Origin of the sequence: Curtobacterium pomorum, assembly GCF_044497295.1 — a bacterium.
Taxonomy (GTDB): domain Bacteria; phylum Actinomycetota; class Actinomycetes; order Actinomycetales; family Microbacteriaceae; genus Curtobacterium.
This window is the reverse complement of record NZ_CP172409.1, coordinates 448,338-906,391: the sequence shown is the minus strand read 5'-3', so window position 1 is coordinate 906,391 and position 458,054 is coordinate 448,338. Positions and strand designations below refer to the sequence as shown.

Sequence of the window (458,054 nt, the reverse complement as noted above, 5' to 3'; positions counted from 1 at the left end):
CACCCTCGCCTCCTTCGGAGCGGCGCTGCGCGGCTACGGACTCGACCCCGCCGACGAGGTGCACGCGCTCCGGTTGCTGCGCAGTGTCCTGCACGGCTTCGCGACCATCGAGACATCCGGTGGGTTCCAGATGCGCACTGACGTCGACGCGAGCTTCGGGTGGATCATCGCGTTCCTCGACCGGGGGTTCCGCGCGACGACCGCCCCCAGTCATGGTCACGATTCGGACGCTCCGTCGGTCTGAAGCGGTCACTGGCCCTACGATCCGAAGACGCCTGAGCTTTCTCGGCTGATCCACACGATCCGGCACCCGACCGGACACGATCCAGGGGGACCCGTGCGCCACAGCGCCTCCACCGTCCGACGCGCCTGCGCCGTCGGCACCACCGCAGCCCTCGTCGCGCTGACGACCGGCCTCGGCCTCGTCACCGCGACGGCCGCCCACGCCGAGCCGGCGACCGATCCGACGGCGTCGACCGCGACGTCCGCTCCCGCCGCGACCGACACCCCGGCTCCGACCGCGGACGAAGCGGCCGGACCGACGACCGACGCCCCGGCACCGAGTTCGGCCGCGACCGCACCGGCCGCCGAGACCGAAGCAACTCCCGAGCCGACCGCACCAGCGGTCGACGAGGCGCTCCCGGCCGCTCCGACCCCCACCGTCCCGACGCCCACCCCGACGGACGCACCGACCGCGCAGCAGGCCGTCGCCCCCGCCGTCACCATCACCGGTGACACGGAGGTCGGTGCCGTGGTCACCGCCGTCCCCACCGGTTTCGACGAGGACGGCGCGTTCCGGTACGTCTGGACCGAGGTCGGTTCCACCGCCGTGCTGGCGACGAGCGGCTCGTACACGATCGACGCCGCTCAGGCCGGGGAGCAGCTGACGGTCCAGGTCACCGGCGCCCTGTCGGACGGATCGACGGCGACCGTGTCCGCGACCTCGACCGCCGTCACCCAGGACCCGGTCTTCGTCGACGCCGCGGGCGAGCCGGTCACCGCGGGCACGGAGCAGGACGACGACCTCCCCCTGCAGGCCACCGCCGGCGAGCCGTTCTCGTACACCTTCCGGGCGCAGGGCTCCCCCACCCCGACGTACGAGCTCGCCTGGTACTCCGGCGACGATGACGGCGACGTCGTCATGACGAAGTCGCAGGCAGCGGCACTCGACGCGGGCAGCTCCAGCGGCCCCGGCTGGACGATCGGGTTCGGCTTCCAACCGGACGACACGGACGAGGAGTTCGGCCCGGAGATCCAGCTGCCCGACGGCATCACCTTCGACGCCGCCACCGGGGAGCTGAGCGGTACCGCGACGACGGCGTCCTGGTACGAGTTCGCGGTCACGGCCACGAGCGGCACCGAGTCGGTCACGCAGTACGTCGAGCTGACCGTCGACCCGGCCGCTGCGTTCGGCGTCCAGGTCTTCACCCTCGACGCGGCGTCGATCGACGCGCCGAAGAAGACGATGTGGATCATCGGCACGGACGGCACCGTCCTGACCGTGAAGCTCACCACCGACGAGGACGGCTCCTTCGGGGGTCTCGACGTCGTGGACGGTGGACGTCCGACGGTCGCGCAGGGCGGAACGCTCGTCGTCTCCGGCAACCTGGTCGACCGTTTCGGGAACCCGATCGACTTCGCCGACGAGGACGGCAACCCCGTCTGGACGCCGATCGTCACGTCGGACGTCGCCAGTGACGTGATCGCGCCCTACACCGAGTTCGACGCCGAGAGCGCTGTCGGCGTCACGTTCCCGCACGCCTCGACGCACACCCTGACCGTCGGCGGCGAGGGGCTGCAGAGCACCTCGTTCCCGGTCGACGTGCGCCCCACCGCACCGACGGTGCCGACCGTCGCGGTCGCGGGCGCGACCCCGACCACGGGGCAGCTCGCCTACACCGGCTCGGACGCCGTCGGCGCCCTGCCGTGGGCGGCCGGCCTCGTCCTGGTCGGCGCCGGCCTGCTCGGCGCACGCGCGGTGCGCCGTCGTCGCGCCGCGCTCTGATCCGACACCCCTGAGTGGCTGGAGGCCCGGTGCCAGCTGGCACCGCGCCTCCCGTCCGGAGATCCATGCTCTCGACCCTGCTCATCGACGTCCCGTGGCTCGCGTTCGGCGTGCTGATCGCGGTCATCGTCGTCGCGCCCGTCGTGGGCGTCTGGCTGGCGCGCTTGCCGCGGCTCACCGCCGTGCTGTTCGGCCTCGCCGTGGTCGTGACGCTCGCGCTCACCCTGTCGCCCGACGGCGCTCCCCGGTCCGCCGTCACCTGCGCCGCCGGGCTGCCGTACCTGGCACCGACCGCGGTCGAGTCGACGGCCAACGTGCTGTTGTTCGTGCCGGTCGCGTTCCTGGCCGGGGTGCGGTGGCGGCGCCCGGTCCTCGCGGCGGTCGGCGCCAGCGCGTTCTCCGCCCTCGTCGAGGTCGTCCAGGCGGTCGTCCCCGTGATCGGTCGGGCGTGCGACACGAGTGACTGGATCACGAACACCATCGGCGCCGTGGTCGGCGGGGTACTCGCTGCCGTCTCCGTGCAGTGGGCACGTCGGCGCGTGGCGCGGGCCGGCTGAACCGACCCTCGACTCAGCCCTTCGCGCCCTCGACGGCGATGTGGATGGCCTGCTGCATCCGGACCGAGACCTTCTTCGACATCGCGACGGTCGGATGGGTGCCGTCGATCGTGCGGTTCGACGGCCATCCACCGTTCAGCTGCCGGTCCGCCGCCCACGGATCGACGAACAGGTAGCCGTTGGTGAGCGCGTAGTTCTGCAGGTCTCGGTTGAGGATCTCGCCCTGCTTGCGACGGTCGATGTGCTTCTTGCCGTACTTCGTGACGTTCGACGGAGCGATCGCCGCGATGACGACGTGCCGAGCCCCGACCTTGTGGACCACCTTGCCGATGTTCTGCGTGATCGTCGTGCTGCTGCGGGCGTAGCGGATGTCGTTCGTGCCGGCCATGACGACGAGTACGTCGGCGTCCCGTGCCGAGACGTTCGTCAGGATCCGTGGGACGGTGGCGCCACCGATCGCGGTTCCGCCGATGTTCGTGAGCGTCTTGTCGTTCAGCTGCCGCATCCACGAGCCGTCCATCGCGGTCAGCGAGTCTCCGGCGTAGGTGACCGAGATCGTCGACGGCGTCGGCTTCGGCGTCGCCGTGGGCTTCGGCGTCGCGGTCGGCACCGCGGGCGCGGGCGTCGCGGTCGGCACCGCGGGCGCAGGCGTCTCGACCGGAGCCGACGTCGTCGGCGTGGCCGTCGGGGTCGCGATCGGCGACTCCACGGCGGTCGCGGTGTTCGGGATCGCGGCGAGCAGGACACCGGCGACGACGACGACCGAGGCGGTGGCGGCGATGAACGGCAGGCGGGAGGGGCGCTGGGGGTGCGGCAACGTGAGCTTTCGTCTCGGGTACGAACCCGATCAGCCTACGGGTCCCGAAGACGCGTCATCATCCCCAACGCGGGGGGCGGACGACGACCGCCACCCGGTCGCGCCGTCGCGAGCCGACGCCCCCTGTGGAACAGTGTGCCCATGTCCTTCGACGACGAAGCCCCGGGTCGCGTGCTCGCACCGGGCCAGACCTGCCGGATCCGGATCTGGCGCCGAGCCGACCGCAGCGTGACCACCGTGCACGAGTCCGCCGCGCGACTGTACGAAGCGCCGAACTGGACCGCCGACGGCCGGCTCGTCCTCAACGCCGACGGTGTCCTCTGGACGATGCCGGCCGACGGTACCGATCCACCGGAGCCCGTCGGCATCACGGGTGTGCCACCGCTCAACAACGACCACGTGCTCGACCCCGACGGCGTCACCGTGCACGTCAGCGCGAATGACTTCCACATCTGGAGCGCCCCGCTCGCCGGGGGCCCAGCGACGCGGGTCACCGCGGACGACGGCGGCATGCACTTCCTGCACGGTGTCAGCCCCGACGGCTCCGAACTCGCGTACGTCCGGCTCGACCCCTCCGGCGAGGATGTGTGGTCCTCGGGCACGATCCGGGTGATGGGCGTCGACGGGACCGCGGACCGGGCCGTGACGACCGAGCCCGCCTCCGCCGACGGCCCGGAGTGGACCCCGGACGGTGCGTGGATCCTGTTCAACACCGAGCAGTTCGAAGCGACGCCGGGACACGCGCAGATCGCTCGGGTCCGACCGGACGGCACCGGGATCGAGCAGCTCACCGTCGACGAGCACGTCAACTGGTTCCCGCACCCCGCCCCGACCGACGACGCCGCCGTCTACCTGTCGTTCCCGCCCGGCACCGAGGGGCACCCGGCGGACAGGCGGGTCCGTCTGCGCCTCGTCACCGGCGACGGGCCCGTGGGCGACTGGGGCCCCGAGGCCTGGCAGGCCGCCGAGACCATCGTCGAGCTCGACGGCGGGCAGGGCACCCTCAACGTCAACGGGTGGGCTCCCGACGGGTCTGCCTTCGCCTTCGTCGACTACCCCGCCTGATCACGCGGGGACGATTCCGCCGTCACGTCCGTCCACCGGCGTCCCCGGGTTCCGAAATCGTCGCATCTCGGGGCGCGCTGGGGCCGTCCGCGGAACCTCGGGGAACGTGAGCGGCGAGTCCTGGAACCTCGCGGATCGCGGACGGGACCGGATGACGGACGGGAGGCCCGGTGCCAGCTGGCACCGGGCCTCCCGTCCGCATCTGGTCGCGTCAGGAACGCGAGGCGATGAACGCGCGCAGGCCGGCGACGACCAGGTCGTGGTCCTCCATCGAGGACAGGCCGGAGGCCGTCACGGCCGCGACCACCCCGGCGCCGCGAACCCGGATCGGGAACGACCCTCCCGTCACGGCGTACTCCGCGCCGAGCCACCCGATCGCGGCGGGATCGACCCCGGCGGCGGACAACCGGGCATCGACGAGAGCACTCGACTGCTCCATCCGGAGCACGACCGCGGCCTTGCGGTCGATCCAGACGTGCTGGTCCGGGGTGATGCCCGGGGTCGCCGCGCGGAACAGCCCGAGGCCAGGACGCCGGATGTCGATGCCGACGGCGTGGCCGGCCTCGTGGGCGATGCCGCGGATCAGGGAGCCCAGCTCCCAGGCGTCGTCGTGGGTGAAGCCATCGAGCACGAAGTCGCGCTCCTGCTGTTCGAGGGTGGTGATGAGGTCGGACATCGTCGTCTCCTGCTCAGCCCGCGGCGATCGGTGCGCGGGCGGTGTCGATGTCTCGGGGATCGAGACCGGTACGACATGGTCGACGTCGTACGACGACCATGGTGTCGTACGACGTCGACCTGCGGTGAGGTGGCACGGAGTCGCCTCAGCCCACCGACCACTCCACGACGCGTGGGTCGTCGAGCGTGACCTCGTGCACCGGCCCGGTCACCGCGACCGTCGCGCGCTCCGTGGCGGAGCCGGGGACGGGGTGTCGGACCGGCCCGTCACCGGACGCAACGATCCCGCCTGCTGGCACCGGGCCTCCCGGTCGTGACGCCGCCGCGTGGGACGCGACCCAGACCTGCACGTCCCCGGGTTCGACGACCCTGCGCATCCGCCGGTCGGTGAACGCGAACCGCTGGACGGGCACCCGGAAGCGGACCCGCGTGGACTCCCCCGCGGCGAGCGCGACGCGCGCGTAGCCGAGCAGCTGGACCTCGGGTCGGGTGACGCTGCCGTGCACGTCGTGGCCGTAGAGCTGGACGACGTCCTCGCCCGCGTGTGCGCCCGTGTTCCGGACCGTCACCGAGGCGTCGAACAGCCCGTCGGTGGGAACCGACGCGTCGACGACCAGGTCGTCGTACGCGAACGTCGTCCAGCCGAGGCCGAAGCCGAACGGACGGACCGGGGTCGAGTCGGCGGCGGTGACGTCGGACGGGCCGCCGAGCCGCGGGTGCAGGTACGTGTACGGCTGCGCGCCGGCGGCCCGCGGGAGCGAGACGGGCAGGCGGCCGGACGGCGAGGCGGCGCCGGTGAGCAGGTCGGCGATGGCGGTGCCGCCCTCCTCGCCGGGGAAGAAGGCCTGCACGACGGCGGCGGGACGCAGCGAGCCGCCGGCACCGTGACCGGCTCCGGCGACGCCGTCGCCGTCGAGCGCCCACCCGATCGCGTACGGCCGCCCGGTCAGCAGCACCATCACGGTGGGGGTGCCGGTGGCGACGACCGCCTCGACGAGCTCGCGCTGCACGCCGGGCAGGTCGAGCGACTCGGTGTCGTTCCCCTCGCCGACCGTGCCGCGGCCGAACAGTCCGGCCTGGTCGCCGACGACGACGACCGCGACGTCGGACGCGGCGGCCACGGCGACGGCGTCCTCGAACCCGGCACGGTCGGACCCGGTGACGGCGCAGCCCGCGGCGAAGCGCACGGCGTCGTCGCCGAGGGCGTCGACCATCGCCTCGCGCAGGGTCGGGATGGCGAAGCCGAGCGGCAGGTCGGGGTGCGAGGCGAGCACGTGGTTCGCGAAGGAGTAGCAGCCCTGCAGTGCCTCGGCGCGGTCGGCGTTCGGGCCGATGACGGCGACGGACGCAGCGGCGCGCAGCGGCAGGACCGGCGCGGCGGTGCCGCGCGAGTCGTTCGACAACAGCACCAGCGACCGCGCCGCCAACTGCTTCGCCAGCAACCGGTGCAGCGGGGTGTCCAGGTCGATCTCGGTCGGCGGTTCGTCCTCGAACGCCTGCGGGTCGAGCAGGCCCAGGCGCTCCTTCTGCCGCAGCACCCGCAGGACGGCGCGGTCGACCATTGCCTCGTCGAGCAGTCCGGACCGGACCCGCTCGACGAGCGGCGCCAGGTACGCGTCACCCGTCGGCAGCTCGACGTCGATGCCGGCCTCGAGTGCCAGCGCCGCAGCCTCGCCACGATCGGCGGCGATGCCGTGCATGACCTCGAGGAACGCGACCGAGAAGTAGTCCGCGACGACGGTGCCGTCGAACCCGAGCTCGTCACGCAGCAGGCCGGTCAGCAGTTCGCCGTTCGCCGCGACGGGGACGCCGTCGATCTCGGCGTACGAGTTCATGACGCTCCGGGCGCCACCGTCGCGCAGCGCCATCACGAACGGCGGCAGGTACACGTCGGCGACCTCGCGGGGTCCGGCGTGCACGGGCGCGTGGTTCCGCCCTGCCTGTGACGCCGAGTACCCGAGGAAGTGCTTGAGCGTCGCGTCGACGCCGGCCGACTGCAGGCCCCGCACGTAGGCGGTCCCCACGGTGCCGACCAGGTACGGGTCCTCGCCGATGCACTCGTCGACCCGACCCCAGCGCGGGTCGCGGACCACGTCGAGGACCGGCGCGAGTCCCTGGTGGACGCCGAGCTGCCGCATCGACGCGCCGATGGCGGCGCCGACCTGCTCGACCAGGTCCGGGTCGAAGGCCGCGCCCCAGGCCAGCGGGGTGGGGAACGTCGCGGCCTTCCAGGCGGCCAGTCCGGTCAGGCACTCCTCGTGCACGAGCGCGGGGATCCCGAGTCGGGTCTCGCGCGTGAGTCGCCGCTGTTCCGCCCACAGCCACGCAGCGCGGTCGTCGGGTTCGACCGGTCGGGTGCCGTAGACACGGGTGAACTGGCCGATGCCGTCGCGGGTGATGTCCGCCAGCGTGCGGCCGTCGGCGGCCGCCGCCATCTCACCCTGCATGGGTGCGACGACGCCGTCCTGGTCGAGCCAGTAGCCGACGAGCTGCGCCGCCTTCTCGTCGAGGGTCATGGTGGCCAGCAGGGTGGTCGCGCGGTCGGGTCCGGCAGCGTCGGTCGCACCGTGGTCGTCCTGGAGGCGCGGCTGGCTCCCGGTGGGCTGGGTCGCGTCCGTCGTCGTCACCCCTTCACCGCCCCGGTCAGCCCGCCGACGATGCGGCGTTGGAAGATGGTGAAGAACACCAGTGCCGGGATCATCGACATCGACGTGAACGCCAGCACCTTGGCCGTGTCGACCGAGTACTGCGACGAGAACGCCTGCACGCCGAGCGGCAGCGTGTAGCTCCCCTCGTTGTTCAGGATGAACAGCGGCAGGATGTAGCTGTTCCAGCTCGCGATGAACGCCAGGATGCCGACCGTGACGACGCCCGGCAGCGACAGCGGCACGACCATGCGGAAGAAGAACCCGAGGCGGCTGGCGCCGTCGATCGACGCCGCCTCTTCGAGCTCGTCCGGGATCGCCCGCAGGAACGGCACCAGGATGATGACCGTCGTCGGCAGGGCGAAGGCGATCTGCGGCAGGATCACGCCGGCCAGGCTGTTCGTCAGACCGAGGTCCTTCACGAGCAGGTACAGCGGCGTGATCGCGACGGTGATCGGGAACATCAGGCCGGCGGCGAACAGCGCGTACAGCGCACCGCGTCCGGCGAACCGGTAGCGGGCGAGCACGAAGCTCACCATGAGGCCGAGCACGACGACGCCCGCGGTGGTCGTCACGGCGCTGATCGTCGAGTTGGCGAGCTGCTGCCAGAAGATGCCGCTGGACAGCACCGAGCCGTAGTTGCCCAGCTCGAACGGTGCCGGCAGCCCGGCGGGGCTCGTGGTGATCTGCGAGTTCGTCCGGAAGCCGCCCAGCACGATGTACAGCACCGGGGCGAGGTTCGCGGCGACGAACAGGATCGCCACCAGGTAGGTGAGCGGGTTCGCACGGCCGATGGCGGCACTGGACCGCCGCTCCCGCGTGGCCCGCCGCCCGGGGGCGACGATGCTCGTGGTGGCCATCAGTTCTTCCTCTCGGTGAGTGCACCCGCGGTGTCGCGGCGGAGCACGAAGCGCTGGTAGATCAGGGCGACGGCGAGCGAGATCACGAACATGACCACGGCCACGGCGCTGCCGAAGCCGAAGTTGCCCGACGTGCGGCCGTTGGCGACCATGTACGTCGCCATCGTCGAGGTGCCGGCGGTCGACGAGATGTACTGCCCCCAGATGATGTAGACGAGGTCGAACAGCTGCAGTGAGCCGATGATCGACAGGAACGCCCAGATCCGGATGGTCGGGCCGAGCAGCGGCAGGGTGATCCGCCGCTGGATCTGCCAGTAGCCGGCGCCGTCGATGGCCGCCGCCTCGAAGAGTTCCTCGGGGATGCTCTGCAGGCCGGCCAGGAACAGGATCACCGCGAAGCCGATGTACTTCCACGAGATGATCACGAGCAGCGTCCAGATGGCGATGTCCGGGTTGGACAGCCAGTCCGCCCGCAGCCCGCCGAGCCCCATGCCCTGCAGCAGGTCGTTCACCGCACCGTTCGACTGCAGCATCAGGCTCCAGCCGGTGCCGACGATCACCTCGGAGATGACGTACGGCACGAACACGAGCACGCGGACGAGCCCGCGACCGTGCATCTTCTGGTTCAGCAGCAGCGCGAGCACGATGGCGATCGGCCCCTGCAGCACCAGCGACAGCACGACGATGAAGCCGTTGTGCATCAGGACCGCGTGGAACGCCTTGTCCTGGAAGATGATCAGGTAGTTCTGCAGCCCCACGAAGTCGGTGGGCGGGCCGTAGCCCTGCCACTTGAAGAACCCGTAGTAGGCGGCCAGCACCACGGGCAGGATCACGAAGGTGACGAAGACGATGACCGCGGGGCCGGCGAGCACCGCGATCTCGACGCGCTTCCGCCAGTCCGCGATGCGGCGCGTGGACCGCCGTCCGGCGGGGAGCGGCGTACCGCTCCCCGCCGGGGACGTCCCCGCGGCCGTGTCCGACCCGGTGGTCGGGGTCGTGCCGAGCGAGGTGTCGAGGGTCATGGTCAGCCCTTGGCCGCAGCCTGGTTGGTGGTCTCCACGATGTCCTTCGCGCTCCCCTTGCCGGCGAGCAGGTCGACGACGCTGGTGTTCAGCGCGTTGCCGACGTTCTGGCCGTACAGGGTGTCCAGGTACTGCGACACGAACGGGGCTTCCTGGTAGGCGGCGAGGGCCGACTTGAGGTAGTCCGCGTCGACGACCGCCTGGGCCTCCTGGTTGACCGGGATGGCCTGGAACGCCGTGTAGTAGGCCTCCTGGTTGTCCTTCTGCACGATGAAGTTCAGGAAGTCCGTGCAGGCCTTCTTCGGGGCCTTCGCCGAGCAGGAGTTGCCGTCGACGCCACCCATCATCGACTTCGGGTCGCCCTTGCCACCGTCGATGGTCGGGAACGGGAACCAGCCGAGGTCGGCCAGCGGCTTGCCGTCCGGCGTGAGCGAGCTGATCACGCCCGGGTCCCATGCGCCCATGAGCTCCATGGCGGCCTTGTGGTTGGCCAGCAGACCGGCGGAGCTGCCGGCGCCCTGCTGCGCGGCGGTCGTCAGGAAGCCGTCGTTGAACGGCTTGGTCGCGGTGAAGTCCTCGAGCTGCTCGCCGGCCTTCGTCCAGCAGGCGTTGTCGAACTTCAGCGACTTCGCCGCGCCCTCGAGCGTCTTCTGGCTGCACTCGCGCAGCGCGAAGTTGTAGTACCAGTGCGCGGCGGGCCAGGCGTCCTTCGCGCCGACGGCGACCGGGTCGATGTCCTTGGCCTTGAGCTTCGTGATCGCGTCGTTCAGCTCGTCCATGGTCGTGGGCGTGCCCTCGATGCCGGCTTCCTTGAACAGGTCCTTCGAGTACCAGATGCCCTCGGGGAGCACGGCGCCGGGCATGGCGTAGGTGGCGCCGTCCTTCTCGTAGCCCGCGAAGGTCCCGGCGCTGATCGACTTCTTCGCGTCGGCGCTGATGGAGTCGGAGATGTCCATGAGCTGCCCGGCGGCGATCATCGCGTCCATCTTGCCGCCACCGCGCTGCAGGAAGACGTCCGGCCCGTCGCCCGAGTTGAGCGCGGTCTGCAGCTTGCCGTCCAGGTCCTCGTTCTGGATCGCCTGCGTCTTGATGGTGACGTTCGGGTACTTGTCCTCGAACGCCTTGACCGTCGAGGCCCAGTAGGCCTTGCCCGGTCCGGTGGTGGAGTTGTGCCAGAAGGTCATCGTGACCTTGCCGGTGCCGTCGTCGGCCGCGTTGCCGCCTGCCGAGCAGCCGGTGGCCACCAGTGCTGTCGCCCCGATCAGCGCGATGGCTGCCGCGGCACGGATCTTCCTCGTCATCGTGGAACTCCTCGTGTCGTCGTTGACATGCAGCGACATCCACTGCCGCTGCGGAGAGCGTGCCAGGTGCTCCTGCCGCTTGTCAATCGATATCGATAACGTTTTCTAAGCCGTTTCGGCGCCCACTTCAGCGGTACGGTGAGCACATGGACTCGGCTCTCGGCGCGCGTCCCGGTGCCGGCCGGGTGACGATCGGCGACGTCGCACGGGTCGCGGGGGTCTCGATCCCCACCGTGTCGAAGGTCATCAACCAACGTGACGGGGTCGCCGCGGCCACCATGATCCGCGTGCAGCAGGTCGTCGCGGACCTCGGCTACGAGACGTCCCTGGTCGCCCGGAGTCTCCGGAGCTCCCGCACCGGGGTCGTCGGGATCCTGGTGCCCGAGTTCGAGCCGTTCTCGACCGAGCTCCTGCGCGGCATCTCGAGTGCGACGACCGGCACCGGCTACGAGCTGCTCGCCTACGCCGGCCTGATGACGGGCGCCGACCGCCCCGGGTGGGAACGCCGGTCGTTGTCCCGCCTGTCCGGCACCCTCATCGACGGAGCCATCGTCGTCACCCCGACCACGGCGCTGTCGAGCTCGTCGATCCCGGTCGTCGCGATCGACCCGCACACCGGCCCCGAGGGCCACGCGACGGTCGACGCCGACAACGAGGGCGGGGCGGTGCAGGCCGTCGAGCACCTGCTCGCGCTCGGGCACACCCGGATCGCGCACCTGCGGGGTCGCGCCGACCTGGCCTCCGCCCAGCTGCGCGAGGCCGGGTACCGCTCCGCCCTGACCGCCGCCGGGCTGACGATCGACGAGCGACTCGTCCGCGACGGCGACTACCAGGAGGAGCAATCAGCCGCCGTCGCACGCGACCTGCTCGCGATGGACGACCGCCCGACCGCGGTGTTCGCCGCGAACGACTCGTCGGCGTTCGGCGTGCTGCGGGCCGCGGCGGAGCTCGACCTGCGGGTCCCCGAGGACCTGTCCGTGGTCGGGTTCGACGACGTCCCTCAGGCCTCGATCACGACCCCACCGCTCACGACCGTGTCGCAACCGTTGGCCGAGCTCGGCTCCCGCGCGGTCGACATGCTGCTCACGATGCTCCGTGGCGAGGCCGCGTCGGACCACGTCCGCCTGTCGACCACGCTGCGGGTGCGCTCCAGCACCGGTCCGGCACCGCGGGGCTGACCCCGGGTCAGCGGCGCAGGGTCTGCTTCGGGTACTCGCCGAAGCGTGCCGCGTACGACGCCGAGAACCGGCCGAGATGGGCGAACCCCCAGCGTCGGGCCACGTCGCCGATGACCCCGGCCTGCGGGTCGAGCTCGAGGAGCTCGCTGCGCACGCGGTCGAGGCGGACGTCCCGCAGGTACGTCAGCGGCGACACGTCGAACACCCGACGGAACGACTCCTGCACGGACCGCACGCTCAGGCCGGCCACCGCGGCGAGGTCGGCGATGGTCACCGTCTCGGACGCGTGCGCGTGCACGTACTCGACGGCGGCGCGCAGTCGGGCGTTCCGCGGCAGGGCCAGCTCCGTCGGCAGGTCGTCGAGCTGCGGCGGGAAGGTCTCGAGGAACGCGGCGATCGCGAGCGCCTTCGCCTCGGACCAGGTGTCCGAGTCCGGCCCGGCCACCCGGAGCGCGCGGGACAGCGACACGAGGGCACCCTGCCACCGACCGAACGCGGCACTGTCCGGTTCGCGCGTGTGGTCGAACCGCAACGGTCGGTCCCCCAGCCCGAGCCGTTCGCCGGCGAACCGGTGCACGAGCTCCCGGTCGAGGTGCACCAGGCGCTGGTCGTGGTCCTCGGCGGCGAAGACGAACGCGGTGTCGCAGGGCAGCAGCGTCGGCACGTTCCGGCGCAGGTCGACCCGCTGCCCGCCGACGTCGAGGTGAGCGCTGCCGCTGGTCATCCAGGCGACGATGTAGTCGGTGCTGATCGGCATCGCACCGCGCAGGACCCCGCGCATCCGGGACCGGCGGATGCTGACCTCGGTGTCGCCGACCGCGGTGTAGCGGTAGAGGAACTCGTCGCCGGTCCGTTGGGCGGACCACTGCTCGGCGCCGTGCACCGTGGCCAGGTCGCGCGCCGCGGACTCCGGCTCCGTTCCGGACACCTCGAAGCGGACCGACTCGCTCGCACGCCCGCTGGCGAGCGGCGCCTGGGACAGGTCAGCCACGGCGCACCGTCGCCGGAGTCGCCACCCGGACCTGGCAGCGGGACTCGTTATGTGGATACGCTGATCCGGTGAGTGCGGCGTATGGTGGCGCGGACCCGATCCGTGCGAAGGGGGCGCTCCCGTGAGCGATCTCGACCTCGTCGCGGCGCTGACCCGCCTCGAAGCCGCGGTGTCCGCACTGCGCACGCGACTGCGCGACCAGCTCGGCGTCTCGGGCAGCGACCTGACCGTGCTGCAGTTCGTGTCCCGTGCCGAAGAGGCCGACCGGACCGTCCGCGTCAAGGACCTCGCGAAGCACCTCGGCCTGACCGGGCCGGCGGTGACCGGCATGGTGGACCGACTCGAGCAGAGCGGGCACCTCAGTCGCGTGCCGAACCCGGCCGACGGACGGAGTCGCCACATCGAGCTGACCGAGACCGCCAGGCGCGACTACTCGGTCGCCATGGACGGCACGAACAAGCACCTGCACGAGCTGTTGGCCTCCTTCTCGGAACGGGACAGGGTCCGGTTCGTCCGGATCGTCGACCGCATCATCGCGGCCGTCGACCTCGGCGCCCCGAGCCCCTGAGGGCAGGGTACGGGCGGTCAGCATCCGGTCCGGGCGATTGTCCACCATGCGCAGTTAGGTAACGATGCTACCTATCTCGGGCGCTGACGGGCCCGAGGAGCGACACCGAGTTCGGCCCCACGACGGCACTGGCCAGGTCGATCCGGGCCAGCCCGCCCGGCACCAGGGCATCCGCGATCGACAGGCGGAGCGCGGTCTGCGTGTACCGCCCGGTCGTCGCGCGGCCGGCCGGGGGCACGGCCGCGTCGAGGTCCTGCTGCACGTTGACACGGAGGGCGAGCACCCCGGGCAGGCGTGCAAGGACCGTCCCGAGTGCCCGGACGACCGGACCGCCGATCGTCGTCGTGAGCGTCGTGCCGAGCGTCCCCACGAGCGCGAACAACCGGGTCGTGAGCGTCCCCACCACCGCCTGGGTCAACGGGTTCACGAGCGAGGTGGCGAGGCCGGTGACCACGCCGAGCAGTCCGCCCAGGTCGAGTCCGAGCAGCGCGACCCCGACCGAGAGCTTCGTCTGCCCCGACATGAGCGCCGCGACGCCGGTGTCGACGCCGATCGACAGCGTCGCGATCTTCACACGGATGCCGAGCGCGAGCGGTGCGCTGAGGTCGGCCGCGAGGGCGATCCGGACGTGCAGGGACCCGAGTGCGGTCGTCAGCGCGGTCGTGATCTTCGCCGCCCAGGCATCCACCACCTGCCCGAGCCGGTCCGCCAGCGCGCCGAGGGTGACCGCGTCGAGCACCACCTCGTGGTTGGGCGGCAGGTCGTTGAGACCGTGCGCGTCGTCACCGAGCAGGTGCGCGAGGTCCACCCGCACGGACCCCTTCGACAGGTCGAGCGACAGCGTGCCGCCGGCGTCCTGCACGGGTTCGGCGAGCAGCGGCGCGACCGCGTCCGCCAGGTCCGGCCCGGTGATCTCGACCGTGCCGCCGATGGTGCCGAGCCCGAGGCTGCCGGTCAGCCCGCCGAGGACGCCGAGCACGCTCTGGTTGATCGTCCGGGCGAGCACCCCGTCCTTCCCACCGAGCGCGTCGACGGCGGCGTCGAGCTGCACCACGGTGTCGTCCACCGCCGTGACCAGTGCGCCGACGAGCGGGCTGTCCACACGGAGGTCCAGGCTCGCGATCCCGTAGTCCCGCTCGAGTCCGGCGGGACCGTTGTCGGCGGCGGCCCGCTCGACCGCGGTCCGCAGGTTCGTCGCGAGCGTGCGCTGGACGACCCCGCCCCACACCTCGTCGCTGATGGCGTCGCACCCGGCGAGCTGTGCGCTCGCACCGACCGCGCCGACGTCGAGCCCGACGTCGGTGACGTCCGCGATGCCCGGCAGCGCGCGGCTGAGCGTGACGGACGCCGGATCGGGGAGGTCACCGGACGGGGTCGACGGCGTGACGAGCACGCCGCCGGAGTCCGCGACCAGGCCCGACGCCGCCACGGCCTCACCCGTTCCCGACGCCGTCGCGACCTGGTTCACCGCGCCGGCCGAACCCGCTGGCAGCCCGAGGCCGAGGCCGGTGAGGTCGATGCCCGCCACGTCCCCGAGCAGGCCGACGTCGAGCGGGTTGCCGAACGCCTGCGTGAAGGGGCGGCCGCCCGTGCCGAGCTCGGGCGCGGTGGCGGGCTCGACGGACGCCGGCGCCGCCCCGGTCTTCGCGACGTCGACCCCGCGCACCGTCGCGACGTCGTCGAGGTCGACGCCGGCGATGCTCCCGCCCAGGAACCGGCTCGAGGCCGTCGACGTGTAGTCCGCGTCGGTGCCGCAGTCGAACGACGAGGTCCCGACGGCCCCGTTCGCCCACGCACGGTCCGTCCACGACGCGGTGCTCGGGACGGCTGTGGGCGTGACGAGTGCGGCCGCGACGACGATGCCCGTGACGACCGCGAGCCGGCCGCGACGCAGGTGCAGGGGGCGCCGGGTCACGACCGGCTCCGGGGACGTCGGAGTCGGAGCGCGACGCCGGCGAGGACGGCCGCGACCGCGACGAGCACCGGTCCCGCGAACCCGCCGCCCGTCATCGCGAGGACGACCGGACCGACACCACCGGCTTCATCGCCGTCGCCGCGAGCGGGGCGCCCCGACACGGCCGGGTCGTCGCCGCGGGCGGTCACGCCGACGCCCAGCTCCGCGGTCCTGGGCACCGTGGTGGCGGCGTCGCCGAGCGTCAGCCGGACGAGCAGGTACGCCTCGCCGTCGCCGTCCGGGTCGGGCACACGGACGGACGGTGCGGTCGCCGCCCAGTCGGAGGCGGTGACGGCGTCGACGAGCGCTGCCTCCTGTCCGCCGCACGCGGGGGCACCGGACGGGTCGCGCCACGGCTGGTCGCACGTCTCCACCGACACGAGGACCCCGTCCGTACCGCCCGGCAGGCCGCCCCGTCCCAGGAGCCGCAGGTCGAGGGTGACCGGACCGGGTTCGTCGACGCGGGTCCGCACCTGCCACGTGACGTCCCCGCGGTCCCCCGCCCCGGGCAGCACGAGGGGCTCCGGACCGGTGTGCAGCACCAACCGACCCGGCGTACCGGTCTCGGCCACGGGCCTCCAGTCCGTCGACGCGACCGCCACCGCGGTCGTGCCGATGCCCGCCGCACCGACGAGCACGGCGGCGACGGCCGCGACGAGGGCGCGGGCGCGGTTCACGAGTCCTCCCGACGGGCCGGCCAGAACGCCCACACGACGAGCACGCCGACGACCGCGACCGCCAGCCCGCGTGCCGGGGCGCTCGTGACCACGACGAGCGCCGATCCCAGGCCGGGAGCGTGCGCCAGCACGAGGCCGACGTGCCGGACGACGTACGGGTCACGGTCGTCGGACGCGTTGTCGTCGCCCCGCAGGGTCAACGAGCGTGCGGCCGAGTCGCCCGGGACCCGGTCCACCGCCACGACCCGGTGCGTGACCGGCAGGCTCGACCCCGCGCGCGGCACCGTGACGACGTCCCCGTCGGCGACCTCGGCCGCGGGCACGCGGTGCGTGATGGCGAGCCCGCCGGCGGGGATCGTCGGGGCCATCGACCCGGTGGTGACGACGACGAACGACAGCCCGGTGATCGCCACGGCCGCCCAGGCGAGCACGCACGTGAGCCCGACCGCGCCGGCGACCGTCAGGACGACGGTCCGGACGCGGTCGGCGGGACGACGGGGCGGCGCCGTGCCCTCGTCGGAGGACGTCGGCGCGGTGGATCCGCGCACGGCCGCGCTCAGTCGGACTCGGCGGCGAACTGCCACGCGGGCGCGACCGTCCGCCCCTGGAGCGCGTCGACCGTGGTGCCCGCGGGCAGCGTCGGTGACTCCGGCAGCGAGACCTCGAAGCAGTACACCTGCGTCGACCCGCCGGCTGCGGCGAGGGGCCGCGCGACCGTCGCGGCAGCCGTGCCGAGCGGCCCGGACGCGACGCTCGTCCAGGGCACGTCGAACGCTGTGGCGTCGCACACGGCGGTGGTGTCCGTGATCGCGGCGACCCGGACCTGCAGGGCGTTCCACAGGACGTCGTCGGCGTCGGTGACCGCGACGCCCGCCGCGGGGACCGCTGCCCGGAGCACGAGGTCCCCGGCGATCGAGTCGGCGGTGGTGCGCAGGGCGACGGGTGCGTAGGTCGCCGTGCCCGGCGAGAGGGCCAGCGCATCGACCGTGAACCGGAGGGCCTGCCCCGGGTTCGTCTCGTCCGAGGTGAACCCCGCCGCGGCGAACGGTGCCGTCACGTTCTGCTCGACCTGGAACCCGGACGTGCCGACGCCGGGTCCGCCCGACCCGTCGCCGCCGAACACCCACTCGGTGTCCGTCCACGACGCGAGCGTGTACCCGGCTCCGCCGATGACGAGGATGCCACCGGCCGCGAGCGCGAGGACCCGGTTGCGGCGCCGGGAGCGGCGAGCGGTGTCGTCCGCGGCGCGACGGCCGTGGTTCCGGGCGCGTGGGGGCGCGGTGCTGTCAGCCATGACGTGTCTCCTGATCCGTGACGCCGATCGGTGGCGGCCACGGTCGGGGTGGTTGGTCCCGGCCGTCGCCATCGACGTCTGCTCCGATCCTGACGGACTATCCCTCAGGAATCAATGGCCACGTCACCCCTTGACGGCGCCGGAGGTGAGCCCCGACACGATCGAGCGGCGGAACACCAGCACCAGGATCACGATCGGCACCGTGGCCGCGACGCTCGCCGCGAAGATCTGCGCGAAGGGCACCGTGAACTGCGTGCCGAACAACGCGATGCCGACCGGGATCGTCCGGAACGAGTTCTCGCTGTTGAACGTCAGCGCCATCAGGAACTCGCTCCACGACGCCGTGAACGTGAAGACACCGACCGTGAACAGCCCCGGCTTCGCCATCGGCAGGATCACGCTGAGCACGGTTCGCCAGGCTCCCGCTCCGTCGATCTCGGACGCCTCCTCGATCGTCGAGGGGATCCCGACCAGGTAGTTCCGCATGATCCAGATGGCGAACGGCAGGTTGAACGCGACGTACGGCACGATCAGCCCCGGGTACGAGTTGAGCAGTCCGAGGTTGCGCTCGAGCAGGTACAGCGGCGTCAGCACCGCGATCGCCGGGAACACCGAGAGCATGAGCAGCGACGTCATGATCGCCGTGCGCCCGCGGATGAACCGGCCGGCCAGCGCGTAGCCCGCCAGGAACGCCAGCGCGAGCACGATCACCGTGGTCGACACCGAGACGATGACGCTGTTGACCATGTACTGCCCGAGCGCGTTGTCGCGGAAGGCCACGACGAAGTTGTCGAACGTGATCGACCGCGGGAACACGGTGGGCGGCGACTGCCCGATCTCCGACGCCGGCTTGAGCGACGTCGACACGAGCCAGTACAGCGGCAGCGCCGTGAGCACCGCGATGACGACACCGCTGACGTTGACGGTGTTGACCCACTTCCGCCAGCCCTTGCGCACACGTTGACGGGGCATCAGGCTTCCCCTCCCTTCGCCTGGTTCCGGAACGCCCGGAGGAACAGCAGACACCCGGCCGCGACGATGATCGCGGTGGACGTCGCGATCGCCGCGCCCGGGCCGATGTTGATGTCCTGGAACAGGACCTTGTAGCCCATGATCGCGAGCGACTGGGTGGCGGTGCCCGGCCCGCCGTTCGTCAGCACGAACGGCAGGTCGAACACCCCGAAGGCCTGCAGGATGCGGAACAGCACCGCGATCGTCAGCGTCGGGGTGAGCTGCGGCAGCACCACCCGCCAGAACGTCTGCCAGGTGCTGGCGCCGTCGAGCTCGGCGGCCTCGTAGTGGTCCTCCGAGATCTGCACGAGCCCGGCGAGCAGGATGATCGCCACGAAGGGCGTCGTCTTCCAGATGTCCGCGACCATCAGGCCCGTGATCGCCGGGACGGGTTCGCCGAGGATCACCGGGGCGTCCCCGAACAAGCCGAAGAACCATGTCGCGACGCCGTAGGTGCTGTCGTAGACGTACTTCCACAGCTGCGCGTTCACGATGGTGACGAGCGACCACGGGATCAGCATCAGCGCGAGCATCCACCCGCGGGTGGCCCCGAGCCGCTCGAGCACCAGGGCGACGAGCATGCCGAGCACGAGCTCCACCGAGACGGTCACGACCGTGTAGAGCACCGTGAACCCGAGGGCCCGGTACCAGTCGGCGCTCTGCAGCAGGGCCGCGTAGTTGCCCAGCCCGAACGACTGGATCGTGAACCCCTCGTAGCCGACCTCGACGTCCGCGAAGCTCAGGACGATCGAGTAGACCACCGGGAAGATCGTCACCGCCGCGACGACCAGGAGCGCCGGGGCAGCGAATCCCCACGCACCGCGCGCGCGGATGCGGTCGAGCCGCGACCGTCCGCTCAGGCGGGGCGGCGGGTCGAGGCGAGCCGTGCCTCCCGGCCGCTCGTCCGACCGCGTGGCCGTGCCGGCGCTCACAGCGCCTCACCCTGCAGGGCGAGCGCGATGGCGGAGGCCATCGTGCTCGTACCGCCGTCGACGGACGCCTGGCCGCCGAGGATGCTGTTGCCGTTCTGGTACACGCCCTGCGAGACCTTCGGGTAGTACGCCGTCGACGTCGGACGGGGCACGAGCGTGATGCCGGCCGCGGTGTCGTAGGTGGGACGCTCCTGGCGCTTCGCGTCCTCGCTGACGAGCGATGCGCTGCGCGCCGGCAGGACGCCGCCCTCACGCGTCAGGAACTGCTGCGCCGTCTCGCTCGACATCCAACGCGCGAAGGTCAGTGCCGCCGCGGGCTCCTGGGTGTGCGGGTTGATGTAGTTCCCCCACCCGCCGATCGTCGAGTGGTGCTCGTCCTGCCCGTCGAAGGTGGGACGGGCGGCGAGCCCGACCTTGCCCGCGACCTGGCTGTCCGGTCCGTTCGCGATCCCCCACGCGTACGACCAGTTGCGCAGGAACGCCGCGCGGCCGCCCGAGAAGGCGTCGTTCGTGTCCTGCTCCTGGTACGTCAGCGCGGCCCGGGGTGACGCACCCGACGTCACGAGGGAGCGCATGAACTCGAACGCGCGCTTGGTCTCGGAGCTCGTGGTCTCGGGTTTGGTCAGGTCGTCGTTGAGCAGCGAGCCCCCGGCGTCCGCGACGAACTCGGTGACGTTGCAGGTCAGCCCCTCGTAGACGTCGCCCTGGAACGCGAACCCGTAGCTGACGTCGCCGGTGTCGACGAGCTTCGCGGCGGTCTCGCGGACCTCCTCCCACGACCCCGGGACCTGCAGGGAGTGCTTGGCGAGCAGGTCCTTGCGGTACAGGAAGAACGACTCGTCGATGTAGAGCGGGAACATGTAGTACGTCCCGTCGACGCTCGCCGCCTGCCGCAGCCCCTCGGGGAACTGGTCGAAGAAGTCCGCCCCCACGAGCTCGTTCACCGGGGTGGCGAGCTTGTTCTTCGCGAACTGCCCGGGCCACGCGACGTCGCCGAGGTAGACGTCCGGCGTGCTGCTGCCCGCCGCGATCTGGGTCGTCAGGCTCGTCCGGTTGGTGTCGGTGTCGCTCGGGGCACTGACGATCCGGACGCGGATGTTCGGGTGCTCCTTCTGGAACTCGGCGATGAGCCGCCGGCGCAGGTCACCGCCGTCCTTCGAGGCGACCTGGCCGGCCCACCAGCTGATCGTCGCCGCACCCTCGGGCGGGTCGGTCGGCCAGTCCTGGACCAGCGTGCGCTCGGGGCGCGTGGAGCAACCCGCGAGGAGCAGCACCCCCGCTCCCCCGAGCAGGAACATCCTGCGGTCGATGGCCATCCGTCCTCCTCGACGTGTGGTGCTGCGAACCTGTGCAACCACACAACCAACGGACCCTGAGCGCCCGGTGGGTGGGGGCGGGCGGGGCGGGGCCGCTGCCGCTGGCGCTGGCGCTGGCGCTGCCGCGAAAGCGACACCCTGCCGCGGAACGTCCGCAGGGATATGTCGCTTTCGCGGGTGGCGATGTGGGGCCGCGGGGCGGCGGCCTGGAGGCCCGTGGCGGGGTCGACCCGCGCCTCCAGTCCGGCAGGTGGTCGCGAAAGCGACAGAAAGCGCGCAGGTGCCCCCATCGGTGCTGCGAGAGCGACAGTGTGCCGCGAACCGTTCGCGGAGATCTGTCGCTTTCGCGGATGGGGCCGGCGGGCGCCGGCGGGCGCCGGCGGGGGGGGGTCAGGCGGGGGCGGGAGCCGTGGACTCCGCGGACCGGAGCGTGCACGGCAGCAGGAAGTGCGGCAGGTCGTCGGACGTGCCGTCGAGCTGCTCGATCAGGGCGTCGGCGGCTCGGATCCCGAGCTCCTGACCGGGGGCGACCATCGTGGACAACCGCGGGTAGTGCTGGTCGGCGTTCGCCTCGGACGACGCGATGCTCAGGACGGAGACGTCCTCGGGGACCCGCCGTCCGGCGGTGTACAGCCCGACCAGCACACCGGCCGTGGAGTCGTCCTTCATCACGAGGACCGCGGTGACGTCGGGGTCGGCCGCGAGCAGGTCGCTCGTGGCCTGCCGCCCGCCGTCGCTGCCCGGCCCCGCCGTGACGACCGCTCCGGCCAGGCCGCGCTCGACGACGGCGCGCCGGAACGTCGACTCGACGCGCAGGTGCGGTGCGTAGCCGGCCATCGGGGTGCCGTCGAGGTCCTCGAGCACGAGCCCGAACCGTCGGTGTCCGAGTGCCTCGAGGTGGTCGAGGCTGTCCTCGATGGTCGTCTCGAAGTCGATGTCGACGAAGGGCAGACCGCTGCTGTCGCGGGTCCGACCGATCAGGGTGAACGGCACGCCGAGGTCGGTGAGGACCGCGACGCGGGGGTCGTCCATCCGCACCTCCATCAGGATGACGCCGTCCACGAGGCCGCCGGAGACGAGGTCGTCGAGGTCGTCGCCGGCGGGGTCCACCGGCCAGAGCACGAGGTGGTACCCCCGCTCGGACGCACGCTCCGCCGCACTCATGAAGAACTGCGAGGTGGTCGGGCTGAAGCGGTTGCCGGTGGTCGGGAACAGCAGCGCGATGATCCGGGTCCGACGGCTCGCGAGCGCACGGGCGACGACGTTGCCGCGGAACTTCAGCTCGCGCATCGCAGTCTTCACCCGCGCGGTCGTGCCGGGGGTCACGTACTTCGTCCCGTTCACCACGAAGGACACGGTGGCGATCGAGACCCCCGCCCGATCGGCGACCTGCTGCATCGTGGCCATGCCGCCGATCCTAGCGCGCGGGAAGTCAGAAAAGCGCTTTACAGGTGAAGCGCTTATCTGTTAGCTTCTCGCCCCAGGAGCACAGCGACGATGACGTCAGCGGCCTCGTCGATGCGTGCCTGCCCCAGCATCCGTCAAGAGAAGAGCTCTGCAATGAAGCACAAGTTCACTTCCCCGTCGCGCCGGACGCGCGCCCTCGTCGGCGCGGTCGCCGTCGTCGCCACGATCCCCCTGGTCCTCACCGGCTGCTCCGGTTCCGGATCGGCCTCGTCGGGCGGCAGCAAGGCCCTGACGATCGAGGACTACTACGACGCGAACTACAACCCGGTCTACAAGCAGTGCGCGAAGGAGGTCGGCGCGACGGTCACGATCAACCACGTCGCCGGCGCCGGCCTGATCTCGAAGGTGCTGCAGCAGGCATCCTCGAAGACGCTGCCCGACGTCCTCATGCTCGACAACCCCGACGTGCAGCAGATCGCGTCCTCGGGTGCCCTCTCCGACCTCAGCGACTACGACCTGAGCGCCGAGGGCGACGTCCCCGGCGTCAAGGCGGCGAGCACCTACAAGGGCAAGCTCTACGGCCTGCAGTCGAACACGAACTCCATCGCGCTCTACTACAACAAGAAGCTGCTGGCGGACGCCGGCGTCGAGCCGCCCAAGACGTGGGACGAGCTCAAGGCCGCCGCGAAGAAGCTCACGAGCGGGTCCACCTACGGCTTCGCGATGAGCAACATCAACACGTACGAGGGCACCTGGCAGTTCCTGCCGTTCTTCTGGTCGAACGGCGGCGACGAGAAGGACATCGCCACGCCGGAGGCCACCCAGGCCCTGCAGCTCGTCGAGGACCTGCAGGACGACGGCTCGATGTCCAAGAGCTCGATCAACTGGGCGCAGGCGGACGTCAACAACCAGTTCCTGGCCGGCAAGGCCGCGATGATGATCAACGGCCCGTGGCAGCTGCCGGCACTCAACGAGAAGAAGGGCCTCGAGTTCGACAGCGTGCCGATCCCGACGCGCACGGGCGAGGCCACGGTCGCACCGCTCGGCGGCGAGGCGTTCACCGTCCCGCAGACCGGCGACAAGGACAAGATGCAGCTCGCCGGCAAGTTCGTCGGCTGCCTCCACACGCAGAAGATGCAGAAGACCCTGTCCGAGGTGAGCGGCAACGTGCCGACGAACCTCGAGGCCGGCGCCGCCTGGGCGAAGGACCACCCGCAGGTCGCGTCCTTCGTGACCACGGTGCAGACCGCCCGCGCCCGCACCGGTGAGCTCGGACCCGACTGGCCCAAGGCCGCCACGAAGATCTACACCGCCGTCCAGCTCGCCCTCACCGGCAAGGCCAGCCCCGAGGCAGCGCTCAAGCAGGCGCAGTCGCAGGAGCAGTAGTCAGTCGCACGAGCAGTGGGGAGCCGGCCGACCCGGTCGGCTCCCGCCGCGTGAGGAAAGGACCCCGGCGTGAGCGCCTCGACACAGACACGACCACGGACGATCCCGTCCGTGACGACACCCCGACCCGGGCAGCGACGAGCCCGGTTCCGATCCGGCGTGACCCGATGGCTCTTCGTGGTGCCAGCGGCGGTCTTCGTGGCCGTCTTCTTCGGCTACCCGGTGGTGAAGAACGTCGTCATGTCCTTCCAGGACTACACGACGGCGACCTTCTTCACCGGCGAGGCCCCGTGGGTGGGACTCGCCAACTACATCTCGGTGTTCCAGAGCTCGGTCTTCACGACGAGCCTCGTGAACACCGCCCTGTTCACGGCGGGCTCGATCGTCCTGCAGTTCGTCATCGGGCTGAGCCTCGCGCTGTTCTTCCGCCGGCACTTCCCGCTGTCCGGCTTCCTGCGGGGACTCCTGCTCCTGCCCTGGCTCCTGCCGCTCATCGCGTCGAGCGCGGTGTGGAAGTGGCTGCTCGACCAGGACAGCGGCGCGCTCAACCAGCTCCTCGGTGTGGTGGGCATCGCCCCGGTGCCGTGGCTGGTCAGCCCGAGCCTCGCGCTCATCGCCGTGATCGGCGTCAACGTCTGGCTCGGCATCCCGTTCAACACGACGATCCTGTACAGCGGTCTGCAGTCCGTCCCGCCGGAGCTGTACGAGGCCGGCTCGCTCGACGGTGCCACCGGGTTCAAGGCGTTCTGGTACATCACCTGGCCGAGCATCCGGTCGGTGGTCAGCGTCGTCGTCGTGCTCGGGGTCGTCTACACGTTGAAGGTCGTGGACATCATCCTCGGCCTGACCGGCGGCGGGCCGGCGAACTCGACCCAGACCCTCGCCACGAACGCGTACCACCAGTCGTTCATCAACTTCCAGTTCGGCATCGGAGCCGCGGTCAGCAACGTGCTCATCGTCGTCTCGTTCGTCTTCGCGATGGTCTACATCGCGATCTCCCGGAAGGCGGTCGACGAATGAGCGTCGGACTCGCGAACCAGACCGTCACCGCCACCCGCGCGATCACCACCAAACGGAGCGCCCGGGCACCCCGGCCGCGCGGCTCCGTCAAGGGCCTCCCGTTCACGATCCTCGGCTGCGTGTTCCTGGCGATCATGGTGTTCCCCGTCTACTGGATGGTCAACACGAGCCTCCAGGCGACGTCCGGGGCCGCCACGGCGACGTGGTTCCCGTTCTCCCCGACCTTCGCCGGCTACGAGGCGGCGTTCGCCCAGCAGGGTCAGAACTTCCTGTCGAGCATGATCATCGGTCTCGGCACCGTCCTGCTGACGCTGGCCATCGCGACGCCCGCCGCCTACGGGCTCGCACGGTTCCGGATGCGCGGCGGCCGGGTGTTCCTGCTCGTGCTGCTCATCACCCAGATGATCCCGGCGATCGTCATCGCGAATGCGCTGTACACACTGTTCAACAACATCGGGCTGCTCAACAGCTACGTCGGGCTGATCCTGGCCGACAGTGCGGTCCAGGTGCCCTTCGCCATCCTGCTGATGCGGGCCTTCATGGAGTCGATCCCACCGAGCCTGGTCGAGGCGGCCCTGGTCGACGGCGCCAGCGACTTCCGGGCGTTCGTCTCGATCGTGGTCCCGATCAGCCGGAACGCGATCGTCACCGCCGCGCTCTTCACGTTCCTCGGCGCGTGGGGCGACTTCCTCATCGCACTGACCCTGACGTCGACGACCGCGGTGCGACCGATCACGCTCGGCATCTACAACTACATCGGGTCGAACGTCACCGACTGGGGGCCCGTCATGGCCACCTCGGTGCTGGCGTCCCTGCCCGCTGCCGTCCTGCTGATCTTCGCGCAGAAGTACATCTCCGCTGGTGCCCTCGGCGGTGCCGTCAAGTGACGGCCCCGGACCGACGCCACCACGCATCCCAGCCAGAAAGGCACACCATGACCACCACCCCGCTGCGCATCACCGTCTGGGGCGAGAACGTCCACGAACAGGTCGAGCAGCACGTCGCCGAGCGCTACCCCGACGGCATGCACGGCGCGATCGCCGACGGCATCCGCGAGAACCTCCCCGACGCCGTCGTCCGGACCGCCACCATGCAGGAGCCCGAGCACGGCCTGACCGACGAGGTCCTGGCCGCGACGGACGTCCTGACCTGGTGGGGGCACGCCGCGCACCAGGACGTCGACGACGCCGTGGTCGACCGGGTGCACAAGCACGTGCTGTCCGGCATGGGCCTGGTCGTCCTGCACTCCGGCCACTGGTCGAAGATCTTCGGCAAGCTGATGGGCACGACCTGCACCCTGCGGTGGCGGAGCGAGCACGACCAGGAACTCGTCTGGACCGTCAACCCGCAGCACCCGATCACCCGCGGTGTCCCGAACCCGATCGTCATCCCCGAGCAGGAGATGTACGGCGAGTACTTCGACGTGCCGACCCCCGACGAGCTCGTCTTCATCTCGGGCTTCACCGGCGGCGAGGTGTTCCGGAGCGGCATGACGTACCGCCGCGGCCTCGGGAAGATCTTCTACTTCTCCCCGGGCGACCAGGACTTCCCCGTGTACCACCACAAGGACGTCCGACGCGTGATCGCGAACGCCACCGAGTGGGCGCGGCCGGAGCGTGAGCGGGAGATCCCGACGCTGCGCCGCTACGACCTTGGCGAGTACTTCGACGGCCAGCACTACCGCGGCCCGTTCGACGACGCGCCCGTGGACGAGCACGCAGCCGACGCCGACGCGTCCGACCACGCCGGGGCGCAGGCGTGACCGCGCTGCGCGTCCTGCAGGTCGGGGCCGGGGGCATGGGCCGAGCATGGCTCGGTACCGTCGCGGCCGACCCCGACGTCGAGCTGGTCGGCATCGTCGACCTCGACCTCGACGTCGCCCGGGCCGGGGCCGCGCACGCCGGCGACCCGTCGATCCCCGTCGGCACCGACCTGACCGCGCTCGCGGCGGAGACCGGCGCGCAGGCGGTGCTCGACATCACCGTCCCGGTCGCGCACCACCCGGTCACGCTGCAGGCGCTGCACGCCGGACTCCCCGTGCTCGGCGAGAAGCCGGCAGCGCAGACCGTCGCCGAGGCACTCTCGCTCGCCGCGGCGGCCGAGGCCACCGGCAAGCTGTTCATGGTGTCGCAGTCGCGCCGCTACAACGACCAGCTCGTCGCGTTCCGACAGCACGTTCGCGGCCTGGGAGCGATCGGCGGCCTGAGCACCCGGTTCGCCAAGGCCCCGCACTTCGGCGGCTTCCGCGAGCAGATGGACGACGTCCTGCTGCTCGACATGGCGATCCACGCGTTCGACTCCGCCCGCTACGTGCTCGAACGGGACCCGGTGTCGGTGTACTGCGAGTCCTGGAACCCGTCGTGGTCCTGGTACCGCGGCGACGCGGCCGCTGCGGCGGTCTTCGCCTTCGAGGACGACGTCCGCTACGTGTACGACGGCTCGTGGTGCGCGCCGGGTGCCGAGACCTCGTGGAACGGCGACTGGCGGGCCTCCGGCGCCGCCGGCACCGCGCTGTGGGACGGCGACCACGACCCGTCCAGCGACCTCGACGGCACCGCTGGCGCACCGTCGCCCGCACCGAGCGTCGGGTACGAGATCGCCGGTGCGCTCACGTCGTTCGTGCACGCCGTGCGCTCCGGCGAGACCCCGGACGGCGAGGTGCACGGCAACGTCATGAGCCTCGCCATGGTCGAGGCGGCGATCGCCTCGACCCGGACCGGGCAGCGCATCGTCATCGACGAGGTGCTCGAGCGCGCGCACACCGAGGCACTCGCCGCCGAGCGGCACGACGCCGTCCGCGACCGCCTGGCGGCGTGGAGCTCGGTGCGCGAGGCCCTGCGCGCGTCCGTCCCCGCGTCGTAGGGCGCACGGCACACCCGCACGGCTCGCCCGCACGTGTTCCCCCGAGGTTCCGAAATCTCGGCATGTCGGCGTCCGTCAGACTCCCGATCGGAACCTCGGCGGACGTGAGCGGCGCGTCGCGGGACCGCGACCGCTCCCACCGGGGGCGGTGCGGGCAGTGGACGCGACCAAAGGACGGACGGGAGGCCCGTGGCGACGCCGCCACGGGCCTCCCGTCCGCCTTCCCCCACGACCAGGGCGCGCCGGTTACGGTGTCCCTGTGCACGGACAACGGTCGTCGGACAGTGGCACGACCGCGCAGCCGGTCGTGGTGGTGGCCGCCGACCCGCGGCGACGGACGGGGCGGACTCCGTGGGGGCGCGTCCTCGTCGGGGTCGTGCTCGCCGCCGTGGTCGGCGGCGCCGCCGTCGCGACCGCCGGGGCACTCGTCTCCCAGCGCATCGCCGAGTCGTTCGCCGTCCGCGACGCGACCACCGACACCGCGGCGTTGGCACGGGTCGTGGTCGAACCGGCGCTGCTCGACGTGATCGCCGACCCGGCCGCGAACGACGCCGATCACGCCGCCGCCCGAACTCGACTGGACGACGCGGTCGCCGGCGAGCTCCGGGCCGGATCGGCCGTGCGCATGAAGCTCTGGGCGGCGGACGGGACCGTCCTGTGGTCCGATGAACGGCGGCTGGTCGGCGAGCGGTTCCCGCTGTCCGCCGAGGACCTCGAGGCACTGGAGTCCGACCGGTCGGACGCCGAGGTGTCCGACCTCGACGAGCCCGAGAACCGCTACGAACGCGGACACGGGCCGCTGCTCGAGGCGTACCAGGCGGTGCACACGCCCTCGGGGGAAGCGCTGCTGTTCGAGGCGTACCAGCCCTACGACGACGTGCTCGCCCGAGCTGCGGACCTGCGGGGGTCGTTCGCCGCCCTGGCGTTCGGCGTCGTCGCCGTCGTGCTCGCACTGCTCGTCCCGTTGCTGCTCTGGCTGCTCGTCCGCATCCGTTCCGGCCAGCGGCTGCGCGAACGGCTGCTCGGGCGCGCGCTCGACGCCGAGGCCGCCGAACGTCGCCGGATGGCCGCGGAACTGCACGACGGCCCGGTGCAGGACGTCGCCGGCCTCGCCCTGTCGCTGGGCGCCGACCCCGCCACGCGCGACGCCGCGGTCGTGCTCCGGTCGGCGGTGTCCTCGCTCCGGACGTCGATGTCGACGATCCGTCCAACGGCCCCGACGCCCGACGGACTCGGTCCCGCGCTCGAGGACGCCTGCGCACGGGCTCGCGCCGCCGGACTGACCACGGTTATCCGCTCCCCCGACGTCGTCGACGCCTCGCCGGCGGCGCTCCTCGCGGTCGTGCGGTTCGTCCGCGAGGCCGTCTGGAACACCGTCAAGCACGCCGGAGCGAACCGCGTCGAGGTCACGGTGGACCGGTCCGGAGCCGTCGTGCGGGTGGTCGTGGTCGACGACGGCACCGGGTTCGACCCGGCGATCGTCGTCGGCTCGATCCGCGCCGGGCACCTCGGGACGACGCTGCTGCGCGAGGTCGCCGAGGACACCGGCGGGTCCCTGCGCCTCCGCACCGGGTCCGGCACCGGCACCACCTGGGAGCTCGAGGTCCCCGCGGACACCGAGGACCTGCGGTGAGGGTGCTCCTGGTCGACGACCACGCCCTCGTCCGGGGCGGCCTGCGCGCCGTCCTCGCGACGACCGCCGACTGCGCGGTCGTCGGCGAGGCCTCGACGGGCGAGGACGCCGTGGCGCTCGCCCCCGGGCTCCGACCCGACGTCGTGGTGATGGACCTGTCGATGCCGGGCGCCGGCGGGGTCGAGGCCACCCGGCAGGTGCGCGCCCTGCTGCCCGATGTCCGGGTGCTCGTCCTCACGACGTTCTCCGACGACCACCGCGTCCGAGCCGCACTCGCCGCGGGAGCGACCGGCTACCTGCTCAAGGACGCCTCCCCCGACGAGGTCGTTGCCGCGGTCCGCGCCGCTGGCCGGGACGAGACCCCCATCGACCCGCGGGTGGCCCGTGCGCTCCTGCCCGGGGCCGCGCCCGCCGACCCGGCTCCGGACCTGCCCCCGCGCGAGCGTGACGTCCTGGTGCGGCTCGCTCGCGGACTGTCGAACCGGCAGATCGCCACCGAGCTCGGGATCGCCGAACGGACCGTGAAGGTGCACGTCGGTTCGTTGTTCCGGCGGATCGGGGTCGCCGACCGGACGAGCGCCGCACTCTGGGCCCGCGACCACGGCTGGTGACCGGGTACTAGTACCAAGGTCCGATGGTGCCGTCGACCGGGTCCGGCGACGATCGACGTGTACGGGCCACCCCGGCCCCTCCCCAGGAGGCATCCATGCACACGGCATCCACCACCACCCGGCGTTCCCGCCGCCGACTCACCGGCATCGCCGCCGCGGTCTCCCTCGGCGCCGTGGCCGCAGCCGCCCTCGTCGGGGTCTCCCCCGCGAACGCGTCCGGCAAGACCTCGACCGGTGGCGACTACGCCGTCACGGTGAACGGGACCACGACGAACCCCGCAGTGGGCAAGGACTTCAAGCTCAAGGACGTCGCCGTCTCGGGCACCATCGCGGTCCGCGGCAAGCACAACGGGTTCGACATCCGCATCGCCGACCTCGGCGTGTACGACTACACGCTCACTGGCGCGCCCGACACGCAGCGGATGGTGACGAAGCCCACCGTCGTGTTCGCGTCGAAGGTCCCCTCGCTCACCGCCGCGCAGCTCGCCAGCACGAAGCTGTCCTCGCTCGAGGTCAAGGACGACACCCTCGTGGCGATCTTCGCCACCGGCGCCGGCAAGCTCAAGGTCCAGGCGAAGGACGGCGCCCAGGGCGGCGTCTTCCAGATGGAGACCGAGTTCGCCGGCCCGGTGACGTTCACGCACACGCTCGGTGCGGGACTCTTCTACTTCACGAACCCGTACACGGGCAAGATCAACTTCGGCGACGGCGTGGCGGCCGTGGCGTCCGGCAGTGGTTCGCACCAGATGCTCCTCGGCAAGGACAGCCCGCAGGTCGCCACGAAGACGTCGCAGACCGCGACGACCACCACGTGGACCGTCCAGCCCGGTGGTCGGCTCGGAGGCGTGCTCGGCGAGGACGCCGTCGAGCTGTCGCAGGGTGCCACCAACTGCACGAGCCAGTGCCAGGCGCAGAACCAGATCCGTGGCTCCCTGCCGGTGCCGCCGGACCCGGTGGACCCGCAGCCGCTGGTGGTCGCGGTCCGCTGACGCGGACGGAGTGCGCGGGCAGCATCGGAGGCGCGGTGCGGGTCGGACCCGCGCCGCGCCTCCCGCGCGTCTGCTCCGGACCGAGCCGCCCCGGCGCGCGGTCACCCCGGCCAGGACTCCCACGACCACGACCCGCCTGCGCGCCGGTGGTAGGCGAGCCGGTTGCTCGCCGCGTCCGTCGCCCCGCGCCAGAACACCATCCGCACCGGTGTGAGGGCGAACCCCGCCCACGTGCTCGGCGGCCCGAGGTCCGTACCGGCCCGTTCGCGACCGAACGCCGCCCAGGCCTCCCGGCGCCGGGCCGGCGTGTCCGCAGCGGAGGCGTGGTCGTTGACCCACGCCAGGGCCTGCAGGTACGGCGTCCTGGCCGCGTAGGCCGAACGCGCCTCCTGGTCGGAGACGGGCGCCACGTCGCCGACCACGACGAGCTGTCGGGCGGCCTCCGGCCAGTGCAGGGTCACCGCGGCACGGGGTACCGCCGCGAGTTCGGCGGCCTTCCGGCTGCGCGAGTCGGTGTGGAAGTGCAGGCGCTCCCCGTCGAACAGGGAGAGCAGGACCGTCCGGGCGTCGGGGTAGCCGTCGAGCCCGACGGTGGAGAGGGTCATGGTCGGACCCGGGGCGTCGGCCGCGGCGGGGAGCCACGACGCCGCGAGGGCCAACGGGTCCGTCGGCACGGGCGCATCGTCGACGGCGGCGGACGCCGGGGCGGGCGTGCCCGGGTCGGACACGCCCGCCTCGCGCGGCACGGTCACGAGACCGCAGCGTCGGCGGGGCGGGCCACCGCCGGACGGCTCACCGCCGGGTCGAACCGTGCGATCTCGTGCAGCGATGTCACGGCCTCGGCGACGGAGTGCTCCCACAGGACGGCACCGTACGACGCCGTCGCCCGGCTGGCATCGCCGACGACCCCGGGAGTCCCGAAGTCGTCGGACAACCACCCGAACGACACCGGTCCGCCGTTGAACGCGATCTTCTCGAAGCCGGCGATGTGCTCCGGCACCCAGCGTTCCGCGAGCGACATGTCGACCAGGTCGGGGCGCAGGTGCAGGATCATCGACGTCTCCGCCGCGCCGCCGTGGATCCCCAGCCCGAGCTCGTCCGCGTCCTCGCCGTCCGGTCCGGGGACACGGGCAAGGGTCGGCATGAGGAAGGTCTTCAACCCGTAGCGCTTCCGGATCTCACGCAGGGCGACCTGCAGCAGGGCGACGTTGCCGCCGTGCCCGTTGGCGAACACCAGGGTGCCGGCACCGGTGAGGGCGACCGCGCGGCCGATCTGCACGGCCGTGTCGAACATCGTGTCGCTGTCGAGCCACACCGTGCCGGGCGCCCAGCTGTGCTCGTCGGACTTCGTGAACGACAGCGTCGGGAGCTGCCAGACGTCCAGCCCCTCGGCGGCGGCCTGCTCGACCGCCGCCCCGCCGATGTGCTCGGCGAGCAGGTGGTCGGTCAGGAGCGGCAGGTGCGGGCCGTGGTGCTCGACGGCTCCGGTGGGCTGCACGACGATCGTGTCCGGCCCGAAGCCCGCAGCGACGGCCGGACCGGACAGTTCCGCGAGCCGACGCGAGCGGACCGTGCCGACCCCGGCGCTCACTTGCCGAACCCCGGGACGACGGGCTGCGCGGACGCGGTGGAGCCACCGCTGACCACGAGCGACGGGTCGATGACGTGCCCGGGGTTGAGCAGGCCCGCGGGATCGGTGCGCTGCTTCAGCGCCACGAGCTCCTCGACGCCGTGGTCGACGTAGTACTGGTGCGGGCTGTGCACCCGGACGCCGAGTTCGCGGAGCACCGGGTAGCCGGCGTAGACGTCCTCGGCACCGGTGTACGGCGCGGTGAGCATCCCGATCGGTCCGACGTGCGCGGCCTCGATGTGGAGCATGCCGCCGGGGTAGACGGCCTCGACCTCGGCGATCCGGTCGATGAGCGCCTCACCGCCGACCTCGACGTGGAAGTACTCGGTGTCGCTCGTGTTCCGCTTCAGCCACCAGATCGGGTGGTTGTACGACAGCATCGACACCTTCGTGGTCTGCTGCAGCCCCTCGCGGACGTCCAGCACCGCACCGCCGGCGGCTTCGATGCGCGCCCTGGCCTCGTCGAGCACGACGTCGTCGATGATCGCTCGCAGGCTCGCACGGTCGTCGGGGACGGCCAGGTCGGACGGCAGCGTCGCGGCGATCTCGGCGCGGTCGGCGCTCACGAGCCGCGGCACCGGGTCGAGTCCGCGCAGCGTGCGGACGGCGACGAGCGCGTCCTCGAAGGTGGGGAACGCCGCGTAGACGGCACGCCACTCCTGCAGCGGCTCGAGCCGGACGGTGGCGCGGGCGATGACGCCCGCGGTGCCGTAGGTGTGCACGAACGGCTGCGCCTCGTCGCCCTCGACGTGCAGCAGTTCGTCGGCGCCGGGGAGCGCGACGTCGAGCGCCGTGACGAAGCCCTGCCAGTTCGACCCGTGCGCGATCGACCCGGTGCCGCCGGAACCGCCGGACAGGAAGCCGCCGATGGTCGACTGCGCGGTGGACGGGTACATCCAGAGCTGCTGGCCCGTGGCGGCGGCCGCCTGCTCCAGGGCGACCATGGACGCGCCGGCCTCGGCGGTGATCCAGCCGTCGCCGACCTCGACGACGGCGCGTGCCCGCGACGTGTCGAGGACCAGGCCGCCGTGCAGTGGGATGCCCTGGCCGTAGTTGCCGGTGCCCTTCCCGCGGGTGGTGACGGGGACGCCGTGCCGGACCGCGGCCTGCAGGGTGGCGGCGATGTCGTCGGCGCTGGCCGGCGACGCGACGAGGTCGGCGAGGCCGAGGGGCAGCTGCTCGCTGAGGATGGGACTCATGGTGGCCTCGTCGACGGAGGCGCGGGCCCGCGTGCGCTCGTCGGCGCTCACGCCGCGCTCGCCGAGCAGTGCGACGAGCTCGGCGCGCAGCGCCTCGACGGAGGTGGGGGTGACGGTGGTCATGCTCACTCCTGGTGGGTGGGTGGTGCGGGGACGACGGACTGGGCCCACGCCGCCGGTTCCGGTGCGACGCGCCAGCGGCGGACCGGCCGTGCCGGTGGGGAGAGGCGCGGGGCGGCGTGGCACCGCGCCTCCCGTCCGCTTGTTGGCCGGCTCCCGTTCGACGGGAGCCGACCGGTGTCAGGAACCCAGACCGATGGACTTGTCGAGGAACTCGTTCGTGTACAGGTCGGAGGGCTTCAGGCCGCTCTTGACGTCACCGGTGTCGGCGAAGACGGGCGTCGCCTTCGCGATGAAGTCCTCCATGCGCTGCTCGTCCATCGACCCGATGTAGCCGTCGGTGTCCTTCGCGAGGCCGAGCTCCACCATCTGGGCCGCGGCGAACGCGCCGACCTTCGAGTCGTACGTCCAGCCGTTGTTGTACTGCTGCACGAGCTTCGTGATGAGGTCGTTCGTGGCCCCCGGGGACTTGAGGTAGTCCACGTCGGCCTGCTGCATGACCGGCACGAGCTTCTGCAGGCACGGCTCGAGCTTCTCCAGGTCACCGGTGCGGACCGACATCGCCTCGGGGTAGGGGTTCCATCCCGTGCTCGAGACGAGCGCGTAGTCGACCTTCTTGCCCCAGGCCGCGACCTGGTTCTGGTAGATGTACGGCTCGGCGGTCGCGAAGCCCTGCTGCGCGTCCTTGCCGCCCGCGGACACGAACTTCGACGGGGTGCCGTCGTAGCTGCCGTCGAGGACCTTCTTCGGCAGGATGCCGGACTGCTCGAGGTAGGTCATGTACGCGGCACCGCTGAAGTAGCGGACGACGCCGCCGTCCTTCTCGAGGGCCGTGCCGAGACTCTTGATGCTGTCGACCTCCGGGTACGTCTTCGGGTCCCACATGATCGACATCGGGGACTGGTCGTTCTCGGCGAACACCGCCGTGGTGGGCAGCTTGCCGGAGAACTGCACCTGCTCGTCCGTGGACATGTACCCGAGGGTGATGTCCTTGTCCTGGTACATCTGCGACGCGACCTTGGTGTACCCGATCGCCGGGCCGCCGGCACGGATCTCGAGCTTGACGCCGGTGCTCTTGCCGTTGGCGTAGAGGTCGCCGGTGACGGTCTTGCCGGAGGAGTCGATCACCGGGTCCGGGCCGAGCATCTGGTAGAGGTGGCCGTGCTCGCCCTCGGGGTTCCAGTCGGTCTGGACGACGACGGTCGCGGGGCACGTGCCGGAGAGGTCGACCTTCGGCCCGGAGGCGGTCGACGAGGTCGCGGCGGTCGTCCCGGTGCTGCCGGACGACCCCGCCGCACAGCCGGTGAGGGCGATGGCGGTGGCGGCGAGGGCAGCGGTGGCGACGCCGAGGCGGGAGGTGGTGCGCATGGAGGCTCCGTTCGTGGTGCGGGTCTCGTGGTGCTTCGGTGGGAAGGGGTGGTGTGGTTCGTCGGGGCGGGTCAGCTGAAGTCGTGCCAGCGGCCGACGGCCAGCCGGCCGACCAGGCCGAACACGAGGAAGACGGCGACGCCGTAGAGCGAGGCGATCAGGATGGTCGCGTACAGCTCGGGGCCCATCAGGCGCGATGCGGTCACCTGGATGAGGACGCCGAGACCGGGGTTGCCGCGCTGGAAGAACTGGTCGCCGACGATCGCCCCGATGACGCTCAGCCCGGCGGAGGTGCGCAGGCCGACGAAGATCGACGGCAGCGCGGCGGGGAACTGCAGCTTGACGAGCTGGGCGAACCGGCCGGCGCGCTGCAGCTGGAACAGCTCACGCTGCGCGCGGTCGGCGGACTGCAGCCCGAACAGCGTGTTCGACACCATCGGGAACAGCGCGATCATCACGGTGACGATCACGCGGCTGACGAACTCGTAGCCGAACAGGGCGCCGATGAGCGGCACGAGGGCGAGGATCGGGACGCACTGCAGCACCACGGCGTACGGGTAGAGCGAGTTCTCGAGCCACTTCGCCTGCGCCATCGCCATCGCCCAGACGACGCCGATCACGATCGCGAAGCCGAGGCCGGTGAGCGAGACGACGGTGGTGCGTCCGAGGGCGGACCAGAGGTCGGAGCCGAACGTGGACGGCGACCCGTCCGGCAGGGTCGGCGCGACGATCGCCTTCGCCACGAGGTGCGGGTACGGCACGAGGAAGGCCAGGCCGCGGACGTGGTCGTAGTACGCGGCTGCCGCGTACCAGATGCCGACGAGCACGGCGAGGACGACGACGGGCTGCCACCAGGCGATGCCGCGGCGAGCCCGAGGAGCGGCACGACGGGCGGCGGCCCGGACCGCGCGGGTCTCGGCGGCCTCCTGCAGGGTGACCATCAGCGGTGTCCTTCCCGGAGCGCGTGCGAGACCTCGCCGACCAGTTCGGCGAACTCGGGTGTGAAGCGGATGTCGGGGTCGCGGGGCATCGGGAACGGCACGTCGAACCGGCCGACGATGCTGCCGGGGCGTCCGGACATCACGATCACCTCGGTGGAGAGGTACACGGCCTCGGACACGGAGTGCGTGATGAAGAGTCCGGCGAACTGCTGTTCGACGAACAGCCGGAGCAGCTCGTCGTTGAGGCGTTCGCGGGTGATCTCGTCGAGGGCGCCGAACGGCTCGTCGAACAGGAAGAGCTCCGGGTCGAGGGTGAGCGATCGGGCGAGCGAGACCCGCATCCGCATGCCGCCGGACAGCTGCTTCGGCAGGTTCGTCTCGAAGCCGTTCAGGCCGACGAGGTCGATGGCGTGGGCGGCCTTGGCGGCCCGCTCGGCCTTCGACACGTGTCCGAGCTCGGCGAGCAGTTCGACGTTGCCCTGCACGGTGCGCCAGGGCAGGAGCGTGGCGTCCTGGAAGACGTAGCCGATGCGGTCGGCCGCGACACCGGCCGACCCGTCCGACGCGGTCTCGAGGCCGGAGGCGATGCGGAGCAGCGTGGACTTGCCGCAGCCGGACGGGCCGACGACCGAGACGAACTGACCACGGTCCACGGTGAGGTCGACGCCCTGCAGGGCGATGGTGCCGTTCGGGAAGGTCATCTCGACGTTGCGGAAGTCGAGCAGCGTGTCCGTCGTGGCGACGGGTGGCGGGGCGGTGGTGGTCACGATCACCTCGGGTTCTCGGTGCGGGCGGGCGGTGGGGTCAGGCGGGGACGGCGGCCGCGGCCGGTGCGGCGACGATCCGTCGCACCTCGGTGCGGGCGACGAGTCGCCCGCGGGACAGGACGATGCGGTCGGCGGGGGCGTTCGCGACGGCGTCGGTGACGCTCGTCGCGGCCACGGCGAGCAGGTCGGCGCGCCGCCCGGGGACGGGACCGGCGGCCGGGAGGCCCATCACGCTCCGGGCGGTGTCGCTCACCATCGCGTACGCCTGGTCGGGCGTGACGTGGCCGGCGGAGACGAGCAGCGATGCGGTCTCGAAGGCATCGCTCCGGCCGACCGGGTTGAAGGGGTCGCGGACGTTGTCCGCGCCGGCGGCGACGCGGACGCCGGCGTCGAGGAGCGCGTGGATGGCGGTCAGTCCCCGCGGCGTGGCGACCGGGTGCTGCCAGCCCTGCAGGTACAGGTTCGTGATCGGGAGCGTGATCACCCCGAGGTCGGCTGCGGCCACGTCGGCGACGACCTCGGCGAGTCGCTCCGGCCCCAGGGTGCCGAGCCGGACGCAGTGCCCGGCGGAGTACTGCCGGTCCCGCCGCAGCGAGCGGGACGCCCGGGCGTAGTGGTCGAGGGTCACCGGACCGTCGAGGCTCTCGTCGGCGTGCAGGTCGACCCCGATGCCCCGTCGGCGGGCGATGGCGAGGAGTCGGTCGACGTCGGCGAGGGGGTCCTCGGCGAGGTGCGGTGCGCCGCCGACCAGGTCCACGCCGAGGTCGAGCACCGCCTCGACGTGCTCGTCGGGGGCGAGCGGGCCGGCGAGGGCGACGAGCTCGATGTCCATCAGGCTGGCGAGTTCGTCGCGGACCTGCACGAGGGCACGGGCGCCGCGCAGGGCCTGCTCCGTGGTGGCGGGCCGGTCGGCCGCGCTGTGCCGGCCGCTGAGCACGTCGACGTGGCTCCGGACGGCCGTGGTGCCGGCGGCGAGCAGCGTGAGGGCGGCGGTCCGGGCACGGTCGGCGATGTCCTCGACGGTCATGGTCGTCGCGTGCGCGGTCCACGAGGCGATCGCGGCGCCGAGGTCCCCGAGCGGCGGCCGGATGGCGTCGGCGCTGAGGGCCTTGTCGAGGTGGGCGTGCGGTTCTGCCGGTGCGGTCAGGAGCAGCCGGCCGCCGAGGTCGATCGTCTCCTCCGCCGGTGCCGCGAGGGTGCCGGCCGGTGCCACGGTCGAGACGGTCGCGCCGTCGATCGCGACGTCGACCGAGCGGCCGTCCGGCAGCAGCGCGGAGCGCAGGAGGGCGATCGGGCGGGGCACTGACGAGTCCATCCGGAGCCTCTCGATCATGTGTGAGAATGTTGATCGCATCAACATCTCCGATGCTAGGGCTGCGGTGTTTCCCTCTCGTTTCGAGGCGGTTGCCGTGTGTGACGCCCGACCCGACGTCACCGGGAGCGGGAACGAGCGTTCCGTCCGACCGGTCGGGATGGCCCAACCGAGGACGAGAGGAGTCCGCGTGAGCACCGGCACCACCACCGAGACCGAGCGCGTCGTCGACGATCAGACCCAGCGGATCGGTGCGCACATCCGTGCCCGCCGACGCGCCGCACGACTGACGCTCGTCCAGGTCGCCGAGCTGACCGGTCTGTCGCACCCGTTCCTCAGCCAGGTCGAGCGCGGGCATTCCCGCGCCAGCATGGTGTCCCTCGAGAAGATCGCCACGGCGCTCGGGGCGACCCAGGTCGAACTGCTCGCCGCCGGTGCCCCCGAGCGACCGGGGCACGACGTCCGCCTGCCCGAGGTGATCCGTGCCGGCGAGGGCGCCCGCGGACCGTTCTCGAGCGGCGAGGCCCGGCTGCTCGTGCACGCGGGCCCGCACGCGTTCGAGCCGCTGGAGTGGGTCGGCGACAACACGGACCTCGGCGAGTACTTCGAGCACCACGAGGACGAGTTCCTCACCGTGCTCGCCGGCCGCGTGCACCTCGACCTCCGCGGACAGGAGCCACTCGACCTCGGACCCGGCGACTCGGCGTACTACCGCGGCGGCACCGGCCACCGGTGGTGCAGCGCGGACGGCACCCGCTTCCACATGATCGTGGTCAAGGAGACCCCGCGCGCCGGAGCGATCGCGTGAGCGCCGTGCCGGAGCGGCGGCGGGTGCGCGTCGCCGCCCGCCACGAGGTCGCCACGGACGTCGTCGCCCTCGACCTGGCCCCGGTCGACGGTCCGGCGTTGCCGGACTGGGAACCCGGAGCGCACGTCGACCTCGAGGTCTCCCCCGGGACCGAGCGGCAGTACTCGCTCGTCACGACGACGGTCGACGGGCACTGGCGCATCGCCGTGCTCCGCGAGCCGGACGGCCGCGGCGGATCGGTCGCCGTGCACGAGGGCCTGGCGGTCGGCGACGAGGTCACGGTGGCCGGACCGCGGAACCACTTCGGCCACGACCCGGCACGCCCCGCGGTCTTCGTCGCCGGGGGCATCGGGATCACGCCGATCCGGTCGATGATCGCCGCCGCCGAACGCGCCGGAACCCCGTGGGAGCTCCACTACGCGGGGCGGTCCCGCGACCGCATGGCGTTCGTGCACGAGCTCGTCGCCGCGCACCCCGACCGGGTCGTCGTGGCCGCGGCCGACGAGGGCGTCCGGCTCGACGTCGACGCGCTCCTCGCCGCACCGCGCGACGCGGTCGTGTACTGCTGCGGGCCGCGCGGGCTCATGGACGCGGTCGAGGCCGCTGCCGCGCACTGGCCGGCGGGCAGCGTCCGCGTCGAGCGCTTCGAGCCCGCCGCGGACGTCGACGCCCCCGGCGAGGCCTTCGAGGTCGAGCTCACGGTCACCGGCGTCACCGTGACGGTCCCCGCCGACCGGACCCTGCTCGAGGTCGCGGAGGACGCCGGTGCCTTCGTGCTCTCGTCCTGCCGGGAGGGCACGTGCGGCACCTGCGAGACCCCCGTGCTCGAGGGCGCGGTCGAGCACCGGGACACCGTGCTCAGCCCGGAGGAGCAGGCCGACGACCGCACCATGATGGTCTGCGTGTCCCGCGCCCGGCGCGGCTGCCCGCGACTGGTGCTGGAACTCTGACCGGACGGACTACGGACGCTCCGTGCCGTCGAGTGTGCCGCCGGTGAGCGCGGACAGGCGCTCCAGCCCCGCTTCGGCCACGAGCTGCCGAGCGAGCGGACGCGCCCGTTCGACCGCCTCACGCACGTCCACCCGGGTGACGTCGCCGTCCGCGACGCTCAGCTCCCCGTCCACCCAGACGTCGCGGACCTCGCGACTGCCGGCGACGAAGACCACCGCCTGGTAGGGGTCGTGGACGTTGGCGAGGGTCGGGGAGTCGCCGTCGAGGACGACCAGGTCCGCGCGCTTGCCCGGCTCCAGCGAGCCGATCTCGTCCTCCATGCGCAGGGCACGGGCACCGCCGATCGTGCCCATCTCGAAGGCCTCGCGGGCGCTCATCGCGGTGGCCTGCAGGTCCCGCACCCGGGCGAGCAGCGCGGCGGTCTTCATCGCCTGCAGGAAGTCCTGGGAGTCGTTCGACGCCGGGCCGTCGACCCCGATGCCCACCGGGACCCCCAGCGCACGGAGTTCCGCGATCGGGGCGATGCCGCTGGCGAGGATCCCGTTCGCGACCGGGTTGTGGGCCACGCCGACGCCGTTGGCCGCGTACCGTTCCCGGTCCTCGCGGTCCACCCAGACGCTGTGTGCGGCGATCACCGGGACCTGGAACATGCCCGTCGCCTCGGCGTGCCCGATGGCCGTCCGTCCGGTGCGCTGCCGGGCCGCGGTGACCTCCTCGCGCACCTCGTGGAAGTGCACGTGCACGCCGTGGCCGCCGGCGACCGCGTAGTCGACGTGCTCCTGCCAGGTGTCGTCCGTGTACCGCCCGATCGACGAGACGCCGACCCGGAACGTGCTGTACCGGCTGGCGGCAGCGGCCTCGCGCAGGGCCTCGAACTCCTCCAGGATGGGCGTCGCGCCGAAGTCGCGGTCGACGTCGCCGGAACCGAACGACACGACCCCGCGCAGCCCGAGTTCCTCGAGCGCCTGCACCACACCGGGCGTCGCCGGTTCGTCCGGCACCGGGTCGGCGCAGAACATGTCGTTCGCCGTCGTCACCCCGCTCCGGAGCAGCTGGATGCCCTGCAGCACCGTGCCCGCGTGGGCCTTGTCCCGGGTCATCACCGGGTTGACGCGCCCGATCAACGCCGTGAGCCACTCCCACAGCGTGTACTGCGAACCGATCCCGGTGATGAGCCCCTCGCTGAAGTGGCCGTGGGTGTTCACGAAGCCGGGCGTGACGACGTCGTACGCACCGCCGCGCACCGGCGCGTCCGGGTGGGCCGCCGCGAGGTCGGCGTACGTGCCGACCGCGGCGATCCGGTCGCCGTCGAGGAGGACGGCTCCGTCGCGGATCGCGGCGGGCGTGGCGGCACCGTCGGGTGCTGCGGTGAGCACCCAGCCGGCGCGGATCAGGGTCTGCGTCATGGGGCGAACCTACGGTCCGCGTGTTCCCCGGGTGTTTCCGCCCGGTCACGGGCCGGAAACAGGGGACTGCTAGAAACACCACCATGCTGACCGTCACCGGTGCCCTCCGCGTCCTCGTCGACCCCCGGACCGAACGGGAGGGCGACGTCGTCGTCGACGACGGCAGCCACCTCGCCACCACCCTCGACGCATCCGGGTGCGTCGTCACGGCCGGCCTCGTCAACGCGCACCACCACCTCCTCCAGACCGCGTTCCGCACCCTGCCCGGGACCCGCGGCGTGCCGATGGCGGACTGGCTCCCGACCATGGCCGCGGCGTACGGACGGGTGGGGCACGATCCCGAGCTGTACGCACTGGCGGCGTCCGCCGGAGCCGCGGAGGGCCTCCTGTCCGGCGTCACGACGATCGCCGACCACCACCTGAACTGGCCCGCCGCGGCGACCACGGACGACACCGTCGCGCTCGCCGCGGCCACCGTGGACGCGGTCCGCGGGCTCGGCGGGCGACTCGTCTTCGTCCGCGGCTCGGCGCGGGACGACCCGGACCGCGCGGCGGCATCGGCGGACGCGATCGCGTCGCGGCTGCTGCACGACGACGCCGTCGGCGGCGTGGACCCGGACGGTGGGCTCCAGGTCGCCGTCGGTCCGGCGGGCGTGCACTCCGACGGCGAGGCGACCTTCCGGGCGCTCGGTGAGGTGGCGGCGCGGCACGGACTCCGCCGGCGGACCCAGGCCAACGAACAGGTCGACACCGCGATCGCGCTCGATCGCTACGGCCGTCGTCCGCTCGACCTGCTCGAGGAGTGGGGGTGGCTCGCACCGGACGTCACGATCGCGCACCTCTGCGACGTCACCGACGACGAGATCGCCCGGCTCGCGGCAGCAGGCGTCACCGCCACGCACGCCCCCGGGTGCGACGTGCCGATGGGGTGGGGCATCGCTCCCGTCGCACGGCTCGCCGCCGCGGGGGTCCCGGTCGGCCTCGGCACGAGCGGCGGCGGCAGCAACGACGCCGGACACCTGCTCGCGGACGCCCGGCTGGCCATGCAGGTGTCGGCATTCGTCGGGCCGCAGCTGCCGGCGCGGCAGGTGCTCGGCACGGCGACGGAGGGTTCCGCCACGGGGCTCGGTCGCCCGGAGCTCGGGCACCTCGGCGACGGGAGCGCGGGCGACCTGTGCGTGTGGGACGTCTCCGGGGTGGCGGACGCGGGCGTCGCCGACCCCGTCGCGGGACTGCTCTGGGCCGCTCCCGGGCGGCGGCCCCGACACGTCGTCGTGGGTGGACGCGTGGTGGTCCGCGACGGGCAGCTCGTCGCGGCGGACGAGCGGGAGATCGCGGCGCGACTGGCCGAGCGGTTGGCCCGGACGCCCGCCGTCGTCTGACCGGATCGTGCGCCGCCGGCTCAGCTCGTGGACACCGCCCGGCGGTGGATGGGACCGGCACCGTCGACGAGCGCACCACCGCCGGCGCCGGTCCGGACCGCGATCACCTCGGCCATGATCGCGACCGCCATCTCGGCCGGCGTCGTCGCACCGATGTCGAGCCCGATCGGGGACCGCAGCCGGTCGGTGTCCGGTGTCCCGAGCGCGCGCAGCTCCGCCATCCGGCGTGCGTACGTCGTGCGGGAGCCCATCGCCCCGACGTACCCGGCACCACGTCGGAGCGCCGAGTCGACCACGGCGGCGTCGAACCGGTCGTCGTGCGAGAGCACCACGACGGCGGTGGTCGCGTCCACCGGCAACGCCTCGACCACACGCGTCGGCCAGCCCACGATGCGTTCGTCGGCGGCCGGGAAGCGCTCGTCGGTCAGGAACACCGGCCGCGGGTCGACGACCGTCACGGCGTAGCCGAGCACCGCGGCCGCGTTCGTGAGGGCCACGGCGAACTCGACCGCGCCCACCACGATGCACCGCGGCCGGACGTCGGCGCGCTCCACGAAGAGCCGGCCGCCGCAGCCGTCGGGGACGTGCACGACCGCGCCGAGCGTCGACGGGTCGAGCGAGAGGCCGAGCGACGTCGGCACCCCGGACGCCGCGCGCCGGAGCGCGTCCACGACGTCGGCGTCGTCGGGTCGGACGCGACGGACCAGGATCTCGACGCGACCACCGCAGCGGAGCGCCGGTGCCCACATCGCGTCGACGTCGTCCGGGTCGTCGTCGAACCCGAAGCGTTCGAGCACCGCCTCGCCGGTCTCGAGGACCTGTTCCGCCGTCTCGAACAGCGCCCCCTCGACGCACCCGCCGGAGATCGTGCCGACGACCTGACCGCCGGGCAGGACGGCCATCGACGAACCGACGCCGGTCGGCGCGCTGCCCGTCATCGCGACGGCCGTCGCGACGACCACGGGGTCCCCCGCGTCGAGGGCGGCCAGGAGGCGCGGTGCCAGTTCGAACATCACGCACCCCCGGCGTCGGTCGCGTCCTGGAGCATCGCCCAGACCCGGTCGCGCGTCATCGGCAACCGGTGGGGGCGCACGCCGACGGCGTCGCGCACCGCGTTCGCGACGGCGGGCGCGACCGGGTTGTACGGCGCCTCGCTCATCGACTTCGCGCCGAGGGGGCCGAGCGGGTCGTGCGTGTCGGCGAAGCGCACCTCGGTGCGGGGCACGTCGGAGATCTTCGGCACCCGGTACGCCCGGAACGCGTCGGTCGTCACCCGACCGGTTTCGTCCAGCACGACCTCCTCGTACAGCGCCGAGCCGATCGCCTGCGCGGCGCCGCCCTCCACCTGGCCGCGGAGCTGCTCCGGGTTCAGGACGGTGCCGGCGTCCACCGCCTGCACGCTGTGCAGCACGCGGACCTCGCCCGTCGGCCGGTGCACCGCCACCCGGGCGCCGTGCACGGTGAACGCGAGCGACCGTGGCGTGCCGTCGTGGCTGCCGTGCGCGACGAGCGGGCCGTCGGCGAGCAACTCGGCGTGCCCGACGAGCTCCTCCCCGACGCGGACGCCGTCCGGCCCGACCGAGACCGCCGGCCCGAGCGGCCCCGACGCGGTCCGAGGTGTCCGGGCGGCGACGATCCCGAGGGCGCGCCCGGTCATGTCCTCCCGCAGTGCCTGCGCCGCGGCGTACAGCGCCTTGCCGGCGACGACGACCCCCGCGGACCCGAACGCCCCCGTGTCGTGCCGCGCCGCGTCGGTGTCCGACTGGTGCACGTCGACCCGGTCCGTGGTGGTGCCGAGGGCGGTGGCGACGAGCTGCGTGTGCACCGTCGTGGTCCCGTTGCCGAACTCGGCCGTGCCGACGCCGATGCGGTACCGGCCCTCAGTGGTGGCCTCGACCGACACGTGCGCGTGGTGCCCGCGCGGCGGCATCGTGGCGATCGCCGCGAGGGCGACCCCGGTGCCGAACGCCCAGTCCCCGGAGTCGTCCAGCGGCGGCCCGTCCATGCGTGGGACCTCGGGTACCGGCGCGCGGAGGGCGTCCTCCACCAGGTCGATGCACTGGTCGAGTCCGTAGCTGCCCTCCCAGCGCAGGTCGTCCTGCTCGTCCGGGTCCGTGACCACGAGGGGGTCTCCGGGGACCACGACGTTCCGCCGCCGCAGGTCGAGCGGGTCGATGCCGAGCTCCCGGGCGAGCTCGTCCATGGCGGACTCGATCGCGAACACGACCTGGCCGAGCCCGTACCCGCGGAACGCCCCGGACGGCAGGTTGTTCGTGTACACGGACTCCGCGTCCACGCGCTTCGACGGGCACCGGTAGACGGCGACGGACTCGCTGACGGAGTGGAACATGACCCCGATCCCGTGGTTGCCGTACGCGCCGGTGTCCATGGTCTGGTCGACGTGCAGTGCCGTCAGGTGTCCCGCGGCGTCGGCACCGAGCCGGACCCGCACGCGCATCGGGTGCCGGGTCGGGGCGATCGTGAACTCGTCACGCCGGCTGAACTCGTACTGCACCGCGCGACCGGTCCGCAGCACCGCGAGGGTGACCAGGTCCTCGGTCAGCAACTCCTGCTTCCCGCCGAACCCACCGCCGACGCGCTTCGCGACCACGCGGACACGGCTCGGGTCGAGGCCGAACACGTGCGCGATCTCGTCCCGCACCAGGAACGGGACCTGCGTCGCGGTCCGGAGCACGAGCCGCCCGTCCCGGTCGACGGACCCGCGGGTCGCGTGGGTCTCGAGCGCGGCGTGCGAGACGCGGCCCGTCGTCCAGGTGCCCTCGACGGTGGCCGCGGCCGTCGCCAGGGCCCCGTCGACGTCGCCCGTCTCGCCGTGCAGGGCGGCGACCACGTTGCGGCCCGGCTCGGCGATCCGGTGCTCCTCCGTCGTCTTGTCGGCGTGCAGGAGCGGAGCGCCGACGGCACGGGCCGCGTCCGGGTCGTGCACGCTCGGCAGCACCTCGTAGCGCACCCGCACGAGGGCGCAGGCCTGCTCGGCGACCCGGACGCTGTCGGCGACGACGGCGGCCACGCGCTGCCCACGGAAACGGAGCACCCGGTCGAGCACCCGGGTGTCGTCCGGGTCGTCCAGGCGGGACTCGTGCCGACCCGTGGAGAACAGCACGCCGGGGTCGTCGTGGTGGGTGAGGACGGCGTGCACACCCGGGAGGGCTTCGGCCTCCGTCGTGTCGATCGACACGATGCGGGCGTGCGGGTGCGGGCTGCCGAGGACCGCGAGGTGCAGCAGCCCCTCCGTCCGCCGCACGTCGAGCGTGTACTCCTCGCGTCCGGTCACGATCGCCATCGCGGCCGGGGCGGCGACCGACGTGCCGATCGCCTGACCGGCCGCCGCGCAGGCCGTGTTCGCGACCCCGTCCAGGGCGTCTTCGATCGCCCGGTACCCGGTGCACCGGCAGAGGTTGCCCTTCAACGCACGGTGCCGGTCGGCCAGGGCGTCCTCGTCGAGCGTGGACGCCGTGACGACGTACCCGGCGGTGCAGAAGCCGCACTGGAAGCCCGGTGCCTCGGCGAACGCGCGCTGCACGGGGTGCGGGTCCTCCGGAGTGCCGAGCCCGGCCGCCGTGGTGACGGCACGACCCGCCATCCGGTGCGCCGGCGTGATGCAGGAGTGGACCGGCACACCGTCGACGAGCACCGAGCACGCACCGCAGTCGCCCGCGTCGCAGCCCTTCTTCACGGACGTCACCCCGTGCTCGCGGAGCAGGGTGCGGAGGACCTGACCGGGCTGCGGTTCGGCGTCCACCGTCGCGCCGTCGACCTCGAACCTCATGCCGCACCGCCCGTCGTCCCGAGCGCCTCGGCGACGAGCTCCGCCGCGAACCGCCGGGTCACCGCGCGCCGCCAGTCGGGGGAACCGTGCGGGTCGTCGTACCAGGCGTCGTGGGCCGCCAGCCGCGCATCGACCTCCGCGGCGGTCGGGACCCCTGGGTGACGGAGCACGAGCGGCCGCGGGGTCGCCCCGGTCACGACGAGGACGAATCCCGACGCCGACCACCGCGCCGTGACCAGCGCGCCGGTCCGGCCGTGCGGGCTGAGGGACACCCGGCGGAACCCGGTGCGCGCCACGAGGGCCGCTCGTGGCACGTCGAACGCCCGGATGACCTCACCCGGCGCGAGGTCGGTCGTCCGCGGCCCGGTGACCAGGTCCGCCACCGGGACCCGGCGCTCCCCGCCGTCCGGGGTCCAGACCTCCGCGATCGCGTCGAGCGTCACGAGCAGCGCGGTGATCGCCCCCGCCGGCAGGGCGACCGCGACGTTGCCGCCGACCGTCGCCTGGTTCCACACCTTGAACGATGCCAGCAACGCGTTGGCGCACCGGTCGACGAGCGGCCAGGCACGCCAGTCGTCCTCGGGCGCCACACGCAGCAGCGACGCGATCGTGCACGTCGCGGCGATCCGGAGCCCTCCGGCGCTGCGCTCGGTGTCGCGCCACCCCAGTGCCGTGAGGTCGACGAGCCCGGTCAGACCCGGCTGCTCCTCCGAGTACAGCCAGGTGCCGCCGGCGAGGGGATGCTCACCGGGACCGAAGGAGAGGTCGTCGCGGTGCGACGGTGTCCGCACGGTGCGGACGGAGACGAGGTCCATTGCAGGGTCCGATCGGGATGGGGGAACGGGTGTCGGTGGCGCCGTCGGACCGTCGTCCGTGCGCGATCATCCCGCGGTTCCACGCCGAGGACCGCCGGGGTGCGGATGTGTGCGCCACGGGGCCCTCCTCGATCGGGTGCGTCGTGGCGGCAACGCTATGGAACGGGTGTTTCCGTGTGGTTACGGGCGTTCGACGGCTGCGTCACGACCGGGCCGTGGCCGCTGGCGGAGGTCGTGACGTGTTCGACCCACCGCCGAAACACGCGGATGTCATCGTCGCCTCCATGGAGATCACCGACGTCCAGCCAGTCCCCACCACCACGACCGTCCGCCTCGGTGCGAACCAGTACGGCAAGGCCGAGGTCCGGCTCGTCCGGGTGACGCGCGACACCGACCGGCACGAGATCGAGGACCTGACCGTCACGACGCAGTTGCGCGGCGCGGCGCTCGCCGACTCGTACACCGAGGGCGACAACGCGAAGGTCGTCGCGACGGACACGCAGAAGAACACCGTCTACGCCTTCGCGAAGGAGCACGGGGTGGGGACGCCGGAGGAGTTCCTGCTGCGACTCGGCCGGCACTTCAGCACCGCCTTCGACTGGTACGACGGCTCCACCCTGTCCGCCGAGCAGCACACGTGGGAGCGGATCGTCGTCGACGGCCGGGAGCACGACCACTCGTTCGTCCGGGCAGGCCGCGGCACCCGCACGGCCGTGGTGCAGGTCGACGGCGACGACGTGCACGTGCTCGCCGGGGTCACCGACCTGACGGTCCTGAAGTCGACGGGCAGCGAGTTCCACGGGTTCCCGCGTGACGGGTACACGACGCTCGCGGAGACCGACGACCGGATCCTCGCGACCTCGGTGACGGCCCGCTGGCGGTACACGCCCGAGGCGGTGGCGGCGGGCATCGACTACGACGCCGTGTACGCCGGTGTCCTCGACCGCATGCTCGCGACGTTCGCCGAGCTGCACTCCCTGGCGCTGCAGCAGACCCTGTTCGCGATGGGCCGCTCGGCGATCGAGGCGTTCCCGGAGATCGCCGAGGTGCGGTTCTCGATGCCGAACAAGCACCACTTCCTGGTCGACCTCGCACCGTTCGGCCTGGACAACCCCGGCGAGGTGTTCTTCGCCGCCGACCGGCCCTACGGCCTGATCTCCGGCACCGTCGTGCGCGACGGCGTCGCCGAGGCCCCTGCCGCGTGGACGTCGGTGCCGGCGTTCGTGTGACCGACGTGGTGGGCGTGCTGCTCGCCGCGGGTGCGGGGACGCGGATGGGGCGGCCGAAGGCGCTGGTCGCCGAGCCGGACGGCACCCCGTGGCTGCACCTCGGCGTCGACGCGCTCTTCCTCGGCGGCTGCGACCGGGTCGTCGTCGTCCTCGGCGCCGCAGCCGACCGGGCGCGGGCCCTCGTGCCCGCAGTGGACGGGGTCACCGTCGTCGTCGCGGACGACTGGGCAGCGGGGCCGGGCGCGTCGCTCGCCGTCGGGCTCGCGGCCGTCACCGGTCCGGCGACGGCGTGCGTCTCCCTCGTCGACCTGCCCGGCCTCCCCGCGACGGCCGTCCGGCGGGTGATCGGCGACGGCGACCACCCGACGGCCCTCCGCCGCGCGGTCCACCGCGGCGTACCGGGACACCCGGTGGTCGTCGGCTCGGAGCACCGTGCCGCGCTGGTCGCCGCGCTGTCCCGCGACCCCGCGCACGGCGCCGGCCCGTGGCTCGCGTCGTCGGGCGCGGAGCCCGTCGAGTGCGGCGACCTGTGGGACGGTCACGACCAGGACCACCCGGTCGTCCCGCACTGAACCCACAGCGCGTCAGCGCGGGATCACCGAGAACAGGAACTTCTTGCGGACCATGTACCAGGCCAGCAGGATCAACGCCGAGTGCACCACGAAGCCGATCCAGAAGTCGCCCCACGGCACACCCGGGATCGACGCGATCGCCAGCGCGAAGAACACCTGCCACACGAAGACGTAGAGGCTCGCCTGCCCGATCGGGATCCAGAGCCACCCGATCGCCGCCGAGATCGGCTTCCAGAACACCGTCAGGATCGCGTACGACACGATCGCGAAGAACGCGATGTCGACCAGTCGGCCCCACTGCAGGTCCACCCGCTGGTACGCCGTGTTGTACAGGTCCTCGTACATCGACGCCGGGAACGGGACCGGTGTGAACCCGGCGTGGTTCGCCGCCCAGACGTACACCAGGAACGCCGCGTAGCCGCCGACACCGATGCCGACCAGGACCTTGCCGAGCCGCCCGGTGAGCGCACCGATGATCTGCCGTCGGTAGTACCCGAGCACGAGTCCGTGGGTGAACACGACCTGCCAGGTGAGCAGCGGGAACACCGCCTCGAACTGCGAGTTCAGCGGGCGGAACTCCGGGTGGAGCGCCTGGAACACGTACAGCGCCCAGCTCACGACGAGCACCACCCACCAGAAGCCGCGGCGGATCAGCCAGAGCAGCGGCGGGATGAACAGGCTCAGCACCACGAACAGGCCCATGATGTTGAACGGCCAGGGGCCCATCTCGAGCAGCAGGAACTGCCGGATGGCGTACCACGGCGGCGGGTAGCCGAGCAGCTGCATGGCGTTCGGGTACAGGTCGTAGACCCGGCCCTCGGCACCGACGCCGCCGGTGCCGGTGCCCCGGTCGGTGAACGTCGTGATCGCGTCGGTGTTCAGGAACGGGACGAAGCTCAGCGCGAAGACCACCGCGATCACCACGAGCGTGACCAGGTACTGCTTGCGGGCACGCTTCCACGCCCCGATCGCGGCCGCCCACTCGCCGAACTTCTTGATGGCGAACGGGTAGGTCATGCCGAGGACCATGCCGGACAGGAACACGAACATCTCGGCACCGGTGATCGCACCCACCGCGTGCAGGGTGAGGTACGAGTACGGTCCGCCGATCTCGATGTGGGTGATCACCACCGCCAGGATGATGAACCCGCGGAACAGGTCGAGCCGCAGGTCGCGCCCGGGCTTGCCGTCGTCGGGGTACCGCCACCCCGGCAGCAACCGGCCGAACAGGCCGCTCAGCAGGAACACCACCGCCAGGCCCACGGCGAGCCAGACGATCCACGCCATCTGGTCGCCGCCGGTGTCGTACTGCTGGTCGGTCGCGGCGTTGCCCTGCTGCGTGGTGACGCGGTCGGTGACCGGCCCGAAGGCGAAGTGGTCGCTGCGCTCGAGATCGGTGCGGAACGAACCGGCGATGCCGGGGACGGCGGTGTCGCGCCAGTCGGCGACACGGTTGCCGGCCTCGGGCTCGCGACGGTTCGTCTCGACGAAGGTCACGCCCCGGATCAACGGGCGGTCCTGGACCGACGCGATCACCTGCCGCCACCAGCCCTGCTTGACCAGCAGCTCCGCGTCGCCCCGGCGGGTGTGGTCGTACAGCGCACCGGTGTCGAGCAGCATCGACCGGTCGCCGTCGACCGCGAACCGGTCGTAGAAGCTGTCGGCCTGCTGCTGGTCGTAGCCCCAGGTCTCGTCGAACCGGGACTCGACCTCACCGGGCTCCGGCACGTCGTTGCGGGTGAGGGGCACGTCGCGGCCGGCTGCTGCCGTCGACTTCCCCTTGCCGAAGGAGTACATCGACAGCCCGACCCAGTCGACCGACGCGTCGCCCGGCCAGTACGGCTCGTAGGGGTCGTCGGCCGCGGTCAGCGCGCCGTCGCCGTCGGTGTCGAGCTTCGCGACGTCGGTCGCGGACAGGTCGTCCAGGCGCCCGGCGGACTCGCCGAACGGGTACCCGGCACCGTACGACGGCGACCAGACCATGAGCGCGTCGGAGTCGCCGCCGTGCACCGCGGTCGCGAGTGTCCGGAACGCCTGCACGAACTGCGTCGGCTGCTGCCCCCAGCGCACCCACGTGCCGTTCATCTGGGGCGCGAACCGCACGAGCACCTGGGTGTCGTACTGGTCGTGGACCTCCTGGAGCACGGTGTTGACGGCCCGGGCGTCGGCGGCGTCGAGTGACCGGAGCGACTGCCCGGGCTCGAGGCTGACGACGAGGACCGCGCCCTGTGTCGCCGCGGCACGCGTCGCGCGGAGGAGCTCCCGCCGGGCCGAGCGGTCGAGCGGGTAGTCGATCTCCACCCCGTACATGGACGGCGTCGCACCGAGTCGTCCCTCGTACCCCGCCGGGGAGTCGTCGCCCCAGTCGAGGTCCGGACCGAACCAGGCCGTCCCGCTCGCCGGCGCCGTCGCCGCGGCCGTGTGCACCGTCACCGCGGACGCCGGCAGTGCACCGCAGAGCAGGAGCGTCGCGATCGTGACGAGGACGGCGACCACCCGGGCCGCCAGCAGCCTCACCGTTCGCACACCAGGGTCCAGACGTTGTGCCCGTGCTCGTGTCGGTGCTCCAGGCGGTCGAGGGCGGCGATCGCGAGTGCCAGGCCGCGTCCGCTCTCCTGTTCGACGTCGGCCATCGTCACGGCGCTCAGGTCGATGTCCACGGGCAGGCCGTTGTCGGTGAGCTCCGCGGTGAGGGCGCGATCCGTCGACTCGAGCCGCACGGTGTACCGCCGACCGGTCTCCTGGTCGGCGCGCGTGGTGTGCTCGACGATGTTGGCAGCGACCTCGGCCAGGGCGGTCTCCAGCGCGAACCGGAGCCGGGCGTCGTCGATGCCGAGTCCGTCCCACCACGTCGCGAAGCGGTCCTGGACCTCGTCGAGCGACACGGGCGTCGCGGCGACGTCGAAGGTGGTCTCGGCGCTCACAGTGGTCCTCCGGCGGTGGTCGACTCGTGCTCTGACTGGGCTGCCGTACCCGGGCCGCGGTAGCGGACGGCCCGGATCACGATGCTGAAGATGAACAGGTCGAAGACGACCCACGCGGTGTTGACCAGCGGCGCGATGCCCGACGCCTGCCCGGTCAGGTACCGGATGCCGATCATGACGAGTGCGGCGACCAGGGCACCCATCGCGAAGAGCTGCGGCTTGACGAGGTCCCACCGTGGCTTCTGCTCGGTCTCGTCGCGCACCTTCGGCGTCACCCGGAACCCGAGCGGCTTGCCGCGGAACACGTTCTCGAACGCACTCGTCACCGCCTCGATCCACACCGGGAACAGCGCGAGCGAGTACTGCTGCCCACGCCAGGTCGGTCTGCCCGCGGCGACCACCCAGAACAACAGCTGGTTGAGCACGAGGAACGGGATCAGCCGGGCGAAGAAGTCGACGCTGTACGCCTGCACCGGCACGACGCCGAACGACAGGCACAGCACCGGCGCCGCGATGTAGACGATCGCCGCGAACCCGGACAGGTAGCTCCACATCGTGGAGAAGTACATGAGGCGCTGCCCCCAGGACAGCCCCTTCTGCACCAGCGGGTTCTCGCGGAAGAACACCTGCATGGTGCCCTGCGCCCAGCGGAGCCGCTGCACGAGCATGGTCGGCAGGTCCTCGGGCGCCAGGCCCTTCGCCAGGATCTCGTCGTGGTACGCCGACTTCCAGCCGAGCCCGTGCAGCCGCATGGCGGTGGCCATGTCCTCGGTCACCGAGATCGTGGCCAGCGGCATGATCGGCTGCGCCTCGTCGTCACGGTTGACGTCGAGTGCCCGAGCGAGGACGGCGATCGACTCGATGGCGGCCACGGGCGATGCGTCGCGGCGGCCGAGCACGTCGAGCGCAGCGTCGTCGAGACCGGCGAAGGTGTTCGCGTCGGTCGACATCGCCGCGAGTTCCTGCAGGTCGTTCCGCACCGACTCGAGGTCGGCGGCGGCGAACCGGAAGGCGATCGCGTCGATCCCGCGCTGGAACGCGTAGGTGACGTCGCCGAGCGGTTCGCCGGCCCGGACCTGGTCGCGGGCACGGTCGACGACGGCCTCGGCCTCGTCCAGGGCTCCGAGCACCCGCGGGTCCGTCTCGGTCTCGCGGGCGCGGGCCAGCAGCTTCCGTGCCGTCGTGATCGTGCGCTGCACCGACGCCTCGACCTCGACCACGTAGCGGGAGATGCCGAGCTGCATCAGGGCCTCGCGCCGCAGGATCGCGTTCGACCCGCAGAAGAACGCGGCGTTCCAGCCGTCCTTCGACTGCTGGATCGGTCCGTAGAACAGCGGCGCCTGGCTGCCGAGCAGGTCCTGTTCGGGGACGTTCTCGAACCACTGCGGCGTCTGCACGAGTGCCATCCGCGGGTCCTTGAAGTAGCCGAGCGTGCGGTCGAGGATCTCCGGCTCCGGCACCTGGTCGGCGTCGAGGATCAGCAGGAACTCGCCCTGGGTCGCGAGCAGGGCGTTGTTGAGGTTGCCGGCCTTGGCGTGCCGGGGCCGGTCGATCCAGTCGGCACCACGAGTGACGACGCCGATGCCGAGCGACTCGGCGGCCGCGCGCATCTCGGGGCGGTTGCCGTCGTCGAGGATCCAGGTCGCGTGCGGGTGCGTGATCGCCTTCGCCGCCCGGGCCGTGCGCACGACCATCTCGACGGGCTCGTTGTACGTGGTGATGAAGACGTCGACGGTGACGTCCGATGACGGCTTCGTCGGGGGTTCCCCGCGCTCGCGCAGCCGCCACGCCCCGAAGGCGAACAGGAGCGAGTCGATGACGCTGTAGGTCTCGGCGAGGATGAGCGGCACGGCGATCCACCAGGAGTGCCAGTTCACCGAGGCGGCCCAGCGCCAGACGACGTAGTTCACCCCGGCGATCGAGGCCAGGAGCGCGACGGTGCGCACCGTGACGAGCCGTCGGCGGGCCGTGCCGGTGCTGAGCCGGCGGCGGTCCTGCCGGCTGACGTCGAGCGCCGTCACCGGGTCGCTCCGGCTGCGGGGTCGCCGACCGTGCTGCGTCGCAAGGGTGCCTCCTGATCCGCGGACCCCGGCCGCAGCGCGCCCGGGTGTGGTCTCGTCCGGACGCAGACCCAGGGGTCGTCGTGCCGGCCGTCCGCTCCGGTCGTCGGGCACGACCTCGGCGTAGGGACCTGTCTACCGCAGCGACCGGCCCTCTGTCAGGCCCGGACTGCGAGTCGTGGACAACGGCCGGGGTCCACCCACCGTGCAGGTCAGAACGCGGCGGCGAACCCCAGGTCGTCGGCGAGGCGCGCGATCACCTGGTCGAAGTACGCGGCGCCGTCGGAGACGGAGCCCACGAAGTGGCCGAAGAGCTCGAACGAGATCGTGCCGAACACCGTCGACCACGCCATCAGGGTGCGGACGAGGACCTCGTCGGGCAGCGTGACGCCGAACGATCGCAGGGTGGCCGGGGCGTCCGCGACTGCGGGGCCGGCCGCCCCGGGAGCCGCCGTGGGCGCGGTGGGTGACCCGGGCCTCCCGTCCGCTCCCGGAGACGACCCGACGGGACCGTCGGACGCGACCGCATCGGCGACCACCCGTACCAGCGCGAGCGTCGTCCGCGCGGCGGGCGCGACCGTCTCGCGGGGCGCGGCGTAACCCGGCACAGGCGACCCGAACAGCAGCGCGAAGTCCCCCGGGTGTGCGACGGACCACGCCCGGATCGCACGGCACGCGGCGACCCAGCGGGCGCCCGGCAACGGCCCGGCCGCGGCGTCGGCAGCCTCGACCGCTGCGCCGAGTTCGTCGTAGTCGACGATGAGCAGCGCCGTCAGCAGGTCGTCGCGGCTCGGGAAGTAGCGGTACACCGCCGACGAGACCATGCCGACGTCGCGGGCGACGGCTCGGAGGCTGAGCGCCGCGGGGCCCTCGTCGGTGAGGCGGGTGCGCGCGGCGGCGAGGATGTCCGCCCGGACCGTCTGCCGGGCGAGCTCGCGTGCTGTCGGTGCCATCCGGTCACCCTGCCACACGAGAGCACTGCACACAAATGAGAGCAGTGCTCTTGCTCTTTCGTGCTCCAGCGCGCATCCTGGTGGCGAGAGCACCGCTCTCGCTGACCGAACGGAAGCAGGGACCATGTCGCACCACCACCTCGTCATCGGCGCCGGCCCGGCGGGCCGCCACGTCGCCACGCTGCTCGCCGAACGCGGTGAGCGCGTCACGGTCGTCACCCGCTCGGGTCGCGACACCGGCCTGTCGGGAGTCGGGCACGTCGCACTCGACGCCTCCGACGCCGAGGCGCTCACCCGGACGGCCGACGGCGCCGCCGTGCTCTACAACTGCGCGAACCCCGGCGACTACACGCAGTGGGAACGCACCTGGCCGCCGCTCGCCGCGTCGATGCTCAGCGCTGCCGAACGCACCGGCGCCGTGTACGCGATCACCGGCAACCTGTACCCGTACGGTCCGGTCGACGGGCCGATGCGACCCGACACCCCGGACGCCGCCACCGACCACAAGGGGATCCTCCGCGCCCGGCTGTGGGCGGACGCCCTGGCGGCGCACCGCGCTGGACGCGTCCGCGCCGTCGAGGTCCGGGCCTCGGACTACGTCGGGCCGGGCATCGGGGCGAACGGGCACGTCACGCGGGTGCTGCCGGCCGCATTGCAGGGGAAGGCCGTGACGATGATCGGCAGGACCGACCTGCCGCACACGTTCACGGACGTGCTCGACGTCGCCAGGACCCTGGTGGCGGCAGCGTCGGACGAGCGCGCGCACGGCCGCACGTGGATGGTGCCGAGCAACGCTCCTCGTACCCAGCGGCAGGCGCTGACCGACGTGCTGGCCGCCGCCGGCAAACCGCCCGTGCCCGTCCGACGGGTGCCCGCCGCCGCGATCCGTGCCCTCGGGCTCGTGTCGCCGATGATGCGGGAGCTCGCCGACATGACCTACCAGTGGACGGCGCCGTACGTGGTCGACGACGCCGAGAGCCGCACGTGGTTCGGCATCGAGCCGACCCCGTGGGACGAGGTGTGCCGCCGGACCGTCGCCGGGGTGTCGTGAGGGGTTGTGGGGGTGGCGGCGGTGGGCGGTCTCGCTGGTGCCGGGTGCCGGGTGCCGGGTGCCGGGTGCCGGGTGCCGGGTGCCGGGTGCCGGGTGCCGCTGAGGTTCCACAACACGCCGCCGGTGTGCCGCCGAGGTTCCACAGACCGGCTGAGGGAGCGCCGACACTCCAATATTTCGGAACCTCGGGCACGCGCCCGCACCCGGCACCCCGCACCCGGACACAGGACGGGGTGGGACGCGCCGTTGCGTCCCACCCCGTCCTGCCTCGGTCTGCCGGTCAGATCACCAGCAGCCGCGAGTACTGCGCCGACGACAGCTGCTGGGCAGCCCCGCCGGAGGCCGGCACGCGCCAGAGCCCGGCCGAAGCTCCGCTGTCGACGTTGACGAAGACGTCGCCGTCGTCGGAGGCGGCGCCCGTGTTCGGCCCGCGCGACCCCGCCGTGATGCCGGAGACCGCCACGGTGGACTCCCCACCGGTGCCGACCACGAGCTTGTCCGGGATCGTGCGGTCGACCTTGCAGCCGGTCGGGCTGGTCGGGTACTCGGCGGGGGCGCTGCACCACTCGGCGGACTGCAGCAGCGAGAACCCGTCGGCGTTGGTGGCCGCGTACTCGAACGCCAGCCGGGGCTCGATCCGCGTCAGGGCCGTAGCGCCCGGCTTCAGCTGGTACCAGGCCCACGAACCGGCGGCACCGGGAGAACGGATGTCGACGTACACGTTGCCGTGCGAGTCGGCGAGGACCGCTGCGGGGTACCCGACGCCGGAGCTGCCGGGGAGGGTGATCGCCCGTGCGGTCATGCCGGTGCCCACGACGATCGGGGAGAACTGCGAACCGCCGACGGCGACGACCTTGCCGTCGGGAGTGACGGTCCAGAACCGCTGGCCGCTGCCCGTGGCAGTCAGGTCGAGCACGGTCGTCGCGGTGGAACTGCCGACGGGGAGCTTCTGCACCGCACCCGTCGCCGAGTCGATCCAGTACAGGTTGCCGGCGACGTCGGAGCGCAGGTCGGGGGTCAGGTGCAGCCCGGTCGCCAGCGTCCGCGTGGCACTGCCGTCGGCGGGGTGGAACAGGATCGAGGTCAGGTCCGCCGAGGGGGTGAACACGTCACCGACGTCGTCCGCGGCGAAGCCCGTCCCCTTCGCGGCGACGACCTTCCCGGTGCCGGAACCGTCCTCGGCGAACCGCACGACGTTACCGGACGCGTCGAGGGCGAACAGCGACTGCGTCGTGTCGACCACGGACGGCGTGGTGTAGCGGACGAGGGTCGTGCGGCCGGTCTTCTTCGCGCCGATCGCGCGCACCGAGAAGCGGTAGGTCGTCTTCGGCGTCAGGTCGCCGAAGCGGTCGGACCGCGCCTTCGCCGGCAGCCGGTCGACACCCTGGTCGGGCTGGTGCTGCGCGGGGGAGATCGTGACCTTCCAGCCGGTGACCTTCGCGCCGGACTTCGGGGGACCCCAGGTCACGGTCGCGCTGTCGCCGGCTCCGGTGACCCGGACGGCGGTCGGCGCGCCCGGCGCCGAGGACGAGGGGGCAGCCGTCGCCGGCGCCACTCCCCCGATGACGAGCGCCGCCGCTGCGGCGACGGTGATGAGTGCTCGGTACACGTTCGTTCCCCTGCCTTCCCCGCGGCTCCCTGCGTCACGGCTGCAGGTATCACAGCACCGCCAGGGCACCAGGGGAACCGATCCGGGCGTGATGTGCGGTTCCCCGCACCGCAAGCGTGGTGACGCAACGGCCGCCGTCCGGGGCGACCCACGGCACGAGGCGCGACCGGACGACGGACGGGAGGCACGGTGCCAGCCGGCACCGTGCCTCCCGTCAGGATGGGGTCGCGTCCAGGACGCGGCTCGCGTCAGTAGCGGGGCTTGCGCTCCGGACGGTCGTCGCGGTCGCCACGCGGGGCGCGGTCGCGGTCCTCGTAGCGACGGGCCCCACCGCCACCACCACGGCGGTCGGGCTTGATCTCGATGAGCTTGCCGCTGATCCGGGTGTCGGTCAGACGGTCGAGCACGCCACCGTCCATGTCGGCCGGCAGCTCGACGATGGAGAAGTCCGGCTGGATGCGGATCGCGCCGAAGTCGTCGCGGCGCAGGCCGCCCTCGTTCGCGAGCGCACCGACGATCTGACGCGGCTCGACGCGGTGCCGACGACCGACCTCGATGCGGTAGGCCGTCCTGGGCTGCGAACGACGGGGGCCGCGGTCGCGGTCACCGCCACGGTCGCTGCGCGGGGCACGGTCGTCGCGTCCGCCACGGTCGTCGCGCTCGCCACGGCGGGCGTCGCGGTCCATCTGCGTGCGGAGGGCGTCGTCGGCTGCGGTCAGGAGCAGCGGCGAGTCGCCCTGCGCCACGACGGCGAGGGCGGCGGCGACGTCGTCCGAGGGGACGTCGTGGTGCTCGACGTAGTGGGCGATGACGTCGCGGAAGGCGGCGATGCGGCCCTGGTCCTCGAGCGCCGCGGTGATCGCGTCGTCGAAGCGGGTCAGGCGCGTCTCGTTGACGTCGTCGATGGTCGGCAGCTGCATCTGCGTGAGCGGCTGCTTCGTGTGGCGCTCGATCGCGGAGAGCAGGCGACGCTCGCGGGGGGTGACGAAGCTGATCGAGTCACCCGAGCGGCCGGCGCGACCGGTGCGGCCGATGCGGTGCACGTAGGACTCGATGTCGACCGGGATGTCGTAGTTCACGACGTGGGTGATGCGGTCGACGTCGAGGCCACGGGCGGCGACGTCGGTGGCGACCAGGATGTCGAGCTTGCCGGACTTCAGCTGGTTGACGGTCCGCTCGCGCTGGGCCTGGGCGACGTCACCGCTGATGGCGGCGGCGGCGTACCCACGGGCGCGGAGCTTCTCGGCCAGGGTCTCGGTCTCGCTCTTGGTGCGGACGAAGATGATCATGCCCTCGAAGTCCTCGACCTCGAGGATGCGGGTGAGCGCGTCGACCTTCTGCGGGTAGGAGACCATCAGGTAGCGCTGCGTGATGTTCGCGGCGGTCTTCGTCTTGGTCTTGACGGTGATCTCGGCCGGGTCCGTCAGGTACTGCTGCGAGATGCGGCGGATCTGCGCGGGCATCGTCGCCGAGAAGAGCGCGACCTGCTTGTCGTCGGGGGTGTCGGCGAGGATCGTCTCGACGTCCTCGGCGAAGCCCATCTTGAGCATCTCGTCGGCCTCGTCGAGCACGAGGTACTTCAGCTCGGACAGGTCGAGCGTGCCCTTCGCCAGGTGGTCCATGATGCGACCGGGGGTGCCGACGATGACGTCGACGCCACGGCGCAGGGCGGAGAGCTGCACGCCGTACGCCTGGCCGCCGTAGACGGGCAGGACGTGGACGTTCTTCATGTGGGACGCGAACTGCTCGAACGCCTCGCACACCTGCAGGGCGAGCTCACGCGTCGGCGACAGCACGAGCGCCTGGGGCTTCTTGCTGCCCGAGTCCATGCGGGACAGGATCGGCAGCGCGAACGCCGCGGTCTTGCCGGTACCGGTCTGCGCCAGGCCGACGACGTCGCGGCCGGCGAGCAGCGTGGGGATGGTGGCTTCCTGGATGGCGGAAGGGGTCTCGTACCCGATGTCCTTGACGGCCTTGAGCACAGCGTCGCTCAGGCCGAGATCGGCGAAGGTCACCACGGGCCCCTCGTCGGTGGTCTCGGTGGTGGTGGCGGTGTCCGTGCTCATACACCAACGGTATCTCGAATGCACGCACCGCAGTGACCGGAGGGCAGGCGGACGGGAGGCGCGGGGCGGGCCCGACCCGTGCCTCCCGGTCCCGTCACGGTCACGTCACGGACGTGTGGTGCCGATCCCGAGGACCGCGTCGGCCCGGTCGTTCAGCCGCGTGAGCATCTCGGCGAGCGAGCGCAGCTCGTCCGAGGCGAACTCCTCGGTCAGGTCGTCGAAGACCTCGGCGCCGGCCGCGTCGAGCTGGTCGAGCAGTCGCTTGCCCGCGGGTGCGAGGGACACGAGGGTGGCGCGGCCGTCGGCGGGGTCCGGCGATCCGACCAGGTGCTCGGCGTCGATCAGCGACGCGACCCGGCGGCTGATCACCGGGCGGGACAGGCCCGTCGCGTCCGCGATGGCGGTCGCCCGGACGGGTCCGTGACCGGCGACGGCCCGCAGGATCACGCGTGCCGTCGGGTCGAGTCCCCCGCTGGACTCGATGAGCGAGGAGCGCAGGGTCTGTCGGACCCACAGCCGGTCGAGCTGGGATCGCAGGAGTCGCTCGGCAGCGTGCCGGTCGTCGGACATGCGCTCAGCCTAGCGGCCACATTTAGTTGCTTGTCGGAAGCAACAGATGTATCGTTGCGCGGTCTGCAAAGTTACACAGCACGAAAAAGGAGTTCGATGACCGCCACCGCACCCGTCCAGGTGCAGCACGGTCGGCACAGCGCCGAGGCCCCAGCAGCCTCCGGCGGTACCGGCCAGCAGCCCCTGATGACCCACCGACAGATCCTCCTCGTGATCTACGGCCTGATGGCGGGCATGTTCCTGTCGTCCCTCGGCCAGACGGTGTTCGGCACGGCGATCCGCACCATCGGCGACGACCTGCACGGCCTCGACCAGCAGGCCTGGGTCACGACCGCCTACCTCATCACCTCGACGATCGCGACGCCGATCTACGGCAAGCTCTCCGACATCTTCGGCCGCCGACCGCTCTACATCTTCGGCATCGTCGTGTTCATCCTCGGCGCCGTCCTGTCGTCGATGTCCACCTCGATGCTCATGCTCGCGGCCTTCCGTGCCGTGCAGGGCATCGGAGCCGGTGCGCTGATGTCGCTGCCGCTGGCGATCATGGGCGACATCCTCGCCCCGCGCGAACGTGCCAAGTACCAGGGCTACTTCCTCGCCGTGTTCGGCATCTCGTCGGTCATCGGCCCGCTCATCGGCGGCCTGCTCGCCGGTTCCTCCGAGATCCTCTGGATCACCGGGTGGCGCTGGGTCCTGCTGATCAACGTGCCGATCGGCGTCGCGGCGCTCCTCATGGTCATCGTCTTCCTGCACCTGCCGAAGGTGCACAGTGCCGACGACGCGAAGCCCAAGGTCGACTGGTGGGGCGCGACCGCCGTCATCGTCACCCTCGTGCCGCTCCTGCTCGTCGCCGAACAGGGCCGCATCTGGGGCTGGGGCTCCCCCGCCGCCATCGCCTGCTACGTCGTCGGTGTCGTCGGCCTGATCGGGCTGCTGCTCATCGAGTCGAAGATGGGCGACGCGGCGATCATCCCGCTCAAGCTGTTCCGCTCGGGCACGTTCTCGATGGCGACCGTCATCGGGTTCCTGGTCGGCTTCGCGATGTTCGGCGCGATGCTCACCATCCCGCTGTACCTGCAGATCGTCGTCGGGCTCACCCCGACCGAGTCCGGCTTCGCCACCCTGCCGCTCGTCGGTGGTCTGATGATCGCCTCGATCACCTCGGGTCAGATCGTCGCCCGCGTCGGCCGCTACCGGATCTTCCCGGTCATCGGCACCGCGCTCGTGTCCGCCGGCTACGTCGTCCTGACCTTCATGTCGATCGACAAGCCGCTCTGGTTCCTGATGATCGGCATGTTCCTCATCGGCCTCGGCCTCGGCTCGGTCATGCAGTCGCTCACCCTGGCGTCGCAGGGCTCGGTGGAAGCCCGTGACATGGGCGTCGCCACGTCGTCCGCCACGTTCTTCCGCCAGATCGGCGGAACGCTCGGCACCGCGGTCCTGCTGTCCATCCTGTTCTCGGTGATGCCGGCGAACATCCTGACCGCGACCGCGAACGAGAAGGACCTCGGTCCGGCACTCGACGCCGCGCTCAACCCGACCGTCGCCAGCGCGAAGGCGAACCAGGGCGCCATGGACAAGATCTGGACGCCCGTCGTCACCCCGCTGACGAAGACCGTGCAGTCGCAGCTCGACGCTGCCTCCGCGAAGGCGACGCAGGCCGCCGACGCCGCGGTCACCGAGCAGGTCACGGCAGCCGTGCAGCAGCAGGTCGCCGCCGGTGCGGTCCCCGCCGCCTCGGCCCAGTCCGTCATCGACCAGCAGGTCGCCGCGGCGACGCCGGCGGCCGAGCGGTCCGCGCTCGAGCAGGTCGCCGACCAGGCACACGCCAGCGTGCAGGACGGCACCGTGTCCGTCGACTGGTCGAACGCCTCGCAGCGCTCCTACTGGGTCGACGAGCTCACCCCGGAGCTCGCGAAGAAGATCGACGACGGCAACACCACGAGCGACAGCGCCACCAGCACGAACGACACCTCGTTCCTGACCGGTGCCGACAGCCGCCTGACCCGGCCGTTCATGGCGGGCTTCAACGCCTCGTCCGTGACGATCTACTGGGTCGGCCTCGGCGTGATCCTGCTCGCGTTCGTGCTCACCTGGTTCTTCCGGGTGCCGCCGCTGCGCCAGCGTTCCGCGCTGCAGGAGCGCGCCGACCTGTCCGCCGAGGCCCAGCTCGAGGCCGAGGCCGGTGCTGCCGCGGCCGACGCTGGCTCGTTCACCGGGCCGATGACCGGCTCCGTGCCGACCGGCTCGGTGCCCACCGGCTCGGGCTCGACCGGAACCACGCCGACGACCCGTCGGTGACCGACCGGGGCGTCCGTCCGTGCCCCCTTTCCGGGCGGGCGCCCCTCCCACCACCCAGACCACACCAGGAGTCCCCGTGATCACCACCCCGGCAGCGGCAACGGCAACGGAGCCGTGCACGCTGCGTGAACGGAAGAAGCAGCAGACCCGCCAGGCGTTGCACGACGCAGCGCTGACCCTGGTGTCGGCGCACGGACTCGACGGCGTCACGGTCGAGCAGATCTGCGCCGACGCCGACGTCTCCCCGCGCACGTTCTTCAACTACTTCTCGTCGAAGGCGCACGCCGCACTCGGCCTCGACTCGGTCGAGGTCCCGGAGCACTCCGCGGTGTGGTTCGCCGAGGCTCAGGGCGGCCTGGTCGACGACCTGTGCTCCCTGGTCGCGGCGACCGTTCCGCTCTCCCAGGACCGCCGGCGGATGAAGGAACTGCTCGTGCTCCGGCCCGAGATGTCGTCGATGGTGATGCAGTGGATGGCCGAGTCACGCCAGTCGCTGCTCAGCGTCGTCGGCACCCGCACCGACGAGCAGACCGCACGCACGGCCGTGACGCTCGTGATGTCGGCGCTCAGCGAGGCTGCCCACCGCGACTCCGTGCGGAGCAACGACGAGCTCGCCGCGCGACTCCGGGCCGTGGTGCGCGAGATGGCGGCGCTGGCCGCCTGAAGCTCTCGCGCCGGGCCGTTCCGCGTACTCGGTCGTTTCGGGCGTACCTGGTCAGAACTTCTGTCCAGGTACGCCCGGTTCCGCTTTCGATCGCACGCGTTCTGGGAAGGAACGCCGCGCCGCGGGACCGCCGGCTCAGGAGTGGGCGAGCGGATCGAGCTGCTCGGGGGTGACGTCGGCGGCCGCGGTGGAGCGACTGAGCGCCTCGGATTCCTCGTCGCGCGCGAGCAGCTCTCGACCCGCCGCGGTGCCGTGCTGGAACGCATCCGGCCCGACCAACAACCGGAGCGGCGGCTGGTCCATCTCGACGACCCGCAGCACGAGCTCCGCGACGAGGTCCGGGTCGCTGGCACCGATGGCTGTCCCCCCGTGCAGGCGGGCCGACGCGCCGACGGTCGACCGGTACTCGGGCCGGACCGGGGCCACCTGCATCGACGAACCGGCCCAGTCCGTCCGCATCCCGCCGGGCTCGAGGACGGTCACGCGGACGCCGAGGGGTTCGACCTCCTTCGCGAGCACGGACGAGAAGCCACCCACCGCCCACTTCGCCGTCTGGTAGGCGCCGAGGCCCGGCGTGGCCATGCGACCACCGACCGAGGAGACCTGCACGATGTGCCCGGAGCCCTGCGTGCGCATCACCGGCAGGGCGGCCTGCGTCAGGGCCACGACGCCGAACAGGTTCGTCTCGACCTGCGCACGGAAGTCTGCCGGCTCGACGTCCTCGATGCTCGCGAGGTTGGCGTACCCGGCGTTGTTCACGAGGACGTCGAGTCGCCCGAAGCGATCGACGGCGGTACGGACGGCCGCACGTGCTGCGGCCGGATCCGTGACGTCCAAGGGGACGCTGACGAGGGTCCCGCCCTCTGGGACGACCAGGTCGTCGAGTGCACGTGGGTCACGGACGCCGGCGACGACGTCGTGGCCGGCGTCGAGCGCGGCGCGGACGATGGATCGACCGAGGCCGCGGGAGGCGCCGGTGACGAGGAAGACGGACACGATGGTTCCTAACTGACTGGTTGGTTGATAGAAGTCATGGAACGCCATCCGCTCGCATTTGTCAACCACCCGGTTGATACGATGGCGAGCGTGCCGATGCCACGAGATGCCGACGCCACTCGCGCGAGACTCCTGCTCGCCGCGCGCGACGAATTCGCTGCGGTCGGGATCGCGGGGGCCCGCGTCGATCGGATAGCGGCCGCCGCCGCGAGCAACAAGGCGCAGATCTACCACTACTTCACCAGCAAGGACGGCCTGTTCGACGCGGTCTTCGACGCCATGGTCGCCGAGACGCTGGACGAGGTGACGATCGATCCGGCGGACCTCCCCGAGTACGCCGGACGGTTGCACGACTCCTACGTCCGGCGGCCCTGGGTCCAACGGCTCGCGACGTGGTACCGACTCGAGCGCGGCGACACGCAGCACCCGATCGACGCGGTCGTTCGGAGCAACACGGCGAAGCTCCAGGCGATCGAGGGTGCACAGCGCGACGGCCTGCTCTCGACCGCGTTCGACGCGGCCGAACTGCTCGGCCTCGTGATCCACACGGCTGCGCTCTGGAGCGGCGCGACCCCCGAGTACGCCCGGCTCACGGCCAGCGCCTCGGCTGCCCGCCGCCGCGCGGTCGTCGTGCAGGCGGTGGCCGCGATCACCGCGGGCTGAGCCGCCGAGCGGGGCGGTGCCAGACGAGCGCGGCGTTCGCGGCGTCGCGGGCGAAGCGGAGCACCCGCAGCACCACGATGTCGTGGTCGCCGGCACGGTGGACGGCCTCGACCGAGCACTCCAACCACGAGTGCGCACCGTCGAGCAGCACGGCCCCCGACCCGGTGTCGACGTGCGGCACACCGACCAGTCGCTGCGCCCGGTCGCGGGAGGCCAGCTGCCGGGTCTGCTCGGCGTGCCCCTCGGCGAGGACCGAGATGCCGAGCACCGGCGCCGCCGCCAGGTCGGGCCAGGTCGTCGACGAGTGCTGCACGGCGATCGTCGCGAGCGGCGGGTCGTAGGAGACCCCGACGGTGAACGAGGTGGCCACCATGACGACCGGCGCGCCCGCCACCCGGGCGGCGATGGCCGCCACGACCGAGGGGATCTCGGCGATCGCCTCGCGGATGTCGAGCGGGTCGCCGACGAACTCGTGCTGCATGGGGGTTCCTTCGTTCAGGAGCGGGCGAGCAGGGAGCGGGCACGTCGTTCGTCCGCACGCATCGCGGCGACGAGGGCGTCGGGCCCGGGGAACGTGCGCTGCCGACGGAGCCGACGGCCGACGGTGAGCTCGACGGGGGTGCCGTACAGGTCGCCGTCGAAGTCGAGCACGTGGATCTCGACGGTGCGCGGCCGGTCGGCGAAGGTGCTGTTGCTGCCGATCGACACGAGGGCCTCGCGCGTCCCCGGCCACGTCGGTGCGGTCAGCCACCCGACGTAGACGCCGTCCGACGGCACCGTACGGCCGTCGTCGGGCAGCAGGTTGGCGGTCGGGAACCCGAGCCCGTGGCCGACGCCGGCGCCGTGCACGACCGCGCCGGTGAGGACCGCCGGCGCCCGTCTCGGCAGGGAGACCGCCGCCACGAGCGCCCCGAGTGCCGCCAGCGCCAGGGCGCCGAGGGCGACCGCGTCGGTCGACACCGCGAGCAGCACGGCGGTGACGGTGCTGCCCAGGACGGCACCGAGCTGCTTCACGGTGTTGAACGTGCTCGACGCCGCACCGATGGTCGCCGGGCCGGCCCCGAGCACCGCCGCGAGCGAGAACGGGGACCAGACGAACGCGTTCGCGACCCCGAAGCCGGTGAACGCCGCCGCGACCGCCCAGAGCGGAGCCGACGTCCCGATGAGCACGGCGGTGAGCGTCACCGAGACGACGAGCAGGACGGCACCGATGGTCGCCGTCGCTCGCGGGCCGGCGGTGTTCGTCGTGCGGCCGACGAACGGTGCGGCGGCCAGGCAGGCGATCCCCATCGGCACGAGCACCAGGGCGGCTGCGCCGGCACCGAGTCCGCGTCCGTCCTGCAGGTCGAGCATGAGCGGGATCGGCGCAGACCCGACGCAGAACGACGCGGCCATCGCTCCCCACGAGCCGGTGACGAACCCGCGGTCGCGGAACAGCCCGAGCGGGACGAGTGCCCGGTCGCCCGCTCGGCGCTGCACGGTGAGCACCGCGGCGACGACGAGCGCGCCGAGGACCACCAGACCGACCCGCGGCAGGGGTGCGGCGAGCACTCCGTCACCGGTCCCCTGCACGCCGACGACCACGGCGAACACCCCGGCGGTCACCCCGACGACGGCGAGCACCGGTAGCGGCACCGCGATGCGTCGGGACACCGGCACGAAGCGGAGCACGGCGACGGCGGTGACGATGCCGACGGGGACGTTCACCAGGAAGACCGACGGCCACCCCCACGCCTCGACGAGCACGCCCCCGACGATCGGGCCGGCGACGGTCGCGGCACCACCGCCGGCGCTCCAGACGGCGAGCGCGACGGCGAGCCGCGGCGGGTCGAACAACGAACGGATGACGGTCAGGCACTGGGGCGTGAGCAGCGCGGCGCCGACGCCCTGCACGGCGCGCCAGACGACGAGCGCACCGATCCCCGGCGCGAACGCGCAGCCGACGGACGCGACGGTGAACACCGCGAGCCCGAGCAGGTAGACGCGGCGGTGGCCGAAGCGGTCGCCGAGCCGTCCGGCGACGAGGAGCGGCACCGCGAACGCGAACAGGTAGGCGCTGTTCACCCAGACCGACAGGGACGCGTCGGTGCCGAGGTCGCTGCCGATGTCCGGCAGTGCGACGGACACGATCGTGCTGTCGAGCAGCAGCATGAAGAAGCCGAGGCAGAGCCCGCCGAGCGCGAGCCACCGACGGGCCGGGGTCACCTCACACCGCCAGGTTCTCGCGGAGCGTCGACCCCGGGTACCGCGGCGCCAGGGCACCGCGGGCACGCAGTTCCGGCACGAGGAGCTCGCTCAGGTCGGCGAACCCGGTGGGCATGCCGAGCGGGCTGGACAGCATGTAGCCGCCGCGTCCGCCGGTGGCCGCGAAGTTCTCCTGCAGGGCGTCGGCGACCCCCGCGGCGTCGCCGACCAGCATGTGGTCGAGGCCCGTCGCGGCACGCCAGCCGTGTTCGAAGAAGTCGTCGCGGTCCATCGTGTGGTCCTCGCCGAACTCGGCGACCAGGCTGCCGACCAGGCCGGCCGGGCTCGCCTGCGCGGCGACGATCTCGTCGCGCAGCTCGCCGAGCCGGAACGTCTCCGGCAGCGTGGAGAAGTCGTAGCCGGCGTTGTGCGAGATGAAGGTGCCGACGGCCTCGCGGTTCCAGAACGACAGCAGCGAGTCGCGGCGGGCGGCGGCCTCGGCGTCGGTGGCCCCGACGATGACCTGGGTCGCCCAGAGGATCCCGACGCCGGACGGGTCCCGGCCGGCGTCGGTGAGCGCTGCGTCGAGCGCGTTCCGGTGCCGGAGCTGTCCGGCGACGCTCGACCCGAACCCGAACACCAGGTCGGCGAAGGACGCACTGGCGGCGATGCCGCGCGGCGAGTTGCCGGCCTGCACCACCACGGGGTGCCGCTGCGGGCTCGGGACGCTCGCGAGCGGGCCACGGACCTTGAAGAAGCGACCGTCGTGGTCGATGGGGTGCACCCCGGCCGGGTCGGCGAACCGTCCGGTCGAGCGGTCGCGGACGATGGCGTCGGGGGCGACGGAGTCCCAGAGTGCACGGCAGACGCCGATGAACTCCTCCATCCGTTCGTACCGCAGGTCGTGGTCGATGAGGTGGTCTGACCCGTAGTTCGCTGCGTCCGCACCACGCGACGAGGCGACGACGTTGAACGCCATCCGTCCGCCGGTGACGTGGTCGAGCGAGTTGAGCAGCCGGGCGACCGAGAAGGGGTGCGTGAACGTCGACGAGTAGGTGAGCCCGAACCCGATGTGCTCGGTGACGGTGGACATCGCGGCGATCACGGGCGACATGTCCTGCCGGGGCCACTGGATGCCCCACTCGACGGCCGGGTCGATGCTGCCGCGCCACGTGCTCGGCACACCGGACCCGTCGCCGAAGAACAGCATGTCGACGCCGGCACGTTCGGCCGTGCGGGCCACCTCCATGTACATGCGGACGTCGGGGAAGTCCTGGCCGACCCAGCTGCCGGCCGCGGCCCACCGCCCCTCGGTGTGGGTGAAGGACAGGTCGTAGGCCAGGTGCATGCCGCTCATCGGGCACCCACCGGCGAAGCGGACGCGGACGCGGACGCGGGCACAGACACAGACACAGACGCGGAGGCGGACTCGCGCCACAGCGCCACCGTCTCGTCGGCGTCGGTCACGACGCCCACGTTCAGGTCGATCAGGGTGAGCGCGGCGTCGTGCACGTCGGTGTCGTACGCGGCGGTGGCGTCCTGCGGGACCACCACGGGCCAGCCGAGCTGCATCGCGTCCTGCGCGGTGGCGAGGACGCAGCACTCGGTCGTGAGTCCCACGACGGTGACCCAGCCGATCCCGGCGGAGGTGAGCCGGGCCTCCAGGTCGGTGCCCAGGAACCCGCTGTAACCGCGCTTCACGACGCGGGTCTCACCGGGCGCTGGCGCCGTGCGGTACCACTCGGCGCCCTCCGTGCCGATCCGGCAGGGCTCGTCGTCCGGCATGGGTCCGTCCGGGTCGCCCCCGCGCAGCCACGTGCTGGAACGCCACGGCCGGGCCGGGTCGCTGCCGAGTTCGACCCAGACCACGGGGACGCCCGTCGCGCGGGCCTCGTCGACGAGCGAGCCGATGCGGGTGACGGCGGCGTCCACGGCGACGGACGCGCGGTCGTCGAGTCCGTACGGCGCGATCCGCGCCGGCTCACCGAAGTCGCGCTGCACGTCGACGACGACGAGCGCGGGACGCGAACCGGCAGCCAGCGAACCGGCAGCCAGCGAACCGCCAAGCGGCGAACCGGCAGCCGGCGATCCCTGGTCCAGCAACTGCGCGAGCCGTGGGTCGCGACCCACGTCGACTCCCCCGGTCACCGGACGACCGCCGCGTCGTGCTGGCGGAGCGCGGGCAGGACGGTCTCACCGAACAGCACCATGTCCTGGTCGTACTCGGGGAAGATCAGCATCAGGCCGTCGAGCTCGCCCCGGTCGACGATGTACTCGATGTGCTCGGTGACGGTCTCGGCCGACCCGGCGACGTACGCGGTCTGGAACGCGTCCTCGCCAGCGGCACCGTCCGCCCACGCCCGTGCCTGCTCGGCGGGGACGCCCCACGACGCCCGCATCGAGGCCAGCGCCTGTCGGTCGACGCCGGCACCCCACTCGCGCACCTTCCGCTGGGCGGCGGCGTCGGTCTCGCCCTGGACCACCGTGAGCATCGAGTACGTGCGGCATTCGCGGCCCTCGGCGGCGGCGCGGTCGTGCACGTCGCGGGACAACTCGCGCATCTCGTCGAGGCTGTCCGCCGCCAGGAAGGCCCCGTCGGCGTGCTTCGCCTGGAACGCCCTGGCCGCCTCGGACTTGCCGGCACTGATGATGGTCGGGCGCGACACGGGGTGGGGGCGGGACTCGCACGCGTCGAGGTCGAAGTACGGCGTGTGCATCGTCACGCTGTCCTCGGTCCACAGGCGCGTGACCGCCTCGGTCCAGAGCTCCGTCATCCGGTACCGGTCGGCGTGGCTGAGGGCCGCGTCCCAGATCCCGAACTGCTCGAACTCCGCCGCGTAGGCGCCGTTGACGATGTTCATGCCGGCCCGGCCGCCGGAGATGTCCTGCAGCGTCGTGTACATCTTGGCGGCGACCGCCGGGTTGTGGACGTTGGCGTGCATCGTCGCCCAGATCTTGACCCGCTCGGTGGCCTCGGCGATCCCGGCCATCATCGTCATCGACTCCAGGGACCGGCCCCAGTGGTCCGTGGAGCCGCCGAAGCCGCGCCACTTCGCCATCGACATCACGAAGTCCAGGCCGATCGTCTCGGCGTGCAGCGCCGCACGCTTGTTCCAGGCGTAGGTCGCCTCGGGGTGGGGTGCCGTGGTGGAGAGCATCCACCCGCCGTTGCCGATCGGGAGGAAGATCCCGTACTCCTTCGCGGGCATCTCACGCCGCCTTTCTGGTCGTTGCGGAACACTCGGTGACGATGGGGCTCACGGTGCGGGCCACACGGTCTCGCCGTCCTTCGTGATGGCGTCGATGTACTCGTTCGTGAACCAGCTCTTCGCGTCGTCGGCGGTCACGGAGCGCTTGACGATGTCGAACTGGTGCAGCATGTCGACGAGCTTCGTCACGTTCTCCGGGTCGATGCCGCCGAGCGGCTGGTCCGGCGTCGGGTTGTCCGCGATGACCTTCGTCTCGGTCGTCCAGATCTTGGTGTTCTGGGCCGTGTCGTAGGTGGCGCCGGACAGCTTCGCGGCGTACCCGACGCACTGCTTCGTCTTCGCCTCGCTCGCGGAGCAGAAGTCGTAGGCGTGCAGGGCTGCGCGCAGGACGTCCTCGACCGCGGTCGGGTGCGCCTTCGCGAACGCCGGGTTCACGGCCATGGCGCCGATCGACGAGGGGATGTCGTAGTCGACGGGCTGCCAGACGGTGACGTCGTCACCGGCGGCCTTGAGCAGGTTCGGCTCGTTCGACACGAAGCCGGTCAGCGCCTCGAGGCCGTTCTGCTTGCGGGGCAGGACGGACGGGTCGTAGCCCTCCTTCACCAGTGTGAGGGAGTCCCACTCCACACCGGCCTTCTCCATCATCGCCCGGACCGACGCGGGGACGTAGCCCTTGTGGCCGACGACCTGGCCGTCGAGCTGCGGCAGCTTGGTGATGTCCTTGTTCGTCATCAGGACGTCGAGGCCGGCGTTCGAGTACGACGAGATCCCGGTGATGTCGATGCCGTTCGCGCGGGCCTGGATGAGGTCCTGCTCGGCGACGGCGGAGACGGTGGCCTGGCCGCTCGCGAGGAGCTTCGTGTTCTGTGCGGTGTCACCGGACCCGGGCTTCAGCGTGACGTCGAGGCAGAGGTCCTTGAAGTAGCCGAGCTCGTCCGCCGCGATGTACTCGAGGATCGACGCCGACGACTGGTACTGGTAGCCGGACAGGTAGGTGATCGTGCCGGCGGCCTTGTTCTCCTTGCACCGCTCGGCCGAGATCGCGCTGCCCTCGGACGAGGTGGTGCCGGCGCTGGAGCCGGTGCTGCAGCCGGTGAGCGCGAGGGCGACGACGGCGGTGGCGAGGGCCGCGAGTGCGGCCGTGGTGCGGCGCGTGGTGCGGCGCGTGCTGTGCTGCGTGGTGCTGTGCTGCATGGTCACTCCTGTGGGAAGGGATGGGTGGTGCAGGGCAGGTGCGGGTGGGGCGGTGGGGCGGCTGACGTCGGCCTGGAGGCGCGGCTGACGTCGCGCGGGCAGGCTCGCGCCGGCGGGTGGTGCGGCAGGGCCGCGGGGCGGCCGCGTGGTGCGGCCGGCGGACCGCGTGTCAGTCGTTCGCGGTGCGGTGCCAGTGCAGGACGCGTCGCTCCACGAGGGTGATGAGTCCGAGCAGGACCACGCCCATCACCGCGAGGATCGCGATCGCCGCGTAGACGACCTCGAGCTGGTTCATCGACGACGCCGTGCTGATCACGGTGCCGAGTCCCCCGGTCGATCCCGAGGCGGACAGCTCCGCGACGACCGCGCCGATGATCGACAGCGGGAACACGATCCGCAGGGCTGCGAACACGAACGGCAGGGCGTTCGGGATCCGCAGGTGCACGAGCATCTCGAACCGGGACGCGTCGATCGTCCGGTACACCTGCAGCACGGGCTGCGGCACGGACCGCAGGCCCGCGGCGGTGTTGATCAGGATCGGGAAGAAGCAGATGAGTGCCGTGATGACGAGCTTCGGCAGCGGCCCGAACCCGAACGCCACGACCAGGGCCGGAGCGATCGCGACGAGGGGCGTGACGTTCAGCACGATGGCGATCGGCATGACCGCACGGCGGACGATCGGCAGCTCACTCGTCAGCACCGCGAGCACGAAGGCGGCGAGGAACCCGATGGCCAGGCCGACGAGCGACTCCGCCAGGGTGATGCCGGCGTTCTGCAGGTAGTAAGGCAGCTGCGTGGCGAGGGTCTCCCCCACCGCGGGCAACGGCGGCAGCAGGTACGGCATGGCCGTCGCACCGATCTGCCAGAGCACCGCCAGGACGGCGAGCATCACGACGAGGGGCAACCAGACGGTCGGTCGGAGCCAACCGGGCACGGATCTGCGGCTGGTGCGCCGCTCGGCGTCGGCAGTGGTGACGGTCGCGGCGGGCGTGGAGGTGGTGGTCGCGCTCATGGTCCCGTCTCCCTCAGGCCGCATCGGCCGTGCGCCAGGCACTGTGCAGGCGGGTCCGGACGAGGTCTTCGTACTCGTGGAACCGCTGTTCCTCGAACAGCCGCTGGTTGCGCGGGCGGGGCAGGTCGATGTCGATGACGTCGACGATCCGGCCGGGGCGCGGCGCCATCACGACGACGGTGTCCGACATCCGGACGGCCTCGGACACCGAGTGCGTCACGAAGAGGACCGTCGTGCGCAGCTCGTCCCACAGGTCGAGCAGCTGGTCCTGCAGGCTCTCGCGGGTGAACTCGTCGAGTGCCGAGAACGGCTCGTCCATCAGCAGCACGTCGGGGCGCAGCCCGAAGGCCCGGACGATCGCGGCGCGCTGCTGCATGCCGCCGGACAGCTGCGCGGGGAGCTTGTCCATCGCTTCGCCGAGGCCCGCCATGCGCAGGAGCTCACGCATGTCCGGACCGGCACCGGTGCCGCGCTCCTCGAGGTCGTCGATGGCGGCACGACGTCGGCCGGCGCCGGGGTTCACGCGGGCGGCGAGGGAGACGTTCTGCAACACCGTGAGCCAGGGCAGCAGCGCCGGCGTCTGGGGGACGAGCCCGATGAGCTTCGCCGCGCACGCCTGCGCCGGGGTGACCCCGTGCACCCGGACGTCACCGCGGTCGGCGGGCTCGAGCCCGGCCACGAGCCGGAGCAGCGTCGACTTCCCGCAGCCGCTCGGGCCGATGAGCGACACGAACTTGCCGGGCTCGATCGTCAGCCGGGCGTCGTCGAGCGCGACCATGGCGCTCGGGCCGCTGCCGTAGACCTTGCGCACCGCGTCCACGCGGACCGCTGATGTGGTCATCCGTTCCTCCATACCGTCGGCGAGCACGCAGGCTCGATCTCGTATGGCGGAGAGCGTGCGTCGCGAGCTCGGGTGGTCTGCGACGCGGAAATCCGCTGCTGGTGACGAGGTTAGGGCGCCCGTGTTACGGCGTCGGACCACATGTGTTGCGAACGTGTGAACGCGTGCGACGGCTCAGCGCGGTGACGGTGCGGCGGTCTCGCCGTCCCAGACGAGCACCTCGACGCCGAGGTCCTCGGCGGCGACCGCGACCCACCCGGCGAGCGCCCTCGCTGCGGGCTCGGCGACGACGAGCACGGCACGCTCGACCCCGGGGACCGACCGCCGCAGCCACAGCAGCTTGAACAGGTCCGCCATCACCTTGTTGCGCCAGGCGGGCTTGTAGGCGCCCTGGTTCGCGACGAGCTGCACGACCACGCGGTCGGCGTCGTCGATGCCCTCGACCTCGACCCGGGCGCGGTCGAGGACGACCGTGCGCGGGCGGAGGACGAGTCCGAGAGCGACCCCGGTGTGTTCGAGCATCCGGCGTTCGACGGAGTCGGGGGCGAACCGGCCCCACTCGGAGCGCGCGACGGGGACCTCGGTCATGTCGGCAGTGTAGGCGGGCCAGCCGCTCCGGATCGACCGGCGCGTCAGACCGACCGCGCGGCCACCTCGAGGGCCTCGGCCGCTTCCCCGGCGCGCACGATGTCGCTGTCGCTGACCGACCGCGCGTTGTACTCGGCTTTGGTCTTCACCGCCAACAGCACCTCGAGGTGCTTCGCGACCGACTGTCCAGCAGCCGCACGCAGCACGGGTAGCGCTTCGTCGTGTGCTCCCGATCGCGAGTACTCGCCGGTCCGAGCGACGCAGATCGCGTCAGCCGCGGCGATGCCGCTGAGGACGCACTGCGTGACGAAGGCGTTCGCGAACTGCGATCCGGCAGTGAAGACCCCTGCGTCACCGCCGAGCGCGCGGAGGGCCTCTGCAGCTTCGAGGAACTCCGTCGCCTTGGCGAGCCGGCCCCTCCGGAACGACTCGTCGCCCGGTGCGGTGGTGCCGATTCGCGGGGTCATCCAGTCAGGGTACGGAGCTTCCGGGACAGCCATCGACCATCGCCTGCGATGGGAATACCGTCTCGGGCAACCGATGCGAGGAGCGAGTCGGTGCCGTCGATCTCGTCCTCGTCGAAGAGGACCGGCCGCACGGCGTTCCCGGTCCACCGACCGGCCGCACGGCACAACGCGTGGATCCGGTCCTCGGCCTCCGCACGTCGGCCGTGCTCGACGATGAAGCAGACATCGAGGTCGCTGTCCGGCCGCATCTCACCACGGGCGCCGGATCCGAAGAGCGCGGCGTATCGGAGGGGGATCGATCGACAGCCCGATCGGAGTCGTTCGAGGAGCGCGCGCCGGAGATCGGCCAGAGCGGTGATCGCATCGGCGGCGAGGTGTTCCCGGTTCAGGCTGAACGACTTCGTCCGTCCGGTCCGGTGCCCGTCGACGACACCCTGCTCGACCAGCCGATCCGCACTGTTCCGGACCCCGGCGTACGACCGGTCCGGCACCAGGCTGCAGATGTCCGAGATCGTCATCGGTCCTGGCGCTCGTGCCAACACGGCGAGCACATCGCCGTCCACGGAGGTGGTCACCGTCGCGAAGGGGCTTTGCAACTGCATCGGAACCTCCGATCGAATACGAGTAGAAATCTACCACTTCTAGTAGATTTCTACTCGTATCTGAGCATTTTCCTCAGACGACCGACCACCCGCCGTCACTCGGCAGCACGGCGCCGTTCACGTTGGCGGAGTCGTCGCTGAGGAGCCAGGTGATGGCCGCGGCGAGCTGTTCGGGCTGGGCGACCGGCGGGATCGCGACCTGCATGATGGGGCCCACTCGGCTGGCGGCGTACTCGCTGCGCATCGGCGCCTCGATGTTCGTCGCGACCGCACCCGGCGCGACCGCGTTGGCCCGGATGCCCTGCGGCCCGTGGAAGAACGCCACGCTCTTGGTGAACCCGGCGATCGCGTGCTTCGACGCCGTGTACGCGGCGCCCGCGGCCGAGGCACGGAGTGCGGCCTCGGAGGCGACGTTCACGACGGCGCCGCGACCGGCGGCGATAATGTGCGGCAGGACGGCGCGGGTGAGGCGCATCGGCCCGGTGACGTTGACGCTGAAGACGCGGTCCCAGGTGGCGTCGTCGACCTCGCTCGGCGGCAGGAAGGCGTCCATGATGCCGGCGACGTTCGCCAGTCCGTCGATGCGATCGCCCGCGGCGGCGATGAGTGCGTCGATCGTCTCGGTCGCGGCGACGTCCCCGACGACGGTCTCGACGTCGAAACCGTCGAGTTCGGAGCGGAGGGCGTCGAGCCGCTCGGCGACGACGTCGGTCGCGATCACGCGCCCGCCCTCGTTTGCGATGCGCGTCGCCGTGGCGCGTCCGATGCCGGAGCCCGCCCCGGTGACGATGATGGTCCTGCCGGTGAACCGTCCGGCGGTGGTGTCGGTCATGTCGTCTCCTCACTGAGAGGCGCTCGCTGCGCCACGATGGTTATAGCACTCAGTGCCGAAAGGACTCCATGAGCTCGACGAGCGACCGGGCGACGAGCGACCGCCCGACGGGACGCCCCCGCACGATCGACCCCGACGCGGTGTCCCTCGTGGCGCTGCGCCTGTTCGATGAGCAGGGCTTCGACGCCGTCTCGATGGACGACGTCGCCACGGCCGCCGGGGTGAGCCGTCGATCGTTGTTCCGGCTGTTCCCGAACAAGGCGGCACTCGTCTGGGGCGGGCTCGACGAGTTCGCCTCGCGGTTCGGTGACGCACTGCGGGAGCGGCCGTCCACGGAGTCATCGTCGGTCGCCCTGCGCGCGGCCTACCGGATCGGCGCGACCTTCCCCGACGACGCCGTGGAGGTCACCCGCCACCGCCTCCGCGTCATCCGCGCGAACCCCTCACTCGAACACGTCGGCGCAGCCACGGTCACGACCCTGACCGACGACATCGTCCGGTTCGTGGCCGAGCGGGACGGCGCGACGCCCGACGACCTCGCGGTGTCGGTGCGCGCGCACGCCCTGGCGGCCGCGGCGAGCGCGGCCCTCACCTGGTGGGCGCTGCACGGCGACGGCCGTCCGGAGGACGTCGTGGACCGCGCACTCGCCCTGCTCGCCTGAGACGCGCTCTGGACACGACCACCGGACGGACTGGAGGCCCGTGGCGGGCGTGCCACGGGCCTCCAGTCCGACACCCGGCCGGGTTCAGCCCATCGCGCGCTTCCCACGGACGTCGCGCGACAGCGCGTCGATGCGCGCCACCTCGTCGTCAGTGAGCCGCACCCCGGCGGCTGCGACGTTCTCGGCGACGCGTCCGGGGTTGCGCGATCCGGGGATCGGGACCAGGTCGGCGCGCTTCGCCAGGACCCAGGCCAACGCGAGCTGCGAGAGCGAGATGCCCTTCGCGTCGGCGATCTCGGTGAGTGCGGTGACGACGGCGACGTTCGCGTCGAAGTGCTCCGGCGCCCACCACTCGAGCTGCTGGCGGATGTCGTCGGCCGCGTACGCGCTCGCCGGCTGCACGGCACCGCTCAGGAAGCCGCGCGCCAGCGGCGAGTAGGCGACGACGCCGATGCCGAGCTCGTCGACGAGGGGGAAGAGCGCCTCGGACTCGCGCGAGAAGACGGAGTACTCGGTCTGGAACGCCGAGATCGGGTGGACCGCATGCGCCCGGCGGATCTGGTCGGCATCGGTGTTCGACAGGCCGAGGTACCGGACCTTGCCGGCCTGCACGAACTCCTGCATCACGCCGACGACGTCCTCGATCGGGACGGCCGGGTCGTGGACGTGCTGGTAGAGCAGGTCGATCGAGTCGGTGCCGAGGTTCTGCAGGCTCGCGTCCACCACCTGGCGGATGTGCTCCGGTCGGGAGTCCGGTGCGTACGCCTCGGGGGTGAACCCGAACTTCGTGGCGATCGTCACCTCGTCGCGGATCGGGGCGAGCGCCGCGCCGAGGAGCCGCTCGCCGGTCCCCCAGCCGTACAGCTCGGCCGTGTCGAAGTGCGTGACGCCGAGTTCGTGTGCGTGCCGGATCGCGGCGACGGACTCGGTGTCGTCGCCGGGTCCGTAGGCGAACGTGGTGCCCATGGCGCCGTAGCCGATGGCGCTGACGGTGAGGCCCTGTCGGCCGAGGGTGCGTTGCTGCATGGTGCCGTCCCTTCGTGACGTGTGGTGGTCATGCGAGTGGCAATGTACGCCACGATTGTCAGAGTCTGACAACTTGGACCGAAGATGACGTCGCGGTACGATCGGCCCGTGAGCGACGTGCGAACCGGCCTGCGGGACATCACCCGCGACGCCGTCCGCGCGCGCATCGCCGCCGTGGCACTCGAGCGGTTCGACACCGACGGGTTCGAGAACGTCACCGTGGAACAGGTCGCCGCCGAGGTGGGGATCTCGGCGCGGAGCTTCCACCGGTACTTCCCCGCGAAGGAGGACGCCGTCATCGGCGACCCCGCGCGACACCGGGACGCGCTCGCCGAGGCGTTCCGGTCTCGGTCGACGACCCAGCCGGTGTGGCCCGCGCTGCGCGAGGCGTTCGCCGAGATGCTCGAGCGCGGCAGCACCGACGACCCCGAGACCGGACGACGATCCGTCCGCGTGATGACGAGCACGGCGTCACTGCGCGCACGGAACCTCGAGAAGCACCAGGCCTGGGCGGACGTCCTGACGCCCCTCGTCGTCGAGCAGCTCCACGGGCCCGACGCCGAGCTGCACGCACGAGTCCTCGTGCAGGCGGCCCTCGGTTGCTTCGACGTGGCGATCACCACCTGGGCCACGGGCGACGACCCCGACGCGGCCGCGATCCTGCGACGCGCGTTCGACGGCATCGCCCCGAGCGCCTGACGAGCGGACGCGCGCCGTCGTCCGGCGGTATCGTCCGGGCATGAACGTCACCGGACCGTCGCCGTACTTCCAGTTCGCCGGCACCGCCAGGCAGGCCCTCGAGCACTGGCGAGGGGTCTTCGGCGGCGAGGTCCGGATTGCGACCTACGCCGACTTCTCACGGACCGACGGCCCCGCCGACGCAGTCGCCCACGGGCAGCTCACCGGCGGACTCCAGCTCTTCGCCGCGGACGCGAGCGAGACCGACGAGCCGTTCGCGTCGACCGGATTGCTGTTCTCGCTACTCGGCGCCGACGAACCCGACGTACTGCGGCACTGGTTCGACGCACTCGCCGAGGGTGGCACGGTCGTCGACCCACTGCAGCAGCGACCGTGGGGCGACTGGGACGGAACCGTGCGGGACGCGTTCGGCGTCACGTGGCTCATCGGGTTCGAGGCATCAGCACTGGGGTGATGGGCGCCGTCGCTGGGATGATGGGCGCATGACCGATCTCCCCGCCGTCCTGTTCGTCTGCGTCCACAACGCCGGACGCTCCCAGATGGCCGCGGGGTGGCTGCAGCACCTCGCCGGCGACCGCGTCCGGGTGTTCTCCGCCGGCAGCGAACCCGCCGACCAGGTGAACGCCGTCGCCGTGCAGGCCATGGCCGAACAGGGCATCGACATCGCCGCCGCCCGACCGGCGGTGCTCGAGACCGAAACCGTGCGTGAGTCGGACGTCGTCATCACCATGGGCTGCGGTGACGCCTGCCCGGTGTTCCCCGGCAAGCGCTACGAGGACTGGGACCTCGACGACCCGGCAGGGCTCACCATCGAGCAGGTCCGGCCGATCCGCGACGACATCCGGTCGCGCGTCGAGCAGTTGATCGCGTCGCTGTAGACGACTACTGCTGGTCGGACGGCAGCAGCGGCGCCCAGTAGGCGTCCGGGCCGTCGGCCTGCACGGCGTCGCGCTCGAAGCGGAAGCCGTACTCCCGCACGAAGTCGAGTGCGGCGGCCTGCTCGTCCTCGGCGTCGTCGTGCGCGGCGTCGAACAGGTACACCCCGTGCCCCATCTTCACGCCCGAGTCGCTGATCACCGTGAGGTCCCAACGCCCTTCCTCGGCGCGTTCGATCCGCACGACGGCGGCCTGGGCAGCGGTGAAGTCAGCCATGCCGTCAGCCTACGGACGGTGGCCCGGTGGCGTTCAGGGTCGGTCGCGCCCAGTACGCTGAGCACCGTCACAGGCCCGGACGAGCGGAGAACGAAGTCATGTCAGTCGGATTGCTCGCCGTGGTGGACGACATCCTCTCCGCGGCCCTGAAGGCGAGCGCGAAGACCGCCGGTGTCGTCATCGACGACGCCGCGGTCACCCCGCAGTACGTGCAGGGGCTCGCGCCGGCCCGGGAGCTCCCGGTCGTCGGGCGCATCGCGCTCGGCAGCCTGTTCAACAAGTTCATCATCATCATCCCGCTGGCGCTGCTGCTCACCGCGTTCGCTCCCTGGGTGCTGCCGTACCTCCTGCTCATCGGCGGGACGTACCTCTGCTTCGAGGGCGCGGAGAAGGTCACCGAGTGGTTCGGTGTCCACCACGGCGCAGGCTCCACCGACTCGGTCACCGAACCGAAGCTCGTGTTCGGCGCCATCCGGACCGACCTCATCCTGAGCACCGAGATCATGCTCATCGCCCTGGCCGGTCTCGACCCCGACCTCGGGCTCTGGCCGACACTCGGTGCCCTCATCGTGATCGGGCTCGTCATGACCGCGGTCGTCTACGGCGCAGTGGCCCTGCTGGTGAAGATCGACGACGTCGGCCTGCAGATGATGAAGAACTCGGTCCGCCGCACCCGTCGCACCGGAGCGCGGATCGTTCGGGCCATGCCGACGGTCTTCCGGGTCATCAGCGTGATCGGCACCGTCGCCATGCTGTGGGTCGGCGGGCACCTGGTCATCGCGAACCTCGCCGAGACGTTCTGGCACGGTCCGTACGACCTGCTGCACACGATCGAGCACGCGATCGAGGCCGCCGGCCCGGTCGTGACGTGGACCGTGGACACCGCGATCTCGGCGGTCGCCGGCGTCGTCCTCGGCATGGTCGTCGTGGCGATCGTCCTCGGCATCGGTCGTCTTCGCGGGAAGCACTGACTTACACTTCTGTTCCGCCATCGGTACACTTGTGTACATGGCTGAGGAGAGTGTCGCCGAGTTCGCTGTCCGCGTCGGGTTGTCGTCGCGACGCGTGCGGGCACTGATCGAAGGGGGATCGATCCGAGCACGCCGGGTCGGCGGCCAGTGGCTCGTCGACCAGTCGTCGGAGCATCGACCTGCCGCGAGTCGACCGCTCGGTGCGCGGATGCGCAGCAACCTGCTGGCCTCGCTCTCCGGTCAGTCCATCGATGGTCTCTCTGCGCCGGAGCGAGTCCGTCTTCGCCGCTACCGGGACGAACTCGTGCGGAGCGCCGAACCGGACCGCATCCTCGGAGCTTGGATCCGCCCGGTTCCTGCGCTTCGTCTCCGCGTGGCCGATGCCGACCTCGAGGACCTCGCCGCCGACGGACGCCTGGTGAAGTCGGGCTTCAGCGATCCCCGCTCGGAGATCGCCGCGGCGGGGCAGCTCGAGGCTCGTGTCGCGGCGAGCGATGCCGATGCACTCCGGCGCGACTACCTCCTGCGCCCGTCCGACCAGCCCAACGTCCTGTTGCACGTCTCTGAGCAGAAACCCCCGTCGCCGCTTCCGCTCGGGTTGCTCTTGGTGGACCTCGCGGGGCACGACGGAGTCCGCGAACGGTCCCGGGTCGCAGAACTCCTCCAGCGTGCGTCGTGACGATCGTCGCACCGGCCATGACATCGGCCCAGGCGGCAGCGTGGCACGCGCTGTTCGAGGTCCACGAACGCCACCCGGGTGGATGGGCACTCGTGGGCGGGCAGATGGTGCATTCGTTGTGCTGGGAGCGAGGCACTGTCCCGCCCCGGCCCACTCAAGACGCTGACGCCGTGCTCGACGTCCGCGCACAACCGCGAGTCCTCCACGACTTCACCGCGGTTCTCAGCGCGCTGGGGTTCGAGTCTGCCGGCGAAGCACCGCCCGTGCTCGAGGGGACACGTGGCGTGCAACACCGATGACTGAAGGGCGACGCCCAGATCGACGTCCTCATCCCACGCTTCCTCGGCGAGCGAGCGGACAACCGGGTCGGTGTGACGGGTGGTCGGACGATCGCGGCGCCGGGCGGGCAAGGGGCGCTCGACCGATCGGAGACGATCGACGTCGAGGTCTCGGGACGGACGGGGCGTGTGAACCGACCGAGCCTGCAGGGAGCACTGGTCGCCAAAGCGTCCGCGCTCCTCATCGGCGAAGGAGCACGTGCTGACCGACACCTGAACGACCTGGCGATCCGCGCGTCACTCGTCACCCGGCGGGACAGGGGGGCCGAGCGGCTCACCAGGACCGAAGTCGTTCGCGTCCGCTCTGCGCTCGGACTGGTCCTCGACCGTCCGCCGCTCCACCTGAGTGTCGGCGTGGACGCGGCGACGGTGATGGTCGTCCGTGAGCAGTTCGTCATCGGACCGCACTGACACGAGCCGGAACACGAGTGTCCCGACGGTCCACGCGTCGAACGACTCGTGGTCCGTTGCAGAACCGGTGCCGCGGGCCAGGATTACCCTGACGCGCATGGCAACGGTGCGACAGGTCCAGGTGACGTTCGACTGCGCCGAACCGGAGCGGGTCGCCCGGTTCTGGTGCGAGGTCCTCGGCTACGAGGTCCCTGCTCCCCCGCCCGGGTTCGACGACTGGCAGGCGTTCAACGCCTCGCTCCCGCCCGAGCACCAGGACTCCGCCTTCGCGTGCGTCGACCCGACCGGTGCCGGCCCGCGCCTGTTCTTCCAGCGGGTGCCCGAGGGCAAGACGGTCAAGAACCGCGTGCACCTGGACGTCCGGGTCGGCACCGGCCTGGTCGGCGAGGAGCGCCTCGCCGCGCTCGACGCCGAGAGCGCACGCCTGGTCGCACTCGGTGCGACCCAGTTCCGCCGCATGCTCGCGGATCAGGTGAACGAGTCCTGCATCGTGATGCAGGACATCGAGGGCAACGAGTTCTGCCTCGACTGATCCGCGAGCTGCGGCGGCGGGCTCAGGCGACCGGCCCGTAGAGCGGCGTCTCCGCCTGGTCGAGCTCCAGCTCGGCGGTCTGCTGGATGAGTGCCAGCAGGTCGGCGTCGAGTCCGGGAGCGAACTCCTCGAGGCGCTCCGGAGCGATGAACGACGGCGCTCCCACCGGGGCCTGCTCGGTCGCGGAGAGGTCCGTGCCGTCCTTCGACGGCGATGCCCCGCGGAAGATCTTGCCTGCCTCGGACGCCCCGTCGAGGTCGAAGCTGTACTGCTTGCTCTGCAGCCCGAGGTCGACGAGTTCCTTGACCTCCGGGAACCGCTCGGCGTTCGTCTTCGGGATCGGCAGCAGGGTCTTCCAGTCGACGCCGAGGGTCTCGAGGGCCTTCGCGTAGGCGTTCTCGTGCGCCTGGTCGCGGACGATCAGGTACGCGATGGTGCTGCGCGCGGTGGGGTTGTCCGTCATCTCGTAGATCCGGCACTTCTGCAGGCGACCCGTGGACTCGAGCATCAGGTTGTACAGCAGGTCGAGCGGCAGGTTGCCGGAGTTGTAGACGTAGCTGCCGCTCCACGGGTTGCCGGCCGCATCGACCGGCAGGGCGCCCTGGGCACCGACCAGGTAGTGGTGGATGTTGCTCGTGTCGAGTGCGATGTTGAGCGGCGTCGCACCCTTCGCACCGGGCTTGTCGAGCGGGTCGGTGAGCTTGCCGGTGTACTCGGGCGAGCCGTCGAGCAGGCGGGAGATCGTGGTGCCGATGAGCTCGACGTGGCTGATCTCCTCGGTGCCGACCCCCTGGATGAGGTCGCGGTACGGCTTCGCCGCCGGGCCGCGGAAGTTCATCGCCTGGAACAGGTACTGCATCATCGTGCGCATCTCGCCGAACTGCCCGCCGAGCCCTTCCTGCAGGGCGTTCGCGGCTGCCGGGTCGGGCTCGCCGTCGGCGATCTCGTTGATCCAGGTCTGTGCGTGGAAGTACATGGAGCCTCCTTGCTGGTCGCGACGGATCCGCCGCGTGCCTCACGGTCGTCCGGCGCCCCTGGCAGGCGACACGGGTCGTCCACTGAGCGCGGTATCGTCGTCGGCGCCGCACCGCAGCGCCCGGAAGGACCCCCGAACCGATGACCGTCAGTCACGACGTCGACACCGCCGCCCTCGACGACCTGCTGGGGGTGGACCAGGTCCTCCGCGACCCGGCGTCGCTCGAGCGGTACCGCCACGACGACGCCGAGTGGGCGGACTCCACGGCGCCGCTCGCCGTCGTCCTCGCCCGCAGGACCGACGACGTCGTCGCCACCGTCAAGTGGGCGGCGGCGGCCGGGGTCCGGGTCGTGCCGCGCGGCGCCGGGACCGGTCTGTCCGGCGGGGCGAACGCGATGGCCGGATCGGTCGTCCTGTCGCTCGAGCGGATGGACGCGGTCCTCGAGGTCAACACCGACGAGCGGTACGCGGTCGCCCAGCCAGGTGTGGTCAACGACGCCCTGCGTGCAGCGGTCGCGGAGCACGGGCTCTGGTACCCGCCGGACCCGGCGAGCTCGGCCATCTCGACGATCGGCGGCAACGTCGCGACGAACGCCGGCGGGATCTGCTGCGTCAAGTACGGCGTCACCCGCGACTACGTGCTCGGGATGACCGTCGTGCTGGCCGACGGTTCCGTGGTCGAGCTCGGCCGCCGCACGGCGAAGGGCGTCGCCGGCTACGACCTGGCCGGCCTGATGGTCGGCTCCGAGGGCACGCTCGGCATCGTCGTGTCGGTGACCGTCAAGCTGCTCCCCCTGGCCGGCCGCGATGAGCGCGCCGTGATCGGGTACTTCCCCTCGCTCAGCGCCGCCGGGGACGCCGTCGCGGCGATCTCACGCGCCGGCATCATCCCCGCAGCGCTCGAGATCGTCGACCGGACCTGCCTGCGAGCCGTCGACGACTGGATGCACCTGGGGCTGCCGTCCGACGTCGACACCCTGCTGCTGGCACGGGTCGACGAGCGGGGTGCGGCGGGCGACGACCTCGCCGACCAGGTCGCCGCGGTCTTCGCACGGGCCGGCGGCACCGACGTCGAGCGGGCCACGGACCCCGACGACATCGCCCGGCTGTTCCAGGCGCGGCGGCTCGCGTACCCGGCGCTCGAGCGGCTCGGCCCGGTGCTGACCGAGGACATCTGCGTGCCGCGCAGCGCGGTGCCCGAGATGCTCCGGCGGATCCAGGCGACCGCTGCGGCGCACGACGTCACGATCGCGAACATCGCGCACGCCGGCGACGGCAACCTGCACCCGCTGATCATCGCGCCCGTGGGCGACGACGCGGCGAAGGCCCGCGCGAAGCACGCGTTCGACCAGATCGTCGCGGACTGCCTGGCGCTCGGCGGCACCGTCACGGGCGAGCACGGCGTCGGACTGCTCAAGTTGCCGGGCCTGCGACAGGAGCTCGGCGAGCGGGTCCTGGCGATGCACCGTTCCGTGAAGGACGCCCTGGACCCGGCGGGCACCCTGAATCCCGGCAAGGCGTTCTGAACGCACGGAGACGACGGACGGGAGGCCCGGTGCCAGCTGGCACCGGGCCTCCCGTCCGTCAGCCGGTCGCGTTCAGCGCCCGGCGTGCGTCACGCAGTCGCGGTCAGCGACGGCGGAAGTAGCCGTTCGCGCCACCGACGTACATCAGGATCGTCGCGACGAGCACGGCGACGGCACCGATCCACCCGAAGGCGTTGCCACCCGACGCTGCGCCCACGCCCACACCGATGAGCTGCAGGATCGCGAGCACGGTGAGCACGATGCGGGCCCAGTTGCGACCGTCGCGCATCTTGAAGACGATGATGAGCTCGATCACGGCGAGGACGAAGGCGAAGATCGCTCCGCCGACGAGCGGGGCGGTGCCGACGCTGTCGGCGACGTCGGCAGAGCTGCCGGACGTGAGGCTGATGATGCCCTGCACGATGTTCGCCAGGACCACCACCAGCCAGATGATGAACGACACGGTGACGCTGGTCGGACGGCTGTTCGTGTTTGCCATGTGAGGAACCCTTCGTGAACGGCCGCGTCCAGCGGCCACACAGCGAACGTACATGAGCACCGGAGGTCTGTCCGGAAGCGGGCGAAGGTCACGGACCGGTAACGAGGACAGATCGGTCCAAACCGTTTCGCCGAGGCCGCCGAATCACCTGCACAGACCGGGAACCACCCGGAGCGCTCACCAGCCGCACATTGCTGGTTCTCCACCCGCACCAGGGTGTGTTCGGCGCGCACACAGCAGCCGCGCCGAGCGCGACACCTCAGCAAAGGAAACGATCACCATGCGCAAGAGCCTGAAGACCTCCATCACCCTCGCCACGACCGGCGCCCTCGTCCTCGGCGGTGCCGCGTTCGGCATCTCCTCCGCCCAGGCCGCCACCCCCTCGATCCACACGGTCTCGTCGTCGTCCGAGTCGAAGATCCCCGCACCCGTCGCATCGGTCCCCGAGGTCCTCGGCGGCTCCACCGCCGTGAAGCTCGACTCCGGCTTCACCGACGCCCTCACCGCCCTGAAGCTCACCCCCGGCGTCTCCGGCGACGCGACCCTCGCCGACGGATCCGTGTCGTTCCCGATCACCGCCGGCTCGGTCACGTACTGGTCGCCGGACGGCAACTACTGCCCCTACGTGCAGGGCCTGCTCAACCACGACGACTCCGGCCTCACCCTCAAGGCCGGCGACACCACCGTCACGCTCGAGAACTTCGTCGTGAACCCGGGCTCCTCCAAGCTCTACGGTGACGTCCTGGTCAACGGCAAGGTCGCCGCGTCCGACGCGTACCTGTTCGAGCTCTGGGGCGGCTCGCTCAAGCCCCTCCAGCTCGAGGGCGACAACGCCATCCTCACCGGCACCACCGTCCACATCTCCGAAGACGCCGCCGGCCTGCTGAACAAGACCTTCGGCACCGACGCCGTCAAGCGCGGCCTCCTCGTCGGCACCGCCACCATCACCGCACAGATCAAGTAACACCCCGCACCACACGCGAAGGGCCGCCCCGGACAACCGGGACGGCCCTTCCGTGGTGCACCGGCGGTCGCACCCAGCAGCACCCGCCTACCATCGAGCAGATGCCCACCCCCCGATCGACCGTGACCGACGACCAACCGGGGCCCGACGACTTCATCCGTGTCCGCGGCGCCCGTGAGCACAACCTGCAGGACGTCGACGTGGACATCCCACGCAACCGGATCGTCGCCTTCACCGGCGTCTCCGGCTCGGGCAAGTCCTCGCTCGCGTTCGGCACGGTGTTCGCCGAGGCGCAGCGCCGGTTCCTCGAGTCCGTCGCCCCCTACGCCAGGCGCCTCATCGCGCAGGGGTCGACCCCGCACGTCGACTCCATCACCGGGCTGCCGCCGGCCGTGGCCCTGCAGCAGCGCCGCGGTGCCCCGAGCAGCCGCTCCACCGTCGGCACCCTGACGACCCTGTCGAACTCGATGCGCATGCTGTTCTCGCGGGCCGGCACCTACCCGTCCGGTGCCGACCGGCTCGAGTCGGACTCGTTCTCGCCGAACACCGTCGCCGGTGCATGCCCCCGGTGTCACGGACTCGGCATCGCCCACGAGGTCACCGAGGCCTCGGCCGTGCACGACCCGTCGCTGAGCATCCGCGACGGCGCGATCACCGCGTGGCCCGGGGCGTGGCAGGGCAAGAACCTGCGCGACGTCACCGCGGCGCTCGGCTACGATATCGACGTGCCGTGGCGGGAGCTCTCCCGTCAGGACCGTGACTGGTTGCTGTTCACCGAGGAGCAGCCGGTCGTCCAGGTCCACCCGAAGCGCGACCGGGTCGCGAAGCCGTACAAGGGGCGGTTCTGGAGCGCACCCCAGTTCGTGCTGCACACGCTCGCCGACTCGCAGAGCGAGACCCAGCGGACCAAGGTGCTGCAGTTTGTCGAGTCCGGCCCGTGCGGTCTCTGCGGCGGCACCGGCCTGACGCGGGCGGCCCTCGCGGTCACGGTCGGCGGCCACTCGATCGCTGACCTGAACGGTCTGCCCCTCTCCGCGCTGGCCGACGTCCTGCGCCCGATCGCGACCCTCACGGACGCCGGTGCCGCGACCTCGCGCGCGTCGTCGGGTGAGCACACCGAGGTCGCCGTCGCGATCTCCCGTGACCTGCTGAACCGGGTCGAGGTGCTCGTCGGGCTCGGTCTCGGCTACCTCGCACTCGACCGGGCCACCCCGACGCTCTCCCCCGGTGAGACGCAGCGCCTCCGCATCGCGACGCAGCTGCGGTCGGGGCTGTTCGGCGTCGTCTACGTGCTCGACGAGCCGAGCGCCGGCCTGCACCCGCCGACGCCGAATCGCTGGTCGAGGTCCTCGACGACCTGCGCGCCGGCGGCAACAGCGTCTTCGTCGTCGAGCACGACATGAGCATCGTGCGACGCGCGGACTGGATCGTCGACGTCGGCCCGGGTGCCGGGTCCGGCGGGGGCAGCGTCCTGTACAGCGGGCCGGTCGACGGCCTCGCCGACGTCGAGGCGTCGGTCACCCGACGCTTCCTGCACCCGGGCGACCGTGCCGACGAGGACCGCATCGTCCGGACGCCGATCGGGACCCTCGAGCTGCGCGACCTCACGCTGCACAACCTGCAGGGACTCGACGTCGACCTGCCGCTCGGGGTGCTGACCGCGGTCACGGGCGTCAGCGGCTCCGGCAAGTCGTCGCTCGTCGGCGGCGTCCTGCCCGGTGTGGCGACCACGCACCCGCTCGTCGACCGTGTCGTGCAGGTCGACCAGAAGCCGATCGGCCGCACACCGCGCTCGAACCTCGCCACCTACACCGGACTCTTCGACGCCGTCCGTGCCGCGTTCGCCGCGACCGACGACGCGAAGGCCCGCGGCTGGACCGCCAGCCGCTTCTCGTTCAACGTCGCCGGCGGCCGGTGCGAGGTGTGCCAGGGCGAGGGCTCGGTGTCCGTCGAGTTGCTGTTCCTGCCGGGCAGCTGGGCGCCCTGCCCGGAGTGCCACGGCGCGCGCTACAACGACGAGACGCTCGAGGTGCGGTGGGACGGGGCGACGATCGCGGACGTCCTCGGCATGACCGTCGACCAGGCAGCACCCTTCCTGGCGTCGCTGCCCGCTGCAGCTCGCGGCCTCGAGGCCCTGCGCCAGGTGGGGCTCGGCTACCTGCGCCTCGGACAACCCGCCCCGGAGCTGTCCGGCGGTGAGGCCCAGCGCATCAAGCTCGCGACCGAACTGCAGCGCGCCCGCACCGGGCACACGCTCTACCTGCTCGACGAACCGACGACGGGTCTGCACCCCGCCGACGTCGAACTGCTAACCGCGCAGCTCGCACGACTCACCGACGCCGGCAACACCGTCGTCGTGGTCGAGCACGCCATGGACGTCGTCGCGAGTGCCGACCACGTCATCGACATGGGCCGTCCGGCGGCGAGACGGCGGCCGCGTGGTCGCCACCGGCACGCCCGCCGAGGTGGCCGCGTCGACCACGAGCCGGACCGCGCCGTACCTGCGGGAGCAGCTCGGGCGCTGATCGCGCCGACCGGCGGACGGGCGCGTCCCGCTCAGCGGTGACGCGCCAGCGGCACGCGGGCCGCGCCGACCGAGCCTGCGAGGGAGGGGTGGCGGGCTGGCACCGCGCCTCCCGTCCACTCCGTGCGGACCACGCGACCCCGTGCCCGGTTCCACGCACCGTGCAGCACAGCAGACACGCACCACGCTGCCAACCCCGCACCACCCGACGAACCCCGCACCGTGCGGACCCCGCGCGCGGCAGCGCCCGCCGGGACGGATCCCGACGGGCGCTGCTGGTGGTGCGGACTAGGCCCGACGGAAGCGGCGGGCGATGGTGAGCCCGGCGCCCGCGAGCATCAGCAGGATCGCGAAGGCGATCACCGGAGCCGGGTCGCTGCCCGTGTAGGCGAGCGTCCCGTTCGGGCCGGTGCCGCCGGTGCCGTCGGCGCCACCGTTGCCGCGGTTACGAGACGGACGGTGAACGTCACCGGTCGGACGCCGCCGAGGTGCCGTCAGCGCCGGTCTGGGTGGCGGTGATGGTCACCGTTCCCGGCCGAAGCCGACGATCGGGGTGCACTTCCAGGTGCCGTCGGCCGCGACGACCGCGGTGCAGACGACGACCGTGCCGTCGGTGACCGTGACGGTCGCGCCCGGCTGGCCGGTGCCGGTGATCGGCGGATTGGGCGTCGTGACGGTGCCACCGTCCTCCGGCGAGGTGATCACGGGCGGCGGGGTCGTCGTGGTCGACGCGGGGTTGTAGGTGTAGACCAGCGGGTCGGACGTGCCACCCGCGGTCGTCACCGTGACCTCGACGTCACCGGCAGCGTGCGCCGGCGTCGTGAAGGTGAGCGTCGTGCCGTCCGCCGACACGCTGTCCGGCGTGATCGGGTCGGAGCCGTCACCGAGACCGTCGAGTCGTCGGTGAAGCCGGTGCCCGTGACGGTCACGACCGTGCCACCCGCAGCCGGACCGTTGTCCGGGTCCAGCGCCGAGAGCGTCGGGACCGCGGCCGGGGCCGGGTCGTAGGTGTACGGCAGCGGCGCCGAGGTGCCGGACCCGTTGGTGACGGTCACGGGGACCGTACCGGCGGTGTGCGCCGGCGTCGTGAACGTCAGCTCGGTGCCGTCGTCCGAGACGCTGTCGGGCGTGATCGGGTCGGAGCCGTCCACCGAGACCGTCGCGTCGTCGGTGAAGCCCGTGCCGGAGACCGTGACGACCGTGCCACCGGTGACCGGTCCGTTGTCGGGGTCCAGCGCCGTCAGCGTCGGAGCCCCGGCGGGTGCCGGGTTGTAGGTGTACGTCAGCGGGTCCGAGGTCCCCGCGTCGGTCGTGACCGTCACGTCGACGGGACCGGCGACGTGTGCCGGCGTCGTGAACGTGAGCTCGGTGCCGTCGTCGGAGATCGACTCCGGGTCGATCGGGTCGGACCCGTCGACGGAGACGGTCGCGTCGTCGGTGAACCCGGTGCCCGTGACGGTGACGAGCGTGCCGCCACCGACCGGCCCGTTGTCGGGGTCCAGCGCGGTGAGCGTCGGCACGGCTGCGGGAGCCGCGGTGTAGGTGAAGTCGAGCGGGTCGGACGTCCCAGCAGGCGTGGTGACCGTGACGTCGACCGTGCCGACGTCGTGCGCCGGCGTCGTGAACGTCAGCTCGGTGCCGTCGTCCGAGACGGAGTCCGCCTCGATCGGGTCGGAACCGTCGACCGACACCGTGGCGTCGTCCGTGAAGCCCGTACCCGTCACGGTGACGACCGTGCCACCGGCCACCGGACCGTTGTCGGGGTCGAGCGTGGTGATCGTCGGGACCGCGACCGCGTCGTCGGTGTACGTGAAGTCGAGCGGGTCGGACGTGCCAGCAGGCGTGGTGACCGTGACGTCGACCGTGCCGACGGCGTGCGCCGGCGTCGTGAACGTCAGCTCGGTGCCGTCGTCCGAGACGGAGTCCGCCTCGATCGGGTCAGAACCGTCGACCGACACCGTGGCGTCATCCGTGAAGCCCGTACCCGTCACGGTGACGACCGTGCCACCAGCCACCGGGCCGTTGTCCGGGTCGAGCGTGGTGATCGTCGGGACCGCGAGCGGACCGGCGTTCGGACCGACCGCCGCCGAGGCGAGGTTGACGACGGCGGTGCCGGCAGCCGGCAGGAGTGCGACGCGCAGTGCACGCTGCGTGAAGACGCCGTCGGCGCTGGTCTCCTGCACGTTGGCCTGCAGCGACACGACGGTCGTCAGGGCGTTGGCAAGCGGTGTGACCACCGTCTCGCCCAGGCCGGCGACGACCTGGTTGATCGGGGCGACGACCTGCGCCAGCACCGGGTTCACGATGGGCAGGACCTGGCCGACCGGCACGGGGACGCCGAGCACGGTGACCGAGAGGCCCTGCAACGAGGCGGTGAGCTGCGTGACGACGCCCTGCAGCGCGGTCGTGACCGCCGGCAGGAGCTGCGTCGTCAGCGCGTCCGTGATGTACGGCAGCAGCTCGGTGTTCGCCGGCAGGTTGTTGATGTCCAGTCCGGCGTTCGTCAGCACCGCGGCGACGTCGACCGTGATCGCACCGGTCTGCAGGTTCGCCGTGATCGAGCCGTCGGCGCTGGTGACGTCACCGGTGGCCGAGTCGAGCACCGTGACCAGGTTCGGGATGCCGTCGACCTCGACGAGCGGACCGAGCACCGCGAGCAGGTTCTCGAGGTTGTCGACCGTCGGCTGGAGCGTGCCGAGCGTGGTGCGGAGGTCGGTCACCGTGGCGCCGAGCGCGGGGCTCGTCAGCGACAGGTCGAGTCCGGCGATGCCGTAGTCGCCCGTCTGTGCACCGTCCGGGCCGGCTGCCTGGGCAGCGGTCGCCGAGACGGCACCGACCTCGAGCTGGGCGTTCGCGAGTGCGCCCGCCAGGTCGGTGCCGATGAGGCCCGACAGGTCGAGCGTGGCGTTGGACTGCGGGACGCCGTCCTGGCCGCCCACGCCGATCCCACCGGTGTTCGTCACCGCGCCGGACGCGGCGACGGAGCTGCCGTCGGCGTTGGCGGCGGCGTACTGGTTGACGGCGCCGAGGGTGAGGATGCCGTTGTTCCCGAGCAGGTTGAGACCCCCACCGAGGTTCACGTTGACCGCGTTCAGCGCGGTGACGTCGAGCGGGTGGACGTCGGTGTCCGCGGCCCCACCGGTGTTCACGGCGTCCGCCGGGGTCACCGTGAGGATGTCGTCGAGGTTCAGGCCGAGCGCGGAACCGCTGATGAAGCGGCCCTCTGCGGTCGACGCGACCGGTGCAGCCATCGCAGGGGCTGCCGCGAGGATGCTGCCGCCGGCGCCGAGGAGCGCCACGGTGACGACCGCGACCCCTTGTGTCCGACCTGACCATCGGGTGGAAGTGGGCGCCCCCGGTTCTTTCTGGGCGCGCGCGAGTGCTCCAAGCCTCATTGGCTGTGCTCCTGATCCTGGTGCTGGTCCGGCAGTTGGTGATGCTGCCTACAGCGCGAGTGTGGTTCCCGTGAGCGTAACCCTGAACGGGTGCACAAGACCAGCACCCCCGAACGGGGGTCTGCGCTCCGCGGATGCGGATCCGCGGTCAGATCTCGACGTCGCTGCCCATCGTCACGGTGCGCTGTGCCGGCAACCCGAAGCGCGCTGCGGGGTCGGCCGCGTTGTGGGCGAGGCCGACGAAGAGCTTCTTCCGCCAGGCGACCATCCCCCGGTTGCCGGGCACCGGGCGGAGTGCGCCGCGGGAGATGAAGTACGACGCCCGGAGCACTTCCTCCGGATCGATGTCGAGCACCTCGGCCAGGCAGGCGGCGTGCAGGGCCTTCGGCAGGTCCTGGTCGTCCGAGAACCCGAACTTCACCGTGATGTGGTCGATGCCGTCGTCCTCGTAGCCGAGGTCGTCGCGGAAGAAGGCCTTCGCGTGCGAGACGTGGGGCACGTTGGCGGTGAGCACCGAGACGATCAGGACGGTCCGATGCAGGACGTGGTTGTGCTCGACGTTGGCCCGGAGCGCCAGCGGGGTGGTCTCCTTGTTCGGGTGCGGGAACACCGCGACCCCGGGCACCCGCGGGATGTGCTCGTGGTTGATGCGGTCGATGAAGTCGGCGAGCGACCCTTCGCGCTCCTTCCGTTCCTCCTGCACCAGTGCGCGGCCACGGCGCCACGTCGTCATGACCGTGATCACGGCCAGGGCGATGAGGAGCGGCACCCAGCCGCCGTGGATGATCTTCGACAGGTTGCCGGCGAGGAAGGTCAGCTCGAGTCCGCCGAAGGCCACCGCCGCGACCACGAGCTTCCAGGTCGTCCACTTCCACAGCGGGCGGACGACGAGCAGGAGCAGGAGCGTGTCGACGACGAGAGCGCCGGTGACGGACACCCCGTACGCCGTGGCGAGGTTCGCCGACGACCGGAACGCCAGCATGATCGCGAGCACGCCGATGAACAGCAGCAGGTTCACCGCGGGCAGGTAGATCTGGCCGCTCTCCCGCCGCGAGGTCTGCCGGATCGTCAGCGGCGGCAGCAGCCCGAGCTGGACGGCCTGGCGGGTGAGCGAGAACGCCCCGGAGATGACGGCCTGGCTGGCGATCACGGTCGCGAGCGTCGCCAGCACCACCACGGGCAGTCGCAGCGCGTCCGGGAACAGCAGGAAGAACGGGTCCTTCGCCGCCGACGGGTCGCGCAGCACGAGCGACGCCTGCCCGAGGTAGTTCAGGACGAGCGCCGGGAACACCACGAAGAACCACGCCCGCAGGATCGGCGAGCGGCCGAAGTGCCCCATGTCGGCGTAGAGCGCCTCGGCGCCGGTGATGACGAGCACCACCGCGCCCATCGCCACGAACGTGATGTACGGGTGCGCGAAGGTGAACGAGATCGCCCACGTCGGCGAGAGCCCCTGCAGGACACCGGGGTGCTGCAGGATGTGCGGGACACCGGCGGCGGCGATCACCACGAACCAGAGCAGCATCACCGGGCCGAACAGGTTGCCGACCTTGCCGGTACCGAAGCGCTGCACCGCGAACAGCACGACCAGGATGACGGCGGCGATCGGCACGATCAGGTGCCCGACCGACGGTGCGGCGGTGCCCAGCCCTTCGACCGCGGACAGCACCGACACGGCTGGGGTGATCACGGAGTCGCCGTAGAAGAGCGAGACGCCGACGATGCCGATCACCAGGAAGATCACCGCACCTCCGCGGCGCTTGGCGTAGAGCCGGCGGGCCAGGGCGGCGAGTGCCATCACCCCGCCCTCGCCGTCGTTGTCGGCGCGCATCAGGATCAGGACGTACTTGATCGAGACGATGATCGTGATGCTCCAGAACATCATCGAGATGACGCCGTAGACGTCTTCCTGGTTGGCCTTGACCAGGCCGTCGTCGATCGTGAACACGGTGCGCAGTGCGTAGAGCGGACTCGTGCCGATGTCGCCGAACACCACCCCGAGTGCGGCGAGCGCGAGGACGGCGACGCCCTTGCGCGGGCCGTGGCCACCGTCGTCGGTGGTGTCGGTCGTGGGGGTGGTGTGGTCCGTCGGCTTCGACGGTTCCGTCGGGGTCTCGGAGCGGGTCTCGGTCACGCTCGGCACTTCCGTCTCCGGCCGTCCGGGCGACGGCCGCCGCTCATCATCGCACCGTGCGCGGGATGCGCTCGCAGCTGGCGCACATGCGTGCGCACCGCGGCTCTCGACGTGCGCACGGGGCGGACGGGAGGCACGTGGCGGGCCCGCACCGCGCCTCCCGTCCGACGGCGGGCCGGGTCTCAGGGACGCAGGCCGCGCACCAGGTCGTGGACCACGCGGGCGGCGCGCGCCGCGGCGCCGTCCAGGTGCTCGCGGAACTCCGCGCCGTCGGGCGCGCACAGGTCGCTGATGCACCGGACCGACACGAACGGCATGTCGTGCACGTGCGCGAACTGCGCGATGGCGGCCGACTCCATGTCGACCGCGGCCACGTCGGGGAAGGCGCCGCGGAGCGTCCGGGCGCGTCCCTCGGTGACGAAGACCTCGCTCGAGCCGATCGTCGCCGAGCGCAGCGGCCAGGCGATGTCGGCGGCCATCGCCAGCTCGACCAGTCGGGCGTCCGGTGCGTACCCGGTCGGCATCCCGGGCACCTGGCCCAGGGCGTAGCCGAACGCCGTGGCGTCCGCGTTGAGGTTGACGTAGCGATCGCCGACGACGACGTCCCCGATCGCGATGCCGTGCATGAGGCCGCCGGCGGTCCCGACGCTGATCACGGGGATGCCGGGTCCGAAGTCGTGGAAGCCGTGCGCGACGGCGGCCGTCGCGTTCGTGAAGCCGATGCCGCTGCGGCGGACGGCGACGGTGGCGCCGCCCATGTCGAGCAGCTGGTGCGGGTCGTGGCCGCCGACCGGGCCGTCGAGGATCGGCACTCCGCCGAAGAGGTCGGCGAAGGCGGAGACCTCTTCGCTCATGGCCGCGATGATGATCGCGACGGGCACCTGTTCCTGCACTGATCGATCCTCGCACGGCGAGGAGCCACGAGATGTCAGTTACCGCTGCCGGACGAGCTCCTCGGCGACGAACGCGGCCATGGCGTCGGCGCCGAAGTGGTCGTCGGCGGTGATCGTGACCACGGTGTCACCGTCGGGGTGGTCGTCGAACAGCAGCATCTGCCCGTACGCCCCGTGCAGCCGCCACAGCTGCCCCGGGCCGCCCCACCCGGCCATCGCGTAGCGGTGGTACCCCGGCCCGGTCCCCTCGCGCTCGACCCAGTCGGAGTGCATCGCGTCGCACCAGCGGGCGCTGACGATGCGCTGCCCGTCGACCACGCCGCCGTCACGGATGAGCCTGCCGAGGCGCGCGAGTTCCTCGGTGCGGAGTGCCAGGCCCTCACCGGCGGCGACGTACCCGTTCGCGCAGCGTGACCACTCGACGTCGTCGATGCCGAGCGGGTCGAACAGGCGTCGGGACACGAACGTGCCGACGTCGCCGACGCGGGTCTCGAGCACGCGCATGGCGGTGTAGGTGCTGACGTTCGCGTACTGGAACACACGGCCCCGCGAGGGGCGCCGCAGGAACTCGGCGGCCAGGTCCGGCCAGTCCGTCAGCTCGGTCGCCGACCAGGGCATGTCGATCCCGCTCGTCATCGTGAGCAGGTGCCGGAGCGTGACCTGCTCGACGCCATCTCCGAACGCGAACGCGGGCAGGGCGTCGGCGATGGGCTCGTCGACGTCGACCAGGCCGTCGTCGGCGGCGATCCCGGTGGCGAGCACGCAGACGCCCTTGGCCGCGGAGTGGATCTCCTCACGCACGTCGGGAGTCCAGCGGTGCTCGGCGACGTCGTCGTCGGCAGTCCGGACTTGCAGGCCGTGAGCGCCGAAGCCGGTCTCGTCGACGTGCCGGACGATCGCGTCGAGGATGCTGGTCGCGGTGGTCACACGCCATCCTCTCGCGTGCAGCAGACTGCGTGCCCTGAACGGGACGGACAGCCGACGGGAGGCCCGTGGCGGGCCCGCCACGGGCCTCCCGTCCGATGACCCGGCGCTACTGCGATCGCAGTACGTGCGCAGGTCGCCGTCTTGGTCAGATGGTTCCGTCCCGAGCCGCCCGTGCTCGTGACGTGAGGAGCACCATGCGCACCGTCGTCGTCACCGGCCCCGGATCCGTCGAGATCCGCGACGAGCTCGTCCCCGAGGTCGGCCCCGCCGACGTCCTGATCGCCGTCAAGGCATGCGGGGTCTGCGGCTCCGACGCCTTCTACGCCGCGCGCGGCGGCATCCCGCCGCGTGAGGGGCACACGCCCCTCGGACACGAGGTCGCCGGAGAGGTGGCCGCCGTCGGCGACGCGGTCGAGGGCATCTCCGTCGGGGACCACGTGGTGGTGAACCCGATGGGCGACCCACGCGGGATCATCGGCAACGGCGGCCCCACGGGCGGGCTCTCCGAGTTCCTGCTCGTCGAGCAGGCCGTGCTCGGCACCAGCGTCGCGATCGTCCCGGACGACCTGCCCTGGCAGGTGGCCGCGCTCAACGAGCCGATGGCGGTCGCCCTGCACGCCGTGAACCGGACCGCGCCGCAGCCGGGCGACACGGTCGTCGTGTTCGGTGCCGGCCCGATCGGGCTGGGGGCCGTGATCAGCTACAAGGCGCTCGGCGTCGGGCACGTGGTCGTCGTCGACGTGATCGCCTCGCGGCTCGAGAAGGCCCTGCTCGTCGGAGCCGATGCCGTCGTGAACTCGGCCGAGGAGCCGCTCGACGAGCGCCTGATCGCCCTGCACGGCGAAGCACGTGACGGCGTCGGGCACGGCGGCAAGGCCGGCACCGACGTGTGGCTCGACGCCGCCGGGGTGCCGGCCACCGTGCAGACGGCACTGCGACTGGCGAAGCACCGCGCGACGATCGGCATCGTTGCGGTGCACAAGCGGCCGGTGGACGTCGACTTCGGTGACCTGTTGGCCGTCGAACCGACGATCGTGACGGCAATGGGGTACCCGACCGAGATCTTCGACGTCACCGAGCACATCATCGCGAACCCCGAGGCCTACGCGCAGATCGTCAGCGACGTCTTCCCGGCGAGCGACGTGCTCGAGGCCCTCCGGGTTGCAGCGACCCCGGGCGCGGCCGACAAGGTCGTCGTCACGTTCGACTGATGCCGGTGACGAGGAAGGTCGCCGTACAGTACGCCGTCGCCGTGTGGCAGGACCGGTCGCGGCGCGGGCTCGTGCTCGCCGTGCTGTCGGTGCCGAGCAGCCTCGTGATGGCGGGGTGGAAGGTCGTCCTGTTCTGCGCGGCTCCCTCGTTGTTCCTCGCCGCGACCGTGGTCTTCACGCTCGGGGTCGCGGCCGCGAAGGTCTGGGCCGTTCGTCGGCACCGGCTGTCGTTCGCGTTCGATGCGGCGAACGGCGACCGGATGCGGTTCCGGCAGGCCGGACACCGGTGGATCGGGGGTGCGGTGACCGCGATGTCGGTCGTGTTCGTCGGGTGCAGCGTGCCGATGCTCGTCGGGCGGGCGCACCCCGTGCACTACGACCAGTGGGTGGCGATCGTCATCGCGGCGGCGACGTTCGCGGAGCTGGGGATCGGGGTCTGGGGTGCGGTGACCGCGCGCAAGGACGGGGAACCACTCGTCGAGGCGACGAAGCTCGTGAACGTCGCCGCCGCGGTGGTCCTGCTCGTGCTGACCCAGTCGGCACTGCTCTCGTTCGCGGGCAGCGCCGAGGACGCTGCTGCGTCCACGGGTGCGAGCGGGGTGTTCCTCGGCGGTGTGGCCGCGGTGATCGGGCTCACGATGGCGCTGCGGCGGTTCCCGGTGGTGACGGGTGCCGTCTCAGTCGACCAGTCCGGCTTGGAAGGCGAACGCGACGAGCTGGGCGCGGTCCCGGGCATCGACCTTCGCCATGGCCCGGTTCACGTGGGTCTTGACCGTGAGCGGTGAGAGGAACAGCTCGGCGCTGATGGCGTCGATGCCCTGACCTCGGCTGACCATCACCACGACGTCGCGCTCGCGAGCGGTGAGGGCCTCGAAGCGCCGGGTCATCTCCGGATCGACGGAGGACGCCGGCGTGCGGGCGACCTGTCCGATGAGCGCCGCTGCGGCCGCCGCGGACAGCGCCCCTCCGCCCGCTGCCACCTCCTCGATCGCCGCGACGAGCTCTGCGGGCCCCGCGGCCTTGCTGAGGAACCCGTTCGCCCCGGCACGCAGCGCCGCGAAGACGAGTTCGTCCTGGTCGAAGGTCGTCAGAATGACGATGCGCACCTGCTCGGCGGTGCGCTCGGCGCGGATCCGTCGGGTCGCCTCGACCCCGTCGATGCCCGGCATCCGGATGTCCATCATGATGACGTCCGCCGGGACCGACAGCGCCGTCTGCACCGCGGCGAGCCCGTCCCCGGCCTCGCCGACGACCTCGATGCCGTCCTGGCGGTCGAGGATCGCACGGAGCCCCAGTCGGATCATGTCCTGGTCGTCGACCAGGATCACTCGTGTGGTCATCGTGCTCCGTTCGCGGTGGGCAGGTGGACGCGGACGACGAACAGCACGCCGTCCGGCGCGGCCTGGACGGACCCCTCGACGGCGGCGACGCGCTCGCGCATGCCGACCAGACCGAGCCCACCGGTCCGGCCTGCGACGGGGTCGCTCGCCGGGGTCCGCCGGCGGGGGTTGCGGACCTCGAGGACCAGGTCGTCACCGGCACGGGCGAGGGTGACGGTCGTCCGGCCCTCGCCGTGCCGGTGGGCGTTGGTGAGCGACTCCTGCAACACCCGGTAGACCGTCACACCGATCGGCACGGAGACCGGGCCGACGTCGTCCAGTCGGGCATCGACGTCGAGGCCGATCCGTTCGTACGACGCGATGAGTCCGGGGAGCTGCTCGATGCCGGGGGCAGGTGCCGTCGGGTCGTCGAGGTCGGCGCCGCTGCCCGACGCCGAACGGAGCACCGTCAGGACGTGCTGCGTCTCCGTCAGGACGTTCCGCACGCCGTCCCGGGCGGCGTCCAGCGCGCGCCGGGCATCGCCGGCCCCGGCGGGCAGGGTGACCTCGGCGACCCCGAGCTGCATGCTGACCACCGCGATCTCGTGCCCGATGACGTCGTGCAGGTCCCGCGCGATCCGGACGCGTTCCTCGGCCACGCGGCGTTCGGCCTCGAGTTCCCGCGTGGCGACGGCGTCGGCGGCGCGCTGTTCCAACGACGCCCGGTACTGGTGCTGCACCCGCAGCCCCGAGCCGATGGCCGCCGCGGCGACGACGGAGATGAGGGCGCCGAGGGCGGTCGGCACCGCGCCGCCCTCTCCCGGCGCGAGGAGCGTGCCGATGACCACACCGGGGGCGATGATCGCAGCGGCGCGGACCGGGTGCCCCTCCCGCGACGAAACCGCGAACAGCAGCAGCACGGCGCAGCTCCAGGTCACGATCGGCGACCAACCAGACAGGCCACCGAGCACCGGCGCGATCGTGGCGAGGCCGAGTGCCGACCACGGTGTCCACGGCGCCGCGACGACGGCGAGCACGGTCGCGGCGACCGCGACGCCGGGCCCCGGTCCGGCGTCGGCAGCGATCACCCGACCAGACTCGATCGCGCACGCGAGCAGGACGACGGCAGCCGTGCCGCGGAACACCCAGCGGTCGTCCGGACGCCACGAACCCCAGATCGCTCGCAGTCGCCGCATGCACTCATCCTGTCGTGCGCGTCAGCGGTCCGGCTACTGCGAACGCAGTAGTCGGGGGTACCACCGATCGGGGACCTGCCCGCGGCCCGTCCCCGGGACGATCGACACCAGGCCGGAACGATCCGGCACCGACCGGAGGAACCGCCATGACGCTGACCACGACGAACACCGCCCCCATGACCTACGACTACTGCACGGTCGAGGTCCCACGGGGCAAGGACGCCCTCTACGCGGACACCTACCGCAACTTCGGCTGGACGTCCGACGGCTCGGACCGGACGGGCGCACTGAACCGCCGGCGCACCCTCGGCCTCCGCCGCGACCGTGCCGTCCGCTCCGTCGAACTGACCGAGCTCCAGCAGAACGCCGAGACCGCCCTGGCCACGATCGACGCCCTCGAACGCTCCCGCACGACCGCGGCGTCGGTGGTCGCGTACGCGCTCGGCGCGATCGGCAGCGTCCTGCTGGCCGCTTCGGTGTTCGCCATGCAGGACACCGTGGCGGTCCCCGACCTGCTCGGCGGGCTCGACCCGGTCACGGTGTTCCTCGTCGGGGCCGGTGGGCTGGTCAACTGGGCGATCGCTCCGGTGGCCTTCCAGCTCGTCCGCGCGGCGCGCACCAAGCGGATCCGTCCGGCCGTCGACCGCCAGTTCGACGTCGTCTACGGCGCGTGCGAGGCGGCCAGTCGCCGCCGGACCGCCTGAGCGCGGCCCGAGCCCCGATGACGAACACCATCGCCCGGGCCGGCGCTGTCCTGCACGCGCCGGTCCCCCGCCACCTGGAGACCCGGGTGCTGTACGCACCGACCGCGTTCGTGCCGCTCCACCGGCACACCCTGGAGCAGTTCGGCTGGACGGTGACCGTGCAGGGCGGACGGCTCGGCACGACGTCCCTGCTGCTCCAGCGTCTGCGCACCCGGCCAGACCCGGCACGACCGATCCTCGAGCGTCGTGCCGAGCGTGCACTGGCCCGGATCGCCGCCCTCGAGCAGCAGCCCGCACGGCTCGCCGGTGTCGTCGCCATCGCCGGTTCCGCGGTCGCCGTGCTGACGGTCGCGCTCGGCGGTGTGCTCGCCCTCGGCGGGGACCCGACGCTCGTGCCGGTCCTCGTCGGTGCCGGCGTGTGGATCGCCGCCGTGGCCGCAGCGCCCGGCATTCGATCGTGGCGCACCGAGCGGAACCAGGCCGCACTCAGCCGGGAGTACGCCGCGATCGACGCGTGCACGCACCCACCCGACGGGTCGTGACGGCGGCTGAGCCCCGCGCACAGCGCACACACGACGGGCCGGTGGGATCCCCACCGGGCCGTCGTGTGTGCCGGAACCGACGGGTCAGTCCGCCAGACGGATCGCCAGGGCCGGGCAGACCGCCGCGGCGTGACGCACCGCCTCGACCTGGTCGTCGGCGACCTCGTCGGTCAGCAGGACGGCGATCCCGTCCTCGTCCCGTTGGTCGAACACGTCCATCGCGGCCATGACGCACTGGCCGCTGGCGACGCACTTGTCCTGTTCGAGGATGACCTTCATGACTCGTTCCCTCCGGTGGTCGAACTCGCGCTCGTGGTGGTGTGGTGGTCGACGGGGCACCAGGTGACGGGGAGCTCGTACACCCCGTAGACGGCGCCGTCGTGCTTGAACGGGACCTCGTCGAGCGGGACCGCGCGAGCGAGGGTGGGGATCCGACGGAACAGCGTCGGGTACACGACCTGCAGTTCGACCCGCGCGAGCGGCTGGCCCAGGCACTGGTGCACGCCGAACCCGAACGCCACGTGGTTCCGCGGGTTGCGGGTCAGGTCGAGCCGGTCCGGGTCCGGGTAGACGTCCGGGTCCCGGTTCGCCAGGTCCGTCGCGACGATCACCCCGTCACCGGCGCGGATCGTGGTGCCGGCGACGTCGAGGTCCTCGGTCGCCACGCGCTTGCGTCCGTCGTGCGTGATGGTCAGGTAGCGCAGGAGTTCCTCCACCGCCGAGGCGACCAGCGCCGGTTCGGGGGCGTCGAGCAGGCGGTCGCGCTCGTCCGGGTGCTCGAGCAGGGCGAGCGTGCCGAGGGCGATCATGTTCGCGGTCGTCTCGTGCCCGGCGATGAGCAGCAGGATCCCCATCTGCACGGCCTCGCCCTCGGTCATGTCGCCGGCGGTGACCCGCGCGGCGATGTCCGTGAGCAGGTCGTCGCCGGGTTCCGCCGTCTTGCGGCGGAGCAGCGACGTCAGGTACGCACCGAGCTCGCGGAACGCCTGCTGCCGTTCGTCGTCGGTCGTGGTGCGGCGGATGATGGTCTTCGAGTGCGCCTGGAACCGGTCGTGGTCCTCGTACGGCACGCCGAGCAGGGCGCAGATCACCAGGGACGGCAGCGGGAGCGCGAACGCCTCGACCAGGTCGACCGGGTTCGGGCCGGCGAGCAGCTGGTCGATCAGGTCGTCCGTGATCCGCTGCACCACGGGGCGGAGCGCCTCGATGCGTTTGATCGCGAACGGCGCGGTCACCATCCGCCGCAGCCGGGCGTGGTCCGGGTCGTCCATCAGGATGAAGGACAGCCCGCCGCCACCGCCCGAGGCGCTGGCGGAGGGGTACCCCGGGTTGGCCACGTCTGCGCTGACGGACAGGCTCGACAGCACCTGCTTGCCCTCGTCGTAGCGGGTGACGAGCCACGGCTCGCGGCCGTCGGCCAGCGTCACGCGGTGGACGGGGCCGTCCTCCTGCAGCACGCGGGCCGCCGGCGGCGGGTCGAAGGGACACCCGGCGGTCCGCCGGTCCATCGGGAACGTGTCCGGTCGGTCGGCGGTGATCGGTGGGTCGGTCATGGTCTGCTCCTCCGTGTTCGGGTGACTGCCCCGGTCAGGCGACCGGAGCGGACGGCACCGGTCAGCCGACCGGTGCCGGGCTCTCGGCGGCAGGCACCGCAGGCGCGGGAGACGCCGCAGTCGCCGCTCCCGGCACGTACCGGGGACGCAGGCGCATGCTGGCGATCCGCGCCTGCTTCGGCATCCCCCACCCGAGCGCCCCGACCGCCTCACCGGCGCGTTCGGCCACGGCGACGAACCGGCCGTCCTCGGGGTGCCCGTCGACGACGGTGACCCGGTCGGCCGGGGTCATCTGCCCGAAGACCTGCACGCGGGTGCCGTGCTGGTCCGTCCAGAAGTACGGCACCGGCGTGTACGGCACGCGGCGCCCGAGGACGTTGCCGGCGACGACCTGCGCCATCTCGGTCGCGTTCGTGCGGTTCTCGAGCCGCATCGGGCGCCCCGCGCCGACGTGGTGGAAGCGGGCGACGTCGCCCACGGCCCAGACGCCGGGCGCAGCGGCTCCGAACGCGTCGCAGCCGACGCCGTCCGTGACCTCCAGGCCGGACGCCTCGAGCCACCCGGTCGTCGGGCGGGACCCCACGGCGACGACGACGACGTCGGCCGCACGGCTCGGGCCGTCGACGAACTCCACCGTGTCCGCGCGACCGTTCCGGCCGCGCACCCGCGCGGCGCGGACCCCGCCGAGCAACCGGACGCCGGCCGCCTCGTGCTGTGCTGCGAGGAACTGCGAGCCGAACCCGCCGAGCTGCCCGGACATCGGCGCGCGGATGCTGCCCGCGAGCGTGACGTCCACGCCGAGGGACGCGGCGGTCTGTGCCACCTCGCTGCCGAGCACGCCGTTCCCGAGGACCAGCAGCGGCCCCTGCAGCGTCTGCAGTCCCGCTCGGAGCCGGTCCGCGTCGGCCCGGGTGCGGAGGACGTGCACGCCGTCGAGCCCGACCCCCGGGATCGCACGCGGCGTGACACCGGTGGCGATGACGACGTGGTCGGCGGCCCGGGTGGTGCCGCTCGTCGTGGTCACGGTCCGGGTCGCGACGTCGAGGGCGACCGCGCGGTCCCCGAGCACGAACTCGGCGTCGAGGCCCGCGAGCTGCTCGGTCGAGCGGAGCACCAGGGCGTCGGCGCCGATCTGCCCGGCCAGGTACTGCTTCGACAGCGGTGGCCGGTCGTACGGGTCCTCGGTCTCGCCGTCGAGCAGTGTCAGCCGGCCGACGTGCCCGTGGCGGCGGAGCGCCTCGGCCGTCGCGACACCGGCAGCCGAGGCGCCGACGACGAGGACGGATGCGTGGGGATCGGTCCGAGGGACTCCGCTACTGGCCATGCTCCGAGCCTCGCCGGGCCCAGCAGTGCCGGACTACTCCGGGCGGACCGACCGGGATACCGCAGACGCAGTACGCGCCGCGCCCGACGATCGAGCACCCTGGACCGGTGACCCGCACCCGCACCGAACACACCGCCCTGATCGTCGTCGACCTGCAGGCCGGGACCGCGCCGTACCAGCGCACCCACCCCGTCGAGACCGTCGTGGCCAACGTCGAGACCCTCGCCCGCGCCACCCGTGGCGGCGGCGGCACGGTGGTGTTCATCCGCCACGACCCTGCCGCGACCCCGGCAGGCGCCACCCAGTACGGCGGCGGCCCCCGCCCGGCTCCGGTCGCCTACGGCTCCCTGCTGCTCGAACGGGCCGACGACGACGGCAACCTCACCCGCGGCGGGTGGAGCGCCTTCGCCGGCACCGGCCTCGACGAGCGGCTCCGCGCCGACGGCGTCACCGAGGTGGTCGTGGTCGGCCAGGCGACGACCTTCGGCGTCGAGTCCACGGCGCGGGCAGCGTACGACCTGGGCTACGACGTCGTCCTCGTCGAGGACGCCACCAACGACCCGGACCCCGACGCCCACGCCGCCCGGTTCCGGTCGGTGTTCCCCGCCCTCGGCGTGGTCGTGCAGACAGCCGACCTGGCGGGGCCGGGCGCGGCCTGAGCGGCAACCGGGCGGCGGACGGGAGGCACGTGGCGGGCCCGCCACGTGCCTCCCGTCCGTCACGTGGTCCGTCCAGGGCCGACCCTGTAGGACGGACGGAGGCGAGCGCACGCTCGCCTCGACCCGAGGAGCACCCATGGCCGCGAAGACCATCGTCATCACCGGCGCGAGCGACGGCATCGGTGTCGCCGCCGCGCGGGAGCTCGTCCGCCGCGGCAACGAGGTCGTCGTGGTCGGTCGGAACCCCGCCAAGACCGAGCGGGTCGCCCGCGACCTCGGCGTCGACCACTTCGTGGCCGACTTCTCGGACCTGTCCGCCGTCCGGGGGCTCGCCGATGACCTGCTCGAGCGCTGCCCCCGGATCGACGTGCTGGCCAACAACGCCGGCGGCATCTTCAGCGCGGGCCGCCAGGTCACCGTCGACGGCCACGAGCTGACGTTCCAGGTCAACTACCTGGCGCCGTTCCTGCTCACGGAGCTGCTGATGGACCGGCTCATCGCGTCCCGCGGAACCGTCATCAACACCTCGAGCGTCGCGAACAAGCTCTTCGGCCGGGTCGACATCGACGACCTCGACGCCGAGCGGCACTTCCGGGCCACCAAGGCCTACGGTGACTCGAAGCTCGAGCAGATCCTGTTCACCAAGGAGCTCGACCGTCGGTACCGCGACCGCGGTGTGACGTCGACGGCGTTCCACCCCGGCACGATCAGCACCGGGTTCTCGAACGACAAGACCTCGCCGATGTACCTCGTGTACCACACGCCCCTGCGCCACGTGTTCCTGACGACCCCGGAGAAGGGCGCCGACACGCTGGTGTACCTGGCGGACAACACCCCCGGCCGTGACTACCCGACCGGCGAGTACTACGTGAAGCGCAAGGTGGCGGCACCGAACCCGCAGGCCGAGGACGCCGACCTGGCGCGCGAGCTGTGGGACCGGAGCATGGCGATGCTGCACGCGGTCTGACCGGCAGCGCTCCGCGTCGGTCGGCGGCAGCGCTCCGCGTCCGTGTCCGGCGCGCTACGCCTGGGTGTTCGGTGCCGTGATCATCGGGGCGACAGCGAGCGCCTGAACGGCGCTGCGGCCGTCGGCTGCCCTGGGCAGCGTCAGCGGTGCGGAGTGCGCTCGGCGAGCTGGCGCAACCGTTCCTCGGACGCCGACCCCGGTTCCGCCGTCCACAGCACGATCAGCTGGTCGTGGTCCATCGCCGACGCCAGGATCTCCCAGTCGAGCTCGACCGTACCGACGACCGGGTGACGCAGGGTCTTCCGCCCGGTCCCACGACCGGCCACGGCGTGGGCAGCCCAGATCTCCCGGAACTCCGGGAACTCCGTCGACATCCCGTCGACGACCCGTCGGAGCTCGGCGTCGTCGGGGTACCGCGCGCTGTCACCCCGGAGCTGCGCGATCGCGAGCTCGACGACCTCTGCCCAGTCGGCGTACAGGGCTCGCATCGCCGGGTCCGCGAACAACAGCCGGATGAAGGCGCGGTCCGCCGGTGGGATCGCCCCGAAGTCGGTGATGAGCGCGGCACCGAGCCGGTTCCAGCCGATGATCCGCGTCAACCGTCCGAGGACGAACGCGGGTGTCGTCGCGAGGTCGTCCAGCGCGCGTTGCAGCGCCGGTTGCACCGCCTGCACGCTCGGCAGTGGCGGAGCGGCCTCGGCCTTCCCGGTGAGGTCGGTCAGGTACGCCCGGTGCTCGTTCGTCAGACGCATCACGTCGGCCAGGTCTGCCAGCACCGGAGCGGACACCGCGATGCGGCCCTGCTCGATGCGCGTGTAGTACTCGACGCTGATCGACGCGGCCTGGGCGACTTCCTCCCGACGGAGGCCCGGCACACGTCGCCGCACGTCCGCAGGGATCCCGAACGCCGCCGGGTCGAGTTCCGCACGCCGAGCGCGCAGGAAGTCACCGAGCTCTGCTGCGCGCACGTCGATCGCCACGTCGGGCAGTCTGCCACCGGACGGAGAGGGGGAGAGATCCGTGCCCTCCACAGCGCGGACGCCGGCTGGCATCGTCGGGTGCGTCCCCGACCACGAAGGAGCCACCATGAGAGCGATCGGTCTGACCGAGTACGGAGCACCCGATGTGCTGCACGAGGTGCAGCTGCCGGAACAGCACGCGGGACCGGGCGAGGTCCGTGTCCGGGTCCGCGCCGCTGCCGTGAACCCCGTCGACACCATCATCCGGTCCGGAGGGTTCGCCGGCAACGACCGTGCGATCGCCGAACCCGTCGTCCCCGGCACCGATGTCGCCGGCGTCGTCGACGAGATCGGCCCGGAGCAACCCGAGGGGTTCGACCTGGTCGTCGGGGACTCCGTCACCGGGTTCGTCGTGCCGGACGGGAGCCACGGTGGCTACTCCGAACGGATCGTCCTGCCGAGCCTGTCGGTGACCCGGATGCCGTCGAACGGCTCGTTCGCCCGAGGCGCGGCGTTCCTGTCGAACGCCCTCACCGCGGAGATCACCCTCGAACACCTCGCCCTGGAGCCCGGCCAGACCCTCGCCGTGACCGGTGCGACCGGCGCCGTCGGCGGGTACCTGGTGCAACTCGCCGCTGCGCGCGGCATCACCGTGATCGCCGATGCGCGTCCCGCCGACGCAGAGCGCGTCCGCGGTCTCGGTGCGGCGGTCGTCCTCGACCGTGCGGCGGACTTCACCGCAGGGGTCCGGGACGCCACGAACGGTCGCGGTGCCGACGCGGTCGCGGACCCGGCGGTCCTGACCGACCAGGTCGTCGACGCTGCTCGCGACGGCGGGCAGGTCGCGTTCTACCTGCCGACCGACGTCGACCCGGGCCGCGGCATCAGCGTGTTCGGGTCCTACGTGATGCGCTCGAACCTCCGGCACGACGCCATCGAGCGGCTCGCCCGATCCGTCGACCGGGGCGAGCTCACGGCAGATGTCGCCGGAGTCGTCCCCGCCGCCGACGCTGTCGCCGCCCACGAACGACTCGAACGGGGCGGCGTCCGCGGCCGGCTCGTCCTCGAATTCTGATCCACACGACCCACGAAGGAACCCCTCTTGGACACCACCGCAACCCTCCCCGCCGTCGGACAGACCTGGCTCGCCGACCTCGGCCCGGACACCCCCCTCGGACACTTCACCGTCGAGATCACCTTCGACACCGACACCCAGGTCACGTTCCACGTCACCGGGGGCGCCATCGCCGGACGGACCGAGACGATGCCGTACACGACCACGAAGGTGCGGGACGGGCTCTACGTGGTCCGGTGGACGGAAGCCGACGCGGGCGACCACGTCACCCACATCGAGGACTACGACGCCGGGACCTGCATGGCCAGCTCCGTGGTCGGCGGGGAGTTCATCCAGCTCAGCGGCACCTGGACACGCGTCCGCTGAGCGTCGCGCTCACCACCAGAACGGTGCCTGCGGCTGGTAGGGCGCTTCGATCGCGGCCACCTCGTCCTCGGTGAGGTCGATGTCGAGCGCGGCGACGGCGTCCTCCAGGTGGTTCGGCTTTGTGGCGCCGACGACGGGTGCGGAGACGACCGGGTTCCGCAGCACCCAGGCGAGCGCGACCTGGGCCATCGGGACGCCCCGGTCCTCGGCGATGCGCTGCACCGCGTCGATGACGGGCCCGTCGGCGTCGGAGTCGAACGCCTTGGCGACCTCGTCCACGCTCGAGCGGGCCGTCTCGACGCCGCGTGGGCGGGTGAGCCGCCCCTTCGCGTTCGGGGAGTACGGAACGAGGCCGACGCCCTGGTCGACGCACATCGGGATCATCTCCCGCTCTTCCTCACGCTTGAGGGCGTTGTACTGGTCCTGCATCGTCGCGAACGGCGTCCACCCGTTCACCGTCGCAGCGGTCTGCATCTTCGCGAACTGCCAGGCCCACATCGACGAGGCGCCGAGGTACCGGACCTTGCCCGCCCGCACCAGGTCGTGCAGCGTCGCCATGGTCTCCTCGACCGGGGTCTCCGGGTCGAACCGGTGGATCTGGTACAGGTCGATGTAGTCGGTGCCGAGGCGGGAGAGCGACGCGTCGACCTGTTCGAGGATCGCCCCGCGCGAGAGGCCCGAACCGCCGGGGCCGTCGTGCATCTTCCCCGACACCTTCGTCGCGAGGACGATGTCCTCACGTCGTGAGAACTCGCGGACCGCGCGCCCCACGAACTCCTCGCTCGAACCCTGCTGGTAGACGTTCGCGGTGTCCCAGAAGGTGATGCCGAGCTCGACCGCCTGCCGGAAGAACCCGCGGGCGGAGTCTTCGTCGATGGTCCAGGAGTGCAGACCCCGAGCGGGGTCGCCGTAGCTCATGCAGCCGAGGGCGAGACGACTCACGACGAGTCCGGTCGATCCGAGACGGGTGTGGTGCACGGTGTCCTGCTTCCGGTGGTGTGCGGCTGCGGCGACGGACGACGCCTCTGGACGGGGGTCGTTCCCGCGTCACGTTCGACCCTAGGGAAACGGAGCCGAGCACGGGGTGCACCAGTGGGGCACCGCTGTGGCTCAGGCCACCGCGGGCGCACCCTTCTCGACGGCGGCCAGGCCGTTGAGGGTGCGCGGGTAGCCGATGTACGGCAGGAGCGCCGTGAGCACGTCGAGCATCTCGGCGCGCGTGTTGCCGACGTTCTGGTTGGCGGTGACGTGCGCGGCGACCTGGCCGTCCGCTCCCCCGAGTGCGACGAGCACCGCGAACGTCAGGAGTTCTCGCTGCCGGACGTCGAGACCGGTCCGCGTGTAGTAGTCGCCGAAGCAGTTCGCGGACAGGAACCGCTGGAAGCGCGCCGCATCGCTCGGGGCGTTCGCGTACATGGCGTCGACCGTGTCACCACCGACGATCTCCCGCTGTGTCGCGATGCCGCGCTCGGTCCGGTCCGCAGGGGTCGTGGTCGCCTGCGACCGGAGCCGCGGTGCGGTCCCGCGCGCGGTCAGCACCTCGTTCACCGCAGCCAGGAACCCCAGGCTGCGGCCGATCCCGACGTAGGCGCCGGCCTGGTACACGACCTCCTTCACGGCGATCGGTGACACACCGGCGTCGAGCGCAGCGTCGAGGAGCACCCGGAACGGTTCGACGGCACCGACGGCGACCAGGGCGCCGAGCTGGTACTGCAGGCGATCGGTCGCGTCGAGTGCGTTCTCCGCGACCGTCTCCGTGAAGGTGAACGCTCCGATGCGTTCGACGAACTCCGGGTCCGTCGTGCTGAATGCTCCGAGCAGCGCATCGTGCTCGGCGTTCGTGGGTTGGTTCGTCGTCATCGGTGTTTCCTTCGCTGTTCCGTGGGTCACTCGCGTGGGTCGCTGACGAGCGAACACCGCACCGGACACGGCTGGGATGCACCGTCGAGAGGTGCTCCACGAGGGCATCCCTCGACCGTCCACACCCTCGTACGGTGGTTGGATCTGGTCGGTCGTCGTCGATGGCGACCTCTACGTCCGCGCCTACAACGGGCAACGCTCCCGCTGGTACCGCTCCGCGATCGAACAGGGCGCCGGCAGGATCAGCGCCGCAGGGACCGAACACGAGGTGGTGTTCGAATCCATCGGCCCCGACCTGAACAGCCGGATCGACCTCGCGTACGAGACGAAGTACGCCGGCAGTCCGTACCTCCCGCCGATGCTCCAGGACGGACCGACCTCGGCGACCGTCCGGATCAGTCCGCGCGCGTGACCACGCCAGGGGCGCGGTGGACGCGCCACAGGGCGGACGGGAGGCGCGGTGCCAGCTGGCACCGTGCCTCCCGTCCGGTGTCCTGGCAGTGCACCCCGCGCCCCGGCGCGGACTCGTAGGGTCGCCTCATGACCACGAACCGCGACGACGTCAAGGACTTCCTCGTCAGCCGCCGTGCCCGGGTCCGCCCGGAGCAGGTCGGCCTGCCCGGCGGGCCCAACCGGCGGGTCGCCGGCCTGCGCCGCAGTGAGGTCGCGATGCTCGCCGACGTCAGCGTGGAGTACTACTCGCGGCTCGAGCGCGGCAGCCTCTCCGGCGTCTCCGACGGCGTCCTGCACGCCATCGCCGGCGCGCTGCTCCTCGACGACGCGGAGCGCGACCACCTGTTCGACCTCGCACGGGCGGCGAACGCCTCCCCGGTCCGTGGACAGCGCCGCGCAGCGACGCCGAAGACCCTGCGCGTCGGGCTCCAGTACACGCTCGACACGTTCACCGGCGGGCCGGCGTTCATCCGCAACGACCGACTCGACCTGCTCGGTGCGAACGCGCTCGGCCGGGCGCTCTACGCGGACCTGTTCCGCAGGTCGGAGCGGCCGAACCTCGCCCGCGCCGCGTTCCTGGACCGGGACTGGGCCGACGCGTTCCACCCGGACTGGGACGTCGCCGCCGACCAGAGCGTCGCGATCCTCCGCACCGCGGCCGGCCACGACCCCCACGACGAGGACCTGCAAGCCCTGATCGGTGAGCTGTCGACGCGCAGCCCGGAGTTCCGGGCGAAGTGGGGTGCGCACGACGTCCGTCGGCACGCCACGGGCGAGAAGCACTTCGTCCACCCCGTCGTCGGCGTCCTCGACCTGCACTTCGAGGGGTCACGGCTGATGAGCGACCCGGGCCTCAGCCTCCTGCTCTACAGCGCGGAACCCGGTTCACCGACGGCCGACGCGCTCCGCCTGCTCGGGTCCGTGGCCGCGACGGAGCAGCGGGACTCCGCCGAGCACCGTGGGACCGACGTCCGGAGCTGACGCTGTGCCGTCGCCAGCGGTCACTCGCTCGTGATGCGGATCGCTGCCAGCGCCGCGACGAGGAGCACCACGGCGGCGACCACGAAGCTGGTCTGCGTCCCGACCACGAACTGCGACCGGTCCGCCAGGAACGCCCCGAAGACCGCGATCGCCACCGCCCCGCCGACCTGCCGGAAGGTGTTGAACACCGCGCTCGCGGTCCCCGACCGCTCAGCGGGGACGCTGGCGAGGACGACCGACGTCGCGGGCGGCATCGCGACCGACCCGCCCGCGCCGGTCAGGATCGTGCAGACCGCGACCGCGACGACCGAGTCGAGGGGTGCGAGCACGATCACCACGACGAGACCGAGCACCATCGTGCTGAGTCCGGCGACGACGGGGACCCGTGCGCCGAACCGGTTCACGAGGGTGCCGCACACCACGTTGCCGACGATGCTGAACGCCGCGGACGGCAGGAACACCAACCCTGCTGCCAGTGGTGACAAGCCGAGGTGATGCTGCAGGTAGAGGCTCAGGACGAAGACGCTGCCGAAGTTGCAGACCATGAACGCGAACCCGACACCGAGGGCGATCCGCATCCCGCCGGAGCGGAACAGGTCGAGCGGCATCATCGGGTTCCGACCGTGCGCCTGCACCAGCAGGAACCCGGCGACCGCGGCAGCGGCGACGACCAACGCGACGACCACGTACCAGCGGCCGAAGCCCGTCGCAGCGCCCTCGATGAGCCCGAAGACGAGCCCTCCGAGCGCGAGCAGCGCGAGGACCTGACCGGCAGCGTCGAACCGCGCCGGTCGCCGAGCCGACGAGGCCACCCGGACGAGCATCACGACGCACACCGGCAGGTTGATCGCGAACACCAACCGCCAGTCGAGCGTCGTCAGCGCGCCGCCGAGGATCGGTCCCACCGCTCCGGCGACCGCGCCACCGACGGCCCAGATGCCGAGGGCGTGCGCCCGCTCGCGGGCCTCGGGGAAGGCTTCGCGGATGAGCGCCATCGACGCGGGCAGCATCACCGCGGCAGCCGCGCCCTGGACCGCTCGCGCGGCGATCAACGCGCCGAGCGTCGGGGCGAGGGCACAGGCGACGGAGGCCACGAGGAACCCCGCGATGCCCCAGCCGATCGCCCGCTTCGCCCCGATCCGTTCGGACAGGTTGCCGGCGAACAGCAGCAGCGAGGCGAACAGCAACGTGTACGCGTCGATCACCCACTGCTGCCCCGAGGTGCTGCCGCCGAGCTCCCGACCGATCGTGGTCAGGGCCACGTTCACGATGAGGATGTCGAGCGTGATGAGGAAGAACCCGAGCGCGGCGAGCACGAGTGTCTGCCGCGCGGCTCGGTGCGGGCCTCGATCGGTCGGGACGTCGGCTGTCGTCGGAGCGGTCACGGTTCGATGCTCCCCCGCCCGTTCACGTGCGGGGATGCCCTGACCGGGAACCCCTCCCGGGCGGATCGCGCAGACGTAGGATGTCTCATGCTCCCGACATCGCCGTCGCCGAGCCGCCGCAACCGATCGGAGCACGTCGTGCACGAACCGCTCACCCCGCTGGACCCGACCACCCTGCCCGAGCCCGTCGACGTGTCGGACAACACCGCGGCCCTCGCCGCGGTCGACGCCGTCGTCCGCTCGGGCCCGTACGACGCGACCTGGGCGTCGCTGCAGCGGTACCGCGCACCGCTCTGGTACCAGGACGCCAAGTTCGGGATCTTCGTCCACTGGGGCGTCTTCTCGGTCCCCGCGTTCCGGAACGAGTGGTACTCCCGCGACATGTACCGCGCCGGGACGCCCGAGTTCGCGCACCACGTCGAGACCTACGGGCCGCAGGACGCGTTCGGGTACAAGGACTTCATCCCCTCGTTCACGATGGAGCACTTCGACGCCGCCGAATGGGTGCGGGTGTTCCGCGACGCCGGCGCACAGTTCGTCGTCCCGGTCGCCGAGCACCACGACGGCTTCGCGATGTACGACACCGACCGCTCCCGCTGGAGTGCAGCGCAGCTCGGGCCGGGGCGTGACGTGTTCGGCGAACTCCTCGTCGCCGCGGACGAAGCGTGGATGGTCCGTGGCGCGTCGTCCCACCGGGCCGAGCACTGGTTCTTCATGAACGGCGGCACGAAGACCCCCTCGGACGTGCTCGATCCGCGGTTCAGCGACTTCTACGGGCCGGCGCAGCGCGAGGAGACCGCCCCGAACGAGCGCTTCCTGGAGGATTGGCTGCTCCGCACCGTCGAGCTCATCGACAAGTACCGCCCGCAGGTGCTCTGGTTCGACTGGTGGATCGAGCAGCCCGCGTTCCAGCCGTACGTGCGCACCCTCGCCGCCTACTACTACAACCGCGCCGCCGAGTGGGGCCGTGAGGTCGTCATCAACTACAAGTGGGAGACGTTCGCGCCGGGCAGCGCCGTGTACGACATCGAGCGCGGAGCGATGGCCGGCACACCGGAGGCCGTCTGGCAGAACGACACCGCGATCGCCAAGACCGCGTGGAGCTGGATCGAGGGACACGACTACAAGACCGTGCGTGACCTGGTCGCCGAACTCGTCGACGTGGTCGCGAAGAACGGTGTGCTGCTGCTCAACACCGGGCCGAAGGCCGACGGCACCCTGCCCGAGGACGAGGTCCGCATCCTGCGCGGCATCGGCTCGTGGCTCGCGGTGAACGGCGAGGCGATCTACGGCACCCGGCCGTGGACGATCTCGGGTGAGGGGCCGACCACTCGTCCCGCGGGTTCGTTCGTCGACGCCGACACGGTCGAGTACACCGCCGAGGACGTCCGGTTCACCACGCGCCACGACGTCACCGGCGATGCCGTCTACGCGACGCTGCTGGCCGACCCGGACGACGGGTCCGCCAGCATCCGGGCGTTCGGGTCGGCCTCGGGCCTGCTCGGTCGGACCATCCGGTCCGTCGCGGTCCTCGGCCACGCCGGCGAGGTCGCCTGGGAGCAGCGCCCCGACGCGCTCGTGGTCGCACTCGAGGGCGTCACCAGCGTCGACTCCGGTCCGGTGGTCCGGGTGCGGCTCGCGCCGGTGGTCGAGCAGGAGCGGCAGGACTTCCTGCACCAGTGACGGGGGTTCCGGCGCGGGGACGCCGGCGCGACGATCCGTCGCGGTCAGGACGGTGCGGCGCGACTACGCTCAGGCGAACGGTCGTCCGACGAGGATTGGGATGCTGCCCTGAACTGGATCATCGCGAACTTCGGTCTCGTCTGGGGCCTCACCGTCACCCACGCGGGTCTCGCGGCCGTGCCCATCGTCCTCGGGTTCGTCGTGGCGGTGCCGTTGGGGTGGGTGGCGAACCGGTGGCAGGCCGTCCGATCGGTCATCGTCGGCGGCGGCAGTCTGCTCTACACGATCCCGTCCCTGCCGCTCTTCGTGATCCTGCCCTACCTGCTCGGCACCCGCATCACGGATCCGGTGAACATCGTCGTCGGGCTGTCGGTGTACGCGGTCGCCATCATGGTGCGGTTGGCAGCTGATGCGTTCGCCGCCGTCCCTGCGGACGTCGTCGACTCGGCCACCTCAGTGGGGTACTCCGCGTGGGGGCGTTTCTGGACGGTCGAGCTCCCGTTGGCGGGTCCCGTCCTCCTCGCTGGGATGCGGGTGGTCTCGGCGAGCACCGTCGCCCTGGTCTCGGTCGGCGCCCTGGTCGGTTCCGCGAACATCGGCTTCCTGTTCACGGACGGGCGACAGCGTCAGTTCCTCGAGGAGATCCTGGTCGGCGTGACCGCGAGTCTCTTCGTCGCGCTGGTCTTCGACACCGTCCTGGTGGCGCTCGGGCGCGTCCTGATGCCGTGGTCGCGACGGATCCAGGTGCGGTCGCGTCGGTCGCGCCGTCGGGCCGCGTTGGCGACGATCGAACGGGGGGCCTGACCGTGCAGTTCTTCCTCCATGCGGTCGCCTGGCTCCTCGACCCGGCGAACTACCGCCCCGGCCTGCAGACCCCGCTCCCGATCCAGGACCGGATCGGCGAACACCTGCTGTACACGTTCATCTCGGTCGCCATCGCCGCCCTGATCGCCTTGCCGCTGGGCCTGTACATCGGTCACACCGGGCGCGGGCGCAGCTTCGTCATCGCGTTCAGCGGGTCCATGCGCGCGCTGCCGACGCTGGGCCTGCTCGGCACCCTCTTCGTCATCATCGGGATGACCGTGCCGTTCACGCAGACCGCCTTCATCGCGTCCATCATCGCGTTCGTCGTCCTGGCGATCCCCTCGATCCTCGCCGGGGCGTACTCCGGTGTGGAGTCCGTGGACCCGCAGACGGTGGACGCCGCGCGCTCGGTGGGGATGACCGAGTTGCAGATCCTGCTCAAGGTCGAGGTGCCGCTGTCGCTGCCGCTGATCATCGGCGGGATCCGCGCGTCGGTCCTCCAGGTCATCGCGACCGTCGTGATCGCGTCGTACATCTCGCTGGGCGGGCTCGGCGCGATCATCTCGACGGGCATCAGTCTGAACGACAACGACCTCATCCTCGGTGGTGCATTGCTCGTGACGGTCCTCGCCCTCGTGATCGACGGCCTGTTCGCCCTCGCACAACACCTCACTCGCCGCGGCCCCGAGGGGCAGACCCGCCGCCGCCGCACACACGTCCGCGCGCTGCCAGTCCGGCGCCGCGCGGTGACGGCACTCTCCGTCGACGAAAGGGACCACTGATGTTCACAGCAGGTACCAGGACACGCATCCTCGCGGGTGTGATCGCGGTCGGGGCGATCGTGGCACTCTCCGGTTGTTCCACCTCGGACCCCACTAAGCCAGCATCGGGCGGAGACGACGGATCGGGCAGCACGCCGATCGTGGTCGGCTCGTTCAACTTCCCGGAGAGCGAGATCCTGGGCAACATGTACGCCCTCGTCCTGAAGGACGCCGGGTTCGACGTCACGACCAAGTTCAACCTCGGCCCCCGGCAGACCACGATCCCCGCGCTCAAGGACGGTTCGATCAACCTCATGCCTGAGTACAACGGCAACCTGCTGTTCTTCTACGACACCAAGGCGACCGCGAAGACGACAGCGGAGGTCGACGCCGCGCTGAAGACCGAGATCCCGAAGGACTTCCAGGTGCTCGAGCCGTCTCCGGCCGAGGACAAGGACGCCTACGTCGTGACCCAGGCCGAGGCCGAGAAGAACGGCCTCACATCGATCGGTGACCTCTCCAAGATCGAGCCGTTCTCGCTCGGCGCCAACCCGCAGTTCGGCACCCTTCCGTACGGCATCCCCGGGCTGAAGTCGACGTACGGCGTGGACAAGGTCACGTTCAAGTCGATCGAGGACTACGGCGGGCCCGACACGGTCAAGGCACTCGTCGACGACACCGTGCAGGTGGCCGACATCTACACGACGTCGCCCGACCTGGTGACGAAGAAGCTGCTCGTGCTGAAGGACCCCGAGAACCTGATCGCGTCGCAGAACATCCTGCCGTTCCTGAACAAGGACATCTACAGCGCGAAGCTCGCGTCGACGTTGAACAAGCTGTCCGAGAAGCTGACGACCGATGACCTCATCGCGCTGCGCAACCGTGTCGAGGGCAGCGAGAAGGCCCAGGCCCAGGCCGCCGCGAAGGACTGGCTGATCAAGGAGGGGCTGCTCGAGTAGCCCAGGAACGAAGCCGGGTGCGGCGAGGCGGGGCTGCGCGAAGAAGCACCCCGCCCGCCTCGTCCGTCGGCGAGGTGTTCGGCTTATTCGCGGATGCCAGTGATCGCGCGGATCGCCGATCGCGGTTCCGACGGGCGTCCCACGGGTTTTGGGATTCCGTTCCACGCTTCTCACCCGCGTTCATGAAGTCGGCCCGGGTTACCCGTCTCTAGGACCGAAATGCTCCGACCGTAGCGCCACGTCATGCTCCCGCGGCTCCGGTCACTTGCATCACACCGGTGCGGGGTACGCCTTCCAAACAACTACCTCGGCGTCGATGAATGTTCCTTGCTGTGTGGCCAGGAAGCTACTCCAGTGAACGTATGGAGGAGTCGGTCGATTCGTCATCATCATCAAAGTTGTCCTCGTCCTCGTCCTCGCCGTCGTCGTCGCGTTCCTCTGCATCACGTAGCCAGCCCTGCATGCGGCTGATGCCCGCCTCGAGGAGTTCGCGGAGCTCGGCACTGGGCGTTGAGGCGGCGGCTTTCGTCGCGGCGATGATCGTGAGATTCAGCTCCGGTGACCCCCCGGACCCAGTGGACCAGCTCGTTGGGGTCACCGAGTTCTGGATCAGGGCTAGACGTTGTCCGCGTGCTTCGAGATCGGCACTGCCGCCCTCAACGACCCGCTCGGCGAGCGTCGGATGATGTGACACCCAGGCGGAGAACGCTGCAAGAACTTCAGTTAGGTGGTCCACCGCCTCGGGTGCAAGTTGGGAGACCCGATCGACAAGGATGTCAGCGACGCTCGCTGGCATCGGTTCTCCGATGGCCCGTGCGCTCGTCCAGCTGACTGGCCTCGCGTCGGCTGTCGCGGCGCGCCGGAGGAGCCAATCCGCAACGTCACTAGCATCGCCATCGAGTACCTCATCCATCTCGATGTGGACGTCCGGGGCCTCTGACTCGTTCAGGAACGTAAGAGCTGCCGCCACATCGATTCGTGCGACGGCTCGGAGGACGTGCGGGACCGTCGATGTATTGCTGGGCAACAGCCCGAGAAAATCCAACAGCACCGGAACCTCGCTTGAGCCGATGACAGGATCCTCTTCATTGTGACGCAGCCCAAACCCGAGGTCGTCGAGCACGAACTCGATCGTTTGTGGTGTCGCGGCGCGATCCATCAGTTCGTCCCTGACTGCGCTCAGCGTCGCCGTACTGTCGTAAGCGGTTAGGAACGTCTGCCGGACTACCGGGTCTTCGTCGTAGCGACCCGCCGCGAGGAGCGCGTTCGCCGCCGTTCGGTTCGAACGCCATCTCTCGCTGGTAGCCGCAATCCCGAAAGCTCGGCGGGCGCCAGGGCGAAGCGTCGGGTACCCGTGCGTGAAGTCCATCAGTTGCGCATCGGACACACCCGATAGCAGGATCGGCAAGAGGTCGTCGAGCGGCCCCGCAGCGTTGTCGATGATCGCTGCAGTCACGGGCGCGACGAGCTGCGGCCGCGCCGCGAGCAGTGCCGTCGCCAAATGCATGAGCATCCAGAGTTGCCGGCCGCCGACCTGGGCGGCTTCGCGGACTTGCGTGTCGAGGTGAGAGAACCCCGCGGTTGTGAACTGGTCGGGCCAGACCTCGTCAACGACATCAGCGAAGAGCGCCTCCAGCCGTTTGTACCGGCCGACGCCGCGACCCCCGGAAGCGTCTGGTCCCAGGCGCTGATGGACCGTGATGTGCGTCGAACTGACCAGCAAGTCCGCGAAGTCATCTTCCGGCCTTGCATCGAGCTCAGCGGTGAGGGATTGGGCCGCAGCTTGCACCGCCGGCGAAAGTGCATGTGTCGCGGGCCAGTCGACGGCATTACGGACGAGACGCCTCGCCGCGGAGCTGCTTGTCTCCGTGGCGATACGCCGCAGAGTCGCTACCGTCGCTAGATCATCGTCCTCCCATGCGAGAACACCTGCATCGGAGACCTCAGCCCCGAAGCCCGGTCGGGGTGGAGCGAGCGCCACCTTCAGCAACTCGATTTTCTCCCGAGGGTGCCTCGCATCGCGTTCTAGGATCTTGCGAATTCGCTCTCTCAGAAATCTCGTTTTCTCAGAAGAGACAGTGAACGGCTGAAAAGTCACGGTGCGATGGTCAGTCATCACCATTCGGGTTCCGTGCTTAGTCATGATCGACGTGAGCAGAGGTATCGGGGTCGGCTCATCCCCCGACCAGCGTTCGACCGCATCGATGACCTGCGACAGCGTTTGGCCGCCCGGGCTCGACGCAAAGTCAGCAAACCGTTCTCGTATGAGTCTAAGCGGATGCACTGGGTTCGGATTTTCCGGCCGCGTGTCCTGCTTGCTCAGTTCCCAAAGAACATCAAGCACATGAGGAACCAGGTCTGAGTCAGTCGCTCCGGCGTCAGCGTACAGAGAGGCAAGGTGATGACGAAGACCGTCCTTGCTGAACCAAGAGGCCCCTGATTCATCCACCATTTTATTGCGCGCGCTATCGAGCCTGCCTAAGACGGTGTCGAGGAGGGTCACAAACTCCGCCGGCTGCGTCTGGGCAGCGGGCGCGGCATCCGAAAGGAACATTGTCAGTTCAAAGAGGGTCATGCTGGCGACCCGCTTTCGAACGTCCACCCAGACTCCATTCATTACTTGCGGCGCCCCCTGGCGATGCAGTCGACTAGCCAGTGCCGCCAGGTTCACGAGGAGCGTGCGATACTCGCCGTCACCGAACTGCTCCCACAGCGTGGACACAAGGTGGCTATCGCGACCGAAGATCACTGCTTCATGCTCGAGAATCTGGTCGCCGAGCAACTCAGTAGTAACCCTGAACCTCCCTCCTGCGCCGATCACTAGACCACGAAGCTCAAGCGCCGAAAAAACTGACAGGTACTCTGCGACGCTCCACCCGGTGATCTGGAGGAGACGCGCCTGCGTCTCGTCGTCGTCGGTATCGATCGTTCCGAGCGCGGCAATGAGCGACAGGAGCCGCCGCGGGGCTTGCGGGGGCCCTCCGGGAACGTCATCCAACGTCTCCTCGCCGAACCGCGCGAGCACCGCTTCGCGCAACTGCTCGTCCAACGGGAACGGGTCGGTGAGTGTTCCCGCACGGACCATACCGACAGCCAGTACGGCGATGGCAGGTACATCTACCGCAACACGAGCGAGTGCTTCTCGGAATCCGTATGTGACTGGGAGGTCCTGTGTAAGCGCCGTAACGAGTCGTCGGGCTGCCTTCGCACTGATGCGACCAGTCCGGAAGGCACGGATCCCACCGCTCACGATGCCGGCGCGGATCAGCTTTCGACGAAGCTCCGGCACGGCGGAATCGCGGGATCCGAGGATCAGCCTTGCTCCAGGTGTCTCCAGGACATGGCGTACCAACGCGGTCAGATCATCGGCCTGCAGGTGAGCGTCGTCCACGACGATGACGGAGGCGACTAGGGGCAGCTCGCCAAGCGCGGCCACGCCGAGAGGTACGCCCGGCCCAAGCCACAGCAAGGGAATTTCCGGGCGCCGACGCTCGAAGGCCTCCGCGGCTTCCATGATGAGACGTGTTTTACCGGTTCCGCCAGGTCCGTGCACGACGATGATCGGAGCGAGTTCCGGACCAGCTTGAAGCAAGTTCGTCAACTCTCGTCGCCGCGATCCCATGCCGACGAAGGGTGCGTTATCGTCAAGAAGTTGACCGTCGCGTGCTCTACTTGCACGCACCGCAGCGGTGGCGACGAACGCGTCCGTCGGGAGGCCCTTGAGAATCCGCCTTCGGATGCTGGCGGACCACGTCTCGTCGAGCACGTCGCGCTGAACGTGAAGGGGAAGGTCACTGAGTAGCTGGCGCAGGTCCCGTGCGTCCCACAAGTCCCAGGCCGGGAACTCACTCAAGGCTTTGCGTGCGGCGGCTGACGCAACGCCGGAGAAGACCAACTTGAATTCGTCTGCGTTGTAGGCGGTTTCGTCGACGATAGTGCGCACGGCCGACGGCGACAGCGTCGCCCATCGCTTGCATTGGAACGCAACAGTAGTTCCGTCATCCCACGCGCCGGCGAGATCAATCCCGTCTTGCTTATCGCCCGAACGACCCCAGCGGTTCACTCGGTCGATGCGTCGGCCCATTGATGGCAGAGCGTGACGGTGTGCCGCGAGTAACCGCTCAGTGAAAGCCTCGAAGAGGTCAGCGCTGAGAGATGCAGTCGGCAACACGTCGCCACTCGCCCCATCCAGCAGCGTCGCCGCATCGCGGAGCATGTCATCGTCCTTCACAACTTCATCATGGTGCACGGAGGCGGACCTTGCAGCCGGCGACACCGGCAGGGGGAGCACACCCCCGTGCACTACGGGGCCGGGCTTCTCCTGGATGGCACGGGAGCCACCGCAGGGCCGGGAGATTCGATTAGTGTTGCACCATGACTCACCACGAACTGAGCGTCGCGGGACTTTGGGTCAACATCATCGTGGGGTTTCTCACCCTACTGGCACTAGTCATTGCATTTATCGAGGCGGCAGGCGCGCGCAGAGTCGCGGAAAACGCCAAGGCCGAGGCTTTACACGAACGCCGCATAGGTTTCGAACTGACGCTTCTGAGGGAGTTGTACGTCCAGTTTCAAACCACAGGCACAAGCCACGTACGCGGCTTCGTGCTGGCCCTCATACGAGACCCGAACAACCGGGAAGACCTTCCGTTCCTTCGTAGGACAATAGGCGCACGGGCGGACGCGCTGTTACCTGACGGTGAAGCGGCTCCGCGCAACGGAACTCCGGAGTTCAATCGAAGGGTTGAACGAGAAATTGACGAAGCCATCAAGAGACGAGTTGAGGCTGGGCTATGAGGGTAAGCGATTCAGACAAGGCAGCTTATACAAACCTGTACCGGGTTGCGGCCATCAACCTTTTGAACCTCCTCGCTGAGAAGCGAATGCTCACCGAACGGACCCTTGTACGAGAAGACGAAGACCTGTGCGTACGTTCCGCCAACGAGCTAAGAAAGCAGATCACTCTTAAGCTAGAGCTCGTACCAAATGGCCCCTTGCGCGACGCATTCCAAAGTATTCGCCGATCTGCCGCAGCCTTCGCCAGTCTCGGCGGGCTCCATGGGGTGGATTTCGCCAACGACCCAGCGCTTTTCGCCAACTCCTTGCGGGATTTCCGCAGCGCCGCGGCTCGGAACATCAGACTTGTTCTCGACCTGTTTCAGCTTGATCTACCCGATGATCTACGTGGACTGGTCTCGAACTATTAGCCTCCAGATTTCGCCGACCTATCCGAATCCGTTCAGTTAGAAATCAGGTTCAAAGAAAACTGAGCTCTGTCCGCGACCGCAATGAGCGAGGCGAAACGTCAGGCGCCCTCGTAACGCAAAGTAGCTCCTTCGGAGCAAAAGACGCCTTCTGCAAGTTCGATCCTGTCGCGGAGACCAGCCACCGCCGGCGAATGACGCTTCTTCAGCCCTGCAACCAGGCATCGAAGTCAGAGCGACTTGCCGCGGCTCGGCCGGGAGGTACATGCCGACGCTTCGATCGGAGCAACGAGACGTATGACCACAGGGTATCCGCGTCGACGAACCCTGCCTTGAAGGCTGCCCGGAGAAGTCCCCACGTGCTCGCAGTCTGCACGAGGGGCGGCCTTTCTTCCGTACCGGCGAGAAGCGCGCTCGGGCCGGCGTCATCCGTGAAAAAGACTGCCTTCATTCGGCGACTGTGAATGATTGCTAGCGTCTCCGCTTCGCCGAGATTTTTTGTGGGAGCATCACCCGGGCGCGATAGCTGCATCCGGTAGATCTGCGTCAGAGACTGCTCTGCCTGCGTTTCCGGGAACAACGGCTCGCCGAAGATACCGGGCGCCGCTGCCAGGTCCTCGAGGTCAGGTTCACTCGACGATCTGGAGCATTCATAAGCGACGGTTGCACACCACGCAGGCTTTTTCACGAGGCGACCGAGCAGGTCCATCCGGTGCAGGTACGCGAAGTTGATCAACACCGTGTTGTCGGGGAAGAACCAAACGTTCAAGGCGCGAGTTTCCTCAAACCCCGAGACCGAGGAGATCCGAAAGCGCGTCTGAGGTGAGCGTCGTCTCGTCCGACGGCTCATCAACCTCGAGCTCGGTCGGGTCGACACCCAGCATCCAGGCTAGCGTGTCCTTCCGCACCTTCCCGTCGGCAATCCTCGCAAGATGAGCGTCCTGTAGAGACAGCGGGAAACGGCGAGTCGAGGCTGCATCCATGCGGGCCGTTATCGGGTCGCCCGGCTCCGTCGCGGTCCAGCGACGCCTTAGGAGCCGCTGCGTTGGCTGCCCCATCCACAACTCAAGATTCTTGCTCGTTGTCAGGTGGAGCGCAGCGACACGCTTCGCAAGCGCGTCGATGGAAACCCCTCGATCCCATACATACGACGCGACTTGAGCCTCCGAAGCACTTGCCCAATCGACGGAGCGCATCCATTCCCCCGGAAGCAGCAGCTCGGCCGCGAATGCATTAGCGTCCCGCTCGTTCGACGTTCGCTCCATGCCTCGGCCTCGCTCGATATCGTCTGCTTGGGTGGTCAAATGCCCGAGCTCGTGCGCTAGAGACCAGTTTTCCCAAAACCAGTTTCCCGTCGCCTTAAGGACGATTACGGCCCGGTCCCCGAACCAGAATGAGTATGCCGAAGTCAAGTCGCCGAGCCGGACGACGTCAATACCCAACGCATCGAGACGATCGGCAAATGGCCGAATGAAGCCGTCGCCGAGTGCGGCTCGGGCCTCCGACAGCGAGGTAGGAACGTTAGAGTTTGGCAGATCGCCCTGCACCTGCTCATAGGCCAGGAGGACAGCTTCGAGTTGAGGTAGGTCGACGTCTTTGCCAGGGATGTGATGTTGACGCGTTTCCTGATCGAACGAATGTCGAGCAGACGCGACGACCCGATTCGGGTCGGGCGCGCCAGTGATGAGGAAGTGCAGGTCAGCGCCGAGGACGTCCGCGAGTTCCGCAAGCTCGATGGCGGCGAAGCCACGCTCGCCCCGGAGCGCGCGCGAGAAGGCATCCGGCGTCATGCCGACGTCGGCAGCAACCTCTCTCTGGGTGCGACCCTCGGGGAGCAGGCCCGCAACACGCTGCCCAATCTCTGCGGTCATGCTGCTCAACATACGCCCTCGTTGGTGATTTCCCAACGAGACGCGAGCAGCCTCGCGTCACACACAGGCGCTCGGTCAGTGAACCGTGAGGGGCGATCCCTGGCTCCAGGCCTGCTTCAGCCGTTGAGTAAGCGCGCGCGTGGCCAGCCGTTGCCGGACGATGGGTCTCCATCCCGCCCGACTTGTGCCGCTAGCTCGGCCAATAACGTCCATTCCGTCGAACCGCCGCAGAGCGCCATCACCTTCTGATCCAGTTCAGCGCGGGCGCGCCTTGCACCCTAGGGAACCGGAATTGCTAGCTATTAGCCGGGAGGAGCAGCAGGAGGGACGGCGCAACTCACCTCTCCCCGCGCGTGGTCGCTCGCCTCCTCGGCGTGCAACCCGACGGGGTCTACGCGATGATCGCCGCTGAGAAGTTGCCCGAGCCGCAGTGGCTCCACCTCGGGCGACGCAACGAGCGATCTACTCGCTCGAGTGGCTCGCCCTCGCGAACGACAACCTGAACGTCCGGCGACTAGATGGCCTTGAAATCGACAACCTGATCCACCCCTCGACAGTCTGCAGATTGCTGTCTGCATCAATCGACCAAGGTGGAGCGCGTGGGACGTCGGGCGCGTAGTCCTGACCTTTCGTGGCCTCTGGGCTGCCTGCGTGGTCGCTGTTGAACCCGACGCGGTCGACGACTTGCCGAAGCTACACGTACGACGCCGCTCTGCCGGGTCCCCTCTCGACCTCCTCGGCTAAGTGCACGTCGGAGCCGGCCCCGCCACCGCACGCGGTACGGCCTCGCTCTTCATGTACGTCTTGAAGCATCGGAGCTTCATTGGTGTCGAGGTCTCAGAGCATGGTCGCGTCGTGGCCGGCAGCCTGCTCGCGGGTGCACGAAGTGCAGGCTGTGCCGGCGATGCGGTGGGCGGTCCTCTTTTCGTACCGTTCACCGCAGGTCTCGCACAGCCACCAGTATTTCCAATTGCCGTGCGGAAACACGTCGTCGGGTTGGACGTCGTTGTCGGTTGGGTGCCAGGTCGCCGCGAGCGCGGGGTAGCGGGTGGCAAAGTCATTGACGCCAGGTACGAGCACTTTCCCGGCGCAGTTCGGGCAGCCGCTGCCTTGCGTGCGACTCGCGGCAGTGGTCGCCCAAGAATGGTTGCAGGAACTGCATCGCCAGTTGCGCCGGGCGTGACCGCTGACGAACTCCCCCGCGGGTGTATCGCTGCCGTTACGTACGATGTCCCATTCCTGGGCGATTTCGGGCCGCTGAGAGGCGAGGTCGTTGACACCGGGGACGACGACGGTCTTGGCGCAGGCGGGACACCCCGTACCTTGCGAGCGCCGCTTCACGCGTGAAGACCATGAGTGTCCGCAAGCCTGGCACGACCACCAGGCTTCCCAGTCCGTGCCTGGGGACACGTCAAGGGGCGTAATTGCCCCGTTGTCGACCGGATGCCGGCTCGCGGCGAGGTCGGGGCGCTAGGCGGCGAGGGATCGTTCAGGCTTCGGCTTCCGAGGCGGGTTGAGTGTAGCGCCAAGCTCCCGCAGCCGCGAAAAGTCTCAACCCGAACGTCGAAAACTCGGATCACCCTGCCCGCCCACCCTGCAGCGAGGTGTTCGGCTTATTCGCGGATGCCAGTGGTGGCGCGGATCGCGGATCCCAGTAACGACGGGCGTTCCACGGGTTTCGGGAATCTGTTCCACCGCGCCTAGCGGTCAGCCGTCGTCGACCGTACTGCGGGTGCGCGGGTGCGCGGGTGCGCGGACGCGCGGGCGCGCGGGCGCGCGGGCGCGCCAACCTAACGCCGAGTCCCGCGAGCGCTAGCACTAGCGGCCAGGGCGGTCGCCACCGGCGTCGCTGCGGACGCGGCGCTAGTCACTAGGTCTTGAAGACCCCCGCTTGGGTCGCGCGGCAGGCGCCCTCGAGCCGGCTCTCCAAACCACGACGATGCTTGCTGTCGCGCCAATCAGCGATGCTGCTGGTCACCTCGAGAGCGCTTTGAGGACCTGGGCGCGCGATGCAGCCCAACAGCGGCGCAGCGGTGCGGTGCGATGCCTCAGTCTCCGAAGATGTCGCGCTCGAGCTCGGCGAAGACGGCAAGCTCGGGCGTGATCAGTGGCGCGAGCGTCGTCTTCGCGAACGCTTGCCACGTACTACCGCCGCCCCGAATCGCCAAGCGTTTGCGAAGCTCGACGTAGATGCCGCCAGCAAACTTCTTCATGTTGTCTTCGTCGATGCCGCGCGACGGCGCCTCAGCGATTGCGCGACGCTTGATTGCGAGGACATCATCGATTGCACCCGGACTATCGAGTTGCTCGCAGAGCTTGCGCAGCACCTCATCATCGAGCAAGAAGGCTTCAATGTGGCGCCTGCTGAGGACTCGCACGTTGTCCCGCTGTAACTGCTGCACCTCGTCGGAGTTCAAGTCGTCGCGGTCGCGCACTCGGGTGACCTTTGTGCCGGTCGTGATCGTCTGGATTGCTCGACCCACCTCGAGCCGATCGTTGGAAACGTCCGCCGAGTTTCCAACCGAGACGAAGTCGACGTGTGGGTGGGTCGTCGCAAAGATGCGGCGATAGCAGGCGGCATCGAACTCTGCTGTCAGATCCCGCTCGTTGCTCGGTGGGCGACCTTCACAGAGCACAACCTCACTCGGAGCCAAGAGCGTCGCCAAGTCGCCGAGCGCGACATCAAGGGTGCGCGCCCAAAACGCCCTGTCTACCGCAACAGGTTCGACCACAACAGAATCATCGAAGTTGTGTCCGTCGAGGTCGATAAACACGACCTTTGAAGGGTCCGCTTGCGCAAGGTCCCAAGCTGCTTTCATAAACCCGATGCTGTGGCTGGCGAGCCAGAGCTGACAGCTGTCGGGCAGCAGTTCCAGAATCACCTGCAGCAAGGTGGCTTGTACACGGGTGTTCAAATGAACTTCGGGTTCATCGATGCACCAGATCGTGTCGTCAAAATACTCACGCTTGACGACGATGTCGAGCAGGAGATCGAACGTAGCCTTCTCTCCGGCAGACAGATTTTTATACAGGAACCCGTCCGAAGCGCCCTTCTTGAAGTAGAACGATCCCTGCTGCTCGACTCCAGCTCCGATGGCCCCGACGCCGGTCAGCTCCAGATCCGGAAACACCCGGCGGAGCGCAGTCGAGACCGCACCGATGAGCCTGTCACGCAACTCGCCCTTGCTTGTACTGTCGGGGATGGCACTGTCGAAGACACTGTCCAGCGTAAGCATCACCATGCGCTGATAGTTCTCGGACACACTTATGTCCGCGTCGACAAGGCGACCGACCCGCGGCGCCGCCAACGGACTCGGCAATCGACTGAAGGTCGAGATGTTGAAGTCGGCCTCGTTTCGGAACGCGGTCCGGATATAGATACTCCGCTGACTGGTGATGGTATCGGTGGGTTCACCCTCGTGAAAGTCGAGCTGGATGTGGTTGGGCCACGAAATTGCTGGTGTCCCCACTTTAAGACCGTATGACTCGTCCCATCCGACCGACGAGCTCACACCGTGCGCGGTCTGCCAGGTGCGGAATCCGTCGAAAAGACTGGATTTACCTACGCCATTTGGGCCAGCGAGGACCACCAGTCGAGCGGTCGCCGGTAGACCCGAAATCGTAGTGTTGGTAAACCGCTTGAAACCGTTCAGCTGCAGCTTTGCGACGCGCACGGACCCTCCTCGGCAAGTTGATCGAAGCTAGCGTATCCGTAAGCGCTTACGGCATGCCCCTTCCGGCGGACCGAGATGCCTAGCACGGCCGTTGCGCCGCCTTGCGGTTGCCGCCCGAGGAATCGTCTGCTGCAAGTTCGGTTCACTGAGGACACGCCGCGTGCCCTCGGCTCGTCACGAATGCACATCCTGCCCCTCCTTCAACACCCCTCACGTTCGAACGCGGTAAGCGCTACATCCAGAAGCGACCCAAACTCGCTCCAAGGCGCACAATCGTCAGATCGTCCGCACCGCGCTCACTACCGGAGCGTCCGATCGCCGCCAATCGGGCGGAAGTTCGAGCGCCGTCATGGTGTCTACCCAATGCCGGTCGTCGCCCCCCGGCCAGGATCCTGGAGCAGTGGGGCCTGCGTAGACCCACTCGCTCCTCCACCCTGCACCACCAATAGCGAGCACCCATCCACTCGGAAGAACCCGCCAAGCTCGCCACCGCTGTGCATCTGAATCGGTCTGCACGGTGATGCCGTGTTCCGCCGGAAGCCCGTGCTTTGACGCATCGACAATGATGTCCGTCAGACCATCCGCATCACTCCAGTAGCGATGGTTGTTTCTTTCATATCGTCCCATCTCGCAGACACTGACCCACCGCAGACGCTCCTTGGTTTCGTGAAACTCTCGACGGTCGAGCTGCGCTCCTTTCGTATCCACACCGGTGAGCCCGGTGTTCGCTTCGAGCGTCGCGAGCCGCTGACGCTCCGCTTCGTCCTGCTGGTGAACTTCACGGCGAAATGTGCGCATGAAATACGAGGCCTCTCGGAAAGAGCGCGACGTCGCAACCTGGTTGTACCGCCCAATGAACCGCGAAGCGAGCTTCACGCTCATTCGCAGCCCCATGAACACGGCAATGCGCACGCGGATTGGCGACCGCGTCTCACTCGAGAATAGACGCAACCGCACAAATACCGTCTCGGCCACCATCAGGAAAGCAGCGACATAAAAGAAAGGAAGCAGGAGTGCCGGCAGCCAAACACCGAGGAGGAAGGAACGAAGCAGGCCGACCCAATCGAGCGCATCTCGGTCCCACATGATCGCGGCGGTGGTCCAGAAAATGAGACCCACGCCGATCACCGAGAGCAGGCCGCCGGTGACCTTGCGCACTGATGCCCATTCCCGCCTTGTTGCAGCCATGCTGTTGAGCACGACCAGAGCGGTCGCTACGACCTGAAGCAGGAGCTCCCCGACCAGCGGCAACGGCTCGACGTTCACGTAAAATTCAAGAAGGGCCACGAAGCCCAGCGCGTCGAGCACTAATCGGCGCACGATAGCCCCGCCGGTCTCCGCCTTCGGTACGCGGAACATCATCGGGATGGCGAAGGTGAGCGTGATGATGATTGAGTCCTTGAGCAGACTCAGGTCCCACAACGTCACGAGCGAGCCCAAGCGGAGGCAGACCGCGATCCAGCACAAGAGCGCAAGAAAACTGACTACCAGCTTCCAATGCAGCGCCCGGGCAATCGAACCAAATCCCTCTCGGAGAGGATTACGCGTCGCAGGCCAGGAAATCAGCGCGATGAGCGCAACCAAGAGCAGAATGAGCGAAGCAATTTCGCGGGTTGTGAGCAATTTTCCCCCTCACGCGCAAGCGTACTTTGGGCCGCCGACATCTCGACGTCCGTGGGTCCGCCGGGTCGAGGAGCCCGCGGCAAGCCGATAACGCTCATTCGGTCAGACGGCCGGTGGACGGCAGCGGAGCGTTCAGGCTCCGGACTTCCCAAGGCCATAGGTGTACTCGCCGCTGTCCCAGTTCACGGTCGCATTGAAGAAGTACCCGGACTGAGTGCCGTCCCCGTTGTCTTTATTCGCGGCGAAGCAATCAAAGGTCGTCGTGGTGTCGGTCAGGTCGTCCGTGGAACCGCTGACCGGGTTGCAACTCACCCCGGTGATGGGACCGTCGAGGAGCCCCTTCGTCACGTTGTCGTCGGCCATCTTCTTCACCGATGACTCCACTTCGGTGACTGTCTCTGTTCGAGCGGTTCGTTCGGCATCGTCGGCGGCTTCCTGCGCCGCTTCCTCAGCTTGACGCTGTTCGGCCCGCTCGCGTGCAGCCGTGGCCTTCTTCTGCGCTGCCTTCTGCTCCGCAGCGGCGACCTGCTGATTGTGCAGGACTGCTGCGGTCGCACCACCACCGCCCAGCACAACGAGCGCGGCGGCAATGATGCCAATGAGGAGAAGACGGCGGCGGCGCGGACCCGGCCTCCTGCTGTGGGTGAAGGTGGGCTCCTGCCTGTGCGAATCCTCGCGGTCTGCTGCCGGTGCCCCCTCATTCCGAGGTCGCGTCAGCCCGGTCCATTTCTCGCCGTCCCAGAGCATCTCACGGCCGGGATCCGACGGGTCGGGGAACCATCCAACAGGCATACTCACGTGAGTTAGGGTCGCAGAGCGCTGCACCGACGGGTAGCACCAAGACTGGGGACATACGTGCCGCCCCTCCCGCGGATCGGGGGTGTTCGAGCGTGATGCTTGCGCGGTCTCATAGCTCATGACCGGCACGTCAAAGCGCCGCCCGCGAAGGTGGACGGCGCTTTGCCTGCTGGGTCCTGGGGTGTTGATTGTCCGCAAGACCTGGCGCCTGCGGCTGCCGTCAAGAGGCTAGGTCGTCAACGGAGACGGTCGGACTCGTCAATGCTGGGTTCTGAATTGATGCGGGCCCCGGCCTGGTTCACCTCGCCGCGGGTTTCGCGCACCACACGATTGCGTAGATCCCGAACGTGATGATCGGGAGGAAGAAGACCGACGCGGCGGAGCGGCGCTTCAGCCCGGGAAGCCTTGGTCATGTTCAACAATGTAGGGGCTGGTGGCGGCGCGCTCTTGCCCCAGTTCATCGGCCGCCGCCGTCGGGAAACGGCTCCTCGCGGCGCGTCGGGACCTGCAGCAATGAACAGAACGCCACGCTCGCTATGCACACGCGCAGTGGTTCGCGCTTCAATGATCGTCGAACGCCTCCGCTTGCTCAAAGGCGGCCTGCCCCTGACTGAACTCGTTCACGGAGGAACTAGCGGTATCGCCACACTCCCCAGCCCGCCTCGACGAGAGCGTCGAACCGCTCGAAGCTGAGCCGGCCGTTCTGGTACAAGCGGTCTTGGGATTGCGTCCAGCGGCGCAGGCGTGGGGGCAGGGTGGCGTTGGGTCCATGCCGCTGAACGTGGTCCCGGATTTCTGAGATTCGCTCCACGGCTACCTTGCTGATCGCAGCGGCGTGCCACTGCCATCCGAGCAGGGTCTCGAGCTGTTGGCGGCGGTGCCCCGCGAGCTTCCCCCGCTTTGCGGCGCTTAGTTGCCTGCTCACCCAGCTTCCCAGCCGCACGCCTGATGGCGTTACGAAGTCCGCACTGATCAGCCCGGTCCCGGTCTCTCGTGCGACTGTTTCGAGTTCATGGAATCGCTCGTCCCAGCGCACATCGGCTGCGGTCCGCGACCAACCCGGCCGCTGGTTCAGAGCCTCGGCGAGGGCGACGTCAAACTCGCCGTGCTGAAACGCTCGCAAGACCTCCGCGACCCAGGCACCGAGTTCGCGACCCTCCTCGTCGACGTAGCGCTTCGGAACGGCTCCGTGCCCGTGGCTGTCAATGAATCGATCGAGGGCGGCGAGCCAACTACGGTCCGTCTCGCTGACCTCGGCGGGCTGCCGGGGCGTTCCGAACTCCGGAAACCAGTCTTCGTCGCCGAGGTCGAACGGAAGCCGTAGCGGGTCTGCGCTGTCCTGCCGGCTGGGTTCTGATGACGACACTGCTACTCGCTGACTCTCGTGGTTCAAGTCCGTCAACTACGGTACCGAATCCCTTCGTGCTCGGAGGTCGGGGTCAGGCGTGTGTCGGGCCCTGACGGTGACGAGGGGGCCGCGATGTCTCCTACGCCTGGTCGCGGAAGGTCCAGCTCTCGCTACCAATCCCCCGGCCCCCGATGCCGAGTGCCGAGTGCCGAGTGCCGAGCGGGCGTACCAGCCGCAGTCGTAGTTGAGGTTCGGAGGATCGTCTCGTCGGAGCTGCCGAGGAGCGTCACGTCCATAGTCGAAGCCTGCGTCGATTCGCCCTGCGGCGGGGTCTTGGCGTCGCTGGCCGGCGCATCCGCGTATTTGTCAGATGCGGAGAGCTTCACACGGGACAGCGCCGCCCTCCCGGTTCTGGGCGGGCGGCGCTTCGATGACCGTCGACTTGAGTGCTCTTAGCTCGTGGCGGGCTCCTGACTGCGGGTGGTGAGAATGACGTGCTCTTCGAGGGCGAGGTCCCAGAGCATCGTGACGTGGTGTCCGGCTGCCTGCTCGAACGCCAGGAGCAGGACGGCATCGGCCGCGGTGCGGCACCACCGCATGATGCCTGTCGTGAAGACGGCGTTGGCGGGGTCGGGCAGGGTCGGGTCGCCTTCGAACCGGTCGCGCTGCTCGGTGAGCAACGTTGCGGATTCGGTGTGCCAAAGCTTGTCGGCGAGGCCCTGACTGAGCGAGACCGTGAGACCCCGGCTGGCCTCGCTCTGGCGGTGGGCTCAGGTGGAGCTCGTGTTCTGCATGGGGACTTCCTTGTGTCATGTTGCGAGCTTGGAGGTGGGGCTGATGCTCGGGTGATCCGTTCACCGTCCTTGCATCGAGTGGTTCTATGCCAGGCGTTCACGGCCAGCCGGGCGCGACCGTGACCGGGACAGGCGTGGTTGCGGAATCGCGTCCTACGCCGCGTCTCGACGGTGTCGGGTCCAGACGGCGAACTCCCACTCGACCCACTGCTCGGCCCGGTGCTGGGAGTCGTCGCGGACGTACCAGCCAGCGTCGACGTTGCGCTCGGGGAGGACGGCGGGCGCGGCGAGGGCCTTGGGTGCCTCGTGGGTGGTCGAGGGTGACGACGGGGTGGGAGGGAGGGCGGTGGTGGTCGCGTTCGCCAGGGAGCCCGGGTCGACGTCGGCATCGGAGGAGCCGGAGCGGAGCACGTGGTGGGGTGCAGGGTTCAGGCGGAATGCGTGGTTGTAGCCGATGCAGTGGATCGGAGCGGTGACGGCTTCGTAGGGCGGCCGCAAGGTGTCCATCGGCTCCGTCTTCTCGCCGAGGACGTCGTGGTACGGGTTCAGCGCCGTGTCGTCCCACCGGAGCAGTGCGGTCGCGGTGATCGCGTTCGCGTTCTTGAACTCGGAGTCGTTGAACTTGTCGGCCTTGTCCTGGTTGGCGGCGACCGGCAACAAGGGCGACGTGCCCCACTCGAGTGCGTACTCGCGCAGGCGGAGGAGTCGTTCGGAGCACCAGGTGCCGGTGAGGGTGCTCGGCGCGCCGAGACGCGTCGCCCAGCGGGCGTGCTCGAGCTGGTTCCACGTGTAGGCGTGGTCGTGCTGGTCGAGGCGGGTGCAGATGTTGAGGGGGTGGACCGGGAGCTGGGTGTAGTTGCGCATTGGGGTTCTTTCTTGGTTGGTGTGGAGGCTGTTCCGTCCACTCCTGCTCTGTGCTCGCTGAAGATCACGAGCTGTGCCGTTTTGGCCTGCAGGGACTCGTTTCGGTCGGTTTAGGGCGGAAGCGGCCGGTATCTGACCGCATTCAGCCCCGAAATGGGGGCGCCGGAGCCCGATTACGGGCTCGTGCGTGCCAGGCGGACGCTCAGATCGGCGGAAGGTTTCCTGTCCGTGGACCCCACCGACGCGCAAGGGCTGACGTGCGCCGTTGCCGCTCCTAGCGTTCGGGTATGAGCGTCCACGAGCCAGTTCCCCCGATGGGAGCCAACCCGATGACGAACGTTCTCGAGCGGCTCGCCACGAGTGACCACCGACCATCGGATGATGCGGCGCAGCCGTACTTCTGCACCCGCGAGTCCGACCGATCCGGTCCGGTGGTTCGTCGACGTGATGACGGCCACGTCGTCGCCACGGCTGGTGTTGGCGTTCCGGTCGCCACCGTTGTCCCGGCGCCGAGGGCGATGCCACGCACCGGGTCCGGGGCCGGTTCCGCGCATACCGCGGGCGACGCCGACGATGAGGAGACATCGGCATGACCAAGAGCCGTGACAGTGCGAGTACCCCGACAACGGGTCAGGGGCCGAAGGGAGGCGAGGGGGCGGAGCTTCCAGCGCAGCAGCTCACCGCTATCCGCGGTCTCGCCCACATCCCGTTCACCTCCGTCCGCGACGAACCGCCCGCGGGGATGCAGGAGCTCTACGCCGAGGTGCACGACGGGCAGGCGCTGATCCCGGGGTTGAAGATGGGCGTCGGCGCCCTTGTCGTTCAACGCTGGGACCACACGTACGCGGCTTCTGGGTGGACGCTCTACGGCGCCGACCTGACCCTCGACATCGGTCACCCCTTCGGGGCGCTGTTCTACCGCAACGACGACGACGGTCGGGTGCTCCGCGTCGGCGTGCAGTGGCATGCCCCGGTGCAGCAGCTCGAGTTTCCGGCCCTGCATCCGTCGAAGCCGGAACTCAGCAGCGACTGCTCCGAACACGAGGTTGACGAGGTCGTCCTCGACGCGCGCAGCCGCATCGGCGTGCTTGTCGCGACGAACGCGTTGATCGGGTCGTGGGTCGCGACGACCGAAAGTGAGGACGCGATCCTCGACGCCTCCGGTCTGGGCTTGCAGCGCATCGCCGAAGCGCCGAAAGCCGGTGCCGATGCCGATGCCGATGCCGATGCTTGACCGGCAGTGGGTGCAGGACATCCGACACGAGCAGACGATTCTGTCGTTACCGTTCGGGCTCGGGTGGACGATCGACATCACCGACACCCTCACCGCACTCGGCGCCGCCGGCATGCCCGCAAAGGTTGAGGCGTTCGACCGGCTCCGGTTCGAGGACGGGCGGACCGGGTTCCTGTCGACACCGGACCCGACGACCACCATCACTGACGGCGCACCGGACAGTCGCGACGCGGATCTGCTCGTCCTGCCTGGCGGGTCGGAAGGAGGTGTGTTGTCCCTGGCTCGACGGTATCCGGACTTGGTGGTGGTGAATGGGAAACGGCAACGCGTGTGGGCGGACGGCCGGCAGGTGTCCGGCTCATCGATGCAGCGGGACGCGACGCCAGGATGGCGGAACGTGTTCGCCATCGCCCGCACCATCACTATCGACGGCGGTGGCACCAACGAGATCGCAGCGCGCACCGGGCTGCCGGTCGAGCATGTTCGCGCGGCGCTGCTGACGCTCGGCGAGCACGTGGTCCACACGCCCATCGGTTGGGAAGCCCACGACCGATCAGCTCTCGCGGACTGGGTCCTTGCGGCGTATCCGGGTCCTGGCGGGATCCGCACCTGCTGGAAGCGAGATGCGACCTTCGACGAGCAGGCGGTTGAACTCATCGGGCTGGGTGGGGTGATGTCGGACCGGTGGGCGGCGCACCAGTCGTGGCCGAAGGTTCCACCGAACCGGTTGACGGCGTTCTTCGCCACCCATCCCGACATGGCAGCGCTCGGGTACGAGCCCGCCAGTGCTGACGAAGCAACCGTGAAGATCCTGATCCCACAGGACACGACGATCTTGTCCCCGCCGAACCTTGGCTGCTGCACGGATGAGTTCATCACCGCGTCCGTGATCTGGCAGGACGGGTACACGGACGCGCACACGGATGCGGTGAACGCGCTGCGGTCGCTGCTGCACTTCCGCGCCGACACCGCCTACGACCTCCGCTGGATGCACGTCCAATGACCGGCGAAGCGAAGGAGAGCCGCCCGGTGGGGCTGCAGCTGGTGTCCCTGACGTTGGCGTTCGACGACACCCGATTCTTCGGCGCCACCATCTTCACCGCCGCGAACGATCCCGACGGGCCGTGGGCGACGGTCCTAATCGACCACGCGGACGAGGAGCCCTGGTTCCGCCTCACCACCACCGACCCGACCGGGAGCGACGTGTCGGATGCGGCGATGGCGGAAACGGACCGGCTGATGCGGTTCATCCTCACTGAGCAGCCGGAACGCATCGGCCGAACCCGAACCACCCCACCGCCGAGCTGACCACCGGTCCCGCTCGTACACGACTCTCTGGAGGTACCCAAATGATGCGTCTGGTTTCCCTGCACCTCTCGAACGACCGGATCCTCTGGGGGCATGTCCTCCTCGAGGACACCGATGACCCGGAAGCGTCGATGGCGCGGATCATGATTGAACACAGTGAGAAGGAGCCCGGTTACGAGCTCGTTGATCGGAACCGGCGTCGTCTCACCGACCTGACCGTCCCCGCGACACGGGAGGCGAACCGCATCGTCCAAACCCTCCTCATCCCAGCGTCCGAGATCGCGAAGCGGGAGAAAGCGGTCCGTGAAGTCATCCACTCCGGCTACCTCGAAGGGTTCCCGGACGACATGCCCTGGCAAGCCCAGTTGTGGATGTACGCCCGGGGTGAGATCAGCATCGACCAGCTCCAGGCCTACACCGACAAAGACCGCCAAATCGCAGGCACACCCGGCACCGCTCCTGCCGATGGCGCTGACGTGCCCGAGGAATGGTGGCAGGCCACCCAGGCCCGCATCCGCCGGCACCTGCTGGAGACGACCCTCACCGAAGCGGAAGCCGCCGCCGCGCTGCAGATCAGCATCGACGACGTCGGTGAACTGTTCGGGTCGAACCGGCTGACCAGCTTCGACCTCGACGGCGAAGAACGCATCCCCAACTGGCAGATCGTGAAGCCCGCCCTGCCCGAGTTCGGCGACCCATCCTCTCTGCTGCCGGGCCTTGACGTGCTCTTCGCGGCCGCCCCGCAGCGGCTCCTCGACTCGGCGGCGATGACCGAATTCATGACCACACCCCGCCAGTTCCTCAACGTCGACGACGTGCCCCTGACACCGCTGGCCTGGATGCAGCAAGGCCGGCCACTCGCCACCGTCATCGCCTTATTCCGCGGACGGCGGTGGCGCTGGTGACCACCCGACCGGAGCTGTTCCTGCTCACCGTCGCGTTCGACATGGCCGGCACCCACGGACACATGTACTTCCGCGACCCACCCGACACCGAACTCCGGCAGGTCCTCGTCAGCAGCACCGACAGCGACGGCGGCTACCGCTGCGAACCAGCACACGGTGACACCCGCGACGGATGGGAGCCGTTCCTCACCGAAGCGAGTTGGCTCATGGCGCTCATCCGCCCGGACACCCCGGACGAGCGCCGCTGATGGGACCCGCACTGCAATGGGTCGCCGACGCCTACGCGGGACGTCCGCACATCACGCTCCCGTATGGGCTTGGCGAGACCGCGGACCTCACCGACGCGCTCGCTGTCCTCAAACTCGCCGGCCTGAACGCGGTCGTCGAGTCCCACGACACGCTCCGCCTCGTAGACGGCCGCAGAGCCCGCCTCCACACCGCCACGAAGAACCCCCGCACCGAACAGCAGAAGGACTCTGAACTGATCCTGCTGGTACCGCGGGTGCTGTCACCGTCGCTGATCGCGCTCGCGGAACAGAACCCGAACGTCCTCCTCGTTGACGTCGAGCGACGGCGCCTTTGGGCGGACGGGAAGCAGCGGTTGGGTAGCTGGGATCGGTGGAAGGACGCCGCCCCGATCTACATCACATTCGCTGTGGCACGGATGCTCGCCGTGAACGGGGCCACCTTCGACGAACTTGTCGAACGTGGAGGATTCATGCCGGGGCAGGTGGATGACGCACTCGCACGACTTGGCAAACGCGTGCACAGGACCAGCATCGGATGGGAATCCCGTCAGGTCGGCGGCCTCGTGGACTTTTCGATCGCGTGCTATCCCGGGGTGGGTGGAATCCGCGCGAGATGGCGGTCAGCGTTGCCGATTCAGCATCAAGCAGAAGTTCTGATCGGTGCGGGCTGCCTGATGTCGGGCAGGTGGGCAACCGAACGCGACGCATCCCGGTTCCGGCCCGACCACGTTCCGCCGCCGTTCCGCCTCGTCGCCTACGCCCCGGCCGAGATCGACATGCCCGGACTCGGCTTCGAACCCGAAGACCACGACTACGCCGGTACCGAACTCATCATCCCCGCCGACCCCACCATCTTCCCCACCGCGAAAGCAGCCGGGTACAGCAACCACACGGACGACTTCATCACCGCCAACACACTCCTCCGCGCCGACACCCGCAACGACGACGACAACAAAGCCCTCCACGACATCCGCAACCGGCTCCAGTTCCTCGCCGACACTGTCTACGACCTCCGCTGGAATCTTCCATCGTGACCAACACCAAACCGAGATGAGAATCGACAACACGCTGGCAGCGTCACGAGCCCCCGAGCTCCTGCCCTCCCTACTGCTGGCCCCGGACGCGAACGCCGAGGAGGAGCTCTGGTACCGCGACAACGACACCCGCACCGCGTGGGAGCCGCTCAACAACCTGCCGCAGGCGAAGGACATCATCCGTGCACGCACCCCGCAGAACCCGTGGGCGGCGATCATGCGCACCTTCGACCTCGACGACGCCGGCACGTTCGGCAGCGTCAACACCTTCGAAGTCCTCGGCTGGGCAGACCGCGTGTACGTCTGCGGCGATGTCTCCAGAGTCGGGTACCAGTGGCGGTGGTCGTGCTGGCCCGTCACCGCACGACCAGACGGTGGCGCCAGGACCCGAGTCGGGCCGCGCTGGTACCAGGCCGACGTATACGAGGCGCAGGTCGTCACGGTCAACGACGCCATCGCTCAGCTCGTTCCAGCACTTCATGCGCTCCCCGAGGTCCCGAATCAGGCGCCCGGGTTCCTGTGGCTGCCGCGGGAACTCGACGTGGCGTTGAATCAACACTTGCGGACACCGATCGACGGGTAGCCGATTGGGGCAACCGGGGAGACGTGCCCTCGAGTGGGGCATTGCAGCCGAGTCGAAAGCCTCCATACGCTTCGACCGTGGCCGCCTTGCTCGTCGTCCTATGCGCATTGGTGATCGCGTACTTCGCCGTCCGCGCGCTCCGGCACCAATCGAAACGGGCTCCGCTTTCATCCACCCCGCCGGACACGACCTCGCAGCCAGCGAAGCCGAAGGTAGCGACCGGGGCGCCCGCTGCAACGCTGCAAGCGGCAGCACAAGAACGTCGGGAGCGTCACCCCGACTTCAGCGACGCCGAGGACCTCACGTCGCTGGCCGCTTCCCGGTTCCGAGTCAAGGGCACCTTCGCCTACGTGCCGGACCGGCACCGCCACTCCGTCGGCGGGCACGAGTACTGGCTCGTGCGCGAACCACGGAACCGACATGACAACAACGCCGTCGCCGTCTGGGACGCCACACGAAAAGTCGGCCACATCTCCGCAGCCAAGGCACGCCTGTTCGCACCAGAGCTTGACCGCATCGGCGCGGCAGCGTTCCGCGTTCGCGGCGAACCACCAACCGACCGGATCTCGCTCTTCGTTCACCTGCCGAACATCGCCGGCGTCCGCGGCCACCCACCCGTCAAACGGGAATCCCCCTGACCAGGGGCGCCCTGCGAACGCGATCCGCCACACTCCGTAAGGGGCCGCTTGACGGGCATCGGACTTCGCCGCATAGCTCCCCATGTGACTGACAACTCGCTTGAGAACTCGCGCTTCAACGCGGAGACCGCAGCCAAGCCCCTCACGCTGACCGGCGCCGCAGAACTCCTCGCACAGATGACCGTCGGTAGCGTCCTCGTGGTCAGCGAGACTCGCGACAACGCTCGCTTCGTCCTCCTCCGCACGGAGCACCATGGACGTCCGCACTGGTGGAGTGCCTTTCTAAACCGCCCCCTTCGTCAGCGACGCACTGTTCGACATCGCCGATCTCCTCGGACGCTCCGCCGCCCACGCGGTGCTCGTGGGGACAGGCTCTGACCGCTTGTTCGATCTACCCGACAACGCACCCGACGGTCCATACAGCTACACCGCCCGAGTACCCACCTGGCGCGGTGAGCTGCTTCTCGATCTCGGCCGCACAGCGCCAGATAGAACGGTCCTCGCCATCTACGCCGACGCGCAACCCTTCGCCGTCGTTGAACCGGGGCGAAACACGTGGAGCGTCGCCTCGGAGGGTTCGACCTCCCTGCTCACCGACGAGGCGCGGCAAGTACTTGTGGGACGTCGCTGCACGCTATTCAGCGTTTGACAGTGCGGATCAGCTCGACCGCTCCTCGGCTCGATGCCGCACCGCACTCCGCAACACCCATGCCGTCAGCTTCGTCTCGCCGCGACCCGCTTCCACCCAGACCGCATCACGAGTCATGCTTCGAGCGACCGCATCATCTCGGCGAATAAGCCTGTCCGGCAGCTGGAACCAGGCGTACACCGGCATCGGCTGCTCAAGCTCCCGCACGTCCTCGCCTCGCGCCTCTTCCTCAAGCGAGAACGGCTGCGGCGGCACCCAACGATTCGAACGACGACGACCTACGGGACGGATCGTACGAGCGAGGACTGACGCTGGCGGCCCGCCCGTATAGGGCACCCGAAATGAGATTCGATGCGGACCACCTATGTGCGACGGAGCTGCCCGGCGCCACGTAGGACGGAACGGCTCACCGCCCCGAGTCAGCGAAGTGCCCAGCCAACGACCGGCTGTCGGGACGGAGTGAACGTCACCGCACCTCGTCAGTCTGCAAACGTGGATGACCTATGGTGTGAGCAGCTTTGCTCCGTGTCGTGAGTCGGACTTCGCTCCGTGTCGGGTTGGCCGGTTGCTACGGCTGCAGGAGCTCTCGCTCGATGCGTTCCGCGACGGCGTCCCGCATCGGTCGCACGTCGTCTGGCGACCAGGAGGTCGGGTCAGGGAACGACCACTCCAGGACCGTGCCGCGTGGTTCTGCAGGCAGCTCAAGGCCGGGCTTCATAAGGACGACGATGTCCGCCTGTTCGAGTAGGTCGGGCGTCACGCGCCGGGGTATGCGTCCGGTGATGTCGAGGCCGAGCTCGTCCACGGTCGCGGCGATCGAGGGGTTCAACTCGTCGGCTGGGCTGATGCCGGCGGAGGTGGCCGTGTACCGGTCGGGTGCGGCGAGTTCGAGGAGTGCTGCGCCGAGCTGGGAGCGGCCGGCGTTGTGCTTGCAGATGAACAGGACAGTGGGCTTCGTGGTCATGGACGCAGGTTCGGTCAGTTGGTGCAGCACGAGGTGTTGCCGGTAGCCGAGTCAGGCGGAGTGCAGCAGGCAGCGTCCTCAGCTGCGGGAGTGGCAGTGGCGGCCGGGGTGGTGCAGCAGGAGCTGCCACCGATGTCGGTGGAGCAGACACCCGTTTCGGGGAGGACGAGTTCGAGCTGTCGGGCTCCGGTGTGGTCTCCGGCGAGTTCGGCGGCGATGGAGCGGACCTGCTCGTAGCCGGTGAGGAGCAGGAACGTGGGGGCTCGGCCGTAGGACTTCATCCCGGCGATGAAGAAGTTCGGCTCCGGGTGCGCAAGCTCCGCGACGCCGTGCGGGGGCACGGACCCGCAGGAGTGCAGGTTCGGGTCGATCAGTGGTGCGAGGGCGCGGGGTGCTTCGACGATGTCGTCGAGGCCGAGCCGGATTTCGCGGAGCATGTCGAGGTCGGGCCGGAACCCGGTCGCGTTCACGATGACATCGACGGTCACCGCGAAGGGCTCGCCGGCGCGACGTCCGGTGATGGTGACTTGGTCGCCGTCGGGTTGGACGTCGTCGATCTCGTACGAGGCGATCTGCTGCACTTGACCGGATTCGACGAGCCCGTGGACGGTGGACCCGAGCTGCCCGCGGGCGGCGAGGCCGTCGGCGGCGTCGGCGCCGAGCCGGGCGGTGCCGGCGTTTCGGACAGCCCACAGCACGTCGGTTCCCGGCGCGGTCTTGGCGAGGCTGGCGAGCTTGATGAGCGTGTTCGCTGCGGAGTGGCCGGCACCGACGACGAGGACCCGACGACCGGCGAACCGGGCCCGGTCGGCGCCGAGGACGTCAGGCAGTGCGTGGACGACCCGGTCGCCGAGGTCCGCGGCGGGTGCGAGGCCGGCGGCAGTGAGGGGGTTCGGGGACGTGTAGGTGCCCGAGGTGTCGACGACCGCACGCGCAGTCACGTCAGTGACGCCGTCGGCGGTGTGGAGGCGGAGCAGGAATGGGGTGTCGGCTCGGCCGGTGGAGCGGGTGCGGTCCATGCCCTGCCGGGATACCGCTTCCACGCGGGTGCCGTACTGGATCACCGGTGCGAGCTGCGGGGTCGCTGCCAGGGGTGCCAGGTACGTGTCGACGAGGTCGTGGCCAGTGGGCAACGACGCCGCTCGAGGTGCTTCCCAGCCGGTGGCTTCCAGGAGGCGCTGGGCGGCAGGGTCGATGACGTACTGCCACGGGGAGAACAGCCGCGTGTGCCCCCAAGCGCGAACGCTCGTCCCCACGGTCGGCCCAGCTTCGTAGACGACGACATCGAGGCCGCGCTCAAGGAGGTGCGCGGCGGCAGCGAGGCCGACGGGGCCGGCACCAATGATCGCGACGGGGAGTCCGGTGAGGCGGTCCGCGTCGGTCCGGGGTGGGACGGTGAGGGTGAGCGTCATGGTCTGCGGCTTCCTGGTCGTTACGCGGTTGCTTCGGCGGGCAGCAGCTCGGCGAGGAGCGTCTGGACGCGGTGCTTGATGTCGTCGCGGATGGGGCGGACGTCCTCGATGCCGCGGCCGGCGGGGTCGGTGAGTTCCCAGTCCTCGTACCGCTTCCCGGGGAAGATCGGGCAGGCGTCGCCGCATCCCATGGTGATGACGGCGTCGGAGTCGCGGACGGCGTCGGTGGTGAGGATCTTCGGCTGGTTGCCGGCGATGTCGATGCCGTCTTCGGCCATCGCCTGGATCGCGATCGGGTTGATCTGGTCCTTCGGCGCACTGCCGGCGGAGATGACCTCGACGCGGTCGCCGCCGAGGGCCTGGGCGTAGCCGGCGGCCATCTGGGAGCGTCCGGCGTTGTGGACGCAGACGAACAGGATCGTGGGCTTGTTGCTCATGGGTGTGTGTCTTTTCGGGTTCAGTGGATGAGGGTGAGCCAGCCGGCGAGGGCGGCGAGGGTGATGGCGAGGACGGGGATGGTGAGGACGATGCCGGTGCGGAAGTACTGCCCCCACCCGATGTGGATGCCCTTCTTCTCCAGCACGTGCAACCACAACAGCGTCGCGAGGGATCCGATGGGGGTGATCTTCGGGCCGAGGTCGGAGCCGATGACGTTGGCGTAGACCATCACGTCGTGCGTCAGCCCGGTCGCTCCGGCACCGCTGATGGCGAGGGCGGCGATGAGGACGGTGGGCATGTTGTTCATCAGTGACGCGAGGATCGCGATGGTGAACCCGACGCCGAGCGCGGTGACGAGGACCCCGTGGTCACCGAACACGTCGAACAGCTTCGCGAGGTGGTCGGTGAGCCCCTGGTTCTGGAGGCCGTAGACGACGAGGTACATGCCGATGGAGAACAGCACGATCTGCCACGGCGCCTCCCGGATCGTCTTCCACACCGGAATCACCCGCCCCGACGCTGCACTTGGTTCGGTGCCGCCGGCGGTGACGGTGGCGGTGCCGCGGGTGCTGACGAGGACCGGCGCTGCCTCGGCCCGGGCGAAGAGGAACGCGGGCTGCCGGGCCGCCACGGCGACGATGACGACCGCCCCGACACCGGCGACGGCCGCGAGCGGGACGCCGAGGGGGTCGGCGGCGAAGTAGCCGACCAGCAGCAGCGCCAGGACGACCCAGCCGGCGCGGAACGTCGCCCGGTCCGTGATCGCGGCGGCGGGGCCGGTGAGGGCGAGGACGTCGTACCGCTTCGGGATGCTCTTGCCGAAGTAGAGCAGCAGCATGCCGAGGGATGCGAGGACGGAGACGATGCCGACGGGGATCATGACGGCCGCGTACTCGGCGAAGCCGAGGTGGAAGTAGTCGGCGGAGACGATGTTGACCAGGTTCGACACCACCAGCGGCAGGCTGCCGGTGTCGGCGATGAACCCGGTGGCGAGGATGAACCCGAGCGCCGCCTTCTGCGGCATGTTCAGTGCCCGAAGCATGCCGACGACGATCGGGGTGAGGATCAGCGCGGCCCCGTCGTTGGCGAACACCGCCGCGATGACAGCGCCGAGGCCCACGATCAGCACGAACAGCAGCCGTCCGTTGCCGCGGCCCCACCGGGCGACGTGGAGGGCAGCCCACTCGAAGAACCCGGCCTCGTCGAGGATCAACGAGATCAGCACCACCGCGACGAACGTCAGTGTCGCGTTCCACACGATCCCGACCACGGTCGGGATGTCGGAGAGGCCGACGACGGTGGTGGCGAGGGCGATGACGGCGCCGATGAGCGCGGTGTAGCCGATCGGGAACCCCTTGGGCTGCCAGATCACCACCACGAGCGTCGCGACGAAGATCACCGCAGCGACCACAGCCATCACCATCAGGCAGTCACCCCGGCCTGGTTCGCGGCCGCGGCGCGCTCCCAGCCCTGCGCGGCGACCTGCACAGCGTCCCACGGGGACCCGAGCGGCGGCGTGTAACTGAGGTCGAGATCGATCACGTCATCCACGGTGAGTTCCGCGTGGAGGGCGGTGGCGAACGTGTCGATGCGCTTGCTGATCTCCGCCGTCCGCTGCCCGACGATCTGCGCACCGAGGAGCCGACCGGTGGCCTGGTCGCCGGTGACGCTGATCGTCAACGGGACGGCACCCGGGTAGTACCGCTTGTGGTCATCCGCCACCGTCACCCGAGTCAGCGGCGGCACCTCGAGCGGGCTGGTTTCGTGCTGGCGGAGGCCGGTGCGGGCGGCGACGAGGTCGAACACCTTCACCACCTGCGTCCCCACCGAACCGGCGAACGTCTTCGAGCCGCCGAGCATGTTCTCCCCGGCGACGCGACCCTGCTTGTGCGCCGTCGTCCCGAGCGGCAGCCACGTCGTGCCGAGAAGCCGGTGGTGCGTCACGACGCAGTCACCGGCAGCCCACACGTGCGGCACCCCGGTCCGCATGGACGCGTCGACCACGATCGCGCCAGCCTGGCCCAGCTGCGCTCCAGCGGCTACGGCGAGTCCCGTGACGGGACGGACGCCGACGCAGACCACGACGAGGGCGAACGTGCCCTCCGCGTCGCCAGAGGTCGAGCTGGTGGCGACGCGCCACTGTCCACCGTCTGCCGGTGTGATCCCGGTGACAGTGGACCCCGTCAGCACGGTCGCGCCGTGGCGGCGGACCTCGGCGGTGACGAGGGAACCGAGTTCGGGGTCGAGGGTGGAGAGCACTTCGGGACCGCGCTGGATCAGCGTCGTGTCGAACCCACGGGCGACGAGGCCCTCGGTCATCTCCAGGCCGATGTACCCGGCACCGACCACCGCGACCCGGCTCCCCGCCGGCAGCAGCTCGAGGGCTGCGACGACCTGCTCGGCGTCAGTCATGGAGTGCAGCAGGTGGATGCCCGGCTCACCGAACGGCACCCCCGCGGGGCGCACCGGCTCAGCACCGGTCCCGATCAGCAGCTCGTCGTAGGAGATCTCCTCCTCGCCGGCGGGGCCGGTGACGGTGAGACGGCAGCGGTCGACGTCGACGGCGGAGGCCCAGGTGGAGGAGCGGACGGTCATGCCGGCAGCTTCGAGGTCGGTGCGGGTGCGGTGCGCGAGGGACGCTTCCGTGGCGACGTCGCCGGACACCCAGTACGGGATGCCGCAGATGGAGAAGTTTGGGAACTCGTCGGCGAGCACCACCGTCACGTCGGTGGTCGGGTCGAGTTCGCGGGCGCGGAGTGCTGCGGCGATGCCGGCGTCGCTGCCGCCGACGGCGAGGAGGTGAGTCATCAGGCTGGTCCTTCACGGATCGAGCGGGAGCCGAGAGCCGGCAGCTACATCGAAGCACGTCGATATCGATGTGCGCAAATATAGACGCGTGTCGAAGTCCGTGGGAGGATGAGGTCATGACGATCGAGCTGCTTCCCATTCAGGACGTCACTGCGTGCTGCTCGCCCGTCACGACCGAGGCGATGGACCAGGCATCCGCCGAGGTCCTCGCGAAGTCGCTGAAGGCGATCGCCGACCCGGCCCGCTTGCGGCTGATCTCGATGGTCGCAGCGCACGACGGGTCCGAGGCATGCGTGTGTGACCTGCAGGAACCGCTCGGCCTGTCCCAGCCGACCGTCTCGCACCACCTCAAGGTCCTCGTCGACGCCGGGATCCTGCACCGCGAGAAGCGCGGCACCTGGGCGTACTTCTCCCTCGTTCCCGGCGCGCTCGACACCCTCGCCAGCCTCATCACCACGCCAGCCCGATAGTCACGATTTCCACGGCCCCCGAAATACTTCGCTTGGTCCAAGCGGCGCGACTGTGAGCAGCTTTGCTCGATGTCGCCCTTTTCGCCGCGCTTCGTGTCGATGGTGTGAGCACTCGCCGGGGATGCTGGTTGGCAACCGAGCACCCACGAAGGCCACCCTGACGTGAGGGTGGCCTTCTGCTGGTCTGGACGGTTAGAGGCTGGCGAGGAGCGCGGCGCAGGCTTCTTCGCAGCGGCGGCATGCGTCGGCGCAGATCTTGCAGTGCTCGTGCATGTCGGCGTGCTGTGCGCATTCGTCCCCGCACGCCTTGCAGGCGGCCAGGCACGCCTCGAGGATCGTGCGGGTGAGGTTGGCGTCGTAGCCGGTGTGGCGGGAGAGGACGTTGCCGGTTGTTGCGCAGATGTCGGCGCAGTCGAGGTTGGTGCGGATGCACTTGGTGAGCTCGGCGACCATGTCTTCGGCGAGGCACGCGTCGGCGCACGCGGTACAGGTTTGCGCGCATTCGAAACACGCGTCGACGCAGGCGGCGAGGGCTGCCTGGTCGATGCTGCCGAGGTCCTTCGGGTAGGTGCGGAGCATGTCGGTGGTGGTGCTCATGGGTCATCCTTTCCGTCGGTACTGCTGTTTCGCCGGCGTCGGTTGACGTCGAACGTGTGGGGGCCATGGTGGCCGGTTCGGGCTTAGCTGACTCCTCGTGTGGCGAGGAAGGCCATCGGGTCGGTGGCGACGCCGTTGTTGCGGATCTCGAAGTGCAGGTGGCATCCGGTGGAGACGCCGGCGTTGCCGACGCCGGCGATGTTGGTGCCGGCGGCGACGGTTTGCCCCGTGCGGACGTAGATGCCGGTGGCGTAGACGTGGGCGTAGGCGCTGGTGATGCCGCCGCCGTGGTCGATGATGATGATGTTGCCGTAGCCGCCGTAGGGTCCGGCGTAGGTGACGGTGCCGGCGGCGGTGGCGTAGAGCGGGGTGCCGCAGGGGGCGCTGAAGTCGGCTCCGGCGTGGAGGCGGTAGTCGCCGTAGACGGGGTGGATGCGGTACCCGTACGCCTGGTAGAAGGTGTACGAGGTGATTGGTCGGGTCCACCCGGGCGCTGTCCCGCTGCCGCTGGGACGCGTGCTGCCGGCAGCGGGGGCGGACGGTGCGGGCGCTGACGCGGCAGGGCGCGACGCGGCTGCGGCTGCGGCTGCGGCGGCTGCCTGTTGGCGGGCGCGGGCTTCCGCGTCGGCTTTCGCTGCGGCAGCGGCGGCCGCAGCGCGGGCGCGGACGCCTGCTTCATAGCCCTGCTCGATGCTGAGCCGGTCATCGCGCAGCGTCGCCAGCTGGGCACGCATCGTGCTGACGTTCTCCCGCTCGCTCGCCTCCGCGGCTGCCGCGGCTTCGCTGGCGGCGACGGCGGCATCGAGGGCGTCTTGCGCGGCGTCCGCGAGCTTCGTGCGGGCGTTCTTTGCGACGCGGGCTTGGGCGGCGAGGGCGCCGGCGGTTTTCGCCGCGGTGCTCGCGCGGGCGTAGAGGCCATCGACCTGCTCGCCGATTTTGCTCGACATGCTCAACCCCTGCAGGAACGCATCTGGGTCGTCCTGTCCGAGGATCGCGCCGGCACCGAGGCCGCTGCCGCCTGGTCGGGTGAGGGCCGCGGCGACTTGCCCGACGGTGCTGCCGAGCTCTTCGGATTCCGTTGTCGCGGCAGTCGTGCTCGCGGCGAGTTTCGCGTGCGCTGCGGTGGCTTGATCGAGGTCATCCTGCGCCGACTGGTAGGTCCGACCGGCGGCGTCAGCCCGGTCGTCGGTCGCTTGCGTTTTCTCCTGCAGCTGGTCGATCAGCCCGTTCAGCGTGCTGATCTGCGCCTGCTTGCTCTGCTCGCTGCCGCGGGCGGCTTCCACCTGATCCCAGGTCGGAAAGTCTGCCGCGCGAGCCGGCGTTGGCGCCGTGAGCGGGAGCAACAGCGTGAGGGCGGCTCCCGTGAGGATGACGTTCCGGCGAAGGCGCGGGATCCTTTGCACAAGAAATGACAGAGTCAGTTTGATCCGGCGCATATTCAGATTCCCGAGTAGCTGTGCAGGCCTTTGAAGAAGACGTTCACGACGGAGAAGTTGAACATGACCGCGGCGAAGCCGATGAGCGCCAGCCACGAGGACCGTGCCCCGCGCCAGCCGCGGGTCGCACGCGCGTGGATGTACCCGGCGTAGACGACCCAGATGATGAAGGTCCAGACCTCTTTCGTGTCCCAGCCCCAGTAGCGGCCCCAGGCCCGCTCGGCCCAGATCGCACCGGCGATGAGCGTGAAGGTCCAGAGGACGAAGCCGACGAGGAGTACACGGTAGGTGAGCACCTCGAGCCGGTCGGCGTCGGGCAGCGTCTCCATGAACCGGATCTTGTTCGAGGTGGTCCGGCCCTGGTGGTAGGTCTCCACCAGCTGCGCCACCGCGAGCCCAGCGCCGAGGGCGAAGAACCCGGTGCCGGCGATGGCCACGAACACGTGGATGACGAGCCAGTACGACTCGAGCGCGGGCACGAGCGGACGGACCGGCACGTAGTAGTTCACGGTGGCGATGCCGAGCAGGATGATCGTCAGGCCGGTGATGAAGACGCCGAGGAACTTGAGGTTCTGCCAGAGCTGCACGAGCAGGAAGATCAGGGTGATCAGCGCCGTGCCGGTCAGGGAGAACTCGAACATGTTCCCCCACGGCACACGGTCGGCCGCGATCCCGCGGAGGACCACCGAGCCGACGTGCAGCACGAGCGCCAGGACGGTCATCGCCATGCCGACCCGCTCGAAGCGGGTGCCACGGCGGGACGAGCCGTCGCCGTCGGAGGACTGCGCGACGCGCTCCAGGACGACGGTGCCGCCCTGGACGGTCGCGACGGTCTTCTGCTCGGCGGCGGCCTTCGGTGCCCCGGCGCCCGAGGAGGCCGCGGCGACCTCGCCGGAGCGCTTCGCCATGTCGAGGGCGAACGCGATGAACGCGACGACGTAGACCGCCATCGCGGAGTACGTCAGCACGACCGAGTAGGTCGCGAGGTTTGTGGTCATGTTCATTCTGAGCTCCTGTTGGAGATGAGCGCGAAATGTTGCCGAGCAATGTCGTCGACAGCGCGCAGGAGGTTCGGATCCTCGCCGCGGGCAAGGCCCGCATACTCGAGGTTGTATTCACCGTTCTCGGAGTCGGCTTGCCGAAGCGCCTTGATCCAGATACGCCGACGCGGGACGAACAGCGAGGTCAGCAGTCCCAGCATTGCCAGGATCGCGAACGCGCCGACGAGAACCTGTGACGGGTCACGATTGATATCCAGCGACACGTACCGCTTCACACCGTCGAAGGTGATCGACCCGGCACCGTTCGGCAGGGTCTTCGTCTGCCCGGGCTTCAGCTCGATGCTCGCCGCGTCGGACTGGCGACCGGCGATCTGCTTGAGGCCCGACGTGTCGAGCGTGTACACGCTCCGCGGCACACCGTCGTCGAGACCGAGGTCGCCGGTGTAGACCTGCAGCGTCAGGAGCGGGTTCTGCGAGTCCGGGTAGGCGCTGGTGTACGCGCCGGTCGACAGCTTCGAGGCCGTCGGGTAGAAGAACCCGACCATGCCGAGCTGGTCCGGCACGGCGTCCGGCACCTTGATGACGCCGGTCGAGGTGTAGTTCGAGTCCTCCGGCAGGAACGGCACGACGTCCTTGAACGCCACGTCGCCCTTGCCGTCGCGCACCGTCACGCCCATGGCGTAGCCGTTGCCGAGCAGGTACACGTTCGTGCCGCCGACGCTGAGCGGGTCGTTGACGCCGAGGCGGCTGGTCTTCGCCTCGCCGCCCTTCTCCCTGCTGGTCACCGTGGCGGAGTAGTCGAGGGCCTGGCCGAGGGCGTCGAGGTTCCGCTCCTCGTACTTCGTGACGAACTTGTCGAGCGTCAGGTTGTAGCCCTTCAGGTCGGTCTGCTGGAACCAGCGGCCCGGGTTGAACGAGTCGTACGAACCGAGCACGTTCGAGAAGGTCTGGCCCTCCACCAGGAGCCGCTGTCCGGTGTAGCCGAACCCGCCGCCGACGCCGACGGCGAGCAGCACGCCGACGAGGGCTGCGTGGAACACCAGGTTGCCGGTCTCGCGCAGGTAGCCGCGCTCCGCGCTCACCGAGTCGCCGAACCGCTCGACGCGGTAGCCGGAGCGCTTCAGGATCGCCATCGCGCGCGTCACGGCGTGCTCGACGGACGGGAGGCCCGTGGCTGCGTCCGTCCCACCCGCTGCGGTGGTGACCGTGTCCGGGTTCACGGCGACACTGCGGTAGCCCGCCAGACGCGTCAGGCGCGCGGGCGTCTTCGGCGGACGGGTGCGGAGGGCCTGCCAGTGGTGCTTCGTGCGGGGCACGATGCAGCCGATCAGGGACACGAAGAGGAGCAGGTAGATCGCGGAGAACCACACCGAGGTGTAGGTGTCGAAGACCTGCAGCTTGTCGAGGACCGGGAAGAGCTGCGGGTGGTCCGCCTTGTACTGCACCACGCCGTTCGGGTCCGCCGTGCGCTGCGGCACGAGGGAGCCGGGGATCGCCGCGAGGGCGAGCAGCATGAGGAGGAAGAGCGCCGTCCGCATGCTCGTGAGCTGTCGCCAGAAGAACCGGACGTACCCGATCAGGCCGAGCTTCGGCTGGTTGACCTCGCCGCCGCCGCCGCCGTCGGCCGGTCCAGCACCGTCGACGTGGTCGGAGGGCCGCATCGGGTCGGACGCGGTGCCGTTCTCGATCCGGCTGTCGTCGGTCTCAGACTGCCGGGACATAGCTCTGGATCACCGCCCCGACGCTCGACATGACGGCCGACCAGATTCCGGTGACCATGAGCAGACCGATGACGATCAGGATCGCTCCTCCGATGATGTTGACGGTGCGCATGTGGCGCTTCACGGCACGGATCGCTCCCGTGGCCCAGCCGGCGCCGAGCGCGACCAGCACGAACGGGATGCCGAGGCCGAGGCAGTACGCGACCCCGAGCCACATGCCCTGCCAGGCGCTGCCCGACTGCACGCTGAGCAGGTTGATCGCGGCGAGGGTCGGGCCGAGGCACGGGGTCCAGCCGAGGCCGAACACGATGCCGAGCAGGGGGGCGCCGAGGAGCCCGGTGGCCGGGGTCCAGCTGGGCTTGATGGTGCGCTGCAGGAACGTGAACCGGCCGACGAACACGAGGCCCATCGCGATGACCACCACGCCGAGGATCTGGGTGATGAGGTCGCGCCAGCGGACGAGCCAGAAGCCGAGCGCGCCGAAGACCGTCGTGTAGGCCACGAACACGGCCGTGAACCCGAGGATGAACAGCAGCACCCCGAGCACCACGCGGCCGCGGCGCTGCCCGCCCTCCGCGACGCCGCCGACGTAGCCGAGGTAGCCCGGCACGAGGGGCAGCACACACGGGGACAGGAACGACACGAGCCCCGCGAGCAGCGCCACCGGGAGGGCGACGAGCATCTGCCCGCTGAGGATCGCGTCGGAGAAGGGGTTGCCGCTCATGGGGTCAGGACGCCTTGAGCTCGTCGCTGACCAGGGTGTCGAGGATGCTCGTGCCGTCGACGGCGCCGAGGACGCGGGCGGCGACCCGGCCCTTGCTGTCGAGGACGATCGTCGCGGGGACGGCGTTCGGCGCGATCTGCCCGGACAGTGCGAGCTGCATGGTGCCCTTGTCCGCGTCGAGCACCGTCGGGTAGTCGACCTTGAAGGTGCGCTCGAACGCGGCGGCGGTGGCCTTCTGGTCCCGGACGTTGACGCCGATGAACTGGACGTTCTTGTCGGTGTACGCCGCATGCACCTTGTTGAGGTACTTCGCCTCGGCACGGCAGGGCGGGCAGCTGGCGTACCAGAAGTTCAGGACGACGACCTTGCCGCGCAGGGCCTTGGCCGAGATCGTCTCGCCGTCGGAGGTCGTCGCGGAGAAGTCGACCGCGTCGGTGCGCTTGTCGGCGGCGACCTCGGTCACCGCACCGTCACCGGAGATGTAGTTCTGCGTGGTCCCGTTGCCGTACTGCTTCGACAGGGAGTCGTTGCCTGAGGAGCATCCGGCGAGGACGACGGAGAGCGCGATCGCAAGTGCGACGGTTGCCCCACAACGTCTCATCAATCTGCACTCCGCTCTGAAATCGGCCGACGCGAACACGCGGGGACACCCTGTCCGAAGCTGTTCAGAATGAGGCACGTGTTGGTGAAGGCGACGGGTGCTGTGATGGTCACAGCGTCCGGCCCGCGTTGGCCCTGAGCCATGCAATGGGGTCGACAGGGGTGCTGCCACCGAGCATGACTTGCAGGTGCAGGTGCGCTCCGGTGCTGGCGCCGGTGTTGCCGACGAGGCCGACGAGTTGCCCGACGGCGACGCTCTGCCCGACGCGGAGTGGGGACGAGCCGTAGATCATATGGGCGTAAAGGGTGGAGATGGTCTGTCCGTCGATCTGGTGGTCGATGATGACGTACTGGCCGTACTCCGGGTGCGTCGCGGAGACCCGTACCGTCCCCGCGGCGACTGCGCCGATGGGGGTGCCGGCGCCGGGGGTGATGTCAGCGCCTTGGTGCATCGACGAGCATGCTGCGCACGGCGCGGTTCGGGCACCGAACGGTGAGCTGATGCGGATCTGCCCCGGGAACGGCCAGCGGATATCGCCGGCGCCGGTATTCACGATGGCACCCGACTGTGCGGGGCTCGGGGCCGTCGTCGAGGCGGTGTTGGAGCTGCTCGTGGTGGTCTTGGTGGTGATAACCGGCTTCGGAGTGGGCTTGGTGACGGTGTAACCGTCACGGTCGATGGACACGGTGACGCCCGTGGCGGTAAAACTCTGCCCCGTCGCGACCGGGTTGACTCCGGGGAGCACGGTCGCTGGTCCGGTGGAGGCCTGGGCTGGAATCGCGGCGGTAGTGAACAGAGCCAGGGCTGCCGCCGCCCCGGTGAGCGGAAGCGCAGCAAGGGCACGCGAACGCATGGTCCGCAGCGGCTCCGCCACTCTCCGAGGGGGTGCAGGGAGCGGCCGCGGGATGGCCGCGGTGCTGGAAAGGGCGGTCGCGGCCGCGCGTTCAGCGGCGAGGGCTTCCCGCCGGGTCAGGGGCGTAGGCATGGGCGTGGGGACGTTTGCACGGTGCTGCTGGGGCACTGAAAGGCTCCAAGAAACGATGGGCCGGTTGCGGCCGAAGGGTGGGACGTCGAGCGGAACTCGAAGCAGGGAAAGAGTGGGCGGCCGATCGTGGGCCGCGGCGGGGAGGGGGGACACCGCCGCGACCCACGGCCGGGGTCACATCGACGCGAGCATGTCCTTCATCTGGTTGATCTGCTCGGTCTGGCTCGACACGATCGACTTCGCCATCGCGACCGCGTCGGTGTTCTTGCCCTTGTCGACTTCGGTCCCCGCCATGTCGACGGCGCTGGTGTGGTGTTCGACCATCTGCTGCAGGAACAGCTTCCCGGCGTCCGCCGGGGAGGCGCTGTCGAGGGCGTCCATGTCGGAGTCGGACATCATTCCCGACATCGAGGAGTGGTCCATCCCGGACATGCTGGAGGCTTCGGTGGGCTCACCCCACTGCTTCAGCCAGCTGGTCAGGGACGTGATCTCCGGCCCCTGTTCCGCCTTGATCTGCTTGGCGAGGGTGACGACGTCAGCGTCCACGTCGGAGCCCTTGGCGAGGAGCATGTCGCTCATCTCAACGGCCTGCTTGTGGTGCGGCAGCATCTGTTGCGCGAACATGACGTCCTGGTCGTTGTGCGCCGACGCCGCCGACGAGGACGACGAGGAGGAGCTGTCCGATGAGCCGGCGTTGTTGGTGGAGCAGCCGGCGAGGGTGAGGCCGATGGTGAGTGCGGCGGCGGCCGCGAGGGTGCGCGTGATGGTGGTGTTCATGGATCCGTTCCCGTGAATGCGTCAGGGGTTCCGGGCAGGCGAATACCTGCCCGTGTTCTGGGCATGCAGGAGCGTCCGAAGGGAGCGCTCCCGCCGGGGATGGATCAGATACGGATGATCTGCAGCGCCGTCAGTGATGGCGGCTTGGGTGCCGCGACGCGGCGTGCGACACGGTCCCCGAGGGCGAGGAGGCGTGCGAGGACGTAGAGGACCCCGCCGTTCCGGGTGCGCAGCAGCGCCCACGCGAATAGGGCGATCGTCAGCGCGCACGCCATCCCCATCAGGGAGCACATCAGCGCGCACAGGCCGCCGTCGCAGCCGGCATCACTGAGCACGCTCATCACCGCGCCAGCCGGCGCGGCAGCGTGGGCATCGTGTCCGGCGGCGTCGCTGTGGGTGTGCTCGGCCGTCATGCTCGACGTGGCGGTCATGGGGTGATCGCCGGTGGTGGCGTGGCCGAGCATGCTGTGCATCAGGACCGTGAATCCGACCAGCAGCAGCAACGCCAGAACCGCCGTGGCCTGCAGCAGCAGGCGGCGGCGCGTGGTGTTCGCGGTGGTGAGCATGCGGATCCGTACTGATGGCTGGTCGGGGTGCGGGTTCTATGGTGCAGGACGAGCGCTGAGAGAACAACCGCCCCGTCTGGTGGGCAGGGGGTGGTTAGGCGCGCACGAGGCGGGCGATCGCGTCGGAAGCTTCCTTGAGCTTCACCGCGGCAGCGTCGCCGCCTTCGGCGACGGCGTCGGTGACGCAGTGCGCGAGGTGGTCATCCAGCAGGCCGAGCGCGACGGATTGCAGCGCCTTCGTCATCGCGGACACCTGGGTGAGGATGTCGATGCAGTACTGCTCCTCATCGACCATCCGCTGCAGGCCGCGGGCCTGCCCCTCGATGCGGCGCAACCGTTTGAGGTAGTCGTCCTTCGCGGTGATGTACCCGTGGTGGTGCTCTGCTGCGGGTGCGGTGGTGTCGGTCATGGACGCTCCTCGGGGTTCACCGTTTACGGTAGCGGCGCTCATGACGCCGTCGACCAATCGAACGGGGCCGGCGCGATCGGCGTACCGGACCCACGGGTGATGACGATCGCGATGTCCTGCTGGTCCTGCAGTTCCAAATCCGGCAGCGGCGTGGTGGTGCGGGTGCCGTTGACGAACACGGCGACGTGCCGGTCGTTCCTCCCGTCGACGTACCCGCCGACCTGCCCGTCTCGCAGGGTCACGTTCCACTCGGTGAAGAGCTGTCCGAGGGTGAACGGCTGCACCTTCGCGGACTCGACATGCACGATGCCGGAGGTGTCGTGGGTGTGGAGTGCAGACATGCCGCCCCGCTGCACGTCGACGCCGATATTCGCCGGCACCGCCACCGGCTTCGCGTCCACCGATACGGACAGATGCTGATGGGTGTGCAGCGCCGCGCCTTCCATCCCCGCCACCTCGAGCCCGGCAGCCTTTGCCCGCGCCGCCGCATCCGCGGGGGCCGGCCACGGCGGTGCCGCCGTCACCCCGGACGCTGTCGGCGCCGTGTCGTTACCGCGGGTCAGGGCGGTGACCGTGATCGTGGTGACTGCGGCGAGGACGATGACCACGGCGGCGCCCAGTAGCCACCACCGGCGGGTGCGGCTGCGCTGCTGCTCCGCTCTGCGATCAGCGGCTTTTCGCCGCGCCTCTTCTCGCCGATCAGTCTTGGTCGCCATCACGTCCTCTTTCCGGTTGCCGGTTCGGCGGATCGGGAACACATCCGCTCGACCGGCGTTACACTCGCTACGGTACCCCCCTAGGGTACCTGACGAATTTGGACGACGAAGGGATCACCACGATGAGCGAGCAGCTGACGAACACGTACGGCATTACGGGCATGACGTGCGGGCACTGCGTGATGAGTGTCAACGAGGAACTCGTCGCCGTGCCGGGCGTCACGGACGTGACGATCGACCTCAACGTTGGCGGTGTCTCCACCGCTCGGGTGACCAGCACTCGCGACCTGCCGCAGGAGGAAGTCTCCGCCGCTGTGGAGGAGGCCGGCTACACGTTGGTCGCATCATGACCACGACCAGCACCCCGGCGGTTGAGCTGACGATCGAGGGGATGACGTGCGCGTCGTGCGCGAACCGGATCGAGCGGAAGCTGAACAAGCTGCCCGGCGTGACCGCGAGCGTGAACTACGCCACCGAAAGCGCCTCCGTCACGTTGCCTGCGGACCTCGCTGTCGACGACGCGATCCGCACCGTTGAAGCGGCCGGGTACGGTGCGCACCTGCCCGAACCGCCCGGTGCGGACACCGACGAGCTCGCGCCGCTGCGGCGGCGCCTGATCGTGTCCACGGTGCTCGCCGTGCCGGTGGTGGCGCTGTCGATGGTCCCGGTACTGCAGTTCCCGGGATGGCAGTGGGCCGTTCTGGTGCTGGCGCTGCCGGTCGCTGTGTGGGGTGCGTGGCCGTTCCATCGTGCTGCCGCGATCAACGCCCGGCATGGGGCCGCGACGATGGACACCCTCGTCAGCGTCGGCGTCGCCGCCGCGACCGTGTGGTCCGTCTGGGCGCTCGTGTTCGGCGGCGCCGGGCACATCGGGATGCAGATGGCGTTCTCCTGGTTCCCACACCCGGGCGCGGCTCCGGAGCCGTACTTCGAAGTCGCCGCCGCGGTGACGGTGTTCCTCCTCGCCGGCCGATACTTCGAGGCCCGCGCGAAGGACCGCTCCGGCGCCGCCCTGCAGGCGCTCCTCGCCTTGGGTGCACCGACTGCCCGGGTGCTCCGAGACGGTGTCGAAACTGAGGTGCCGACCGCAGCACTGCAGGTCGGGGACCGGTTCGTGGTCCGTCCCGGTGAACGCATCGCCACCGACGGAACCATCACCGATGGCACGAGCGCGATCGACACCAGCGTGATGACCGGTGAAGCGGTCCCCGTCGAGGTTGGCACCGGCGACACCGTCACCGGCGCGACCGTGAACGTCGGCGGCCGACTCATCGTCGAAGCCACCCGCGTCGGCCAGGACACGGAGCTTGCCCGCATCGGCCGGCTCGTCGTGTCCGCGCAGACCGGCAAGGCCGAGGTGCAGCGCCTCGCCGACCGGGTTTCCGCCGTGTTCGTCCCGATCGTCATGGGCCTGGCGGTGCTGACCCTCATCGGGTGGCTGCTGCTCACCGGCGACGTGCAAGCCGCGTTCACCGCCGCCGTTGCGACCCTGGTGATCGCCTGCCCGTGCGCCCTGGGGCTGGCAACTCCGACCGCGCTGCTCGTCGGCACCGGACGTGGCTCCCAGCTCGGGATCCTCATCCGCGGACCCCAGGTCCTCGAGGCCACCCGCCGGATCGACACCGTCGTGCTCGACAAGACCGGCACCGTCACCACCGGCAAGATGAGCGTCCACCAGGTCACCGCCGTCGGCGGGGAAACCGACACCCGAGTCCTCGCCCTCGCCGCCGCCGCGGAAGCAGGATCCGAACACCCCATCGCCCGCGCCATCACCGCAGCCGCCACCGACCACCCCACCGCGGACACGTTCCAGTCCACCGCCGGGCTCGGCGTCCAAGCCGTCGTCGACGACACCCTCGTGCTCGTCGGCCGACCCGCCTGGTTGACCGACCAGTGGGCCATCACCATCCCCGAAGCGGTCACGGACGCGGTCCGGACCGCGGAACAGGGCGGCGCGACCGCGGTCGTTGTCGCATGGGACGGCGCAGCCCGCGGCGTCATCAGCGTCGCGGACACCATCGCGCCGACCAGCCCGGACGCGATCCGTCGCCTGCACGACATGGGGCTGCGCACGATCATGCTCACCGGCGACGCTGAAGACGTCGCCCGGACCGTCGCAGCGGAGGTTGGCATCGACGACGTCGAAGCCGAGGTGCGACCCGAAGACAAGTACCGGACCGTCACCCGGCTGCAGCAGCAGGGCCGGTCCGTGGCGATGATCGGCGACGGCGTCAACGACGCCGCCGCTCTCGCCGCCGCTGATCTCGGGATCGCGATGGGTAGCGGCACCGACGCGGCCATGGAAGCCGCCGACATCACCCTCATCCGAGCGGACCTGAGCGCCGCGGCGGACGCGATCGCGCTCGCCCGCCGCACCCTCGGCACGATCAAGGTGAACCTGTTCTGGGCCTTCGCCTACAACGTCGCCGCGATCCCGCTCGCGATGGCCGGCCTGCTGAACCCAATGATCGCCGGCGCCGCGATGGCCCTTTCCTCGGTGTTCGTTGTCAGCAACAGCCTGCGCCTGCGCACGTTCCAGCCTCGCTGACCGGCGGACACCGAGCCCGCCGCCCGCCTACACTCACCCGCATTACCCCTCCGGGGTATAGCAGCTCGGGAAGGAGATCGAATGTCCGGGTACATCACCATCGGCATCGTGCTCGGCGTCGCACTGCTCGGCATCGCCGCCCTGATGCTGCTGTCTCGAGCGACAGCGGTCGCTCCGATTCGCAAAGACGTGCTGCCGTTCGGGTCCGGGTGGGATCTCCAGGAACACGCGCTCTCGCGCTTCCACACCCGCTGGTACCCAATGACGCTGGTGTTCCTCGCGTTCGACGTGGAAATGCTCTTCATGTACCCGTGGGCTGTCGTTGTCGCGCAGATGGGTGCAGAGGCGGTCATCGAGATGTTCGTCTTCCTCGGGGTTCTCCTGGCGGGTGTCGTCTGGGCCTGGCGGGAAGGAGCGTTCCGATGGGTGTGACCACGGATCGCCGCCGACCGCTGCATGTGCTCCTCGTCGAGGTGCCCGGCAACGGTGCAGCCCGGATTGCACTGGAAGCAGCGGCTGCGTCCGCCGGTCATGTCCTGGCCACCCACCCGGCCGAAAGCGACGTCCTGCTCGTGTGCGGAACCCCCGGACCAGAGATGCGGACGGTCATCGACCGCGTGTGGGATCAGATGCCCTACCCGAAGCACCGGGCGGCACTGACCAGCCCCGACGAAATCGGCACCGTCTTCACGACCGCGCAGGACTCACTCACGGACCGACGTGCACAGCGCTCCGCCGCTCGCGAGGATGGGATCGATGGCCGGCACCTCGCCGAGGACGGCCCCGACCACGAACATCCCAACGACGAGCACCCGGACGACACCGACGAATCGATGCATGAACACGACATGCCCATGGGCGGTCACGACCACATGTCGATGGATCACATGTCGATGAGCGGTCCGGGCGGCTACCCACTCGCCGACGGGGCGGATGATCGGGACGGGCTGGAGATGGACGTGCTGCACCGGCGACTCGGTCCGATCCTGCCGGTCTGGCCAGCTGGCGTGATCCTGGACGTGACGCTCACCGGCGACACCATCACCGACGCCTCCGCCTCGGTGATCGATGTCGACGACCACAAGTGGGGGGAGCCACAGAACGGTGCGGCCTCCGCGCTCGACCAGGCCGCCCAGATACTCGCCGTCGCCGGATGGGATGCCGTGGCAGCCCGGACGCTCCGCGTACGGGATCTTGCCGTGACCGGCCGCCGGGACCAGGCGCGGGAACGCATTCGGCCGCTGCGCCGCCGGATCGAGCGCTCCGTGATGCTCCGCTGGTCCCTGCGCGGCCTCCAGGTTCGACCCGACATCGACGTCCGCACGGTCCTCCTCACTCGACTCGAGCGCGCAGACGCCGCACTCAACGGACGTCAGTTCGAGCCGGAACCGGCGACGCCGGTAGATGAGATCCCATCCCTGGTTAAAGGACGCGACATCGGCAGCGCCCGCCTCGTCGTCGCCGCACTCACCCTGCATCCCAGCCCCCGTACGGACACCACCGATGAAGCCGGCACGACGACACGGCATCAGCATGGTTGATGTCGGAAACGCCCTCTGGGCACTCGTCCTGCCCGGCGTCGTCCTCGTCCTCGCCATCCTGGCCGCCAGCGGCAACGCCGCCCTAGCAGCACGAGACCGCGGGACATCGGTGCGTGCTGGGGTCCTCTCGCCGTTCCGGGAAACCGGCCGGCTCCTCCGCCAACAACGTCGATCCGTGCTCGGCGCGGACTCCCTTCTGTGGCGGATCGGCGGGTCCGGGCTCGTCATCGCCGCGTTCCTCGCCGCTCTCGCCGTTCCCGTCGGCGCTATCGTGCCACTGGACATCCCGGTCGGCGTGGTGTGGTTCAACGCCGTCGACGTCTCCCTCTGGGCCTTGTGGTGGCTGCTTGGCTGGGGCGGCAACAGCGTGCACCCCCTGATCGGCGGGTACCGATTCCTGGCGCAGGCCCTGGCGTACGAGATCCCGCTGATGTTCGCCCTGACCGCCCCCGCCATCGGTGCGCAGAGCCTTCGGCTGACCGACGTGGTCGCCGCGCAGCAACCGATCTGGTTCGCCCTGACAATGCCGGTCGCGTTCATCGTCTACTGCGCCTCCGTCACCGCGTTCTCCGCCTGGGGTCCGTTCGCGCTTCCCGCCGGCACAGACATCGCCGGCGGTATCCTCGGGGAACTCTCCGGCGTCGACCGACTGCTCGTTCTCGCCGGCAGATGGTGTCTGCTCGTCGCGGGCGCCGCATTCGCCGTGCCGATGTTCCTCGGCGGCGGTGCCGGTCCGTTGCTTCCGCCGGCGCTATGGGTGCTGTTGAAGACGTGTGCGCTGCTCGCCGTGTTCCTCCTGCTCGGACACGCGATGCCCGCGATCCGGCCGCAGCGGCTCGCGGAGCTGGGCTGGGTCCTTGTGTTGCCGTTGGTCCTGCTGCAGCTGCTGATCACGTCGGTGCTCACCGTGATGGGAAAGGGATGACCATGATGGCGACGATCATGTTCTGGGTCGCTGCGGTCGTCGCGGTGCTCGCCGCGGCCGCAGTTTTCCGGGTGAACTCGATGGCTCGAGCGACGTACGCGCTGGCGGTGTCGTTCATCGCCGTCGGTGTCGCCGTGCTGATGCTGCACCTGGACTTCATCGGGGTCATCACGATCCTGATGATGGTGATGGAGATGGCCGTGATGGCGGTGTTCATGGTCTCCTATATGGGCATGAATCCGGCGTTGATGCCGATGGACATGACCCACAGCAAACGCCCCGCGGCAGTGATCGCGGCCGCCGTGTTCGTCGGCCTCGCCGCAGCGGCGCTCCTCATCCCGTGGCCAGCCCGTGCCGGGACCGCGGCGGCGGACACCACCCGTGCCCTTGGCGAGGCGATCATGGGCTCGAAGATGCTGGTGATGCTGACGATCAGCCCGATCCTGTTCGCCACGATCATCGCCGCCCTCGTCCTGGCGAACCCGCGTGGCCGGTACGACCGGCTCGGGGACGACCTCCAGAATGCCCCCGCTGACCCGGAGCCGGGAGGTGTCGGACGATGACGCTGCAACTCGTTCTGCTCGTCGTTGCTGCGCTGTTCGCCATCGGACTGTACGGCGCGATCTCGCAGCAGGTGGTGGTGATGGTGATGATGGGCATCGAGGTGATGATCAACGCCGTCATCCTCGCCGCCGCCGCGTTCTGGTGGTACCTCGCACCCACCGTCGACGGGCAAGTGCTGCTGCTGGTGATCATCGCGGCGATGACAATCGAGATGGCAATGGGCTTCGCTGTCGCCACGATCCTGCACCGTTCCCGGAACTCCGACATGACCGACTCCGCAACGGACCTCAGCCAGTGACCGCCGCGCTGATCACCGCCATCATCCTGCCCGCCCTCATCGGAACAGCACTGGCCACGGCCGGACGCCTGGCCGAACGGGTCGCCATCCCCGTCAGCCTCGCCACGGCCGCGGTCATGGCCGTTGCCGCCACGACCGCGGCCGTCACACGTGCGGAGGTGACCGGCGGGGTGCCGGCGATGCTTGCGGCCCCCGGCCCGAACCTCCGTGTCGACGCACTGGCCGCGGTCGTCCTGCCGACCGTGGCATGGATCGGATTCCTCGTACTCGTGTTCGCCACCGCGGACCGCACCCGTCCCGCGGCCCGATTCCACGGGCTGATGCTGCTCTTCCTCGCCGCCGTCGTCGTCACCGTGACCGCGACTGGCCTGCCCCTGCTGCTCGCCGCATGGGAGGTGATGGGCGCCACTTCCTACGCCCTCATCGGGTTCCGCTGGCAGGACCGGAACCGCGTCGCCGGCGGATTCACCGCGTTCACCGTCACCCGCGCCGGGGACCTCGGTCTGTACCTCGTCGCCGGCGCAGTCATCGCCGGCGGCGGCACCTGGTCACTCACCGCACTGCAGTCGCTGCCAGGCCCTTGGGTGCACGTCGCGGCCGCGGGGCTGCTTGCTGCCGGCTTGGGGAAGGCCGCGCAGCTGCCGTTCTCATTCTGGATCTCCCGCGCCATGGAGGGCCCGAGCGCGGTGAGTGCGCTGCTGCACTCCGCAGCGATGGTCGCCATGGGCGGGTACCTGCTCCTCCGCGTCGAACCGCTCCTGAACGTGACCGGCTGGGCAGGTCCGACGGCGGCGTGGCTGGGCGTCACGACCGCGATCGTCCTCGGTGTCATCGCACTGTCGCAGCGGGACGTGAAGCAGGTCCTCGCCGCGTCGACGGCATCCCAGCTGGGGTTCGTCGTCCTCACCGCTGGCGTCGGCTCGGTCAGCGGCGGCACCGCGCAGCTCGTCGCACACGCCGCCACGAAAGCGCTGCTGTTCCTCACCGCGGGCGCATGGCTGACGGCCACCGGGACGAAACAATTCACCGGTCTCCGCGGCGTCGCCGCCCGCTGGCCCGCGGTCGGCGTCCTCGCGACCGTCGGTGCGTTGTCGCTGGCCGGCCTGCCACCGTTGTCGCTCTGGTACGCCAAGGACGTCGTCCTCGCCGCAGCATTGGAGGAAGAACCCTGGTTGTATGCGGCGGGCCTGGCCGGAGCGGCACTTGCAGCGGCTTACTCCGCCCGGATCATCGCGCTGCTGTGGCGGCGTGCCGGCACACCGGAAGCGTCCTGGGACGACGAAGAGCGCGGCACCCGGCGGGTGCCACGCCTCGCGGTCGTCCCGATGGTGGTGCTTGCCGTTGCCGCAGCCGGACTTGCGCTTCTCGGCACACCGCTGTTGCATCCGATGCTCGCTCCGCTTTCCGGGACGTCGGTGTCGTGGCCGGAGCTCGCGGCGTCCGGGGCAATCGCGGTGGTCGTGGTCCTGTTGACTCTGTGGCGCACACCCACAGTCCGCAGTGGGATGCACTGGTTCGGGCTGGAGCGGGCAGCCGTTGCCGTCATCGCCACGCCGACACTGCGACTCGCCGCCGCGCTCGCGCGTCTGGACGACCGCTACGGCACGGCAGTCGATCGGTCGGGCCGTGCGCTCGAGCAGACCGCCCGAGCCGCGCGCGCTCTTGATCAGCGTGGCCCCGCCGCCGTGACGGGGTGGATCGGTTCCGCCGTCGCGGTCCTCGGTCGACTGGCTCGGCGACCGCAGACCGGCCAGGTGCACCACTACTACATCGGCGCGACCGTGACCGTCGCTGCCGCAGCTGTCCTGCTCTTGGTCGTGAGGTGATCGTGCTCAGTCTGATCGTGTTCCTTCCCGTTGTCGTCGCGGCGGTCCTCGCCCTGACGCGATCGATGTCCGGACGGGCAGCCGCGTGGGTGTGGCTGATGACGAGCATCGTGGAGCTCGTCCTCGGGGTCCTCGCGTCCATCCCCGGATCCACCGCGTCGGGGCTGCGCTGGGAGGAGCGGATGGAGTGGATGCCGAGCGTCGGCACCAGCTACCACCTCGGTGTTGACGGTTTTTCCGCCCCGTTGCTGCTCCTGACCGACGTTGTGTTCCTCGTCTGCGCGCTCTGGGCGATGCGGGACACCGACCGGCCCCGCCCGCAGGCCGCACTCTTCCTGTCCCTCCAGACCACGTGTCTTGGGGTGTTCGCCGCGCAGGACCTGCTCGTGTTCTTCGTGTTCTTCGACCTGTCCATCGTCGGCATGTACTTCGTGATCGCCGGGTGGGGACACGGCGACCACCAGCGGTCTGCGCTGCGGTTCTTCCTCTACACATTCCTCGGATCCCTGGCGCTGCTGCTCGGCTTCATCTGCCTCTACCTCGGCTCCGCACCGCACACCTTCGACATGGTCGAGCTCACCCGGAACGGCTTCACCGGCACACCCCTCGCCGCCGGCGCCGTCCTCGCCGCGCTCGTCGTGGGTTTCGCCGTCAAAACCCCCACGGTCCCATTCCACTCCTGGCTGCCACCGGCACATACCGACGCACCCGCCATTGGCTCTGTCGTCCTCGCGAGTGTCCTGCTGAAGATGGGCACGTACGGGTTCCTCCGCATCGCGATGCCGATGCTCCCGGACGCGTGGAGGTCCTGGTCCTGGGTGATTGTCATTGTCGGCATCGTGTCCGTGCTGTACGGAGCGCTCGTCGCGCTCGCGCAGACGAACGTGAAGCGGTTGATCGCGTACACCTCGGTGAACCACATGGGCTACGTCGTGCTCGCCGTCGGCGCCGCGGGCATGACCGGGGCAACCTCTGCGCAGGCGCAACAGCTGGCGATCACCGGCGCGACCGTGCAGATGGTGTCGCACGGACTCATCACCGGGGCGCTGTTCCTCCTCGCGGGCGTCCTCCACGACCGGCGGGGCAGCTACGAGATCAGCGACTACAGCGGCCTCGCGAAGCCCGCCCCACGGTTCTCCGGACTCTTCGCCATTGCCGCGTTCGCGTCACTCGGGATCCCCGGCTTCAGTGGCTTCATCGCCGAGTTCCAGATCTTCGCCGGCAGCATCGGTGCAACAGCAATCGCCGCGATCGCGCTGCCAGGGATCCTCATCACCGCAGCCCTGTTCCTCCGCACCGTGCAGAAGCTGCTCACCGGACCCACGGAACACCTCGCCGACGGATTCACCGACGTCACCGCTCGGGAGACCGTGACGGTCGGGGCGCTCCTGCTGCTCTCCCTGGCGATTGGTGTGGTACCCGGACCGTTGCTGCAGCTCATCGCTCCCGCCGCCCGACAGCTCGCCGCACTGGTCGGAGGTCCCGCGTGAACATGAACTACGGCGCGCTCCTGCCGGAGATCATCATGATGGGCGGCGCGATCGTCGCGCTCCTCGGCGGCAGCTTCCTGCCCCGACGCAGGCAGGTGCTCGTGACCTGGTTCGCGATCGCCGTGGCGTGCGGCAGCGCCGTCACCGCTGCTCTGAGCACGGGGCCATCGACCGTCTTCAGTGACAGCTACGCACTCGACAACGCGACAACGACGATCAGGATCCTCGTACCGTTGGCGACCGCGGTCGTGATGCTCATCGGACGTCAGGAGTCCCGAGGTTCCGCTCGGGAGAGCGAGACCGCGTCGCTGCTGCTCCTGGCGGCACTCGGCACGGTCGTCCTCGCCGGCGCCAACGACCTGCTCATCGTCGCCACCGGGTTCCTCCTAGCGACCGTGCCGCTCTACGCGTTGATCGGACTGTCCCGATCCCCGGGGGCGGCTGAGGCGACAATGAAGACGTACCTGCTGGGCGCGATCTTCGGCGTCGTGATGCTCTTCGGCATCGCCGTCCTCGTCGGTGTCGCCGGCGGCAGCACCTACCCCGAGCTTCAACAGGCGCTGCCACACGTGCCGGTGACGGCGATCGCGCTCGGATTCATCGGTGTCCTCGCCGGCCTGCTGTTCAAAGCCGGAGCGGTCCCCGGACATTTCTGGGTTCCGGATGCAGCAGAGGGCGCCGGGCTCGGCATCGCCGCGTTCATCACCACCGTCCCCAAGATCGGGGCTCTGATCGCCTTGGCGCGCCTCGTCGACGTCATACCGAGCACCGTGAACGCGTCGCTGCTGGTCGGTGTGCTCGCCGCCGCAAGCATGATCCTCGGCACCCTCGCGGCATTCTGGCAACGCAGCGCCCCGCGGCTGCTCGGCTGGTCCACGGTTGGCCAGGTTGGGTTCCTACTGATGCCCGTCGCTGTGATCAGTGTCGAACCGTCGGCGCGCGCCGCCCTGCTCATGTACCTGGTGTTCTACGCCGTGACCAACCTGGCCCTCTTCGCCGCGATCGCCGCGCTCCCAGACCGCAGGACAATTCCCTCCTGGCGCGGAGCGGCACGGGAACATCCCGTCATCACCAGTGTCATCCTGGTCGGCCTGCTGAGCCTTGTCGGGACACCACCAACCGCCGTCTTCGTCGGCAAGCTCGCCGTGTTCACGGCCACCTGGCAGGGCGGGATGCCGTGGCTGGTGGTCATCGCCGCAGCCGTCTCAGTCGCATCGCTGTTCTACGCACTCCGCTGGGTGTCAACGGCCTTCCAGGCACCGGAGGAACCCCGATCTCGCCCCGCCGCAGTTCCGCTGCAAGCGGTCACCGCCGTAACGATCGGTGCACTGATCATCGTCGCCGTCGCCAGCAGTCCAGCCCTCTTGCAGTTGTGACTTGGCCGGTTCCCATTGGCATTGAGGCCTTCGACGCTGAGTCTCTCCACGGTTGCAGATGACGTTACTGCGGGATGATGTCGCAGACGCTGCGCTCCGTGCATGTGGTCGGATCTAAGGTCGAACTCGTTGTGATCATGGCGACGAGTTCCGTTTCGAGACGAGCGAGTTCCTGTTGGCGGGCTCTGACCGCTCCAAGCTTGCTGGTGAGAAGCGAAAGCACGTGCGAGCACGGTGCCTGCCCTTCCTGTCGGAGGGCGAGAACGCCGGCGATGTCAGACAGTGTTAGCCCAGCTGCTTGAGCGGCACGGATGAACCCGACCCGTGTAGTGACCTCATCCGTGTAGACCCGGTATCCGTTGCTCCCTCGACTCGGCACCGGAAGCAGCCCCTCGCGTTCGTAGAAGCGGATGGTTTGCGTGCTGACGCCGGTGGCGGCAGCGAGGTCTCCGATGCGCATGCTTCCATCACACCACTTGACCTTGTACCTCGCTGCAACGTTTACGGTCGGCGTATGGAGATCACGTTGCAGTATTTCGATGGATGCCCGAATCGGGGAACGGTCGCGGAGCGCCTCGCCGCGATCACCGCGGAACGACCCGAGGTCACGGTAAAGCGGCACCGCATCGAAACGCAGGAGGAAGCGGAATCGGTCGACTTCCGCGGGTCTCCTACTCTTCTGGCTGACGGGGCAGCACTGTTCCCTGCACCAGACGCTCCTCCTGGCCTGTCGTGCCGGGTGTATCTGACGCCCGAAGGCCTTGCCGGGTCCCCGACGACAGAGCAACTCCGGGATGCGATCGCGGACATCGAAGCAGGCACCCGATGAGCGACGTGTTCGACCTGCTGGTCATCGGCGCCGGAATGGCCGGCACGTCCGCAGCTAACAAGTGCGCGGCACAAGGGTGGCGGGTCGGCATCGTCGATGCTCTGCCCTACGGGGGCACGTGCGCTCTTCGCGGATGCGACCCGAAGAAGATCCTCCGCCGCGGAGCGGAAGTCATCGATGCCGCCCGACTGATGAACGGCACCGGTATTCAGGAAAACGGCCTCAGTGTCGACTGGGCAGCCTTGATGCAGAGAAAACGCGGCTTCACGGATGGGGTACCGAAGGGCATGGAAGACGAGCTCACCGGCAACGGCGCCACCACCTTCCACGGCCACGCTGAGTTCACCGGTCCGAACACCCTGAGCATCGACGGCACGACCCATCAGGCGGAAAGGTTCCTCATCGCCTCCGGCGCCACACCAAAGCCGTTGACGTTCCCCGGGGCGGAGCACCTGATCGACAGCACCCAGTTCCTCGATCTGGAGGAACTGCCCAAGCGGATCGTGTTCATTGGCGGCGGGTTCATCTCGTTTGAGTTCGCCCACATCGCCGCCCGAGCTGGTGCGCAGTGCACGATCGTCGACCACGGTCCTCGGCCGCTGCGCGAATTCGATCCCGACTTGGTGGGGCTGCTGGTGTCACGGAGCGAGCAGGCGGGCATCCGCATCCTGCGCGATACCCGCGTCTCCACGGTGGACGCCACTTCCACCGGACTGCAGATCGGCGTCGACAGTGACGGCATAGCAAAGCGCATCCATGCGGACCTCGTCGTCCACGGCGCCGGCCGCGTCCCGAATGTCGAGAGCCTGCGCCTGGACGCTGCCGGCATCGCCAGCGGTCCGCGTGGGGTCACGGTAGCTGGCCACCTGCAAAGCACCACCAACACCGCCGTGTACGCCGCCGGAGACGCCGCCGACACGGCCGGGCGCCCCCTGACCCCGGTGGCCGTGTTCGAAGGGAAAGTCGCCGCGTCGAACATGCTCAAGGGCACCACCACGGCACCTGACTACATCGGGGTCCCCACGACCATATTCACCATCCCGGAACTCAACCGCGTCGGCCTCCTCGAAGAAGAAGCGGCCCCGAGCCACGACATCGCCATCCGCTTCACCGACACCAGCGGCTGGTACTCCACCTACCGGGCGGCCGAAACCACTGCCGCGGCCAAGGTCATTATCGACACCCGCACCGACCAAATCCTCGGCGCACACCTCCTCGGCCCCGGCTACTCGGAACTGATCAACACTTTCGGCCTCGCCATCAAACTCGGGCTCACGACACGGCAATTCAGATCCGCCACCGCCACCTACCCCTCCCTCGGCTCCGACCTCGGGTCCCTGCTCTGAACTTGTCACATATACCTTCGTATTCGTTACGTCTGTTGCGCTCGCGCGGCGAGCCGGAGTGCTTGCACGGAACGGAAGTGTTGTTCCGAGCGGTGGCGGCCGTTGGCGGGAGACGGATGTGGTGCTGCGATGACCGGAAGGAGTCGGGGCTGCTCGTCCAGGGTGAGGTGTCGCATGACGCCGTCGAGGGCGACGGCCCCGTACGTGACGATCGCGGTGAGAGCGGGGAGGGCCGCGAGCAGTGTGGCGAGGGCATGCCGCCCCTCGTCGATGTCCGCGAGTCGCACGCGGTCGGGCAGTTCCCATGGGATGAGGTTCCAGCGGACGTACTCGCCGCGTGCGAGTCCGGACTCGATTCGGGCTGCTCGGAACGCGGCCGCGGTCGGGCCCGGGTTGTCCTCGCTGCAGATAGCTGCGTGCGCTGCGGCGATGGTCTGGGGGCCGGGCGACTGCATCAGGACCAGGACACGGCTGGATCTGCCGCCGGATCGTGGGTCGAAGCTCGGGACGAACCGTCGGCTGCCGTTGGGCGCGGTCCGCCACGTCTCCGCGAGACCGTTCAGCGATCGAACGTCAGCGAGTTTCTCGGGGGTGCTCATGCCGGGTGTGGCGGTGCCAACAGGGTGCCACGAATGACGGAGCCCTGGAAGGTGCGGATCGCGACGGTGATCCATGCGGCGACGAGGCCGGCGTAGTAGATGACGGCGAGGACGGCAACGACGGTCAGGCCTGAGTGCAGGGCGAGCCCGTTGAGTCCGGTGACGCAGGTGCCGACGGGGAACGTGAACGACCACCAGGTCAGGCTGAACGGCAGGTGTTCGCGGGCGGTCCGGACGGTGACGGCGAGGGCGATGACGGTCCACAGCAGCGCGAAGCCGAGCATCGCGAACCCGTACACCAACGCCACTACCAGGAGCGCTTGAGCGGTGGAGGCATCGACGACGGTGGGTGCGTTCGAGGCGAGGAGGTTCACCGCCGTGATCGACTGTCCGACGGGTCCGAGCACGATCCACAGGGTCGGCACCATGCCGGCGGCCCCGACCTTGTGGTGCGCGAGACGGTTCCAGATCAGCGTGATCACGACCAGCGACGTCACGAGACTGAGCCCGAAGAAGCCGTAGCACGACCACAGCAGCGTCTCCCGCGCCTGTCCGGCGGGAGCGTACGGCAGCAGCAGGGCGCCGGTGGAGGCGGACACCATCGGCGGGACGATGGGCATCAGCCAACCGCCGAACGCGGAGTCGGGCTTGTTCTCGTGGCGGGTGAACGCCAGGTACGGCACCAGGACTGCCGTGAGCAGTCCGCCGATGGTGCCGATGGTCCACAGGACCCAGTCGATGGTGACGGCGGCGGGCAGGCCGACCCAGTCCTTGCCGAGCAGGAGCGTCCCGGCGCCGACGGTGAGGAACGCCATCGGTGGTGCGCCGTAGAAGTGCGAGATCACCGGGTTGAGGTGGTGCCCGGCTGCGGTGCTCCGGTAGCGGATCCAGTGCAGCACCGTCGCGACCGTGAGGGCGACGAGGAGCACCGCGGCGATCGCCCACACGAGCGTCGCCGCGATGCGCAGACCGGGGAACTGCAGCGGCAGTGACGCAGCTGCGACGGCGACGATCCCCGTGCCCATGATCGACGCGAACCAGTTCGGTGTGAGGTTCGACACGATCAGGCCTGGCCGCTCCAGATCGCGGAACAACGCCGTCTGCGGCCGTTGGGGCAGCTGGCTACCGTTCGCGGGTGCAGGATCAGTGCGGAGCGTTGTCATGGGCCAAGCCTGCGCGAATCCTGCCTCTGGTAGTACCGGGAACCTCTTGGCGGGGCACAATCGTTGGTTGTGGCACTACGGCGACTCACGGACCGAACGCTCGACCTCGACACACTCGACGTGCTCGCGCGCGTCGCCGAGACCGGCTCCCTCTCCGCTGCCGCTGGAGCGCTCGGCGTCACGCAACAGGCGGTGTCTGCTCGGATCCGGGTCGCCGAGCGCATGGTCGGTCACTTGTTAGTGCACCGCTTGACCACGGGGTCGGTGCTGACCGAGACCGGTCGTCTGGTCGTCGGGCTGGCCGGACCGGTCCTCGACGCGTCTCGCCACCTCGAGGCAGGAGTGGCTGCGCTGCGGGCTCCCACGGGTTCGCTCGTCGTCGCAGCGTCACAGACGATCGCGGAGCTGCTGCTGCCGGGCTGGCTGCTCGAATTCCGACGCCGTGAACCAGACGTAGAGGTGCGTCTTATCGCGGGCAACTCCGCATCGGTGACGGACCTCGTGCAGTCGGGTGGCGCGAACCTCGGGTTCACGGAAACCCCGGTGACGGCGGCCGGTGTGTCCGCGCAGGTGATCGCGGACGATGAGCTCGCGGTCGTCGTTGCGCCGGACCATCCCTGGGCTCGGTCGACCGGGATCACTGCGGAGGTCCTGGCGGCGACGGCTCTGCTCCTGCGAGAAGAAGGTTCCGGGACTCGCGCGACCCTCGCCGCATGGCTCAGGGCAGCTGGTTTGGACATGTCGGTTCCGGCCGCGGTGCTGGAGACCACGAGCATCATCCGGGCGAACGCGCAGGCTGGAATTGCACCGGCGGTGATGAGCCTTCGCACGGTCGCCGCCGACATCAACGATGGGACGCTGGTGCGGGTCCCGCTCTCTGGGCCGCCACTTGCCCGGCCGTTGCGGGCGATCTGGTCGGGAGAGCCCCAGCCAGCTGGTTCTGCTTTCCTGCGCGTCGCCCACGAGGTGGCCGGTCGGGGTCAGCGCAGCCCGTAGGACAGCTCCGGATTGTTCTCCGCGATCTCGGTGAGCCGGTTGTACTTCGCGACGCGTTCTCCGCGGGCGGATGCGCCGGACTTGATCTGTCCGGTTCCGGTGCCGACGACGAGGTCCGCGATGAACGTGTCGCTGGTCTCCCCGGACCGGTGCGACACCATGCTCCGCATCCCGAGCGAGCGTGCGACGCCGATCGCGTCGAGGGTCTGGGAGACGGTGCCGATCTGGTTCGGCTTGATGAGCGCCGCGTTCGAGAGCCCGTCCTTGCCGCCGTCGCGGATGCGCTGCGGATCGGTGACGTAGAGATCATCGCCGACGATCTGGAGCTTGTCGCCGAGCGCGAACGACATCGCCTTCCAGCCGCCGTGGTCATCTTCGGAGAAGCCGTCTTCGATGCTCCGGATCGGATACCGGCTGATGAGGCCGCGGTAGTAGTCGACCATGCCTGCGCGGTCGAGCCGGCGGTCCACGACCCGGTAGCTACCGTCACCGAGCGCGAACTCGTTCGCCGCCGGGTCGAGTGCGATCGCGACGGTGTCGACTCCGGGCTCGTAGCCAGCGGCACTGATCGCGGCGACGAGGAGGTCGAGGGCCTCCTCGGGCGCGGCGATCGATGGGGCGAAGCCGCCTTCGTCACCGAGACCGAGACTGCCGAACCGTTCCCGGACCAGTGCCGCCAGTGCGTGGTAGACGTCCGACCCGATCCGAACCGCGTCGGTCATGGTCTCGGCGTTCACCGGGGCGATCATGAACTCCTGGAAGTCGAGCGCGTTCGCTGCGTGTGCTCCGCCGTTGAGCACGTTGAAGTGCGGGACGGGCAGGCGGGGCGTGCTGCCGGTGACGTCTGCGATCCACCGCCAGAGCGGCAGCTCCGCTGCGGCGGCGAGAGCGCGTGCCATCGCGATCGAGGTCGCGACGACACTGTTCGCGCCGAGCCGGCGGTAATTCGGGGTGCCGTCGAGGGCGGCGAGGGCGGCGTCGACTTGCCCGATCGAGGTCCACGACTGGCCGGTGATCATCGGTGCGACGTCCGTCGTGATGAGGTGCAGTGCCTGGCTCACGTCGCGGCCGCCGTAGCTGCTGCCGCCGTCGCGGAGCTCGACGGCCTCATGCGCGCCAGTGGATGCGCCTGCGGGGGCGTCACCGGTGACGACGGTGCCGTCCTCGAGCTCGAGACGCACCTGGATCGTTGGGTAGCCGCGGGAGTCGAGGATCCGGGAGCCGTGCAGACTGCTGATGGTGACGGGGCGGCTGGTGTGGGTCACGTACTCGCCCTGATGGTGAATGGTGTGGTGGACGTTGCTGATGTAGTCGTTCATGGCGGTTGTCGCCTTTCGGGTTGGTCGTGCGGGTGTGGGCCGCGGGGAGGCGGAGGGACGACCTCCTGGCGATCACTGGGCGCCAGTTGCCTCCCCACGGCGGTTCAGGGCGCGCACTGGATGGTGCGCGGGTGCCGGTCAGGGGTGCGGGGTGAACCGTTCCTGTGCGGAGCGGATGATGGCTTCGGCGTCGACACGGTTCGCCCACCCGTTGGTGGTGACGTGCTTGCCGTGCTCGATCTCCTTGTAGTGGGCGAAGAAGTGCTCGATCTCCGCCAGGACCGGCTCGGCGACGTCGGTGATGTCCTGGACGTGGTCGAAGCGGACGTCTCCGGCGGGGACGGTGAGGATCTTGTCATCGCCGCCGTTCTCGTCGACCATGCGGAGCATCCCGACCGGGCGGACGTCGATGACGACGCCGGGGAACGTGGGCCGGGGCAGCAGCACGAGCGCGTCGAGGGGGTCGCCGTCATCGCCGAGAGTGTCGTCGATCGAGCCGTAGTCCTGCGGGAACACCATGCTGGTGAACACCGCCCGGTCCAGGCGGATCCGTTCGGTGGTGTGGTCGACCTCGTACTTGTTGCCGCTGCCGCGGGGGATCTCGATCGTGATGTCGAAGTGCATGAGCTGTTCTTCTCCCAGTCGGATGGTCAAGTGAGGGTGCCGAGGGTGACGCCCCCGGCGGCTGCGGCGACGGAGACGACGAGCATCCCGAGCCCGTTCACGGCAGCCGCGGTGGTGCGGCCGGTGCGTGCGAGGCGGACGGTCTCGAAGCTGGCGGTGCTGAACGTGGTGTAGCCACCCATGAGCCCTGTTCCGAGCACCGCGACGGGGGTAGCACCGAGGTGACCGGCGGCGCCGGTGATCAAGCCCAGCAGGAACGAGCCGGTGATGTTGATCGTCAGCGTCCCGACCGGGAGCCGGAACTGCCGACCCCGGTTGATCGCACCATCCACGAAGAACCGTGCGGCCGCGCCGACACCGCCAGCGACAGCGACGCTGAGGAAGGCCAGGGCGCTCATGATGTGGCTCCGTTCGGTCGGACCAAGCCCGCGATCGCGAGGCCGCTACCGGTGGCGATCGCGCCGGCGAGGACCGTCAGGAGCCCGTACCCGGTGCCGGCCAACCCGCGGCCGGTGAGGAACAACACCGCGGTGCTGGTCGCGAGGGTGCTGTAGGTGGTGAACCCGCCGAGGACACCGGTTCCCAGAAGCAGGCGCAGTGTCCGGCGGCGACCCTCGTCAGGTCCGCGATGCGCGAGGTGTTCCAGCAGCACACCGAGGAGGAGCGCGCCGGCGATGTTGATCCAGAAGATCGCCCAGGACACTCCGTGCTGAGCGGGGAACGCGGTGCTGAGTCCGTCGCGTGCGGCGGTACCGATGGCGCCGCCGAGTGCGACGACACCGAGGTACCGCCACCGCAGATGCACTGGCCGGGCGATACGTTCCGGGTCATTGGCGTCAATGTCCGGGTCTGGCGGGAGCTGCCCATCGGGCAGGTCCGTGTCCGTTCGGGAGGTCATGTTCCACCTTCCGCAGCGACCGCTGCCGCTGCTGCTCGTGCTGCCGGATGCAGGTACTCCCCACCCCGCGGACAGAACCCACCGTCGCCGTCGAACCGGTAGATCAGGGGTTCGCCCGTGGGGAGGTTCAGGTCCGCGAGCTCACCGTCAGTCAGGCCGTCCATGCAGGCACACAGTGCCCGCAGCGAGTTGCCGTGCGCGACGACGAGCACTGTCTGCCCGTCGCGGAGTGCCGGGGTGATGCGGTCCGACAGGACGGGTTGGACCCGGCGGATGACGTCGGAGAGTGTTTCGGTTCGACGAACTGCCGCCCACGGCAGTCCACGAAGCGCCGGCGTCCGTCGGAGCGCCAGCCACGCGCGGATCGACATGCGTGGCGGCCGACCCGTGCGGGTCCGGCGAACAGCGAAGAACTGCTCCGCCCCCAACGCCGCTTGCGCATTCTGCTTGGACATGCCGGTGAGGGCGCCGTAGTTCCGCTCGTTCAACCGCCACGTCGACTCGATCGGCGCATCACGTCCGACGACGTCGGTGACGAGCTCCGCCGTGTGGAACGCCCGCTCGAGCGTCGACGTGAGCACGAGGTCCGGACTGAAGCCGGCGCGGAGCAGCAGCGACCCTGCCCGGGTCGCTTCGGCGACACCTCGTTCGGTCAGCGCGACGTCCCGCAACCCGGTGAAGGTGCCGGCAGCGTTTGCGGTGCTCTGCCCGTGGCGGAGCAGAACAAGCTGGCCGGTCACGGGGTGGCCCAGGGCAATGGGGCGTCGAACCCGACCGGATCAACCGGCACCACGAGCACCGGACGGTGCTGTTGATGGGTCAGCCGTACCGCGACCGACCCCGTGAAGAACTCCGCGATTCGACCCGCTCCCGTCCTGGCCCCGACGACCAGCATCGCCGCGTCGCGGTCTTCGGCCACCTGCGACAGTGCCCGGCTCGGATCCCCGACACCCGGGACGAACGTGACGTCGACGCCGTAGGTCGTTGCGGCAGCACGTACTGCCGCCTTGTCACTGTCCGACAAGCCCTGCGGTGTCGTGTCAGCGGTGTCAGGGTCGATCGGTTCCACCATCACCGACCCGTCCGAGCGCGTACCGGCATCGAAGAGCGATGCATCCACGCTGACGCACACCAGCGTCGTACCGAAGCGCCGCGCGATAGACGACGCAACCTCGATGACCCCCGGAGCGAGGCCGGGCAGGACGCCGACGACGACCGGTCCGGAACCGATTGGTGCTGTCATGACACTCCCTACCTCAGGCGCGCAGAAGCGCGCCCAGCTGAGATAGGGACTGTTGTCGACAACTGTCGAGGTTGGGTCCGGCAAGCCCCACTACCGGGTCCGAAGACACCACCAGTATGCACCCGAACCCCAAGTCACGCGGGCCGTCTCGCGCACCCGCGACGTCCCGACACCGAAGGAAGCGATTCCGACGACACGGAGCGAAGCTGCCCACAGTGAGCTGCCGTTCAGAACCGCCTGTCTCGTAGCGAAACTCAGTTCCGAAATCTGCGTCCGCTCCGACCCCTATTTGGTCGAGTTTCGCTACATCCTTCACACGGGTCACGTCTTCCGATAGGCGCGTGCGTCCGCACTGATCAGGACACGTCGCCGGGCGATCCGGCGGTGGCAGGTCAGCTACGGGACAAGCGAAGCTACCCACACCGGGAGATATCGTCAGCACGGTGAGCGCCGCATCATTACCCCCGGGAGCACTGGCCTCGTGACGGCTTGAACCTCTCCTAACGTGAGCGAAGGCCCGGCCGTCGGTGCCGCTTGCCGTACCGACCGAATCTGACGTGCTCGAGGTGATCTTGAACACCGCACTCGGCACCTTTCCGCTCTGCGCCGGCACCTGGTTGTTGGCCCCTCGCACTCCCGAACGCGAAGCGCGGCCGGTAGGGGACCTCGGGGGCGAGTCAGCCGAGATCAACGTCCGTATACCCAGACGGGATGCTCATTTCCGCCTTTGAGTAAGGCGAGTAGGGCGTGTACGGCGTGTACGGCGTGTACGGCGTGTAGGGGGTGTAAGGGGTGTAGTACGACGGTGGAGTCGTCCTCTTCAGAAGTCGGTCTCCAACGAGCGTGCCGAGGTAGTTCATCGCCGCGACTCCGCAGACGTCGTCGTTGTCCCACGCCAGCCAGCCGAGCCACTCTGCTTCAGGGCTCCACAAATGAATGTCGGACTCGCTCGTCCGGAAGGCGATCCAGCGACCGTGCGAGTCAAAGTAGTAGAGCGTCATCTGGTTCTCCCTCAGGGCTGACTAGCAGTGCGGACAAACTAGCCGCGACCCCCGACGTCGACGTCACCCCGATCGCAGGCGCCCGACTCGAGTCGCCCTGGTCTGAGGCGTACCTCTGTCGCACCTTGGTCGTCCGAGACCTTTGGCACTGCACGCAGGCGCACGAACTCCGAGCGGCGAACGAAGGTCTTGCTGACCCGCCGTCGAGGTAGCCCGTCCGTACTGCCAAACATCGTGTCCACATCCGTATTTCAGACACGTTAAGTGGCAGTCGGACAAGTTAGCTGGCGGACGACACGCGGTTCGCGGTTCGCGGTTCGCGAGAACATCCCCCAAATCGTCACCGTGATGGTGCTGCGGGGGCGTGCGACGACGGACTGTTCGGGGGTGGTTACAAAGAGGAGACGATGTCAGCCATCAGTAGCTCATCACGAAGACCGTATAACTCGCCCCGGCCCTGACCGGAATGTTGCAGCACCTCGTCGAGGATCGACGCAACATCCCGAACCATGAGAGCCTCCACCTGTCTCGTCCCTAACCGACGGAACAAGGGGGACTTCTCTAGCCCAGCCGGCGACGAGATGGCGGCAACTAAGCAGACATGACCGAACTGCCCGGCATTCGCCACCAACTCTTTCCGAGGCGCAATGTGGGCGCACCACCTGACGAAAGCACATGCGGGGCACAATTCGGCCTGCCGGATCACCGGGATCCAAATGGTGTCAGCGGAGGAAGTCGAAACTCGAAGGCCGTCCCCGGGGTCCGCAAGCACATCGCCGACTCGTAGGGCCTCAAGGCTCGCGTACGTCAATCCTCCGACTGCTCCGATCAGAAGCAACGCCCGGGCGCGGTCCTTCTCTGCTCCCTTGAGAGAGAACTCGATAGCCTCGAGCACAGCTTCAAGCGCGCGCACCGCCCGGAAGGACTGACACTCCGCCTTGCGGTCTCGGTACCGGATGAGGGTGGAGAGAACGGCCGGCACCGGCGGAGCAAGTCTTACTCGCGGAAGGTCTGCTTCCACGTGTTTTGCATCGATGACACCGATCCAACTTTGAAGTCGACCAGGCGAATGAGCGAGTGCGCCTGAGTCATCGATTTCCCGGGACCGATCGAGTAGATAACTTGCAACAACCGGGCCCGAGGCGGGCAACGAGCTGATCCCGCGCCGTGCACACCACGCTTCGAAATCCGCCCAGGGGTTCGGGGTACGTCGACGTCGAGGCTCGGGGCCGAGGGCGAAGGTCCTGGGTGCTCCAGTGAACGGCCCAGACGCCGGCGCGGGTAGGTAGGGCAGGAACCTCATGATGTCGATCCGATCATCGGGTCATCGTCCGCCTTGCAGATGGTCAGTCTCACTGGAAGGGACCATCTCCGAGGCGGAGAGACCATCTAGCTGGGACACCGACATCACGCCACAAAGCGTTCCCAGCCACAGGCGAACCGCGAGAACATCCCGTGGAACGCCACCGTGATGGTGTTGAGCTCCACGAAGCTCCCGTGCTCACTCAAGGTGGAAGTGGCTCCGGCCGAGAACGGACTAGCGCGTCAGTGGTGCAACAAGTCGGATGCACGCCGTTGACCTACTTCCGCTTCGTCTTCGAACGGCCTGCCCTTCGGGCAAGGCGATGGCAGTCTTTGCAGCCGACCGAGCCCTCCGCCACATGATTGTCGGGGCGTTCCTGGAAGTCCCCATGGAGCGGGCAGATCACCGTGACGTAAGTCTTCTGGTCGATGAAGACGACCTTCGCGTAGTCGTACTTGTCGCCGTGCCGGTTGGTTGCACATTGGATGAAACGCTGCGTGCGCAACTCCTGGTTGGCGTTGCGGAAGCCCTTGCAGTCCCGGCATCCCTGGCCACGCTGCGGGCCCCAGGGCGTTTCGCGGACTCGGCGGTGCTCGCGCGGGGTTTGCTCGAAGGGCCCGTGGTCGGGGCAGATGATGGTGACCTTGGTATCGCCGTTGACGTAGCTGCGTTCGACGTGCGCGTAGTCGTATCGGCCTTTGTGCAGCTTCGTCGCGAAGTCGATGAACTCGGCGGCTCGTTCTTCACGGGTGGCGGTGCGGTAGTCCAAGGGGCCCTCCAGGAGTCGTAGTCCTGGAGCTATGCCGGCACGCCCGAACCAGCCGGGAAAGGCGCCGAGCACCCGTCCCTCGAGACCTGGTCGATCTTCTTCTCGGCGTTCCTTACGTCAGGGTGAGGCCGTCAGGCATAGCCGTGGCATGCCTTCGCTCCCTGCCGCCGTTCGAGCGGCGCTCCGCTCACCGAGTTCAACCGAGCACCTTGTCATGCCGAACCAGGAGTCTGTCGCGTCCGCGACCGCCCTGGGGCGACCGATGGGCGCCGCCTTCGGTCGTCCGTTCCCACGTCAAGGTCCCGTCGAGCACTGCTCGCACATCCAATGTTGGGAACGCGAGCCGCTCAGCCTCGGGGACTCAACGCTCGGGGCCAGAAGCTCGAACGCAGACAAGGGGACTCTTGTCGCGCAGCTTCGCCCGGAGCCCCTTCACGCGATGCGGAAGTATCGGAGCCAGTCGGTTCCCGCCGACAGGTGGGCCAGCATCGAGCCGTTCGTACTGGACGCTGTCGCACTCGTCGCGCCCGCGTGCGCGTACCTTGCTGAACGGCTCATGGTCGCGGTGACTCCATACGTCGACTGGGTCGTGCACGTCAACGGGATGCAGAAGGTCGCCAACGTGTTCCACCCGGTGCTGATCCGCCGGTACATCTCCCGCGACGACCTCAACCTCAAGGACAAGACACGCCGCGATTACCGGTCCTTCCTGCTCCGGATCTCGGAGGTCGTCCTCCCCCACGAAGGTCCGATCGAGTTTGCGCCGTTGAACGGGCAGTCCGTCACAGCCCCGTACACCGACCTCGAACTGAACCTGCTCGAGTCCTGGGCGCGGGGGCAGTCAACGGCACTGCGACGTCGAGGTGCTGGCGCGGTCCTTGCCCTAGGTGCAGGTGCTGGGCTGGACCCGTGGGAGATGCAGCACCTTCGACGCAGCGACGTGCACGTTGACCGTGACGGAGCGCTCGTCAACGTACAGGGCGGAACGCCGAGGTTGGTGCCCGTGCTCGAACGATGGGAGCAGCTCCTCATCGACTCCCTCACGGACGTGCCGGACAACGCATGGGTACTCGGCGGGTCGAACAAGAAAACGACCTACAACTTCGTCACACCGTTCATCAACCACACCGACTTCGGCAACGAACCGAAGCCAGTCCCGACGCGAATGCGCGCTACCTGGATCACCACGCACCTTGCTGCCGGCACGCACGCCGCCGAACTCATGGCTGCCGGCGGACTGCGCAAGCCCGAGCACTTGGTCACGTCCCTCCGGCACATTCCGACGATGAACGCTTCCGAGCACCGTCGACGGATCCTCGCCGAGGCCCGCGAAGTTCGGTAACGCCTTCAGAGGACACGGAACCGAGCCGCCCGGAGCTGCTGCTCGCGTTCCGGCAGCAGGCGGCCGCGGGCGTGCTGGGCTCGTTGCTGGGCGACCCACCGTCCGATCGTCACCTCCGTCTGGTCGGCCGCGCGACGACGCGGCGGTCGCTGATGATCAGCCCAGAACTGCTGGTGCGCGGCGAGCATCGCGGACCACTGCGCGTCCCGGGGGTTCCAGGCGAACCCCGGCACCGCTTCAAGTCGTCGAACCTGGTACGAGCAGTAGCCACCCGCAGCGCCGACCTGCCGGAAGTAGGTGAGGGCGTCGACGAGGCTCTGCTCGGCGGTGGCAGGGCGCGGACGGGTCGAGTCGGCGCGGGGCATCCGTCCGCGCCTGCCGACGAAGTCGTCAAGGTCGTGCACTCGGTCGATCCAGCGTCGCACGAAAGGTTCGACCTCGACGGCGTCATCGGTGTCGGCCAGGTAGAACGCAACGCCGCGCCGCTGGTCGAGGGTGAGCGTCAGGGCTGGCTGCGCTGCGTGGTCGGCATACTCGCCGTGGAGCGCTGCGAGCGCCGTGGTCGGGGTGGGCATGTGGTCCTCTCCGAGGCCGGCGGTCGGCCTCGGAGGGGGTATGCGCGGAACGGGCGTGATCTTGGAGGACGCGCGGGTCGCAGACGAGCGGGGTCCGCAAACAGGACCAATCCGGCCGCGAAGATCACTACGTTTTCTGAGTCCCCGAAGCAGAGAGCCGCCCGGATCGCATGCACATGGCCAGCGTCACGCGTACGACGCCGACGCTGACGCCGCATGCGCTGGCAAGCGGCGACACGCCCGGGGTGACGCGACCGTTCGCATGCGCGGCAACCCCGGCAGATCCGCGCGGGCATGCGGATCGGACGGCAGCGAGATCAAAATCTGGGACGCGTTCCCACAGCTCATCCCACTTCGCCTGCATAGGCCGGGCATGCCTAGCCAGATCCCCCGGTCACCGCGTCAGTACATCACCGCGATGCTGCGCGCCCTCCTGTCGTTCCTCACGCGCGGAGGAACACCGGTGAAGTACGTTCCGACGTTCGCGGAGGACCGATGGGACGTTGTCCGGGAATTCGTGGTCAGCGCAGTCGCCGAGGCGGCAGCGTCCATTGCTCAGCCCGCCGACCGACTCATCGTCATTGCGGCACCGTTCGTCGACTGGGTCGTTAACGTCAACGGGTACCCGGCGAAGACCGCCGTCGTGTTCCACCCCGTCATCATCCGGCGCTACATCACCCGCACCGACGTCACCTGGTCGGACACCACGCGTCGCACATACCGGTCCTCTCTGATGCGCATGTCCGAGGTCCTCGTCGGCGAGGTGCCGCTGAAGTTCGCACCGACGACTCCGCAGAACACCGCAGCACCCTACGACGACCTAGACCTGCACCTCCTCGAGAGCTGGGCGACGGGCCAGTCGACCGCGGCGCGGCGCCGCAGCGCCGGCGTCGTCCTCGCACTCTGCACTGGAGCGGGGCTCAAAGCGAACGAGCTCCTCCAGACCCGCCGCCGCGACATCCTCGCTGACGCCGGCGGTGTCCTCGTCACTGTCAACCCGGGAGCCCGGACCGTTCCGCTCCTGGCCCGCTTCGAAACGCTCCTGCTCAACTCCATCGCCGAGGTCGAGCCGGAGCACTGGGTGTTCGGATCCCCGAAGCGCGTCAAGCACGGCATCAGCACGCTCACCACGTTTCTCTACGACACCGATCGTGGCAACGAGCCAGACCCCGTCACCACCCGCATGCGGAACACGTGGCTCATCACCCACCTCATCGCCGGCACCAACATGCGTGCCCTGATGACCGCCGCCGGTGTCACGAAGTTCGAGCACCTCGACCAGCTCGTCGCCCACGTTCCCGCGCCCGACACTGCTTCCTACCGTCGTCAGCTCCGTGCGGAGGTCGCACGATGACCGCGCCGAAGCCGAAGCATCACGACTTCGACGACGCCGAACGGTGGATGCAGGACGACTTCGGCATGAAGATGTCGACATACATCCGCATCGGTCAGGCCTTCCCCCTTGAGCTGGCGACGTTCGAGACCGTCCGCCTGTTCGACAGAGCGTGCATTCGAGCGCGCATCGAGCGCTGGAAAGCGGAAGACCGGACATCCGACCGAGGCCGGAAGGCGTTGATGTCGGAGACCTCCGTGCTCATGCTGATGTTCATCACGATGCGAGCTCGGCGGAGCGTCAGCATCCAGCAGATGACGGAAGTCGCGATGTCCCTGACGACGTCACAGCGTGAAGCAATCGGCATCCTGAAGTTCACCCCACACCAGGACACCCTCTACCGCCGCATCTGGGAGGCAATCAAGCGGCTCCGGAAGCTCATCGACCGACACCCCGGCCCTCGCCGCAACACTATGACCGACGCAGAACGCGCGGCGGCCATTGCGGAGCTGCGCGACCCGGTGGAGATGGCGAAGCGCGCAGCCCGCATGCTCGAACTCACGAACCAGCTGATCGAAGGATCTGTCCAGTTCCTCAACCGTGAAGTTCGCCGGCGATTCAAGGGCGCGATTGCCATCGATGCCACATTCGCGGAAGTCTCGGGCAAGCAGAAGAGTGCCAAAAACATCAAGCCGGGCGACAAGGTCTCCACGAACTACGACTGCGGTTGGTACGGCCGCCAGGGCAGCCACGACCCTGACCATGACGGTGGCGATAAGTACGCGTTCGGATGGGAGCTCGAGTACGCGGTCATGACCCGCGACCCGAACGAGACTGAGGCGAGCTATCCCCTGCTCTTTCTCTCGACCAGCGGTCACAAGCCTGGCGCTCTCACAGGGCACGGCTTGTTCCTCTACCAGTCTGCCGTCGAACGCGGTCACCCCATCAAGACCGTTGTCGGCGACCGCGCCTACTTCCCAGGAGCGAAGCCCGAGGACTTGCAGCGCCCTCTCGCGCAAGCAGGCGTCAAGGTCGTCATGGACTACAAGAACGAGGAAGAAGAGCTCGGTCAGCAAGCGTTCTACGCAAGCGCCGATGGCCGGCACAACCTGGTCATGGTCACGGGTAGCTGGCACCTGCGGTTCATGCCAGCCGCCCTCATCGACGCCGAGAAGACCTACCTCGACTACCTCAAGACCATCACGAGCAAGCCCGAGGCCGAGCGTTCCATACTTCGAGACGAAGCCCATGCGCTTCTCCGTCAGCGCCGCAAGGAGCGCTCCCGCTACCGGCTCATCCCCCGTAGCGGTTACGACGCCACCGGCGCGCGCCAGTACTCCTACCCGGAGTTCACCGACCCGAAGGTCTACGACGCAGAGTCCGACACCTGGATCGACGTTGTCATCCCGGGCAAGACCGTGAAAGTCCCTGGGGTTCTCAGCGACAAGAACGGCGACAAGAACCAGAACCACCTCAAGTACGGTCAGGAGTACGAGTACAAGTCCGATGTGTGGCGCGCCTGGTTCGGCAAGCGTAACAACGTCGAGAACGGCAATTCGTGTCTCAAGGACGCGGACCGCGAGGCGCTCGGGGTTCCGATGAAGCGACGCATGCGTGGCCCCTGGATCGTCGAGATGGCCGGCGCCATGGCAGCAGCGAGCGCCAACATCTCCCGCATCATCGACTGGCTCAAGGCCCGCCTCGCTCTCCGTGGGATGAACCGCATGAACCGCTCGAGCGCCGCGCTCTTCGAGCCCGGCCTCGAAAGCCTCACGGTCGAAGAGCACGATCGTCGCAACCCGTTCAACCGACTTGCAGAGATAGAGCAACTCAGACTCATCGCGTAGCGCACTGCTCGCTCCGAACTGAACATCGACCCTCCTGACGGCCGCCCTGGCCGCGGTACCCCCTGCCCGTTTGTCGGGCAGGGGGTGCTGTCGTTGGCACAGAGCACCTTGGGCCAAGGGGTGCAGTCGCATTCGACGTCTCGCAGTTCGTCCCCGGGGTGCTCAATCCGGTTTTCACGGCACCAAGCTCCCCCAGCCGCGAAAAGTCTCAAACCGAACGCCGAAAACTCGGATCACCCCGCAGCTCCGCCTCCAGGATTCGAACCCGGACCTAACGGCACCAAAGGCCGTCGTGCTGCCATTACACCAAGGCGGAACGCACCCGTGGGTGCTCGTCCATCCTCCCATGACCGACGAGGCTGGCCGTCCGCCCCGGGTTCGGCCAAGATGGAGGGATGCCGCACCAGGACGAGGTCGACCGGATCGTCACGGCGTGGGGTCGTGAGCGTGCCGACCTCGACTTCAGCCCGCTCGAGGTGCTGTCCCGCGTGGACCGGCTCGCGCGGCACCTGGACCGCGCCCGGCGAGCGGCGTTCGACGCGGGTGACATGGAGCCGTGGGAGTTCGACGTGCTGTCCGCCCTGCGACGGGCGGGTGAGCCGTACGAGCTGAGCCCGAAGACCCTGCTGCAGCAGACCCTGGTGTCGAGCGGCACCATGACGAACCGTGTTGACCGGCTCACGGCGCGGGGCCTGGTCGGTCGGCGGACGGACCCGAAGGACGGCCGCGGCATCCTCGTGTCCCTGACGACGAAGGGCCGGGTCGCGGTCGACGCCGCCATCGCGGACCTGTTGACGGCGGAGCGGGACATCCTGTCCGGGGTGTCCGACGCCGAGCAGGACCAGTTGGCCGGGCTGCTCCGACGGCTGATCCTCGGCCTCGGCGACTGAGCGGCCCGACCGAGGAGACCCGGCGTAGCCTCCGGCCCATGCACGCGATCACCCTGGCCGTCGCCGATGTCGCACGATCGGCGGAGTTCTACCGCGCACTGCTCGGCATCGACGGGAGCGGCGTCATCGGCACCGAGTTCCCGTCGACGGAGACCCAGGCGGGCGGGACGACGGCGATGTTCACCCTCGACGACGGCCTCATCGTCAGCGTCTACGGGCGGGACGACATGGCGAAGGACTCCGGTGCGGAGCTCGCCACGGCGCCGAGCAGCACGATCGGGCACTTCTGCACCAGCCAGGCAGACGCCGAGGCGTTCCTCGACCGGGCCCGGATCGCCGGCGCCACGATGCTCGCGGCGCCGTACACACGGCCGTGGGGCATGTGGTCCGGCTTCTTCCAGGACCCGGACGGGCACGTGTGGGAGGTCGTCGCGAACCCCGGCGGCGGCGCCCCCGAGGACGCGACGCCAGCGGAGTAGACCCGCTCAGACCCCGAGCAGCTCCGCGACCTCGAGCCAGCGTTCCTCGAGCTGTTCGATCTCGGCCTCGTGCGCCGCGAGCTTCGCCTGCAGCTCCCCGAGCCCGGCGTAGTCCGACTGGTCGTGGGTCGCGAACTGGTCGAGCAGCTTCTTCCGGTCCGCGCCGACCTTCGCGATCTTGCGGTCGAGCGCCGACATCTCCTTCTCGGCCGTCCGACGCTCCGCGCCCGACAAGCCCGAGGCGGCCGCAGCCGACGTGCCGGAACCGGCCGGTGCACTGGACTCGGCCACGGCACCGGCCGAGCCGGTCCCACCAGCGGTGTCGGGCCTCCCGGCAGACGCGGCGGCAGCCGCAGAAGCGGTCCCGCCACCGGTGCCGGCCGCACGGAGCCGCATGTACTCGTCGACGCCGCCGGGCAGGTGTCGCAGGTGCCCGCCGAGCACGGCGTACTGCTGGTCGGTGACGCGCTCGAGCAGGTACCGGTCGTGGGAGACGACCAGCAGCGTGCCCGGCCAGGTGTCGAGCAGGTCCTCCATGGCCGCGAGCATGTCGGTATCGAGGTCGTTGGTGGGCTCGTCGAGGATCAGCACGTTCGGCTCGTCGAGCAGGATGAGCATGAGCTGCAGGCGGCGCTTCTGCCCACCGGACAGGTCCTTGACCGGCGTGGAGAGCTGCTCGGCCGTGAAGCCGAGGCGCTCGAGCAGCTGTGCCGGCGTCATCTCCTTGCCGTCGGCGACGTAGCTCGTCTTCTTGCGGGCGACGACCTCGCGCACCCGGTCGTTCGCAAACTGCGCCAGGTCGGCGAGCTGCTGGTCGAGGATCGCGACCTGCACGGTCTTGCCGGTCTTCACCCGGCCGCTCGTCGGCGCGAGCGTGCCCGAGACGAGGTTGAGCAGCGTCGACTTGCCGGCACCGTTCGGGCCGAGGATGCCGGTCCGCTCCCCCGGTGCGATGCGCCACTCGATGCGGTCCAGGATCTGGGTGCCGTCGAACGAGACGCTGACGTCGAGCAGGTCGACGACGTCCTTGCCGAGGCGGGCGGTCGCCGTCTTCGCCAACGCGACCGTGTCGCGGATCGGCGGGACGTCGTCGATCAGGGCGTTCGCCGCATCGATGCGGAACTTCGGCTTGCTCGTCCGGGCCGGTGCGCCGCGGCGCAGCCACGCGAGCTCCTTGCGGGCCAGGTTCTGGCGGCGCTGCTCGCTGGCGGCTGCCTGCCGGTCGCGCTCGACGCGCTGCAGGATGTACGCCGCGTAGCCGCCCTCGAACGGGTCGACGACGCCGTCGTGGACCTCCCACGTGTCGGTCGACACCGCGTCGAGGAACCACCGGTCGTGCGTCACGACAACCATGCCGCCCTGGTTCGACGACCAGCGACGGTTGATGTGCTCGGCGAGCCACTGGATGCCCTCGACGTCCAGGTGGTTCGTGGGCTCGTCGAGGAACAGGACGTCCCAGTCACCGACGAGCAGCCGGGCGAGTGCGACGCGGCGTCGCTGGCCACCGGACAGCTCGTCGACGCTGACGTCCCACGGGATGTCCGACACCAGGCCGCCGATGACGTCGCGGATCTTCGGGTCGCCGGCCCACTCGTGCTCCTCGAGGTCACCGACGACGGTGCTGCCGACGGTCGCACCCTCGGGGAGGATGTCGCGCTGGTCCAGGTAGCCGACCGTCAGCCCGCGGCGGTGCGTGACGCGGCCGTCGTCGGGTTCGAGACGCTGGGACAGCAGTGCGAGCAGGGTCGACTTGCCGTCACCGTTGCGGCCGACCACGCCGATCCGGTCCCCCTCGTCGATGCCGAGGGTGACGTTGTCGAAGACGACCTTGGTGGGGAACTCGAGATGCAGGTTCTCGGCGCCGAGGAGATGTGCCACGCGTCAAGGGTAGGCGGCGTGGCGGGGTGGTCGGTGCGGGGTGGGTGGTTGGGGTGTTTGGCTGGGGCCGGGCGGGGCCGGGCGGGGCCGGGCGCACGGTGCTCGCTTGTTCGAGTGGTGCGAGGTTGCCCGCTCGGTGCGAGGTTGTAGCGGCGCACGGGGCGCGCAACCTCGCACCAGTCGACGGACCGCGCACGGTGCGCCGGCGCGTCAGCCGGGAGGCCCGGGTCAGCTCCCCGAGGCCGGTTCGGCTCCGGCGGTCGGGTACGTCAGCTCGCGGGTGCGGCGTCGCCTTCGCCCGCAGCTTCCTTCGCGCGCTTCAGGCGGGCCTGCGCCTCCCAGTACTCGATCTCGCGCTCGAGCTCGGCGAGCTCCTGCTCCGTGCTGGTCACGCGCTTCGCGCCGTGGGCACTGCGGGCGTCGCCGAGGGTGGCGTACCGGTCCTCGTGGCGGGCGGGCTCGATGTAGCGGCCGTGGTTCCGTTCGCCCGGTGCCCAGTCGTGGCCGATGGCGAACCAGACGATGCTGCCGACGACGGGGACGAGGATCACGAGGATCACCCACGCGATCTTCGGCAGGCCGCGGATCTGGTCGTCGTTCTTCGTCAGGATGTCGATCAGGGCGAACACCAGCAGGATGACGGTGATCCCGGGCAGCAAGACGCTCATGTTCGCGATTCTATGGATCCGCTTGGAGTCTCACCATGCCCCGAACGAGCGTCGCGGTTGCGAAGGTGCACAGGGTCGGCGTCGGCGCGCTCGGTGCTCACGATGTCGGTGACGCAGCGAGGTACCGCTGGGCGAGCATTGCCGAGCGGGTGGTCCACACGAACTGGACAGCCGCGACCAGGACTCCGACGAGGTAGAGCGGCCAGAAGGTCACCCCTGAGACGGCGAGCGCCGTCCAGACCACCAGCTGTCCGGCGAGCATCGGGAGACCGTCGCCGCTCGCCAGGTCGGTCGCGACGGCGTCGACCACGATCCGTCGATCCGCCGGCGCCTCCGTCTTGCCCGTCGCTGCCCGGGACACCGCACGCTGCTCGCGCTGCAGCAACGACGCGAGCACCTGGACACGCACGACGGCGAGGCCCGCACGGCGTCGGAACCGGACGGCCCGGATGACCTCTGCGACGAAGACGAGGACCGCGATGCCGGCTCCGATGGCGGAGAGCGTCAGCCGTGCGTCGGAGCCCGGGGACAGTGTGAAGCTGATGACGACCAGGAGCGCCAACGTCAGGGCGACAGCCAGCACGAACCCGCGGATGGGCAGGACGCGGTGATTCCGCGGCTGCGCGAGGAATGCCCGCGCCCGGGTCTCCGCGTCGGCCCACCGCTGGTCGGCAGCTGTCTGCGTCTCGGTCACCGGTGCGACCCAACCACCCCTACCTGAGCATCCATCACAGGGCGGCGACCCACTCGTCCGTCCCGTCGGCGAACCGCTGGTGCTTCCAGATCGGCACGCGCTCCTTCACCAGGTCGACCAGGGCACCGCACGCGGCGAACGCCTGCGCCCGGTGTGACGACGACACCGCTGCGGCGAGCGCGACGTCACCGATGCCGAGCGACCCGACGCGGTGCAGCACGGCGATCCGGACGTCGGGGTGGGCGTCGGCGACGGTGCGGGCGACCTCGGCGATGACGTCGCCGGCGCTGGGGTGTCGTTCGTAGTCGAGCGCGGTGACGCCCTTGCCTCCGTCGTGGTCGCGGACGACGCCGGCGAAGGTGACGACGGCGCCGTCCTGGTCGGTGGCGACGACGGCCGAGACCTCGTCGACGGTGATCCCCCGGTCGACGACGTCGGCGAGGACGACGCGCGCATCCGGTGCCGGGGCCGACGAGGCGGTCACGACGCACTCCGCGGCGCGTGGCCCTCGCCGTGCACCTGCGCGAGCACGTGCTCGACCAGCCCGTCGAGTACGGCCAGTCCGTCCGCGACGCCGCCGCGGGACCCGGGCAGGGTGACGATCAGGGATCCACCGGTGCTGATGCCGGCGATGCCGCGGCTGAGCAGTGCGGTCGGACCGGCTCCGGCGAGGCCCCGACGACGGACCTCTTCGAGGATGCCCGGCAGCTCGAGGTCGATGAGGGGCGCGACGGCCTCGGGCGTCCGGTCGGTCGGGGTGACGCCGGTGCCCCCGGTCGTGATGACGATCCGGGCTCCGGCGAGCAGCTCCGCGGTCACGGTCTCGGTGATGGCCCCGCCGTCAGGGACGATCACGGGCTCGGCGACGGTGAAGTCCCGCTCGCGCAGCCACCCCGCGATGACGGGCCCGGTGCGGTCGAGTGCGGGGTCGGCGGCGGCCTGCGTGGACACCACCACGACGGCGGCACGGCCCCTGGTCGGCTGCGAGGTCATCGGTTGCTCCAGTCCCCGGAGCGCCCGCCGTGCTTCTCGAGCACCCGGACGTCCGTGATCGAGGCCGCTCGGTCGACGGCCTTCACCATGTCGTACACGGTCAGTGCGGCGACGCTCGCGCCGGTCAGCGCTTCCATCTCGACGCCGGTCCGCGACGTCGTGCGCACCGAGACCTCGATCAGCACTCGGTCGTCGGCACCGGTGATGTCGACCTGCACGCCGGCGATGGGCAGCGGGTGGCAGAGCGGGATGAGGTCGGACGTCTTCTTCACCGCCATGATCGCGGCGATGCGGGCGGTCCCGATGACCTCGCCCTTCGGCAGGGAGCCGTCGAGGATGCGGGCCACGACGTCGGGCCGGGTGACGAGCGTGGCGGTGGCGGTCGCCGAGCGGTCGGTGACGTCCTTCGCGGACACGTCGACCATGTGCGCGGACCCGTCAGCGCGCACGTGCGACAGGTCGGCCTGCTCGGCAGCGTCGGACGGATCGGCCGCGTCGGACGGATCAGACACGCCGGACGTGTCGACGGGATCGGTCATCGGAGACTCCAGACGGTCAGGACGTCACCGGGTTCGACGGCGTCGACCCCCACCGGGACGTGGACGAGGTGCGTGGCGGCCGCGTAGTGCGCGAGCAGGTGGGAACTCGGTCCACCCACGAAGTGGACGACCCCGTCGGCCACCCGACCGCGTCGCACCTGGTGCTTGCCACCCGGTGACTTCGCAGCCGTGGCCGCGGGCAGGTGCAGCACGGGGCGGTCGGCCGGCAGTCCGACGAGGGGCGCGAGCACCGGACGGAGAAAGACCTCGAACGAGACGAGCGCGGAGACGGGGTTGCCCGGGAACGAGACCACGGGCACCGGTCGACCGGCGAGCACCACGCTGCCGAACGCCTGCGGCCCGCCGGGCTGCATCGCGACCGGGGTGACGGCGAGCCCGCGGGGTTCGAGTGCCTGCCGGACGACCTCGTACGCGCCCGCACTGATCCCCCCGGTGGTGAGCACGAGGTCGGCCCACTCCCCCACGGCGTCGTCGAGCTCGGTGACGAACGCGTCGACGTCGTCGGGGACCCGGACCGCGCGGGACGAAGCCCCGACCTCGGCGAGCGCCGCTCGCAGTGCGATGCCGTTCGCGTCGCCGATCGTCGCCGCGTCGGCGTCGGCGCCCTGCAGTTCGGACCCGGTCGACACGACGAGGACCCGCAGCGGGCGCCGGACCTGCACGGTGGACACTCCGGCGGACGCGAGCGCGCCGAGCAGGGCCGGGGTGATCGGCGCACCAGTCGGAGCGATGGACGCACCGATGGCCAGGTCGCTGCCGGTCGCTCGCACGAAGGTGCCCGGCACGAGGTCAGCGGGCACCGTGACGTGCCCCAGGTCGAGCGCGGCCGGGAAGGACCCCGGCGACGTGGCCTCCACCGGGAAGACCGCATCGGCGCCGTCAGGGATCCGCGCACCGGTCATGATCGGTGCCGCTGTGCCGACGGAGAGCGGCGTGGGCACGACCCCGGCCGGGATCGGTGCGACGACCTGAACGTCCTGCCCGGCATCGGCCACCCGGACCGCGAACCCGTCCATCTGGCTGTTGTCGAACGGCGGCAACGGGACCGGCGAGGCGACGGGCGCAGCGAGTACGCGGTGCCCGTGACCGGCGCGGCCGTCGACGGCCAGGTCGTCGATCCGCCACGACGCAGCTCCGAGGCCCGCCACCACCGGCGCGAGCAACGCCGCCAGGTCGTTGCGGTGCTGACCGATCGTTCGCACAGGTGCCTCCGAACAGGGATGGTGTCGCCGCTCCCGGTTCGTCCGGGGCCGGCGTCAGTAGCGTATCCAGCGCGCAGACCGCGCCGACGACCTTTCGGAGGACCTGTGGAGAACGACGAAGCCGTGACGATCGGTGTCATCGGGGGCTCCGGCCTCTACCAGCTGTTCGAGGAGGGCACCGCCGAGGAACTGGACGTGCCGACGCCGTTCGGCCCGACGTCGAGCCCGATCAGCATCGGCATGATGTCCGGCCGTCGGGTCGCCTTCCTCACCCGGCACGGTCGTGCGCACTCCGTCGCCCCGCACCGCATCAACCACCGCGCCAACGTCTGGGCGCTCCGCTCCCTGGGAGTCCGGGCGATCGTGTCCTCGAGCGCCGTCGGTGGCCTGCACCCCGACTACGCCCCCGGCACCTTCGTCGTGACCGACCAGCTCATCGACCGCACCTTCGGCCGTGCGGACACGTTCTTCGAGGACGACGTCCAGCACCTGTCGTTCGCCGACCCCTTCGACCCCACGCTGCGGCGCGCGGCCGTCGAGGCGATCGCCGCACTCGACGTGCCGTTCCGTCCGACCGGCACGTGCGTCGTCATCCAGGGCCCGCGGTTCTCGACCCGCGCCGAGTCCGTCTGGCTCCGCCAGGCCGGCGGCCACACCATCAACATGACGATGACGCCCGAGGTCCCGCTCGCCGCCGAACTCGGCATCGCCACGGTCAACCTGTCGTTCGTCACCGACGCCGACGCCGGCCTGGCCCCGACCGAGGACGAGGCCGCAGCCGCAGCCAGCGGCGCCGACGTCGACGACGCCGGGGCCGTGGTCACCCACGCCCTCGTCATGGAACGCCTCGCCCGCGCCAACGAGGTGATCGTCCGCGCCATCGGCCAGATCGTCGCCGCGATCCCCGCCGACTTCACCCCGCGTGAACTCGTCCCGACCAGCGCGAGCGCCAGCATCATGCAGGCCCAGCCGACAGGCGCCAGCATCACGCAGGCCCAGCCTACAGGCGCCAGCATCACGCAGGTCCAGCCCACCACGGGCCCCACCGCATGAGCCGCCTCCTCGTCACCGGCGGCGCCGGATTCATCGGCTCCGCGATCGTCCGCCGCGCCCTGGCCGACGGCCACGAGGTCCGCGTCCTCGACTCCCTCCGCGACGACGTCCACGGCGATCCCGGCGAAGTCGTCCGAGCCCACCAGCAGCAGGGCATCGCGTTCGTGCACGGCGACGTCCGCGACCGGGTCTCGCTCGACGCCGCGCTCGACGACGTCGACGTCGTCTGCCACCAGGCCGCCAAGGTCGGCCTCGGCGTCGACTTCCAGGACGCCCCCGACTACGTCTCGTCGAACGACGCCGGGACCGCTCACGTCCTCGCCGGCATGGACCGGCACGACATCGGCCGGCTCGTCGTCGCGAGTTCGATGGTCGTCTACGGCGAGGGTTCGTACACGACGTCCGACGGCGAGCCCGTCCGGCCGCCGGCCCGTCGCCGCGAGGACCTCGACGCCGGCCGCTTCGACCCGATCGGCCCGGACGGCCACCCCCTGCTGCCCGGACTGATCGACGAGTCCGCCGCGCTCGACCCCCGCAACGTGTACGCGCAGACGAAGGTCGCACAGGAGCACCTGGCCTCGAGCTGGGCCCGCGCGACGGGCGGCCGGGCGATCGCGCTCCGCTACCACAACGTGTACGGACCCGGCATGCCCGCGAACACCCCCTACGCCGGTGTCGCCTCACTGTTCCGCTCGGCGCTGGCCCGCGGCGAGGCGCCCCGCGTGTTCGAGGACGGCGCCCAGCGCCGGGACTTCGTGCACGTCGACGACGTCGCCGGGGCGAACGCCGCCTCGATCGCCGCGACCGCCGACCTGCCCGCCGACTCGTTCCGCGCGTACAACGTCGGGTCCGGCGTCGTGCACACGATCGGCGACATGGCCGCGGCGATCGCCGGCCCCGACGGCCCGCAGCCGGTCGTCACGGGCGAGTACCGCCTGGGCGACGTCCGCCACGTCACGGCGAGTTCGGACCGCATCGCCGCCGAGCTCGGCTGGCGCGCCGAGGTCGACTTCGTGGCCGGCATGCGCGACTTCGCGACCGCTCCGCTCCGGAGTGCCGTCCGGTAGCCCGACTTCGTGAGCAGGAATGGTCGGGTCGCCGGACGCGACCCGACCATTTCTGCTCACGAAGCACGCCTGTCCCCCGTTCTGGGGACCGCGCCCGGAAACAGCGCGCTGACTGACCAGCGGGTACAGGTTTCCTGTACCCCGCCGCGCGTCGTCGTGTTACGTCGAGTGCATGACAGGACAGACCCGTCGTTCTGACGAACGGCACCGAATGACGGACATGAGTGTCGACGTCATCCTCCCGTGCCTCGACGAGGCCGATGCCCTGCCGAAGGTGATCGCACGCCTGCCGGAGGGCTACCGCGCGATCGTGGTGGACAACGGCTCGACCGACGGCTCCGCCGACGTCGCGCGCGCCCACGGCGCCCTCGTCGTCACGGAACCGGTGAAGGGCTTCGGCTCCGCCTGCGCCGCCGGCGTCCGTGCGGCCACCGCGGACTTCGTCGCCTTCTGCGACGCCGACGCGTCGATGGACCCCGCCGAACTGCCGCCGCTCGTCGACCGCGTCGCCAGCGGCCGCGTCGACCTGGCGCTGGGCCGGCGCGTCCCGACCGGCAAGGGCGCCTGGGCGCCGCACGCCCGGTTCGCGAACCGCGTCCTCGCCGTCCTCATGCACCGTGCGACCGGCTACCGGCTGCGCGACCTCGGTCCGATGCGCGTGATGCGTCGTGAGGACCTCGTCTCCCTCGACCTGCAGGACCGCCGCAGCGGCTACCCGCTCGAGATGGTCCTGGCCGCGCACGCGGCCGGCTGGCGCGTCGACGAGTCCGACATCGGCTACGCGCAGCGCATCGGCGACAGCAAGGTGACCGGCACGCTCCGCGGCACGGTCAACGCGGTCCGCGACATGACCCGCCTGTTGCGTGCGTACCGCCGGGAGGCCCGTGTCCGGGTCGTCGCACCGGCGTCCGTCCGTCACGTGGCCGGCTCCACCGCCCCGACCGGTTCCGCGGCACGGCCCGACTCCGCACCCGTCACCGCCTCGGCTGAGGGGACGCGCGCATGACCGCCGGCATCACCGTGGCCGTGGTCGCGAAGGAGTGCCTGCCCGGCAAGGTGAAGACCCGGCTGACCCCGGCGCTCTCCCCCGAGGGTGCCGCCCGTGTCGCGTCCGCGAGCCTCGCCGACACGCTGTCGACCGTGCGCGCCCTGCCCGCCGAGCGCCGCGTCCTGTTCTTCGACGGCGACGTCGTGCCGGAGTCGGCCGACGGCTTCGACGTCCTCCACCAGCCCGGCGGCGGTCTCGACGAGCGCCTCGGCTTCCTGTTCGACGCGATCGACAGACCGTTGCTGCTCGTCGGCATGGACACCCCGCAGGTGTCGGCCGACGACCTGGCCCCGGTGTTCGACCAGCCGGAACGCGGCGCCTGGTTCGGCCCCGCCGAGGACGGCGGCTTCTGGTCGCTCTACCTGCACGACCCGACCGGTGACCTGCTGCGCGGCGTCCCGATGTCCCAGGACGACACCGGTGCGGTCCAGCTCGCACGCCTCACCGACGCCGGCCTCGACGTCGGCATCCTCGGCGAACTGCTCGACGTGGACACCGTGCCCGACGCGGAGCGGGTCGCCGAGATCGCGCCGGAGTCCGGCTTCACCCAGGCACTCCGTGCCGAGACCGTGGGGAGTCTGTAGATGACCATGCACGCACCCGTCTCCTTCGGCGCCGGCGGCGGCGAGCCGTACGCCAGGGCCCTGCGCTCGGACGGACGGCTCCGGCTGACCGACCCGGACCGCCCCGACGTCGTGACGACGATGGACGTCAGCCGCTGGAGCGCCGCGGCCGACCGCGTCGACCGCTCGCTGCTCGACGACGCCGACGGCCCCGTGATCGACATCGGCTGCGGCCCCGGTCGGATGCTCGTGGCCGCGCGCAACCGCGGCATCCCCGCACTCGGCGTGGACGTCTCCGCCGAGGCCGTGGCGATCGCCCAGCGATCCGGCGGCACCGCGATCCAGGGGTCGGTGTTCGACGCCGTCCCCGACGAGGGGCACTGGGACACCGCCCTGGTCATCGACGGCAACATCGGCATCGGCGGCGACCCCGCCGCGCTGCTGGAGCGCTGCGGCGAGATCGTCCGCACCGGCGGCCGGGTCATCGTCGAGACGAACCCCGACCCCCTCGCCGACCGCGTGTACACCGCCCGCGTGGTGGACACCGACGGCCACGAGAGCGCCGGGTTCCCCTGGGCCGAGGTCGGGCTCGACGCGCTGCACCGGCACGCGGCGGACGCGGGCCTCGTGGCGCGGCAGAGCTGGACGGTCGCGGGCCGGAGCTTCTGCGAGCTCTTGGCCTGATCGCGCACGTTCGTGCACTTGTTTTGCATGATGCAAGACAGTCACGTACGGTGGTGTCTCCAGCCGACGGCGTCAGGGTCGTCGGACCGGCGATCCTCGATGCCGCCACCACATCGAGGAGACCACCATGACGAACAGCACCTTCCCGTTCGGCGGCACCTTCGTGTCCGGGCTCGGCGGACGTGACGAGCGCGGGACCTTCACGGGCACCCGCGCCACCGACTCGGTCGGCACCTACACGGGCGCGCCGATCACCGGGCGCCTCGGGCGCTTCACCGACACGCAGCGGTCGCGTCCCGGCACCTGGACCGCGTCGACCCGCACCGCCACGGGCTCGTTCCGGACGGCGACGGGCTCGTTCCGCACCGCCTGACCCCCACTGGCGGACACGGCCCGGTCCGCGCTCTGCGGCCCGGGCTGTGCGCCGGCCGGACGTCTCCGGGTGCGCGATGCCAGGATGGACCCATGAACGACCGCGCCGGCACCCCCGCGACCGCAGACGACCTCGTCGACATCGACGCGCTCGTCGCCGCCTACTACGACCGTGTGCCCGATGTCTCCGTCGCCGAGCAGCAGGTCGTGTTCGGGACCTCCGGACACCGCGGCTCCTCGCTCGACTCCGCCTTCAACGACACCCACATCGCCGCGATCACGCAGGCGATCGTCGAGTACCGGCAGTCGCAGGGCACCGACGGCCCGCTCTTCATCGGGCGCGACACCCACGCGCTGTCCGGCCCCGCCGAGCGCACCGCACTCGAGGTCCTCGCCGCCAACGGCGTGCACGTGCTGGCCGACAGCGACAACGGCTACGTGCCGACCCCCGCGCTGAGCCACGCGATCATTCGCTACAACCGCGCCGGCAACCCCGACACCGCGGACGGCATCGTCATCACGCCGAGCCACAACCCGCCCCGCGACGGCGGCTTCAAGTACAACCCGCCGCACGGCGGACCGGCCGACAGCGACGCCACGAGCTGGATCGCGAACCGGGCGAACGCGATCATCGAGGGCGGCAACGCCGAGGTGCAGCGCACCGAGCACGCCACCCCCGACCGCTACGACTTCCTGCACACCTACGTCGCCGACCTCGAGAACATCATCGACATCGCCGCGATCAAGCGTGCCGGGGTGAAGATCGGCGCCGACCCGCTCGGTGGCGCCTCGCTCCCCTACTGGAACCTCATCCGCGACCACTACGGCCTCGACCTGACCGTCGTGAACCCGGACGTCGACCCGACCTGGTCGTTCATGACGCTCGACTGGGACGGCAAGATCCGGATGGACCCTTCGAGCCCGTCGGCGATGGCCTCGGTCCTGGCGCACAAGGACGAGTTCGACGTCCTGACCGGCAACGACGCCGACTCCGACCGGCACGGCATCGTCACGCCCGACGGCGGCCTGATGAACCCGAACCACTACCTCGCCGTCGCGATCGAGTACCTCTACGCACACCGTCCGGCCTGGCGCGACGACGCCGCCATCGGCAAGACCCTGGTGTCGTCGAGCATCATCGACCGCGTCGCGGAGTCGCTCGGCCGCCGCCTGTGGGAGGTCCCGGTCGGCTTCAAGTGGTTCGTGCCCGGCCTGATCGACGGTTCCGTCGCCTTCGGTGGCGAGGAGTCCGCGGGAGCGTCGTTCCTGCGCACCGACGGCACCGCGTGGACGACCGACAAGGACGGCATCATCCTGGCGCTCCTGGCGTCCGAGATCGTCGCCGTCACCGGCAAGACCCCCTCGCAGCTGTACACCGAACTGACCGAGCGCTTCGGCGACCCGGTCTACCAGCGCGTCGACGCCGCCGCCACGAAGGAGCAGAAGGCCCGCCTGTCGAAGCTCGACGGCGAGGCCATCACGGCGGAGACCCTGGCCGGCGACCCGATCACGGCCAAGCTGTCGAAGGCCCCCGGCAACGACGCTGCCGTCGGCGGCGTCAAGGTCGTGACGGACAAGGCGTGGTTCGCCGCACGGCCGTCCGGCACCGAGGACGTCTACAAGATCTACGCCGAGAGCTTCGTCGGGCAGGAGCACCTGGAGCAGGTGCAGCGCGAGGCCAAGGAGATCGTGGACGCCGCGCTCGGCGCCTAGCCGACCACCCGAGCGACCCGCACTGGCGGCGGCCGAGGATCAGTCCTCGGCCGCCGCCAGTGCCAGTTCGCAGAACATCGCGTCCGCCCACGAGAACCACGGGCGCGAGAACCGCGTCGGGTCCTCGACGTCGAACGACTCGTGCATGTCGCCGGTCCCGCCGTCGGTCGCCACGAGCACGTCGAGCAGCTCCCGACGGCGCGCCGGCGACCCGGACACGAGGCCCTCGACCGCCAGGGCGATCGGCCACACCCGCTGCGGCAACGTGTGCGGGCTGCCGACCCCGGAGGCCGCGGTGCCGCTGAACCAGTACGGGTTCGCCGGTGACAGCACGAAGTCCCGCGTCGCCGCCCACACCGCGTCGTCGAGCACCGACGGCGCCGACAGGGGCAGCGACAGCAGCGACGGCGTGTTCGCGTCGTCCATGAGCAGCACGCCGCCCAGGCCGTCGACCTCGTAGGCGTAGACGTCCGCACCCGCCGGCCCGGCCACGATGCCGTGCTGCCGGACGCCGTCCAGGATGCTCGCGCGCAGCACGTCGGCGTCGTCCGCCAGCCCCGTGTCGGACCAGACCTCGCGGGCGATCGCAGCGACGGCGAGCAACGCCTCGGCGGCGAACAGGTTCGCGGGCACGTTGAAGCCGTACGTGCAGGCGTCGTCCGACGGGCGGAACCCGCACCACGTCATGCCCGTCACGGCGACCGGGGTACCGCGGCCGTCACGCGCCAGGGTCTCGGTCGGGATCGCCCCGTCGCGCACGAACCGGTACGCCGAGGCGTCGTGGTCCTGCTCGGCGCGCCACTGCGCCACGATCGTGCGGAACACCCGGTGCGCCCGCTCGTCGAGTACCGCCGTGGAGCCGGTCGCCCGCCACAGCGCGTGCGCGAACGTCACCGGGTAGGCCAGGCTGTCCACCTCGTACTTCTGCTCCCACACTAGCGGGTCGGCGTTCAGGTCGTCCGGGTCGTAGTGCGCGCCGTTCGGCTCGCGGTTGAACGAGTTCGCGTACGGGTCGTGCTCGATCAGCCGGAACTGCCGCCGCACGACCGCCCAGAGCAGGTCCGCGAGCGCCGGGTCGTCCGCCGCGAACCGCAGGTACGGCGTCATCTGCGTCGTCGAGTCGCGGAGCCACATCGCCGGGATGTCCCCCGTGATGACGAAGGCGCCGTCGTCGTCGAGCGAGATCGTGTCCCGCAGCGTCCGGACGAGCGCGCGTTCCACCCGGTCCCCGACCTCGGTGCCGACCGCGGCGCGGACCCGGTCGGCGGCCGCCACCAGCGTCGGCGTGATCTCCTCGAGCTGCGTCCGCGTCACGACACCCATCGCACTGACTCCTGTCCGTCGGTGACGCGGACGGTCCGCGTCGACCCGGGTGGATCGAGCACGTCGTCCGTCCAGCAGTCGAGTTCGAGCGGCCGCGCACCGAGCCGGAGACCAGCGTCCCACGTGCCGAGCGCATCGAGTCCGAGCGCGTACGCGGTGTCGACGGTCCCGCCAGCGGGCACGTCGACCGTCACCAGGGCGAGCAGTCGCCGTCGCCGCGGTCGGACACCGGGTTCCCGCCGCCGCCCCCACAGGGGCACCGACACCCGACGGGGCGCGTCCGACCTGTTGCGCACCGTCACCGGGACCGTCACCGTCCCGCCGGCCAGGAGGCGCACGGCAGTCACCGCGTCGCTCCCCTCCGCCAGACGGACGTCCACCCCGTCGCCCGGCCCGGGTGCACCGGTCACGGTCGAGCGGCTGGTCACGTCGACGTAGCCGCGTGCCGTCTCGAGCCGCTCGTCGTGCGCCACCGGCAGGACGCCGTCGGCGCCGGGCCAGGTCGCGGGGAGCCGCCCCTCGGCCGGGGCGCCGAACAGCACGTCCGCGACGGCACGACCGCCGGACGGCCCCGGGAACGGCACGACCAGCACGCCGTCCGCCAGCGCGAGCACCTCGGTCAGGACCCGCGGTCGACCGTCGACGACGACCGCGACGACCGGCAGACCGCTCTCGCGGGCGGCGCGGAGCACGTCGAGCTGCGCCTCGGGCACGGCGATCGAGGCCAGGTCGACCCCCTCGCCGTTCGTGGTGTCCGGTGCCGGACCGCTGACGGCACCGTTGTCCTCGAAGCCGTCGTCGTAGGCACGCCGGCTCGAGCCGCCGAGCACGACCACCGCCACGTCGGCGCCGCGGAGCGCGGTGCGGACCGCGAGGAGTCCATCGGGGCCCGGCAGGGGGTGTCGGAGCCCGCTGCCCCGGGCGGTGCGGATCCGGGCGGGGCCGAGCCGGGCCTCCAGGGCGGAGCGGACGGTGGCCGCGCCCGGGTCGACGGGCGGCCTCGGCGGTGCGTAGTCGCCGAGGAGCGCGTCGACGTCGTCGGCGTTCGGGCCGACCACGGCGACGACGGCGTCGGGCGCGATCGCGGGCAGCGCTCCGCCCAGGGCGACCACGGCGCGGCCGGCGGCACGCTCGGCGAGGGCGGTGGTCGTGCGCTCGAGTGCCTCGGCGGGCGGCACGGGTCCCGGTGTCGGGACGTGTGCCGGTGCCGGTTCCGGTGTGCCGAGCAGGCCGACGCGGCGCTTGAGGGCGAGCACGCGGTCGACCGCACGGTCGAGGTCCTCGGTGCTGACCGAGCCGCGGTCCAGCGCCGTGTCGAGGTGCGTGTACGCCTCGTCCCACAGGCTCAGGTCGACCCCGGCACGCAGGGCGAGCGCAGCCGCCGAGGCCGGGTCGGGGGTGACGTCGCGCAGCCGGTCGACGGCGGTCCCGTCGGCCATGACGAGCCCGTCCCAGCCCCACGCGTCGCGGATCGTGGTCGTGAGCAGGTCGCGGTTGCCGCAGCACGGCACCCCGTCGACGTCGTTGTAGGCCGCCATGAACCCGGCGACGTGTTCGCGTGCGGCGGCGAGCGCCGGCGGCAGGTGCACCTCGGCGAGTTCGCGACGACCGATCGGCGCGCCGGAGCCGTTGCGACCGCCGATGCCGGCGCCCTGCCCCGCCAGGTGCTTCGCGACGACCGCGACGTGTCGGTCGTCGATGGGGCCGGGGCCACCACCCTGCATGCCGCGCACGGTGGCGGCGACCATGATCGCGGCGAGCGCGGCGTCCTCCGACCAGCACTCCTCGCTCCGGCCCCACCGGGGGTCGCGCAGGACGTCGAGCCCGGAGACGAGGGCGACGTGGGTGCCGCGGGCCCGGACCTCGGCGGCGACCGCGGCGGCCAGCTCCTCGACGAGCTGCTCGTCCATGGCGGCGCCGAGGGCGAGGTTCACCGGCACCGTCGTGCCGCCGAGGGCCTGAAGCCCGTGCGGGACCTCCTCGACGAAGAGCGTGGGGACACCACCGTCGCTGTGCGCGACGACGTGGTCCTGCACGGCGGCGTAGGCCTCGGCGGAGCGTTCGGGCGGGATGCCGTTGCCCCAGTGCACGCCGGACCAGGGGTCGGCACGGAGCACGCCGTAGACCGCGCCGATGCCACCCCACCGGTCGACCTCGGCGCGCAGGACGTCGGTGATCCGCGGCCGGCCGTCGACCCAGCGGACGGCCTCCCAGCCCTTCAGACGCTGGTTGAGCTGGCCGATGCGGGCGCGGACGTCGAGGCTGGTCGCGGTCTGGTGTCCGGTCGGGTGCTCGGTCGGGTGCTCGGTCATCCCTTGATCGCTCCGGACACCAGGGCGCGCTGCATCTGGCGCTGCAGGATCGAGTAGACGAGGTACACCGGCAGCAGCGTGAACAGCGTGCCGGCCATGAGCATCCCGTAGTCGGTGCCGGCGTCGACCTTCAGCGTCGGGAGCGCCACCTGGATCGTCCGCTGCGCGGTGTCCGGCCCGATGAGCACCAGGGCGTACAGGTACTCGTTCCAGAACGACAGGAAGTTCAGCAGCAGCACGGTGGCGATGCCCGGGATGCAGATCGGCAGGTACACCTGGCGCATCACCTGCCACGCCGAGGCACCGTCCATCGACGCGGCCTCCTCCAGCTCGCGCGGGATCGTCCGCATGAACTGGGTCAGGATCACGACGGCCAGGGGCATCGCGGTCGCGGGCAACAGGAGCACGAGGAACGTCCGGGTGTGGAAGAGCCCCATGCCCGCGGCGAGGAGGAACGTCGGGAACAGCGCCGCGAACGACGGGATGAGGAACCCGAGCGAGAACAGCCCCTCGACGATCCGTCCCGCGCGACCGGTGGCCCGGGCGAGGGCGAACGACGCCGGCAGTGCGAGCACGAGCGTCAGCACCAGGGCCGCCACCGTCGTGATCGCCGAGTTCGCGATCGCCGGTCCGAGCGAGGCCTGGCGGATCGCCTCGGTGAAGTTCGACAGGTCCCACGACGCCGGCAGCGCCAGTGGGGACTCGAAGATCCCGTCGTTGTCCTTGAACGACGACACCACGAAGTAGTAGAAGGGCAGGATCAGCAGGGCGGCGTAGATCCACGCCACGGTGCCGCTCGTGATGGAGCCGATCCGGTCTCGCAGCCGGATGCCGGCGGTGGGCTTCGCCATGGTGGTCTCCCGGGGTCTGTCGGTCAGGGACGTCGAGGTCAGTGGGTCTTGCGCAGGACGCGGCGGATCACGAACATCCCCGCGAGTCCGAGCACGAACAGGACGACGCCGACCGCCTGGCTGTAGCCGAGGTCGGTGTCGACGAAGGCCTTCTGGTACACGAGGTACGACAGCGTCGTGGTCGCGGTGCCCGGGCCGCCCTGGGTCAGCAGGAGCACGTTCTGCGCCGAGCTGAAGAGCATCGACAGGAACTGCAGCATCGCGACGACCCCGATGAAGTCCCGCGCGATCGGCCAGTACACGCCCCACGCCAGCCGCCACGACCCCGCGCCGTCCATGCGGGCGGCCTGCACGACCTCGGTGTCGACGCCGTCGAGCCGGCTCGCGATGAGCACCGCCGAGTAGCCGATGCCGGCCCACAGGTCGACGACGATGAGCGCTCCGAGGGCGGTCGCGGGGTCGGCCAGCCAGGCCTTGCCGCCGATGCCGAGGGTCGCGAGCACACCGTTGACCAGGCCGTCGGGGTTCAGCATCGCGTAGAACATCATCGCCGTGGCCGGTGCCGAGATGAGTGCCGGGATGAAGAGCAGGTAGCGCAGCACCTTGTGACCGCGGGGCTTCTGCACGACGTGGAAGGCGAGCAGGAACGCCAGCACGATCATGATCGGCAGGCCGACGACGATCTGGACCGTGCTGTTCCGGACCGCGGCCCAGAAGGTCTCGTCGGAGAAGAGCACCCGGAAGTTGTCGAGCCCCGCGAAGGTCGGCGAGACGAGCATGCCGGGCCAGCTCAGGAAGGCGATCACGATCATGGCCACGACGGGCCCGATCATGAACAGGCCGTACCAGACGAGCGCCGGGATCGCGAAGGTCGGGAAGCTGCCGCGACCGGTGCCGACGGCGCGGGATCCGCGGCGGACGGGCCCGGGCGGGTTCGACGCCGACCGGACGGGTGGTTCCTCGACGAGCACTGCCATGGGGAGCTCCTTCTCGCAGGGTCGGGTGGGTCAGGCGGCCGTGTAGGCGCGCTCGAAGAGGTCGATGATGCGCTCGGCCGAGGTGCCCGAGCCGTAGGCCAGGCTGGTCGCGCGGATCATCGGCTCGTAGGCCGAGTCGGGCACGAGCAGATCGGGCAGCATCACCGGGGTGACCTGGTCGTCGGTGAGCTTCGACGCCTGGGCGACGAGCGGGAAGTCGCGGCTGACGGTGTCGGTGATCCGGCTCATGTCCCGGCCGGAGTCGAGGATGAACTCGCTCGTCACCGCCGACGAGTACAGGTACTGCACGAACGGCTTGACGAGGTCGAGCTTCGCCCGGCCGTTCTCGCTGATCCAGATGCCGTGGCCGTTGTAGCTCTTGATGACGCTCGGGTGCGCGATGGCGGCGTCCTTCGACGGCACCGGCCACCCGCCGACGGTGACCTCCTTCGCGCGCTCCTTCGACACCAGCGCGAGGGCGGAGGACATCGCGGGGACGATGGCGGCCCTGCGGGTGGTGAACTGCGTCAGTTCGGAGTCCGAGGTGAAGCCCTGCACCGAGTCGACGAAGACCCCGGCGTCGCGGAGCTCGACGAAGTGCTCGACGCCGCGGACGGCACCGGCGCTCTCCGAGATCCTGCCCGTGGAGAAGACCTCCGCCGCTTCGTCCTGCGACACGAATCCCTGGATGACCTGCATGAGGAGCTTCTGTCCGCTCCAGTCCGACCCGCCGACGGTGACCGGCCCGATGCCCGCGGAGCGCAGGCGGTCGGCGGCGGCGATGAGCGCGTCCGAGGTCGTCGGGATCTCGCTCACGCCGGCTTCCTCGAGCAGTGCCGTGTTGTACGACACCGGCCAGTTCGTCCGGGTGAACGGGAACGCCCGGAGTCGCCCCTGGTCGTCGGTCCACTCCTCGAGCGCCTCGGGGATGATCTTGTCGCGCAGGTCCCACTCGTCGAGGTACCGGGAGACGTCGATCGTGGCGTCCTCGCCCGTCCAGGACAACGTGCGCCCGACCATGTTCACGATCGCGACGTCCGCCTCCTTGCCGGCGAGCGAGCTCGTCTCGAAGACGATCGGCAGGTCGGACCCGTTCGACAGCAGGGCGACCTTGCGGTCCGTGCGACGACGGTAGGCGGCGACGACGTCCGTGAACGTCTGCGCGCCGGCGACCGCGCCGCTGAGCTGGGTGTGCACGCTCAGCGTGCCCGGGCCGCTCGAGGCCGGGGTGAGCGCGCTGCACCCGGCCAGGATCGGCGCGAGGATGCCGGCGCCGAGCCCGGCTCCGATGAGGGTGCGCCTACTGATGCCGTCCGTCACGGTGCCTCCCTGGCAGTGGATGGTGGAGCGGTCGCGATGCGTTTTGGTACAGCGGTGTACTTCAGGTGACGAGCAACGTATACCGCTTTACACGAGGTGGTCAAGCCTCTACGCTCGACGGCATGAGCGACACCACCGCCGGAGCCGTCGACCGCCGCCGCGTGACCATCGCGCAGGTCGCCAAGCGCGCCGGCGTCTCGACCTCGGCGGTCTCGCACGTGTTCAACGGCCGACCGAACGTCTCCGCCGCCACCGCGGCCCGCATCCGCAAGGCCGCCGACGACCTGAACTGGCGGCCGAACCTGGCGAGCCGCAAGCTCTCCGGCAACGCGGGGCACAGCCTCGGGCTGGTCCTCGCCCGCTCGCGCGACACCTTCCAGCGCGACCCGTTCACGATGCGGCTGATCGCCGGCCTGACCGAGCCCCTCGCCGCGATCGGGTGGTCACTGTCCGTCACCCTCGTGCAGGCCGACGACGAAGCCGCCGTCTACCGCCAGTGGTGGACCGAGCAGCGGGTCGACGGCTTCCTGCTCGTCGACGTCCGTACCGACGACCCCCGCATCCCGATGCTGCAGCACCTGGCGGCCCCGGCCGTCATGCTCGGCGCGCCGATCCCCGGCAGCACCGTCCCGGCGGTCACCGTGGGCGACGCCGACGCGACCGAGTCCCTGCTCGACCACCTCGGTTCGCTCGGGCACCGTCGGATCGCCCGCGTCGGGGACGGCCCGGCGCTCGCCCACACCGGCGCCCGCGATGCCCGCTTCACCGCCGCGGCCGCGCGTCGGGGCGTGGACGCGCTCGTGCTCGGGTGGCGCGCCGACGCCGAGGACCCGGTGGCGGACCTGCTCGCCCGCCTCGACCGCGCCACCGCGATCGTCCTGGACGGCGAGGCGATCGCGGCAGAGGTGATCGCACACGCCCCCGAGCTCGGCGTCCGCGTGCCCGAGGACCTGTCCGTCGTCGCATGGGAGGACTCGTGGGTCTCGTCGATCGTGCGTCCGTCACTGACCGCCCTCGACGCCCCCGTCGAGGAGTCCGCCCGCACCGCGGTGGCCCTGGTCGAACGCCTCGTCCGTGGCGACGAGGTCGACGATGCCGAGGTCGGCGGGCGCGCCCTGCACGTCCGCGGCTCGACCGGCCCCGCGCCCGCCACCGCCGCCACCGCTCCCTGACCGAAGGAGACCGATGACCACCGCCACGCGCTTCGGCGTGAACTACGTGCCCTCGACCGACTGGATGTTCCAGTGGCAGTCGGTGGAGGAGTCCGCGATCCGCCGTGACCTCGAGGCGATCGCCGCCCTCGGCCTCGACCACGTCCGGCTGTTCCCGCTGTGGCCGACGCTGCAGCCGAACCGCACGCTCATCCGACGACGGGCCCTCGACGACGTGGCACTGGTGGTCGACATCGCCGCCGAGTTCGGGCTGGACGCCAGCGTCGACGTCGTCCAGGGGCACATGTCCGGGTTCGACTTCATCCCGGCGTGGCTCGTGAACTGGCACGACGGCAACATGTTCACCGACCAGCCGGCGATCGACGCGCAGGCCGCCCTGGTCGCCGCCGTGTACGACGCCGTGCGCGACCGCCCGAACTTCACCGGCCTGACCCTGGGCAACGAGCTCAACCAGTTCCAGCCGCCGAACCCCGCCGCGATGCCGGCCGACACCGCGCAGGTGACGCACTGGCTCGAGTCCCTGCTCGGAGCGCCCCGCGACAAGGACCCGCGGCACGTCGTCACGCACTCCGAGAACGACCACCTCTGGTACCGCGACGGCCACCCGTTCGTGCCGGCGCACGCCAGCCGACTCGGTGACGTCACGACGGTGCACTCCTGGATCTTCAACGGCGTGGCCGGTCGGTACGGCGCACTCTCCGACGAGTCCGTGCGGCACGCCGAGTGGATGATCGAACTGGCACGCGCCTTCGCCACCGACCTCGACCGACCGGTCTGGCTGCAGGAGGTCGGGGCCCCCGACCGGCACCTCGCCGAGTCCGAGATGCCGGAGTTCCTCGAGCGCACCGTCGCCGCGGCCCTGACCACCGAGCGCCTGCACGCGGTCACGTGGTGGTGCTCACACGACGTCTCCCGCGACCTCGGCGACTTCAAGGACCTGGAGTACTCGCTCGGCCTGCTCGACGTCGACAACCGCGTGAAGCCGCTCGGTCGTCGCTACGCCGAGGTCGTCGCCGATGCCCGGCGCTCCGCTCCGGCCCCGACCCCGCGGACGAGTGCCGTCGTGGTCGACGTCGACGAGGCCGACCTGCCGCTCCGTCGGACGGACCTGGCGCCGGGCGGCCCGGTGTTCGAGCACTGGCACCGACTGCGCGCCGCCGGCGAGGCCGTGACCGTCGTGACGAGCCGGACCGCAGCCGAGCCCGCGGCGCTGGCGGCACGGGGTGTGACCCGGGTCGTGGAGACCGCAGCGGTCTGACGGGGCCGAGCCGGGCCTCCCGGCCCTGACCGCGTTCGTCACCGAGCCCGCGATCCCGGCGTACCGTGACTGCCGATCCACACAGGAAGCCGCTCCTGAGCGACCGACCACTTGCGGCAGATGTAACTTTGCAGGCAGCGCAAAAATCGTTTCGCCAGCGCATCGGTACCGGGAGACCCTGCTCATGACCCAGACGGCGACCGCACCCGCGGCCCCCACCACGGCGTCCAACGTCGTGATGAACCACCGACAGATCCTGTTGGTGATCTACGGCCTGATGGCCGGCATGTTCCTCGGAGCCCTCGACCAGACGATCGTCGGCACCGCGATCCGCACCATCGGTGACGACCTGCACGGCCTCGACCAGCAGGCCTGGGTCACCACCGGGTACCTGATCGCCTCGACCGTGACGACGCCGATCTACGGCAAGCTCTCCGACATCTTCGGTCGGCGGCCGCTGTTCATCACGGCGATCGGCATCTTCATCCTCGGCTCGTTCGCGGCGTCGTTCTCGACCTCGATGCTCATGCTCGCCGGGTTCCGCGCGCTGCAGGGGCTCGGCGCCGGTGGTCTGATGTCCCTGCCGCTGGCGATCATGGGCGACATGCTCGCGCCCCGCGAGCGGGCGAAGTACCAGGGCTACTTCCTGGCCGTCTTCGGCATCTCGTCGGTGATCGGCCCGCTCGTCGGTGGTGTCTTCGCCGGCGCGAGCGAGCTGCTGTTCATCTCCGGTTGGCGCTGGGTGTTCCTGATCAACGTGCCGATCGGCGTCATCGCACTGTTCATGGTGCTGACGTTCCTGCACCTCCCCAAGTTCGGCGACCGCGGCAAGCCCCGCATCGACTGGTGGGGCGCCACGCTCGTCATCGTCACCCTCGTACCGCTGCTGCTCATCGCCGAGCAGGGCCGCGAGTGGGGATGGAGCTCCCCCGGCGCCTTCGCCTGCTACGGCATCGGCGCTGCCGGGCTGATCGCGTTCATCATCGTCGAACGGGCGATGGGCAGCGAAGCGATCCTCCCGATGAAGCTGTTCGGTTCGCGGGTGTTCTCGATGTCCGCGATCCTCTCGGTGCTCGTCGGCTTCGGGATGTTCGGCGCGATGCTGACGATCCCGCTGTACCTGCAGATCGTGAAGGGCGTCACCCCGACCGAGTCCGGGTTCGCGATGCTCCCGATGGTGCTCGGCCTGATGATCTCGTCGATCGCCTCGGGTCAGATCATCTCGCGGACCGGCAACTACCAGGTCTTCCCGATCACCGGCACGGCCTTCACCGCGCTCGGCTTCACGGTCCTGACCTTCCTGACCGCCGACCGTCCCCTCTGGTTCCTGATGCTCGGCATGTTCGGCATCGGCCTCGGGCTCGGGCAGCTCATGCAGACGCTGACCCTGGCGGCGCAGAACTCGGTGTCCCCGCGGGACATCGGCGTCGCGACCAGCGCCGCGACGTTCTTCCGGCAGATCGGCGGCACCATGGGCACCGCCGTGCTGCTGTCGGTCCTGTTCACCCTGATGCCGACGAACATCACCGCGGCGATGCAGAACGAGACCGACCTGAAGAGCGCGTTGAACGCCGCGCTCACGCCGTCGGTGGCGAACGCGTCCGAGAACAAGGGCGTGATGGACCAGATCTGGACGAAGATCGTCGATCCCGTGCAGAAGAACGTGCAGGACGGCCTGAACAAGGGCGCCGTGCAGGCGAAGGAAGCCGCCGACGCCGCCGTCACGAAGCAGGTCACGGCCGCCGTGCAGCAGCAGGTCGCAGCGGGCAAGCTCCCCGCCGCCGCAGCCGACACCGTCATCGCCCAGCAGGTCGACGACGCCGAGCCGGCCGCCGAGCAGCAGGCCCTCGAGACGGCTGCGGCCAAGGCGAACGCGACCGTCGTCGACGGCACGCTGCAGGTGGACTACTCGGACGAGGCGCAACGCGAGAACGTCGTCGACGAGGTCGCCCCGACGCTCATCAAGCAGCTCAAAAGCGGTGACTCGAGTGCGAGCTCGTCCGGTTCCGCGGCGACGAGCGACACCTCGTTCCTGAACGGCGCGGACAAGCGGCTCACCCGTCCGTTCCTGGTCGGGTTCAGCGACTCGGCCGTCCGCGTGTACTACGTCGGGCTCGCGGTGATCCTGCTCGCGTTCGTGCTGACCTGGTTCTTCCGGGTCCCGCCGCTGCGCAAGACGTCGGCACTGCAGGAGCAGGCGGACGCCGCACGGACCGCTGACGCCGACGCTGCGGCAGCCGGTGCCGGTGCCGGTGCCGGATCGGGTTCGGCCGCGGTCGGCTCGTCGGACTCGGTGCCGACCTCGCCCGACGTGCCCGCCCAGCCCCGGTCGGCTCGCGCTGCCGGTTCGTCCGACGTGTCGGTGCTGCCCGACGATGTGCTGCCGAACGACGTCGCCACGGATGACACCCGCGCTCCGCTGCCCGACGCCACGACGCACGGCGCGCACTCGGCGGCTGCGCCGGTCGACGAGCCCCCGACGACGACCGGTGCGATCCGGACCAGGGCCGCCCACGCGGCAGTGGACCCGGACGCCGACGCGGAGCACCCGCACGGGCGGCACTCGGCGGAGTAGTGCGCGGGCGGGCTGGTCTGCCCGCACGCCTGCCGGCGCTCGTGATGCGCGCCCGTTCCGACGTTCCACGCGTCGTACGACCCTTGGAACGTCGTGAACGGAGCGGACGCTAGGAGCGCTCTCGCTCGCGCATCTCGACGTAGTCACCGGCAGCGCACGCCGAGGTACCGCTGACCGTGTCGCCCCCGCCGAGGTCGGAGGACTGGAAACCGATGTTGGCCACGCCGTCCCCCTTGCCGTCGACACCGCTGTAGGACCCGTCGGCATCGGAGAACCGCTTCGTGTCGAGTCCGCGCTCGCCCCACAGCTTCTCGACCGTTCGGATCCCCTGGTCGACGTCGCCACGGTCGGCACGGGACTTGATGTACGTGTAGTTCACGCCCTCGCCGACGCCGCGCTCGTCCTCGCACGTGCCGAGCCGCGGCCCTTCCTCGACCTGCCACGTCCCGCCGAGCGCGTCGGTCGTGTCGTCGACGAGCTGCTGGATGCTGCGCTTCGCATCCGCCGGCTCCTGGGTCGGTTGGTTCTGCATCTGTCCTCCAGAACAGCCGGCGGTTGCGCCGACGATCGCGATCGTGGTCACGGTGACTGCGATCCACTGCTTCAGAGCGGTCATCGGTGTCGGTTCTCCGTCCGGTCGTCGGGTGTCCAGCATGTCACCCTGCCGGTGTCACTCGGTCGCCGTGCCCGGTCGTCGTCTTCGCCACGTTCCGCAGCGACTCGGTTCCCGGGTCGAGGTAGCCGTTGCCGCTCTCCGTGTGCACGCCGTGGTCCTTCACCGGCTCGAAGCCGTCGGTGCCGTCCGCGCCGAAGGTCTCCGCGCCGAAGCTGGAACTCGTCGGGTCGAGTCGGTAGGGCACGCTGAAGCCCCTGCCGATGTACGCGTACTGGTCGCCCAGCCCGGGGATGCCGACCATCGTGTCCTGCGCCTGTCCCGCGTAGACGTGGTCGGCCTGGATGTCCTCCGCCGTCGGGATGGTCTGCGGGATGCCGGCGGAAGCGATCGACGTGAACGAGTCGACGTGGACGCCAGGTGCCGTGAGCCCGATCGACGCCGTCGTGGTGCCGTACGAGTGCGCCAGGACGTTGGTCCGGGGCATGTCGCCCGCACGAGCGGCGTCGAGCCCACGGATCGATGCCGCGAGGTTCGCCCCGCCGCTCTCGGCCGCGTCCTCGTTGAAGACGCCGAGGTCGGGCGGTGCTGGCGGTGCGTCGTAGCCCATCCAGGCGATCACCGCGCGGTTTCCCGGGCCGTCCACCTTGAACTGCTCGTCCGCGACGTTCTGTGCGGCCTGGACCCACCCCGTCATCGTCTTGGTACTGGATGCCATCCCGGGAACGGCCCAGGTGACGTTGGTCGCGGTGTCCAGGTCGCCGATCGAGACGGCGGCCAGGGGCGGGACGTCTCCCGTCAGGGAGATGAGGAACCGGTTCTCCCCCAAGCTGGCCCGGATGCTCTTCAGCGCTTCGCGCTCGTCGGGATCGAGGTTCTTCCGTGCGAGTCGGTCGTCGAGGACCTCGTGGTTCGCGGTGTCCCGCGCCCAGTACGGGATCCCCTCGAGGTTCCCGAGCATGGCGAGCACCTCGAGCGGCAACGCCTGGAGGTCCGCCTCGTCCCCCTTCGTCAGGCCGAGACCCGCCCAGGTCGCCGCGACCTCGGCCGGCGTGGCCCCTGGTGTGAGCAGGGTCCGGAACGACGGGGGGATCGTCGCGGCCGCGGCGAAGTCGAGGACGGTGTTCGAGAGACCGTTGCTCCCGCCGGCGCGTTCGAACGCGGACGCGATCCGTTCGATCCAATCGGCATCGGAAGCGTTCTCCTGCAGGTACCGGTCGAACCCCGTGAGGAGCGTCGAACTGGACACCTCCGCCCAGGAACAGTCGGTCGTGAAGCCGGACCACGCCGTCCGCAGCTGCTCCGCACGCTCCGAGAACCCGCGATCCGAGGCGCGCGCCGACGCCACGAAGGTCCGGAGCCGCTCCGGGTCCGCCGAACTCCGGCCCATGCTCGACCCGCCGGCAGTTCGCGGGCGGTCCGACGCGGAGAACGACGCCGAGATCGGTGTGGGTCGGATCGGGACGTCCGAGGGCTTCGGGTCGAACATCGGTGTGGGTTTGACCTCGAAGATCCCCAGCGGTTCGTCGTCGGCCTGCTGTCGCGCGGTCTCGCGTCCCTGCCAGGCGTCGACGTTCGCCAGCCGTTCGCGCTCTCGCTGGGCCTCACCGATGACGACCTGCACCGCGTCGGCGAGTCGACCGAGCGCCCCGGCGAGGCGGACACGGTCTCCGGCTTCGGCCACCGCGGCTTCGGCGAAGCGGTCCGCGTAGGCGCCGGAGAAGTCGGCTGCGGCGTCCTCGGCGGCTGATCGACGGGCGGACGCCGCGAACAGCAACGTGATGTCCGCTGCCGTCGCCGCCGTGATCAGGCTGTTCGCCGCGCCTTCGTCGAACGGTATGGTCCCCAACATCGCCCCCGTGATGCTCGCGTCCGTCCGTCGACGGCCGAGGCTCCCCACCATACCCATCGACGACGAGGGGCGGACGTTCCGGTTCCGGAACCCGTCGTCGGCGTCAGACCGCCGCGACCTCGAACGACGCCCCCGGCAAGCGCTTCCGCATCACGTCGATCGCCGCCGGGTTGTCGTCCACCAGCACGTACCGCCGCCCGAGCGCCGACGCCACCGCGCCGGTCGTCCCGCTGCCGGCGAAGAAGTCGAGCACCCAGTCCCCCTCGCGCGACGACGCCTGCACGATCCGCCGCAGCACGCCCTCGGGCTTCTGCGTCGGGTAGCCCGTCTTCTCCTTGCCGGTCGGCGACACGATCGTGTGCCACCAGACGTCGGTGGGGAGCTTGCCGCGCTCCCGCTTCTCGGGCGTGACGAGCCCGGGTGCCATGTAGGGCTCGCGGTCGACCGCCGACGAGTCGAACCAGTACTGCGACGGGTCCTTCACGTAGACCAGGATCGTGTCGTGCTTGGTCGGCCACCGCGACTTGGACTTGGCGCCGTAGTCGTAGGCCCAGACGATCTCGTTGAGGAACGACTCGCGGCCGAACAGCGCGTCGAGCAGGACCTTCGCGTAGTGCGACTCGCGGTAGTCGAGGTGCAGGTACAGGGTGCCGTCGGTGGTGAGGAGTCGCCAGGCCTCGAGCAGCCGTGGCTCGAGGAACGTCCAGTAGTCCTCGAACCGGTCGTCGAACCGCATCAGGTCGCCGCGGACCCGCTCGTAGGTCCGTCCGTGGAACCCCATCACCGGCCCGTCGGCGCTCGGCACCGCGGACGAAGCATGCCGCCGCTGGTACCGCCCCGTGTTGAACGGCGGGTCGAGGTACACGACGGTGAACGACCCGTCGGCGAGCGCCGGGGTCACGTCGAGGGCGTCGCCGAGGACGACGCGGTCCGGGCCTCGGTCGTCTCCCGTGTGCACGGGACCATTGTGGCGCAGCCAGCGGCGACTCGGGCTCGCGGCGTAGCCTCGGCGCATGGCAGCACCCGAGGTCCGCAACGACACCGACAAGCAGCAGTACTCCCTGGTCGAGGACGGCGAGGTCATCGGCCTCGCCGCGTACGAGATCGACGGCGACGAGATCCGCTTCGTGCACACCGAGGTCGATCCCGAGCACCGTGGTGGCGGGCACGCGTCGATCCTCGTGCGGCACGCGCTCGACGACGTGCGCGCGAGCTCGTCACGACGGGTCGTCGCGCAGTGCAGCTACGTGCACGCGTGGATCGAGCGGCACCCGGACTACCAGGAGCTCACCACCCGCTGACGCGCACGGCGAGCGATCGTCGACCGGTCAGTACGACCGGTCGTGCGTCCCGACGCGGGCTTCGTGCCGGCCGGCGCTCCGCACCGTCGGCACCTTGATGAGCACACTGCCGCTGAGCAGGTCGTGGTCGTCGTCCGCCGGTGACGGTGCCTCCTTCGGGAGGCGCGACTGCCGTTCGTACTCGGCTTGCGTCTCGTGGCGGGTCGGCGCGAACACCTCGTCCAGCATCCCGCCGATGCCTCCGGATCCGCCGCTGCGCGTGGACTTGTTCGACAGGTCGATCCACCCCACGCGATCGGCGATCCACACCACGACGGCCACGGCGGCCACCGCCCCCAGGAAGATCAACCAGTTCACGCGAGCGACGCTACGTGGACGATCCGGCCACGACATCAGCCGCGCGGGGGATTCTCATGATCCGCACGTGTGGTTCATGGAGTCGGTCGTCACACTGGTCGAGCGGCGGCCGGAGCGTCCCCCCTCTGCTCCGGCCGCCCACCACGAGCTCGCTCAGGGCACCCGCTCGAGCCACTCCTTCGTCGCGAACTTCGTCCGCACCAGCTCCTGCGCCTTCTCGCGCTCGGCTTCGGTCACCGCGCCGGGAGTCGCCCCGTACAGCTTCGTGAACGTGCCGACCAGCCGGTCGATGATCTCGGCGCGGGACAGCCCGGTCTGCGAGCGCAGCGGGTCCACCCGCTTCGCGGCCGACGTCGTCCCCTTGTCGCTCATCTTCTCGCGCCCGATCCGCAGGACCTGGACCATCTTCTCGCCGTCCATGTCGTAGCTCATGGTGGCGTGGTGGAGCAGGGATCCGGTGCCGAGTCGCTTCTGCGCGGCGCCGCCGATCTTGCCCTTGGCCGAGGTGATGTCGTTGAGCGGCTGGTAGTACGCGTCGATGCCGAGGGACTTCAGCGCCTCGATCACCCACTCGTCCAGGTAGGCGTAGGAGTCCGCGAACGTCATGCCCTGTACCAGGTCGGCGGGGACGTAGAGCGAGTACGAGATGATCGCGCCGGCGTCCATGAACATCGCGCCACCGCCGGAGATCCGCCGGACGACCTCGACGCCGTACTTCTCGGCACCGGCCGGGTCGACCTCGTTCTTCAGCGACTGGAACGACCCGATGACGACCGCGGGCTGGTCCCACTCCCAGATGCGCAGGGTCGGACCGCGGCGTCCGGCGCCGACCTCTTCGGTCAGCACCTGGTCGAGCGCGAGGTGCTCGTTCGGGCTGATCGGGCCCTCGTGGATGATCTGCCAGTCGTAGTCCTGCCACGACGACGCACGGGACAGCGCGCGACGGACGGCGACCCCGACGGACTCGGGGGTGAAGCCGAGCAGCACCGCGTCGGCGGGGAGCGCGGCACGGACGGCCGCGGCGATGCCGGCGGCGTCGGTCGTCGCGGGCAGCCCGTTGACCGCCGTGTCGATGAGCGGCAGCGCGTCGTCCGGCTCGAGGAAGAAGTCGCCGGCGAGCCGGAACTCCCGGATGTTCCCGTCGACGACCTCGAGGTCGACGACGACGAGCTTTCCACCTGGGACCTTGTACTCACCGTGCACGCGTCGAGCCTACGCCCGCGCGGGCAGGTCCTTCTCGAGGTACTCGGACGCCTCACGGACCGTCACCCGCTGGTCGTCGTCGTCGACGTACGTGTACTCGTACTCCTCGATCTCGCCAGTGGGGGCGTACCCCTGCCGTTGGTAGAGCCGCCGTGCGTCGGGGTTGTCGAGCGCGACTCCGATCCGCAGCACGCCCCGGTCGGTGGCCAGCGCCTCGGCCGCCGCGATGAGGCGGGTCCCGACGCCCTGACCTCTCCGGTCCGCGTCGACGCGGAGGTTCCGGAGCTCGGGCCGGGCATCAGCGGTCACCTCGCCCGAGCCGACTGGCACCCCGTCGATCCACGCGACCAGGACGGTCTGCTCGCCGCGCGTCTGGGCCGCGAACGCGGGGCGCACGTACTGCCTGCCCGCGGGCTCGCGCCGCTCGACTGCCTCGACCGACGCCAGGTCGAGGACCGCGACGGTCACCTCGTCCACGTCACTCCGGTCGTCATCAGCACCGCCGCCCGCCCACACCGCGTTCCGTCCGCTCGCCGGCCGTCGCCTCAACGACGCGCCGTCACCCGGTCCAGCCATGCGACCAGGTCCCCCACGACCTCGTCGCGGTTCGTCTCGTTGTAGACCTCGTGCCGCGCGCCCTCGTACACCTGCACCGTGACGTCGGACAGCCGGCCGCGACGCCGGTAGGCCTGCGCCAGCCGCTCGACCGATCGCGGCCCGCCGAGGGCGTCGTCGGACCCGACCTGCAGCAGCATGGGCAGGTCGTGCGGGATCCCCCGACGCGGCACCCCGAGCAGCCGGAGGGTGTCGGACAGGCCGAACAGCCCGATGACGTCGGCCTCGACGGCGAGCGGGTCCACCGACATCGCATCGATGATCTTCCGGTCGCGGGTGAGCCACTCGTACTTGGTCGGCCCGGAGCCCGCGTGCCGCGCGTTGAGGTCGCCGCTGTTCATCCACCCGGGCAGCCGGTACGCGGTGGCGGAGAGCACGACGCCGTCGTACGACTCCGATGCGGTGTTCACGATCCGCTGCGCCATGAGGGAGCCCCACGAGTGCCCGAGCAGCACCAGCGGGACGCCGGGGGTGTCGGCACGGGCGACCTCCCCCATCTGCTCGACGGCAGCGATCGCGGCGCGCAGTCCGCCGGGTCCGAGCCGTCCGAGCTTGGCGTGGTCGCCGTCCCACTGGCCGAGGCCGGTGCGCCCGTGCCCGCGGTGGTCGTTCGCGTGCACGGTGTACCCGGCGCGGACGAGGTCCTGTGCCAACGGCTCGTACCGCAGCCCGTGCTCGCCGACGCCGTGCGCGATCTGCACGATGCCCTTGGGGCGCGCCGCTCGCCAGGTCGAGTAGACGATCTCGACGCCGTGGGCGTCGGTGAACGAGGCGTCGCCTCGCGCTGCGGAGAAGGTGGGCACGTGAATATCCTCGCAGACAGGCACCCCCACGGACCTGTTCATCCGGCGTTCACGCAGGGGCTTCGGGGCGGGCCTACCGTCCCCGGCATGGACGTCCTCGTCATCGTCGTGCTCGTGATCGTGGTGGCCCTCGTGTTCGACTTCACGAACGGGTTCCACGACACCGCCAACGCCATGGCCACGTCGGTCGCCACGGGGGCGCTCAAGCCCCGGACCGCCGTGCTCATCTCCGCCGTCCTCAACGTGGTCGGCGCGTTCCTCTCCACCGAGGTCGCCAAGACCGTCTCGCAGGGCATCATCCGCGAGGGCCAGGACGGCGTCCACATCTCCCCCACGATGATCTTCGCCGGGCTGGTGGGCGCGGTCCTCTGGAACCTCGCCACCTGGTACCTCGGGCTGCCGTCGTCGTCGACGCACGCGCTGTTCGGCGGGCTGATCGGCGCATCGATCATCGGCGCCGGGTTGAACTCGGTCGACTGGGCGACGGTGGTGTCGAAGGTCGTGCTGCCGGCACTGGTCTCCCCTGTGATAGCCGGGGTGATCGCGCTGGTGGCGACGTACCTGGCGTACACGCTCACCAAGAACGCGACGACGCACGGTGCGGCGACCGGGTTCCGGCACGGGCAGACCGTCTCGGCGTCGCTGGTGTCGCTGGCGCACGGCACGAACGATGCGCAGAAGACCATGGGCGTCATCACGCTCACGCTCATCGCCGCGAACTACCAGGACGGTGGCACCGGCCCGGCGCTCTGGGTGATCCTGGCATGCGGACTCGCGATCGGCCTCGGCACCTACATGGGTGGCTGGCGCATCATGCAGACGGTCGGCAAGAAGATCTCCGACGTGCAGTCGCCGCAGGGCTTCGCCGCCGAGACGAGCTCGGCGGCGACGATCCTCATCTCGTCGCACCTCGGTTTCGCGCTGTCGACGACGCACGTGACGAGCGGCTCGGTGATCGGGTCGGGGCTCGGCAAGAAGCTCGCCGACGTGCACTGGTCGGTCGTCGGCCGCATCGTCGTCGCGTGGGTGATCACGCTGCCGGCGGCCGCGGTGGTCGGCGGGTTGGCGACCTGGCTCGCCTCGACCTCGGTGATCGGCCTCGTGCTGGTGGCGGTGCTCGCCCTGGCCGGCGGGCTGACCTTCTACGTCCTCGCCAAGCGCAAGCCGATCTCGCACGACGACGTCGCCGCCGGATCGACCGAACCCACCGACCAGGCCGAGCCGCAGCCGGCCAGCGCGCAGAACTGAGGGGAACGACCATGGAGATCGACTTCGCCAGCATCGGCACGGTCGCGGGCGTCGGGTTCGTCGCCGCGGTGGGCATCGTGCTGGTCTACACGCTCGGCCTGCGGCTGCTCGGCACGGGGCAGCCCCTCGACACCGGCGGCGAGCGCACGCAGTACGCCGAGGAGACCCCGCGCTCCGGGCACACGCCGCCGGCAGCACTGGCGGGTGCCGTGCTGTGCTTCGCGGTCTGCGTCGCCGCCGTGCTCGCCGGCATCTGGCTCACGATCCCCCAGTTCCACTAGCGCGTTCCTTCCCATCGCGCCCGCGGTGGGAAACGGAAACGGGCGTACCTGGTCGAAACTTCCGACCAGGTACGCCCGGAACGACCAGGTACGCCCGGAACGACCACGCCGACCGACGTCAGTGCGCGGAGTAGCCGCCGTCCACCAGGTGGTAGCTGCCCGTGATGAACGAGGCCTTGTCGCTCAGCAGGAACAGCACGAGCGCGGCGACCTCCTTGTCGGTGCCGAGGCGCTTCGTGGCGTGCTCCTCTTCCAGCGCCGAGATGGCCTCGGGCGTCATGGCGTTGCGGAGCAGCGGGGTGTCGATGAAGCCCGGGCCGACGGCGTTGGTGCGGACGCCCTGCGCCGAGTACTCGAGCGCGGCGACCTTGGTCAGGCCGGCCAGGGCGTGCTTCGACGCGACGTACGCGGCGTTCTGCGCGATGCCGACCGTGCCGAGCACCGACGCCATGTTCACGATCGAGCCACCGCCGGCGGCGACCATCGCGGGCAGCTCGTAGCGGAGGCCGTAGAAGACACCGTCGAGGTCGACCGCACGGACGCGGTCCCAGGCGGCGATGTCGTACTCGCCGATCTTCTGCGGGGCGGCGCCGATGCCGGCGTTGTTCACGGCGAGGTGCAGCGCGCCGTACGTGTCGACGGCGTACTGGACCATGCGCTCGTTGTCGGCAGCGACGGCGGAGTTGGCCTCGAACGCGCTGGCGGTCCCGCCGGCCTCCGTGATCTCGGACGCGACCCGCTGGGCAGCGTCGAGTTTGATGTCGGTGACGACGACCGTGGCACCCGCCGCGGCGAGCTCCTTCGCGACGGACTCGCCGATGCCGCTGCCACCACCGGTGACGATGGCGACCTTGCCCTCGAACTCGGACATGATTCCTTCTCTCTGAACAACACCTGTTGTCCAGAACCACGGTACACCCGCAAACCAGTTCGTTCACTGAACTAATGAGCTAGGCTAACGACCCGTGACCGACGCCACCGACCTCCGCATCGCCGTGAACCGGCTGTCCCGGACGCTCCGCGCGCAGAAGGCCGACACAACCGTCACCGACGCCCAGTTCGCCGCCCTCGCGCGCCTGCACCGGGACGGCGCGATGACCCTGGCCGACCTGAGCCGCCAGGACGGCGTCACCCCGCCCTCGATGACGAAGACCATCGCGGTCCTGGTCGAGCGCGGCCTCGTCTCGAAGGGCGGCCACGACGACGACCGCCGCAAGGTCGTCCTCTGCGCCACCCCCGCCGGAGCCGCGTTCGTCGAGGAGACCCGTCGGCGCCGGGACGGCTGGCTCACCCCGCGACTGGCCGCACTCACCCCCGTCGAGCGCGCCACCCTCGCCGACGCCACCGAGATCATGAGGAGGCTGGCCCAGCAGTGACCGCCATGTTCCGCTCCCTCGCCGGACGCAACTACCGCATCTGGTTCGCCGGTGCCCTGGTGTCGAACGTCGGCACCTGGATGCAGCGCACCGCCCAGGACTGGATCGTCCTGACCCAGCTCTCCGACAACGACGCCGTCGCGGTGGGCATCACGATGGCGTTGCAGTTCGGCCCGCAGTTGCTGCTCCTCCCCCTGACCGGCCTCGCCGCCGACCGCTTCGACCGCCGCAAGATGCTCATGCTCACGCAGGCGCTGATGGGCCTGTTGGGGCTCGGACTCGGTGTCATGGTCCTCACGCACACCGCGACGCTGCTCGCGTTGTACGGCTTCGCGCTCGCGCTCGGCATCGTCGCCGCGTTCGACACCCCGATCCGGCAGGCGTTCGTCTCCGACGTCGTGCAGGGCGAGAACGTCGCGAACGCCGTCGCGCTCAACTCCGCCTCGTTCAACGCCGCGCGCCTGATCGGTCCCGCGGTCGCCGGTGTGCTCATCGCCGCCATCGGGTCGGGGTGGGTGTTCGTCATCAACGCCGGATCGTTCCTGGCGGTCCTCATCGCCCTGCGGTTCGTCGACCCCGCACAGCTCGCCGAGCGCGTGCACGCCGGCCGCGGCAAGGGGCAGATCGTCGCCGGCTTCCGGTACGTGCGGACCCGGCCGGACATCATCGTCGTGCTCTGCATGATCTTCGTGGTCGGCACGTTCGGCGTGAACTTCCCGATCTTCACCTCGACGATGGCCCGCGTCGAGTTCCACCAGGGCGCGGGCGAGTTCGGCCTGCTCAACTCGGTGATGGCGATCGGGTCGGTGTTCGGCGCCCTGATGTCCGCGCGCCGTGACCGACCGCGGATGCGCACCCTGGTCCTCGCCGCCGGCGGCTTCGGCCTCGCCTGCACCGCCGCCGCCCTCGCACCCACGTACTGGACCTTCGCGTTCGTCCTGGTCTTCGTCGGACTCGCGGCACTGACCTTCATGACCACCGCGAACGCCCTGGTCCAGACCACCACGACACCCGCGATGCGCGGCCGCGTGATGGCGCTCTACATGGCGATCTTCGCCGGCGGCACCCCCATCGGCGCGCCGATCGTCGGCGCCATCGCCGATGCGTGGGGTCCTCGCTGGGCCATCGCGGTCGGCGCAGCGTCCGGCTTCGTCGCACTCGCCATCGCGATCGTCTGGCTCGTCCGATTCCAGCGCCTGCGACTCCGGTACGACGCGGACACCCGCCTGCACCTCGCGGTCACGCACGCGATCCCGGTGGTGGGCACGCGCGCCTCGCGCGCGGCGCTCCGCCAGGAGCTCGAGCGCGAAGAAGCGGTCGCGGACCGCTCCAGCGCCGTCTGACGCGTCCACTTCGCGAAAGCGACAGATCTCCGCGACGCGACGGCATCCAGTCCGCGAAAGCGACAGATCTCCGCGAACTGTTCGCGGGTTCCTGACGCTTTCGCGTGGTGGACGGGAGGCACGGGTCGACACCGCCACGGGCCTCCCGTCAGTCGCCGGTACCGCCCATGGCCGCGATCAGTGCGCGGGTTGGGTCGCCGCGAAGACGCGCTCGTCGAGCGCCGCCGCGACGCGGTCCGCGGCAGCCGCGAGTCGGTGGCCGGCGTCGCCCACGACGCCGAGGACCGAGTCCGCGGGGACGGCCTCGAGCCGGTCGCGCGCGGCGGAGAAGGCCGCGACCTCGTCGGCCACGCAGGACGGTGCCACGTCGGCCAGGCACTCGGCGGCCCGCCGGACCGTGAAGCGGAGCGACCGCGGACTGTGCTCGTCGAGCAGCAGGAACGCCGCGGCGTCGTCCGGTACCGGGTGGTGGTCACGGCCACGCAGGAAGGCCTCGCCCGCGCCGCACGCCCGGAGCGCCGCCGTCCACGAGGTGACCGAGTCCGGTTCGAGCAGCCCTGACGCGAGCAGCCTGGCGGTCGAGGCGACCCGGGTCAGGGAGCGGCCGAGGGTGAAGAACTCCCAGACTTCGTCGCGACTGGCGTCCCCCTCGACCACGCCGATGGCGAGGGCGCTGCGTTCTCGTGCCCAGCCGAGGAACTCGTGCGCCCGGCCCGGAGCGATCTTGCGCGGCATGCGCGAACGGGTCACGTCGAGGCAGTCCCAGAGCTCGCTCGAGACGACCTCGCGAGCCCGACGGGCGTGGTCACGCGCGACGGCGACCGCGGCGGCGATGGACGCCGGCTCGTGCCGGTCCAGCGCGAGTGCGTCGATCGTCGCGGACCGGTCGGTGTCGTTCGCCGGCCCGGCGGTGCCCACGACCGCGCGGAGCTCGGCGGCGACGGCCCGGTCGTCCTCGACGGTGCCGGGTTCGCGGCGGGCGACGTAGACGTCGAGCAGGCGGGCGACCACGTCGGTGCGCTCGACCGCGCTCCCCACGTGGAAGACGTTCCCCGCGAGTCGGCTCAGCACGGCTGCTCCTGCATCCCCAGAACCTAACGAGCGGGCGTTGCGGGAGTGTTTCGGAACCGCGTCACGGGTGTTGCGGTGTCCGATGTCCGCGCCCGCACCGGGGTCTCGGCTGCGATCAGGGGCTCTCGCTAGACAATCTAACTAGAGCGTCTAGCATTGCAGGATGACGTCCGAGGTCCTGACCAGCACTGCGGGGTTCTGGTACGAGGACGCCCCGGTCACCGCCGTCGACGTCCTGAACGCCCTGCGCCGGTACCGCACCGCCGAGAGCGCCGCGCAGCGTCGTGCCCGCGAGGCCCTGGGCATCGGCGAGAACGCACTGCTCGCGCTGCGGGTCCTCATCGACGCCGAGCAGGACGGCCGGACCGTCAACGCCAAGGACCTGGCCGAACGGCTCGAGATCACGGCGGCATCGACCTCGGCACTCGTCGACCGACTCGTCCGGAGCGGCCACGTCGAGCGACACCAGGACCCGATCGACCGCCGCGGCGTGATCCTCACCGCGACGGGGACCTCGATGCGCCACGCCCTGCGGGTCATCGAGGAGCTCGACGCCCGTGCGCTCGAGGTGACCGAGCACCTGCCGACCGACGAGATGGCGGTGGTGGTGGACTTCCTCGACGAGATGGTCCGCGTGGTCGACGACGTCGACATCGACGCCGGGGGCCGCACGGCTCGTCGCGCGTAGCCTGCTGCCCATGGACCCTCGCGGCACGCACGACCCCGAGGACGACATGCCGTTCGCCGAACTCGACTCCCGGGCCCGCGCCGACGCCGCACTCCGGCGCATCCAGAGCGGGGCCGATCCGACGCGTGAGGCCTTCGACCTGGCGAACACCATGAACGACGAGGCCGTCGGCCGGCTCACGAAGCGGCTCCGCCGGCTCTTCCGCCGCGACTGACGCCGCGTCAGAAGGCGGTGCCGACCGCCGCGATGTCGTCGCCGCCGTGGCCGGCCGCACTGGCGTCGGCGTAGACGCGCCCCAGGGCGTCGAGGAGCGTCGTGGACACCCCGTTCGCCCGCGCGGCATCGGCGATGAGCCCGATGTCCTTCCGCAGACCGTCGAGTGCGAACTGCGCCGGGAACTCCCCCGCGATGATCGACGCACCCTTGGTGTGCGCGTAGGCCGAGTCGCTCGCGCTGCCGTCGATCGCGTCGAGGAACAGCTGCGGGTCGAGCCCGAGCGCCGCTGCGAGGGCGAGCGACTGCCCCGTGGCCGCGGTGATGGACGCGATCCAGGCGTTGGCCGCGAGCTTGAGCGCGGTCCCGTCGCCGACCCGCTCGCCGGCGCGGACGGTCTTCGCACCCATCGCGTCGAGCACGGGGACGACGCGGTCGACGTCGGCAGCGGGGCCCGCCGCCAGCATGGTGAGCTTCCCCTGCTCCGCCGGTGCCTTGGTGCCGAGCATCATCGCCTCGACCAGGGTGATGCCGTACTTCGCTGCCAGCTGCACGACGGTCTCGGTGCCGTCGACACCGATCGTGGACGCCTGCACCCACACGGCGTCGGTCGGCGCGTCACCGGCAGCCTGTTCGAGCACGTCGACCACGGCGTCGGTGTCGAAGAGCGTCAAGAGGACGACCTCGGCGTGCTCGACGGCGGCGCTCGGATCCGTGGCGACCGTCGCACCACGTTCACCGAGGGGAGCGGCCTTGTCGGCACTCCGGTTCCAGACCGTGACCTGGTGACCCTCGCGCAGCAGCGACCCCGCCACGCCGGCACCCATCGCCCCGGTCCCCAACACCGTCACTCGCACGTGCGTCTCCGTCCTGCCGCGGCGCGCTGCCCCGGCCGTCTCGACGGTACGCGCCCCGGCGGTGCCCCGTTGGTGCCCCGCGTCGGCCTCCTCAGAGGAGCCCGCGGGCCTGCAGCCAGGCGGCGGGATCGACGGGGACGCCGTCGACGATGACCTCGAAGTGCAGGTGCGCACCGGTGGAGACGCCCGTGTTGCCGACGGCGCCGATGCGCTGGCCGGCCGACAGGACCTGACCGGATCGGACCCCGATCGTCGACAGGTGGCCGTACCGGGTCTGGGTGCCGTCGACGTGCTGCAGCAGCACCTGGTTGCCGTACCCGCCCAGGACGCCGGCCGAGACGACACGGCCGGGCATCGCAGCGACGACGGCGGTGCCGATCGGGGCGGCGAAGTCGATGCCCTGGTGGTTCGTCGAGCAGGCGGAGCAGCCGGTCACCCAACGTGTGCCGAACCCACCCGCGGCCGGCACGGTGCCGGCGGTGGGGCGGGCCGCGGCGGCGGACGACCCGACGACGACGGTGCGCGCCCGGGCTGCGGCGACACGGCCGACCGTGAAGCCGTCGCGGCCGACGACGGGCCGAGCGGACCCGTCGGCGACGAACTGCTGCACGTCGAGCGCGGGACCGCGTGGCGAGGGGGTCGAGGCCATCGCGGTCTGCGGCGAGCCGACGGCCACGGCGACGAAGAGACACGTCACCGCGGCGGTCGCGGTCGCGGGCAGGGCACGCCGGACGGAACTGCGGAAGAAGGAGGTGGAAGCCGGGGTGACGGGAGGGGACACCGTCACCCCGGCGGCTCTGGGGGCGTCCGGGCGCGTGTCGTGTCGAGCACGGCGGCGCACGGCCGGTCCGGATCGGCGGGTGGTGGAGCGGTTCGCGGCCCGCCGGTCGGCACCGCGCGGGCGCAGCGGGAGGCCGTCGGGGGACGTCGTCATCGCTCGGGGACTGCCCGGCTCAGACGCGGACGACGCCGTCGCGGGCGATCCGGTCGAGTTCGGTCGCGACGGCGTCGACGACCGCTCGGGTGATGGCATCGGCGACCGTCTCGACCAGGACGAGCTGCTCGGGGTGCACGCGGAGTTCGGTGACCACGGACGGGGTGACGCGGACGGTGATGTCGTCGATCGCGGCGACGAGGGCCGCTGGCACGAGGGTCGAGTCACCGGCGCGGACGGGCGCGGTCATCGGCGAGGTCGGCGCAGGGGCCGCAGCTGCTCGTGCCGCAGCCGGAGTCGGGGTCTGGGCAGGGGCGGGCGACTCGGGCTGGTCGTGCCGCTGGGCGATGGAGTCGAAGAGCGGGGTGGAGGACATGCTGCTGACCGTCCGATCTGGATCGAGGGGCGCGGGCCGTTGTCGGGCGACCCGTCGGGGAACCGTGCCGTGCGGCACGTCCCTCATTCAACCATCGATATTTCAGATGTGCAATAGTGACCGGATGGATCCGGCTCAGTCGGGGTCGACGGCCGCCGCGGTCGGGTCGTCCGGCTGGAGCACACGCAGGACCCGTTCGACGATCGTTGCGGGCGGGTTGTTGTAGGTGTTCGCCGGCTCCTGCCCGCTGAGCTCCTGGATCGCCGCCATCACCGCATCGGTCGCGTGCCGGCGTGCGCGTCCGGACGACGCCTCACCGAAGGACGACAGGTCGATCGGCTTGCCGAACTCGATCGTCACCTTCGCGAGCTTCGGCAGCTTCGAGCCGACGGGCTGCACGTCCTGCGTACCCGTGAGCGCCACGGGCACCACGGGGGCGCCGCTCGTCAGGGCCAGCCAGGCGACGCCCGTGCGGCCCTTGTAGATCCGGCCGTCCAGGGACCGGGTGCCCTCCGGGTAGATCGCGAAGGCCTCGCCCTCGTCCAGGCGCGCGAGCCCGAGGTCCAGTGCTTGCTGCGCCGCCGCTCCGGCTCCGCGCTCGACGCCGATCGCACCGATGCCGCCGAAGAACGCCCGGGACACCGCGCCGCGGAACCCTGTCCCGGTGAAGTACTCCTGCTTCGCGAGGAAGGCGACCTTGCGCGGGGCCATCAGCGTGATCGCCGGGGAGTCGATGAAGGAGCGGTGGTTGCTCGCGAGGATGACCGGTCCGCGCTTCGGCACGTTGCGGCGTCCGATGATCTTCGGTCGCCAGAGCATCCGCGCGAGCGGGGTCACCACTGCGCGGCTCAGCACGGTGGCGAACTTGGTCGAACCGGGCACCGGGCCTCCTCGTCGTGACGGCGGACTCCCGAGTGTAATCACGCCGGCCGGCGCTCCATGCCCGTTGCGGCATGCACGCTCCGCGGTGGCGTCAGACGGCCTCGGACGCAACGACGTCGAGCACCGCGCGGCCGTACCGCTCGAGCTTCGCGGCACCGACCCCGGAGATCTCGGCGAGCTGGTCGACGTCGGCCGGACGCACCGCCGCGATGCCCCGGAGCGTCGCGTCGTTGAACACGACGTACGCCGGAACGCCCTGCTCGCGCGCCTGGGCCGCACGCCAGACCCGGAGGGCCTCGAACAGTCCGACCGCCTGCTGGGGCATGTCGGTGACCACGGTCCGGCGGGACGACCGGCTCGCCCGCGGTGCCTTCACCGGGTCACGACGCATCCGGACCTGGACCTTGCCGGTCAGGACCTCGGCGCTCGTCGGGCTGAGGACGACCGTGCCGAAGCCGTCGCCGGACACCGCGGCGTAGCCCTGCGCGAGCAACTGCCGGGCCACCGCGCGCCACTCGCCGTCGGACAGGTCGGAGCCGATGCCGAAGGTCGCCAACGACTCGTGCTGCAGCTCCTGGACGCGGGGCGACTGCTTGCCGACCAGGATGTCGACGAGGTGGGCGACACCGTACCGCTGGCCGCGCTCACGCTCGAGGCGGACGACCGTGGACAACAGCTTCTGCGCGGGAACGGTGCCGTCCCACGACTCGGGCGGGGCGATGCACGTGTCGCAGTTGCCGCAGGCCGTGGACTCCTGCCCGAAGTACGCGAGCAGTCGCACCCGGCGGCACTCGATCGTCTCGCACAGGCTCAGCATGGCGTCGAGGTGGGCGCTGAGCTGCCGACGGTGTGCGGCATCACCCTCGGACTGGTCGATCATCCGTCGCTGCTGCACGACGTCGTTCAGGCCGTACGCTAGCCACGCGGTCGAGGGCAGTCCGTCGCGCCCGGCACGACCGGTCTCCTGGTAGTACCCCTCGACCGACTTCGGCAGGTCGAGGTGCGCCACGAAGCGGACGTCGGGCTTGTCGATGCCCATGCCGAAGGCGATCGTCGCGACCATGACGATGCCGTCCTCGCGCAGGAAGGTCGACTGGTTGCGCGCACGCACCCGGGCGTCGAGGCCCGCGTGGTACGGCAGCGCCTGGATGCCCTGTTCGGCCAGGGCGGTGGCGGTCCGCTCGACCGACTTGCGCGACAGGCAGTAGACGATGCCCGAGTCGCCGCTGTGCTCGGTGCGGATGAAGGTGAGCAGCTGCTGCAGCGCACCGGTCTTCGGTTCGATGCGGTACTGGATGTTCGGGCGGTCGAAGTCGGCGACGAAGTGCGCGGCGTCGTCGAGGCCGAGCCGCGCCGAGATCTCGCGGTGGGTCTGCGGCGTCGCCGTGGCGGTCAGGGCGATCCGGGGCACGGTCGGCCAGCGCTCGTGCAGGATGCTCAGCTCGAGGTAGTCCGGCCGGAAGTCGTGGCCCCACTGGGCGACGCAGTGGGCCTCGTCGATGGCGAACAGCGAGACCCTCGCCCGGTCGAGGAGCGCACGGGTGGACTCGAGCCGGAGCCGCTCGGGTGCGAGGTAGAGCATGTCGACCTCGCCCTGGACGACCGCGCGCTCGACCCGGGACCGTTCGTCGGGCCCCTGCGTGGAGTTGAGGAAGGCGGCACGGACCCCGTTCGCCGCGAGGGCGTCGACCTGGTCCTGCATGAGGGCGATGAGCGGCGACACCACGACCCCGACGCCGTCGCGCACCAGCGCGGGCACCTGGTAGCAGAGCGACTTGCCGCCGCCGGTGGGCATGAGCACGAGGGCGTCACCGCCGGCGACCACCTGGTCGATGATCGCCGCCTGCTCGCCGCGGAAGTCGTCGTAGCCCCACACGCGGTGCAGGACGTCGAGCGCTGCGGCTCGCGAAGCAGACACGGCGGCGGGCGCGGGCGTGGTGCTCATGCCACGAGCCTACGGGCGACCGGCGACACCCACGGCACTGTCCACAGCGGCTGTGTCCACGGCGCCGGCGCGGGTTGGCGCGACGGCCCAACCCGTGCCCGCCGGGCCGAACCAGCGCTTGCCGCCCGCCCAGACCGGTGGCGTGCCACGGAACCGCGGCGCCTGGTGTCCGGCGAACGTGCGGTCGAGCTTCCGCCACCACGCCAGGAGTTCGACCATGCCCCAGAACGCGAGCGACGTACCGAGGGTGACGAGCCAGCCGCCGAGCGTGCCGTTGGCGTCCGAGGAGGCCAGGTCGATCCCCGACCAGCCCGGCGCCTGCAGCACGAAGATCATGATGTTGTTGAAGGCGTGCTGCAGGACGGTGGCCTCGAGCCCCCCGGTCCGGAGCACGATGATCGCCGCGATCAGGCCGAACGAACCGACGTCGAGGATGCCCCAGACGTTGTAGCCGTTCGGGATGTGCAGCACCGCGAAGACGACGGTCGACACCGCGACGGCGATGACCGTGCCGGTGCGTCGCGGGATCCACGAGGCGATCGTCTGCATGAGGAACCCGCGGAAGATGAACTCCTCGGCCGCACCCTGGAACGGCACGAGCAGCACGACGAGGACGATCGTGAGCGTGAGGGTGCCGAGGGAGACCGTCGACTGACCGATCGCGGCGTGGTTCCACGCGAAGCCGCCGTCGGTCGTGATCATCCCGCCGTCCCAGAAGAGGCCGGTCTGCACCACGAACATGACCGCCGCGATGACCAGGGTCGGCAGCACGCACCACGCCGTCCACGCCCACCGCACCCGGAAGCGCGTCGACGTCAGGATCGCACCGGGCCCGAGGCGCGCGACCTTGACGGCCAGCAGGACGCCGGGCAGCAGGATGACCAGCGACACCAAGGTCAGCGACAGGATGAGCGGATCCGTCGGGTCGAGTGCGCCGCGCTGCAGGTCCTCGAGCAGGTCGTAGAGGCCGGACTCACCCCCGACCGCAGCGACCGGGATGAAGTAGGCGACGGTGATGAGCACCTGGGACGCGAGGTACCAACCCGCCAGGAACGCGAGGGCGACCAGCGGGCGCCACCACCTCCATCGTGCGTCGACACGGGGCAGGCGGTGGTAGGGAACGCTCACGCCACGCAGGCTACCGGGCCGGGCAGGATGGGACCCGTGCTCACCGTGCTGTTCGGCCTGTCCGGAGCCGTCGTCTACGGCTTCGCCGACTTCCTCGGCGGGCTCGCGTCACGGCGCGTCCGTCCGGTGACGGTCGCCGCCGTGGCCACGGCGATCGGGATCGTGCCGCTGCTGATCGGGCTGGCCGTGCTCGGAGGGACACCGTCGTGGACGAGCACCCTCTGGGGCGCCGTCGCGGGGCTGTCCGGCGCGGTCGGGGTCCTGCTCCTCTACGCCGCGCTGGCGATCGGCCCGATGAGCGTGCTGTCACCCCTGACCGCCGTGTTCGCGGCCGTCGTCCCGGTCGTGGTGGCCGTCGCCCGCGGGACCGTCCTGTCACCGCTGGCGATCGCCGCGGTGGTCGTGGCCGTCGTCGCGGTGATGCTGGTGGCCGCGGTGCGGGACACCTCGGGTGCACGCCCCACCGTGCGCGGGGTCGTCGCCGCAGCGGTGGCCGGGTGCGGGTTCGGCGGCATCGTGCTCGCGTACGACGCGACCCCGCTGGGCGCGGGCATCCACCCACTCGTGGTCGCGCGGGTGCTGCAGACGGTGCTGCTGGGCGCAGCGGCGCTCGTGGTGACGGTGCGCGCCGGGCGCGGGGCGCGGTCTGGAGGCGCGGCAGCCCCCGCAGCGTCGGTCGACGTCGCGGGGTCTGCCGTGCCTCCAGGACGCTGGTGGCCGCCGCGACTGCTGCTGACGGTCGCGGGGTGCGGCGTCTTCGACGCCCTGGCGAACGTGTGCATCCAGGCAGCGCTGCACGCGAGCGACGACCCGGGCACACTGCCCGTCGTGAGCGTGCTCAACGCGCTCTACCCGATCGGCACGGTCGTGCTGGCCGGCGTGGTGTTGCGCGAGCGGCTGACCTCGCCGCAGTGGGTCGGCATCGCGCTCGCGTTCGTCGCGTCGGTGGGGCTGACCCTGGCGTGACGGGACGGCTCAGACGTCGGGGATGAGCCGCTTGCCGAGCGACACCGTGCGGTCGTCGGAGTAGCCGAGGGACTCGTAGAAGCCGAGCACCCGCTCGTTCCCGGCCCGGATCTGCAGGTTCACCTTCGGGCAGCCGAGGTCGGTGAGGAGCCGCTCGAACTCCGCCATCAGCGTCCGGCCGAGGCCCGAGCCCTGCAGGTCCGGCTGCACGGCGAGGTAGTTCACCCAGCCGCGGTGTCCGTCGAAGCCGGCCATCCCCGCAGCGACGACCCCGCCGGTCCCACCCTCCGCCACCAGGAAGAGCTCGGGCTGGACCGTGGCCTTGCGCGCGATGTCGCGGCGCGGGTCGTTCCACGGGCGGACGAGACCGCACGATTTCCAGAGGGCGACGACCGCATCGGTGTCGTCGGCGCGGAACGGGCGGATCCGGTACTCCATCCCCCCACGTTACGGGGTGTGGAGAACGTCGTCACCGGGCGGTCGTCGTGATCTGATAGACCTGTCCGACCGACCACCCGATCAGGAGCCCCGTGACCGCACACGACACCATCCCGTCGCGCCGCAGCGCGCGGGACGAGGACAGCGGCAGACGATCCGGGCGGCGCTCCCCCCGGAGGCGCCAGACGGTCGGTGGGGCCATCGTCTCGCTCATCGCCGAACTGCTCATCATCGCGGGCGCCGGCACCGGCCTGTACGTGGTGTGGACAGCATGGTGGACCGACGTCGTGGCGGTCAACGAGCAGTCGAAGCTCGTCGAGGGGCTCGACCAGCTGAAGACCCCGGACAAGGCCGGCACCGAGCACCGTGGGACCGCACCCGTGCTGGCGGAGCCGCCGGATCTCTCCGACGTCTTCGGCACGATGCAGATCCCCCGCTTCGGCAAGGACTACAACCGTCCGATCGGCGAGGGCACGGACCGCGAGAAGGTCCTGAACACGATCGGCCTCGGGCACTACCAGGACACCGCGATGCCCGGAGCCCCCGGCAACTTCGCCGTCGCCGGCCACCGCGTGACCTACGGCAAGCCGCTCAACCAGATCGCCGAACTCAAGAAGGGCGACTCCGTCGTCGTGCGGGTCACCGACGCGAAGACGAAGTTCGACGTCTGGTACGTCTACAAGGTCACCGACAGTCAGATCGTCACACCGGACCACATCGAGACGATCGCGCCGGTGCCGAACAAGCCCGGTGTCGACCCCTCGCCGTCGGACCGCTGGCTGACCCTCACCGCGTGCCACCCGATGTGGTCGGCGGCCGAACGGTTCGTCACGCACGCGAAGCTCGACTACTGGATGCCCGCGTCCGAGGGCACCCCGAAGGAACTCTCGGAGACCGCCAAGTGATCTTCCCCCTGGTCTGGCGGCTGCTGCCCGGACCCACCGTCCTGAAGGTGCTCGAGCTGCTCGTGCTGCTCGCGGCGATCGTGTTCGTGCTGTTCCAGTGGGTGTTCCCGTGGATCGCCGCGGACATCCTGCCGCCGCCCGACGGCACCGTGGAGTCCACGCCGACCCCGTAGCCGTCAGCCACGGCGGTGACGGCCGACGGCCTCAGACGGTCGTCGTCACGTGCGAGCCGCCGGCAGCGGTGCGCCGCACGGCGATCCGCTCCGGGATCCGCTGCTTGAGTTCCTCGACGTGGCTGACGATGCCGACCTGCCGTCCGCCCGCGGTCAACCGGGACAACTGCCCGATGACGTCGTCGAGGGTCTCCGGGTCGAGCGTGCCGAACCCCTCGTCGACGAAGAGCGTGCCGAGCGAGACCCCTCCGGCCTCGGCCTGCACGACGTCGGCCAGGCCGAGCGCCAGGCACAGCGAGACCGTGAACGTCTCGCCACCGGACAGGCTGCGGGGGTCCCGCACGGTGTCGGTGGTGTGGTCGTGCACGGCGAGTGCCAGTCCGGTCCGGCGTGCCCGCGATCCCGACTCGCGTTCGTCCGAGGTCTCGAGCGTGAACCGGCCCGCGAGCATCCCCCGGAGTCGGTCGTTGGCCGCGGCGACGACGTCCTCGAACCGACGCATGAGCACGTAGGTACCCAGGGTGATGCCGGTCGGGTTCGCCGCGGTGACGCCGTTCGCGATGTCGGCGAGCCGGACCACGGCGCGGCTGCGCGCCGACGTCTCGTCACGGGCGCGGGTCGCACGGGTCACCTCGGTCTCGCACCGGTCGACCGCGTCGGCCCGGTCGGCGGCGGAGGCAGCCGCCCCGGTGGCCTGCTCGAGTTCGGCGGCGGTGCGCTCACGAGCGACGCGGGCACCGTCGAGGTCGAGACGTTCCGCGGAGTCGTCCGCCGCGGCCACCACGGACGGCTCGGCGAGACCGGCCACCACGACGGCACGCTCGGCCTCGGCCGCGCTGATCCGCGCCCGCAACCGTTCGGTGTCGCCGGGGTCGAGCCGTCCGGCCCGCGCTGCGGCGACGTCGGCGAAGCCCTGGTCGTCGAGGACCCGGGCGACCTCGGCACGACGGTCGTCGCGGGCACGGGTCGCGGCGGCCACCCGTTCGTCGGCCTGCACGACCGCGTGGTACGCCTCGAGTCGCTCGTCGAGCAGCTCGACGGCCGTCCGGAGGGTCGTGGGGCGGTCGTCGACGAGCGCTCCGAGCCGTTCGTGTGCCGCGGCCACGGTGCCGAGGTCGGTGTCGAGTCGCTCGGCGTCGACCTGCGCGGTCGAGGTGAGGACGGTGCGACGAGCGTCGAGGTCGCTCCGCTCACGCTGGAGCCGACCGGTCTCGGTGTCGTGCTCCGCCCGGCGCCGCTCGTGCTGCAGGACGAGGGCGGCGGCGTCGTGCGCGGCCCGGACCCGGGCGTCGGCGGCCTCGGTCAGTGCATCGAGCGCTGCGGCGTCGACCGTGCCGACGACGTCGACCAGCCGCTGGTGCTCGGCGCGTTCGACCGCCAGGTCCGACGCGGCGTCGGCGAGGCGCTGGTCCGCACGCCGGGTGGCGTCGCCCGCAGCGTCGACGGCTTCGGTGGTCGGGTGGTCGTCCTGCGGGGTGGCCACCGACGGGTGTTCCGTCGACCCGCAGACCGGACAGGGGTCCCCGGTGGTGAGCGCTGCGCCGAGTTCTCCGGCAAGCCCGGCGATCCGGCGTTCACGGAGCGCACGCTCGGCGGCGAGGGCCTCGGTCGCCGATCGTCGTGCCGCGGTGACGGTCTGCTCGGCCGCGGTGACGCGCTGCGCCGCGTGGTCGCGCGCCACCAGCTCGGCCCGGAGGGACCGGATGCGGGTGACCTCGTGCGCTGCGGCGTCCGCGTCGGCCGCGGTCCGGGCCGCGGTGCGCGCGGCCTCGACGATGCGGGCCCGTTCGGCAGGTCGGGCGTCGAGCGCGGCGTCGCGGTCGACCAGCTGCCCGGCGAGCTGCTCGGCGGTCGCGACGGCCTCGGCGATGGCGGACCGTCGAGCAGCGGAGCCGTCCTCGACCGCGACGAGGTGGCGCACCGCGGACAGGTCGTCGGCCAGGGCATCGCGCCGGCCCACGACGACGTCGGGGGCCTCGGTGACCCCGTGGCGATCGCGCACCGCCCGGGCCGCCTCGGTGGTCTCCTCCGCCCGCAGGACCGCGGCGTCGAGTCCGTCGGCCACGGCGGCGACCCGTGCGGCGCGTTCGCCGAGGGCCACGGTCGCCCGGGCGTCGTCGACGGCGGGGGCGTCGACGTCGAGCGCGGTCTGCCGCGCGAGGAGCCCCGCACGTCGTCCGAGGGCGGTCGCACGCGCCGTGACCACCTGTTCGTGCTCGGCTGCCGTCGTCGCTGCCGAGGCTGCCGCAGCACGGACGGCCGCAGCGGCGTCGGCTGCCGCGCGGATCGACGCGACGGTCGACGGCACGGCGGACTCGTCGGCGCCGTCGAGACCGGCGGCCTGGGCGAAGCGGTTCAGGGCGTCGCGGACGCGGTCGTCGGCGCCGTCGACCTCGGCCTGCACGGCGCGGCGTCGCGCGGCGAGTTCGTCGGCGGTGCGGTCGTAGACCTGCGTGCCGAACAGCGACTGCAGGAGCTTGCGGCGGTCTTCACCCGGGGACCGCAGGAACCGTGCGAACTCGCCCTGCGGCAGCACCACGGTCTGCAGGAACTGCGCGCGGTCCAGCCCGATGATGCGGCCGATCTCGACGCCGACCTCGGGGATGCGCGACGACATGGGTTCACCGGCGACGTCGGACGGGTTCGCCAGGCGGAACAGCTGCACGGACGCCTGCTGCTTGACGGTGCCGGTCCCCCGCTGCTTCGGTCGGTCGTACTGCGGGGTGCGGCGGACCCGGTAGGTCCCGGCGCCGGTCTCGAAGACGAGCTCGACGAAGGGCTCCACGGCGGGGTCGGCGTGCTGGCTGTGCAGGCGGTCGGAGCTGGCGTCGGACCCGGCGAGCCCGCCGTACAGGGCGAACACCACGGCGTCGATGATGGTCGACTTGCCGGAACCCGTCGGCCCTTCGAGCAGGAACACCCCGGAGGCCGCGAGCGCTGCGAAGTCGATGGACACCAGGTCGGGGTAGGGCCCGATGGCACGGAGCTCGAGTCGGTGCAGGTACATCAGCGGTCCCCCTCGCGCTGCAGCGCCAGCACCGCGGCCTCGTACGCCTCGGTCAGGACGGCGTGCTCGTCGTCGTCGGGCGCGGCACCGGTGGCGAAGGTCACGAAGTCGGCTGCGACCTCGACCGGGTCGGACGTCGCCGTGACCGCGCGGGCGGCTGTCGCCGGGCCACGGTCGGCGGGCTCGTGCGTGATCGCCAACGCGTGCGGGAAGTGGTCCTTGACCCGGGCGTACATGCGCTCGGGGTGCACCGTGTCGGTCACGGCCACCCGGACCCACGCATCGGCATCGGCTCGGAAGACCCCGGACTCGACATCGTCGATGCTGCCGCGGACGTCGACCAGGCGCCGCGGCACCGGAGCCGGCACGAGCTCGGTGCTGACGGCGCCGCCGGCGTCGAGTTCGACCAGGGTCACCGACTTCTGCTGGTGCCGCTCACCGAACGAGAACGCCAGCGGTGAGCCGGCGTACCGGATCCGGCCGCCGTCGCCGACCCGCTGCGGACCGTGCAGGTGCCCGAGGGCGACGTAGTCGAAGCCGTCGAAGACCGATTCGGCCACCCGGTCGACACCGCCGACGCGGATGTCCTGCTCGCTGTCGCTCGGATCGGCCCCGCCGACGAAGGCGTGCGCGACGACGACGCTGCGGGTGCTCCCCCGCAGTGAGAGGTCGGAACGGATCCGTTCGGTGGCGGCGTGCACGACCGCGTGGTGTGACCGTGCGAGGGGTTCGTCCGGCACGTCGGCCAGTGCGTACCGGGTCAGGTCGGGGTGCAGGTAGGGGATGCCGTAGACCGCCACCGGGCCGTCGGCGTCGTCGACGAGCACCGGGTCGGCGATCCGGGCGGGTTCGGCGAGGATGCGCACCCGGCGGCCCATCACACCGGCGCCGAACCCCAGGCGTGCGGCGGAGTCGTGGTTGCCCGGCGTGAGCACCACGGTCGCCGTCTGCGCCAGGCGTTCGAGCACGCGGGACAGCATGCGGACGGCGTCGATCGGCGGGATCGCCCGGTCGTACACGTCACCGGCGATCACGACGAGATCGACGGAGCGGTCCTGCACGAGGTCGACGAGCCAGTCGAGGAACGCCGCCTGGTGCTCGAGGAGGTCGGCACCGAGCAGCGTGCGGCCGAGGTGCCAGTCGCCGGTGTGCAGGATGCGCATGCGGACACGGTAACGCCGGCCGGGGACATCGCCGGACGGCCGCGCGCCGCCTGGGGAGAACTCAGGGCACGCAGCTCGCCGAGGCCAGACCGAGGACCGACACGACCTTGACCTTGACGGTCGGCGTGCTGGTGGCGGTCCACCCGTTGCCGAGGTTCGTGCGGAGGTTCAGCGTGTACGTCGTGCCGAGGTCGAGCAGGCCGGCACCGCCGTAGACGAGCGAACGTTGTCCGGCGGTCGTGGCGGTGGCGAGCTGGGTCGTCCCGTTCACCAGGTCGAAGGAGTTCGGCACCGTCGGGTCCGTGTACGTCCAGGCGATCGTCACGGTGTTCGACGACGCTGCGGTGCAGGTCAGCGTGGGCACACCGGTCGCCGTGCCCGCCGTGAAGTTCGACACCGGGTCCACGGTCGTCCGCGACCACGGCACGGCCACCGCCTGCGCCGGCAGGAGCACCCCGACGCTGCCCGCGATGACGAGGACCGCCGCGGCGCCGCCGAAGCGGCGCAGCCGCTGGACGCGACGCTCGTGCCCCCGCAGTGAGCGACGGGTGACGACGGTCGTCGCGCCGGACGCCAGGCGCGTGGCGGCGTCGTCCCGCGCCTCCCGGCCGGCACCGGCACCGTCCGACGGGCCGCCACCCGACCCGTGGGCGTCGTCGCCCCCGTCCGAGCCGGCGTCGTCGTCGGCGTCGTCGCCGTCGTCGTCGACCACCGTGAGGCGGCGGAGCGACCCGTCGACCGTGCAGAGCGCGAGCAGCGCCGTCAAGCCGAGCGCGAGCACGACGACCTTCGTCCACTCCCCCTGTCGGAGCCACAGGACCGGCGCCCCGACGAACGGGATGCGCAGGAATGCGACCCCGTGCACGGCCGAGCGCTCGAGCGGCGTCGAGTCCTGCTGCGGGTTCGCGTCGCCCTTCGTGACGAGGGTGCCGCCCGGGCCGTCCTCGACGTACCGGTGCATGCGCAGGTGACCGGACTGGTCGGGGTCGTCGGCGAGCAGGATCTTGCCCGTCCGGACCTCGCCGGACGCGACCGGTCGCGAGACGACCACGTCACCGGACGTGAGCCGCGGCTCCATGGACCCGGTCATCACCGTGGTGGGCTGCCAACCGATCACCGCGGGCGCGGCCGCCCAGAGGGCGAGGCCGAGGAGGGTGGCGACCACGCCGCGTGCGACCGTGCCGACGACGACGCGCCCCCAGTCGACGACGTCACGGAGCACGGCGTGCGGTGTGGGACCACCGTGCACTGCGATGCTGCTCATGACTGCCTTCGACCGGGGGCGCGTTCTCGGGGGTGGCGGCCGGGGCTGGCTCGGGCTCAGCCCCGGTCACCGGGTGGGGAGTGCTCCCCGGGTCAGCTGTTCTGGGCTTCCCAGGTGAAGCCGAGCGCCGCGGTGCCGCCCTGGACCGTGTTCGGGGCGGTGTCCGAGACCTTGTAGGAGAAGCGGTAGACGCGCGATTCGGACGCGGTGCCGGTCGGGGCCCACGAGCCGACGCCGGTGGCGAAGTTCGTCGCCGCTGTCCCGAAGGACGCCAGCGTGGTGTTCGCAGCCGTGATCGTGCCGCCGGTGGCGAGCGGCGTGAAGCCGGTGCAGGAGCCGAAGCCGCCGCCGGTGCCCTGCTCGACGGTCAGGCTGATGTTCGCCGCGAGGTCCTTCGTCGTGGCGGCGGCGGTGCCGTACAGCTTGACGGTCGAGGGCAGCGAGCCCGTCGAGGTGACCGTGATGCAGTTCGCGCCGGTCGAGCCGGGCTTCAGGGCGGTCGCGGTGAAGAGTGCGGTGTTGTTGTCGTCGTCGGAGAGTGCGACGCTGCCGGCGGTCCAGTTGCTCGTCGGGTTGACGGTGGTCGCCGAGAACGCCGAGTAGGACGCGGTCGAGACGACGACACCCGAGGCGACGAGGGCGGCGGGGATGGCGATCCAGGCCGCGAGACGGGCGGCGCGAGGGGTGACACGAGACATTGCAAGAGCTCCTGATCCGGAAACGGTGGCGCCGTGGTCGCGGTGGTTGGTCGCGTCGGAGCCGGGGTGGTTGTTACGACGATCAAGCTACTTTTCCGCCGAGCAACTCACAAGGGAAGGCACTACCCCCGTGCTGGGGGTGTCTTGACGAGTGAGATACTTGTTGACTGAGTCATCCCACCCCCTGCCGAGAAGAGCTGCCGATGACGGACACCACCCAGCCCGTCCTGCCCGACACCCTGCCGCCCGCTCCCGTGTCACCGACCGTCTCGCTGCCCGACATCGTGGACGCGGACACGGACCTGGCGCAGCTCCTCACGGCCTTCCGCATGCTCCAGACGCAGCACGCCCGCGTCCTGCACCACGAGAGCGTCGTGCGCGGGCTGAACGCCACGGACACCCGGTTCGTGTTCTTCCTCGCAGCGGCCGACGGCGACGGGGTCACCCCGAAGCAGGCCGGCGAGTACCTCGAGCTCACCACCGGCGCCATGACCTCGCTCGTCGACCGCCTCGAGCAGCGCGGGCACCTCGAACGCCGCCCGAACCCGCAGGACCGTCGCAGTGTGCTGCTGCACCTCACCGCCTCGGGCGCCGAGGTCGCCCGGCAGATCGGCGCCGTCTACTCGGACGCCTTCCGCGAGGTCGTCGCCCCCGCCGACCGGGTCCGGCTCGCCGCAGCGTTCACCGGGCTCGGCGACGCCCTGGACCGCCACTCGCGTGCGGAGACCGCGGCCCGTTCCGCCTGACGATCTGCGTGACCCCGTGTGTCGCGGCGCGCGCGTAGCGTGGTGCGCATGACACCGTCCGAAGTCCTGATCGAAGCGTTCTCCCGCGTGCCCGAGACCGTCGAACGCGCCGTCGACGGCCTGTCCGAGGACCAGCTCGCAGCGCGTCCCGCCGCCGGGGCGAACACCCTGGCGTGGCTCGCGTGGCACACCGCCCGCGGGCAGGACGTCCAGATCGCCGATCTGGCGGGCACCGCGCAGGTGTGGACCGCGGACGGCTGGTACGAGCGGTTCGGCCTGCCGTTCCCGGCCGAGGCCCTGGGCTACGGCATGTCCCGCGACGACGTCGGTCGCGTGCGCGCCTCTGCCGCGCTGCTCACCGGGTACCTGCGCGCGGTCCACGACCGCACCGTCGCGTACCTCGGCACGCTCGGTCCGGACGACCTCGACCCCGTGGTCGACGACGCGTGGGACCCGCCCGTCACCGCCGGCGCCCGGCTCGTGAGCATCCTCGACGACTGCACGCAGCACGCCGGTCAGGCCGGCTTCGTGCGCGGGTTGCTGTTCTTCAACCGCTGACGCGGGGGCGCGGGCGCGGTCGCGGGCGCGCTTCGTGAGCAGAAATGGTCGGGTCCGACTCCGGGACCCGACCATTGCTGCTCACCATGTGACGGACGGGAGGCCCGGTACCAGCTGGTACCGGGCCTCCCGTCCGTCTCGGGGTCGCTACTAGCGCGCGGCGAGCTCGCTGACGATGCCGTCACCGGGGGCGGCCTGCACCAGGTCCGCCGCGATCTCGGCACGCTCGAGGATGCCCTCGATCTTGCGGATGCGGCCACGCGGGACGATCGTCACGACGGTGCCCTCCTTGCCCGCACGACCCGTGCGGCCGGAACGGTGCATGTACGCCTTGTAGTCGTCCGGGGCGTCGGCCTGCACGACGAGCGACACGTCGTCGACGTGGATGCCACGGGCGGCGACGTCGGTGGCGACGAGCACGTTCACCCGGCCACTCGTCAGGAGCTGCAGGTTGCGGGTGCGGCGCGACTGGTTCAGGTCGCCGTGGAGCGACGTGGCACGGATGCCGGCGTCCTCGAACTGGTCGGCGAGACGCTCGGCGTAGGCGCGGGTCCGGGCGAAGACGATCGTCTTGCCGTCACCGGCGACGAGCTCCTCGAGGACACGGTCCTTCTCGCGCTGCTCGACCACGAGGACACGGTGGTCGATGGTCGAGGACGCCTGGTCCTCACCCGCGACCTCGTGCACGCTCGGCTCGTGCAGGAACTGCTCGACGAGCGCCGCGACCTGGGTGTCGAGCGTCGCGCTGAACAGCAGCTTCTGCGCACGGTTGCCCTGCGGGGTGACCTCGGCGGTGGCGGAGAGGATCTCCTGCACCGGCTCGAGGAACCCGAGGTCACACATGTGGTCGGCCTCGTCGAGCACGGAGATGACGACCTCGCTGAGGTCGAGCTTCCCCTTGTTCATGAGGTCCTGCACACGACCGGGGGTGCCGACGATGATGTCGACGCCGCGCTCGAGCGCGCCCTCCTGACGGCCGTACGGGACACCGCCGTAGATCTGCGTCGTGAACAGCCCGACCGAACGGGCGATCGGCTGCACCGTGCGGTCGATCTGCAGGGCGAGCTCACGGGTCGGCGCGAGGATGAGCGCACGCGGAGCGCGGCCCATCTTGCGCTTCGTGCCGCCGCCGTGCTCCATGAGCTTCTCGACGAGCGGGGCGCCGAACGCGATGGTCTTGCCGGAGCCCGTGCGGCCACGGCCGAGGACGTCCTTGCCGGCGATCACGTCGGGGATCGTCGCCGCCTGGATCGGGAACGGGCTGCTCGCACCGAGCTCCTGCAGGGCGCGGGAGATGTTGCCGCCGATGCCGAGGTCGCCGAAGGTCACGCCCTCGACGTCGGACGCCACGGTGGACTCGGCCTGGAGCTTCGCGAGCTTGACGTCGTCGGCGGGGACGAACTTGCCGCGCTCGGGCTCGTCGAACGAGCGGCGCGGGGCACGGTCCGTGCGGTCGTCACGGTCGAACTTGCGCGGAGCGCGGTCGTCACGGTCGAACTTGCGCGGAGCGCGGTCATCGCGGTCGAACTTGCGCGGAGCGCGGTCGTCGCGGTCGAAGCTGCGACGCGGGCTGGGCCCCTGCGCGCCGGTACCGGCGCGACGCGGAGCCTGCGAAGCGTCGGGACGGCCGTGCGAGTAGGGAGCGTCGTTGTCACGACGGGGCGTACGGTCATCGCGGTTGAAGCTGCGCGGTGCACGGTCGTCGCGGTCGAAGCGACGGGGCCCGCGGTCGTCACGGTCGAAGGAACGACGCGGACGGTCGTCGTTGTCACGACGGGGGGCACGGTCATCGCGGTTGAACGAACGCGGAGCGCGGTCGTCTCGGTCGAACGAACGACGGGGACGGTCGTCGTTGTCCCGACGGGGCGCACGGTCATCGCGGTCGAAGCGACGGGGCGCACGGTCATCGCGGTCGAAACGACGGGGGCGGTCGTCGTTGTCACGACGGGGCGCACGGTCGTCGCGATCGAAGCGACGGGGAGCACGGTCGTCACGGTTGAAGCCGCGACCGCCGCGGTCGTCGCGCTCCGGGCGGCGCTGGCCGCCGCTGTCACGGGGCTCCCAGTTCGGGCGCGCGGGGCGCTCGCCCTGCGCCGAGCGGCCGCGACGCTCCTCGGCGTCCCAGCGCTGCTTCTGGCGCGGCGCAGTCGGCTCGGCGGCGCGGAACCCGCGGTGCTTGCTGCTGCGTGCGGCGGGGGTACCGTTCGGGTGGCGGGGACGGTCGGAGGCGCGGTTGTCCGCGCCCTTGTTGTACGGGGCCATGTCTGCTTTCTCGGGTGCGCAACGAACCGCAGCGCCCGACAGCGACATCGGCGGGGGCTGCTTGCGGAGAGGGGGTTCATCCCGTCGCGATTCGACGTGATTCCAGCCCTCGAGCAACACACACCCAACAAAAAGCCCGTGATCACGATGTCACGGCGTCGAAGGCCGACCGAGCGAGTCTACGCGACCCCGCGCTCTGATGCCAGCCCCGTCGTCGACGGACGGCCGCGAGACGGACCCGGCCCGGGCCTCCCGGCCTGCCCGTCGGTCAGGACTCGGCGAGCCGCTGTCGTTGCTCGGCCACGTCGAAGTCCGCCTTCGGCCACGAGAGCTGCATGTCCTCGAGGGCCCGGAGCAGGAGCTGCTGCACCGCCAGGCGGGCGTACCACTTGCGGTTCGCCGGCACGACGTACCAGGGCGCCTGCGGGGTCGAGGTCCGGTCGAACACGATCTGGTAGGCGTCCTGGTAGCGATCCCACAGCAGGCGCTCGTCGATGTCGGCCGGGTTGAACTTCCAGTGCTTGTCGGGCCGGTCGAGTCGCTCGCCGAGGCGTTCGCGCTGTTCGTCCTTCGAGATGTGCAGCATCACCTTGACGATCGTGGTGCCCTCGGCGGTGAGACCGTCCTCGAACTCGGTGATCGCGCCGTAGCGTCGCTCGATCTCGTCCGGCGCCGCGAACGCCCGGATGCGCTGGATGAGGACGTCCTCGTAGTGCGAGCGGTCGAACACGCCGAGCTGCCCGGCGCTCGGGAGCTGCCGCTCGATGCGCCAGAGGAAGTCGTGCTCGCGCTCCTCGGCCGTCGGGGCCTTGAAGCCCGCGTAGCGCACGCCGTTCGGGTCGACCGCACCGACGACGTGCGAGACGATGCCGCCCTTGCCGGCGGTGTCCATCGCCTGCAGGACCAGCAGCACCCGGCGCTGGTCGCCGGCGGTCGACGCCGCGTACAGCCGCTCCTGCAGGGCGGCGAGACGGGAGGCCCCCGCGGCGAGCGCTTCGAGCCCGTCGATCTTGCGGCCGGGGAAGCCCGGCGTCGCGTCCGGGTCGACCTGGTCCAGGCGGAAGCCCGGTTCGACGCGGAGCAGTGGTTCGGGATCGGCGTTCCAGGCCTTGCGACGGCTCACGGGTCCTCCTGCGGTCCGGGCGGCGGATGCCCCCTGCTCTCATCCTGGCACTGTCGTGGGTCCTCCGCTGGGTTCCTCCGCTGGGGTGACGTGGGCGGCTCCGGGTGCGGCTACCGTGGAACCGATGAAGTCCGGCCGCCGCACAGTGCTCGCGCTCGTCGCCGCGGTCGTGGCGCTCGGCGCGGTCGCGTCCTGCAGCACGGACCCCGTCGGCGACGAGAACGCGACGGTCACCGCGGACAGCGTCATCTACCCGCTGTCGCTGGAGTACCACGGCATCGACGTGGTCGCCGACGTGCCGTACGGCACGGCCCCGTTGCAGCGACTCGACGTCTGCCTGCCGGCCGACAGCGCCCCGGAGACGACCGCGACCCCGACGGCGACGCCGTCCGCCACCCCGACGGCCGACCCTGCCGAGGCCGCAGCCAGCACCGGTCGGCCCGCGGTGCTGATGATCCACGGTGGCAGCTGGTCGCACGGCGACAAGGCGACCGCGGCGTACCGGTCGGTGTGCAAGTACCTGGCGTCCGAGGGCTTCGTGACGTTCAACGTGGACTACCGGCTCGCCCCCACCGATCCGTTCCCGGCCGGGCTCGACGACGTGCGCCGCGCGCTCGACTACGTGTTCCGTCCCGCGACGCTCGAGACCTACGACGTCGACTCCCAGCGCGTGGGCGTGTTCGGCGGCAGCGCCGGCGGCAACCTCGCGGCGATGCTCGCGGTGACCGACCACGAGTCCGCCGCGTACGCCGAGGGCGACCGGATCCGTGCGGTCGTCGACCTGAGCGGCCCCACGAACCTGACGTCACGCTCGACCCGGGCCGACGGGGTGTCGGCGTCCTTCCAGCGGAAGCAGCTGCTCTACCTCGGCTGCCGGACCTACGCGAAGTGTCCGGCGGCCACCCGTGCGTCGCCGGAGTACCACGTGACCTCGGACACGGCACCGTTCTTCATCGGGCACTCGACGGACGAGTTCATCCCGCTGTGGGAGTCGCAGGAGTTCGCGGCCACGCTCCGGTCGAACGACGTGCCGGTGACGTTCGTGCAGGTCGAGGGCACGGCGCACTCGATCGCCCAGCTCGACGAGGCGATGAGCCGACGCGTGGCGACGTTCCTGCGGACCCAGCTGGGCTGACGCGCGGGCCGGTGGAGGTACGACCGCGGGATGGCTGTGTGCCGCTGAAGTGACACTTCTCGCCGACGAGCGGCCGTCCGTGCCGCGAAAGCGTCTCTGTGCCGCCGGTGTTCGGCGGGGAAGTGTCGCTTTCGCGGGAACGGGAACGAGCGCGGGGACACGGGCGGGAGGGGGCGCCGGTGCGCTCGCTGCAACGCACACCGCCGCGTGCCCCGGGTGGGTGGCACCCGGAGTCGGGACTACTGCCGATCGGCGCCACGCCGCAGACTTCGGGGGTGACCGACACCTCGACCCGCCCTGCCCGCGCCGCTGCGACCCGTTGGGACCGTTCCGCGCTGCAGACCTCTGCGGAGTTGCTGCTCGGGCTGTCGTTCGCCGCCACCATGGCCTTCGGCGGGTACGCGGCCGCGACCGGGCAGATGGCCGTGTTCGCGCAGGGCGCCGGGGTCGTCTTCCTGGTCACGCTCACCTGCGTGCTCGTGTCGTGGTTCCGGGCCGTCGAGCGCGAGGAGCGTGCTGACCACCGGGCCACTGCGCCCGTCGTGCCGGCCACGCTCCCCGTGCCGCTCACGACCGCCGCCATCGCGGCCGTCGACGCCGAGTACCGCCGCTAGCCCGGACCGCCGCTAGTCCGCCGCGGCCGCCGCGGCCGCACGCCGGTCGGCCCGCCGCTCCCGGGCTCGCTCGACCACGAAGTACAGCGCCGGCAGCACCACGAGCGTCAGCAGTGTCGAGGACACCAGGCCGCCGATCACGACCAGTGCCAGCGGCTGCGAGATGAACCCGGACTTGCCGGTCAGGCCGATCGCCATCGGCAGCAGCGCGAAGATCGTCGCCATCGCCGTCATCAGGATCGGACGGAGGCGTCGCGTAGCGCCCTCGATCAACGCCTCGCGCACCCGCAACCCGCGCCGTCGGTACTGGTTGACGAGGTCGATGAGCACGATCGCGTTCGTCACGACGATGCCGACGAGCATGAGCAGACCGATCAGCGACGCGACGCCGATCGGGACGCCGGACGCGATCTGCAGCAGGATCGCGCCCGTCGCCGCGAACGGCACCGACACGAGCAGCAGCAGCGGCTGGAGCAGGCTCCGGAACGTCGCGACCATGATCACGTAGACGATCAGCACGGCGACCAGCACCGCGAGCCCGAGCTGCGAGAACGCCGACGACTGACTGGCGGCGACGCCACCGATGGAGGCGGTCGCACCCTTCGGCAGGTCGAGCTCGTCGACGGCGGTCGTGACGGACTGCACGGCGGCACCGAGGTTGGTGGCGTCGGGCGTCACGGTGATCGTGGCGGTGCGGGCCGCGTTCGTCGTGGTGACGGTGGTCGGCCCCTCGGACTCCTCGACCGTGGCGACGTCGGACAGCGGGACGGTGCCGGTGCTCGTCGGGACGTCGAGGGCACGGAGTGCGGCGATGGTCGTCGGCGGCTCGGGGTCGGCGATGTAGACGTCGAGCGTCGCGTCGTCGATCTCGATGCTGCCGGTGTCCCGCGGTGAGACGGCGGCGGCGACGAGGCCACCCACCTGGGTCTCGGTGAGGCCCAGCGACGCGGCCTTCTGCCGGTCGACCCGGACGGCGAGGAACGGTTCCGCGGCGGACAGGTTGCTCGTGGCGCCCGTGGTGTCCGGGACCGACTGCATGGTCTTCAGCACCTGGCGCGACGCCGTCTCGAGCTGCGACTGGGTCGGCGCGGTGACGTCCACCTCGATGTCGCTGCTGCCACCGAACCCGCCGCCGGAGGACGCGATGGTGACCTCGCCGACGTCCTCGATCGCCCCGATCGACTTCCGGGCGTCGGCCTGGATCGTCGGCTGGTCGGCCTCGGCGTCGGTCGTCACGGCGTACTGCACCGAGGCGCTGCCACCCCCGCCGAACGCCGCCTGGATCGACTGGCCGCTCGTGCCGATGGTGGTCTGCACGGTCTCGACGCCGTCGACGTCCTGCAGTGCCCGCTCGACCTTGCGTGCGGACTCGGACTGGACGGCGAGGCTCGAACCCGCCTTCAGGTCCTGCGTGACCGTGAACGTGTTCTGCCCCGAGTCGCCGAGGTAGTTCGTGGTGACGAACGGCAGCGTGGCGACCGTTCCGCCGAGCACGATCACGGCGAGGAGGATGACGACGACCGGCTTCCGGACGACCCACCGGAGCACCGGCAGGTAGACGCGGCGCAGACGGTCCACCCGGCCGGCGTCGTGCAGATCCGCCGCGGAGGCGAGCGCACCCTCCGAGCGGACGCCCTCGTGCTCGCGCTCGGCATCGATCGCCGACGGTGCCGCTTCCGCGTCCGTGTGCGCTTCCGCTGCCGTCGTCGCGTCGCCCGGCTTGGCCTTCGGCGGGCGCAGCCACCAGTACGCCAGCACCGGGACGATGGTGAGCGAGACGAACAGCGACGCGACGAGCGCCAGGGTGACCGTCACGGCGAACGGCCGGAACAACTCCCCCACGAGTTCGGCGACGAAGGCCACCGGCAGGAACACCGCGACGGTGGTCAGGGTCGAGGCCGTGACCGCACCGGCGACCTCGCGCACGGCGTCCCGCACGGCCTGGCCGCGGTCGACGCCCGGCTGCATGTGCCGCTTGATGTTCTCGATGACGACGATGGAGTCGTCGACCACGCGGCCGATCGCGATCGTGAGGGCCGCCAGCGTGATGATGTTGAGCGTGTACCCGGCGGCGCGCATGCCGATCGCGGCGAGCAGCACCGACGTCGGGATGGAGATCGCGGTGACGAGCGTGGAGCGCCACGACAGCAGGAACACCAGGATGACGATCACCGCGAAGGCGAGTCCGAGCAGGCCCTCTTCGGCCAGGGAGTCGATGGACTGCTGGATGTAGGGGGCCTGGTCGAAGACGACGGTGAAGCTGGGGTTGCCCTCGATCTTGTCCTCGATGCCGGGCAGGGCGTCGCGCACGGTGTTCGAGACGTCGACGGTGTTCGCTTCCTGCGTCTTCGTGATCGAGATCGTCAGCGCCTGCTGCCCGTCCACGCGGCTGATGGAGGTGCGCGGCGACTCGGTGATGGCGACCTTCGCGACGTCGCCCAGCGTGGTGTCGGTCGGCGTGGCCGCGGTCGTGGACGTGTCCGTCGCAGCGTCGCCGGTGGGAGCAGCAGCGGTCGCACCCGTACCGGTGGCACCCGCAGCCGTGCCGTCACCGGACGATGCGGTCCCGTCGGCGCCAGCGGCGCCCGACCCGGACCCGTCCGAACCCGACGAGCTCGACGAACTCGACGAGCTCGTCAGCGGCAGGGCGCGGATGTCCTTGAGCGAGGCGATTCGCTCGCCCGTCTGCACGGACAGCGTCGAGCCGTCCTCGGTGATCGTGCCGCCGGGGATCAGGGTGCCGTTGTCGTCGAGCGCGTCCGAGATCGCCGTCTGGGTGAGTCCCCGGGCGGCGAGCTCGTCCTGGTCGGGCGTGATGACGACGCGACGGCCCGGGTTGCCGAAGACGTCCGCCTGCCGCACGCCGTCGAGCTTCTCGAGGTCGGGGATCGCCGAGGCCTGCAGCCGGTCGACGAGCTGCTCCTGGTTGCCGGACGCCGAGACCGCGACCTGCAGCACCGGCAGGTCGTCGAAGGACCCGGTGACGATCTGCGTCTGCACCGAGTCGGGCAGCGACAGCGCGTTGACCGCGGTCTGGATCTTGTCCTCGGCGCTGGCCAGGTTCGATCCGTACTGGAACGACGCCGACACCACGCTCTGTCCGGTGGACGAGGTCGCGCTGGTGGACTCGAGGTCCGGCACGACCTGGATCGCCTGCTCGATCTTCGTCGAGACGTCGTTCGACACGACCTCGGGCGTGGCACCGGGGTACGCGCTGACGATCGCGACCTGCGGGAACTCGACGCTCGGGATCAGCTCCTGCTTGAGGTTCGACAGCGCGATGCCGCCGAAGATCGCGACGACGACGGTGACGAGCGCGATGAGGGCCCGGTTGCGGAGGCTGAAGACCGAGAGGAGGTGCACGTCATCGATCCTCGCAGCCGCAGCCCGTGCGCGCCCGCATCAGGCCGTCGGATCAGCCGCCCAGCAGCAGGTACGCCCCGAGCACGCCGACGGTGCCGACGACTCCCGTGCCCAGTCCGACCACACGGCCGACGGACGAGCGTGCGGTGCCCACCCCGACGGCCAGGAGCAGGACACCGACGACGATCTCGACCACCCAGGTGACCGGTCCGGTCGTGGCCACCACCTGCAGCAGCGCGCGGACCCCCTCGCCGATCAGGATCGCGGCGGTGACCCCGAACGCGCCGGCACGCCAGCGGGCGTCACGGGACCGGACGGACACCGCGACCGCGCCGGCGAGCAGCCCGGCGGGGATGCCGAGCAGGACCCACGGGTTCGTCAACGAGAGGGAGTCGGGGTACCCGCGCAGGTTCGTCGTGGCCCAGTACCCGACGTGCATGAGTTCGAGCAACACGACGCCGAGGGCCATCGCGAGCGGCAGGGCGAACCGGCCGGCACGGACCCCGGCGCCGATGCAGAGCGCCACGGCGACGAGGAACCAGGGGCCGGCCGAGTTCGCGACGGACGACAGTGCCGGCACGGCCTGCCCGAACGAGGTGAGGACGCCGGCGAGCAGCGCACCGCTCAGGGCCATCGTGACGCGCACCACGGCGGGTACCGCGGGGCAGGGTGCCGACGAGGACGACGTCGGAGACGCAGCAGCGGCCGGAGCACCGGCGGACAGGGTCGCGTTCATGGCATCAGCATCGCCGCAGCCGTCCCGGGCCACATCACCCCGGGGAGCGACATGGCGGGTGCATCTTCACCCCAGAGGATGACGTGCCGGCGTCAGACCACCGCGGCGAGCGAGCCCCGCACCCCGGTCGACTCCCCGCCCACCCGCGCCCACGCCCGTTCGAGCACGTCCACCAGACGCCCGCGGTCCGCCGGCGCCATCGTGAACGGCACCCGCAGGAACCGTTCGAACCCACCGTCGGGGCCGAACACCCCGCCCGAGGCCAGCACCACGCCCTCGGACCGCGCGGCGAGCACGAGCGCACTCGACACCGGCCGCCCGAGGCCCACCCACGTCGTCAACCCGCCCGCCGGCGACGGGACGTCCCACTCCGGGAGCCGTGCCCTGAGCGCGCCCACGACGTCGTCGCGACCCTGTCTGAGGGACTCGCGCCGCGCCTCCAGGACGGCCGCCGTCCGTGGGACCAGCTCCCGCGCGACCAACTGGTCGAGCACGGGCGTGCCGAGGTCGCCCGTCGGGCGGGCGGCGAGCAGCCGCTGCAGGAGCGCCGGTGCAGCGCGGATCCACCCGATCCGCAGGCCGCCCCAGAAGACCTTGTCGGCCGACCCGATCATCACTACCGACGCCCCCGACGGGTCCGCCGCTGCCAACGGCAGCGACGGCGAGCCCTCGATGCGGAGCTCGCCCATCGTCTCGTCGGCGATCACCGTCGTGCCGACCGACGCCGCGACCGACAGCAGGAGCTGGCGGGTCGACGCGGTCATGGTCGCACCGGTCGGGTTGTGCAGCTCGGGCATGACGTAGGCGACGGCCGGGGCGGTCCGGCGCAACGTCGTCTCGAGCGCGGCGGCGTCCCACCCGGTCCGCGCGTCGACCGGGACGCCGACGAGTCGTCCGCCGGCCTCGCGGAACGCCTCGTGCGCGTGCGGGTAGGTCGGCGACTCGACGAGCACGGCGTCACCGCGGCGGACGAGCACCCGGGCGAGCAGGGCGATGGCGTGCTGCGCGCCGATCGTCACGATCACCTGGGACGGGTCGGTCGGCAGCCCGCGCGCGGTGTACCGGTCGGCGATCGCGGCTCTGAGCCCAGGGTCGCCCACGGTGTCGTACCCGATGCCGGCGAGCGCCGCTGGCACGTGCCGCACCGCCCGCTCGACCGCTTCGGCAACCCCGGGAGCCGAGTGCAACGCGGCCTTGCGCAGGTCCAGCAGTTCGTCGTCGACCACGCCGCCGAGCCGTTCCGGGTCCGGGCGACCGATGAGCGACGCCGGCAGGTGGACCACGCTGCCGGAGCCGCGGACGGACACGACGAACCCGTCGGACCGCAGCCGGGCGTACGCGTTCGCCACGGTCGTGCGGGAGACGCCGAGGGCGGCGGCGAGCCCGCGCTCCGCCGGGAGCCGCACCCCCTGCGCGACCCGGCCGTCGATGACGAGCACCCGGACGGCGTCGGACAGTGCCTCGTAGGCCGGTGCATCGGTGCCGTCACGCCAGTCGGTGAGCAGCAGGGCAGCAGAACGGGCACTCAACAGCACGGGGGTCATGGGTCCACGGTAGCGCGATTGGCTCTCGACCAGCAGTCCAATCCGAGCGGATGATAAACCCATGCCCCGCAGCACCGCCCTCACGTTCCGCTTCGTCCAGCTCTTCGTCGGCCTGTTCCTCTACGGCGCCTCCACCGCGCTGCAGGTCCGAGCGGTCGTCGGCGTCTCGTCGTGGACCGTCCTGACGCAGGGCTTCGAGAACGTGGTGCCGTGGTCGTTCGGTGTCATCACCGTCGTGTCGAGCGGCGTGATCCTGCTGCTCTGGATCCCCCTGCGGCAGAAGCCGGGCATCGGCACCCTGCTGAACGCCCTGGCGATCGGACCGAGCGCCGACCTGGTGCTCTGGCTCGTGCCGGGGCCCTCCGGCCTGCTCGCCCGGATCGCCTTGTTCGCCGGGGGCCTGGTGCTGCTCGCGATCGCGACGGCGTTCTACATCGGGGCGGGGTTCGGCACCGGGGCCCGCGACGGCCTGATGGTCGGGCTGCACGAGCGCCTCGGCTGGCCGCTCTGGCTCGCGCGCACCCTGGTGGAGGTGTCGGTCGTCATCGTCGGGTGGATCCTCGGCGGGAACGTCGGGGCCGGCACCGTCATCGCTGCCTTCGCGATCGGCCCGATGGTGCAGCCGCTCATGCCGTTCTTCCGGCGGTTCCCGTGGAGCCCCGAGCGGCGGGTCGTCCGCGAACCCCTTGCGGAGTCGCGAGTCGCGATATAACGTGACTTCCACAGACGCGATACATCGCGAGTTGGAGGAAGCACCATGGCGCAGGAGAAGTGGCTCGTCGACGAGCCCAAGGTCATCGACACCGGCATCGTCCGCACGCTCCGTGTCGGACTCGTCGGTGGTCAGGTGGACGTCGTCGCACACGACGAACCCACCGCACGGGTCGAGGTCCACAGCGTGTCCGGCAAGCAGCTGAAGATCGAGGTCGACGGCGACACGCTCACCGTCGACCACCCGCAGATCCGGTGGGACGACCCCATCGGGTTCCTCAAGTCGTTCCGCGGCAAGGCACTCGCGGACGTCAGCATCCTGGTCCCCCGCGACGCCTCGGTCACCCTGGGCGTCGTCTCGGCGGGCGCCCTGCTCTCCGGCACGAACCGCGGCGCGATGCTCAACACGGTGTCCGGCGACCTCGTCGTCGACGGTGTCGCCGGCGACGTCACGGTCAACGCCGTCTCCGGCGCGACGACCATCCGCGAGCTCGACGGCGCCCTGACGGTCCACACGGTCTCGGGTGACGTCGTGGCCACGGGTGAGATCCCGCGGTTCCAGGCGGACGGTGTGTCGGCCGACGTCGTGCTCGACCTGCACGGCGTGCCGGAGTCGGCGCGCGTCAACACGGTCTCCGGCGGCGTGAGCGTCCGGCTCGAGGACGGCGTCGCCTACCAGTGCACCGTCAGCACGGCGTCGGGCAAGCTGCAGTTCGACGACTCCGAGATCCGCGGTGTGCGCGGCTCCTACGTCAAGCAGGGCGGCGAGCTGGCCGGCCAGTGGCTCGACCTGCGGGTGAACTCGGTGTCCGGCGACATCGCGGTCCTGCACGCCCCGCCGGCGGCAGCGGAACCGACCGCGGCCCCGACGACCCCGACCGCGCCGACCACCCCGGCTCCGCCGACTGCTCCGACCACCCCGGCCGCCCCGAGCAACGACGGCGAGGTGCCCGGCGGGGTTTCCGGTACTGCTCCCGCCGCCGACACCACACCGACCAACGACGGCGAGGTGCCCGCATGAGTCCCGTCTTCGCCCACGGCCACCTCCGCCTGTACCTGCTCGTGCTGCTGGCGGACCACCCGATGCACGGCTACGAGCTCATCCAGGCCCTCGGCGACCGGTTCGGCGGCACCTACGTGCCGAGCGCCGGCACCGTGTACCCGCGCCTCGCGAAGCTCGAAGAAGAGGGCCTGGTCTCGAAGACCGCCGACGGCCGCAAGACCGTCTACGCGATCACCGAGGCCGGTCGCACCGAACTCGCGGCGCGTGCCGACGAGATCACCGCGGTCGAGTCCGGCGTCGCCGACTCGGTGAAGTCCCTGGCCGACGGCGTCCGCGCCTCGGTCGGCGAGGCGATGCGTTCGCTCCGTGCCGACCTCGCCGCCTCGGCGGAGAGCCCCGGTACCGGCGCCCACGAGGACCCCGTCTCGGTCCCGTCCGAGAGCGCCCGTGCCCTGCGCGACCTCGAGATGGCGCTGTCGTCGTTCCGGCAGCAGGTCCGCGCGGACCTGCGTCGGCGCGCGACCCGCGGCACGCTCCGCGCGGACACCGTGACGCGTCTGCGGGACGGCCTGGAGGCCCTGCGCAAGTCGCTCTGACGGCCCGAGCCCGCCAGGCGGTCGCGCCCCGCGCCTCCCGGCCCCCCGTCGCACCACCCGCCCTCGGAACCAGGTTCCGGACACGGCACCACGCCGATCCGTGGTGTCGTGACCGGAACCTGGTTCCGTCACGGCACGGGGGCGAACCCGTCCAACACGTCCACCACCGCCAGACGCTCACCGTGCTCGATGCGGGCGATGGTGGTGCGGACGGCTGCCAGCTGCCGGGCGAGCCGGTCCCGCTCGCGCTCGAGGCCGACGACGTGCGCGGCGAGCGCCGACGCGTCGTCCGGCTCGGTCTCGAGCCGCCGGCCGATCTCGGACAGACCGAGGCCCGTGCCGCGCAGCAGCAGGATGCGCTGCAGCCGGACGAGTGCCCGGTCGTCGTAGCGGCGGAGTCCGCCGTCGCCGACGGCGGTGGCCGGCAGCAGTCCGATGGCGTCGTAGTGGCGGAGCGTGCGACTCGACACCCCGGCGGATCGCGCAACGTCGGCGATGCCGTGGGGCGCTTTCGCAGCTGCGGCGGCGTTGTCTGACGGATCCCTCATGCACCTCACCGTAGAGGTTGACGCGGCGTCAGCCGCAAGGGGCCGCCCGGAGTCGGAGCGGGCGACGCGCGCCCGACCGGGAATGACTGCTCAGACACCCGTGTTGACTCCCGCCCGGAACTGAGTAGGTTTGCCGCTCGTGACGAACGAGGTCCGGTCGCTGAAAGCGCGACTGATCGGGGATCCCCTCCCCTCCGAGAAGCTCGAAGGACAGCTCCTCCCGAAGCACCTGGCCCTGCCGATCTTCGCGAGTGACCCGCTGTCCTCCGTCGCGTACGCACCGCAGGAACTCCTGATGATCCTGCTGCTCGGCGGCATGTCGTTCCTGACGTTCGCACCGTGGGTGGCCGCGCTCGTCGTGCTGCTGCTCGTCGTGGTCGTCGCGTCGTACCGGCAGCTCATCAAGGCGTACCCGTCGGGTGGTGGCGACTACGAGGTGGCGCACCGGAACCTCGGCGAGAAGGCCGGCCTGGTCGTCGCGAGTGCACTGCTCGTCGACTACGTGATGACGGTCGCGGTGTCGGTGGCGTCCGGCGTGGACAACATCATCTCGGCGCTGCCGATGCTGAACGACGTCCGCGTCGAACTCGCGCTCGTGTTCGTGGTGCTCCTCGCCGCCACGAACCTGCGCGGCGTGCGGGAGTCGAGCAAGGCCTTCGCCGTCCCCACCTACCTGTTCGTGGCGTCCGTCTTCGTGATGGTCGTCACCGGCCTGGTCCGGGTCGCCACCGGGCACGCCCCCGTCGCCGAGTCCGCCGGCTACACCGTCGACAACGTGGAGCACACCACCCAGGCGGCGTTCATCCTGCTGCTCCTGCGCGCGTTCGCGTCCGGCTGCTCGGCGCTCACGGGCGTCGAGGCCATCGCGAACGGCGTGCAGGCCTTCCGGCGCCCGAAGATCAAGAACGCGCAGGCGACCCTGGTGGCGATGGGCGGCATCGCGATCGTCCTGTTCATCGGTCTCATCACCCTCGCGCTCGTGTCCCGCGTGCACTACGCCGAACGCGCCTGCGACCTGCAGGGGTTCGCCGACTGCGCCTCCACGCCGCAGCGGTCCCTCATCGCCCAGATCGCGGCGGCGACGTTCGGCGACAACTCGGTGCTGTTCTTCGTCATCCAGGCGACGACGGCCGCGGTCCTGCTCCTGGCCGCGAACACGGCCTTCAACGGCTTCCCGCTGCTCGGCTCGATCCTGGCCCGCGACTCGTACGCCCCGAAGGCCCTGTCCACCCGCGGCGACCGGCTCATCTACTCGAACGGCGTCATCGTGCTGGCGCTCGTCGCCGCAGCGCTGCTCGTGGTCTACCGGGCGAACGTCACGAGCCTCATCCAGCTGTACATCATCGGCGTCTTCGTCTCGTTCACGCTCGGTCAGACGGGCATGGTCGTGCACTGGACGCGCCTGCTGCGAGCGGACCGGACCGGCACCGGCGACCCGTCCGTCAACCGTGCACAGGTGCTGCGCTCGCGGACGATCAACGCGATCGGCGCCACCTTCACCCTGGTCGTCCTGGTCATCGTCACGATCACCAAGTTCACGCACGGTGCCTGGCTCGTCTTCCTGATCATGCCGATCCTGTACGTGCTCATGCTCGGGGTGAACCGGTACTACCGCGACGTCTCGCACGAGATCGAGGCCGACGTCGAGACCGAGTTCGGCGCGACCGGCGACCACGCGGTCGTGCTGGTGAACAAGCTGCAGAAGCCCGTGCTGAAGGCCATCGACTACGCGATCGCGGCCGAGCACGCCAGCTGCGAGGCGGTCCACGTGGCGATCGACGACGCCGACGCCCAGCACCTGCGCGACCAGTGGACCGAGTACGGCATCCGGATGCCGCTGACCATCGTGCCGAGTCCGTACCGCGACATCTCGATGCCGCTCATCAAGTACATCAAGGCGCACCGGCTCGAGCACGGCTCCGAGGTCGTGACGGTCTACACCCCGATCTTCATCGTCGGGCACTGGTGGGAGGGCCTGCTCCACAACCACCGCGGCCGTCGCATCCGCAAGAAGCTCCTGCTCGTGCACGGCGTCACTGTCGCGCTCGTGCCGTGGCTGCTCGACTCGTCGGAACTGCTCTACGGCCGTCGGTCGCGTCCGCTGCCCGGCCAGGAGCGTCGTGGCGAACCGGTGCGCCCACCGCTCCGCCGGTCCGGAGCGGGCTCGGCCGCGGCACCGGTCGACGGCTCGGCCGACGACCGCCTGGCCCGGTCGGCGCAGCGGAACAGCCTGCAGCCGCGGAACGGTCCGCAGCCGCGTCGAGCCACTCGTCCGGCGGGTCCCGCCGAGGGCGTCGACCCCGCGCTCTGCACGGGTGAGCTGCACGCGCTCGTGCCGACCTCGCCGCGCCGGGGCGACGAGTCGTAGCATCTGACGTCATGACGATCACGGACCTGCGGACGTTCGCCACGTTCGACGGCCACGGCGGCAAGGTGTCGAAGCGCGTCGAGGTGCTGGACCACGAGCCCGCCGCGGGCAGCCCCCACGAAGGACTCGTCGCGGTGCGCGGCGAACACCCCCTGGGTGCGCTCGACGAGCGCGCTGCCGACGAGTCGGCAGCGCTGGCGCGCGGCGTCCCCAGCGTCGGCTGGGTGGACCCGTCGACGCTGCGCGACTGGTACCGCCCGGACCGCGTGGTCATCACGCGCCTCGAGGCGCGGCAGTCCGGCATCGAGCCCGGCCTGTACGCCGATTCGCGCGGTCGCGGACGGGTCCGGATCGACGGCCTGGAGGCACGGCTCGCCCCCGACGGTCGGCCCGCCTTCCGCGCACTGGCCGGTTCCGACGCGCCCTGGGTCGTCGACGTCCCGCTGCCGACGGACCAGGCGGTGCGGCTCGTGGCGGTCTCCGAGGTCGACGAGGGCTTCGAGGTCGTGACCGCTCCGGTGTCCCCGTTCCTGCAGCCCGGCGAGTACGCGGCGTACGACGACGACGTCCCCGGGCTGCCCCCGCGGCCGTCCAGCGGCCGGGTCGTGGTGTCCGCGACGGTGCTGCTCGACGGTTCGCTGCACGAGGTCGAGCGGATCGACGAGCAGGCCGCGACGATCTGGGTCCGGCGCGACGGGCGCGCGGTGCCGATCGCCACGAGTGCGGTCGGCCCGGACCTGGTGCGCTACACGGCCACCCCGGCCTGACGGGGGACAGGCGGCTGCGCGGTACGTCGGGGGTGCGGCGTAGCGTCCCCGGCATGAGTGATGCAGAAGAGACCCTCGGCGGCGCCCGACCGGACCCGTCGACCGACGCGAGCAAGGACCCCGAGCAGTGGGTCACCGGTGACGAGCCGATGACCGGACCGCAGCGCAGCTACCTCGACACCCTGGCCCGCGAAGCCGGCGAGGAGCTCTCCGCCGACCTCACGAAGGCCGAGGCCTCGGAGCACATCGACCGCCTGCAGCAGCAGACCGGACGCGGCACGGACTCGTCGGGTTCCTGAGTGGGGGTCCGCCCTTCGGCGGACCTCAGCCTGGGCATGTTCTGGTCATATCCGGGCAGACCCCCGGACGAGGGGCTTCGATGACGTGTCACCGGATACCTTCGTGGCCATGCGAACGACATCGACCTCCATCGGCCTGACCGCGCTCCGCATCGTCCTCGGGGTGGTGTTCATCGCCCACGGCGCGCAGAAGTTCGCCCAGGGCATCCCGAACGTCGCCCAGGGCTTCTCCGGCATGGGCGTCCCGCTCGCCGACGTCGCCGCGCCCCTGGTGGCCGGTCTCGAACTCGTCGGCGGCGTGCTGCTCGTGCTCGGCGTCGCGACCCGCGTCGTGGGTGTCCTGCTCGCCGTCGACATGGTCGTCGCGGGGTTGCTCGCGCACGCGTCATCCGGCTTCTACTCGCAGGACGGCGGCTTCGAGTACGTGCTCGTCCTGGCGGTCGGGTCGCTCGTCGTGGCACTGACCGGACCCGGGCGGTTCTCGCTCGACGCCGTGTTCCTGCTCGCGTCCCGCCGGCGTCGTGGCGTGCAGGAGCCCCTCCCCGCCTGACCGGTGCCGCGGCGGTGCTGCCTGCGGCCGCCCCGTCGCGCTGCGCACGGTGCCCGCTTCGTGGGCCCGTGCGAGGTTGACCGCTCGGTGCGCCGACGGAGCCTCGCACCGAGCTGGCAACCCCGCACCGCCCGACGAACCTCGCACCGTGCGCGGTCCGCCGACCCCGCACCGCCCGACGAACCTCGCACCGTGCGCGGTCCGCCGACCCCGCACCGCCCGACGCACCTCGCACCGTGCGAGGGCGTCAGGCTCATGTGCTGGCGAGCACGTCCATCACCTGGCGTGCGATGAGCCGTCCGGCCCGGTTCGCACCGATCGTCGACGCCTGCGGCCCGTAGCCCGCCAGGAACAGCCGCGGCTCGTCGACCGAGCGCCCGTCCGCCACGACGACCCCGCCGGCCGCGGTCCGCAGGTGCAACGGCGCGAGGTGCCGCAGGTCGGCTCGGAACCCGGTCGCCCAGAGCACCGCGTCGGCGTGCACGTGCGTGCCGTCGGCCGTGACCACGCCGGTCTCGTCCATCCGGGTGAACATCGGCTGGTCGCGCAGGACCCCGCGGTCGATGCCCGCCCGGATCCGCCGCGAGACCGGGACGCCGGTGCCGCTGACGATGCTCGGCAGCACCTCGCCGGCACGGGCGGCCCGGTCCTGCTCGTCGACGGCCGCGACCGCGGACTCGAGGTCGAGCGACGCGGTGTCCGCCCACACCATCGGCCGCCGCGTGAACCAGTGGGTGGACCGGGCGACACCGTCGAGCTCGAGCAGGAAGCCGATCGCACTCGTCCCGCCGCCGACCACGACGACGTCCTGCCGCGCGAACTCCGCGGCGCTCCGGTAGTCGGTGGTGTCGAGTTGTCGTCCGCGGAACACGCCGCGGCCCGGGTACCACGGCACGAACGGCGTGCCCCAGGTCCCCGACGCGTTCACCACGACGTCGGCGCGGATCCGGGTCTCCGTGCCGTCGGCGGACCGCGTCGTGACGCAGAGCGCGCCAGCTGCCGTGTCGCCGTCCAGGCGGGAGACCGACGAGACCGAGACCGGACGTCGGACCCGCAGGTCGTAGTGCTGCTCGAACCGCCGGTAGTACTCCCCCACGACGTCCCGGGCGGGTCGTGACCGATCGGCGTCGTCGAACTGCAGACCCATGGCCCGCATCCCGGGCAGGTCGTGCACGCGGTGCGCCGCGCCGAGCCGCAGGGCCTCCCACCGGAACTGCCAGGCACCACCCGTGCTCGGTGCGCGGTCGAGCAGCACCAGGTCGGTGCCCGGCACGAGCCCCAGGCGGCGCAGGTGGTATCCCACGGACAGTCCGGCCTGCCCCGCACCGATCACGACCACACGGGCGTGCTGGTCGACTGCGTTCTCGAGGGGTTCGGTCATCACTTCGATTCTCCTGTGCGCGGAGCCGTCGCGGCGACGTCCAGATCGAGGTACATGGTAGAGTGATCGGCAGATTTCAAACCACGAACCGTCTGGTTCCCCGAGTGATCTTCCGTCATTCGCCAGGACCGGACCAGAGCCGAACGAGGGGGTCACGCATGGGGCGCGGCCGTCAAAAGGCGAAGCACACCAAGGTTGCCCGCGAGCTGAAGTACTTCAGCCCGCAGACGAACTACGGTGCACTCGAGCAGGAGCTCTCCGCCGGACAACACTCCGATGACGATCTCGTCGACCGCTGGGCGGACCAGTACGGTCCCGAGGCGGCAGACGACGCGGACGAGTTCGAGACCGAAGCGGACCAGAACAAGTCCGCCTGACCTGCATCGCCGTCACGCCGCGCGCCCTCGGGCAGCGCGGCGTTTCTGCGTGCCCGGACAGCCGGGAGCCGAGGTCGCCAGCCGGACCTCGCGGGCGCACGGACTGCTGCCCGGACCACGTCCGAGCGGCGGTCCGTGCGACCGCGACCAGCCCGGGTCAGGCGGCGTAGCTCCCGACGAGCCGCACCGCGCCACCGTCGACACCCTTGGCGCCCTGCTCGAAGCCGGACAGGTCGCGGGCCGACGTGGCGATCGTGCCGACGGGCCAGGCGGGCATCCCTGCCACGCCGAGCGACTCGATGACGTCCACCGCGGCGCTGGCGGACACCACGGCGAACATGCCGATGCCCAGGTTCCAGGTGCCCTCGGTGTCCTCGATCGGCGTCCCTGCCATGTCGGCGAGCACCCGGAAGACGGGGAGCGGTTGCCAGGTCGAGCGGTCGACCTCGATCCAGGAGCCGACGGGCAGGACGCGCGCCAGGTTCGCGGCGATGCCACCACCGGTCACGTGCGACAGGGAGTGCACGGCGCCCGGGTGCTGCTCGAGCAGCTCCAGCAGCGGCGTCGTGTACAGGCGGGTGGGCTCGAGCAGGGCTTCGCCGACGGACACGCCGCCGAACTCGGGCAGCTGGTCCGTGTACCCGACCCCGCGCGACGCGAGGATGTGCCGGACGAGCGAGTACCCGTTCGAGTGCAGCCCGGACGACTCGATCGCGAGGACGACGTCGCCGTCCTGCACCAGGTGGGCGCCGAGCTGCGAACCGGCCTCGACGACACCCGTCGCGGCACCGGCCACGTCGTAGTCGTCCGGACCGAGCAGCCCCGGGTGCTCGGCGGTCTCGCCACCGACCAGTGCGGTGCCCGTCGCCGAGCAGCCGCGGGCGATGCCGGCGACGATGTCCGCGATGCGGTTCGGGACGACACGCCCGCAGGCGATGTAGTCGGTCATGAACAGCGGCTTCGCGCCGACCACGACGATGTCGTCGACGACCATGCCGACCAGGTCCTGCCCGATGGTGTCGTGCTTGTCGATCGCCTGCGCGATGGCGACCTTGGTGCCGACGCCGTCGGTCGAGGTCGCGAGCAACGGGTGTGCGAAGTCCTTCAGGAAGGACACGTCGTAGAGTCCGGCGAAGCCGCCGACGCCGCCCAGCACGTGACTGTTGTGGGTCGCCGCGACGGCGGACTTCATGAGTTCGACGGCGAGGTCACCGGCGGCGGTGTCCACTCCGGCTTCGGCGTACGGGTTGGGCATGCGGAGTCCTTCGCGGTGACATGGCAGACTTGTTCGGTACCCCCCGATTCTACGGTCTGGAGCACACCCGCGAATGTGCGGCATCGTCGGCCTCGTTGCACAGGGCCCCGCCAACCAATCCATCTACGACGCACTGCTCCTCCTGCAGCACCGCGGGCAGGACTCGACGGGCATCGCCACGGTCGAGGGTCACGTGCACCACATGCACAAGACCCGCGGTCACGTGCGGGAAGCGTTCCGCACCCGTGACATGCGCGCGCTCCTCGGCACCATGGGCCTCGGCCACGTGCGCTACGCCACCAAGGGCGCGGCGAGCAACGAGGAAGAAGCGCAGCCGTTCTACGTGAACGCGCCGTACGGCATCGTCCTCGTGCACAACGGCAACCTCACCAACACGCGAGAACTCACGCGTGAGCTGTTCGACATCGACCGTCGGCACCTGAACACGACGAGCGACACCGAGCTCCTGGTGAACGTGCTGGCGCACGAGCTGCAGGGGCAGGTCCGCGGCACGGACCTCGACGCCGGGCAGGTCTTCGACGCCGTCGAGCGCGTGCACGAGCGCGTCGAGGGCTCGTACGCCACGATCGCGACGATCGCCGGCCACGGGCTCCTGGCCTTCCGCGACCCGTTCGGCATCCGGCCGCTCATCCTCGGGCACAAGTTCGACGAGGCCGGCCAGCCCGAGTGGGTCGTCGCGAGCGAGTCGCTGGTGCTCGAGTCCGGCGGCTACGAGATCGTCCGCGACGTCGCCCCGGGTGAGGCGATCTTCATCGAGATGAACGGGCAGATGCACGCCCGGCAGTGCGCGAAGAACCCGCGGCTCGTGCCGTGCTCGTTCGAGTACGTGTACCTGGCGCGTCCCGACTCCGTCATGAACGGCATCTCGGTGTACGACGCCCGCCTGCGCCTCGGCAACCGGCTGGCGGACACCATCGAGCAGTACGCACCGACCGGTGACATCGACGTCGTGATGCCGATCCCGGACTCGTCGCGGCCCGCGGCCATGCAGGTCGCGCGGAAGCTCGGCATCGAGTACCGCGAGGGGTTCTACAAGAACCGCTACGTCGGCCGGACGTTCATCATGCCGGGCCAGGCGGAACGCAAGCGGTCCGTCCGGCAGAAGCTCAACGCGATGTCGTCGGAGTTCAAGGGCAAGAACATCCTGATCGTCGATGACTCGATCGTGCGCGGCACGACGAGCAAGGAGATCGTGGAGATGGCCCGCGCCGCGGGTGCGAACGAGGTCACCTTCACGAGCGCCGCTCCCCCGGTCCGGTTCCCGCACGTCTACGGCATCAACATGCCGACGCGCGACGAGCTCATCGCGCACGACCGGAAGATCCCGGAGATCAACAAGGTGCTCGGCAGCGACCACCTGATCTACCAGGAGATCGGCGACATGCGGGACGCCATCATCGAGGGCTCGGACGTGACCGACCTCGAGATGAGCTGCTTCACGGGCGAGTACGTCACGGGCACCGTGAGCCCGGAGTACCTGTCCTGGGTCGAGGCGAACCAGCTCAGCTAGGTCGCGTCCGAGACGCACCCACCTGACGGACGGGAGGCCCGGTGCCAGCTGGCACCGGGCCTCCCGTCCGGAGACGGTGGCGGCTACGGCCGCTGGTCGCCGTGCTCGTCGATCTCGCCCTCGACCGTCTCGGGCGGCAGCTCGACCTCGACGCGCTCCGCCGTCAGGCGGGCCGCGCGCCGGGCGAAGACCCGGTCGAACACGACGGCGACGACCGCGCCGACGAAGGCGCCGATCGTGACGCCCCACAGGCTGAAGTAGCCCACCAGGCTGCCGAAGCTCGACTCTTCCTGCTGGCCACCGAGGTTCATGGTGAGCGAGACGACGATCAGGGTCGCGATGAACCCGAGCACCGCGCCGCCGACGATGAACACCCCGAACTTCGGCGCACGACGGATCGTGACCTCGTCGGAGGTGGAGACGGCGTTCGGCGCGGGGGCCGGGACCGGCTGGTCGTCGGGTCGATCGGTGTTGCTCACCCACCCATTGTCCCCCACTGTGGGACGTCCCCCGGCCTGTGCGCGCACTCCGATCCGGGAGAGGATGATCCGTACCGCTTGGTATCCCATGGGCAGGAGGTGACACGGATGCGAGAACGGACCGTACGGGGGCGAGGCCGCACCCCCGGCATCCCGGCGCGCGTGACCTGGCCCGTGATGCAGCGTCGCGAGGAGGACCGTGCCGTGTCCGTCGTCGCGGAGCACCGGTGGAGCGTCGCGCTCGTCGGCGCTCCCGGTCTCGGCAAGAGCACCGTCGCGGCCCGCGTCACCGACCGCGTCGCCGGACGGGACGGCTCCGGCCGCACGGTCGTGGTGCCCATCACCGCCGTCGCCACCGGGCGGTCGATGCCCTTCGGGGCGATCTCGGACCGTTTCGGCGAGCTGCCGGCGACCCTGTCCGAGCTGTCCGACGACTCCGGGGCCGAGCAGCGTCTCCGGGCGATCGCCGACCTCGCGGACCGTGACGTCCTGCTGCGCGTCGACGACGCCGACCACCTCGACGCGATCTCCGCCCGGTACGTGGCGTGGCTCGTCCGACACCAGGGCGTTCGGCTCGTCCTGACCTGCCGCGACTTCACCGCGCTGTCGGAACCGCTCCGCGCCCTGTGGCAGGACGACCTGCTCGAGCGCATCGACCTCGAACCGCTCAGCCTGCGCGAGACGTCGGCCCTGGTGGCCGAGGCGCTCGGCTCGCAGCTCGAGAACGCGTCGGCCGAGCGGGTGCACCGCGCGACCGCTGGCAACCCGCTCTACCTGCGCGAGGTGGTCCGGGCCGCCCGGACCTCCGGCGCCCTCGAGCACACGGCGTCCGGGTGGTACTGGCGGGGGCGGGTGACCGCGTCGAACAGCCTCGCCGACATGTACCGGACCGAGCTCGGCGCACTGCCGGAGGACCTGCGCGACGTCGTCGACATCGTGGCACTCGCCGACCCGATCCCGCTCGCGCGGCTGCTCGGTCTCGTCAGCGGCGGCGATGTCGACCGCGTGGTCGCACTCGGTCTGGTCCGGATCGACTCGCTCGACGACGGCGCCGCGGTGGCCCGTCCGCAGCACCCGCTCGTCGGCGAGGTCATCCGCGCCCTGGTCCCGGTGGCACGGCGCACGGCGCTGTTCGCCCGCGCGAACGCCTTCCGCGCCGACAGTCCCGAGGGCGCTCCGCCCGCCGCACGGTTGCGGTCGGCGCTCTGGGCCCTCGACTGCGGTGTCGTGCCCCCGGTCGAGCAGCTGCTCGACGCGGCGCAGGTCGCGGTGCGGCTGCAGGAGCACGAGAGCGCGATCGCCCTGACCTCCGCCGCACTCCGGCGGACCCTGCACCCGAACGAGCAGGTCGCCGCGCGCTGCCTGCGGTCACTGGCGTACTCGTACAGCACCGGGCGCGAGGCCGGTCGTGCCGACGCCGAGGCGGCCTGGGCGGTCGTCCGTGCGGACCACGCCTCGGTGGACGACGCGTTCGTGGTCGAGGCCTGCGAGATCCTCGCCAACATCCGGCAGTTCCACGACGACGACGTACTGGCCGCGGTGGCGCTCACCGACGTCGCCAGCCGCCTGGTGTCCGGCGAAGCGGTCGAACGGCTCCGGCTGCTGCGGCTCGCGCACCTCGGCTGGGGCGGGCGCTTCGACGAGGTCCGGGTCGAGCTCGAGCGCAGCGGCATCGTGCACGCCCCGACCATCCCGTTCGCCTTCCTCAGCGTCGCCCCCTGCGCGATCATGGCCCTCGCCACGGCCGGCCGGCTCGACGACGCCTCGGCCCTCGGCCGCCGCGCCCTGGCCACCGCGGTCGAACACCTCGAGGACGCCCCCTGGAGCGTCGGCGAGATCGTGTCGGTGCTGCACCAGGTGCAGGTCTGGCGGGGCGACCTCGCCGACCTGCTCACCGAGGTGCCGGTCCGACGCTCCAACCCGTACCTGAAGTACGACTTCACCCTCGAGCTCATCGGCGACGGCAACCTCGCCATCGGGCAACGGCGCTGGGACGACGCGATCGCGGCGTTCTCGGCGGCCTGCGAGCGCTACGACGTCGCGGACCACGGCGGCTTCGCGGCCTACCCGTGGGCACGGCTCGCGATGGCGTACGCCTACGCCAGCCGGACCGAGGACGCGACGCGTGCCCTCGACCGTGCGCGGGCCACCCCGCAGCGGGCGATGCGGATCACCGGGGAGCAGGTCGCGGTGACGATCGCCTGGACCGAGGCGGTGCTCGGCAACCCCGCGGGACTCCGCCATGCCGACGACATCATCGACCGCGCCACCGCGAGCGGCGCGTGGACGCACGTCATGTACGCGCAGACGCTGCACTACGCGATGGACATGCTGCACGGACGCGAGACCGGCGCCTCGCTCGGTCGGATGCGCGAGGCGGCAGCCCGGGTCGACGGACCGCTCGCCGCGGCGATCGTCGAGTACGCCGACGCCCTGACCGCCCACGACCGCACGCGGGTGATCGCGGCGCAGGGGGTGCTCGCGTCGCACGGCATGGCGGTCACGGCCGGTCGGCCGAAGCCACCGCTCACGAACCGCGAGTACCAGGTCGCCGAGCTCGCGGCGCAGGGGATGAGCAACCGCCTCATCGGCGAGGCGCTCGGACTCTCCACCAGGACGATCGACGCACACCTGTCACGGGTGTTCGCCAAGTGGGACCTGCACGCGCGGTCGGAGCTCGCCGGCCTCTTCTGAGCCACCCTGTCACGCAAGAACGTTGCGCATTGCAGCACGACGCGCCGCTCCGGTTGACACGTTGTGTGGAACTTCGCGTACCTTGGTCCCTGTCGCCGGGTTCGGACCCGTTCGGGTCGGGTCCGAATCCCGGCGACTTCAAGCGTAGGTTCGCAGTGCATGCGCCCGCATCGGTAGGGACTACCTAATTCGGTTCGTCCGCCTAGGGAGTGCTCGACGCGACTAGAGCGCGACCCGCACCGGCAGGAACGCCGTCAGGTCCGCACGCGATCCGGACGCGCTGACGCGCGACTGCGCGACCGCCTCGTCCCAGGTCAGCTCCGCGGTGGCGAGCGCGAGCCACGTCGTGGCGTCCGTCTCCACCACGTTCGGCGGCGTGCCACGGGTGTGTCGGGGGCCGGGGACGGCCTGGACCGCGGCGAACGGCGGCACCCGGACCTCGACGCTGTTGCCGGGCACGTCGTCGGCGAGACGCTGCAGGGTCCACCGGACGGCCGTCGCGACGGTCGCCCTCGCCGTGTCGCCCTGCTGCACCGCGGTCAGTGCGGCGCGGCCGACGGCGTCCTCGATCCTCCTGGGTGGCATCTCCACAGGCTAGCCGTCGCCTCGCGGCGGGCGAGTCCTCATCGGTAGGGTGATCGGGTGCGAATCCTCGTCCTCGGTTCCGGTGCCCGCGAGCACGCGATCATCACGGCCCTCCTCGCTGAGCGGGCGGGCCACGTCATCACGGCCGCTCCCGGCAACGCCGGCATCGCCGCCGACGTCGAGACCGTCTCCCTCGACCCCACGAACGGTGCTCTCGTCGCCGAGTACGCGATCGAGAACGGCGTCGAACTGGTCGTCGTCGGGCCCGAGGCACCGCTCATCGCCGGCGTGGCCGACCCGGTCCGCACCCGGGGCATCCCGGTCTTCGGGCCCGGCAAGGCCGCCGCGCAGCTCGAGGGCTCGAAGGCCTTCGCCAAGCGGATCATGTCCGAGGCGAACGTGCCGACCGGTCGCCCGGTGTACGCCGGCACGGCAGCGGAAGCCGTCGCGGCGATCGACGAGCTCGGCGCACCGTACGTCGTGAAGGCCGACGGCCTCGCCGCCGGCAAGGGCGTCCTCGTGACCGAGGACCGTCAGGCCGCCATCGACCACGCCACCTACTGGCTGCAGCACGGGCACGTCGTGGTCGAGGAGTTCCTCGACGGCGAAGAGGTCTCGCTGTTCTTCCTGAGCGACGGGCACGACGTCCGGCCGCTCAGCCCCGCGCAGGACTACAAGCGCCTGGCCGACGGCGACCTCGGGCCGAACACCGGCGGCATGGGCGCGTACTCGCCGTTGCCGTGGCTGGCCGATCGTTGGGCGTCCGAACAGGCCTTCGTCGACGAGGTCACCGAGCTGGTCGCGCTGCCCACCGTCCGTCGCCTCGAGCACGAGGGCACGCCGTTCGTCGGCCTGCTCTACTGCGGCCTCATCGTCACGGAGCAGGGCGTCCGGGTCATCGAGTTCAACGCACGCTTCGGCGACCCGGAGACCCAGGTGGTCCTCCCCCGCCTGGCGACGCCGCTGAGCGGACTGCTGCTCGCCGCCGCGACCGGTCGGCTCGGGAGCACCCCGGCGCCGGAGTTCCGCGACGAAGCCGCCGTGACCGTCGTGCTGGCGAGCGAGGGCTACCCGGAGAACCCGCAGACGGGCCGGCCCATCACCGGCATCGACGCCGCGAACGCCCGCGACGGGGTCTCCGTCGCCCACGCCGCCACCGGAGTGCTCGACGACACCCTCGTCGCCACCGGCGGCCGCGTGCTCAGCGTCGTCGCGGTCGGCTCCGACTTCGCGCAGGCGCGGGAGCGCGCCTACGCGGGACTCGGCGACATCACCCTGCAGGGCGCGCAGTACCGCACCGACATCGCCGCGAAGGTCACCCGATGAGCGGCGCGCCCGTGATCGCCGGCTGGGACCACGTCTCGTCGGGCAAGGTCCGCGAGCTGTACGTGCCGACCGGCACCCCCGACATCCGGAGCGCGTCCGAGCTGCTGCTCGTGGCGTCCGACCGGGTCAGCGCGTACGACTTCGCGCTCGAGCCGCCGATCCCGGGCAAGGGCGAGCTGCTCACCCGCCTGTCGCGGTTCTGGTTCACGCAGCTGAGCGACGTGCCGAACCACATCATCGGCCCGTCGTCCGGCGGCACCCCCGTGCCGCCCGAGGTCGAGTCGCGGTCGATGCACGTCATGCCGCTCGAGATGTTCCCCGTCGAGTGCGTCGTGCGCGGGTACCTGGTCGGCAGCGGCTGGGCCGAGTACCAGCAGAGCGGCAGCGTCTGCGGCGTCGCCCTGCCCGCTGGGTTGTCGAACGGCGACCGGCTGCCCGAGCCGATCTACACGCCCGCCTACAAGGCACCGCAGGGCGAGCACGACGAGAACATCTCGTACGAGCAGACCGTGGACCTGGTCGGTGCGGACGTCGCGGCGACGCTGCGTGACCTGTCGCTGCACGTGTACACCGAGGCGGCGGCGATCGCCCTCGAGCGCGACGTCGTGATCGCGGACACCAAGTTCGAGTTCGGGCAGGACACCGACGGCCGGATCCGGATCGCGGACGAGGTCCTGACGAGCGACTCGAGCCGGTACTGGGACGCCCGCGCCGACGGTCGCACGGACTCGTTCGACAAGCAGATCGTGCGCGACTGGCTCAGCGCCAACTGGGACCGCCAGGGCACGCCGCCGGTGCTGCCCGAGGCGATCGTGTCCCGCACCGCCGCGCGCTACGCCGAGCTCATCGAGCGCCTCGGCGCCTAGCGAGCCGGGCGACCGCCGGCGCCGAGCGAGCCAGACGACCGCCGGCGACCGCCGACGACCCGTCGTCAGAGGTCGCGCGCGACCACGACGACGGTCAGGTCGTCGCCCGGGTCGTGGTCGACCGCACGCGACCGCACCCGCTGCAGGAACGTCGCGACGTCCGGCGACTCGCGGTAGAGCGCCCCGAGCTGCGACAGCGACGCGAGCGTGGAGTCCCACAGCTCGAGCGCGCCGTCGCTGACCACGATGACCACGTCACCCGGCCGCATGACGAGCGATCCCGAGGCACGTTCGATGCCCGCCGGGTGCAGCCCGATCGGCAGGTCCGATGACCGCAGGATCCGCTCGGCGCCGTCGTCGCGGAGCTGCAGGACGAGCCCGTGTCCGGCGTCGGTGAAGTCGATCCGACCGGTCGAGGGGGTGAGGCGGCCGTGGAACAGCGTCGCGAAGGACTCGGCGCGGCTGAGGTCGGGTGCGACCTGCGCCTCGAGCTCGGCGACGGCGACGTCGGGTGCCACGTCGCCGCGGGCGAGCAGGGCGCCGCGGATGTTCGCGGCGAGCAGCCCGGCCGACATGCCCTTGCCCATGACGTCGGCCACCGTCAGGTGCACCGCGTCGTCACCGGAACGGTGCCAGTCGTGGAAGTCGCCGGAGACGACGCCGTGCGGAACGGACAGGCCCGCGATCCGGTAGCCGGGCACGTCGACGGTGCCGGGTTCGAGCCCCGCGAGCACCGAGCGCAGGCGGTCCTCGTCGGCACCGGCGGCCAGTTCTCGCTCGGCCCACACGCCGAGCTCCTGGAGCAGGGCGAGCTCGTCGGCGTCGAGGGTCCGCGGTTCGGGGTCGATGAGGCAGAGGGTGCCGACCTTGACGTCGTCGTCGCCGAGCCGCAGTGGCACGCCGGCGTAGAAGCGGACGTTCGGGTCGCCGACGACCATCGGCATGTCGGAGTAGCGGGCGTCGATGCGCGCGTCGGGCACCAGCACGGGGCCGCGTTCCCCCATCGTGCGCCCGCAGAAGGTGTCCTGCAGCGGGATGACCGGTCCGAAGTGGGCGTCGCTCTGCTGGGACTTGATCGTCAGCGAGGTGTCGCCCGCCAGGTTCAGGAACGAGCCGGACACGCCGAGGGCCTCACGCGCGATGCGGGTGATCCGGTCGAACCGTTCCTCGGCACCGCCCTCGACCACGTCGAGCGCGGCGAGCAGTGCTGCTCGGCGCACGGCGTCGGGCGCGCTGGTGACTGGGACGGTCGTCGCGGTCTCCGGGTGCATGCACCCACGCTAACGCGCCAACCGGACAGGGCCTGTCCCCACTACGGAGGACGCACCACCCCAGTCCACGGGGCAGGCACGCCGAGCGGACGCGACGGTCGTCCCCGGTCCGGACCGATCCGGCGCCGGACTACCCTGGACGCGTGTCCCGCCGCGTCCTGCCCACCGTCGCCCTCGCTGCGGCGGCCCTGCTGACGCTCGCGGGGTGCGGCGCCCACGACTCCACCGGCCAGGTCTCGGTCACGGTGTCGGACAACGCCGCCGACCACCCGTACGAGGTGAAGGTCTTCGCGTCGACGGGCAAGCTGTCGGAGCACCAGCGGGTGTTCCCCGGCGGCACCGCGGACTTCGCGGGCGTCCCGCTCGGCAAGGTCACGGTGCGTGCTGGCGAGCTGTGCCCCCAGACGACGACGGTGACGAACGACGCCGTCGCGACGGTCACGCTGACGACGACGGGCTGCTGACCTCCGGCGCCACCAGGTGCTCGACGCGGGGCTCCCCCGCGACCTGGCGGACGGCCTCGAGGGTCCGTGCGTCGTCGCCGGTCTGCCGGACCTCGTGCTGGTCGACGTGCTCCTGCCAGGACCCGACCCGGAACGCCTCGACCCACGCTTCGGGCCCGGCCGCGGTGTCCCGGTACAGGTTCCAGTCGCGGGCGCCCGTCCGCCGCCGACTGTGCCCGAGGAGCGCGGCGGCGGCGCGGAAGGTGTCGACGGCGCCGTCCGGCACGGTCCAGTGCACGAGCACCAGGGTCTCGCCCGTGGCGTCGGCGTGGTCGTCCGGCACGATCGTGACGTCGCCGAACGGCATCGGTGCGACGGCGCGCTGCCGGTCGGTGAGCGCCGGGAACCCCGACACGACGATCAGCACGGCGCTCAGGGCGGTGACCACCCCGGCCCCGGCGAGCACCCCGACGACGCCGAACGGCGTGGCCACGACCCCGGCGAGCGCCGCGCCGACCGCGGTGCTGCCGAACAGGACGAGCTGGTAGGCGGCCAGTCCCCGCGCTCGGACCCAGGCGGGCAGGAACGCCTGCACCGTGCCGTTCAGGGTGGTGACGACCCCGATCCACGCGACGCCGCCGACGACCAGCGCGACGAGGACCACGGACAGCACCGGGACGAGCGCGACGACGACCATCGTCGCGCCGAACACCAACGAGGCAACCCCGACCGTCCCGCCGGTGCCGATCCGCGCGCGGATCGCCGGCATCGCGAACGCGCCACCGACCGAGCCGATGCCGACCGCGGCCAGCAGCAGCCCGTAGCCGCCGGAGGTGAGTCCGAGCGGCCCGTCCGCGACCAGCGGCAGGAGCGCCCACAGGGCGTTCGCCGGCACCATGAACGCCGCCAGCTGCAGGAGGAGCCGGCGGACGACCCCGGCGTGCAGGACGTACCGGAGTCCGGCCCGGGTGGCGTCGATGAACGGTTCCGCCCGGGTCTCCGGCCGTCGGTACCCGCGCCACGTGACGAGGACCACGAGGAACAGTGCGAACGACAGCGCGTTCGCCGCGAACACGAACGGCACCCCGAGCTGCGCGATCACCACCCCGGCGAGCGCCGGACCGATCGACCGGGCCACGTTGACGCCGACCGAGCTGAGCGCCGCCGCGTCGGTGATCATCGCCCGCGGCACGATCTCGGGCACGAGGGCCTGGTACGCGGGCAGCTGCAGGGCCGACGCGGTGCCGAGCAGGAACGTGACGGTGAGCAGGAGCGCCGGCGTCATCTGTCCCGTCGCGGTGAGCACGGTCATCGCGACCCCGACGACCACCTGGAACGCCTGCACCCCGATGAGGAGCTTTCGACGGTCGACGAACTCGCCGATCACGCCCGCCGGGATCCCGATGAGCAGGACCGGCAGGCTCGACGCGGTCTGCACGAGGGCGACGACGACGGGCGCCGCGTGCTCGTCGACGAGCAGCCACTGCGCGCCGACCGTCTGCATCCAGCTGCCGACGTTGCTGACGAGCACCGCGATCCACAGGGCGCGGAAGACCGGGATCGCGAGCGGCGCGAGCGCACCGCCACGGTTCGTCGTGGTGGGTTCGGCGGTCACGTCGCCTCCTCGGGGTGGGGCCGGGGACCGTCCGGGAGGCACGGTGCGCGTCCGACGCGCGCCGTGCCTCCCGGCCTGGTCGCCTGCAGATCGCTGGTCGCGTCGTCGGCGGTGGGCCGCGTCAGGACGTGGCGGTGGCCGTGGCCGCGCGCTCGATGACGTCGGCGACGTCCCGCGGGTGGGTCTGCATGACGAGGTGCGGTGCGGGGAGCTCCGTCACGTCGGTGATGCCGGCGCGGGTGTACCCGAAGCGCTCGACGTCGGGGTTGATGGTGTGGTCCTCGGACGACACGATGGCCCACGCCGGGGTCGTCTTCCAGGCGGCGGCCGAGGCGGGCTCGCCGAACGCGGCGCCGGACAACGGGCGCTGCGACACGGCGAGGACCTCGGCGATCCGCGGGTCGAGGCCACCGGCGAAGACGGCCGGGAACGCGTCGATCGCGACCGAGACGTCGGTGCCGTCCTCGGCTCCGGCGACCGGGTACGGGGTGTACACGAGGTTGGCGGCGAGGTCGGAGTCCGGGAACCCGCCCTGCAGCTGGCCGAGGCTCTCGCCGACGTCCAGGACGTACCCGGCGACGTAGACGAGCCCGACGACGTTCGCGGCCTCGCCCGCGACGGTGATCACGGCGCCGCCGTAGGAGTGCCCGGCGAGGACGACGGGGCCGTCGACGTGCTCGGCCACGGCCCGGATCGAGGCGGCGTCCTCGGCGAGGCTGCGGTTGTACACGGGCGGCACGAGCACGGTGTGGCCGCGGTCGAGGAGCTCCCGGGTGACGGGGGCCCAGCTGGCGGCGTCCGCGAAGGCGCCGTGGACGAGGACGATGGTCGGTGCGGTCATGGGCGGCCTCCTGCGGGCTGGCGCGGTGCCGGGCGGGGGTGCCGGCGTCGTCACGCTAGGGCCGTCCGGACCAGGCCGTCCTGTCCCTGCCGTGCCCAGGCAGCGCAGCGACCGGCCCCGCCGCACCCGGGTGGCGGCCCCGGCACCGTCGGAAACGCCGCGTGGTGCGTGCGGGCGGGCACGCCGTCGGCCGAGCCGGGTCCTCGCGGGACCCCTTTCGCCCCGAGGGGAACGTCTAGCGTGAGCAAGATGGACAACGGGGACGGCACGACGACGACGTCGGCCCAGGACTTCGTGGACGCACTCGCCGAGCCGGCCGTCGTCTTCGACCGCTACCTCGACGTCGTGGCGGCGAACCGGCTCGCCGGAGCGGTCTCGGCGTCGTTGACGGTCGGCACGAACCTGGCGCGGTTCACGTTCCTGAACCCGCACGTCGAGGACTCGGTCGCCGGGTGGGAGGCCGAGGCTCACCGCACCGCGGCGACCTTCCGGGACTCGCTCGAGCAGCACGAGGCGGACACGCGGTTCCGCCAGCTCCTCGGTGAGTTGATGGCCAGGAGCCCGGCCTTCGCGAGCGAGTGGGCGGCCGGCGCCGACCGGGCTGCGCACCGTGGCGTGACGACGTTCGACAACCCGCTCGTCGGACGGCTCCTGCTGCGGTGGGAGCAGTTCCGGCGACAGGAGGACCCCGAGCACGTGCTGGTGGTCTGGACCGCTGCGGACCACGACGCTGCCGCGCACCTCGACGCCCTGCGCGCGGTGCTCAGCCGCTGATCGGTTCGCCGTCGACCGGTGCCGTGCGCAGCGCGTCGGGACCCGTCCGCCGCACGTCGGGTCGGAGTTGCGCCGCGAGGTAGGCGACGGCCGCCGCTGCCGGGGTGCCCGGGTCGGCCCAGAAGGTGACGAGCACGTGCGAGCTGCCGGGGATCGCGAAGTTCTGCCAGCGGAACTCGATCCACCCGATCGGGTCGATCCAGTGCCGTGAGGTCCCCGTGCGCTGGACGGCGACGTCGTGCCGTGCCCAGATGCGGGCGAAGTCCGGGTCCTGCAGGGTGAGCGTCCCGACGATCTCCTGCAGACGGGGGTCCTCGGGTTCGGCGTGCAGGCGCAGGGCGGCGACGACGCGGTGCGCGGTCGGCTCCCAGTCCACGGCGTGCTGCCGCGAGGCCTCGGTGAAGATCTGCAGGACGAGGTTGGCGCCCGGTTCCATGTACCCGGGTCCGAGTGCGCTCGCGAGCGCGTTGGACAGGATGATGTCCTGGTTCCGGTCCATCACGAACGCCGGGGTGTGGGCCCACTGCGCCAGCAGCGCACGGACCGAGTCGTCGATGCCCGGCGGGTCGATGCCGAGGGGCCGTCGGCGCTCGGCGTGGGCGATCCGTCGCACGTAGTCGAGCGCCTCACCGTCGAGCCGCAGAGCCCGGGCCAGGGCCACCAGGACCTGGTCGGACGGCTGGTGGTCACGGCCGCGCTCGAGCCGGAGGTAGTACTCGGCGCTGATGCCGGCGAGCCGGGCGACCTCTTCGCGCCGCAGCCCCTCGACGCGGCGTCCGGGCTCGCGGGCGAGTCCGACGTCCTCGGGCTGGACGAGTGCCCGACGGGCGCGGAGGTACTGACCCAGACCGGACCGTCGCGCATCCACGGATGCAGGATAGCCGGAACCCGCAATGAACGCGAGAACCGCCGTTCTCAGACGGCGCCGGGTCCTCGGGCGATGGTCTCGTGCGGCTGCTCGCCGAAGCGTGCGCGGTAGTGCGCGGCGAAGCGTCCGAGGTGCGTGAACTGCCACCGTCGGGCGACGTCGCTCACCAGCAGCGCTCCGGAGCGCGAACGTCCGAGCTCGAGGTGGACCCGGTCGAGTCGGACCTCGCGCAGGTACTGCATCGGCGTCACCGCGAGACGCCGACGAAAGAGGGCCTGCACGCCGCGCTCGGTCAGGCCGCACGAGGCCGCGATGTCGGCCACCGAGAGCGGCCGGCCGGCCTCGTCGTGCACGAAGCGGATCGCGCGGCGCATCCGGTGCTCGACGTCCGACCGCGACGGCGCGAACGTGGACAGCACGACGGTGGCGATGCGCCGGTTCACCGCGGCCCGCTCGTCGGCCGGCAGCGCCGGGTCGAGCACCCGATCGGTGACGTCGCGGAGCAGTGCCCGGAGCGGCTCGATCCGGGGGTCGGCGGCGTCCGGCTGGCGGAACTCGGCCACGCCGTCGCGGTCGCCGAGCAGGGCCGGCGCCAGGTGCAGCAGGGTCATGGCTGTGGCGTCGGTGTCGAAGCCGTACGCCAGCGACGCTGAGAGCATCATCGGGCGTTCGGCGCCGACGTCCCAGCTCGAGCCGTCGTCCGCGGTCAGGTGGGCACGGCCGTCGGCGAGCCAGAAGACCACGTGGTCCGGACGGGGCCCGATCGTCCCGGACCGGTGTCCGTGCGTCCCGATGCGCCGGATCGACAGGTCCGCGTCACCCCCGGTCACGTAGTCCATCGGCACCGCGTCCATCGGCACCGCGTCCATCGGCACAGCGTCGGGAGTCGTCACGGGTCCGGCACCTTGTCCCACTCGTCGGCGTACCGCGAGAGCACCGTCCACCGTGACACCGGCCAAGTGGTGATGAACGCACGACCGACCACGTCGTCGACCGGCACCGTGCCGTGCACACGGGAGTCCGCCGAGTTGTACCGGTTGTCGCCCATCACCCAGATGCGCCCCTCCGGCACGGTGATGTCGAAGTCGGTGCCGGAGACCCGGTCCGACCCGATCTCGGGCACCACGTACGGCTCGTCGACCGGGTGTCCGTTCACCGACAGGTGACCGCCGGTGCCGCAGCACGACACGGTGTCGCCCGGCAGGCCGATGACGCGCTTGATCAGGTCGTCGCCCTGCCCGGTACCGAGCCAGCCGCCCGGGTCCTGGAACACGACGACGTCACCGCGCTGCAGCGGGACGGCGCCGGGGACGAGTTCGTTGACGAGGACGCGGTCGCCGACCAGCAGCGTGTTCTGCATCGACGCGGACGGGATGTAGAAGGACCGGACCAGGTAGGTCTTCACCAGGAAGGACGCCAGCAGCGCCACGACGACGATGACCACCAGGTCGCGGAGGAACTTCCAGCCGGCCCGCTTCGGCTTCGGTTCGGACTCGGTGGCGCTCAATGCGTCAACACCACCTTCACGAGACCGATCACGAACGCCACAGCGGCCAGCACGATGCCGCCCCAGAGCCCGAGGAACGTGGGGCGCCTGCCGCTGAACCGCTGCACGAAGACGCCGACCATCCCGATGCGCACCACCAGGATGACCAGGGCCGCCGTCTGCGCCCACCCCGCCGGGATCCACCCGGCCCACGCCACCGCGTACAGCACCGCGGGGATGAGCCCGGACGTCGCGATGGGGTTGGCGTTCCGCATGATGGTCGCGACCGATTCGCGCCGGGCGTCGTCGGTCTCGGACTCGTCGCCGCCGAGCCCGTGCGCCACCAGGTGCGCGAGGACGTGCGCCAGGTAGGTCAGGACCGCGGTCGCCAGGACGGCCCAGATCGCCGCGCCGTGGTGGATCGCGGCGGGGTCGACGGCGATCGCGGCGGCGAGCACCGTGATGTTGCCGTAGATGTAGGACGACATCCGGTCGCGCACGTGCTCGATCGGCAGGTCGCGCGGGTCCGGACGACCGCCGCGGGGTCCGCGTCCGAGCGGTGGTCGTGTGCGTGGCATCCGTCCATCTTGGCCCTCGCGCGCCCGTCCTCGCCGACAGGACGCCGAGTGCGATGGCCACGAGCGTGCCCGGCTCCGGCAGACTGGGTGGCGATCGGTGCGACGGAGCACCGAAGAGGAGGCCCGTATGACGTCCGCACGACCACTCGCCCTGGTGACCGGCGTGGGCCGCAGAGCCGGCATCGGCGCGGCGCTCGCAACCCGGCTGGCGACCGACGGCTGGGACCTGGCCATCTCGTGGTGGGGCCCCTACGACGACCGCGTGAGCGGTGGGGCGGATCCCGACGGGGTCGAGTCCGTCGTGCAGGAGTGCGAGTCGGTGGGTGCACGCGTGACGCGCCTCCCGGTCGACCTGGAGGACCCGGAACAGGCTGCCGCGCTGGTCGGCCGTGCCGAGACGGAGGCGGGCGCGCCCGTCACCGCGCTGGTGATGTCGCACTGCGAATCGGTGGACTCGGACTTCCGGACCACGACGGTCGAGTCGTGGGACCGGCACTTCGCCGTCAACGCCCGCGCGCCGTTCCTGCTCGTGCAGGCGTACGCGGCCGCACTCGAGCGCGCCGGCGATGCCGCACCACGCGACCGTCGGCGGATCGTCGCACTGACGAGCGACCACATCGCGTACAACCTGCCGTACGGGGCTTCGAAGGGTGCGCTCGACCGCATCGTGTTCGGCGCCGCGAAGGAGCTCGGCAGCCTGGGCGTCAGCGCGAACGTCGTGAACCCGGGCCCGAACGACACCGGGTGGATGTCCGACGACGTCAAGCGCTGGGCGGTCGAGGGGACGCCGCTCGGCCGGCTCGGACGCCCGTCGGACACCGCGGCGCTCGTCGGGTTCCTCTGCTCGGAGCAGGGTGCCTGGGTGAACGGGCAGCTGCTGACGTCGGACGGCGGGATCTCGAACCGCGCCTGACCCCTCAGCCGGCGCCGAGACTCGGGGTCAGCGACACTTCTCGGGGCTGCGGGCACGAGGAGTGTCGCTCAGCCCGAGACTCGGCCCCTCGCGACCCGCTCGTCAGCCGCGACCGGGCACGGTCACCTCGATGCGGTTCGCCCACGGGTCCTCGAACGCGACCGTCCGGCCGTCGTCCGCGGTCTGCACCCCGGTGTCGTGCATGCGCGACACGAGGGCGCCGAGGTCGTCGGCTCCCGGCACCTCGATCCGCACGAGTCCGAGCCCGAGGGCGAGCTGGCGGCGCCCGGCCCCGCGGGAGTTCCAGGTGTTCATCGCCATGTGGTGGTGGTACCCGCCGGCGCTGACGAACAGGGCCTCACCCCACCCGGCCGTCGTCGCGAAGCCGAGCTTGTCGACGTAGAACGCCTTCGCGCTGGCCACGTCGCCGACCGACAGGTGCACGTGGCCGACCTTGCCCGGGCGTGCCGCGGCGGTGTCCAGGGCGTCCTGCGTCAGGTGCTCCTGCAGGAACGCGTTCGGGTCGACGTACTTCGTGTCCATGTCGACCATGCCGTGCGTCCACGACCACTCGGTGCGGTCGCGGTCCCAGTACAGCTCGACGCCGTTGCCCTCGGGATCGGTGAAGTAGAACGCGTTGCTCACCAGGTGGTCGGCGCTGCCGGTGAAGGTCTGCGGGAACTTCGTCGCGACCGAGTACAGCGCCGCGGCCAGGTCTGCCCGGGTGTCGAACAGGATCGCGGTGTGGAACAGGCCGGCGTCGTGGGGGGCCGCGTGCTGCATCGACGGCGCGTGCTCGAGGATCACGATCGGGATCGCCAGACCACCGGCGCCCGGTCGCCCCAGCACGGCGACGCCGCCCTCGTTCGAGAGCAGCGCGAGCTGGACGCCGTCGCGGTAGTAGCCGATCATCCGGTCGAGGTTCGCGACGCGGAGGGTGACGGCACCCATCCCGGTGTCGGCGGCGAGGAGGTCCTGCGTGTGCATGGCACCAGTGTGCGCCCGTTTGGTTGACGCGTCAACCAAATGGGTTCGTCGGCTGCACCAGAGCGACAGATCCACGCGACCCCGGCGCGAGGTACCCGCCAAAGCGACAGATCGCTGCGGACGGTTCGCGGCGATCTGTCGCTTTGCCGGACCAAGCGAACGCAACGACCGTCACCACATCCGTGCAGGATGGACGCGTGACTGATGACATCCGGTGGGAGGTGGTCGAGGAGAGCTCCCTCTCGCTCCCCGACCACGAAGCGATCGCAGCACTGCTGGCGCAGGCGTTCCCGGACTGGTCCCACTGGTACGTGGGCGGCCGCAGCTGGTCCGGCATGCAGCCCGAGCGCCGGGTCCTCGCCCGCGACCAGGACGGCGTCGTCCTGGCGCACGTCGGGATCCGCCGCATGTTCATCACGGTCGGCGGGCGCGACGTGCTGGTCGGGGACACCGGTCTCGTCGCCGTGTCGCCCCGGCTGCAGGGATCGGGCAAGGGCCGGGAGCTCATGGAGCGCACGCACGCCGTGCTCGACGGGCTCGCGGTGCCGTACGGCTTCCTCGGCGCAGGCGAGAACCGCATCCCCTTCTACGCGAAGCTCGGCTGGCACGAGTTCCCCGAGGTCGTCGGCACCTTCTCGGCGTTCACCGCCGAGGGCGCCGGCATCACGAACACGGAACAGGGCGGCTGGATGGTGCGGCCGGTCGCCGCAGCGCTCGAGGACTGGCCGGCCGGCCCGATCTGGCTGAACGGCCAAGAGGTCTAGAACACAACCACGAACGGACGGGAGGCACGGTGCCAGCTGGCACCGTGCCTCCCGTCCGTATGGTGGCGGAGCGGGGCTTACGCCTCGACCGCAACCGTCTCCGGGTCCTCGTTCGAGCCCGGCGCGCTCGGCACGACCGCGGCGCGCACGCGCGCACCGAGGTCGGCGTCGACGTTCGTCCAGTACGCGAAGACACGCTCGCGCAGGTCGTCACGCGTCACCTTCGAGACGTGACCGGCGATGTTGCCGACTAGGCGCTCACGGGCGGCGTCGTCGAGGACCTCGCGGACCATCGTGCCGGCCTGGCCGAAGTCGTCGTCCTCCGGGTGCAGGGTCGCCGCGGAGCGCTGCAGCGCGCCGTCCGACTCCCAACCGGGCACGTCGTCGGTCGCGGACGGGTCGGCGTGCGCGCCACCGAGCGAGTTCGGGGCGTACACCGGCACCTCGGACTTCTGGAAGTCGAAGCGCATGGCGCCGTCCTTCGAGTACGAGTGCACCTCGTTCTTCGGGGCGTTCACCGGCAGCTGCGCGTGGTTCGTGCCGACGCGGTAGCGGTGGGCGTCCGCGTAGCTGAAGATGCGCGCCAGGAGCATCTTGTCGGGGCTCGCCGCGATGCCGGGCACGAAGTTCGACGGTGCGAACGTCGCCTGCTCGATCTGCGCGAAGTAGTTCTCCGGGTTGCGGTTGAGCTCCATCGTGCCGACCTCGATGAGCGGGTAGTCCGCGTGCGGCCACACCTTCGTCAGGTCGAACGGGTTGAACCGGTACGACTCGGCGTCCGCGTAGGGCATGATCTGCACCTTGAGCGTCCAGCGCGGGAAGTCGCCCCGCTCGATCGCGGCGTGCAGGTCACGGATGTGGAAGTCCGCATCCTCACCGGCGATGCGGTCGGCGTCCTCCTGCGTCAGGGTCTTGTGGCCCTGCTCGGTCAGGAAGTGGTACTTCACCCAGAAGCGCTCACCCTCGGCGTTGATCCACTGGTACGTGTGCGACCCGAAGCCGTCCATCTCGCGCCAGCTCGCCGGCAGGCCACGGTCGCCCATGAGCCAGGTGACCTGGTGCGCCGACTCGGGCGACAGGGTCCAGAAGTCCCACTGCATGTCGTGGTCGCGCAGGTGCGATCCGGGCAGACGCTTCTGCGAGCGGATGAAGTCGGGGAACTTGATGCCGTCGCGGATGAAGAAGACCGGAGTGTTGTTGCCGACGAGGTCGTAGTTGCCCTCGGACGTGTAGAACTTCAGCGCGAAGCCACGGGGGTCGCGCCACGTGTCGGGCGAACCCTGCTCGCCGGCGACGGACGAGAAGCGCGTGAGCATCTCGGTCTGCTGGCCCGGCTGCAGGAACGCGGCGCGGGTGTACTTGCTGATGTCCTGCGTGACGGTGAAGGTACCGAACGCTCCGCCGCCCTTCGCGTGGACGACGCGCTCCGGCACGCGCTCGCGGTTGAACTGGGCGAGCTTCTCGACCAGGTAGTGGTCGTGCAGCGCGAGGGGGCCGTCGGCCCCGACGCCCATCGAGTGCTCGTCGCTCGAGACGGGAGCGCCGGAGTTGGTCGTGGTGGTGGGGGTGCCGGACGGGGTGCCGGTCGTGTTCTGGTCGGACACGGTTCCTCCTTGGGTGGAACGGTTGGTTCGGTCAGGGGTGCTCGGGTGGCTCAGGGGACGCGCGGGGCGTCGGGGGCGTCTGCGCTTGCGCCTGCGTCTGGGGCGTCTGCGCCTGTGCCGGGCGCGTCTGCGCCTGGGCTGGGCGCCTCTGCGCCCGCGTCGTCGCGCTCGGCCGCGGCGCAGCGCTCGCAGATGCCCCAGTAGGTGACCTCGGCGGTGGTGACGGCGAAGCCGTGCGCGTCCGACGGGGTCAGACAGGGCGAGTGCCCGACGGCGCAGTCGACGTCCTCGATCGCGCCGCACAGCGTGCAGACGATGTGGTGGTGGTTGTCCCCGGTCCGTCGCTCGTAGCGCGCAGGGCTGCCTGCCGGCTCGATGCGTCGGACGAGCCCGACGCCGGTGAGTGCGGCGAGGACCCCGTAGACGGCCTGGTGGCTGGTCGTCGGGAGTTCGGCGGTGAGTGCCGTGACGATGTCGTCGGCGGTGGCGTGCGGCATCGACTCGGTCGCGCGCAGTACCGCGAGTCGCGGTGTCGTCACCCGGAGGCCCGAGGTGCGGAGCAGATCGGCGTCGGCGTCCATGCTGAGCCTTTCTTTTGCAGGAATCAAGACAACGTGGCCACTGTACACGAGCTTCTGCCGACGGTCAGCGCGAGGACGCATGCCGCTACCGGAATACGAAGTGTCACGATCCGGTCGCGATCAGCTGGGACGACCCTGGACCGACCGTTCCGCACGCTAGCGTCCGGACATGTCCACGAGCCAAGGTCTGCCTGAACAGGCGAACAGTGCACCGGACGTCCGGGGGATCATCGCGAAGCGGGACCTGGTCGTCGACCTCATCCGGACGGCCTGCGTCGTCCTCGTCGTCATCGTGCACGTCACGATGGTCGGCGTCGCCGCCGACGACCAGGGGGTGCGGGTGACGAGCCCCCTGCAGGAGCTCCCGTGGTACGTCGCCGCCACCTGGGTCGGGCAGGTGATGCCCCTCTTCTTCGTGGTCGGCGGCTTCGCGAGCGCGGTCGGCTGGCGCAGCACCGTCGCCCGCGGTGCACCGAGCCCCGCGCGCGACTACCTGGCCACCCGGCTGGTGCGCCTGTTCCGGCCGGCGGTCCCGCTGTTCGTGTTCCTCGCACTCGGGCTCGGGGTGGCGACGGCTGCCGGCACCCCGCCGGACCTCCTCGCCGAGGTCGCGTTCGGCATCGGTTCGCCGCTCTGGTTCCTCGCCGCGTACGGCATCACGCAGTGCTGCGTGCCGCTGATGATGCGCCTGCACGAGCGGGCACCGTGGGCCACCCTCGGCGTCCTGCTGCTGCTCGCCGGAGCGGTCGACGCGGTCCGCCTGGCCACCGGGGTCGCCGAGGTCGGACTGCTCAACCTCGGACCGGTGTGGCTCTTCGCCCAGCAGCTCGGGTTCCTCTGGGCCGACGGCTGGTTCGCGCGGCGGTCGAAGGCGCTCCTGCTCGCGGTGGCGGTCGTCGCCTACGCCCTGCTCGTCCCGATGACCTCGATCGGGCTGTGGGCACCGGACATGCTGCAGGACCTCAACCCGCCGATGCTCCCGCTGGCGTTCCTCGCGATCGCAGAGGCCTGCCTGGTCCAGCTCGTGCACGCCCCGCTCACCCGCCTGATGCGCACCAGGGCCGCGCTCGGCGCCGTGTTCGTGCTCGGTCGGGACGGCATGACCATCTACCTCTGGCACCTGCCGCTCTTCATCGCGCTGAACGGGGTCGCCCTGCTGGTCGGGGTGCCGTTCCCGACGCCGGGCTCCGGTCCGTGGTGGGCGTCCCGCGTCGTCGCACTGGTCGTGGTGCTCGCCGTCGCGCTCGGGGTCGCTCGGGCGCTGCGCTGGTTCGACCGCCCGCTCCCCCGCCTGCTGCCCTCGGCCGACCGTCCGTCGTGGCCCGTCGTCGCCGTCGCGGCGGTCTGCACGATCGGTCCGGCGTTCCTCGTGATGCAGCTGCACCTGTCGTTCGGGGTCGCGGTCATCGGCGCCGTCGCGGTGCCGATCGGGGTGTGGTTGCTCTCGCGGACCACGCCGGCCAGGGGCGTCACCCGGATCTGAACCGGTTCTCACCGATCGGAGCCGCTCGGGTCCGCGCCGGCACACACGCCGGGCAGAGGATGGCACGAGGCCGATCCGCAGGAGGCACCCGACGCCGTCGACACCCGAGTTCTGGAGCACCTGGCGGTTCGACCCCCTGTCAGCGGTGATGATCGTCGTCGCCGCGGTCGCCTACGGCTGGTGGGTCGTCGGAGCTGCCCGCCGCGGCGCACGCTGGCCCTGGTGGCGCACCCTCGCATTCGTCGCGGCGCTGGTGTTGTTCGGCATCCTGCAGTTCGGCATCGTCGGCGTGTACGACCAGCAGCTGCGGTGGGCGTTCGTCCTGCGGTCCGCCCTGCTCTTCTTCGCGGTCCCCACCTTCGCCGCGCTCGGTGCGCCCGTGTCGTTGCTCCGGACAGGAGGCCCGGATCGCCTCGCGCACGCCGCCGACGCCGCCATGCGGTCGCGTCCAGTGCGTCTGCTCGGCAACGCGATCGTCGCGCCGCTGGTCGCCCTCGTCCTGTTCGGCCTGTTGCTGACACCGTTCGCGGCGACGCTGCGGGAATCGTCCGTCTGGGCCGTCGTCATCACGGTGACGGTGCCGGCGCTCGGCTTCGGACTGCTCGCCCCGCTGTCCGAGCCCGGGGTGCTGCGGTCGTCGACGTTCGTCACCGCGGAGTTCCTGCTCGCGTTCGCCGAGCTGATGATCGACGCGGTGCCGGGCATCGTGCTGCGGATCACGAACCACGTGCTCGACGGCTCGGTGGTGCAGGCGGTCGGGCAGCCGTGGTTCCCGTCCCCGCTGCGCGATCAGCACCTGGCGGGCGACCTGCTGTGGTTCATCGCCGAGGTGGCGGACATCCCCGTGCTCATCTCGCTGTTCATCCGGTGGCAGCGGACCGACCGCCGCGAGGCCCACGCCGTCGACGCCCTGACCGACGAGCAGATCGACGAGCTGACGCGGGCGCACCTGCGGCGCCGCGGGTGAGCGCGGGGGCGGGCGGCGGCGGCGCTGACCCGGAACGACATCGTCGACGTCGTACGACATCGACGGTGTCGCAACCCCGCGGCCGCAACCGTTGCCGACGCGGGGCAGCGACAAGACCGTTGTCGTACGACATCGACGGTGTCGCAACCCCGCAGCCGCAACGACCACGCCGCGACCCCCGGATGCACGCGAGCCCCGGGCCGCTCGTGTGAGCAGCCCGGGGCCCGTGTGGTCGGCGCGGGTCAGGCGTCGGCGTGCTTGCCGTGGTGGTCGATGCCCGCGAGCTCGGCCTCTGGCGTCGCCGGAGCAGCGGCCGCAGCGTGCGCGCCGTGCGCGGTCGGCTTCGCGTCGCCCTCGGTCGGGGCAGTGCCCTCGGCGCCGGGCTGGGTGGTCACGCCACCGGTCTGCTGCCAGGCGACGGTCTGCTTCGGCTTCGCCAGGAACAGCGCCGCCACGATCGCCGCGATGAGCACGATCGCCGGCAGGAACAGCGACTCACCCATGGCCCGCGAGAACGGCTCGAGCAGTGCACCCGGCAGTGCGCCGACCTGCTGCTCGGCTCCGCCCGCGGACACCCCGCCGGTCGAGGACGGGAAGTTCGCGGTGATCCGGGCCTCCATCAGCGCGGCGATGCCGGCCGACCCGAGGACCGCACCGATCTGCCGCGTGGTGTTGTAGACGCCCGAGCCGGCACCGGCCAGCTTCGGCGGCAGGTTGCGCGTCGCCGAGACGGACAGCGGGCCCCACATGCAGGCGTTCGCGATGCCGAGGAGCGCGCTCGGCAGGAGCACCCATCCCCAGTCGGCGCTCGACGACAGCAGGGCGCCGAACCAGAAAAGCCCGGCCGAGAAGCAGGCGAGGCCGAACGCGGCGACCCAGCGCGGGTTCCAGCGGTTGAGGTTCTTGCCGACGAGCGGGGCGAGGCCGGCGGACAGCACGGCCTGCGGCACGAGGAGCAGCGCAGCCTGGGTCGGCGAGAAGCGCAGGACGTCCTGCGCCCAGAGCATGATCGGCAGGGCGAACGAGGCGATCGCGACACCGACGGCCGTGATGGCGACGTTGGCGAGCGTGAAGTTGCGGTCCTTGAACAGGCCGAGGGGCAGCAGCGGCTCGCCCTTCTGCGTGCCCTGCCAGACCACGAACCCGGCGAGGACGACCAGGCCGGCGATGATCAGGCCCCACACCGAGATCGGGCCGGCGATGGTGCCCCAGTCGTAGGTCTCGCCCTCTTGGATGCCGAACACGAGCAGGAACAGACCGACCGCGGACAGGAAGATCCCGAGGTAATCGAAGCGGTGGCCGTGGCGGTCGAACGACGGCACGAAGCGCTGCGCCAGGACGAACGCGACGACACCCACGGGGACGTTCACGAAGAAGATCCACTCCCACCCGAAGCCGTCGACGAGCAGGCCGCCGACGATCGGGCCGACGAGCGAGGCGACACCGGCGACGGCGCCCCAGAGGCCCATCGCCGCGCCGCGCTTCTGCGGCGGGAAGATGCGCGTGATGACGGACATCGTCTGCGGGCTCATCATCGCGGCGCCGAGGCCCTGCACAACGCGGGCGACGATCAGCACCTCGATCGAGCCGGCCAGGCCGCACCACAGGCTGGCGAGCGTGAAGACCACGAGGCCGATCTGGTACATGACCTTCGGGCCGAAGCGGTCACCGAGCCGGCCCGTGATGAGCAGCGGCACGGCGTAGGCGAGCAGGTACGCGCTCGTCACCCAGATCACGGCGTTGATGTCCGCGTCGAGCTTCTGGGCGATGGTGGGGGTGGCGACCGACACGATGGTCGAGTCGACGAGGATCATGAAGAAGCCGACGACGAGCGCCCAGAGGGCGGGCCACGGCTTCTTCTCGGTCGTCCGCGGAGGCGTGACGGTGGTCATCGAGTGGTGTCCTTGCTGTTCGTGGGGAAGTCAGTGTCTGCGGGGACGGCCGGGCCGTCCCAGGGGAGGTCGCCGCTGGCGATGCGGTCGACGGTGGTGCTGAGCCACTCGATCTGCGCGGCGAGCATCGCACGGACGTACGACACGTCGAGCCAGTAGCGCTCGGTGAGCTGCTTGGCGTGCACGCGCTGGAGCGCCTCGTCGTAGTCGTCGCGCTCCCGTTCGAGCGCGACGATCCGTGCCCGGACGGCATCGACCGCCTCGGCCTGCGGCAGGTTCTCGAGGACGGAGAGCGCCAGGTGGAACTCCGGGTACTCGTCGGCGGGCTCGGCCACCATGCGGCGGAGGCCGTCGGCGAGCGCTGCGCGGCCGGCGTCGGTGATCGTGTAGGTGGTGCGCTCCGGACGGTTGCCGTCGCGGTCGGTGCCCACGACCTGGGCGAACCCGAGTTCGGCGAGGCGGCCGACCTGGTGGTACAGGGTGCCCGGGCGGACCTTGACGTTCCGCTCCTCCTGCCGGTGGAGCATCGTCTGGAACATCTCGTACGGGTGCATCGGCGCCTCGTTCAGCAGGTCGAGCGCGGCGAACGCGAGCGGTGTGAGCGACGCCATCCGTGCCTCCTGGCTGATCGATGCGGCAGTCTTCGGACTGGACTATTCGACTTCGAATATACGGAGTGGAACACGCGTGAGCAAACGCACAGTTTCCCCTCCACAGGAGGCCCAGATCCGTCCCGGCGTATCGCGCGCGCCCCGTAGACTGGTCGCGTCCCCCCACCCCTGAAGTGCTGGAGAGAACACGTGCCAACGATCGTCGTCGAGGTCATGCCCAAGGCTGAGATCCTCGACCCCCAGGGCAAGGCGGTGGGCAACGCCCTCGCACGCCTGGGCAAGGCCGACCTGACCAACGTCCGCATCGGCAAGCGTTTCGAGGTGACCGTCGACGGCCCCGTCGACGACGCCAAGCTGGCCGAGGTCCGCGACATCGCCGCCGACGTCTTCTCGAACGCGGTCATCGAGGACGTCGTCTCCGTGACCGTCGAAGGCCAGTGACCCGGATGCGCATCGGCGTCATCACCTTCCCCGGCTCGCTCGACGACCGCGACGCCCAGCGCGCGGTCCGTCTCGCCGGCGCCGACCCCGTCGCCCTCTGGCACGGCGACCACGACCTGCAGGGCGTCGACGCGATCGTGCTGCCCGGCGGGTTCTCGTACGGCGACTACCTGCGCGCCGGTGCGATCGCCGCGAAGGCGCCGATCATGGCCGAGGTCATCGACGCCGCCGGCAAGGGCATGCCCGTGCTCGGCATCTGCAACGGCTTCCAGATGCTGGCCGAGGCCCGTCTGGTCCCCGGGGCGCACACCCGCAACGCGCACCAGCAGTTCATCCGCCGCGACCAGAAGCTCCGCGTCGAGACCACCTCGACGGCCTGGACCTCGGGGTTCACCGCGCAGCAGGAGATCACGATCCCGCTCAAGAACGCCGACGGCCGGTTCGTCGCCGACGCCGACGAGATCAAGCGCATCGAGGACAACGGCCAGGTCGTCTTCCGCTACGTGGGCGTGAACCCGAACGGTTCGATCGACGACATCGCCGGCGTCTCGAACGAGCGCGGCAACGTCGTGGGCCTGATGCCGCACCCCGAGCACGCGACCGAGCCCGGCTTCGGCCCGGACACCGCCGCTGCCATGGCCTCCGGCACGGACGGCCTCACCTTCTTCACCTCCGTGATCGAGCACGCGCTCGTGCAGCGCTAATGCCACTGGACGCCGCTCCTCGTCAACTACGAAACGGCTGGAGCCATAATCGCAGTGCCGCCGATGCCCTTGATCCGAACGTGCATCTGCCAGCCTCACTTATGCTCCGGTTTTACTCCGTGGAGTGCGGGCTAAAGGCTGCGCTCGCAAAACGCGAAGATCTTGTGTCGATTGCCGATGAACCGCGCTACATCACACACGATCTGCGGGTTCTATTGAAGGAACTCAATGTCCCGGCCACCCACGCGGACGCGTTGGACAATCGCCGAGCAATTGACGCCTTCGGTGGCATAATAGCCCTCAGATCGATTCATGAAGCTTGGCGTTATGGACGCACGCTTCATGGCGACGACAACAAGGAGGCCGGAGACGCGCTGGACGCCCTCCACGACTGGTGCAAAGAGGAGTTGTAAATGCTCGATGATAGGGGACCGTCGCTACCTCCGCGGATCTTTACATGGGTTGATGCGGAACAACATCTGCAGCGATTGTTGCGCTTGCAGCAATGGCCGGATTGGCTCCAAGAAGCTGATGGGTTCTGGGATGCACTCGTTCTACGGACCAGTGCCGCCGTCAATGCGGCTGAGGCATCCGCTTGGCTTGAGTCAGTGTTCGGCATTCAGTCGATCGACCGCACGGGCGAAGCGCCACAGCTACGCCTTCAGGGCACAAGGGAAGGCGCCTATTCGGATCGAGCGCTACCGATCGTTGTCGAGCTGGCAAACTCGGAAGTAGCCACAGGCCGACGAACGCCGACCTGGGCGGTCCGGCGCGTAGCTCGAACTAGCACCGATTCCATCACGCCATCGTCTCGCTCCCTTCCCTCGAATTTGCAGTTTTTGGCGTTCCATTCGTACAAAGGCGGCGTAGGGCGTACCCTCCACGCAGTAGCAGCAGCACGCGCAGCGTCGGGAGATGGAAAGCGCGTGCTCCTCGTTGACGGCGATTTGGAGGCACCCGGCATCTCGTGGATGTACGAGCAGGAAGGCCGAGAGACCGCTTTCGCGTACGAGGACTTCCTGGCTCTTGTACATGCTTCTCGCGTCCCTAATCACGAGGATGCGGTAGCGATCGCTGCCGAGCAGATCACAAATCAGTCGATTGCCGATGTCTACTTCCTGCCCGCACGCCGCGATCTCACGCGCGTCGACCCGGCACGCATAGAGCCCAACAATCTTTTCACGCCAAGGACATCGCCATTCGTCCTGACGGATACTCTCGCCGATCTCGCTGTCCAGCTGGGTGTCGATGTCGTGATTGTCGATCTCCGAGCGGGAGCCTCAGAACTTGCGGCCTCCCTTCTCCTCGACGCGCGGCTCAAGCACATCTTCGTGACAACCGTGAGCGAGCAGTCGGTACGCGGCGCAATTCAGATTATCGAAGCAGTTCGAAAACTCGCTCCCAAACGTGCTGCGGATCCGCTTGATGCGACCCTGATCTCGCAATACCGGCGCGGGCATCACGATGTCCTCGTCGAAGGCGTCGCCGCGATGCTTCAAGAAGCCCTATCTCCGGCAGGAACTTCTGACGCTTCCGACGTGCAGATTGACTCGACGCTACTTTCGGAGCCAATCCTCTCACCCTTCAAAGAAGATCTCTTGGGCCTTCCTGCGGCTTGGTCTGCAGTCACGGCGAGAATCGACGACGCGGGCTTGCAGTTGGTTGTAGCCGACCTACTAGTCCGCACGGCGCATCTGCAATCGACCGATGCCGATAGCCCTTCCAGCCGCGCAACCTCTCCCGTACGTGAAGCACGGAAGGCCGTAACGGAACTTGCAGATGCTCTAGTCTTCGCCGAAACCGCAAATGGGAGCGAATTCCTCCCGACCGATTCGATGGAGCGCTTGCTTGAAGCGCACAGAACCGAAGCGCCCATTTCGGTAGTGATTGGCGCGAAGGGTGCGGGCAAGACTTTCACGCAGCTACAGATGCTCTTCAGAGACACCTGGAGTGCATACGCCGCGGAAGTCGGGATATCCGGAGTACGTCTGGATCATACATTAATACCCACTTTAGTGTCTCGCAATCTGCAAGATGCCACCGCTCAACGAGTTGCTGATTTGGCTCGCGATCGGGCCAATTCCCTTGGGGGCACCGCATCGGATGGGCTGTCTATAGCAATAAGTGATGCTGTGAGCGATGCGCTCGGTCGTGGCGAGAGTTTCAGCGATTCCGATTGGCGCCGACTGTGGCTTTGGTGCTGCGCGCGTAGCGCTGGTTTTGATGTCTCACCCGAAACTGTCGAACAGCAGTTAATCGAGGCGTCGGTGAATCACCGAGCAATATTCCTAATCGATGGCCTTGAGGACTTGCTCCAGTACGTGGCGTCAGACTCATCGCAGCAGCGAGCGCTGCGGGTTCTTCTTGTTGACACGCTCGATTGGCTGCGCGCCCTGCGAGGTCGCCCGTTCGGCCTCATTGCCTTTGTTAGACGCGACCTCGTACAAGGTGCAGTCGTTCAGAACACTGGGCAATTCTTCGCTCGATACAGAGACTACGAGCTTCGATGGAATCCGTCAGAGGCGCTCCGCTTGGCCCTGTGGGTCGTTTCGCGCGCTGCCCCACAATGGGCCATACCACAAGATCAGATCCTACGAGCGACTGAAGGTGAACTTAGCGACGCTTTGATTCCAGTGTGGGGCGAGAAGATGGGCGGCGTCGGCTCCCGCGAAGCACGATCAGAGAACTGGTTCCTTGCGGCACTATCTGATTTTAACGCCCAGATTCAAGCTCGCGATATTGTGATCTTCATGCGCGAGTCGGCCCGATTGTCCGAGGGCGATTCTCGTTGGAATGACCGGCTGCTCGCTCCTGCAGCGATGCGAAACGCGTTGCTGGGCTGTAGCGACCAGAAAATTTCCGCGATGCAGCAGGAGAGCCCGCAGGTAGGCGAGGTGTTCGAGCGACTTAAGGAGCTCCCGGAGGCCCACCGGCAAATCCCCTTCAGACAGGAGGATGTCCGTTTGCAAAAGCATGAGATTGACCTCCTGCAGGCCAACGGCGTTATTTTCAGGGAGGAAGATCAGTTCTGGATTCCGGAGATTTTCCGTCATGGACTGAAGTTCCGTGCGATTGGTCGTCCACGAGTTTTGGCAATCGCATCCCTTATTCGTAAGCGATCCTCGCAAGGTGGATAAAGAGATTATGACTACAACCGCACGCCCGAAGCCCGACACCGTGCAGGATGCCGCGGCGACTCCCGACAAGGACCAGCCGTACGACGCGCTCGGCCTGAAGCCGGACGAGTACGCCCGCATCAAGGAGATCCTCGGCCGCCGCCCCACCTCGGGCGAGCTGGCGATGTACTCCGTCATGTGGTCCGAGCACTGCTCCTACAAGTCCTCGAAGAACTACCTCCGTCAGTTCGGCAAGAAGGTCACGCCGGAGATGACGAAGAACCTGATGGTGGGCATGGGCGAGAACGCCGGTGTCGTCGACGTCGGGAACGGCTGGGCGGTGACCTTCAAGGTCGAGTCGCACAACCACCCGTCCTACGTCGAGCCGTACCAGGGCGCCGCGACCGGTGTCGGCGGCATCGTCCGCGACATCATCTCGATGGGGGCACGCCCGGTCGCCGTCATGGACCAGCTCCGCTTCGGCGCGATCGACCACGAGGACACCGCACGCGTCGTGCACGGCGTCGTCGGCGGCATCTCGTTCTACGGCAACTGCCTCGGCCTGCCGAACATCGGCGGCGAGACGTACTTCGACCCGGTGTACCAGGGCAACCCGCTGGTCAACGCCCTGGCGGTCGGTGTCCTGCGGCACGAGGACCTGCACCTGGCGAACGCGTCCGGCGCCGGCAACAAGGTCGTGCTGTTCGGTGCCCGCACCGGTGGCGACGGCATCGGCGGCGCATCGATCCTGGCGTCCGACACCTTCACCGAGGGCGGCCCGACCAAGCGTCCCGCCGTCCAGGTCGGTGACCCCTTCGCCGAGAAGGTCCTGATCGAGTGCTGCCTCGAGCTGTTCCAGAAGGAACTGGTCGAGGGCATCCAGGACCTCGGCGCCGCGGGCATCTCCTGCGCCACGTCCGAGCTCGCGAGCAACGGCGACGGCGGCATGCACATCTCGCTCGACGACGTCCTGCTGCGCGACCCCACGCTCACGGCCGAAGAGATCCTGATGTCGGAGAGCCAGGAGCGCATGATGGCGGTCGTCCGCCCCGACAAGCTCGACGAGTTCCTGAGCGTCGTCGGCAAGTGGGAGGTCGAGACCAGCGTCCTGGGCGAGGTCACCGGCACCGGCCGTCTCGTCATCGACTGGCAGGGCCAGGAGATCGTGAACGTCGACCCGCGCACCGTCGCCGTCGACGGCCCGGTCTACGACCGCCCGGTCGCCTACCCGACCTGGATCGACGCGCTGCAGGCCGACACCGCTGCCTCGCTCGACCGGCCGGCCGACGGCCCCGCGCTCAAGGCGCAGTTCCTCAGCCTGCTCGGTTCGCCGAACCTGTCGTCGAAGAACTGGGTCACGAACCAGTACGACACCTACGTACTCGGCAACACCGCGCTCTCCTTCCCCGACGACGGCGGCATGATCCGCGTCGACGAGGAGACCGGGCTCGGTGTCGCGATCGCGACCGACGCCAACGGCCGCTACTGCCAGCTCGACCCGAAGCAGGGTGCACGCCTGGCCCTGGCCGAGGCGTACCGGAACGTCGCCGTCACCGGTGCCGTCCCCGCCGCGGTCACCGACTGCCTGAACTTCGGCTCCCCCGAGAACCCCGAGGTCATGTGGCAGTTCTCCGAGGCGGTCGAGGGCCTGGCCGACGGCTGCATGGAGCTCGGCATCCCGGTCACCGGCGGCAACGTGTCGTTCTACAACCAGACCGGCACCACCCCGATCCACCCGACCCCGGTCGTCGGTGTGCTCGGTGTCATCGACGACGTCGCGAAGCGCGTCCCGTCGGGTTGGCAGGACGACGGCCACAACATCTACCTGCTCGGCACGACGAGCCTCGAGCTCGACGGGTCGGCCTGGGCCGGCACGGTGCACGGACACCTCGGCGGTCGCCCGCCGGCGGTGGACCTCGGGCGCGAGAAGGAGCTCGCCGAGCTGCTCTTCGCCGCGAGCGGCGAGCAGCTGCTGACGAGCGCGCACGACCTGGCGGACGGTGGCCTCGGCCAGTCGCTCGCCGAGTCGGTGCTCCGCTTCGGTCTCGGCGCCCGCGTGGTGCTCGACGAGCTCGAGTCGCGCGACGGCGTCGACACGGCGACCGCGCTGTTCTCCGAGTCGACCGGTCGCGTCATCGTGACCGTCCGACGCGAGGACGACGTCCGCTTCCAGGGCCTCTGCGACGGCCGGGGCTTCCCGGTCCTGCGCATCGGCGTGACCGACGCCACGTCGAACGCGCTCGAGGTCCAGGGTGCGTTCACGGCGACGCTGGACGAGCTCCGGGGCACGCACAACGCGACGCTGCCGGCCCGCTTCGGCGACGTGATCGTCGAGGACGTCACCGAGGGGTACGTCGGCCGCGGGCCGCTCGACTCCGACGGTGCCTTCTCGCCGCGCACGGACTCCTAGGCCCGGCGGACACCGCGTGCCCATCGTCACCCTGCCCTTCGCGGAACTCGTCGACCGGTTCGGCCCCGTGCCGGACGGCATCGAGCTGGACGTGTGGGACGTCGAGGCGCCGTACGGTCGCCCGGACGACGTCGCCATCACGTTCCTGCCGTTCTACTTCGGTGGACGGCACCGCTGGCAGTTCGTGCACGACCTGCCGGCGCTCGAGCTCCTGCAGCTCCCGAGCGCCGGCTACGAGCACGCGGTGCCGCACGTGCCCGGTCACGCCCAGCTGGCGAACGGTCGGGGCATCCACGACGACGAGACCGCCGAGCTCGCCGTCGGGTTGGCGCTGACCTCGCTGCGGGAGATCTCGGCGTTCCAGGCCGACCGCGCGAACGGCGTCTGGGACGCCCGGGAGACCCGCTCGCTGGCCGACCGCCGGGTCACGGTCGTCGGGTACGGCGCGATCGGCTCCGCGATCGCCACCCGCTTCGAGGCGTTCCGCACCGAGGTCACGGTGGTGGCGCGCACCGCTCGCGAGCAGGACGGCCGCCACGTGCACGCGTTCGGCGAGCTGCTGGAGCTGGCACCGACGACGGACGTCCTGGTGCTCATCGCGCCCCTGACGGACGAGACCGAACGACTGGTCGACGCCGAGCTCCTCGCTGCCCTCCCCGACGGCGCCCTGGTGGTGAACGTCGCCCGCGGCAAGGTCGTCGACACCGATGCACTCGTGGCGGAGCTGCAGTCCGAGCGGCTGTTCGCGGCACTCGACGTCACCGACCCGGAGCCCCTGACGGACGGCCACCCGCTGTGGACGACGCCGAACACGGTGCTGACGCCGCACGTCGGGGGCAACACCGACCTGAGCGTCCCACGGTCGATCGAGCTGATGCGCCGACAGGTCGCCGCGCTGGCCGACGGTCGCCCGTTCGAGAACCTGATCGAGCGCTAGACCCGCCCGCGCCGAACCGGCGCCGATGCGGCGTCGGGCAGGCAACCGCACGCAGCCGTCAGGCGCTCAGGCGCTCAGGCGCTCAGAGCGTGACGATGCAGGCCGGGGTGCCGACGGCGATCTGCTCGACGGCCTCGCCCGGCACGCCGTCCGTACCGACCGGCAGCACGGCGATGGCGTCCGACCGTTCGTTGGCGACGAGCACGTACCCGGGCACCCGGGCGAAGTGCCGTGGCCAGGCGCCGCCGCACGACGCGGACCCGATGAGCGCGAGCCCACCGTCGGCGGCGTCGAGCACCACGATCCGGTCGCGGCCACGGACGGCGACGGTCACGAGTCCGGCGTCGTCGACCTCGATGTGACTGAGGAGCGACTCCCCCACCGCTCCCTCGAACGTCGGGGTCGAGGCGATCGTGACGAGCAATCCGGACTCGTCGCGGCGGAGTCGGTGGACCGCGCCGTCGAGCTCACCGGCGACGAACAGGTCGCCTGCGTACCAGGCAAGGTGCCGCGGACCCACACCGGCCGCCACGTGGTGCACGCGCAACGGCTCGATCGTGGGGACGCCGTCGGCCGACACGGTCACGCGGAACTCGTGCAGCGCGTCGCCGCCGAGGTCCGCGACGAGCACGGTGCCGTCCGGCGTCGCCACGGACTGGTGGGCGTGCGGCGCGTCCTGCCGGTCCTGCACCGGGCCGGTGCCGGCGGGGAGCGTCGCGACCGCGATCGCGGAGGCGGGGACGGCGAGCCGGTCGGTCCGTCCGTGCACGCCGTCGGCGGGCAGGACGACGCCGTCGCTCGCGAGCACCGAGGCGGAGAACGACTCGGCCGCCGCGAGCGAGATGGCGGTCACCGTGCCGGAGACGTAGTTGGTGACGACGAGCGCCCCGGACGGGTCGACCCGCACGTGACACGGGGCGTCTCCGCCGGCGGAGGCGTCCCACAGGTGTTCGAGCGCGCCGTTCTGCAACCGGAAGGCGGAGACGCCGCCCTCGTTCGTCTCGGACACGGCGTAGACACGGTCGCCCGAAACGGCGAGGAACGAGGGGTCGTCGAGCACCGCGACGGTACGAGCGCCCGCGCGGGCAGCGCCGCCGTCGACCAGGGAGACACCCGTCGCGTTCCCGCCACCGGTGGCCGTGTAGGAACCGACGAGCAGGGTCGGCAGGTCGACGCTCATTCGTCGCGTCCGGCGATGCGCTCGTGGTGGTGGATGACCTCGGCGACGATGAAGTTGAGGAACTTCTCGGCGAAGGCGGGGTCGAGGTGCGCCTCGGCGGCGAGGCTCCGGAGCCGTGCGACCTGGACCTGTTCGCGGTCCGGGTCCGCGGCGGGCATGCCCGATTCGGCCTTCAGGTGCCCCACCCGCTGCGTGTACTTGAAGCGCTCGGCGAGCATGTGGATGACGGCGGCGTCGATGTTGTCGATGCTCTGCCGGATGCTCCGGAGTTCGGCGACGGCCGTCGCTTCGGGCTCGGGCGGGGTGACGTCGTCGCTCATGCCCCGAGCCTACTGGCGGACGCGCAGCCGAACCCTGCCGACGCCTGCGAGAATGAGCACATGTCGGTCTTGCTCGTGATCTCGGGCGTGTGTGCGGTCCTCGCTGGCCTCGTCCACGTGTACATCTGGTTCCTCGAATCCATCATCTGGACGAGTCCACGCGCCCGCAAGGTGTTCGGCATCGCGTCCGAGACCGAGGCCGACGCGACCCGCTCCCTCGCGTTCAACCAGGGGTTCTACAACCTGTTCCTGGCGATCGGGGCGATCCTCGGTGTCGTGCTGGTGCTCGCGGGCAACACCGTGACCGGCTGGACCCTCGTGGTGTTCTCGACCGCGAGCATGCTCGGCGCCGCGGTGATCCTGGTCGGCTCCGGCCGCAAGTACCTCAACTCGGCGTTCAAGCAGGGCACGCTCCCCCTGATCGCCCTCCTCTTCGCGCTCCTCGGCTCCAGCTTCCCCGTCTGAGTCGTCCCGACCACACCGTCAGCCCCGAACACCCCGCGAAAGCGACAGGGTGCCGCCGAACATCGGCGGCACCCTGTCGCTTTCGCGGTGGAGGACAGGTCAGTCCAGGTCAGCCGAGCTTGTCCTCGAACTGGGCCGGCAGCTTGTCGAGCGCCCACTCGATCGCAGCGGTCGTGCCCATCGAGAACGCCGACGACACGTCCTTGTCGTCGAACACGATGTAGTGGCCGGCCTCGACCGACGGGACCTTCTGGAACAGCGGGTCCGACTCGGCCTTCGACGCGTCGACGTAGATCGGCAGCACCAGGGTCAGGTCGGCGTCGAGCAGGTCGAGGTTCTCGTCGGACAGCGTGACGGAGAACGCCTTGCCGGCCTCCTTGTCGATGGCCGACGGGATCGTGAACCCGAGGTTCTTCATGAACGACGAGCGGCTGTCGGTGGAGGCGTACGCGCCGAAGCCCTCGGAGCTGTACGCGCCGACGACGGCGGACTTGCCCTCGAAGTCCGGGTGGGCCTTGCGGGCCGCGGCGTAGGCGTCGTCGAGGTCGGAGAGCAGCTTCTTGCCCTCGGACTCCTTGCCGAGCGCCTTCGCGATCATCGTGGTCTGCTGCTCGGTCGAGGCGAGGTAGTTCTCGCCGCCCTTCGGGATCGCGACGGTCGGCGCGATCGCGGACAGCTTGTCGTAGCGGTCCTTGTCGCCCGACGACTTCACGTCGAGGATCAGGTCCGGGTTCAGCTTGAGGATGTCCTCGTAGCTGGGCTCGAGCGTCTGGATGATCTTCGGCGACTTCGTGTAGGCGTCCTTGAGCCACGGGCCGACGCCGCCGCCACCGAAGGCGAGCCAGTCGCTCGCACCGACCGGCTGCACGCCGAGTTCGAGGGCCGTCTCGGCGTCGCCCCAGCCGAGTGCGACGACGCGCTTGGGCTGCGAGTCGATCGTCGTGGTGCCGAGTGCCGTGGTGATGGACACCGGGAAGGCACCGTCGGACGACGACGCCGAGGACGACTCGGACGAACCGGAGCCAGAGGCACAGCCGGCGAGGACGAGGGAGGCTGCGACGACGGCACCCGCAGCGGCGAGGACACGTCGGAGACGAAGGGATGAGCGGATCACGAAGGGTAGCCTAACCTAACGGGGCGTACAGGAAATCAGCTGGATAGGCTGGGTGATCGTGGCCGTCCCAGATCCAGACCGCACGCGCCTCGCGGTGCTCGGCTCCCCCATCGCGCATTCGCTCTCCCCCACGCTCCACGAAGCGGCCTACGCCGCACTCGGGCTGGGGTGGTCGTACGGGAGGCACGAGGTCGCGTCCGGCGGGCTCGACGCGTTCGTCGCGGGGCTGGGTCCCGAGTGGCGCGGGCTGAGTCTCACGATGCCGCTCAAGCGCGAGGTGCTGCCGCTCCTGGACCGCACGACCCCGCTCGTCGACGAGCTCGGGGTCGCGAACACGGTCGCGTTCCGACGCGAGGGGTCCGCCGTCGTCCGCGCGGGCGCCAACACCGACGTCCAGGGACTCGTCCGCCCGGTCGAGGCCCTCGGACACCTGCCCGGCGAGGCGACGATCCTCGGTGGCGGGGCGACCGCGGCGAGCGCCCTCACTGCGGCGGTGCGGCTCGGGGCGTCGCTCGTGCGGGTGTTCCTGCGCGACACCGCGAAGGCCGGCGCGCTCGTGGAGCTGGCCGTTCGCCTCGGCGTCTCGCTCGAGGTCCTGCCGCTCAGCGACCTGCCCGGAACCCGCCACGGGTTCGTCCTGTCGACGCTGCCCGGCGGCGCCGCCGACCCGCTCGAGCTGGTGCCGTCGGGGTCGGACGCCGTGCTGTTCGACGTCGCCTACGAGCCGTGGCCGACCGCCGCCGCGTCGCGCTGGGCCGATGCCGGCGGCCGGGTGCTGAACGGCCTCGACATGCTCACCGAGCAGGCCATCGGGCAGATCCGTTTCTTCCTGACCGGTGACGAGGACGAACTCCTCCCCGACGAGGCCGCCGTTCGCCGTGCGATGCGCACCGCCGTCGGCCTGTCCGCCGTCATCAGCAGCTAGCCGACGCCCCGCGGTCAGCCGCGGGACCGCGCCTCGGCGTCGAGCAGGGCGACGGACACGTCCCACAGCCGGTCGGCCTGGTCCGGGTCGAGCGCCCAGGGCAGCACGCCGTGCAGGCCGTCCTCGATCCGCTCCACCACCGCTGCTTCGTGGCAGTCCTCGAAGTAGCGACCCGTGACCCCGTCGAGTTCGGGTGCGGTGGCGAGCAGGACCGAGGTCGCGGCTCCCTGCTCCGGGGACTTCACCGCGTCGGCCGCGGCGATCTTCGTGGCGGCCAGGACCTCCGGGTCCCAGTGCTTCTGCAGCCCGGTCCAGATCCCGCCGGGCATCAGGGCGTTCGCGGTGATGCCGTCGGCGGCCCACCGTCGGCCGGCAGCGACGGCGAACAGCACGTTGGCGGTCTTCGACTGCCCGTACGCGAGCCCGGGCTCGTAGCGACGTCGGCGGAAGAACAGGTCGTCGAACACGACCGGCGAACCGCCGTGTCCGCTCGACGACACCGAGACGATCCGCGCCGAACCCGAGGCCGCCAGTGCGTCGTGCAGCCCGAGCGCGAGGGCGAAGTGCCCGAGGTGGTTGGTCGCGAACTGCGACTCCCACCCGGCGGGCGTGTACGACTCGGGCGCGTCCATGATGCCCGCGTTGGCGACGAGCACGTCGAGCGGCCCCGACCACGCTGCGGTGAAGGCCTCGACGGAGGCCGGACGGTCCAGGTGCAGTTCGACGACGGCCGGTGCTTCCGCCCCCGTCGTCCGGGCGATGTCGTCCGCCACCCGTCGGCCGGCGTCGACGTCCCGCACGGCGAGCGTCACGCGTGCCCCGGCTCCGGCGAGTGCTCGGGCGGTCTCCACACCGATGCCGGACGCAGCACCGGTGACGATCGCCGTGCGCCCCGTCAGGTCGAGGCCGTCGACGACCTCGGCAGCCGTGGTCCGGTCGCCGAAGCGGGTGAGGTCGCGTTCGGGCATGTCGACTCCTGTCAGCTGGCGCGGTGCGGAGCCGTCAGGCGACGATCCCGTCCACGTAGAACCATCGTCCCTGCTCGCGGACGAACTCGCTCGTCTCCTCGAGCGTGCCGCGCTCGTCGTCGGAACGCCACCACGCGCGGAACGCGACCGTGCCCCGGGAGTCGAACGGGCCTCCCGAGGTCGTCGTCAGGACGTCCAACCGGGTCCAGCGCTGGGACGGGTCCAACTCGAGACCCGCCGGTCGCGTGCGCGGGTGCCAGGTGAGCAGCAGGTACTCGGGCAGGCCCAGTGCGAACGCGCTGAAGCGGGAGCGCATCAGGCGCTCCGCGGTCGGCGCGGCCGCGCCGCCGTGCAGGGGGCCGCAGCACTCGCCGTAGGGGTTGCCGCTCAGGCAGGGGCAGCGCGTCTCGTCGGTGACCACGCCGGAACGCTAGTCGACGATCGACAGCGTGACGGTGATGTTGCCGCGGGTGGCGTTCGAGTACGGGCAGATCTCGTGCGCACGCTCGGCCAGGCGCTGGCGCTGCTCCTGCGGCGCGGCCGGGGCGTAGACGTCGAGCTCGACCGCCAGGCCGAAGGCGCCGTTGCCGGTGCCGCCGATGCCGACCTCGGCGGAGACCTCGGCACCGGTGGTGTCGAGGTCGAGCTCCTTGCCCGCAGCGTGCAGGGCGCCGAGGAAGCACGCGGCGTACCCGGCGGCGAACAACTGCTCGGGGTTGGTGCCCTCGCCGCTGCCACCCATCTCCTTGGGCGGGCGGGTGTCCAGGTCGAGCCGGTCGTCCTCGCTGCGGACGTGCCCGTCGCGGCCGCCTCCGGTGGCGTGGGCGGCTGCGGTGTAGACGATGTCGAGACTCATGGAGTCGAGGTCATCGCGCTCACCTGGACGATCGCTGCACGTGCCCGGGGTACCGGGATCGGGCGTCGGCGCACGCTGGTGCCGCCGGGCGTGTCCGGGGCGGTGGCCGCGGCGGGTGCTACGGCGCACTTCGTGAGCAGAAATGGTCGGGTCGCGCGGGCGCACTCGACCATTTCTGCTCACGAAGTACCGACCGGCCGAGCCACTCCGCGTCGCGCGCGGGTAGACATGACACGTGTTCGGGATCGGGTGGCAGGTGTACCGGGAGCGGCTGCCCGCTCTCGTCAGCGTGCAGCGCCGCCGTCGCATCGTGCTCGTCGGCGGGATCGTGGCCGTCGTCGCACTGGCGGGACTCGTCATTCTCGGACTGATCTTCGACGACGGCTCCGTCCCCGTCGCCGCTGCGATCGTCGTGGCGGTGCTGTTCGCCTCCGGCATCGGACTCATCGGCACGTGCTTCGTACCGGTCGGGCCGAAGGGCTGGAACGTCCCGCCGATCCCCGGCATCGGCTGGCGCACCCAAGAGGCGATCTCCCGCTACTACCGCCGCAACCCTCCCGCCGTCGATCCGAAGCACCGTGAGGCCGTCCTGGACAGGATGCCCGAGACCCGCGACCTCCTGGTCCGGGCGGCGTTCCGCGGGTACCTGCTGCTGGGAGGGTGGGGGCTCGCGTTCCTCGCGACCGTGCTGCTCAACGTCTTCACGATCTCGGCGGACGACGACATCGTCGGTCTCTCCGCGGTCTGGATCCTCATCCCGGCGAGCGGCGCTGTCACCGCCATCGGGGGCATCCGCACCCTCGGCCGCCAGGAGCAGCTCCGCGTCGAGGCCGAGGCGCTCCCGCCCGTCCCGCCGACTCCGCCCGCCCGCGGCCGGCCCGGCACACCGAAGGGCAGCAAGCTCTCGCTGCCGGGCGACTGAGCCGTGTCCGCAGCGGCGCCCCGCCGGCCCGACTTCGTGAGCAGAAATGGTCGGGTGGCGTGACGGGACCCGACCATTTCTGCTCACGAAGCGGGGATACGGGGCACGGGAACAGCACCGCCCGCGCGACTGTCGGCGGCGACGGGCACACTGGGCGCATGTGTGGAAGGTTCGTCGTCTCCGACACCACGGCTGATCTGTTGCCCGAGCTCATGGGTGAGCTCGCGGCCCGGACCGAGCACGTCGACGAGGACACCGGCGAGGTGCACACCGGCCTCGCTCCGAGCTGGAACGTGGCCCCGACCGACCCCGTGTACGCCGTCCGCCAGCGGCACGGCGAACGGGAGCTGCCGCAGATCAGCTGGGGCTTCGTGCCGAGCTGGGCGAAGGACTTCCAGAAGCAGCGCCCGAAGCCGATCAACGCCCGCATCGAGACGGTCGCGACGAGCGGCATGTTCAAGCGGGCCTTCGCGACGAACCGGTGCATCGTGCCCGCGCAGGGCTACTACGAGTGGGTCGTGCGCGAGGACGGCAAGGAACCGCACTTCGTCCACGAACCCGGCGGTGCCCTTGCGATGGCCGGGATCGTGAGCGCCTGGCCCGACCCGACGAAGCCCGAGGGCGACCCGGACAAGTGGCGGTTGTCGCTGGCGATCATCACGCGGGACGCCCACGTGGCTCCGGGCGAGGTGCACGACCGCATGCCGGCGTTCCTCACGCCCGACGGCTACGACGACTGGCTGCGCGGCGACGCCGGCGGGCTCGGCACCGACGACCTGCTGGCGCTCCTCGACCACGAGTCGCTGGCGGTCGCGGCAGGCCTGGAACAGTACGAGGTCGCGCGCACCGTGAACAGCGTGAAGAACGACGGTCCGCAGCTCATCGAACCCGTGGCGTAGCCGGCGGGTCGACGCGCGGCCGGGCGCGCACGCGACCGGGGCAGGAAGACGGGAGGCCCGGATCACGTGCGCCTGTCGGCTGACGTGATCCGGGCCTCCCGGTCGATCCCGGTGTTACGGACGCGCGCTGCGTCGGATGCCCGGCGCCGCTGCTTCGTCGGCGGTGCGCCGACGCATCGAGAGCAGGACACCCGCCAGGATCAGGGCGAGCGCCCCGAGGCCCAGGCCGACCAGGCCGGTGGTGCCGGTGAACGCGAGCTCCGCGACGTGGACCGCGGCGGCGACGCCCGTCGGGTAGGTGACCGTGATGGTCGCCGTGACGGTCTGGCCCTCGGTGTCGGTGACGGTGTAGCCGACGAACAGGGTGCCGGTGTGACCCGCTGCCGGGGTGAAGACGACCTGTCCGTGACCGACGGTCCAGGTGCCCTCGCCGTCGACGACCACCGTGTCGACGGGCTTGCCCGTCTTCGGGTCGATCAGGTGCAGCGTCGCCGTCTCGAAGGCGGCGCCGCCGGTGCCGGAGTCGTTGTCGAGCGGGTCGATCGTGACCTCGTGACCGACGATCCCGGTGGCGGAGTCGTCCGTCGCGACCGCGGCGGCGACGACCGTCATCCTCGCGGTGGCGGTGGTGGTCTGCCCCGAGGCGTCCGTCACCGTGTAGGTGAAGGTGTCCGTGCCGGTGAAGCCGTCGGCCGGGGTGTAGACGTACGCACCGGTGCACTGGACCGTCACCGTACCGTGGGCCGGCTTGCGGTCCAGGGCGGCGGTGAGGCCGGTGCCCTGGTCGTTCGCGAGCAGACCGTGGGCGGCGTCACGCGTGACCGGGGTGCCGGCGATGGTGTGACCGGTGTCCTTCGTCGCGTCGATGCCGACGGTGACGGTGACGGTGGCGTCGACCCGCTGACCGGAGGCATCCTGCGCCCGGTAGGTCACGGTGTCGGTGCCGGAGAAGCCCTTCGCCGGGGTGTAGACGAACGTGCCGTCGGCGGCGATCGAGACCGTGCCGTGCTTCGCCGTGCCGGAGGTCACGACCGTCAGGTCGGTGCCGTGGTCGTTGCCGAGCACGCCGGGGCCCGCGACGGTGACCGGCTTGCCCGCCGTCGTGGCGGCCTTGTCGTCCGCTGCCGTCGGGGTGACGTCGATGACGACGAGCGCGAGGGCGGCGTGTCCCTCGGCGTCGTTCGCCGCGTAGGTGAACCAGTCACGGCCGGACCAGTCCGCCGGCGGCGTGTAGACGTACGACCCGTTCTTCGCCAGCGCGAGTCGCCCGTGCTGCGGCTTCGTCTCCATCGATGCCCACAGGCCGGAACCGGAGTCACCGACGAGGACGCCGTTGGCGGTGGACGCGCGCATCACCTGGTTGGTCGGCATGGTGTGCCACTGGTCGACGGCGGCGATGCCGACGAGGACCGTCACGGACGCCGTCGTGGTCTGGCCGGAGCCGTCGGTGATGGTGTAGGTGAAGGTGTCCGTGCCGGAGAAGCCCTTCTTCGGCGTGTAGACGAGCGATCCGGGCTCGGTGCCCTCGGTCACGGCGCCGTGCGCTGCGGGACCGTGGCCGGTGACCGTCAGCGTGGTGCCGTGGTCGTTGCCCGTCAGGGTGGTCCCGGTGATCGGCAGTGCCGTGCCGGCGGTGGTGTGCAGGGCGTCTGCGACCGCGACGGGTGTGACCGTCACGGTGACGGTCGCCTTCGCGGTGCCGCCGGTCGGGTCGGTCACCGTGTAGGTGAAGGTGTCCGTGCCGGAGAAGCCGTCGGTCGGCGTGTAGGTGACGGTGCCGGTCCCGGTGATCGCCGCGGCGCCGTGCCCGGGCTCGGTCACCGCGGTGACGGCGAGCTTCGTGCCGGAGTCGTTGCCCGTGACCGCGACGTCGACCGGGGTCGAGGCGGTGGTGGTCGCGGTGTCGGCGACGGCCTTCGGGGCGACGACGATCGTCACGGTGCCGGTGGTGGTGCCGCCGGCGCCGTCGGTGACGGTGTAGTCGAACGAGTCCGGACCGGAGTACCCGGGCTTGGGCGTGTAGGTGTAGCCGCCGTCCTTGTCGACGACGACGTCACCGTGCGATGGCTTGGTGTTGTCGGTGACCTGCAGGTCGGTGCCGGTCGCGCCGTCGAGCACGCCCTTGTCGGCCGGGACCGTGGTCGTGCCGTCGGCGTCGGCCGTGGTCGAGCCGCCCGCCGTGACGGGGGTGACGGTGACGGAGACCGTGCCGGTGTTGGTCAGGCCGTTGCGGTCGGTGACCGTGTACGTGAACTCGTCGGTGCCCGAGAAGCCCGGCTTCGGCGTGTACGTGACGGTGCCGTCGTCGTTCCGGATCGCGGTGCCGTGCTCGCCGCTCGCGTCGACGGGGATGTCGAGCACGGACAGCCCGGTGCCGTGGTCGTTGCCGGTCAGGTCGGCCGAGGTGACCGTCGTGCTGCCGCCTGCCTTGACCGTGATCTCGTCGGGTTCGGTGCCGGGCGTGACCGTGATGGTCACGACGCCCGTGGTCGTCCCGCCGGAGGGGTCCTTCGCCGTGTACGTGAAGGTGTCCGTGCCCGAGAAGCCGTCCTTCGGGGTGTACGTGTACGACCCGTCCTTCGCCAGCTCGAGGTCACCGTGCCCGGGCTCGAGGTCGACCGTGGCGGTGAGCTTCGTGCCCGCGTCGTTGGCGAGCACGCCCGCGCGGTCGTCCCCGTCCCCGCCCACGGTCAGGGTCGAGCCGGCCGTGGCGGTCGCGGTGTCAGCAGCCGCCTTCGGGCCGACGACCACCGTGATCGTGCCGGTCGTGGTCTGGCCGGAGCCGTCCCGCACCGTGTACGTGACGGTGTCGGTGCCGGAGAACCCGGGCTTCGGCGTGTACGTGATCGTGCCCGTGGCCGTGTCGATCGTGACGTCGCCGTGCGTGGCGCCGTCGGCGTCCGGCACGGCGGCCGCGTCGGTGACGGTCAGGTCGGTGCCCGCGTCGTTCTTCGTCAGCGTCGCGGGTGCGATGGTCGTCGCCTCGCCGGACTTCGTCGACACGGTGTCGCCGTTCGCGACCGGCTTGACCGTGACGGTGACCGTCGCCGGGCCAGTGGTGACCTTCGAGCCGTCGGTCACCGTGTAGGTGAACGAGTCGGTGCCCGAGAAGCCGGCCGTCGGCGTGTAGTCGACGGTGCCGTCCTCGGCCACCACGGCGGTGCCGTTCGACGGGCCGGTGACGATCGTGGTGACCAGGTCCGAGCCGCGGTCGTTGTGCTGCACGTCGACGTTCACCGGGGTGCCGGCGTCGGTCGTCGTGGCGTCGTTCGCGATCGTCGGGTTGACCGTGATGGTCACCGTGGCGGTCGTCGGCGCACCGGCGGTGTCCGTCGCCGTGTACCGGAACGAGTCCGTGCCCGAGAAGCCGTCGGCCGGCGTGTAGGTGATGGCCCCGGTCGCCGTGTCGAGGGTGAGCTCGCCGTGGGCGGGCTTCGTGTTCGACGAGACGGTCAGGCCGGTGCCGAGGTCGTTGCCGAGGACGCCGGTGGCGCGGGTGCCGGCGGTGTACGTGGTGCCGGCGGCGACGCGGACGGTGTCGTCCTTCGCGAGCGGGGCGACCTGCACGGTCACGGTGACGGTGTCGGTCCCCCCGTTGCCGTCGGTGACGGTGTACGTGAACGAGTCGGGGCCGGAGTAGCCGGCGGTCGGGGTGTACGTGTAGCCGCCGTCCTTCGCGACGACGACGTCACCGTGGGCGGGCTTGGTGCTGCCCGTCACGGTCAGGTCCGAGCCGAGGTCGTTGGCGAGCAGGCCGGGGGCGGTGCCGGGGGTGCCGGTGCCGGGGGTGCCGGTGCCGGTGCCGCTTCCGCTTCCGCTTCCCTTGGTCGGCGAGCCCGCCGTCGCGGTGACGGTGTCGGCGACCGCCGTCGGCAGCACCGTGATGGTGACCGTGCCGGTGATCGTCGCGCCGTCACCGTCCTTCGCCGTGTAGGTGAAGGAGTCCGGGCCGGAGTAACCGGCGGTCGGGGTGTACGTGTACGAGCCGTCCTGCTCGACCGTCAGGTCACCGTGGGCGGGCTTCGTGTTGCCCGTGACCGTCAGGCCGGTGCCGTGGTCGTTCGCGAGCAGACCCGTCTTCGCGTCCGCGGTGGCGGTCTGCCCGGCGTGCACGCTGAACGAGTCGTCGGTGCCCGCCGGGGCGACGGTGATCGTCACCGTGCTGGTCGACGTCTGACCGGAGGAGTCCTTCGCCGTGTACTGGAAGGTGTCCGTGCCGGAGAAGCCGTCGGCCGGGGTGTACGTGTACGAGCCGTCGGGGTTCACCGTCGCGGTGCCGTGGGCCGGTTCGGTGTTCGACACGACGGACAGGCCGGTGCCGCTGTCGTTCGCCAGGACGCCCTTCGCGGGCACCGTGAGCTTCGTGCCGTTCGGCGTGTTGCCGGTGTCCGAGGTCGTGGTGACGTGGACGGCCTTGAGCGTGTTGGTGAAGGTGACCATGACGTCGGTGCCGTCGGCGGTCGTGGCGGCGGGGAACGTGAAGGTGCCGGTGTTCCCGTTGCCGTCGGCGACCAGCGCGCCGGTCGTCTGGTTCCGTGCCACCCACGACGTGCTGTAGTTCGCCAGATCGGTGGTGCCCGAGGCGGTCTGCGTGACCGTGTAGTCCTTGTTCGGCGTGCTCAGGACGGCGCCGGCGCGCTGCGACTGGGTGCCGGTGTCCTTGCCGGTCGTCGTCGCCGAGGTGCCGGGCTTCGTGGGGTCGATGCCGCCGCCAGTGATGGCGAGACCGAACTGGTCGCCGGCGTTCCAGCGCTTGTCGACGCTCGCCTCACCGGTGACGGTGTCGGCGTAGTTGCAGCTGGCCAGGTCGCTGGCGGCGTAGTTGCCGACGATCGGGAAGCTGCGGACCTGCGCACCCGAGGTGGGGTCGAGCTGGTAGATCGTGGTCGTGGAGACGCTGTTCGCGGTCACGGTGTTCGACACGTACAGGTAGCCGTCGGACGAGAACGCGATGCCCGGGCTGCTGGTGCCCGCCGGCAGGGTCGCGATCGCGGACGTGGTCATGACCGTACTGCCCGAGGTGCTCGGGACCTCGTCGGTGTTGACGCGGTAGACCGTGTCGGCCGCCACGACGAAGAACAGGCCTCGCGAGCTGAACGCGAAGTCACCGTTGCCGGACTTCAGGCCGTTGATCTGCCCGACCTGGCCGAGGTACGTCTTGGTCGCCGGGTCGTAGGCGCCGAGCCAGCCGGTGTTGTCGCCGTAGTAGTAGATGCCGTTCTTCGGGTTGACCGCACCGCGGATCACGGTCCGTGTCTTGTCCGTGGCGATCGTATCCGACGCGACGTTGGTCTTCGGGTCGTACTGCCGGAGCGTGGCGCTGACGTTGTTCGACGCGGCGAACATCGACAGGCCCTCGCGTGAGATACCGAGCCCGTTGTTCGCGCCGGTACCGAGGTTCGTGACGTCGGCGGTCGTGCCCTTGGAGGCACCCGTGGTGATGTCCACCGCAACGACCTTGCCCGTGCTGTCGATGGCGTAGAGCGTGTTCTGGTCGCACACCAGTGCACCGTTCGAGATCGCGGTGACGGCCGAGGCCGGCTCGGCGGCGATGACCGCCGTGGTCGTCGAGAGCCCGGCGCCGACGAGCAGCGCGGCGCCGAACATGGCGACGGTTCGGACGCCGAGACGGCGTCGAGGCACAGCGGTGCCCTGGGAAGCAGGCAGCATGATCACTTTCGGGTCGAGACGATGCGGGCGCCTGATCCACGGCCGTCGGTTCAGGGAGAACGGTCGGTGGCGCCGGGTCGATACTGGCAGGTCTCGATACCGAAATGGGGACGGGGCGGGTCCCCAATAGGGGGGACCACTCGTTGTGGGGGTAGCCGCCCCTCAGTCCCGCGTCACCCGCTCGGGGCACACGAAAACCCCACCGGATCCGGTGGGGTTTCGGGGTTCGCGGGGCTCAGCGCGTCAGACAGCCTGCCGGATCACGTCCGGCAGCAGCACGTGCAGCCGCTCGGCGAGACGCGTCTTCGCCTCGTCGAGGGACCGGAAGTCCCCCACGTACTCGCCGAACGTGTCGGCGACGAAGAAGTGCGTGCCTTGGCGGTCGACGGTGCCGCCGTAGTAGCCGCCGTAGTTGGCGACCCAGAGCCCGGTGTCGGGCTGCGCCCAGCTGATGCGGACGCGCTCGGGCGCCGTGTCGGCCACGACCTGCGCCTCGATCTCGGCGATGACCTCGATCGTCCGGGTGTCCAGCGTCACTTCGGCCTGCTGGGGGTGATCGGTGGTCATGCTCATGGTCGTGCTCCTTCGGGCTGTGCTGCGTACTGGTGCTGCGGGCGTCGCGGACGCCGATGGTGCTGGGTGGTGCGGGCGCTGACGGGGCCAGCGGTGCGGTGGCGCCAGCGGTGCGGTGGCGCCGGTGGCGCCTACTCGACCGGTCGGATGACCGACGGGAGCATCACGTGGAGCTGGTCCTCGAGCTTGGTCTGCGCTTCTTCGAGCGTGGCGAACTCGCCGACGACGAGGCCAAAGGTGTCCGAGGCGACGAACCGGCCGTCGCGCTTGTCGACGCTGCCGCCGAAGTACCCGCCGTAGCCGGCGATCCACTCGCCCTGGTCTTCCTGCACCCAGGTGACCTTGGCGCGGGTCGGACGGGTCGAGGTCGCTGCGGCGGCTTCGAGTATCGCGATGGTGTCGACCGTGTCAGTGTCGAGGGTGACCTCGGCCTGCGTCTGGTTGTTGACGATGGTGGTCATGTCGCTCTCCTTCACGATCCGGGGTACATCTGCTGACACCAGAACGCTACGAGAACCACGACCCGAACCGCCAGCGAGGCCCGTCGATTCACGGGTTCCGTCAATGCGACTGATCGACGTCCCCCGGATTTCCGGGGCGGTGTGACGTCTTTCCGGGGTACACGCCAGTGATCGGGGTACTCGTTTTCCGGATCGGCGGCTCACGGGGTACGGATGGCTGTCGAGCCGGACGGGAGGCGCGGCTCGCTCCCGTCAGTCGGGTGACCTCCGACAGTCCACGGGTTCCAGGGCGCGCCCCAGCCACCGGGCGCAGCCGCCGGGTCGCGAGATGACTCTCGTCCACCGGCCGCTCCGGTCTGCCGGACACGACGAAGCCCCTCGGAGCGGATGCTCCGAGGGGCTTCGTGCAGTGCGGGGAGACTCAGATGGTCTCGCGCTGACGACGGACCGAGGTGCGGACCAGCAGCAGGCCACCACCCAGGACCACGGCGCCACCGGCGACCCAGATCGCGAGCATCGAGATCGTGGAACCGGTGAAGGCGAGCTCGCCGTTGCCGTTGGTGCCGGCAGCGGCGGCCGGGACGACGGCGGTGCCGTCAGCCGGGACGACGGTCAGGGCCGAGGTGGCCACGTTGCCCGAGGTCGCACCGGTCGCGGTGAGCGAGTAGGTGCCCGACGCGCCCTGCGGCAGCGTGACGGAGACCGCAGCGGCACCGGTCGACGAGGCCGTGTAGGTCTTCGAGACGGTGGTGATGGGCAGCGCGCCCAGCGTGACGGCGCCTGCACCGGTCACGGAGACGGAGACCGTCTCGTTGGCGACGAACGAACCGGCGGCGAAGCCGACGGTCGCGGTGCCACCGGCGACAGCCGGACCCGAGACGCTGACGTTCGACGCGGGCACGTAGCCGGCGGCGTTGGCAGCGGACGGAACGGCAACGAACGCAGCAGCGGCCAGGACGACCGCAGCGATGATCTTCTTCATGGATGTGTCCCCTAGACCCGATGGCTCCGCACGTGGACCCTGATGTCTCCGGCGGATGAAAGTGCGATCAGCCCCCGGACGTGCAGGCGCGATTGCGAAGTGGGCTCAATCTACCGGGGATTCACAGCTGGTGACCAGGGGTTGTGTAACCGACTGGTGAACTCCGGGGGTCGACACCGCGTCCACCGGCGTGCGGCCCTGGTCGCCCCCGCCGAGGTACTGCACCCGGATCGTCGTGCTTTTCCCTGGTGAGAGGGTGGTCTGGAACTGCGCGACTGGATGGTCGCCGTCCATCGCCGTCTGTGGAGACGCGGTCTTGCCGTCCTGAGTGGATGTGACGTACACCCCTGAAGAGGGGGCGTAGACGACGACGTTTGTCCGGACTACGCCAGGCGCGACGCCGAACGCACCGGCTCCGGTGACGTACTCCGGCAGGCTGGTCGCCGCATCGGCCGGAGCGGTGCTCGTGAGCTTGACCTCGACCGTCCACGTCGGTCGACCGTCCTTCCGGCACACCTCACTGCCCACCGAGACGGTCTTCTCGAGGTAGTAGTCCATCTTCGCGCCGGTGGCGTCGTTCAGGTAGACGCCGAACTGCTGCGAGCTCGAGTCGCTCGTCGGCAGACCCCCAGCGATGGCCGTCCCGGTGAGCTCCGCCTGCTCGCCCTTGTCGGCGCTCCAGAGCTTGACCCGCCCCTCGTGAACGCCTGTCGTCAGCGCCGCGATGAACTCCTTCGGGTCGAAGCCGCCTTTGGACACCTTCGTGAACACCGCGCTGGCTGCTGACGCGAAGAACAGGTCCTGCACCGCCGGGTCCGGGTACTTCGCGTACGCATCACTGAGCAGCAACTGCACCGCGTTGTCCGACGTCAGCCGATCCCCCGTCGGCAGGTCGACCGGGCCGGTCGCCTTGAGGATGTAGCCGAGCGTCACCGGGTCGATCGACAGCACGCCGTCGACCCGCTCCCCGAACTGCCGCTTCCACATCTCGCGCGCGAGCTTCGCCGAGGTGTCGAACCGGGGCGTCAGCGTGACGTCCTGGATGAACTCCCCCGTGATCGAGCCGTACAGGCCCTGCGTGTCCGTGGTCAGCGGCAGCACCGGGTCGTCTGCCTGGGGGAAGTCCGACGTCGATGCCTGCTGCCCGAGCGAGATCGCGCCGTCCTCGACGTCCAACAGCGCCACGGCTCCGGGGATCCCCCCGCCAGCACGCAGCTCCGCGTTGTTCTGGAAGAGCACGAGGTACTGCTTCGCGCCACCGTCGCCGAGCATCGCCGGCGCCAGCTGCACCACCTTGTCCGCAACGGCCGCCTGTTCCGACACGGACGCCAAGGAGGCCCGGAGCTGGTTCACGGCGTCCGTCACGGCCGAAACGGTGTCAGCGGTGTCGATCCGGTCGGCCGCGCGGGTCGCCTTGCCGAGCGCGGTGGTCGCCTTCGCGACCGCCGGCTGCGCCGCCACCAGGGGCTGCAGGTCGATCTTGCCGCCGTCCGGCTTGAATGCGTCGACGTCCACGTCGCCGAGGACCCCGGCGACCGGACGAACGGCGTCGGTCGCCACGTCGTCGACGATCGCCGACACCTGGCGCACGGCGCGCAGGTTGCCGCCGATGAACGGCGTGTGCTCGAAGGCGGCCCACACCGGGTCGCTCGTCTTCGCCCGAGCATCGGCGGCACTCGCCTCGAGCTTCGCCGCCGTTCGCTGCGCCGCTGCCGTGTTGCCCTTCGCCAACTGCGACCGCAAGGTCTCGACGTGCGCGACGGACGATTCGAGGTCCTGCTTCGCCAGCGCTCCGCGGATCGCCACCCAGGCGACCGCGGCGATCACGAGCAGGACGATGAAGAGGACGCCCCACAGGACCCAGCGACGTTGCGCGCGTCGTGAGGTCGGCGCGTCAGACATGGTGCTCATCTTAGGAAGCCAGCACGTCGAACTCGCGAGATCGTCCGCACAGCCTCACGGGCGGTCCGGTCTGACCGAACGGCTGACGAGCCCCCGAGTGACCCCACGAAGGACCGCTCGAGCTGCCCGAGGGTTCCGGATGATCAGTCCAGCCGCCATCGCGAGCCGCGCGAACACCCACACCCAGAGCCGGAACGGATGGTACGTCTTCCCGAAGACGACCACCGAACGCGAAGCCTCTTCGTAGGCGATCGTCGACCGAGCGCCCGTGTCGTAGCCGCCCGGGGAGACCGTGCCGCCCCTCCCGTGGCGAACGACGACGTCCTCCGCCACCAGGAACACCTCGCGTTCCCCCTGCCTGGTGAGTCGCTCGACGAACTCGATCTCTTCGCAGTACAAGAACAGCTGCTCGTCGAGGAGACCGAACTGCTCGAAGCTTCGAGACCTCGCGAGGAACGCTGCGCCGAAGAATGTCGGGGTGAATCGTCGCCCGAAAGGCGCTTCGAGCACCCCGCGACCGAGCAAGAGGTCGAAGCCCGGACGACGCAGCACTGTCTCCCGACCGTTCGGCGCTTCGGCGAGCGCGGGTGACACAACGTGCGCCTCCGAGTTCGCCAACTCCTCGACCAGAGCGCGGACCGTGCCCGTCGGCAGATCGACGTCGGGGTTCAGCACCAGCACGAACTCGTGTCCCGAGGTCATGGCCGCACGGAGCCCGAGGTTGTTGCCTCCGGCGTACCCGAGGTTCTGATCAGGCCTGACGACCACCACGCGATCACTGAGGTCGTCGAGGATGAACTCCTCATGTCGCCGCTCGCTCGCCGAGTTGTCGACGATCGTGACGCTCACGACGTCTGGCTCGAATGCCACCGAACGCGCCGCTGCCACGGCGGCGACTTCTGACCGGTACGAGACGATGACGACGGCGACCGCGCTCACAACGCCCCCGTGGCCGACCGGGCTCGGGTGTCCCAGTTGTTCTGGTCCACGAAGGACCGGACGTCTGCCTGAGTGCGACGTGGAGCACCCACACCCGCCAGGACCGCACTGACGAAGGACTCCGTTCCGGATACTCGAGAGATGTCCGAGCCGAAGTGCGCGAGCTCCGGATAGTCGGAGCACACGACTGGGCGACCCGAGACGACGTACTCGTAGACCTTGACGGGGTCAACGCCGAGGACGAGTGGCGTGATCTCGAACGGCATCACCAGGACGTCACTCGTCGCCATGAGCGACAAGACCTCGGCGTGCGGCTTCGGACCGATCGCGATCAGACGCGGGTGGTTCGGGATCCGCACGTCGGTCGGACCCACGAGTTCCACGCGGACATCCGGGTCCGCGTCGAGCAAGGCGAGGACGTCCTCGAAACGGAACCACTCCGAGACTGTGCCGATGTACCGCACCGTACCAACCTCGACTGCACCGGGGGCAACGAACACGGACTCGGCGCTTGCTCGATCGAGTGCGTTCCTCACGACCTGGGTCTTGGTCCTCGGATGCGTCGAACGGACGTCTTCTGCGATCGCTGTACTCGAGCACCACACGACCGCCGCCGCCGCTCTCAGTCGGGACTCGGCGTCGACGTCCGCCTGGGTCGCATCTGAGAACTCACGGTTGAGGTCCATGCAGTCGTAGACGATCCGCACTCGCGCAGCTCGGAGCACGCGGACGAGGCGCTGGTGTCTCGCATGGGTGACGATGACGATGTCCGGCCGCCAGAGAACGAGGAGCAAGAGAGCGGACACCGTGCTCAGTACGACGTCTGCGGCCTTGAGTCGATCGCGGAGACGTTGCGGGACGAGGGGTAGGTGCCGCACCGGAACGGCGAGCCGCTGGTCCTTGACCAACCGACCGCGCTTGACGAACAGGGAGTCGAAGAAGGCGATGTCAACGCCCTCGATGCGGCCGAGCGCTTCACTGAGGAAGTGCGGGCGCTGCTTGATCCACCGGCTGCTCACGTGTGACAGATAGGCGATCCTCATGATGCTGCCTCGTCGTACATCTCGCTGATACGGACCGCGATGTTCGACCACGCGTACGACTGTTCAACGAAACGTCGCGCCTCGGCGGCCATGATGAGCCGAGCTTCGGCGGGGAGCGCCGCGAGCTGTGAGACTGCCTTGGCCAGTTCGAGCGGCGAACGCGGCGGGACGAGCAAACCGGTGCGGTCGTTGACGAGTTCGGGGAGCCCGCCGACGTCGGATGCGACAAGCGGGAGCCCGCTCGCCATCGCCTCCAGCGCAGAGAGGCTGGTCGCTTCCAGGAGCGACGGGATGACGCACACGTCCGATGCGCGGAGATAGCTCGCCATGCCCGTGGCATCGACTGAATCGACCACCACGACCATGCCCCGTGCATGCGCCAGGAGTCCGCGAACTTCCTGCGCGTACTCGGGGAAGTCCGATTCACCAGCTCCCACGAACACCAAGGCGACCTCGGCAGGCCACTCAGGCAGCGTGATCGCCTCGGCCGCGAAGACCACACCCTTGCTCGGGGCCCAGCGACGAGGGACGATGCAGACGGTCTCCACCACAGGGAGACCCAGTTCGCTGCGGGCATCCTGTCGCTCGACGTCTCCTGCTGGCCGGAAGGTCTCTACGTCGACGCCGTTGGGAACGTAACGGATCGGACACCGCACTGCCGCTTGGTCTGCGAGTTCCGGCGACGGTCCCGTCGCTGCCTGGAACGGAGTCGTGAGCCATCTCGTGACCCACCGTCCGACCACGGGAATCCGTCGCAGGATGAGGAACTCGCCGAGGTGGTTCGTCCAGACCTGGCGCACACCGGAGCGACGGAGACGTCGCGCGATGACGGCGCTCGTCACGAAGTCGTGGTGGTGGATGACGTCGAAGCGGTCCTCCAGCCCCGCCTTCCGCAACGTCCGACCAATCCTCCGACCGATCTGGACGCGCGCGAGGAAGTTCGAGAGGAACCGCGCGCCGCCGGTGCTTCGCCGAGTCCGTGCGCGCCCCTCTGTCCCAGCCGTGTGCGGGTCGATGACCCACAGCGCGGGTCCATCGACCGGGAGTTGGCTCTCTCCCGGGCTGGTTCGCCCCACCGTGACCGCGTGACCGGCCGCCTCGAGCTCCTTGGCCAGGTTGAAGACGTGCAGCTCGACACCGCCCCGGGTCCGGTCGACGTAGCTGTTCGTCAGCATCAGGATTCGCATTGCGCCTTCTTCAGATCTGCGTGAGGAGAACGGCCATGAGGACGAGGCCGACAGCGGCAGTCGAGGCCACCATGGCTGGGCGGTCGAGGCCGAGAGCCGGCTCGGCGCGTCGGAGCAGCAAGGACGTGATCAGCGCCCGTGATGCAGTCCCGAGCGCGATCGCTGCGCCCGCCGACTCCCATCCGAAAGCAGTGACCAGCAGGAGGCAACTCCCGGATGCGACGATCACGCCGACGCTCGTCCCGGCCGAAACCGCCCCTGAGCGCCCGAGCCACATCAATGCTGCTGCTCTGTTGTCGGCGAGCGCTTGGAACGAACCTGCGCTGAGCGAGACGAGGACGGCACCCCGCACCGCATCCGCGTCGTACGTGGGAGGAAGCCAAAAAGGCAGGAGCGCGAAGACGAAGAACACGACTCCGGCTGCGACGGCCACGAGTACCGCTTGGATGCGAACGAGGTTCCGGTTGAGCAGGCTCCGCAGCTCTGTCTCGCTCGTCGCGGCTTGGGCCCGAACGGACCAGTGCGCGTCGAGGGATGCCCCGATCGTGGTCACTCCACCGATGAGCAGCGAGGCGTACTGGAATCCGGCGAGTCCGATGGGACCGGAGACCAGCCCGACGATGATCCGTGCGAGGAGGAGAGTGGCGACCGCAAGCACGAGGTGCGGCACGAGACCGAGCGCCTGCAGGCCGATGCGCAAGGGAAGCCCCTGCGCGTCCACGTCAGACCGTCGGTTCACGAGCGGTACGACCACGACCGTGCCCAGGACCAGGGCGACAACGTAGACGCTGAGACCGGCGTCGAGAGATCCGCTGATCCCGGCGACCACCGAGAGCAGGAACAGTGACAGGAACTGTGACCAGATCGTCACCGCGGCGTACAGACCGGCTCGGTTCAGTCCGCGGATGACCCCGAGACCGAGGATCGAGCAACCGGTCGCCGCGACAACTGCCGACACCCTGAGGACCGAACTCTCGTGTGCCACGGCCAAGCCGATGACGCTGGCGACCGCTACCGCGACCAGGACCACGAGCAGGAACCGAACGAGGCGGCCGTCCGCTCCTCCTGCCCTCCTGGGGTCCCTTGCCAAACGGTTCGCGACGTGCAGATGCGTACCGAGTGTCACGACGGGCGCCAGGATGCTGCTGACTGCTAGGACCCCTGAGAGCTGGCCGACGGGAGCCGGTGGCAGGAGGCGGCCGAGGAACGGCCACACGAGGAGCGTGGTCCCGACGACGGCGATCGGCCCTGCCTGGAAGAGGGCGAAGCGAACTCGTTGCGCGCTAATGAAGCGGTCTCCCCACAACGATGACACCCGGTGTCCGACGCCGTCCGAGGAACACGTGACCGATGCATGCGCAGATCACCAACAATCCCAACGTGAACGTCAAGTTGATCAGGAGGTAGGCGCCGTTTCCGTTCATCAGGAACAGTCGGATCCCGTACACCAACACGCCGGCACTGACGGTGAGCAACGGTCCACTGGCCTGTCGCAGCCGGACGACGGCCGACCGCCAGACGATCCCGAGCGCAAGCAGGACGAGAACGCAGGCGAGCACCGGCATACTGTAGAGCAGGTACACGGGGCCGCCCACCGTCACCGGCACGAGGAACGCCCCTCGCTGGATCGGCGTCCCTGTCACGACCGACGAGACCAGCTCGTCGAAGGAGTATCCCTCCGGGGCAGTCCCGAGGTAGCGGCCGAAGAGCACGCCGAGGTCACGCAACAGCACTGAGGTGTGGTCTGAGATGCCCACCGGGCGAGCGGTCAGCGCGGTGTATCCGGCGATGATCGCATCGCTCGTCGATCGCCGGATCACGTAGGCGATGCCAGCGTCAGAACCGGCGAGCGTCTGGTACTTCGAGCCGACGTACGTGACGTACCCGATGGCCACCACTGCGCCGACGGCGAAGCCAGCAAGCTGCTTGAACCCGAGGCGTCCGTACCGGATCGCCAGGCCGAGCGCGGTGATGATCAGCACCTCGATGAGGCCGCCCTTGAACCCGAGGAACACCTGGGTCACGGCGAACAGGACCCAGAGGGTCACCGCGGAGCGTTTCGAAGCATCCCGGATTGTCGCCAGGCCGATCAATGCCGCGATCGGCAGAGCGTAGAGGACCGCGCGACTCGGGAAACCGCCGAGCCCACTCGAGCCGATGTCGAACCGGCTCGTCTCGACGCTGCTGCTCAGCAGCGGGATGCCGACGGCGGAGAAGTGCAACACCGCAAGCACGCCCAGGACCAAGACGCAACCGCGGAGGAACGAGGGAAGCCACGCAGGCTCGTCCGACTCCGCAACGAGACCTCGAGAACCGACGCGACTGGCGAGGAACACACCAGCAGCGAAGATGAGCGGCGCGAGCAGCACGACAGCCGTTCCGCGCACCTGACCTCGGTCCTGCACGAGCAGTGCGAAACCGACGGTCGGCAGGATCCACTGCGCCAGCATGATCGCGGTCACCCCGAAGGTGGCTGCACGAGTCACTGGGGCCGGGGGCCGTTGCGGACCCGCCACGGAACGATCCGCAACCGTCTGACGTGGCAACAGGTCCCCTTCCGCGGCAGACCTGGCCAGTCCCGCGCTCGGTCATTCTGCCATGAAGATCCATCCGGACGAGGGTCTTTCGGCCTTTAGAATCTCGCTTGGGGGCACTTGAGCTCCCCACGTCGCTCGGAGACCCACTTGAACATCATGCCGATCTACGGCACCCGCCCGGAAGCCATCAAGTTCGCCCCGATCGTCAAGGCACTGCAGTCGCACCCGACCTTGGTCTCGCACGTCACGGTGACCGGTCAGCACCGGGAGATGCTCGATCAGGTGAACGAGGTCTTCGGGATCGTCCCGGACACCGATCTGGCGATCTTGAAGCCGCGTCAGACGTTGGTCGACATCGCAACGGCCACGATGCGTGGGCTCGACGTCCTGTTCACCGCTGAGAAGCCGGACGCGGTGATGGTGCAGGGAGACACGTCCACCGCCTTCGCAGCGGGGCTGACAGCGTTCTACCACCAGATCCCCGTCGTGCACCTCGAGGCCGGCCTCCGCAGCCACGACCTGCGCCTCCCGTTCCCCGAGGAGGGCAACCGGAAGCTCCTGACCCAGATCACCTCGCTCCACCTCGCTCCGACACCACACAGCCGCCGGAACCTGCTGGACGAAGGCGTGGCCGCCGACGCAGTCGTCGTCACGGGGAACAGCGTCATCGATGCTCTCCTCGAAGCGCGTTCTCGCGACCACGTCTCGTTCTCCGACCCTGCGTTGGAGGACGCGATCAAGACCGACCGGAGGATCCTCCTGGTCACGTCGCATCGGCGGGAGAACCTCGGCGGAGGAATGGAGCAGATCGCCTCGGCACTCAGAACCTTGGCGACCTCGCACCCGGATCTCCTCATCATCCTTCCGGTCCACAAGAACCCTGCTGTCCGTGAAGCCCTGCTGCCGGCACTGCAGTCGTTGCCGAACGTCCTGATCACCGAGCCGGTCGGGTACGGCGAGTTCGTCTACCTGCTCGATGCCTGCTCCATCGTGCTCACCGATTCCGGTGGCATCCAGGAAGAGGCGCCCGCACTGGGAAAGCCGGTGCTGGTGATGCGCGACTCCACTGAGCGACCGGAAGCAGTCGACTTCGGCGTCGTCAAGCTCGTCGGGACCGACCCGTCGGTGATCGTCCGATCGGTGGACGAACTGCTGCGGTCAGACGACTCGTACGCGGAGATGTCACAGGCGGTGAACCCCTACGGCGACGGCCGCGCGACCGAACGCACGATCGCCGCTCTCGAGGCGCTCGCTGAAGGCCGTCCTGTCACGACCGTCGCGGATTTCGCACCGGCAACGAGCGCGTGAGCGCACGTACTAGTGGGCGTCGCCGCCCGGCTGGAGGACTGCTTTCACCGTTCGCCACAGGATGACGAGATCGCCGGTCATGGACCAGTTCTCGACGTAGTACAGGTCGAGTCGGATGGCATCTTCCCATCCGAGTGAGGACCGGCCTCCGACCTGCCAGAGCCCACTCATGCCGGGTTTCAACAGCAGTCGCCGTCGGGCGGCATCGTCGTACATCGCGACTTCACCTTCGCGCTGAGGGCGGGGCCCGACGAGGCTCATCGATCCCTTCAGGACGTTGAACAGCTGCGGGAACTCGTCCAGCGAGTGCTTGCGCAAGAAATGCCCGATCGATGTCACGCGCGGATCGTTCTCGACCTTGAACAGAGGCTGGCCCGACGTCCCCTGCCGCGCGAGCAATGCCTGGAGCTCATCGTCGGCGTTGACGCGCATCGAGCGGAACTTGAGCATGCGGAATGGCTCACCGTTCTGACCGATGCGCTCTTGCCGGTAGAAGACCGGCCCCGCACTCGTCAGTTTGACGAGGAGAGCGAGCACGAGCAACACCGGCGACAACAGCGTGATGAGCAGCGCCGAACCAACGACGTCGAAGGTGCGCTTCAACAGATGCGTCGATCCTTCGTAGCGAGGCATCTCGACGTGGATCAGAGGCAAGCCGGCGACAGGACGCGTGTGGATACGAGGTCCGTTGATCTGCGTCAAGCTCGGTGCCACGATCAGGTGCTGTCGGCTGCCGTCCAGACCCCAGCTGAGTTCCCGGACGGCTTGGGCTCCGAGTTCCTCGGAACTCGTGACGGCGACGGTGTCGGCGCCGCTCGAATTGAGCGCTTTCAGTGCGTCAGGGATGCGGCCCACGATCGGGACGTTCATGCCTGCGAGTGTGTCCCCGATGATTCCGTCAGGAACACATGCCGCGACCACCCGGTACCCCTCCTCCGGATGTCGCGCGAGTTCCCCCGCGAGGTGTTCGACGCTCGGTCGAGAACCGACCAGGAGCACCTGGGCGGAGAATCGCCCGCCCTGCCGCTGAGCATTGAGCCATTGCCGCCAGATCCACCGGCTCAACATCAGGACGAGGATCCCGAGGGGGAAAGCGATGAAGATGTAACCGCGAGCGAGGTCGATCTTGAACACGTACGCGACGATCGCGACGAATGCGAAGAGACGGATAGAGGCGTCGACGATTCGCCGGTACTCCGCTGATCCGGTCCCCACGTACCGGTGGTCACGAGTGTCGTAGATCGCGAGGACGACGAGCCAGGCGACGATGATCGCGAGCGAGACTGCCGTGTACCCGATGGCCAGGTCGGCGACGCTGCCGCTGAGCGCCGCGCTGTCGAAACCGAACCAGGCGATCTGCACGCCGAAGACGACCCAGATGAGCACGAGGATGTCGGTGATCACGAGCCGACGCGCGTAGTTCTTCGCCCAGGGCACGGCGGCGGTGGTCTGTCGACTGGTGAGCGTCACCATGAGGCGCCACCGTCGCCAGAGGTGAGTGCCGCTCCGCCTGACCAGAGCCACACGGCATCACCGGCTCGCGCGACGGCGAGCGCCCCGTCCGGGTCCGCGTCCGCTGCGCACCCGACGACGGTGGACTTCGTCGCCGGCGTCACACCGACCGCGGGCAGCGACCGGATCTCCGCGCCGTCGCACGCGGCAGCGCCCACGCGTGCGACGAGGTACGAGTCACCGTCGTCCGCCAGGGACCGAACACCGACGAGCGGCACGCCGACCCAGTCGCCGTCGCCCGAGCGCCACTGCACCTCGTCGGCGCAGACGACCGCGGTCGTGAACTCACCCTCGAACGCCTCGATGGGGTCGGCGCAAGGGGAGTCGACGGTTCCGGTCGACAGGATCAGCCCGTCGGGTCCGACACCGGCCCCGGCTGCGCCGGCGGCTCCGTCCTTCCACGACCGCCCGTCGTCGACGGATGTCCGGACCGTCGGTTCGCAGTCGTCGCCCGTGCCGATGACGACCGAGACGCTGTCCGTGCCGGCGCGAAGCGCCAGCACGGCGCCCGATCCGGCCCCGAGACTGACCGGAGTCCACGTCGTTCCGCCGTCCACGGTGTGTTCCACAACCCCGTCGGTTCCGTCACACACCCCGCTCGAGGCGCGCCATGCCTCCCGTCCGTCGACTGCGGACAGCAGGCGGCGGCCGGGAGCGACCATCCCTGCGGGCTCCGCCCTGGCGGTCGCCGACGGCTTGGCCGTCGCGGAGGCCGGCGACCGGGGAGAGCTCGAGAAGGTCGGCACCGGCCCGGGAGTCCCGTTCGACGAAGGCGCCGTACGTGCCAGCGCGAGTGCGACGAGCAGCACGTCGACGACCACCAGGACGACGACGATGACGGCGACCCAGACGAGCGTGCGGCGCGAGAAGACGCTGCCGAGGGTGCGGGACCCTCGGCGCGGACTCACGTGCGGACCGCCGTCATCGTTCGGCTCCGCGCGTTGCCGCGACGCGACCGCGTTTCGGGGCCTTCGGCATGGGGGTTTCCTCGTCCTGCAGCCCGTAGCCGTACGCGTAGCCGTAGCGGCCGTACCCGTAGGCACCCGGGCCCTTGGTCGGCATCATCGTCATGACGAAGCCGGCGATCGGGGCCCCGACGTTCTCGAGCGCACTGACCGCGCCGGCGAGCTGGCCCTTGTGGGTGCGGCCGGAGGCGACGGCGACGATCGCGCCGGAGGCCTTCTTCGACAGGATGGCGGCGTCGGTGACGGGCAGCAGCGGCGGGGCGTCGAACAGGACGTAGTCGAACTGCTGCTCCAGCCCGGCGATCAGGTCCTGCATCGCGCGAGAACCAAGCAACTCCGAAGGGTTCGGCGGGATCGGCCCAGCGGGGAGCACGATGAGGTTGCCGCGGCCCCACGGCACGGCGACGTCCTCGATCGTGGCGCGTCCGATGAGCACATCGGTCAGGCCGGCGCCGCCCTCGAGGTCCATGTACGTGGCGATCTTCGGGCGGCGCAGGTCGGCGTCGATCAGGATCACGCGGAAGCCGGCGCTGTCGAGCGCGATGGCGAGGTTCGCAACGGTGGTGCTCTTGCCCTCGGACTCGACCGACGACGTCATCACGAAGGTGCGGGAACCGGTGCCGATGTCGAGGAACTGCAGATTGGTGCGGAGCGTGCGGAATGACTCGGCCCGCGGGCTACGGGGGTCGACCTGCACGATGAGCGGGCGCTCCGAGGCCTTGCTGTCGAACGCGATCCCACCGACGACCGGCTTCTCGCTGATCTTCTCGACGTCGGACTCGGTGCGGACGCGGTTGTCGAGGGTCTCGCGGAGGACGGCGACCCCTACGCCCAGCGCGAGGCCGACGAGCAGGCCGAGCACGACGTTCACCGGCACGTTCGGGCTGACCGGCGCGTTCGGCACCTGGGCTTCCTTGACGCGGGTGAGCTTGACCGTGCTCGTGCCGTCGGCGTCGGTGGCCTCGATGTTCTGCACGACGTTCGTCAGGCTCTCGGAGGTCGCGTTCGCGATGTCGGCGGCCTGCTTGGCGCTCGTGTCGTTCACGGTGATCGAGATGAGCGTCGTGTTGAGCGGCGCGTCCGAGGTGACGAGCTCGGCGAGCTGGTCGGACGTCATGTCCAGCTTCAGGCTCGAGATCACGGGGAGCAGCACGATCGGCGTCTCGACGAGGTTCGAGTACGTCAGCACACGCTGCTGCGTGAAGGTGTTTCCCTGCGCCAGGTCACTCGCGCTGCCACTGGTCTGCGTCGACACGAAGACTTGCGCCGACGCCGAGTAGACCGGCTGCTTCAGCAGCGAGAAGCCGGCCGCGGCCGCGACCCCGACCAGTGCCAGCACCAGGATGAAGACCCATCCCTTGCGCAAGACCGCTATGTAGTCGCGTAGCTCCACGCGGCACCCTTCCCCGGAAGTCGCCGCGCCCTGCAGAGTCCCTGTCGCAGGTCGACCGGGATTCTCCCAGCGTTCGGCATAGAAATAGTGCCACACGGATGAGTCCGTCCCGGGTCCGGTGGCTCTGCGTCTCTCGACGGAACCCGAACTGGGGCCTCTCGCGCTGGGTTCGGAGGACGGCGGAACTCAGAGCGCTGACGCGTTGTCCGGCGGACGGCGTTTGGTGGACAAGGAACGCCCGGTCCGGATCAGCGGTACCTCGACCACTCGATGGACTCCCCATGCCACGACGACGCAGATCCCCACTGAAAGCGGGATCCCCCACGGAGCGAACGTGACCACCCTCCGCAGGACCTCGATCAGCGGGAGGTGGATGAGGTACAGCGCGTAGCTGATCCCTCCGAGCCAGAGGACCGAGGGTGCGACTCGCGCCCCCCGCCTGAAGTAGAAGATCGCGAACAGCACGAACCCGACAGCTGCCGACAGGTTGAACCCGATGATGCCGTACCCCTCCATCGGTTCGTCCTGCGACGAGATGAGTGCGATGCTGCAGAGCGGAACGACGACGGCCGCAGAGAGCAGGTAGCCGATCCACACTCGACTTCCCTTGGTGTCGCGCAGGTAGATGCTGTGCCCGAAGGACGCGAAGAAGAGCATCAGAGGAGTGGTCGCGGGGAGCTCCTTGCCGATCGCAGCACCGATCAGAGACAACGCTCCGTACAGCGCCAGCCAGAAGTAACCGAGGTACACCGACAGCTCGAGCTTCCCCAGGTACTTGCTGACGCTCGTCTGCGCGTAGTACAGCAGCTCGGGACCGAGGGTCCAAGCACTTCCGAGGATGCTCGGCAGGGCGACGACGCCTTGCAGCATCGTCAAGTTGAGCAGGAACACCGGGACGCCGGGATCCACCAAGGGGTTCGTCGGGAGATCCACGACGATCGCGAAGGCGAGGACCAGCCAGTAGACCGGGAACAACCGCCAGAATCGCCGAACGACGAAGACCGGGATCGCCTGCTTCGACAGGGTCAGACCGATGACGTACCCGCTGACGAGGAAGAACGCGACGACACCGACGCGTCCGACGCTCAGGTATGCGAGTGAGACGCGCGAGTACCCCGGCACCCAGGCCTCGAAGGCGTGTTCGAGGACAACTGCTACCGCTGCGATGCCACGGACTCCATCGAGGAAGTCGAGCCGACCGGCACGACCGGCAACGGGACTCGCCGAACTCCCGCGAGTCGTCGACATCAGCACCTCTCCGAGCAGCGAGTGCCCACCCTGGTGAACGGATGGCCTGGCAGCAGCGCGTGACTCGCGGCCCCTGTCCTACGCCGCGCGCTCGAAGCCTAACTGACAGGCGCTCACGACGGGGCGAAGCGCCGGAGACCGCGGCCGATGTGGGGCTCCCCGCGCTGAGCGTTCTGCGTCCCGTACGGTGGCGACATGCAGCCCGAACCGGACGCGCCGACCGCCGCCCGCCCTTCCTCGGCGGTGCGGGACCTGCAGGTCATCGTGATCGCGCTCCTGGTCGCCGTGCTGCTGTCCCGGATCGTCGGTGGCGTCGCCCGGACTGGGGGTCTGCCCTCCCCGATCACGCAGGTGCTGGTCGCCGACCTGGCCGTGTGGGTGCCGCTCGTGCTCGGTGTCGGGTGGGTGCTGCGGAGGTCCTCTCCGGCGGTGCTCGTCCGCCGGCTCGGGATCGGGTGGGCCGATGCCGTCGCGGCCATCGGCATCGTCATCGTGTGCCGCGGGCTCGATGCCGTGCTGTCCGTCGCGTTCTTCGGTGCGACCGGGCTGACGCCGCAGCCGACCATCGGCACGCCGGACGTGCTGCTGCTCGTGGTCTCCGCGATCGGGGTGTGCCTGGTCAGTCCGGTGCTCGAGGAGATCATGTTCCGTGGTGTCATGCAGCGCCGATTGTCGGCCGAGCTGACGCCGCGCACGCGGTTCCTGGCGGTGCTGGTGACGGCGTTCGCGTTCGCGCTGATGCACCTGGCGATCAGCACGCCCGCGTCGTCGGTCGCGGGCTTCGAGGTCTTCGTGACGACGTTCGTGCTCGGCCTGCTGACGGGGACGCTCGTCGCGATGACCGGACGCATCGGCGGGGCGGTCCTGGCACACGTCCTGTTCAACACCGTGGCCGTCGTGCTCACCTGGCCGCGCTGACATCGATCGCACCAGCGGACGCATCGACCGGTAACGTCCTCCTCGAATGTCTCGCACAACCAGCGTCTTCGAGAGCCCCCTCGCGCGGCAGGCTCCGCTCAGCGGGCTGCTGGCGCTCAGCGCGGTCCTCTCGATCGCGGTGCCGTCGCTCGAGGTGACGGACCGCGGCCTGTTCGTCGGGAGCCTGGCGGTCACCGGGGTCGCGACGGTCGTGGCTGCACTGGCGTTGGCGCTCCCCCACGCCGTCGGGCTCGTGCCGGCGTTGCTGGTGCTCGACTTCGTGGCGATCGCGCTGTTCCGGACGAGCACGGGCGCAGGTGCCTCGGTCTTCACGTCGCTCGCCGTGCTGCCGGTCGTCTGGTGCGGGTCCCTCCGTGGTCGCCTGACCGTCGTGTACGCGGCGCTGGGAGTGACGCTCGTGATCATGGCGCCCTACTTCCTGACGCCGACGAACGTCCCCGGTGCGAGCGAGCTCGTCCGCCTCGGCGTGACCGTCATCGTGTTCGGAACGGTCGCGGCGGTCGTGCAGGAGCTCTCGCGGCGAGCGCGGCGCAACGTCCGCGCTGCCCGGCTGGGTGAGGAGCGCGTCCGCGCGGAGATCGAGCGGGCTGCCGCCGTGCAGCGGTCCCTGCTCCCGACGTCGACCGGCCACCTGGGCGCCGACGTCGCGGTGGCGGGCGCCTGTCTGCCGGCGAAGTCGGTCGGTGGTGACTTCTTCGACTGGTACGAGACGAACACCGGGATCGCCGTCACCCTCGGGGACGTGATGGGCAAGGGTGTCGGGGCCGGGCTCATCGCGGCGGCCGTGCGCGCCACGGTACGGAGTGCCCGCACCGTCGACGACCCGTCCGAGGCCCTCCTCCGCGCAGCCGACGGGCTCGCCGCAGAGGCCAGCGTGACCGACGTGACGTTCACCACGCTGTTCCACGCGCGCATCTCGACCGACGGCACCTTCCGGTGGGCGGACGCGGGGCACGGGCTGAGCCTGGTGCTCCGGTCGGACGGCACCGTGGACCGGCTCCGGTCGAGCGACCTCCCGCTCGGGATGGGACTCCGCGACGAGTGGGCGACGACCGAGGGGTTCCTCGACGCCGGTGACCTGCTCATCTCGTTCAGTGACGGTGTGCTCGACCTGTTCGGAGGCCGCGAGGACACCGTCGACGCGGTGGCCGACCTCGCACGGGCCTGCGGGTCCGAGCCCACTGCGCTCGTGGCGGCGCTGTCCGCGCGGGCGGACGAGGTCGCGCACGACGACGATGTGACGGTGATCGCGATCCGACGTGCACCGTTCCCGGCTGACACCTCCGTGGTGCCGGTCCGTCCGGTGCGCCGAGACCGAGCCTGACGAGGTCAGTCCTCGACCGCAGCCTCCTGCTCGCGCCGGAACCGCTCGATCTCCGCATCGACCTGCCGCCGCGAGAACCGCGTCGCGATGAACCCGACCCACGCCCCTCCGATCACGGCGAGCAGGACCCCCAGGATCGCTCCGACGGCGGCCGCATCGACACGCTCTGTGTTCGGCGGGGCCGCGCCGAACAGCAAGCTCACGCCGGCCGCCGTCACGACGACGGCGCCGACCATCGCGGGCCGGTTGCCCGCGCGGGGTGCGTCGAAGGGCAGGAACCAGGGTGAGACCGCCAGGACCACCCAGAGACCCACCACACCGGTGCTGACCGGGAACCACAGGCGGAGCACGAACAGCGTCACCACGTGCGCAACCAGACCGCCGGCACACCACAGCATCCACCGCTTCCGGTCGCGCCGCTGCCGGCTGAGCCCGTCGTCACGCACCATGGGTCGACCGTAGTCCCGGCGCGGCCGCCGGTGACCGGCCCGGACGGGCGATCACCGGCGGCCGGAGCGGGGTCAGGACAGGGCGGAGAAGGACGCGTCGCGCACGAGCACGGTCGCCGCGTCTCCCGCGACCTGCTGCTCCGGGTCGCTGGACAGCCCGAGCTGCCACGTGCCGCCACCCGGCTTCTCGGGCAGCGTGAACTCGACGGTGGTGTCCGAGGCGTTGAGCAGGACGGCGACGGTGTCGTCGCCCTGTTCGAGGACGAGCATCACCGCCCGGTTGCCGCCGTCTGCCCAGTCCCCGTCCTCGAAGCCGGCGTTGTCGGCGCGGAGCACCGAGACGGTCGAGTCGGAGTCGCCGGGTGCCGTGCGGTACCACTCCGGACGCAGGGACCGGTGCTGCGCCCGGAACGCGATGGCCGAGGTCGTGAAGGCGAGCAGGTCCTGGTCGGCGGCGTCCCAGTCGAACCAGGAGATCTCGTCGTCCTGGCAGTAGGCGTTGTTGTTCCCGCCCTGCGAGCGGGCGATCTCGTCGCCGCCGAGGATCATCGGCACGCCGGCCGACAGCAGCAGGGTCCCGAGGAAGTTCCGGCGCTGGCGGTCGCGGTACGCGTTGACCCCGCCGTCGTCCGTCGGGCCCTCCACCCCGCCGTTGAACGAGGTGTTGTCGCTCTCGCCGTCGTTGTTGTCCTCGCCGTTCGCCTCGTTGTGCTTCTCGGCGTACGAGGTCAGGTCCGCCAGGGTGAAGCCGTCGTGGGCCGTGACGAAGTCGACCGAGCACAGCGGCGAGCGCCGTGACCCCTCGTAGACGTCCGGGCTGCCGAGGACACGCTGCACGGCGTCACCGAGCGCCCCCTCGTCGCCGCGCCAGAAGGCACGGAGGTCGTCGCGGTACTTGCCGTTCCACTCGGACCAGTCGGCCGGGAACCCGCCGACCTGGTACCCCGCGGTGTCCCACGGCTCGGCGATCATCTTGACCTCACGGAGCACCGGGTCCTGGTGGATGATGTCGAGGAAGGCGGAGTGCTTCTCGGCTTCGCCGCCCTGACGGGTCAGCGTGGTCGCCAGGTCGAAGCGGAAACCGTCGACGTGCATCTCCTCGACCCAGTAGCGCAGCGAGTCCATGATCAGACCGAGCGCGGCCGGGTGCGAGACGTTGAGGCTGTTGCCGGTACCGGTGGTGTCGAAGTAGTTCGCTTCGTCGCCCTCGACGAGCCGGTAGTACGACTCGTTGTCGATGCCCTTGAAGGACAGCGTCGGGCCCATGTGGTTGCCCTCGGCGGTGTGGTTGTAGACGACGTCCATGATGACCTCGAGCCCGGCTGCGTGCAGGGCCTTGACCATCTCCTTGAACTCGGCGACCTGCTGGCCGGCCGTGCCGCTGGACGAGTACTCGTCGTGCGGCGCGAAGAACCCGATGGAGTTGTAGCCCCAGTAGTTGCGCAGCCCCTTGTCGGCGAGTGTGGAGTCCTGGACGAACTGGTGCGTGGGCAGCAGCTCGACGGCCGTGACGCCGAGGTCGACGAGGTGCTGGATCGCGGCCGGGTGCGCCATGCCGGCGTAGGTGCCGCGGATCGCCTCGGGCACGTCGGGGTGCTGCTTCGTGAAGCCCTTCACGTGGACCTCGTAGAAGACGGTGTCGCCGAGCGGGGTCGCGGGACGGACGTCGTCGCCCCAGTCGAACGAGCGGTCGGCGACGACCGACTTCGGCATGGCGGCGGCCGAGTCGGTGTCGTCGCGGGTCTCCGGGTCGTCCATGTCGTGCCCGAACAGGGCCTGGCCCCACTCGTACGAGCCGTCGACCGCCGTGGCGTACGGGTCGAGCAGGAGCTTGGAGCCGTTGTGGCGGAGGCCCTTGGCCGGGTCCCACGCGCCGTGCACGCGGAAGCCGTAGCGGGTGCCGACAGCGACGCCGGGGACGATGTCGTGGAAGGTGTAGCCGGTGCGGTGCTGCAGCTCGGTGCGGTGTTCCGTGCCGTCGTCGTCGAACGTGCAGAACTCGACGCGCTCCGCGGTGCTGGAGAAGAGAGCGACGTTGGCGCCGCCGTCGACGAGCGTGACGCCGAGCGGGGTGCGGGCAGAAGTGGTCATGGTGTCGTTGTACCGGGCGGCCGCTGTGGTCCCGGCTCGCGCACGTACCCCGGCAGGCATGGATGCGCAGACCGGACAGCTGCGACCACGTGGGCAGACACCGAACGGTGACCGAGGGCGTCTGCTCCTCGTTCGGGTCGGGGAGCAGGCGCCCTCGCGCTACGACGACGTCGGGTTCGGCGCGGCGGGCCGCGACGATGCCAGCCCGGAACAGGGATCGGGCCCCCGCAGCTGGGCGCCGCGGGGTAGCTCACGAGACGGTACGGATGTGCCGCTCTCCGGGTGCACAGGTACGCGGAAATCGACCGGGAGCACCCTGCCGTCATCCGGAGAACGTGCGTTCCCCGTTCGGGGGATACCGACGAGGGGCGCGGCCTGGTTGGGTCGTCGAGTCAGCAACTCCGTTGCGGACGAGATCCGCGCGGAGCTTCGGCACCAAGCGAAGGTGACCCCCTCGGGTGGGGCGGTCGCGGTGGGTGCCGGCGTGTCGATTCGGGTTCGACACGGCGGCACCCCCATTCAGCGGGGAACCGAGGCTTGCCCTGGCGGCAGGGGTGCACCACTGTGTGGAGTACACGCTCGCTCGGAGGAACAGGGACCACATGCTGTCGTTGGTGTACGTGAGCACGATGAGCCGACCGGTCACGGACGAGGAACTCGCCGAGATCCTGGTGATCGGTCGCGAGAAGAACCTGCAGCTCGGCATCACGGGGATCCTCGCCCACCAGGGGAGCAACTGCATCGGCATCATCGAGGGCGACGACGAGGTCGTGCGGGAACGGTTCGAGGGCATCCGTCAGGACCCCCGCCACACCAACGTTCGCCAGGTCGCCGCGGACACCGTCGCGACCCGGTCCTTCCCGGAGTGGTCGATGGCGTTCCAACCGGCGGACCCGTTGATCAAGGAGATCCCGGGGTTCCTCGACCTCTTCGCCGACGGGCACGCGCCCGACCCCGCCACCGGTACGTCCCGCGCGACGGCCCTGCTGGAGTGGTTCCGGAAGCACCCCCTGGCGCCGCTGACGAACCAGCACGGCGACGACGGCATCGAGCTGCGCACCCGGATCGTCAACGCGACGATCACGGTGCTGCACGAGACCGGGGTCGAGCAGGTCGACGTCGACACCGTCGCCGCCCGGGCCGAGATGACCGTCGACGAGCTGCGCACCCACTTCCCCTCCCGCGAGAGCCTGTTGACCGCCACGGTCGACCGGTGGTCGAGTTCCGTGTCACGGCCCCTGCGGCCGATCGCGGACACGCACGGCGCGGTCGCGTACCTGCACGCGCTGGTCGTGGCGTACTCGGAGGAACCGGCGTTGATGCGACTGCTCGCATCGACGCTCGCCTCGAGCACCGACCCCGGACACGAGGGCGCGGAGTACTACCGCACCCTGTACCTCCGGTTCCGTCGGACCGTCCGGGAAGCACTCGAGCGGGACATCCGGACCGGTCGCGAGCCGGCCACCATGGATCCCGCGCGTGCCACCGAGCAGCTCCTCGCGCTCTACGACGGTCTGCGGATCCAGTCGCTCCTCATCGAGGGGTTCGACATCATCGCCTCCTTCGACCGCGCAGTGTCACGGCTGCGGCGGGGGTGGGCCGAGGACTACCGGCACACGGACCTCTTCGAGATCCCGGTCGAGGGCACGGGCGATCACAACGCCCGCGAGAAGCAGACCGACTCGGGGTCGTCGCGGTAGGGCCCGAACGGCTGGATCCGCACGAACCCGTTCCGGGCGAACAGCGCGGCGGCGTGCGGCTGCAGCACGCCGAACTCGGCGACGACCGCCGGTGCCTGCAGCTCTTCGGCCTGCGCGAGCAGTTCGAGCACCAGCAGGTCGCCGACGCCCTGCCCGCGGGAGTCCGGTCGGACGAACAGCCGCCGGACCTCGAACACGCCGTCGCCGGCCGCACTCAGCGACGCGGTACCGAGCGCCAGGCCCGAGCGGTCTCGGGCGATGACGTGCACGGCGGCGGTCGCCTCGGTCAGCGGACGGCCACGGTCGGCCGGACGGCCGTAGATCCGGTCGACCTCGATCCGGGCCGCGGCGCGCAGCCGGACGGCGTCCTCGTGGTCGAAGGGCTCGGCCGCGACCGAGAACGTCAGGTGCTGCATCGTGGTGTGTTCCTCGCCCGGCGCCGCGTCGTCGCGGGTGCCCCTTGGGTGATCGGTGTGCGTGCCGCCGCTCGAACCCGAATCGAGCGGCGGCACGGTGTGCGCGCTTCCGCTCGAACCCGAATCGAGCGGTGGCGCGTGCAGACGGCTGGCGTCTGCCCTCGGACGCCCTAGCGTCCGTGGTCTGTGGTGTGTGGTCGGTCCGGGTCAGCTCACCAGGTCGAGGTCCCACACGGGGGCGACGTACTCGCGGGACCATCCCTCGCGCAACCGGGTGACTGCCCGGTCGAACGCTTCGAGCAGGTCCATCTCGGGGCGCACCATGGACTGCAGCTGCAGTCCCTCGTAGGTCGCGAGCAGCTGCTCGGCGCCGCGCGACGGCTCCATGGTGCTCGGTTCGCGACCGAGCAGGCTGTCGCGCTGCAGGGAGTCCTGCACGAAGGCGTGGAACCGGCGCCACCGCGCGTGCAGCATCGGCGCGAGCGGGTGCTCCGGTGACGCCGCGATGTTCAGGGTGGCGGTGAGGAAGCGCATCAGGGACGGGTCGGCGATGTTCGCGGTCACGATCGCACGCAGGAACGGCACGGTCCCGAACCGTTCGGCGAGTGGCATGAGCGGTGCGGTGCGCTGCTCGTTCCAGTGGTCGATGGTGGCCAGGAGCAGACCGTCCCAGCTGGGGAACGTCCGGCCGACCACGTCGACGTCCTGACCGGCGTGGTCCGCGACGACGGCCGGGGTCACCTCGTGGAGCGGACGCGTCCGCAGTGCCGTGATCATCCCGTCGACGACGGCCGATCGGAGGGCGGCATCGTCCGAGGTCCGGCGCGATGATTCGATGTGCATGCATACACCCCACCAGGCACACCGGTCCCACCAAAGCCCCCGAACGGGGATCGCGCGCAAAACGGACCAGCACGATCCGGCCACGACACTTCCCACCGATCGACCTGCGAGCGATACTCATCCCATGCAGTGGGGACGGATCGTACCGGTGGCGGCGGTGGCCCTGATGGCGAGCGGAGCGCTCGCGGGGTGCGGCGCCGACGGGACCGTCCAGTCCATCGACACGGGCACCTCGGTCACCTCCTGCATCGACCACGTGCCCATGACGGTCGCCCAACGCCGCGAATCCGCTGATCTCGTGGTCGACGGTCAGGTCACCAAGACCGACCGCACCGTCGAGATCGGCGGCGTCTACGACGTCTACGAAGCCGAGGTCACGACAACCTCGAAGGGGGACGCCCCCGGCACCACCATCGAGATCGTCAGCACGTCGGACCAGTGCACGACGAGCGGCGAACCCGTCGAGTACCTCGACGGCGACGTGCTCGAACCAGGGGGAACGTTCCGCCTCTACCTGACGAAGGCCGACCCCGAGGACGACGACAGCGTCTGGCGCCTCGTCGTCCCCGGCGCCGCCGAGCCGCTCACCACCGGCTGACGCCCGGCACGCACCACGCGCGCCCTACGGCTCGGGGACCGCCACGATCCGGTTCTGGTACGCCCACACCACGGCCTGCAGCCGTGACCGGACCCCGAGCTTCGGCAGCATCCGCGCCAGGTGCGACTTCACGGTCGAGACCTCGAGCACGAGCGCGACCGCGATCTCCTCGTTCGACATCCCCTGCGCGAGCAGGAGCAGGACCTCGCGTTCGCGGGCGGTGAGCACCCCGTCGGCCCGGTCCCCCGACACCGGCTGCAGGCTCCGTCGCGACACGAACTCGCGCAGCACCCGCCGGGTCAGCGCCTGGTCGAGCGTCCCGTTCCCCGCGGCGACCTGCCGCACGGCATCGACGATGGTGTCCGGCTCGGCGTCCTTCAGCAGGAACCCGGAGGCACCGGCCTCGAGGGCCCCGAACACGTAGTCGTCCAGGTCGAACGTCGTCAGCATCAGCACCGGGATGGCCGGGTCGGCGTCGGGGGCGCAGAACAGCCGGGCGAGCTCGATGCCGTTCATCACCGGCATCCGGATGTCCAGGCAGGCGACGTCGGGCCGCAACGAGCGCGCCAGCGCGAGCGCCTCGCCGCCGTCGGCGGCCACGCCGACCACCTCGATGTCGGCCTCCGCGCCGAGGAGCGCGGACACCCCGGCACGGACCAGCGGCTGGTCGTCCGCCACCAGCACGCGGATCACGCGACCACCTCGCCGCCGTCGGCGGCCTGCGCGGGTGCGGGAGGTGCCTCCCGGTCGAGCGCCAGCTCCACCAGCCATCCGCCGGTCGCGGTGGGGCCGGTCTGGAGGCGCGCCCCGACCAGGTCCGCCCGCTCGCGCATCCCCCGCAGGCCGTTGCCGCCCGACGGTGAGGTCGGCGCTGCCGGAGCGGCGGCTGGTGCGTTCTCCACCCGGATCACCACCCGGGCCGGGTCGCGGTCGTCGATGGTGACGGTGCACGGGGCGGACGGGGCGTGCAGGGCGGCGTTGGCCAGCGCCTCCTGGACGGTGCGGTACGCGGCGAGCTGCGCGAGCGGGCCGACGCCGTCGGCCACGGGGCGGTCGTCGGCCGGACGGTCGCCGCGCAGCACGTCGAGGCGCACGTCGCTGCGGAACCGGGCGCGTTCGACCAGGTCGACGATGCCGGCGACCGTCTCGACCGCGCGTTCTGCGGGGACGTCCTCGCGCAGGAGCCCGACCAGGCGGCGCAGGTCGTCGAGGACGGCGGTGCTCTGCTCCCGCACCTGGCGCGCGCCCTCGTGTGCGCGCTCCGGGTCGCTGTCGATCTGCCGGTCGATCACGGCGGCCATCAGCGCGATGCCGGACAGGTGATGCGCTGCGATGTCGTGGAGCTCGCGGGCCATGGCGGCGCGTTCGCGGGAGACCGCGGCGTCGACCAGGGCGTCCTGCTCACGGAAGACCGCGCTCGCCTCGGCGGTGCGGGCGGCGCGCACCTCGCGGCGGGACCGCACCAGCAGGGTGACCAGGAGCGGGAGCCCGACGGCACCGACCGCCTGCAGCACCCCCTGGCCGACTGCGCCGGACAGGACCGCGCTGCCGGCTGCCACGAGCGCGCCGGCGACCAGGAGCGTCGGCCACAGGCGTGCGAGCGGGACCCGGAGTGCGGCGAGGACGACGGCGACGACCACCGGCAGCGCGGTGAGGCCGAACAGGTCGAGCGACTGCGGGGCGAGCGCGGCGACGAGCACCGGCAGCACCGACACCGCGACGAGCACGGTGCGTGGTGCCCGACGGGCCGCGAGCAGGGCGGCGGACTGGGCCAGCAGGCCGAGCGCCAGGACGGTCCACGCAGCGGTGAACGGTGCCGGGACCCGCATGGCCAGGGCGGCGCCGTCCGGCTCGAGGCCGTCGAGCGGCGGCAGGCCGACCAGCAGGCCGATCGCCACGACGGCCGTGCCGAGCGCGACGAACACGTCGACGCGGCGGTCACGGGTGCGCGGGTCAGCGGAGGCCATCGTTGGATCCTACGAGGCGCGTACGAGCGGGGACCGGGGCGTCGATCGGCAGCGCACGGCGCGCCGGGTCGTAGCCCAGGCGGCCACGGGTCACGACGAGCAGCACGGCGGCGGCGACGGTCGAGGTGATGGTCAGGCCGATCATCAGCGTGCCGGCGGTCATGCTCGGGTACATCTCCGGGAACAGTGTCGAGATCGTGTTGTTCACGCCGACGTGCAGCAGCAGGGCCAGGGGCAGGCTCTCGCCGGTCTTGTTGAACACCTGGATCATCACGACGTTGAACGTGATCGTGAACAGGGCGAACACGACGGGCTCGCTCCAGTGCGCGTTCGGCCAGCCGCCCCAGTCGCTCAGGTAGAGCGGCATGTGCCAGAGCGCCCAGATCGGACCGAGGATCGCAGCCGCACCGAGCCCACCGAAGCGGTGCTGCAGGCGGGGCAGGGCGAAGTCGCGCCAGCCGGGCTCTTCGCTCAGACCGGTGGAGAACAGCTGGATGACCAGGCCGGGCACGAGCATGGCGACGGCCAGGGCCGAGGGGGCACGGACGTCACCGCCGGCGAAGGGCAGCGCGGACGCGACGATCATGGCCGGCACGACGACGAGCGCCAGGGCGTACCAGTACCAGGCGACCCGCCAGCGGAACAGGCGTCCGACCCAGCGGCGCAGGCCCGGACGGCCGTCGGCGACCGCGGTGACGATGAACGCACCGCCCAACGGGCCGAGGAGCGCACCGGGCAGCACACCCGTGAACTGTCCGCTGCCCAGGACCTCGGGGAAGTGGATGTCCCACGCGCCCATGCCGTGCGGGGACAGGATGTAGGGCACCCATGCGAGCCAGCTCAGGCCGAGTGCCAGGGTGAAGAAGGACACGAGCGGGTGCCGGGCGATGAGGCCGCGGACACCCCCACGGTCCTGAGGGGATGTGCCGGCAACGGGCCGGACTTCGGTGGTGTTCGTCATGCACACGACGCTAGGAACCAGCGCGCTCGGGGACGACCGGCTTCGGGACGCACCTGCGGGAGTTCCATCGAAGGATGCAAGTGCTCCCGGGCCGTTCAGGCGGTGCGCTGGGCGGCCACGTGGGCCAGGACGACCGGGTCCTCGCAACCCCGGGCGAAGCCGCGGATGCGCCGGTCGATGTCCCGCTGCAGCACGAGCACACCGATCCTTTCGGCGAGCGGCGCCAACCACTTCGGCCGGCAGGTGAAGTTGTAGCGCCAGACGGCCAGGGTGTGCCCGGGCTGCCCCTCCGCCGCGGTGAAGCGCCAGCCCCCGCCCATGCGCTCGAAGAACCACGACCCCTTGGTCATCTTCATCCCGACGTTCGACGGCGGATGGTACGAGACGTACTCGCTCTCCATCGCGAAGCCGAACCGCTGCACCGTGTAGGTCCGGACGCCCTTGCCGGGGACCGTCGCACCACCGACCAGGTGCTGGTGTCGGATGAAGGGGTCCCAGCGCTTCCGGATCGCCCCCTGCGTCTGCGAGACGGCGAACGCCACCTGCGGCTCGACCGGCACGGTGCAGCGGGACTCGACGACGGGCATGAGTCATCCTCGCACGCGCACGGTGCGGTGCTCGCCGGCCCGTGCGACGTTCACCGGCCGCGCACCGTGCAGCGCCCGCCGCCCCGTGCGAGGTTGCACGCTCCGTGCGCCGCTACAACCCCGCACCAGGCCGCCAACCTCGCACCGGACGACAGAGCTCGCACGGTGCGAGCTCTGTCAGCGCGGCGAGTCAGCGCAGCGCGGCCCGGAGCGCGTCGGCGATGGGCGCGAGCGCGGCGTCGATCTCGTCGGCGACCCGCGCGTGGGTCGCCTCGGACCGGCGGTACGGGTCGTCGACGTCGTCGTCGGCGGGGTCGGCCGGCGGCGGGACGGTGCCGCGCAGGCGTGCGACCCGCTCGACCAGGGCCTCGGGTGCGTGCACGTCCTGCAGGTCACCGGGCTCGAGTCCGTCGAGCACCCGCGCGAACTGCTTGATCGTGAACGCCCGCTTGGTGGCCCGGGGCGCGAGCGACACCACGGCCGCACGGTGCGACCGTTCGGCCGTCAGCACCAGGTCGGCGTCCTCGACGATCGCCGACGTCAGGTACCGCGAGCTGTGCCGCGACGGGTCACCGCCGAGCCGGACCGACTGTGCCGCGGCGGCACCGTCCATCGCGGCACCGTCGTCGGCGATGGTGCCGGCGGACTCGACCACGAACGCCGCAGCGTCCGGGCCGAGTCGCGCCGTCAGGACCCGCGCACCGAGCGGCGACCGGCAGATGTTGCCACTGCAGACGAACAGGATCCGCATCGTCAGGCTGCGCCGGCGCCGAGCAGGTCGTGGCGGACGACGATGGCGTCGCGCCCCGGACCGACACCGATCGCGGAGATCCGCGCACCCGACATCGCCTCGACCGCGAGCACGTAGTCCTGCGCGTTCTTCGGCAGGTCCTCGAACGAGCGGGCGCCGGTGATGTCCTCGGTCCAGCCGGGGAACGCTTCGTACACGGGCTTCGCGTGGTGGAAGTCCGACTGGTTCACGGGGACCTCGTCCACGCGCACGCCGTCGACCTCGTACGCGACGCACACCGGGATCGTCTCGAGCCCGGTCAGCACGTCGAGCTTGGTCAGCACGAAGTCGGTCACGCCGTTGATGCGCGCGGTGTAGCGGGCGATCGGGGCGTCGTACCAGCCGCAGCGACGCGGACGGCCCGTGGTGGTGCCGAACTCGAAGCCGTTGGCGCGCAGGAACTCGCCGGACTCGTCGAACAGTTCGGTCGGGAACGGACCGGCGCCGACGCGCGTCGTGTACGCCTTGACGATGCCGATGATGCGCTCGAGCTTGCCCGGGCCGATGCCGGAACCGGTCGCGGCGCCACCGGCGGTCGCCGAGGACGACGTGACGAACGGGTAGGTGCCGTGGTCGACGTCGAGCATGGTCGCCTGACCGGCCTCGAACAGGACGGTGTCGCCGCGCTCGAGTGCCCGGTGGATCTCGAGGGCCGTGTCGGCGACCATCGGGCGCAGGCGCTCGGCGAAGGACAGCAGCGACTCGACCACTTCTTCGGCGTCGATCGCGCGACGGTTGAAGACCTTGACCAGCAGGTGGTTCTTCTGGTCGAGGGCCGCTTCGACCTTCTGGCGCAGGATGTTCTCGTCGAAGATGTCCTGGATGCGGATGCCGACGCGGTTGATCTTGTCGGCGTAGGTCGGGCCGATGCCGCGACCGGTGGTGCCGATCTGGCGCTTGCCGAGGAACCGCTCGGTCACCTTGTCGATGGTGCGGTGGTAGTGCGTGATGACGTGGGCGTTCGCCGACACGAGCAGCTTCGAGGTGTCGACACCGCGGGCCTTCAGCGCGTCGAGTTCCTGGAACAGGACCTCGAGGTCGACGACGACGCCGTTGCCGATGATCGGCGTGACACCGGGCGTGAGGATGCCGGAGGGCAGCAGGTGCAGGGCGTACTTCTCGCCGCCGACGACGACCGTGTGGCCGGCGTTGTTGCCGCCGTTGAACTTCACGACGTAGTCGATGCGGGAGCCGAGGAGGTCGGTGGCCTTCCCCTTGCCCTCGTCGCCCCACTGGGCTCCGATGATGACTGCTGCGGGCATCTGGTTCTCCTCACGTTGGCGGAGGACCTCACGCGACCAGGCGGGCCGGTGGTCCACCCGAGTCTATCGGACGGCCACCTGCGCGCCACCTGGCGCGTGCCCGAGATGGTGACGACGGACGGACGGGCGCGTTCCGCTCAGCCGCGACGCGAAGCGTTGCGCGGGGCGCGCCGACCGAGCCTGCGAGGGAGGGGTGCCAGCTGGCACCGGGCCTCCCGTCCGTCGTGTCCGTGCGTTCCGCGATCAGGCGCGGAAGAAGTCCTGGTACGACGGGTCGCCGACGGGCTGCGAGTAGCCGGGCTCGGCGAGACGCTGCTCGATCATCGCCTGGACGACGTCGGGCGGGGTGAGCCCCCGGCGGCGCCACTCGGTCGGGTTGGCCCGGAGCTGGCTCAGCGTGTTCTGCATGCTGCAACCCTGGCACCGTGTAACTAGTTTGTCTAACTACCTGTCCTGATTCCGCGTTCCCCCGACCGCCGGGAGCACAGGAGACGCCGGATCCGCACTGCGGACCCGGCGTCTCCTGTTCGTTCAGTGGCGCGGACGCCGCACTACTTGCGCGAGACCTTCGCGGTCGACTTGGACGTCGCGGTGCCGTCCTTGTAGCCCGAGGCGTGCGCGGTGACCTTCACGGAGAACTTGTGCCCCGCGTCGGACGTGCCGAGCTTGTACGTCGTACCGGTGGCCTTCTTCACGACCTTGCCGTCGCGGAGCCACTGGTACTTGTACGTCGCCTTCGTCGTGCTCCACTTGCCGTGGTTCGCCGACAGCTTCGAGCCGACCTTCGCCGTCCCGCTGATCGTCACCTTGCTGCCCGCGGCGAGCGCGAGCTTCGGCGGGACCACCGAGATCGTCGACGTGCCGGCCTGCTTGCCCGACGCGTTGCCGAGGTGCAGGAGCAGCACGGTGGCCTTCGTGACGCCCGAGGCGCGGGTGACCCGGAGGACGCCGGAGTCGGCGAACAGGACGCCGGTGCTGCGGCCCTGCGCGAAGGACAGTGCCGGCTTCGACGGGTCGAACGACGCGTTCTTCGTCTCGTCCACCACGGACGAACCGGTGGTCGCGGCACCGGGGGCGTAGGCCGACTCGGTGAGCACCGAGTAGGTGAACTTGCCCTTCGCACCGATCAGCGCACCCGTGGTCGTGAGCACCTTCACCGAGCTGTCGAAGGTGTTCACGTCCTGGCCGGGTGCCCCGCCGTTGAGCGGCTGGACGTCGACGACCGGGTCGACGTCCGGGTCGTCCGACGCGGCCTTGGCCAGGTCGATCGTCGTCGCGAACGTCGCGTCCACCGCGGCGGACTTCGCGTTGTAGACCAGGTAGTCGGGCTCGCCGTCACGGTTCGTGTCGATGAGCACCTCGACGTTGGTCACGGCGCCGGGGTTGGCGTCGGGACCGGCCGTCTGGATGCCGAACGCGATCGTGTCCGACGCCTTGTCGTAGCTGGCGCCGTAGGAGCGGATGTCCGCCGCCTGCAGCGAGCGCTTCGCAGAACCGTCGGGGAACGCCTCGACCGGGTCGGTCCCGCCGAGCACGAACGGAGCGACGGCGGCGTGGTAGCCGGTCGTCAGCCCGCCCTGGTCGACGGTGCGGCCCTTGAGTGTCAGGTCGGCCGACTTGCCCGGGCCGGTGAAGGCGACGGTGGAGCGACCCTGCACGGAGCTGACGGGCTTCGGCGCGAGGTACGCACCGACGCGCAACGGCACCGCGGTCGTGTCGGTCGGCGTGAACGCCACGATGCCCGAGGCGGCGGTGACGAACTCGCGCTGGTAGCCCTGCTGCACCGACTCCTGGGTGGGGTCGATGACGCGGCGGAGCTTCGTCGGGTCGGCGATGGTGAACGTGAGCTTCACCGTCGCGGTGCGGTTCGCCGGGACGGTGACCCGCTTCGTGTCGAGCGCGAACGTCACGCCGGGCTGCGACACCTGCGGCTGGTAGGCCACGTCGTAGGTGTGCGCGACGCCGTCGGTGTTCGCGATCTGCAGGGTGCGGCTCTCGCTCGTCGCGCTCGAGACCTCGACGACACCGAACGAGGCGGTGACGAGCAGGTCGTTCTCGACGCTCCGCACGGTGGTGCCGGCGGTCACGGCCTGCAGGGCGTCGACGCGGCCGGTGCCCTGCCGGAGCAGGGTCGCCGAGCGGGAGCCGTCCTTGACGTCGTGCGTCGCCGTGTTCATGAGCGCCGCCTTGACCTGCGGTGCGCTCCACTCCGGGTGCGACTGGAAGGTCAGCGCCGCGATGCCCGCGACGTCCGGTGTGGCCATCGAGGTCCCGCTCATCGACATGCGGCCGTCGCCGGTGCCGTTGGCCGCCGAGATCACGTTGACCCCGGGGCCGGCGATGTCCGGCTTGACGATGTCGTTGAACGAGCCGTGCACGCCCCGGCTGGTGAACGCGGCGAGCGTGTTCACGGCCTCCGGGTCGGTGGCGAGTTCGAAGCCCTTGAGCTCGTCCGCGAAGCGTACGTGCAGGGTCCCCGCCTTGGCAGCGGCCTGGAGGCTCGTGGCGGCGTCCAGCGTCAGCTCGGCACCCGGGATGGTCGCGTTGCCCGCGATGCCCGAGTCGAAGGTGTTGATCGTGCCCGCGAGCAGGACGCCGATGCCGCCGGCGGCCTGCACGTTGTTGAAGCGCACGCCGGAGCCGCACTCGAGCGCGCCGTCCGTCCACTTCAGCCAGACGACCTTGCCCGCGATCTTCGCGGCGTCGGCGGCGCTGAACGCGGCGCAGCCGTCGATGTTGCTGGTCGGGACGACGACGTCACCCTCGACGGGCAGCGTGCCCGTGAAGTTGGACGAGTACTGCGACCGGTAGGTCTTCGCGACGTTCGCGGGGGCGGTGGCCTGCACGCCGTCGTACAGCGACTGGCCGGTGGCACTCGCGGCGACGGTGAGTGCACCCTCGGCGTTGCCCGGCGAGCCACCGATGTCGGTGAAGTCGTCGGCGTTGCCCGAGGCGATCACGGGCAGGACCCCGCGTGCGGTCAGCGCGTCGATCTTGGCGTTGTCGGGGTCGTCCGGTGCGCCGTAGTCGGAGCCGAGCGACAGGTTCAGGACGTTGATGTCCTTGCCCTCGGTGAGCGCCTGACCCACCCAGTCGAGCGCGGCACCCGTGACGTCGGTCGAACCGCCGCCGTCACCGAACACCTTGAGGGCGTAGAGGCCGGCCTCGGGCGCGGTGCCCGGTCCGATCCACATGTCCTGCACCTGCTGCGTGGTGAGCTTGGTGTAGTCGCCGTCGAACTGCTGCTTGTCAGCGGTCAGGCCGTAGCCCGCGATCGAGCCGGACACGTGCGTGCCGTGGTCGCCGCCCTTGCCGTCGATCGGGTTGTCGTCCGGAGCCGGCACCGGGTCGTAGGCCGGGTCGGTCGGGTCGGCGTTGTAGGTCGCACCGGCGAAGTCGTACCCACCGAGGAACTTCGACGCGTCGTACAGGCTGGGGTCCGGAGCACCGGAGCTCGCGTTCGCCAGGGCCTGCTGGTAGGCCGCGGTGGTGCCGGGTCCGCCGAAGTCCGCCTGCGTGTAGTCCAGGCCGGTGTCGAGGACGGCGACGTTGACGCCTTTGCCGGTGTGCCCGGTCTGCTGCCAGGCGTTGAGCGAGCGCGTGTAGACGTCGCTCGCGGCGTTCTTCGGGGCGACCCCGTCGGCGCCGGGACGCACGAGGCTCGGGTCCACGCCGGAGGGGGCGACGCTCGCGTCCGGCAGGACCGTCGGCTGGACGATCTTCTTCGGCGTGAGCGGGATGATGCTCTCGACATCGGAGCGCTTCGCGATGTCCTGCAGCGCGGAGACGTCGGCGACGACCGCGACACCGGGGACGGTGTACTCGGTCGAGTAGAGCTCGGTGGCGTCGGCGTCGGCGCGCTGGACGGCGGCGCTGACGGCTGCGGTGGTCGACTCGATCGCCTTGACGCGGCTCTTCGCCGCCGAGGACGGCGTCTTCGACTTGGTCAGGTCACCGCCCTTCGCGTCGGCGTCCACCTCGAGGGCACCCTGACCGGTCGTGCGCACGAACGCGGCGACGGTCTTGGTGGCCTTGGCGTCACGCAGTGGTGCGGAGAGCTTCAGGTCGGCCACCGACACCCCGGTCGGAGCTGCGGAGGCCGCGCCCCCGACTGCGAGGCCGCCGCACGTCAGGGCCACGGCGGCGATGCCGGCGGTCAGGACGCGTGCGATGCGATGGGAGTTCGGGTTCGGGTCGTGGTTCGGTGTTGCACGGTTCAAAGAGGGCACTCCAGGCTCAGTCCGTGGTTCGCATGAGATTGCTGTGAAGTTATGCGCTTACATTCAGAAAGGGCAGTCCGCTCTTTGGGGGACACCCCTGTTCGAGGGCCGGTCTTCCTGTTAAGTTGCACACCTGTGTGCACGTTATTACGATGGGGTTCGTGACCACTGCTCCCCATCCCGCACGCGCACCCCGCCGCGACGCGACCGAGAACCGGGCAGCCCTCCTCGACGCGGCACGGACCTGCCTGCAGCGCGATCCGGACGCCTCCATCGAGACGATCGCCGCGGCCGCCGGACTCTCACGCCGTGCGGTGTACGGACACTTCCCGTCGCGCGACGACCTCGTGCGCGAGGTCGTGACCTCCGGTGCGGCTCGGATCGCCGCGTCCATGCCGACCACCTCGGACCTGCAGGAGCTGCCGCCGGCCGCTCGGCTCGCCGCGATCGCGGTCACGCTCTGGACCGAGGTCTCGCACGTCCGCTCGATGGCCCGGGTCGCCGTGCGCAGCCCGTTCGCCGAACCCGTCGCCGAGGTGTTCGCTCCGCTCCGGGCCCAGGTCCGCCAAGCGTGTGCGCTCGGGATCGCCGAGGGCACCATGCGCGACGACGTCGACCCCGCCACCCTGGGGCGCCTGGTCGAAGGGGCGTGCATCGCCGTCCTCGACGAGGCGACCCGGTCCGGCACCCCGGACGAGGCCGGACGGCGCATGGTGGTGGTGTCGGCCCTCGGCATGGCCGGCATCGACTGGCGCACCGCACTGCTCTCCGAACCCGCTGCTCCCGCTGCTCCCGCTGTGAAGGACCCCGCATGACGCTCGAACTCGCCCACGTCGGCATCGGCGACGAGCCCGGCGCGGCACTGCCCGTCGTCTCCGCCGTCGCCGCCCCCGGACGCCCCGGGGTCGTCGCCGTCGAGACGGAGCAGGCCCCCGTGCTCGCCTCGCTCGTCGCCGGCGGCCGGATGCAGCCCGACACCGGGCGGCTCCTGCTCGACGGGCACGAGGACGCCGCGGCCGTGCGCCGCGCCTTCGCCCTCGTCGACACCCCGGGCGTCGCCGAACCCTTCCCCGTCATGACCGTGCAGCAGATCGTGCGCGAGGAACTGGCGTTCGCCGCCCAGCGGCCCTCGCGCGGCCACGTCGACACCGTGCTCGAGGAGCTCGACCTGCGGCACTACGCCGACACCCCGGTCCAGCGGGTGCCGACGGCCGTGCGCGTCCGACTGCTCGTCGAGCTCGCCCTGCTCCGCGACGGGGTGACCGGCGTCGTCGTCACCTCGCCCGAGCGGCACGGCGGTGCCGTCGAGGAGTGGTTCGCGGTCCTCCGCGACGTCGCACGACGCGGTACGACCGTCGTGCTCGTCACCTCGAAGGCCGCAGCCACGACCGTCGAGACGCTGCTCGACACGATCGACGCGACCGACGCGTCCCAGCCCGAGGGTCCCGACGACGCGGCCCTGTCCGACGGAACCGAGCCGGGCCTCCCGTCCGACCCGTCCGTCACCGCAGAATCCGCAACCGTCCCGACGGAGGCAACCCCGTGACCACCACCTCGCTCGTCCGCGCCGAACTGGCGCGACTCACCGCGACCCCGCTCGCGCGACTGGCGTTCATCGCCCTGATGATCGTGCCGCTGCTCTACGGCGGCGCCTACCTGTGGGCGAACCGCGACCCGTACGCCAAGCTCGACCAGATCCCCGCGGCGATCGTGAACCTCGACGCCGGCGCCACCCTCGACGGCGAGCACGTCGACTACGGCACCGACGTCACGAAGGAAGCGATCGACGGCGCCGACTTCAAGTGGACGAAGACCGGGGCTGCGGACGCGCGCTCCGGCGTGCGGAACGGCACCTACGACTTCGTCGTCACCATCCCGCACGACTTCTCCGAGCACCTGGTGTCCGCGCAGTCCGACGACCCGACGCAGGCGAAGCTCGTCATGACCACGGCCGACACGAACTCGTACCTGGCGTCGACCATCGCGGAGCAAGCGGGCAAGACCATGCGCACGGCCGTCGCCGAACGCGTCGGCAAGCAGGCGGCGAAGACCCTGCTCGTCGGGCTCGCCGACGTCCGTGACAGCCTCGGCGACGCCGTCGACGGGGCCGACCAGCTGGCGTCGGGCACGGCGAAGGCGGACACGGGCGCCCACACGCTCGCCGACGGCACCGGCAAGCTGTCGTCCGGTGCGGCGGAGCTCGCGTCCGGCACGGCGGACCTGCCGTCGCAGACGAAGCAGCTGGACAGCGGGGCGCAGCAGGTGGCGTCGGGGGCGTCGACCCTGGCGTCCGGGCTGGCCAGCGCGCAGCAGCAGACGGCGGCGCTGCCGTCGCAGACGCAGCAGTTGAACAGTGGGGCGCAGCAGCTGCAGAACGGGCTGCACCAGCTCCGTGACCAGACGGCTTCGCTTCCCTCCGACTCTGCGCGCCTGTCCAGTGGTGCGTCGCAGGTCGCCACCGGGAACGCCACGCTGGCCGACGAGGCCGCACCGTTCATCGCGGGCGTCCAGCAGCTCTCTGCGCAGTCGCCGGAACTCGTCGCGTCGCTGAAGCCCGTCGTCCAAGCTTCCACGGTGCTCACCGCGGAACAGAAGACCCAGCTGCTCGCCGGGCTCGACGACCTGCAGGCCGGCAGCACCAAGCTCGGTGCCGGTGCCGGCGACCTGTCCGGCAACCTGCAGAAGCTCAAGACGGGCAGCGCCCAGGTGTCCGCGGGCGCATCGCAGCTCGCCGAGCGGGCTCCGGCGCTGACGAGTGGCATCCAGCAGCTCTCGGACGGCTCCGACACGCTCGCCGCCGGGACGTCGAAGCTGGCTGCCGCGGCACCGACGTTGACCTCGGGCATCGCGTCGGCGGCGACCGGCGCGTCCACGCTCTCCGCGGGTGCTGCGAAGGTCGCAGACGGCACGTCGACGCTGGCTTCGGCCGCTCCGACCCTGTCGTCGGGCGCATCGTCGCTCGCCACGGGCGCAGCGTCCGCCGACAAGGGTGCTTCGTCGCTCGCATCGGGCCTGGACGAGCTCAAGACCGGCTCGTCGAAGCTCGCGTCGTCGCTCGACGAGGGCCGCACGAAGATCCCGGCGTCGAACGCCTCCGAGCGTGAGTCGCAGGCCTCGGTGATCTCCGACCCGGTCAAGGTCGGCGACGACAACGTCGCCGCGGCGTCGAACTACGGCGCCGGCCTCGCGCCGTTCTTCATCTCGCTCGCGGCCTGGATCGGCATGTACGCGCTGTTCCTCATCCTCAAGCCGATCTCGAAGCGGGCGATCACCGCGGTGCGGAAGCCCCTGGCCGTGGTGTTCGGCGGCTGGCTGACCCCGGCCCTGCTCGGCCTGGTGCAGATGGTGGCGCTGTTCTTCATCGTGCGGTTCGCCCTCGACCTGAACGTGGTGCACGTCGGCGGCACGATCGGCATCATGGTGCTGGCGTCGGCGACCTTCGCGGCGATCATCATGGCGCTCAACGTGCTGCTCGGGTCGGTCGGGCAGTTCCTCGGACTGGTGCTCATGCTCGTCCAGCTCGTCACCGCCGGCGGCACGTTCCCCTGGCAGACGCTGCCCGGGCCGTTGGCGGCGCTGCACTTCGCGCTGCCGATGACGTACTCGGTCGACGCGATCCGGCAGACGATGTACGGCGGGGACCTCGGCGCCGCGTGGTCCGACGCGGGCGTGCTGCTCTGCTGGCTGCTCGGGGCGCTGCTGGTGTCCTTCGTGGTCACGGCGCGGCAGACCCGCTCCCGCACGCTGCGCGACCTGCGTCCGAGCCTGATCGGGTAGCGCGGGCGGGCGCGGCGCCGGGCGTTCGCATGGTGAGCAGAAATGGTCGGGTGGCGTCAGGCCACCCGACCATTTCTGCTCACGATGTGCTGCGCCCGAGGGGCAACGACACCATCTCGCCGCCGAGGAACCGCAGGTCCTCCGGCGGCAGGTCCGCCCGAGCGTCGGGGTCGAGCGCGTGGGACGCGTCGTCGCTGGGAACGAAGCCGATGCGCTCCCCGGCGGTCAGGTCGGCGGGCGAGCCGGTGTTCCGCGACAGCGCCCACACGACGTGGTGCCCCGGTTCGCGAAGGTCGACGGTCGCGAGCACCAGGCGCGCCAGGTCGTCGGGCGAGCTCCACATCAGGAGCGCTCGCGACGACGACGGGTGCTCCCCGAAGGCCCCGATGCGCGCCGAGACGATCGACATGTCGTACCGGTCGGCGAACAAGCTGCCGAGCAGTTCCATCCCGGCCTTCGTCACGCCGTAGTAGGTGTCCGGCCGCGGCAGTCGATCGCCCGGCACGCTGCCCGGCTCGTCGAGCGGTTCGGGGACCCGGCCGACCGCGTGGATCGAGCTGGCGAGCAGCACCCGGAGCACCCCGCCTGCCGCCGCCCGCTCGAGCACGTTCTTCGTGCCGGTCAGGTTCGCCGCGAGCAGGTCGTCCCACGCGGCCTCGGTCGGGATACCGGCCAGGTGCACCACGGTGTCGACCCCGGCGAGCGCGTCGTCCAACGCAGCGGGGTCGTTCACCGAGCCGGAGACGAACCGCTCCCCGGCGGACACCGGGTCGTCGGGCGTCCGTTCGTCGAGCAGGACGAGGTCGTGTCCGGCCGCCAGGAGCCTGGGCCGGAGAGCCGCCCCGATGCGTCCTGCGGCCCCGGTGATGAGCAGCGTCGCCATGCCGCGGACGCTACCCGCGGCGCACGAGCAGTTCCCTCAGGTGGTCGACCACAGCGTGACCGCCCGTGTCACGCCGCCCGCTACGATCGACGCACGAGCCAACGGAGGTCGAAGCGCATCATGGGAGACGGCAAGCCCGCGACCATCTACGACGTCGCCGCACGCGCCGGGGTCTCCAAGTCCCTCGTCTCCTTGGTCCTGCAGCGTTCCCCTCGGGTGAGCGACCAGCGCCGGGCCGCCGTGCTGACGGCCATCCAGGAGCTCGACTACCGTCCTTCCACCGCGGCGGTGTCGCTCGCCGGCACCCGCAGCCGCACCATCGGCGTGGTCCTCGACGACTTCCGGAACCAGTGGTTCGTCGACCTGCTCACCGGCCTGCGCGAGGCGCTGCAGGACCAGGGCCACCGGCTCGTCGTCGCGGACCGGTTCCTGAACACGGGGCTCGACGCCTCGCCGGTCGAGGGCTTCCTGTCCATGCGCGTCGAGGGCATCGTCATCGCCGGCGAGCCGACCACCGACCTCGCGATCCCCGCGTCGATGCCGGTCGTGATCGCGGGCGGGCGCGTGTCGATCCCCCGCGCGGACACCGTCGCGAACGACGACCGTGCCGGTGGCGGGATGGCTGCCGCCCACCTGCTCGACCTGGGGCACACGCGGCTCGGGTTCCTCGGTGCGGGTTCGGCGGCGTCGCAGGAGCGCCGCGCGGGCTTCGAGGGCGCAGCAGCCGCAGCGCCCGCAGCAGCCGGACCGGTGACCGTCGCCGTCGCGGTCCTGCCCGGCGAGCCCACGGAAGAGGCCGGGTCCCGCGCCCTCGGCGCCCTGCTCGACGAGCACCCGGACGTCACCGCGGTGTTCGCCGCCAACGACGTGATGGCCCTCGGAGCACTGTCCGAACTCGCCGAGCGCGGACTCCGCGTGCCCGAGGACGTCTCCGTCATCGGCTACGACGACACTCCCGTCGCCGCGACGCGCTACGTCGGCCTGACGAGCATCGACGACCGCAGCGTCGAGATCGGCCGCGGCGCCGGCGAACGCCTGCTCGCGCGCATCGCGGACCCGGGCCTCGCGGCCACCGAGTCGCTCGTCGAACCCCGCCTCGTCGCGCGCCGCACGACCGCCCCGCGCTGACGCGCCGGATCCCGCCGACACCCCGACCGGGAGGCCCGCCCCACGCCCGCCACGCCCGCTTCGTGAGCAGGAATGGTCGGGTCCAGGGCCCGTACCCGACCGTTCCTGCTCAGGAAGCGTCCGGCAACGCGGCGTGCTGCACGATCCACGAGTGCATGACGATCGCGGCCGCCGCCGAGGCGTTGATGCTCCGCGTCGACCCGAACTGCGTGATCTCCAGGTGTCCGGAGGCACCGGCCACCGCTTCGTCGGTGAGCCCTGGACCCTCCTGACCGAACAGGAACACGCACCGCTCCGGGATCGCCGCGGTCTCGATTCGCTCGGCGCCCGGGGTGTTGTCGATCGCGATCACCGGGCGTTGCTCGTCGGCCATCGCGGCGAGGAACGCCTCGACGTCCGGGTGGTAGCGGACGTGCTGGTACCGGTCGGTCACCATCGCCCCGCGCTTGTTCCAGCGCCGCCGCCCGATGATGTGGACCGTGCCGGCCAGGAAGGCGTTGGCGCTCCGCACGATCGACCCGATGTTCAGGTCGTGCTGCCAGTTCTCGATCGCGACGTCGAAGGCGTGCCGGCGGGTGTCGAGCTCGGCGACGATGGCGTCCATCGACCAGTACCGGAAGTGGTCGAGCACGTTCCGGGAGTCCCCCGCCGCCAGCAGCTCCGGGTCGAGGCGCGGATCGTCCGGCCAGGGTTCCGGGTGCGGGCCGACGCCGTTCGTCGTCAGTTCGTGCGACGGTTCGGGCGCAGTGGTCACCGCTCCAGCGTACGGCCGGGCGCGGGGAACCAGGTTCCGGACACATCACCGCGGATCTGCGCGGTTCCATGTCCGGAACCTGGTTCCGAAGCCACGGATCAGGCGGTCCGGGCGACGCGGGACTCGATGCCCGCGATGAGCACGTCGAGTCCCAGGTCGAAGCGCGCGTCGTACGAGTGCTCCCCCAGGATCTGCCCGACGAGCGTGTGCCGCTCCGGCCGCCCGGTGTCGTCGTCGCCTCGCCCGATCTGCACCGAGGTGTGCCCGACCACGAAGTCGTACACGACGAAGAACGTGTACATCGCCTCGACCTCGGGCAGCCCGGCGTCGCACAGCGCCCCGACGACCTTCGCCACGACGGCGTCGGACTCGGTGGACACCAGGGCTCCGCGCCGACTGTGCGACTCGAGCACCAGGGGGTGGGTGCGCATCAGGTCGCGGAAGGTCCTGGCGAACACCCGGACGACCGCGTGCCACTCGTCGGGCCAGACGAAGGTGGCGGTGAACTCGTCGACCGTGCGGCGCACGAGTTCGGCGTGCAGGTCGTCAAGGCCGCCGATGGTCCGGTGCACGGTCATCGGCGCGACGCCGAGCCGCACCCCGAGCGCCCGGAAGGACAACCGGTCCAGACCGTCCTCGTTCGCGATCGCGGTCGCGGCGTCGATCACCTGCTCGCGGCTCAGGACGTTGGGCCGGCCCCGGCGTCGTCGCGGCGCCTCCTCGACCAGGTCCGGCACCGCGGTGGGGCGGGGCGTGGCGGTCGGGGATCCGGGTTCGACGAGCACGGCGGGTTCTCCTTGATTCGGTACGTGTCCCGAAAAGCCTAGGGCAAAGCCGAGTGGCATTCGGTGACTCGACCTTCTCGGGTCCGGAGCCGACGCGCAAGAGCCGATCCGTGCCTCCCGGCCTTCTCCGAGCCGACACCGAGCCGGGCCGTCACGGGTGCGCAGTAGGGTGAGGCCATGGCGACCCGCGACGACGTCGAGTGCTGGCTGACCGACATGGACGGCGTGCTCGTCCACGAGAACCAGGCGCTCCCCGGTGCCCCCGAACTCATCCAGCAGTGGCTCGACGAGGGCACCGAGTTCCTCGTCCTGACCAACAACTCGATCTTCACGCCGCGCGACCTCAGCGCGCGACTCCGCTGGTCCGGCATCCACGTCCCCGAGGAGCGCATCTGGACGAGCGCCCTCGCCACGGCCGACTTCTGCAAGTCGCAGATGCCGGGTGGCTCGGCGTTCGTCATCGGCGAGGCCGGCATGACCACCGCCCTGCACGAGGCCGGGTTCATCATGACCGAGACCGCCCCCGACTACGTCGTCGTCGGCGAGACCCGCAACTACTCGTTCGAGGCGATCACCAAGGCCGTCCGCCTGATCCGCGACGGCGCCCGCTTCATCGTCACCAACCCCGACGCCACCGGCCCGAGCGCCGAGGGCGTCCTGCCCGCGACGGGTGCGATCGCCGCGATGATCGAGAAGGCCACCGGCAAGCAGCCCTACGTCGTGGGCAAGCCGAACCCGATGATGTTCCGCTCGGCGATGAACCGCATCGGCGCGCACTCCGAGAACACCGGCATGATCGGCGACCGGATGGACACCGACGTGCAGGCCGGCATCGAGGCCGGGCTGCACACCGTCCTCGTGATGACGGGCATCAGCGACCAGGCCGAGATCGACCGCTACCCGTTCCGTCCGAGCGAGGTCATCTCCGGCGTGCACGATCTCGTCCGGACCGCCCCCTTCGAGGTCGAGCTGTAGCGGTGCGCTGGGACCCGTCGCGGTACGCCGCGTTCGCGGACGACCGGGGGCGTCCCTTCCACGACCTGGTCGCGCAGGTCGCGTGGTCGGCGGACACTCGGGAGGCCCCGCGTCGCGTCGTCGACCTCGGCTGCGGTCCCGGGGCCCTCACCGCCACGTTGGCAGCGCGGTGGCGTTCGTCGCGGGTGGTCGGGATCGACAGCTCGGCGGAGATGCTCGCGTCGGCTGGGACCGACCCCGCCCTGGCGGACCTGCCGAACCTGTCGTTCGAGCTCGGGGCGATCGAGGACTGGACGCCCGGGCCGACCGACGACGTCGTCGTGACGAACGCGGCGCTGCAGTGGGTCCCGTCGCACGTGGCGCTGCTGCCGCGGTGGCTCGACGCGATGCCGTCCGGGTCGTGGTTCGCGATGCAGGTCCCGGGCAACTTCGGGTCCCCGTCGCACGCGCTGATGCGGTCGATCGGGGCCTCCGGGCCGTGGGCCCCGGCGCTCGACGGTGTGCTGCGGTCGGACCCGGTGCTCGATCCCGCCGGCTACCTCGGCATCATGCTCGACGCCGGGTTCGTCGCCCGCGCCTGGGACACCACCTACGCGCAGCTGCTGCCGGGCGAGGACCCCGTGCTCGACTGGGTGCGCGGCACCGGGTTGCGACCGGCTCTGGCTGCCCTCGACGCCGCCGACCCCTCCGGTGCGTTGACGGCGGAGTACGTCGACCGGTACCGGGCGGCGCTGCGCGAGGCGTACCCGGCGAGCGCCCACGGCACCGTGTACCCGTTCCGCCGGGTCCTCGCCGTCGGCCGCAAGCCCTGACGGACGGCTCCCGCCGGGCGCCGCCGCGCCCGCCGGGCCGGGCGAGCCGGGCACGGAAGCGCGCCGGGCTCTGGAGCCGGGCGGCTACCGGGCCGCAGCCGGCGCTGCCAGGTCGCCACGAGCCTCCAGGGCGAAGGCCGCCATCGGCGGGACGGAACGCCACCGCTTCGCCAGGCGACGCGGACGGTCGTCGCGCCACGCGACCACGCCGCCCGCGACGATCCCGAAGCCCAGCACGGCGAACGAGAACAGTCCGATCAGACCGAGCACGACGACACGACCGGTGTCCGACGGATCGGCGGTCGCGGAGTACCCGATCGACCCGAAGTCCCAGAACGCGTGCAGCAGCACCGGGACGAGCAACGAACCGGTGACCCGTCGGGCGACGTACAGCGTGGAGCCGAACGACGCCGCGAACACCACCTGGATGAGCGTCGGCCCGATCCCGGCTCCGGCGAGCGCGTTGAGCAGGTGCAGCAGCCCGAACAGCACGCACGACAGCGCCCACACCCCGAACTCGGGCACCCGGCGACGCAGCCCGACCAGGAGCATGCCCCGGGCCATCAGCTCCTCGAACACCCCGACGAACAGCACCCCGACGGTGAGCAGCAGGAAGTAGTGCGCCGGCAGCGCCGTCCAGTCGATCAGGGGCAGCCGCACCAGGCACACCACGAGCACCAGGGCCGGGGCCAGCGCGGACCACCGCAGTGGCGTCCGGGTGCGGTCGACGGTCGCGATCCGCCACCAGCCGAGGCCGGTGACGACCACGGCGAGCGCGACGGCGGCGATGCCCTCCGGGATCACCAGCGCACGGACGACGCTGTCGACCGTCTGGCCGAGGGACGGGTAGTCGTCGCTCGGCCGCGACCGCCACGCGCTGATCGCCGCGAAGACCACGAGCGGCGCGAGGCCGATGAGCAGCGAGGGCGGGACCGGCCAGCGGCGACGTCGGGGTTGGTGCACGTCCCGGTTGTACCAGTGCAGCCGTACGATTGGCGGTATGCGCCTGCCCTCGTTGTCGACCATGGCCGAGGACTACGTCAAGCTCATCTGGAAGGCCGGGGAGCGTGGCGGCGCCGGACTGGCCACGCGGGACATCGCGGCGACGCTGAAGGTCTCGGCCTCGACGGTGTCCGGCAACCTGAAGAAGCTCGACCGCGACGGCCTCATCGAGCACACCCCGTACTACGGCGTCGTGCTCACCCCGCTCGGGCAGCAGGTCGCGGTGGCGATGGTCCGGCGGCACCGGCTGATCGAGTCGTTCCTGGTGTCACGTCTCGGCTACACGTGGGACGAGGTCCACACCGAGGCAGAGGCGCTCGAGCACGCGGTGTCGGAGCGGTTCCTCGACCGGGTCGACGCCGACCTGGGGCACCCGACGCACGACCCGCACGGCGACCCGATCCCCGCAGCGGACGGCACCGTGCCCGCCACGCTCGGCACACTGCTCGGTGCGATCGAGCCCGGTGCGTGCGGGACCGTCGACCGGGTGTCGGACGATGACCCCTCGTTGCTGCGGTACTTCGACGAGCTCGGGGTCGGCCTCGGCACCCACCTGCGGGTCGAGCGGGTGCGGGACTACGCCGGGGTCATCGCAGTGTCGCGGCGCGGGGCGGACGGTGCCGAGGCGCTCGTCGACCTGCCGGCCGCCGCCGCGACCGCGATCTGGCTGGCCCCCGACGCCGACTGACGGGCGCGGGCGTGCCCGCCCGTCTGCCGCCCCCGTCCGCCCGCCCGTCTGCCCGCCCGTCTGCCCGTCCGTCTCCCCGTCCGGTGAGGTTCCGAAATCTCGGAACCTCGCCACGCCCAGGGGCCATCCGTGGAACCTCGGCGTCGCGCACGCGGCGTGTTGTGGAACCTCGAGCGAGCCCCGTGGCCGAGGCCGGCCCGACCCGCAGCGACCGGCCCGCCCCGTGACGACCGGGAGGCCCGTGGCCGTGTCCGCCACGGGCCTCCCGTCCGTCAGCCGGGGACGTCCACGGCCGCACTCACCCGTTGGCGGATCGGGTGCGGCCGAGCGCCACCTCGCGCCGAGCCCGCTCGAGGGCGAGCGCTGACGCAGCGTCCGGGTCGTGCAACAGCCGCTCGGTGTCGGCGACGTGGTCCCGCACGGCACCGGAGCCGCGGTCCGCAGCCGCCGCGAGCACCGGCGCCACCGTCTCCTCGCCCAGCCCGACCAGTGCCCGCGACAGGCTGAGCCGTCGTTCTCGTGGACCGACCCCGAGCTGCACCGCGAGCGTCCGGGCGAGCTCGGCCCGCTCGTCGTCGGGCACGAGTGCGACGGCGGTCCGCCAGGCGACCCGGAGCACCTCGTCGTCGTGGTCCGCGAGCAACGGGCGCACCGACGGCCACGCGGCTGGGTCGCCGACCTTCGACAGCGTGTGCAGCGCCTGGCTGCGGGCCTGCGGTTCGGGACGGGCGAGCTCGGGGAGCACGCGCGCAACGACGTCGTCGGACGGGTGCCGGGTGAGCGCCCACGTGAGCATGTCGCGGACGAAGAAGTCCGGTTCGACGGCGCACTGGTCGACGAGCACGTCGAGGTCGCCCGCGTCCGGGGTCGTCCCGGCTGCCATCACGGCCTGCAGGCGGACCGAGGATCGGGGGTCGGCGAGGGCATCGGTGAGCACGGTCATGGCTCCATGCAACCCGCAGCCACCGGGGCCGTGTCAAGCGTCGGGGCATAGCGTCGGCAGCGGAGCGGTTCACACGGAGGACCGCTCGCCCGACCACGAAAGGACCCCGTATGCCCCGCATCGGTACCAGTGACCTCCACGTGTTCCCCCTCGCCCTCGGCGGCAACGTCTTCGGGTGGACGGCGGACGAGTCGACCTCCCACCAGGTCCTCGACGCCTACACCGCGGCGGGCGGCGACTTCATCGACACCGCTGACGTGTACTCCGCATGGGCTCCCGGCAACGAGGGCGGCGAGTCCGAGCGGGTCATCGGTTCGTGGCTCGCGGCCTCGGGCAAGCGGGACGACGTCGTCATCGCCACGAAGGGCTCGCAGCACCCGCGGTTCCAGGGCCTCGGCGCGGACACCGTCGCCGCTGCCGCCCGTGCCAGCCTGCAGCGCCTGGGTACCGACCGCATCGACCTGTACTACGCGCACTTCGACGACCAGTCGACCCCGCTCGAGGAGACCGTCCGCGCCTTCGACCAGCTCGTCAAGGACGGCATCGTCCGCTACACGGCGATCTCGAACTACTCGAAGGACCGCGCCGAGGAGTGGATCCGCATCGCGACCGAGAACGGCCTCGCGCAGCCGGTGGCGATCCAGCCGCACTACAACCTGGTCACCCGCGAGCCCTACGAGTCCGAGATCGCGCCACTCGCCCACGCGCACCGCCTCGGCGTCGTGCCGTACTTCGCACTCGCCGCCGGGTTCCTGACCGGCAAGTACCGCTCGAAGGAGGACTTCGCCGGCAAGGACCGTGAAGGCCAGGTGTCGGGCTACTTCAACGACGAGGGACTCGCCGTGGTCGACGCCCTGTCCACCATCGCCGAGGCCCGCGACACCGAGCTCGCGACCGTCGCCCTGGCGTGGCTGCAGGCACAGCCGGACGTCGTCGCGCCGATCGCCAGCGCCCGGAACACCGAGCAGCTGCCGGCACTGCTGGCCTCGGCGGAGCTCGAGCTCAGCGCCGACGAGCTGCAGACCCTGTCCGACGTGTCGGCGAAGGTCCCCGCGACCGCCTGACCCGTCGACCGCCCGACCCCGAACGACATCCTCGACGTCGCACGACGTCGGGGATGTCGTTCGTTGCACACGCGGGCATCACCGGCGCGCAACCAGCGACGAGATCGATGTCGTACGACGTCGACGGTGTCGTTCCACGTCGATACCCGCAGCAGCCCCTCCGCCGCCTACGCCCCCGGCACCAACGACGCCGTGAGCTCCTGCCCCGACGACCGCGTCACGAAGCACGAGATGAACCGGTCGCCCTGGTCCCACGTCGCCTGGTCCGGCGCGTAGGACCCCTGCACCTGCACGTCCCCGACGGCCGCAGCCGCCGAGGCGTTCAGCGCCGCGTCCGACTGGCACTGGTCGGCGGCCTGCGTCGCGAGCGCCTCTGCCCCCGGGTACGCGTCCCCGTCCACCGTCAGCCGAGCGGTGAGCTGTCCGATGTGCGGCGTCGTGCAGTCGACGACCGTGAAGGTCTGCGCCCAGGCGTTCGTGAACGGCGACAGGCACTCCCCGCCGGCCAGGTCGGTCCAGGCGTGTTCACCCGGCAGTGCGGGCGTGGTGGCGAACTGGAGCGTGGCGGCCGGAGCAGCGGCCTCGTCCGAGGGGGCGGCGGACGCCGCAGCCGAAGGAGTCGCAGGAGCCGACGACGCTGCCGCCGGGGACTTCGTCGGCGCGATCTCCTGGTCGGAGATGTTGTTGCCGAGGATCCACTTCGACAGCAGGAACACCAGGACGATGAGCACGACGATCAGGGCGATCGAGCCGTAGACGAGCAGCTGCTTGCCGCGCTTGCCCTCGCTCCGGAGGCGTGCAGCGCCCTGGTTGATGAAGTTGTCGCGCTCCCCGGTCGGCGCGGCGGCGGTCGTGGAAGACGGAACAGCAGCGGACGGCACCGCGGCCGCCGGCATCATGCGCGTCCCGGTGTCCTCCGGGTCGTAGCCCGTGCCGCCGAGCTGCCCGACGGCCTCGGTGCCGAACAGGTCCTTGATCGCACTCGTGTCGCTGGTCTCGCGGCCGTCCCACTCGGACTGGTCCAGGTCGTCCGGCGCAGCGGCCGGCAACGCCTCGGGCTGCGCACCGGTGTCGTCCCGGCGCAGACCGAGCACGGCGTCCAGGTCCTGCCCGACGGCCGGTGGCAGGTGTGCCGGGTACGCGGGCGACGCAGCGGGCTCGACCAGGGGCGGCGCAGCCGTCGGCGGCACGGTCGCGTCCGGTTCGGACCACCAGGGCGTGCCGGCGACCGGCAGCGCGGTGGTCGCGGCGTCCGGGAGGCCCGTGGCAGCGTCCGCCCCGTCACCCTCGGCGGCCGAGTGGGTCGTGTCCAGGGCCTCGGTCGGCTCCGCGGGGGTCACCGGCCGCCCGGCAGCGGCATCCGCGGTCGGCACGGCGGGAGCCGGCACGGCAGCAGCCGGCGGCACCGCAGCAGCTGTCGGGACGGCCGGCGGCACCGGGAACGTCCGCGGCGCCCGGGGGACGCCGTCGGCCGGGGTGTCGACCTCGCCGGCGACGACCTCGTCCTCGGCGTCGGTCTCGTCCGCCAGCGACCACGAGCCGCCGCCGCCGAGTGCCGTCGTGTCGAACGAGTCGCCGGTCAGGGTCGTCGGGACCTCGCCGGTCTCGTCGTCGCGGATGGCCCAGTCGAACGGTCGGTCCGGCCCGGCGCCCTGCGTGGGGGTGGGGCCGTCGCCCGAGAGCCGCAGCAGGTCGGTGAAGCTCGGCGGCTCCTCGGTCGGGGGCAGCACGTTCTCGACGCCGAGCGGCTGGTGCGCGACGGGCCCGGTGGGCGGGACGGGTGCGCCGGAGCCGGTCGCACGGCCGAGCCAGTCGACGTCGGCACGGCCCTCGCCGAACGGGTCGACGCGGCGACGCTCGTCCTCGATGGCCTTCGACGCCGCAGCGCGCTCGTCACGGTGGGTCTGCGCGGTGGGCAGCACGATCGACGAGGGGTGCGGTGCGGTCGGGTTCGGCGGCACGACGGCGGCCGGCGGGATTCGGTCGTGCAGGGTGGAGCGCTCGTGCTCGGCGGCGGCGTCGGGGCTCTCGGACGGCGCCGACAGCTGCTCGGGCATCGAGATGGCCTGCGTCGCACCGTCGTCCAGCACCGGAGCGGCCGGAGCAGCCGGAGCTGCAGGTGCGGGCGATTCGACCAGCTCAGGCGCCTCGGACTCAGGAACCGCCGCCTCGAACGGCTCAGGCAACGGTGCGCCGGTCTCCCGTGCGGTCCGCTCGGCCTCGCGGCGTTCCCGGCGCGAGGGCCAGTCCTCCTCGCCCCGCGGGGCGCCGAAGATGTCCGCGGCACTGCGGAGACCGTGGAACGGAGCGTCCGGGTCGGACGCGCGCCGGGCCTCCTGGCCGTCGACCCCGTCGGCACCGTCGGCCGCTGCTGCGGGGCCGGCCGTGTCCTCGGGGTCGCGCGCGTCGTCCGGACGCTCCCCGCTCACGCGGTCAGCCCCAGATCAGCCAACCCGATGGCCGCGAAGTAGGGGTACCCGGCTGCCTCGATGGTCTCCTTGGCGCCGGTGTCGCGGTCGACGACGACCGCGACAGCGGCGATGATCGCACCTTCGCGCTCGAGCGCCTCGGCCGCCTTGAGCGGCGAGCCGCCGGTGGTGGACGTGTCCTCGAGCACGACGACGCGCTTGCCCTTGAGGTCAGGCCCCTCGACCTGCTTGCCGCGGCCGTGGTCCTTCGGCTCCTTGCGGACGACGAAGGCGTCGTAGGTGAGGCCCTGTGCGGCGGCCTGGTGCAGCACGGCGCTGGCGATGGGGTCGGCGCCCATGGTGAGGCCGCCGACGGCCGAGACGTCGGGCACCTGCTGCACGAGCTCGGTCATGACCTGTCCGATCAGCGGCGCGACCCGGTGGTCCAGGCTGACCTTCCGCAGGTCGATGTAGTACGTCGCCTTCTTCCCGCTGGTCAGGGTGAAGTCGCCGTGGAACACCGCTTCGGAGGAGATGTACTGGATCAACTGTTCGCGCGCGTCGGTCACAGCGCACAAGGGTAGCCGGTCGGGCTCGCAGCGCGCTCCCCCGGTCTGTGGGGTCGTCCCGAGCAGCCCTCGGTACGCTCCGGGTCATGCCCCGAGCCCCGCGTCGCGTTGCCGTGGCGCCGGCTCCGTCCGGCGGCCGTCGGTCCGGCGGCGTGGCCGGGGCGATCGGACGGGAGGCCCTGGGCGCCCTGGTCGCGCTGGCCCTGTCCGTCGTCGCCCTCCGCCACGTCGTCGCGACGGAGCGGGTCGCCTTGCTCTGGTACGACGGCGACTCGGTGCTGCTGCCCCTGGTGCACCGGTCGATGCAGCTCGGGCAGCCGTTCGAGTGGGCGATGTCCCCGGCGCTGTTCTTCTTCCCCGAGCTCCCCGTCTACCTGCTCTGTGCCCTCGTCACGGGCACCCCGCAGCAGGCGCTGGCGCTGAACGGGGTGCTCGTCCTGCTGGCCGTGTACGCGCTGGTGCGGGCGGCCGCGAACGAACTCATGCCGTCGGCCGGGCGAGCGGCCCGCATCACGGTGTCGGCGGCCGCTGTGGCGTTCGTGACCCTGCTCGTGCTGACGGAGTCGTCAGCCACCGCGACGTCGCTCGAACTGGCGTCCCTGCTGCTGACCACGACCTACTACTACGGCGTCGTGCTGGCGATGCTCGGCACCGCGGTGCTCGTGCTCCGTGCCGTCCGGGTCGGGCGGGCATCGGTCGTCGTGCTCGTGGTGCTCGGCCTGGTCGCGGTGTGCACGACCGCGTCGAACCCGCTGTACGTGCCGTGGTCCGCCGCGCCCGTGGTCGTCACGCTCGTGCTGCTGGCGGTGGTGCGCCGGGTGCCGTGGCGCCCCGCCCTGCTGCTGTCCGGCACCGTGACGGTCGGGGCGGTGGTCGGGTACCTGGTGCGGATCCCCCTGCAGCCCTTCGTGTCGCTCGACCCGTCCACGTACGTCCGGCCGTCACGCGCGGTGGAGACCCTGCAGTTCTTCGCGGCCCTGACCGACGAGCGCGCCGGCACGGCCGCGGGCGACGCCGGACTGCTCCTGATGTTCGTCGGGGTGCTCGTCACCGTCGGCGGCACGGTCTGGGCCTGGCGGGTCCGGACCGCGCGCACCGTGCTCGTCGCCACCGCCCTGCCCCTGGTGACCGTCGTCGCGGCGTCGATCGGCGTCGTCGTCGTCGGGTCGGAGACCCCGCGGTACCTCGAGCCCGTCGTCACCGCACCGCTGCTGGCCCTCGTCGCGGTGGCCGAGCTCACCCGCACCGCGGTCCGCCGCACCCGCGTGCACCGGCCGTTCCGCGGCGTCCGGGCCACCGTCGCGATCGCCGCCGTCGCCGTCCTCGCCGCCGGGGTCGCCACCGCACCGAGCACCGCGCACGCCGTCGCCACCGCCCGGTACACTCCGTCGTCCTGCCTCGACCGCTGGGCTGACGGACGGGCGGTCACCGGGGTGGGACAGTTCTGGACCGTGCGGCCCCTCGCGACGTACTCCGCCCGGAACGTGCAGCTGCTGCAGGTCCGCGACACCTTCGACACGTACCCGTGGCTGGTCGACCTCGGGGCGTACCGCGACGCCGACCCGACGTTCGTGGTGGTCGGGTCGCACGACCTGTGGACCACTGCGGTCGAGGACTCGCTCGGTGCCCCCGCGACGATCACGCACTGCACGGGGTTCGACGTCTACGACTACGCGGGGACCGCCGGCGCCGAGGTGCTCCGACGCGACGTGGTCGGCAGCGCCGACGAGATCCGTCAGGAACGCGGGTTCTAGGAGTTGTCCACAGCGGCGCGTCGCCGTCCGATCTTCTCTGTACGGATGTATAGGCTCGTGCTCGATGTCTCGCCCCACCAGCCACCGCACCCCTCGTGCCTCCGTGCGCCTCCGCCTCGCCGTCACCGGACTGGCACTCGCGGGCCTCGTCGGCACGGTCGTCGTCGATGCACCCACCGCCCAGGCGGTCACCTACCCCACGTGGGACGAGGTCAAGAACGCCCGCGGCAAGGAATCGGCCAAGCAGGGGCAGATCACCGAGATCAAGGGCATCATCAGCGAGCTCGACGCCAAGGTCGAGGCCGCCCAGGCGAAGGCGAAGGAGCTCGGGCAGGTGTTCTTCGACGCCCAGTCCGATGCGCAGGACGCTGCCGAAGAAGAGCAGAAGCTCCGCGCCAAGGCCGACGAGCACGCGAAGGTCGCCGAGCAGAGCGCCGCGCAGGCCGGCCAGTTCGCCGCGCAGATGGCCCGCTCCGGCGGCGCCGACGTCACGACCTCGGTGCTGACCAAGGGCGACGATGCGCGCGACCTGCTCTACGATCTCGGTGCACTGAGCAAGCTGTCCGAACAGGCCGAGCGTGTCCAGGCCGCCGCAGCCGTCGACGCCGGCGTCACCCGTTCGCTCGAGGCCCAGGCCGACCGCGCCGCAGCGGAGCTCGAGCGGCTCGCCGCGAAGGCCGAGGCCCGCATGCAGGAAGCGCAGGCCGCCTCCGACGCCGTGCAGACCGCCTACGACGAACAGCAGTCGAACAAGGCCCGGCTCGACGCGCAGCTGGCCACCCTGACCACCGGCCGCGTCCGGACCGAAGCCGAGTTCGCCAAGGGTGAGCGGGTCCGCAAGGCGGCCGAGGCGAAGGCTGCGCGCGAGGCCGAAGCCCGTGCCGCCCGAGAACTGGCGGCAGCGGCAGCGGCAGCGAACGCCGGCGGCGGATCGTCCGGCGGCGGTGGCGGCTCCGGCAGCAGCGGCTCGGGCAGCGGCGGCTCCGCCGGTTCGGGCGGCGGTCAGGGCTGGGTCCGTCCGGCCAGCGGCTACGTCATCAGTCCGTACGGCTACCGTGTGCACCCGATCTACGGCACCGTCATCAAGCACGACGGCACCGACCTGGCCAGTGGTTGCTCGACGCCGATCGTCGCCGCGTCGGCCGGCACCGTCGACTACGTCGGGTGGTACGGCGGTTACGGCAACTACGTGCGCATCAACCACGGCAACGGCGTGCAGACGGCCTACGGTCACATCGTCAACGGCGGGTTCCGGGTCAGCACCGGACAGCAGGTCTCCGCAGGGCAGCTCATCGCGCTCGTCGGCTCGACCGGCCAGTCCACCGGGTGCCACAGCCACATCGAGGTGCACATCAACGGTGCCACGACCGACCCGGTGCCGTTCATGTCCGCGCGGGGCGTCGCCTTCTAGCCTGCCCGCTCGTACGCCGACCGCCGTCCGCTCCCCGCGGGCGGCGGTCCGCTGTTCCTCCACAGCACACCACGGACAATTTCACACTGAACTGCTGAAATGCTACGTTTCCCACAACGGCCAGTTGGATGGTGGGGGACGATGGGGATCGAGTTCGACGACGCAGCGGCGTCGCGGTTGGTCGGCTGCGCGGTCGAGGTGGCCCTGACGCTGCGCGCCAGCGCCGGACCGCGTCGGAGCACCGCCGAGGCCGCACTGCTCGACTTCGACGGTGCGTACGCGCGACTGTTCGAGACGGCTCGCGTAACGGAGTCCGCCGACCGCGTCCGGCTGGCGAAGGAGCTCGAGAGCTTGGCCGATCAGCTCCGCATCGTGCAACGGCAGGCGGACGAGGAACGGCAGCGATCGGCGGACCTGGCCGCGTGGCAGCGACGCGAAGCCGACCGTGAACTCGTGCGCATCGCCGGTGGCGTGCCGATGCAACCCGTGCTCGACTGGAGCAGCGCGGTCTTCGACCCGAAGCCGTCCAGCACACCGAAGCGCCCGTCACCGGTCTCCGCGACCTTCAGCGCCCGGGCACGCCAGCGCACCGGCGGTGGTCGCTCCGGCGGACGCAGCAGTGCCGACCCGACCAGGCTGCGGCAGTTCAGCGCGACCGCCCGCGCACAGGACGCCTCGACGGAACAGGACATGGTCCGGGTGCGCAACGCCTGGACCGCGTTCACGAGCCGGTGCAGCTGGGTCCCGGTCGACGGCGCGACGCTGCCGGGCGGGTTCGGCGACTACCTCGCCGAGAACGCCGAGGACGCCTCGTGGATCGAGCGGATCGCGGACGCCTTCCGTGCCGCCGGTGGGGGTTCCCTGGCGGACACCGCGCTCGACGCTGCCGCTGCCTCGACGCTCCCACACGGACTCCAACGGTTGCTCGACCCGTCCCTGACCCCGGCCGAGGTCGCAGCGATCTGGGCAGCGCTCGGCTTCACCGACGCCGACGTCCGCGCGCTGCCGCTCACCACGCAGCTGCAGTTCGCGGGGCTCGACGGGGTTCCCGCCGCGCAGCGCGACATCGCGTCCCGTGCGGTCCTCTCTGCAGCCGTGCGGGATCCGGAGCGGCTGTACCGGCTGATGGGGTTGGCGTACACGTACGGGGCGGTCAGCCTCGAGGAGTTCACGGAACAGGTGATCGCGCTCCGGGACGGGCTCAACCGCGCTGATCAGCTCGCGGGTCGCCTGAAGGCGCCCTCGGCAGCGGTCGCACAGCTGGTCGGGTTCGGCGTCTCGAATGGAGCGCTCGTCGCCGCAGTCGTCCTCGGCGATCTGGACACCGCGTCGAACGTGACCGTCAACGTGCCGGGTGCGATGACCACGCTCAACAGCATGGGTGAGAAGGTCCGCGCCGCCAACGAGCTCCTCTTCGCGGCTGGGCAGAGAGGATCCGCGGAAGACTCCTTCGCGGTCGTGTCCTGGCTCGGGTACCGCGCCCCGGGTGTCATCGAGGTTCCGCGGCAGGACCGCGCGCACGCGGGCGGGGCGAACCTCGCATCCTTCCTCGACGGCATCCACGACAGCCGCGGCACAGCACCACGGTCCGTCACGGTCCTCGGGCACTCGTACGGCTCCACCACCGCGGCCGAGGCACTCGCGCAGACCCGGCACCGAGTCGACTCGTTCATCACCTACGGCTCGGTCGGGTTCACCGACACCACGAGACCGGAGCACCTCAACGTCGATCGGGTCTACGCCACCGAAGGCGCCAACGACCACACCGCGATCCTCGGCCGGATCGGGCGCACCGATCCCCGCGATCTACCCGACGTCGACACGTTCAGCGCGGAAGCCGCCCGGGGCACCAAGGCCGTCACCGGCCACGACATGTACCCGGAAGCCGGCGGTGTCGGCTACTTGTCCCCCGATGCGACTTCACAGCGGTCGATCGCGAAGATCATCGCCACCGGGAAGCCATGATGAACACCATGCAATCGATGCTCCGCACCATCGCGACGGCAGCCCTGACCCTCGGGCTGTTGTCAGGGTGCGCAGCAGGAGGAGACCAGATGCCCACCGACGCAGCCGGCCTGACACAGGACGACGTCGCGGAGATGTCGCTCCACCAAGAGTTCGACGCCTTCGGGGACCACTACGAACACATGCAACGGCTCCTCAAGGATGCCCAGCTCCAGGTCCACGACGGCGAGTGGGAGTGGGGCGGCGGCGACGACCTGCCGCTGATCGGAGGGGACGGCGTCGCCCCGCTGCCGGGCGCGGACACGAAGAACAGCTACTACATGCGCAGCGGACGACTCTGGTCACCCCCCGTCGCCGCAGGCGAGCAGCGCGACCTGCAACCGATGCTCGACTACTTCACCGATCAGGGGTGGACCATCGAGCAACGCGACATCACCGGCGACCACGAGCTCCGGGGGTACACCGGCGATGGCTGGCAACTCATCTACACCGCTCAAGAGAACGGCCGCTACACCCTCGAGGTCTACAGCGAACTGTTCTGGACCAACAACGGCAATGCGCTTTCGGATGCCATCTACGGACGCTCGACCGTCACGTTTCCCGACCGGTCCCGCCCGGGTGTGTACCCAGATTTCCCGGAGTGGGACGACCCCATCGTCAACAAGCCCAAGATCTGACCACGCCGACACAGCACGCCCCCGGGTCACTCAGACTTCATCGACATCGACGTTCCACAACGCCCGGTACCAGGCCGTCCGCTCCGGATCCTCGGGCACCCCGTACGCCTCGTGGAACAGCGGCTCCCACCCGGGACCGTAGTTCCACCCCAGCGCCATCGTCGCCACCGCCAGGTCGGCCCAGCGGTCCGCGACACCCGTGGCGTCCAGGTCGACGTGCCCGCTCCACCGGCCGTCGGCACCGATGAGCGTGTTGGGCGTGCACGGGTCTCCGTGGCACACCACCACGCGGTCACCGGGCGGCTCCGGGCCCAGGCGGTCCGTGTCGGCACCCGCCGCACGAGCACGGTCGAGCCGCGCCACGGTCGACCACGCGAACGGGCAGTCGTCCACCGGCAGGGTGTCGTGGAACGCGCGGAGCCCCTCGCCGACCGCGATCACCGCGGTCCGGGGTTCGTCGTGCCACCGCGGGTCGACGGCACTCCACCCGGGGACGGCACGGGTGTGCAGCCAGACACCGTCGTCGTCCGCACCGTGGTCGAGCACCTCGGGCACCCGCACGTACCGCGACGCCCACTCGAGTCGCGCGGCCTCGTTGCCGATCCACCGGCCGTAGGCATGCGGCAGGACCTTCACGAACTCGTCGGCGTGCTCGTCGGGGCCGATCCGGAAGGTCGTGCCGCCGATCTCGTTGTGCCAGACCAGGGCGACCTCGCGGCCCCGGGCGGCATCGACGACCACGCGCGGGACGGGGACGACGGCGTCCGGACCCGGTAACCCGCCGATCGACCGCACCACGACGGTCCTAGTGCACGCGGTCCGGGCGCGAGGACCCGGCCCCACCGCGCGCGATCTCGAGCAGGACCGGCAGGCGTTCGCCGAGCAGGGCGTCCAGGTCCGCCACGACGGCTTCCACCCGTTCGGTGACCTCGCGCGGCGATGCACCTCGGCGCGGACGCACCCGCACCCGGATCGCCCGGCCACCGCGGACGCGGTACACGTCGACCGCGAGCGAGGCCACCTGCGGCAGTCCACCGATCGCCGACGACAGCGCGTGCTGCACGGCCGTGGACTCCACCCGTACCGAACCAGCGACACCGTCGGCCGATCCGTCGCTCTCGACGACGGTGCCCTCGCGGCCACCGCCGAGCGTCGTCAGCACCACGATCGCCAGGATGCCGACGACGACCCCGCCGCCGAGCACCCACGTCCACGACAGCAGGGAGTCATCGCGCGACGTGTCCGTACCGAGGCCCGCGAGCGCCTCGCCGGCCGTGCGCCACCAGGACGCCACGAGCGGCAGGCCCTGGGCGGTCTGCACCAGGATCGCACCGACCCCGGCGACGAACAGGACGAGCCCGACGACGACGAGCGCCGTCCGGCCGAGGCCACGGTTGGTCGCGTTCATCCGTCCACCCGTCCGGTCGGCTGGACGCGCACCCGCGCGGCGAGGGCGGGGAGCGCGTCGATCGCAGCGAACTCGCGCTCGACGGCCTCGGTCGCGGCCACGGCGGGCACGTCGACACCGGCAGCCGGACGCAGCACGACCTCGACGGTCCGGCGGCCCACGGTGCCGACGGCGGCGTCCTGCCCGAGCCGCGTGGCGGAACGGGCAGCACGCGCAGCGGCCGAGGCGAGCACCTCGTCGTCGACCACGACGGCGAGCCGGCCGGAGGACATCGCGTGGCGCGGGCGCCGCTGCGGCAGGACCCCCTGCAGCAGGAGCACCAGGCCGACGAGTGCGACGATCGCGGCGATCCCGACGACGAGCGTGGTGTCGAGGCCGTCCGGCGCGGCGAGGGCGGCGTCCACGACGGCGCGCGGGTCGACCCCGAGGACGTTCTGGTCGAGCAGCACGAGAGCACCGGCGAAGACGGCAGCGGCAGCGAGCACGAGGGTGACCAGCATCGCGATCACGACGGCACCGGACCGGGACACGTGGGTCTCCCGGCGGAGCAGGCGCCGGTACGTGGCGGCGTGACCGGCGGACGGTGCAGGACCGGCCTCGGGAACCGATGCGGTCCGGCCGTCCACGGCGGTCACCGGACCCTCCGCGGGACGTCGACGACCGACGACGCGAACGTCACGGTCACCCGGGACACCTGTCGGCCGGTGATGGTCCGGAGCCGTTCGGCGATCGTGCCGCGGGCCCGGTGCGCGCTCGTGACGACGGGTTCGTCGGGGACCGCGTGGCTCCCCAGCACGGGCAGGGTGAGCGGGGCGGTGATCTCGACCGCCAGCGCGCCGCGACCGTCGTCGGCGACCCGGGCACGGACCTCCCGGAAGGCCACGCGCAGCGCTTCGGAGGCGACCGCCTGCGCGGTGTGGACCAGGGCCGACGTGCCGATGCGGTCGGAGCCGGGGAGTCGCGCGCCGCTGTCGCCGACCGTGGCGACGGCGGCGCCGGTCACGACGAGCTCCGGCGTCCGCGCAGCACGTCGACGAGACGACGCACGTCGACGTCACCGGCGACGATGCGGGCGACGAGGCCGCCGACCGCCATGCAGACGGCGACGACGACGAACGCCCAGAACCCGAGGGTCACCGCGACGATCGCGAGGAGGGCACCGACGCCCATCCCGACGACGGTGGCGTTCACCGGACCCGGCCCTCGCGGACGTCGCGACCGTCCAGGTCGTCGACCGGGCCGTTCAGCGCAGGGATGTTCACGTCGTTGATCGCGATGTTGACCTCGGTGACCTCGAGCCCGACGAGCTCGGTGACGGCGTTCGTGACGGCGGCGCGCACCGCGGTGGCGACGTCCATCATCGGCGTCGGGTAGTCCACGACGATCGTCAGGTCGACGGCGACCTGGGTCTCGCCGACCTCGACGCGGACCCCCTGGCCGAGCGCGCTCGAGCCGATGGCGTCGCGGATGGCGCCGAAGGCCCTGGCAGCGTTGCCGCCGAGGGCGAAGACGCCGGGGACGTCACGTGCGGCGATGCCCGCGACCTTGGCGACGACGGTGTCGTCGATGATCGTCTTGCCCTTGGCCGTGACGTGGGTGGTGGTGGTCCCGGTCGTGGTGCCGGTCGTCACGGTCCCGTCGACGCGGTTCGTCGTCGATGCCATTGCTGCCTCCGATGCGATCGATTCCTGGTGCTCCAGCGAACACCATCGTGCCGTACCCCGGCCGAGGATGGGCGTGCCGGTAGGTTCGATCCCATGCGCGTGGCGACCTGGAACGTGAACTCCGTCCGCACCCGAGTGGGGCGGATCGTCGACTGGCTGGTGCGCGAGGACGTCGACGTCCTCGGCATGCAGGAGATCAAGTGCAAGCCGGAGCAGTTCCCGGTGCAGGCGTTCGAGGACGCCGGCTACCACGTCGAGGCCCACGGCCTGAACCAGTGGAACGGTGTCGCGTTCGCCAGCCGGCTGCCGATGGAGGACGTCACACGCGACTTCCCCGGCCAGCCCGGGTTCCTCAAGGGACACGAGGGTCCGGACCTGCCGGTCGAGGCCCGGGCCATCGGCGTCACCGTCGACGGCGTGCGGCTGTGGAGCCTGTACGTGCCGAACGGACGCGAGGTCGGCGACCCGCACTACACGTACAAGCTCGACTGGCTCGCGCAGCTGGCCGACCGCACCGCCGAGTGGATCGCGGCGTCGCCGGAGACCCCGCTGGCACTGATGGGCGACTGGAACGTCGCGCCGCTCGACACCGACGTGTGGGACGTCCGCGTCTTCGAGGGGCACACCCACGTCAGCGAGCCGGAGCGCGCCGCCTTCCGGGCGTTCGAGACGGCGGGGCTGCAGGACGTCGTCCGCCCGATCGTCCCCGACGGCTACACGTACTGGGACTACAAGCAGCTGCGCTTCCCGCGCAACGAGGGCATGCGCATCGACTTCGTGATGGGCTCGCAGGCCTTCGACGACGTCGTCACCGATGCCTCGATCCACCGCAACGAACGCAAGGGCGACGCCCCGAGCGACCACGTCCCCGTGGTGGTCGACCTCGACCTGGACACGTCGCTCGACGACGACCGTCCGATGATCTTCTGAGCGGTCACGCGCTCGTGACGCGTTCTGTTACGCCCGGCGTCCGCCCCCGTTGAGCACGTGACGGCGCGGACGTAGGTTTCCTGCACCGAACCCCTTCGAGAGCAGGTGAAGCCATGTCCCGCGCGACGATCCTTCCCATCCAGCGCGTCATGGCGAACGCGGCGCCCGCCGCATGGCGCGACGGCATCGTCGTCGAGACCCGCACTGCCGACGCCGTCGTGGCGTTCCTGGACGGCGGCGTGACCCAGCTCCGGGTGGCGAGCGCCGACGCCTTCCTGTCGGTCGGCGATCCGGTCGCCCACCACCCGGTGGCGGAGATCCTCAGCGCCGGCGGTCGTCAGACCACGGCACGCAGCGCGTAGCCCGTCGACTCAGGCAGACATCGAGGCGAGCATCGCCTCGCACTTGGCGACCATCTCGTCGCAGGCCATGGCGCAGTAGCGGCACGACTCGTCCATGTCCATGTGCTTCCGGCACTCGGCGGCGCACATCGTGCCCATCGTCATCACGGTCATGAGCATCGACTGCATGCTCGGCAGGTCCATGCCCGCCGGACGCATCATCATCCGCATGCCGGTGTCGGCCATCATCGCCGTGTTGGAGCACATCGCGGCGCAGGTCGCCATCTCGCCACCCATGCGCATGTCGCTCGCGGAGCACATCGTCGCGGCCATCGACGCGGCGTTCATCGCCATCATCGTGTCCTGCATCAGGTCCGTGTCCATCTCCATGGGCATGTCCGTCATCGACATGTTCTTCATCATCGCCATCGTGTCCATCGGAGGTCTCCGTCCGTCGTGGTCCCGAGGCGGGTCCGCCCCGTGTCGGCCAGGGTACGCGCGCCCCCGCTCGGACGGGAGGCCCGTGGCGGGCCCGCCACGGGCCTCCCGTCCGTCCCGCGGTGCGCCCAGGGCGCGCTACGGGTGCAGCAGCGCGGCGATCGCCACCAGGACGGGAACCGAGCCGATCGTCGAGATGAGCACCACGTCGCGGGCCACGGGGACCGCCGCACCGTAGCGCTGCGCGTAGTTGAACACGTTCTGCGCCGCCGGCAACGCCGCCAGGGTCGTGAGCACGAAGACGTCCTGGTCGCCGAGCCCGAACACGAACCGCGCGAACACGTACGCGACCGCCGGCATCACCACGAGCTTGATCGACGACGCCACGATGACGTCGGTGCGGATCGCGGGGTCCCGCAACGGCGCAGCACCGTGCAGGCTCATCCCGAACGACAGCAGCACGACGGGCACGGCGGCGGCCCCCACCAGCGAGAACGGTTCGAGCACGGGATCGGGCAGCGTGATGCCGGTCGCCGAGAACACCACGCCGACCAGCGAAGCGATGATGATCGGGTTCCGGAACGGCCCGGAGATCCGGCGTCCCCAGCCACCCGCACCCGAGGTCGCGGCGTCGAGGATCGTCAGCGCGACCGGCGCGATCACGATGAGCTGCAACAGGATCACCGGCACCACCGCCGTCGCCTGCCCGAGCACGTAGACGGCGACCGGCAGGCCGATGTTGTTCGCGTTCACGTAGCTCGCGGCCAGCGCACCGACCGTCGTGGTGGTGACCGGACGCCGCAGCACGAAGCGGAAGACGGCCGCTGCGCCGAGTGCGACGACGACGGCGCTCACCAGCGAGACCCAGAGCATCGGCGACAGCAGTGACTCGATGTCGGCGGATGCGATCGTGTGGAACAGCAGGCAGGGCATGAGCACGAAGAACGCGAGGCGGCTCATCACGAACTGCGCGTGCGGGCCGAGCAGTCCGATGCGCCCGACGACGTACCCACCGGCGATGATCGCACCGATGATCGCGAAGCCGGTCAACACGCCACCCATCGCGTCCATCCTTGCACCATGTGACGTCGCTCAGGTCGGAAATGCGTTCGCATCGAATACCGTTGCAGGCACCATGACCTCGACGAACGCCGACACCCTCACCCGGTCCACCGACTCCAGCCAGCCCCTCGTGCCCCTGCTGGAAGAGCGTTGGAGCCCCCGTTCCTACGACGAGACCGCGACGATCTCGGACGAGCAGTTCGACGCCGTCCTCGAGGCCGCCCGCTGGGCCGCGTCCGCCATGAACTTCCAGCCGCGCCGGTTCATCGCCGGTCGTCGTGGCACCGAGACGTTCCGCAAGATCAACGAGAACCTGCTCGGCTTCAACGCCGCGTGGGCCTTCCGTGCCAGCGCCCTGGTCGTCGGCGTGCTCGAGACCGTGACCGAGGACGGCGACGAGCGTCCCTTCGCGCAGTACGACCTCGGCCAGTCGCTCGCCGCGCTCACCGTCCAGGCGCACGCCGAGGGCCTGCACGTGCACCAGATGGCGGGCATCGACGCCGCCGGGCTCCGCGCCGCGTTCGACCTGCCGGAGCGCTTCCTGCCCTTCACCGTGACGGCCATCGGCACCGTCGCGCACCCGTCGCAGCTCGACGAGAAGGCGGCAGAGCGCGAGGTCGCCCCGCGCACCCGCCTGCCGCTCGACGAGGTCGTCCTCGTCAAGGAGTAGCCCTCGGTACCGACACGCGGCCGCGTCCCCGCCGGGGCGCGGCCGCTGTCGTACCCGCTGCGGCTGCGGCCGCGGCCGCCGCTGCCGCTGCCGCTGCCGCGTAGAATGTCGTGACATGCAGCCCGAGATGAACTTCTACACCCGCAAGTGGGTCCGCCCCGAGGACCTCAACGCCAACGGCACCCTGTTCGGCGGCAGCCTGCTCCGCTGGATCGACGAAGAGGCCGCGGTCTACGCGATCATCCAGCTCGGCAACGGCAAGGTCGTCACGAAGTACATGTCGGAGATCGAGTTCGTGTCCTCGGCGAAGGAGGGCGACATCGTCGAGATCGGCCTCGTCGCCACCCGGTTCGGCCGCAGCTCGCTCACGATGCGGGCCGAGGCGCGCAACCTCTTCACGCACCGCAGCATCCTGACCATCGACGAGGTCGTGTTCGTGAACCTCGACGACGACGGCAACCCGGCGCCGCACGGCTACACCGACATCACCTACGACCGCGACCGGGTCCCCGCGACGCACCGGGCCTGACCGCGCGCGACCCCGCAGACATCACGCAGCCCTCGCGTGGGGTGGGCCCAGCATGCGGCGTGTGATCGGTGGCCTCTGGCAGGATCGGGGCATGACCACGCCCCGCCTCGTCGCCTTCGACCTGGACGACACCCTCGCCCCGTCGAAGTCCGCCCTCGACCCCCGCATGCTCGAGACCTTCGCGTCCCTGCTCGAGGTCGTTCCGGTCGCGGTCATCTCCGGCGGCAACTTCACGCAGTTCGAGCAGCAGCTCGTCACCCCGCTGCGACACCGGGACGGCCTGACCCTCGACGACCTGCACCTGCTGCCGACGTGCGGCACGCGGTACTACCGCTGGTCCGACGACGACTGGGCCCTGCAGTACGCCGAGGACCTCACCGACGAGCAGAAGGCACGTGCCCTGGCCGCGGTCGAGTCCGTGGCGAAGGACGCCGGCTACTGGGAGTCCGAGACCTGGGGCGACATCCTCGAGGACCGCGGTTCGCAGATCACGTTCTCCGCGCTCGGCCAGGCCGCCCCGGTCGACGTCAAGAAGCAGTGGGACCCGACCGGCGCGAAGAAGGACGACCTGCGTCGCCGGGTGCAGGCGGAGCTCCCCGACCTCGAGGTCCGGTCCGGCGGGTCGACCAGCGTCGACATCACCCGCAAGGGCATCGACAAGGCGTACGGCATGCAGCGTCTCGCCGAGATCACCGGCGTCGCGCTCGACGACATGCTGTTCGTCGGCGACCGGCTCGACCCCGAGGGCAACGACTACCCGGTGAAGGCCCTCGGTGTGCCGTGCCACGCGGTCGAGGGCTGGGAGGACACCGACGCGTTCCTGACCGAGCTCATCCCGACCCTGCGCTGATCCTGCGGCGCGTCAGCCGAGGCGGCGGACGGCCTCGATGAACGCACGGATCTTCGCCGGGTCCTTCACGCCGCGCTCGGACTCGACGCCGCTGGACACGTCGACGCCGTCGGGGTCGAGCGCCTCGACCGCGGCGACGACGTTGGCGGGGGTCAGGCCGCCCGCCAGGATCCAGGCTTCGTCGATCGCACCCTCGATCGACGCCGGGTCGATCAGCCGACCGCTCCCCGGAACGGTGGCGTCGAGCAGCAGCAGGTCGTGGTCGTACGCGGCGCGCTGCTCGGCGGTCTCGCGCAGGTAGTCCTCGGCCGCGATGGCCCGGATGGTGAAGAAGCCGGCGTCGCGGGCACGGGCGAAGTCGCTCGCCGCCTCGCCGCCGTGCAGTTGCAGGGTGGTGAGCCCGACCTCGGACGCGATGCCGACGACCTCGTCGATCTTCTGGTCGCGGAACACCCCGACGGCGTCGATGCCGTCCGGCAGCCGCTCGACGAGTTCCTTCGCCAGGTCGGCCGTCACGGTGCGGGGGCTGTTCGCGGCGAAGACGAACCCGACCGCGTCGGCGCCCGCGTCGACGGCGGCGTCCACGGTGTCGGGCGTCGACAGGCCGCAGATCTTGATCCAGCGCTGGTCGGTCATGCTGTCCATCCTGCCAGGGACCTCGGACGAACGGGACGCGCAGGCGACCTCGGACGAACGGGACGCGCGGGCGACCTCAGTGCAGCATGCCCGCGACGTAGGCGGAGCCGCACGCGACCAGCACGCCGAACGCCGCGAACGTGCCGACGAGGACGTTCCGCCGGCGCCAGCGACGGACGGCCGAGAAGGTGCCGCGCTTCGCGTGCCGGTGGGCCGCACGGTGCATGCGGTGGTCGCGTTGGTGCTTGACCCGCTCCGGTCCGAGGGGCACCGGGCCGGTGATCTGGGTGGAGCCCCCACGCAGGGCGCTCGCGATGGCGACCGCGGTCGGACGGCGCTCCGGGTCACGGGCGGTCATCCGGCTGAGCAGGTCGCGCCACTCCGAGGCGATCTCGTCGGGGATCTCGGGGTCGTGCCGCAGACGGGCGAGTGCCGCCTCGATCAGGGTGCCGGAGTACTCCTGCTTGCCGGTGAGGGACTCGAGCAGCACCAGCCCGAGGGAGTAGACGTCGGTGGCGAAGCTGATCGGCTCACCGGCGACCTGCTCGGGGCTGAGGTACGCCGCCGTGCCGATGACCGTGCCGTCGTTCGTCAGGCGTGAACCGTCGACGAAGTGCGCGACACCGAAGTCGGTGAGCTTCACGGTCCGGGCGAACCCGGACGACCCCTCGTCGCTGATCAGGATGTTGGCGGGCTTGACGTCGCGGTGCACGATGCCGCGCGAGTGCACGTAGGCCAGGGCGTCGGCCAGCTGGGCGCCGAGGTCGGCCACCTCGTAGTTGTGCAGGGCGCCCTCGGACAGTCGGCGCAGCAGCGTCGTGTCGGCGATGAGCTCCATCACGATGAACCGGTGCGGGCCGTCCGGGAAGTCGTGCGTGCCGGCGTCGTAGAGCGGGATGAGCCCGGGGTGCGACAGCATGCTGAGCAGCCGGATCTCGCGCTCCTGGCGGACACGGTCGGCCGTCGTCATCTTGTCCGGCGTCGCGAAGAGCTTCACGGCGACCGCGCGGTAGGTGTGCTCGTCGCGGGCTTCGTAGACGGTCCCCATGCCACCCGTGCCGATGAGCTTCACCAGGCGGTACCGGCCCGACAGGACCGTCTCCGTCCGCAAGCCGTCGAGCAGGGTCATGGTGTCCGTCGTTCCGTCGGGAGCCGCAGGTTCCGCGGCAGCTGCCGGCGTGTTGGCTCACGAGAAACGGTACGCGTCCGACCCCGCTTTTGGACGGGTGTTATGACATCGTGATCGGCGTACTTCCCTGTGTTCATGCGGATGCATCAGGGTACCGTTCGACCTCCGACCAGGGTGAGCGATCACGCAAGGAGGACAGCGATGGCACTGACGAAGGGTGACGAGGTGCACTGGAACACCTCGCAGGGACGGACGACCGGAAGACTCGTGCGGAAGCGCACGAGCGACTTCGAGTTCGACGGTCAGACGTTCAAGCCGACCGACGACGATCCGTACTGGATCGTCGAGTCGGAGAAGAGCGGCAAGCAGGCCGCGCACAAGGAGTCGGCGCTGACCAAGGCCTGACGGCGGAGCGGCTCAGTCGCGGGCGGGCTCGGCGCGACGACGACCTCGTGCGCCCCCGCTCGCGGCACCGTCGCCGTCGCCGTCCGCGCGGCGATCCGACCGCCACCGTCGGAGCCGGCGGACCACGAAGGTCACCACGACGATCGCGATCGCGACGTAGAGCACCCGGTCGATCCACTCCGTGTACTGCTCGACGCGGTCGTACTGCGAGCCGAACGCGGCACCGAGCAGCACGAGTGCGCTGTTCCAGATGCCACTCGCGATGATCGTGAACACCGAGAACGTGCCGAGGTGCATGCGGTCCGCACCCGCTGGCAGCGAGATGAGGCTGCGCACGATGGGGACGAAGCGGCCGAAGAACACCGCGCTCTTGCCGTGCCGGTGGAACCACCCGGCGGCCTTGCGGAAGTCGTCCTCGTCGACCAGGGGGAGCTTGCCGAACCACCGCGTGGTGCGCTCGAACCCGATCTTCGCGCCGAGCCAGTAGAGCACCAGTGCGCCGAGGTAGGAACCGAGCGTCGCCAGCACGAGGACCAGCACGAGGTTCATCTGGCCGGCGCCGCCGAGGAACCCGGCCAGCGGCAGGATGACCTCGGACGGGATCGGCGGGAACACCGTCTCGACGAAGAGCATGAGCGCGACGCCCCACTCCCCCAGGGCGTCGATGACCTGGAGCACGAGGCCGGACAGCCCGCCCAGGTCCGAGGGCGCGGTGGAGTCGCCGCTGGCGACGGTCATGGCACGGGCGGTCACGGCAGTCGTCATACCCCCAGCATCCCTGAACGCCCTGTCAGGACCCGGCACGGAACCTGAACGTCAGCCGAGTCCCATGTGCGAGGTCCGGACGTGGGTCAGCGACCGCGCGAGGGCGCCCCGGGCCACGGCGTCCCGCCCGACCGTCGAGGGCACGATCTCGACGGGGTGTCGGAGCTGCGGCGTGACCACCGCGGCGAGCGCCTCGGCGAACACCGGTGCCGCCGGCAGGACCTCGCCCCCGACGACCACGACCTCGGGGTCGATCGTCGTGACGAGCTGCACGACGCCCGGCGCCACGTCGTCCGCGAAGGCGCGGACGACCTCGACCGCCGCCGGGTCGGGACCGTCCGCACCGCCGCGGCCCGGCGCAGCGCCCCCGCGCCCGGCCGCGGCGAAGACGGACTCGAGGTCCGTGTCGGACGTGATCCGGGCCTCCAGGCGGGCCGGCGCACCGGGCCATCCGGTCGAGGCCAGGCCGCCCATCTCGCCGGCCGCCCCGCGCGCTCCGCGCGCCAACGCCCCGTCGATGACGTAGGCCGCACCGATCTGGCGACCCATCACCAGGTAGAGGCCGTCCTGGACGCCGCGGAACCGGCCCCACATCGCCTCGGCGGTGGCGGCGAGCTTGGCGTCGTTGTCGAAGAAGGTCGCGACCCCGGGGAAGAGGTCCTGGATCCGGCCGGGCACGCGGCGCTCGACCCACTCCGGCACGGCGACCGTGTAGTCGATCTCTCCGGCGCGGTCGACCACGGCGGGGACGCCGAACGTGGCGGCGAGGACGGGCGACGCATCCGAGTCGGCCGTCAGGCGGCGGACCACGTCCTGCACGCTCGTCCACGCCTGCTCCGCGTCGGCGAGGTCCGCGTAGCGCTCCTCGACCCGGGTGAGGGTGACGCCGCGCAGGTCGGCGCGGATGCCCACGATGCCGTGCAGCCCGAGGTCGACGCCGAGCACGGAGCCGGCGGTGGCGTCCGCTGCGAAGCGCTTGGCCCGACGACCGGCCTTGTTCGGGGTGGCGATCGCCTCGGCCTCGGTCACCCAGCCCTCGTCGACCAGGTCCGCCAGCGCCGCCTCGACCGTGGGACGGGAGAGCCCGACGGTGCGGCTCAGCTCGGTCACGGTGCGCGACGCGTCGTCGCGAAGGAGCTCGTCGAGGATGGCGCGGGAGTTCATGAGTCGGAGCACCCCCGGCGTCGTCCCCACGACACTCGGGATCGTTGACACGGTCTCGTCCACGGCCATAGCCTCCACATTACGAAAGATCATTGAGGAATGGTGGACTCCGACATGCTCATCCCACGACCGCGCCGCGCCGTGCCCGGCACCGGCGCCTTCGAGATCACCCCGTCGACCCGCATCGCAGCGGACGCAGCGAGCGAATCGGTCCGACTGTACCTGCAGCAGACGCTGCGGGCGTCGACCGGCCAGCCGGTCCGTGACGCGGTCGACGGCGCGACCGTCCACGCCGGCGCCATCTCGCTGCGCGTCTCGGACGACCCCTCGCTGCCCGCCGGCCCACCGTCACCCGAGGGCGAACGCGCCGAGTCCTTCCGCCTGACCGTCACCACCGACGGTGTCGACGTCGTCGGTGGCTCGGCCGCCGGCGTCTTCTACGGCGTCCAGGCACTCCTCCAGCTGCTGCCAGCCGACGTCTACCGCAGCGGCCGCGTCGGCACCGGGCCGTGGTCGCTCCCCGCCACCGTCGTCGAGGACGCGCCCGCCTTCGCCTGGCGCGGCGTCATGCTCGACGTCGCCCGGCACTTCCGCACCAAGCACGAGGTCATGCGCGTCGTCGACCAGCTCGCGGCGCACCGGATCAACCGCCTGCACTTCCACCTGACGGAGGACCAGGGCTGGCGCATCGAGATCCGCAAGTACCCGCGACTGACCGAGGTCGGGTCGTGGCGACGCGAGTCGCAGGTCGGCGCGCACGTCCCCGACGCCGACGGCGTCCTGCACCCGGCAGGGTTCGACGGCCGGCCGCACGGTGGGTACTACACGCAGGACGACATCCGCGAGATCGTCGCGTACGCGGCGGACCGGTTCGTCACCGTCGTCCCCGAGATCGAGACGCCCGGTCACGTCCGCGCCGCGCTGGCCGCGTACCCGTCGCTCGGCGTGCACCCCGAGACACCGGTCGAGGTCTGGACCGAGTGGGGCATCGCCGACGACGTCCTGAACGCGGACGACAGCACCGTCGACTTCTTCAAGGACGTCCTCGACGAGGTCATCGCGCTCTTCCCCTCGCGCTACATCGGCATCGGCGGTGACGAGTGCCCGAAGGTGCAGTGGGTCGAGGACCCCCGCACCCAGGAGCGCATGCGTTCGCTCGGCCTCGAGGACGAAGAGCAGCTGCAGGCGTGGATCATCGGGCAGCTCGCGGCGCACGTCGCCTCGCACGGGCGACGGGCGTTCGGTTGGGACGAGATCCTCGAGGGCGGCACGCTCGACCCGTCGGCGACGATCGTGTCCTGGCGCGGTCTGACCGGTGCGCGGACGGCGGCGAAGCGCGGGCACGACGTCATCTCCTCGCCGGACGACCAGGCCTACCTCGACTACCGGCAGAGCGACCTGGCGACCGAGCCGATCCCGGTGTCGATCGTGCTGACGGTCGACGACGTGTTCGCCTTCGACCCGGTGCCGTCCGGCCTGACCGAGTCCGAGCGGGCGCACGTCATCGGCGGCCAGGGCAACATGTGGACGGAGCACGTCGACACCGCCCGGAAGCTCGACTACCAGCTGTTCCCGCGGGTCGCGGCACTGGCCGAGGCCCTCTGGTCGGCGGACGTGACCGGTCCGCGCGACGTGGCCGAGTTCCGCGGACGGCTGGCGGAGCACACCGCGCGGCTCGAGGCGATGGGCATCGAGTACCGGCACGAGGCGGGGCCCTTCCCGTGGGAGCAGCGGCCCGGGGTCCCCGGTCGGCCGCACTCGCGCGAGGACCGCGCCGCCTACATCGACGCGATCACCGCCAACATCGCGGAGTAGGGAGCGCCCCGGGCGGGCGGGCGCTCGCGTCGGCGTCGAGGTTCCACGACTCGCCGCTCACTTCCGTCGAGGTTCCACGGAGGCCCGCGTACGCCCGTGAGGTTCCGAGATCTCGGAACCTCACGGGGTGGGCGCGACCACGAACGGACGGGAGGCCCGGTGCCAGCTGGCACCGGGCCTCCCGTCCGACAGGTGGTGACGTCGACTACACGGCGACGGCCACGCGGTCGTCGGCCGTCTCGGACACGGCGGCGTCCGCCGCCGGGGCCCGGCGCACGAACTTCTTCAGCCCGACCAGGACCAGCGCGGACACGATCGTGCCGGCCAGGATCGCGACGATGAACATCGCGACGTCCCCGATGGCGAAGAACACGAAGATCCCGCCGTGCGGCGCCCGCGAGGTCACACCGGCCGCCATCGAGATCGCACCCGTGACCGCGGCCCCGACCATCGACGCCGGGATGACGCGCAGCGGGTCGGCGGCAGCGAACGGGATCGCGCCCTCGGAGATGAAGGACGCTCCGAGCAGCCAGGCGGCCTTGCCGTTCTCGCGCTCGGGCTTCGTGAACCCGCGGCGGTAGAGGACGGTCGAGGCGAGTGCCAGGGCGAGCGGCGGCACCATGCCGGCGGCCATCACGGCGGCCATGATCTCGAACGGCACGACGTTGGTGGCGGTCCCGGCACCGAGCCCGGCGACGGCGAACGCGTAGGCGACCTTGTTGACCGGGCCACCGAGGTCGAAGGCCATCATCAGGCCGAGGATGATGCCGAGCAGGATCGCCGAGGCGCCGGACAGCGAGTTGAGGAACTCGGTCAGCTGGGTCATGAGCCAGGCGATCGGGCCGCCGAGCACGAGCAGCATGAGGCCGGAGGCGATGATCGAGCCGAAGAGCGGGATGATCACGACGGGCATCAGGCCACGCAGCCAGCGCCAGGTCGGGATGCGCCCGATCCAGTACGCGGCGGCGCCGGCGATGAGGCCACCGATCAGACCACCGAGGAACCCGGCGTTCATGAAGACGGCGATGGAACCGGCGACGAAGCCGGGCGCGATGCCGGGCCGGTCGGCCATGGCGTAGGCGATGTACCCGGCGAGTGCTGCGACCAGGAACCCGAGCGACACGGAGCCGATCTGGAACGCGGCGGCACCGAGGTAGTAGTCGAGGCCCTGCGGCGGCAGGTTCAGCAGCGTGTAGTTCGTCAGCGTGAAGACCGCGTTGTTCTGGCCGGAGTCACCGTGGGTGAGCGCGATGCCGTAGCCGGCGAGCAGGAAGCCGAGCGCGATGAGCAGCCCGCCGCCCGCGACGAACGGGATCATGTAGCTGACGCCGGTGAGCAGCCAGCGCTTGAGCGCCTGCCCGAAGTGCTCGTTCTTGGCGGTGGACTCGCCCTCGGCGGTCGCTCCGCCCTGCACGCGTGCGGCGTTCGGGTCCTCCGAGGCGCGGATGGCCTCGGCGATCATCTTGTCGGGCTCGTCGACGCCGCGCTTGACCGGGCCGGAGACGAGCGGCTTGCCGGCGAAGCGCCCGCGGTCGCGGACGTCGACGTCGACCGCGAACACGACGGCGTCGGCGCGGGCGATCAGGGCGGGGTCGAGGGGCTCGACCTGCGAGGAGCCCTGGGTCTCGACGTGCATCTCGGCGCCGGCGCGCTGCGCCGCGGCGACGAGGGCATCGGCCGCCATGTAGGTGTGCGCGATGCCGGTCGGGCAGGCGGTGACGCCGACGAAGACCTTGCGGCCCGGCGCGGGTGCGGGAGCCGGACTGGAGGCACTGCTCGCCTTCCCGACGCCGGCTTCGGACACCTCGCCGCTCACCTCGCGGTCGACGAGCTGGACGATCTCGTCCGGGGTGGCTGCGGCGCGCAGGGCGGCGGTGAAGTCGTCGCGGATGAGCGCACGGGCCAGGGTCGAGAGGACCGTCAGGTGGTCCTTGTCGGCCCCCTCGGGCACGGCGATCATGAACACGATGTCGGCGTCGCCGTCCGGGGCGCCGAACGACACCTTCCGGGCGAGACGCGCGAACGCCAGGGTCGGCTCGGACACCGATGCCGAACGGGCGTGCGGGATCGCGATGCCACCGGGCACGCCGGTGCCGACGCTGGCCTCGCGCTTGATGGCGTCCTCGGCCAGGACCCGGCCGTCGGCGGCGCGGCCGGTCGCGGCGACGCGGTCGGCGAGGACGCGGATGACCTCGGCCGAGGTGGCGCCGAGGTCCTCGTCGAGGCCGACGAGCTGGGCGCTGATGAGGCGCGGACTCGAGTCTGCGGACATGTGCTTGCTCCTTCGCAATGGCGCTGATCGCGCGGGTCGTGCAGGTGTTCGGGGAGTGGGGTGTTCGTGGAGTGGGGGTGTTCGGGCGGGGTCAGGCGGGCTCGGGTGCCGGGTGCGTCGTGAGCACCCGGACCGAGATCGCCGTCGGGTCGGTGTGGTCGAGGGCAGGCACGTCGCTGCCGGGCAGGGCTGCGGCGGCGGCTCCGGTCGCGACGGCCTGGGCGAGGCGCTGCTCGGGTGACGCGCCGGCCACCTCGGCGAGCAGGTAGCCGGCGAGCGAGGAGTCCCCCGCGCCGACCGTGGAGCGGGCGACGATCCGCGGCGCGGCGGCGGCGAAGGCCCCCTCGCCGGAGACCAGGACGGCGCCGGCGCTGCCGAGGGTGAGCAGGACGGTGTCGACGTTCCGGTCACGCAGGCGCTGCGCGGCGGCCACGGCGGCGTCGAGGTCCTGCTCGTAGGTGTCCGGGTCGCCACCGACGACCTCGGCGAGCTCCTCGGCGTTCGGCTTGACCAGGTCGATCCGCTCGCCGGACTGCAGCAGGGCGGTGAACGGGACGCCGGACGAGTCGACCGCGATCCGGACGTCCTCACCGTGGCGCGCACGGACGGCACGGACGAGCACGGCGAGCGCGTCGTCGGGGAGCCCTGGCGGGAGCGATCCGGCGAAGACCACCCAGCGGGCGGCGGGGCCGGTGGCGGTCGCTGCTGCGGTGTCGGCGACCAGGGACGCGAGGTCGTCCAGGCGGCCGGCGAGCGAGGGACCGGGCTCGTTGAGCTTGGTGGTGGTGCCGGTCGGCTCGGTCACGGTGACGTTCGAGCGGAGCGGCGCGCCGATCGGCAGTGCGGCGGTCGGGATGCCCCGGGTGGCCAGGCCGAGCAGCACCGGGTCGAGGTCGTCGCCGGGCAGGACGGCGATCGTGTCCCCGCCGCTCGCGACGACCACCCGGGACACGTTCACGCCCTTGCCGCCGGGCTCTGCGGTGGAGCGGGTGGCGCGTTGGACGGCGCCGCGCTGCAGTTCGCCGGAGAGCTCGATGGTGCGGTCGAGGCTCGGGTTCGGGGTGACCGTGACGATGCGGCGGTTCATGCGACGACCACCTCGACGTCGGCGTCGGTCAGGGCGCCGGCGAGGTCGGCCGGCGGCGCCTGGTCCGTGACGAGCGTGTCGATCTCGTCGAGCCGGGCGAAGCGCATGAGGGCCTCGACCCCGTGCTTCGCGGCGTCGGCGAGCACGACGGCACGGCGGGCCGCGAGGACGTAGGCGCCCTTGACCGCGGCTTCGTACTCGTCCGGCGTGCTCAGCCCGAACCCGGCGGACAGACCGTTCGTGCCGACGAAGGCGATGTCCGGCCGCAGGGCGCCGATCTGCTCGACGGTGGCGGTGCCGACCGCGGCGCTCGTGACCCCGCGCACCCGGCCGCCGAGCAGGTGCAGCTCGACGTGCTCGCTGTGCTGCAGGGTCGCGGCGATCGGCACGGAGTTCGTGATGACCGTGAGGGTCGCGCCGACAGTGGCGGGTTCCCACCGTGCGAGTTCGGCGGCGACGGCGGCGCACGTGGTGCCGGCGTCGATCGCGATCGAGCCCGTGAAGGTCGAGGGCACCAGGCGCATCGCAGCGCGGGCGATCTCGGACTTCGCGGAGCCGTGCTGGCCCTCGCGCTCGGCGACGGAGAGTTCGACGACGCTCGAGCGACCGATCGGCACCGCTCCCCCGTGCACGCGACGGAGGACCCCGGCGGACTCGAGGGCGTCGAGGTCGCGGCGGACGGTCTCGGTGGTGACGTCGAAGTGCTCGGCCAGGTCGGCGACGGAGACCCGGCCGGCGTCCTGCAGCGCTGCTGCGATCGCGTCGTGCCGCTCGGTTGCGTACATGCCCGAACTCCTTCGTTCCCGTGGGTTTCAGGAACCATAAGCCACAAACCCACACAAACACAACCACCCCGCTCGCCCCGCCCGGCGCTCCTCCTCTCCCCGAGGTTCCGAAATCTCGGCATCTCGCGCCGCCCACAGCCCGTCCGTGGAACCTCGGCGTCACGCACGCGGCATGTCGTGGAACCTCGGCGGGCGGCACACGCACGAACGCCAGGCACACGCACGAACGCCAGGCACACGCACGAACGCCCGCCCCACGCACGAACGCCCCGCACACGCACGAACGCCCCGCCGTGCTCGTGCACGACGGGGCTTCAGGTTCGACGGTCAGCCCTTCACGGCCCCCGCGGTCATCCCGCTGACGAGTCGACGCTGGACGATCAGGAAGAAGACGACCACGGGGATCGAGAACAGGACGCTCGCCGCCATCAGCCCGCCGAAGTCCGTGCCCTTGTTCGTCGAGAACCCGGCCAGCCACACGGGCAGCGTGTACATCCCCTGGTCCTTGAGCATCACGTACGCGATCAGGTAGTCGTTCCACGCGGCGATGAACGCGAACACGCTCGTCGCGATGACCCCGGGCATCACGAGCGGGAACAGCACGCTCCACAGGATCCGGAAGGTGCCGGCGCCGTCGACCTTCGCGGCCTCTTCGATCTCGACGGGTACGGCCACGAAGAACCCGCGCATCACCCAGATCGAGAACGGCAGCACGCTCGCGACGTACGCCAGGATCAGTCCGACGTAGCTGTTGAGCAGCCCGAGCGTCTGGAACGACAGGAACAACGGGATGAGCAGGGCGCCCGACGGGATCATCTGCACGAACAGGATGCCGACCAGGATCGCCCGTCGCCCGCGGAACCGGAACCGCGACAGCGCCGCCGAGGCCAGGAACCCGACCACGATCGACAGCAGGACGGCGGCCACCACCACGATGGTCGAGTTCCGCAGGTAGACCAGGAAGCCCTCTTGTGTGAGCGCCCGGGTGAAGTTGTCGAGCGTCGGGTGCAGCGGCGCCCAGATCGGGGTCATGGTGGTGACCTCGTCCGCCGGCTTGAAGGCGGTGTTCACCATCCAGTAGATCGGGAACACCCACACCAGGCAGAACACGACCGCGATGGTGTTGGCGACCACGCGCGGCTTCCGCTTCCGTGCCCGCACGGGTGCGGGCACGGAAGCGGGCGCGGGCGCGGCAGCGGGCGCGACACCCGCGCCGGGTGCTGCGTTCGAGACGGTCACAGGTCCTCCTCACCGCTGCGGACGAGCCGGCGGATGTAGTAGCTGGTGAGCGCGCCGAGGATCACGGTCGAGATGACGGCGATCGCGGCACCCTGGCCGTAGGCGTTGGAGACGAACGACTTCACGAACGTCCAGATGCCGAGCGTCAGGGTGGCCTCTTCCGGGCCGCCCCGGGTGAGCAACCAGATCTGGTTGAAGACGTTGAAGTCCCAGATCACCGACAGGATCGACACGAGCAGCAGGGTCGGTGCGAGTGCCGGCAGCGTGATCGCGCGGTACATCGTCCACGTCGAGGCGCCGTCGAGCGCTCCGGCCTCGTAGTACTCCGGCGCGATCTGCGACTGCGCGGCGTACAGCGTCAGGGCGACGAACGGCACGGCCTGCCAGATCACGAGCGTGAGCACGATCGTGTACGCCTGCCCGGGGTGCGACGCCCAGTTGTCCTGCGTGTGGTCGCCGAACACCCGCAGCTGCGTGATGAGCCAGTTGAGCACGCCGTAGAACGGCTGGAAGAGCCACTGCCAGACCAGGCTCGACGCGACGTTCGGCATCGCCCATGCCAGCACGAGCACGACGCTGACGACGGTGCGCATCGCGACGCCGAGCCGGGTGAGCAGTTGTGCGACGCCCATCCCGATGACGATCGTGCCGAGCACCATCGCCCCGGTGACCAGGACGGTGCGCAGGATGACCGGCCAGAACGACGCGTCGGTCAGGACGTTCGTGTAGTTCGAGACGCCGGCGAACCCGGCCTCCCCGGTGAAGATCGCCCGGAGCCCGTAGTCCTGGAACGAGATGACGACGAGTCGGACGAGCGGGTAGACGACGAGCGCGAGCAGCAGGATCGCCGCGGGGGCCAGCAGGACGAGCGGTGCCCGCGACGCCACCGCCGACCGACGACGCGCCCCGCGGCCGGGACGAACCGGCCGCCCCGACCCAGTACCGCCGACGCCCCCGATCCCCCCGCCGCCGGCGACCGGCTCGGACTGCTCCGAACCGGTCGCCTGCTCCGCAGTGGAGGTCATCGACTACGGCTGCGCGTTCAGCGCGGTCGTGAGGTGCTTCGAGAAGCCCTCGGCGGCCTGCTCCGGCGACTTCCGTCCGGTGGCGATGTCCGCGAACATCGACTGGAACGACGCGTCACCCTCGATGGTCGCCCAGCCCGGCGTCGCCGGGGTCGGACGGCTCGTGCTGGCTGCCGCGAAGTACGGCTTGTGCAGGGTGTCGACGTCGTCGGCCACCGCGTCGAGCAGCTCGGTCGAGTTCGGCTCCCAGCCGTCGACGCCGAACACCTGGTCCTGCTGGAACTCCTTCGAGGTCAGGATCTTCAGGTAGTACAGCGCGAGGTCCTGGTTCGCGGCCTTCGCCGGGATGCCGAGGTCGGACCCGCCGAGGAACACCGGCTGCGTCTTGCCGGCCGTCTGCGACGGCATCGGGAACGTGCCGATCTGGTCGGCGAGCGCGGGCTTCGCGGTGGTGATCGAGCCGATCTCCCACGCCGAGCCGAGGAACGCCGAGGTGTTGCCCTGCGCGAAGACGTCGCTCTGCGAGGGCTTGTCGGTGTTGATGTCCTGCGTCGACTTCGCGGAGTAGTCGTTCTGGAACGTCTTCCACGCCGTCAGGCCTTTCACGGCGTCGTCGGAGTCGAGCGTGCCGGTCCACTTGCCGTCCTCGTCGGAGGCGATCTCGCCGCCGGCGTCCCAGACCCACTGCAGCCCGCCGTACCAGTACTGGCCGGGCATGTAGAAGGCGGAGAAGTCGCTCGCCGTGTTGGCCGCCTTGACCTTGTCCAGGTCGGCGGTGAGCTCCTCGTACGTGGTCGGTACGTCGGTGACGCCGGCGTCCTTCCAGACCTTCTTGTTGTAGACGACGGCCCGGTTGCCCGCGAAGAGCGGTGCGCCGTAGAGCTTGTCGTCGACGGTGGCCGGCCCCTCGAGCCCGGTCAGCCAGGTCTGGCCGTCCTTGAGTTCGTCGCGGTACGGCGTGAGGTCCATCAGACCACCGGCCGCCGCGTAGACCGGCACCTGCGTGTTGCCGAGGTCGACGACGTCCGGGGCGTCGTCCTGGGCGAGTGCCGTGGTGAGCTTCGTGGTGATCCCGTCCCACTGCTGGGTCTGGATCTTCACCTTCGCCCCGGTGTCCTTCGTGAACTGCTCCTGGGCGGCGTCGAGGACCTTGTCGCTGAGGTCGCCGTTCATCATCCAGACGGTGATGGTCTTGCCCTTGCCATCGGGTGTGCCGATGGACTTCGTGCCACCGTCGGAAGCTCCGTTGCTTCCGGCGGAGCACCCGGTGAGGGCGAGCGCGGCCGCCAGGCCGAGCGCACCGAGTGCGGCGAAACGCGTGCGTGTCACGTTGACTCCCTTGGTCCGACCTTTATGAAAGGACGTTGCGTATTCGCAATAGAAGACCTTCCGGGAGCCCTTGTCAACCGTTGGATCGGTCCCTGTGGGAAGGTTCGATCCGCGTGTTTCCGGGGGATCACGGATGGCGAACAGATCGTCGCCAACGCTTGACACGACTGGTCATGACCAGCCATCATCTGCGTCGCGCGTCGACGGGGTGGACCGGACGACCGGGAGGCCCGGTGCCGGTCTCGCAGACCGGCACCGGGCCTCCCGGATCACCACCACGTCCGTCAGACGGCCGCCAGGGCGGACGTCGGTGGGATGCGCGCTGCGCGCGCCGCCGGGTACAACCCGGACACCCCACCGATCACGACCGTCGCTCCGAGCCCGCCACCGACGGCCCAGAGCGGGATCGCCACCGGCCACCCCTGCCCCACGGCGAAGGCGACCGTGACCCCGACGCCGATCACCACACCGGCGACGCCGCCCAGGAACGACAGCAGCAGCGACTCGACCAGGAACTGGTCACGGATGTTCCGCCGACGTGCGCCGAGGGCACGACGCACGCCCACCTCGGCACGACGTTCCAGCACCGTGATCACCATCGTGTTCGCGACGCCGATGCCGCCGACGAGCAGGGCCACACCGCCGATGCCGACGAGCAACCCGGTGAACGAGTCGTCGGTGGCGTTCTTCGCGGCGAGCGCGTCGGACGGCCGGGTCACGCCGACGTCCTGCGGTGCTCCGGGGCGGACCGCACCGGCGAGGACGTCGCGAGCCTGCTCGACGCGCGCCGGGTCGACCCGCGTGTACACCGCGGTCGGCGCTCCGTCGAACCCGAGCTGCGCGGCGAGGGACCGCGGGATGAACACCTGGTTGTCGAGGTCCTCCGCGAGCTGGACGGGCTGCAGGATGCCCACGACCTGCACCCACTGCCCGCCCGTCCAGACACGCGTGTCGGCGCGCACCGTGTCGATGCCGAGCGCGGCGGCGGCGTCGGCCCCGAGCACCACCTGCGGCGGAGCACCCGGACCGTCGTCGATCCAGCGGCCCGACGCGAGCTCCGCGCCGAGGACCCCCGGCACGTCGCCCCACGCCGCGAGCACCCCGATGCCCTTCGTCTGCGGAGCGGGGATCAGGGCGTTCCGGTAGACGCCGGTGGCCGGTACCGTGCCGACGGCGGCCGCGGACTCCACGTCGTCCTGGCGCAGCACCGAGTCGAGTGCCGTGGGCGGCAGCGGCTGCTGCTCACCGAAGCCCTGCGCCGGCGTGGCCGTGAGGACGTTCGTGCCGAGCGCGTCGAGCACCCGGTCGACCATCGCCTTGCTCGACGACGAGATCCCGACGACCGCGATCATCGCCGCGATGCCGATGGCGATCCCGAGGGCGGACAGCACCACGCGACCCGGCCGGGTGCGCAGGCCGAACACGCCGAGTCGGAGCAGGTCCGCGGGGCCGACGGTTCCGCGGGCGCTCATCGCGTGCCCGCCCGGTCGTCGTGCGAGACCAGGCCGTCGCGCATCCGGATCCGCCGGGGCAGCGACGCGGCGAGCTCGAGGTCGTGCGTGATGACGAGGATCGTCGTCCCGGCTGCGTTCAGCTCCCGCAGCACCGTCAGGATCGCCGCGCCCGACGCCGTGTCGAGCGCGCCGGTCGGCTCGTCCGCCAACAGGATCGTCGGTTCGCCAACGATCGCCCGCGCGATCGCGACGCGCTGCTTCTCGCCACCGGACAGCTCGTGCGGCCGGTGGTCGACGCGGTGCCCGAGGCCGACGCGTCCGAGCGCCTCGACGGCCCGCCGGTGGCGCTCCCGCCGGGGGACGCCGGCGTAGAGCACGCCGTCGGCGACGTTCTCGGCGGCCGTCGCTCCGGCCTGCAGGTGGAAGTGCTGGAACACGAAGCCGATGTGGTCGGCACGGAGTCGCGAGAGCGCGTCGTCGGACATCGAGGCGACGTCGTTGCCGGCGATCGTCACGGTGCCCGAGGTCGGCCGGTCGAGCGTCCCGACGATGTTCAGCATCGTCGACTTGCCCGATCCCGACGGGCCGACGACGGCGACGAGCTCCCCCGCGGCGACCTCGAGCGAGACGCCGCGGAGCGCGCCGACGTCACCGTAGGTCTTCACCACGTCGCGGAGCGACAGGACCGCGGCGGCCGCCCCGGTGGCTGCGGCGCTCATCCGGGCACCACCACGCGGTCCCCCTCCGCGACGTCGCCAGTGACGGCCACGCGACCGTCCGCCGTGAACCCCGGCACGACCGCCACCCGCTTCGTCGTCCCGTCGCGACGCACCACGTCGACGGCGTACTCCCCGCCCGAGCCCGCGGCGAGCGCCGCGACCGGCACGGACAGGACACCCCGCTCGGTGGTGCCCTTCGCGTCCACCTGTGCGGAGGCGGCGGCGGGCAGCTTCCGGTCACCCGGGTCGAACGACACGGAGACGTCGACCTTGTTGCCGCCGTCCTCGCTCGTGCTCGGCTGCACGTCCGCGACCTCGCCACGCAGCGGGTCGCCGGCGCCGTTGATCCGGACGTCCACCTCCGTGCCGACGGCCAGCCGTTCGGCATCGCGCTGCGAGGCCGTCGCCGTGACGACGCGCTCGGTGCTCGTGACCTGCAGGACGTCGCCAGCGGCTCCGACCCCGCCGTCCCCGGCTCCGCCCGCGCCGGCTCCGGTGGGCTGTCCGAGCTCGCCGTCCACCGACGCGACGCGCACCGCCCCGTCCACGAACGCGATGTCGTCCGCCGTCAGCACCCCGGTCACGCGGTGCCCTCGGTCCTGCTGCCACTGCCGCACCGCGCGCTCGGTCCGCGGGCCGAAGACGTCGTCGACCGACACGTCGTACCCGAGCGCGGCCAGGTTCTCGTTGAGCTGCCGCACGTCGGTGCCCGTGCGCCCCCGCGACAGGTCGCGCCACAGCGGCACCGTGCCGTACATCGAGCGCACGCCGCGCTCGTCGACGGCGTACAGGTACTCGTCGCGGTGGACGACGTCGCCCGGCTCCGGCAGCCAGGTGATGGTGCCGCCCGCGGCCGCCGGCACACCGGTCGCGGACCCGTAGCCCAGCGTTCCGGCGAACACCTTCGAGTCGGTCAGGTCCCCCTTCGTCACGATCGCCGTGGCGCGGTCCGGCTGCTCGCTGGCCGACGCGGCGGCCGGCTCCTCGGCCTGCAGCCCCAGGACGGCCCAGGTTCCGGTCCCGACGGCGAGACCGGCCGCGAGGCACACCGCCGTGATCGTCGTGCGGCGTCCGATCGGTCGCCTCACGACGTGGCTCCGTCGCCGACCTCGGCGTCGTCCCCGCCGAGCCCGGCGAAGGCCTCGTCGGAGCAGGCGCGAGCCACCTCGTCGAACGCGGCCTGGTCGCCGGGCTGGTAGCCCGCCTTCGCTTCCTCGTCGTCGGGGTAGTCCTCGAAGCCGCGATCGCGGATGCACTCGGCGGCCTTCCGCTGCCGGTCTGCCGAACCCGGCATCGGCTTGGCCATCTGGGCGTCGCCGGCTGCGGCGGAGTCGCCGAGGCAGGACTGCAGGTCGGCCTGGTACTGGTCCTCGTCGACGCCGTCGGGTGCGCTCAGCTGGAGCGTCGTCCCCCCGGAGGACGGGTCCGGCATGTCGTAGCCCTTGCCGCGCATGCACTCGGCGAGCGTCGCGCCCTTCGCCGCGGTCCCGGAGGACTTCGTGGACCCGGAGTCCGGAGCGGCCGCCGAGCACGAGGCGAGCAGACCCGGCAGCAGCACCAGGGCCGCGGCGGCGGCGAACAGGGAGCGGGTCCGACGGGTGGTGGTCGTGGTCGTTGCGTTCATGGTCCCAGCACACCCGATCGGCTGTTTCGCGCCGCGTACCCGCCGGGTTACACCGACGAAACGTCGACGCGCACGGCGAGGCCGCCGGTCGGGCGCGCATCGATCGTCATCCGCCAGCCGTGCGCCTGCACGATCGACGCGACGATCGACAGTCCCAGGCCGCTGTGCCGGTCGGCGGACGGGCTCGAGGGGCACCGGCGGAACGGCTCCACCAGGCGCGGGGCCTCGTCCTGGGGCACCGGCGGCCCGGCGTTCTCGACGACGAACCCGTCGCTCGTGGTCGTCACGCGGACGAACCCACCGGATTCGTTGTACTCGACGGCGTTGCCGACCAGGTTCACGAGCAGCTGGCGGAGGAGCGTCGGCTCACCGTCGACGACCAGGCCGGGAGGCCCGGTGCGGCGCTCGTGGGTCAGGGTCACCCCGGCGTCGGTCGCGTCCGGGGCCGCTCCTGCGACGACCTCGTCGGTCACCTCGTCGAGACGGACGGCGCTGGTCGCGCCCGCCAGTCCGCGATCGGCCTCGGCGAGCACGAGCAGGGACTCGACCAGGTGCTCCGTCCGGCGGTTCTGCTCGAGGAGCTGCTCGCGGGTGGCGCGCACGTCGTCGCGGTCGGCGTCGTCGTGCAGTCCGATCTGCACCGCGGCCCGTTGGACGGCGAGCGGCGTCCGGAGTTCGTGCGACGCCTGCGCCACGAACCGGCGTTGACTCTCGAACGCCGTCTCGAGCCGGTCGAGCAGGCCGTCGACGGTGCGGGACAGGCGCCGCAGCTCGTCGTCCGGGCCGCCGAGTTCGATCCGCTCGTGCAGGTTCGACGCCGTGATCCGGTTCGCCGTCGCGGTGATCCGGTCGATCGGACGGAGCATCCGCTGGCTGACCAGCCACCCGACACCTCCGGCCAGGGCCCCCGCACCTGCGATGCCGACGGCGGACCACTGCCACTGCTGCACGGCGACGAGCTGGATCACCGTGACCGCCGACGGATCGCGCCCACCGGTGCCGCCCGGCTCCAGCGGTGCCGGCGATGCGGTCGCGAACCCCTGCACGGGCCTGGCGGTCCGCGCCGACGTGGTGTCGAGTCCGGCGCCGACCCCGGCGAGGGACATCACGTTCGAGAACACGACGACACCGGTCGCGAGCGCCATCGCTGCGAGCGCGAACGTCACCGCGGTGCGGGCACGGATGCTCCAGGTCCGCCGGACCCGCCTCACAGGGAGTAGCCCCGTCCGGGCACCGTCCGGATCGGGTCCGGGCCGCCGAGCTTCTTGCGGAGCTTCGACATCGTCACCCGGACGGCTGCGGTGAACGGGTCGATGTTCATGTCCCAGACCTTCTCGAGCAGTTCCTCGGTCGAGACGATGCGGCCGTCGGCGCGCAGGAGTTCCTCGAGGACGCCGAGCTCCTTCGACGTCAGGTCGAGCGGTCGTCCGTCGCGTGTCGCCATCCGTCGGTTCGTGTCGACGACGAGTCCGGCGCGTTCGAGGACGGGCGCGACCGGGGCGACGCTCCGCCGGCCGAGTGCGCGGACGCGGGCGACGAGCTCCGGGTACTCGAACGGCTTCGCCAGGTAGTCGTCGGCGCCGAGCTCGAGTCCGTGCACGCGGTCGGCCAGGGCGGTCGCTGCGGTGAGCATCAGGATCCGGGTGAGGCTGCCGCGGGCCGCGAGCCTCCGGGCGACCTCGTCGCCGTGGAGCCCGGGGACGTCACGGTCCAGCACGACGACGTCGTAGTCGTTGACGGACAGCAGTTCGTCGGCGTCGTCACCGCGGTACACGACGTCGACGGCCATGTCCTGGCGTGCGAGCCCCTTGGCGATCAGGTCGGCGAGGGTCGGTTCATCGTCCACCACGAGTACGCGCATCCGTATATTGCACGTGATGTACCCATGGATCGGCTGGGAGGATCAGGCGTCGAACGGTACCTCGCCGTGGTCGCTCACACCGGCGCGCTGCCGGTAGGCCAGGTGCCCGCCGAGGTACCCACCGACCCCGACGACCGTGAGCGCCGCGAAGCCGAGGAGCTTGCCGGCGCCGTGGTTGCCGTGCTTCCGCTGCCACCACGACAGGCCGTACAGCGAGATGCCGACCCAGTTCACGGCCTGGTGCACCCACCCGGTGCGCAGCTGTTCGCGGTCCAGCTCGGACCAGTCGACGTAGCCGGCGACGCTCGCGCTGCCGGAGGACACGAGTCCCACGCCGACCAGCGTCTTGGCGGCCTTCGCGTTGCCCTTCCCGCCGAACACGTCGAGCACCGCGGCGGAGATCCACGCCCCGAGCGGCACCTGCACCATGAGCGGGTGCAGCGGATGGCCGAACGGCACCCCGTGCAACAGTTGTCGCAGTGCCTTCGGCTTCGCGAGCGCGTTCACCACCGCTCGGTCGACGTCGACGGCCTTGTCGAGCACGCTCGCGTGCTCGACGGTGTCGGTGAGGCGACGGAACACGCGGATCTCAGGCATGCCCTGGACGCTATTACGGGAGGCCCGCCACCGGTCCCAGGAACCGGTACCGGGCCTCCCGTCCGTCACCCCACCCACCCCGGAACCAGGTTCCGGACACAGCACCACGCCGTTCCACGGTGTCGTGTCCGGAACCTGGTTCCGCGCGGGCGCCGCCTACTCCTCGACGATCTCCGCCAGTTCGAAGGGCTCGACGGTCAGGCCGTCGCCGTCTGCGGCGACGTCCACCCGCACGGTGTCGCCGTCGCGGACGTCACCGGACAGGATCGCCCGTGCCAGCTTGTCGTCGATCTGCCGCTGCATGAGGCGACGGAGCGGCCTGGCGCCGTAGAGCGGGTCGTACCCGCGCTCCGCCAGCCAGCCGCGCGCCTCCGGAGTGACCGCCAGCTCGAGTCGGCGGTCGGTCAGCCGGCGGGCCAGCCGGTCGACGTAGAGCGACACGATCTGGCCGAGGTCGTCGGCCGTCAGGGCCTGGAACACCACGATGTCGTCGAGGCGGTTGATGAACTCCGGCCGGAACGCCTGCTGCACGAGCTCGCGCACGGCCGCTTCGCGCTGGTCGTCCGTGAGCGTCAGGTCGGTCATGAACTGCGAGCCGAGGTTCGACGTGAGCACGAGGATCGTGTTCCGGAAGTCGACCGTGCGCCCCTGACCGTCGGTGAGCCGACCGTCGTCGAGCACCTGGAGCAGCACGTCGAAGACCTCGGGGTGGGCCTTCTCGATCTCGTCGAGCAGGATCACCGAGTACGGGCGACGCCGGACGGCCTCGGTGAGCTGCCCGCCGGACTCGTAGCCGACGTACCCGGGCGGGGCACCGATGAGCCGCGAGACCGAGTGCTTCTCGCCGTACTCGCTCATGTCGATGCGGACGAGGGCCTTCTCGTCGTCGAACAGGAACTCCGCGAGCGCCTTCGCCAGCTCGGTCTTGCCGACGCCGGTCGGCCCGAGGAACAGGAACGATCCGGTCGGACGGTCCGGGTCGGAGATGCCGGCGCGGGTGCGGCGGACGGCTTCGGACACGGTGTTCACGGCGGTGCGCTGCCCGATGATCCGGCGGCCGAGCTCGTTCTCCAGGTGCAGGAGCTTCTCCGTCTCGCCCTGCAGCAGCCGGCCGAGCGGGATGCCCGTCCACTGGGCGATCACGGCGGCGATGTCCTCGTCGGTGACGCTGTCGTTCACCATGCGGTCGGCGGACTCGGCCTGCTCGGCGGCGGCGAGCTCCGCTTCGATCCGGGGCTTCTCGGCGTACTCCAGGCGCGACACCGTTGCGTAGTCGGCTTCGCGCTGGGCACGCTGGCTGCGCATGTTGAGGTCGTCGAGCTGCTGCTTCAGCTCGCCGATCCGGTTCAGGCTGGCACGCTCGGCCTGCCAGCGCTGCTCGAGCTCACCCAGTCGTTCCTCGCGCGTGTGCAGTTCGTTCCGCAGGGTCTCGAGCCGCGCCTTCGAGGCGTCGTCCTTCTCCTGCTTGAGCGCGAACTCCTCGACGCGCAGCCGGTCGACGTTCCGCTTCAGCTCGTCGATCTCGACCGGGCTGGAGTCGATCTCCATGCGGAGCCGACTGGCGGCTTCGTCGATCAGGTCGATCGCCTTGTCGGGCAGCTGCCGGCCGGAGATGTACCGGTTCGACAGGCTGGCCGCGGCGACGAGCGCGGAGTCGTTGATCGTGACCTTGTGGTGCGCCTCGTAGCGCTCCTTGAGGCCGCGGAGGATCGCCACGGCGTCCTCGACACTGGGCTCGCCGACGTAGACCTGCTGGAAGCGGCGCTCGAGGGCGGCGTCCTTCTCGATGTACTCGCGGTACTCGTCGAGCGTCGTCGCCCCGATGAGCCGTAGCTCGCCGCGCGCGAGCATCGGCTTGAGCATGTTCGAGGCCGCGACGGACCCCTCGCCGCCACCGGCCCCCATCAGCGTGTGCAGCTCGTCGATGAACGTGATGACCTGGCCGTCGGAGTCGTTGATCTCCTTGAGCACGGCCTTGAGGCGCTCCTCGAACTCGCCGCGGTACTTCGCGCCGGCGATGAGCGAGGAGATGTCGAGCGAGACGAGCCGCTTGTCCTTGAGCGAGTCGGCGACGTCGCCGGCGACGATGCGCTGGGCGAGCCCCTCGACGACGGCGGTCTTGCCGACGCCGGGCTCGCCGATGAGCACGGGGTTGTTCTTGGTGCGGCGGGTGAGCACCTGGCTGACGCGTCGGATCTCGGAGTCGCGTCCGATCACCGGGTCGAGCTTGCCGCTGCGAGCGATCGCCGTCAGGTCGACGCCGTACTGCTCGAGGGCGGTCTTCTGTCGCTCTTGCGAGTCAGGAGCACCCTGGAGGTTCGCCATGCGTTCCGTCCTTTCGTTGCGGTGGTGTTGTACTTGAGTCTACTCCGCTCAACTTACGTCGGCGCGGGGACATTCCGGATCCCGACGGCACTGACGACCGCGCCGGCGACGAGCAGCACCGCCATCACGACGACCGCCCGGTGCAGGCCGGCGACGCTAATCTCCCCACCGAGCACCACACCGGCGAGCGCCACCATCACCAGGCCGGCGATCCGCGCGATCGCGTTGTTCACGGCCGACCCGACGCCGGCCTCGGACTGCGGCACCGACCCGAGCACGGCACTGGTCAGCGGCGTGACCATGAGCGCGATCCCGAAGCCGATGAGCACGAGCCCGGGGAACACGGCGACCCAGTAGCCGTCCGGCCGTGCACCGACCAGCAGCATCAGGAGCGCACCGACCGCGGCCACCGCCGGCCCCGCGGCCATGAACCAGCGCGGCCCGAACCGCCCCGCCAGCCCGCCCACCGCCGAGGACACCAGCAGCAGGACCACCGTCGGCGGCAGCGTCGCCAGGCCGGCGAGCCAGGCCGGGAACCCCCAGACCTCCTGCAGGAACAGCGTGACCACGAAGAAGACCATGCTCAGGGCGCCGTAGATCGACAGGGTGGCGAGGTTGCCCACCGCGAAGTTGCGGGCACGGAACAGCGCGAGCGGCACCAGCGGCGAACCGGTCGTCCGGGTCACGTGGAGTTCCCACGGCACGAAGGCCCCGAGGGCCAGAGCGCCGAGCACGAGCGCGGTGACCACCACCGGAGCACCCCATCCCAGCCGCTCCTGCTCGATGAGCCCGAGCACCGCGCCACCGACCCCGACGACCGCGAGCACGGCGCCCACCACGTCGATGCGCGGTCGGACCGCGGGGTGCACGTCACCGGTGATCCGCAGCACGAGCGGGATCGTCACCGCGATCGGGACGGCGGTGAGCACGAAGATCCACCGCCAGCCGATGCTGTCGACCACCAGACCGCCCACCACGGGCCCGAGGATCGTCGCGGCGCTCGACCACGCGGTCCACGTGCCGATCGCCTTCGACTGCGCGGCCCCGCGGAACGCCGCCACGATGAGCGCGAGCGCACTCGGGGTCACCAGGGCGCCGCCGACGCCCTGGACCGCCCGCGAGACGATCAGGAACTCCCCCGTCGGGGCGATGGCGCACGCGACCGAGGCGATCCCGAACACGACGAGCCCCCACGTGATGATCCGGACCCGGCCGAACACGTCCGACAACGACCCGGCGACGAGGATGAGCGAACCGAGCGTCACCAGGTACGCGTCGACGGTCCACTGCTGCACGACGAGCCCGCCGCCGAGCTCCTGCCGGATCGCGGGGAGCGCCACGTTCACCACGCTCGAGTCCAACCCGACGACGAACGACGACAGGATCGCCACCACCAGCACGGTGCGCCGGTCGTCCCGGAGCGGCGCGGTCGCGCGAGGTGCGGCAGTGGTCATGTGCTCATCCTGCTCCCGCCGACGCCGGCCGGGCAGTCCCCGTCAGGACCACCCGTTGACGACGAGGTCCGTGCACGACGAAGCCCCCGCGACCAGAGTGGTCGCGGGGGCTGCCGACAGGACGGGGCCGGGTGTCCTGAGCTTCGGGCGTCGTGGACGCCGGGGCGTCAGCGCCGGGAGTCGGTGTTCGGCTGCGCGCTCGGGCCGGGGTTCAGGACCGGACCGGCAGCGGGCTCGGCGGGAGCGGTCGGCACGGTGGTGTTCGTCGCCGCGGTGTTCTGCACCGTGGTGTCGCCCGCCTGCGCCTTCTTCTCGTCGTCGGTCATCTCCTTCTTGAAGATGTTGATCGACTGCCCGAGGCCCTTGGCGAGCGCCGGGAGCTTCGTCGCGCCGAACAGCAGGATGACGATCCCGAGGATGATCAGCAGGTGTACGCCGCCGAGGTTTCCGAGCATCATGACTCCTTGATCTGGAACTGGTCGCCGTCCGGAGGTCATCTTCGACCCACGCGGCGGAAGTCCGTGTGCTCCCCATCGTAACTCCCCCGCTCCCTGATGCCCAGGCCGGGCACCGGAACGGACACCGTTCGCACAGGGAAGCGGACCGCCGGTGCGCAGCGGACCGCCGTCAGTGGGACGCGAGTACCCGGTCGAGGCTCCACAGGACGGGTTCCGCACGGAGCGCCGGGATGTCGGCCTCCGTCACACCGGTGATCCGGAAGGTCACCCGCTCCCCGGGCAGCAGGGTCATGAACCCGCGGTCGACCGCTCCGGTGCCGCGCACCCGGTCGGGCTGGACGAGCAGGTCCCGCACGAGCGACTCGGCCTCGACGGTCAGGTCGAGCCCGCCGTCGACGGGCGTGAACGCAGTGCGGTACCGCGCCGGCTCCCACCGCACGTCGACGTCGGGACCGGGCGTCCAGACCGCTCGGCGCCAGTCCATGTCCGCCACGATGAGCTCGTTCGCGGGGTCGTCGACCACGCCCACCGACTCGGGCAGGGCGACGACGGCGACCCCGGCGGACGACAGGCGGACGGGGAGTGACGCCTCGGCCAGGATCGTGCCGGCGGTGGTGACCCGTCGCACCCGGACCACGCTGTCGTGGCCGCCCCGCGTGGACCGGACGGCGACCTCGACGGGCGAGGACCCGAACGCGCCGGGCGAGACGCCGAGGGACAGGGTGTCCGCCGCGTCGCCCGGATCAGCCGTCTCGCTGACGCCCGTCGACCCACCCGGGTGATCCGGGCCTCCCGTCCGCTCCGCACCGGACGCGACCGGCGAGGCGGGCGCGACCGCCCCGGAGACCGGAGAAGCGGGCGACGACGCCGGCGACGCAGCCGGTCCGGACACGGCGGACGGCGCGACCGCCACCCGCGACACCGGGCGGATCGTCAGGAGGACGTCGTCGTACAGCCGGCGTAGCTCGTGCGCGAGCGGCTTCAGCCGCCCCGCCGAGTCGATCGCCGACCACGACGACACCGGCCAAAGGTCGTTGAGCTGCCACATCACCACACCGGTGTTCCGCGGCCAGTGCGTGCGCCAGTGCTCGATGCCCGTCGCGATGGCCCGCGCCTGCTGCAGCTGTGTCAGGTAGTGCCACCGGTCGAAGGCGGCCGGGTCGACCGTGCCGAACCGCGGCTCGATGCCGCGGGCCAGCTTGCCCATGCCGTCCGCGGCCTTCTGGTGGTGCACGACCCCCGGCGAGTCGACGCGCAGCACCTCGTCCGCGACACCGTCCCGCAGCGTCCGCCAGGCGGGCGGCGCCTGCCAGCCGAACTCGGAGACGAACCGGGGAACCGACCCGCGGTAGGCGGTGTCGGGCAGGCGGTTCCAGACGTCCCACGAGTGGTGCGTCTCGTTGTCGACGTCGTTCGCGGGCAGCGACTCGGAGCCCGACCACGGCGACGCCACCGTGTAGAAGCGCGACGGGTCGACCGCGTCGACGATCGTCGGCAGCAGGTCGAGGTAGTAGTCGAGGCCCCAACCGCGGTCGCCGAGGGAGTCCGCCCAGCCGTCCACGTCGTGCAGCCAGATGTTCTCGTTGTTGCCGTTCCACAGCACCAGCGAGGGGTGCCGCGCGAGCCGGGCGACGTTGTCCCGCGCCTCGGCGATGACCTCGCTGCGGATCGGCTCGACCTCGGGGTAGGCCGAGCACGCGAACGGGAAGTCCTGCCAGACGAGCAGTCCGAGTTCGTCGCAGACCTCGTAGAAGTCGCGCGACTCGTACACGCCGCCGCCCCACACGCGCACGAGGTTCGTACCGAGCGACGCCGCCGCGGTCAGACGGGACTGCAGGCGCGCGCGGTCGACGCGCGAGACGATCACGTCGTCCGGGATCCAGTTCACCCCGCGCACGTCGATCAGGGTCCCGTTGACGTGGATGCCGAACGGCCGACCCATGTCGTCGACCTGCGTGTCGATCCGGGTCGACCGGAAGCCGGTGCGGAACGTGTCGCGGTCCAGGACCTCGCCCTCGACCGTCTGCAGTTCCACGACCACGTCGTACTGCGCCTGCGCACCGTAGCCGCGAGGCCACCAGCGCAGCGCCTCGGGCACACGCACCGTGACGACGGTCTCGTCGTCCTTCGGCGTCAGCTGCGCCCGCGACCGCTGCCGCGTGGGCGTGCCGTCCTCCTTGAGACCGCTGACGGTCACGACGAGCACCAGGTCGTCGTCCTCGCCGTCCTGGTCCAGGTCGTTCAGGCCCGAGCGCTCGACCGTGATGTGTGCGTCGAGCACCCCTTCGCCGGCCTCGACGTCGACGAGCGGTCGGACCTCGCGCAGCCGCGCGGTGGACCACCGCTCGATCGCGACCGGTCGCCAGGGACCGCTCGTGACGGCGGTGAGGCCCCAGTCCCAGCCGAAGTTCGAGGCCATCTTGCGGATGTACGGGAACGGCTCGTCGTACGGTCCCGGCATGCTGCCGGCCTTCGCGGCGACCCGGCCGGCCTCGCGGTACGGCGACTCGAACAGGATCTCGAGGTCCTTCGTCGTCGCCCCGGACCCGGACTGCACGCGCGCGTCGAAGCGGTAGCGCCGGTGCATGTTCCGCGTCGTGCCCACGACGACGCCGTCCAGGCTCAGCTCGGAGACGGTGTCCAGGCCGTCGCAGACGAGGTCCACGCGTTCGTGGCCGCGGGGGTCGACGTCGACCGAGGTGCGGTAGGACCAGTCGGCCCGGCCGACCCACTTGGCGGCCTGCTCGTTCCGGTCGAAGGTCGGGTCCGGCAGCAGGCCCTCCCGTTCCAGGTCGGTGTGCACCTGGCCCGGCACCGTCGCCGGGATGGTGCGGCCCGCGACGCCGTCCGGCGCACCGGTTCCTCCGGCCATCGTCACGGTCCAGCCGTCGCGGAGTTCCTCGCGTTCGAGGGTCATGCGGGTCCTTCTCTTCGGCGGACGGGGTGTCCGTCGCCTCGGTCGGGACGCCGGCCGGTGGCCCGCCCCGTGGCCGGTCGGTCGACCTGGAGGCGCGGCACCGGTTGTCCGGGCGTCGTCACGTCGCGCGCGCGATCGGGTGGCGCTCGCGCGTGGGGTGCTCGGCGATGCTAGTACGGGAAGCCATCAGCAACCTATGTGGTGACAGGGCGGGGTCCTCCGTGCAGGCTGGGGACGTGATCACCGTTGCACTCGCCAGGACCCTCCGCGACGCCGGCCTGCGCTGGCACCCCGAGACGGGCGACCGGTTCGTCATCGACAAGCCCGAGGTGGACGAGGACGTCTACACGGTCTCCGAGATGACCGTCGAGCGACACGACTCCCCCACCGGGACGATCCTCGGCTTCAACGGGACCACCGAGTGGGCGCTCGACTCCGTGACCGCGTCGGAGTCCCTCTGGCTGCCGCGCGAGGACCAGCTGCGCGAGCTGCTCGGGCCGTCGTTCATCGGGCTGACACGGGTGTCGGTGAGCGGCCGGGTCGTGTACACGGTCACGGCGACGATCGGCGGCACCGACCGGAGCTTCGCGTCGGAGACCCCGGCGATCGCCTACGGCCAGGCGCTGCAGGCGTACATCGCCGCCGCGCTGTCCTGAGGGGCACGCCCGGGGTCGCTGATCCTGGGCGTTGCCGGAATGGCTGCTGGGGGTCGTTTGGTTGCATGGCACCATGACCGTTCCGAACATCACCCTGAACGACGGCAAGACCATCCCGCAGCTCGGCTTCGGCGTCTTCCAGATCGACCCCTCGTCGACCAAGGACGCGACGCTCACGGCGCTCGAGGTCGGCTACCGCCACATCGACACCGCCGAGATGTACGGCAACGAGAAGGAGGTCGGTGAGGCGATCGCCGAGTCCGGCATCCCGCGCGAAGAGATCTTCGTCACCTCGAAGCTCAACAACGGCTTCCACGACCCTTCGGCAGCTGCCGAGAACGGCAAGAAGTCGGCCGACCTGCTCGGCGGCTACACCGACCTGTTCCTCATCCACTGGCCGCTGCCCACCGTCTCGGACTTCGTCCCGACGTGGAAGGCCCTCGAGGAGCTCTACGCCGCCGGCACCTCCCGCTCGATCGGCGTCAGCAACTTCCAGGCGCACCACCTCCGCCGCCTGCGTGCCGAGACGGACGTTCCGCCGGCCGTGAACCAGATCGAGGTGCACCCGTACCTCGCCCAGGACGAGCTCCGCGCCGTCAACAGCGAGCTCGGCATCGCGACCGAGGCATGGTCCCCGATCGCGCAGGGCCTCGTGCTCGACGACGAGACCATCACCCGCATCGCCGGCGCCGTGGGCAAGAGCCCGGCGCAGGTCGCCCTCCGCTGGCACATCCAGCGTGGCGACATCGTGTTCCCGAAGTCGGTCACGCGTGCCCGCGTCGAGGAGAACTTCGCGATCTTCGACTTCGAGCTCTCCGACGAGGACATGACGGACATCACGACGCTCGACAAGGGCCACCGCACGGGTCCGGACCCGGACACGTTCGACTACGTCCCGGCCTGATCCTCCGGAACGCACGACGGAGCCGCCCGGGGAGACCCGGGCGGCTCCGTCGTGTCGGCGGCTCCGTCGTGTCGGCGGCTACGCTGCAGGGAAGGGGTGTTCATGACTGCGGTGGCTCGGTTCGACGGCGGATGGACGCCGCAGCTCGACCAGGCGTACCGTGACGTCCTCGGTGCGGTCCGTGACGGCTCCCTCGGTCAGGACGTCACCCACGACGAGCTGGCGCTCTCCGGACGGTTCGGCCTCGACCCGGTGGTCCTCCACGCGGTGCTCGAGCGACTGTCGGACGTCGGTATCGCGGTCCTCGACGACCAGTCCGCAGTCCGTTTCCGGTCGTTGTCCCCTGCCGCCTGGGTGGACAACGGCTGGCTGCTCGTCGGGCTGGTGGAAGGGGTCATGCGCTCTGCCGTGCCCGTGCTCACGGCAGCGGACCTCGTCGAGCAGGGCCGTGTCGCCGAGGCGCTCCGCCGTTCCGCGCACCTGCGCACGCCCGAACTCGACCAGGCGTTCTGGGCGTCGATCACCTTCTGGATCGACCGGACCCCGAACGTGTCCCTCGGTCGACTCGCTGCACGAGCCGTGGAGCGGGCCCGGTTCGGTGTGACGCCGACGATCCCGTTCCGGTCCACCGAGGTCGACACCTGGGCGGCAGCTGCCGAGCAGGCGGTGCGGTACCCGGGCGTGCGGTCAGCCGAGCGTGCCGCGCACGTGCTCGCACGGCTGTGGGGCGAGCACGCCGACGCTGCGGTCGCCGCGTTCGGCGGAGCATCCGACGACGCGTCGTCCGCGCCTTCCGCACCGGCGGACTCGCCGAGCTGGGCCGTCTGGACCCCGGACGACCTCTGGTGGGACCTGCTCGCGATGGTGCGCGACGGGACGCTCGAGCGCGACCGGACGTACCGCGCGAGTGCGATCGCCGCGCGACTCCGACAGTCGGTCCGGCGGCTCGTGCCGATGGTCCGGCGACTCGAGCTGCTCGGGCTCGTCGAGACGCGGCCGGACGCCCCGGAGGACATCCGCATCACCCGGCCGGACCTGCAGCACTGGACCGATTCGCTGCAGCTCGCGTCCACGCTCGTCGAGGCCTGCGCCCGGTGGTCCGTACCGACCCTGGACGACGCCGGGCGGGCCGAACTGCACGGGGTGATCGACCGGCTCCGCCGCCAGGGTCGCATCCGTGACTACGGCTACACGATGTCGGTGGTGGAGCTCTCACGGCTCCTCGCGGACCACACGCCGAACCCCTGGCTCGCCGGCAGTCTGCGGTTCGCCCTGAGCCGGCTCGCGTTCGTGTTCGACGAAGCGCCGCCCTTCCGCAGGTGGGACATCGAGGACGTCCTCACCCAGTTGGAGGACGCCATCGACCGCGGTGACCCGGACCGAGCCGCAGACGCGGCGCACGCGCTCAACGTCCACTACGACGCGCACATCGTCGACGTCGTCGCGCGGTTGTCCGGCACGGAGTCCTGAGCCGCACGGCACACGTCGTCGTCCGCCGTGCACCGTGCACCGTGCGGCCCTGGCCCATCGTCAGCTGTCGGTGTCCGCGGCGAGGCGACGCCGACGGAGGACGAGCAGCACCGCACCGGTCGCTGCGAGTCCGACGCCGATGAGGCTCGCGACCAGGACGCCGTCCGACCCGGTCCAGGCCAGACGCGAGGGCCCCGTCGCGGACGCCGCCTCGGTCACGGCGTCTGCTCGGCCGCCCCCGTTCCCGTGGTCGCCGACACCACCGTCGCCAGTGCCCGGCTCACCTCCGGTTCCGGGTCCGCCCCCGGGTCCACCCCCGGTACCCGGCAGGGTGGTCCCCGGCCCGTCGGACGGCGTCGGTGCCGGCGGGTCGGTCGGCTCCGGCGACGGAGTCGGCGTGGGCGTCGGTGTCGGTTCCGGCTCCGCCCCGGGTTCGACCTCGACCCGGATCGTCGCGGACGCGACCTGACCGGCGTTCGACGTGATCTCGTACCGCACCGGCGACGCGACCCCGCTGAAGCCGTCCTCCGGCGTGAAGGTCACGCGACCGGCGTCGTCCACGACGTAGGTGCCCTCACCCGGCACGCGCAGCTGCTTGCCGTCGTCGGACAGCTCGGCGCCCTCGAGCCCCTCGTCGCTGAGCCGGAGCGACCCGAGGTCCGCACCACTGCCGTCGAGCGGGTCGTTCCCCACGACGTCCACGACCACGGGTTCACCCTGCTGTCCGGTCGCGGTGTCGTCCGAGGCGACGGCATCCGGCAGCACCACGTCGAACGCGATCGTGTCGGTGTTGTTCGCCAGGTCGACGTCACTCACCGAGCCGTCCCGCGCCACGGCTGCCAGCCCCTCGTCGAAGCGGCCGGCGGTGAAGTCGGTGACGCTCTCCGCAGGCGTCGAGTAGGTCCCGGTCCGCGTCGTCACCGGCACGGTCCCCCGCGCCGACAACACGATCTGCCCGCCGGGAGGCGCCGTCCAGTCGGTCGCCACGGTGCCCTCGCCCTGCGCCGAACCGCACGTCGCGCCGCCCCTGGCCTCGCACGACCAGGTGACGTCCTCGAGCGGCAGCTCATCGGTCAGCGCCGTCGTCCGTGCCACGGCGTCCACGGGCCCGCCGATCGTGGCCGGGCCGTCGTTGACCGACCGGACGCGGAACGACACGTCGTCGCCGGCGGTCACCGGCCCCTCGGTGTCGACCGACGCCGTGGTCACGACGTCCGTCGGCTGCGTGGCCCGGACGTTGCGGATCTCGTGGAACTCGGCACGCCCGCCCGTCGACGCACTGAACCCGAACCGCATCTGGTCGGGCAGCGCCGTCGCCGGCAGGTCGGTGGAGATCAGGTGGTGCAGTTCCACCGGCTCCGAGCCGACCGGTGTGGGGTCCGACATCGTGACGATCGCCGTGATCCCGCCGGCGTCCCGGGGGACGACGTCGACCTTGACGTGCCGGTAGGTCGCCTCCTCGGCATCGACGCCGCGGTCCTCGAGGAAGCCGTCGCCGCGGTTGCCCGTCGTCGCGAGCACGGGGTAGCACTCGGCCTCGGCGCCGCGGACGGTGACGGCGTTCTGGATGAACTCCGGCAGCGCGAAGTTGCCGAACCGGTCGAACCCGACACCGACGACGCCGCCGTCGAGTCCGGCCGAGCACGCCGACCGGCCGTCGAAGTACCCGAGGCCACCACCCACCGGTCCGATCGCGTCGAGCGGCACGGACGCGTCCTGCAGGAAGAACCCGATCCCGTCCGCGTAGCCGGTGTCCTCCGGGCTCCACATCCGCTGGTCGAACTCGACGGTCAGTCCGTGGCTGGAGTCGTACGGCACCTCGTTGTACACCGCCGAGGCCATGTACTTGACGTTGTCGGTCATCCGGAGCCACTTGCCGGCCGACCCGTTCTCGACGATCGCTGCCTGCTGGTCGTTCGACGCGATGCGCGCCCAGCCCGGCGGCATCGTGGTGCCGACCGGCAGGTCGACGAACGGGTCACGGACGGGGAAGGGCTCGACGGCGTGCGCGGGTTGCGCGGACCCGACGATGCCCGCGCTGGCGACGAGTGCGCCGAGCGCGACCATCGGCGCGAGCGCGGCGGTCAACGCCGTGTGGGGCGTCCGCGGACGGGGTGGACGAGTGTGCATGGGAGTCCTCTCTGACGGTGCAGGAGACGACTGTGCACGTGCCACCGAGTGGCACACAAGTATTATCCGGACGATATTCCGCGTCCGGTATGCGGCGGATCAGCGGGAGGCCGCCACCGAGGCCGTGACCGTGAACTTCGGGGTCCGCAGGACCTGCCGGGTCGGCCCGACCAGACGCTCCAGCACCGGCCGGTAGCGAAGGTGGCCGTTCCAGACGCACCACAGTTCACCGCCGGCCTGGAGGATCGTGGCCGCGTTCCGGAACATCGCCTCGGCCGCGTCGGTGGTCACCGTCGTGTCCGCGTGGAACGGCGGGTTGCACAGCACCAGCTGGGCAGACCCGGCAGCGAGCTCGTCGCCGGCGTCGGTGCGCAGTGCCGTCACCTGGTCGCCGACACCGTTCGCCTCCGCCGTCGCCCGCGTCGATGCCACGGCGATCCGCGACACGTCGGTCGCGACGACCTTGACGCTCGGTCGACGCAGCGCGGTCGCCGCTGCGATCACGCCGTTGCCGGACCCGAGGTCGACGACGGTCCGGGCAGTCGGCACCGCAGCGTCCATCGCCTCGAGCAATACCCGGGTGCCCTGGTCGAGCGAGGTCCCCGCGAACACCCCACCGTGCGCGACGAGCGTCATGCCGAGGTCGTCGACGTGCACCGAGCGTGGCCACGGATTGGTCGCGGCAGCTCGGTTCGCCTGCGCACGCAGCGGGTCCTGTGCGATGAGCAGCCGCGACTTCCCACGCCCGCGCGACGCCGTGACCTCGCCGAACGAGCGGCGCAGGACGTCGTTCTGCGACAGGTTCATGTACTTGACGTTGCCGCCGCACAGCAGCACGACGTCGGGAGCGGCGAACCGCGCGACCGCACGGGCGATCTCGTCGAGCCGGTCGTGGGACTTCGACAGCCGCAGCACGACGAGCCGGACGTTCCGGAAGGCGTCCTCGAGCGAGTCCGGGTGGTGGAAGCCGCGCAGCCCGAACGTGCCGGCGTTGGCCTCGAGCGCGCGCTCCCCCACGAGCGAGTCCTGCACGACCCGGATGTCCGAGGCGCCGTACTGCGTGATGAGTCCGAGCGTCAGGACCCCGAGGCGATCGTCGACGACCGCGACCTGACCGGGCTGGCGGAGCGCGTCCCCGTGCACGTGCGGTGCCTCGTCGATGAGGAACCGGTCGGTGCCGTCGATCGCGATGAGGTCCGGCGCGGATTCGTCGCGGCGGCGGAAGAGGTCGGCGAAGTCTGGCACCGCGTCAGCGTACCCGGACGGTCGACGTGCCCCGTCCATGGCATCGCACCCATGATGTCCACACTCAGGAAATATGACATATGAGTATCCTCAGAATCCCCCATCAAAGGAGCCCTCCATGGCACCCTCTCCGTTCCGGAGCGCCGCAGTCGTCTGCGGCATCGTCACCGCATCCCTCGGCGTCGGCCTGCTGACGCCCGTCACCGCGACCGCCGCGACCGCATCCGCGAGCCCGTCACCGACAGCCAGCGCCTCCGCAGGCGAGGCTTCGACCAACGAGTACCCCGAGTTCGTGGACATCCCGATCGACCCGTCCCTCAACGAGATCGAGGTGCTCCACGACTGGAGCACTCCCTACGCCTCCCGCGTCCTCGCCGGGTACTCCAACGGCCACGACATCTGGCTCATGCTGGGCGACCGCGTGCTGGACCGGAGGCCCTCGGGCGGTGCGTTCTTCCTCACGGTCCCGAACGCCCTGAAGGACGAGAACCTCGAGGTGGTCCGCATCAAGACTGCTGAAGACGGCACCCGGACCCGCAGCGACCGCATCCCGATGCCCCGCGGGATCACCGTCGACGGGCTCCAGCGGAAGAACCACTTCGATCCTGGCGTGACGCAGCTCGCGGGCAGCGCGACCGCGGGTGCCACGGTCGTCGCGACCGACAGCGAGTCCGGCGACGAACTGTTCACGACCGAGGTCAGCACCGCCCGTTCCGGCACCGGCACGTGGAGCGCCGACGCGGAGCTCAGCGACCGCGAGCACAAGATCACGCTCACCCAGACGACCCCCGAGGGCCGCACCAACCAGCTCCGCGACATCCGCTTCACCCCGGGCGAAGCCGATGCCCCCGACGCACCCACCCTCCAGACCACTGAGCGTCGTCTCGACGGGGACTTCGTCCTGTCCGGCCAGTTCGACGCCGCCACCGACTCGATCATCGTCGAGGACCAAGCCGGCGAGAAGATCGTGACCGCCGCGCTCACCTCCAACGGCTACGTCGCGAACATCCCGCAGGACCGCCTCGGGACGACCGTCCACGTCGTCGCCCTGTCCGACAACGGCACCCCGTCCCTCCGCACCGCGGCCCCCCTCGAGCAGGTGGACACCGACGCGTCGATCGCCGCCCCCACGCTCCGTGACGTCAAGGTCTACCCGGACGGCCGCGTGCAGGTCATCGGCGAGCGAGAGGACTCTGCCGGGGTCTGGATCCTCGACGGTGACCGCGTGGTCAGGGGAATCGAGCGTCAGGAGGGATGGAGCTACACGATCCCCGCCGACGAGACCGACAAGCAGCTCGACATCGTGAACCTCAGCATGGAGGGTCGGCGATTCGATGCCGTCTCCGAGCGGGTGGCTCTGCCGCGTCTGCTGCAGGTCGAAGACCTCGCCACAGAGAACACCTACCAGCCCGGCACCCGCGCGTTCACCGGCACCGCCGAAGCCGGCGCGACCATCACCGCCACCGACCAGGACGGCAACGAACTCTTCGAGACCAAGGCCACCAGCACCCGCTCCGGCACCGGCACCTGGAACGCCGACGCCGACCTCACCGCCACCACCGGCTACAAGGTCACCTTCACCCAGACCACCACCGACGGCCGCACCTCCGTCATGCCCGACATCGCCTTCACCGCCGACGCACCAGCCCCCGCCGACCTCACCGTCACCTCCCACACCGCCGACGGCACGTTCACCCCCGGCCCCCAGGTCTTCGAAGGCACCGCCACCCCCGGCGCCACCATCACCATGAACCCCTTCGGATTCGTCGACCGCTACGCCGACTACGAACTCACCACCACCGCCGACACCACCACCGGCAAGTGGCAGATCAAACGCGGCCTCGCCGACACGCCCTACACGGCCGTCGCGTTCAAGCAGACCCCCCACGACGGCGTCGTCAACGAACTGCGCAACTTCGCCCTCCACCCCGAACAGATCGTCGAAACCGGAGCAGACCTCGTCCTGACCACACCCGGCACGACCTTCACCCCCGGCACCACCCAGACCTTCACCGGCACCGCCACCCCCGGCACCACCGTCACCCTCTACCCCTTCGGCGACGACCCGCGCTACACCACCTACGCACTGACCACCACCGCCAACACCACCACCGGCGCCTGGACCATCACCCGCGCACTCGCCAACCAGCCCTACCCCGTCGTCATCACCCAGCAGGACGGCACCAACAAGATCAAGCGCATCACCCACACCATGCAACCCACCACCTGAACACCACACCACTGAACGACGAAGGACCCGGCTCTGCAGAAGAGCCGGGTCCTTCGTCTGTAGGAGCGTTCGGTCAGCGCGGCCCGCGGTACAGCACGATCTGGGTGTTCCGCTGCGGTCGCGCACCGGCCCGCAGCGACACCGCGGCTCCCGTGGTCGTCGCCGCGAACACACGTGCACCAGGCCGGTTGATGAGCTGGTCCGCCAACGCGGTCTCGAGCTCACGCACCCGATCACGCAGGTCCTTGTTCTCGTTCTCCAGTTCGAGCACCCGCCGGATCCCCTCCAGGGACACCCCCTCGGAGCCGAGCCGCGCGATCTCGCGCAGCTGCGCGATGTCGCGCATCGAGTAGCGGCGGGATCCGCCGCGGGTGCGGCCGGGCACGACGAGGCCGAGCCGGTCGTACTGCCGCAGCGTCTGCGGGTGCATGTCGGACAGCTCCGCGGCGACCGCGATCGCGAAGACGGGCGAGTTCTCGTCCATGTCGGTCATGGCGTGTTCCTTCCGTCGTTCGCGTGGTGGTGAAACCAGCCTGGAGGCCCGGTGCGGCTTCCTGACGGAGCCGCGCCGTTCCTCCAGGCTGGGTTTACTGCTGTTGGTGCGTGACGCTAGTCACGCGCCTTGGCGAGGAGGTCCTCGCGAGGGTTCTCGTCGGGCAGGACCTCCGCGAGCGCCTCGACGGCCTCGCGCTGCTTGTCCGACAGGTGTGACGGCACCGCGACCTGGATGGTCGCGAGCAGGTCGCCCGTGCCGTTCTTCGTCGCGACGCCGCGACCCTTGACGCGCAGGACGCGACCCGACGGTGTGCCGGGTGCGACCTTGAGCTTGACGGGTTCGCCGCCGAGTGTCGGCACCTGGATCGTGGCGCCGAGTGCCGCCTCCGGGAACGTCACGGGGACGTCCACGCGCAGGTTGAGTCCGTCGCGCTCGAAGACCGGGTGCTTCCGGACCGTGACGGCGACCACCAGGTCACCGGCCTCGCCGCCGTCGGGCGAGGGTTCGCCACGGCCGCGGAGCCGGATCTTCTGGCCGTCCGCGACCCCCGCGGGGATCCGGACGTTCACCGGGCGACCGTTGCCCTGCGACAGCTTGACGGTGTCGCCGGCGATCGCCGTGGTGAAGTCGAGCGTCGTCGACGCCGTGACGTCGCGACCCTTCGTCGGTCCACCGAAGCCGCGGTAGCCGCCGGAGGTCTGGCCGAAGCCACCACCACCGCCGAACATCCCGCCGAGGATGTCCTCGAAGCCGCCGGCGCCGCCCGGGCCGCCCTGGCCGAAGCGGACGCGCTGTCCGCCACCGCCGGCGCCCTGCTGGCCGAACATGCCGCCGAAGACGTCCTCGAAGCCACCGCCCTGGCCCGCGCCGCCCGCCGTGAAGCGCGCGCCGGAGCCCATGGCGCGGACCTGGTCGTACTCCTGGCGCTGCTCCTTGTCGGAGAGCACCGAGTAGGCCTCGCTGATCTCCTTGAAGCGGTTCTCCGCCGCGGCGTCACCCGGGTTGGAGTCCGGGTGGAACTGCCGGGCGAGCTTCCGGTAGGTCTTCTTCAGCTCGGCCTCCGACGCGTCCTTCGACACTCCGAGGACCTTGTAGAAGTCCTTGTCGAACCAGTCCTGACTGGCCACTGGTACCTACCTTCCGTTCCGGCTCAGGCCGGGACCGCCACCGCGACCTTGGCCGCACGGAGCACGCGCTCACCGAGCTTGTAGCCCGGCTCGACGACGTCCGCCACGGTCTGGCCGGTGGCACCCGGGGTCGGGAGCTGGACGATCGCCTCGTGGATGTTCGGGTCGAAGGCTTCACCCTTCTCGCCGATCTGCACGAGCTTGAACTTCTCGAAGCCCCCGCGGATCTTCTGACCGATGACCTGCATCGGGCCCTCGGCGAGGTCACCGTGGGCCTCGGCCCGGGTGAGGTCGTCGAGCGCCGGCAGCAGGGCCCGGACCACTTCGGCGATGGCGACCTCGCGGTTCGCTTCGCGGTCACGCTCGACGCGCTTCCGGAAGTTCACCAGCTCGGCCTGCGCACGGAGCATGTCCGCGCGCATCTCGGCGACGAGGTCGCGGTCCGCCGTGGACAGGTTGTCCTCGGCGATGCCACGAGCGGCGTCGTCGAGCAGGGCCTGGTCCTCCGGGGAGAGGTCGTTCGCCGCGTCCGCTGCCGGGCCGCCGGCGGCGGGGCCGTCGGTCGGTACTTCGACGTCGGGCCCCTCCGCCTCGATGAGGTCCTCGGGCTCGGCCGCGTTCGTGGCGTCGCCCTCGACCTGGGGCTGCGGGTCTTCAGGCACAGGCTCGCCCGGCGCGTTGTCCTTGGGATCCGTCATCGTTACTTCTTGTCCTTGTCGTCCTCGTCGTCCACGACCTCGGCGTCGACGATGTCCTCGTCGTCCGCCGGCTGCTCACCCGCGGGCTGCTCGCCACCGGCCGCGCCGGCTGCTGCGTCCTGCTGGCTGTAGATGGCCTGGCCGAGCTTGCCCTGCGACTCGTTGAGCTTGTCGAAGGCGGTCTTCACGGCCTCGTCGTCCTCACCCGCGAGCGCGGACTTGAGCGCGTCGACGTCGGCCTGCACCTCGGACTTGACGTCCTCGGGGAGCTTGTCGTCGTTCTCCTTGATGAGCTTCTCGATCGAGTAGACGAGCTGCTCGGCCTGGTTGCGACGCTCGTTGGCCTCACGACGGGCCTTGTCCTCGGCCGCGTGCTCCTCGGCTTCGCGGACCATGCGCTCGATGTCCTCCTTCGGCAGCGACGAGCCGCCGGAGATGACCATCGACTGCTCCTTGCCGGTGCCCTTGTCCTTCGCGGACACGTGCACGATGCCGTTGGCGTCGATGTCGAAGGTGACCTCGACCTGCGGGACGCCACGGGGAGCCGGCGCGATGCCGGTGAGCTCGAACGTGCCGAGCGGCTTGTTGTCGCGGGTGAACTCGCGCTCGCCCTGGAAGACCTGGATCGCGACCGACGGCTGGTTGTCGTCAGCGGTCGTGAAGGTCTCGCTCCGCTTGGTCGGGATCGCGGTGTTGCGGTCGATGAGCTTCGTCATCAGGCCGCCCTTGGTCTCGATGCCGAGCGACAGCGGGGTGACGTCGATGAGCAGGACGTCCTTGCGCTCACCCTTCAGCACGCCGGCCTGCAGTGCGGCGCCGACGGCGACGACCTCGTCCGGGTTCACGCCCTGGTTCGGGGACTTGCCACCGGTGAGCTGCTTGACGACCTCGGCCACGGCGGGCATGCGGGTCGAGCCACCGACGAGCACCACGTGCGCGATGTCGTTGACCGAGACTCCGGCTTCCTTGATGACGTCGTTGAACGGCTTCTTGGTTCGGTCGAGCAGGTCGGAGGTCATCTGCTCGAACTGTGCGCGCGAGATGGTCTCGTCGAGGTTGAGCGGACCCTCGGCCGTGAGCGTCAGGTACGGGAGCTGGATGTTCGCCGACATCTGCGACGACAGTTCCTTCTTGGCCTGCTCAGCCGCTTCCTTCAGGCGCTGCTTGGCGATCTTGTCCGTGGACAGGTCGACGCCGTGCTCGTCCTTGAACTTCTTGACGAGGTAATCGACGATGCGCTGGTCCCAGTCGTCGCCACCGAGGCGGTTGTCGCCGGAGGTCGCGCGGACCTGGATCGTCGAGAAGTCGTCGTCCTTGCCCACCTCGAGCAGGGAGACGTCGAACGTGCCGCCACCGAGGTCGAAGACCAGGATGAGCTCGTCTTCCTTGCCCTTGTCGAGGCCGTAGGCCAGGGCAGCCGCGGTCGGCTCGTTGATGATGCGGAGGACGTTGAGGCCGGCGATCTCGCCGGCGTCCTTCGTGGCCTGGCGCTCGGCGTCGTTGAAGTACGCCGGCACGGTGATGACCGCGTCGGTGACGTCCTCGCCGAGGTACTGCTCGGCGTCGCGCTTGAGCTTGCCGAGGGTGCGGGCCGAGATCTCCTGCGGCGTGTACTTCTTGCCGTCGATCTCGACGGTCCAGTCGGTGCCGACGTGACGCTTGACCGACGCGATGGTGCGGTCGACGTTCGTCACGGCCTGACGCTTGGCGGTCTCGCCGACCAGGACCTCGCCGTCCTTCGTGAAGGCGACGATCGACGGGGTGGTACGGAGCCCCTCGGCGTTCGCGATGACGGTGGGCTCGCCACCCTCGAGAACGCTGACGACCGAGTTGGTGGTTCCGAGGTCGATGCCTACTGCACGTCCCATGTGTGGTGCTCCTTCTTGCTCGAGGTAAGTCGTTGGACTTGCGTCCGATGGACTCAACTCTACTCCGGACGGGAGGCGCGTCAACTCTGGGAGCAGAAACTTGCGCTGGTCACACTCAACTCTCAGCGCGTCGGTTGCGGAACGCACTCGCCGAGCGTTGGTATTTCATGTGATATTCTGTATGTACATGCTGCGCTGGTTCGGCTGGCGCGTGCGTATCTCCCTTCCCGAACGGCCGCGCTCTGCGGCCCGTCCTGAAAGATGCACATGTCTCACAAGAAGAGGGCCTTGACGGCCTTCAAGTCCATGGGTGCGGCCGGGCTGGCCGCCGCCACCATCGTGTCCAGCCTGTCGTTCGGCGCCGCCTCCGCGACTGCTGCCGACGCAAGCCCGAAAGCGACCAGCCAAATTCAGCTCATCTTCAAGACTGGGTCTACTTACCAGTGGCCTGTGATGGGCGCTCAGCGACCGGGCTACATGTCGAGTTCGAGCCTCGAAACAGCTCTCAAGTCAGCCCCGTTGATCGACGTTTATATGCGAGACAACGGATCCTTTGGACTCACGCCCAGCGGCTATGGGTTCTGCTACGGGATCTGGGGCGGAATGCGCCTCGTCCGTACCACCACCCAGACGTGCGGTGTGTTCACGTTCGACGGCAAACACATGTACATGAACGGATCGCCCGTTGGAGCTGGTACCTCCGAAGTGTCGGGAGGGAACACCTACACGGGGCTTGCCGTTGGTGGCACCCCGATCGAGTACGTCGGCGAGACGGGCCCAATCACAAAGACATCAAACTTGGTCGCGAATGTGTCCCGAGTGAACAACATCGCGAAGAGCGCGGTGATCACGGGTACGGCCACGCCGGGTGCGAAGGTGTCGATCGGCTCGCAGGAAGTCGAAGCCAACTCCTCGGGTGCCTGGTCGATGACGGTGTCCGGCCTGGCCGCGGGCAACAACGAGCTGGTTGCGACGCAGCGTTTCCGAGACGTCCAGGTTGACCAGAAGACCGTATCCGCGACGATCGTGGAGGGCGGCGGCCTGTTCGGCGTCGACCAGGGCCCCGTCGAGCTCGAGCGCGGCGAGACCACCCAGGTGCCGTTCGTCGTCGAGAACCGCGTGAGCCGCACGGACACGAAGGGCACAGTCGTGCTCACCGCTCCCGACGGAACGACCTTCTCCGAGCAGGACACGGTCCAGGGCTCGTGGCGCCGGGTCGGCAACACCGCGTGGAACGCCTCCACCTCCATCCCGCTCACCGACGGCCGCCTGTCGAATGACAACACGACCCTGACGTTCGACGCGGACTGGGCCAGCGAGCGTCCGGCCGACCAGCAGTACCGCTTCATGGTCGGTGTCACCGCCGGTGACGAGACCCCCGAGGGCTCGAGCGCCATGGAGTTCGACTTCAGCGGCACGAGCAGCACGAACGATTTCCGCGCACAGGGCGAGACCACCACGACCGTCGCCGACGGCGAGAACGTCGCAGCCCCGACGGGTGTGGTGGAGTTCTCGAACGACGTCACCGAGAAGGCCATCGTGAAGGGTACGGGTGCCGAGGGCGCCACGATCGACCTGTTCAACGGGTCCACCAAGATCGGCACGGCGACCGTCGAGAACGGCGAGTGGTCGACCACGATCGACCCGATCGGTGCCGGCACGCACATCATCCGCGTGCAGCAGACCCTCGGCGAGGACGTGCAGAACGTCAACGTCGAGGCGGACTACCGCCAGGCTGCGGAGTTCACCACCGCCGACAACGTGCAGTTCACCGACGGCACCGTCACCGTCTCGGGTCGGTCGTCCCAGGGCGCGATCGTGAAGATCGTCACCGGCGGCAAGCAGGTGGACGAGTTCACCGTGACCGCTGCTGACGGCACGTTCACCCGTGAGCTCGAGGGTGTCGGTTCCGGACCCATCGTCCTGACGATGACCGCCGCGTCCCGTGGTGGTCTCGAGACCTCCGACACGCTGCGGGCGGAGTCCCCAGTGAAGGTCGAAGACCTGACGGTCGCCTCGCACGTCCGCGGTGGCACCTTCGTCCCCGGCCCGCAGGCCTTCACCGGTCAGGGCACCGCTGGCACCACGGTCACGCTGAACCCGTTCGGTTTCGACCCCCAGTACGCCGTTTACGACCTCACCACCACGGTGAACCAGTTCGGTGAGTGGACCATCGCCCGCGGCCTCTCCGACACCCCCTACCGGGCGATCTCGTTCAAGCAGACCGCGCAGCGCGACGTCGTGAACCAGGTGCTGAACTACGACCTCAAGCCCTTCCGGGAGATCGGCGAGCCGGGTGACCTGATGATCACCAACTTCAAGGCCGGCGACTTCTTCACCCCGGGCAACCAGGTCTTCACCGGCATCGCGACCCCCGGTGCGACCGTCACGCTGAACCCGTTCGGCTTCGCACCGCAGTACGCGCAGTACAACCTCACCACCAGCGCCGACACGACCACCGGCAAGTGGGAGATCCGTCGAGGCCTGGGCGACACCGTGTACCGCGAGTTCGCGGTCAAGCAGGACCCCGAGGCCGAGGGCAAGGTCAACACGATCGAGAAGATCACCATCGCGGCCACGGGCTGGGTCGGCGCTCCTGCCGACCTCACCCTCGCGACGACCGAGCCCACGTTCACGCCCGGCCTGGTCACCTTCTCCGGCACCGCAACCCCGGGCACCGTCGTGACGATGTACCCGTTCGGTGATGACCAGTACGCCGACTTCACCACCACCACGGTGACGAACGCCGTCGGCAACTGGGAGATCAAGCGACACATGGGCAACCAGGCGTTCCCGGCCGTCTTCACCCAGACCGACGCCGGCAACAAGGTCGACCGCATCGAGCACCGCATCACCCCGGCCAGCTAGCCGGTACCTCGGCCGGCCGTTCCGGCACGGTGGCGGCGAGCATCACGCTCGCCGCCACCGCCCCCCTTGTTCTTCCCGACTTCCTGAAGAAGGAGACTTCGTGCGATCCCGCATCATCACCGCCGTCCTCGCCGTCGGCGTCAGCGCGGCACTGCTCACCGGCTGCTCCAGCACGCCCGACGAGTCCGACAAGCCGGAACCGACCGCGACCAAGTCCGTCGCTGCTCCGGACCGTGAGACTCCGGCCCCGTACGACAACGCGTGCGACGGCGACCAGGCCGTGCTCAGCGGCGACGGCGGGCAGCACGAGCTGCCGAAGGGCTGTGACGCGGTGTCCGTCGTCAGCTCGGGCAGCGAGATCACCCTCGGCGACACGGAGTCCATCGTGGTCGAGGGCAGCAACAACGACATCACCGTTGCCTCCACGAAGAACCTGCTGCTCCTCGGGACCAACAACAAGGTCCACGTCGAGGGTGACGCACCCGAGGTCGACGACCAGGGCACCGGCAACACCGTCGACTGACCCATCTCCCACCAGCTCCACATCCGAAGGCCGTCCCGTTCCGGGGCGGCCTTCGTTCGGTATTCCGGGTTTACATATCACGTGATAGACTTCATATACCGAACAGACAGGGACACAAATGGAACTCCCCGACCTCCTGCACACGCTCCGCCGACGCTGGCTCATCGTGCTCGCGGGGACCGCGCTCGGCACCGCCGCAGCCTGCACGCAGCTCGCCCTGGCGACACCGACCTACGACGCCACCACGAAGCTGTACATCACGATCGCGGCGGCGGAGAACGGGTCCGCCACCGACCTGGTGCAGGGCGGCAACGCCGCCGAGCAGCGTGTGCGCTCCTACATCGACATCGTCACGACACCCCGCGTGCTCGAACCGGCGATCGAGTCCCTCGGGCTGAAGACCTCCGCCGCCGACCTCGCCGAGCACGTGCGCGCCGACTCCCCGAACGACACGGTGCTGCTCAACGTCACCGTGCGCGACACGTCCCCCGCGCGCGCAGCTGCGATCGCCAACGCCATCAGCACGAGCTTCACGACACTGGTCAGCGACGACCTCGAGGTCGGCAAGCCGGACGCGGAGAGCCCGGTGTCCGTCCGCACCGTCCAACCGGCCGTTGCGCCGGAGAACGCGGCCACACCGCAGCCCGCGAAGAGCGGCCTGCTCGGCCTCGGGGGCGGTCTCGCGCTCGGTCTCCTCGCGGCGGTCCTCCGCGACCTGCTCGACACGCGGATCCGCGGTCGCGCCGAGGTCGAGTCCGTGACCGACCGCCCGATCCTCGGCGTCGTCCCGAAGAGCAAGTCCGTGCAGCACACCCCCGTGTACATCCAGGGGGACCGTCGCGGACAGTTCGCCGAGGCCTTCCGGTCGCTCCGCACCAACATGCGCTTCGTCGAACAGCGGGGCGCCGAACAGGTCTTCGTCGTGACGTCGGCGAACGCCAGCGAGGGCAAGACCACCACGGCCCTCAACCTGGCGGCGGCCCTGATCGAAGGCGGTTCCCGCGTCACGGTCGTCGACTGCGACCTCCGACGCCCGGCAGTGGCAGGCCGCCTCGACCTCGAGAACGCCGCCGGCCTGACCGACGTCCTGACCGGGCGCGCCGAGCTCGAGGACGTGCTCCAGCAGTGGGGGACGACCGGTTCCGTGCTGCCCGCGGGCCCGACGCCGCCGAACCCGGGCGACCTGCTGGCCTCGCCGGCGATGGCGGAAGTGCTCCGCATCCTGTCCGTCAGCAACGACTACGTCATCCTCGACACCCCGCCGCTGCTCCCGGTGACGGACGCGGCGATCCTCGCGAGCTCGACGGCCGGCGCACTGCTCGTGACGGCAGCCGGCAAGTCCCACACGCACGACGTCCGCGACGCGCTCGAGGTCCTCGACCGCGTCGGCGCCCGCACGATCGGCATCACCGTGTCGATGGTCAAGTCGCCCCGACGCCGCGACCGCTACGAGTACCTGCACACGACCGACGAGCTGACCGGGCGACCGGGCGTCGGACGGGGCGTGCGCGCAGCAGACTGACCCACCGCCCACCGGGACGCTGACGGCGGACCCGCACCGCGCCTCCAGACAGGCACGCACCCCCCAGACGACCGCACCGCACCGCACCACGCAGAGGAACAGGCCCACACCATGACCCACCACACCGACTCCCTCATCGGCTCCCGCGTCCTCGTGACCGGCGGGACCGGCTCCTTCGGGAAGACCGTCACCAAGCGCCTGCTGGCACGCGGCGTCGGCGAGGTCCGCATCCTCAGCCGGGACGAAGCGAAGCAGGACCAGATGCGGCACGAGATCGGCGATGCGCGCGCCCGGTTCTACCTCGGCGACGTCCGCGAGCCGGAGAGCGTCGGCCGGGCCATGCGCGGCGTCGACCACGTCTTCCACGCGGCGGCGCTGAAGCAGGTGCCGTCCTGCGAGTTCTTCCCGCTCGAAGCGGTCCGGACGAACGTGCTCGGCAGCCAGAACGTCGTGGCAGCGGCCGTCGCCGCCGAGGTCAAGTCGGTCGTGTGCCTCAGCACCGACAAGGCCGTCTACCCGGTCAACGCGATGGGCATCAGCAAGGCACTCATGGAGAAGGTCGCGCTGTCCTACGGCCTCAACAACCCGGACGCCGGCACGATCGTCTCCTGCGTGCGCTACGGCAACGTCATGTACTCGCGAGGCTCCGTGATCCCGCTGTTCGTCGACCAGATCCGCAAGGGGATCCCGCTGACGATCACCAACCCGGAGATGACACGCTTCATGATGTCGCTCGACGACTCCGTCGACCTGGTCGAGCACGCGTTCGTCAACGCCAACCAGGGCGACCTCTTCGTGAAGAAGGCCGCGTCCTGCACGATCGGCGACCTGGCCCGTGCGCTCGCGAACCTGTTCGACGTCCGCGGGGAGCCGTTCCGCGTGATCGGGACCCGGCACGCCGAGAAGCTGTCCGAGGCGCTCGCCAGCCGCGAAGAACTGTCCCGCGCCGAGGACATGGGCGGCTACTTCCGCATCCCGGCAGATGTCCGCGACCTCAACTACGCCGCCTACATGGAAGAGGGCGACCCGGCCCAGACCGAGCGAATCGCCTACGATTCGCACACCGTCGAGCGGCTCGACGTCGCCGGGGTCGAGTCACTCCTGCTCAGCCTGCCCGAGTTCCGCGCGGAGCTCGAGCGTGCCGGTCGTCGGACCGGACTGGTCGCCGCGTGACCCAGGTCATCAGCGGCCGCGCCGGGCTGGTCGGCTGGCACCTGCGCGCCGTCCTCCACAGCACCGGTGCGACCTGGCACGACGTCGACCTCCGCCAGCCGGACGTGCAGCTCGGCGAGGTCGACTCCATCGACCGGGCCGTCCACGTGGCCGGGATCACCCGGGGGACGACCGAGGACCTGCACGAAGGCAACATCGCGCTCGCCCGACGCTTCGTCGACGCGATCGACGCCACCGGTGCCGTACCCAGGCGCGTCGTGCACGCAGGATCCGTGCAGGCCTTCCGCGACACGCCCTACGGGCTCGGCAAGGCCGGCGCCTCCGCGGTCCTCGCCCACGCGGCCGAGCGCTGGGGCGCGGAGTTCCTCGACCTGCCGATCGAGAACGTCTTCGGTGAACACGGTGCCCCGGACCACAACACGGTCACGGCCACCTTCTGCCACCGGCGAGCACGTGGCCTGCCGATCCCCGTCGACTCCGACGCCGAGCGCGTCTTCGTCCACGCGCAGCACGTCGCGGACGCCCTGCTCGGGACGATCTCCCCCGCACGGCTCGCCGAGCTCGGGACGGTCATGACGATCCCGGCCCTCGCAGCCCGGCTGGACGAACTCGCCGCGGTGTACGACCTCGGAGAGGTCCCCGACCTCAGCAGTCCGTTCGACCGCGACCTGTTCAACACCTACCGAGCCGCCGTCTTCGACGTCCGACCGGTCCACCCGCTGCACGCGGCGCAGGACCACCGCGGCGCGTTCACCGAACTCGTCCGGGTCCACGGTGGGACCGGCCAGACCGGCATCTCGACGACCAAGCCAGGGGTCACGCGCGGGGACCACTTCCACCGGCGGAAGGTCGAGCGCTTCGTCGTCGTCGCGGGGCGTGCCCGGATCACGCTCCGGCGCGTGCTCACCGACGACCGTCGGCACTTCGACGTCGACGGGGGCCACCCGGTCGCGATCGACATGCCGACGCTCTGGAGCCACGCCATCACCAACACCGGCGACGAGCCGCTCGTCACCGCCTTCTGGACCAACGACCTGTTCGACCCGACCGCCCCCGACACCCACCAGGACCGCGCATGAACGCCCCCGCAGCAGACGCCCGCCGCACCAAGGTGCTGACCGTGGTCGGGACCAGGCCGGAGATCATCCGTCTGTCCTCCGTCATCCACCTGCTCGACGCCACCTGTGACCACGTCCTCGTGCACACCGGGCAGAACCACGACCGGCAGCTCAGCGACGTCTTCTTCGAGGACCTCGGACTCCGCCGCCCCGACCACCACCTCGACGTCGACACGTCGTCGCTCGGCTCCGTCCTCGGGGGCATCCTGATGCGTGTCGAGCGTGTCCTCCGCGACGAACGCCCGGACGCCGTGCTGGTCCTCGGCGACACGAACAGCGCCATCGCCGCCCTCATCGCGAAGCGGATGCGCATCCCGGTGTTCCACATGGAGGCCGGCAACCGGTCGTTCGACGAGAACATCCCGGAAGAGACGAACCGCCGGATGGTCGACCACCTGGCCGACTACAACCTCGTCTACACGGAACACGCGCGCCGCAACCTGCTCGCCGAGGGCATCCACCCGTCTCGGATCCTGCTCACCGGTTCGCCGCTGCGCGAGGTCCTCGGCGAACACGCCGACGCGATCATCGCGAGCGACGTCCTCAGCCGGCTCGGTCTCGCCGCGGACGGCTACGTGCTCGTGAGCGCGCACCGCGAAGAGAACGTCGACGAGCCGGACCGTCTGATGGCGCTGCTCGCCGCCGTCCAAGCGGTCGGCGACGCCCACGACCTCCCCGTGCTCGTGTCGACCCACCCACGGACGCGTCGATCGCTGAACGGGCTCGACGAGTCGACGTGGCCCCGCCTCCGGTTCCACGAGCCCTTCGGCTTCCACGACTACAACGCACTCCAGCGGTCCGCGTTCGTCGTCCTCTCCGACTCGGGCACGATCAGCGAGGAGTCCGTCATGCTCGGCTTCCCCGCGGTCACACTGCGCGACCGCATCGAGCGCCCGGAAGCCCTCGATGCCGGCTCGATGATCACGGCCGGCGTGCAGACGGCGCCGGTGCTCGAAGCGGTCGCCTTCGCCCGGCGCGTCGCCGAGACGACGGACCGGACGGGAGGCCCGGCGGACTACGCCATCACCGACACGGCCCGGCGTGTGGTCGCGTTCATCCTGGGGACGGCGCACACGCACCACGCGACGTCGGGCATCCGGAGGCGGCCGTGACGGCGCAGCCGTCCTCGCTGACCCTCCGGCTGTTCCGCTCTCGGGCGTCGGCAGCACTGATCGTGAGCTGCTGTTCGAGTGCGTCCGGCGTGCTCGTCGCCGTCGCAGTCGCGCGGTCCTCGACGGTCGCCGAGACAGGCCGCTACGGCGTCGCGGTCGCAGCGGTGCTGCTCGTGACGGCGCTCGCGCGGTCCGCCGTCGCAGATCCCCTGACGGCGACCTCGGGCGCCACCGGCGTCCTGCGTCGGACCGGGCGGGCGTCGGTGATCGGCCTCGGCGGTGCGGTGGTCCTCGGCATCGCTGCGATCCTGCTCCGCTCCGAGTACCTCGCCATCGGTGCCCTCGCGATCCACGGACTGGCCGTGCGCGACACCGTTCGCGCGGTCCTGCTGGCACGAGGGACCGCCTCCGTCGCGGTCGTCGCGGAACTCGTCGGCCTGGGATCGACGACGATCGCGTTCGGCGGGACGCTGCTCGGGGTGTGGGACAGCGTGACGGCGTTCGCGGTCTGGGCGGGCACCGGCGCCCTGCTCGGGTACGCAGTGTCGACGGTCACGAAGTCGACGCTCCGGCCGCGGTGGCACGACACACCGGTCCCGACCCCGCGGAGTCTCGCCTTCGGGGGCGACACCATGATCGGCAGCGGGGTCGTCCAGGTCGTCACCTGGATCGCCACCGCGATCGGCGGGCTCCCCGTCGCGGCGGCGCTGCGCGGTGCCGGCACGCTCGCCGGACCCGTCACCGTGGGGTTGACCGCGGCTCGTGCGGTCCTCATCCCCCACGCGGTCCGCCGCCTCGACGGCGGTGGCGGCATCCGCGGGTTGCTCGGCGACACGACGAAGCTCTGTGCCGTCGCAGCACCGGCCCTCGTGCTGCTCGCCGTGGTCCCCGAACGACTCGGCGTCGCCCTGCTCGGCGCCACGTGGCCGCTCGTCGCCCCGATCCTCGTCTGGACGGCGATCGAGCTCTTCGCCCAGCTCGTGGCCGCAGTGCCGGAGTCCGCGCACCGTGCGCTCGGCGCCGGTCGCAGGATCCTCGCCCTGCGGTGCACCACCGCGTTCGTCCGGATCCCGCTCGTCCTGCTCGTCGCGCCGTCGGGTGTCGGCGCCGTCGTCGTCGCCGCCGCTGCGGTCACGGCCGGCAGCGCGGTCATCTGGTGGATCAGCCTCGCCACACTCGCGCCGCGCCCCGTTCTGCTCCCGACCTCCGACTGAAGGACCCCGCACCATGCGCACACTCGCTCTCGTCGTCCCCGAGTACCGAACCCCCGAGGCACGCGGCGGTGGTCTGGCCGCCGTCGCCGACTTCGTCGTCGGCGCGGTCAGCGGGCCGGAGGTGCCGGCCGACGAGCGCTGGCGCGTCCGGATCGTCGCGCCCCGCATGTACCACCGAGCAGCCGAGCACCGGTCGGTGTTCCGCCCGGGCAGCCTCGTGCGTGGTCCGGTCGCGCAGCGCCGACCCGGCTCCGACCCCGAGGTCTGGGACGTCGGTACCTCGATGCCCGAGTTCGAGGCGAACCGGTACCGCCCCCGGCGTGCGCTGTCCGAGCTGGTGAACGGGTGTGACGCGGCGGTCGTCGTCGCGGGCACGCCGGCCATCGGCGCCGCGATGCGGGACGTCACCGTCCCCTGGGTGCTCAAGGTCGCGACCCTCGTCGAAGAGGAGCGCGCCGGCCGGCTCGCCGAGGCCCGGGGTCTCCGCGGGCTGCTGCTCCGCCGGGCCACGACGTCGACCGCGCGCCTCGACCGGGCGGCCCTGCAGTTGCCGGACGCGGTCGTCACGCTCAACGACACGATGGCAGCACGCCTCCGCGAACTCACTCCGCGTCCGGTGCACCTGCTGCCGACCGGGGTCGACACGGACCACTTCCGCCCGGCCGACCGCTGGGCCGCAGACGGACCGATCACGATGGTGAGCCGCCTCAACGACGCACGCAAGGACGTGCCGACGCTCCTCCGCGCCTACGCCCTGGCCCGCACGCGGCACAGACTCGAGAACCCGCTCGTCCTCGCGGGCCGACACGACCTGCCGACGGAACACCGCACGTTGATCACCGAACTGCACCTCGACGAGCACGTGCGGGTGATCGAGTCGCCCTCCGACGCCGAGCTCGCCGAACTGCTGCGCGCAACGTCGGTGTTCGCCCTGGCGAGCCGCGAGGAGGGACTCGGCGTGGTCTTCCTCGAGGCGATGGCCAGTGGGCTCCCCGTCGTGACGACTGCCACCCGCGGAGCCTCGTACGCAGTGCCTGCGGAGGCCGGACAGGTCATCCCCTTCGGCCCCGGCCTGGTCGACGACCTGGCTGCTGCGCTGGCGGACAGCGTGCAGAACGTGCCGCTGGCGGTCGAACGCGGTGAGGCCGCACGGCGCCACGTCCTCGAGCGCTTCGCCCTGCCCGTCGCCGAACACCAGTGGCGCACCCTGCTCGAAGCCGTCGCGGGCGGTGACGCACGGTGACCACGGTCCGCGTCCTCGCACCCTACTTCGCCCCCGCGGTCGACGGCGGCGGCCCGATCCGCACCCTGGACGCACTGACCCGCGCAGCGCCTGCGGACGTGTCGGTGACGGTCGTCACCCGCGACCGCGACCGGGGCCACCACGAGCGTCTCGCCGTACCGGTCGGTCCGGTCCGCGACGGCGACCGCCGTGTCCACTACGTCGACACGCGCGGCCTGCCCGGCCTGCTGCGGTTGGCGTCGGCGATCTGCCGCCGTCCGGCCCCTGACGTCCTCTACCTCAACAGCGTCTTCGACGCCCGCTTCGCCGTGCTGCCCCTCGTGCTCCGGCGGCTCGGCCTGGCGCGGCCCGCGTGCACGCTGCTCGCGCCCCGGGGTGAGTTCGACGCCGGGGCGCTCGCGGTGAAACGCCCGAAGAAGGCGGTCTTCCTGGCGCTCGCAGCCTCCACGCGCCTCTTCTCGGGGATCGTCTGGCACGCCTCGACCCCACTCGAGGCGACACACATCCGCTCGGTCGTGGGAGACGGCGCCGACGTGGTGGTCCGGGAGAACGAGACGTCGCTGCCCGAACGGGCCGAACGAGCACCCGTGCCGCGCTCCTCGCGGCTCGAACTCGTCACCCTGGGTCGGATCAGTCCCAAGAAGCGCACGCACCTGCTCATCGAGGCACTGGCGGACGTCGGTCGTCCCGTCCGGCTGGTCGTCGTCGGTCCCGACGACGACGCGGCGTACGCGCGCCGGTGCCGAGCGGCCGCCGCAGCCCTGCCCGACGACGTGACGGTCGAGTTCCGCGGCTCACTGTCGCACGAAGCCGCGATGGAGGCGCTCACCCACGCGCACGCCATGGCCACCGCGACCGCCGGCGAGAACTTCGGACACACGATCGCCGAGGCACTCGCTGCCGCACGGCCCGTCCTGCTCCCGGCGACGACCCCCTGGACCGATCGCGTGCGAGCCAGTGGTGGGACCGTGGTGGACGACCACGGGTGGAGCGAGGCGTTCCGGACGTGGGCAGACCGCGACCAGGCGGATCTCGAAGCTCGGTCGGCCGCGGCAGCCGACGGCTACGACGCCTGGCGGGCGACCGCGGCGGGCGCACCCCACGTGTTCGACCTCGTCCGTCCGTCGCGGTCCTGACGTCCGGCCGTCGAACGGCGCGGAGAACGAACCAGCCCGGTGCCGTGTCGGCACCGGGCTGGTTCGTTCATCGGGCGGGGCGTGCTCCGTTCAGCGCGCTCCGACGGGTTCCTGCACGAGCGGCACCGAGGCGGTCCCGTGGTTGCCCTCGAACAGCGCCATGGTGGCGTGGCCGGGAGCGGAGACGCCACGACGGCCGAGGACCGTGCCGACGGTTGCGAGGAGGATCCGGAGGTCGAGGACGAGCGTCCGCTGGTCGACGTACTCGACGTCGTGGTCGAGGCGTGTCGCCCAGTCGACGGCGTTGCGGCCGCGGACCTGCGCCAGGCCGGTGATGCCGGGTCGCACCTCGTGGCGCCGGGACTGGTGGTCGGAGTAGAGCTCCAGGTACGACATCAGGTGCGGTCGGGGCCCGACGATGCTCATCTCGCCCCGCACCACGTTGACGAGGTTCGGGAGTTCGTCGATGCTCGTCGCGCGGAGGACCCTGCCGAGCGGCGTGATGCGCTGGTGGTCGGCGTCGGCGCCGATCCGCTCGAGCGTCTCGTCGGAGCGCATCGACCGGAACTTCAGGATCTCGAAGCCGTGCCCGGAGCGCCCTGGCCGGGTCTGCCGGTAGAGCGCAGGACCGCCGTCGTCGAGCCGGATGAGGAGTGCGACCACCAGGAGCAGCGGCGACAGCACGACGAGCAGCAGGACAGCGGCGACCAGGTCGAACCCGCGCTTCCACGGGTCCCACGGACGGCGGGCGATCTGATCGGGGACGGTTCGGGTGGTCATGCTGCTGCCTTTCGGAGGACGTGTTCCAGGTGGTCTGTGGCGGCGTCGACGTGCATCGTCCGTTCAGCCGTCGTCCGCGCACAGCTGCTGAGCCGCGCACGTTCGCCGGCGTCGGTCGCGTGCGCCGCACGGAACGCGGCTTCGAGCTCGTCGACGTCCTCGGGGGTGACGACGAACCCGGCACCGCTGGACGCGACCAGGTCGGCTGCGTCACCGGGCACTGCGGCGATGACCGGGACACCGTGGGCCATGGCGTCCTGCAGCTTCGACGGGATGGTGACGGCGGACATGGCGACATCGCGCAGGGCGACGATCTCGAAGTCGGCGCTGGCGTGCACCGAGGCCATGTCGTCCGGTGCGACCGGAGGACGGAAGACGATGTCGTGCGCTCCCGCACGGGCGGCGAGGGCACGGAGGGCGTCGAGGGCGATGCCGTCGCCGACGAAGGTGAAGGACAGGTCGGGGAGGTCTGCGCACCGGGCTGCTGCGATGACGACGGCATCGAGGCCCTGGTTGGGGCCGATGGTCCCCGCGTAGACGACGTGGGTGCCGGGTGCCTGCGTCACCGCGGAACGGTCGGCGACCGCGTCGGGACGACCCCAGTTGCGGCAGACCGACGTGCGGTCGGGGTCGGCGCCACGGTCGATCAGCAGCTGCGCAGCGCCGGGCGAGATCGCGACGACACCCGCTGCGGCACCGTGCAGGACCCGCAGGGCCCGCAGGAGCACCGCGCGGACCGCCCTCGTGACGACGCCCGACGGGAGCATGTCGGAACCGGTGACGGACTCGGGCCAGATGTCCTGCACGTGCAGGACGAACGGGGTGCCGAGCAGACGACGCCAGAGCATCGGGGCGACGGCCGCCGTGGGTTGGGCACAGTAGACGTAGACGACGTCGGAACCCCGGACGAACCGGGTGGCTGCGAGGACCGACGCACCGAAGCTCACGTACGCGAGGATCCGCCGGAGTGCCCGGCCTGAGTGGTCCGGCATCATCGGGACGCGGCGGATCGCGATCCCCCGGTCGCGCTCGAGGTGTCGGAGTCGTTGTCGCCAACCGGGGAACACGCGGCCGTAGGGGTGGTTGGGAAAGCTCGTGACGACCCGGACGTCGTGCCCCCGCCGAGCGAGTTCCCGTGCAAGGGAGTCGGGCAGTGCGCCGTGCGTCTCCGGTGGGTAGTACTGCGAGACGACGGTCACGCGCAGCCGGTCCGACACGATATCCATACGTGAAATATTAACATCGATGTTTCGTCGAGTCGACAGCGTGAAGTTTACATTTCACATGTGAATAACTCGTGGGGAGCCGGTCCGTCTGGTGAGACTGCTTCGATGGACATCCCGGCTCATGCGACGAGACTCACCCAACGCATCACCGCCCTCGACGGGCTGCGAGCGTTCCTGGCGTTGCTCATCACGGCGTACCACCTCGGAGCCCCGGGGATCCACGGCGCGGTCGTGGCGCTCCCGGTCTTCTACGCGATGTCCGGAACGCTCATCACGAGCCTGCTCCTCGCCGAGGTCCGCAAGCACGGCAGGGTCCGCCTCCCCCGCTTCGTCCTGAACCGCTTCCTGCGGATCGCACCGCCGGTGGTCGTGCTGGTCATCGGGGTGTCCGTGCTGTGGCCGGTCGTCGGCGGGTTCAACCGATCCGTCGAGGACCTCGGTGTCGCCGCGACACTCGCCCTGACGTGGACGACCAACATCGCGCGGGCGTTCTTCGGCATCCGCCAGGGCGTTCTCGATCCCCTGTGGAGCTTGTCCGCAGAGGAGCAGTTCTACGTGCTGTGGCCCGTGCTGTTCGCCGTGCTCATCGGCTGGCGTCTGGGGCGACGTGCCCTCGTGGTGGCGCTGCTGCTCTTCATCGTCGTGGGCCCGGCGTTGTGCGCGCCCTTCTTCGTCCCGGGCGTCGATGCTGCCCCCGCGGCCGTCTACTACTCCCCGCCGATCAGCATGTCGTCGCTCGCCTCGGGGTGTCTCGGAGCCCTGGTGCTGGACCGGCTGCGGGCCACGGGTCGCTGGAGCAGTCGAGCAGCACGGGCCGCGACGTGGGGTGGCCTCATCGCCCTGCTCGCCATCGCCGCGGCGTTCCACCCGGGATGGAAGTCCGATCCGCTCCTCATCATCGGTGCGCTGCCGCTCTCGGGGGCTGCTGCAGCGTGCTTCATCGCCGGCCTCGGGACGGTCGAGACCCTGCCCGCCCGCGTCCTGAGCGTCCGTCCGCTCGCGTGGTACGGGGCCCGCGCCTCGTACTCGCTGTACCTGTGGCACCTCGTCGTCCTGGCGATCCTGACGCCGTACCTGGGCGGGGTGAGCGGTCGCCTCGGCATCCTCGTGGTCGCGGTGGGGATCGGTGCCCTGTTCGGCATCGCGGTGGAGCAGCCCGCGGACCGCTTCCGGAAGTGGGCGTTGCGCCCGCGTTCCTCCGGCCAGCGAGCGCTCGACACGGCAGCCGGTCAGCCGTGAACTAGTGTCGACCCGTGCGATGGAGTCGAGTGAACTGGCCGTCCGTGGGCTACGTCTCCCTCGAGGACTTCGACGGACAGCGGGAACACGTCGCCCGGGTGCTCGAGGACGCTCCCCCGGCCGTCGCCGCACTCCTCACCGTCAAGTGGACGGACTCCCGCATCGCGCGCTGGGACGTCGAGCACCCGGACCTCGAGCACCCGGACGACGACGATGACGACGACACCGCGACGACCGTCGACCTGCCGGGCCACGGCGTCCCCGACCCCGTGGTCGTGCACACCGAGGTCATCGTCCGCAACGACGAGGTGCTCGACACCCCGGACGGCCTGTGGCGCCGCTGGAACCACGCCAGGGTCACCCTCCGTCTTCGGGACGCGGTCGTCGATCCCCCGGGGACCGACCCCGCGGCGCTGCTCGCCGGCGACGCCCACGTGGTGCGCGGCGAGTTGGAGTACCTGCACGAGCTCGACCAGTGGGAGCTCCGCCTGCTCGTGTCCCCCGTCGGCGAGGTGGCGATCCGCTTCCGCGGCGTCCGGGTCGCGATCCGGAGCGTCCCCGAGTCCGTCTACACGGAGCTCGACGCTCGGCCGGCCCGTGGGTGGCACGGTCCGGTGCCCGATGGCTGGGTCGAGTACGCCACCGAGGTGGTGCGTGCCGCCGCGTACGGCGACCTGGGCGGGCTGCACCTGGCCGACGACGCGAGCGACGTCGACGACGTCGACCCGCGTTGGGGGTTCGCCCCGCTGCATGCCGCCGCGTGGTTCGACCGGCCCGAGATGCTCGAGGAGCTCCTCCACCGCGGGGCGTCGCTGCAGCTCACGGACACCGAGGGGCGGACGCCGCTGACGCTGGCGATCGACCGCGACGCACGTCGGGCGATCGACGTGCTCGTGGCTGCGGGCGCCGACCTGGAGGCCCGGGACGGCGACGGCAACACCCCGATCGTCCGCGCCGCATGGGGTGGCCACGCCGCGATCGTGCGTTCGCTCGCCGCCGCGGGTGCGGACACCAGGGCGCTCGGCTCACGGGGCGCGTCCCTGCTGATCGCCGCAGTCGACTCCGGTGACCTGGACACCGTGCGGTCGGTGCTCGCACTCGACGTCGACGTGAACGCCGAGGACGACGAGGGCTCGACCGCCACCGCGCGCGCAGAACTGCTCCGCGACCGTGCGGTCGCGGAGCAGTTGGCGCACTACTACTCGGGCAGCTGAACGAGCGGGCGGACTAGACCGTCGTCTCGATCGCGTTCGCCTGGGCGACCTTCCCGTACCAGCGAGCCGAGTCCTTCGGTGTGCGCTCGAACGTCTCCGGGTCCCACGACACCAGGCCGAAGGTCGGTCGGAAGCCGGACGCCCACTCGTAGTTGTCGAGGAGCGACCAGTGCTGGTAGCCGAGGACCTCGATGCCGTCCTCGATGCAGCGGTGGATCCCCTCGAGGGCACCCTGCGTGTACGCCTGCCGACGGGTGTCGTCGGCGGTGGCGATGCCGTTCTCGGTGATCATCAGCGGGACGCCGCCGGAGAGCTCCCACGCGCTGCGCAGCCCGTCGGCCGAGGCCTCGGGGTAGAACTCCCAGCCGGTCAGGGTCGTCTCGACGTCGTCCGCCACGGGCAACGGACCGGAAGCGCCGATGAAGGTCCGGGTGTACGCCTGCACGCCGAGGAAGTCGTCGCCGGCAGCGTTCTCGAGGTACCAGTCGTCGCGCGGGTACCCGTACTCGCGGAGCATCGCGTCCGCGCCGGGCTCGCCGTTGGACTTGAAGGCCTGGGTCGCGATGGTCCACCCGGATTGGAGGCCCGACACCTGTCCCAGCACCTCGCGCGACCGCTTGTGGCTGGCCAGCAGGGCGTCGGCGACGCCGAGGTCCGGGTTCGGCAGGCCGTAGGCCACGAGGTTCGACGCGTCCTCGCCGCCGGCGAGCATCGCCGCGATGTTCGGCTCGTTGATCGTGCAGACGTACCGGACGCCGTCGGACACCACGGGGAGCGCCGCTTCCGTGTACCGGGCGAACAGGTCGGCGGCGTCGGGGGCGCGCCAGAAGCCGTCGCGCTCGAACCAGCGCGGCACCGTGAAGTGCATGAGCGTGACGATCGGTTCGATGCCGAACTCGTGGCACGTCTCGACCATGCGGCGGTAGTGGTCGACCTCGGCGCGGCTGACGAACCCGCGCTCCGGCTCGATGCGCGCCCACTCGATGCTGAAGCGGTACGAGTTCAGGCCGAGCTCAGCGGCGATCCGGATGTCGTCGCGGTAGCGGTGGTAGCTGTCCGCGGCGTCGCCGGAGGGTTCGACGATGGTGGTGTCCGGCTCGTGCTCGTGCACCCACCAGTTCGAGTTGATGTTGTTGCCCTCGATCTGGTGCGCAGCGGTGGCGGCGCCCCAGAGGAAGCCCTTCGGGAAGTCGAGCGTGGTGATGACGGGGTCCTTTCAGTGGGCGTTCGTGTCAGTGCTTGCTCATGAACGTGTCGAAGACGGCGACCGTCCCGAGCGGGTTCTCGACCTGGGGGCCGTGGTAGCTCTCGGCGATGACGGCGTACTCGGCGCCGAGCCGCTCGGCCATGTCCGCCTGCCACGGGATCGGCCAGGCGCCGTCCCAGACGCCGTGCGCGACGAGGACCGGCAGCCCGGTCGCACGCAGGGCGTCGGTGGTGTCGGCGCGGTCCTCGAGGATCGCCGCACCGGCGAGCACGCTGAGCACGCTCGTGTGGTCGAAGCGTTCGCGGACCATCCGGACGTCGTCGGGCAGCTCCGCGTCGGGCCGGCCGGCCCAGAGCGGGTTCTGCGCGTCGAACAGCGCGCGGTTGGAGCACGTGTCGGCGACGATGGTCTTCTCGGCGGCCTTCCGGTACTGCCAGCCGTGCGGGCCGGAGCAGAACATCGTCACGTCGCGGAACGACGTCGGGGACGCGATCGCCGCGGCGCGGACGATCACACCGCCGAGCGAGTGGCCGATGAGGTGGACCGGTGCCCCGTCGTCGAGCAGTCCGGCGACGCGGACGACGTCCGCGGCCTCGTGCTCGAGCGAGTAGGCCGTGCGGTCGTCCGGTGCCGCCGAGTCCGCCTGTCCGCGGCGACTGATCGCCACCGCCGACCACCCGGCGTCGCGGAGGATCGGCAGGAACGTCCGCCAGTCCTCCTTCGAACCGGTGTAGCCCGGGACGATGAGGACCGTGCCCTTCGAGGGACCGGACGGGACGATCCGGTACGCGGTGAGCCGTCCGACCGGCAGGTCGATCCCGACGACGTCCACGCCGTCCGGTGTCGGCAGGTGGCCGAACGCCGGCACCGCCGGGAAGTCGTGGAGCGTGGTCACAGCCGCCCCTCCGCCAGTGCCCGTCGGGGGTTCGGCACGGCGTCGAGGAGGGCGATCGTGTACGGGTCCTGCGGGTTCTGCAGCACCTCGGCCGTGTGCCCGCGCTCGACCACGGCACCCTCGTGGAGCACCATGATGTCGTCGGTGATGAGCCGTGCGCTGAGCAGGTCGTGCGTGATGTAGAGGAGTGAGACGCCCCACTGCTCGCGCAGGTCCTCGAGCAGGGCGAGCACGCCGGCGCGCAGGGTCACGTCGAGCATCGAGACCGGCTCGTCGGCGATGATCACCTGCGGGTCGGATGCGAGTGCCCTGGCGATGACGACGCGCTGCCGCTGTCCGCCGGAGAGCTGGTGCGGGAGCTTCTGCGCGAACTGCTCGACCGGGGTCAGCCCAACGGTCTCGAGGAGCTCGAGCACGCGGTGCCGCGCGTCCTTGCCCGTCAGGTCCGTGTAGTTCGCGATCGGGCGGGACAGCGTGTACTCCACGGTGTGCAGTGGGTTGAGCGCCGCGTACGGGTCCTGGAAGACCATCTGCACCTCGGACCGGAGGTCGCGCAGACCGCGCTTGCCCAGCCGCGCGACGTCGAGGTCGCCGAACCGGACGGTACCGGTCGTCGGCTTCTCGACCCCGGTCAGGAGCTTCGCGATCGTCGACTTGCCGGATCCGGACTGGCCGACCAGGGCGAGCGACTGCCCCGGCTCGAGGGTGAACGACACGTCGCGCACCGCCTGCACGGGCTGCTCGCCGCGGCGCGGAGCCGGGTACGTCTTCACGATGTTCGAGACGACGATCGGGTTCTTCGCCGCCGAGCGCTCACGCGAGCCGACGGTGCTGAACGACGACGTCGCCTCCTGCCGCTTCTCGCCCGACGTCGCACGCTGCGACCGGTCCGGGAACCCGGGCAGGGACACGACCTCCGCCCGCGGGTCGGCGTAGTGCGAGAGCAGCATCTGCGTGTACTCGTCCTGCGGGTTGCGCAGGAGCTCCCTTGAGCCGCCGTCCTCGACGATGCGGCCCTCGTGCATCACGAGCACGCGCTCGGTGGCCTCGAGCACGATGCCGAGGTCGTGGCTGATCAGGATGGCCGTGAAGCCCTCGGACTGCTGCAGCTCGATGATCGTGTCCATGACGGCGTGCTGCACGAGCACGTCGAGCGCCGTGGTCGGCTCGTCGAACACCATGAGCTGCGGTTCGAGCGACAACGCCAGGGCGATCGAGACGCGCTGCCGCATGCCGCCGGAGAGCTCCCCCGGGAACCGGGCGAGCATCGACGTCGGCAGCTTCACCTTCTCGATGAGCTCCTTCATCCGGGCGTCCCAGCGGTCGCGCGACACGTGGCCGTGCGCCTTGAAGATGTCGATGAAGTGGTTCCGGACGGTGCGCACCGGGTTCAGTGCGTTCATTCCGGACTGCAGCACCATGGCGAAACCGCCCTGGCGCTGCTGGCGGAGTGCTTCCTCGTCGAGGTCGCGGATGTCGTGGCCGTTGAAGACGATGCTGCCGCCGTTCGTGCGCGCCGGCGGCTTCTGCAGCCGTGTCAGCGCGTAGCCGAGCGTCGACTTGCCCGAACCGGACTCGCCGACCAGGCCGACGAACTCGCCCTTCCGAAGCTGGAACGACACGTGGTCGACCGCCTGGACGGCCGTCTGGCCGGCCGACTCGTAGACGACCGACAGGTCGCGGACGTCGAGCAGGACGTCCGCAGCCTGCGGGGCGGACCCGGCACGGGCCTCCAGGGTGGATTCAGGCATTCTTGGCTCCCTTGGGACGACGCGCGCCCTCGCGCAGCCGCGGGTTGGAGACGGCGTCGACGCCGAAGTTGATCAGGGTGAGGCTCATCGCGAGCAGCGCGATGCAGAGGCCGGGGGCGAAGAGCAGGATCCACTGGCCGGTGAGCAGCGCGTTCGAGTTCTGCGCCCAGTAGAGGATCGTGCCCCAGCTGACGATCGACGAGTCGCCGAGCCCGAGGAACTCGAGGCCGGCCTCGGCCAGGATCGCGCTCGTGGCCGCCCCGAAGAACGAGCCGACGATGAGCGAGGTCATGTTCGGCAGGATCTCGCGGAACACGATGCGGGTCGCACCGTCACCGGAGAACTGCGCCGCCGTCACGAAGTCGCGGCCGCGCAGGGACTGCGTCTGGCTCCGCAGGACGCGAGCGCCCCAGGCCCAGCCGGTGACGACGATCACCGCGATGATGACGGCGATCCCGCCGTTCTGCAGGTACGCGGCGATGACGATCATCAGGGGCAGACCCGGGATGACCAGGAACAGGTTCACGACGAAGCCGATGACCTCGCCGATCCACCCGCGGACGTAGCCCCAGCTGAGGCCGATCGCGACGGCGACGAGCGTGGACAGGATGCCCGCGACCGCGCCGACCATCACGGAGATCCGTGCGCCGTAGATGATCTGGGAGAGGACGTCCTCGCCGGCGGCGGTGGTGCCCATCCAGTGGTCGGCGGTCGCGTCGGCGGAGCGGGCGAACCCGTTCTGGCTGGCGCCGTACGGGGCCAGGAGCGGCGCGAAGATCGCGACCAGCACGAACACCCCGAGGATGATGATGCCGATCCGGGCCTTCGAGTTCGACCAGACCACGCCGAACTGGCGGGCGGCGGCGCGGAGCTTGCTCGGCGCCTGGGCTGCTTCTTCTTGCGTGCGGACTGCGACTGTGGCGTCCGGAGTGGTGGTGTTGGTCATCGACGCGTCCTCGGGTCCAGGACGCCGTACATGACGTCCACGATGAAGTTGGCGATGAGCACCGACACGGTGATCATCAGGAAGAGGGCCTGCATGAGCGGGTAGTCCTGGCCGATGACGGCGTTGAACAGCAGGTAGCCGATGCCGGGGTAGCCGAAGACCTGCTCGACCAGCACCGAACCGCCGACCACGCCACCGAGTGCCAGACCGAAGCCGGTCAGGTTCGGCAGGATCGCGTTGCGGGCCGCGTAGCGGATCGCGACGGTGCGGCCGCGGAGGCCGTTGGCCTCGGCGAACGTCACGTAGTCGTCACCGAGGGTGTTGATCATCGCGTTGCGCATGCCGATGATCCAGCCGCCGAGGCTCGTCACCAGGATCGTCACCGCGGGCAGCACCGCGTGCTGCAGGGCGTCGGCTGCGAACGCTCCGTTGAGCCCCGGGGTCGTGGTCGCCGAGTAGGCGCCCGTCGTCGGGAACCAGTGCAGCACGTAGCCGAGGAAGAACAGCAGGAGCAGGGCGGTCCAGAAGTACGGGAACGTCGACATGAACGAGCCCGACAGCGTCGGGAGCGAGTCGAGCCAGGTGCCGCGCTTCCACGCCGCCGCGACACCGATGAGGGTGCCGAGCACGAACGCGAGGATCGTGACGACGCCGACCAGGATCAGCGTGTACGGCAGGGCCTTCGCGACGAGGTCACCGACGGGCTGCGGGTAGAACGTGTAGCTCGTGCCGAAGTCGAGGGTGATGACCTGGTGCAGGTAGCTGACGTACTGGTCCCACAGGTTGCCGGTGGGGACGCCGAGCTGGGCCTCGATGGCTTTCTTGGTGGCGTCGGTGACCGGACCGTTCTGGCTGAGCTTCGCGAGGGCTGCGTCGGCCGGGCTGCCGGGCATCAGGCGCGGGAGCAGGAAGTTCAGCGTGACCGCGGCCCAGAGGGTCAGGACGAACAGGACGAGTTTCTGCAGGATGTACTTCACTTCTGGTCCCCCTGCGCCTTCTGCTCCTGCAGGATCTGCTTGCCGGCTGCGCTGTCACGGAGCCGGAGCTTCGTGAAGATGAGCAGCGGCGCGGAGTCGTAGTTCTGCGGTGCCATGTACGGGTCCTTCGCGGTGGGCCACCCGACGAACTTGCCGGTGTTGAACAGGCCCCAGAGCCCGCCGTAGTACATGCCGATGACGGGCAGGTCGTCGTAGACGATCTCCTGCAGCTGGTTCAGGATCTCCTGCTGCTTCGCGGGGTCCGTCGTCGCCTTGTACTCGTCGAGGAGCTTCTGGGTGTCGGCGTTCTTGTAGCGCTCGTAGTTGTTCACCGTCGACTTGCCCACCGGCTGGTAGAAGTCGCTGCTGAGCAGGGAGTTGAACGCCTGGTAGACGTCGCCGTTGCCCATGCCGCCCATCGCCATGTCGAAGGTGCCGTTGTTGATGTTCTGCTGGTAGCCGGCCGGCTGCGGGGCCTGGATCGTCACCTTGATGCCGATGGCCGTCAGGGAGCGGCGGACCTCCTGCGCGGCGCGGAGCCAGTCCGAGTAGCCGTTCGCGGTCATGATGTTGATGGACAGCTGCTTGCCGTCCTTCATGATCTTGCCGCCCTGCTCGGTGTAGCCGGACTTCGCGAGTTCGCGCTTCGCGGCGTCGACGTCCTGCGTGATCATGCCCTGGTCGGGGATGTCCGGGTTGAGGTACTGCTCCTGGTTCGGCAGGATCAGGCCGGTCTGGCCCGCTGCCGACAGGTTGCCCTCGGAGGCGGTCTCGGCGATGTCGTCACGGTTCAGCGCGAGCGAGATGCCCTTGCGGACGTTGACGTCGTTGTACGGCGCCTTCGTCAGGTTCGGGATGAGGCCGATCACACCGCCGGCCGGGAACCACCACTGGTTCGTCTTCGACGCGGCGCCCCAGGTGCCCTTGACGTCGGAGATGAACGAGTACGCCCAGTCGTAGCCGCGGGTGACGGTGTCGAGCTGCGTGTTCGTCGCCGGCAGGATGAGGTGCTTGATGGCGATCTTGTCGGCTTGCCAGTACGTCGGGTTCTTGTTCATCGAGTACTGCTGGTCGGTGTAGTTCCCGAGCACGAACGGACCGGTGCCGACCGGGTTCGGGTCCCGCCACGTGGTCGGGTCCTTCACCCCGCCCCAGTGCTGCTCGCCGAGGATGTACGTCGCGCCGATGATGTTGAGGCTCGGGACGTCCTCGCCCTTGAGGTGGAAGACGACGTGGTCACCGTCCTGCTCGATGCGCTCGATGTGCTGCCAGGCGCCCTTGACGTCCATGGCGGGGAACTTCTTCAGCAGGTCGAACGTGAAGACGACGTCCTTCGCCGAGAACGGCGAGCCGTCGGACCACTCGACGCCCTGGCGGATCGTCATGTCGATGGTCTTCGCGTCGGGCTGGCTCCACTTGCTGGCCAGCCACGGGGTGCCCTTGCCGTCGAGCGGGTTGATCTCGATGAGCGGCTCGTACATCCACTTGGAGGCCGTGCGGGCGTTCGCGATGTACGGGTTGAAGTTGCGGTCGAACAGCGGGTTGCCGCGGTCCGCGTTGATGAGCATCGTGTCCTTGCCGATCGTGGGATCGGGTTCGGACCGGACCTGGATGCTGCAGCCCGTGGCCATGAGGGCCACTGCTGCGAGCCCGGCGATCGCCGCGACGAGTCGTCCGCGTCGTCGGGCGCCGTTGCGCTGTGGGGGAAGCGTCATTGCTCGGTCGACCTCCGTGTCGAATCGGTACTGGGTCAATGTATGCGCTTACATCGCGCAGCGCAACACCGGGGTTCCGTGCCGGGGCGGCACGGTGCGCGCTCGGTCGGCGGGTGCGAGGTTGCGGGCGCCGCACGGTGCCCGTTCCCCCAACCGGTGCGAGGTTGCCCGCTCCGTGCGCCGCTGCAGGCTGGCACCAGGCAAGCAACGTCGCACGGGATGAGCAAGGCGGCACGGTGCGGACCCAGCGCGCCCTACAACGCCGGCGGGCAGCTCTCACGCAGCAGCACCTCGACCGGCAGCCGGACGGCACGCGGCGGCCCCTCGCGGCGGTCCAGCCGGTCGACGATCGCCCGCACCGCTGCACGCCCGAGCTCACCCATCGGCTGGTGCACCGTCGTGAGCCGCGGTGACGAGAACCGCCCGGCGTCGATGCCGTCGAACCCGGTGACGACGACGTCCTCGGGCACGCGGAGACCCCGTGCGGCGGCGGCGTCGAGCACCCCGAGCGCCGACTGGTCGTTCGAGCAGACGACGGCCCGGGGCACGTCGGCGGCCAGCAACGTCTCCGCCAGTTCCCGCGCCCGCGCCCGGCCGAAGTCGCCGTGCACCACTCGGACCGACGACACCGGCACCCCGTGGTCCGCCAACGCCGACCGGAAGCCCGTCGAGCGCTCCATGTCGTCCGGTGAGTCGATCGGACCCGCGACGTACGCGAGCGACCGGATGCCGAGCCGCCCGATCACGTGCGACGCGAGCGTGCGCATGCCGGCCGTGTTGTCGACGCTCACCGAGTCGAAGCCGTGCGACCGCCGGTCGTCGGCGAGCACCACGACGGGGATCCGACGGGCGACGTGCTCGAGCAGGTCGTCCGGGACGGTCTGTGCGAGCACCGCGAGGCCGTCCACCCGGCCGGCGACGTCGTTGACGATCACGTCGCGCGACGAGCCCCGACCTGCGGCGACCATGAGCGCGAGGCCGCGCTGCCAGGCCTCGGTCTCGGCGCCGCGCAGGACCTCGTCGAAGTACAGGTTGGACGAGAACGGCTGCGTCACGTGCCGCCGGTCGTCGACCACGCGGACGCCGCCGTCGGTGACGAGGTCCGGCCGCTCGTCGGGCACCACGTCGAACCCGGGCAGCAGCAGTCCGACGACGCCGGTGCGCTTGCCGGCGAGGGCGCGGGCGTTGCCGGAGGGGACGTAGCCGAGGCTGCGGATCGCCGCCTGGACGCGGTCCCGGGTGCCCTCGCGGACGGCGTCCGGCGTGCGGAGCACGCGCGAGACGGTCGCGATCGAGACGTTCGCGGCACTGGCCACGTCGTAGACCGTGGGAGGTGCGGTGCGCGGTGCAGCCAAGCCGTGCCTCCCGTCCGACGTCCGCTGGGTCGCACCGTTGCGGCGCGGCCGCACCATCCTAGGCATGCTCCTCCCCGGCACTTTTCCACATGTGACGCAGGGGCCTTGCGGCGACGGAAGCGAGCGCGTCACACTGTTGCGACCTCAGTACGTCCCGTGAGGAAGCGCACCGGCGGGCAGGATGCCCGCGCTCACCACGATGCCCACACACAGGGGAAGGACACCGACATGTCACAGGCGACACGATCCGGAAGCAAGCTGGCCAACCGCGCGAGCCACGACGAGGCCGAGGTGCGCGACGCACTGCTCGACCGCACCGACGGCAGCGGCGGCTCGACGTTCGACCAGCTCGACGCGGCAGAGGAACGCCCGGACCGCCCGTAACGGGTCGCGTCCGGCGTCGACCAGGCCACGGCCAGGAGACGCGGCTCGGCAGCTCCTGTCGGGTCGCGTCTCGGGACGCCCGCGTCCACGGCACGGACAGCGTCACGACACGTGCGTGCCGTCAGCGCTCGGTCGCGCCGACGATCGTCATGCCAGCACCGCGCAGGCGGCGGCGTTCCTGCGCGATCCAGCCGAGCAACCGGTCGTTCGTTCCGGCGACGTGCGCGGCGACGAGGTCGGCTGCGCGGTCGGCGTCACCGTCACGCACGGCGTCGATGATCGCGCTGTGCTCGTCCCACGCGGCATCGCGGGCCTCGGGCGTGCGCACCTCGATCCACCGGGTGCGCTCGAGACGGGTCAGGGCGTCGGCGATCGCGTCGGTGATGAACCGGTTGCCGCCGAGCGCGGCCAGGTCGAGGTGGAACGTCGACCCCATCCGGATGCCGGCCTGCTGGTCGGGCGTCGGACGCAGGGTGTCGAGGTGCCCGCGGACCTCGGCGAGCTGTTCGGCACTCGCCCGCTCGACCGCGAGTCGGGCGGCGGCGGGTTCGAGCACGCCGCGGAGTTCGGCGAGCGAGGCGATCTCGTCGAGGTCGATCGGGGTGACCGTCCACGAGCGCCCCTCGTGCAGGATGAGCCCCTCGCGCTCGAGCCGCGACAGCGCGGCACGGACGGGGGTCCGCGAGGCGTGGAACCGTGCTTCGAGACCGCGCTCCGAGATGCGCTCCCCCGGCGCGATGTCGAGCGTCAGGATCGCCGCGCGGAGGTTGTCGTAGAGCTGGGCCGTCTGCGACACCGGGGTTGCATCGGTCGTCTCGGTCACGGCCACCAACTCTAGCGGGGACACCGTCGGAATGGTATACCGTTGTGGTATACCAATTGCTTCCGACGCGAAACGATGCGACACGCATGCGAACTCCCACCCCGACCGCGACCGCCGCGCCCCGGACCTCCGGCACGATCGGCCCCAGAGCGTGGACGATGCTCGCGCTCGGGGTCGCCGCGCAGGCCGCCGGCACACTCGTGGTGACGGCTCCGGCACTGCTCATCCCCTACCTGCACGCGAACGGCACGTCCCTCACCGTCGCGGGGGTCCTCGCCGCCGCACCGACCTTCGGCATGGTCCTGACGCTCATCGCCTGGGGCGCGATCACCGACCGGTTCGGCGAACGGATCGTGATCGCCGGCGGGCTGGTCCTGACGACCCTCGCGGTGGTCGGCGCCTGGCTCGCCGCGGGTGACCCGGTCCTGCTCGGGCTGGCGTTCCTGGCGGCCGGCATGACGAGCGCCTCGACGAACGCGGCGAGCGGCCGGGTCGTCGTCGGGTGGTTCCCGAAGGAGCGGCGCGGGCTGGCCATGGGGATCCGGCAGATGTCGCAGCCGCTCGGGGTCACGCTCGCGGCCGTCACGGTCCCGCAGCTCGCCGAGGGGTCGGGGATCCGCGCGGCCCTCGTCCTGCCGATCGTCCTGTGCGTCGTGCTCGCGGTGCTCTGCGCCGTCGGCATCCAGAACCCGCCACGGCCGGCCCGGCACACGGCTCCGGTCGAGACGACGGCGAACCCCTACCGGTCGAGCGGCTTCCTGTGGCGGATCCACGCGGTGTCGATCCTGCTCGTCGTGCCGCAGTTCACGCTGTCGACCTACGGGCTGGTGTGGCTCGTCGGCCTGGGCTGGTCGACCCCCGCGGCCGGGCTGCTCGTCGGCGCGTCGCAGTTCGTCGGGGCGATCGGGCGGATCCTCGTCGGGGTGTGGAGCGACCACGCTGGCTCGCGGGTCGGACCGCTGCGGATCGTCGTGGTGAGCGCCGCCGCCGTGATGGGCCTGCTCGCCCTGGTCGACGTCACCCACCTGGCGGCCGGGGCCGTGTTCCTGGTCATCGCGACGAGCGTCACGGTGGCGGACAACGGCCTCGCCTACACCTCGGTCGCCGAGGCCGCCGGGCCCTTCTGGTCCGGCCGGGCACTCGGCACGCAGAACACCGGGCAGTTCATCGCGGCGAGCGCCGTCGGGCCGGGCATCGGCGCGCTGGTCACGGCCCTCGGGTTCGCGGCGTCGTTCGGCATCGTCGCCGTGCTGCCCCTGCTGGCGCTCCCGCTGGTCCCGAGCGCGGACCGGTCGCACGACTGACCCGCGCGGGGTCGGGGCGCCGAGGTCCCACGACCCGCGCGGGGTCGGGGCGCCGAGGTCCCAGGACCCGCGCGGGGTCGGGGCGCCGAGGTTCCACGACTCGCCGCATGCGGTTCGCCGAGGTTCCGACGGACCGTGGTGCGAGCCCCGAGATGCCGAGATTTCGGAACCTCGGGGCGCGCACGGCTCCGCGAACTAGGCCGGGACGACCGGGCCGACGGGCCAGCGCAGCAGTGCGGCGGCCGGGGCTCCCCCGGGCAGCGACGCGGCGTTGACGAGCACGAGCTCGGCGTCGGTCAGCACCGCGGCCCGCACCAGCGCGCACACCGCCGGCACCGCTCCGATGACCGGCGTCCCGGCGGCCTGCTCCGGTGCGGTGGCGACCCACGGTGCCCCGGCGAGCGCGAGCAGCGTCCGGTCGCCGATGGCCACGGCGTCGAGCGCGACCGTCGCACCCTGCGCCTGCTGCAGCGCCTCGACGACGGGCCCGAGGCCGGTGACGACCTGGTTGTCGCCTCGGCCGACGTGGGTGCGGAGCGAGTCCTCCAGGTCGTGGCGGCGGGTGGCGACGACACGGGCGAGTGCGGTCTCGACGTGGTCGACGAACGCCTGCTTCGAGCCGGCGTCGGCGCGCGGGTCGCCCGGGAACACCGACACGAGCGCACGGGTCTCCGCCGAGAACGCCTTCACCAGCAGCTCGCGGGCGGTGACGTCACCGGCGACGACGACGAGCCCGGGGCGGATCGTCCGCACGGTCTCGTCGACGGCGGCCGCGGTCTCCGACGAGTTCTGCTTCCAGATCTCCTCGGTGTGCTGCTGCCAGTGCGGCTGCTTCCACCCGGTGCCGGCCTTGGCGTAGTGCAGGGTGTCGTTCCGGCCCTGGACCTGCTGCTCGGAGGTGTTCCCGGCGACCGGGGCGTGTCCGAGGCGGTAGGCGCGGAACGCCCCGCCCTCCTTGCCGGCGTGCACCACGAGGAAGGGCAGGTCGACGGGGCGGTGGGCGACGAGCGGCACGAGGTCCGGCACGGCTCCGACGCCGACGGATTCCGGTCCGTGCAGCTGCCCGGGCAGGACCTCGCTCAGCACGACCTCGCCGTCGTGCACGAGCACGTAGCGGTTCACGGGCGAGGGGACGCCGGGCTCCTGCTCGAACTCACCGGCGACGGCGTCGACGACCTCGTCGGATGCACCCTGCGCGCGGAGTCCTTCCTCGACGCCGCGGAGCTTGAGCGCCGCCTGCCGTCGGGGATCCTCGACGTTGCCGGAGACGTCGGCGTAGGCCCAGGCCCAGGTGCCGCCGCCCTCCAGTCGCTCTCCCAGGATCCGGTGCAGTTCGCTCGTCGCGTTGGTCGACGTCATGGCAGCTCCTCTCGGACGGTTGCCGGAGCCGATGAGCTCCGGCGCTCTCACGTGCGACCACACTCCACCTCGCCGCCGGCGGGCGTCCACAGTCGGGAGCGAACACCCAGGCGCGAAACTGCAACGACGCTCGGTTTTGTGGTTTCCTGATCACGACCCCGAATCGACGACGAACCGGAGTACGGCAATGACGCCACGACCACGACCCATCTCCCGACGACAACTCCTGGGCTTCGGCATCGGCACGGCGGCGGCAGGGCTGCTCGCCGGCTGCGCGGTCCCCGGTTCCACCAACGTGAACAAGGCCGCCCTCGTGCCGGCCGCCGCGTCGGGCGAGACCGTCCAGCTCACCTACTGGGCCTGGTTGAAGGACCTGCAGAAGGTCTGCGACGTCTGGAACGAGACGCACCCGAACATCCAGGTGTCGGCGAACTGGATCCCCGGCGGCAACAGCGGCGGGTACCAGAAGATGTACTCCGCGCTCGCGGCCGGCGGCGGCCCGGACATCGGCCAGGTCGAGCTCCGGCAGATCCCCGAGTTCATGCTCGCCAACGGCCTCGTCGACCTCGCCCGGTACGGCGCGAAGGACTTCGAGTCGAAGTACGACGAGGCCGCGTGGGCGCAGGTGTCGTTCGTGGACGGCATCTACGGCATCCCGCAGGACACCGGTCCGATGGGGTTCTACTACCAGACGGCGATCCTCGAGCAGGCCGGCGGCGAACCCCCGACGACGTGGGACGAGTGGCGTGACCTGGCCGAGAAGGTCCGGGGGACCGGCAAGCAGAACTACCTCGAGGTGTTCCCGGTGTCCGACGCGTCGCCGTTCGCCGCGTACGCGCAGCAGGCCGGTGCCCGCTGGTTCAAGGTCGACGGTGACGAGTGGGTCGTCGACATGACCGACGACAAGACCCTGATGGTCGCGGACTTCTTCGACGGGGTCATCGACGACAAGCTCGTCGACACCTCTGCCGGCGCGTACTCCCCCGGCTGGTACGCCTCGGCCGCCAGCGGCAAGATCGCCGCCGTCACGAGCGCGAGCTGGGGTGACGCCCTGATCGAGTCGGTGCAGGGCGGCGAGGGCAAGTGGAAGGTCGCCCCGATGCAGAAGTGGGGCTCCGACGGCTTCGGGTCGAGCGCGATCGGCGGCTCGACGGCGGCGGTCCTGGCGAACGCGAAGCACCCGAAGGAGGCGCTCGAGTTCATCACGTGGATGACGACCTCGAAGGAGGGCATCGACGCGATGATCAAGTACTGCGGCATCGGGTGGTCGCCCGCGGTCGACTACATCGGTGCGCAGCGCGAGAAGCCGAGCAAGTGGTTCTCCGGCCAGAACTACAACGAGGACGTCTTCGTGCCGGCGTCGAAGGAGCAGAACATCGACTGGTCGTGGTCCCCCGTGACCCAGTCGGCCTTCACGAGCCTGCAGAACCAGTTCCGCCGGAAGCTCACCTCCGGCCTCAAGCTCTCCGACGCGGTGGAACTCGCGCAGCGGGAGATCGTCCAGTCCTTCAAGGACAAGGGCCTCAGCGTCAGGACGGCACGATGAGCCAGCAGACCAGCACGCGACCCGCCTTCCGGACGAGCACGAAGGCCACGAGTGCGCAGAAGCGTGCGCCGTGGATCCTGCTCGCGCCGTTCCTGGCCCTGTTCCTGCTGACGTTCATCATCCCGATCATCAGCGCCCTGTTCCAGTCGTTCACGACCGTCGACCGCGAGGGGCTGTTCGGCGAGGACGGCGTCGTCGGACGCTTCGCCGGCTTCGACAACTACGCGATCGCCCTGCAGGACTCCGGCTTCGTCGCCTCGATCGGCCGCATGCTGCTCTTCGGCATCGTGCAGGTCCCGGTGATGATCATCGCCTGCACGATCCTCGCGCTGCTGCTCGAGTCGGCGAGCGCCCGTTGGCCGGGCTTCTTCCGGGCGATCTACTTCATGCCGTACGGCGTCCCCGGCGTCATCGCGACGATCCTGTGGTCGTTCCTGTACGTGCCCGGTCTGTCGCCGATCGTGTCGCTGCTGCAGTCGATGGGGCTGCAGCCGGACTTCCTCGGCGCGAACAGCGTGCTGTGGTCGATCGCGAACATCGTCACGTGGACCTACACCGGCTACAACATGCTCATCATCGTGGCCCAGCTGAAGTCGATCCCCGGCGAGGTCTACGAGGCCGCGAAGATGGACGGCGCCGGCCCGTTCCAGGTCGCGTGGAGGATCCAGATCCCGCTCATCGCCCCGGCCCTGGTGCTGACGACGGTGTTCTCGATCATCGGCACGCTGCAGCTCTTCGCGGAGCCGCAGATCCTGTCCACGGTCGCCCCGGCGATCGACACCGAGTACACGCCGAACTACGCCGCCTACACGAACGCGTTCGCGTTCAACGAGTACGGCGTCGCGAGTGCGCAGGCGGTCATCATCGCGCTGGCCGCGTTCATCCTGTCGTTCGCGTTCCTCGCGTTGACGAACCGCGCGCCGAAGGACGAACGCGACCGGCGCAAGCGTGCCAAGCGTGACGGCCTGGAGGCCCGCACCGCGCTCCAGACGCGCGCTGCGGCGGGCAGCACGGGTACTTCCCAATCCGCACCGGGCCTCCAGGCCAGGTCCGGTCTGCAGAACGGAACGAAGGGGGCGGACGCATGACCAGCGAAGCCATCGAAGCGCCGGCCACGGCGAAGACGGCCGTACCGGTCGACACCACGTCGATCTCGGCGCACCAGCGCCGCAAACTCGACCGGTCCCCGCGCTCGCAGATCGTGGTGACGGGCATCCTCGTCATCGTCGCGCTGTACTTCCTCGTCCCGCTGTACTGGGTCGTCATCGCCGCGACGAAGACCACCGGGGCACTGTTCTCGACGAACGGGTTCTGGTTCGGCGGCGAGTTCGCCCTGTGGAGCAACCTGCAGCAGGTGTTCACGTACGACGGCGGCATCTTCGTCCGCTGGATCGCGAACAGCATCCTGTACTCCGGCGTCGGTGCGGTCCTGGCGACCTACTTCGCCGCGGCCGGCGGGTATGCCCTGGCGAAGTACGACTTCAAGGGTCGGCAGTTCGTGTTCGGCACGATCCTCGGCGGCGTGCTCGTGCCGGGGACCGCGACGGCGCTGCCGCTGTTCCTGCTGTTCTCGACGCTGGGCCTGACCGACACCTACTGGAGCGTGCTCATCCCGAGCCTCGTCTCCCCGTTCGGGCTGTTCCTGTGCCGGGTGTACGCCGCCGCGTCGGTGGACACCACGCTCCTCGAGCAGGCACGCATCGACGGTGCGAGCGAGCTCCGGATCTTCCACACCGTGGTGCTCCGCCAGATGACCCCGGCCCTGGTGACCGTGTTCCTGTTCCAGGTCGTCGGCATCTGGAACAACTTCTTCCTGCCGCTCATCATGCTGGCAGACCAGAAGCTGTACCCGATCACACTGGGGTTGAACAACTGGCGCTCGCAGGTCGACCGTCTGCCGGAGTTCTACCAGCTCACCACCGGCGGGGTGCTCGTCTCGGTCATCCCGCTCGTCATCGCCATCATCGTCCTGCAGCGCTTCTGGCGCGGGGGCCTCACGGAAGGATCGGTCAAGGGTTGACCATCTCCGCACTCGACGACCTCCACTCGACCTCGCCGGGTTCGGCGTCACGGCTCCCGCCCCGGGCCGCGCTCCACACCGACGCACCCTCGCTGTCGCTGAACGGCGACTGGCGCTTCCGGTGGTCGCCGGTCGCGTCGGTGTCGGACGCGTTCGCCACCGACGACGTCGTGGACGACGACCCCGCCTGGGGCGAGCTGCCGGTGCCGTCGCACTGGGTGCTGCACGGCCACGGGTCGCCGAGCTACACGAACCTGCAGTACCCGTTCCCGATCGACCCGCCGCACCCGCCGGACGAGAACCCCACCGGTGACCACCGTCGCTCGTTCGAGCTGCCGGCGTCGTTCGCGGCGGCCGGCCGTGTGCTGCTGCGCTTCGACGGGGTCGAGTCGCACTTCCGGGTCTGGCTGAACGGCACGCTCGTGGGCTGGTCGACCGGGTCCCGCCTGGCGACCGAGTTCGACGTCACCGAGCTGCTGCGACCGGGGTCGAACGACCTGGCCGTCCGGGTGCACCAGTGGTCGGCGGCCTCGTACCTCGAGGACCAGGACCAGTGGTGGCTGCCGGGGATCTTCCGCGACGTCACGCTGCTCGCCCGTCCCACGGCACCGATCGACGACGTGTTCGTCCGCGCCGGGTGGAGCCCGACCCTCGGGAGCGCCGCGACGGCCGGGACCGCGGCGTCCGGTCGGCCGGCGACCGGCAGCGGGACGATCACGTTCCCGACGCTCGACGCCGTGTTCCCGGTGCGGTTCGCGGTGCCCGACCTGGGTGTCGACGTGACCTGGGCGACACCGGACGACGTCACCCCGATCGCGGTCGAGGGCGTCGAGCCGTGGAGCGCGGAACTGCCGAAGCTCTACGACGCGACGGTGTCGACCGGCACCGACGCCGGCGGTACAGCCGGCGGCGAGACCGTCTCGTTGCGGCTCGGCTTCCGCACCGTTTCGATCGAGGGCGACCGGTTCCTGGTCAACGGCGAGCGCGTGGTGTTCCACGGCGTGAACCGGCACGAGACCCACCCCGTGCGCGGCCGCGTCTTCGACGAGGAGCACGCCCGCGCGGACATGGCGCTCATGAAGCGCAACAACGTCAACGCGATCCGGACCTCGCACTACCCGCCGCACCCCCGCGTGCTCGACCTGGCCGACGAGCTCGGCTTCTGGGTGATCCTCGAGACCGACCTCGAGACCCACGGGTTCATCTTCACAGGCTGGGTCGGCAACCCCTCCGACGACCCGGACTGGGCCGAGGCCTACCTCGACCGCGTCGCACGCACCGTCGAGCGGGACAAGAACCACCCGTCCATCGTGATGTGGTCGCTCGGCAACGAGTCCGGCACCGGCCGGAACCTCGCCGCGATGTCCCAGTGGGTGCACGACCGCGACGCCGAGCGCCCCGTGCACTACGAGGGCGACTACGCGGGCGAGTACACCGACGTGTACTCGCGGATGTACCCGACGCTGCAGGAGACCGAGTCCATCGGCGGCGGCACCCCGACGCCCCTGCTCGGCTGCGGCCCCGCCGAGGCGGCACGGCAGCGCTCGAAGCCGTTCATCCACTGCGAGTACGTGCACGCCATGGGCAACGGCCCCGGGCAGATCGCCGAGTACGAGGCCCTGGTCGACCGGTACCCGCGCCTGCACGGCGGGTTCGTGTGGGAGTGGCGGGACCACGGTCTGCTCGCGACGACTCCCACCGGCGAGGACTACTACGCCTACGGCGGCGACTTCGGCGAGGTCGTGCACGACGGCAACTTCGTGATGGACGGCCTGGTGCTGCCCGACGACACCCCGACGCCCGGGCTCGCCGAGTTCGCGGCCGTCGTCGCCCCGGTCCGCCTGGCGGTCTCGGACACCACGATCCTGGTCGAGAACCGGTACCACTCGGCATCGACCGCCGGGTTGCGGTTCTGCTGGACCCTGTCGCGCAACGGCGTCGTCGAGGCGTCCGGCCGGTTCGCCGCCGGCGTGGTGGCGGCCCGCGAGTCGGCGACCGTCCCGGTGCCGACCGAAGTGCTCGACGCGGCCACGGCCGAACTCGCCCCCGGCGACGAGCTCTGGCTCGACCTGACCGCCGAACTGGCGGGCCCGACGGCATGGGCCGACACCGGCCACGTGGTCGCACGCACCCAGCGGCTCGTCGCGAGCCGCGTGGCGGACGCACCACGGGCCTCCCGGCAGGGGTGGGACGGCGACCGTCTCGGCGACGGGACGTTCTCGGACCGCGGCGCCCTGGTGTCCTGGAAGGGACACGAGGTCGCGGGCCCTCGCCTGGAACTCTGGCGCGCCCCGACCGACAACGACCGACTGGCCTCGCAGGGCGGCTACGAGACGGCGGACCCGGTGCTGACGCACGGCGTCGGCGACCCGGACGCTCCCCCGTCGGCCACGCGCTGGCGGGAGCGGGGGCTGGACCGGCTGACGCACCGACTGGTGTCCGTGTCACGGACCGACTCCGGCCTGGAACAGCGGGTGCGCGTGGCGGCGGCGAACAGCGGCTGGGGCCTCGACGTCACGCACCGCTGGACCCTGACCGCCGAGGGGCTGGTGCTGCAGACCGACGCGGTGCCGTTCGGCGCGTGGGACGTCACCTGGCCGCGGATCGGCGTGCGGTTCGACCTGCCCGCGTCGCTCGCGGACGAGGACGCGACGTGGTTCGGCACCGGACCGCTCGAGTCGTACGCCGACTCGTCGCACGCTGCCCGGGTCGGCCGGTTCACCGCGCCGGTGCGGTCGCTCGGGGTGGAGTACTCCAGGCCGCAGGAGACCGGGCACCGGCCGTCGCTGCGTTCCCTGTCGGTCGGCCCGTTCACGGTCTCCACCGTGGGGTCGCACCGTGCGGGGTTCACCCTGACGCCGTGGACCGCGCAGCAGATCGACCGCGCCGAGCACCCGTACGAGCTGCCGACGTCTGACCACCTGTACCTCTACCTCGACGCGGCCCAGCACGGGCTCGGCAGCCGGGCGTGCGGCCTCGACGTGCTGCCGGAGCACCAGCTCTGGCCGCAGGCGTTCAGTTGGAGCGTGCTGCTGGCGTAGGGCGGGGCGGGCTGCGTCCGACTCGTCCGCGCCCCGTTGCCGTCGTCGCGCCCCGACTCTTCGGGGCGCGACGACCGCCACGGGGCGCGAATCGTCGCCGCACCGTGCGCCGCGCTGCGCTACGCGCCGGCGGACAGGGCGCGCAGGGCCTCGGGGTCGCTCGCGTCGAGGAAGTCGGTCAGGCGCTCGGCCTCGCCGGGCTCCTCGATCGCCTCGGCCGCACGGCGCAGGGCGAACAGCGCCCGCAGGACGCCACGGTTCGGTTCGTGCGACCACGGCACCGGACCGACACCGCGCCACCCGGCCTTGCGCAGGGCGTCGAGCCCGCGGTGGTACCCGACACGGGCGTAGGCGTAGGACTCCAGGGTCGCGCCGCGCGCCCACGCCTCGTCCGCGAGCAGCGCCCACGCCAGGCTCGACGAGGGGTGCGACACCACCACGCTGGCGACGGGAGCGTCGGCGGCGAGCGCCGCGGTCACCTCGGGTTCAGCGGGCAGCAGGGTCTCGGGGTTCGTCGAGGGGTTCGGCAACAGGTTCTCCGGCATGCCCCCAGCCTGTCATCCCTTGCGCGTCCCCGTGGCCGGGATTACCGTGGGGGGCACCTCGTCGTCATCGCGAGGCCCCCGGGGCGGGAGACCGACCGGCGGCGCGGATGGCGGTCACGGGGGTCCCCGACGGAAGAAGACGGATTGCTGTCGATCACCGGTTCTGCTCAGCCCACGCGCTGACACCGTGATCGCGCGCCCCGTCGGGCGCTCCACCGCACAGCGGTGGGTTCGGTGTCGTGCGCCCAGCATCGACACCGGGAGGCATCCCCATGCCCAGCAGTCCATCCGTCGTCCTGCACGACGTCACGTTCGCCTGGCCCGACGGCACCGTCGCGCTCGACCACCTCACCGCCGCCTTCGGGCGGGGCCGGACCGGCCTGGTCGGGAGGAACGGGGCCGGCAAGTCCACGCTGGTCCGGCTCGCCACCGGCCAGCTCCACCCCACGTCGGGCACCATCTCGACGTCGGGTCCCGTCGACCACCTGCCGCAACGCATCTCCCCACCGGCACGGCCTGATCGCCGCTGGCGCGTCGATCAGGAACCGGCGGCGTGGGCCCACGCCAGCGCGGACGACGCCGTCGCCGACCTGCTCGGCATCCGGTCGACACTCACCGCGCTCCGGGCCGTGCTGTCCGGTGACGCGTCGCCCGAGCACTTCGAGGCGGTCGGCGACGACTGGGACCTCGAGGAACGCGCTGCCGCAGCGATCGCGAGCGTCGGGCTCGACGGCGCCGACCTGGAACGTCCGGTGTCGACGCTGTCGGGCGGGCAGTCCGTGCTGGTCGCCGTCGCCGGGGTGCGGTTGCGCGGCCGGCCGATCGCGTTCCTGGACGAGCCGACGAACAACCTCGACCGGCGGGCACGCGGGCTCCTGCTCGACCTGGTCGACGACTGGCGCGGGACCCTCGTGGTGGTCAGCCACGACCGGGAGCTCCTCGAACACGTCGACGAGACGGTGGAGCTGCGGGCTGGGTCGATGACCGTGTTCGGTGGGACGTTCAGCGCGTTCGAGGAGCACCTGGCCGTGCAGCAGGCAGCCGTCGAGCGCGAGGTCCGGGTCGCCGAGCAGCGGCACCGCACCGAGAAGCGGCAGCGCATCGAGGCCGAGACGAAGATCGCGCGCCGTGCGAAGGCCGGCGAGAAGGCCGGCCGCTCGATGCCGAAGATCCTGGCGAACGAGCAGCGGAAGAAGGCGCAGGAGACCGCCGGCCGGCTCCGCGTCGGGTACGCCGACGACGAGGCCGCTGCCCTCGAGGCGAAGCGAGAGGCACAGCTCCGGCTCCGTGACGACGAGTCCATCCACGTGACGCTGCCCGACCCGCACGTTCCCGCGTCTCGGCAGATCGCGACCGTCACGGTGCGCGGGCGGGACCTGATCGTGCAGGGACCGGAGCGCATCGCGGTCACCGGTGACAACGGCGTCGGCAAGTCCACACTGCTCGAACAGCTCGTCGGTGCGCCGGAAGCCCGGGAGCACCCGCTGCCGGAGACCACGGCCGTCGCGCACGTCGACCGGATCGCCTACCTGCCGCAGCGGAAGGACACCCTCGACGACGCCGCGACCGTGCTCGACAACGTGCGCCGGGACGCCCCGCACGTCGCCGTCGCCGAGGTGCGGAACCGGCTCGCGAAGTTCCTGGTGCGCGGCGACACCGTCGACCGGCCGGCCGGGGCGCTGTCCGGCGGGGAACGGTTCCGGGTGGCGCTCGCGGCCCTGGTGCTCGCCGATCCGCCGCCGCAGCTGCTGGTGCTCGACGAGCCCACGAACGACCTCGACCTGACCAGCGTCGACCAGCTCGTCGACGCGTTGCGGGCCTACCGCGGAGCGCTCGTCGTGGTCAGCCACGACGAGACGTTCCTGGAGCGCCTGGAGCTCGACGCGCGCATCGAGCTGTCGTAGCCCGCGGTCAGCGCCGTCGGGTCGGTCGGATCGCGAGCGACTCGACGGTGCCGCGCTCGGGCAGGTCGACGACGGTGCGGACCGCGGCGGCCACGTCCTCGGGTGCCAGGTAGTAGTCGGTGTCGTAGGGCTCCCCGAGCTTCGCCACGAGCTGCCGCTGCATGTCCGAGTCGGTCCGTCCGGGGTGCACGCTCGACACCCGCACGCCGTTCGCCCGCTCCTCTTCTCGCAGGGCGTCGGCGAAGGCCCGCAGTGCGAACTTCGACGCCGCGTACACGCCACCACCCGGGCCGGAGTGGAACCCGGAACCGCTGTTGATCGGCACGACGATGCCCCGCGCCGTCCGGAGTGCGGGCAGCGCCAGCCGGGTGAGCTCGGCGACGGCGAAGACGTTCGTCGCGAAGACCTGCTCCCACACGGCACGCGGGGTGTCGGCGACGGTCGTGCCCTGCTCGACGCCGGCCGAGTGCACGAGCACGTCGAGCCGCTCGGGCAGCGCGGGGAACTCGCCCGCGCCCAGGTCACCGACGAACGGCGCCGCGCTCGGCAGCTCCGCGACGAGGGCGTCCACCGCGTCGGCGGACCGGCCACCCACGAGCACGTGGTGGGTGCGGCCGAGGTCGGCGGCGATCGCGCGGCCGATGCCGCGGGTGGCACCGGTCACCAGGGCGACCGGACGATCTGCAGTCAGGGAAGTCGTCACGGAGGCCAGCCTACGGAAGCCGGGCCGGGCCTCCCGTCCGCTTCCGCGATCTGTGGAGAACCGTCACCGCGACGACCGCCGTGACCACCAGGACGGCCACCGCTGCGATGCCCCACGGCGAACCGGCGAGTGCAGCCACGACCGCCCAGAACACCGCGAGTCCGACGGTCGCGTAGAGGAAGGCCCACGCGACGCAGCCCGGCACCATCGCCATCGTGTACCGCCACCACGCCACCCGGGCCAGGCCAGCGGCGGCGTTCATCACCGTCTGCAGACCGACGACCACGAAGCTCACCGTCACCACGGGCAGTCCCCAGCGCTCGAGGAGCGTCGAACCACGGCGGACCGCCGGCGAGTGCAGCCAGCCGCCCCAACGGGAGCGGGACGCCCCCGTCACCGCGAGTCGCGCCACCCAGTACGTGGCCTGCGCGCGGCAGAACACGATCGCGAAGAGCGCGAGGACGAGCCACCGGAACGGCAGTCCCTCGAGGAAGTCGGGCACGCCTCGCACCGTAACGCCTCCGCCCGGAGGAACGCCCCGCGGGTCAGTCGCCGTCGGCGCCCTGCCGGATCCGGATCCCCTCGAGGACGTCCTGCGCGCGCTTCTCGTCCTGCTTCTCGATCTGACGGGTGTCGCGCTCGGGGAGCTGGATGTCCTCCTCTGCCCGGATGCCCGCCTGCAGCTCGCGGCCGCGCTCGATCTCGGCGTCGAACTCGGCGCCGAAGAGCAGCGCGTTGTTCGTGATCCAGATCCACAGCAGGAACACGATGACCCCACCGAGGGAGCCGTAGGTGGCGTTGTAGTTCGAGAAGTTCCCGACGTAGAAGCCGAAGCCGACGCTCGCGATGATCCAGATGAGGAGCGCCAGGATCGACCCGCCGCTGACCCAGGTGAACTTCGGCTGCTTGACGTTCGGCGACCAGTAGTAGAGCACCGCGACCACGACGATCGCGATGATCAGCAGGATCGGCCACTGCACGATGAGGAGCACCGTCGCAGCGACGTCCCCGAGGCCGATGACGTCACCGAAGCTGCGGGCGAGCGGACCGGAGACGAGCGTCAGCAGTCCGAGGACGAGCAGGATGACGGTCGCGAGCGTCACGCCGAGCATCGTCGGGCGGAGCTTCCAGATCGGACGCCCCTCGCGGACGTTGTAGATCCGGTTCATCGCCCGGCCGAAGGCGCCGACGTAGCCGGAGGCCGACCAGAGGGCACCGACGAGACCGACGATGAACGTGACCGGGGCAGCGGGCGAGCGGACGAGTCCCTCGATCGGGTCCTGGAGCAGGTCCGCGACCTGGCCGCCGCCGACGTTGCGGACCACGTCCAGCAGCGACGTGATGGTGTCCGATGGGTTCGACACGAGACCGAGGATCGAGACGATCGCGAGCAGTCCGGGGAACAGCGCGAGGACCGTGTAGTACGTCAGGCCTGCTGCGAGGTCGGTGCACTGGTCGCTCGAGAACTCGCGCAACGTCTTCTTGAGCGTGTAGACGAGCGTCGGCTTCGTGAGGTCGGTGGGGTTGTCCGGCTTCCGGGAGTCGTCCGGGTCCGGCTTCTGCTGTTCCTGTGCCATCGGACTACCCCCGCGCCTTCAGGGCCTGCTTCGACCGCTTCACCGCTGCCTTGCGGTTCTTGTTCGCTCGTCGCTGCACCGCACTGATGCCGACCTGCTGCTTGACCCGGGCCTTGTGCGCCGGATCGCGTTCGAGCGCCTCCTCGGCAGCCTTCGCGCGGGCCTTGCGGCCCTTGCGGCCGGACTGCGCCTGCTCCTTGGCGGAGGGGGCGTCGCCGCGCGCGCCGAATGGCAGCAGCGCGGTGAAGGCCGAACTCGCCGGCGGCGCGGCCAGGTGCCCAGCAGGGCGGTTCCGCAGCGCGATGCCGAGGACGATCGCCGCGACACCGGTCAGCCCGGTGATGCCCATCGCGACGAGCGGGGTCGGGTCGCGGTGCCAGCGCTGGCGGGTCTTCGCAGCGGCGAGACGTGCCCGCGCGGGGAGGTTCGCACGGCGCTTGAGTTCGGTGACGGTGTCGGTCATGCGCTCACGCGTGCGGACGTTCGCGAGTTCGAGCTCGGGGAGACTGTCCTTGGCCATTCCCCAGTTTCTACACGTCCGCGCCGGGGGCGCGCCCAGATGGCCGCGGCGCGGTCACGCGGGCCGTGTCGCGAGAGCGACAGTCCGCCGCGAACGTTCCGCGGCAGACCGTCGCTTTCGCGGCAGTGGGCGCGACCCCACGGCGGACGGGAGGCCCGGTGCGGGCCCGTAACGCGCCTCCCGTCCGTCAGCCGGTGCGGTCAGGACGGGACGACGACGTCCTCTGGCTGGCCGCTGGCCGCCGAGCGGGTGGCGGCCTCCATCAGCGCGAGGCTGCGCAGGTTGTCGCGGCCGCTCGTGGCCGGTGCGGGACCACCCTCGACCGAGCGTGCGAAGGCCTGCAGTCCGCCCTGGCGGTCGGTGTGCTCGAGCACGGGCAGCTCGACGGGCTCGGCCTCGTCGTCCTGGGTCCGGCGGAGGGTGACGACGTCGCCGTCGATCGCGTTCGGCGCGCCGTCGCGGCTGGTGAACCAGAGCTCGCCGTCCTCGCCCTGGATGCTCCACTCGCCGGCCCACGCCGTGCGGGGCCCACGGCTCAGCCAGCTGCCGCGGTAGCTGACCACCAGGCCGCCGTCGAGCTCGATGATCATCGAGGCGATGGCTTCGTCCTGGTACTTGCTGTACGACGGGAAGGTCGCCTTGGCGAAGACCCGGACGGCCTCCTGCCCGGTGACCATCCGGAGCAGGTCGAAGTGGTGGATGGCCATGTCGTTGATCATGGCGTGGGGGAACTTGTAGTGCGGGTGCTCCTCGAACGCCAGGTCGTTGTCCCACTGCCGGAAGTCGATGTTGATCGCCGACAGCTCGCCCACGGTGCCCGCAGCGAGCAGGTCCTGGACGGCGCGCGGTGCCGGGTACCAGCGGTAGTTCTGGCTGACCTGCAGCACGAGCCCGAGTTCCTCGGCACGGCGCACGGCGGTGACGGCCTCGTCCGTGGTGTTGGCGAACGGCTTCTCGACCAGGACGTGCTTGCCGGCGTCCAGGGCCTCGAGCGCGAGCGGCACGTGCGTGACGGCGGGCGCGGTGATGACGACGGCGTCGGCGTCGACCCCGGCGAGCGCCTCGGTCAGGGACGCGAACGCGGCGGACTCCGGCAGCCCGAGGTCCTGCTGCACGGCGGTCAGCGTCGCCGGCACCGGGTCGACGAGCCCGACCACCTCTACTTCGGCTACCTCTGGGATGGCGGTGCGGGCCCAGTTGCCGCCCCACCCTCCGAGACCGACGTGGATGATCCGGACCGTCATGCGTGCACTCCTTCGTGGCTGCTGCGTCACGACTCCCGTGGCGCGTCCGTCCAGTCTGTCAGGGCTGCGTACGGCGGCGCCGAGGTTCCACGACTCGCCGTGCGCGTGGCGCCGAGGTGTGCGGCGCCGAGGTTCCACGACTCGCCGTGCGCGTGGCGCCGAGGTTCCACGACTCGCCGTGCGCGTGGCGCCGAGGTTCCACGGAACGCGTTCCGCGGCGCCGAGATGCCGAGATTTCGGAACCCGGAGCGGAGCGGAGCGGACGGGCGGGCGGGGCGGGCGGGGCGGGCGGGCAGGCGGAGCGCTCAGTGCGTGAAGGCGTAGGCGATGAGGGCCATCGTCACGATGAATCCCGCCAGGTAGTTGATCCAGAGGAACCGCTTCCACCCGGCGTTCGCGGCCTCGGCCCCCTGGTCCGTGATGTTCCACCACGGCAGCACGTTGAGCGCGTACGGGATCACGACGACGGCGGCGATCGGCCCGGGGAACGCCGAGAACAGCAGCGCGACGCCGGCGACCAGGTACGCGACGAACGCGAGGCGCACGGTCGCCCGCGCACCGATGACGGTCGCGACGGAGCCGATGCCGCCGGCCCGGTCGGCCAGGACGTCCTGCACGGCGCCGAACGCGTGCGAGGCCACACCCCACAGGAAGAACGCGATGCAGACGGCGACGAGCTCACCGGTCCAGTGGGGGCCGGCGAGCGCGAGGCCGTAGATCGCTGGTGACACGAAGTGCGTCGACGACGTGAGGGAGTCGAGGAACGGCTTCTCCTTGAACCGCAGCCCCGGCGCCGAGTACGCGATGACCGCGAACACGCTGATCGCCAGGACGAGCCACGACCACGGCCCGTTCCCGCTCACCGCGCCGAGCACGACCAGCGCGACCAGGAACGGCACGTTCGTGACGACGACGGCCCACAGGGTGGTGCGGTGGACGCTCTTGTCGAGCAGGGCACCCTCGACGCCGCCCTTGCGCGGGTTGCGCAGGTCGGACTCGTAGTCGAAGACGTCGTTGATGCCGTACATCGCCAGGTTGTAGGGCACCAGGAAGTACACGACGCCGACCAGGAACGCGACGAGCGAGAACCCGCCGCCGCCCTCGACCCCGACCCCACTGCCGAGCAGGTAGGCGGCACCGAACGGGTAGGCGGTGTTCACCCAGCTGATCGGTCGGGACGACACGAACAGGGCGCGCAGGGTCGACGGCCTGGAGGCGGTGCTGGCGTTCACTTCGTGTCCTCCGGTGGTGCGGTGGTCGGGTCGGTCGCGGGGCGCGCGCCGGTCCGGTCGAACAGGACCCACAGGCTGGGCAGCAGCACGATCGCCGCCATCGCGTACGCGAGGTCCTCGACCGGGATCGCGCCGATCTTCGCCCCGCTGATGAGCGAAGGGTCGTAGGCGACGATGCGCAGGGTCACGATGACGTTGTCGAACACCATCGTCATCACGAGCAGGGCGATGCCCGCCATCACCGACGTGAGCGCCGCGACCCGGCGCCCGACCGCAGGCCGCCGGCCCGCCGCTCGGGCCCGGCGAGCGGCGACTACTCCGGCGAGCACGGCCACGACGGCCGTGACGCCGAAGAACGGCAGGGCGAGGAGCGCGTACGCCCCGGTGCCGTTCACGCGCGCCGCCGATCGGTCGCGCGCTGCACGACGGGCCGGACGAACCCGACCAGGTCCATCGTCGAGTAGCAGAGCAGCAGCAGGAAGAAGAGTTCCTCGAGTGGCACCTCGGGCGCCAGGAGCACCCCGGTCAGCAGGTTCTGCGGGCCGATGAAGAAGATGCCGAACGCGACACCGGCGACGTCCCACACCATGAAGAAGGCGACGCCGACGACCATGACGGCCGCAGCACGCCACGGTGCCCGCCAGAAGAACAGCCGGAAGCGGGCGTCGAGCACGGTCATCCCGACCAGCGAGACGACCAGGCCGGCGAGGTACAGCCCGGGCATCAGACGGTGCCGGCCCGGTTCCGCGGGGTGCCGAGCGGGGTGGGCAGCGGTTCGGTGCTCGTGTCCCCGTGGATGCGCTTGAGCAGGACCTCGGCGCTGATCAGGCACATCGGCAAGCCGATGCCCGGGATCGTGGACGCCCCGGCGTAGTACAGCCCCTCGACCTTGGCGGACGCGTTCTTCTCACGGAAGAACGCGCTCTGCTTGAGCGTGTGCGCGGGGCCGAGCATCGACCCGTTCCACGCGTTGAGGTCGTCGGCGAAGTCGCGCGGACCGATCGTCCGACGGACCCGGATGCGGTCCCGCAGGTCGGGGACACCCGAACGCTCCGCGACGACGTCGATGGCGCGGTCGGCGATCTGCTCGACCTCGAAGTCGCCCGCGCCGTCGATCCCGCCCTTGCCGATGGACAGGTCGGCGGGCAGCGGCACCAGGATGAACAGGTTGCTCGAGCCGCGGGGCGCGACGGACGGGTCCGTCTCCGAGGGCGCGCAGACGTAGATCGACGCGGGGTCCGGCACGTGCCGGTCCTTGCCGAAGATCGCGCCGAAGTTCGCCTTCCAGTCCTCGGTGAAGACGAGCGTGTGGTGGAGCAGGCCGGGGGTCGGTCCGTCGATGCCGAGGTACACGAGCACCGCGCTCGGCCCGGGGTCGCGGGTCTTCCAGTGCTCGGCGCCGTGGGTGCGGTGCTCGCGGTCGAGCAGCTGCATCTCGGTGTGCTGCAGGTCCGCGGCGCTCACGACCAGGTCGGCCGGGGCGGTGTGCTGGACGCCGTCGCGGTCGCGGTGGACGACGCCGGTGGCGACGCCGTCCTCGACGACGATCCGCTCGACCTTCGCGCCGGCGATGATCTTCGCGCCCTCGGCGCGGGCCACCCGCTCGACCGCGGCGATCACCTCGGTGATGCCGCCCTTCGGGTAGAGCACCCCGTCGGCGAGGTCGAGGTGGCTCATCAGGTGGTACATGCTCGGAGCGGCGTACGGGCTCGTGCCCAGGAAGACCGCCGGGTAGCCGAGGATCTGCCAGAGTCGCCGGTCCTTGACCGCCGAGGCGGCACGGGACGACAGCGGCTGCAGCAGGAGTCGCGCGAGCTTCGGCAGACGACGGAGCACGTCGGGCGCGGCGAGCTTCGTGAGGTCCTGGAACGTCGTGTACAGGAACCGCCGGATCGCCATCGCGTAGGTGTCCTCGGCCGAGGCGAGGTACTTCCGGATGCGCTTGCCGGCTCCGGGCTCGACGGACTCGAACAGCGCGATGTTCGCCTCGGCGTCGGCCCGCAGGTCGATCGGCTCGTCGTTGCCCTCGCTGTACACGCGGTACCCGGGGTCGAGCTTCACCAGGTCGAGTTCGGCGTCGGCCGAGGTGCCGAGCAGCTGGAAGAAGTGGTCGAACACCTCGGGCATGAGGTACCACGACGGCCCGGTGTCGAACCGGAAGCCGTCACGCTCCCACGAACCGGCACGGCCGCCGAGCTGCGAGCGCTGCTCGAGCACGGTCACGGCGAAGCCGTCCCGCGCGAGCAGCGCGGCGGACGCCAGTCCGCTGATGCCGCCGCCGATGACGACGGCGCGCCGCGCCGGCACCTTGCGCCGGGTGGTGGAGGCGGCGGCCTCCGGACGGGAGGCGCGGGGCGGGGTCATGACGAGCCTCCTGGCTGACGGGTGGCCGCCTTCGACCGCACGGGGGCGCGTCCGGCGAGCACCTGTGCGGCCAGGCGGGCCTTGACCGGGTTCGGGACGCGCACGCGCGTCGTCACCAGACGCGTCGCCGGCGTGCGCGCGATGCGGTCGTTGAGTTCCTGGAACAGGGCGTGCGCGAGCCCGACGGCATTGCGCGCGTCGGACGGCAGCAGGCGGATCGTCCGGGCCGCGTGGTCGAGGTCGGCCTGCACGTCGGCGACCAGCCGGTCCTTCGTGGCCTCGTCGAACGAACGGATGTCGACCCCCGGGAAGTAGGAGCGACCGAGCACCTCGAAGTCGGCGTGGAGATCCCGCAGGAAGTTCACCTTCTGGAACGCGGCGCCGAGCGCACGGGCCCCCGCGACCAGTTCTGCCTGGTCGAAGGTCGGTCGGCCGGCGCGGTGGACGAAGGCCCGCAGGCACATCAGCCCCACGACCTCGGCCGAGCCGTACACGTAGGCGTCGAACGAGGCGTCGTCGTGCTCGGTGCGCTCCAGGTCCATCCGCATCGACGCGAAGAACGGCTTCGTGAGCTCCGCGCCGAAGCCCGTGACCCGCGCGGTCCGGGCGAACGCGTGCACGACGGGGTTCACCGAGAAGCCGAGGGCGATCGCTCGCTCGGTGTCGGCCTCGAGCTCGTCGAGGACCGTCCGAGCCAGGTCGGGGTCGAGACCCGCCTCGGTCGCGGGACCGTCGACGACCTCGTCGGCGACCCGCACCAGCGCGTAGACGTTCCGGATGTGCTCGCGGGCGTCCTTGGCGAGCAACCGGCTCGCCAGACCGAACGACGTCGAGTAGCGGTCGATGACGACGCTCGACGCGGCCTCGGCCGTGGCGTCGTACAGGGGCAGCCGACCGGACGGCGCGCTGCCGGTCCGGGTGGTCTCGGTCGTCACCGGGCGCGCTCCACGAGTTCGGTCACGAGGCCCTCCAGGCGGTCGGCGAGGTCGTACGGCAGTCCGGAGAGCTCGGCACGGGCGAGTGCGACGTGGTCGGCGATCCGGGACTCGGCTGCGGCACGGGCGCCGCAGGTGACCAGGGTCGCACGGAGTTCGGCCGCGCGTTCCTCGGTCAGGTCCGGGTCGCCCAGGTAAGGAGCGATGTCCGGCCAGCAGTCCGTCGTCGCCGCGTACGCGATGAGCATGGTCCGCTTGCCCTCGCGCAGGTCGCCCAGCACGCTCTTGCCGGTGGTGGTCTCGTCGCCGAACACCCCGAGCAGGTCGTCGACGATCTGGTAGGCGATGCCGATCTCGCGGCCGAAGGCGCCGAGCGCGGTGACGACGGTCTCGGGCGCGCCGGCGAGCACGGCCCCGGACTGCAGCGGCGCCTCGAACGAGTACACGCTGGTCTTCGCACGCTCCATCGCCAGGACCTCGTCCACCGTCGGCATCACGCCGAGGGCCAGGTCGACGTCGGTCATCTCGCCGGCGGCACTGGCGAACACGGCTTCGTCCAGCAGCTCCAGCAGGCGACCACGGCGCTCCCCCGTCACCCCCGCGGACTCGATGAACCGCGGTGCGCCGGAGAGCGCGAGGTCGCCCGCGATCACGGCGGCGCTCATGCCCCGGTGCTCGGCGGTGGGGAGCGGCAGACCGCCGGTCGTGCCGGCGTCTCGGTAGGACCCGGCGACGTTCGGCTGGCCGCGGCGGGCCCAGTCGCGGTCGATGACGTCGTCGTGCACCACGAGCGCGGTGTGCAGGAGCTCGTAGGCGGCGGCGACGTGCGCAGCGGCGTGCACGTCGTCCCCGCCGAGGCCGAGGTACGCGGTCAGGACCATGCGGGGCCGGAAGCGCTTGCCGCCCATGCTCGCCTTGCGGAGCACCCGCCAGAGTTCCTCGGACGGACGGCCGTAGCGCGCGGCACGAGCCGAGGACACGACGAAGAAGCGCTCGAGACAGTCGTCGACGAGCGCGAGGTCGATGTGCGCCACGGTGGCCGCTTCCTCGCTCATTGGCCTAACCTATCGGTGCAGATGAGCGCTTTCCCGGAAACCGTGGTCCTGCTGGCCGACGACCGTACCCCGATCGGCACAGCGGACAAGTTCACGGTGCACACAGACCACACGCCCCTCCACCTGGCCTTCTCGTGCCACGTCCGGAACACCGACGGGGACGTGCTGGTGACCCGTCGCGCCCTGTCGAAGAAGACGTGGCCCGGTGTCTGGACGAACACGTTCTGCGGGCACCCCGGCCCCGACGAGTCCTTCGAGGACGCCATCGCCCGCCGTGCCTCGCGCGAACTCGGCATCACCGTGCGCGACGTCGAACTCGTGCTGCCCGACTTCCGGTACCGCGCCGTCGACGCCTCGGGCATCGTCGAGAACGAGGTCTGCCCGGTGTTCCGCGCCGTCACCGACGACCTGCCCGCCCCCGCGGACGACGAGGTCGCCGAGTACGCGTGGGTCTCCGAGGACTCCCTGCGGGCCGCCGTCGCCGGTGCACCGTTCGGCTGGAGCCCCTGGCTGGGCTGGCAGCTGACCGAACTCGAAGCCGCGGGTCTGCACATCACTCGCTGACCCGGGCGCACGCGCACCCGTCGACCGTCGGGTTGTCGGGGCGCGCCGGCGGGCGTACGCTCGACCGTCGGCAGCGCCCTGGGCGCCGCTGCAGGACCAACGAACGACGCAGACGAGAAGGGCAGGTGAGGCGCGATGTCGGGTGACCATCCTCGCGCGGGCCGGCAGCCCCTCCCCCTCGCCGCCGCGCCCGTGTCCTAGATCTCCTCCGCCCGCCGCGGTCCGCCGCGGCATCGCGTCTGCCTGCTCCCCGACCACGAGGAGCACGCGCATGGCAATGATCGACAACGCGATCTACGTCGAAGGACGTCGCGTCCAGTCGCCTTCGACCCTGGCGCTCGGCGCCCGCCACCAGGTCCCCCGCTGCGACCTGGCGTGGATCGGGCTGCTCCGCCCCGACCCGAAGGAACTCGACGCCGTCGCGACCGAGTTCGACCTGCACGAGAACGCCGTCGAGGACGCCCGCAAGGGACACCAGCGCGCGAAGCTCGAGCGCTACGGCGACACCCTGTTCCTGGTGCTCCGGCCGGCCTGGTTCGACCAGTCCGAGGGCACCGTCGAGTTCGGCGAGGTGCACCTGTTCGTCGGCGACCGGTTCGTGGTGAGCGTCCGGCACGCCGAGCGCCCCGACCTCGCGGCGCTCCGCGCGCAGGTCGAGGCCGACCCCGAGTTCCTGGCGCTGGGGTCGGAGGCCGTGACCGCCGCGGTGCTCGACGAGGTCGTGGACGGCTACGCGCCGGTCGTCGAGGTCCTGCAGGACGGGATCGACGCCATCGAGGACCAGCTCTTCGCCGGACAGGTGGACCCGGGTGTCTCGAAGCGGATCTACCAGCTGCTCAGCGAGGTGCTCTCGTTCCAGCGCGCCACGAAGCCGGTGCCGGCGATGGTGAAGGGCCTGCTGCGCGGGGCCGACAAGTACGGCGTCGACGACGAGGTGCAGCACCGCCTGCGGAACGTGCTGGACCACGCCCTGCGCGTGACCGAGCGGGTCGACTCGTTCCGGTCCTTGCTCGAGAACGCCCTGACGCTGCACGCGACCCTGGTGTCGCAGGAGCAGAACGAGGCCATGCGCCGGATGACCAGCGCCAGCCTGGCCCAGGGCGAGGAGAGCCGGCAGCTCGCCCGCGCGGCACACCGGCAGGGCGAAGAGGTCAAGAAGATCTCCTCGTGGGCGGCGATCCTGTTCGCGCCCGGGTTGATCGCCGGCGTCTACGGGATGAACTTCGACCACATGCCGGAACTGCACTGGCGGTACGGCTACCCGGTCGCGATCCTCGGCATGCTCGCGCTGATGGGCGTGCTCTGGGCGATCTTCCGCAAGCGCAACTGGCTCTGACGATCCGGACACACCGCCCGGCCCGTGGTTATCGTCATCGCCATGAGGACCAGTCGGATCCGCGGCGTCGTTGCCGTGCTCGCAACCGTGACCGCACTCGTCGCGGCCGCGATGCCCACCAGCACGGCGGCCGCCGCTCCGGCCGCACCCGGCTGCGACTTCGCGGACCCCGGCACCGGGACGTACGCGGACACCCTCTGCTGGCTCGACCTGAGCTCGCTCGACCAGGCCGTCGCCGGCACACCCGAGGGCCAGGAACTCGACCTGCAGCTCCCCGGCGGGTACCGGCTGGCGGCGACCGTGACGGTGACCGGCGGAGCGGTCGCACCGGTCCGCCTGCCGACCTACGTCGGGTCGTGGCTCGGC

At 70.6% G+C, this 458,054-nt stretch carries 431 protein-coding genes, 1 tRNA gene and 3 pseudogenes (2 of these 435 cut by a window edge); 177 read left to right on the top strand and 258 right to left on the bottom strand.

Annotation, left to right across the window (positions count from 1 at the left end; genetic code table 11):
* The 3 genes from ACGH48_RS04410 to ACGH48_RS04400 form a co-directional block, all read left to right on the top strand.
* Positions 1-244, top strand: the 3' portion of a protein-coding gene (locus ACGH48_RS04410; protein ID WP_340196554.1) for a WHG domain-containing protein. The gene continues 362 nt to the left of window position 1, outside the view; 244 of the gene's 606 nt are visible here — the last part of the coding sequence; its start codon lies off the left edge, out of view; its stop codon occupies positions 242-244.
* A gap of 93 nt (positions 245-337) precedes the next feature.
* The gene (locus tag ACGH48_RS04405; RefSeq protein ID WP_396290330.1) at positions 338-2,005 is read left to right on the top strand and encodes a putative Ig domain-containing protein; all 1,668 of its coding nucleotides are present in this window, start codon (positions 338-340) and stop codon (positions 2,003-2,005) included.
* 65 nt (positions 2,006-2,070) lie between these two features.
* Positions 2,071-2,562, top strand: a complete 492-nt coding sequence (locus ACGH48_RS04400; protein ID WP_396290328.1) for a VanZ family protein — start codon at positions 2,071-2,073, stop codon at positions 2,560-2,562.
* A 13-nt stretch (positions 2,563-2,575) separates the two neighbouring features.
* On the opposite strand, the gene ACGH48_RS04395 is transcribed toward ACGH48_RS04400, so the two are convergent.
* On the bottom strand, positions 2,576-3,379 hold the full coding sequence (locus ACGH48_RS04395) for a GDSL-type esterase/lipase family protein (protein ID WP_396290326.1): 804 nt from the start codon (positions 3,377-3,379) through the stop codon (positions 2,576-2,578).
* 141 nt (positions 3,380-3,520) lie between these two features.
* Between ACGH48_RS04395 and ACGH48_RS04390 the strand changes: the two genes are divergently transcribed.
* The gene (locus tag ACGH48_RS04390) at positions 3,521-4,444 is read left to right on the top strand and encodes a hypothetical protein (protein WP_340196550.1); all 924 of its coding nucleotides are present in this window, start codon (positions 3,521-3,523) and stop codon (positions 4,442-4,444) included.
* A 211-nt stretch (positions 4,445-4,655) separates the two neighbouring features.
* On the opposite strand, the gene ACGH48_RS04385 is transcribed toward ACGH48_RS04390, so the two are convergent.
* From ACGH48_RS04385 to ACGH48_RS04365, 5 genes are all read right to left on the bottom strand, one after another.
* The gene (locus tag ACGH48_RS04385) at positions 4,656-5,120 is read right to left on the bottom strand and encodes a heme-degrading domain-containing protein (protein WP_340196549.1); all 465 of its coding nucleotides are present in this window, start codon (positions 5,118-5,120) and stop codon (positions 4,656-4,658) included.
* 145 nt (positions 5,121-5,265) lie between these two features.
* Positions 5,266-7,746: a glycoside hydrolase family 3 N-terminal domain-containing protein gene (locus ACGH48_RS04380; RefSeq protein ID WP_396290325.1), complete on the bottom strand. Its 2,481-nt coding sequence runs from the start codon at positions 7,744-7,746 to the stop codon at positions 5,266-5,268.
* The gene (locus ACGH48_RS04375; protein ID WP_123313217.1) at positions 7,743-8,624 is read right to left on the bottom strand and encodes a carbohydrate ABC transporter permease; all 882 of its coding nucleotides are present in this window, start codon (positions 8,622-8,624) and stop codon (positions 7,743-7,745) included. The genes ACGH48_RS04380 and ACGH48_RS04375 overlap by 4 nt, the downstream gene beginning before the upstream one ends.
* The gene (locus tag ACGH48_RS04370; protein WP_123313216.1) at positions 8,624-9,646 is read right to left on the bottom strand and encodes a carbohydrate ABC transporter permease; all 1,023 of its coding nucleotides are present in this window, start codon (positions 9,644-9,646) and stop codon (positions 8,624-8,626) included. The genes ACGH48_RS04375 and ACGH48_RS04370 overlap by 1 nt, the downstream gene beginning before the upstream one ends.
* A 2-nt stretch (positions 9,647-9,648) precedes the next feature.
* Positions 9,649-10,947, bottom strand: coding sequence for an ABC transporter substrate-binding protein (locus tag ACGH48_RS04365; protein ID WP_396290324.1), 1,299 nt, complete (start codon positions 10,945-10,947; stop codon positions 9,649-9,651).
* A 146-nt stretch (positions 10,948-11,093) separates the two neighbouring features.
* Between ACGH48_RS04365 and ACGH48_RS04360 the strand changes: the two genes are divergently transcribed.
* Positions 11,094-12,125 (top strand): LacI family DNA-binding transcriptional regulator, encoded by a 1,032-nt coding sequence (locus ACGH48_RS04360; RefSeq protein WP_123313214.1) that lies wholly within the window; start codon positions 11,094-11,096, stop codon positions 12,123-12,125.
* Between the two features lie 7 nt (positions 12,126-12,132).
* Here ACGH48_RS04360 and ACGH48_RS04355 read toward each other — a convergent pair whose 3' ends face one another.
* Positions 12,133-13,116: an AraC family transcriptional regulator gene (locus ACGH48_RS04355; RefSeq protein ID WP_396290323.1), complete on the bottom strand. Its 984-nt coding sequence runs from the start codon at positions 13,114-13,116 to the stop codon at positions 12,133-12,135.
* Positions 13,117-13,237: 121 nt separating this feature from the next.
* Between ACGH48_RS04355 and ACGH48_RS04350 the strand changes: the two genes are divergently transcribed.
* Positions 13,238-13,684 (top strand): MarR family winged helix-turn-helix transcriptional regulator, encoded by a 447-nt coding sequence (locus ACGH48_RS04350; RefSeq protein ID WP_123313212.1) that lies wholly within the window; start codon positions 13,238-13,240, stop codon positions 13,682-13,684.
* A 67-nt stretch (positions 13,685-13,751) separates the two neighbouring features.
* On the opposite strand, the gene ACGH48_RS04345 is transcribed toward ACGH48_RS04350, so the two are convergent.
* From ACGH48_RS04345 to ACGH48_RS04310, 8 genes are all read right to left on the bottom strand, one after another.
* Positions 13,752-15,599 carry a choice-of-anchor G family protein gene (locus ACGH48_RS04345; RefSeq protein ID WP_396290322.1) on the bottom strand — a complete coding sequence of 616 codons (1,848 nt, stop codon included), beginning with the start codon at positions 15,597-15,599 and terminating at the stop codon, positions 13,752-13,754.
* Positions 15,596-16,315 (bottom strand): hypothetical protein, encoded by a 720-nt coding sequence (locus ACGH48_RS04340; protein WP_396290321.1) that lies wholly within the window; start codon positions 16,313-16,315, stop codon positions 15,596-15,598. The genes ACGH48_RS04345 and ACGH48_RS04340 overlap by 4 nt, the downstream gene beginning before the upstream one ends.
* Positions 16,312-16,863 (bottom strand): signal peptidase I, encoded by a 552-nt coding sequence (locus ACGH48_RS04335; protein ID WP_396290320.1) that lies wholly within the window; start codon positions 16,861-16,863, stop codon positions 16,312-16,314. The genes ACGH48_RS04340 and ACGH48_RS04335 overlap by 4 nt, the downstream gene beginning before the upstream one ends.
* 8 nt (positions 16,864-16,871) lie before the next feature.
* A complete protein-coding gene (locus tag ACGH48_RS04330) occupies positions 16,872-17,609 on the bottom strand; it encodes an acyl-CoA dehydrogenase (RefSeq protein WP_396290319.1) in 738 nt (245 codons plus the stop codon).
* A 123-nt stretch (positions 17,610-17,732) separates the two neighbouring features.
* Positions 17,733-18,581 (bottom strand): carbohydrate ABC transporter permease, encoded by an 849-nt coding sequence (locus ACGH48_RS04325; protein WP_396290318.1) that lies wholly within the window; start codon positions 18,579-18,581, stop codon positions 17,733-17,735.
* The gene (locus ACGH48_RS04320) at positions 18,581-19,552 is read right to left on the bottom strand and encodes a carbohydrate ABC transporter permease (protein ID WP_396290317.1); all 972 of its coding nucleotides are present in this window, start codon (positions 19,550-19,552) and stop codon (positions 18,581-18,583) included. Before ACGH48_RS04320 ends, ACGH48_RS04325 begins: the two co-directional genes overlap by 1 nt.
* The gene (locus tag ACGH48_RS04315) at positions 19,549-20,868 is read right to left on the bottom strand and encodes an ABC transporter substrate-binding protein (RefSeq protein ID WP_396290316.1); all 1,320 of its coding nucleotides are present in this window, start codon (positions 20,866-20,868) and stop codon (positions 19,549-19,551) included. Before ACGH48_RS04315 ends, ACGH48_RS04320 begins: the two co-directional genes overlap by 4 nt.
* A gap of 390 nt (positions 20,869-21,258) precedes the next feature.
* Positions 21,259-22,275, bottom strand: coding sequence for a LacI family DNA-binding transcriptional regulator (locus tag ACGH48_RS04310; RefSeq protein WP_185021403.1), 1,017 nt, complete (start codon positions 22,273-22,275; stop codon positions 21,259-21,261).
* Positions 22,276-22,428: 153 nt separating this feature from the next.
* Here ACGH48_RS04310 and ACGH48_RS04305 point away from each other — a divergent pair, with 153 nt between their 5' ends.
* The 8 genes from ACGH48_RS04305 (at position 22,429) to ACGH48_RS04270 (ending at position 30,776) form a co-directional block, all read left to right on the top strand.
* A complete protein-coding gene (locus ACGH48_RS04305) occupies positions 22,429-23,661 on the top strand; it encodes an extracellular solute-binding protein (protein WP_396290315.1) in 1,233 nt (410 codons plus the stop codon).
* Between the two features lie 159 nt (positions 23,662-23,820).
* Complete coding sequence (locus ACGH48_RS04300; protein WP_185021402.1) at positions 23,821-24,681, top strand: carbohydrate ABC transporter permease; 861 nt, start codon at positions 23,821-23,823, stop codon at positions 24,679-24,681.
* Positions 24,678-25,568, top strand: a complete 891-nt coding sequence (locus ACGH48_RS04295; protein WP_340197210.1) for a carbohydrate ABC transporter permease — start codon at positions 24,678-24,680, stop codon at positions 25,566-25,568. Before ACGH48_RS04300 ends, ACGH48_RS04295 begins: the two co-directional genes overlap by 4 nt.
* A gap of 47 nt (positions 25,569-25,615) precedes the next feature.
* The gene (locus ACGH48_RS04290) at positions 25,616-26,443 is read left to right on the top strand and encodes a ThuA domain-containing protein (RefSeq protein ID WP_340197211.1); all 828 of its coding nucleotides are present in this window, start codon (positions 25,616-25,618) and stop codon (positions 26,441-26,443) included.
* A 5-nt stretch (positions 26,444-26,448) separates the two neighbouring features.
* Positions 26,449-27,543 (top strand): Gfo/Idh/MocA family protein, encoded by a 1,095-nt coding sequence (locus ACGH48_RS04285; protein WP_396291164.1) that lies wholly within the window; start codon positions 26,449-26,451, stop codon positions 27,541-27,543.
* Positions 27,544-27,802: 259 nt separating this feature from the next.
* The gene (locus tag ACGH48_RS04280) at positions 27,803-29,176 is read left to right on the top strand and encodes a sensor histidine kinase (protein ID WP_396290314.1); all 1,374 of its coding nucleotides are present in this window, start codon (positions 27,803-27,805) and stop codon (positions 29,174-29,176) included.
* Positions 29,173-29,787: a response regulator gene (locus ACGH48_RS04275; RefSeq protein ID WP_396290313.1), complete on the top strand. Its 615-nt coding sequence runs from the start codon at positions 29,173-29,175 to the stop codon at positions 29,785-29,787. The genes ACGH48_RS04280 and ACGH48_RS04275 overlap by 4 nt, the downstream gene beginning before the upstream one ends.
* 95 nt (positions 29,788-29,882) lie before the next feature.
* Positions 29,883-30,776 (top strand): hypothetical protein, encoded by an 894-nt coding sequence (locus ACGH48_RS04270; RefSeq protein WP_396290312.1) that lies wholly within the window; start codon positions 29,883-29,885, stop codon positions 30,774-30,776.
* A 101-nt stretch (positions 30,777-30,877) separates the two neighbouring features.
* Here the strand turns inward: ACGH48_RS04270 and ACGH48_RS04265 are convergent, their stop codons facing one another.
* From ACGH48_RS04265 to ACGH48_RS04235, 7 genes are all read right to left on the bottom strand, one after another.
* Entirely contained in the window at positions 30,878-31,528 is a 651-nt protein-coding gene (locus tag ACGH48_RS04265) for a pyridoxal 5'-phosphate synthase (RefSeq protein WP_396290311.1), read from the bottom strand.
* Entirely contained in the window at positions 31,525-32,367 is an 843-nt protein-coding gene (locus tag ACGH48_RS04260) for a creatininase family protein (RefSeq protein WP_123313201.1), read from the bottom strand. Before ACGH48_RS04260 ends, ACGH48_RS04265 begins: the two co-directional genes overlap by 4 nt.
* Positions 32,364-33,728: an FAD-binding oxidoreductase gene (locus tag ACGH48_RS04255; protein WP_123313200.1), complete on the bottom strand. Its 1,365-nt coding sequence runs from the start codon at positions 33,726-33,728 to the stop codon at positions 32,364-32,366. The genes ACGH48_RS04260 and ACGH48_RS04255 overlap by 4 nt, the downstream gene beginning before the upstream one ends.
* Positions 33,729-33,905: 177 nt before the next feature.
* On the bottom strand, positions 33,906-35,093 hold the full coding sequence (locus ACGH48_RS04250) for an ABC transporter substrate-binding protein (protein WP_396290310.1): 1,188 nt from the start codon (positions 35,091-35,093) through the stop codon (positions 33,906-33,908).
* Between the two features lie 71 nt (positions 35,094-35,164).
* Complete coding sequence (locus ACGH48_RS04245; RefSeq protein ID WP_396290309.1) at positions 35,165-36,034, bottom strand: ABC transporter permease; 870 nt, start codon at positions 36,032-36,034, stop codon at positions 35,165-35,167.
* Entirely contained in the window at positions 36,034-36,801 is a 768-nt protein-coding gene (locus ACGH48_RS04240) for an ABC transporter ATP-binding protein (RefSeq protein WP_255257476.1), read from the bottom strand. The genes ACGH48_RS04245 and ACGH48_RS04240 overlap by 1 nt, the downstream gene beginning before the upstream one ends.
* Positions 36,802-36,838: 37 nt before the next feature.
* On the bottom strand, positions 36,839-38,134 hold the full coding sequence (locus tag ACGH48_RS04235) for an amidohydrolase family protein (RefSeq protein WP_396290308.1): 1,296 nt from the start codon (positions 38,132-38,134) through the stop codon (positions 36,839-36,841).
* A 169-nt stretch (positions 38,135-38,303) separates the two neighbouring features.
* On the opposite strand from ACGH48_RS04235, the gene ACGH48_RS04230 reads away from it, so the two are divergent.
* Together ACGH48_RS04230 and ACGH48_RS04225 are read left to right on the top strand one after the other, a co-directional pair.
* Positions 38,304-38,921, top strand: a complete 618-nt coding sequence (locus tag ACGH48_RS04230) for a helix-turn-helix domain-containing protein (RefSeq protein ID WP_396290307.1) — start codon at positions 38,304-38,306, stop codon at positions 38,919-38,921.
* Complete coding sequence (locus tag ACGH48_RS04225; protein ID WP_396290306.1) at positions 38,918-39,871, top strand: PDR/VanB family oxidoreductase; 954 nt, start codon at positions 38,918-38,920, stop codon at positions 39,869-39,871. Before ACGH48_RS04230 ends, ACGH48_RS04225 begins: the two co-directional genes overlap by 4 nt.
* A gap of 9 nt (positions 39,872-39,880) precedes the next feature.
* On the opposite strand, the gene ACGH48_RS04220 is transcribed toward ACGH48_RS04225, so the two are convergent.
* Positions 39,881-41,278: an amidohydrolase family protein gene (locus tag ACGH48_RS04220; RefSeq protein WP_123313195.1), complete on the bottom strand. Its 1,398-nt coding sequence runs from the start codon at positions 41,276-41,278 to the stop codon at positions 39,881-39,883.
* An 83-nt stretch (positions 41,279-41,361) separates the two neighbouring features.
* On the opposite strand from ACGH48_RS04220, the gene ACGH48_RS04215 reads away from it, so the two are divergent.
* Positions 41,362-42,660, top strand: a complete 1,299-nt coding sequence (locus tag ACGH48_RS04215) for an amidohydrolase family protein (protein ID WP_396290304.1) — start codon at positions 41,362-41,364, stop codon at positions 42,658-42,660.
* 20 nt (positions 42,661-42,680) lie between these two features.
* On the opposite strand, the gene ACGH48_RS04210 is transcribed toward ACGH48_RS04215, so the two are convergent.
* From ACGH48_RS04210 to ACGH48_RS04200, 3 genes are read right to left on the bottom strand one after another with little or no spacing between them, the layout of a single operon-like run.
* Positions 42,681-43,673, bottom strand: a complete 993-nt coding sequence (locus ACGH48_RS04210; protein ID WP_396290303.1) for an XdhC family protein — start codon at positions 43,671-43,673, stop codon at positions 42,681-42,683.
* Positions 43,673-46,450, bottom strand: coding sequence for a molybdopterin-dependent oxidoreductase (locus tag ACGH48_RS04205; protein WP_396290302.1), 2,778 nt, complete (start codon positions 46,448-46,450; stop codon positions 43,673-43,675). Before ACGH48_RS04205 ends, ACGH48_RS04210 begins: the two co-directional genes overlap by 1 nt.
* On the bottom strand, positions 46,447-47,265 hold the full coding sequence (locus ACGH48_RS04200; RefSeq protein WP_396290301.1) for an FAD binding domain-containing protein: 819 nt from the start codon (positions 47,263-47,265) through the stop codon (positions 46,447-46,449). Before ACGH48_RS04200 ends, ACGH48_RS04205 begins: the two co-directional genes overlap by 4 nt.
* 284 nt (positions 47,266-47,549) lie before the next feature.
* Between ACGH48_RS04200 and pucL the strand changes: the two genes are divergently transcribed.
* A complete protein-coding gene (gene pucL / locus ACGH48_RS04195; protein WP_111084926.1) occupies positions 47,550-48,494 on the top strand; it encodes a factor-independent urate hydroxylase in 945 nt (314 codons plus the stop codon).
* Positions 48,491-49,066, top strand: a complete 576-nt coding sequence (locus ACGH48_RS04190) for an NTP transferase domain-containing protein (RefSeq protein WP_396290300.1) — start codon at positions 48,491-48,493, stop codon at positions 49,064-49,066. The genes pucL and ACGH48_RS04190 overlap by 4 nt, the downstream gene beginning before the upstream one ends.
* Positions 49,067-49,078: 12 nt before the next feature.
* On the opposite strand, the gene opgC is transcribed toward ACGH48_RS04190, so the two are convergent.
* The 4 genes from opgC to ACGH48_RS04170 all read right to left on the bottom strand — a co-directional run bounded on the left by opgC (position 49,079) and on the right by ACGH48_RS04170 (position 55,003).
* A complete protein-coding gene (gene opgC, locus ACGH48_RS04185) occupies positions 49,079-51,583 on the bottom strand; it encodes an OpgC domain-containing protein (RefSeq protein WP_396290299.1) in 2,505 nt (834 codons plus the stop codon).
* Complete coding sequence (locus ACGH48_RS04180; RefSeq protein ID WP_396290298.1) at positions 51,580-51,990, bottom strand: ATP-binding protein; 411 nt, start codon at positions 51,988-51,990, stop codon at positions 51,580-51,582. Before ACGH48_RS04180 ends, opgC begins: the two co-directional genes overlap by 4 nt.
* On the bottom strand, positions 51,987-53,936 hold the full coding sequence (locus ACGH48_RS04175) for a glycosyltransferase (protein WP_396291163.1): 1,950 nt from the start codon (positions 53,934-53,936) through the stop codon (positions 51,987-51,989). Before ACGH48_RS04175 ends, ACGH48_RS04180 begins: the two co-directional genes overlap by 4 nt.
* 326 nt (positions 53,937-54,262) lie before the next feature.
* Positions 54,263-55,003, bottom strand: a complete 741-nt coding sequence (locus ACGH48_RS04170) for a TetR/AcrR family transcriptional regulator (RefSeq protein ID WP_396290296.1) — start codon at positions 55,001-55,003, stop codon at positions 54,263-54,265.
* A gap of 124 nt (positions 55,004-55,127) precedes the next feature.
* Here ACGH48_RS04170 and ACGH48_RS04165 point away from each other — a divergent pair, with 124 nt between their 5' ends.
* Complete coding sequence (locus tag ACGH48_RS04165; RefSeq protein ID WP_396290295.1) at positions 55,128-56,054, top strand: NAD-dependent epimerase/dehydratase family protein; 927 nt, start codon at positions 55,128-55,130, stop codon at positions 56,052-56,054.
* A gap of 280 nt (positions 56,055-56,334) precedes the next feature.
* Here the strand turns inward: ACGH48_RS04165 and ACGH48_RS04160 are convergent, their stop codons facing one another.
* The 3 genes from ACGH48_RS04160 to ACGH48_RS04150 all read right to left on the bottom strand — a co-directional run bounded on the left by ACGH48_RS04160 (position 56,335) and on the right by ACGH48_RS04150 (position 60,299).
* On the bottom strand, positions 56,335-57,663 hold the full coding sequence (locus tag ACGH48_RS04160) for a fibronectin type III domain-containing protein (RefSeq protein WP_396290294.1): 1,329 nt from the start codon (positions 57,661-57,663) through the stop codon (positions 56,335-56,337).
* Positions 57,664-57,911: 248 nt separating this feature from the next.
* A complete protein-coding gene (locus ACGH48_RS04155) occupies positions 57,912-59,729 on the bottom strand; it encodes a DEAD/DEAH box helicase (protein WP_396290293.1) in 1,818 nt (605 codons plus the stop codon).
* Positions 59,730-59,834: 105 nt separating this feature from the next.
* On the bottom strand, positions 59,835-60,299 hold the full coding sequence (locus ACGH48_RS04150) for a MarR family winged helix-turn-helix transcriptional regulator (RefSeq protein WP_123313184.1): 465 nt from the start codon (positions 60,297-60,299) through the stop codon (positions 59,835-59,837).
* Between the two features lie 96 nt (positions 60,300-60,395).
* On the opposite strand from ACGH48_RS04150, the gene ACGH48_RS04145 reads away from it, so the two are divergent.
* Both ACGH48_RS04145 and ACGH48_RS04140 read left to right on the top strand, forming a co-directional pair.
* Positions 60,396-62,600 carry an MDR family MFS transporter gene (locus ACGH48_RS04145; RefSeq protein WP_396290291.1) on the top strand — a complete coding sequence of 735 codons (2,205 nt, stop codon included), beginning with the start codon at positions 60,396-60,398 and terminating at the stop codon, positions 62,598-62,600.
* Between the two features lie 76 nt (positions 62,601-62,676).
* The gene (locus ACGH48_RS04140; protein ID WP_396290289.1) at positions 62,677-63,264 is read left to right on the top strand and encodes a TetR/AcrR family transcriptional regulator; all 588 of its coding nucleotides are present in this window, start codon (positions 62,677-62,679) and stop codon (positions 63,262-63,264) included.
* A 135-nt stretch (positions 63,265-63,399) separates the two neighbouring features.
* Here ACGH48_RS04140 and ACGH48_RS04135 read toward each other — a convergent pair whose 3' ends face one another.
* Positions 63,400-64,260 (bottom strand): SDR family NAD(P)-dependent oxidoreductase, encoded by an 861-nt coding sequence (locus tag ACGH48_RS04135; protein WP_221180559.1) that lies wholly within the window; start codon positions 64,258-64,260, stop codon positions 63,400-63,402.
* Between the two features lie 36 nt (positions 64,261-64,296).
* Between ACGH48_RS04135 and ACGH48_RS04130 the strand changes: the two genes are divergently transcribed.
* Positions 64,297-64,923, top strand: a complete 627-nt coding sequence (locus tag ACGH48_RS04130; RefSeq protein ID WP_396290287.1) for a TetR family transcriptional regulator — start codon at positions 64,297-64,299, stop codon at positions 64,921-64,923.
* Here ACGH48_RS04130 and ACGH48_RS04125 read toward each other — a convergent pair.
* The 12 genes from ACGH48_RS04125 to ACGH48_RS04070 form a co-directional block, all read right to left on the bottom strand.
* Positions 64,910-65,404 (bottom strand): flavin reductase family protein, encoded by a 495-nt coding sequence (locus ACGH48_RS04125; RefSeq protein WP_123313181.1) that lies wholly within the window; start codon positions 65,402-65,404, stop codon positions 64,910-64,912. The two genes, ACGH48_RS04130 and ACGH48_RS04125, sit on opposite strands and share 14 nt — an antisense overlap.
* A 14-nt stretch (positions 65,405-65,418) precedes the next feature.
* Positions 65,419-67,128, bottom strand: coding sequence for an MFS transporter (locus ACGH48_RS04120; RefSeq protein WP_396290285.1), 1,710 nt, complete (start codon positions 67,126-67,128; stop codon positions 65,419-65,421).
* A 1-nt stretch (position 67,129) separates the two neighbouring features.
* Positions 67,130-68,464 (bottom strand): NtaA/DmoA family FMN-dependent monooxygenase, encoded by a 1,335-nt coding sequence (locus ACGH48_RS04115; protein ID WP_396290284.1) that lies wholly within the window; start codon positions 68,462-68,464, stop codon positions 67,130-67,132.
* The gene (locus tag ACGH48_RS04110) at positions 68,461-69,237 is read right to left on the bottom strand and encodes a cysteine hydrolase family protein (RefSeq protein ID WP_396290283.1); all 777 of its coding nucleotides are present in this window, start codon (positions 69,235-69,237) and stop codon (positions 68,461-68,463) included. Before ACGH48_RS04110 ends, ACGH48_RS04115 begins: the two co-directional genes overlap by 4 nt.
* Before the next feature lie 14 nt (positions 69,238-69,251).
* On the bottom strand, positions 69,252-70,316 hold the full coding sequence (locus ACGH48_RS04105) for an LLM class flavin-dependent oxidoreductase (RefSeq protein ID WP_123313179.1): 1,065 nt from the start codon (positions 70,314-70,316) through the stop codon (positions 69,252-69,254).
* A 48-nt stretch (positions 70,317-70,364) separates the two neighbouring features.
* The gene (locus ACGH48_RS04100) at positions 70,365-71,510 is read right to left on the bottom strand and encodes an ABC transporter substrate-binding protein (protein WP_396290282.1); all 1,146 of its coding nucleotides are present in this window, start codon (positions 71,508-71,510) and stop codon (positions 70,365-70,367) included.
* Positions 71,511-71,679: 169 nt separating this feature from the next.
* Positions 71,680-72,522 (bottom strand): ABC transporter permease, encoded by an 843-nt coding sequence (locus ACGH48_RS04095; RefSeq protein WP_396290281.1) that lies wholly within the window; start codon positions 72,520-72,522, stop codon positions 71,680-71,682.
* 13 nt (positions 72,523-72,535) lie between these two features.
* Positions 72,536-73,363: an ABC transporter ATP-binding protein gene (locus ACGH48_RS04090; RefSeq protein ID WP_123313594.1), complete on the bottom strand. Its 828-nt coding sequence runs from the start codon at positions 73,361-73,363 to the stop codon at positions 72,536-72,538.
* Positions 73,364-73,537: 174 nt separating this feature from the next.
* Positions 73,538-73,951 (bottom strand): hypothetical protein, encoded by a 414-nt coding sequence (locus ACGH48_RS04085; RefSeq protein ID WP_123313177.1) that lies wholly within the window; start codon positions 73,949-73,951, stop codon positions 73,538-73,540.
* Positions 73,952-73,995: 44 nt separating this feature from the next.
* Positions 73,996-74,418, bottom strand: coding sequence for a hypothetical protein (locus ACGH48_RS04080; RefSeq protein ID WP_396290280.1), 423 nt, complete (start codon positions 74,416-74,418; stop codon positions 73,996-73,998).
* A complete protein-coding gene (locus ACGH48_RS04075; RefSeq protein WP_396290279.1) occupies positions 74,415-74,936 on the bottom strand; it encodes a nucleotidyltransferase domain-containing protein in 522 nt (173 codons plus the stop codon). Before ACGH48_RS04075 ends, ACGH48_RS04080 begins: the two co-directional genes overlap by 4 nt.
* A 157-nt stretch (positions 74,937-75,093) precedes the next feature.
* Complete coding sequence (locus tag ACGH48_RS04070; RefSeq protein WP_396290278.1) at positions 75,094-75,852, bottom strand: SDR family NAD(P)-dependent oxidoreductase; 759 nt, start codon at positions 75,850-75,852, stop codon at positions 75,094-75,096.
* 68 nt (positions 75,853-75,920) lie between these two features.
* Here ACGH48_RS04070 and ACGH48_RS04065 point away from each other — a divergent pair, with 68 nt between their 5' ends.
* Entirely contained in the window at positions 75,921-76,514 is a 594-nt protein-coding gene (locus ACGH48_RS04065; RefSeq protein ID WP_396290277.1) for a TetR family transcriptional regulator, read from the top strand.
* A gap of 84 nt (positions 76,515-76,598) precedes the next feature.
* Here ACGH48_RS04065 and ACGH48_RS04060 read toward each other — a convergent pair whose 3' ends face one another.
* Positions 76,599-77,540, bottom strand: coding sequence for an aldo/keto reductase (locus tag ACGH48_RS04060; protein WP_396290276.1), 942 nt, complete (start codon positions 77,538-77,540; stop codon positions 76,599-76,601).
* A gap of 108 nt (positions 77,541-77,648) precedes the next feature.
* On the opposite strand from ACGH48_RS04060, the gene ACGH48_RS04055 reads away from it, so the two are divergent.
* From ACGH48_RS04055 to ACGH48_RS04045, 3 genes are read left to right on the top strand one after another with little or no spacing between them, the layout of a single operon-like run.
* Positions 77,649-78,239, top strand: coding sequence for a TetR/AcrR family transcriptional regulator (locus ACGH48_RS04055; RefSeq protein ID WP_396290275.1), 591 nt, complete (start codon positions 77,649-77,651; stop codon positions 78,237-78,239).
* A gap of 40 nt (positions 78,240-78,279) precedes the next feature.
* Complete coding sequence (locus ACGH48_RS04050; protein WP_396290274.1) at positions 78,280-78,693, top strand: VOC family protein; 414 nt, start codon at positions 78,280-78,282, stop codon at positions 78,691-78,693.
* A 28-nt stretch (positions 78,694-78,721) separates the two neighbouring features.
* Positions 78,722-79,117 (top strand): arsenate reductase ArsC, encoded by a 396-nt coding sequence (locus tag ACGH48_RS04045; RefSeq protein ID WP_396290273.1) that lies wholly within the window; start codon positions 78,722-78,724, stop codon positions 79,115-79,117.
* Positions 79,118-79,121: 4 nt separating this feature from the next.
* Here the strand turns inward: ACGH48_RS04045 and ACGH48_RS04040 are convergent, their stop codons facing one another.
* Entirely contained in the window at positions 79,122-79,391 is a 270-nt protein-coding gene (locus ACGH48_RS04040) for a hypothetical protein (RefSeq protein WP_111086890.1), read from the bottom strand.
* 98 nt (positions 79,392-79,489) lie between these two features.
* Between ACGH48_RS04040 and ACGH48_RS04035 the strand changes: the two genes are divergently transcribed.
* From ACGH48_RS04035 to ACGH48_RS04020, 4 genes are all read left to right on the top strand, one after another.
* Entirely contained in the window at positions 79,490-80,362 is an 873-nt protein-coding gene (locus ACGH48_RS04035) for a DUF808 domain-containing protein (RefSeq protein ID WP_123313167.1), read from the top strand.
* Between the two features lie 37 nt (positions 80,363-80,399).
* Positions 80,400-81,041 (top strand): hypothetical protein, encoded by a 642-nt coding sequence (locus tag ACGH48_RS04030; protein ID WP_396290271.1) that lies wholly within the window; start codon positions 80,400-80,402, stop codon positions 81,039-81,041.
* A gap of 467 nt (positions 81,042-81,508) precedes the next feature.
* Complete coding sequence (locus tag ACGH48_RS04025; protein ID WP_396290270.1) at positions 81,509-81,790, top strand: hypothetical protein; 282 nt, start codon at positions 81,509-81,511, stop codon at positions 81,788-81,790.
* 97 nt (positions 81,791-81,887) lie between these two features.
* Positions 81,888-82,322 carry a VOC family protein gene (locus tag ACGH48_RS04020; RefSeq protein WP_340197304.1) on the top strand — a complete coding sequence of 145 codons (435 nt, stop codon included), beginning with the start codon at positions 81,888-81,890 and terminating at the stop codon, positions 82,320-82,322.
* Between the two features lie 22 nt (positions 82,323-82,344).
* On the opposite strand, the gene ACGH48_RS04015 is transcribed toward ACGH48_RS04020, so the two are convergent.
* Entirely contained in the window at positions 82,345-83,298 is a 954-nt protein-coding gene (locus ACGH48_RS04015; RefSeq protein ID WP_340197305.1) for a manganese catalase family protein, read from the bottom strand.
* A 140-nt stretch (positions 83,299-83,438) separates the two neighbouring features.
* Here ACGH48_RS04015 and ACGH48_RS04010 point away from each other — a divergent pair, with 140 nt between their 5' ends.
* On the top strand, positions 83,439-84,824 hold the full coding sequence (locus ACGH48_RS04010; protein WP_396290269.1) for an FAD-binding oxidoreductase: 1,386 nt from the start codon (positions 83,439-83,441) through the stop codon (positions 84,822-84,824).
* 103 nt (positions 84,825-84,927) lie between these two features.
* Here the strand turns inward: ACGH48_RS04010 and ACGH48_RS04005 are convergent, their stop codons facing one another.
* Complete coding sequence (locus tag ACGH48_RS04005; RefSeq protein ID WP_123313163.1) at positions 84,928-85,323, bottom strand: hypothetical protein; 396 nt, start codon at positions 85,321-85,323, stop codon at positions 84,928-84,930.
* 280 nt (positions 85,324-85,603) lie between these two features.
* On the opposite strand from ACGH48_RS04005, the gene ACGH48_RS04000 reads away from it, so the two are divergent.
* Both ACGH48_RS04000 and ACGH48_RS03995 read left to right on the top strand, forming a co-directional pair.
* Complete coding sequence (locus tag ACGH48_RS04000) at positions 85,604-86,287, top strand: hypothetical protein (RefSeq protein WP_396290268.1); 684 nt, start codon at positions 85,604-85,606, stop codon at positions 86,285-86,287.
* Positions 86,288-86,388: 101 nt separating this feature from the next.
* A pseudogene (locus tag ACGH48_RS03995) lies at positions 86,389-88,812 on the top strand (ABC transporter).
* A 287-nt stretch (positions 88,813-89,099) separates the two neighbouring features.
* Here ACGH48_RS03995 and ACGH48_RS03990 read toward each other — a convergent pair.
* From ACGH48_RS03990 to ACGH48_RS03965, 6 genes are all read right to left on the bottom strand, one after another.
* Positions 89,100-89,309, bottom strand: coding sequence for an LPXTG cell wall anchor domain-containing protein (locus ACGH48_RS03990; RefSeq protein WP_396291162.1), 210 nt, complete (start codon positions 89,307-89,309; stop codon positions 89,100-89,102).
* 24 nt (positions 89,310-89,333) lie between these two features.
* On the bottom strand, positions 89,334-89,594 hold the full coding sequence (locus ACGH48_RS03985; RefSeq protein ID WP_396290267.1) for an Ig-like domain-containing protein: 261 nt from the start codon (positions 89,592-89,594) through the stop codon (positions 89,334-89,336).
* The gene (locus tag ACGH48_RS03980) at positions 89,591-92,110 is read right to left on the bottom strand and encodes a choice-of-anchor G family protein (protein WP_396290266.1); all 2,520 of its coding nucleotides are present in this window, start codon (positions 92,108-92,110) and stop codon (positions 89,591-89,593) included. The genes ACGH48_RS03985 and ACGH48_RS03980 overlap by 4 nt, the downstream gene beginning before the upstream one ends.
* A 244-nt stretch (positions 92,111-92,354) precedes the next feature.
* Positions 92,355-94,340: a potassium transporter Kup gene (locus tag ACGH48_RS03975; RefSeq protein ID WP_396290264.1), complete on the bottom strand. Its 1,986-nt coding sequence runs from the start codon at positions 94,338-94,340 to the stop codon at positions 92,355-92,357.
* A 182-nt stretch (positions 94,341-94,522) separates the two neighbouring features.
* Positions 94,523-95,233, bottom strand: a complete 711-nt coding sequence (mtnN, locus tag ACGH48_RS03970; protein WP_396290263.1) for a 5'-methylthioadenosine/S-adenosylhomocysteine nucleosidase — start codon at positions 95,231-95,233, stop codon at positions 94,523-94,525.
* 39 nt (positions 95,234-95,272) lie between these two features.
* Entirely contained in the window at positions 95,273-96,160 is an 888-nt protein-coding gene (locus ACGH48_RS03965) for a serine hydrolase domain-containing protein (RefSeq protein WP_396290262.1), read from the bottom strand.
* Between the two features lie 194 nt (positions 96,161-96,354).
* Between ACGH48_RS03965 and ACGH48_RS03960 the strand changes: the two genes are divergently transcribed.
* Together ACGH48_RS03960 and ACGH48_RS03955 are read left to right on the top strand one after the other, a co-directional pair.
* Entirely contained in the window at positions 96,355-97,371 is a 1,017-nt protein-coding gene (locus tag ACGH48_RS03960) for a zinc-binding dehydrogenase (protein WP_396290260.1), read from the top strand.
* Positions 97,371-98,156: a hypothetical protein gene (locus tag ACGH48_RS03955; RefSeq protein ID WP_396290259.1), complete on the top strand. Its 786-nt coding sequence runs from the start codon at positions 97,371-97,373 to the stop codon at positions 98,154-98,156. The genes ACGH48_RS03960 and ACGH48_RS03955 overlap by 1 nt, the downstream gene beginning before the upstream one ends.
* Here ACGH48_RS03955 and ACGH48_RS03950 read toward each other — a convergent pair.
* Entirely contained in the window at positions 98,049-98,711 is a 663-nt protein-coding gene (locus ACGH48_RS03950) for a response regulator (protein WP_396290258.1), read from the bottom strand. The two genes, ACGH48_RS03955 and ACGH48_RS03950, sit on opposite strands and share 108 nt — an antisense overlap.
* Positions 98,708-99,886, bottom strand: a complete 1,179-nt coding sequence (locus tag ACGH48_RS03945; RefSeq protein WP_396290256.1) for a sensor histidine kinase — start codon at positions 99,884-99,886, stop codon at positions 98,708-98,710. Before ACGH48_RS03945 ends, ACGH48_RS03950 begins: the two co-directional genes overlap by 4 nt.
* A 146-nt stretch (positions 99,887-100,032) precedes the next feature.
* Between ACGH48_RS03945 and ACGH48_RS03940 the strand changes: the two genes are divergently transcribed.
* Positions 100,033-100,590 (top strand): hypothetical protein, encoded by a 558-nt coding sequence (locus tag ACGH48_RS03940; protein ID WP_396290255.1) that lies wholly within the window; start codon positions 100,033-100,035, stop codon positions 100,588-100,590.
* A gap of 17 nt (positions 100,591-100,607) precedes the next feature.
* Positions 100,608-101,132 carry a hypothetical protein gene (locus ACGH48_RS03935; protein ID WP_396290254.1) on the top strand — a complete coding sequence of 175 codons (525 nt, stop codon included), beginning with the start codon at positions 100,608-100,610 and terminating at the stop codon, positions 101,130-101,132.
* An 84-nt stretch (positions 101,133-101,216) separates the two neighbouring features.
* Here the strand turns inward: ACGH48_RS03935 and ACGH48_RS03930 are convergent, their stop codons facing one another.
* The 3 genes from ACGH48_RS03930 to ACGH48_RS03920 form a co-directional block, all read right to left on the bottom strand.
* Positions 101,217-101,411, bottom strand: a complete 195-nt coding sequence (locus tag ACGH48_RS03930) for a ferredoxin (protein ID WP_123293815.1) — start codon at positions 101,409-101,411, stop codon at positions 101,217-101,219.
* Positions 101,408-102,685, bottom strand: a complete 1,278-nt coding sequence (locus ACGH48_RS03925) for a cytochrome P450 (RefSeq protein ID WP_396290253.1) — start codon at positions 102,683-102,685, stop codon at positions 101,408-101,410. The genes ACGH48_RS03930 and ACGH48_RS03925 overlap by 4 nt, the downstream gene beginning before the upstream one ends.
* A 61-nt stretch (positions 102,686-102,746) precedes the next feature.
* The gene (locus tag ACGH48_RS03920) at positions 102,747-104,009 is read right to left on the bottom strand and encodes an NAD(P)/FAD-dependent oxidoreductase (protein ID WP_396290252.1); all 1,263 of its coding nucleotides are present in this window, start codon (positions 104,007-104,009) and stop codon (positions 102,747-102,749) included.
* Positions 104,010-104,116: 107 nt separating this feature from the next.
* Here ACGH48_RS03920 and ACGH48_RS03915 point away from each other — a divergent pair, with 107 nt between their 5' ends.
* The gene (locus ACGH48_RS03915) at positions 104,117-104,668 is read left to right on the top strand and encodes a cysteine hydrolase (protein WP_111085600.1); all 552 of its coding nucleotides are present in this window, start codon (positions 104,117-104,119) and stop codon (positions 104,666-104,668) included.
* A gap of 136 nt (positions 104,669-104,804) precedes the next feature.
* Positions 104,805-105,635: an SDR family NAD(P)-dependent oxidoreductase gene (locus tag ACGH48_RS03910; protein ID WP_396290251.1), complete on the top strand. Its 831-nt coding sequence runs from the start codon at positions 104,805-104,807 to the stop codon at positions 105,633-105,635.
* Positions 105,636-105,775: 140 nt separating this feature from the next.
* On the opposite strand, the gene ACGH48_RS03905 is transcribed toward ACGH48_RS03910, so the two are convergent.
* A complete protein-coding gene (locus ACGH48_RS03905; protein WP_396290250.1) occupies positions 105,776-106,615 on the bottom strand; it encodes a helix-turn-helix domain-containing protein in 840 nt (279 codons plus the stop codon).
* Positions 106,616-106,721: 106 nt separating this feature from the next.
* Here ACGH48_RS03905 and ACGH48_RS03900 point away from each other — a divergent pair, with 106 nt between their 5' ends.
* Together ACGH48_RS03900 and ACGH48_RS03895 are read left to right on the top strand one after the other, a co-directional pair.
* Entirely contained in the window at positions 106,722-107,669 is a 948-nt protein-coding gene (locus tag ACGH48_RS03900) for a zinc-binding alcohol dehydrogenase family protein (RefSeq protein ID WP_396290249.1), read from the top strand.
* Positions 107,670-107,696: 27 nt separating this feature from the next.
* Entirely contained in the window at positions 107,697-108,035 is a 339-nt protein-coding gene (locus ACGH48_RS03895) for a MoaF-related domain-containing protein (protein WP_194649074.1), read from the top strand.
* A 9-nt stretch (positions 108,036-108,044) separates the two neighbouring features.
* Here the strand turns inward: ACGH48_RS03895 and ACGH48_RS03890 are convergent, their stop codons facing one another.
* Both ACGH48_RS03890 and ACGH48_RS03885 read right to left on the bottom strand, forming a co-directional pair.
* On the bottom strand, positions 108,045-109,013 hold the full coding sequence (locus ACGH48_RS03890) for an aldo/keto reductase (protein WP_396290248.1): 969 nt from the start codon (positions 109,011-109,013) through the stop codon (positions 108,045-108,047).
* A 132-nt stretch (positions 109,014-109,145) separates the two neighbouring features.
* Positions 109,146-109,895, bottom strand: a complete 750-nt coding sequence (locus ACGH48_RS03885) for a carboxymuconolactone decarboxylase family protein (protein ID WP_396290247.1) — start codon at positions 109,893-109,895, stop codon at positions 109,146-109,148.
* 76 nt (positions 109,896-109,971) lie between these two features.
* Here ACGH48_RS03885 and ACGH48_RS03880 point away from each other — a divergent pair, with 76 nt between their 5' ends.
* Both ACGH48_RS03880 and ACGH48_RS03875 read left to right on the top strand, forming a co-directional pair.
* A complete protein-coding gene (locus ACGH48_RS03880) occupies positions 109,972-110,307 on the top strand; it encodes a DUF2255 family protein (protein ID WP_396290245.1) in 336 nt (111 codons plus the stop codon).
* 128 nt (positions 110,308-110,435) lie between these two features.
* A complete protein-coding gene (locus ACGH48_RS03875; protein WP_123310087.1) occupies positions 110,436-111,329 on the top strand; it encodes a helix-turn-helix transcriptional regulator in 894 nt (297 codons plus the stop codon).
* Positions 111,330-111,349: 20 nt separating this feature from the next.
* On the opposite strand, the gene ACGH48_RS03870 is transcribed toward ACGH48_RS03875, so the two are convergent.
* A complete protein-coding gene (locus ACGH48_RS03870; protein ID WP_396290244.1) occupies positions 111,350-112,714 on the bottom strand; it encodes an MFS transporter in 1,365 nt (454 codons plus the stop codon).
* Between the two features lie 87 nt (positions 112,715-112,801).
* Here ACGH48_RS03870 and ACGH48_RS03865 point away from each other — a divergent pair, with 87 nt between their 5' ends.
* The 4 genes from ACGH48_RS03865 to ACGH48_RS03850 all read left to right on the top strand — a co-directional run bounded on the left by ACGH48_RS03865 (position 112,802) and on the right by ACGH48_RS03850 (position 116,921).
* The gene (locus ACGH48_RS03865; RefSeq protein WP_396290243.1) at positions 112,802-114,397 is read left to right on the top strand and encodes an alpha-L-fucosidase; all 1,596 of its coding nucleotides are present in this window, start codon (positions 112,802-112,804) and stop codon (positions 114,395-114,397) included.
* Between the two features lie 177 nt (positions 114,398-114,574).
* Positions 114,575-115,201 carry an ABC transporter permease gene (locus ACGH48_RS03860; protein WP_396290242.1) on the top strand — a complete coding sequence of 209 codons (627 nt, stop codon included), beginning with the start codon at positions 114,575-114,577 and terminating at the stop codon, positions 115,199-115,201.
* Between the two features lie 2 nt (positions 115,202-115,203).
* A complete protein-coding gene (locus tag ACGH48_RS03855; RefSeq protein ID WP_396290241.1) occupies positions 115,204-115,983 on the top strand; it encodes an ABC transporter permease in 780 nt (259 codons plus the stop codon).
* Positions 115,983-116,921: an ABC transporter substrate-binding protein gene (locus ACGH48_RS03850; protein WP_396290240.1), complete on the top strand. Its 939-nt coding sequence runs from the start codon at positions 115,983-115,985 to the stop codon at positions 116,919-116,921. Before ACGH48_RS03855 ends, ACGH48_RS03850 begins: the two co-directional genes overlap by 1 nt.
* A gap of 346 nt (positions 116,922-117,267) precedes the next feature.
* Here ACGH48_RS03850 and ACGH48_RS03845 read toward each other — a convergent pair whose 3' ends face one another.
* The gene (locus ACGH48_RS03845) at positions 117,268-121,152 is read right to left on the bottom strand and encodes a restriction endonuclease (protein ID WP_396290239.1); all 3,885 of its coding nucleotides are present in this window, start codon (positions 121,150-121,152) and stop codon (positions 117,268-117,270) included.
* Between the two features lie 143 nt (positions 121,153-121,295).
* Between ACGH48_RS03845 and ACGH48_RS03840 the strand changes: the two genes are divergently transcribed.
* On the top strand, positions 121,296-121,718 hold the full coding sequence (locus ACGH48_RS03840) for a hypothetical protein (RefSeq protein WP_396290238.1): 423 nt from the start codon (positions 121,296-121,298) through the stop codon (positions 121,716-121,718).
* A 612-nt stretch (positions 121,719-122,330) separates the two neighbouring features.
* Here ACGH48_RS03840 and ACGH48_RS03835 read toward each other — a convergent pair.
* The 11 genes and pseudogenes from ACGH48_RS03835 to ACGH48_RS03785 all read right to left on the bottom strand — a co-directional run bounded on the left by ACGH48_RS03835 (position 122,331) and on the right by ACGH48_RS03785 (position 133,097).
* Positions 122,331-122,894: a hypothetical protein gene (locus tag ACGH48_RS03835; RefSeq protein WP_396290236.1), complete on the bottom strand. Its 564-nt coding sequence runs from the start codon at positions 122,892-122,894 to the stop codon at positions 122,331-122,333.
* A 13-nt stretch (positions 122,895-122,907) separates the two neighbouring features.
* Positions 122,908-123,996 (bottom strand): helix-turn-helix domain-containing protein, encoded by a 1,089-nt coding sequence (locus ACGH48_RS03830; protein ID WP_396290234.1) that lies wholly within the window; start codon positions 123,994-123,996, stop codon positions 122,908-122,910.
* 837 nt (positions 123,997-124,833) lie between these two features.
* Positions 124,834-125,076 carry a zinc-ribbon domain-containing protein gene (locus ACGH48_RS03825; protein WP_396291160.1) on the bottom strand — a complete coding sequence of 81 codons (243 nt, stop codon included), beginning with the start codon at positions 125,074-125,076 and terminating at the stop codon, positions 124,834-124,836.
* A 21-nt stretch (positions 125,077-125,097) separates the two neighbouring features.
* Positions 125,098-125,451 (bottom strand): annotated as a pseudogene (locus ACGH48_RS03820) (zinc-ribbon domain-containing protein); the annotation flags it as partial.
* A gap of 593 nt (positions 125,452-126,044) precedes the next feature.
* Positions 126,045-127,670: an AAA family ATPase gene (locus tag ACGH48_RS03815; protein ID WP_396290233.1), complete on the bottom strand. Its 1,626-nt coding sequence runs from the start codon at positions 127,668-127,670 to the stop codon at positions 126,045-126,047.
* A 276-nt stretch (positions 127,671-127,946) separates the two neighbouring features.
* A complete protein-coding gene (locus tag ACGH48_RS03810; RefSeq protein ID WP_396290231.1) occupies positions 127,947-129,293 on the bottom strand; it encodes a hypothetical protein in 1,347 nt (448 codons plus the stop codon).
* A 132-nt stretch (positions 129,294-129,425) separates the two neighbouring features.
* On the bottom strand, positions 129,426-130,085 hold the full coding sequence (locus tag ACGH48_RS03805) for a DUF2510 domain-containing protein (protein WP_396291159.1): 660 nt from the start codon (positions 130,083-130,085) through the stop codon (positions 129,426-129,428).
* A 304-nt stretch (positions 130,086-130,389) separates the two neighbouring features.
* On the bottom strand, positions 130,390-130,443 hold the full coding sequence (locus tag ACGH48_RS03800) for a hypothetical protein (RefSeq protein WP_396291158.1): 54 nt from the start codon (positions 130,441-130,443) through the stop codon (positions 130,390-130,392).
* A gap of 279 nt (positions 130,444-130,722) precedes the next feature.
* Complete coding sequence (locus ACGH48_RS03795) at positions 130,723-131,493, bottom strand: helicase associated domain-containing protein (RefSeq protein WP_396290229.1); 771 nt, start codon at positions 131,491-131,493, stop codon at positions 130,723-130,725.
* A gap of 398 nt (positions 131,494-131,891) precedes the next feature.
* Positions 131,892-132,119, bottom strand: coding sequence for a hypothetical protein (locus ACGH48_RS03790; protein WP_396290228.1), 228 nt, complete (start codon positions 132,117-132,119; stop codon positions 131,892-131,894).
* A 267-nt stretch (positions 132,120-132,386) separates the two neighbouring features.
* Positions 132,387-133,097, bottom strand: a complete 711-nt coding sequence (locus ACGH48_RS03785) for a hypothetical protein (protein ID WP_396290227.1) — start codon at positions 133,095-133,097, stop codon at positions 132,387-132,389.
* A 589-nt stretch (positions 133,098-133,686) separates the two neighbouring features.
* On the opposite strand from ACGH48_RS03785, the gene ACGH48_RS03780 reads away from it, so the two are divergent.
* From ACGH48_RS03780 to ACGH48_RS03745, 8 genes are all read left to right on the top strand, one after another.
* Positions 133,687-134,331, top strand: a complete 645-nt coding sequence (locus tag ACGH48_RS03780) for a hypothetical protein (protein ID WP_396290226.1) — start codon at positions 133,687-133,689, stop codon at positions 134,329-134,331.
* Positions 134,306-135,334, top strand: a complete 1,029-nt coding sequence (locus ACGH48_RS03775) for a hypothetical protein (RefSeq protein ID WP_396290225.1) — start codon at positions 134,306-134,308, stop codon at positions 135,332-135,334. Before ACGH48_RS03780 ends, ACGH48_RS03775 begins: the two co-directional genes overlap by 26 nt.
* Positions 135,331-135,639, top strand: a complete 309-nt coding sequence (locus tag ACGH48_RS03770) for a hypothetical protein (protein ID WP_396290224.1) — start codon at positions 135,331-135,333, stop codon at positions 135,637-135,639. Before ACGH48_RS03775 ends, ACGH48_RS03770 begins: the two co-directional genes overlap by 4 nt.
* A 41-nt stretch (positions 135,640-135,680) precedes the next feature.
* The gene (locus tag ACGH48_RS03765) at positions 135,681-136,544 is read left to right on the top strand and encodes a hypothetical protein (RefSeq protein WP_396290223.1); all 864 of its coding nucleotides are present in this window, start codon (positions 135,681-135,683) and stop codon (positions 136,542-136,544) included.
* Positions 136,541-136,792, top strand: a complete 252-nt coding sequence (locus ACGH48_RS03760) for a hypothetical protein (protein WP_131921206.1) — start codon at positions 136,541-136,543, stop codon at positions 136,790-136,792. The genes ACGH48_RS03765 and ACGH48_RS03760 overlap by 4 nt, the downstream gene beginning before the upstream one ends.
* Positions 136,792-137,826: a hypothetical protein gene (locus ACGH48_RS03755; protein ID WP_131921207.1), complete on the top strand. Its 1,035-nt coding sequence runs from the start codon at positions 136,792-136,794 to the stop codon at positions 137,824-137,826. Before ACGH48_RS03760 ends, ACGH48_RS03755 begins: the two co-directional genes overlap by 1 nt.
* Before the next feature lie 16 nt (positions 137,827-137,842).
* Positions 137,843-138,409, top strand: coding sequence for a hypothetical protein (locus ACGH48_RS03750; protein WP_165901037.1), 567 nt, complete (start codon positions 137,843-137,845; stop codon positions 138,407-138,409).
* Positions 138,410-138,486: 77 nt separating this feature from the next.
* On the top strand, positions 138,487-139,047 hold the full coding sequence (locus tag ACGH48_RS03745; RefSeq protein WP_159573340.1) for an HIRAN domain-containing protein: 561 nt from the start codon (positions 138,487-138,489) through the stop codon (positions 139,045-139,047).
* A gap of 658 nt (positions 139,048-139,705) precedes the next feature.
* On the opposite strand, the gene ACGH48_RS03740 is transcribed toward ACGH48_RS03745, so the two are convergent.
* The 6 genes from ACGH48_RS03740 to ACGH48_RS03715 form a co-directional block, all read right to left on the bottom strand.
* Positions 139,706-139,951 carry a hypothetical protein gene (locus tag ACGH48_RS03740; RefSeq protein WP_123293751.1) on the bottom strand — a complete coding sequence of 82 codons (246 nt, stop codon included), beginning with the start codon at positions 139,949-139,951 and terminating at the stop codon, positions 139,706-139,708.
* A gap of 313 nt (positions 139,952-140,264) precedes the next feature.
* The gene (locus ACGH48_RS03735) at positions 140,265-140,660 is read right to left on the bottom strand and encodes a low molecular weight phosphatase family protein (protein WP_123293750.1); all 396 of its coding nucleotides are present in this window, start codon (positions 140,658-140,660) and stop codon (positions 140,265-140,267) included.
* Between the two features lie 14 nt (positions 140,661-140,674).
* A complete protein-coding gene (locus tag ACGH48_RS03730; RefSeq protein WP_131921209.1) occupies positions 140,675-142,072 on the bottom strand; it encodes an FAD-dependent oxidoreductase in 1,398 nt (465 codons plus the stop codon).
* A gap of 20 nt (positions 142,073-142,092) precedes the next feature.
* Entirely contained in the window at positions 142,093-142,509 is a 417-nt protein-coding gene (locus tag ACGH48_RS03725) for an arsenate reductase ArsC (protein ID WP_123937942.1), read from the bottom strand.
* A 20-nt stretch (positions 142,510-142,529) separates the two neighbouring features.
* A complete protein-coding gene (locus ACGH48_RS03720; RefSeq protein WP_396290222.1) occupies positions 142,530-143,927 on the bottom strand; it encodes an arsenic transporter in 1,398 nt (465 codons plus the stop codon).
* Between the two features lie 5 nt (positions 143,928-143,932).
* Positions 143,933-145,318: an FAD-dependent oxidoreductase gene (locus ACGH48_RS03715; RefSeq protein ID WP_396290221.1), complete on the bottom strand. Its 1,386-nt coding sequence runs from the start codon at positions 145,316-145,318 to the stop codon at positions 143,933-143,935.
* A gap of 116 nt (positions 145,319-145,434) precedes the next feature.
* Between ACGH48_RS03715 and ACGH48_RS03710 the strand changes: the two genes are divergently transcribed.
* The gene (locus ACGH48_RS03710; RefSeq protein WP_111058238.1) at positions 145,435-145,788 is read left to right on the top strand and encodes a metalloregulator ArsR/SmtB family transcription factor; all 354 of its coding nucleotides are present in this window, start codon (positions 145,435-145,437) and stop codon (positions 145,786-145,788) included.
* Between the two features lie 192 nt (positions 145,789-145,980).
* On the opposite strand, the gene ACGH48_RS03705 is transcribed toward ACGH48_RS03710, so the two are convergent.
* The 11 genes from ACGH48_RS03705 to ACGH48_RS03655 form a co-directional block, all read right to left on the bottom strand.
* Positions 145,981-146,385 (bottom strand): four-helix bundle copper-binding protein, encoded by a 405-nt coding sequence (locus tag ACGH48_RS03705; protein WP_111058337.1) that lies wholly within the window; start codon positions 146,383-146,385, stop codon positions 145,981-145,983.
* Positions 146,386-146,468: 83 nt separating this feature from the next.
* Positions 146,469-147,821 carry a peptidoglycan DD-metalloendopeptidase family protein gene (locus ACGH48_RS03700; protein WP_175350994.1) on the bottom strand — a complete coding sequence of 451 codons (1,353 nt, stop codon included), beginning with the start codon at positions 147,819-147,821 and terminating at the stop codon, positions 146,469-146,471.
* A 2-nt stretch (positions 147,822-147,823) separates the two neighbouring features.
* Complete coding sequence (gene ccsB / locus ACGH48_RS03695) at positions 147,824-148,819, bottom strand: c-type cytochrome biogenesis protein CcsB (protein WP_396291157.1); 996 nt, start codon at positions 148,817-148,819, stop codon at positions 147,824-147,826.
* A 2-nt stretch (positions 148,820-148,821) separates the two neighbouring features.
* Positions 148,822-150,483 carry a cytochrome c biogenesis protein ResB gene (locus ACGH48_RS03690; RefSeq protein WP_375537600.1) on the bottom strand — a complete coding sequence of 554 codons (1,662 nt, stop codon included), beginning with the start codon at positions 150,481-150,483 and terminating at the stop codon, positions 148,822-148,824.
* A gap of 43 nt (positions 150,484-150,526) precedes the next feature.
* A complete protein-coding gene (locus tag ACGH48_RS03685; RefSeq protein WP_111058311.1) occupies positions 150,527-151,267 on the bottom strand; it encodes a cytochrome c biogenesis CcdA family protein in 741 nt (246 codons plus the stop codon).
* Between the two features lie 4 nt (positions 151,268-151,271).
* Entirely contained in the window at positions 151,272-151,868 is a 597-nt protein-coding gene (locus ACGH48_RS03680; protein ID WP_111058309.1) for a TlpA disulfide reductase family protein, read from the bottom strand.
* A 109-nt stretch (positions 151,869-151,977) separates the two neighbouring features.
* Positions 151,978-152,553, bottom strand: coding sequence for a M23 family metallopeptidase (locus ACGH48_RS03675; RefSeq protein WP_175350995.1), 576 nt, complete (start codon positions 152,551-152,553; stop codon positions 151,978-151,980).
* 474 nt (positions 152,554-153,027) lie between these two features.
* Complete coding sequence (locus tag ACGH48_RS03670) at positions 153,028-153,630, bottom strand: DUF305 domain-containing protein (RefSeq protein WP_111058305.1); 603 nt, start codon at positions 153,628-153,630, stop codon at positions 153,028-153,030.
* Positions 153,631-153,734: 104 nt separating this feature from the next.
* The gene (locus tag ACGH48_RS03665) at positions 153,735-154,196 is read right to left on the bottom strand and encodes a hypothetical protein (RefSeq protein WP_111058304.1); all 462 of its coding nucleotides are present in this window, start codon (positions 154,194-154,196) and stop codon (positions 153,735-153,737) included.
* Between the two features lie 94 nt (positions 154,197-154,290).
* Positions 154,291-154,605, bottom strand: a complete 315-nt coding sequence (locus tag ACGH48_RS03660; protein WP_056120637.1) for a metal-sensitive transcriptional regulator — start codon at positions 154,603-154,605, stop codon at positions 154,291-154,293.
* A gap of 38 nt (positions 154,606-154,643) precedes the next feature.
* Positions 154,644-155,321, bottom strand: a complete 678-nt coding sequence (locus tag ACGH48_RS03655) for a hypothetical protein (protein ID WP_146248015.1) — start codon at positions 155,319-155,321, stop codon at positions 154,644-154,646.
* Positions 155,322-155,443: 122 nt separating this feature from the next.
* On the opposite strand from ACGH48_RS03655, the gene ACGH48_RS03650 reads away from it, so the two are divergent.
* From ACGH48_RS03650 to ACGH48_RS03605, 10 genes are all read left to right on the top strand, one after another.
* The gene (locus ACGH48_RS03650) at positions 155,444-155,671 is read left to right on the top strand and encodes a heavy-metal-associated domain-containing protein (protein ID WP_111058318.1); all 228 of its coding nucleotides are present in this window, start codon (positions 155,444-155,446) and stop codon (positions 155,669-155,671) included.
* Positions 155,668-157,869 carry a cation-translocating P-type ATPase gene (locus tag ACGH48_RS03645; RefSeq protein ID WP_175350997.1) on the top strand — a complete coding sequence of 734 codons (2,202 nt, stop codon included), beginning with the start codon at positions 155,668-155,670 and terminating at the stop codon, positions 157,867-157,869. The genes ACGH48_RS03650 and ACGH48_RS03645 overlap by 4 nt, the downstream gene beginning before the upstream one ends.
* Before the next feature lie 81 nt (positions 157,870-157,950).
* On the top strand, positions 157,951-158,301 hold the full coding sequence (locus ACGH48_RS03640; RefSeq protein ID WP_096897501.1) for an NADH-quinone oxidoreductase subunit A: 351 nt from the start codon (positions 157,951-157,953) through the stop codon (positions 158,299-158,301).
* Positions 158,292-159,410, top strand: a complete 1,119-nt coding sequence (locus tag ACGH48_RS03635; protein ID WP_396290219.1) for a hypothetical protein — start codon at positions 158,292-158,294, stop codon at positions 159,408-159,410. The genes ACGH48_RS03640 and ACGH48_RS03635 overlap by 10 nt, the downstream gene beginning before the upstream one ends.
* Positions 159,373-160,335, top strand: a complete 963-nt coding sequence (locus ACGH48_RS03630; protein WP_396290218.1) for a complex I subunit 1 family protein — start codon at positions 159,373-159,375, stop codon at positions 160,333-160,335. The genes ACGH48_RS03635 and ACGH48_RS03630 overlap by 38 nt, the downstream gene beginning before the upstream one ends.
* A complete protein-coding gene (locus tag ACGH48_RS03625; protein ID WP_396290217.1) occupies positions 160,332-160,898 on the top strand; it encodes an NADH-quinone oxidoreductase subunit J in 567 nt (188 codons plus the stop codon). The genes ACGH48_RS03630 and ACGH48_RS03625 overlap by 4 nt, the downstream gene beginning before the upstream one ends.
* On the top strand, positions 160,895-161,197 hold the full coding sequence (nuoK, locus tag ACGH48_RS03620) for an NADH-quinone oxidoreductase subunit NuoK (RefSeq protein WP_092091742.1): 303 nt from the start codon (positions 160,895-160,897) through the stop codon (positions 161,195-161,197). The genes ACGH48_RS03625 and nuoK overlap by 4 nt, the downstream gene beginning before the upstream one ends.
* Positions 161,194-163,023, top strand: coding sequence for a proton-conducting transporter membrane subunit (locus tag ACGH48_RS03615; protein ID WP_396290216.1), 1,830 nt, complete (start codon positions 161,194-161,196; stop codon positions 163,021-163,023). Before nuoK ends, ACGH48_RS03615 begins: the two co-directional genes overlap by 4 nt.
* Positions 163,024-163,040: 17 nt before the next feature.
* On the top strand, positions 163,041-164,513 hold the full coding sequence (locus tag ACGH48_RS03610; protein WP_396290215.1) for a NuoM family protein: 1,473 nt from the start codon (positions 163,041-163,043) through the stop codon (positions 164,511-164,513).
* Between the two features lie 38 nt (positions 164,514-164,551).
* Positions 164,552-165,889 carry an NADH-quinone oxidoreductase subunit N gene (locus ACGH48_RS03605; protein WP_396290214.1) on the top strand — a complete coding sequence of 446 codons (1,338 nt, stop codon included), beginning with the start codon at positions 164,552-164,554 and terminating at the stop codon, positions 165,887-165,889.
* Positions 165,890-165,953: 64 nt separating this feature from the next.
* Here ACGH48_RS03605 and ACGH48_RS03600 read toward each other — a convergent pair whose 3' ends face one another.
* Positions 165,954-166,349 carry a heavy metal-responsive transcriptional regulator gene (locus tag ACGH48_RS03600; protein WP_092091748.1) on the bottom strand — a complete coding sequence of 132 codons (396 nt, stop codon included), beginning with the start codon at positions 166,347-166,349 and terminating at the stop codon, positions 165,954-165,956.
* A gap of 54 nt (positions 166,350-166,403) precedes the next feature.
* On the opposite strand from ACGH48_RS03600, the gene ACGH48_RS03595 reads away from it, so the two are divergent.
* Both ACGH48_RS03595 and ACGH48_RS03590 read left to right on the top strand, forming a co-directional pair.
* Positions 166,404-166,718 (top strand): thioredoxin family protein, encoded by a 315-nt coding sequence (locus tag ACGH48_RS03595; RefSeq protein WP_396290213.1) that lies wholly within the window; start codon positions 166,404-166,406, stop codon positions 166,716-166,718.
* On the top strand, positions 166,715-168,064 hold the full coding sequence (locus tag ACGH48_RS03590) for a dihydrolipoyl dehydrogenase family protein (RefSeq protein WP_396290212.1): 1,350 nt from the start codon (positions 166,715-166,717) through the stop codon (positions 168,062-168,064). The genes ACGH48_RS03595 and ACGH48_RS03590 overlap by 4 nt, the downstream gene beginning before the upstream one ends.
* A gap of 26 nt (positions 168,065-168,090) precedes the next feature.
* On the opposite strand, the gene ACGH48_RS03585 is transcribed toward ACGH48_RS03590, so the two are convergent.
* Complete coding sequence (locus ACGH48_RS03585; RefSeq protein WP_254787291.1) at positions 168,091-168,519, bottom strand: uracil-DNA glycosylase; 429 nt, start codon at positions 168,517-168,519, stop codon at positions 168,091-168,093.
* A gap of 140 nt (positions 168,520-168,659) precedes the next feature.
* Positions 168,660-169,724, bottom strand: a complete 1,065-nt coding sequence (locus ACGH48_RS03580; protein WP_396290210.1) for a TDT family transporter — start codon at positions 169,722-169,724, stop codon at positions 168,660-168,662.
* Positions 169,725-169,895: 171 nt separating this feature from the next.
* Here ACGH48_RS03580 and ACGH48_RS03575 point away from each other — a divergent pair, with 171 nt between their 5' ends.
* Entirely contained in the window at positions 169,896-170,822 is a 927-nt protein-coding gene (locus tag ACGH48_RS03575) for a LysR family transcriptional regulator (protein ID WP_092091756.1), read from the top strand.
* Here the strand turns inward: ACGH48_RS03575 and eno are convergent.
* From eno to ACGH48_RS03535, 8 genes are all read right to left on the bottom strand, one after another.
* A complete protein-coding gene (gene eno / locus ACGH48_RS03570) occupies positions 170,807-172,141 on the bottom strand; it encodes a phosphopyruvate hydratase (RefSeq protein ID WP_092091758.1) in 1,335 nt (444 codons plus the stop codon). The genes ACGH48_RS03575 and eno overlap by 16 nt on opposite strands.
* Before the next feature lie 138 nt (positions 172,142-172,279).
* The gene (locus tag ACGH48_RS03565; RefSeq protein WP_092091760.1) at positions 172,280-172,765 is read right to left on the bottom strand and encodes an inorganic diphosphatase; all 486 of its coding nucleotides are present in this window, start codon (positions 172,763-172,765) and stop codon (positions 172,280-172,282) included.
* Between the two features lie 26 nt (positions 172,766-172,791).
* A complete protein-coding gene (locus tag ACGH48_RS03560) occupies positions 172,792-173,163 on the bottom strand; it encodes a CrcB family protein (RefSeq protein WP_055960823.1) in 372 nt (123 codons plus the stop codon).
* A complete protein-coding gene (locus ACGH48_RS03555; RefSeq protein WP_092091762.1) occupies positions 173,160-173,570 on the bottom strand; it encodes a CrcB family protein in 411 nt (136 codons plus the stop codon). The genes ACGH48_RS03560 and ACGH48_RS03555 overlap by 4 nt, the downstream gene beginning before the upstream one ends.
* Positions 173,571-173,659: 89 nt before the next feature.
* Complete coding sequence (locus ACGH48_RS03550; RefSeq protein WP_092091764.1) at positions 173,660-174,403, bottom strand: 2,3-diphosphoglycerate-dependent phosphoglycerate mutase; 744 nt, start codon at positions 174,401-174,403, stop codon at positions 173,660-173,662.
* Complete coding sequence (locus ACGH48_RS03545) at positions 174,400-174,990, bottom strand: universal stress protein (RefSeq protein ID WP_254787296.1); 591 nt, start codon at positions 174,988-174,990, stop codon at positions 174,400-174,402. The genes ACGH48_RS03550 and ACGH48_RS03545 overlap by 4 nt, the downstream gene beginning before the upstream one ends.
* Before the next feature lie 593 nt (positions 174,991-175,583).
* A complete protein-coding gene (locus tag ACGH48_RS03540) occupies positions 175,584-175,907 on the bottom strand; it encodes a hypothetical protein (RefSeq protein WP_396290209.1) in 324 nt (107 codons plus the stop codon).
* 1,580 nt (positions 175,908-177,487) lie between these two features.
* Positions 177,488-177,979 (bottom strand): hypothetical protein, encoded by a 492-nt coding sequence (locus ACGH48_RS03535; protein ID WP_123654332.1) that lies wholly within the window; start codon positions 177,977-177,979, stop codon positions 177,488-177,490.
* A gap of 439 nt (positions 177,980-178,418) precedes the next feature.
* Between ACGH48_RS03535 and ACGH48_RS03530 the strand changes: the two genes are divergently transcribed.
* A complete protein-coding gene (locus ACGH48_RS03530) occupies positions 178,419-179,321 on the top strand; it encodes a hypothetical protein (protein WP_396290208.1) in 903 nt (300 codons plus the stop codon).
* 5 nt (positions 179,322-179,326) lie between these two features.
* Here ACGH48_RS03530 and ACGH48_RS03525 read toward each other — a convergent pair whose 3' ends face one another.
* A complete protein-coding gene (locus ACGH48_RS03525) occupies positions 179,327-179,896 on the bottom strand; it encodes a helicase associated domain-containing protein (protein ID WP_123293718.1) in 570 nt (189 codons plus the stop codon).
* Between the two features lie 262 nt (positions 179,897-180,158).
* Between ACGH48_RS03525 and ACGH48_RS03520 the strand changes: the two genes are divergently transcribed.
* Together ACGH48_RS03520 and ACGH48_RS03515 are read left to right on the top strand one after the other, a co-directional pair.
* Positions 180,159-181,250 carry a hypothetical protein gene (locus ACGH48_RS03520; RefSeq protein ID WP_396290207.1) on the top strand — a complete coding sequence of 364 codons (1,092 nt, stop codon included), beginning with the start codon at positions 180,159-180,161 and terminating at the stop codon, positions 181,248-181,250.
* Positions 181,247-183,076 (top strand): hypothetical protein, encoded by a 1,830-nt coding sequence (locus tag ACGH48_RS03515; RefSeq protein WP_123293716.1) that lies wholly within the window; start codon positions 181,247-181,249, stop codon positions 183,074-183,076. Before ACGH48_RS03520 ends, ACGH48_RS03515 begins: the two co-directional genes overlap by 4 nt.
* A gap of 244 nt (positions 183,077-183,320) precedes the next feature.
* On the opposite strand, the gene ACGH48_RS03510 is transcribed toward ACGH48_RS03515, so the two are convergent.
* Positions 183,321-183,392 (bottom strand) — tRNA-Gln (locus ACGH48_RS03510).
* A 79-nt stretch (positions 183,393-183,471) separates the two neighbouring features.
* On the opposite strand from ACGH48_RS03510, the gene ACGH48_RS03505 reads away from it, so the two are divergent.
* The gene (locus tag ACGH48_RS03505; protein WP_396290206.1) at positions 183,472-183,966 is read left to right on the top strand and encodes a MarR family winged helix-turn-helix transcriptional regulator; all 495 of its coding nucleotides are present in this window, start codon (positions 183,472-183,474) and stop codon (positions 183,964-183,966) included.
* Positions 183,967-184,004: 38 nt separating this feature from the next.
* Complete coding sequence (locus ACGH48_RS03500; protein WP_396290205.1) at positions 184,005-184,445, top strand: VOC family protein; 441 nt, start codon at positions 184,005-184,007, stop codon at positions 184,443-184,445.
* 6 nt (positions 184,446-184,451) lie between these two features.
* Here ACGH48_RS03500 and ACGH48_RS03495 read toward each other — a convergent pair whose 3' ends face one another.
* From ACGH48_RS03495 to glp, 7 genes are all read right to left on the bottom strand, one after another.
* Positions 184,452-186,323 (bottom strand): ABC-F family ATP-binding cassette domain-containing protein, encoded by a 1,872-nt coding sequence (locus ACGH48_RS03495; RefSeq protein ID WP_396290204.1) that lies wholly within the window; start codon positions 186,321-186,323, stop codon positions 184,452-184,454.
* Between the two features lie 269 nt (positions 186,324-186,592).
* On the bottom strand, positions 186,593-186,991 hold the full coding sequence (locus ACGH48_RS03490) for a PLDc N-terminal domain-containing protein (RefSeq protein WP_340197865.1): 399 nt from the start codon (positions 186,989-186,991) through the stop codon (positions 186,593-186,595).
* Positions 186,992-187,088: 97 nt separating this feature from the next.
* The gene (locus tag ACGH48_RS03485) at positions 187,089-187,685 is read right to left on the bottom strand and encodes a hypothetical protein (RefSeq protein WP_340197866.1); all 597 of its coding nucleotides are present in this window, start codon (positions 187,683-187,685) and stop codon (positions 187,089-187,091) included.
* A 34-nt stretch (positions 187,686-187,719) separates the two neighbouring features.
* Positions 187,720-188,169, bottom strand: coding sequence for a molybdenum cofactor biosynthesis protein MoaE (locus tag ACGH48_RS03480; protein WP_396290203.1), 450 nt, complete (start codon positions 188,167-188,169; stop codon positions 187,720-187,722).
* Complete coding sequence (locus ACGH48_RS03475) at positions 188,166-188,678, bottom strand: molybdenum cofactor biosynthesis protein B (RefSeq protein ID WP_222659601.1); 513 nt, start codon at positions 188,676-188,678, stop codon at positions 188,166-188,168. Before ACGH48_RS03475 ends, ACGH48_RS03480 begins: the two co-directional genes overlap by 4 nt.
* Positions 188,675-189,217 (bottom strand): cyclic pyranopterin monophosphate synthase MoaC, encoded by a 543-nt coding sequence (moaC, locus tag ACGH48_RS03470; RefSeq protein WP_395871085.1) that lies wholly within the window; start codon positions 189,215-189,217, stop codon positions 188,675-188,677. The genes ACGH48_RS03475 and moaC overlap by 4 nt, the downstream gene beginning before the upstream one ends.
* A complete protein-coding gene (glp, locus tag ACGH48_RS03465; RefSeq protein ID WP_340197867.1) occupies positions 189,214-190,440 on the bottom strand; it encodes a gephyrin-like molybdotransferase Glp in 1,227 nt (408 codons plus the stop codon). Before glp ends, moaC begins: the two co-directional genes overlap by 4 nt.
* A gap of 105 nt (positions 190,441-190,545) precedes the next feature.
* Here glp and ACGH48_RS03460 point away from each other — a divergent pair, with 105 nt between their 5' ends.
* From ACGH48_RS03460 to pgm, 7 genes are all read left to right on the top strand, one after another.
* Positions 190,546-191,493 (top strand): MTAP family purine nucleoside phosphorylase, encoded by a 948-nt coding sequence (locus ACGH48_RS03460; RefSeq protein WP_340197868.1) that lies wholly within the window; start codon positions 190,546-190,548, stop codon positions 191,491-191,493.
* Positions 191,490-192,560 carry an NAD-dependent epimerase/dehydratase family protein gene (locus ACGH48_RS03455; RefSeq protein WP_396290202.1) on the top strand — a complete coding sequence of 357 codons (1,071 nt, stop codon included), beginning with the start codon at positions 191,490-191,492 and terminating at the stop codon, positions 192,558-192,560. The genes ACGH48_RS03460 and ACGH48_RS03455 overlap by 4 nt, the downstream gene beginning before the upstream one ends.
* A gap of 211 nt (positions 192,561-192,771) precedes the next feature.
* Positions 192,772-193,566: a glycosyltransferase family 2 protein gene (locus tag ACGH48_RS03450; protein ID WP_396290201.1), complete on the top strand. Its 795-nt coding sequence runs from the start codon at positions 192,772-192,774 to the stop codon at positions 193,564-193,566.
* Complete coding sequence (locus ACGH48_RS03445; RefSeq protein ID WP_396290200.1) at positions 193,563-194,192, top strand: DUF2064 domain-containing protein; 630 nt, start codon at positions 193,563-193,565, stop codon at positions 194,190-194,192. Before ACGH48_RS03450 ends, ACGH48_RS03445 begins: the two co-directional genes overlap by 4 nt.
* The gene (locus ACGH48_RS03440; protein WP_123310160.1) at positions 194,193-194,855 is read left to right on the top strand and encodes a class I SAM-dependent methyltransferase; all 663 of its coding nucleotides are present in this window, start codon (positions 194,193-194,195) and stop codon (positions 194,853-194,855) included.
* A gap of 127 nt (positions 194,856-194,982) precedes the next feature.
* The gene (locus ACGH48_RS03435) at positions 194,983-195,228 is read left to right on the top strand and encodes a hypothetical protein (protein WP_123310162.1); all 246 of its coding nucleotides are present in this window, start codon (positions 194,983-194,985) and stop codon (positions 195,226-195,228) included.
* 92 nt (positions 195,229-195,320) lie between these two features.
* Complete coding sequence (pgm, locus tag ACGH48_RS03430) at positions 195,321-196,940, top strand: phosphoglucomutase (alpha-D-glucose-1,6-bisphosphate-dependent) (protein ID WP_340197873.1); 1,620 nt, start codon at positions 195,321-195,323, stop codon at positions 196,938-196,940.
* A gap of 39 nt (positions 196,941-196,979) precedes the next feature.
* Here pgm and ACGH48_RS03425 read toward each other — a convergent pair whose 3' ends face one another.
* From ACGH48_RS03425 to ACGH48_RS03405, 5 genes are read right to left on the bottom strand one after another with little or no spacing between them, the layout of a single operon-like run.
* Positions 196,980-198,263 (bottom strand): glycoside hydrolase family 125 protein, encoded by a 1,284-nt coding sequence (locus tag ACGH48_RS03425; protein WP_396290199.1) that lies wholly within the window; start codon positions 198,261-198,263, stop codon positions 196,980-196,982.
* Positions 198,251-200,575: a glycoside hydrolase family 3 protein gene (locus tag ACGH48_RS03420; protein ID WP_396290197.1), complete on the bottom strand. Its 2,325-nt coding sequence runs from the start codon at positions 200,573-200,575 to the stop codon at positions 198,251-198,253. Before ACGH48_RS03420 ends, ACGH48_RS03425 begins: the two co-directional genes overlap by 13 nt.
* The gene (locus ACGH48_RS03415; RefSeq protein ID WP_123293697.1) at positions 200,572-201,426 is read right to left on the bottom strand and encodes a carbohydrate ABC transporter permease; all 855 of its coding nucleotides are present in this window, start codon (positions 201,424-201,426) and stop codon (positions 200,572-200,574) included. The genes ACGH48_RS03420 and ACGH48_RS03415 overlap by 4 nt, the downstream gene beginning before the upstream one ends.
* A gap of 38 nt (positions 201,427-201,464) precedes the next feature.
* Positions 201,465-202,403: a sugar ABC transporter permease gene (locus ACGH48_RS03410; protein WP_340197877.1), complete on the bottom strand. Its 939-nt coding sequence runs from the start codon at positions 202,401-202,403 to the stop codon at positions 201,465-201,467.
* A gap of 30 nt (positions 202,404-202,433) precedes the next feature.
* Positions 202,434-203,723 carry an ABC transporter substrate-binding protein gene (locus ACGH48_RS03405; RefSeq protein WP_396290196.1) on the bottom strand — a complete coding sequence of 430 codons (1,290 nt, stop codon included), beginning with the start codon at positions 203,721-203,723 and terminating at the stop codon, positions 202,434-202,436.
* A gap of 122 nt (positions 203,724-203,845) precedes the next feature.
* On the opposite strand from ACGH48_RS03405, the gene ACGH48_RS03400 reads away from it, so the two are divergent.
* The 3 genes from ACGH48_RS03400 (at position 203,846) to ACGH48_RS03390 (ending at position 208,728) form a co-directional block, all read left to right on the top strand.
* The gene (locus ACGH48_RS03400) at positions 203,846-204,895 is read left to right on the top strand and encodes a LacI family DNA-binding transcriptional regulator (RefSeq protein WP_396290195.1); all 1,050 of its coding nucleotides are present in this window, start codon (positions 203,846-203,848) and stop codon (positions 204,893-204,895) included.
* Between the two features lie 13 nt (positions 204,896-204,908).
* On the top strand, positions 204,909-206,153 hold the full coding sequence (locus tag ACGH48_RS03395) for a glycosyl hydrolase (protein ID WP_396290193.1): 1,245 nt from the start codon (positions 204,909-204,911) through the stop codon (positions 206,151-206,153).
* 145 nt (positions 206,154-206,298) lie between these two features.
* Complete coding sequence (locus tag ACGH48_RS03390; RefSeq protein ID WP_396291156.1) at positions 206,299-208,728, top strand: MDR family MFS transporter; 2,430 nt, start codon at positions 206,299-206,301, stop codon at positions 208,726-208,728.
* A 109-nt stretch (positions 208,729-208,837) separates the two neighbouring features.
* Here the strand turns inward: ACGH48_RS03390 and ACGH48_RS03385 are convergent, their stop codons facing one another.
* The 3 genes from ACGH48_RS03385 to ACGH48_RS03375 all read right to left on the bottom strand — a co-directional run bounded on the left by ACGH48_RS03385 (position 208,838) and on the right by ACGH48_RS03375 (position 212,151).
* Entirely contained in the window at positions 208,838-209,344 is a 507-nt protein-coding gene (locus tag ACGH48_RS03385) for a hypothetical protein (RefSeq protein WP_396290192.1), read from the bottom strand.
* A gap of 40 nt (positions 209,345-209,384) precedes the next feature.
* Entirely contained in the window at positions 209,385-211,193 is a 1,809-nt protein-coding gene (locus ACGH48_RS03380; protein WP_396290191.1) for an alpha/beta hydrolase, read from the bottom strand.
* 103 nt (positions 211,194-211,296) lie between these two features.
* Positions 211,297-212,151 (bottom strand): DNA-methyltransferase, encoded by an 855-nt coding sequence (locus ACGH48_RS03375; RefSeq protein WP_396290190.1) that lies wholly within the window; start codon positions 212,149-212,151, stop codon positions 211,297-211,299.
* A 55-nt stretch (positions 212,152-212,206) separates the two neighbouring features.
* Between ACGH48_RS03375 and ACGH48_RS03370 the strand changes: the two genes are divergently transcribed.
* Complete coding sequence (locus ACGH48_RS03370; protein WP_396290189.1) at positions 212,207-212,494, top strand: GNAT family N-acetyltransferase; 288 nt, start codon at positions 212,207-212,209, stop codon at positions 212,492-212,494.
* Positions 212,495-212,521: 27 nt separating this feature from the next.
* Here ACGH48_RS03370 and ACGH48_RS03365 read toward each other — a convergent pair whose 3' ends face one another.
* From ACGH48_RS03365 to ACGH48_RS03350, 4 genes are all read right to left on the bottom strand, one after another.
* Positions 212,522-212,851 carry a hypothetical protein gene (locus ACGH48_RS03365; RefSeq protein WP_123340175.1) on the bottom strand — a complete coding sequence of 110 codons (330 nt, stop codon included), beginning with the start codon at positions 212,849-212,851 and terminating at the stop codon, positions 212,522-212,524.
* A 153-nt stretch (positions 212,852-213,004) separates the two neighbouring features.
* Positions 213,005-214,054 (bottom strand): biotin/lipoate A/B protein ligase family protein, encoded by a 1,050-nt coding sequence (locus tag ACGH48_RS03360; RefSeq protein WP_396290188.1) that lies wholly within the window; start codon positions 214,052-214,054, stop codon positions 213,005-213,007.
* A gap of 9 nt (positions 214,055-214,063) precedes the next feature.
* Positions 214,064-214,531, bottom strand: a complete 468-nt coding sequence (locus ACGH48_RS03355) for a GNAT family N-acetyltransferase (protein WP_396290187.1) — start codon at positions 214,529-214,531, stop codon at positions 214,064-214,066.
* Positions 214,532-214,599: 68 nt separating this feature from the next.
* On the bottom strand, positions 214,600-215,472 hold the full coding sequence (locus tag ACGH48_RS03350; RefSeq protein ID WP_396290186.1) for an alpha/beta hydrolase: 873 nt from the start codon (positions 215,470-215,472) through the stop codon (positions 214,600-214,602).
* 87 nt (positions 215,473-215,559) lie between these two features.
* On the opposite strand from ACGH48_RS03350, the gene ACGH48_RS03345 reads away from it, so the two are divergent.
* Together ACGH48_RS03345 and ACGH48_RS03340 are read left to right on the top strand one after the other, a co-directional pair.
* Complete coding sequence (locus ACGH48_RS03345; RefSeq protein WP_396290185.1) at positions 215,560-216,720, top strand: anion permease; 1,161 nt, start codon at positions 215,560-215,562, stop codon at positions 216,718-216,720.
* 11 nt (positions 216,721-216,731) lie between these two features.
* Complete coding sequence (locus ACGH48_RS03340) at positions 216,732-217,001, top strand: hypothetical protein (RefSeq protein WP_123310197.1); 270 nt, start codon at positions 216,732-216,734, stop codon at positions 216,999-217,001.
* 118 nt (positions 217,002-217,119) lie between these two features.
* Here the strand turns inward: ACGH48_RS03340 and ACGH48_RS03335 are convergent, their stop codons facing one another.
* Entirely contained in the window at positions 217,120-217,872 is a 753-nt protein-coding gene (locus ACGH48_RS03335) for an SDR family NAD(P)-dependent oxidoreductase (RefSeq protein ID WP_123310199.1), read from the bottom strand.
* 94 nt (positions 217,873-217,966) lie between these two features.
* Between ACGH48_RS03335 and ACGH48_RS03330 the strand changes: the two genes are divergently transcribed.
* Together ACGH48_RS03330 and ACGH48_RS03325 are read left to right on the top strand one after the other, a co-directional pair.
* Positions 217,967-218,377: a MarR family winged helix-turn-helix transcriptional regulator gene (locus ACGH48_RS03330; RefSeq protein ID WP_111085532.1), complete on the top strand. Its 411-nt coding sequence runs from the start codon at positions 217,967-217,969 to the stop codon at positions 218,375-218,377.
* Entirely contained in the window at positions 218,374-219,720 is a 1,347-nt protein-coding gene (locus ACGH48_RS03325) for an MFS transporter (RefSeq protein ID WP_396290183.1), read from the top strand. Before ACGH48_RS03330 ends, ACGH48_RS03325 begins: the two co-directional genes overlap by 4 nt.
* A 177-nt stretch (positions 219,721-219,897) precedes the next feature.
* Here the strand turns inward: ACGH48_RS03325 and ACGH48_RS03320 are convergent, their stop codons facing one another.
* On the bottom strand, positions 219,898-220,791 hold the full coding sequence (locus tag ACGH48_RS03320; protein ID WP_396290182.1) for an alpha-E domain-containing protein: 894 nt from the start codon (positions 220,789-220,791) through the stop codon (positions 219,898-219,900).
* Between the two features lie 163 nt (positions 220,792-220,954).
* Between ACGH48_RS03320 and ACGH48_RS03315 the strand changes: the two genes are divergently transcribed.
* Together ACGH48_RS03315 and ACGH48_RS03310 are read left to right on the top strand one after the other, a co-directional pair.
* Complete coding sequence (locus ACGH48_RS03315; protein ID WP_396290181.1) at positions 220,955-221,479, top strand: MarR family winged helix-turn-helix transcriptional regulator; 525 nt, start codon at positions 220,955-220,957, stop codon at positions 221,477-221,479.
* Between the two features lie 10 nt (positions 221,480-221,489).
* On the top strand, positions 221,490-221,693 hold the full coding sequence (locus ACGH48_RS03310) for a hypothetical protein (RefSeq protein ID WP_123310207.1): 204 nt from the start codon (positions 221,490-221,492) through the stop codon (positions 221,691-221,693).
* Positions 221,694-221,700: 7 nt separating this feature from the next.
* On the opposite strand, the gene ACGH48_RS03305 is transcribed toward ACGH48_RS03310, so the two are convergent.
* The 6 genes from ACGH48_RS03305 to ACGH48_RS03280 all read right to left on the bottom strand — a co-directional run bounded on the left by ACGH48_RS03305 (position 221,701) and on the right by ACGH48_RS03280 (position 227,814).
* A complete protein-coding gene (locus ACGH48_RS03305; RefSeq protein WP_396290180.1) occupies positions 221,701-222,543 on the bottom strand; it encodes an NAD(P)-dependent oxidoreductase in 843 nt (280 codons plus the stop codon).
* 97 nt (positions 222,544-222,640) lie between these two features.
* The gene (locus tag ACGH48_RS03300) at positions 222,641-223,483 is read right to left on the bottom strand and encodes a M23 family metallopeptidase (protein ID WP_396290179.1); all 843 of its coding nucleotides are present in this window, start codon (positions 223,481-223,483) and stop codon (positions 222,641-222,643) included.
* 19 nt (positions 223,484-223,502) lie between these two features.
* Entirely contained in the window at positions 223,503-223,859 is a 357-nt protein-coding gene (locus tag ACGH48_RS03295) for a hypothetical protein (RefSeq protein ID WP_148061676.1), read from the bottom strand.
* A gap of 135 nt (positions 223,860-223,994) precedes the next feature.
* A complete protein-coding gene (locus ACGH48_RS03290; RefSeq protein ID WP_396290178.1) occupies positions 223,995-224,741 on the bottom strand; it encodes a lysophospholipid acyltransferase family protein in 747 nt (248 codons plus the stop codon).
* 91 nt (positions 224,742-224,832) lie between these two features.
* Positions 224,833-226,686 carry a DNA helicase RecQ gene (gene recQ, locus ACGH48_RS03285; protein WP_396290176.1) on the bottom strand — a complete coding sequence of 618 codons (1,854 nt, stop codon included), beginning with the start codon at positions 226,684-226,686 and terminating at the stop codon, positions 224,833-224,835.
* Between the two features lie 9 nt (positions 226,687-226,695).
* Positions 226,696-227,814 carry a lysostaphin resistance A-like protein gene (locus tag ACGH48_RS03280; RefSeq protein WP_396290175.1) on the bottom strand — a complete coding sequence of 373 codons (1,119 nt, stop codon included), beginning with the start codon at positions 227,812-227,814 and terminating at the stop codon, positions 226,696-226,698.
* A 36-nt stretch (positions 227,815-227,850) separates the two neighbouring features.
* Between ACGH48_RS03280 and ACGH48_RS03275 the strand changes: the two genes are divergently transcribed.
* Positions 227,851-228,780 carry an EamA family transporter gene (locus ACGH48_RS03275; RefSeq protein ID WP_396290174.1) on the top strand — a complete coding sequence of 310 codons (930 nt, stop codon included), beginning with the start codon at positions 227,851-227,853 and terminating at the stop codon, positions 228,778-228,780.
* 9 nt (positions 228,781-228,789) lie between these two features.
* On the opposite strand, the gene ACGH48_RS03270 is transcribed toward ACGH48_RS03275, so the two are convergent.
* Positions 228,790-229,218 (bottom strand): GNAT family acetyltransferase, encoded by a 429-nt coding sequence (locus ACGH48_RS03270; RefSeq protein ID WP_340197895.1) that lies wholly within the window; start codon positions 229,216-229,218, stop codon positions 228,790-228,792.
* A 92-nt stretch (positions 229,219-229,310) separates the two neighbouring features.
* On the opposite strand from ACGH48_RS03270, the gene ACGH48_RS03265 reads away from it, so the two are divergent.
* Both ACGH48_RS03265 and ACGH48_RS03260 read left to right on the top strand, forming a co-directional pair.
* Positions 229,311-230,123 carry a class E sortase gene (locus ACGH48_RS03265; RefSeq protein ID WP_260232903.1) on the top strand — a complete coding sequence of 271 codons (813 nt, stop codon included), beginning with the start codon at positions 229,311-229,313 and terminating at the stop codon, positions 230,121-230,123.
* Complete coding sequence (locus ACGH48_RS03260) at positions 230,120-230,296, top strand: hypothetical protein (RefSeq protein WP_185021323.1); 177 nt, start codon at positions 230,120-230,122, stop codon at positions 230,294-230,296. Before ACGH48_RS03265 ends, ACGH48_RS03260 begins: the two co-directional genes overlap by 4 nt.
* Before the next feature lie 31 nt (positions 230,297-230,327).
* Here the strand turns inward: ACGH48_RS03260 and ACGH48_RS03255 are convergent, their stop codons facing one another.
* The 4 genes from ACGH48_RS03255 to ACGH48_RS03240 form a co-directional block, all read right to left on the bottom strand.
* Positions 230,328-233,303: an AAA family ATPase gene (locus ACGH48_RS03255; RefSeq protein ID WP_396290173.1), complete on the bottom strand. Its 2,976-nt coding sequence runs from the start codon at positions 233,301-233,303 to the stop codon at positions 230,328-230,330.
* Positions 233,303-234,466: an exonuclease SbcCD subunit D gene (locus tag ACGH48_RS03250; protein ID WP_396290171.1), complete on the bottom strand. Its 1,164-nt coding sequence runs from the start codon at positions 234,464-234,466 to the stop codon at positions 233,303-233,305. The genes ACGH48_RS03255 and ACGH48_RS03250 overlap by 1 nt, the downstream gene beginning before the upstream one ends.
* 61 nt (positions 234,467-234,527) lie before the next feature.
* The gene (locus ACGH48_RS03245; RefSeq protein ID WP_396290170.1) at positions 234,528-235,730 is read right to left on the bottom strand and encodes a S24/S26 family peptidase; all 1,203 of its coding nucleotides are present in this window, start codon (positions 235,728-235,730) and stop codon (positions 234,528-234,530) included.
* Positions 235,731-235,822: 92 nt separating this feature from the next.
* On the bottom strand, positions 235,823-236,428 hold the full coding sequence (locus ACGH48_RS03240; RefSeq protein ID WP_123310232.1) for a hypothetical protein: 606 nt from the start codon (positions 236,426-236,428) through the stop codon (positions 235,823-235,825).
* Between the two features lie 203 nt (positions 236,429-236,631).
* Here ACGH48_RS03240 and ACGH48_RS03235 point away from each other — a divergent pair, with 203 nt between their 5' ends.
* Complete coding sequence (locus ACGH48_RS03235; protein WP_123310234.1) at positions 236,632-237,174, top strand: MarR family winged helix-turn-helix transcriptional regulator; 543 nt, start codon at positions 236,632-236,634, stop codon at positions 237,172-237,174.
* Positions 237,175-237,222: 48 nt separating this feature from the next.
* Positions 237,223-237,732, top strand: coding sequence for a DinB family protein (locus ACGH48_RS03230; protein ID WP_222659529.1), 510 nt, complete (start codon positions 237,223-237,225; stop codon positions 237,730-237,732).
* A 150-nt stretch (positions 237,733-237,882) separates the two neighbouring features.
* On the opposite strand, the gene ACGH48_RS03225 is transcribed toward ACGH48_RS03230, so the two are convergent.
* Entirely contained in the window at positions 237,883-239,994 is a 2,112-nt protein-coding gene (locus tag ACGH48_RS03225; protein ID WP_396290169.1) for a DEAD/DEAH box helicase, read from the bottom strand.
* A gap of 268 nt (positions 239,995-240,262) precedes the next feature.
* Positions 240,263-241,117, bottom strand: coding sequence for a PPK2 family polyphosphate kinase (locus ACGH48_RS03220; RefSeq protein WP_340197904.1), 855 nt, complete (start codon positions 241,115-241,117; stop codon positions 240,263-240,265).
* A 124-nt stretch (positions 241,118-241,241) separates the two neighbouring features.
* Here ACGH48_RS03220 and ACGH48_RS03215 point away from each other — a divergent pair, with 124 nt between their 5' ends.
* Together ACGH48_RS03215 and ACGH48_RS03210 are read left to right on the top strand one after the other, a co-directional pair.
* The gene (locus ACGH48_RS03215) at positions 241,242-242,252 is read left to right on the top strand and encodes an alpha/beta hydrolase (protein WP_396290168.1); all 1,011 of its coding nucleotides are present in this window, start codon (positions 241,242-241,244) and stop codon (positions 242,250-242,252) included.
* 275 nt (positions 242,253-242,527) lie between these two features.
* Positions 242,528-242,866, top strand: a complete 339-nt coding sequence (locus ACGH48_RS03210) for a hypothetical protein (protein ID WP_396290167.1) — start codon at positions 242,528-242,530, stop codon at positions 242,864-242,866.
* A 12-nt stretch (positions 242,867-242,878) separates the two neighbouring features.
* Here ACGH48_RS03210 and ACGH48_RS03205 read toward each other — a convergent pair whose 3' ends face one another.
* From ACGH48_RS03205 to ACGH48_RS03195, 3 genes are all read right to left on the bottom strand, one after another.
* Positions 242,879-246,229 carry an efflux RND transporter permease subunit gene (locus tag ACGH48_RS03205; protein WP_396290166.1) on the bottom strand — a complete coding sequence of 1,117 codons (3,351 nt, stop codon included), beginning with the start codon at positions 246,227-246,229 and terminating at the stop codon, positions 242,879-242,881.
* A 52-nt stretch (positions 246,230-246,281) separates the two neighbouring features.
* Entirely contained in the window at positions 246,282-246,965 is a 684-nt protein-coding gene (locus ACGH48_RS03200; protein WP_340197906.1) for a DUF6518 family protein, read from the bottom strand.
* A gap of 92 nt (positions 246,966-247,057) precedes the next feature.
* The gene (locus ACGH48_RS03195; protein ID WP_396290165.1) at positions 247,058-248,509 is read right to left on the bottom strand and encodes a PLP-dependent aminotransferase family protein; all 1,452 of its coding nucleotides are present in this window, start codon (positions 248,507-248,509) and stop codon (positions 247,058-247,060) included.
* A 61-nt stretch (positions 248,510-248,570) separates the two neighbouring features.
* Here ACGH48_RS03195 and ACGH48_RS03190 point away from each other — a divergent pair, with 61 nt between their 5' ends.
* Genes ACGH48_RS03190 through ACGH48_RS03180 form a run of 3 tightly spaced genes read left to right on the top strand, consistent with a single transcriptional unit; the run spans position 248,571 to position 250,819 of the window.
* Complete coding sequence (locus tag ACGH48_RS03190; RefSeq protein WP_396290164.1) at positions 248,571-249,221, top strand: YitT family protein; 651 nt, start codon at positions 248,571-248,573, stop codon at positions 249,219-249,221.
* A gap of 45 nt (positions 249,222-249,266) precedes the next feature.
* Complete coding sequence (locus ACGH48_RS03185) at positions 249,267-250,241, top strand: DUF4097 family beta strand repeat-containing protein (RefSeq protein WP_396290163.1); 975 nt, start codon at positions 249,267-249,269, stop codon at positions 250,239-250,241.
* On the top strand, positions 250,238-250,819 hold the full coding sequence (locus tag ACGH48_RS03180) for a PadR family transcriptional regulator (RefSeq protein WP_396290162.1): 582 nt from the start codon (positions 250,238-250,240) through the stop codon (positions 250,817-250,819). The genes ACGH48_RS03185 and ACGH48_RS03180 overlap by 4 nt, the downstream gene beginning before the upstream one ends.
* A 128-nt stretch (positions 250,820-250,947) precedes the next feature.
* On the opposite strand, the gene ACGH48_RS03175 is transcribed toward ACGH48_RS03180, so the two are convergent.
* Entirely contained in the window at positions 250,948-251,367 is a 420-nt protein-coding gene (locus ACGH48_RS03175) for a MerR family transcriptional regulator (RefSeq protein WP_396290161.1), read from the bottom strand.
* Positions 251,368-251,497: 130 nt separating this feature from the next.
* On the opposite strand from ACGH48_RS03175, the gene ACGH48_RS03170 reads away from it, so the two are divergent.
* From ACGH48_RS03170 to ACGH48_RS03155, 4 genes are all read left to right on the top strand, one after another.
* Positions 251,498-253,735, top strand: coding sequence for an APC family permease (locus tag ACGH48_RS03170; protein WP_396290160.1), 2,238 nt, complete (start codon positions 251,498-251,500; stop codon positions 253,733-253,735).
* A gap of 11 nt (positions 253,736-253,746) precedes the next feature.
* The gene (locus ACGH48_RS03165; RefSeq protein ID WP_396290159.1) at positions 253,747-254,502 is read left to right on the top strand and encodes a hypothetical protein; all 756 of its coding nucleotides are present in this window, start codon (positions 253,747-253,749) and stop codon (positions 254,500-254,502) included.
* A 53-nt stretch (positions 254,503-254,555) separates the two neighbouring features.
* Entirely contained in the window at positions 254,556-254,801 is a 246-nt protein-coding gene (locus ACGH48_RS03160; RefSeq protein WP_123310260.1) for a DUF3072 domain-containing protein, read from the top strand.
* 109 nt (positions 254,802-254,910) lie between these two features.
* Positions 254,911-255,351: a DoxX family protein gene (locus ACGH48_RS03155; protein WP_123310262.1), complete on the top strand. Its 441-nt coding sequence runs from the start codon at positions 254,911-254,913 to the stop codon at positions 255,349-255,351.
* Positions 255,352-255,604: 253 nt separating this feature from the next.
* On the opposite strand, the gene ACGH48_RS03150 is transcribed toward ACGH48_RS03155, so the two are convergent.
* Positions 255,605-256,732, bottom strand: coding sequence for an NAD(P)-binding domain-containing protein (locus tag ACGH48_RS03150; RefSeq protein WP_396290158.1), 1,128 nt, complete (start codon positions 256,730-256,732; stop codon positions 255,605-255,607).
* Positions 256,733-256,890: 158 nt separating this feature from the next.
* Here ACGH48_RS03150 and ACGH48_RS03145 point away from each other — a divergent pair, with 158 nt between their 5' ends.
* Entirely contained in the window at positions 256,891-257,109 is a 219-nt protein-coding gene (locus ACGH48_RS03145; RefSeq protein ID WP_123310266.1) for a DUF3073 domain-containing protein, read from the top strand.
* 157 nt (positions 257,110-257,266) lie between these two features.
* Here the strand turns inward: ACGH48_RS03145 and purM are convergent, their stop codons facing one another.
* Complete coding sequence (purM, locus tag ACGH48_RS03140) at positions 257,267-258,364, bottom strand: phosphoribosylformylglycinamidine cyclo-ligase (RefSeq protein WP_340197913.1); 1,098 nt, start codon at positions 258,362-258,364, stop codon at positions 257,267-257,269.
* Between the two features lie 73 nt (positions 258,365-258,437).
* On the opposite strand from purM, the gene purF reads away from it, so the two are divergent.
* On the top strand, positions 258,438-259,895 hold the full coding sequence (gene purF / locus ACGH48_RS03135; protein ID WP_123310271.1) for an amidophosphoribosyltransferase: 1,458 nt from the start codon (positions 258,438-258,440) through the stop codon (positions 259,893-259,895).
* Between the two features lie 83 nt (positions 259,896-259,978).
* Here the strand turns inward: purF and ACGH48_RS03130 are convergent, their stop codons facing one another.
* Entirely contained in the window at positions 259,979-260,374 is a 396-nt protein-coding gene (locus ACGH48_RS03130; protein WP_131846932.1) for a hypothetical protein, read from the bottom strand.
* A gap of 162 nt (positions 260,375-260,536) precedes the next feature.
* Here ACGH48_RS03130 and ACGH48_RS03125 point away from each other — a divergent pair, with 162 nt between their 5' ends.
* Positions 260,537-263,068, top strand: a complete 2,532-nt coding sequence (locus tag ACGH48_RS03125) for a LuxR C-terminal-related transcriptional regulator (RefSeq protein WP_396290156.1) — start codon at positions 260,537-260,539, stop codon at positions 263,066-263,068.
* 222 nt (positions 263,069-263,290) lie between these two features.
* On the opposite strand, the gene ACGH48_RS03120 is transcribed toward ACGH48_RS03125, so the two are convergent.
* On the bottom strand, positions 263,291-263,653 hold the full coding sequence (locus ACGH48_RS03120; protein ID WP_123312142.1) for a sterol carrier family protein: 363 nt from the start codon (positions 263,651-263,653) through the stop codon (positions 263,291-263,293).
* A gap of 57 nt (positions 263,654-263,710) precedes the next feature.
* Here ACGH48_RS03120 and purD point away from each other — a divergent pair, with 57 nt between their 5' ends.
* Complete coding sequence (gene purD, locus ACGH48_RS03115; protein ID WP_123310277.1) at positions 263,711-264,979, top strand: phosphoribosylamine--glycine ligase; 1,269 nt, start codon at positions 263,711-263,713, stop codon at positions 264,977-264,979.
* Positions 264,976-265,845, top strand: a complete 870-nt coding sequence (locus ACGH48_RS03110) for a phosphoribosylaminoimidazolesuccinocarboxamide synthase (RefSeq protein WP_396290154.1) — start codon at positions 264,976-264,978, stop codon at positions 265,843-265,845. The genes purD and ACGH48_RS03110 overlap by 4 nt, the downstream gene beginning before the upstream one ends.
* Before the next feature lie 65 nt (positions 265,846-265,910).
* Here the strand turns inward: ACGH48_RS03110 and ACGH48_RS03105 are convergent, their stop codons facing one another.
* Entirely contained in the window at positions 265,911-267,116 is a 1,206-nt protein-coding gene (locus ACGH48_RS03105; protein ID WP_123310281.1) for a PP2C family protein-serine/threonine phosphatase, read from the bottom strand.
* Between the two features lie 143 nt (positions 267,117-267,259).
* Here ACGH48_RS03105 and ACGH48_RS03100 point away from each other — a divergent pair, with 143 nt between their 5' ends.
* The gene (locus ACGH48_RS03100; RefSeq protein ID WP_396290153.1) at positions 267,260-267,580 is read left to right on the top strand and encodes a hypothetical protein; all 321 of its coding nucleotides are present in this window, start codon (positions 267,260-267,262) and stop codon (positions 267,578-267,580) included.
* On the opposite strand, the gene ACGH48_RS03095 is transcribed toward ACGH48_RS03100, so the two are convergent.
* Both ACGH48_RS03095 and ACGH48_RS03090 read right to left on the bottom strand, forming a co-directional pair.
* Entirely contained in the window at positions 267,555-269,174 is a 1,620-nt protein-coding gene (locus ACGH48_RS03095; protein ID WP_396290152.1) for an MFS transporter, read from the bottom strand. The two genes, ACGH48_RS03100 and ACGH48_RS03095, sit on opposite strands and share 26 nt — an antisense overlap.
* A 121-nt stretch (positions 269,175-269,295) precedes the next feature.
* A complete protein-coding gene (locus ACGH48_RS03090; RefSeq protein WP_340197917.1) occupies positions 269,296-270,015 on the bottom strand; it encodes an alpha/beta fold hydrolase in 720 nt (239 codons plus the stop codon).
* A 249-nt stretch (positions 270,016-270,264) separates the two neighbouring features.
* Between ACGH48_RS03090 and ACGH48_RS03085 the strand changes: the two genes are divergently transcribed.
* A complete protein-coding gene (locus ACGH48_RS03085; RefSeq protein ID WP_396290151.1) occupies positions 270,265-270,789 on the top strand; it encodes a hypothetical protein in 525 nt (174 codons plus the stop codon).
* Here the strand turns inward: ACGH48_RS03085 and ACGH48_RS03080 are convergent.
* The 4 genes from ACGH48_RS03080 to ACGH48_RS03065 are packed head-to-tail and all read right to left on the bottom strand — an operon-like array spanning position 270,779 to position 273,721.
* Entirely contained in the window at positions 270,779-271,657 is an 879-nt protein-coding gene (locus tag ACGH48_RS03080; protein ID WP_396290150.1) for a helix-turn-helix domain-containing protein, read from the bottom strand. The two genes, ACGH48_RS03085 and ACGH48_RS03080, sit on opposite strands and share 11 nt — an antisense overlap.
* A 47-nt stretch (positions 271,658-271,704) precedes the next feature.
* A complete protein-coding gene (locus ACGH48_RS03075; RefSeq protein ID WP_396290149.1) occupies positions 271,705-272,550 on the bottom strand; it encodes a helix-turn-helix transcriptional regulator in 846 nt (281 codons plus the stop codon).
* On the bottom strand, positions 272,547-273,164 hold the full coding sequence (lepB, locus tag ACGH48_RS03070) for a signal peptidase I (protein WP_396290147.1): 618 nt from the start codon (positions 273,162-273,164) through the stop codon (positions 272,547-272,549). The genes ACGH48_RS03075 and lepB overlap by 4 nt, the downstream gene beginning before the upstream one ends.
* Positions 273,161-273,721, bottom strand: coding sequence for a hypothetical protein (locus ACGH48_RS03065; protein ID WP_396290146.1), 561 nt, complete (start codon positions 273,719-273,721; stop codon positions 273,161-273,163). Before ACGH48_RS03065 ends, lepB begins: the two co-directional genes overlap by 4 nt.
* Positions 273,722-273,848: 127 nt before the next feature.
* Between ACGH48_RS03065 and ACGH48_RS03060 the strand changes: the two genes are divergently transcribed.
* Positions 273,849-274,634, top strand: a complete 786-nt coding sequence (locus tag ACGH48_RS03060; RefSeq protein WP_222659503.1) for an SDR family oxidoreductase — start codon at positions 273,849-273,851, stop codon at positions 274,632-274,634.
* 102 nt (positions 274,635-274,736) lie between these two features.
* On the opposite strand, the gene ACGH48_RS03055 is transcribed toward ACGH48_RS03060, so the two are convergent.
* Positions 274,737-275,621, bottom strand: coding sequence for a VOC family protein (locus tag ACGH48_RS03055; protein WP_396290145.1), 885 nt, complete (start codon positions 275,619-275,621; stop codon positions 274,737-274,739).
* A 197-nt stretch (positions 275,622-275,818) separates the two neighbouring features.
* Between ACGH48_RS03055 and ACGH48_RS03050 the strand changes: the two genes are divergently transcribed.
* A complete protein-coding gene (locus ACGH48_RS03050) occupies positions 275,819-276,385 on the top strand; it encodes a GNAT family N-acetyltransferase (protein WP_159573594.1) in 567 nt (188 codons plus the stop codon).
* Between the two features lie 77 nt (positions 276,386-276,462).
* On the opposite strand, the gene ACGH48_RS03045 is transcribed toward ACGH48_RS03050, so the two are convergent.
* The gene (locus ACGH48_RS03045; protein WP_396290144.1) at positions 276,463-277,989 is read right to left on the bottom strand and encodes a catalase; all 1,527 of its coding nucleotides are present in this window, start codon (positions 277,987-277,989) and stop codon (positions 276,463-276,465) included.
* Positions 277,990-278,039: 50 nt separating this feature from the next.
* Entirely contained in the window at positions 278,040-278,570 is a 531-nt protein-coding gene (locus tag ACGH48_RS03040; RefSeq protein ID WP_396290142.1) for a Fur family transcriptional regulator, read from the bottom strand.
* Between the two features lie 169 nt (positions 278,571-278,739).
* Here ACGH48_RS03040 and ACGH48_RS03035 point away from each other — a divergent pair, with 169 nt between their 5' ends.
* Together ACGH48_RS03035 and ACGH48_RS03030 are read left to right on the top strand one after the other, a co-directional pair.
* Positions 278,740-280,053, top strand: coding sequence for an acyltransferase (locus tag ACGH48_RS03035; RefSeq protein WP_396290141.1), 1,314 nt, complete (start codon positions 278,740-278,742; stop codon positions 280,051-280,053).
* Positions 280,054-280,201: 148 nt separating this feature from the next.
* Positions 280,202-281,020, top strand: coding sequence for a cytochrome c oxidase assembly protein (locus tag ACGH48_RS03030; protein ID WP_396291155.1), 819 nt, complete (start codon positions 280,202-280,204; stop codon positions 281,018-281,020).
* A 242-nt stretch (positions 281,021-281,262) separates the two neighbouring features.
* Here the strand turns inward: ACGH48_RS03030 and ACGH48_RS03025 are convergent, their stop codons facing one another.
* Entirely contained in the window at positions 281,263-282,912 is a 1,650-nt protein-coding gene (locus ACGH48_RS03025; protein WP_396290140.1) for a DHA2 family efflux MFS transporter permease subunit, read from the bottom strand.
* On the bottom strand, positions 282,909-283,523 hold the full coding sequence (locus ACGH48_RS03020; protein ID WP_123310311.1) for a PadR family transcriptional regulator: 615 nt from the start codon (positions 283,521-283,523) through the stop codon (positions 282,909-282,911). Before ACGH48_RS03020 ends, ACGH48_RS03025 begins: the two co-directional genes overlap by 4 nt.
* 189 nt (positions 283,524-283,712) lie before the next feature.
* Here ACGH48_RS03020 and purS point away from each other — a divergent pair, with 189 nt between their 5' ends.
* The 6 genes from purS (at position 283,713) to ACGH48_RS02990 (ending at position 291,131) form a co-directional block, all read left to right on the top strand.
* Complete coding sequence (purS, locus tag ACGH48_RS03015) at positions 283,713-283,964, top strand: phosphoribosylformylglycinamidine synthase subunit PurS (protein ID WP_017886272.1); 252 nt, start codon at positions 283,713-283,715, stop codon at positions 283,962-283,964.
* Between the two features lie 5 nt (positions 283,965-283,969).
* On the top strand, positions 283,970-284,668 hold the full coding sequence (gene purQ, locus ACGH48_RS03010) for a phosphoribosylformylglycinamidine synthase subunit PurQ (RefSeq protein ID WP_396291154.1): 699 nt from the start codon (positions 283,970-283,972) through the stop codon (positions 284,666-284,668).
* 80 nt (positions 284,669-284,748) lie between these two features.
* Positions 284,749-285,081: a hypothetical protein gene (locus ACGH48_RS03005; protein ID WP_396290139.1), complete on the top strand. Its 333-nt coding sequence runs from the start codon at positions 284,749-284,751 to the stop codon at positions 285,079-285,081.
* On the top strand, positions 285,082-287,805 hold the full coding sequence (locus ACGH48_RS03000) for a MinD/ParA family protein (RefSeq protein WP_396290138.1): 2,724 nt from the start codon (positions 285,082-285,084) through the stop codon (positions 287,803-287,805).
* A gap of 7 nt (positions 287,806-287,812) precedes the next feature.
* Positions 287,813-290,194, top strand: coding sequence for a phosphoribosylformylglycinamidine synthase subunit PurL (purL, locus tag ACGH48_RS02995; RefSeq protein ID WP_396290137.1), 2,382 nt, complete (start codon positions 287,813-287,815; stop codon positions 290,192-290,194).
* A 16-nt stretch (positions 290,195-290,210) separates the two neighbouring features.
* The gene (locus tag ACGH48_RS02990; protein WP_185021223.1) at positions 290,211-291,131 is read left to right on the top strand and encodes a 2-hydroxyacid dehydrogenase; all 921 of its coding nucleotides are present in this window, start codon (positions 290,211-290,213) and stop codon (positions 291,129-291,131) included.
* A gap of 82 nt (positions 291,132-291,213) precedes the next feature.
* Here the strand turns inward: ACGH48_RS02990 and ACGH48_RS02985 are convergent, their stop codons facing one another.
* Together ACGH48_RS02985 and ACGH48_RS02980 are read right to left on the bottom strand one after the other, a co-directional pair.
* Positions 291,214-292,311: a lactonase family protein gene (locus ACGH48_RS02985; protein ID WP_396290136.1), complete on the bottom strand. Its 1,098-nt coding sequence runs from the start codon at positions 292,309-292,311 to the stop codon at positions 291,214-291,216.
* Positions 292,308-292,631 carry a chorismate mutase gene (locus tag ACGH48_RS02980; protein WP_111085595.1) on the bottom strand — a complete coding sequence of 108 codons (324 nt, stop codon included), beginning with the start codon at positions 292,629-292,631 and terminating at the stop codon, positions 292,308-292,310. The genes ACGH48_RS02985 and ACGH48_RS02980 overlap by 4 nt, the downstream gene beginning before the upstream one ends.
* Before the next feature lie 60 nt (positions 292,632-292,691).
* On the opposite strand from ACGH48_RS02980, the gene ACGH48_RS02975 reads away from it, so the two are divergent.
* Complete coding sequence (locus ACGH48_RS02975) at positions 292,692-293,096, top strand: DUF1304 domain-containing protein (protein ID WP_123310317.1); 405 nt, start codon at positions 292,692-292,694, stop codon at positions 293,094-293,096.
* Between the two features lie 109 nt (positions 293,097-293,205).
* Here ACGH48_RS02975 and ACGH48_RS02970 read toward each other — a convergent pair whose 3' ends face one another.
* Positions 293,206-294,210, bottom strand: coding sequence for an iron-siderophore ABC transporter substrate-binding protein (locus ACGH48_RS02970; RefSeq protein WP_396290135.1), 1,005 nt, complete (start codon positions 294,208-294,210; stop codon positions 293,206-293,208).
* Between the two features lie 58 nt (positions 294,211-294,268).
* On the opposite strand from ACGH48_RS02970, the gene ACGH48_RS02965 reads away from it, so the two are divergent.
* The gene (locus ACGH48_RS02965; protein ID WP_396290134.1) at positions 294,269-295,135 is read left to right on the top strand and encodes a shikimate dehydrogenase family protein; all 867 of its coding nucleotides are present in this window, start codon (positions 294,269-294,271) and stop codon (positions 295,133-295,135) included.
* A 14-nt stretch (positions 295,136-295,149) separates the two neighbouring features.
* Here the strand turns inward: ACGH48_RS02965 and ACGH48_RS02960 are convergent, their stop codons facing one another.
* From ACGH48_RS02960 to ACGH48_RS02950, 3 genes are read right to left on the bottom strand one after another with little or no spacing between them, the layout of a single operon-like run.
* The gene (locus ACGH48_RS02960) at positions 295,150-296,103 is read right to left on the bottom strand and encodes an SDR family NAD(P)-dependent oxidoreductase (protein WP_396290133.1); all 954 of its coding nucleotides are present in this window, start codon (positions 296,101-296,103) and stop codon (positions 295,150-295,152) included.
* A gap of 34 nt (positions 296,104-296,137) precedes the next feature.
* Complete coding sequence (locus ACGH48_RS02955; protein WP_396290131.1) at positions 296,138-296,524, bottom strand: YchJ family protein; 387 nt, start codon at positions 296,522-296,524, stop codon at positions 296,138-296,140.
* Between the two features lie 9 nt (positions 296,525-296,533).
* The gene (locus ACGH48_RS02950; RefSeq protein ID WP_123310325.1) at positions 296,534-296,959 is read right to left on the bottom strand and encodes an organic hydroperoxide resistance protein; all 426 of its coding nucleotides are present in this window, start codon (positions 296,957-296,959) and stop codon (positions 296,534-296,536) included.
* Positions 296,960-297,194: 235 nt separating this feature from the next.
* On the opposite strand from ACGH48_RS02950, the gene ACGH48_RS02945 reads away from it, so the two are divergent.
* Together ACGH48_RS02945 and ACGH48_RS02940 are read left to right on the top strand one after the other, a co-directional pair.
* Positions 297,195-297,881: a hypothetical protein gene (locus ACGH48_RS02945; protein WP_396290130.1), complete on the top strand. Its 687-nt coding sequence runs from the start codon at positions 297,195-297,197 to the stop codon at positions 297,879-297,881.
* A 158-nt stretch (positions 297,882-298,039) separates the two neighbouring features.
* Positions 298,040-298,780 (top strand): SOS response-associated peptidase, encoded by a 741-nt coding sequence (locus ACGH48_RS02940; RefSeq protein ID WP_340195851.1) that lies wholly within the window; start codon positions 298,040-298,042, stop codon positions 298,778-298,780.
* A gap of 114 nt (positions 298,781-298,894) precedes the next feature.
* On the opposite strand, the gene ACGH48_RS02935 is transcribed toward ACGH48_RS02940, so the two are convergent.
* The 10 genes from ACGH48_RS02935 to ACGH48_RS02890 form a co-directional block, all read right to left on the bottom strand.
* A complete protein-coding gene (locus tag ACGH48_RS02935; protein WP_396290128.1) occupies positions 298,895-304,450 on the bottom strand; it encodes an Ig-like domain-containing protein in 5,556 nt (1,851 codons plus the stop codon).
* 243 nt (positions 304,451-304,693) lie between these two features.
* Entirely contained in the window at positions 304,694-305,023 is a 330-nt protein-coding gene (locus ACGH48_RS02930) for a hypothetical protein (protein ID WP_123310333.1), read from the bottom strand.
* Between the two features lie 131 nt (positions 305,024-305,154).
* The gene (locus tag ACGH48_RS02925; protein WP_123310335.1) at positions 305,155-305,484 is read right to left on the bottom strand and encodes a hypothetical protein; all 330 of its coding nucleotides are present in this window, start codon (positions 305,482-305,484) and stop codon (positions 305,155-305,157) included.
* Between the two features lie 421 nt (positions 305,485-305,905).
* Entirely contained in the window at positions 305,906-306,466 is a 561-nt protein-coding gene (locus ACGH48_RS02920; protein ID WP_396290126.1) for a sortase, read from the bottom strand.
* Between the two features lie 105 nt (positions 306,467-306,571).
* Positions 306,572-308,368 carry a DUF4012 domain-containing protein gene (locus ACGH48_RS02915; protein WP_396290124.1) on the bottom strand — a complete coding sequence of 599 codons (1,797 nt, stop codon included), beginning with the start codon at positions 308,366-308,368 and terminating at the stop codon, positions 306,572-306,574.
* Positions 308,369-308,422: 54 nt separating this feature from the next.
* Entirely contained in the window at positions 308,423-309,307 is an 885-nt protein-coding gene (locus tag ACGH48_RS02910) for a glycosyltransferase (protein ID WP_396290122.1), read from the bottom strand.
* Positions 309,304-310,350, bottom strand: a complete 1,047-nt coding sequence (locus tag ACGH48_RS02905) for a glycosyltransferase (RefSeq protein WP_396290121.1) — start codon at positions 310,348-310,350, stop codon at positions 309,304-309,306. The genes ACGH48_RS02910 and ACGH48_RS02905 overlap by 4 nt, the downstream gene beginning before the upstream one ends.
* Positions 310,347-311,525: a glycosyltransferase family 4 protein gene (locus ACGH48_RS02900; RefSeq protein WP_396291153.1), complete on the bottom strand. Its 1,179-nt coding sequence runs from the start codon at positions 311,523-311,525 to the stop codon at positions 310,347-310,349. The genes ACGH48_RS02905 and ACGH48_RS02900 overlap by 4 nt, the downstream gene beginning before the upstream one ends.
* A 22-nt stretch (positions 311,526-311,547) precedes the next feature.
* On the bottom strand, positions 311,548-312,663 hold the full coding sequence (locus ACGH48_RS02895) for a hypothetical protein (RefSeq protein WP_396290119.1): 1,116 nt from the start codon (positions 312,661-312,663) through the stop codon (positions 311,548-311,550).
* 157 nt (positions 312,664-312,820) lie between these two features.
* On the bottom strand, positions 312,821-313,999 hold the full coding sequence (locus ACGH48_RS02890; protein WP_148061682.1) for a hypothetical protein: 1,179 nt from the start codon (positions 313,997-313,999) through the stop codon (positions 312,821-312,823).
* Positions 314,000-314,230: 231 nt separating this feature from the next.
* Between ACGH48_RS02890 and wecB (ACGH48_RS02885) the strand changes: the two genes are divergently transcribed.
* Positions 314,231-315,382: a non-hydrolyzing UDP-N-acetylglucosamine 2-epimerase gene (wecB, locus tag ACGH48_RS02885; protein ID WP_396291152.1), complete on the top strand. Its 1,152-nt coding sequence runs from the start codon at positions 314,231-314,233 to the stop codon at positions 315,380-315,382.
* Positions 315,383-315,391: 9 nt separating this feature from the next.
* On the opposite strand, the gene ACGH48_RS02880 is transcribed toward wecB (ACGH48_RS02885), so the two are convergent.
* The 4 genes from ACGH48_RS02880 to ACGH48_RS02865 all read right to left on the bottom strand — a co-directional run bounded on the left by ACGH48_RS02880 (position 315,392) and on the right by ACGH48_RS02865 (position 320,500).
* Entirely contained in the window at positions 315,392-316,855 is a 1,464-nt protein-coding gene (locus tag ACGH48_RS02880) for a sugar transferase (protein ID WP_123310351.1), read from the bottom strand.
* Positions 316,849-317,802: a hypothetical protein gene (locus ACGH48_RS02875; protein ID WP_396290118.1), complete on the bottom strand. Its 954-nt coding sequence runs from the start codon at positions 317,800-317,802 to the stop codon at positions 316,849-316,851. Before ACGH48_RS02875 ends, ACGH48_RS02880 begins: the two co-directional genes overlap by 7 nt.
* A 13-nt stretch (positions 317,803-317,815) precedes the next feature.
* Positions 317,816-319,225, bottom strand: coding sequence for a polysaccharide biosynthesis tyrosine autokinase (locus ACGH48_RS02870; protein ID WP_395871129.1), 1,410 nt, complete (start codon positions 319,223-319,225; stop codon positions 317,816-317,818).
* Between the two features lie 213 nt (positions 319,226-319,438).
* Positions 319,439-320,500 carry an acyltransferase gene (locus ACGH48_RS02865; RefSeq protein WP_340195862.1) on the bottom strand — a complete coding sequence of 354 codons (1,062 nt, stop codon included), beginning with the start codon at positions 320,498-320,500 and terminating at the stop codon, positions 319,439-319,441.
* A 195-nt stretch (positions 320,501-320,695) separates the two neighbouring features.
* On the opposite strand from ACGH48_RS02865, the gene ACGH48_RS02860 reads away from it, so the two are divergent.
* Together ACGH48_RS02860 and ACGH48_RS02855 are read left to right on the top strand one after the other, a co-directional pair.
* Positions 320,696-321,418 carry a CPBP family intramembrane glutamic endopeptidase gene (locus ACGH48_RS02860; RefSeq protein WP_123310357.1) on the top strand — a complete coding sequence of 241 codons (723 nt, stop codon included), beginning with the start codon at positions 320,696-320,698 and terminating at the stop codon, positions 321,416-321,418.
* A 46-nt stretch (positions 321,419-321,464) separates the two neighbouring features.
* Positions 321,465-322,763, top strand: a complete 1,299-nt coding sequence (locus tag ACGH48_RS02855; protein ID WP_396290117.1) for a PP2C family protein-serine/threonine phosphatase — start codon at positions 321,465-321,467, stop codon at positions 322,761-322,763.
* 5 nt (positions 322,764-322,768) lie between these two features.
* Here the strand turns inward: ACGH48_RS02855 and ACGH48_RS02850 are convergent, their stop codons facing one another.
* Together ACGH48_RS02850 and glgX are read right to left on the bottom strand one after the other, a co-directional pair.
* A complete protein-coding gene (locus ACGH48_RS02850) occupies positions 322,769-323,212 on the bottom strand; it encodes a hypothetical protein (protein WP_396290115.1) in 444 nt (147 codons plus the stop codon).
* Positions 323,213-323,284: 72 nt separating this feature from the next.
* Entirely contained in the window at positions 323,285-325,303 is a 2,019-nt protein-coding gene (gene glgX / locus ACGH48_RS02845; protein WP_396290114.1) for a glycogen debranching protein GlgX, read from the bottom strand.
* A 602-nt stretch (positions 325,304-325,905) separates the two neighbouring features.
* Here glgX and ACGH48_RS02840 point away from each other — a divergent pair.
* On the top strand, positions 325,906-327,003 hold the full coding sequence (locus ACGH48_RS02840; RefSeq protein ID WP_396290113.1) for a BLUF domain-containing protein: 1,098 nt from the start codon (positions 325,906-325,908) through the stop codon (positions 327,001-327,003).
* Here ACGH48_RS02840 and ACGH48_RS02835 read toward each other — a convergent pair.
* Positions 326,958-327,419 carry a GNAT family N-acetyltransferase gene (locus ACGH48_RS02835; RefSeq protein ID WP_131921307.1) on the bottom strand — a complete coding sequence of 154 codons (462 nt, stop codon included), beginning with the start codon at positions 327,417-327,419 and terminating at the stop codon, positions 326,958-326,960. The two genes, ACGH48_RS02840 and ACGH48_RS02835, sit on opposite strands and share 46 nt — an antisense overlap.
* 207 nt (positions 327,420-327,626) lie before the next feature.
* Entirely contained in the window at positions 327,627-328,262 is a 636-nt protein-coding gene (locus ACGH48_RS02830; RefSeq protein ID WP_123310369.1) for a TetR/AcrR family transcriptional regulator, read from the bottom strand.
* Positions 328,263-328,386: 124 nt separating this feature from the next.
* Between ACGH48_RS02830 and ACGH48_RS02825 the strand changes: the two genes are divergently transcribed.
* Positions 328,387-328,860, top strand: a complete 474-nt coding sequence (locus ACGH48_RS02825) for a hypothetical protein (protein WP_396290112.1) — start codon at positions 328,387-328,389, stop codon at positions 328,858-328,860.
* A gap of 24 nt (positions 328,861-328,884) precedes the next feature.
* Here ACGH48_RS02825 and ACGH48_RS02820 read toward each other — a convergent pair whose 3' ends face one another.
* The 8 genes from ACGH48_RS02820 to ACGH48_RS02785 all read right to left on the bottom strand — a co-directional run bounded on the left by ACGH48_RS02820 (position 328,885) and on the right by ACGH48_RS02785 (position 338,647).
* The gene (locus ACGH48_RS02820) at positions 328,885-329,553 is read right to left on the bottom strand and encodes a response regulator transcription factor (RefSeq protein ID WP_123293595.1); all 669 of its coding nucleotides are present in this window, start codon (positions 329,551-329,553) and stop codon (positions 328,885-328,887) included.
* Entirely contained in the window at positions 329,550-330,827 is a 1,278-nt protein-coding gene (locus ACGH48_RS02815) for a sensor histidine kinase (RefSeq protein ID WP_396290111.1), read from the bottom strand. Before ACGH48_RS02815 ends, ACGH48_RS02820 begins: the two co-directional genes overlap by 4 nt.
* Positions 330,814-331,788 (bottom strand): type II CAAX prenyl endopeptidase Rce1 family protein, encoded by a 975-nt coding sequence (locus tag ACGH48_RS02810; RefSeq protein WP_396290110.1) that lies wholly within the window; start codon positions 331,786-331,788, stop codon positions 330,814-330,816. The genes ACGH48_RS02815 and ACGH48_RS02810 overlap by 14 nt, the downstream gene beginning before the upstream one ends.
* A gap of 95 nt (positions 331,789-331,883) precedes the next feature.
* On the bottom strand, positions 331,884-332,375 hold the full coding sequence (locus ACGH48_RS02805) for an SRPBCC family protein (protein ID WP_396290109.1): 492 nt from the start codon (positions 332,373-332,375) through the stop codon (positions 331,884-331,886).
* 190 nt (positions 332,376-332,565) lie between these two features.
* Positions 332,566-333,126, bottom strand: coding sequence for a low molecular weight phosphatase family protein (locus ACGH48_RS02800; protein ID WP_396290108.1), 561 nt, complete (start codon positions 333,124-333,126; stop codon positions 332,566-332,568).
* 2 nt (positions 333,127-333,128) lie between these two features.
* Positions 333,129-334,427, bottom strand: a complete 1,299-nt coding sequence (locus tag ACGH48_RS02795) for an adenylosuccinate synthase (protein WP_396290107.1) — start codon at positions 334,425-334,427, stop codon at positions 333,129-333,131.
* 243 nt (positions 334,428-334,670) lie between these two features.
* Positions 334,671-334,835 (bottom strand): hypothetical protein, encoded by a 165-nt coding sequence (locus ACGH48_RS02790; RefSeq protein WP_159573348.1) that lies wholly within the window; start codon positions 334,833-334,835, stop codon positions 334,671-334,673.
* A gap of 143 nt (positions 334,836-334,978) precedes the next feature.
* Positions 334,979-338,647 (bottom strand): S8 family serine peptidase, encoded by a 3,669-nt coding sequence (locus ACGH48_RS02785; protein WP_396290106.1) that lies wholly within the window; start codon positions 338,645-338,647, stop codon positions 334,979-334,981.
* 161 nt (positions 338,648-338,808) lie between these two features.
* Between ACGH48_RS02785 and ACGH48_RS02780 the strand changes: the two genes are divergently transcribed.
* The 3 genes from ACGH48_RS02780 to ACGH48_RS02770 are packed head-to-tail and all read left to right on the top strand — an operon-like array spanning position 338,809 to position 342,424.
* The gene (locus ACGH48_RS02780; RefSeq protein WP_123312147.1) at positions 338,809-339,462 is read left to right on the top strand and encodes a TetR/AcrR family transcriptional regulator; all 654 of its coding nucleotides are present in this window, start codon (positions 338,809-338,811) and stop codon (positions 339,460-339,462) included.
* Complete coding sequence (locus ACGH48_RS02775; protein ID WP_396290104.1) at positions 339,459-340,193, top strand: hypothetical protein; 735 nt, start codon at positions 339,459-339,461, stop codon at positions 340,191-340,193. Before ACGH48_RS02780 ends, ACGH48_RS02775 begins: the two co-directional genes overlap by 4 nt.
* A complete protein-coding gene (locus ACGH48_RS02770) occupies positions 340,190-342,424 on the top strand; it encodes a YhgE/Pip family protein (protein WP_396290103.1) in 2,235 nt (744 codons plus the stop codon). Before ACGH48_RS02775 ends, ACGH48_RS02770 begins: the two co-directional genes overlap by 4 nt.
* Positions 342,425-342,503: 79 nt before the next feature.
* Here the strand turns inward: ACGH48_RS02770 and ACGH48_RS02765 are convergent, their stop codons facing one another.
* Complete coding sequence (locus tag ACGH48_RS02765) at positions 342,504-343,307, bottom strand: NAD-dependent epimerase/dehydratase family protein (protein WP_396290102.1); 804 nt, start codon at positions 343,305-343,307, stop codon at positions 342,504-342,506.
* A 120-nt stretch (positions 343,308-343,427) separates the two neighbouring features.
* On the opposite strand from ACGH48_RS02765, the gene ACGH48_RS02760 reads away from it, so the two are divergent.
* Entirely contained in the window at positions 343,428-344,435 is a 1,008-nt protein-coding gene (locus tag ACGH48_RS02760; RefSeq protein WP_340195877.1) for a LacI family DNA-binding transcriptional regulator, read from the top strand.
* Between the two features lie 109 nt (positions 344,436-344,544).
* Here the strand turns inward: ACGH48_RS02760 and ACGH48_RS02755 are convergent, their stop codons facing one another.
* Together ACGH48_RS02755 and ACGH48_RS02750 are read right to left on the bottom strand one after the other, a co-directional pair.
* Positions 344,545-345,189 carry a TrmH family RNA methyltransferase gene (locus ACGH48_RS02755; protein ID WP_396290101.1) on the bottom strand — a complete coding sequence of 215 codons (645 nt, stop codon included), beginning with the start codon at positions 345,187-345,189 and terminating at the stop codon, positions 344,545-344,547.
* A gap of 98 nt (positions 345,190-345,287) precedes the next feature.
* Positions 345,288-345,974 (bottom strand): TetR/AcrR family transcriptional regulator, encoded by a 687-nt coding sequence (locus ACGH48_RS02750; RefSeq protein WP_185021231.1) that lies wholly within the window; start codon positions 345,972-345,974, stop codon positions 345,288-345,290.
* 177 nt (positions 345,975-346,151) lie between these two features.
* Between ACGH48_RS02750 and ACGH48_RS02745 the strand changes: the two genes are divergently transcribed.
* Both ACGH48_RS02745 and ACGH48_RS02740 read left to right on the top strand, forming a co-directional pair.
* A complete protein-coding gene (locus ACGH48_RS02745) occupies positions 346,152-346,949 on the top strand; it encodes an HAD-IIA family hydrolase (RefSeq protein WP_396290099.1) in 798 nt (265 codons plus the stop codon).
* 2 nt (positions 346,950-346,951) lie between these two features.
* Positions 346,952-347,761, top strand: coding sequence for a methyltransferase domain-containing protein (locus ACGH48_RS02740; RefSeq protein WP_396290098.1), 810 nt, complete (start codon positions 346,952-346,954; stop codon positions 347,759-347,761).
* A gap of 84 nt (positions 347,762-347,845) precedes the next feature.
* On the opposite strand, the gene ACGH48_RS02735 is transcribed toward ACGH48_RS02740, so the two are convergent.
* Entirely contained in the window at positions 347,846-348,724 is an 879-nt protein-coding gene (locus ACGH48_RS02735) for a lysostaphin resistance A-like protein (RefSeq protein ID WP_396290097.1), read from the bottom strand.
* 37 nt (positions 348,725-348,761) lie between these two features.
* On the opposite strand from ACGH48_RS02735, the gene ACGH48_RS02730 reads away from it, so the two are divergent.
* Positions 348,762-349,451: a metal-dependent transcriptional regulator gene (locus tag ACGH48_RS02730; protein ID WP_123293578.1), complete on the top strand. Its 690-nt coding sequence runs from the start codon at positions 348,762-348,764 to the stop codon at positions 349,449-349,451.
* Positions 349,452-349,749: 298 nt separating this feature from the next.
* Here the strand turns inward: ACGH48_RS02730 and ACGH48_RS02725 are convergent, their stop codons facing one another.
* Complete coding sequence (locus tag ACGH48_RS02725) at positions 349,750-350,394, bottom strand: HEAT repeat domain-containing protein (RefSeq protein ID WP_396290096.1); 645 nt, start codon at positions 350,392-350,394, stop codon at positions 349,750-349,752.
* A 110-nt stretch (positions 350,395-350,504) separates the two neighbouring features.
* Between ACGH48_RS02725 and ACGH48_RS02720 the strand changes: the two genes are divergently transcribed.
* On the top strand, positions 350,505-351,458 hold the full coding sequence (locus ACGH48_RS02720) for an aldo/keto reductase (RefSeq protein ID WP_396290095.1): 954 nt from the start codon (positions 350,505-350,507) through the stop codon (positions 351,456-351,458).
* 167 nt (positions 351,459-351,625) lie between these two features.
* On the opposite strand, the gene ACGH48_RS02715 is transcribed toward ACGH48_RS02720, so the two are convergent.
* Together ACGH48_RS02715 and pyrE are read right to left on the bottom strand one after the other, a co-directional pair.
* Complete coding sequence (locus ACGH48_RS02715) at positions 351,626-353,887, bottom strand: septum formation family protein (RefSeq protein ID WP_396290094.1); 2,262 nt, start codon at positions 353,885-353,887, stop codon at positions 351,626-351,628.
* Positions 353,884-354,435 carry an orotate phosphoribosyltransferase gene (pyrE, locus tag ACGH48_RS02710; protein WP_071404348.1) on the bottom strand — a complete coding sequence of 184 codons (552 nt, stop codon included), beginning with the start codon at positions 354,433-354,435 and terminating at the stop codon, positions 353,884-353,886. The genes ACGH48_RS02715 and pyrE overlap by 4 nt, the downstream gene beginning before the upstream one ends.
* Before the next feature lie 86 nt (positions 354,436-354,521).
* Here pyrE and ACGH48_RS02705 point away from each other — a divergent pair, with 86 nt between their 5' ends.
* From ACGH48_RS02705 to ACGH48_RS02690, 4 genes are all read left to right on the top strand, one after another.
* Positions 354,522-356,189 (top strand): hypothetical protein, encoded by a 1,668-nt coding sequence (locus ACGH48_RS02705; protein WP_396290092.1) that lies wholly within the window; start codon positions 354,522-354,524, stop codon positions 356,187-356,189.
* A 64-nt stretch (positions 356,190-356,253) separates the two neighbouring features.
* Positions 356,254-357,600 (top strand): peptidoglycan DD-metalloendopeptidase family protein, encoded by a 1,347-nt coding sequence (locus tag ACGH48_RS02700; protein WP_396290090.1) that lies wholly within the window; start codon positions 356,254-356,256, stop codon positions 357,598-357,600.
* Positions 357,601-357,741: 141 nt separating this feature from the next.
* The gene (locus ACGH48_RS02695) at positions 357,742-359,565 is read left to right on the top strand and encodes an alpha/beta hydrolase (protein ID WP_396290089.1); all 1,824 of its coding nucleotides are present in this window, start codon (positions 357,742-357,744) and stop codon (positions 359,563-359,565) included.
* A gap of 17 nt (positions 359,566-359,582) precedes the next feature.
* Positions 359,583-360,242 carry a hypothetical protein gene (locus ACGH48_RS02690; RefSeq protein ID WP_396290087.1) on the top strand — a complete coding sequence of 220 codons (660 nt, stop codon included), beginning with the start codon at positions 359,583-359,585 and terminating at the stop codon, positions 360,240-360,242.
* Positions 360,243-360,272: 30 nt separating this feature from the next.
* On the opposite strand, the gene ACGH48_RS02685 is transcribed toward ACGH48_RS02690, so the two are convergent.
* From ACGH48_RS02685 to ACGH48_RS02660, 6 genes are read right to left on the bottom strand one after another with little or no spacing between them, the layout of a single operon-like run.
* Complete coding sequence (locus ACGH48_RS02685) at positions 360,273-361,040, bottom strand: phosphotransferase (RefSeq protein ID WP_396290086.1); 768 nt, start codon at positions 361,038-361,040, stop codon at positions 360,273-360,275.
* A gap of 7 nt (positions 361,041-361,047) precedes the next feature.
* Entirely contained in the window at positions 361,048-361,650 is a 603-nt protein-coding gene (locus ACGH48_RS02680; protein ID WP_396290085.1) for a hypothetical protein, read from the bottom strand.
* The gene (locus tag ACGH48_RS02675) at positions 361,647-362,285 is read right to left on the bottom strand and encodes a hypothetical protein (protein ID WP_396290083.1); all 639 of its coding nucleotides are present in this window, start codon (positions 362,283-362,285) and stop codon (positions 361,647-361,649) included. The genes ACGH48_RS02680 and ACGH48_RS02675 overlap by 4 nt, the downstream gene beginning before the upstream one ends.
* Positions 362,282-362,653 carry a hypothetical protein gene (locus ACGH48_RS02670; protein WP_340195726.1) on the bottom strand — a complete coding sequence of 124 codons (372 nt, stop codon included), beginning with the start codon at positions 362,651-362,653 and terminating at the stop codon, positions 362,282-362,284. The genes ACGH48_RS02675 and ACGH48_RS02670 overlap by 4 nt, the downstream gene beginning before the upstream one ends.
* Entirely contained in the window at positions 362,650-362,841 is a 192-nt protein-coding gene (locus ACGH48_RS02665) for a DUF2273 domain-containing protein (RefSeq protein WP_111086173.1), read from the bottom strand. The genes ACGH48_RS02670 and ACGH48_RS02665 overlap by 4 nt, the downstream gene beginning before the upstream one ends.
* A complete protein-coding gene (locus tag ACGH48_RS02660) occupies positions 362,838-363,314 on the bottom strand; it encodes an Asp23/Gls24 family envelope stress response protein (protein WP_396290082.1) in 477 nt (158 codons plus the stop codon). Before ACGH48_RS02660 ends, ACGH48_RS02665 begins: the two co-directional genes overlap by 4 nt.
* Before the next feature lie 93 nt (positions 363,315-363,407).
* Here ACGH48_RS02660 and ACGH48_RS02655 point away from each other — a divergent pair, with 93 nt between their 5' ends.
* Together ACGH48_RS02655 and ACGH48_RS02650 are read left to right on the top strand one after the other, a co-directional pair.
* Positions 363,408-364,244, top strand: coding sequence for an exodeoxyribonuclease III (locus ACGH48_RS02655; RefSeq protein ID WP_396290080.1), 837 nt, complete (start codon positions 363,408-363,410; stop codon positions 364,242-364,244).
* A 113-nt stretch (positions 364,245-364,357) separates the two neighbouring features.
* On the top strand, positions 364,358-364,606 hold the full coding sequence (locus tag ACGH48_RS02650) for a nuclease (protein WP_396290079.1): 249 nt from the start codon (positions 364,358-364,360) through the stop codon (positions 364,604-364,606).
* A 9-nt stretch (positions 364,607-364,615) separates the two neighbouring features.
* On the opposite strand, the gene ACGH48_RS02645 is transcribed toward ACGH48_RS02650, so the two are convergent.
* Together ACGH48_RS02645 and ACGH48_RS02640 are read right to left on the bottom strand one after the other, a co-directional pair.
* Positions 364,616-365,023, bottom strand: a complete 408-nt coding sequence (locus tag ACGH48_RS02645; RefSeq protein WP_396290078.1) for an aldehyde dehydrogenase — start codon at positions 365,021-365,023, stop codon at positions 364,616-364,618.
* 138 nt (positions 365,024-365,161) lie between these two features.
* Complete coding sequence (locus tag ACGH48_RS02640) at positions 365,162-366,085, bottom strand: AEC family transporter (RefSeq protein ID WP_396290077.1); 924 nt, start codon at positions 366,083-366,085, stop codon at positions 365,162-365,164.
* 73 nt (positions 366,086-366,158) lie between these two features.
* Between ACGH48_RS02640 and ACGH48_RS02635 the strand changes: the two genes are divergently transcribed.
* From ACGH48_RS02635 to ACGH48_RS02625, 3 genes are all read left to right on the top strand, one after another.
* Complete coding sequence (locus ACGH48_RS02635) at positions 366,159-366,755, top strand: nitroreductase family protein (protein ID WP_111086179.1); 597 nt, start codon at positions 366,159-366,161, stop codon at positions 366,753-366,755.
* Between the two features lie 115 nt (positions 366,756-366,870).
* Positions 366,871-367,284 carry an acyl-CoA thioesterase gene (locus ACGH48_RS02630; protein ID WP_111086180.1) on the top strand — a complete coding sequence of 138 codons (414 nt, stop codon included), beginning with the start codon at positions 366,871-366,873 and terminating at the stop codon, positions 367,282-367,284.
* Positions 367,285-367,375: 91 nt separating this feature from the next.
* The gene (locus ACGH48_RS02625) at positions 367,376-368,134 is read left to right on the top strand and encodes an HAD-IIB family hydrolase (protein WP_340195723.1); all 759 of its coding nucleotides are present in this window, start codon (positions 367,376-367,378) and stop codon (positions 368,132-368,134) included.
* Positions 368,135-368,146: 12 nt separating this feature from the next.
* On the opposite strand, the gene ACGH48_RS02620 is transcribed toward ACGH48_RS02625, so the two are convergent.
* Positions 368,147-368,770, bottom strand: a complete 624-nt coding sequence (locus tag ACGH48_RS02620; RefSeq protein ID WP_396290076.1) for a phosphoribosylanthranilate isomerase — start codon at positions 368,768-368,770, stop codon at positions 368,147-368,149.
* A 76-nt stretch (positions 368,771-368,846) separates the two neighbouring features.
* The gene (locus ACGH48_RS02615) at positions 368,847-369,899 is read right to left on the bottom strand and encodes a serine/threonine-protein kinase (RefSeq protein WP_123310443.1); all 1,053 of its coding nucleotides are present in this window, start codon (positions 369,897-369,899) and stop codon (positions 368,847-368,849) included.
* 201 nt (positions 369,900-370,100) lie between these two features.
* Here ACGH48_RS02615 and ACGH48_RS02610 point away from each other — a divergent pair, with 201 nt between their 5' ends.
* Complete coding sequence (locus ACGH48_RS02610) at positions 370,101-370,304, top strand: DUF2945 domain-containing protein (RefSeq protein WP_396290075.1); 204 nt, start codon at positions 370,101-370,103, stop codon at positions 370,302-370,304.
* 12 nt (positions 370,305-370,316) lie between these two features.
* Here ACGH48_RS02610 and ACGH48_RS02605 read toward each other — a convergent pair whose 3' ends face one another.
* Positions 370,317-371,069 carry a DedA family protein gene (locus tag ACGH48_RS02605; RefSeq protein WP_396290074.1) on the bottom strand — a complete coding sequence of 251 codons (753 nt, stop codon included), beginning with the start codon at positions 371,067-371,069 and terminating at the stop codon, positions 370,317-370,319.
* A 51-nt stretch (positions 371,070-371,120) separates the two neighbouring features.
* Positions 371,121-372,296: an ROK family protein gene (locus ACGH48_RS02600; RefSeq protein ID WP_396290073.1), complete on the bottom strand. Its 1,176-nt coding sequence runs from the start codon at positions 372,294-372,296 to the stop codon at positions 371,121-371,123.
* 36 nt (positions 372,297-372,332) lie between these two features.
* Between ACGH48_RS02600 and ACGH48_RS02595 the strand changes: the two genes are divergently transcribed.
* Positions 372,333-374,048 (top strand): beta-N-acetylhexosaminidase, encoded by a 1,716-nt coding sequence (locus ACGH48_RS02595; RefSeq protein WP_396290072.1) that lies wholly within the window; start codon positions 372,333-372,335, stop codon positions 374,046-374,048.
* Between the two features lie 205 nt (positions 374,049-374,253).
* Here the strand turns inward: ACGH48_RS02595 and ACGH48_RS02590 are convergent, their stop codons facing one another.
* The 17 genes from ACGH48_RS02590 to ACGH48_RS02510 form a co-directional block, all read right to left on the bottom strand.
* Positions 374,254-376,320, bottom strand: a complete 2,067-nt coding sequence (locus ACGH48_RS02590; protein ID WP_396290071.1) for a fructose-specific PTS transporter subunit EIIC — start codon at positions 376,318-376,320, stop codon at positions 374,254-374,256.
* A gap of 91 nt (positions 376,321-376,411) precedes the next feature.
* Positions 376,412-377,407, bottom strand: coding sequence for a 1-phosphofructokinase family hexose kinase (locus tag ACGH48_RS02585; RefSeq protein WP_396290070.1), 996 nt, complete (start codon positions 377,405-377,407; stop codon positions 376,412-376,414).
* The gene (locus ACGH48_RS02580; RefSeq protein ID WP_396290069.1) at positions 377,404-378,192 is read right to left on the bottom strand and encodes a DeoR/GlpR family DNA-binding transcription regulator; all 789 of its coding nucleotides are present in this window, start codon (positions 378,190-378,192) and stop codon (positions 377,404-377,406) included. Before ACGH48_RS02580 ends, ACGH48_RS02585 begins: the two co-directional genes overlap by 4 nt.
* A gap of 327 nt (positions 378,193-378,519) precedes the next feature.
* On the bottom strand, positions 378,520-379,431 hold the full coding sequence (locus tag ACGH48_RS02575; protein ID WP_396290067.1) for a carbohydrate ABC transporter permease: 912 nt from the start codon (positions 379,429-379,431) through the stop codon (positions 378,520-378,522).
* Entirely contained in the window at positions 379,428-380,456 is a 1,029-nt protein-coding gene (locus tag ACGH48_RS02570) for a carbohydrate ABC transporter permease (protein WP_123310457.1), read from the bottom strand. Before ACGH48_RS02570 ends, ACGH48_RS02575 begins: the two co-directional genes overlap by 4 nt.
* A 3-nt stretch (positions 380,457-380,459) precedes the next feature.
* The gene (locus ACGH48_RS02565) at positions 380,460-381,785 is read right to left on the bottom strand and encodes a sugar ABC transporter substrate-binding protein (RefSeq protein ID WP_396290066.1); all 1,326 of its coding nucleotides are present in this window, start codon (positions 381,783-381,785) and stop codon (positions 380,460-380,462) included.
* Positions 381,786-382,069: 284 nt separating this feature from the next.
* Positions 382,070-383,257, bottom strand: a complete 1,188-nt coding sequence (locus ACGH48_RS02560) for an ABC transporter permease (protein ID WP_396290065.1) — start codon at positions 383,255-383,257, stop codon at positions 382,070-382,072.
* Positions 383,254-383,958 carry an ABC transporter ATP-binding protein gene (locus tag ACGH48_RS02555; RefSeq protein ID WP_123310463.1) on the bottom strand — a complete coding sequence of 235 codons (705 nt, stop codon included), beginning with the start codon at positions 383,956-383,958 and terminating at the stop codon, positions 383,254-383,256. The genes ACGH48_RS02560 and ACGH48_RS02555 overlap by 4 nt, the downstream gene beginning before the upstream one ends.
* Positions 383,955-385,046 (bottom strand): peptidoglycan-binding protein, encoded by a 1,092-nt coding sequence (locus tag ACGH48_RS02550; protein ID WP_396290064.1) that lies wholly within the window; start codon positions 385,044-385,046, stop codon positions 383,955-383,957. The genes ACGH48_RS02555 and ACGH48_RS02550 overlap by 4 nt, the downstream gene beginning before the upstream one ends.
* A complete protein-coding gene (locus ACGH48_RS02545; protein ID WP_396290063.1) occupies positions 385,043-385,582 on the bottom strand; it encodes a hypothetical protein in 540 nt (179 codons plus the stop codon). Before ACGH48_RS02545 ends, ACGH48_RS02550 begins: the two co-directional genes overlap by 4 nt.
* Positions 385,583-385,629: 47 nt before the next feature.
* Complete coding sequence (locus tag ACGH48_RS02540) at positions 385,630-386,793, bottom strand: sensor histidine kinase (RefSeq protein WP_396290061.1); 1,164 nt, start codon at positions 386,791-386,793, stop codon at positions 385,630-385,632.
* Positions 386,790-387,443: a response regulator transcription factor gene (locus ACGH48_RS02535; protein ID WP_396290060.1), complete on the bottom strand. Its 654-nt coding sequence runs from the start codon at positions 387,441-387,443 to the stop codon at positions 386,790-386,792. Before ACGH48_RS02535 ends, ACGH48_RS02540 begins: the two co-directional genes overlap by 4 nt.
* Positions 387,444-387,485: 42 nt before the next feature.
* Positions 387,486-388,040 carry a DUF2231 domain-containing protein gene (locus tag ACGH48_RS02530; protein ID WP_340195707.1) on the bottom strand — a complete coding sequence of 185 codons (555 nt, stop codon included), beginning with the start codon at positions 388,038-388,040 and terminating at the stop codon, positions 387,486-387,488.
* A gap of 156 nt (positions 388,041-388,196) precedes the next feature.
* Complete coding sequence (locus ACGH48_RS02525; RefSeq protein WP_123310475.1) at positions 388,197-390,365, bottom strand: ATP-dependent Clp protease ATP-binding subunit; 2,169 nt, start codon at positions 390,363-390,365, stop codon at positions 388,197-388,199.
* Between the two features lie 53 nt (positions 390,366-390,418).
* A complete protein-coding gene (locus ACGH48_RS02520) occupies positions 390,419-391,819 on the bottom strand; it encodes an MFS transporter (RefSeq protein ID WP_396290059.1) in 1,401 nt (466 codons plus the stop codon).
* Positions 391,820-391,986: 167 nt separating this feature from the next.
* Positions 391,987-392,277, bottom strand: coding sequence for a twin-arginine translocase TatA/TatE family subunit (tatA, locus tag ACGH48_RS02515; protein ID WP_396290058.1), 291 nt, complete (start codon positions 392,275-392,277; stop codon positions 391,987-391,989).
* A 169-nt stretch (positions 392,278-392,446) separates the two neighbouring features.
* Positions 392,447-395,194 (bottom strand): glycoside hydrolase family 2 protein, encoded by a 2,748-nt coding sequence (locus ACGH48_RS02510; protein ID WP_396290057.1) that lies wholly within the window; start codon positions 395,192-395,194, stop codon positions 392,447-392,449.
* 236 nt (positions 395,195-395,430) lie between these two features.
* Here ACGH48_RS02510 and ACGH48_RS02505 point away from each other — a divergent pair, with 236 nt between their 5' ends.
* The 3 genes from ACGH48_RS02505 to ACGH48_RS02495 all read left to right on the top strand — a co-directional run bounded on the left by ACGH48_RS02505 (position 395,431) and on the right by ACGH48_RS02495 (position 398,224).
* Positions 395,431-395,850, top strand: a complete 420-nt coding sequence (locus ACGH48_RS02505) for a pilus assembly protein CpaE (RefSeq protein ID WP_123310481.1) — start codon at positions 395,431-395,433, stop codon at positions 395,848-395,850.
* Positions 395,851-395,923: 73 nt separating this feature from the next.
* Positions 395,924-396,754: an aldo/keto reductase gene (locus tag ACGH48_RS02500; protein ID WP_396290055.1), complete on the top strand. Its 831-nt coding sequence runs from the start codon at positions 395,924-395,926 to the stop codon at positions 396,752-396,754.
* Between the two features lie 102 nt (positions 396,755-396,856).
* Positions 396,857-398,224 (top strand): FCD domain-containing protein, encoded by a 1,368-nt coding sequence (locus ACGH48_RS02495; protein ID WP_396290054.1) that lies wholly within the window; start codon positions 396,857-396,859, stop codon positions 398,222-398,224.
* A gap of 60 nt (positions 398,225-398,284) precedes the next feature.
* Here ACGH48_RS02495 and ACGH48_RS02490 read toward each other — a convergent pair whose 3' ends face one another.
* Both ACGH48_RS02490 and ACGH48_RS02485 read right to left on the bottom strand, forming a co-directional pair.
* Positions 398,285-400,354 carry an Ig-like domain-containing protein gene (locus ACGH48_RS02490; RefSeq protein ID WP_396290053.1) on the bottom strand — a complete coding sequence of 690 codons (2,070 nt, stop codon included), beginning with the start codon at positions 400,352-400,354 and terminating at the stop codon, positions 398,285-398,287.
* A 99-nt stretch (positions 400,355-400,453) separates the two neighbouring features.
* Complete coding sequence (locus ACGH48_RS02485; RefSeq protein WP_396290052.1) at positions 400,454-401,599, bottom strand: class I SAM-dependent methyltransferase; 1,146 nt, start codon at positions 401,597-401,599, stop codon at positions 400,454-400,456.
* 118 nt (positions 401,600-401,717) lie between these two features.
* Here ACGH48_RS02485 and ACGH48_RS02480 point away from each other — a divergent pair, with 118 nt between their 5' ends.
* A complete protein-coding gene (locus tag ACGH48_RS02480) occupies positions 401,718-403,829 on the top strand; it encodes a hypothetical protein (protein WP_396290051.1) in 2,112 nt (703 codons plus the stop codon).
* Between the two features lie 73 nt (positions 403,830-403,902).
* Here ACGH48_RS02480 and ACGH48_RS02475 read toward each other — a convergent pair whose 3' ends face one another.
* The 4 genes from ACGH48_RS02475 to dnaK form a co-directional block, all read right to left on the bottom strand.
* The gene (locus tag ACGH48_RS02475) at positions 403,903-404,313 is read right to left on the bottom strand and encodes a heat shock protein transcriptional repressor HspR (RefSeq protein ID WP_123312152.1); all 411 of its coding nucleotides are present in this window, start codon (positions 404,311-404,313) and stop codon (positions 403,903-403,905) included.
* A 125-nt stretch (positions 404,314-404,438) separates the two neighbouring features.
* Entirely contained in the window at positions 404,439-405,452 is a 1,014-nt protein-coding gene (locus ACGH48_RS02470) for a DnaJ C-terminal domain-containing protein (RefSeq protein ID WP_396290050.1), read from the bottom strand.
* A 23-nt stretch (positions 405,453-405,475) separates the two neighbouring features.
* Positions 405,476-406,150, bottom strand: a complete 675-nt coding sequence (locus tag ACGH48_RS02465; RefSeq protein ID WP_396290048.1) for a nucleotide exchange factor GrpE — start codon at positions 406,148-406,150, stop codon at positions 405,476-405,478.
* A 2-nt stretch (positions 406,151-406,152) separates the two neighbouring features.
* Positions 406,153-408,018: a molecular chaperone DnaK gene (gene dnaK, locus ACGH48_RS02460; RefSeq protein ID WP_123310494.1), complete on the bottom strand. Its 1,866-nt coding sequence runs from the start codon at positions 408,016-408,018 to the stop codon at positions 406,153-406,155.
* An 819-nt stretch (positions 408,019-408,837) separates the two neighbouring features.
* Here dnaK and ACGH48_RS02455 point away from each other — a divergent pair.
* From ACGH48_RS02455 to ACGH48_RS02415, 9 genes are all read left to right on the top strand, one after another.
* On the top strand, positions 408,838-410,886 hold the full coding sequence (locus ACGH48_RS02455; RefSeq protein ID WP_396290047.1) for a hypothetical protein: 2,049 nt from the start codon (positions 408,838-408,840) through the stop codon (positions 410,884-410,886).
* A 100-nt stretch (positions 410,887-410,986) separates the two neighbouring features.
* The gene (locus ACGH48_RS02450; protein ID WP_396290046.1) at positions 410,987-411,409 is read left to right on the top strand and encodes a DUF3060 domain-containing protein; all 423 of its coding nucleotides are present in this window, start codon (positions 410,987-410,989) and stop codon (positions 411,407-411,409) included.
* A 118-nt stretch (positions 411,410-411,527) separates the two neighbouring features.
* Positions 411,528-412,931, top strand: coding sequence for a polysaccharide biosynthesis tyrosine autokinase (locus tag ACGH48_RS02445; protein WP_396290045.1), 1,404 nt, complete (start codon positions 411,528-411,530; stop codon positions 412,929-412,931).
* A 111-nt stretch (positions 412,932-413,042) separates the two neighbouring features.
* A complete protein-coding gene (locus ACGH48_RS02440) occupies positions 413,043-414,104 on the top strand; it encodes an SDR family NAD(P)-dependent oxidoreductase (protein ID WP_396290044.1) in 1,062 nt (353 codons plus the stop codon).
* Positions 414,101-415,183 carry an NAD-dependent epimerase/dehydratase family protein gene (locus ACGH48_RS02435; protein WP_396290043.1) on the top strand — a complete coding sequence of 361 codons (1,083 nt, stop codon included), beginning with the start codon at positions 414,101-414,103 and terminating at the stop codon, positions 415,181-415,183. The genes ACGH48_RS02440 and ACGH48_RS02435 overlap by 4 nt, the downstream gene beginning before the upstream one ends.
* Positions 415,180-416,334: a non-hydrolyzing UDP-N-acetylglucosamine 2-epimerase gene (wecB, locus tag ACGH48_RS02430; protein ID WP_396290042.1), complete on the top strand. Its 1,155-nt coding sequence runs from the start codon at positions 415,180-415,182 to the stop codon at positions 416,332-416,334. Before ACGH48_RS02435 ends, wecB (ACGH48_RS02430) begins: the two co-directional genes overlap by 4 nt.
* On the top strand, positions 416,331-417,548 hold the full coding sequence (locus ACGH48_RS02425; RefSeq protein WP_396290041.1) for a hypothetical protein: 1,218 nt from the start codon (positions 416,331-416,333) through the stop codon (positions 417,546-417,548). Before wecB (ACGH48_RS02430) ends, ACGH48_RS02425 begins: the two co-directional genes overlap by 4 nt.
* 13 nt (positions 417,549-417,561) lie before the next feature.
* Positions 417,562-418,791 carry a glycosyltransferase family 4 protein gene (locus ACGH48_RS02420; protein ID WP_396290040.1) on the top strand — a complete coding sequence of 410 codons (1,230 nt, stop codon included), beginning with the start codon at positions 417,562-417,564 and terminating at the stop codon, positions 418,789-418,791.
* A complete protein-coding gene (locus ACGH48_RS02415; RefSeq protein WP_396290039.1) occupies positions 418,788-419,927 on the top strand; it encodes a glycosyltransferase in 1,140 nt (379 codons plus the stop codon). Before ACGH48_RS02420 ends, ACGH48_RS02415 begins: the two co-directional genes overlap by 4 nt.
* A gap of 90 nt (positions 419,928-420,017) precedes the next feature.
* On the opposite strand, the gene ACGH48_RS02410 is transcribed toward ACGH48_RS02415, so the two are convergent.
* Both ACGH48_RS02410 and ACGH48_RS02405 read right to left on the bottom strand, forming a co-directional pair.
* A complete protein-coding gene (locus tag ACGH48_RS02410; RefSeq protein WP_396290038.1) occupies positions 420,018-420,707 on the bottom strand; it encodes a sugar transferase in 690 nt (229 codons plus the stop codon).
* Positions 420,704-421,933, bottom strand: coding sequence for a glycosyltransferase family 4 protein (locus ACGH48_RS02405; protein WP_396290037.1), 1,230 nt, complete (start codon positions 421,931-421,933; stop codon positions 420,704-420,706). Before ACGH48_RS02405 ends, ACGH48_RS02410 begins: the two co-directional genes overlap by 4 nt.
* A gap of 105 nt (positions 421,934-422,038) precedes the next feature.
* Between ACGH48_RS02405 and ACGH48_RS02400 the strand changes: the two genes are divergently transcribed.
* Both ACGH48_RS02400 and ACGH48_RS02395 read left to right on the top strand, forming a co-directional pair.
* Positions 422,039-423,172 (top strand): acyltransferase family protein, encoded by a 1,134-nt coding sequence (locus tag ACGH48_RS02400; protein ID WP_396290036.1) that lies wholly within the window; start codon positions 422,039-422,041, stop codon positions 423,170-423,172.
* Positions 423,173-423,186: 14 nt separating this feature from the next.
* Positions 423,187-424,386, top strand: a complete 1,200-nt coding sequence (locus tag ACGH48_RS02395) for an ankyrin repeat domain-containing protein (protein ID WP_396290035.1) — start codon at positions 423,187-423,189, stop codon at positions 424,384-424,386.
* 13 nt (positions 424,387-424,399) lie between these two features.
* Here ACGH48_RS02395 and ACGH48_RS02390 read toward each other — a convergent pair whose 3' ends face one another.
* The 7 genes from ACGH48_RS02390 to ACGH48_RS02360 form a co-directional block, all read right to left on the bottom strand.
* A complete protein-coding gene (locus ACGH48_RS02390; RefSeq protein ID WP_396291151.1) occupies positions 424,400-425,590 on the bottom strand; it encodes a glycoside hydrolase family 1 protein in 1,191 nt (396 codons plus the stop codon).
* A 28-nt stretch (positions 425,591-425,618) separates the two neighbouring features.
* A complete protein-coding gene (locus tag ACGH48_RS02385) occupies positions 425,619-426,488 on the bottom strand; it encodes an alpha/beta fold hydrolase (RefSeq protein ID WP_396290034.1) in 870 nt (289 codons plus the stop codon).
* The gene (locus ACGH48_RS02380; protein WP_340197473.1) at positions 426,485-428,239 is read right to left on the bottom strand and encodes an ABC transporter ATP-binding protein; all 1,755 of its coding nucleotides are present in this window, start codon (positions 428,237-428,239) and stop codon (positions 426,485-426,487) included. Before ACGH48_RS02380 ends, ACGH48_RS02385 begins: the two co-directional genes overlap by 4 nt.
* Positions 428,232-429,185, bottom strand: coding sequence for an ABC transporter permease (locus tag ACGH48_RS02375; RefSeq protein WP_123310532.1), 954 nt, complete (start codon positions 429,183-429,185; stop codon positions 428,232-428,234). The genes ACGH48_RS02380 and ACGH48_RS02375 overlap by 8 nt, the downstream gene beginning before the upstream one ends.
* Positions 429,182-430,162, bottom strand: a complete 981-nt coding sequence (locus tag ACGH48_RS02370) for an ABC transporter permease (protein ID WP_123310534.1) — start codon at positions 430,160-430,162, stop codon at positions 429,182-429,184. The genes ACGH48_RS02375 and ACGH48_RS02370 overlap by 4 nt, the downstream gene beginning before the upstream one ends.
* Positions 430,159-431,877, bottom strand: coding sequence for an ABC transporter substrate-binding protein (locus ACGH48_RS02365; RefSeq protein WP_396290032.1), 1,719 nt, complete (start codon positions 431,875-431,877; stop codon positions 430,159-430,161). Before ACGH48_RS02365 ends, ACGH48_RS02370 begins: the two co-directional genes overlap by 4 nt.
* A 254-nt stretch (positions 431,878-432,131) precedes the next feature.
* On the bottom strand, positions 432,132-433,193 hold the full coding sequence (locus tag ACGH48_RS02360) for a LacI family DNA-binding transcriptional regulator (protein WP_396290031.1): 1,062 nt from the start codon (positions 433,191-433,193) through the stop codon (positions 432,132-432,134).
* Between the two features lie 267 nt (positions 433,194-433,460).
* On the opposite strand from ACGH48_RS02360, the gene ACGH48_RS02355 reads away from it, so the two are divergent.
* A complete protein-coding gene (locus ACGH48_RS02355) occupies positions 433,461-433,616 on the top strand; it encodes a hypothetical protein (RefSeq protein ID WP_185021236.1) in 156 nt (51 codons plus the stop codon).
* 121 nt (positions 433,617-433,737) lie between these two features.
* On the opposite strand, the gene ACGH48_RS02350 is transcribed toward ACGH48_RS02355, so the two are convergent.
* Positions 433,738-434,439 (bottom strand): GntR family transcriptional regulator, encoded by a 702-nt coding sequence (locus tag ACGH48_RS02350; protein ID WP_260232923.1) that lies wholly within the window; start codon positions 434,437-434,439, stop codon positions 433,738-433,740.
* A gap of 86 nt (positions 434,440-434,525) precedes the next feature.
* Between ACGH48_RS02350 and ACGH48_RS02345 the strand changes: the two genes are divergently transcribed.
* Positions 434,526-435,743, top strand: a complete 1,218-nt coding sequence (locus ACGH48_RS02345) for an MFS transporter (protein WP_396290030.1) — start codon at positions 434,526-434,528, stop codon at positions 435,741-435,743.
* Positions 435,744-435,938: 195 nt separating this feature from the next.
* On the opposite strand, the gene ACGH48_RS02340 is transcribed toward ACGH48_RS02345, so the two are convergent.
* Positions 435,939-437,102 carry a Vms1/Ankzf1 family peptidyl-tRNA hydrolase gene (locus tag ACGH48_RS02340; protein WP_396290029.1) on the bottom strand — a complete coding sequence of 388 codons (1,164 nt, stop codon included), beginning with the start codon at positions 437,100-437,102 and terminating at the stop codon, positions 435,939-435,941.
* A 187-nt stretch (positions 437,103-437,289) separates the two neighbouring features.
* Here ACGH48_RS02340 and ACGH48_RS02335 point away from each other — a divergent pair, with 187 nt between their 5' ends.
* From ACGH48_RS02335 to ACGH48_RS02320, 4 genes and pseudogenes are all read left to right on the top strand, one after another.
* Positions 437,290-438,648 carry an ABC transporter substrate-binding protein gene (locus tag ACGH48_RS02335; RefSeq protein WP_396290028.1) on the top strand — a complete coding sequence of 453 codons (1,359 nt, stop codon included), beginning with the start codon at positions 437,290-437,292 and terminating at the stop codon, positions 438,646-438,648.
* A pseudogene (locus ACGH48_RS02330) lies at positions 438,645-439,565 on the top strand (carbohydrate ABC transporter permease); the annotation flags it as partial. The gene ACGH48_RS02335 and the pseudogene ACGH48_RS02330, both read left to right, overlap by 4 nt.
* Before the next feature lie 167 nt (positions 439,566-439,732).
* Entirely contained in the window at positions 439,733-440,668 is a 936-nt protein-coding gene (locus tag ACGH48_RS02325; protein WP_111085425.1) for a carbohydrate ABC transporter permease, read from the top strand.
* A gap of 2 nt (positions 440,669-440,670) precedes the next feature.
* Complete coding sequence (locus ACGH48_RS02320; RefSeq protein ID WP_396291150.1) at positions 440,671-443,709, top strand: glycoside hydrolase family 2 TIM barrel-domain containing protein; 3,039 nt, start codon at positions 440,671-440,673, stop codon at positions 443,707-443,709.
* Between the two features lie 119 nt (positions 443,710-443,828).
* Here ACGH48_RS02320 and ACGH48_RS02315 read toward each other — a convergent pair whose 3' ends face one another.
* Positions 443,829-444,254: a DUF3151 domain-containing protein gene (locus ACGH48_RS02315; RefSeq protein WP_123310550.1), complete on the bottom strand. Its 426-nt coding sequence runs from the start codon at positions 444,252-444,254 to the stop codon at positions 443,829-443,831.
* A gap of 272 nt (positions 444,255-444,526) precedes the next feature.
* Between ACGH48_RS02315 and ACGH48_RS02310 the strand changes: the two genes are divergently transcribed.
* Positions 444,527-446,158: an ABC-F family ATP-binding cassette domain-containing protein gene (locus tag ACGH48_RS02310; protein ID WP_396290027.1), complete on the top strand. Its 1,632-nt coding sequence runs from the start codon at positions 444,527-444,529 to the stop codon at positions 446,156-446,158.
* 7 nt (positions 446,159-446,165) lie between these two features.
* On the opposite strand, the gene ACGH48_RS02305 is transcribed toward ACGH48_RS02310, so the two are convergent.
* From ACGH48_RS02305 to ACGH48_RS02255, 11 genes are all read right to left on the bottom strand, one after another.
* The gene (locus ACGH48_RS02305; RefSeq protein ID WP_396290026.1) at positions 446,166-446,861 is read right to left on the bottom strand and encodes an SDR family oxidoreductase; all 696 of its coding nucleotides are present in this window, start codon (positions 446,859-446,861) and stop codon (positions 446,166-446,168) included.
* A gap of 10 nt (positions 446,862-446,871) precedes the next feature.
* Complete coding sequence (locus ACGH48_RS02300; RefSeq protein WP_260688148.1) at positions 446,872-447,363, bottom strand: VTT domain-containing protein; 492 nt, start codon at positions 447,361-447,363, stop codon at positions 446,872-446,874.
* Positions 447,364-447,406: 43 nt separating this feature from the next.
* Positions 447,407-448,438 carry a YihY/virulence factor BrkB family protein gene (locus ACGH48_RS02295; RefSeq protein WP_123310554.1) on the bottom strand — a complete coding sequence of 344 codons (1,032 nt, stop codon included), beginning with the start codon at positions 448,436-448,438 and terminating at the stop codon, positions 447,407-447,409.
* A gap of 4 nt (positions 448,439-448,442) precedes the next feature.
* Positions 448,443-448,958 (bottom strand): hypothetical protein, encoded by a 516-nt coding sequence (locus ACGH48_RS02290; protein WP_123310557.1) that lies wholly within the window; start codon positions 448,956-448,958, stop codon positions 448,443-448,445.
* Between the two features lie 200 nt (positions 448,959-449,158).
* A complete protein-coding gene (locus ACGH48_RS02285) occupies positions 449,159-450,202 on the bottom strand; it encodes a Gfo/Idh/MocA family protein (protein WP_123310559.1) in 1,044 nt (347 codons plus the stop codon).
* A gap of 305 nt (positions 450,203-450,507) precedes the next feature.
* Positions 450,508-451,434: a prenyltransferase gene (locus ACGH48_RS02280; protein WP_123310561.1), complete on the bottom strand. Its 927-nt coding sequence runs from the start codon at positions 451,432-451,434 to the stop codon at positions 450,508-450,510.
* The gene (locus tag ACGH48_RS02275; RefSeq protein WP_396290025.1) at positions 451,431-451,829 is read right to left on the bottom strand and encodes a lycopene cyclase domain-containing protein; all 399 of its coding nucleotides are present in this window, start codon (positions 451,827-451,829) and stop codon (positions 451,431-451,433) included. The genes ACGH48_RS02280 and ACGH48_RS02275 overlap by 4 nt, the downstream gene beginning before the upstream one ends.
* A complete protein-coding gene (locus ACGH48_RS02270) occupies positions 451,826-452,158 on the bottom strand; it encodes a lycopene cyclase domain-containing protein (RefSeq protein WP_123310565.1) in 333 nt (110 codons plus the stop codon). The genes ACGH48_RS02275 and ACGH48_RS02270 overlap by 4 nt, the downstream gene beginning before the upstream one ends.
* Complete coding sequence (gene crtI / locus ACGH48_RS02265) at positions 452,158-453,798, bottom strand: phytoene desaturase family protein (RefSeq protein ID WP_260232925.1); 1,641 nt, start codon at positions 453,796-453,798, stop codon at positions 452,158-452,160. The genes ACGH48_RS02270 and crtI overlap by 1 nt, the downstream gene beginning before the upstream one ends.
* Positions 453,795-454,733: a phytoene/squalene synthase family protein gene (locus tag ACGH48_RS02260; RefSeq protein WP_260232926.1), complete on the bottom strand. Its 939-nt coding sequence runs from the start codon at positions 454,731-454,733 to the stop codon at positions 453,795-453,797. Before ACGH48_RS02260 ends, crtI begins: the two co-directional genes overlap by 4 nt.
* Positions 454,730-455,788 (bottom strand): polyprenyl synthetase family protein, encoded by a 1,059-nt coding sequence (locus ACGH48_RS02255; protein ID WP_123310567.1) that lies wholly within the window; start codon positions 455,786-455,788, stop codon positions 454,730-454,732. Before ACGH48_RS02255 ends, ACGH48_RS02260 begins: the two co-directional genes overlap by 4 nt.
* Positions 455,789-455,809: 21 nt before the next feature.
* On the opposite strand from ACGH48_RS02255, the gene idi reads away from it, so the two are divergent.
* From idi to ACGH48_RS02240, 3 genes are all read left to right on the top strand, one after another.
* On the top strand, positions 455,810-456,352 hold the full coding sequence (gene idi / locus ACGH48_RS02250; protein ID WP_111085474.1) for an isopentenyl-diphosphate Delta-isomerase: 543 nt from the start codon (positions 455,810-455,812) through the stop codon (positions 456,350-456,352).
* A gap of 271 nt (positions 456,353-456,623) precedes the next feature.
* Entirely contained in the window at positions 456,624-457,688 is a 1,065-nt protein-coding gene (locus ACGH48_RS02245; RefSeq protein ID WP_123310569.1) for a magnesium and cobalt transport protein CorA, read from the top strand.
* A 42-nt stretch (positions 457,689-457,730) separates the two neighbouring features.
* Positions 457,731-458,054, top strand: partial view of a CshA/CshB family fibrillar adhesin-related protein gene (locus ACGH48_RS02240; protein ID WP_396290023.1) — the beginning only. The gene runs 1,662 nt beyond the window's last position; only the first 324 of its 1,986 coding nucleotides appear in the window; its start codon is at positions 457,731-457,733; its stop codon lies off the right edge, out of view.

Bases quoted from the DNA above. Each gene is read 5' to 3' on its own strand.
- ACGH48_RS04400 (WP_396290328.1), top strand. From the start codon at position 2,071: ATGCTCTCGACCCTGCTCATCGACGTCCCGTGGCTCGCGTTCGGCGTG.
- ACGH48_RS04390 (WP_340196550.1), top strand. From the start codon at position 3,521: ATGTCCTTCGACGACGAAGCCCCGGGTCGCGTGCTCGCACCGGGCCAG.
- ACGH48_RS04385 (WP_340196549.1), bottom strand. From the start codon at position 5,120: ATGTCCGACCTCATCACCACCCTCGAACAGCAGGAGCGCGACTTCGTG.
- ACGH48_RS04375 (WP_123313217.1), bottom strand. From the start codon at position 8,624: ATGGCCACCACGAGCATCGTCGCCCCCGGGCGGCGGGCCACGCGGGAG.
- ACGH48_RS04370 (WP_123313216.1), bottom strand. From the start codon at position 9,646: ATGACCCTCGACACCTCGCTCGGCACGACCCCGACCACCGGGTCGGAC.
- ACGH48_RS04365 (WP_396290324.1), bottom strand. From the start codon at position 10,947: ATGACGAGGAAGATCCGTGCCGCGGCAGCCATCGCGCTGATCGGGGCG.
- ACGH48_RS04360 (WP_123313214.1), top strand. From the start codon at position 11,094: ATGGACTCGGCTCTCGGCGCGCGTCCCGGTGCCGGCCGGGTGACGATC.
- ACGH48_RS04330 (WP_396290319.1), bottom strand. From the start codon at position 17,609: ATGGCTGACAGCACCGCGCCCCCACGCGCCCGGAACCACGGCCGTCGC.
- ACGH48_RS04325 (WP_396290318.1), bottom strand. From the start codon at position 18,581: ATGCCCCGTCAACGTGTGCGCAAGGGCTGGCGGAAGTGGGTCAACACC.
- ACGH48_RS04315 (WP_396290316.1), bottom strand. From the start codon at position 20,868: ATGGCCATCGACCGCAGGATGTTCCTGCTCGGGGGAGCGGGGGTGCTG.
- ACGH48_RS04310 (WP_185021403.1), bottom strand. From the start codon at position 22,275: ATGGCCACGATGCAGCAGGTCGCCGATCGGGCGGGGGTCTCGATCGCC.
- ACGH48_RS04305 (WP_396290315.1), top strand. From the start codon at position 22,429: ATGAAGCACAAGTTCACTTCCCCGTCGCGCCGGACGCGCGCCCTCGTC.
- ACGH48_RS04295 (WP_340197210.1), top strand. From the start codon at position 24,678: ATGAGCGTCGGACTCGCGAACCAGACCGTCACCGCCACCCGCGCGATC.
- ACGH48_RS04290 (WP_340197211.1), top strand. From the start codon at position 25,616: ATGACCACCACCCCGCTGCGCATCACCGTCTGGGGCGAGAACGTCCAC.
- ACGH48_RS04270 (WP_396290312.1), top strand. From the start codon at position 29,883: ATGCACACGGCATCCACCACCACCCGGCGTTCCCGCCGCCGACTCACC.
- ACGH48_RS04255 (WP_123313200.1), bottom strand. From the start codon at position 33,728: ATGACCACCGTCACCCCCACCTCCGTCGAGGCGCTGCGCGCCGAGCTC.
- ACGH48_RS04250 (WP_396290310.1), bottom strand. From the start codon at position 35,093: ATGCGCACCACCTCCCGCCTCGGCGTCGCCACCGCTGCCCTCGCCGCC.
- ACGH48_RS04245 (WP_396290309.1), bottom strand. From the start codon at position 36,034: ATGGTCACCCTGCAGGAGGCCGCCGAGACCCGCGCGGTCCGGGCCGCC.
- ACGH48_RS04235 (WP_396290308.1), bottom strand. From the start codon at position 38,134: ATGATCGAGAGGCTCCGGATGGACTCGTCAGTGCCCCGCCCGATCGCC.
- ACGH48_RS04220 (WP_123313195.1), bottom strand. From the start codon at position 41,278: ATGACGCAGACCCTGATCCGCGCCGGCTGGGTGCTCACCGCAGCACCC.
- ACGH48_RS04215 (WP_396290304.1), top strand. From the start codon at position 41,362: ATGCTGACCGTCACCGGTGCCCTCCGCGTCCTCGTCGACCCCCGGACC.
- ACGH48_RS04210 (WP_396290303.1), bottom strand. From the start codon at position 43,673: ATGTTCGAACTGGCACCGCGCCTCCTGGCCGCCCTCGACGCGGGGGAC.
- ACGH48_RS04205 (WP_396290302.1), bottom strand. From the start codon at position 46,450: ATGAGGTTCGAGGTCGACGGCGCGACGGTGGACGCCGAACCGCAGCCC.
- ACGH48_RS04200 (WP_396290301.1), bottom strand. From the start codon at position 47,265: ATGGACCTCGTCTCCGTCCGCACCGTGCGGACACCGTCGCACCGCGAC.
- pucL (WP_111084926.1), top strand. From the start codon at position 47,550: ATGGAGATCACCGACGTCCAGCCAGTCCCCACCACCACGACCGTCCGC.
- ACGH48_RS04170 (WP_396290296.1), bottom strand. From the start codon at position 55,003: ATGGCACCGACAGCACGCGAGCTCGCCCGGCAGACGGTCCGGGCGGAC.
- ACGH48_RS04165 (WP_396290295.1), top strand. From the start codon at position 55,128: ATGTCGCACCACCACCTCGTCATCGGCGCCGGCCCGGCGGGCCGCCAC.
- ACGH48_RS04155 (WP_396290293.1), bottom strand. From the start codon at position 59,729: ATGAGCACGGACACCGCCACCACCACCGAGACCACCGACGAGGGGCCC.
- ACGH48_RS04150 (WP_123313184.1), bottom strand. From the start codon at position 60,299: ATGTCCGACGACCGGCACGCTGCCGAGCGACTCCTGCGATCCCAGCTC.
- ACGH48_RS04145 (WP_396290291.1), top strand. From the start codon at position 60,396: ATGACCGCCACCGCACCCGTCCAGGTGCAGCACGGTCGGCACAGCGCC.
- ACGH48_RS04130 (WP_396290287.1), top strand. From the start codon at position 64,297: ATGGAACGCCATCCGCTCGCATTTGTCAACCACCCGGTTGATACGATG.
- ACGH48_RS04125 (WP_123313181.1), bottom strand. From the start codon at position 65,404: ATGCAGCACGAGTTCGTCGGCGACCCGCTCGACATCCGCGAGGCGATC.
- ACGH48_RS04115 (WP_396290284.1), bottom strand. From the start codon at position 68,464: ATGAGCGGCATGCACCTGGCCTACGACCTGTCCTTCACCCACACCGAG.
- ACGH48_RS04105 (WP_123313179.1), bottom strand. From the start codon at position 70,316: ATGCCCGCGAAGGAGTACGGGATCTTCCTCCCGATCGGCAACGGCGGG.
- ACGH48_RS04100 (WP_396290282.1), bottom strand. From the start codon at position 71,510: ATGCAGCACAGCACCACGCAGCACAGCACGCGCCGCACCACGCGCCGC.
- ACGH48_RS04095 (WP_396290281.1), bottom strand. From the start codon at position 72,522: ATGAGCGCGACCACCACCTCCACGCCCGCCGCGACCGTCACCACTGCC.
- ACGH48_RS04090 (WP_123313594.1), bottom strand. From the start codon at position 73,363: ATGACCACATCAGCGGTCCGCGTGGACGCGGTGCGCAAGGTCTACGGC.
- ACGH48_RS04085 (WP_123313177.1), bottom strand. From the start codon at position 73,951: ATGACCGAGGTCCCCGTCGCGCGCTCCGAGTGGGGCCGGTTCGCCCCC.
- ACGH48_RS04080 (WP_396290280.1), bottom strand. From the start codon at position 74,418: ATGACCCCGCGAATCGGCACCACCGCACCGGGCGACGAGTCGTTCCGG.
- ACGH48_RS04075 (WP_396290279.1), bottom strand. From the start codon at position 74,936: ATGACGATCTCGGACATCTGCAGCCTGGTGCCGGACCGGTCGTACGCC.
- ACGH48_RS04070 (WP_396290278.1), bottom strand. From the start codon at position 75,852: ATGACCGACACCACCGCCGGACGGTTCACCGGCAGGACCATCATCGTC.
- ACGH48_RS04065 (WP_396290277.1), top strand. From the start codon at position 75,921: ATGAGCTCGACGAGCGACCGGGCGACGAGCGACCGCCCGACGGGACGC.
- ACGH48_RS04060 (WP_396290276.1), bottom strand. From the start codon at position 77,540: ATGCAGCAACGCACCCTCGGCCGACAGGGCCTCACCGTCAGCGCCATC.
- ACGH48_RS04050 (WP_396290274.1), top strand. From the start codon at position 78,280: ATGAACGTCACCGGACCGTCGCCGTACTTCCAGTTCGCCGGCACCGCC.
- ACGH48_RS04045 (WP_396290273.1), top strand. From the start codon at position 78,722: ATGACCGATCTCCCCGCCGTCCTGTTCGTCTGCGTCCACAACGCCGGA.
- ACGH48_RS04040 (WP_111086890.1), bottom strand. From the start codon at position 79,391: ATGGCTGACTTCACCGCTGCCCAGGCCGCCGTCGTGCGGATCGAACGC.
- ACGH48_RS04035 (WP_123313167.1), top strand. From the start codon at position 79,490: ATGTCAGTCGGATTGCTCGCCGTGGTGGACGACATCCTCTCCGCGGCC.
- ACGH48_RS04030 (WP_396290271.1), top strand. From the start codon at position 80,400: ATGGCTGAGGAGAGTGTCGCCGAGTTCGCTGTCCGCGTCGGGTTGTCG.
- ACGH48_RS04020 (WP_340197304.1), top strand. From the start codon at position 81,888: ATGGCAACGGTGCGACAGGTCCAGGTGACGTTCGACTGCGCCGAACCG.
- ACGH48_RS04015 (WP_340197305.1), bottom strand. From the start codon at position 83,298: ATGTACTTCCACGCACAGACCTGGATCAACGAGATCGCCGACGGCGAG.
- ACGH48_RS04010 (WP_396290269.1), top strand. From the start codon at position 83,439: ATGACCGTCAGTCACGACGTCGACACCGCCGCCCTCGACGACCTGCTG.
- ACGH48_RS04005 (WP_123313163.1), bottom strand. From the start codon at position 85,323: ATGGCAAACACGAACAGCCGTCCGACCAGCGTCACCGTGTCGTTCATC.
- ACGH48_RS04000 (WP_396290268.1), top strand. From the start codon at position 85,604: ATGCGCAAGAGCCTGAAGACCTCCATCACCCTCGCCACGACCGGCGCC.
- ACGH48_RS03960 (WP_396290260.1), top strand. From the start codon at position 96,355: ATGCGCACCGTCGTCGTCACCGGCCCCGGATCCGTCGAGATCCGCGAC.
- ACGH48_RS03955 (WP_396290259.1), top strand. From the start codon at position 97,371: ATGCCGGTGACGAGGAAGGTCGCCGTACAGTACGCCGTCGCCGTGTGG.
- ACGH48_RS03950 (WP_396290258.1), bottom strand. From the start codon at position 98,711: ATGACCACACGAGTGATCCTGGTCGACGACCAGGACATGATCCGACTG.
- ACGH48_RS03945 (WP_396290256.1), bottom strand. From the start codon at position 99,886: ATGCGGCGACTGCGAGCGATCTGGGGTTCGTGGCGTCCGGACGACCGC.
- ACGH48_RS03940 (WP_396290255.1), top strand. From the start codon at position 100,033: ATGACGCTGACCACGACGAACACCGCCCCCATGACCTACGACTACTGC.
- ACGH48_RS03935 (WP_396290254.1), top strand. From the start codon at position 100,608: ATGACGAACACCATCGCCCGGGCCGGCGCTGTCCTGCACGCGCCGGTC.
- ACGH48_RS03930 (WP_123293815.1), bottom strand. From the start codon at position 101,411: ATGAAGGTCATCCTCGAACAGGACAAGTGCGTCGCCAGCGGCCAGTGC.
- ACGH48_RS03925 (WP_396290253.1), bottom strand. From the start codon at position 102,685: ATGACCGACCCACCGATCACCGCCGACCGACCGGACACGTTCCCGATG.
- ACGH48_RS03920 (WP_396290252.1), bottom strand. From the start codon at position 104,009: ATGGCCAGTAGCGGAGTCCCTCGGACCGATCCCCACGCATCCGTCCTC.
- ACGH48_RS03910 (WP_396290251.1), top strand. From the start codon at position 104,805: ATGGCCGCGAAGACCATCGTCATCACCGGCGCGAGCGACGGCATCGGT.
- ACGH48_RS03900 (WP_396290249.1), top strand. From the start codon at position 106,722: ATGAGAGCGATCGGTCTGACCGAGTACGGAGCACCCGATGTGCTGCAC.
- ACGH48_RS03885 (WP_396290247.1), bottom strand. From the start codon at position 109,895: ATGACGACGAACCAACCCACGAACGCCGAGCACGATGCGCTGCTCGGA.
- ACGH48_RS03880 (WP_396290245.1), top strand. From the start codon at position 109,972: ATGCACCGTCGAGAGGTGCTCCACGAGGGCATCCCTCGACCGTCCACA.
- ACGH48_RS03875 (WP_123310087.1), top strand. From the start codon at position 110,436: ATGACCACGAACCGCGACGACGTCAAGGACTTCCTCGTCAGCCGCCGT.
- ACGH48_RS03865 (WP_396290243.1), top strand. From the start codon at position 112,802: ATGCTCCCGACATCGCCGTCGCCGAGCCGCCGCAACCGATCGGAGCAC.
- ACGH48_RS03850 (WP_396290240.1), top strand. From the start codon at position 115,983: ATGTTCACAGCAGGTACCAGGACACGCATCCTCGCGGGTGTGATCGCG.
- ACGH48_RS03840 (WP_396290238.1), top strand. From the start codon at position 121,296: ATGACTCACCACGAACTGAGCGTCGCGGGACTTTGGGTCAACATCATC.
- ACGH48_RS03830 (WP_396290234.1), bottom strand. From the start codon at position 123,996: ATGACCGCAGAGATTGGGCAGCGTGTTGCGGGCCTGCTCCCCGAGGGT.
- ACGH48_RS03805 (WP_396291159.1), bottom strand. From the start codon at position 130,085: ATGCCTGTTGGATGGTTCCCCGACCCGTCGGATCCCGGCCGTGAGATG.
- ACGH48_RS03785 (WP_396290227.1), bottom strand. From the start codon at position 133,097: ATGCGCAACTACACCCAGCTCCCGGTCCACCCCCTCAACATCTGCACC.
- ACGH48_RS03780 (WP_396290226.1), top strand. From the start codon at position 133,687: ATGACCAAGAGCCGTGACAGTGCGAGTACCCCGACAACGGGTCAGGGG.
- ACGH48_RS03775 (WP_396290225.1), top strand. From the start codon at position 134,306: ATGCCGATGCCGATGCCGATGCTTGACCGGCAGTGGGTGCAGGACATC.
- ACGH48_RS03770 (WP_396290224.1), top strand. From the start codon at position 135,331: ATGACCGGCGAAGCGAAGGAGAGCCGCCCGGTGGGGCTGCAGCTGGTG.
- ACGH48_RS03765 (WP_396290223.1), top strand. From the start codon at position 135,681: ATGATGCGTCTGGTTTCCCTGCACCTCTCGAACGACCGGATCCTCTGG.
- ACGH48_RS03755 (WP_131921207.1), top strand. From the start codon at position 136,792: ATGGGACCCGCACTGCAATGGGTCGCCGACGCCTACGCGGGACGTCCG.
- ACGH48_RS03750 (WP_165901037.1), top strand. From the start codon at position 137,843: ATGAGAATCGACAACACGCTGGCAGCGTCACGAGCCCCCGAGCTCCTG.
- ACGH48_RS03735 (WP_123293750.1), bottom strand. From the start codon at position 140,660: ATGACCACGAAGCCCACTGTCCTGTTCATCTGCAAGCACAACGCCGGC.
- ACGH48_RS03730 (WP_131921209.1), bottom strand. From the start codon at position 142,072: ATGACGCTCACCCTCACCGTCCCACCCCGGACCGACGCGGACCGCCTC.
- ACGH48_RS03725 (WP_123937942.1), bottom strand. From the start codon at position 142,509: ATGAGCAACAAGCCCACGATCCTGTTCGTCTGCGTCCACAACGCCGGA.
- ACGH48_RS03720 (WP_396290222.1), bottom strand. From the start codon at position 143,927: ATGGCTGTGGTCGCTGCGGTGATCTTCGTCGCGACGCTCGTGGTGGTG.
- ACGH48_RS03715 (WP_396290221.1), bottom strand. From the start codon at position 145,318: ATGACTCACCTCCTCGCCGTCGGCGGCAGCGACGCCGGCATCGCCGCA.
- ACGH48_RS03710 (WP_111058238.1), top strand. From the start codon at position 145,435: ATGACGATCGAGCTGCTTCCCATTCAGGACGTCACTGCGTGCTGCTCG.
- ACGH48_RS03705 (WP_111058337.1), bottom strand. From the start codon at position 146,385: ATGAGCACCACCACCGACATGCTCCGCACCTACCCGAAGGACCTCGGC.
- ACGH48_RS03700 (WP_175350994.1), bottom strand. From the start codon at position 147,821: ATGCGCCGGATCAAACTGACTCTGTCATTTCTTGTGCAAAGGATCCCG.
- ccsB (WP_396291157.1), bottom strand. From the start codon at position 148,819: ATGACCACAAACCTCGCGACCTACTCGGTCGTGCTGACGTACTCCGCG.
- ACGH48_RS03690 (WP_375537600.1), bottom strand. From the start codon at position 150,483: ATGCGGCCCTCCGACCACGTCGACGGTGCTGGACCGGCCGACGGCGGC.
- ACGH48_RS03685 (WP_111058311.1), bottom strand. From the start codon at position 151,267: ATGAGCGGCAACCCCTTCTCCGACGCGATCCTCAGCGGGCAGATGCTC.
- ACGH48_RS03680 (WP_111058309.1), bottom strand. From the start codon at position 151,868: ATGAGACGTTGTGGGGCAACCGTCGCACTTGCGATCGCGCTCTCCGTC.
- ACGH48_RS03670 (WP_111058305.1), bottom strand. From the start codon at position 153,630: ATGAACACCACCATCACGCGCACCCTCGCGGCCGCCGCCGCACTCACC.
- ACGH48_RS03665 (WP_111058304.1), bottom strand. From the start codon at position 154,196: ATGCTCACCACCGCGAACACCACGCGCCGCCGCCTGCTGCTGCAGGCC.
- ACGH48_RS03660 (WP_056120637.1), bottom strand. From the start codon at position 154,605: ATGACCGACACCACCGCACCCGCAGCAGAGCACCACCACGGGTACATC.
- ACGH48_RS03655 (WP_146248015.1), bottom strand. From the start codon at position 155,321: ATGGCGACCAAGACTGATCGGCGAGAAGAGGCGCGGCGAAAAGCCGCT.
- ACGH48_RS03650 (WP_111058318.1), top strand. From the start codon at position 155,444: ATGAGCGAGCAGCTGACGAACACGTACGGCATTACGGGCATGACGTGC.
- ACGH48_RS03645 (WP_175350997.1), top strand. From the start codon at position 155,668: ATGACCACGACCAGCACCCCGGCGGTTGAGCTGACGATCGAGGGGATG.
- ACGH48_RS03640 (WP_096897501.1), top strand. From the start codon at position 157,951: ATGTCCGGGTACATCACCATCGGCATCGTGCTCGGCGTCGCACTGCTC.
- ACGH48_RS03635 (WP_396290219.1), top strand. From the start codon at position 158,292: ATGGGTGTGACCACGGATCGCCGCCGACCGCTGCATGTGCTCCTCGTC.
- ACGH48_RS03630 (WP_396290218.1), top strand. From the start codon at position 159,373: ATGAAGCCGGCACGACGACACGGCATCAGCATGGTTGATGTCGGAAAC.
- ACGH48_RS03625 (WP_396290217.1), top strand. From the start codon at position 160,332: ATGACCATGATGGCGACGATCATGTTCTGGGTCGCTGCGGTCGTCGCG.
- nuoK (WP_092091742.1), top strand. From the start codon at position 160,895: ATGACGCTGCAACTCGTTCTGCTCGTCGTTGCTGCGCTGTTCGCCATC.
- ACGH48_RS03605 (WP_396290214.1), top strand. From the start codon at position 164,552: ATGGGCGGCGCGATCGTCGCGCTCCTCGGCGGCAGCTTCCTGCCCCGA.
- ACGH48_RS03600 (WP_092091748.1), bottom strand. From the start codon at position 166,349: ATGCGCATCGGAGACCTCGCTGCCGCCACCGGCGTCAGCACGCAAACC.
- ACGH48_RS03595 (WP_396290213.1), top strand. From the start codon at position 166,404: ATGGAGATCACGTTGCAGTATTTCGATGGATGCCCGAATCGGGGAACG.
- ACGH48_RS03590 (WP_396290212.1), top strand. From the start codon at position 166,715: ATGAGCGACGTGTTCGACCTGCTGGTCATCGGCGCCGGAATGGCCGGC.
- ACGH48_RS03585 (WP_254787291.1), bottom strand. From the start codon at position 168,519: ATGCAGTCGCCCGGCCCCCAGACCATCGCCGCAGCGCACGCAGCTATC.
- eno (WP_092091758.1), bottom strand. From the start codon at position 172,141: ATGAACGACTACATCAGCAACGTCCACCACACCATTCACCATCAGGGC.
- ACGH48_RS03565 (WP_092091760.1), bottom strand. From the start codon at position 172,765: ATGCACTTCGACATCACGATCGAGATCCCCCGCGGCAGCGGCAACAAG.
- ACGH48_RS03560 (WP_055960823.1), bottom strand. From the start codon at position 173,163: ATGAGCGCCCTGGCCTTCCTCAGCGTCGCTGTCGCTGGCGGTGTCGGC.
- ACGH48_RS03540 (WP_396290209.1), bottom strand. From the start codon at position 175,907: ATGACGCTCTACTACTTTGACTCGCACGGTCGCTGGATCGCCTTCCGG.
- ACGH48_RS03530 (WP_396290208.1), top strand. From the start codon at position 178,419: ATGCGGAAGTATCGGAGCCAGTCGGTTCCCGCCGACAGGTGGGCCAGC.
- ACGH48_RS03525 (WP_123293718.1), bottom strand. From the start codon at position 179,896: ATGCCCACCCCGACCACGGCGCTCGCAGCGCTCCACGGCGAGTATGCC.
- ACGH48_RS03520 (WP_396290207.1), top strand. From the start codon at position 180,159: ATGCGCGGCAACCCCGGCAGATCCGCGCGGGCATGCGGATCGGACGGC.
- ACGH48_RS03515 (WP_123293716.1), top strand. From the start codon at position 181,247: ATGACCGCGCCGAAGCCGAAGCATCACGACTTCGACGACGCCGAACGG.
- ACGH48_RS03505 (WP_396290206.1), top strand. From the start codon at position 183,472: ATGCCGCACCAGGACGAGGTCGACCGGATCGTCACGGCGTGGGGTCGT.
- ACGH48_RS03500 (WP_396290205.1), top strand. From the start codon at position 184,005: ATGCACGCGATCACCCTGGCCGTCGCCGATGTCGCACGATCGGCGGAG.
- ACGH48_RS03490 (WP_340197865.1), bottom strand. From the start codon at position 186,991: ATGAGCGTCTTGCTGCCCGGGATCACCGTCATCCTGCTGGTGTTCGCC.
- ACGH48_RS03475 (WP_222659601.1), bottom strand. From the start codon at position 188,678: ATGACCTCGCAGCCGACCAGGGGCCGTGCCGCCGTCGTGGTGGTGTCC.
- moaC (WP_395871085.1), bottom strand. From the start codon at position 189,217: ATGACCGATCCCGTCGACACGTCCGGCGTGTCTGATCCGTCCGACGCG.
- ACGH48_RS03455 (WP_396290202.1), top strand. From the start codon at position 191,490: ATGAGCCGCCTCCTCGTCACCGGCGGCGCCGGATTCATCGGCTCCGCG.
- ACGH48_RS03450 (WP_396290201.1), top strand. From the start codon at position 192,772: ATGACGGACATGAGTGTCGACGTCATCCTCCCGTGCCTCGACGAGGCC.
- ACGH48_RS03445 (WP_396290200.1), top strand. From the start codon at position 193,563: ATGACCGCCGGCATCACCGTGGCCGTGGTCGCGAAGGAGTGCCTGCCC.
- ACGH48_RS03440 (WP_123310160.1), top strand. From the start codon at position 194,193: ATGACCATGCACGCACCCGTCTCCTTCGGCGCCGGCGGCGGCGAGCCG.
- ACGH48_RS03435 (WP_123310162.1), top strand. From the start codon at position 194,983: ATGACGAACAGCACCTTCCCGTTCGGCGGCACCTTCGTGTCCGGGCTC.
- pgm (WP_340197873.1), top strand. From the start codon at position 195,321: ATGAACGACCGCGCCGGCACCCCCGCGACCGCAGACGACCTCGTCGAC.
- ACGH48_RS03425 (WP_396290199.1), bottom strand. From the start codon at position 198,263: ATGGGTGTCGTGACGCGGACGCAGCTCGAGGAGATCACGCCGACGCTG.
- ACGH48_RS03420 (WP_396290197.1), bottom strand. From the start codon at position 200,575: ATGACCGAGCACCCGACCGAGCACCCGACCGGACACCAGACCGCGACC.
- ACGH48_RS03415 (WP_123293697.1), bottom strand. From the start codon at position 201,426: ATGGCGAAGCCCACCGCCGGCATCCGGCTGCGAGACCGGATCGGCTCC.
- ACGH48_RS03410 (WP_340197877.1), bottom strand. From the start codon at position 202,403: ATGGCAGTGCTCGTCGAGGAACCACCCGTCCGGTCGGCGTCGAACCCG.
- ACGH48_RS03400 (WP_396290195.1), top strand. From the start codon at position 203,846: ATGAGCGACACCACCGCCGGAGCCGTCGACCGCCGCCGCGTGACCATC.
- ACGH48_RS03395 (WP_396290193.1), top strand. From the start codon at position 204,909: ATGACCACCGCCACGCGCTTCGGCGTGAACTACGTGCCCTCGACCGAC.
- ACGH48_RS03385 (WP_396290192.1), bottom strand. From the start codon at position 209,344: ATGACCGCTCTGAAGCAGTGGATCGCAGTCACCGTGACCACGATCGCG.
- ACGH48_RS03380 (WP_396290191.1), bottom strand. From the start codon at position 211,193: ATGTTGGGGACCATACCGTTCGACGAAGGCGCGGCGAACAGCCTGATC.
- ACGH48_RS03370 (WP_396290189.1), top strand. From the start codon at position 212,207: ATGGCAGCACCCGAGGTCCGCAACGACACCGACAAGCAGCAGTACTCC.
- ACGH48_RS03345 (WP_396290185.1), top strand. From the start codon at position 215,560: ATGGACGTCCTCGTCATCGTCGTGCTCGTGATCGTGGTGGCCCTCGTG.
- ACGH48_RS03340 (WP_123310197.1), top strand. From the start codon at position 216,732: ATGGAGATCGACTTCGCCAGCATCGGCACGGTCGCGGGCGTCGGGTTC.
- ACGH48_RS03335 (WP_123310199.1), bottom strand. From the start codon at position 217,872: ATGTCCGAGTTCGAGGGCAAGGTCGCCATCGTCACCGGTGGTGGCAGC.
- ACGH48_RS03315 (WP_396290181.1), top strand. From the start codon at position 220,955: ATGACGTCCGAGGTCCTGACCAGCACTGCGGGGTTCTGGTACGAGGAC.
- ACGH48_RS03310 (WP_123310207.1), top strand. From the start codon at position 221,490: ATGGACCCTCGCGGCACGCACGACCCCGAGGACGACATGCCGTTCGCC.
- ACGH48_RS03300 (WP_396290179.1), bottom strand. From the start codon at position 223,483: ATGACGACGTCCCCCGACGGCCTCCCGCTGCGCCCGCGCGGTGCCGAC.
- ACGH48_RS03295 (WP_148061676.1), bottom strand. From the start codon at position 223,859: ATGTCCTCCACCCCGCTCTTCGACTCCATCGCCCAGCGGCACGACCAG.
- recQ (WP_396290176.1), bottom strand. From the start codon at position 226,686: ATGAGCACCACGCCCGCGCCCGCCGCCGTGTCTGCTTCGCGAGCCGCA.
- ACGH48_RS03270 (WP_340197895.1), bottom strand. From the start codon at position 229,218: ATGGAGTACCGGATCCGCCCGTTCCGCGCCGACGACACCGATGCGGTC.
- ACGH48_RS03255 (WP_396290173.1), bottom strand. From the start codon at position 233,303: ATGTACCTGCACCGACTCGAGCTCCGTGCCATCGGGCCCTACCCCGAC.
- ACGH48_RS03250 (WP_396290171.1), bottom strand. From the start codon at position 234,466: ATGCGCATCCTGCACACCGGCGACTGGCACCTCGGCCGCACGCTGCTC.
- ACGH48_RS03245 (WP_396290170.1), bottom strand. From the start codon at position 235,730: ATGAGCAGCATCGCAGTGCACGGTGGTCCCACACCGCACGCCGTGCTC.
- ACGH48_RS03240 (WP_123310232.1), bottom strand. From the start codon at position 236,428: ATGTCTCGTGTCACCCCTCGCGCCGCCCGTCTCGCGGCCTGGATCGCC.
- ACGH48_RS03235 (WP_123310234.1), top strand. From the start codon at position 236,632: ATGACGGACACCACCCAGCCCGTCCTGCCCGACACCCTGCCGCCCGCT.
- ACGH48_RS03230 (WP_222659529.1), top strand. From the start codon at position 237,223: ATGACACCGTCCGAAGTCCTGATCGAAGCGTTCTCCCGCGTGCCCGAG.
- ACGH48_RS03225 (WP_396290169.1), bottom strand. From the start codon at position 239,994: ATGGCCCCGTACAACAAGGGCGCGGACAACCGCGCCTCCGACCGTCCC.
- ACGH48_RS03215 (WP_396290168.1), top strand. From the start codon at position 241,242: ATGAAGTCCGGCCGCCGCACAGTGCTCGCGCTCGTCGCCGCGGTCGTG.
- ACGH48_RS03200 (WP_340197906.1), bottom strand. From the start codon at position 246,965: ATGAACGCGACCCTGTCCGCCGGTGCTCCGGCCGCTGCTGCGTCTCCG.
- ACGH48_RS03195 (WP_396290165.1), bottom strand. From the start codon at position 248,509: ATGACCCCCGTGCTGTTGAGTGCCCGTTCTGCTGCCCTGCTGCTCACC.
- ACGH48_RS03190 (WP_396290164.1), top strand. From the start codon at position 248,571: ATGCCCCGCAGCACCGCCCTCACGTTCCGCTTCGTCCAGCTCTTCGTC.
- ACGH48_RS03185 (WP_396290163.1), top strand. From the start codon at position 249,267: ATGGCGCAGGAGAAGTGGCTCGTCGACGAGCCCAAGGTCATCGACACC.
- ACGH48_RS03180 (WP_396290162.1), top strand. From the start codon at position 250,238: ATGAGTCCCGTCTTCGCCCACGGCCACCTCCGCCTGTACCTGCTCGTG.
- ACGH48_RS03175 (WP_396290161.1), bottom strand. From the start codon at position 251,367: ATGAGGGATCCGTCAGACAACGCCGCCGCAGCTGCGAAAGCGCCCCAC.
- ACGH48_RS03165 (WP_396290159.1), top strand. From the start codon at position 253,747: ATGACGATCACGGACCTGCGGACGTTCGCCACGTTCGACGGCCACGGC.
- ACGH48_RS03160 (WP_123310260.1), top strand. From the start codon at position 254,556: ATGAGTGATGCAGAAGAGACCCTCGGCGGCGCCCGACCGGACCCGTCG.
- ACGH48_RS03155 (WP_123310262.1), top strand. From the start codon at position 254,911: ATGCGAACGACATCGACCTCCATCGGCCTGACCGCGCTCCGCATCGTC.
- ACGH48_RS03150 (WP_396290158.1), bottom strand. From the start codon at position 256,732: ATGACCGAACCCCTCGAGAACGCAGTCGACCAGCACGCCCGTGTGGTC.
- ACGH48_RS03145 (WP_123310266.1), top strand. From the start codon at position 256,891: ATGGGGCGCGGCCGTCAAAAGGCGAAGCACACCAAGGTTGCCCGCGAG.
- purM (WP_340197913.1), bottom strand. From the start codon at position 258,364: ATGCCCAACCCGTACGCCGAAGCCGGAGTGGACACCGCCGCCGGTGAC.
- purF (WP_123310271.1), top strand. From the start codon at position 258,438: ATGTGCGGCATCGTCGGCCTCGTTGCACAGGGCCCCGCCAACCAATCC.
- ACGH48_RS03120 (WP_123312142.1), bottom strand. From the start codon at position 263,653: ATGCCACCCAGGAGGATCGAGGACGCCGTCGGCCGCGCCGCACTGACC.
- ACGH48_RS03110 (WP_396290154.1), top strand. From the start codon at position 264,976: ATGAGCGGCGCGCCCGTGATCGCCGGCTGGGACCACGTCTCGTCGGGC.
- ACGH48_RS03105 (WP_123310281.1), bottom strand. From the start codon at position 267,116: ATGCACCCGGAGACCGCGACGACCGTCCCAGTCACCAGCGCGCCCGAC.
- ACGH48_RS03090 (WP_340197917.1), bottom strand. From the start codon at position 270,015: ATGACCGCACCGACCATCGTCCTCGTCCACGGCGCCTTCGCGGACGCC.
- ACGH48_RS03085 (WP_396290151.1), top strand. From the start codon at position 270,265: ATGGACAACGGGGACGGCACGACGACGACGTCGGCCCAGGACTTCGTG.
- ACGH48_RS03065 (WP_396290146.1), bottom strand. From the start codon at position 273,721: ATGCCACGCACACGACCACCGCTCGGACGCGGACCCCGCGGCGGTCGT.
- ACGH48_RS03060 (WP_222659503.1), top strand. From the start codon at position 273,849: ATGACGTCCGCACGACCACTCGCCCTGGTGACCGGCGTGGGCCGCAGA.
- ACGH48_RS03055 (WP_396290145.1), bottom strand. From the start codon at position 275,621: ATGCACACGCAGGACCTCCTCGCCGCCGACACCGGGATGGGTGCCGTC.
- ACGH48_RS03040 (WP_396290142.1), bottom strand. From the start codon at position 278,570: ATGGACGCCGACGCCGATCTGCTCCGCACCTCGGGCCTCCGGGTGACG.
- ACGH48_RS03035 (WP_396290141.1), top strand. From the start codon at position 278,740: ATGTCCACGAGCCAAGGTCTGCCTGAACAGGCGAACAGTGCACCGGAC.
- ACGH48_RS03030 (WP_396291155.1), top strand. From the start codon at position 280,202: ATGATCGTCGTCGCCGCGGTCGCCTACGGCTGGTGGGTCGTCGGAGCT.
- ACGH48_RS03025 (WP_396290140.1), bottom strand. From the start codon at position 282,912: ATGACCACCGTCACGCCTCCGCGGACGACCGAGAAGAAGCCGTGGCCC.
- ACGH48_RS03020 (WP_123310311.1), bottom strand. From the start codon at position 283,523: ATGGCGTCGCTCACACCGCTCGCGTTCGCCGCGCTCGACCTGCTGAAC.
- purQ (WP_396291154.1), top strand. From the start codon at position 283,970: ATGCGCATCGGCGTCATCACCTTCCCCGGCTCGCTCGACGACCGCGAC.
- ACGH48_RS03000 (WP_396290138.1), top strand. From the start codon at position 285,082: ATGCTCGATGATAGGGGACCGTCGCTACCTCCGCGGATCTTTACATGG.
- purL (WP_396290137.1), top strand. From the start codon at position 287,813: ATGACTACAACCGCACGCCCGAAGCCCGACACCGTGCAGGATGCCGCG.
- ACGH48_RS02985 (WP_396290136.1), bottom strand. From the start codon at position 292,311: ATGAGCGTCGACCTGCCGACCCTGCTCGTCGGTTCCTACACGGCCACC.
- ACGH48_RS02980 (WP_111085595.1), bottom strand. From the start codon at position 292,631: ATGAGCGACGACGTCACCCCGCCCGAGCCCGAAGCGACGGCCGTCGCC.
- ACGH48_RS02975 (WP_123310317.1), top strand. From the start codon at position 292,692: ATGTCGGTCTTGCTCGTGATCTCGGGCGTGTGTGCGGTCCTCGCTGGC.
- ACGH48_RS02960 (WP_396290133.1), bottom strand. From the start codon at position 296,103: ATGCCCGAACGCGACCTCACCCGCTTCGGCGACCGGACCACGGCTGCC.
- ACGH48_RS02950 (WP_123310325.1), bottom strand. From the start codon at position 296,959: ATGAGTCTCGACATCGTCTACACCGCAGCCGCCCACGCCACCGGAGGC.
- ACGH48_RS02940 (WP_340195851.1), top strand. From the start codon at position 298,040: ATGTGTGGAAGGTTCGTCGTCTCCGACACCACGGCTGATCTGTTGCCC.
- ACGH48_RS02935 (WP_396290128.1), bottom strand. From the start codon at position 304,450: ATGCTGCCTGCTTCCCAGGGCACCGCTGTGCCTCGACGCCGTCTCGGC.
- ACGH48_RS02930 (WP_123310333.1), bottom strand. From the start codon at position 305,023: ATGAGCATGACCACCGATCACCCCCAGCAGGCCGAAGTGACGCTGGAC.
- ACGH48_RS02925 (WP_123310335.1), bottom strand. From the start codon at position 305,484: ATGACCACCATCGTCAACAACCAGACGCAGGCCGAGGTCACCCTCGAC.
- ACGH48_RS02920 (WP_396290126.1), bottom strand. From the start codon at position 306,466: ATGAAGAAGATCATCGCTGCGGTCGTCCTGGCCGCTGCTGCGTTCGTT.
- ACGH48_RS02915 (WP_396290124.1), bottom strand. From the start codon at position 308,368: ATGTCTGACGCGCCGACCTCACGACGCGCGCAACGTCGCTGGGTCCTG.
- ACGH48_RS02905 (WP_396290121.1), bottom strand. From the start codon at position 310,350: ATGAGGATCGCCTATCTGTCACACGTGAGCAGCCGGTGGATCAAGCAG.
- ACGH48_RS02900 (WP_396291153.1), bottom strand. From the start codon at position 311,525: ATGCTGACGAACAGCTACGTCGACCGGACCCGGGGCGGTGTCGAGCTG.
- wecB (WP_396291152.1), top strand. From the start codon at position 314,231: ATGCCGATCTACGGCACCCGCCCGGAAGCCATCAAGTTCGCCCCGATC.
- ACGH48_RS02880 (WP_123310351.1), bottom strand. From the start codon at position 316,855: ATGGTGACGCTCACCAGTCGACAGACCACCGCCGCCGTGCCCTGGGCG.
- ACGH48_RS02865 (WP_340195862.1), bottom strand. From the start codon at position 320,500: ATGTCGACGACTCGCGGGAGTTCGGCGAGTCCCGTTGCCGGTCGTGCC.
- ACGH48_RS02860 (WP_123310357.1), top strand. From the start codon at position 320,696: ATGCAGCCCGAACCGGACGCGCCGACCGCCGCCCGCCCTTCCTCGGCG.
- ACGH48_RS02855 (WP_396290117.1), top strand. From the start codon at position 321,465: ATGTCTCGCACAACCAGCGTCTTCGAGAGCCCCCTCGCGCGGCAGGCT.
- ACGH48_RS02850 (WP_396290115.1), bottom strand. From the start codon at position 323,212: ATGGTGCGTGACGACGGGCTCAGCCGGCAGCGGCGCGACCGGAAGCGG.
- glgX (WP_396290114.1), bottom strand. From the start codon at position 325,303: ATGACCACTTCTGCCCGCACCCCGCTCGGCGTCACGCTCGTCGACGGC.
- ACGH48_RS02840 (WP_396290113.1), top strand. From the start codon at position 325,906: ATGCTGTCGTTGGTGTACGTGAGCACGATGAGCCGACCGGTCACGGAC.
- ACGH48_RS02835 (WP_131921307.1), bottom strand. From the start codon at position 327,419: ATGCAGCACCTGACGTTCTCGGTCGCGGCCGAGCCCTTCGACCACGAG.
- ACGH48_RS02830 (WP_123310369.1), bottom strand. From the start codon at position 328,262: ATGCACATCGAATCATCGCGCCGGACCTCGGACGATGCCGCCCTCCGA.
- ACGH48_RS02825 (WP_396290112.1), top strand. From the start codon at position 328,387: ATGCAGTGGGGACGGATCGTACCGGTGGCGGCGGTGGCCCTGATGGCG.
- ACGH48_RS02815 (WP_396290111.1), bottom strand. From the start codon at position 330,827: ATGGCCTCCGCTGACCCGCGCACCCGTGACCGCCGCGTCGACGTGTTC.
- ACGH48_RS02810 (WP_396290110.1), bottom strand. From the start codon at position 331,788: ATGACGAACACCACCGAAGTCCGGCCCGTTGCCGGCACATCCCCTCAG.
- ACGH48_RS02805 (WP_396290109.1), bottom strand. From the start codon at position 332,375: ATGCCCGTCGTCGAGTCCCGCTGCACCGTGCCGGTCGAGCCGCAGGTG.
- ACGH48_RS02800 (WP_396290108.1), bottom strand. From the start codon at position 333,126: ATGCGGATCCTGTTCGTCTGCAGTGGCAACATCTGCCGGTCGCCGCTC.
- ACGH48_RS02795 (WP_396290107.1), bottom strand. From the start codon at position 334,427: ATGCCCGCAGCAGTCATCATCGGAGCCCAGTGGGGCGACGAGGGCAAG.
- ACGH48_RS02790 (WP_159573348.1), bottom strand. From the start codon at position 334,835: ATGCAGAACACGCTGAGCCAGCTCCGGGCCAACCCGACCGAGTGGCGC.
- ACGH48_RS02775 (WP_396290104.1), top strand. From the start codon at position 339,459: ATGACGCTCGAACTCGCCCACGTCGGCATCGGCGACGAGCCCGGCGCG.
- ACGH48_RS02765 (WP_396290102.1), bottom strand. From the start codon at position 343,307: ATGGCGACGCTGCTCATCACCGGGGCCGCAGGACGCATCGGGGCGGCT.
- ACGH48_RS02760 (WP_340195877.1), top strand. From the start codon at position 343,428: ATGGGAGACGGCAAGCCCGCGACCATCTACGACGTCGCCGCACGCGCC.
- ACGH48_RS02745 (WP_396290099.1), top strand. From the start codon at position 346,152: ATGGCGACCCGCGACGACGTCGAGTGCTGGCTGACCGACATGGACGGC.
- ACGH48_RS02730 (WP_123293578.1), top strand. From the start codon at position 348,762: ATGCGCCTGCCCTCGTTGTCGACCATGGCCGAGGACTACGTCAAGCTC.
- ACGH48_RS02725 (WP_396290096.1), bottom strand. From the start codon at position 350,394: ATGACCGTGCTCACCGATGCCCTCGCCGACCCCCGATCCTCGGTCCGC.
- ACGH48_RS02720 (WP_396290095.1), top strand. From the start codon at position 350,505: ATGCCCCGCATCGGTACCAGTGACCTCCACGTGTTCCCCCTCGCCCTC.
- ACGH48_RS02705 (WP_396290092.1), top strand. From the start codon at position 354,522: ATGCCCCGAGCCCCGCGTCGCGTTGCCGTGGCGCCGGCTCCGTCCGGC.
- ACGH48_RS02700 (WP_396290090.1), top strand. From the start codon at position 356,254: ATGTCTCGCCCCACCAGCCACCGCACCCCTCGTGCCTCCGTGCGCCTC.
- ACGH48_RS02695 (WP_396290089.1), top strand. From the start codon at position 357,742: ATGGGGATCGAGTTCGACGACGCAGCGGCGTCGCGGTTGGTCGGCTGC.
- ACGH48_RS02690 (WP_396290087.1), top strand. From the start codon at position 359,583: ATGCTCCGCACCATCGCGACGGCAGCCCTGACCCTCGGGCTGTTGTCA.
- ACGH48_RS02680 (WP_396290085.1), bottom strand. From the start codon at position 361,650: ATGAACGCGACCAACCGTGGCCTCGGCCGGACGGCGCTCGTCGTCGTC.
- ACGH48_RS02660 (WP_396290082.1), bottom strand. From the start codon at position 363,314: ATGGCATCGACGACGAACCGCGTCGACGGGACCGTGACGACCGGCACC.
- ACGH48_RS02655 (WP_396290080.1), top strand. From the start codon at position 363,408: ATGCGCGTGGCGACCTGGAACGTGAACTCCGTCCGCACCCGAGTGGGG.
- ACGH48_RS02650 (WP_396290079.1), top strand. From the start codon at position 364,358: ATGTCCCGCGCGACGATCCTTCCCATCCAGCGCGTCATGGCGAACGCG.
- ACGH48_RS02645 (WP_396290078.1), bottom strand. From the start codon at position 365,023: ATGGACACGATGGCGATGATGAAGAACATGTCGATGACGGACATGCCC.
- ACGH48_RS02640 (WP_396290077.1), bottom strand. From the start codon at position 366,085: ATGGGTGGCGTGTTGACCGGCTTCGCGATCATCGGTGCGATCATCGCC.
- ACGH48_RS02635 (WP_111086179.1), top strand. From the start codon at position 366,159: ATGACCTCGACGAACGCCGACACCCTCACCCGGTCCACCGACTCCAGC.
- ACGH48_RS02630 (WP_111086180.1), top strand. From the start codon at position 366,871: ATGCAGCCCGAGATGAACTTCTACACCCGCAAGTGGGTCCGCCCCGAG.
- ACGH48_RS02625 (WP_340195723.1), top strand. From the start codon at position 367,376: ATGACCACGCCCCGCCTCGTCGCCTTCGACCTGGACGACACCCTCGCC.
- ACGH48_RS02620 (WP_396290076.1), bottom strand. From the start codon at position 368,770: ATGACCGACCAGCGCTGGATCAAGATCTGCGGCCTGTCGACGCCCGAC.
- ACGH48_RS02615 (WP_123310443.1), bottom strand. From the start codon at position 369,899: ATGACCCTGCTCGACGGCTTGCGGACGGAGACGGTCCTGTCGGGCCGG.
- ACGH48_RS02610 (WP_396290075.1), top strand. From the start codon at position 370,101: ATGGCACTGACGAAGGGTGACGAGGTGCACTGGAACACCTCGCAGGGA.
- ACGH48_RS02605 (WP_396290074.1), bottom strand. From the start codon at position 371,069: ATGACGACTGCCGTGACCGCCCGTGCCATGACCGTCGCCAGCGGCGAC.
- ACGH48_RS02595 (WP_396290072.1), top strand. From the start codon at position 372,333: ATGGTGGACTCCGACATGCTCATCCCACGACCGCGCCGCGCCGTGCCC.
- ACGH48_RS02590 (WP_396290071.1), bottom strand. From the start codon at position 376,320: ATGTCCGCAGACTCGAGTCCGCGCCTCATCAGCGCCCAGCTCGTCGGC.
- ACGH48_RS02585 (WP_396290070.1), bottom strand. From the start codon at position 377,407: ATGAACCGCCGCATCGTCACGGTCACCCCGAACCCGAGCCTCGACCGC.
- ACGH48_RS02580 (WP_396290069.1), bottom strand. From the start codon at position 378,192: ATGTACGCAACCGAGCGGCACGACGCGATCGCAGCAGCGCTGCAGGAC.
- ACGH48_RS02570 (WP_123310457.1), bottom strand. From the start codon at position 380,456: ATGACCTCCACTGCGGAGCAGGCGACCGGTTCGGAGCAGTCCGAGCCG.
- ACGH48_RS02560 (WP_396290065.1), bottom strand. From the start codon at position 383,257: ATGAGCGCCCGCGGAACCGTCGGCCCCGCGGACCTGCTCCGACTCGGC.
- ACGH48_RS02555 (WP_123310463.1), bottom strand. From the start codon at position 383,958: ATGAGCGCCGCAGCCACCGGGGCGGCCGCCGCGGTCCTGTCGCTCCGC.
- ACGH48_RS02545 (WP_396290063.1), bottom strand. From the start codon at position 385,582: ATGAACGCAACGACCACGACCACCACCCGTCGGACCCGCTCCCTGTTC.
- ACGH48_RS02535 (WP_396290060.1), bottom strand. From the start codon at position 387,443: ATGCGCGTACTCGTGGTGGACGATGAACCGACCCTCGCCGACCTGATC.
- ACGH48_RS02530 (WP_340195707.1), bottom strand. From the start codon at position 388,040: ATGCCTGAGATCCGCGTGTTCCGTCGCCTCACCGACACCGTCGAGCAC.
- ACGH48_RS02525 (WP_123310475.1), bottom strand. From the start codon at position 390,365: ATGGCGAACCTCCAGGGTGCTCCTGACTCGCAAGAGCGACAGAAGACC.
- ACGH48_RS02520 (WP_396290059.1), bottom strand. From the start codon at position 391,819: ATGACCACTGCCGCACCTCGCGCGACCGCGCCGCTCCGGGACGACCGG.
- tatA (WP_396290058.1), bottom strand. From the start codon at position 392,277: ATGATGCTCGGAAACCTCGGCGGCGTACACCTGCTGATCATCCTCGGG.
- ACGH48_RS02510 (WP_396290057.1), bottom strand. From the start codon at position 395,194: ATGACCCTCGAACGCGAGGAACTCCGCGACGGCTGGACCGTGACGATG.
- ACGH48_RS02500 (WP_396290055.1), top strand. From the start codon at position 395,924: ATGACCGTTCCGAACATCACCCTGAACGACGGCAAGACCATCCCGCAG.
- ACGH48_RS02495 (WP_396290054.1), top strand. From the start codon at position 396,857: ATGACTGCGGTGGCTCGGTTCGACGGCGGATGGACGCCGCAGCTCGAC.
- ACGH48_RS02490 (WP_396290053.1), bottom strand. From the start codon at position 400,354: ATGCACACTCGTCCACCCCGTCCGCGGACGCCCCACACGGCGTTGACC.
- ACGH48_RS02480 (WP_396290051.1), top strand. From the start codon at position 401,718: ATGGCACCCTCTCCGTTCCGGAGCGCCGCAGTCGTCTGCGGCATCGTC.
- ACGH48_RS02475 (WP_123312152.1), bottom strand. From the start codon at position 404,313: ATGGACGAGAACTCGCCCGTCTTCGCGATCGCGGTCGCCGCGGAGCTG.
- ACGH48_RS02465 (WP_396290048.1), bottom strand. From the start codon at position 406,150: ATGACGGATCCCAAGGACAACGCGCCGGGCGAGCCTGTGCCTGAAGAC.
- dnaK (WP_123310494.1), bottom strand. From the start codon at position 408,018: ATGGGACGTGCAGTAGGCATCGACCTCGGAACCACCAACTCGGTCGTC.
- ACGH48_RS02445 (WP_396290045.1), top strand. From the start codon at position 411,528: ATGGAACTCCCCGACCTCCTGCACACGCTCCGCCGACGCTGGCTCATC.
- ACGH48_RS02440 (WP_396290044.1), top strand. From the start codon at position 413,043: ATGACCCACCACACCGACTCCCTCATCGGCTCCCGCGTCCTCGTGACC.
- wecB (WP_396290042.1), top strand. From the start codon at position 415,180: ATGAACGCCCCCGCAGCAGACGCCCGCCGCACCAAGGTGCTGACCGTG.
- ACGH48_RS02420 (WP_396290040.1), top strand. From the start codon at position 417,562: ATGCGCACACTCGCTCTCGTCGTCCCCGAGTACCGAACCCCCGAGGCA.
- ACGH48_RS02410 (WP_396290038.1), bottom strand. From the start codon at position 420,707: ATGACCACCCGAACCGTCCCCGATCAGATCGCCCGCCGTCCGTGGGAC.
- ACGH48_RS02405 (WP_396290037.1), bottom strand. From the start codon at position 421,933: ATGGATATCGTGTCGGACCGGCTGCGCGTGACCGTCGTCTCGCAGTAC.
- ACGH48_RS02400 (WP_396290036.1), top strand. From the start codon at position 422,039: ATGGACATCCCGGCTCATGCGACGAGACTCACCCAACGCATCACCGCC.
- ACGH48_RS02380 (WP_340197473.1), bottom strand. From the start codon at position 428,239: ATGCCTGAATCCACCCTGGAGGCCCGTGCCGGGTCCGCCCCGCAGGCT.
- ACGH48_RS02375 (WP_123310532.1), bottom strand. From the start codon at position 429,185: ATGACCAACACCACCACTCCGGACGCCACAGTCGCAGTCCGCACGCAA.
- ACGH48_RS02365 (WP_396290032.1), bottom strand. From the start codon at position 431,877: ATGACGCTTCCCCCACAGCGCAACGGCGCCCGACGACGCGGACGACTC.
- ACGH48_RS02355 (WP_185021236.1), top strand. From the start codon at position 433,461: ATGTCACAGGCGACACGATCCGGAAGCAAGCTGGCCAACCGCGCGAGC.
- ACGH48_RS02345 (WP_396290030.1), top strand. From the start codon at position 434,526: ATGCGAACTCCCACCCCGACCGCGACCGCCGCGCCCCGGACCTCCGGC.
- ACGH48_RS02340 (WP_396290029.1), bottom strand. From the start codon at position 437,102: ATGACGTCGACCAACGCGACGAGCGAACTGCACCGGATCCTGGGAGAG.
- ACGH48_RS02335 (WP_396290028.1), top strand. From the start codon at position 437,290: ATGACGCCACGACCACGACCCATCTCCCGACGACAACTCCTGGGCTTC.
- ACGH48_RS02325 (WP_111085425.1), top strand. From the start codon at position 439,733: ATGACCAGCGAAGCCATCGAAGCGCCGGCCACGGCGAAGACGGCCGTA.
- ACGH48_RS02315 (WP_123310550.1), bottom strand. From the start codon at position 444,254: ATGCCGGAGAACCTGTTGCCGAACCCCTCGACGAACCCCGAGACCCTG.
- ACGH48_RS02310 (WP_396290027.1), top strand. From the start codon at position 444,527: ATGCCCAGCAGTCCATCCGTCGTCCTGCACGACGTCACGTTCGCCTGG.
- ACGH48_RS02295 (WP_123310554.1), bottom strand. From the start codon at position 448,438: ATGGCACAGGAACAGCAGAAGCCGGACCCGGACGACTCCCGGAAGCCG.
- ACGH48_RS02290 (WP_123310557.1), bottom strand. From the start codon at position 448,958: ATGGCCAAGGACAGTCTCCCCGAGCTCGAACTCGCGAACGTCCGCACG.
- ACGH48_RS02285 (WP_123310559.1), bottom strand. From the start codon at position 450,202: ATGACGGTCCGGATCATCCACGTCGGTCTCGGAGGGTGGGGCGGCAAC.
- ACGH48_RS02270 (WP_123310565.1), bottom strand. From the start codon at position 452,158: ATGCCCGGGCTGTACCTCGCCGGCCTGGTCGTCTCGCTGGTCGGGATG.
- crtI (WP_260232925.1), bottom strand. From the start codon at position 453,798: ATGACCCCGCCCCGCGCCTCCCGTCCGGAGGCCGCCGCCTCCACCACC.
- ACGH48_RS02255 (WP_123310567.1), bottom strand. From the start codon at position 455,788: ATGAGCGAGGAAGCGGCCACCGTGGCGCACATCGACCTCGCGCTCGTC.
- idi (WP_111085474.1), top strand. From the start codon at position 455,810: ATGAGCGCTTTCCCGGAAACCGTGGTCCTGCTGGCCGACGACCGTACC.
- ACGH48_RS02245 (WP_123310569.1), top strand. From the start codon at position 456,624: ATGGCAATGATCGACAACGCGATCTACGTCGAAGGACGTCGCGTCCAG.